General features: G+C 32.1%; 328 protein-coding genes, 25 tRNA genes, 9 rRNA genes, 4 pseudogenes, 3 riboswitches and 3 other annotated features (1 of these 372 cut by a window edge). Of the genes and pseudogenes, 83 read left to right on the top strand and 283 right to left on the bottom strand.

Going from position 1 to position 398,996, the window contains the following annotated elements; genetic code table 11:
• Window positions 1–48 precede the first annotated feature (48 nt).
• From KTC92_RS18170 to KTC92_RS18090, 17 genes and pseudogenes are all read right to left on the bottom strand, one after another.
• On the bottom strand, window positions 49–1,110 hold the full coding sequence (locus tag KTC92_RS18170) for an IS30 family transposase (RefSeq protein WP_220287898.1): 1,062 nt from the start codon (window positions 1,108–1,110) through the stop codon (window positions 49–51).
• Window positions 1,111–1,233: 123 nt separating this feature from the next.
• Window positions 1,234–3,312, bottom strand: coding sequence for a thioredoxin domain-containing protein (locus KTC92_RS18165; protein ID WP_220286727.1), 2,079 nt, complete (start codon window positions 3,310–3,312; stop codon window positions 1,234–1,236).
• 304 nt (window positions 3,313–3,616) lie between these two features.
• Complete coding sequence (locus KTC92_RS18160; RefSeq protein WP_220286725.1) at window positions 3,617–4,054, bottom strand: SRPBCC domain-containing protein; 438 nt, start codon at window positions 4,052–4,054, stop codon at window positions 3,617–3,619.
• A 15-nt stretch (window positions 4,055–4,069) separates the two neighbouring features.
• Entirely contained in the window at window positions 4,070–4,375 is a 306-nt protein-coding gene (locus tag KTC92_RS18155) for a helix-turn-helix transcriptional regulator (protein ID WP_216301684.1), read from the bottom strand.
• 362 nt (window positions 4,376–4,737) lie between these two features.
• Window positions 4,738–4,929: pseudogene (locus KTC92_RS18150) on the bottom strand (DUF255 domain-containing protein); the annotation flags it as partial.
• Window positions 4,930–5,055: 126 nt separating this feature from the next.
• Window positions 5,056–5,448 (bottom strand): biotin/lipoyl-containing protein, encoded by a 393-nt coding sequence (locus KTC92_RS18145; RefSeq protein WP_216301683.1) that lies wholly within the window; start codon window positions 5,446–5,448, stop codon window positions 5,056–5,058.
• A gap of 96 nt (window positions 5,449–5,544) precedes the next feature.
• Entirely contained in the window at window positions 5,545–8,832 is a 3,288-nt protein-coding gene (locus KTC92_RS18140; protein ID WP_220286724.1) for a condensation domain-containing protein, read from the bottom strand.
• The gene (fabD, locus tag KTC92_RS18135; RefSeq protein ID WP_220286723.1) at window positions 8,822–10,051 is read right to left on the bottom strand and encodes an ACP S-malonyltransferase; all 1,230 of its coding nucleotides are present in this window, start codon (window positions 10,049–10,051) and stop codon (window positions 8,822–8,824) included. Before fabD ends, KTC92_RS18140 begins: the two co-directional genes overlap by 11 nt.
• Entirely contained in the window at window positions 10,044–10,748 is a 705-nt protein-coding gene (locus KTC92_RS18130; RefSeq protein ID WP_216301680.1) for an ABC transporter ATP-binding protein, read from the bottom strand. The genes fabD and KTC92_RS18130 overlap by 8 nt, the downstream gene beginning before the upstream one ends.
• A gap of 26 nt (window positions 10,749–10,774) precedes the next feature.
• Window positions 10,775–13,279, bottom strand: a complete 2,505-nt coding sequence (locus KTC92_RS18125) for an ABC transporter permease (RefSeq protein WP_220286722.1) — start codon at window positions 13,277–13,279, stop codon at window positions 10,775–10,777.
• A 24-nt stretch (window positions 13,280–13,303) separates the two neighbouring features.
• Window positions 13,304–14,647: an MFS transporter gene (locus KTC92_RS18120; protein ID WP_220286721.1), complete on the bottom strand. Its 1,344-nt coding sequence runs from the start codon at window positions 14,645–14,647 to the stop codon at window positions 13,304–13,306.
• Window positions 14,637–21,629, bottom strand: coding sequence for a non-ribosomal peptide synthetase (locus KTC92_RS18115; protein ID WP_220286720.1), 6,993 nt, complete (start codon window positions 21,627–21,629; stop codon window positions 14,637–14,639). Before KTC92_RS18115 ends, KTC92_RS18120 begins: the two co-directional genes overlap by 11 nt.
• Before the next feature lie 18 nt (window positions 21,630–21,647).
• Complete coding sequence (locus KTC92_RS18110; RefSeq protein WP_220286719.1) at window positions 21,648–36,248, bottom strand: non-ribosomal peptide synthetase; 14,601 nt, start codon at window positions 36,246–36,248, stop codon at window positions 21,648–21,650.
• A gap of 34 nt (window positions 36,249–36,282) precedes the next feature.
• Window positions 36,283–37,149: an alpha/beta fold hydrolase gene (locus KTC92_RS18105; RefSeq protein WP_220286718.1), complete on the bottom strand. Its 867-nt coding sequence runs from the start codon at window positions 37,147–37,149 to the stop codon at window positions 36,283–36,285.
• A 119-nt stretch (window positions 37,150–37,268) separates the two neighbouring features.
• On the bottom strand, window positions 37,269–37,985 hold the full coding sequence (locus KTC92_RS18100) for a thioesterase II family protein (protein ID WP_220286717.1): 717 nt from the start codon (window positions 37,983–37,985) through the stop codon (window positions 37,269–37,271).
• 42 nt (window positions 37,986–38,027) lie between these two features.
• Window positions 38,028–38,726 (bottom strand): 4'-phosphopantetheinyl transferase superfamily protein, encoded by a 699-nt coding sequence (locus tag KTC92_RS18095; RefSeq protein ID WP_220286716.1) that lies wholly within the window; start codon window positions 38,724–38,726, stop codon window positions 38,028–38,030.
• Window positions 38,727–39,254: 528 nt separating this feature from the next.
• A complete protein-coding gene (locus KTC92_RS18090; protein WP_220286715.1) occupies window positions 39,255–40,019 on the bottom strand; it encodes a CPBP family intramembrane glutamic endopeptidase in 765 nt (254 codons plus the stop codon).
• 448 nt (window positions 40,020–40,467) lie between these two features.
• Here KTC92_RS18090 and KTC92_RS18085 point away from each other — a divergent pair, with 448 nt between their 5' ends.
• From KTC92_RS18085 to KTC92_RS18065, 5 genes are all read left to right on the top strand, one after another.
• Entirely contained in the window at window positions 40,468–40,836 is a 369-nt protein-coding gene (locus KTC92_RS18085; RefSeq protein ID WP_258280786.1) for a YmaF family protein, read from the top strand.
• Window positions 40,837–40,911: 75 nt separating this feature from the next.
• Window positions 40,912–41,253, top strand: coding sequence for a hypothetical protein (locus tag KTC92_RS18080; RefSeq protein WP_216301670.1), 342 nt, complete (start codon window positions 40,912–40,914; stop codon window positions 41,251–41,253).
• A 69-nt stretch (window positions 41,254–41,322) separates the two neighbouring features.
• Complete coding sequence (locus KTC92_RS18075) at window positions 41,323–42,231, top strand: DNRLRE domain-containing protein (protein WP_220286714.1); 909 nt, start codon at window positions 41,323–41,325, stop codon at window positions 42,229–42,231.
• Between the two features lie 891 nt (window positions 42,232–43,122).
• Window positions 43,123–43,839, top strand: coding sequence for a CoA transferase subunit A (locus KTC92_RS18070; RefSeq protein WP_220286713.1), 717 nt, complete (start codon window positions 43,123–43,125; stop codon window positions 43,837–43,839).
• Between the two features lie 33 nt (window positions 43,840–43,872).
• Complete coding sequence (locus tag KTC92_RS18065; protein WP_216301667.1) at window positions 43,873–44,532, top strand: 3-oxoacid CoA-transferase subunit B; 660 nt, start codon at window positions 43,873–43,875, stop codon at window positions 44,530–44,532.
• Between the two features lie 148 nt (window positions 44,533–44,680).
• Here the strand turns inward: KTC92_RS18065 and KTC92_RS18060 are convergent, their stop codons facing one another.
• Complete coding sequence (locus tag KTC92_RS18060; protein WP_220286712.1) at window positions 44,681–47,119, bottom strand: heavy metal translocating P-type ATPase; 2,439 nt, start codon at window positions 47,117–47,119, stop codon at window positions 44,681–44,683.
• 24 nt (window positions 47,120–47,143) lie between these two features.
• Window positions 47,144–47,410, bottom strand: coding sequence for a metal-sensing transcriptional repressor (locus KTC92_RS18055; protein ID WP_165414088.1), 267 nt, complete (start codon window positions 47,408–47,410; stop codon window positions 47,144–47,146).
• 379 nt (window positions 47,411–47,789) lie between these two features.
• Between KTC92_RS18055 and KTC92_RS18050 the strand changes: the two genes are divergently transcribed.
• From KTC92_RS18050 to KTC92_RS18040, 3 genes are all read left to right on the top strand, one after another.
• Entirely contained in the window at window positions 47,790–48,494 is a 705-nt protein-coding gene (locus tag KTC92_RS18050; RefSeq protein ID WP_220286711.1) for a cytochrome c biogenesis CcdA family protein, read from the top strand.
• An 18-nt stretch (window positions 48,495–48,512) separates the two neighbouring features.
• Window positions 48,513–49,103 carry a TlpA disulfide reductase family protein gene (locus KTC92_RS18045; RefSeq protein ID WP_220286710.1) on the top strand — a complete coding sequence of 197 codons (591 nt, stop codon included), beginning with the start codon at window positions 48,513–48,515 and terminating at the stop codon, window positions 49,101–49,103.
• A 307-nt stretch (window positions 49,104–49,410) separates the two neighbouring features.
• Window positions 49,411–51,186 (top strand): sulfite exporter TauE/SafE family protein, encoded by a 1,776-nt coding sequence (locus tag KTC92_RS18040; RefSeq protein WP_220286709.1) that lies wholly within the window; start codon window positions 49,411–49,413, stop codon window positions 51,184–51,186.
• A 119-nt stretch (window positions 51,187–51,305) separates the two neighbouring features.
• On the opposite strand, the gene KTC92_RS18035 is transcribed toward KTC92_RS18040, so the two are convergent.
• Window positions 51,306–51,485: a hypothetical protein gene (locus KTC92_RS18035; RefSeq protein ID WP_220286708.1), complete on the bottom strand. Its 180-nt coding sequence runs from the start codon at window positions 51,483–51,485 to the stop codon at window positions 51,306–51,308.
• A gap of 654 nt (window positions 51,486–52,139) precedes the next feature.
• Here KTC92_RS18035 and KTC92_RS18030 point away from each other — a divergent pair.
• The 5 genes from KTC92_RS18030 (at window position 52,140) to KTC92_RS18010 (ending at window position 56,835) form a co-directional block, all read left to right on the top strand.
• On the top strand, window positions 52,140–52,829 hold the full coding sequence (locus KTC92_RS18030) for a sensor histidine kinase (RefSeq protein WP_220286706.1): 690 nt from the start codon (window positions 52,140–52,142) through the stop codon (window positions 52,827–52,829).
• 35 nt (window positions 52,830–52,864) lie between these two features.
• Window positions 52,865–53,497, top strand: coding sequence for a response regulator transcription factor (locus KTC92_RS18025; RefSeq protein ID WP_220286705.1), 633 nt, complete (start codon window positions 52,865–52,867; stop codon window positions 53,495–53,497).
• A 117-nt stretch (window positions 53,498–53,614) separates the two neighbouring features.
• Window positions 53,615–54,550, top strand: coding sequence for an ABC transporter ATP-binding protein (locus tag KTC92_RS18020; RefSeq protein WP_220286704.1), 936 nt, complete (start codon window positions 53,615–53,617; stop codon window positions 54,548–54,550).
• 10 nt (window positions 54,551–54,560) lie between these two features.
• Window positions 54,561–55,688 carry an ABC transporter permease gene (locus tag KTC92_RS18015; protein ID WP_220286703.1) on the top strand — a complete coding sequence of 376 codons (1,128 nt, stop codon included), beginning with the start codon at window positions 54,561–54,563 and terminating at the stop codon, window positions 55,686–55,688.
• Between the two features lies 1 nt (window position 55,689).
• Window positions 55,690–56,835 (top strand): ABC transporter permease, encoded by a 1,146-nt coding sequence (locus tag KTC92_RS18010; RefSeq protein WP_220286702.1) that lies wholly within the window; start codon window positions 55,690–55,692, stop codon window positions 56,833–56,835.
• A 148-nt stretch (window positions 56,836–56,983) separates the two neighbouring features.
• Here KTC92_RS18010 and KTC92_RS18005 read toward each other — a convergent pair whose 3' ends face one another.
• Together KTC92_RS18005 and KTC92_RS18000 are read right to left on the bottom strand one after the other, a co-directional pair.
• Entirely contained in the window at window positions 56,984–57,691 is a 708-nt protein-coding gene (locus tag KTC92_RS18005) for a DUF975 family protein (RefSeq protein ID WP_220286701.1), read from the bottom strand.
• Between the two features lie 592 nt (window positions 57,692–58,283).
• Window positions 58,284–59,597 carry a 2-hydroxycarboxylate transporter family protein gene (locus KTC92_RS18000; protein WP_220286700.1) on the bottom strand — a complete coding sequence of 438 codons (1,314 nt, stop codon included), beginning with the start codon at window positions 59,595–59,597 and terminating at the stop codon, window positions 58,284–58,286.
• 349 nt (window positions 59,598–59,946) lie between these two features.
• Between KTC92_RS18000 and KTC92_RS17995 the strand changes: the two genes are divergently transcribed.
• The 3 genes from KTC92_RS17995 to KTC92_RS17985 all read left to right on the top strand — a co-directional run bounded on the left by KTC92_RS17995 (window position 59,947) and on the right by KTC92_RS17985 (window position 62,494).
• Window positions 59,947–61,518 carry a sensor histidine kinase gene (locus KTC92_RS17995; protein ID WP_220286699.1) on the top strand — a complete coding sequence of 524 codons (1,572 nt, stop codon included), beginning with the start codon at window positions 59,947–59,949 and terminating at the stop codon, window positions 61,516–61,518.
• A gap of 5 nt (window positions 61,519–61,523) precedes the next feature.
• The gene (locus tag KTC92_RS17990) at window positions 61,524–62,222 is read left to right on the top strand and encodes a response regulator (RefSeq protein ID WP_216301654.1); all 699 of its coding nucleotides are present in this window, start codon (window positions 61,524–61,526) and stop codon (window positions 62,220–62,222) included.
• Between the two features lie 146 nt (window positions 62,223–62,368).
• Window positions 62,369–62,494, top strand: coding sequence for a hypothetical protein (locus KTC92_RS17985; protein WP_258280645.1), 126 nt, complete (start codon window positions 62,369–62,371; stop codon window positions 62,492–62,494).
• A 140-nt stretch (window positions 62,495–62,634) separates the two neighbouring features.
• On the opposite strand, the gene KTC92_RS17980 is transcribed toward KTC92_RS17985, so the two are convergent.
• The 12 genes from KTC92_RS17980 to KTC92_RS17925 form a co-directional block, all read right to left on the bottom strand.
• A complete protein-coding gene (locus tag KTC92_RS17980) occupies window positions 62,635–63,195 on the bottom strand; it encodes a phosphatase PAP2 family protein (protein WP_369811906.1) in 561 nt (186 codons plus the stop codon).
• The gene (locus tag KTC92_RS17975) at window positions 63,164–63,391 is read right to left on the bottom strand and encodes a DedA family protein (protein WP_220286729.1); all 228 of its coding nucleotides are present in this window, start codon (window positions 63,389–63,391) and stop codon (window positions 63,164–63,166) included. The genes KTC92_RS17980 and KTC92_RS17975 overlap by 32 nt, the downstream gene beginning before the upstream one ends.
• Before the next feature lie 252 nt (window positions 63,392–63,643).
• Window positions 63,644–63,823, bottom strand: coding sequence for a hypothetical protein (locus tag KTC92_RS17970; RefSeq protein WP_220286728.1), 180 nt, complete (start codon window positions 63,821–63,823; stop codon window positions 63,644–63,646).
• Between the two features lie 138 nt (window positions 63,824–63,961).
• The gene (gene treC, locus KTC92_RS17965) at window positions 63,962–65,620 is read right to left on the bottom strand and encodes an alpha,alpha-phosphotrehalase (protein WP_220286698.1); all 1,659 of its coding nucleotides are present in this window, start codon (window positions 65,618–65,620) and stop codon (window positions 63,962–63,964) included.
• Window positions 65,621–65,702: 82 nt separating this feature from the next.
• Window positions 65,703–67,139 (bottom strand): PTS system trehalose-specific EIIBC component, encoded by a 1,437-nt coding sequence (gene treP / locus KTC92_RS17960; protein WP_220286697.1) that lies wholly within the window; start codon window positions 67,137–67,139, stop codon window positions 65,703–65,705.
• A 219-nt stretch (window positions 67,140–67,358) separates the two neighbouring features.
• Window positions 67,359–68,069, bottom strand: coding sequence for a trehalose operon repressor (gene treR, locus KTC92_RS17955; protein ID WP_216301649.1), 711 nt, complete (start codon window positions 68,067–68,069; stop codon window positions 67,359–67,361).
• A 93-nt stretch (window positions 68,070–68,162) separates the two neighbouring features.
• On the bottom strand, window positions 68,163–69,404 hold the full coding sequence (locus tag KTC92_RS17950) for a HAMP domain-containing sensor histidine kinase (protein ID WP_220286696.1): 1,242 nt from the start codon (window positions 69,402–69,404) through the stop codon (window positions 68,163–68,165).
• Between the two features lie 6 nt (window positions 69,405–69,410).
• The gene (locus KTC92_RS17945; RefSeq protein WP_216301647.1) at window positions 69,411–70,106 is read right to left on the bottom strand and encodes a response regulator transcription factor; all 696 of its coding nucleotides are present in this window, start codon (window positions 70,104–70,106) and stop codon (window positions 69,411–69,413) included.
• A gap of 243 nt (window positions 70,107–70,349) precedes the next feature.
• On the bottom strand, window positions 70,350–72,851 hold the full coding sequence (locus KTC92_RS17940; protein ID WP_220286695.1) for an ABC transporter permease: 2,502 nt from the start codon (window positions 72,849–72,851) through the stop codon (window positions 70,350–70,352).
• 13 nt (window positions 72,852–72,864) lie between these two features.
• The gene (locus KTC92_RS17935) at window positions 72,865–73,551 is read right to left on the bottom strand and encodes an ABC transporter ATP-binding protein (RefSeq protein ID WP_216301645.1); all 687 of its coding nucleotides are present in this window, start codon (window positions 73,549–73,551) and stop codon (window positions 72,865–72,867) included.
• 390 nt (window positions 73,552–73,941) lie between these two features.
• Entirely contained in the window at window positions 73,942–76,440 is a 2,499-nt protein-coding gene (locus tag KTC92_RS17930; RefSeq protein ID WP_220286694.1) for an FtsX-like permease family protein, read from the bottom strand.
• Between the two features lie 11 nt (window positions 76,441–76,451).
• Window positions 76,452–77,138: an ABC transporter ATP-binding protein gene (locus KTC92_RS17925; RefSeq protein WP_258280644.1), complete on the bottom strand. Its 687-nt coding sequence runs from the start codon at window positions 77,136–77,138 to the stop codon at window positions 76,452–76,454.
• Window positions 77,139–77,387: 249 nt separating this feature from the next.
• Between KTC92_RS17925 and KTC92_RS17920 the strand changes: the two genes are divergently transcribed.
• Window positions 77,388–77,690 carry a hypothetical protein gene (locus KTC92_RS17920; protein WP_220286693.1) on the top strand — a complete coding sequence of 101 codons (303 nt, stop codon included), beginning with the start codon at window positions 77,388–77,390 and terminating at the stop codon, window positions 77,688–77,690.
• 63 nt (window positions 77,691–77,753) lie between these two features.
• On the opposite strand, the gene KTC92_RS17915 is transcribed toward KTC92_RS17920, so the two are convergent.
• From KTC92_RS17915 to KTC92_RS17840, 16 genes are all read right to left on the bottom strand, one after another.
• On the bottom strand, window positions 77,754–78,515 hold the full coding sequence (locus tag KTC92_RS17915; protein WP_220286692.1) for a hypothetical protein: 762 nt from the start codon (window positions 78,513–78,515) through the stop codon (window positions 77,754–77,756).
• Window positions 78,515–79,210 carry an ABC transporter ATP-binding protein gene (locus KTC92_RS17910; RefSeq protein ID WP_216301640.1) on the bottom strand — a complete coding sequence of 232 codons (696 nt, stop codon included), beginning with the start codon at window positions 79,208–79,210 and terminating at the stop codon, window positions 78,515–78,517. Before KTC92_RS17910 ends, KTC92_RS17915 begins: the two co-directional genes overlap by 1 nt.
• Window positions 79,203–79,580 carry a GntR family transcriptional regulator gene (locus tag KTC92_RS17905; RefSeq protein ID WP_216301639.1) on the bottom strand — a complete coding sequence of 126 codons (378 nt, stop codon included), beginning with the start codon at window positions 79,578–79,580 and terminating at the stop codon, window positions 79,203–79,205. Before KTC92_RS17905 ends, KTC92_RS17910 begins: the two co-directional genes overlap by 8 nt.
• 146 nt (window positions 79,581–79,726) lie before the next feature.
• Window positions 79,727–80,677, bottom strand: a complete 951-nt coding sequence (locus tag KTC92_RS17900) for an ABC transporter permease (RefSeq protein WP_220286691.1) — start codon at window positions 80,675–80,677, stop codon at window positions 79,727–79,729.
• Window positions 80,670–81,590: an ABC transporter ATP-binding protein gene (locus KTC92_RS17895; RefSeq protein ID WP_216301637.1), complete on the bottom strand. Its 921-nt coding sequence runs from the start codon at window positions 81,588–81,590 to the stop codon at window positions 80,670–80,672. Before KTC92_RS17895 ends, KTC92_RS17900 begins: the two co-directional genes overlap by 8 nt.
• A 37-nt stretch (window positions 81,591–81,627) precedes the next feature.
• A complete protein-coding gene (locus tag KTC92_RS17890) occupies window positions 81,628–82,389 on the bottom strand; it encodes a hypothetical protein (RefSeq protein ID WP_220286690.1) in 762 nt (253 codons plus the stop codon).
• Window positions 82,389–83,084, bottom strand: a complete 696-nt coding sequence (locus tag KTC92_RS17885; protein WP_216301635.1) for an ABC transporter ATP-binding protein — start codon at window positions 83,082–83,084, stop codon at window positions 82,389–82,391. Before KTC92_RS17885 ends, KTC92_RS17890 begins: the two co-directional genes overlap by 1 nt.
• Window positions 83,077–83,454, bottom strand: coding sequence for a GntR family transcriptional regulator (locus KTC92_RS17880; protein WP_216301634.1), 378 nt, complete (start codon window positions 83,452–83,454; stop codon window positions 83,077–83,079). The genes KTC92_RS17885 and KTC92_RS17880 overlap by 8 nt, the downstream gene beginning before the upstream one ends.
• 158 nt (window positions 83,455–83,612) lie before the next feature.
• The gene (locus KTC92_RS17875; RefSeq protein WP_220286689.1) at window positions 83,613–85,301 is read right to left on the bottom strand and encodes a [FeFe] hydrogenase, group A; all 1,689 of its coding nucleotides are present in this window, start codon (window positions 85,299–85,301) and stop codon (window positions 83,613–83,615) included.
• Window positions 85,302–85,305: 4 nt separating this feature from the next.
• On the bottom strand, window positions 85,306–87,180 hold the full coding sequence (nuoF, locus tag KTC92_RS17870; protein WP_216301632.1) for an NADH-quinone oxidoreductase subunit NuoF: 1,875 nt from the start codon (window positions 87,178–87,180) through the stop codon (window positions 85,306–85,308).
• A 1-nt stretch (window position 87,181) separates the two neighbouring features.
• On the bottom strand, window positions 87,182–87,658 hold the full coding sequence (locus tag KTC92_RS17865) for an NAD(P)H-dependent oxidoreductase subunit E (RefSeq protein WP_220286688.1): 477 nt from the start codon (window positions 87,656–87,658) through the stop codon (window positions 87,182–87,184).
• 105 nt (window positions 87,659–87,763) lie between these two features.
• The gene (locus KTC92_RS17860; protein WP_165413177.1) at window positions 87,764–88,402 is read right to left on the bottom strand and encodes an ABC transporter permease; all 639 of its coding nucleotides are present in this window, start codon (window positions 88,400–88,402) and stop codon (window positions 87,764–87,766) included.
• Between the two features lie 16 nt (window positions 88,403–88,418).
• Complete coding sequence (locus tag KTC92_RS17855; protein ID WP_220286687.1) at window positions 88,419–89,372, bottom strand: ABC transporter ATP-binding protein; 954 nt, start codon at window positions 89,370–89,372, stop codon at window positions 88,419–88,421.
• Between the two features lie 32 nt (window positions 89,373–89,404).
• Window positions 89,405–90,343, bottom strand: a complete 939-nt coding sequence (locus tag KTC92_RS17850; protein WP_220286686.1) for a glycine betaine ABC transporter substrate-binding protein — start codon at window positions 90,341–90,343, stop codon at window positions 89,405–89,407.
• A gap of 28 nt (window positions 90,344–90,371) precedes the next feature.
• On the bottom strand, window positions 90,372–91,016 hold the full coding sequence (locus KTC92_RS17845; protein WP_253198047.1) for an ABC transporter permease: 645 nt from the start codon (window positions 91,014–91,016) through the stop codon (window positions 90,372–90,374).
• Window positions 91,017–91,203: 187 nt separating this feature from the next.
• On the bottom strand, window positions 91,204–92,178 hold the full coding sequence (locus KTC92_RS17840) for a D-glycerate dehydrogenase (protein ID WP_220286685.1): 975 nt from the start codon (window positions 92,176–92,178) through the stop codon (window positions 91,204–91,206).
• A gap of 280 nt (window positions 92,179–92,458) precedes the next feature.
• Between KTC92_RS17840 and KTC92_RS17835 the strand changes: the two genes are divergently transcribed.
• Both KTC92_RS17835 and lysA read left to right on the top strand, forming a co-directional pair.
• Window positions 92,459–94,309 carry a sigma 54-interacting transcriptional regulator gene (locus tag KTC92_RS17835; protein ID WP_220286684.1) on the top strand — a complete coding sequence of 617 codons (1,851 nt, stop codon included), beginning with the start codon at window positions 92,459–92,461 and terminating at the stop codon, window positions 94,307–94,309.
• A 282-nt stretch (window positions 94,310–94,591) separates the two neighbouring features.
• The gene (gene lysA, locus KTC92_RS17830; protein ID WP_220286683.1) at window positions 94,592–95,887 is read left to right on the top strand and encodes a diaminopimelate decarboxylase; all 1,296 of its coding nucleotides are present in this window, start codon (window positions 94,592–94,594) and stop codon (window positions 95,885–95,887) included.
• A 174-nt stretch (window positions 95,888–96,061) separates the two neighbouring features.
• Here the strand turns inward: lysA and KTC92_RS17825 are convergent, their stop codons facing one another.
• The 15 genes from KTC92_RS17825 to pdxS all read right to left on the bottom strand — a co-directional run bounded on the left by KTC92_RS17825 (window position 96,062) and on the right by pdxS (window position 114,861).
• Window positions 96,062–97,483, bottom strand: a complete 1,422-nt coding sequence (locus KTC92_RS17825) for an amino acid permease (protein WP_220286682.1) — start codon at window positions 97,481–97,483, stop codon at window positions 96,062–96,064.
• Window positions 97,484–97,509: 26 nt separating this feature from the next.
• A complete protein-coding gene (gene ord / locus KTC92_RS17820) occupies window positions 97,510–98,556 on the bottom strand; it encodes a 2,4-diaminopentanoate dehydrogenase (protein WP_165413169.1) in 1,047 nt (348 codons plus the stop codon).
• 56 nt (window positions 98,557–98,612) lie between these two features.
• Window positions 98,613–99,683, bottom strand: a complete 1,071-nt coding sequence (gene orr, locus KTC92_RS17815) for an ornithine racemase Orr (RefSeq protein ID WP_220286681.1) — start codon at window positions 99,681–99,683, stop codon at window positions 98,613–98,615.
• Window positions 99,604–101,073: a GlmL-related ornithine degradation protein gene (locus KTC92_RS17810; protein WP_220286680.1), complete on the bottom strand. Its 1,470-nt coding sequence runs from the start codon at window positions 101,071–101,073 to the stop codon at window positions 99,604–99,606. Before KTC92_RS17810 ends, orr begins: the two co-directional genes overlap by 80 nt.
• Window positions 101,074–101,088: 15 nt before the next feature.
• The gene (gene oraE / locus KTC92_RS17805) at window positions 101,089–103,296 is read right to left on the bottom strand and encodes a D-ornithine 4,5-aminomutase subunit OraE (RefSeq protein ID WP_216301621.1); all 2,208 of its coding nucleotides are present in this window, start codon (window positions 103,294–103,296) and stop codon (window positions 101,089–101,091) included.
• A complete protein-coding gene (locus KTC92_RS17800) occupies window positions 103,296–103,661 on the bottom strand; it encodes an ornithine aminomutase subunit alpha (protein ID WP_165413165.1) in 366 nt (121 codons plus the stop codon). Before KTC92_RS17800 ends, oraE begins: the two co-directional genes overlap by 1 nt.
• A gap of 48 nt (window positions 103,662–103,709) precedes the next feature.
• Complete coding sequence (gene ortB, locus KTC92_RS17795; RefSeq protein WP_220286679.1) at window positions 103,710–105,119, bottom strand: 2-amino-4-oxopentanoate thiolase subunit OrtB; 1,410 nt, start codon at window positions 105,117–105,119, stop codon at window positions 103,710–103,712.
• Between the two features lie 28 nt (window positions 105,120–105,147).
• Entirely contained in the window at window positions 105,148–105,438 is a 291-nt protein-coding gene (gene ortA / locus KTC92_RS17790) for a 2-amino-4-oxopentanoate thiolase subunit OrtA (protein WP_165413163.1), read from the bottom strand.
• Window positions 105,439–105,699: 261 nt separating this feature from the next.
• Window positions 105,700–107,094: a sigma-54-dependent Fis family transcriptional regulator gene (locus KTC92_RS17785; protein WP_216301619.1), complete on the bottom strand. Its 1,395-nt coding sequence runs from the start codon at window positions 107,092–107,094 to the stop codon at window positions 105,700–105,702.
• Between the two features lie 638 nt (window positions 107,095–107,732).
• On the bottom strand, window positions 107,733–108,842 hold the full coding sequence (locus tag KTC92_RS17780; protein WP_216301618.1) for an ABC transporter permease: 1,110 nt from the start codon (window positions 108,840–108,842) through the stop codon (window positions 107,733–107,735).
• 3 nt (window positions 108,843–108,845) lie between these two features.
• Window positions 108,846–109,880 carry an ABC transporter permease gene (locus tag KTC92_RS17775; RefSeq protein ID WP_216301617.1) on the bottom strand — a complete coding sequence of 345 codons (1,035 nt, stop codon included), beginning with the start codon at window positions 109,878–109,880 and terminating at the stop codon, window positions 108,846–108,848.
• Window positions 109,868–111,535 (bottom strand): sugar ABC transporter ATP-binding protein, encoded by a 1,668-nt coding sequence (locus KTC92_RS17770; protein ID WP_258280643.1) that lies wholly within the window; start codon window positions 111,533–111,535, stop codon window positions 109,868–109,870. The genes KTC92_RS17775 and KTC92_RS17770 overlap by 13 nt, the downstream gene beginning before the upstream one ends.
• A gap of 127 nt (window positions 111,536–111,662) precedes the next feature.
• On the bottom strand, window positions 111,663–112,874 hold the full coding sequence (locus tag KTC92_RS17765; protein ID WP_258280642.1) for a DUF3798 domain-containing protein: 1,212 nt from the start codon (window positions 112,872–112,874) through the stop codon (window positions 111,663–111,665).
• A 527-nt stretch (window positions 112,875–113,401) separates the two neighbouring features.
• A complete protein-coding gene (gene pdxT / locus KTC92_RS17760) occupies window positions 113,402–113,989 on the bottom strand; it encodes a pyridoxal 5'-phosphate synthase glutaminase subunit PdxT (RefSeq protein WP_220286676.1) in 588 nt (195 codons plus the stop codon).
• 2 nt (window positions 113,990–113,991) lie between these two features.
• Window positions 113,992–114,861, bottom strand: a complete 870-nt coding sequence (gene pdxS / locus KTC92_RS17755) for a pyridoxal 5'-phosphate synthase lyase subunit PdxS (RefSeq protein ID WP_216301614.1) — start codon at window positions 114,859–114,861, stop codon at window positions 113,992–113,994.
• 272 nt (window positions 114,862–115,133) lie between these two features.
• Here pdxS and KTC92_RS17750 point away from each other — a divergent pair, with 272 nt between their 5' ends.
• Window positions 115,134–115,241 carry a hypothetical protein gene (locus KTC92_RS17750; protein ID WP_216301808.1) on the top strand — a complete coding sequence of 36 codons (108 nt, stop codon included), beginning with the start codon at window positions 115,134–115,136 and terminating at the stop codon, window positions 115,239–115,241.
• Window positions 115,242–115,509: 268 nt separating this feature from the next.
• On the opposite strand, the gene KTC92_RS17745 is transcribed toward KTC92_RS17750, so the two are convergent.
• From KTC92_RS17745 to KTC92_RS17725, 5 genes are all read right to left on the bottom strand, one after another.
• A complete protein-coding gene (locus KTC92_RS17745; RefSeq protein WP_220287894.1) occupies window positions 115,510–116,970 on the bottom strand; it encodes an IS1182 family transposase in 1,461 nt (486 codons plus the stop codon).
• Between the two features lie 166 nt (window positions 116,971–117,136).
• Window positions 117,137–117,253, bottom strand: a 5S ribosomal RNA gene (gene rrf / locus KTC92_RS17740).
• Window positions 117,254–117,369: 116 nt separating this feature from the next.
• Window positions 117,370–120,295 (bottom strand): 23S ribosomal RNA (locus KTC92_RS17735).
• Between the two features lie 292 nt (window positions 120,296–120,587).
• A 16S ribosomal RNA gene (locus KTC92_RS17730) occupies window positions 120,588–122,105 on the bottom strand.
• 569 nt (window positions 122,106–122,674) lie between these two features.
• A complete protein-coding gene (locus tag KTC92_RS17725) occupies window positions 122,675–122,869 on the bottom strand; it encodes an ATP-binding protein (RefSeq protein WP_258280785.1) in 195 nt (64 codons plus the stop codon).
• A 258-nt stretch (window positions 122,870–123,127) separates the two neighbouring features.
• Here KTC92_RS17725 and KTC92_RS17720 point away from each other — a divergent pair, with 258 nt between their 5' ends.
• Window positions 123,128–123,412 carry a conjugal transfer protein TraX gene (locus KTC92_RS17720; protein WP_258280641.1) on the top strand — a complete coding sequence of 95 codons (285 nt, stop codon included), beginning with the start codon at window positions 123,128–123,130 and terminating at the stop codon, window positions 123,410–123,412.
• Window positions 123,393–123,818 (top strand): conjugal transfer protein TraX, encoded by a 426-nt coding sequence (locus tag KTC92_RS17715; protein WP_258280640.1) that lies wholly within the window; start codon window positions 123,393–123,395, stop codon window positions 123,816–123,818. Before KTC92_RS17720 ends, KTC92_RS17715 begins: the two co-directional genes overlap by 20 nt.
• A gap of 69 nt (window positions 123,819–123,887) precedes the next feature.
• On the opposite strand, the gene rrf (KTC92_RS17710) is transcribed toward KTC92_RS17715, so the two are convergent.
• The 3 genes from rrf (KTC92_RS17710) to KTC92_RS17700 form a co-directional block, all read right to left on the bottom strand.
• Window positions 123,888–124,004 (bottom strand): 5S ribosomal RNA (gene rrf / locus KTC92_RS17710).
• A 116-nt stretch (window positions 124,005–124,120) separates the two neighbouring features.
• Window positions 124,121–127,046: ribosomal RNA gene (locus tag KTC92_RS17705) — 23S ribosomal RNA — on the bottom strand.
• 292 nt (window positions 127,047–127,338) lie between these two features.
• Window positions 127,339–128,856 (bottom strand): 16S ribosomal RNA (locus KTC92_RS17700).
• Together the 16S, 23S and 5S rRNA genes form the textbook arrangement of a ribosomal RNA operon.
• 966 nt (window positions 128,857–129,822) lie before the next feature.
• Between KTC92_RS17700 and KTC92_RS17695 the strand changes: the two genes are divergently transcribed.
• Window positions 129,823–131,685, top strand: coding sequence for a glycoside hydrolase family 20 zincin-like fold domain-containing protein (locus tag KTC92_RS17695; RefSeq protein WP_220287781.1), 1,863 nt, complete (start codon window positions 129,823–129,825; stop codon window positions 131,683–131,685).
• Window positions 131,686–131,844: 159 nt separating this feature from the next.
• Here the strand turns inward: KTC92_RS17695 and KTC92_RS17690 are convergent, their stop codons facing one another.
• Together KTC92_RS17690 and KTC92_RS17685 are read right to left on the bottom strand one after the other, a co-directional pair.
• The gene (locus KTC92_RS17690; protein ID WP_165414411.1) at window positions 131,845–132,027 is read right to left on the bottom strand and encodes a hypothetical protein; all 183 of its coding nucleotides are present in this window, start codon (window positions 132,025–132,027) and stop codon (window positions 131,845–131,847) included.
• Between the two features lie 258 nt (window positions 132,028–132,285).
• Window positions 132,286–133,680, bottom strand: coding sequence for a glycosyltransferase (locus KTC92_RS17685; RefSeq protein ID WP_216304473.1), 1,395 nt, complete (start codon window positions 133,678–133,680; stop codon window positions 132,286–132,288).
• A 229-nt stretch (window positions 133,681–133,909) separates the two neighbouring features.
• Here KTC92_RS17685 and KTC92_RS17680 point away from each other — a divergent pair, with 229 nt between their 5' ends.
• A complete protein-coding gene (locus KTC92_RS17680) occupies window positions 133,910–134,983 on the top strand; it encodes a glycosyltransferase (RefSeq protein WP_220287779.1) in 1,074 nt (357 codons plus the stop codon).
• 364 nt (window positions 134,984–135,347) lie between these two features.
• Here KTC92_RS17680 and KTC92_RS17675 read toward each other — a convergent pair whose 3' ends face one another.
• From KTC92_RS17675 to glsA, 5 genes are all read right to left on the bottom strand, one after another.
• Complete coding sequence (locus tag KTC92_RS17675; RefSeq protein WP_220287777.1) at window positions 135,348–136,295, bottom strand: L-lactate dehydrogenase; 948 nt, start codon at window positions 136,293–136,295, stop codon at window positions 135,348–135,350.
• Window positions 136,296–136,793: 498 nt separating this feature from the next.
• Window positions 136,794–137,597, bottom strand: a complete 804-nt coding sequence (locus KTC92_RS17670; protein WP_165414415.1) for a pyruvate, water dikinase regulatory protein — start codon at window positions 137,595–137,597, stop codon at window positions 136,794–136,796.
• A gap of 170 nt (window positions 137,598–137,767) precedes the next feature.
• The gene (locus KTC92_RS17665) at window positions 137,768–138,931 is read right to left on the bottom strand and encodes an SAM-dependent methyltransferase (protein ID WP_220287775.1); all 1,164 of its coding nucleotides are present in this window, start codon (window positions 138,929–138,931) and stop codon (window positions 137,768–137,770) included.
• A 245-nt stretch (window positions 138,932–139,176) separates the two neighbouring features.
• Window positions 139,177–140,586, bottom strand: coding sequence for a sodium:alanine symporter family protein (locus KTC92_RS17660; RefSeq protein WP_220287772.1), 1,410 nt, complete (start codon window positions 140,584–140,586; stop codon window positions 139,177–139,179).
• 91 nt (window positions 140,587–140,677) lie between these two features.
• Entirely contained in the window at window positions 140,678–141,595 is a 918-nt protein-coding gene (gene glsA, locus KTC92_RS17655) for a glutaminase A (RefSeq protein ID WP_220287770.1), read from the bottom strand.
• Window positions 141,596–142,034: 439 nt separating this feature from the next.
• On the opposite strand from glsA, the gene KTC92_RS17650 reads away from it, so the two are divergent.
• Window positions 142,035–142,505 carry a GreA/GreB family elongation factor gene (locus KTC92_RS17650; protein ID WP_220287768.1) on the top strand — a complete coding sequence of 157 codons (471 nt, stop codon included), beginning with the start codon at window positions 142,035–142,037 and terminating at the stop codon, window positions 142,503–142,505.
• A gap of 85 nt (window positions 142,506–142,590) precedes the next feature.
• Here the strand turns inward: KTC92_RS17650 and KTC92_RS17645 are convergent, their stop codons facing one another.
• The 4 genes from KTC92_RS17645 to KTC92_RS17630 form a co-directional block, all read right to left on the bottom strand.
• Entirely contained in the window at window positions 142,591–143,499 is a 909-nt protein-coding gene (locus KTC92_RS17645; protein ID WP_216304463.1) for a peptidoglycan-binding protein, read from the bottom strand.
• A 141-nt stretch (window positions 143,500–143,640) separates the two neighbouring features.
• A 5S ribosomal RNA gene (rrf, locus tag KTC92_RS17640) occupies window positions 143,641–143,757 on the bottom strand.
• 116 nt (window positions 143,758–143,873) lie between these two features.
• Window positions 143,874–146,799, bottom strand: a 23S ribosomal RNA gene (locus KTC92_RS17635).
• A 292-nt stretch (window positions 146,800–147,091) separates the two neighbouring features.
• A 16S ribosomal RNA gene (locus tag KTC92_RS17630) occupies window positions 147,092–148,609 on the bottom strand.
• Window positions 148,610–149,192: 583 nt separating this feature from the next.
• Between KTC92_RS17630 and KTC92_RS17625 the strand changes: the two genes are divergently transcribed.
• Entirely contained in the window at window positions 149,193–149,396 is a 204-nt protein-coding gene (locus KTC92_RS17625; RefSeq protein ID WP_216303238.1) for a DUF6440 family protein, read from the top strand.
• Window positions 149,397–149,417: 21 nt separating this feature from the next.
• On the opposite strand, the gene KTC92_RS17620 is transcribed toward KTC92_RS17625, so the two are convergent.
• On the bottom strand, window positions 149,418–149,558 hold the full coding sequence (locus KTC92_RS17620) for a hypothetical protein (RefSeq protein WP_216303239.1): 141 nt from the start codon (window positions 149,556–149,558) through the stop codon (window positions 149,418–149,420).
• 397 nt (window positions 149,559–149,955) lie between these two features.
• Between KTC92_RS17620 and gltS the strand changes: the two genes are divergently transcribed.
• Together gltS and KTC92_RS17610 are read left to right on the top strand one after the other, a co-directional pair.
• A complete protein-coding gene (gltS, locus tag KTC92_RS17615; RefSeq protein ID WP_220287364.1) occupies window positions 149,956–151,188 on the top strand; it encodes a sodium/glutamate symporter in 1,233 nt (410 codons plus the stop codon).
• 286 nt (window positions 151,189–151,474) lie between these two features.
• Window positions 151,475–151,990, top strand: coding sequence for a hypothetical protein (locus tag KTC92_RS17610; RefSeq protein WP_216303241.1), 516 nt, complete (start codon window positions 151,475–151,477; stop codon window positions 151,988–151,990).
• A gap of 98 nt (window positions 151,991–152,088) precedes the next feature.
• Here the strand turns inward: KTC92_RS17610 and KTC92_RS17605 are convergent, their stop codons facing one another.
• Window positions 152,089–153,270, bottom strand: coding sequence for a MalY/PatB family protein (locus tag KTC92_RS17605; RefSeq protein WP_220287366.1), 1,182 nt, complete (start codon window positions 153,268–153,270; stop codon window positions 152,089–152,091).
• Window positions 153,271–153,934: 664 nt separating this feature from the next.
• Here KTC92_RS17605 and KTC92_RS17600 point away from each other — a divergent pair.
• From KTC92_RS17600 to KTC92_RS17590, 3 genes are all read left to right on the top strand, one after another.
• Window positions 153,935–155,197, top strand: a complete 1,263-nt coding sequence (locus KTC92_RS17600; RefSeq protein WP_220287368.1) for a dicarboxylate/amino acid:cation symporter — start codon at window positions 153,935–153,937, stop codon at window positions 155,195–155,197.
• 369 nt (window positions 155,198–155,566) lie between these two features.
• Window positions 155,567–155,947, top strand: coding sequence for a RidA family protein (locus KTC92_RS17595; protein WP_216303244.1), 381 nt, complete (start codon window positions 155,567–155,569; stop codon window positions 155,945–155,947).
• A 17-nt stretch (window positions 155,948–155,964) separates the two neighbouring features.
• Entirely contained in the window at window positions 155,965–156,954 is a 990-nt protein-coding gene (locus KTC92_RS17590) for a D-cysteine desulfhydrase family protein (protein ID WP_216303245.1), read from the top strand.
• 86 nt (window positions 156,955–157,040) lie between these two features.
• Here the strand turns inward: KTC92_RS17590 and KTC92_RS17585 are convergent, their stop codons facing one another.
• On the bottom strand, window positions 157,041–159,131 hold the full coding sequence (locus tag KTC92_RS17585; protein WP_309137235.1) for a sigma 54-interacting transcriptional regulator: 2,091 nt from the start codon (window positions 159,129–159,131) through the stop codon (window positions 157,041–157,043).
• A 146-nt stretch (window positions 159,132–159,277) separates the two neighbouring features.
• Here KTC92_RS17585 and KTC92_RS17580 point away from each other — a divergent pair, with 146 nt between their 5' ends.
• The 4 genes from KTC92_RS17580 to KTC92_RS17565 are packed head-to-tail and all read left to right on the top strand — an operon-like array spanning window position 159,278 to window position 162,041.
• On the top strand, window positions 159,278–159,661 hold the full coding sequence (locus tag KTC92_RS17580) for a GntR family transcriptional regulator (protein WP_220287373.1): 384 nt from the start codon (window positions 159,278–159,280) through the stop codon (window positions 159,659–159,661).
• On the top strand, window positions 159,654–160,508 hold the full coding sequence (locus tag KTC92_RS17575; RefSeq protein WP_216303247.1) for an ABC transporter ATP-binding protein: 855 nt from the start codon (window positions 159,654–159,656) through the stop codon (window positions 160,506–160,508). The genes KTC92_RS17580 and KTC92_RS17575 overlap by 8 nt, the downstream gene beginning before the upstream one ends.
• 58 nt (window positions 160,509–160,566) lie before the next feature.
• Window positions 160,567–161,274, top strand: coding sequence for an ABC-2 transporter permease (locus tag KTC92_RS18740; protein ID WP_220287376.1), 708 nt, complete (start codon window positions 160,567–160,569; stop codon window positions 161,272–161,274).
• Window positions 161,268–162,041: a hypothetical protein gene (locus tag KTC92_RS17565; RefSeq protein ID WP_216303249.1), complete on the top strand. Its 774-nt coding sequence runs from the start codon at window positions 161,268–161,270 to the stop codon at window positions 162,039–162,041. Before KTC92_RS18740 ends, KTC92_RS17565 begins: the two co-directional genes overlap by 7 nt.
• A 186-nt stretch (window positions 162,042–162,227) precedes the next feature.
• On the opposite strand, the gene KTC92_RS17560 is transcribed toward KTC92_RS17565, so the two are convergent.
• The 6 genes from KTC92_RS17560 to KTC92_RS17535 form a co-directional block, all read right to left on the bottom strand.
• Window positions 162,228–163,229 (bottom strand): GGGtGRT protein, encoded by a 1,002-nt coding sequence (locus KTC92_RS17560; protein ID WP_216303250.1) that lies wholly within the window; start codon window positions 163,227–163,229, stop codon window positions 162,228–162,230.
• 22 nt (window positions 163,230–163,251) lie between these two features.
• A complete protein-coding gene (locus tag KTC92_RS17555) occupies window positions 163,252–163,944 on the bottom strand; it encodes an iron-sulfur cluster assembly scaffold protein (RefSeq protein ID WP_216303251.1) in 693 nt (230 codons plus the stop codon).
• Window positions 163,945–164,087: 143 nt separating this feature from the next.
• Window positions 164,088–164,921: a deoxyribonuclease IV gene (locus KTC92_RS17550; protein WP_220287378.1), complete on the bottom strand. Its 834-nt coding sequence runs from the start codon at window positions 164,919–164,921 to the stop codon at window positions 164,088–164,090.
• Window positions 164,922–164,955: 34 nt separating this feature from the next.
• Window positions 164,956–166,368, bottom strand: coding sequence for a glycoside hydrolase family 1 protein (locus KTC92_RS17545; RefSeq protein WP_220287380.1), 1,413 nt, complete (start codon window positions 166,366–166,368; stop codon window positions 164,956–164,958).
• Window positions 166,369–166,614: 246 nt separating this feature from the next.
• Window positions 166,615–167,691, bottom strand: coding sequence for a Xaa-Pro peptidase family protein (locus KTC92_RS17540; protein ID WP_216303254.1), 1,077 nt, complete (start codon window positions 167,689–167,691; stop codon window positions 166,615–166,617).
• 34 nt (window positions 167,692–167,725) lie between these two features.
• Window positions 167,726–168,130 carry a DUF6465 family protein gene (locus tag KTC92_RS17535; RefSeq protein WP_165414519.1) on the bottom strand — a complete coding sequence of 135 codons (405 nt, stop codon included), beginning with the start codon at window positions 168,128–168,130 and terminating at the stop codon, window positions 167,726–167,728.
• 522 nt (window positions 168,131–168,652) lie between these two features.
• On the opposite strand from KTC92_RS17535, the gene KTC92_RS17530 reads away from it, so the two are divergent.
• Window positions 168,653–168,880, top strand: coding sequence for a ground-like protein (locus KTC92_RS17530; RefSeq protein ID WP_216303255.1), 228 nt, complete (start codon window positions 168,653–168,655; stop codon window positions 168,878–168,880).
• A gap of 51 nt (window positions 168,881–168,931) precedes the next feature.
• Here the strand turns inward: KTC92_RS17530 and KTC92_RS17525 are convergent, their stop codons facing one another.
• The 3 genes from KTC92_RS17525 to recQ form a co-directional block, all read right to left on the bottom strand.
• On the bottom strand, window positions 168,932–170,548 hold the full coding sequence (locus tag KTC92_RS17525; protein ID WP_216303256.1) for an ABC-F family ATP-binding cassette domain-containing protein: 1,617 nt from the start codon (window positions 170,546–170,548) through the stop codon (window positions 168,932–168,934).
• 105 nt (window positions 170,549–170,653) lie between these two features.
• Entirely contained in the window at window positions 170,654–171,880 is a 1,227-nt protein-coding gene (locus KTC92_RS17520) for a DEAD/DEAH box helicase (RefSeq protein ID WP_220287382.1), read from the bottom strand.
• A gap of 15 nt (window positions 171,881–171,895) precedes the next feature.
• Window positions 171,896–174,067 carry a DNA helicase RecQ gene (gene recQ / locus KTC92_RS17515; RefSeq protein WP_216303258.1) on the bottom strand — a complete coding sequence of 724 codons (2,172 nt, stop codon included), beginning with the start codon at window positions 174,065–174,067 and terminating at the stop codon, window positions 171,896–171,898.
• 326 nt (window positions 174,068–174,393) lie between these two features.
• Here recQ and KTC92_RS17510 point away from each other — a divergent pair, with 326 nt between their 5' ends.
• A complete protein-coding gene (locus KTC92_RS17510; protein ID WP_165414514.1) occupies window positions 174,394–174,885 on the top strand; it encodes a YajQ family cyclic di-GMP-binding protein in 492 nt (163 codons plus the stop codon).
• A 296-nt stretch (window positions 174,886–175,181) separates the two neighbouring features.
• Window positions 175,182–175,427, top strand: coding sequence for an AbrB/MazE/SpoVT family DNA-binding domain-containing protein (locus tag KTC92_RS17505; RefSeq protein WP_071614011.1), 246 nt, complete (start codon window positions 175,182–175,184; stop codon window positions 175,425–175,427).
• An 84-nt stretch (window positions 175,428–175,511) separates the two neighbouring features.
• Here the strand turns inward: KTC92_RS17505 and KTC92_RS17500 are convergent, their stop codons facing one another.
• From KTC92_RS17500 to ytxC, 20 genes are all read right to left on the bottom strand, one after another.
• Window positions 175,512–175,928: a hypothetical protein gene (locus KTC92_RS17500; RefSeq protein ID WP_165414641.1), complete on the bottom strand. Its 417-nt coding sequence runs from the start codon at window positions 175,926–175,928 to the stop codon at window positions 175,512–175,514.
• A gap of 733 nt (window positions 175,929–176,661) precedes the next feature.
• The gene (locus KTC92_RS17495; RefSeq protein WP_220287393.1) at window positions 176,662–178,953 is read right to left on the bottom strand and encodes an ATP-dependent DNA helicase; all 2,292 of its coding nucleotides are present in this window, start codon (window positions 178,951–178,953) and stop codon (window positions 176,662–176,664) included.
• 170 nt (window positions 178,954–179,123) lie between these two features.
• A complete protein-coding gene (locus KTC92_RS17490) occupies window positions 179,124–181,055 on the bottom strand; it encodes an ABC-F family ATP-binding cassette domain-containing protein (RefSeq protein ID WP_216303291.1) in 1,932 nt (643 codons plus the stop codon).
• Between the two features lie 183 nt (window positions 181,056–181,238).
• Window positions 181,239–181,427, bottom strand: a complete 189-nt coding sequence (locus tag KTC92_RS17485; RefSeq protein ID WP_165414639.1) for a hypothetical protein — start codon at window positions 181,425–181,427, stop codon at window positions 181,239–181,241.
• A 60-nt stretch (window positions 181,428–181,487) separates the two neighbouring features.
• On the bottom strand, window positions 181,488–182,453 hold the full coding sequence (locus tag KTC92_RS17480; RefSeq protein ID WP_220287384.1) for an ABC transporter ATP-binding protein: 966 nt from the start codon (window positions 182,451–182,453) through the stop codon (window positions 181,488–181,490).
• A 42-nt stretch (window positions 182,454–182,495) separates the two neighbouring features.
• The gene (locus tag KTC92_RS17475) at window positions 182,496–183,476 is read right to left on the bottom strand and encodes an ABC transporter ATP-binding protein (protein ID WP_220287386.1); all 981 of its coding nucleotides are present in this window, start codon (window positions 183,474–183,476) and stop codon (window positions 182,496–182,498) included.
• A gap of 10 nt (window positions 183,477–183,486) precedes the next feature.
• Window positions 183,487–184,404, bottom strand: a complete 918-nt coding sequence (gene opp4C, locus KTC92_RS17470; protein ID WP_216303262.1) for an oligopeptide ABC transporter permease — start codon at window positions 184,402–184,404, stop codon at window positions 183,487–183,489.
• A gap of 11 nt (window positions 184,405–184,415) precedes the next feature.
• A complete protein-coding gene (locus tag KTC92_RS17465; protein ID WP_220287388.1) occupies window positions 184,416–185,378 on the bottom strand; it encodes an ABC transporter permease in 963 nt (320 codons plus the stop codon).
• A gap of 70 nt (window positions 185,379–185,448) precedes the next feature.
• On the bottom strand, window positions 185,449–187,161 hold the full coding sequence (locus KTC92_RS17460; protein ID WP_220287390.1) for an ABC transporter substrate-binding protein: 1,713 nt from the start codon (window positions 187,159–187,161) through the stop codon (window positions 185,449–185,451).
• Between the two features lie 243 nt (window positions 187,162–187,404).
• Window positions 187,405–188,004 (bottom strand): cell division protein ZapA, encoded by a 600-nt coding sequence (locus KTC92_RS17455; protein WP_216303265.1) that lies wholly within the window; start codon window positions 188,002–188,004, stop codon window positions 187,405–187,407.
• A 212-nt stretch (window positions 188,005–188,216) separates the two neighbouring features.
• The gene (gene ltrA / locus KTC92_RS17450; RefSeq protein WP_258280593.1) at window positions 188,217–189,626 is read right to left on the bottom strand and encodes a group II intron reverse transcriptase/maturase; all 1,410 of its coding nucleotides are present in this window, start codon (window positions 189,624–189,626) and stop codon (window positions 188,217–188,219) included.
• Between the two features lie 463 nt (window positions 189,627–190,089).
• Window positions 190,090–192,468, bottom strand: a complete 2,379-nt coding sequence (gene pheT / locus KTC92_RS17445) for a phenylalanine--tRNA ligase subunit beta (protein ID WP_220287420.1) — start codon at window positions 192,466–192,468, stop codon at window positions 190,090–190,092.
• Between the two features lie 67 nt (window positions 192,469–192,535).
• A complete protein-coding gene (gene pheS, locus KTC92_RS17440; RefSeq protein WP_165414233.1) occupies window positions 192,536–193,555 on the bottom strand; it encodes a phenylalanine--tRNA ligase subunit alpha in 1,020 nt (339 codons plus the stop codon).
• A gap of 59 nt (window positions 193,556–193,614) precedes the next feature.
• Window positions 193,615–193,827 (bottom strand) — a binding site (T-box leader).
• 68 nt (window positions 193,828–193,895) lie between these two features.
• Window positions 193,896–194,681, bottom strand: coding sequence for an RNA methyltransferase (locus KTC92_RS17435; RefSeq protein ID WP_216303267.1), 786 nt, complete (start codon window positions 194,679–194,681; stop codon window positions 193,896–193,898).
• Between the two features lie 12 nt (window positions 194,682–194,693).
• Window positions 194,694–195,353, bottom strand: coding sequence for a TrkA family potassium uptake protein (locus tag KTC92_RS17430; RefSeq protein WP_165414231.1), 660 nt, complete (start codon window positions 195,351–195,353; stop codon window positions 194,694–194,696).
• 11 nt (window positions 195,354–195,364) lie between these two features.
• Window positions 195,365–196,729, bottom strand: coding sequence for a TrkH family potassium uptake protein (locus KTC92_RS17425; protein ID WP_216303268.1), 1,365 nt, complete (start codon window positions 196,727–196,729; stop codon window positions 195,365–195,367).
• 118 nt (window positions 196,730–196,847) lie between these two features.
• Window positions 196,848–197,207, bottom strand: a complete 360-nt coding sequence (rplT, locus tag KTC92_RS17420) for a 50S ribosomal protein L20 (protein WP_165414229.1) — start codon at window positions 197,205–197,207, stop codon at window positions 196,848–196,850.
• A gap of 27 nt (window positions 197,208–197,234) precedes the next feature.
• A complete protein-coding gene (gene rpmI / locus KTC92_RS17415) occupies window positions 197,235–197,432 on the bottom strand; it encodes a 50S ribosomal protein L35 (RefSeq protein WP_165414228.1) in 198 nt (65 codons plus the stop codon).
• 20 nt (window positions 197,433–197,452) lie between these two features.
• Window positions 197,453–197,980, bottom strand: a complete 528-nt coding sequence (gene infC, locus KTC92_RS17410) for a translation initiation factor IF-3 (RefSeq protein ID WP_165414227.1) — start codon at window positions 197,978–197,980, stop codon at window positions 197,453–197,455.
• Between the two features lie 34 nt (window positions 197,981–198,014).
• Window positions 198,015–198,126: a sequence feature (ribosomal protein L20 leader region), on the bottom strand.
• Window positions 198,127–198,248: 122 nt separating this feature from the next.
• Window positions 198,249–199,151, bottom strand: a complete 903-nt coding sequence (gene ytxC / locus KTC92_RS17405; RefSeq protein ID WP_216303269.1) for a putative sporulation protein YtxC — start codon at window positions 199,149–199,151, stop codon at window positions 198,249–198,251.
• Between the two features lie 150 nt (window positions 199,152–199,301).
• Between ytxC and KTC92_RS17400 the strand changes: the two genes are divergently transcribed.
• Window positions 199,302–199,997: a DUF6873 family GME fold protein gene (locus KTC92_RS17400; protein ID WP_220287419.1), complete on the top strand. Its 696-nt coding sequence runs from the start codon at window positions 199,302–199,304 to the stop codon at window positions 199,995–199,997.
• A gap of 77 nt (window positions 199,998–200,074) precedes the next feature.
• On the opposite strand, the gene KTC92_RS17395 is transcribed toward KTC92_RS17400, so the two are convergent.
• The 8 genes from KTC92_RS17395 to KTC92_RS17360 form a co-directional block, all read right to left on the bottom strand.
• Window positions 200,075–200,149 (bottom strand) — tRNA-Cys (locus KTC92_RS17395).
• Window positions 200,150–200,167: 18 nt separating this feature from the next.
• A tRNA-Gly gene (locus tag KTC92_RS17390) sits at window positions 200,168–200,242 on the bottom strand.
• 5 nt (window positions 200,243–200,247) lie between these two features.
• Window positions 200,248–200,323: transfer RNA gene (locus KTC92_RS17385), tRNA-Phe, on the bottom strand.
• 30 nt (window positions 200,324–200,353) lie between these two features.
• A tRNA-Asp gene (locus KTC92_RS17380) sits at window positions 200,354–200,430 on the bottom strand.
• Between the two features lie 5 nt (window positions 200,431–200,435).
• Window positions 200,436–200,511 (bottom strand) — tRNA-Val (locus tag KTC92_RS17375).
• 332 nt (window positions 200,512–200,843) lie between these two features.
• Window positions 200,844–201,725, bottom strand: a complete 882-nt coding sequence (gene hslO, locus KTC92_RS17370; protein WP_216303271.1) for an Hsp33 family molecular chaperone HslO — start codon at window positions 201,723–201,725, stop codon at window positions 200,844–200,846.
• Between the two features lie 31 nt (window positions 201,726–201,756).
• Window positions 201,757–202,494, bottom strand: coding sequence for a class I SAM-dependent methyltransferase (locus tag KTC92_RS17365; RefSeq protein ID WP_220287417.1), 738 nt, complete (start codon window positions 202,492–202,494; stop codon window positions 201,757–201,759).
• Window positions 202,495–202,592: 98 nt separating this feature from the next.
• Entirely contained in the window at window positions 202,593–202,832 is a 240-nt protein-coding gene (locus KTC92_RS17360; RefSeq protein ID WP_165414222.1) for a small, acid-soluble spore protein, alpha/beta type, read from the bottom strand.
• Between the two features lie 342 nt (window positions 202,833–203,174).
• Here KTC92_RS17360 and dapA point away from each other — a divergent pair, with 342 nt between their 5' ends.
• Together dapA and dapB are read left to right on the top strand one after the other, a co-directional pair.
• Complete coding sequence (gene dapA, locus KTC92_RS17355; protein ID WP_220287415.1) at window positions 203,175–204,071, top strand: 4-hydroxy-tetrahydrodipicolinate synthase; 897 nt, start codon at window positions 203,175–203,177, stop codon at window positions 204,069–204,071.
• The gene (gene dapB, locus KTC92_RS17350) at window positions 204,068–204,823 is read left to right on the top strand and encodes a 4-hydroxy-tetrahydrodipicolinate reductase (RefSeq protein ID WP_220287413.1); all 756 of its coding nucleotides are present in this window, start codon (window positions 204,068–204,070) and stop codon (window positions 204,821–204,823) included. Before dapA ends, dapB begins: the two co-directional genes overlap by 4 nt.
• 206 nt (window positions 204,824–205,029) lie before the next feature.
• On the opposite strand, the gene KTC92_RS17345 is transcribed toward dapB, so the two are convergent.
• The gene (locus KTC92_RS17345) at window positions 205,030–206,181 is read right to left on the bottom strand and encodes a pyridoxal phosphate-dependent aminotransferase (RefSeq protein ID WP_216303275.1); all 1,152 of its coding nucleotides are present in this window, start codon (window positions 206,179–206,181) and stop codon (window positions 205,030–205,032) included.
• 189 nt (window positions 206,182–206,370) lie between these two features.
• On the opposite strand from KTC92_RS17345, the gene dapD reads away from it, so the two are divergent.
• Window positions 206,371–207,081 (top strand): 2,3,4,5-tetrahydropyridine-2,6-dicarboxylate N-acetyltransferase, encoded by a 711-nt coding sequence (dapD, locus tag KTC92_RS17340; protein ID WP_216303276.1) that lies wholly within the window; start codon window positions 206,371–206,373, stop codon window positions 207,079–207,081.
• 239 nt (window positions 207,082–207,320) lie between these two features.
• Here dapD and KTC92_RS17335 read toward each other — a convergent pair whose 3' ends face one another.
• The gene (locus KTC92_RS17335; protein WP_220287410.1) at window positions 207,321–208,010 is read right to left on the bottom strand and encodes a single-stranded DNA-binding protein; all 690 of its coding nucleotides are present in this window, start codon (window positions 208,008–208,010) and stop codon (window positions 207,321–207,323) included.
• A 182-nt stretch (window positions 208,011–208,192) separates the two neighbouring features.
• Window positions 208,193–208,942 carry a polysaccharide deacetylase family sporulation protein PdaB gene (gene pdaB, locus KTC92_RS17330; protein WP_309137234.1) on the bottom strand — a complete coding sequence of 250 codons (750 nt, stop codon included), beginning with the start codon at window positions 208,940–208,942 and terminating at the stop codon, window positions 208,193–208,195.
• Between the two features lie 300 nt (window positions 208,943–209,242).
• Here pdaB and KTC92_RS17325 point away from each other — a divergent pair, with 300 nt between their 5' ends.
• The gene (locus KTC92_RS17325; protein ID WP_216303278.1) at window positions 209,243–209,770 is read left to right on the top strand and encodes a DUF4364 family protein; all 528 of its coding nucleotides are present in this window, start codon (window positions 209,243–209,245) and stop codon (window positions 209,768–209,770) included.
• Window positions 209,771–209,796: 26 nt separating this feature from the next.
• Here the strand turns inward: KTC92_RS17325 and KTC92_RS17320 are convergent, their stop codons facing one another.
• Window positions 209,797–210,678 carry a YncE family protein gene (locus tag KTC92_RS17320; RefSeq protein WP_220287406.1) on the bottom strand — a complete coding sequence of 294 codons (882 nt, stop codon included), beginning with the start codon at window positions 210,676–210,678 and terminating at the stop codon, window positions 209,797–209,799.
• A 149-nt stretch (window positions 210,679–210,827) separates the two neighbouring features.
• On the opposite strand from KTC92_RS17320, the gene KTC92_RS17315 reads away from it, so the two are divergent.
• Window positions 210,828–211,076 (top strand): TIGR03905 family TSCPD domain-containing protein, encoded by a 249-nt coding sequence (locus KTC92_RS17315; RefSeq protein ID WP_216303280.1) that lies wholly within the window; start codon window positions 210,828–210,830, stop codon window positions 211,074–211,076.
• Between the two features lie 89 nt (window positions 211,077–211,165).
• Here the strand turns inward: KTC92_RS17315 and KTC92_RS17310 are convergent, their stop codons facing one another.
• The 7 genes from KTC92_RS17310 to KTC92_RS17280 form a co-directional block, all read right to left on the bottom strand.
• Window positions 211,166–212,518 carry a folylpolyglutamate synthase/dihydrofolate synthase family protein gene (locus KTC92_RS17310; protein WP_220287404.1) on the bottom strand — a complete coding sequence of 451 codons (1,353 nt, stop codon included), beginning with the start codon at window positions 212,516–212,518 and terminating at the stop codon, window positions 211,166–211,168.
• A 323-nt stretch (window positions 212,519–212,841) separates the two neighbouring features.
• The gene (locus tag KTC92_RS17305) at window positions 212,842–214,530 is read right to left on the bottom strand and encodes a peptide ABC transporter substrate-binding protein (protein WP_253198198.1); all 1,689 of its coding nucleotides are present in this window, start codon (window positions 214,528–214,530) and stop codon (window positions 212,842–212,844) included.
• A 95-nt stretch (window positions 214,531–214,625) separates the two neighbouring features.
• A complete protein-coding gene (locus KTC92_RS17300; RefSeq protein ID WP_220287402.1) occupies window positions 214,626–215,603 on the bottom strand; it encodes an ABC transporter ATP-binding protein in 978 nt (325 codons plus the stop codon).
• Window positions 215,603–216,613 carry an ABC transporter ATP-binding protein gene (locus tag KTC92_RS17295; protein ID WP_216303283.1) on the bottom strand — a complete coding sequence of 337 codons (1,011 nt, stop codon included), beginning with the start codon at window positions 216,611–216,613 and terminating at the stop codon, window positions 215,603–215,605. Before KTC92_RS17295 ends, KTC92_RS17300 begins: the two co-directional genes overlap by 1 nt.
• A gap of 14 nt (window positions 216,614–216,627) precedes the next feature.
• Window positions 216,628–217,566 (bottom strand): ABC transporter permease, encoded by a 939-nt coding sequence (locus KTC92_RS17290; RefSeq protein ID WP_165413896.1) that lies wholly within the window; start codon window positions 217,564–217,566, stop codon window positions 216,628–216,630.
• 16 nt (window positions 217,567–217,582) lie between these two features.
• Window positions 217,583–218,500, bottom strand: coding sequence for an ABC transporter permease (locus tag KTC92_RS17285; RefSeq protein ID WP_220287400.1), 918 nt, complete (start codon window positions 218,498–218,500; stop codon window positions 217,583–217,585).
• Between the two features lie 893 nt (window positions 218,501–219,393).
• A complete protein-coding gene (locus KTC92_RS17280) occupies window positions 219,394–222,036 on the bottom strand; it encodes a valine--tRNA ligase (protein ID WP_220287398.1) in 2,643 nt (880 codons plus the stop codon).
• 83 nt (window positions 222,037–222,119) lie between these two features.
• Window positions 222,120–222,345, bottom strand: a binding site (T-box leader).
• Between the two features lie 173 nt (window positions 222,346–222,518).
• Between KTC92_RS17280 and KTC92_RS17275 the strand changes: the two genes are divergently transcribed.
• The 6 genes from KTC92_RS17275 (at window position 222,519) to KTC92_RS17250 (ending at window position 227,024) form a co-directional block, all read left to right on the top strand.
• Entirely contained in the window at window positions 222,519–223,541 is a 1,023-nt protein-coding gene (locus KTC92_RS17275; RefSeq protein ID WP_220287396.1) for an ABC transporter substrate-binding protein, read from the top strand.
• 348 nt (window positions 223,542–223,889) lie between these two features.
• The gene (locus KTC92_RS17270; RefSeq protein WP_216303288.1) at window positions 223,890–224,483 is read left to right on the top strand and encodes a hypothetical protein; all 594 of its coding nucleotides are present in this window, start codon (window positions 223,890–223,892) and stop codon (window positions 224,481–224,483) included.
• Between the two features lie 113 nt (window positions 224,484–224,596).
• Window positions 224,597–225,280 carry a helix-turn-helix domain-containing protein gene (locus tag KTC92_RS17265; RefSeq protein ID WP_258280590.1) on the top strand — a complete coding sequence of 228 codons (684 nt, stop codon included), beginning with the start codon at window positions 224,597–224,599 and terminating at the stop codon, window positions 225,278–225,280.
• Complete coding sequence (locus tag KTC92_RS17260; protein ID WP_216304646.1) at window positions 225,220–226,173, top strand: IS3 family transposase; 954 nt, start codon at window positions 225,220–225,222, stop codon at window positions 226,171–226,173. Before KTC92_RS17265 ends, KTC92_RS17260 begins: the two co-directional genes overlap by 61 nt.
• A 237-nt stretch (window positions 226,174–226,410) precedes the next feature.
• On the top strand, window positions 226,411–226,623 hold the full coding sequence (locus KTC92_RS17255; protein ID WP_216302022.1) for a helix-turn-helix transcriptional regulator: 213 nt from the start codon (window positions 226,411–226,413) through the stop codon (window positions 226,621–226,623).
• A gap of 2 nt (window positions 226,624–226,625) precedes the next feature.
• A complete protein-coding gene (locus KTC92_RS17250; RefSeq protein WP_216302021.1) occupies window positions 226,626–227,024 on the top strand; it encodes a hypothetical protein in 399 nt (132 codons plus the stop codon).
• 292 nt (window positions 227,025–227,316) lie between these two features.
• Here KTC92_RS17250 and KTC92_RS17245 read toward each other — a convergent pair whose 3' ends face one another.
• The 4 genes from KTC92_RS17245 to KTC92_RS17230 form a co-directional block, all read right to left on the bottom strand.
• Complete coding sequence (locus KTC92_RS17245; RefSeq protein ID WP_216302020.1) at window positions 227,317–227,784, bottom strand: hypothetical protein; 468 nt, start codon at window positions 227,782–227,784, stop codon at window positions 227,317–227,319.
• Between the two features lies 1 nt (window position 227,785).
• Window positions 227,786–228,331 carry a PadR family transcriptional regulator gene (locus KTC92_RS17240; protein WP_220286031.1) on the bottom strand — a complete coding sequence of 182 codons (546 nt, stop codon included), beginning with the start codon at window positions 228,329–228,331 and terminating at the stop codon, window positions 227,786–227,788.
• A 273-nt stretch (window positions 228,332–228,604) separates the two neighbouring features.
• Window positions 228,605–228,787, bottom strand: a complete 183-nt coding sequence (locus KTC92_RS17235; protein WP_216302018.1) for a hypothetical protein — start codon at window positions 228,785–228,787, stop codon at window positions 228,605–228,607.
• A gap of 550 nt (window positions 228,788–229,337) precedes the next feature.
• Complete coding sequence (locus tag KTC92_RS17230) at window positions 229,338–233,618, bottom strand: 2-hydroxyacyl-CoA dehydratase (protein WP_220286032.1); 4,281 nt, start codon at window positions 233,616–233,618, stop codon at window positions 229,338–229,340.
• 624 nt (window positions 233,619–234,242) lie between these two features.
• On the opposite strand from KTC92_RS17230, the gene KTC92_RS17225 reads away from it, so the two are divergent.
• From KTC92_RS17225 to KTC92_RS17215, 3 genes are all read left to right on the top strand, one after another.
• Complete coding sequence (locus tag KTC92_RS17225) at window positions 234,243–234,986, top strand: ABC transporter ATP-binding protein (protein ID WP_258875978.1); 744 nt, start codon at window positions 234,243–234,245, stop codon at window positions 234,984–234,986.
• Window positions 234,970–235,770: an ABC transporter permease gene (locus KTC92_RS17220; RefSeq protein WP_216302015.1), complete on the top strand. Its 801-nt coding sequence runs from the start codon at window positions 234,970–234,972 to the stop codon at window positions 235,768–235,770. Before KTC92_RS17225 ends, KTC92_RS17220 begins: the two co-directional genes overlap by 17 nt.
• A 92-nt stretch (window positions 235,771–235,862) precedes the next feature.
• Complete coding sequence (locus KTC92_RS17215) at window positions 235,863–236,219, top strand: tetratricopeptide repeat protein (RefSeq protein WP_216302014.1); 357 nt, start codon at window positions 235,863–235,865, stop codon at window positions 236,217–236,219.
• A 19-nt stretch (window positions 236,220–236,238) separates the two neighbouring features.
• Here the strand turns inward: KTC92_RS17215 and KTC92_RS17210 are convergent, their stop codons facing one another.
• Genes KTC92_RS17210 through KTC92_RS17200 form a run of 3 tightly spaced genes read right to left on the bottom strand, consistent with a single transcriptional unit; the run spans window position 236,239 to window position 239,535 of the window.
• Window positions 236,239–237,444, bottom strand: coding sequence for a transglutaminase domain-containing protein (locus KTC92_RS17210; RefSeq protein WP_258280638.1), 1,206 nt, complete (start codon window positions 237,442–237,444; stop codon window positions 236,239–236,241).
• Entirely contained in the window at window positions 237,398–238,282 is an 885-nt protein-coding gene (recX, locus tag KTC92_RS17205; protein ID WP_258280637.1) for a recombination regulator RecX, read from the bottom strand. The genes KTC92_RS17210 and recX overlap by 47 nt, the downstream gene beginning before the upstream one ends.
• Window positions 238,283–238,284: 2 nt before the next feature.
• Window positions 238,285–239,535: a pitrilysin family protein gene (locus KTC92_RS17200; RefSeq protein WP_216302012.1), complete on the bottom strand. Its 1,251-nt coding sequence runs from the start codon at window positions 239,533–239,535 to the stop codon at window positions 238,285–238,287.
• 287 nt (window positions 239,536–239,822) lie between these two features.
• Between KTC92_RS17200 and KTC92_RS17195 the strand changes: the two genes are divergently transcribed.
• Together KTC92_RS17195 and KTC92_RS17190 are read left to right on the top strand one after the other, a co-directional pair.
• Window positions 239,823–240,347, top strand: a complete 525-nt coding sequence (locus KTC92_RS17195; RefSeq protein ID WP_187351392.1) for a QueT transporter family protein — start codon at window positions 239,823–239,825, stop codon at window positions 240,345–240,347.
• A 121-nt stretch (window positions 240,348–240,468) separates the two neighbouring features.
• A complete protein-coding gene (locus KTC92_RS17190) occupies window positions 240,469–242,040 on the top strand; it encodes a DEAD/DEAH box helicase (RefSeq protein ID WP_216302048.1) in 1,572 nt (523 codons plus the stop codon).
• Between the two features lie 310 nt (window positions 242,041–242,350).
• Here KTC92_RS17190 and KTC92_RS17185 read toward each other — a convergent pair whose 3' ends face one another.
• From KTC92_RS17185 to hcp, 16 genes are all read right to left on the bottom strand, one after another.
• Window positions 242,351–243,052, bottom strand: coding sequence for an MgtC/SapB family protein (locus tag KTC92_RS17185; RefSeq protein WP_165411724.1), 702 nt, complete (start codon window positions 243,050–243,052; stop codon window positions 242,351–242,353).
• A 27-nt stretch (window positions 243,053–243,079) separates the two neighbouring features.
• The gene (locus tag KTC92_RS17180; RefSeq protein ID WP_220286034.1) at window positions 243,080–243,571 is read right to left on the bottom strand and encodes a UPF0158 family protein; all 492 of its coding nucleotides are present in this window, start codon (window positions 243,569–243,571) and stop codon (window positions 243,080–243,082) included.
• Window positions 243,572–243,681: 110 nt separating this feature from the next.
• Complete coding sequence (locus tag KTC92_RS17175) at window positions 243,682–243,924, bottom strand: DUF1292 domain-containing protein (protein ID WP_216302010.1); 243 nt, start codon at window positions 243,922–243,924, stop codon at window positions 243,682–243,684.
• Between the two features lie 135 nt (window positions 243,925–244,059).
• Entirely contained in the window at window positions 244,060–245,049 is a 990-nt protein-coding gene (locus tag KTC92_RS17170) for a biotin--[acetyl-CoA-carboxylase] ligase (protein WP_216302009.1), read from the bottom strand.
• Window positions 245,050–245,096: 47 nt separating this feature from the next.
• A complete protein-coding gene (locus tag KTC92_RS17165; protein ID WP_220286035.1) occupies window positions 245,097–245,966 on the bottom strand; it encodes a radical SAM protein in 870 nt (289 codons plus the stop codon).
• Window positions 245,967–246,113: 147 nt separating this feature from the next.
• Complete coding sequence (locus KTC92_RS17160; RefSeq protein ID WP_216302007.1) at window positions 246,114–246,743, bottom strand: HD domain-containing protein; 630 nt, start codon at window positions 246,741–246,743, stop codon at window positions 246,114–246,116.
• A 173-nt stretch (window positions 246,744–246,916) separates the two neighbouring features.
• Window positions 246,917–247,075, bottom strand: a complete 159-nt coding sequence (locus KTC92_RS17155) for a hypothetical protein (RefSeq protein WP_165411718.1) — start codon at window positions 247,073–247,075, stop codon at window positions 246,917–246,919.
• A gap of 67 nt (window positions 247,076–247,142) precedes the next feature.
• Window positions 247,143–247,373 (bottom strand): DUF1292 domain-containing protein, encoded by a 231-nt coding sequence (locus KTC92_RS17150; RefSeq protein ID WP_165411717.1) that lies wholly within the window; start codon window positions 247,371–247,373, stop codon window positions 247,143–247,145.
• Window positions 247,374–247,742: 369 nt separating this feature from the next.
• Complete coding sequence (locus KTC92_RS17145) at window positions 247,743–249,110, bottom strand: CCA tRNA nucleotidyltransferase (RefSeq protein WP_253198084.1); 1,368 nt, start codon at window positions 249,108–249,110, stop codon at window positions 247,743–247,745.
• A 35-nt stretch (window positions 249,111–249,145) separates the two neighbouring features.
• A complete protein-coding gene (locus tag KTC92_RS17140) occupies window positions 249,146–250,009 on the bottom strand; it encodes a hypothetical protein (RefSeq protein WP_165411716.1) in 864 nt (287 codons plus the stop codon).
• A gap of 120 nt (window positions 250,010–250,129) precedes the next feature.
• Complete coding sequence (locus tag KTC92_RS17135) at window positions 250,130–251,335, bottom strand: DNA polymerase IV (protein WP_220286036.1); 1,206 nt, start codon at window positions 251,333–251,335, stop codon at window positions 250,130–250,132.
• 186 nt (window positions 251,336–251,521) lie between these two features.
• Entirely contained in the window at window positions 251,522–253,231 is a 1,710-nt protein-coding gene (gene ptsP, locus KTC92_RS17130) for a phosphoenolpyruvate--protein phosphotransferase (RefSeq protein ID WP_216302005.1), read from the bottom strand.
• Window positions 253,232–253,243: 12 nt separating this feature from the next.
• On the bottom strand, window positions 253,244–253,507 hold the full coding sequence (locus tag KTC92_RS17125; RefSeq protein ID WP_216302004.1) for an HPr family phosphocarrier protein: 264 nt from the start codon (window positions 253,505–253,507) through the stop codon (window positions 253,244–253,246).
• Window positions 253,508–253,519: 12 nt separating this feature from the next.
• On the bottom strand, window positions 253,520–254,011 hold the full coding sequence (locus KTC92_RS17120; protein WP_165411712.1) for a PTS glucose transporter subunit IIA: 492 nt from the start codon (window positions 254,009–254,011) through the stop codon (window positions 253,520–253,522).
• Between the two features lie 304 nt (window positions 254,012–254,315).
• Complete coding sequence (locus KTC92_RS17115; protein WP_216302003.1) at window positions 254,316–255,152, bottom strand: PRD domain-containing protein; 837 nt, start codon at window positions 255,150–255,152, stop codon at window positions 254,316–254,318.
• A 299-nt stretch (window positions 255,153–255,451) separates the two neighbouring features.
• Complete coding sequence (gene hcp / locus KTC92_RS17110) at window positions 255,452–257,095, bottom strand: hydroxylamine reductase (RefSeq protein ID WP_216302002.1); 1,644 nt, start codon at window positions 257,093–257,095, stop codon at window positions 255,452–255,454.
• Window positions 257,096–257,476: 381 nt separating this feature from the next.
• Between hcp and KTC92_RS17105 the strand changes: the two genes are divergently transcribed.
• The 4 genes from KTC92_RS17105 (at window position 257,477) to KTC92_RS17090 (ending at window position 260,789) form a co-directional block, all read left to right on the top strand.
• Window positions 257,477–258,010, top strand: coding sequence for an ECF transporter S component (locus KTC92_RS17105; protein ID WP_216302001.1), 534 nt, complete (start codon window positions 257,477–257,479; stop codon window positions 258,008–258,010).
• 148 nt (window positions 258,011–258,158) lie between these two features.
• Window positions 258,159–259,766, top strand: coding sequence for a Na/Pi cotransporter family protein (locus tag KTC92_RS17100; RefSeq protein ID WP_216302000.1), 1,608 nt, complete (start codon window positions 258,159–258,161; stop codon window positions 259,764–259,766).
• A 174-nt stretch (window positions 259,767–259,940) separates the two neighbouring features.
• On the top strand, window positions 259,941–260,417 hold the full coding sequence (locus KTC92_RS17095) for a YtxH domain-containing protein (protein ID WP_216301999.1): 477 nt from the start codon (window positions 259,941–259,943) through the stop codon (window positions 260,415–260,417).
• 30 nt (window positions 260,418–260,447) lie between these two features.
• Entirely contained in the window at window positions 260,448–260,789 is a 342-nt protein-coding gene (locus KTC92_RS17090; RefSeq protein WP_216301998.1) for a hypothetical protein, read from the top strand.
• Window positions 260,790–261,033: 244 nt separating this feature from the next.
• Here the strand turns inward: KTC92_RS17090 and KTC92_RS17085 are convergent, their stop codons facing one another.
• From KTC92_RS17085 to KTC92_RS17075, 3 genes are all read right to left on the bottom strand, one after another.
• Window positions 261,034–262,353 carry a replication-associated recombination protein A gene (locus KTC92_RS17085; RefSeq protein WP_220286037.1) on the bottom strand — a complete coding sequence of 440 codons (1,320 nt, stop codon included), beginning with the start codon at window positions 262,351–262,353 and terminating at the stop codon, window positions 261,034–261,036.
• 51 nt (window positions 262,354–262,404) lie between these two features.
• Window positions 262,405–263,505 carry a toxic anion resistance protein gene (locus KTC92_RS17080; protein WP_220286038.1) on the bottom strand — a complete coding sequence of 367 codons (1,101 nt, stop codon included), beginning with the start codon at window positions 263,503–263,505 and terminating at the stop codon, window positions 262,405–262,407.
• A gap of 106 nt (window positions 263,506–263,611) precedes the next feature.
• Window positions 263,612–265,243: a YceG family protein gene (locus tag KTC92_RS17075; RefSeq protein WP_220286039.1), complete on the bottom strand. Its 1,632-nt coding sequence runs from the start codon at window positions 265,241–265,243 to the stop codon at window positions 263,612–263,614.
• A gap of 401 nt (window positions 265,244–265,644) precedes the next feature.
• On the opposite strand from KTC92_RS17075, the gene rsxC reads away from it, so the two are divergent.
• The 7 genes from rsxC to KTC92_RS17040 all read left to right on the top strand — a co-directional run bounded on the left by rsxC (window position 265,645) and on the right by KTC92_RS17040 (window position 271,324).
• Entirely contained in the window at window positions 265,645–266,967 is a 1,323-nt protein-coding gene (rsxC, locus tag KTC92_RS17070; RefSeq protein ID WP_216301994.1) for an electron transport complex subunit RsxC, read from the top strand.
• 15 nt (window positions 266,968–266,982) lie between these two features.
• Window positions 266,983–267,903 carry an RnfABCDGE type electron transport complex subunit D gene (locus KTC92_RS17065; protein ID WP_216301993.1) on the top strand — a complete coding sequence of 307 codons (921 nt, stop codon included), beginning with the start codon at window positions 266,983–266,985 and terminating at the stop codon, window positions 267,901–267,903.
• Window positions 267,904–268,470, top strand: coding sequence for an RnfABCDGE type electron transport complex subunit G (locus KTC92_RS17060; RefSeq protein WP_165411699.1), 567 nt, complete (start codon window positions 267,904–267,906; stop codon window positions 268,468–268,470).
• Window positions 268,470–269,162 (top strand): RnfABCDGE type electron transport complex subunit E, encoded by a 693-nt coding sequence (locus KTC92_RS17055; RefSeq protein ID WP_216301992.1) that lies wholly within the window; start codon window positions 268,470–268,472, stop codon window positions 269,160–269,162. Before KTC92_RS17060 ends, KTC92_RS17055 begins: the two co-directional genes overlap by 1 nt.
• Window positions 269,163–269,187: 25 nt before the next feature.
• On the top strand, window positions 269,188–269,775 hold the full coding sequence (gene rsxA, locus KTC92_RS17050) for an electron transport complex subunit RsxA (RefSeq protein WP_216301991.1): 588 nt from the start codon (window positions 269,188–269,190) through the stop codon (window positions 269,773–269,775).
• Between the two features lie 6 nt (window positions 269,776–269,781).
• On the top strand, window positions 269,782–270,600 hold the full coding sequence (locus tag KTC92_RS17045) for an RnfABCDGE type electron transport complex subunit B (protein WP_220286194.1): 819 nt from the start codon (window positions 269,782–269,784) through the stop codon (window positions 270,598–270,600).
• A gap of 340 nt (window positions 270,601–270,940) precedes the next feature.
• Window positions 270,941–271,324 carry a DUF3888 domain-containing protein gene (locus KTC92_RS17040; protein WP_220286040.1) on the top strand — a complete coding sequence of 128 codons (384 nt, stop codon included), beginning with the start codon at window positions 270,941–270,943 and terminating at the stop codon, window positions 271,322–271,324.
• A gap of 7 nt (window positions 271,325–271,331) precedes the next feature.
• Here KTC92_RS17040 and KTC92_RS17035 read toward each other — a convergent pair.
• The 7 genes and pseudogenes from KTC92_RS17035 to KTC92_RS17005 all read right to left on the bottom strand — a co-directional run.
• Window positions 271,332–271,478: pseudogene (locus KTC92_RS17035) on the bottom strand (ATP-binding cassette domain-containing protein); the annotation flags it as partial.
• A gap of 366 nt (window positions 271,479–271,844) precedes the next feature.
• The gene (locus KTC92_RS17030; protein ID WP_216277559.1) at window positions 271,845–272,048 is read right to left on the bottom strand and encodes a helix-turn-helix transcriptional regulator; all 204 of its coding nucleotides are present in this window, start codon (window positions 272,046–272,048) and stop codon (window positions 271,845–271,847) included.
• Window positions 272,049–272,480, bottom strand: coding sequence for a hypothetical protein (locus tag KTC92_RS17025; RefSeq protein WP_216301990.1), 432 nt, complete (start codon window positions 272,478–272,480; stop codon window positions 272,049–272,051).
• A gap of 502 nt (window positions 272,481–272,982) precedes the next feature.
• On the bottom strand, window positions 272,983–273,486 hold the full coding sequence (locus KTC92_RS17020; RefSeq protein ID WP_220286041.1) for a Gx transporter family protein: 504 nt from the start codon (window positions 273,484–273,486) through the stop codon (window positions 272,983–272,985).
• Between the two features lie 23 nt (window positions 273,487–273,509).
• Window positions 273,510–273,896 carry a NusG domain II-containing protein gene (locus KTC92_RS17015; protein ID WP_165411695.1) on the bottom strand — a complete coding sequence of 129 codons (387 nt, stop codon included), beginning with the start codon at window positions 273,894–273,896 and terminating at the stop codon, window positions 273,510–273,512.
• On the bottom strand, window positions 273,880–274,809 hold the full coding sequence (locus tag KTC92_RS17010) for an FAD:protein FMN transferase (RefSeq protein WP_216301989.1): 930 nt from the start codon (window positions 274,807–274,809) through the stop codon (window positions 273,880–273,882). The genes KTC92_RS17015 and KTC92_RS17010 overlap by 17 nt, the downstream gene beginning before the upstream one ends.
• 391 nt (window positions 274,810–275,200) lie before the next feature.
• Window positions 275,201–275,407, bottom strand: a complete 207-nt coding sequence (locus tag KTC92_RS17005; RefSeq protein ID WP_165411693.1) for a hypothetical protein — start codon at window positions 275,405–275,407, stop codon at window positions 275,201–275,203.
• A 271-nt stretch (window positions 275,408–275,678) separates the two neighbouring features.
• Between KTC92_RS17005 and KTC92_RS17000 the strand changes: the two genes are divergently transcribed.
• Window positions 275,679–276,260 (top strand): 5-formyltetrahydrofolate cyclo-ligase, encoded by a 582-nt coding sequence (locus KTC92_RS17000; RefSeq protein WP_220286042.1) that lies wholly within the window; start codon window positions 275,679–275,681, stop codon window positions 276,258–276,260.
• A 37-nt stretch (window positions 276,261–276,297) separates the two neighbouring features.
• Window positions 276,298–277,044, top strand: coding sequence for an HAD-IB family hydrolase (locus KTC92_RS16995; protein WP_216301987.1), 747 nt, complete (start codon window positions 276,298–276,300; stop codon window positions 277,042–277,044).
• Window positions 277,045–277,102: 58 nt separating this feature from the next.
• Here the strand turns inward: KTC92_RS16995 and KTC92_RS16990 are convergent, their stop codons facing one another.
• From KTC92_RS16990 to KTC92_RS16965, 6 genes are all read right to left on the bottom strand, one after another.
• Window positions 277,103–277,408 (bottom strand): hypothetical protein, encoded by a 306-nt coding sequence (locus KTC92_RS16990; protein WP_216301986.1) that lies wholly within the window; start codon window positions 277,406–277,408, stop codon window positions 277,103–277,105.
• Window positions 277,409–277,693: 285 nt separating this feature from the next.
• Window positions 277,694–278,155: a 6,7-dimethyl-8-ribityllumazine synthase gene (ribE, locus tag KTC92_RS16985; protein WP_220286043.1), complete on the bottom strand. Its 462-nt coding sequence runs from the start codon at window positions 278,153–278,155 to the stop codon at window positions 277,694–277,696.
• A gap of 55 nt (window positions 278,156–278,210) precedes the next feature.
• Window positions 278,211–279,419 carry a bifunctional 3,4-dihydroxy-2-butanone-4-phosphate synthase/GTP cyclohydrolase II gene (locus KTC92_RS16980; protein ID WP_220286044.1) on the bottom strand — a complete coding sequence of 403 codons (1,209 nt, stop codon included), beginning with the start codon at window positions 279,417–279,419 and terminating at the stop codon, window positions 278,211–278,213.
• 84 nt (window positions 279,420–279,503) lie between these two features.
• Window positions 279,504–280,154, bottom strand: coding sequence for a riboflavin synthase (locus KTC92_RS16975; RefSeq protein ID WP_216301983.1), 651 nt, complete (start codon window positions 280,152–280,154; stop codon window positions 279,504–279,506).
• Window positions 280,139–281,245 (bottom strand): bifunctional diaminohydroxyphosphoribosylaminopyrimidine deaminase/5-amino-6-(5-phosphoribosylamino)uracil reductase RibD, encoded by a 1,107-nt coding sequence (gene ribD / locus KTC92_RS16970; protein ID WP_216301982.1) that lies wholly within the window; start codon window positions 281,243–281,245, stop codon window positions 280,139–280,141. Before ribD ends, KTC92_RS16975 begins: the two co-directional genes overlap by 16 nt.
• Window positions 281,246–281,514: 269 nt before the next feature.
• A riboswitch (FMN riboswitch) is annotated at window positions 281,515–281,628 on the bottom strand.
• Between the two features lie 105 nt (window positions 281,629–281,733).
• Entirely contained in the window at window positions 281,734–281,868 is a 135-nt protein-coding gene (locus tag KTC92_RS16965) for a hypothetical protein (RefSeq protein ID WP_258280636.1), read from the bottom strand.
• Between the two features lie 213 nt (window positions 281,869–282,081).
• Here KTC92_RS16965 and KTC92_RS16960 point away from each other — a divergent pair, with 213 nt between their 5' ends.
• The 3 genes from KTC92_RS16960 to KTC92_RS16950 are packed head-to-tail and all read left to right on the top strand — an operon-like array spanning window position 282,082 to window position 284,328.
• Window positions 282,082–282,879 carry an amino acid ABC transporter substrate-binding protein gene (locus KTC92_RS16960; protein WP_216301981.1) on the top strand — a complete coding sequence of 266 codons (798 nt, stop codon included), beginning with the start codon at window positions 282,082–282,084 and terminating at the stop codon, window positions 282,877–282,879.
• A 33-nt stretch (window positions 282,880–282,912) separates the two neighbouring features.
• Entirely contained in the window at window positions 282,913–283,554 is a 642-nt protein-coding gene (locus KTC92_RS16955) for an amino acid ABC transporter permease (protein WP_220286045.1), read from the top strand.
• A 33-nt stretch (window positions 283,555–283,587) separates the two neighbouring features.
• Window positions 283,588–284,328, top strand: coding sequence for an amino acid ABC transporter ATP-binding protein (locus KTC92_RS16950; RefSeq protein ID WP_220286046.1), 741 nt, complete (start codon window positions 283,588–283,590; stop codon window positions 284,326–284,328).
• A 488-nt stretch (window positions 284,329–284,816) separates the two neighbouring features.
• Here the strand turns inward: KTC92_RS16950 and megL are convergent, their stop codons facing one another.
• From megL to KTC92_RS16935, 3 genes are all read right to left on the bottom strand, one after another.
• Window positions 284,817–286,019 (bottom strand): methionine gamma-lyase, encoded by a 1,203-nt coding sequence (gene megL, locus KTC92_RS16945; RefSeq protein ID WP_216301978.1) that lies wholly within the window; start codon window positions 286,017–286,019, stop codon window positions 284,817–284,819.
• A gap of 88 nt (window positions 286,020–286,107) precedes the next feature.
• Window positions 286,108–286,518: a hypothetical protein gene (locus tag KTC92_RS16940; protein WP_258280635.1), complete on the bottom strand. Its 411-nt coding sequence runs from the start codon at window positions 286,516–286,518 to the stop codon at window positions 286,108–286,110.
• Between the two features lie 16 nt (window positions 286,519–286,534).
• The gene (locus KTC92_RS16935) at window positions 286,535–288,508 is read right to left on the bottom strand and encodes a DUF4153 domain-containing protein (RefSeq protein ID WP_220286047.1); all 1,974 of its coding nucleotides are present in this window, start codon (window positions 288,506–288,508) and stop codon (window positions 286,535–286,537) included.
• A gap of 356 nt (window positions 288,509–288,864) precedes the next feature.
• On the opposite strand from KTC92_RS16935, the gene KTC92_RS16930 reads away from it, so the two are divergent.
• Window positions 288,865–289,449 (top strand): phosphatase PAP2 family protein, encoded by a 585-nt coding sequence (locus KTC92_RS16930; protein WP_220286048.1) that lies wholly within the window; start codon window positions 288,865–288,867, stop codon window positions 289,447–289,449.
• Window positions 289,450–289,832: 383 nt separating this feature from the next.
• Here KTC92_RS16930 and ptsG read toward each other — a convergent pair whose 3' ends face one another.
• The 3 genes from ptsG to KTC92_RS16915 form a co-directional block, all read right to left on the bottom strand.
• Window positions 289,833–291,368, bottom strand: coding sequence for a glucose-specific PTS transporter subunit IIBC (gene ptsG, locus KTC92_RS16925; RefSeq protein WP_220286049.1), 1,536 nt, complete (start codon window positions 291,366–291,368; stop codon window positions 289,833–289,835).
• A gap of 579 nt (window positions 291,369–291,947) precedes the next feature.
• A complete protein-coding gene (gene thiI / locus KTC92_RS16920) occupies window positions 291,948–293,090 on the bottom strand; it encodes a tRNA uracil 4-sulfurtransferase ThiI (protein ID WP_216301972.1) in 1,143 nt (380 codons plus the stop codon).
• Between the two features lie 25 nt (window positions 293,091–293,115).
• The gene (locus tag KTC92_RS16915; RefSeq protein ID WP_216301971.1) at window positions 293,116–294,258 is read right to left on the bottom strand and encodes a cysteine desulfurase family protein; all 1,143 of its coding nucleotides are present in this window, start codon (window positions 294,256–294,258) and stop codon (window positions 293,116–293,118) included.
• Window positions 294,259–294,608: 350 nt separating this feature from the next.
• Here KTC92_RS16915 and KTC92_RS16910 point away from each other — a divergent pair, with 350 nt between their 5' ends.
• Entirely contained in the window at window positions 294,609–295,508 is a 900-nt protein-coding gene (locus tag KTC92_RS16910; RefSeq protein ID WP_220286050.1) for a DMT family transporter, read from the top strand.
• Between the two features lie 44 nt (window positions 295,509–295,552).
• Here the strand turns inward: KTC92_RS16910 and KTC92_RS16905 are convergent, their stop codons facing one another.
• Both KTC92_RS16905 and KTC92_RS16900 read right to left on the bottom strand, forming a co-directional pair.
• Window positions 295,553–296,149: a metallophosphoesterase gene (locus KTC92_RS16905; RefSeq protein WP_258280634.1), complete on the bottom strand. Its 597-nt coding sequence runs from the start codon at window positions 296,147–296,149 to the stop codon at window positions 295,553–295,555.
• A gap of 20 nt (window positions 296,150–296,169) precedes the next feature.
• The gene (locus KTC92_RS16900; RefSeq protein ID WP_220286051.1) at window positions 296,170–298,083 is read right to left on the bottom strand and encodes a BMP family ABC transporter substrate-binding protein; all 1,914 of its coding nucleotides are present in this window, start codon (window positions 298,081–298,083) and stop codon (window positions 296,170–296,172) included.
• 225 nt (window positions 298,084–298,308) lie between these two features.
• Here KTC92_RS16900 and KTC92_RS16895 point away from each other — a divergent pair, with 225 nt between their 5' ends.
• Window positions 298,309–298,737: a CBS domain-containing protein gene (locus KTC92_RS16895; protein ID WP_165411673.1), complete on the top strand. Its 429-nt coding sequence runs from the start codon at window positions 298,309–298,311 to the stop codon at window positions 298,735–298,737.
• 84 nt (window positions 298,738–298,821) lie between these two features.
• Here the strand turns inward: KTC92_RS16895 and nagB are convergent, their stop codons facing one another.
• The 4 genes from nagB to KTC92_RS16875 are packed head-to-tail and all read right to left on the bottom strand — an operon-like array spanning window position 298,822 to window position 302,488.
• On the bottom strand, window positions 298,822–299,547 hold the full coding sequence (gene nagB, locus KTC92_RS16890; protein WP_220286052.1) for a glucosamine-6-phosphate deaminase: 726 nt from the start codon (window positions 299,545–299,547) through the stop codon (window positions 298,822–298,824).
• Between the two features lie 32 nt (window positions 299,548–299,579).
• Window positions 299,580–300,743 (bottom strand): N-acetylglucosamine-6-phosphate deacetylase, encoded by a 1,164-nt coding sequence (gene nagA / locus KTC92_RS16885; protein WP_220286196.1) that lies wholly within the window; start codon window positions 300,741–300,743, stop codon window positions 299,580–299,582.
• A 34-nt stretch (window positions 300,744–300,777) separates the two neighbouring features.
• Entirely contained in the window at window positions 300,778–301,653 is an 876-nt protein-coding gene (murQ, locus tag KTC92_RS16880) for an N-acetylmuramic acid 6-phosphate etherase (protein ID WP_216301967.1), read from the bottom strand.
• A gap of 55 nt (window positions 301,654–301,708) precedes the next feature.
• Window positions 301,709–302,488, bottom strand: coding sequence for a GntR family transcriptional regulator (locus KTC92_RS16875; protein WP_220286053.1), 780 nt, complete (start codon window positions 302,486–302,488; stop codon window positions 301,709–301,711).
• A gap of 369 nt (window positions 302,489–302,857) precedes the next feature.
• Here KTC92_RS16875 and KTC92_RS16870 point away from each other — a divergent pair.
• Window positions 302,858–304,117: pseudogene (locus KTC92_RS16870) on the top strand (PTS transporter subunit EIIC); the annotation flags it as partial.
• Between the two features lie 61 nt (window positions 304,118–304,178).
• Here the strand turns inward: KTC92_RS16870 and KTC92_RS16865 are convergent.
• From KTC92_RS16865 to gcvT, 9 genes are all read right to left on the bottom strand, one after another.
• Window positions 304,179–306,335, bottom strand: a complete 2,157-nt coding sequence (locus KTC92_RS16865) for a heavy metal translocating P-type ATPase (RefSeq protein WP_220286054.1) — start codon at window positions 306,333–306,335, stop codon at window positions 304,179–304,181.
• A 67-nt stretch (window positions 306,336–306,402) separates the two neighbouring features.
• Window positions 306,403–306,765: a metalloregulator ArsR/SmtB family transcription factor gene (locus KTC92_RS16860; protein ID WP_165411667.1), complete on the bottom strand. Its 363-nt coding sequence runs from the start codon at window positions 306,763–306,765 to the stop codon at window positions 306,403–306,405.
• A gap of 175 nt (window positions 306,766–306,940) precedes the next feature.
• Window positions 306,941–308,701: a bifunctional homocysteine S-methyltransferase/methylenetetrahydrofolate reductase gene (locus KTC92_RS16855; protein WP_216301964.1), complete on the bottom strand. Its 1,761-nt coding sequence runs from the start codon at window positions 308,699–308,701 to the stop codon at window positions 306,941–306,943.
• Between the two features lie 83 nt (window positions 308,702–308,784).
• Window positions 308,785–309,549, bottom strand: a complete 765-nt coding sequence (gene surE / locus KTC92_RS16850; RefSeq protein ID WP_216301963.1) for a 5'/3'-nucleotidase SurE — start codon at window positions 309,547–309,549, stop codon at window positions 308,785–308,787.
• Between the two features lie 209 nt (window positions 309,550–309,758).
• Complete coding sequence (gene lpdA, locus KTC92_RS16845) at window positions 309,759–311,159, bottom strand: dihydrolipoyl dehydrogenase (RefSeq protein WP_216301962.1); 1,401 nt, start codon at window positions 311,157–311,159, stop codon at window positions 309,759–309,761.
• A 210-nt stretch (window positions 311,160–311,369) separates the two neighbouring features.
• On the bottom strand, window positions 311,370–312,824 hold the full coding sequence (gcvPB, locus tag KTC92_RS16840; protein ID WP_216301961.1) for an aminomethyl-transferring glycine dehydrogenase subunit GcvPB: 1,455 nt from the start codon (window positions 312,822–312,824) through the stop codon (window positions 311,370–311,372).
• Window positions 312,821–314,164, bottom strand: a complete 1,344-nt coding sequence (gene gcvPA / locus KTC92_RS16835; RefSeq protein WP_216301960.1) for an aminomethyl-transferring glycine dehydrogenase subunit GcvPA — start codon at window positions 314,162–314,164, stop codon at window positions 312,821–312,823. The genes gcvPB and gcvPA overlap by 4 nt, the downstream gene beginning before the upstream one ends.
• 1 nt (window position 314,165) lies before the next feature.
• On the bottom strand, window positions 314,166–314,549 hold the full coding sequence (gene gcvH, locus KTC92_RS16830; protein WP_216301959.1) for a glycine cleavage system protein GcvH: 384 nt from the start codon (window positions 314,547–314,549) through the stop codon (window positions 314,166–314,168).
• A gap of 18 nt (window positions 314,550–314,567) precedes the next feature.
• Window positions 314,568–315,674 (bottom strand): glycine cleavage system aminomethyltransferase GcvT, encoded by a 1,107-nt coding sequence (gene gcvT, locus KTC92_RS16825; protein ID WP_216301958.1) that lies wholly within the window; start codon window positions 315,672–315,674, stop codon window positions 314,568–314,570.
• Between the two features lie 169 nt (window positions 315,675–315,843).
• Between gcvT and KTC92_RS16820 the strand changes: the two genes are divergently transcribed.
• Both KTC92_RS16820 and KTC92_RS16815 read left to right on the top strand, forming a co-directional pair.
• Window positions 315,844–316,824, top strand: coding sequence for a lipoate--protein ligase (locus KTC92_RS16820; protein ID WP_220286055.1), 981 nt, complete (start codon window positions 315,844–315,846; stop codon window positions 316,822–316,824).
• 288 nt (window positions 316,825–317,112) lie between these two features.
• Window positions 317,113–318,456: an APC family permease gene (locus KTC92_RS16815; RefSeq protein ID WP_220286198.1), complete on the top strand. Its 1,344-nt coding sequence runs from the start codon at window positions 317,113–317,115 to the stop codon at window positions 318,454–318,456.
• 365 nt (window positions 318,457–318,821) lie between these two features.
• Here KTC92_RS16815 and KTC92_RS16810 read toward each other — a convergent pair whose 3' ends face one another.
• The 18 genes and pseudogenes from KTC92_RS16810 to speD form a co-directional block, all read right to left on the bottom strand.
• Complete coding sequence (locus KTC92_RS16810; protein ID WP_220286056.1) at window positions 318,822–319,058, bottom strand: hypothetical protein; 237 nt, start codon at window positions 319,056–319,058, stop codon at window positions 318,822–318,824.
• A 324-nt stretch (window positions 319,059–319,382) separates the two neighbouring features.
• Window positions 319,383–319,451 (bottom strand): annotated as a pseudogene (locus KTC92_RS18735) (helix-turn-helix domain-containing protein); the annotation flags it as partial.
• A 37-nt stretch (window positions 319,452–319,488) separates the two neighbouring features.
• On the bottom strand, window positions 319,489–319,944 hold the full coding sequence (locus KTC92_RS16805) for a DUF2975 domain-containing protein (RefSeq protein WP_220286057.1): 456 nt from the start codon (window positions 319,942–319,944) through the stop codon (window positions 319,489–319,491).
• A gap of 122 nt (window positions 319,945–320,066) precedes the next feature.
• The gene (locus KTC92_RS16800; protein ID WP_165411659.1) at window positions 320,067–320,240 is read right to left on the bottom strand and encodes a DUF1737 domain-containing protein; all 174 of its coding nucleotides are present in this window, start codon (window positions 320,238–320,240) and stop codon (window positions 320,067–320,069) included.
• Window positions 320,241–320,345: 105 nt separating this feature from the next.
• Window positions 320,346–320,549, bottom strand: a complete 204-nt coding sequence (locus tag KTC92_RS16795; protein ID WP_220286058.1) for a DUF3784 domain-containing protein — start codon at window positions 320,547–320,549, stop codon at window positions 320,346–320,348.
• 84 nt (window positions 320,550–320,633) lie between these two features.
• Window positions 320,634–322,433: an oligoendopeptidase F gene (pepF, locus tag KTC92_RS16790; protein ID WP_220286059.1), complete on the bottom strand. Its 1,800-nt coding sequence runs from the start codon at window positions 322,431–322,433 to the stop codon at window positions 320,634–320,636.
• 236 nt (window positions 322,434–322,669) lie between these two features.
• A complete protein-coding gene (gene rpsA, locus KTC92_RS16785; RefSeq protein ID WP_220286060.1) occupies window positions 322,670–323,713 on the bottom strand; it encodes a 30S ribosomal protein S1 in 1,044 nt (347 codons plus the stop codon).
• 55 nt (window positions 323,714–323,768) lie between these two features.
• Window positions 323,769–324,785: a cobalt-precorrin 5A hydrolase gene (gene cbiG / locus KTC92_RS16780; RefSeq protein ID WP_258280633.1), complete on the bottom strand. Its 1,017-nt coding sequence runs from the start codon at window positions 324,783–324,785 to the stop codon at window positions 323,769–323,771.
• Between the two features lie 114 nt (window positions 324,786–324,899).
• Window positions 324,900–325,838, bottom strand: a complete 939-nt coding sequence (locus KTC92_RS16775; protein WP_220286061.1) for an ABC transporter permease — start codon at window positions 325,836–325,838, stop codon at window positions 324,900–324,902.
• A complete protein-coding gene (locus tag KTC92_RS16770) occupies window positions 325,831–326,910 on the bottom strand; it encodes an ABC transporter permease (protein ID WP_220286062.1) in 1,080 nt (359 codons plus the stop codon). Before KTC92_RS16770 ends, KTC92_RS16775 begins: the two co-directional genes overlap by 8 nt.
• The gene (locus tag KTC92_RS16765) at window positions 326,911–328,431 is read right to left on the bottom strand and encodes an ABC transporter ATP-binding protein (protein WP_220286063.1); all 1,521 of its coding nucleotides are present in this window, start codon (window positions 328,429–328,431) and stop codon (window positions 326,911–326,913) included.
• 35 nt (window positions 328,432–328,466) lie between these two features.
• Entirely contained in the window at window positions 328,467–329,573 is a 1,107-nt protein-coding gene (locus tag KTC92_RS16760) for a BMP family ABC transporter substrate-binding protein (RefSeq protein WP_220286064.1), read from the bottom strand.
• A 33-nt stretch (window positions 329,574–329,606) separates the two neighbouring features.
• Complete coding sequence (locus KTC92_RS16755) at window positions 329,607–330,179, bottom strand: xanthine phosphoribosyltransferase (RefSeq protein WP_165411646.1); 573 nt, start codon at window positions 330,177–330,179, stop codon at window positions 329,607–329,609.
• 128 nt (window positions 330,180–330,307) lie between these two features.
• Window positions 330,308–330,409, bottom strand: a riboswitch (purine riboswitch).
• Between the two features lie 124 nt (window positions 330,410–330,533).
• On the bottom strand, window positions 330,534–332,966 hold the full coding sequence (locus KTC92_RS16750) for a glycogen/starch/alpha-glucan phosphorylase (RefSeq protein ID WP_216302037.1): 2,433 nt from the start codon (window positions 332,964–332,966) through the stop codon (window positions 330,534–330,536).
• Window positions 332,967–332,987: 21 nt separating this feature from the next.
• Window positions 332,988–334,427, bottom strand: a complete 1,440-nt coding sequence (glgA, locus tag KTC92_RS16745) for a glycogen synthase GlgA (RefSeq protein ID WP_220286065.1) — start codon at window positions 334,425–334,427, stop codon at window positions 332,988–332,990.
• Window positions 334,428–334,550: 123 nt separating this feature from the next.
• Entirely contained in the window at window positions 334,551–335,660 is a 1,110-nt protein-coding gene (gene glgD / locus KTC92_RS16740; protein WP_216301948.1) for a glucose-1-phosphate adenylyltransferase subunit GlgD, read from the bottom strand.
• 18 nt (window positions 335,661–335,678) lie between these two features.
• Window positions 335,679–336,833 (bottom strand): glucose-1-phosphate adenylyltransferase, encoded by a 1,155-nt coding sequence (locus KTC92_RS16735; protein ID WP_216301947.1) that lies wholly within the window; start codon window positions 336,831–336,833, stop codon window positions 335,679–335,681.
• A gap of 855 nt (window positions 336,834–337,688) precedes the next feature.
• Entirely contained in the window at window positions 337,689–338,507 is an 819-nt protein-coding gene (gene speD, locus KTC92_RS16730; protein WP_216301946.1) for an adenosylmethionine decarboxylase, read from the bottom strand.
• 287 nt (window positions 338,508–338,794) lie between these two features.
• On the opposite strand from speD, the gene asd reads away from it, so the two are divergent.
• Entirely contained in the window at window positions 338,795–339,880 is a 1,086-nt protein-coding gene (gene asd, locus KTC92_RS16725; protein WP_216301945.1) for an aspartate-semialdehyde dehydrogenase, read from the top strand.
• 467 nt (window positions 339,881–340,347) lie between these two features.
• Here asd and KTC92_RS16720 read toward each other — a convergent pair whose 3' ends face one another.
• The 26 genes from KTC92_RS16720 to KTC92_RS16595 form a co-directional block, all read right to left on the bottom strand.
• The gene (locus tag KTC92_RS16720; RefSeq protein ID WP_220286066.1) at window positions 340,348–340,818 is read right to left on the bottom strand and encodes a hypothetical protein; all 471 of its coding nucleotides are present in this window, start codon (window positions 340,816–340,818) and stop codon (window positions 340,348–340,350) included.
• A 287-nt stretch (window positions 340,819–341,105) separates the two neighbouring features.
• Complete coding sequence (locus tag KTC92_RS16715) at window positions 341,106–341,786, bottom strand: permease prefix domain 1-containing protein (RefSeq protein WP_220286067.1); 681 nt, start codon at window positions 341,784–341,786, stop codon at window positions 341,106–341,108.
• A 4-nt stretch (window positions 341,787–341,790) separates the two neighbouring features.
• Complete coding sequence (locus KTC92_RS16710) at window positions 341,791–342,123, bottom strand: PadR family transcriptional regulator (RefSeq protein WP_216301942.1); 333 nt, start codon at window positions 342,121–342,123, stop codon at window positions 341,791–341,793.
• A 565-nt stretch (window positions 342,124–342,688) separates the two neighbouring features.
• Window positions 342,689–343,312: an HAD family hydrolase gene (locus tag KTC92_RS16705; protein WP_220286068.1), complete on the bottom strand. Its 624-nt coding sequence runs from the start codon at window positions 343,310–343,312 to the stop codon at window positions 342,689–342,691.
• A gap of 233 nt (window positions 343,313–343,545) precedes the next feature.
• Window positions 343,546–344,280, bottom strand: a complete 735-nt coding sequence (locus KTC92_RS16700; protein ID WP_220286069.1) for a carboxylesterase — start codon at window positions 344,278–344,280, stop codon at window positions 343,546–343,548.
• A 277-nt stretch (window positions 344,281–344,557) separates the two neighbouring features.
• Window positions 344,558–345,139, bottom strand: a complete 582-nt coding sequence (locus KTC92_RS16695; protein ID WP_216301940.1) for a DJ-1/PfpI family protein — start codon at window positions 345,137–345,139, stop codon at window positions 344,558–344,560.
• A gap of 209 nt (window positions 345,140–345,348) precedes the next feature.
• Window positions 345,349–346,056 (bottom strand): ABC-2 transporter permease, encoded by a 708-nt coding sequence (locus KTC92_RS16690; protein ID WP_220286070.1) that lies wholly within the window; start codon window positions 346,054–346,056, stop codon window positions 345,349–345,351.
• A 189-nt stretch (window positions 346,057–346,245) separates the two neighbouring features.
• Window positions 346,246–346,920, bottom strand: a complete 675-nt coding sequence (locus KTC92_RS16685; protein WP_220286071.1) for an ABC-2 transporter permease — start codon at window positions 346,918–346,920, stop codon at window positions 346,246–346,248.
• Window positions 346,913–347,791: an ABC transporter ATP-binding protein gene (locus KTC92_RS16680; RefSeq protein WP_258280632.1), complete on the bottom strand. Its 879-nt coding sequence runs from the start codon at window positions 347,789–347,791 to the stop codon at window positions 346,913–346,915. Before KTC92_RS16680 ends, KTC92_RS16685 begins: the two co-directional genes overlap by 8 nt.
• Before the next feature lie 2 nt (window positions 347,792–347,793).
• The gene (locus KTC92_RS16675) at window positions 347,794–348,171 is read right to left on the bottom strand and encodes a GntR family transcriptional regulator (RefSeq protein ID WP_220286072.1); all 378 of its coding nucleotides are present in this window, start codon (window positions 348,169–348,171) and stop codon (window positions 347,794–347,796) included.
• Between the two features lie 490 nt (window positions 348,172–348,661).
• On the bottom strand, window positions 348,662–349,090 hold the full coding sequence (locus KTC92_RS16670; RefSeq protein ID WP_220286073.1) for an HTH domain-containing protein: 429 nt from the start codon (window positions 349,088–349,090) through the stop codon (window positions 348,662–348,664).
• A gap of 1,026 nt (window positions 349,091–350,116) precedes the next feature.
• Complete coding sequence (locus KTC92_RS16665; protein ID WP_258280631.1) at window positions 350,117–350,353, bottom strand: hypothetical protein; 237 nt, start codon at window positions 350,351–350,353, stop codon at window positions 350,117–350,119.
• Between the two features lie 413 nt (window positions 350,354–350,766).
• A complete protein-coding gene (gene cbiT / locus KTC92_RS16660; RefSeq protein ID WP_220286074.1) occupies window positions 350,767–351,330 on the bottom strand; it encodes a precorrin-6Y C5,15-methyltransferase (decarboxylating) subunit CbiT in 564 nt (187 codons plus the stop codon).
• 306 nt (window positions 351,331–351,636) lie between these two features.
• The gene (hemL, locus tag KTC92_RS16655) at window positions 351,637–352,911 is read right to left on the bottom strand and encodes a glutamate-1-semialdehyde 2,1-aminomutase (RefSeq protein ID WP_220286075.1); all 1,275 of its coding nucleotides are present in this window, start codon (window positions 352,909–352,911) and stop codon (window positions 351,637–351,639) included.
• A gap of 35 nt (window positions 352,912–352,946) precedes the next feature.
• Window positions 352,947–353,912 carry a porphobilinogen synthase gene (gene hemB / locus KTC92_RS16650; RefSeq protein WP_216301932.1) on the bottom strand — a complete coding sequence of 322 codons (966 nt, stop codon included), beginning with the start codon at window positions 353,910–353,912 and terminating at the stop codon, window positions 352,947–352,949.
• 94 nt (window positions 353,913–354,006) lie between these two features.
• Complete coding sequence (gene cobA / locus KTC92_RS16645) at window positions 354,007–355,464, bottom strand: uroporphyrinogen-III C-methyltransferase (RefSeq protein ID WP_220286076.1); 1,458 nt, start codon at window positions 355,462–355,464, stop codon at window positions 354,007–354,009.
• 29 nt (window positions 355,465–355,493) lie between these two features.
• Window positions 355,494–356,369: a hydroxymethylbilane synthase gene (gene hemC / locus KTC92_RS16640; RefSeq protein ID WP_220286077.1), complete on the bottom strand. Its 876-nt coding sequence runs from the start codon at window positions 356,367–356,369 to the stop codon at window positions 355,494–355,496.
• Window positions 356,370–356,396: 27 nt separating this feature from the next.
• Window positions 356,397–357,056, bottom strand: a complete 660-nt coding sequence (locus tag KTC92_RS16635) for an NAD(P)-dependent oxidoreductase (RefSeq protein WP_220286078.1) — start codon at window positions 357,054–357,056, stop codon at window positions 356,397–356,399.
• On the bottom strand, window positions 357,020–358,204 hold the full coding sequence (gene hemA / locus KTC92_RS16630; RefSeq protein WP_220286079.1) for a glutamyl-tRNA reductase: 1,185 nt from the start codon (window positions 358,202–358,204) through the stop codon (window positions 357,020–357,022). The genes KTC92_RS16635 and hemA overlap by 37 nt, the downstream gene beginning before the upstream one ends.
• A gap of 30 nt (window positions 358,205–358,234) precedes the next feature.
• Window positions 358,235–359,185, bottom strand: coding sequence for an adenosylcobinamide-phosphate synthase CbiB (cbiB, locus tag KTC92_RS16625; RefSeq protein ID WP_216302036.1), 951 nt, complete (start codon window positions 359,183–359,185; stop codon window positions 358,235–358,237).
• 80 nt (window positions 359,186–359,265) lie between these two features.
• Complete coding sequence (locus tag KTC92_RS16620) at window positions 359,266–360,759, bottom strand: cobyric acid synthase (RefSeq protein WP_216301928.1); 1,494 nt, start codon at window positions 360,757–360,759, stop codon at window positions 359,266–359,268.
• Window positions 360,760–360,893: 134 nt separating this feature from the next.
• Window positions 360,894–361,070: riboswitch (cobalamin riboswitch) on the bottom strand.
• A gap of 229 nt (window positions 361,071–361,299) precedes the next feature.
• Window positions 361,300–361,953: a tRNA (guanosine(46)-N7)-methyltransferase TrmB gene (trmB, locus tag KTC92_RS16615; protein WP_216301927.1), complete on the bottom strand. Its 654-nt coding sequence runs from the start codon at window positions 361,951–361,953 to the stop codon at window positions 361,300–361,302.
• A 67-nt stretch (window positions 361,954–362,020) separates the two neighbouring features.
• Window positions 362,021–362,638: a site-2 protease family protein gene (locus tag KTC92_RS16610; RefSeq protein WP_187351393.1), complete on the bottom strand. Its 618-nt coding sequence runs from the start codon at window positions 362,636–362,638 to the stop codon at window positions 362,021–362,023.
• A gap of 291 nt (window positions 362,639–362,929) precedes the next feature.
• On the bottom strand, window positions 362,930–363,976 hold the full coding sequence (locus KTC92_RS16605) for a hypothetical protein (protein WP_220286080.1): 1,047 nt from the start codon (window positions 363,974–363,976) through the stop codon (window positions 362,930–362,932).
• Window positions 363,977–364,022: 46 nt separating this feature from the next.
• Window positions 364,023–365,033, bottom strand: coding sequence for a phosphodiester glycosidase family protein (locus KTC92_RS16600; RefSeq protein WP_220286081.1), 1,011 nt, complete (start codon window positions 365,031–365,033; stop codon window positions 364,023–364,025).
• A 162-nt stretch (window positions 365,034–365,195) separates the two neighbouring features.
• Entirely contained in the window at window positions 365,196–366,572 is a 1,377-nt protein-coding gene (locus tag KTC92_RS16595) for a PhoH family protein (protein WP_220286082.1), read from the bottom strand.
• A gap of 179 nt (window positions 366,573–366,751) precedes the next feature.
• Between KTC92_RS16595 and KTC92_RS16590 the strand changes: the two genes are divergently transcribed.
• Complete coding sequence (locus KTC92_RS16590; RefSeq protein ID WP_165411623.1) at window positions 366,752–367,168, top strand: Fur family transcriptional regulator; 417 nt, start codon at window positions 366,752–366,754, stop codon at window positions 367,166–367,168.
• A 48-nt stretch (window positions 367,169–367,216) separates the two neighbouring features.
• Here the strand turns inward: KTC92_RS16590 and KTC92_RS16585 are convergent, their stop codons facing one another.
• Window positions 367,217–368,446 carry an ABC transporter substrate-binding protein gene (locus tag KTC92_RS16585; protein WP_216301923.1) on the bottom strand — a complete coding sequence of 410 codons (1,230 nt, stop codon included), beginning with the start codon at window positions 368,444–368,446 and terminating at the stop codon, window positions 367,217–367,219.
• A gap of 106 nt (window positions 368,447–368,552) precedes the next feature.
• On the opposite strand from KTC92_RS16585, the gene KTC92_RS16580 reads away from it, so the two are divergent.
• Window positions 368,553–369,494, top strand: coding sequence for a VCBS repeat-containing protein (locus KTC92_RS16580; protein ID WP_216301922.1), 942 nt, complete (start codon window positions 368,553–368,555; stop codon window positions 369,492–369,494).
• 213 nt (window positions 369,495–369,707) lie between these two features.
• Here KTC92_RS16580 and KTC92_RS16575 read toward each other — a convergent pair whose 3' ends face one another.
• From KTC92_RS16575 to KTC92_RS16525, 11 genes are all read right to left on the bottom strand, one after another.
• Window positions 369,708–370,676, bottom strand: coding sequence for a hypothetical protein (locus tag KTC92_RS16575; RefSeq protein WP_220286083.1), 969 nt, complete (start codon window positions 370,674–370,676; stop codon window positions 369,708–369,710).
• Window positions 370,677–370,730: 54 nt separating this feature from the next.
• Complete coding sequence (locus KTC92_RS16570) at window positions 370,731–370,976, bottom strand: hypothetical protein (RefSeq protein ID WP_165412004.1); 246 nt, start codon at window positions 370,974–370,976, stop codon at window positions 370,731–370,733.
• Window positions 370,977–371,077: 101 nt separating this feature from the next.
• Window positions 371,078–371,545 (bottom strand): hypothetical protein, encoded by a 468-nt coding sequence (locus KTC92_RS16565; RefSeq protein ID WP_253198077.1) that lies wholly within the window; start codon window positions 371,543–371,545, stop codon window positions 371,078–371,080.
• Window positions 371,546–371,786: 241 nt separating this feature from the next.
• A complete protein-coding gene (gene yihA / locus KTC92_RS16560; RefSeq protein ID WP_165412005.1) occupies window positions 371,787–372,380 on the bottom strand; it encodes a ribosome biogenesis GTP-binding protein YihA/YsxC in 594 nt (197 codons plus the stop codon).
• Window positions 372,361–374,703, bottom strand: a complete 2,343-nt coding sequence (lon, locus tag KTC92_RS16555) for an endopeptidase La (RefSeq protein WP_220286084.1) — start codon at window positions 374,701–374,703, stop codon at window positions 372,361–372,363. The genes yihA and lon overlap by 20 nt, the downstream gene beginning before the upstream one ends.
• A 238-nt stretch (window positions 374,704–374,941) precedes the next feature.
• Window positions 374,942–376,624 (bottom strand): ATP-dependent protease LonB, encoded by a 1,683-nt coding sequence (lonB, locus tag KTC92_RS16550; protein WP_165412007.1) that lies wholly within the window; start codon window positions 376,622–376,624, stop codon window positions 374,942–374,944.
• Between the two features lie 249 nt (window positions 376,625–376,873).
• Window positions 376,874–378,166, bottom strand: coding sequence for an ATP-dependent Clp protease ATP-binding subunit ClpX (gene clpX / locus KTC92_RS16545; protein WP_165412008.1), 1,293 nt, complete (start codon window positions 378,164–378,166; stop codon window positions 376,874–376,876).
• A gap of 34 nt (window positions 378,167–378,200) precedes the next feature.
• On the bottom strand, window positions 378,201–378,785 hold the full coding sequence (gene clpP / locus KTC92_RS16540) for an ATP-dependent Clp endopeptidase proteolytic subunit ClpP (RefSeq protein WP_216301919.1): 585 nt from the start codon (window positions 378,783–378,785) through the stop codon (window positions 378,201–378,203).
• A 153-nt stretch (window positions 378,786–378,938) separates the two neighbouring features.
• Window positions 378,939–380,231, bottom strand: coding sequence for a trigger factor (tig, locus tag KTC92_RS16535; protein ID WP_165412010.1), 1,293 nt, complete (start codon window positions 380,229–380,231; stop codon window positions 378,939–378,941).
• Window positions 380,232–380,401: 170 nt separating this feature from the next.
• A complete protein-coding gene (locus KTC92_RS16530) occupies window positions 380,402–381,238 on the bottom strand; it encodes a sugar phosphate isomerase/epimerase (protein WP_216301918.1) in 837 nt (278 codons plus the stop codon).
• Between the two features lie 16 nt (window positions 381,239–381,254).
• A complete protein-coding gene (locus tag KTC92_RS16525; protein WP_216301917.1) occupies window positions 381,255–382,085 on the bottom strand; it encodes a hypothetical protein in 831 nt (276 codons plus the stop codon).
• 559 nt (window positions 382,086–382,644) lie between these two features.
• On the opposite strand from KTC92_RS16525, the gene pflB reads away from it, so the two are divergent.
• The 3 genes from pflB (at window position 382,645) to KTC92_RS16510 (ending at window position 386,844) form a co-directional block, all read left to right on the top strand.
• On the top strand, window positions 382,645–384,873 hold the full coding sequence (gene pflB, locus KTC92_RS16520; protein WP_220286085.1) for a formate C-acetyltransferase: 2,229 nt from the start codon (window positions 382,645–382,647) through the stop codon (window positions 384,871–384,873).
• Between the two features lie 176 nt (window positions 384,874–385,049).
• Window positions 385,050–385,775 (top strand): pyruvate formate-lyase-activating protein, encoded by a 726-nt coding sequence (gene pflA / locus KTC92_RS16515; protein ID WP_220286086.1) that lies wholly within the window; start codon window positions 385,050–385,052, stop codon window positions 385,773–385,775.
• Window positions 385,776–386,223: 448 nt separating this feature from the next.
• Window positions 386,224–386,844, top strand: coding sequence for a class I SAM-dependent methyltransferase (locus KTC92_RS16510; RefSeq protein ID WP_220286087.1), 621 nt, complete (start codon window positions 386,224–386,226; stop codon window positions 386,842–386,844).
• 297 nt (window positions 386,845–387,141) lie between these two features.
• On the opposite strand, the gene pyrE is transcribed toward KTC92_RS16510, so the two are convergent.
• The 32 genes from pyrE to KTC92_RS16350 form a co-directional block, all read right to left on the bottom strand.
• Window positions 387,142–387,708 carry an orotate phosphoribosyltransferase gene (pyrE, locus tag KTC92_RS16505; protein WP_216301913.1) on the bottom strand — a complete coding sequence of 189 codons (567 nt, stop codon included), beginning with the start codon at window positions 387,706–387,708 and terminating at the stop codon, window positions 387,142–387,144.
• An 11-nt stretch (window positions 387,709–387,719) separates the two neighbouring features.
• Window positions 387,720–388,616, bottom strand: a complete 897-nt coding sequence (locus tag KTC92_RS16500) for a dihydroorotate dehydrogenase (protein ID WP_216301912.1) — start codon at window positions 388,614–388,616, stop codon at window positions 387,720–387,722.
• Window positions 388,609–389,343, bottom strand: coding sequence for a dihydroorotate dehydrogenase electron transfer subunit (locus tag KTC92_RS16495; protein ID WP_216301911.1), 735 nt, complete (start codon window positions 389,341–389,343; stop codon window positions 388,609–388,611). Before KTC92_RS16495 ends, KTC92_RS16500 begins: the two co-directional genes overlap by 8 nt.
• Before the next feature lie 35 nt (window positions 389,344–389,378).
• Window positions 389,379–390,248 carry an orotidine-5'-phosphate decarboxylase gene (gene pyrF / locus KTC92_RS16490; protein ID WP_216301910.1) on the bottom strand — a complete coding sequence of 290 codons (870 nt, stop codon included), beginning with the start codon at window positions 390,246–390,248 and terminating at the stop codon, window positions 389,379–389,381.
• Window positions 390,249–390,299: 51 nt separating this feature from the next.
• The gene (locus tag KTC92_RS16485) at window positions 390,300–391,487 is read right to left on the bottom strand and encodes a dihydroorotase (protein ID WP_216301909.1); all 1,188 of its coding nucleotides are present in this window, start codon (window positions 391,485–391,487) and stop codon (window positions 390,300–390,302) included.
• Between the two features lie 96 nt (window positions 391,488–391,583).
• Entirely contained in the window at window positions 391,584–392,018 is a 435-nt protein-coding gene (locus KTC92_RS16480) for an aspartate carbamoyltransferase regulatory subunit (RefSeq protein ID WP_165412713.1), read from the bottom strand.
• Window positions 392,018–392,944: an aspartate carbamoyltransferase gene (gene pyrB / locus KTC92_RS16475; protein ID WP_165412712.1), complete on the bottom strand. Its 927-nt coding sequence runs from the start codon at window positions 392,942–392,944 to the stop codon at window positions 392,018–392,020. The genes KTC92_RS16480 and pyrB overlap by 1 nt, the downstream gene beginning before the upstream one ends.
• A gap of 335 nt (window positions 392,945–393,279) precedes the next feature.
• Window positions 393,280–394,395, bottom strand: a complete 1,116-nt coding sequence (locus KTC92_RS16470) for a M56 family metallopeptidase (RefSeq protein ID WP_220286088.1) — start codon at window positions 394,393–394,395, stop codon at window positions 393,280–393,282.
• Window positions 394,396–394,403: 8 nt separating this feature from the next.
• Complete coding sequence (locus tag KTC92_RS16465; RefSeq protein WP_258280630.1) at window positions 394,404–394,775, bottom strand: BlaI/MecI/CopY family transcriptional regulator; 372 nt, start codon at window positions 394,773–394,775, stop codon at window positions 394,404–394,406.
• Between the two features lie 392 nt (window positions 394,776–395,167).
• Window positions 395,168–395,244 (bottom strand) — tRNA-Arg (locus KTC92_RS16460).
• 52 nt (window positions 395,245–395,296) lie between these two features.
• Window positions 395,297–395,370 (bottom strand) — tRNA-Gly (locus KTC92_RS16455).
• Window positions 395,371–395,375: 5 nt separating this feature from the next.
• Window positions 395,376–395,450 (bottom strand) — tRNA-Gly (locus tag KTC92_RS16450).
• 26 nt (window positions 395,451–395,476) lie between these two features.
• Window positions 395,477–395,561 (bottom strand) — tRNA-Leu (locus tag KTC92_RS16445).
• A gap of 15 nt (window positions 395,562–395,576) precedes the next feature.
• Window positions 395,577–395,652, bottom strand: a tRNA-Lys gene (locus KTC92_RS16440).
• A gap of 79 nt (window positions 395,653–395,731) precedes the next feature.
• Window positions 395,732–395,807 (bottom strand) — tRNA-His (locus KTC92_RS16435).
• Window positions 395,808–395,885: 78 nt separating this feature from the next.
• A tRNA-His gene (locus tag KTC92_RS16430) sits at window positions 395,886–395,961 on the bottom strand.
• A 4-nt stretch (window positions 395,962–395,965) separates the two neighbouring features.
• Window positions 395,966–396,042: transfer RNA gene (locus tag KTC92_RS16425), tRNA-Arg, on the bottom strand.
• 35 nt (window positions 396,043–396,077) lie between these two features.
• Window positions 396,078–396,151, bottom strand: a tRNA-Gly gene (locus KTC92_RS16420).
• 14 nt (window positions 396,152–396,165) lie between these two features.
• Window positions 396,166–396,241: transfer RNA gene (locus KTC92_RS16415), tRNA-Pro, on the bottom strand.
• A 15-nt stretch (window positions 396,242–396,256) separates the two neighbouring features.
• Window positions 396,257–396,332, bottom strand: a tRNA-Lys gene (locus KTC92_RS16410).
• Window positions 396,333–396,336: 4 nt separating this feature from the next.
• Window positions 396,337–396,413: transfer RNA gene (locus tag KTC92_RS16405), tRNA-Arg, on the bottom strand.
• A 33-nt stretch (window positions 396,414–396,446) separates the two neighbouring features.
• Window positions 396,447–396,521, bottom strand: a tRNA-Gly gene (locus KTC92_RS16400).
• A gap of 43 nt (window positions 396,522–396,564) precedes the next feature.
• A tRNA-Leu gene (locus tag KTC92_RS16395) sits at window positions 396,565–396,649 on the bottom strand.
• A gap of 15 nt (window positions 396,650–396,664) precedes the next feature.
• Window positions 396,665–396,740: transfer RNA gene (locus KTC92_RS16390), tRNA-Lys, on the bottom strand.
• Between the two features lie 4 nt (window positions 396,741–396,744).
• Window positions 396,745–396,819 (bottom strand) — tRNA-Gln (locus KTC92_RS16385).
• Window positions 396,820–396,827: 8 nt separating this feature from the next.
• Window positions 396,828–396,903: transfer RNA gene (locus KTC92_RS16380), tRNA-His, on the bottom strand.
• A 4-nt stretch (window positions 396,904–396,907) separates the two neighbouring features.
• Window positions 396,908–396,984 (bottom strand) — tRNA-Arg (locus tag KTC92_RS16375).
• A 35-nt stretch (window positions 396,985–397,019) separates the two neighbouring features.
• Window positions 397,020–397,093, bottom strand: a tRNA-Gly gene (locus tag KTC92_RS16370).
• 6 nt (window positions 397,094–397,099) lie between these two features.
• Window positions 397,100–397,175 (bottom strand) — tRNA-Pro (locus KTC92_RS16365).
• 260 nt (window positions 397,176–397,435) lie between these two features.
• Window positions 397,436–397,906, bottom strand: a complete 471-nt coding sequence (locus KTC92_RS16360) for a metallophosphoesterase (protein WP_216301908.1) — start codon at window positions 397,904–397,906, stop codon at window positions 397,436–397,438.
• A 64-nt stretch (window positions 397,907–397,970) separates the two neighbouring features.
• On the bottom strand, window positions 397,971–398,576 hold the full coding sequence (locus tag KTC92_RS16355) for an XTP/dITP diphosphatase (protein ID WP_220286090.1): 606 nt from the start codon (window positions 398,574–398,576) through the stop codon (window positions 397,971–397,973).
• A 78-nt stretch (window positions 398,577–398,654) separates the two neighbouring features.
• A protein-coding gene (locus KTC92_RS16350) for an AIR synthase family protein (protein WP_220286091.1) crosses the window boundary here: on the bottom strand, window positions 398,655–398,996 show its end. 633 nt of this gene lie beyond the right edge of the window; only the last 342 of its 975 coding nucleotides appear in the window; the start codon falls outside the window, past its right edge; it ends in the stop codon at window positions 398,655–398,657.

Raw genomic sequence — 398,996 nt, 5'->3', positions numbered from 1 at the left:
TGTAGATTGCAATATAAAATGTCCGAAATTTTCAAGAAAAATATAATGTTAAGTTGTAATGGTTTTCTGTTCCATCATATTGGCAGATAAACCGTTGAAAATCCTTCTTGGATAATTGTTGATCCAGTGCTGTATTTGCATAATTTGTTTTTTAGAGAATGCTGAAATATCCACACCTTTTGGGATAAATCGTCGTATCATTTTATTGATATTTTCGTTTGTGCCTCGCTCCCATGAACTATATGGGTGAGCATAATATACTTTAGTTCTCTTTCGTTTATTTCTTACTGAGTTCTCAATACCCTCGAAATCAAGGTTCTCACAGCCGTTATCACAGGTGATTGTTTTAAATGTTTTCGAGAATAACATTCCCATTTTACGCTCCAATTTGTCCAATTCTTTCACGACAGCCGCCTGTGATTTAGATGGTATTTTAAAGACTAACTCCTTACGAGTTACTCTTTCACTTAACACCATCAAGACAGTTTTTGTACCCTGTTTGCCAACTACAGTGTCCATTTCCCAGTGGCCTATCTCATCACGTGCAGCTACAGCTGCAGGTCTCTCCGATATGCTAGTTCCTTTGGTATTGTTATACGCTGATCTTATTTTTTTATAGTTTCTCTTTTTAGCATTCTTTTTAACAGGCAGATCTTTGTTACTTATATTTAAAAACAAATTATTATCCAAATAGTTATACACAGTTTTGAAGCAAATAGTTGTTTCAAATTGTAGATCTTTATTTGTGATATTTTGAATAGCTGCATACGGAGATTCGCCATCTATACCAATAGCTTTTTCTAAGTACTTCACCAATTTATGATCTTTTCCTATTTTTAATGCAGGACCTTTAGCGGTACCTTGTTTGTCATGCTCTGACTGCCCAATTTCTGCGCTATATTCCATTCGAGTGGTTAAGTCACTATTCAATAGTTCTACAATTCCTTTAGCAATTTCACGCCTTATTGTACGTTCTGAGCGCCCACCTATTTGCTCCGCAATACGAGTTGAATTAAGTCCCATTTTGTGTAAAGCTTCTAACTTTATGCGTTCCTCGTATGTTAGGTGTTTACCTTTTCTGCTCTGTGTGATAAAATCTAATTGACTCATTTGAAATCCTCCCGTATATGTTGGTTTAGTCACTTAACATTATACAAGAGTATTTCTCTTGAGTCTTTATTTTTTGTTACTCTTCGGTCATTTCATTATACAACTTACCATTTGTTTTGCATATTAATAAATCTTAATATACTCAGAGAATTTTTTCAAATCAGTAATTGGCTCTTTGCAAGTAAAATTCTCACAAATATAGGCAGTAGTCTTTCCCTGCAAAGGTTTATGTGCTCTTAACTCATTATTAATGGAATTTAACCTTTCATCGCCAGTGTTTATTACTACTGTAGCAAATGGGAGGTAATTACTATTAATCTCTTTAATCATAGCTTTAGTAACACTACCCTGCCCCTCTCCTGCGATAATAATATCCTTTCCTGGTATCTTGCTATATAATAGTGCCGTCATAAAATAAGCATGAGCACTTTCTATAGTTTTAACCTTTGAAGCAAAAGCCTCAAATTGCCCGTATGCCTCATTTTCTAATTCACTATTACCACTTAATCTAGCAAGCCTTAACATATTTAAAGTAGCCACTGAATTACCTGATGGCATAGCACCATCATATATATCTTTTGGCCTAACAATTAGTTCTTCTCCGTCAACTCCATATAAAAACAATCCACCTTGCTCTTCATCTTTAAACAACTTAAGCATATTTTCATTAAACTCTATTGCTCTAGCTAAGTATTTTACATTAAAAGTAGCTTCATATAACTCAATTAAAGCATGCACAAGGAATGCGTAATCTTCTAAATAGCCTAAATGGGCTATTTCGCCTTCTCTGTACCTAGCCATTAATCTTCCTTTTTCATTAATCATGTTACTTAAAATAAAATCCATAGCCTTTTCTGCCTGGGTAATATAATCGCTATTTTCAAAAATTCTTCCACCATAAGCGAGCGCCGCAATCATAAGCCCATTCCAGGAAGTTAATATCTTGTCATCCTTATAAGGATGAATTCTTTTTTCCCTATATTCAAATAACTTTTGTCTCATTTCTTCTAATTTGCGTTCTATTTTTTCATCTATCTTAGAGCTACTTTTTTTGCCAATAAGATTTGGAATATTCCTACCTTCAAAATTACCTTCAACCGTTATATTATAGCGTTTACAATAGGTTTCATAAAGCTCCTCACCTAAAACTAAACCTATTTCCTTTAATGTTAATAAATAATATGTGCCTTCTTCTCCCTCACTATCTGCATCCTCTGCTGAGTAAAAGCCACCCTCTGGAGAGGTCATATCCCTTAAGATATAAATAAATATTTTTTCAGCTACTTGTTTGTAGAATACTTTGCCTGTAGCTTCAAAAGCCTCAATATATACTGTAGCTAAAAGTGCATTGTCATATAACATTTTTTCGAAGTGAGGTATGAGCCATCTCCCATCTGTGGAATACCTTGAGAATCCAAACCCTATATGGTCGAAAATCCCGCCCTCATACATAGCTTCCAAAGTTTTTTCTACCATCTCTAATGCTTTAGGCTCATTATAATTTCTCCAGTATTTCAATAAAAATTGCAAGTTATGAGGCGCTGGAAATTTTGGAGACCTTCCAAATCCACCATAATCACAATCAAATACACCCTTGAAGCTATTATATGCATTATGTATTTCATCCTCGCCTATTTCTTCTCCTAGTTCTACTAGATTAACCTTTTTATCAATGTTTTTTATATGCTCTACTATTTTTTCACTAGATGCTATAATATTCTCTCTTTCTTCATTCCACTGCTGTGCTATAGAATTCAGTACATCCTTTATGCCTGGCATTCTATGTCTACTTTCCCTTGGAAAATACGTACCAGCATAAAATGGCTTTTTATCTGGTGTCATAAAAATAGTTAAGGGCCATCCACCACTTCCAGTTAAAGTTTGGCATACGGTCATATAAATACTGTCTATATCTGGGCGTTCCTCTCTATCTACCTTTATTGATACAAAATATTTATTTAAAATAGCTGCTACTTCTTCATTTTCAAAAGATTCTTTCTCCATGACATGACACCAATGGCAAGTTGAATAACCGATTGAAAGGAAGATTGGTTTATCTTCTGCTTTTGCTTTGGTAAAGGCGTCTTCACCCCAGGGATTCCAACTTACTGGGTTATATGCATGTTGTAGAAGGTATGGAGACTTTTCATTAATTAATCTGTTAGGTTTTCTGTTTTGTTTAATAGTGTCTAGTTTAGTCATAGCTACAACAACTCCTATCAAATATGTATTAACGATATTATGCCCAATGTAACTACTTTAAGTCCATAAAAATAAAGAATAACATTTTATCCAAGTGGTTTAATTTTGTGTTGCATACCTATATCAATACAAAAACACTTGTGTCGTCCGTAAAGAAAGTTTTATCTTATTTCATAATTTCTAATGCAAACGCCCGATTAACATCATTTTATCAGTCAGATATAACCAGCCTTCCATAAAAATAACCTAGTATCATTCTTTAATCCAAGATACTAAGTTATTTTTTTATATTCAATTTTCTTTATCAGTGCTCCCAAGGAAGCGACGGAAGTGGTTCTCCTGTTTCTAATAGAGTTTTTATTCCACAAAGAATAAAAGTCCATCCAGCAGCAGCTTGCTGGAATTTTGCATCTTCAGCATTTATATCTTGCAAAATCGTTAATTTTGTTAAGGGTCCCATCTCTTGTATTTCGAAAACCACTGTTGTGATCTTTTCTTCAGTATTTTCTTGAAACTTTTTCCAAGTATAGGAAAGTCTTTTGTTTGGGTTATATTCAATAACTTCGCCTCTCACTTCCTCTTTTCCTTCGGGTGTAATAACTGATACAGAGGAACCAACATTCCATTTAGAAATTACACTGCGTCCGAACCAATATTTTTTTGTATATTCAGGTTTAATAAGAGCTTCCCATACTTTCTCCGCACTGGTCGATATAACTATTTGATACATAAATCCTTCCATAATATCCTCCTTAGTTTATTTTTCAAGATTTCCTTTCAATTCCATCAAGTCTTCAATTCTTATTTCATCAAACTTATTTATCCACCTCAAAGAAATTAGCCTTAATGGAACAGTATTAATATAATGAATCTTCTCTCTCCCCCTCCATATGGGTACTATAATATCGGCGTTTTCTAGTATTAAAAGATGTTTTGATACTGCCTGTCTTGACATTTCAAGCCGGGAACATAGTTCAGAAAGAGATTGACCATTCTTTTCATAAAGCAGATCTAATAAGTAACGACGTGACTTGTCAGCAAGAGCACTAAATATTTTATCCATAGTTTTATATTAGCAACCTTTTAGTTGCATGTCAAGTTTTTTTCAAATTACTACTAATGTCATCCATTGTGCCTCAAATTTTCTTTTATTCATGTAATAATACTCCTCGTCTTCATAGGAGTATTATTACATTATTTTAGGTGACGGGTTATTTGTCGCTTACATATATATAACATACACAGCTTTAGTTAATAGTAATTGTTCTGTAACTATATTATTTAATAACAATTTAAAAAGGCATAAAAAAACAATACCTACAATTAAGTTAGTGCTTATATAGGAATTGAAGTTTTAGTGCAAAAGCATCTTAATACATTGATTTTAAATGGTTTCTTCTTTGTCATAAATTGCAGTCTTTAGGTTACATGACACCAATGGCAAGTTGAATAACCGATTGAAAGGAAGATTGGTTTATCTTTTGCTTTGGTAAGGGCGTCCTCACCCGAGGGATTCCAACTTACTGGGTTATATGCATGTTGCAGAAGGTATGGAGACTTTTCATTAATTAATCTGTTAGGTTTTTTGTTTTGTTTAATAGTGCCTAGTTTAGTCATAGCTACAACAACTCCTATCAAATATGTATTAACGATATTATGCCCAATGTAACTACTTTAAGTCCATAAAAATAAAGAAGCAACATAATCTTGTTACTTCTTTATATAATCCCTTAAATTTGACTCTTACATAACAATCTTAAATAGAACTTCGCCATATTGAATCATTGATAGATTTCTAACACATATTTCACTAACATATCCACATACACAAGATTTTATTTGAATAAACAAGTTTAGATATTCTATAACGCACAATAAATCACCTACTTCAACCATTTGTCCTAGAGTAACAAATGGTTGATGGCTTTCATTATCTATGATTTTTACAATTCCAACGTACTTTGATTTTATTAAATAAATATCTTTATTTTTTATAGCGCATGCAATTTCGTCATTTATGTTATGTTTTTTTTGCATTGCAAGTTTTAAACTTATGTTACTATCTTTATATTCTAAATATGAAATTGATGACTGTTCCATTTGATTAATAATTTTTTTTAATATATTAATGTCCATTTTGATTTAACTCCTGTTATAAAAACGTATGACCAGGTCGCATATGCCCTTCATGAATTTAAAACCTGCTTTAATAAATTACATGAGAGCAAGATGTTATTTTAACATATGGATAGTTACTTTACTATTTTGTTTTCCATAGATTTGTATTTTATTAATATTAATTTCTGGATTTTGTGTTATTTGATTAATAATGTCATAAAATGAATTAATAAATTGAACAATAGTTTCATCTTTAAATAAATCAGTATCATATTCAAATTCAAATTTAAATCCATCATCTAACGTATAAATTGTTAATAATAAATCATATTGTGATGTAGATGTATTAACATCTTTTAAAGTATATCTTATCCCTTGAACTTCAGGATACATAAAATTCTGATAAACAAATGCTATATTAAATAAGGGCGTTGTACTAGAATCCGTCTTAATTCCTAACTTTTTAATTAACATATCAAAAGGATATTCTCCCTTATCAAGTGCATTTATTACGTTATTTGATACAATTTTTAACAATTCACTAAATTTCACTTCATCATTAAAATTATTACGTATTGGAACCATATTTATAAACACACCTAACATATCTTGAATTTCATTTAAATGTCTCCCCGCCACAGGTGTTCCAATTACAATATCATTTTCTCCAGTATAAAGATTTATAAAAATATTATATATAGATAAAAATGTCATAAATTCAGTTACATTATATTTATTTCCTATATTTAATACCTCTGTTATAATTTCTTTATCTAACTGAAAGCTTATTCTTTTACCATTATATCTTTTAACTTTTAATCTATCAAAATCCTCCGGTAAATATACTGGTGATACCTCTGTGTTAAATTGTTCAATCCAATATTTTTCCATTTTTTGAATTTTTAAATCATATTCCGAACTATTTTGATAATCTACATAATCTTTAAATTGGAATCTTGGTGGCTGAAGTTCTCCTCCATAATATATATTTAAAAATTCATTTAAAAAAAGTGAAATAGTTGTACCATCGCTAATAATATGATGCATATCTATTAAAATAATCGTATCATTTTCGACATTATTTATTTCTAAACGCATTAAAGGAGATTCTGTTAAGTTAAATGGTCTTACAAATGTTTCAATAACGAGCTTTAACTCTTCTTCATCTATTTCCCTATACCCAACATTTATCTCAACGTTATTGTGCACCTTTTGCATAGGAGATAAATTCACAAGTTCTATGCTAGTACGTAAAATTTCATACTTTTGAACTAACATATTAATAATATTTTGAGCCTTTACTGGATCAATCAAACAATTGTATATCCTTGCAGCTATAGGAATATTATACACAGTATTATTTTCTGCAAGACATGCACTAATGTAAATTCTAAGTTGTTCTTTACTTAATGGATAATACTCTTCTTTAGGATTATTCTTCAATGTAAAATTATTTTCACTATTCATTTTATCTATAATAACAGATAAACTTTCTATAGTAGGATTTTTAAATATTACAGATGCAGGGATCGTCTTATTTAATCTTTCTTTTATTAACCCAACCATAGCAATAACTTTAATAGAATTTCCACCTAATAAAAAGAAATTATCACCAACTCCATACTTATCATTTTTCAAAACATCACACCATATATTAAAAAGTATCTCTTCTGTTCCAGTTTTAGGACTTTTTAAATATTTAGATCCGCAATCTATAGTATTAATTTGTTGCTTTATTTGGTTAAATTCACCTTTTTTATAATCCTCTGCTAATTTGTAACGTTGTTTCTTACCACTTAGTGTTTTAGGTATACTACTCACTGGTAAAATATCATCAATTATTAAACCATAGTTTAATGCCATATATGCTTTTATTCGGAGTGCCATAATTTTAAATTGATCAAATGTTATATCACTTTCAATAAATATAACTGCTCTGTCTCGCTGTGAGATAGAATCAAAAGCTGCCACAGCTACTACCTGTAATTCTATACATTCTCCTGAGTCTTCTACATATTTCTCAACATCATGACAGTAGATATTTTTTCCATTAACAATTATTAAATCCTTTTCACGGCCTATAATAGTTAATCTACCCTTATTTAAAAAACCAATATCTCCAGTCTTTAACCAGTCATCATCAGTATAAAGATTTTTCGTAGCCTCTTCTAACTCGTAATATCCTGGAGTCAAAGCGTCTCCCCTCAACTGAATTTCACCCGCCACTCCTTCTTCTACTAAAACTTTATTGTTATCGCAGATTCTAATTTGTATTCCATTCAAAGGATATCCAACATCTACCAGACAGATGTCATTACTTTGTTCATCACCTAACTCAACCTTTTTTCCACCAATTAAACTTTCACGTTTATAATATCCTGCATAAATATGTTCATTAACAGGGGATATAGTTACGCAAACCGTTGCTTCTGACATTCCATACACAGAAATAATTGAATTGTGTGATAACTGTAACGGTTTTAATATATTTACAAAACTTTCGCATGCCTCAAAAGAAATTTGCTCTCCACCATTAAAAATAACTTTTAATGATGATAAATCGAATTTAGGAAGTCCTAGCTTTTGAATTGCTTGTAATACATACTTAAATGCAAAGTTTGGTGTTGCAGAAAAAGTTATTTTGTGCTCATCAATTTTTTGTAACCAATTAAGTGGATTTTGTAAAAACATTGATGTTTGCATTATATGAGTGTTAACTTTATATACTAAAGGCAGTACCACAAAAGGTATTAACGCTAAATTATGTGTTAATGGTGTCCATGTTAATATTTCACTTTCTTTTGTACCGCCAACGGCTTCATAAATGCCTGATACATTTGAAATCAGCGCTTTATGTGTCACTTGAACTCCTTTTGGTAGACTAGTTGAACCTGATGAATATTGTATTAAGCAAATATCATCTTCTTTAGGGTTGCAAATTTTTTGTGATTCATTAAATTCAGTATAATTTTCGTATCTAATGGCTTGTTTTTCAAATTTTTCTATCAATGCACTATCATCTGTATGTTCAATAATTTGTAAGACACTATTTAATACATAATCACTTGTAATAATCCATGAATTAGGCATCTTTTGTAATATCCCTTTAATTCTTTCTATGTTAAATTTATTTTGTATTCTATCAATAGGCACAGGAATAATTCCACCTATAATACACGCTATAAATGTAACTACGAATTGTTCATTATCGTCGAACTGAAAAATTAGTGTATCTCCTTTAACTAATCCGTTCTTCTGTATCATGTGTAAAACTTGCTTACCTTTTCCTAAAATATCTGAATACTTAACTTTATATTCATCATTATGGAGAATAAAGGTTATTGACTCTTCTCTACATTTATCAAGATCAAGTACGGCTTCCGTAATTGTTTTATAATTCATATTCACGCTCCTTATATACATTAAAAGATGATGTTATGTTCGTTAATATACTATTTTGCTCGTTCATAGGAACATTTTTTAACATTAAACATTTTTTTAATAACTCAACACACTTTTCCTCTATATTTTCATGACTTAAACTATTGGACTGTTCTAAATTATTACGAATTAACTCAAGTTTTTTATAATTTTCATTTAACCCTCTATGTGCTTCAACTATATAATTTTCAAATTTTGTTCCTGTTACTTCAGCTAAACATAAATTTACTATATATAATAATGATACTGATTTATTCTTATTAAATTTAATTAAGTCATTAAGCTGCTTTCTATCAGCATATTCATCCATTGCATATGCTGATATCTCATTGTAATTTTGAATAGCTATCCTCGTTAATACATTCCCCGCCCCAAATTCTATGGCATTCTCTATGCCTCTCCTTCTCAAAGTTTTCATACATTGAGTAAAATTTACTGGCTTGTATATTTGCTGTATAAGTCTTTTTTTAATTAATTCTTCCTTATGTACTTCCGCTGTTACATTAGATATTACATGAAACTCTGGCTCTGAAAATTTACATTTATTTATATACTCTTCAAATTTAATTGCAACACCCTGCATAATTTCAGTATGAAACGGTTGAGATGTCTTTAATCTTTTTGTGTTCCCACCTAATATTTCAATTTCTTTTTCAAATTTTCCAATAATATCTGCCTTAGCAGATATAACAACTTGAGTTGGAGAGTTATAATTGGATATATATATTTTTTCATTCATTTTTGCTATTACTTTTTCAAGATTTTCATAACTAACATTAACTACTGCAGTCATAGCATAGCCATTGTCTACAGTACTCATTAATTTACCTCTCATGCTCACAAGTTCCAATGCATCTTCAAAACTTATACACCCTGCACATGTCAATGCTGAAAACTCTCCCAAGCTATGTCCTAATGCTATATCTGGTACGTCCCCTCCAAGTTCTCTATAAAGCTTGTACATAATATAACTTACAGTTAATATAATTGGCTGTGCAAATTCAGTTTTGAAAATATCCTTATTTTCTTCATTACACATTTTCTTTATATCAATATTTAATTTATTCGATGCTTGTTCTAATATTAAGTTTACACATTTATTGTCTGCAAACTTATTACACATTCCAATATATTGTGAACCTTGTCCTGGAAACAGTGCTGCTATCTTTTTATTATTCATTCGTTACAACTCCATCTCTATGGTTAATAATCCGTCCATCACGCATTCTAATTATTCTATTTCCATATTCTGCAGATTCATTTGAGTGAGTAACTTGAATTATCGTAACTTTTTGTTCATCATTTATCCTTTTAAAAAGTTTCATTACTTCGTTTCCAGATACACTATCTAAATTTCCAATTGGTTCGTCTGCTAGAAGTACACTAGGATTTGTTATAAGTGCACGTGCAATTGCTGTTCTTTGTTGCTGTCCTCCTGAAAGCTGATGAGGACGAAGCTTTTTTTTATCTGTCAAGTTAACTATTTTAAGTAATTCCTCTAACTTTTCCTTCACATCCGCTCTCTTTTCTCTTGCCATTACTACTGGAAGTAATATATTTTCCTCTACAGTTAATCCTGGGACAAGATTATAAAATTGAAATACAAAACCTAGTTCTGAGCAACGTAATCTACTCTTTTTAGAATTAGATAATTTATTAATATCTTGATTATTTAATATAACGTTCCCTTCGGAAGGTTTATCTAATCCTCCTAATAAATATAGTAATGTACTCTTCCCACACCCTGATGGGCCCATAATTGAAATGAATTCTCCTTTTTCAACTTCTAAATTCACATCATTTAATATATTGGTATTTTCTTTTCCTATAGTAACTGTTTTAAATAAATTTTCAGTTTTTAATATTATGTCTTTCATTCACTCCATCTCCTACATATATTATTCTATTCATATTTCAATTCATCAATAATTTTCATACGTATTAATCCTAGTGAAGTTATTATAGTACCCAAAATCATTAGTATAAATAATACAATTGCTACAATACCAAATACTTTCCATGAATACAAAAATTTAAATGCAAGCCCTGTTCCCCAAAGCATTTTAGGAAGCATAATGCAAATTGTATAACTTAATATGCAACTAGAACCTAAAGAAATTATAAACAATGCTATAGTTTCTAAAAAAAACATACAAGTAATTTGAAGATTACTCATTGCAACAGAACTTAAAACTGCAATTTGACGTTTTCTCTGCAAGAAACTAATAAACAAATTATTAACAACTCCGAATCCAACTAAAACAAAAACTAGGGCCATTAATACGCTTAAAACCGAAATCAATCCATCTACTCCTTGCATACTATCATTTATACTTTGATTAATTGTTTTAACAACAGCAGGAGTGTCTATAAGTTCATCAGTAATATCACTTGTTGCCTTTTTCTTCTTATCATCTGATAATTTCACAAGTATTTGATATGGTATTTTAGTTACGCTTCTCTTCATATTATCAAGGCTTATAATTGCTGCATCCCTTGTTGTTGCAAACCCAGAAGAGTCTAGAAAACCTATGATCTCATATTTACTTTTTCGTTTTGTTAGTTTTTCAGAATCATAAGTAACCAATAATTTATCTCTAATTTTTAAATTGTTTTTATCTGCAAAGAAAGAATCAACCATTATATAATCGCCATCTTGTAATTTTTCAGCCAACTTCTTATCATACTTTACTCCATTCTTATGAAAATCACTAAATTGTTGATCTTTTGACATTCCAATTAAACTTAAATTTCCGAGAGTTTGTGTACCTGCTTCAGCTGCTTCAGCTTTAGGAAATGCTAAATATTCATAATACATTTTATTAACACCATCTATTTTACTGATCCTGTCGTAAGTTTTAATATCTGAACTAATGCTAGTAATAGATACGTCAAAATCATTCTGATTAAGCATTGACACCATTGACGATTGAACACTCGTAATTACTATGGATATAGTTAATATCATCGTTATCATAACAGTTATTAGTGTTATATTTCCTTGTAAAAATTTATCCGTTTCCAAATTCTTCATTGCCAAATTCAGTGTGCCACTAAACTTACCTAATGTCTTTGATACAAGCAATGTGAAAATATTAACTACAATTGAGGAAATTAAAATTCCCCCTATTATTAAAAATAAAAAGCTTATTGCACCTATAATACTATTGTAGTTTTTGTTGTAAAAATACAATCCTGCACTTACGCCAAAACTTATTATTCCAAAAGCTACATGAGCAATGCTTACATCTTTTGTTAGCTTTAATGTATTTATTATTTGATTTTTCACTTGAATTTTATTAATATTGAAAGTTATAGTTAAACTACTAATCAAAGATATCCCTACAGCAACAGCAAAAGCTATTAGTATATTAACTGGTTCCATTATAGGAATAGCATTTGTATTACTTGTCTGAAATTGATTTAGCATAGAATATATATTTGATAGTGTAAAATTACTTACCCCTATCCCTAATATAAATCCTAAAATTCCATAAATTAAACTTTCACCAATAAACAATAGGCTTATCTCACCTTTAGTTGCTCCTACACTTTGAAAAGTCCCAATTACGCTTATTCGTTCTGCTCCCATTACCTTAAATAGAAATGAAATTAAATATACACTTATAAATATTGTAATTACCAATACAAATAATAAAGCTAATGATATAGAGTCAGTTTGAGTTTTATAATCCTCAATTGAATGTGTAGCCTGTGCATCTATACCGCTGTTATCATTCTCTATATTTTTCATAACATTATTTATATCTTTACCATCCTTTACAGCTACATATATGTTGGTTATTTTATTTTCCGAATGATAAAATTGTTCTACAATTTTTTTAGGTAATACCATAGTAATGTTATTTTCATCATCCTTAGCAAGCACTCCACTGTTATCAGCTACGTTTACTACAGTATTCCTATATTTTTGTCCCAGCACATCCAATTCAAGTTCTGATCCTATATTGACCCCTAAATAGTTTAATGCCTTTTTAGATATTACAATTCCGTTATTATTATCATTTTCCTCATTATCAATAACTTTTAATTTCTTAAGTTCATTTGTATCTGCACCAATAATATTTATCTTTATATTTTTCCCAGCTTTATTTTTAATTTTTCCGAGTCCACCAAATATTTCTGAACTATTTTTAACATCGCTGCTATTAAGTTTTATACTACCTTGCTTAATTAATTCATCACTATTTTTTGATGCACTTATAACAATATCTATATTTCCTAATAAATACTTAACATTTGTATCATATGTGGCCATGAAATAATTATTTATACCTAAATTAGCCATTACCAACAATGTTGTAATCATTATAGAAAAGATAATGATAAAAGATCTTAACTTTTTATTCCATATGTTGTATAAAAAATATTTTAATATAAGTTTCATTTTCCCCTCCTAATTATTCACCATTTATTGAATATTTACTGACTTTCTAAAACTATTGAAATCTTTACTAAATACCGATATTAAGATTGCCATTAAAATTGATACTGCTGACACTACGATTACTATTATTGAATTAAAGTTTTGTAGAAGTTGTCCATAAATAACAACCCCTAGTGGACCAGAAATACTCAATGCTGTTGTCGCTATTCCAAAAATCCTGCCTCTCATATTCTCCGGAACATTTAATTGAAGATAAGTATAGGTTGGAACAATTATCATTGTGTATAGTACACCCATAAAAAACATTATTACAGAAAAAATTATAGTAGTGTTCCAAGTATTCCATCCACTTAAAATACCTTGAATAAAATTTGGTACGTTTAAAATAGTTTGTTGATTCTTAATTGCATACTCTATTCTAACTGGTATAACCCACGCAATTACACTAATACCTAAAAGCAAAAATAAAATTGGTAATTTTCTTAGGACTGAGTTAGTATTTTTTATTATACCTACTGAAATTGCACCTGCAATTACTCCTATACCTAATGCTGCAAGTATAAACGATAACTGATATTCTGATGATACTATCTCAATTCTCATAATATATTGAATTGCGACCATTGTAAGTGGAGAATACACGAATGTTAATATTGCTAATATAATCATAAAAAACTTTATACCAGTTGTTTCTTTAACATATTTGAATACAAATTTTAAATTATCGATAAATTTATCAGTCTCATGTTCGTTATAATTTCTATTGCTTGTAAATACTAATGAAAATGTAAGAATAGCTCCTATAATATAAGAAACTCCATCTATACACATTATTAGTTTAATTCCTATTACCTTATAAAGCAGTGCACTAATTACTGGGCCTAGAATTGTTATAATAGCACCCATACCTTGAAAAAATGAATTTGCTTTTGGAAGCTCGTCCTCTTCTACAATGTTCGCTAGACAGGAATTAATACCCAAATTCAAAAATGATTGAACTACACTTACACTAACAACGCATATTCCTAGAATGAAAATATTATTTCCTATCATTTCTAATGATATAAACATACTCAAAACTAAAATACTGCTAATAATATCTGCCCAAAGTATTATCTTTTTCTTGTCATATTTATCTATAATTGTTCCAGCAATTATACTAATTAATATCCCTGGCATCATACTCAGTGTCAAAATAAGTGAATATATTGCTGGTGATCCTGTAGCGTCTAAAATATAAAGACTTAATGCAAATTTAAATACGGCTGATCCCAAATCACTAATAAATCTACTTAAAAACAAAATAGGTATGTTTTTTTTCGGAAATTTTTTAATATAAATTTCATTTGAAACAGTTTTATTTACCATATTTAATCTCCTTGCACTCTTTAATATTTTCTATATTGCTTTTAAAAAACTCAATTATTGTATTATCTTGCGTATCAAATGGAATATTTATATCCACTTGTATTTTATTATTTGAATATCTAGTCATAAAGTGTATATTTACTGATTCCTCCATATTTAGCTCATGCATTAATCTTTCATATAATACGTCTTCAAATAATTTCATTTCTTTTTCTTCAAGCTTGCCTTGAAAATTAAACACTATAGATGATTTTTCATTTGTTTCTGTAACAAATCGGCATATCTTAGGTGTCCTTACTTGTTGTGACTTATTAGTTGCTAAATTTGAAAAATTAATATTATGGGTTTCAGAAAGAGCTATTGCATCTTGAGTTACCTGTACCATATTAGAAAGCTCTAATTTTCCATCAATAAATACTGGTATCATATCAATAAATTCTCCAACTGTGTCGAAATACCCCTTATTCTCATAATTACGTCCATAATAATAAAACATTATCGGAAGATTCTTCACTCCCATATAATCTTGAATAAATATATTAAGTACTTCAAATGCAACCTCCCATGCATTATCCTCACTTACACCCTCTTGTTTTTCAATTTCAAACTTTATATAAGTACTTTTATCACGATTATATTTATTTATCTTTTCATTTAGCAAATTAGTGTATTGTACATATTTACCAACTTCTAATTTTTTAACTAACTCTTCGTCACTTATATTTACAGGTCCTTTTCTTATCTGTTCAATAAAATTCTGATATTGGTTACTATTTTCCATTCCAATTACTTCACCGTCTAAAATTCTATTATAAAATTCATTAATACTGCCCTTAACAATTTCTCCACTCATCGCATCAAATATTGCATGATTTACTGGTAAAAATAAATAGAAGTCTCTTTCAGTTGATTTAACAAGCAAAGTTCTATATAACAAACTATTTTCATAGTTACTGTTTGCTGTATTATGCACACATCTAGAAATTTGTTCATAACTTTTAAAATAATAGTCACTTGCAATATTTCTCATGAGATTTACTTTACTTTCTTTTGTTACATTACTGATATCTATATAGGGAGCTTGTACATTATTTATTAATTCGTGTTGACTCCAAAACAATATATCATTTCTCTTTACTAGTGTTGATCTAAAAATACCTTGATTAATAAGTAGTGCCTGTATTGCTTTATTAAATATATCGATATTTAATACATCATCAAAATGTAACAGTGTGCCCGAGTATCTTTCACTATCTAAGAAAAAATATTGAATTGGTGCTAATCTATATTCTTTTTCTACCTCACCAATTAATACAGCCTTTTCAAACTCTTTATGTTTATTATTAATTTCATTTATTATAGTCTCGCAATTAATTTTCAGCATATGTAAATTCGACTCAAAATCATTTAGATTAATATTTATTATCCTTTCCCCTTCAAAACTATCAATACCTAATGCTAATGCTTTATCGCTAGAAATAATATAATGAGGATAAATTTCCTTATCTACATATTTATTTAAGGCTTCTAAAAGTTTTTGTTTATTGTCCTCGCTATAATCATCAACACAATAAATTATGTACTGTTCATTATCTATGATTGTCTCTACAATGTTTATATTTAAATTTAATGTCTCAAATATTTTTTTCTTTACTTCCGTACCATTGCTAATTAGATTTTTCTTTACTAAGGAATTTAAATAATATTCTAAATCTAAAATGGTGTTATGACTAAATACATTATTGATAATAATATCTATATTAAATTTTTTCATATCTGCAATAAACATTATTACCTTCATAGAATTACCACCAAGCTCAAAAAAATTATCGTCAACACTTACTTCATCTACTTCTAAAACTCTTTTCCATGAGTCAACCAATAATTTTTGTAATTTATTATTAGGTGGTAAAATTGATTTCTTATTTATTTCTTCCCCCTCTACTTTCATACTTTTTAAAACTTTCAAATCCAATTTTCCATTTGGTGTATGTGGTAAACTATTTAATGTGATAAATTTATTAGGAATCATATAATTTGGTAACTTATTTGATACGTAATCTCTAATCTCTTTTGAGGAAACTTTAAAGTTTTCTACATAATATGCCAGAATATAATCTTTATCATCAGTTACAACACCAACTTCTTTTATAGCTCCATGTTGTGCAATGCAACTCTGTATCTCGCCTAGTTCTATTCGATAGCCATTAATTTTAAACATATTATCATTTCTACCTAAAACTTCAATTTCACCATCATTACGCCATCTTGCAGTATCCCCTGTTTTATACATCATTCCGAAACTATGAGAATCCATATGTATAAACCGATCTTTATTTAATTGTGATCTATTGTGATAACCCTTTGAAATTCCATCTCCGCCAATAATTAGTTCTCCAACTGAACCAATAGGTACTAATTTATTCTTCGTATCTACTATGCAACAATTTGTGTTTGCTATTGGCTTTCCAACTGTAATATAATCCAGGTTTGTTAGTTCTTTAACTGTTGACCATACAGTTGTTTCAGTAGGTCCGTACATATTGTATATTCTTAATTTATCATATTTATTTAATTTTTTTAACAGTTCTAAAGGAAATGCCTCTCCGCCAATTAAAATAGTTCTAAGTTTTCTAAATGCTGTTGAATTCTCTTCATTTAAAATTAATTTCATTCTTAGAGGAGTCGCCTGTAAAATATTAACATCATTTTTATCAATAAGCTGACATAGTAATTGAGGACTATTTATTTGTTCATCAGATGCTAACACAATAGTGGCACCTTTTGACAACATTAAAAAGCTTTCTAATACAAAAATATCAAAACCAAAAGTTGTAACACTCAATATTTTGTTATTTTCATTAATGTCTATAATCCGTGTAATACCATTAATAAAATTATTTACGTTCTTATGTGTCAATATTACACCTTTAGGTACGCCTGTTGAACCTGATGTATATATCATATACATTGGACTATTTTCATCAATACTAACATTTGGAGAATTGAAATTTTTGGAATAATTGTTTTCTTTTGAAAGATCTATGGAATTAGCAAAATTAATAATAATACTCTTATCACTGCAATAATGTAATACACTTGTAGCTCCACTATCCTTAATCATAAATTCTATTCTTTTTTTAGGATAGTATGGATCTATTGGAACATATGCTGCCCCAATTTTTATAATAGCTAACAACGCAACGATCATCTCAATGGATCGTTCTGCCACTATGGCGATAAACCCTGATTTATCAACACCTCTTAATAAAAGTTCATTTCCAAGAGAATTAGCTCTTTCATTTAACTCTATGTAACTTATTTTTTCGTCGTTGATGATTAATGCTACCTTATTTGGTGTAAGATTTACTTGTGTTTCTATTAGCCTGTCTATTGTTAAAGTCTCATTATAACTTGTCATGCAAGTTCCAAACACTTTTAATTCTTTTAATTCCTCTTTAGTAAGCATATCTAGTTTATCAATAGTTGTTTCGGGTTTTTTCACCATCTCATCTAATATGTTGAATAAATTCCCCATCATTCTCTCTATTGTTTTTCTTTCAAATAAAGCTGTAGAAAATTCAATTTCTAAATTTATAATATCGCTTTTCTCAATAGCATTTACTGTAATGTCTACTTTAGAAACTTTATTTTCAAAAGCATATGGTGAAATTGTTAATTCTTTTATATCCATTGAAGCTTGTGAAAAATTTTGCATTGAAAACATTACATCAAATATCGGATTTCTGCTTAAATCCCTAGGTAAATCTAATAATTCTACCATTTTATCAAAGGGAAATTCTTGGTTTTCATATACACTTATAGTATTATTTTTTATTTTATTAATTAAATCTAATACTGTATCTTCACCTACAACCTCATTACGCATAACTACGGTATTTACAAACAATCCAATTATATTGTTAAGTTGTGAATCATTTCTACCTGACACAGGTGAACCAATTATAATATCATCTTGATCTGTGTATTTTTTAATCATTATATTTAATGCTGCAAATAACACATTATAGGTTGTTGTTAAATTATTTTTTGCTAAATCCTTAATTGATTCAGTAAGTTCTTTTGACAAATCCTTTGATATTCTTAACCCCTCAAATTGTTGTACTTGTGGACGAATTTTAGTATTTGGCATATTTAGCCTTGTTATTTTTCCTGATAATTGCTTTTTCCAGAATTCTTCTTGTTTCTTATAATCTCCTGTTTCATTTTTCTTATTAAGAGCTATTGCATAATCACTATATTTTAATTTAGTTGCCCTTTCATTGTCTCCAATATAAAACTTCATTAATTCTTCAATTAATATAGTTATTGACATTCCATCACAAATAATGTGATGAATATCGAATAATAGTAAATGTTTATTTTCAAATACCTTTATTATTCCATTTCTTAATAAAGGTGCTTTATTAAAATCAAATGGTTTAATGAACTCTTCAATTGCACTATCATAATCACCATTATTACACTCAATAATTTCCAAAGAGAAGTCAACATTGTTATGTATTTTAGCAAATACTTGTCCATTATTTTCATTAAATGATGTTCTAAGGCTTTCCTGAGAAGCAATAAGCTTTTTGAATGAATTTTCAAGCTTATTAATATCAATCTTACCTTCAATTATCATAACAGTAGGCATATTATATGCTTTAGAATCACTGTCCATAAGATTAATTAAAAATAACCTTTCTTGCTGCGGAGTCAATTTATATTCATTAATTGAACTATGTTCATTAATTTTGTTATGAGAAATCACGCCTATGTTTTTATTATCAAACTTGCTTTCCATTGTTTTTGCAAGAGTTATAAAATCGCCGCTTCCCATTATATCTTTTATTTCCACTTTCTCACCAATAAGATTTTTTAAAATATTAAAGACCTTCATTGCAAAAATGGAGTCTCCTCCAAGTTTGAATAAATTATCATTTACATTTACTTCATCAATTCCTAATACATTTCCCCAAGTATTTGCCACTATTGAAACAACTTCTTCTGATACACCAGAACAATTACCAATAACCAGTATATTCTTTTCTGATTTCTCATATATTTCTTTTCTAACTTTACTTATATCCTTATCAACATATGGTATTTCAATTACACATTTCTTCATATCAAATGGATAAGGTGGTAGATGAACTCTACTAGGTTTTTCATATAGCTTATCCCAATTTATTTCTATACCTGTACAATACTTTTTAGCTAAATCACTAAGCATATTCTTTTTTATATCATCAGTAGTTTGTAAAATATCTTCATCAATTAATTCTTTTTTATACTTTGTTTGATCTTCTATTCCATAGTAAATCTGTTCTCCTTGTGTTACTAAATCCTTTTCCATTTCTAGATAATTTATTTTTTTAGCTGCGTCCATGCAACTATCAGCCACAATTGCTACCCGATATGTATAATGCCCTCTACAACAATTCGTTGTATAACATATATCATTAAAATTCTCTTGTGTTTCCTCAAGAAATATTCTCATACTTCCTAGATATTTCTTTAATGAAAATTCACTTTTTGCTGATAACACTAATACTGAAATCCCACTGTTATTATAGTTTTGTTTTTTAGGAGCCTCCTCTAATACTAAATGAACATTAGTTCCACTTAATCCAAATGAATTTATACCACATCTTAGAGGTGTTTCACCACACTCCCATTCTCTAAGTTTTGTATTAACATAAAATGGTGAGTTAATAAAGTTAATTATCCTATTTGGTGATTTAAAGTTACATGTAGGTGGTAATTTTCTTTTTTTTAAGGCTAACGCAACTTTTATTATAGATGCAATCCCAGATGCATGATCCAAATGCCCAATATTTGTTTTTACAGAACCTATAGCGCAAAATTGTTTTTTATCTGTATACTTTAAAAATGATTTTGTTAAACCCTGAATCTCTATTGGGTCTCCTATCTTTGTACCTGTTCCATGAGCCTCTATGTACGATATAGTATCCCCCTTAACTCCTGCATTTTCCCAAGCACCTAAAATAGCTTTTTCTTGAGCTAATGGGTTTGGAGCAGTAAGTCCTATTGAATTTCCATCATGATTACTCACCCCGCCCTTAATCACAGCATAAATGTCATCGCCATCTTTAATGGCCTTTTTTAAAGGTTTAATAAAAATTGCACCAACACCTTCACCAACACCCGTTCCATCTGCACTGTCATCAAAAGCTTTAGTTTTCCAATCTCCTGCCTCTACACCCAACTTTTCGCCTATCACTATAGGTAACATACTTAACTTTACACTACCTACAACTGCTGATTGACATTGATTGCTTTGTATACACATACATGCCATATGAACGGCAAGCAATGCTGATGAACAAGCTGTATCTATAACCATTGCTGGTCCATGAAAATCTAATATATGGGATATTCTACTAGCAATCGCAGGTACTATATTCCCTGCAAGTGCCAGTGTTAATGCTTCAGGTGATACATCAGAAATAATCTGACGATACTCATTTACTGTAGAATTATCATATCCTACAAATACGCCAACATTTTTTCCTGACAATACCTTATTACCATACCCTGCATCTTCCAAACAATTGAAAGCCTCTTGCAAAAATAACCTTTGATTTGGATCCATTAATTTTGCTTCAGCAGGAGTAATTCCAAAAAACGAATAATCAAAGTTTTCTATGCCTTCAAGGTACCCCCCTTTTGCAAAAATTACGTCATCATCAAAGCCTATATAGTTAAGATATTTTTTTGCAAAATCCATTCTATCTTTTGGAAAGTCTACTATACAATCCGTAGAGTTAGCTATAACATCCCAAAATTTATTCTTATCCTCTGCTCTTGGCATATTCGCGCTAATTCCTACAATTGCAAATTGTTCATTTTTTTCACTTAATGCACTACTCATTATAGATATTATTTTAGCTACCATTCGTTTATCTAAGATGTTTTTAGAAGCACACTGAATTAAATATTTTATCTCCTCTTTCATATTCTTCTCCTTTTCACTCTATTTTAAGCTCATAATTTTATTAACCATCTCATCAGTATCCATATTCTCTTCATTTAATAACATATCCATAATTGTACTTTCCATATCTACTTTTTCATCAATATTACTCTCTAATCGATACTGGTCCTCTTCTTTTTCTTTATTAAACAAATATTCGCATGTTTTTTTAATTGTAGAATAAGAAAATAAATCTGCCAACTCCATTGTTCCTGGATATACCTTATCTATTTTAGAGTGTAATGACATAACTTTTAATGAGTTACCACCAATATCAAAAAAGTTATCATTGATTCCAAAATCATCATGACTTAATACCTCTTTCCATATGTCCCACATTTGTTTTTCTTGTAATGTTTCTGGCTTTAACCGTTCAATTGCAATGCCTTTTTCTATTTCAGGCAAATTTTTGTAGTCTATCTTCCCATTGCTTGTTAAAGGCATTTCATTGATTTCCATTATATTTTTAGGCACCATATATTCTGGTAGATATTTTCTTGTTTTTTCTTTTATATTACTCTCTGACATTATTGAATCACTTGTGTAATAGCCACATAATTCACCATTTATTAACTTTATTGCCACAGTTTTTATTCCATCTATTGTTTCTAATATATTCTCTATTTCTTGTGGCTCAATTCTATACCCTCTTATTTTTACCTGATTATCTATTCTTCCCAAAAATTCTATTTCTCCATTACTTAACCATCTACCTTTATCACCTGTTTTGTACATTTTTCCCTTGGAGTATGGATTTTGCACAAACTTCTCTTTAGTTAGTTCTTCTCTATTTAAATATCCTACGGCAACTCCATTTCCACCAATTACAATTTCCCCAGCTATACCTTCCGGGTTTAAATTTCCATCTTTATCCATTACATATACCATTGTTCCTACTATTGGCTTTCCAATTGAGCTATATTCGCAATCCTGTGCATTTCTCTTAGCAGTAGCTACTATACTACATTCTGTTGGTCCATACTCATTTATTAATTCAGTATTACTATTTACTTTCCTTACATTCTTTATTACATCTACTATTAACTTATCACCAGCTGTTGTTATCATTCTTACAGTTTCAGCTTCCTCTTTTGTAATATCTTCATATATTGCTAAACACAATGCTGGTACTGCTATAAAGTGAGTTACTTTAGTTTCTTTTATTATTTTTCTTAAAGCTACTACATCTTTTGCGTTTTCCTCTGTTACTAACACCACTGTTGAGCCAGATACTATTGGTGTGTAAAAGCTTGTCATAAAACCATCGAACCCGTATGCGAATAGCTGCATAACATTATCACTTGCATCTAACTTATATTCCTCTTTTCTCCACTTTATTGATGAACCTAAGTTATTATGTGATACTAATACACCTTTTGGTTTCCCTGTACTTCCAGATGTATAAATAATATATGCATTTTGCCCTACTTCTCCCACCATATCTTCTTTAGCTTCTATACTGTCAATTTCTATTACTTTAACTCCAAGTTTCTTTGCTTTTTCTAAATTGTTTTTATCTGCAACTACTAACTTAACCTTACTATCGTCAAACATAAATTGTATTCTGTCACTTGGAAGTTTTGTATCTATTGGGATATACACAGCACCAGATTTCATTATGCCTATTACTCCTACAGCCATATTTAATGACCTGTCGCACATAAATGCCACTGTTTCTCCAATTTCTATTCCACTTTTAATAATAGAATCACTTACCCCATTTGATAGTGCATTCAACTCCCCGTAGCTTATTTTACTTTCCTCAAAACTTACCGCTTCCGCTAATGGAAAGTTTTTCACCTGTTCGCTGAATAAATCTATTACATTTTCATTATTTGATTTTACTTTTTGGTTAAAAACTTGCAGTATTTTTTCTTCTCCTTTTTTATCCATTATTGATATTCTATTTATTGGTGCTTTAGGTGCCTTCACTACCGTCTCAACTAGATACATATAATACTCCCCAATGTTTTTAATGCTGTTACCATCAAATGCATTCTTATTATATGTTATATTAATTTTCAACTTATTACCTGGAGTAAATACTACACCAAATTGATAATTAGTATGTTCTCTCATAACAATATCTTTAATTTCGAATCCACAAACTTCCTTTTTAAATTCATTTTTCATTAACTCATTAACAGGATAATTTTCAAATGCTACAACATGATTTATTAAGTTATCCTTTAACTCAGAACAATGTTGAATTTCATAAAGTGGATAATAGCCAAACTCCTCTGATTTAACTAACTGTCCTTGGAATGAGCTTATTAAATCTGTAAAACTATCATTCTCCATAGTCTCTACACGAACCGGGATAGAATTAATAAACATACCAACTATTTTTTCTGCATTTTTTAAATCTTTTGGTCTACCAGATATAACTGTACCAAAGACTGCATCTTTAGTATTGTTTATTTTTTGAAGTATAATTCCCCATAGTACTTGCACAACAGTACTAAATGTTACATTATTTTTACTAGCTAGTTCTTTTAATCTAGTAGTTTGTTGTTCATTTAAATAAAAATCCATTTCTTCTAAATCATATTCACTTGACACTTTCTCATTTGGAATTGTAACTGCTGTATTATATCCATTAAAAACATCACTCCAATATTCTTTTGCAAGTTCCTTATCCTTGTTTCCAAGCCATGAAAGTAATTCAACATAATTTCCTTCTGAATTACTCTCAATAACAATACCTTTACGCTGCTTAATATAATATTGGAATAACTCCTCAAGGACAATTGCAACTGACCAACCGTCTAATATTATATGATGGAAGTTCCATATACATTTATACTTCTCATTACCTAACTTAACCAATGTAATATTACTTAATTTTGCATTTTCAAAATCAAATTTGCTTAAATAATCTTTTTCAAACTCACTATAGTTACCCTCACTGTAATCAAAATAATTAAAGCTACTTGGTACTTCCTTTAAAACCATTTGAATCGGACTACTTAATCCATTATTAATTATAGCTGTTCTAAAAATCTCATATTTTCTAGTTACAGCATCAACTGAATTTTTAAATAATTCCAAATCAATTTCGCCTTCTAAATCCATCACCATTTTTTCACAATACGCATCCGAATCTGTATTAAGTAATGCATGAAATAACATTCCTTGCTGCATTGGTGTTAATGGGTATATATTCTCTATATTTTTCAGTCTATTACTTACAATTGTATTAAACTCATTAATAGAAATATCTAATCCATAATCTGAAGGAGTTTTTTTTATTTCTTTAACTGAAGCGCAGTGATTTATTAATCGTTCAAGTGCTTGTACGTAATTTTCAGATAATTTATTAATAACTTCATCATTAAATAAGTGCGCTGAATAATCAAATGCAATCTTAAATACTGAGTTCTCAATTTTACAACTAATATCTAAAGCATATTTACGTGCAATTTTTCCATTTACCGCTTCTCCTATAGCCATATCTGATAGTGTTATTTCCTCACCTTTAAGTTTTTCTATTTGTCCTAAATAATTAAAGCTTATTTGAGAAACTTTATTTAACTGTTCTTCATATGGATTTAAATATTTCAAAATGGAATAATCAATACCCTTGTTAGGTATTTTCCTCATACTTTCTTTAATTGTACAAATTGATTTTTCGATTGTTTCTTCCATATTTAAAACAACTGGATATATTGACGTAAACCAACCTAATGTTCTTGATACATCACTATGCTCGAATAGTTTTTCACGTCCATGACCCTCAATATCAATTCCTATTGTTTTTATATTCATAGTATGATGAAAAGCTTCAATTAAAGCTGTTAAAAGAATTTCTTCAACTTTTGTATTATATGGTATGTTCGCAACAGTTAATAATTTTTTAGTATTCTCTTCTTCAATTTCAGCTTTTACTGTATTAGTCTGCTCATATGTTCCAAAACGGTGCTTTTCTTCTATAAACTCACTATTATTTATTGTTTGAACTTCAGACCAATATTTTAACTTTGATTTCCCATTTTTAGATTGTGCATACCTATTGATACCTTCTGACCATTCTTTAAATGATAATGTTTTATTTAATAATTCTACTTTTTTACCATCTCTTATAGATTTATAAACTTGTACTAAATCCTCTGATAGAATTCTCCAAGATACTCCGTCTATAATCATATGGTGTATAACAAATAATAAGTGATCGCCTTTATTAGTTTTGAATAATGTAACATTGTATAATTTCTTAGAAAACAATGTAATATCTTTCTGTGCTTCATTGGCATATTGTAATATTTTTGCTTCCAAATCTTTTTCTGATGTTAGATCTATATAATTAATTTCACATATATCCTGAATATCTTCTATAGTTTGATACGTCTGCACAATACCATCGTTACATCTCTCAAACCGAATTCTAAGTGAATCGTGATAAGAAACAATTTCTCTTATAGTTTCTTTTAGAGCATTTACATCGAACCCCTTGGCATTAAAAAACATAACTGCCTGATTGTAGTTATATATCTCAGCTCCATCTGTTTCTAAAAGCCATTTTTGTATTGCTGTCAATTTAACATTCCCATAAACTTCATCTTGTGAATAAGTTTCAATATTAAATTTTACTCTTTCACTTATTTTTTCAATAGTTGGATATTTAAATAAATCTTTAATTTCAAATTGAATACCTAAAGCATTTAATCTTGAATATATCTGTATTGCCTTTATGGAGTCTCCTCCACTAACAAAATAATTATCATTTATTCCAATTTTGTCTAAACCCAGAACTTGAGACCATACATTAGCTATTTTTTCTTGACACTCATTTTTAGGAGCTACATATTCATTTGTACTAACTTGACTATCTGAATTTGGTAATGCTTTAATGTCTGTTTTACCACTTGATGTTATTGGTACTTTCTCAATTTTAATAATATATGCTGGTATCATATATTGAGGTAAAAATGTTGATAAAAATCCTCTTAGCTTTTCTATATCTAGACTTTTTTCTGATACATAGTATGCAATTAGGTTATTAGTACCTAACTTGTCTTTTTTAATAGTAACTACCGAATCATTTATGTATTCATGCTTAAGCATTGCTTCCTTAATTTCACCTAGTTCTATTCTGTATCCACGAATTTTAACCTGTTCATCAATTCTTCCTAAATATTCAAGTTCTCCATTAGGAAGATATTTTGCCAAATCTCCACTTCTATATGTTCTAGTTCCAACTTTTTCGTATGTATGAGAAATAAATTTTTCCAAGTTAAGTTCATCACGGTTAATGTATCCTCTTCCAACTCCTTCACCACTTACAATCATCTCTCCTGGCATACCTATAGGTAATAATTTCATGTTTCTATCTACTATGTTTACCCTAAGCGTGGGTATTGGAACTCCAATATTACATATATTGTTATCTATTTCATATTGGCCAATTTCTTTATAAGACACATGAACTGTAGTCTCGGTAATTCCATACATATTTATTAACTTTACATTAATATACATTTTGTGGAAACTATTAAGCAGCGTGGTTTGTAATGCTTCACCACCAAAAATAATATATCTTAAATTTAATCCAATGTTATTAGTTAATATAACTTGCTCTGAAAAAGCATTAAATGCTGTAGGAGTTTGATTTAACACTGTAACTTTTTCTTTTTCTACTAATTTTACAAATGAAATAGTATTTCTAGCTATATTACGTGGTACTACAATTAGCTTTCCTCCAAACAATAATGCGCCATACATTTCCCAAACTGAGAAATCAAAACAAAAGGAATGGAACATTGTCCAGATATCATTCTTGTTAAAATCATATAAGTTATTATCATTAATCATCAAACGCACAACATTTTTATGTTCAATCATTACTCCCTTAGGCTTACCGGTTGTACCTGATGTATAAATTACATAAGCCATATCCGATGGTTTTATATAAACATTTAAATTCTCAACTGACTCTTCTAGATTATCTAATGTTACGTCAACGAATATACGCTCTGATTTAACCCCATATTTATCACCTTTAAAAAGAACTGCTTTTGCATTACTATCCTCAATCATAAATTCTAATCGCTCTACTGGATAGTATCTGTCTAGTGGCATATATGCTGCACCTGCTTTTAAAACCCCTAATGCAGATATTACAATATACTCTGTTTGTTCCATAAGCAGTCCAACTATATCGTTAGACTTAACACCTGTATTTACAAGTTTTCTAGCAATAGCACTTGAAATGTTATTAACTTCATTATAAGTAAATTCTCTATCTTCGCATTTAATTGCCATTCTATTACCATTCTTCTCTACCTGCTCCATAAATAAATCTATAATAGTTTTGTTATGAGGATACCCCACAGATGGTTGATTAAATTCAGTTAGCATCTTTGAATAATCGAATTTATCTAAAATATCTATTTCATCTAAATAAACATCAAAATTGTTTGAAACTCTTTCCAAAGCATTCAAATAATGCCTAGAGAGTTGATTAATAAACCATTCTTCATATTCATTTGAGTTATATACAAAGTCTATTATAATCTCATCACTAGGTACAATTATTATATTTAAGTCATAATTTGTTTGCTCAAATGCATCAATATCCTTTATAACAGGCAAAAGATTGTTTTCCCCCATACTATCCATAACTTGCTTCATAGGGTGGTTCTCAAACACAAATATATGTGATAATAAATTATCACCAAGAATCGATAAAGCTTGTATTGATGCTAATGGATAATAACTAAACTCTTCCATGTCAATAAAATCGCTCTGAACGTTTTTAACAACTTCTTCAAATTTTATATTTTCATTTACATTAACCCTTACTGGTAGTGTATTAATAAATAATCCTATCATATCTTCGATTCCATCTATAGCAGATGAACGTCCCGAAACTACAGTTCCAAATACTACATCATTTGTATTACAATAACTCATTAAAACAAGTGCCCACACTGACTGCATAGCTGAATTTAAAGTAACTCCACAATCTTCCGCAGTTTTTATTAACATACTCGATATTTCTTTTGATAATTTAATCCTATGTTTCTTTTGTTTATATGTACTATACTTTTTATCTGAACCCTTTAAATTTGAACTGGTGTCACATGTTTGAATTTTATCCTTCCAAAAATTCATTGCCGCATCTTCATCTTGATCTAATACCCAATCAATGTATTTATTGTATTGATTCAGATGTTTTTCATTTAAAATATTACCATTAATTATTGATTCATAATTTTCAAAAATTTCTTTAAATACAATAGACATACTCCAGCCATCCATTAATATATGATGATCACTCAATATAAGACGGTAAGATATTTCATCAAGTTTAAATAATTTCATCCTTATTAGAGGCCCTACTTGTAAATTAAAACCTTCTTTTTTATCTTTTATACAATACTCATCAACTATCCTATTTTTTTCATCAAAAGTGTTATCAGTTGAAATATCTTCAAATTTAAAATTTATTTGTGTATTTTCGTAATTTTTTACAATTTGACGTGGCTCTTGTAGATTTTCATACATAAATACTGTTCTAAAAATATCACAATTTTTAATAAGCATACAATATGCCTTCTTTAATGCTTCAACATCAATTTCCCCCTGAAGAGTTATATAATTTTGCTCAAAGTAACTTTTAGATTCATTATCTAAAAGTGAATGAAAAAGCATACCTGACTGCATAGGTGATAGTTTATATATCCTTTCAATATCCTGACCTACATTTTCATATATTTTATCAAGTTCATTAAAATTTAAAGAACTATCCCCAAAATCTGATGGAGTTTTAATTATATTTGTTTCTTCTTCACAATGTTGAACAATAGCTTCACATACATCCTTAAAGGAATTTGCTAAATCATTAATAATGGCTTCGTTGTATTTTGATTTTGAATAATCAAAAGAGATCATCAGCTTATCATTGTAAAATTTAACATTAATATCTAACATATATTTCGTCTTCATTGCTGGTGAAATCATGCTTCCTGCAGGATAATCAGATAATTTTGTACCAATATCGCTTTGTGATTCAAAATCTACTTCTCCTAAATAATTAAAACTAATGCTACTATCTAAGGCTCCTTTAAGCTTATGTGTATAATATCTCAAGACTTGATATCCTAATCCGTTTTCAGGTACACATCTTAAGTTATCTTTAACTAAACATATTGTTTTACCTATATTGTTTTCAGCTATTTCTATATTTACAGGATAAATCGCTGTAAACCATCCTACTGTTTGGGCATAATCAAACCCTTGTCCTGGTAGTACCCTACCTATACTTTCAAGATCAACTAATAAATTTTTACTACTATCTATCTTATTAAAAGCAAGTGCTAATGCAGATAACAGTATGTCATTTGGTTGTGTATTATAAATCTTATTAACATCTTTTAATAATTTTTTAGATACTTGAGGATTAATTTCCATGGTAATATGTTCTCTATCGCCGAATAGAACTTCTTCTTTAATATCTACATTATTTTTAGAATTAATATTTTCCCAATATCTCACCTGTTTATTTAGTTTTTCATTATTTGAATACCTTTTTAGATATTCAACATATTCTTTATATGATTTTGATTTATTATCTACTTCATATACAATTCCTTTACAAATGTTCTCATATGCCTCTATGAAATTTTTAAGTATTATACGCCAAGACACGCCGTCTACGATCAAATGATGCATAGCTATCATTAAATGATCGCCTCTCTTGGTTTTTATTACAGCAAGACGTATTAACTCTGATGATAAATTAATCTTTTGATGAATACTTTCAACAATTTCACCTATAAGTTGTTCCTCATTAACTTCATTAAATACTTTAAACTCTTCTATTATAAAATAATCATCTTCAACTTCTCCAATAACTTGCTTAACGACTTCATTGCATGTTGAAAATCTTGCTCTCAACATATCATGTTGACTCACTATATATTTAAATGATTTTCTTACTAAATCTAATTTAAAGCCTTCTTCTCTGAAAACCATAATAGCTTGATTAAAGTACAATCTTGAATCATAAGTATCAAAGAAACGTTTTTGAACTGGTGATAAATCTACCTCTCCAGTTACAACATCATATTTTTTTTGATTAACATATGTAACTTTTTTAGCAAGTTGTGCAATAGTTGGATTACTAAATAACTGTTGCATCGTAAATTCTAAACCAGCTTTCTTTAAGTGTGATGCTATCTGTAAAGCCTTAATAGAATCACCACCTATTGCGAAAAAATTATCGTTTATTCCTACGCCCTTAAGATTTAATACATCTTTCCATGCAATAGCTAATAATTTTTCTTCTTTAGTTTTAGGTAATATAATCTCCCTATCAAGAATATCAAATTGAGGTTTAGGCAATCTTTTTCTATCCACTTTTCCTGACATTGTTATATATATTTCATCAAGCTTAATAATAAATGTTGGTATCATATAATTGGGTAGTTGACTTACTAAGTAGCTTCTAACATCCTCTTGTCCAATGTCTTCTTTAGCAGTAAAATATCCACAAAGGTACTTATCTCCCTCATCACTTTCATAGTCAATTACAGTGCATTGATTAACGCCTTCAAGTTTTAAAACTTTATCTTCTATTTCTTGAGTCTCAATTCTAAAGCCTCTTATTTTCACCTGATAATCACGTCTTCCGAGAAAATAAATATCCCAATTCTCTCCCCATTTTGCAACATCACCTGTTTTATATAAATATTCACTATCAATTTCACTAAATGAATTTTTTATAAAAACTTTACTTGTCTTCTCATTATCCTTATAATATCCATCTGCTAAACATATTCCCGCTATATAAATTTCACCTATAACACCTCTTGGAACTGGTTGCATATTGTCATCAAGTAATAAAATATTAACATTGCTAATTGGTTTTCCGATAGGAATCACACCATTTTCTTCTTTAGAAATAACCTTATATACACAACCTATACTTGCCTCTGTTGGGCCATATAAATTAATGCATTGAGTATCTGGAAATAACTTCATAAAATCATGAACAGAGTTTTGTTTTATTTCTTCTCCACCAATTATTATCCAATTTAAACTATCTAATGTTTCTAATGAATGTTTTGACTCTTTCATTTCACTAACAATTACATTGAATACTGATGGAACAAAATCAGTTATTGTGATTTTTTCATCTGCGATAACTTTTGTTATATATTCAGCAGACATAATTGCATTAGGAACAGGTATAACTGTTTTACCACCATTTATCAATGGCCAAAACATTTGCCACACTGAACTATCATATACATAATTTGTAGTATTTAATACACTATTACTTCCATTTATACCTAATCTCTCGTTCATCCACATCAAACGGTTAATAATTCCTCTATACGGAACTACCACACCTTTAGGCTTACCTGTTGATCCAGAAGTATATATGATATAAACTACGTCACTACTTAAAATCTCAACATGAGGATTTTCACTTTTTGTACCTATATCTTTAAGCGTAACTTCCCATTTTCCAACTGATACCTCTTCTAAAACTTTACTTTGAGTGCTAGTTATAACAAATCCAGCGCCAATTTCATCAATAATCATATTTATTCTTGCTGATGGCCAGCTAGGATCAAGAGGACAAAATGTTGCTCCCGACTTCATTATTGCAATTTCAATTATTAGCATTTCAAAGCTTCTATCAGCTATAATTGGTACTACACAACCCCTTGATATATTTGAATCCAATAATTTATACGCCAAATTATTGGCACGGTCATTTACCTCTTTATATGTTAAACCTTCTCCATTAAATGAAACAGCTATTGAATTTGGTTTTAAAATCACTTGTCTCTCAAAAAGTTCTTTAATATTTGAGTTTTTGTATTTGTATTCTACGTGTGTATTATTATTCTGTATCACTATCTGATCATATTCTTCTATTGATAACATATTAAGTTTGTATATCGGAGCTTTAGGTGAACTCGTTGTTTCTTCAATTAAATTTATAAAGTGTTTAATAAATTTTTCCATTGTTTCAAGTTTAAAAAGGTTGCTGTTATACCTAAGTTGAAAATTCATAATCTTATTTTCTTCTTGTGCATCAAGTGTAATATCAAACTTAGAACTATTTTGTTCTATTTTCACTTTACTTAATCTCAAGCCATGGATTTTATGCTCATTTATTGGTATATCGTGTAATGCAAACATTGTTGAAAACAATGGATTTGTACCGCTTTCGGATGTTAACCCCAGCCCTGATACAATTTTTTCTATGGAACATCCCTCATTAGTTAGTGCTAGCGGAACATCATCCTTAATTTCATTTAATAATTCTATAAAATTTTTCTCTGATTTAGGATAAACTCTAACTGGTAAACTATTAACAAACATACCTACCATTTTTTCAAACTGTTCCGAGTATCTACCATAACTTGGTAAACCTATAGTGACATCGTTTTGTCCGGTATACTTTCCTAACAATATACTATACACTCCTAAAAGCATCATATATGGAGTAACTGCATTTTGAGAGCAAAATTTATTCACCTTATCTGTTAGTTCAACACCAATGTCAAAATTCAGTGTTTTACCCTTCAATCTAATTATTGAATCACGTGGGAAATCTGTAGTAATATTACTTATACCATTCCAGTCTTTAAATCGTTCAATCCAGTAGTTCATATTGTTTTTAACTAAACTTTGTCCTTCCTTGCCATTCTGCCAAACTGAATAATCAATAAATTCTATATCCTGCACTTCAAGTTCCTTTCCCTCATACAGTGCACAGAACTCATCATATAAGATTGACATAGATATTCCATCAACAGCAATATGGTGTGAGTCAAACATAATATACTTTATATTATTACATTCAACAATTTGCATTCTTAATAATGGTGCTTTTTCAAAGTTAAAAGCACGTAAAAATTTTGTAAATTCCTCTTCAATAGACTTGTTACTTTTTACAAAATCAACTGAAATACTTATATTCTCTTTAACTTGCTGATGTATTCCCTCATTTGTACGTATATAAACTGTACGTAAAATTTTATGACGGTTTAATAACTTTTGTGCTACCTTTTGTACCCTCGATATATCTAATGCTCCTTCAACTTTCATTACCAATGGCACATTATATCCAATTCCTGTATCATCAAATTCACAGCTCATATATATTCCTTGTTGTAATGCTGTCAATTCATAAGTATCTTGTGCATCTGCTTTTTTTATTTTTACAACTTCGTTACTACTTAACTTTTCAACAGCACAAACAAATAATTTAATAGAATCATTATTCATTAATAATGGTAATGTTACCTTTTTACCACTTCTTTGTGAAACCTTAGATGCCATAATTATACCTTTTAATGAGTTACCGCCAATCTCAAAAAATTTATCATTAGTCCCAAAATCATCATTACCCAACACTTCTTTCCATATATCCCACATTTGTTTTTCTTGTAATGTTTCTGGCTTAATGCGTTCAGATATAATGTTTTTTTCTATTTCAGGCAAATTTTTATAGTCTATCTTACCATTACTTGTTAAAGGCATTTCATTGATTTTTATAATGTTTTTAGGAACCATATATTCTGGTAGATTCTTTCTTATTCCTTCAACAATATTATCTTCGAGCATTATTGAATCGCTTGTATAATAACCACATAATTCGCCATTTACTAGCTTTATTGCTGCAGTCTTTATTCCATCTATTGTTTCTAATATATTTTCTATTTCCTGAAGCTCAATTCTATACCCTCTTATTTTCACCTGATTATCTATTCTTCCCAAAAATTCTATTTCTCCATTACTTAACCATCTACCCTTATCTCCCGTTTTATACATTCTCCCCTTATTGTATGGATTTTGCACAAACTTCTCTTTAGTTAGGTCTTCTCTATTTAAATATCCTACTGCAACTCCATTCCCACCAATTACAATCTCTCCCGCTACATTTTCTGGCAATAGATTCCCATATTGGTCCATTATATATATTAACGCTCCTATTATTGGTTTCCCAATTGAACTATTCCCACAATCGTTTGCATTTCTCTTAGCCGTTGCTACTATACTACATTCTGTCGGTCCATACTCATTTATCAATTCTGTATTTTTATTTACTTCCTTTATTTTTTTTATTACCTCTATTATTAACTTATCACCAGCTGTTGTTATAATTCTTACGGTTTCAGCTTCCTCTTTTGTAATATCTTCATAAATTGCTAAACATAAAGCTGGTACTGCTATAAAGTGAGTTATTTTGGTTTCTTTTATAATTTTTCTTAAGGCTACTACATCTTTTACATTTTCCTCTGTTACTAACACCACCGTTGAGCCAGATACTATTGGTGTTAAGAAGCTTGTCATAAACCCATCAAAACCATATGAGAATAACTGCATAACATTATCACTTGCATCTAACTTATATTCCTCTTTTCTCCACTTTATTGATGAACCTAAGTTATTATGTGATACTAATACGCCTTTTGGTTTTCCCGTACTTCCTGATGTATAAATAATATATGCATTTTCTCCTACTTCTCCTATTGTGTTTTCAGCAGCTTCTATACTATCAATTTCTATTACTTTAACTCCAATTTCCTTTGCTTTTTTTAAATTATTTTTATCTGCTATTACTAATTTAACGTCACTGTCTTCAAACATAAATTTCATTCTGTCACTTGGAAGTTTTGTATCTATTGGGATATACACAGCACCGGATTTCATTATCCCTATTACTCCTACAGCCATGTTTAATGATCTGTCGCACATAAATGCCACTGTTTGTCCAGCTTTTATTCCATTTTTTATAATAGAATCACTTACCCCATTTGATAGTGCATTCAACTCCTCATAGCTTATTTTACTTTCCTCAAATCTTACAGCTTCTGCTGATGGATAATTTTTCACCTGTTCACTGAATAGACCTATTACATTTTCATTATTATGTTCTATTTCCCGGTTGTAAACTTGCAGTATTTCTTCTTCTTGTTTTTTACCTATAATCGATATTCTATTTATTTCTAATTGAGGTATCTTAACTACTGTTTCAAAAACTGCCATTATACTCTTGCCTATTACCTCAATATCATATTCACTATATATGTTGCTATTATAATAAATTTCAAAATTATATTTATTGACTTTAAAAATACAGTTGCACTTTGTTTCTACTAAATTAACACTTGTATCATACTCTTGTGATGTTATTCCTATTTCAAAGAGTTCATCAATACAACTTACTTTTAATCCCAATTTACGTGAAATACTCTTTATGTTAAAGTTTTGATGCTTATCTGCCATTATATAATCATCTTCAACTTGCCTTACAAGTGTTACAAATGGTGTGTTATTTTCAAAGTCTGCAAATACAGGTACATATCTACCAGTGTTAGATTTAACTCCTATAAAAACATTAGAATTAGTGTACTTATTTAATACAATTGAAACTATAGCTGAAAAAAAACTTAATATATTACCCATACCTTCAATTTTTTCATTTGAATTTAGTACATTTAAATACTTATTGGGGAATGTTTTTTTTTCTAAAGTTATACTTCCTTTGCTTTTAATATTTTTGAAAACAGACTTGTTTTCAAATTTTTTTAATGTATCAACCCACTTTTCTCTGCTCTCTACTATATTTATCATTAAAATATCCCCTTTTAAATTTTTATAAAATATATTATTTCTTAAGAACTTGTTTATAAAATCCAACTACAGTTTTTGCTATATCTTTATATTTTTTGTGATGAATATAATGGTCACAATCACTATAAACAACCTTGCTTTTCAGACTAAAATAGCTCTCTAAATCACTTTGAACAGCCTCCCAATTTTCATATCCGTTATTTACAGAACTAAAACTGATTAAATCAATTTCTGTAGGTCTTATACCTGATTTAATTTTCTCTCCATTACTATTCAACATATCAAGTTCTCTTTTCATTTCATTGCTTCCAGCATTTTCATTTGCCATTTGTATTTTTATATCCTGTACTTCTTTTGGTAATCCATCTATATCTACAAAAATTTTATTTGCTAAAGATGTATAACGCATTTTTTTCATTAAATCTGAAGTAATGCACCTATTAATTAAATTGCTGCCTAATTTTTGAATAAAACTCCTCTTAAAGTTCTTAGCATATATTGGGCTAATGCCATCAATTGTTGCTACAAACATAACCTCATTTGGATATAATTGCGAGAATCTAATACTCTCTAATGATCCCATTGAATGCCCAATAAATATATATGGAGGTGTAATCGATGCTTTTTTTAAAAGACTTCTCAATTGCTCTACAACTGTATCTATGTCTCTTATTGAATTAGTTGTTCCACTAAACCCATATCCTGGTCTTTCATAAACGCATGTACTAATACTTTTCGATAATTCATCTAGCAGTTGATAAAAGTCTGCATATGGAGAAGTAGTTCCACTTCCTGAAATAAGAATCGCAGTTCCTACACTCTTTCTATTAACTAAATATAAATGCATTTTACACCCATCAACTTCGTATATATTTCCAGGTACTGTTATTTTTTTTAACATTACAGTATCCTCCTCCTAAGTACACTATAGTTATAAATTTCTGCTACATAATTAACTTTTTAAATATGTACTAGTAAAAATTATTAATGTACTGAATTAATTTAAATATGCCATATATTTTAATTCATTTTGGAAAGTAACGTATTATTTATATCTTCTATGACATCGTCTTCATAATCGTTTATAAAAAAATGACCGCTGTTAAATTTTTTCAATCTAAAATTGGAAGTTACAAGTTCTTCCCATGCGTTGGCTTCATCTATACTCATACTCTCATCCTTAGTTCCTACCAATACTGTCATATCACTCTCTATTTTTTTTTCTTTTTTTATATAATTATATGTATCTCCGATTTTAAAATCTGCCCTTAAAATAGGAAGAAAAAAATCCATTACTTCATTATTTATAAAAATTTCATTTGATGTAGTTAGTCCATATTTTAATATTAATTCTTTAAATTTATCTAATGGTAGTTTATAACTATCCCTATTTTCTATTCTTAACTGTGGCGCTTTAGATCCAGATATAAAAATATGTACTGGTCTTTTAAAATTAGACTTCATTAATTTGTAATAAAGTTCATATGCAATCAAGCCTCCCATACTATGTCCTAAAATAGCATATTCCGAATATTCATCAATTTCTTGCGATACTTCCTTAAATACTTCTTCAACAATGTCATCAATGTTTGTACATAGTTGTTCATTAGCTTTTAATCCTCTTCCTGGTAATTCTACTGCATGAACCTCAATATTTTTATTTAATTGTTTTTTCCACTTTAAATATACAGTTGCTGACGCTCCTGCATATGGAATACAAAATAACTTTACCTTCATATTCTTCTCCCCCTTAATTTACATCAAAATCCATCGGTTAATTTACAATCTAATAAACTCACTGAAAAGTTCAGCAACCTTAATTATTTTTATTTCGTTTGGAAATATTTTCATAGGAGTAGCTATTGATATTGTATATTCATTATGAAACTTACATATTTCAAAATAATATATGTTATTAGGATTATCAGAATTAATCCATAAGTCCTTTTCAAGCTTGTCTTTTGATATCTCAAAACTATCTAGCGGAATAGATAAACCTTTTCCAAGCGCTTTAATAAAACTTTCCTTTAGTGTCCATATCTCATAAAATCTACTTATACTACTATTCTTATTTCCAAAATACACATATTCTTTCTCGTTTTTTGTAAAACATGTATCTACAATATCCACTTGTAAATCTAAATTTATTTCAATATCTATACCGACTTCATAATTTGAAAATACCCCTACAACCCATTCTCCTGAATGAGATATATTAAAATATATATTTTTGTTATTTATTATGTATGGCTTACCATAATTATTTTTAAAAAACTTAAGGTCTTTATTGGAAATACCTAATATACTACACATTTTTGTTCTTGTTAGCATTTCTCCAATTGATGTTCTAAATAAATCTTCTTTATATTTAAAGCTACGTTTTAAGTCTTGACCATAATTATCCAGTCCTTCTGTTATCTTTTCTATATTAATATCTAAAAATTCATCTTTAATATTAACTGCAAAACCCTCTATCATTAATATATATCTCCTCACTTATTAACACTCTTTCTTTTATAATGAGTGATATTATGACTGAAACTAAAAGTCTGTTTCTACTCTAAATCTTATGTAACTCATGTTTTTTAGAAAATTCTCATTTGATTACAATTTTATATTTCGACCTAATAATTCTATTAATTGCAAATTATAAACTTCTTTCTAAGAATATAACATATTATATCAAAATTTGCAAATTAAATTGAATATAATACATATTTACCTATAATTATACATAAATATTGACAACCATACCTTTCTTATTCCTTACACATGGATTATGCAATTGATGTTTTAAGTTATGGAAGATGTTTAGCATATGATACTGATCCAGCTTCAATTTTTTTCACTACCTCAAAAAAATAAAGAGTGGATTTTAACCCTAAATATAGGATAAAATTCACTCTTAATAAAAGAAGTATAATAATTTTTTAATATGTAATTAGGTTGCAAATCTATACGCTTATTTTTCTTATAGCTTTCGAACTTCTGGCCTGCACTAAGCTACTAACAGCAGAGATGCGGTTTTTTTTTATAAAAATCGTATGTAAACAATACAGTTATAACCAACATACCCGATAAAATCTTTATTACCACAACTTTAAAATCATCCATATTACTTGATAAAATCATTGTATTAAACATTCCATGCATGATAGCCGCTGCAAATATAGATTCTGACTTTTCACGAATATAAGTAATAATTATAGATATAACAAACATTTGTATAAAATTAATAATTGCTCCTTTAATCGGATTATTGGGATACTTATACCATATGCTAACAGGAGTATGCCACACTGCCCATATAAAGCCTATAAGTAATGATGATTTAATCATACCTACATGTTTCAACTCATTAAACAAAAAACCTCTCCACGCTAATTCTTCTATTAATGCTGAAACAGCTGAAATAGACAGACCAATTATTATATTTATTATAAATGTTTTTTTCGAAAAAATTATGTTGTTAAACTGGATAATGCTAATTACATTGATAACCAATGCCATTAACATAGGTAATAATATTGAAAATAAAAACCAAGAATTAGGTCTAAAAGAAATGCCAAGACAACCTTTTAATTTCTGTTTGAAGATAAATTTTTGCACAATAATAACTGAGATAAAAGGTAGAATCATTGGTACTCCTAATAAATCGACAGCAATCGGACTTGATTTCCCTCCAATAACCTGAAGCATTAAATAAAATAAAAGTGTAATAATATATGTCAACATTACAAAGTACAATACTTTTTTAGTCCTCCTACTCATTGACAACACCTCCTTCTATGTTTGGATAGTGTAAACACTATCTTTGTTTTATATATTTAAATCCTTGCTATTCTTCACACTAATCTACACTTGCGAAGCAACTCTTATGAAGATTATAACATTATTTTACCACGGGCTTTTACTTTTAGTGTCGTTTTTAATCAATCTACGTATTATATACTAAATAAAGCTAAGGAGCGATGTTATGCCAAATATGGAAACAAAGTATCATCCTGAAGATTGGTGTGTCGAAAAAGACGATTGTGAAGACCAGTGTGATTTTGAAGAAAAACATGATGATATAGTCGACGTTAAAGACCAGTGTGATTTTGAAAAAAAACTTGATGACAATATCGATAATAAAGATCATTGTGATTCCGAAAAAAAACTTAATGACAATATCGATGATAAAGATCATTGTGATTTCGAAAAAAAACTTAATGACAATATCGATGATAAAGATCATTGTGATTCCGAAAAAAAACAATTTCATGTCCATGAGTTTGAAGGTAGCACTACAATAGCTGAATTAGAGGAAACACCTCCTAATCATAGATTTGCTGGAGTATCCAGTCCTGCAATATCTGTTTCAGGTGGACATATTCATAAAGTTAAGTCAAGAACAGATTGTTTTGATCACTTACATTATTTCGAAGCAACTTCTGGCCTTCAGATACCTGTTGGTAATGGAAAACATGTTCATTTAGTAAAAATCACTACATCAGTAAATGATTTCCATTCCCATAAATTAATATTTGTTACACTTATAGACTCCCCAATACTCGAAGAAAAAAATAGTATAAATACTCCTTTTTAGTCACAAAATACCATAAATGCGATACTATGTATTGAGCAATAAAAAGCTTAAATTAAAAATAAGGAGTCTTTATATATGGCAGCACTAACTTTAGATTTTGGAAGCCCTAAAACTGCTTCTGTTCAAGAAATACAGCTTACTGGTAAGATTGGTACTGATTCTCCAACCTATGCAGTAACTATAACTTTGGATGTTCTAGATAATATTACTACTCCGCTTACGCCTACTCATAGATATTTTTATGTAACAAAGGAGTATCTTGCTGGTGCAGACTTCTCGACTACACCCGACGAAGTATATATGGCAATTACCCCCAGACTAACAGCTAATGAGCTTTTATCAACACCAAAGCCAGTGACATTATTAATCTCTGGAGATGGTGGAGCTTTTGAAGGAGCTATGATTCCAATAGCATAATAATAAACACAAACAAAGCCTTGGCAGGCTTTGCTTTGTTTGTGTTATAAGATAAGGAGTGTAACAAAAGTGGAAAGTATTATAATACCATCAACTAAAAGTCTTACATTAACAAATAAAATTCCTACTGGAAACATAAATAAAGATTATATAACCGTAGGAAATGATGGAGTATATACTTATTCAAGCCTTTTATTTTTTGATATCTCCACAATACCAAATAATGCTGAAATAACCAATGCAGAAATTGTATTATTTAAAACTGATAACTTTTATAAAAATAAAAAAAAATGTATTAATATATATCCGCTTTTTGATTATTTTAGCAATTACACTACCTATAAAAATCCTCCGAAAGTTAACCATCTTATTGAAGGTAGCATATATCCCATAACTTCTAAAATATCAGTTACAGCGAATCTTACTAAGATTGTTTCGCTATGGTTCAAGAATTCAAATTCAAACAAGGGTATAATTCTGTGTAAAAAAAATAATGATTTTATCACTAACTTTGGTTCGGCCATGTGTAATGATAGCAATTTAATTCCATTTATAAAAGTAATTTATTGTATAAAAAATACTATCGTAATACAAGAAAAACATACTAGTTGTAAAGATGAATGTAATCATAATATCGAAAATCATACTTCAATGAAGGTAATATATTATCCTTGTCCCTGCAATTGCAATTCTAATCCAAATCCTGGAATACCAACAACAAGACAGGTTAAAGTTACCGGAATAATTGCACCAATGGCAATATATGAAGCAATTGTAAAACTGGCGGTAACTAGAAACGGTACTGGTCATGCTGATAATTATTATATTACTGATGAATACGATAATTCTTCAAGCAATACTCCACTTGCAATAGACAAAATTTATAATATTCCTGTTCTTCCAAAAGCAAATCCAGGAGATACTGAAAATGTAGATTTTTATGGAGCTTATAAAGGAAATTCAGAACTATTTCTGTGAACTACCACCACTTATAGAAGTGGTAGTAGCTCACAAATAATCCATTTCTAGATGATGTCAGCTATTAAACTAACAATTACATATTAACAATATATATGTAAATCGTGTACAGTAATACCTATTTACAACCTTTATTGTCCTTTATTCGTTCCTTTCCCTTTTCAGTAACTGCAGTTTTTCTTTTCATTGTCTTTATATTATCAACATGACGGAAACGCATTGCTGACCAATCATCATCAATAGATACTTGAGATACTGGTTCAAATTCATATGGACTAAATATATCCCATGATTTTGTTCTATTAATATCTGATTTATACTTTTTAGAAGCTCCCTTTGGATAGCATAAGTTATGTTTTGTGTCATGACTTAATTGTAACAGGAGATTTCATAGATGTTTTTTTGTTATATTGAAATTAATGTAATAATTTTCGTTCATTTATAGTATTATAAATATATATAGTTTATATGTACATTTAAGTGAATTCCTTACAACACAGTTGTAGCAGTAACCCACATTGCTTAGATGTATAGAAATAATGGATGGCTAAGTATGTGTTAGTAGATGTGTAATTGATCCAACCTTTTGTGCATAGAGCTATGACAAAAGTACAAAAGAATTTAAATGCAGAACTATAAAGTATAAATTTTAGACACCTAGTAGATGAAGAAGATTAGGTATGCAATAAAAATTAGTTATGCATACCTAATCTTACTAATAAAACTATACCGAAAAGATATACTATGGGCCGTGTACGCGAAAACAGATATTTCGTACGCTAATAAAAATATACCCCCATAAATTTAACGACATTTCAGCTCCGTAGGAGATGATTTAACCGAGACATTATAAGTTTATATATCAAGCTATTAGTGAAAGGGGATAATTTCATGAACAAAGTTATGGATTTAGATGGAGTAATTGAAAAGGTTCACGATGGAGCGACAATTATGTTTGGTGGCTTTCTAGGGGTGGGTGCACCTCTTAAAGCGATTGACAAATTAGTAGAAAAAGGCGTTAAAGAGTTAACTATAATATCAGTAGTTAACTCTTATCCCGGTCAGGATTTTGACATTGCACGATTGTACAAAAACAAGCAAGTTAAAAAATTAATAACTGCTCATTCTAGCACTTGCCAGCTTGCGTTGGAGCAATTTAAAAACGGAGATATTGAAATTGAATACTTTCCAATGGGTAGTCTTGTTGAAAAAATTAGAGCAGCTGGTTCTGGATTAGGTGGTGTTCTTACCCCTACAGGTGTAGGTACATTAGTTGAATACGGTAAACAAAAACTTATAATAGAGGGTAAAATGTATTTAATTGAATTGCCGCTGAAGGCTGATTTTGCATTTATTAAAGGTTATAAAGGCGATAGATTAGGAAATATACAATATCGTGGATTAGCCATTAATACCAATCCAATTATGGCAATGGGTGCAGACTATACAGTAGCCGAAGTGAATGAAATAGTTGATGTTGGTGGTATTGAACCTGAATGCGTAGGTACACCAAGTGTATTTGTACAAGCCGTTGTACAAGGATATTCATTTGATGAACATAAACAAGTATATACTGATTTGTGGGTTCGTTCTAATCAATTAAAATAATTGATTGTTTATAAATCAAAGGAGGTAATTAGTATGGAAGCAAGAGAAATAATTGCTCGGAGGGCAGCTAAGGAACTAAGTAATGATCAAGTAGTGAATTTAGGGTTTGGAATGCCTACAGCAGTTGCCAATTATTTAGCTGAGGGTGTGGAAGTAATATTGCAATCCGAAAACGGTTGCTTAATGTTTGGCCCTACGCCAAAACTAGGCAAGGAAGATCCGGATATCGCAAACTCTGGTGGTCAACCTATTAGCTTACTAGCCGGAGCTGCGGTTTTTGATTTGGCTACATCATTTTGCATTATTCGTGGAGGGCATGTTGACGCCACAGTACTGGGCGCACTTGAAGTAGATCAAGAGGGTAGCATTGCAAACTGGGCTATGCCACTTGCTCCAGGAAAATTTGCACCAGGCATGGGGGGGGCTATGGATTTAGTAAATGGTGCTCGCAAAGTTATTGCTACATTGAAACATTCTAGTAAGAGTGGATCTAAGATACTAAAAAAATGCCTTCTTCCAATTACAGGTAAAGGCGTAGTCGATGTTATCGTTACTGAAAAAGCAGTATTTGAGGTAACGCCCACTGGACTGGTACTTACTGAAATATTTGAAGGCCTAAATGTTGAGGATATTCGTAGTATTACAGAAGCTGACTTTACAGTTTCTGATAAGGTAGCTGTATATCAGTTATAGATGTTTGTTTTTAAAATTGTTTATACACTAGAATTAAATCATCTTCTGCGAAGCTGCTCATCTTCTAAAATAAAACTCCCACTTTTATAAGTAGGAGTTTTGTTTTATTAAAAAATACTTGGGTATTTTCATATTTTTCTCTTGAATTTTATCTTAATGGCTTAAATCCTTTTAATCGTAAAGCATTTGTTAATACTGAAACTGAACTAAAGCTCATTGCAAGTGCTGCAATAATAGGATTTAGAAGTGGACCTCCAAATAAATGCAGTACTCCCATCGCAACTGGGATTCCTAATGCATTGTAACCAAAAGCCCAGAATAAATTTTCCTTTATATTTGTTATAGTTTTCTTACTTAACTGTAGCGCTGTAGCTACATCCATTAAATCACTTCTCATAAGTACTATATCTGCGGATTCCATTGCAACGTCTGTACCTGATCCTATAGCTATACCAATATCAGCCTGTGCAAGTGCAGGAGCATCGTTTATTCCATCTCCAACCATAGCAACCTTTTTACCTTCTGATTGAAGCTTTTTAACTTCATTTGCTTTATCCTCAGGCAGAACTTCGGCGTATATTCTATCAATGCCAACTTGCCTTCCAATAGCTGCTGCAGTCCTTTTATTATCACCAGTTATCATTGCAACTTCTATTCCCATACTATGGAGTCTCTCTATAGCTTTTTTGCTATTTTCTTTAACAGTGTCAGCAACTGCAATGATTCCACTTAACTTATTTTCTATGGCAACATACATTGGAGTCTTGCCTTCTTCAGCTAGTTTGTTTGAAACATCTTCTAATTTTCCTAAAGAAATTTCACTTTCTATCATAAGTTTTCTGTTTCCTAGTATTATTTTATTACCATCTATACTAACTTCTATTCCATAGCCAGGTATAGCTTTAAAGCTTTCTACTTTTTTAAATTCTAATAATTTTTCTTCTGCATCTTTAACTATAGCCTCACCTAGTGGATGTTCAGATCCTTTTTCAGCAGAGGCTGCTATTTGAAGCAAGAATTCCGCGGAAGTACCCTCCACCGTAACTATATCAGTTACCTTTGGTTTTCCTTGCGTAAGTGTTCCAGTCTTATCAAATACTATAGTTTGAATTTTATGTGCAGTTTCGAGTGCTGTACCACTTTTTATAAGTACTCCATACTCTGCACCTTTTCCTGTTCCAACCATTATTGCTGTAGGTGTTGCAAGGCCCAGAGCACAAGGGCACGCTATTACAAGCACCGAAATGAATATTGTTAGAGAAAACACTGCCGTTTCTCCAGATAAAAACCAAGCTAATGACGAAACTAGAGCAAGTCCTATAACCACAGGCACAAAGTAACCTGATATAACATCTGCCATTGCAGCTATTGGAGCTTTTGAGCCTTGAGCATTTTCAACTAAGGTTATTATTTGTGATAGTGCCGTATCCTTACCAACTTTAGTTGCTTTATATTTAATAGATCCATTTTTATTTATACTTGCACCAATTATATTATGTCCAATACTTTTTTCAACTGGTATACTCTCACCTGTAAGCATTGACTCATCTACTGATGTAGTTCCGTCTATTACCTCGCCATCCACAGGCATTTTCTCGCCAGGCCTCACTACTACTATATCTCCAACTTCTACTTCATCAATTGGAATCACTATTTCTTTATTACCGCGAATTATCATTGCAGTTTTTGGAGCAAGCCCCATAAGCTTTTTAATTGCCTCGGAGGTTTTCCCCTTAGTTACTGATTCTAAATACTTCCCAAGAGTTATAAGTGTCAAAATTACTCCTGCTGACTCAAAATACATTTCATAATCCATATTTCCCATAATCGTTATTTCAAATACAGCAAATAAACTATATAAAAATGCCGCAGAGGTTCCAATAGATATAAGTGAATCCATATTTGGACTTAATCTAAATAATGATTTGAAGCCAACTATAAAATATTTTTTACCTGTATACATTATTGGTAGAACAAGTATCAATTGTAAAATAGCATAAGTCTCCATATGCATCATCGGGTTAATAGCTTCAGGTAATGTAATAATCATAGGTAGCATTGCAACTAGTAACAATGGAACTCCAAATATTGCAGACATTAAAAATCTATTCCATAAAGACTTTATCTCTTTTTCTTTTTTTTCTTTATCAGCGTCTACATTACTTTCATCCTCTAGAGCCTTATATCCTGATTTTTCGATTGCCTTCTTTATATCTACTGTCCTTACTAATGATGGTTCAAAAGAAATAGTTAATTTTTCTGTGGCAAAGTTTACATTTGATTCCACAACTCCATTAATTTTTCTAGTTATTCTTTCTATATTCTTAGCGCAGGCCGAACAAGTCATTCCTTCTATCTTTAAGGTTTTATTAGTTGTTTGCACTACTATTTTGTACCCAGCTTTTTCAACTGCTCTTTGTATATCTAATAATTTAATTTTTGACTCTTCATAGTTTATATTTAATTTTTCTGTAGCAAAGTTTACACTTGCATCGTAAACCCCTGGTAATTTTTTTGAAACCCTTTCTATAGTCTTAGCACATGCTGAACAGGTCATTCCTTCAATTTTCAATGATTTTGTTTCCAATTTATATTGCCTCCTATAACTTTATTATTTATCCATAATCTTTGAGAGTAAATCAATTATCTCTTCAATCTTCTCATCCCCATTATCACTAAGTACAGCATCCTTAACACAATGACTTAAATGCTGTTTTAATATTAATAAATTAGCTTTCTTTAAAAGAGATTGAGCTGCAATTATTTGGTTAGATATATCTACACAATATCTTCCGCCTTCTAACATCTTTATAATCCCTTCAATTTGTCCTTTTGAAGTTTTCAACGATTGTAATGCCCTTACTTTTTCTTGATTCATTTAAACATCTCCTTACCCCCCCCATAGGGGGTGCTATCTAGTTGTATTGTACACCATAAATTATATAATATAAACATAATTTATAACTAATTGATCATTAATATCATAATTTTGTTGGCATTTTTAATATTTAAACAGCTCTTTTTCATTTCTATAACCACATAATACCTAATTATTATGTAGATTTTATGAAGAACCCTATTTTAAAAATCTATTTTACATAAGCACATAAAATCTCCACATCTTTTTAGTATAATGTTTATAGTTATGATTTTTTTCATAGAAAGGAATTTTTATTATTTCGTATTTTACGTTCAAGCTCAATGACCTATTTGATTTATTAACTCATTTTTTAATACTAAATTGGAGGTGTTTACTTTTGAATGACATATCAATATTACTAGCTTTCTCTGCAGGTCTTCTATCATTTTTATCTCCTTGCGTCCTTCCACTGGTTCCTGCATATATAAGCTATTTAACTGGTTCTTCCATAGAAGAATTAAAGGATGGCAAAGCTAAACTTTCTGTTTTATATAAATCCTTTGGATTTGTATTAGGCTTTTCTATTATTTTTATTTTAATGGGAGTTTCTATAACATCCCTTGGTAAATTACTAATTACCCATAAAAATTTGTTTAGAAAAGTAGGAGGAACTATTATTGTTGTTTTTGGTCTTCATACTATTGGATTATTTAAAATAAAATTGTTTTATCGTGAGAAAAGATTTTTATATTTCGATAAAATCAAGGGTCCTTTTAGCTCAGTGATAATGGGAATGGCTTTTGCCACAGGTTGGACACCTTGCATTGGTCCTATATTATCTTCAATACTCATCTATGCTACAAGTATGAACTCTATAGGTAAAGGGGTTTTACTTTTGATAATGTATTCCCTAGGACTTGCTGTTCCATTTATTTTAACTGCCATGGCCATAGGAAGCTTTACTAAACAATTTAGAAAATTTTCAATATATCTTCCTATAATCTCTATAATAAGTGGCGTTTTAATGATAATAATGGGGGTTATGATTTTCACAAACAAATTAGCCATATTAAGTCAATATATGAATTTTATTAATTTTTAGTTAAAGGAGATAATTAATATGAAAAAATTACTAATAGTACTTGTAGCTGCTATCATTGTAGGTGTCTCTGTCCATACTTTAAACACCTACAATGCATCAAGTTCTAACTCTAACTTATCTGTGGAAAATACAGACAAAAGTAGTCCCAATCAAAATAATGCTCCTACTAAGCCCATTGGAATAAATCCTAAGGCTTCTAAAACCAAGGCTACGGATTTCAAATTAAAGGATCTAGAGGGTAAGGAATTATCTTTAAGTGACTTAAAAGGTAAAAAGGTTTTTCTTAATTTTTGGGCAACTTGGTGTCCACCTTGCAGATCAGAAATGCCTGAAATCGAAAAATTATATCAAGAAACAAAAGATAGCGACTTGGTTATAGTAGCTATAGAAATTGGTGAACCTTTAGATACTGTTAAATCCTTTATTGATAGTAATAATTATAATTTTAAAGTTCTTTCAGACCCTGATCAGATTGTTGCCGCCCAATATAATATAGCATCAATTCCTACTTCATATTTCATTGATGTAGACGGGAATATCATTTCTAAACACTATGGTGCTATGAATATTGATCAGATGAAAGAATATATTAAAACTCTAGATAAATAATCTAACTTAACATTAAATCCAGATAAGTAACTTATCTGGGTTTAATTATTTTTTAAAACCTATCAGCTATATATCTTTATTTTTATCTTTATAAAATCTACACATCTTTTTTATATAATTTAAATAATACGTTTCTATTCATAGAATTAAAATCACAATCTTATTTTTTATGAAACTTTAACGACATTTCAGAAGGAAAGTCCCCTTCTGAAGTCGTTAATGCAGCTTCGCAGACGATGATTTAAGGATAAATATTCATTGAATACAACATTAAATATTATATTAAGAACTTTTAGGAGGTAATAATGTGAGCATTAAAAAGGAAAAAATAAAAGTCTTCGATATGACGTGTACATCATGTGAATCAAAAGTAGAAAGAGCCGTTACAAAATTATATGGTGTGAAAAAAGCTCTAGCAAGCTTTAGTAGTCAATCTGTAACAATAGAATACGATACAGACCTGTGTAATTCTGAAGAAATTAGAACTGCCATAAAAGCAGCTGGTTATAGCATAGAAGGTTCAAATAACCACAAAATAGTAGGTATATTTATAATTGTAGCGACAATTATATTGATCGGAAATTCATCAGGTGGAATTGACATGACCTCTAGACTCAATGGCGCTACATATTTTGTTCTATTCATTGTTGGAGTCCTTACTTCAATACATTGTGTAGGAATGTGTGGTGGAATAATGCTATCCCAAAGTATAAATAAAGATAGCAAAAGTAAATTCGATTCCATCAAACCTGCACTTCTATATAATGCAGGTAGAGTTATAGCATATACAGTAATTGGTGGGATAGTAGGTGCTCTAGGTTCCGTGCTTTCACTCTCTCTATCCGCAAAGGCTGGGCTCCAAATATTTGCCGGTGTCTTTATGATAATAATGGGACTTAATATGAGTGGATATAGCCTATTTAGAAGGTTTAACATAAAGCTTCCGAGGCCTGCTTGCTCAGTTAAGAAGAAACCAAAAACTCCTTTTTTAGTTGGTGTTTTAAATGGACTTATGCCCTGTGGGCCCCTTCAGACAATGCAACTATATGCTTTAGGAACTGGAAGTGCTTTTAATGGAGCCTTATCTATGTTAATATTTTCTCTCGGTACAGTACCTTTAATGTTAACATTTGGCGCATTATCAGGTCTCCTTACTAAAGGATATACAAAAACCCTTTTAAAATTTAGTGGAATACTAGTTGTAGTTTTAGGTATTGTAATGGGAAGTAGAGGACTAGCTTTAGCTGGTGTAAATGTGCCTTCTACATCTTCATTAGCTTCTAGTTTATCTGGTAATAACCCATTGGAATCAGCTACCCCAGCTGCTAAGGCAACTATAGAGAATGGAGTTCAGGTAGTTAAGATGACCGCAGACGGTGCAGGTTATACACCAAATGGTTTATATATACAGAAAAATATGCCTGTAAAATGGATAATTGATGGTAAATCATTAAATTCCTGTAACCGCCAAATAATTATTCCATCCTTAAACATTCAGAAAAATTTGAAGCCCGGTGAAAATGTTATTGAATTTACACCAAAGGATAAAGATATAAACTTCAGTTGTGGAATGGGCATGATTAGAGGCGTGTTTAAGGTAGTTGATAATGTTGAAACGGTAGACACTTCAAAACCTGATCCTTCTGTGCCAGCTCCATCCAGTGGAATGCCTGGTTGTAATATGGGTAGCGCACCTGCTACACCTGAAAAACCAAGTGTTTATGGTACGGATTTGAGTAAAGTTGAAACCAGTAGATTGATCCAAAAAGCTGTGATTTCAGGAAGCAATCAGGCTCTTTCAATTAAAGGTACAGGATATGAATTTGAACCCTTGATTGTAGTTGCGGCTAAAAATGTTAATACCATTTTAAGCTTTGATTTATTTGGATTTGACAATCCAGATGGAACCTTTGAAATTGCTGCAACAGACACTGGCAACAACATAACTACTTTTAAAGGTAAAAAAGGAACTGTTAAAGTAGATACCACCTTTAGTAGAAGCGGTATCTATTCGATTATAAAAGATGGCAGTATTGTAGGTGGCGTGGTTATTGTAGATGATTTAAAAAATACAGATTTATAAACGATTAGAAAAGATTATATCGGTGGTTAATTTTTATGATATACATTAACTAATTCATCATTACTATAATTATAACTAAAACTTTTTCCTTTAAGTTAGCAACATAAAGGAAAAAGTTTTTATGTATTCATAGGTAATTTCAATATATTCAGTGTCGAAAGTTCTTTATCTCTGTGCCTTCCTGATGATTCTTTCCTCATATCTCTTAACCCAAGGATACCCTCTTTTTTATATGCCCTACGCCATCGATTTGCTGATGAGTCAATACATTTCTTTCCAATAATCCAAATCAAAATCATGGTCTTTAAATATTAATCTTGGAAACAAACTTATGTGTTTATCGTGTGCCATCACCCTTACGGTACTTCTCTTCATCTTATTGTGAAGAACTCTAATACAGTTGTTTTTATACAATTGAAGGATAATATTATCTTAATGTAGAATTACAATAATGGTATATTCTATAGAAATTTATAAAAATTAATAAAATAGCTTAAGTATTTGCATAATTTGTAACAGGTAGAGGTGCTTTTATGGAAAATTGGATTATATTAAATAAATTAATTTTACTAATTTATGTGAGTAGTCTGCTAGTAAAGGGCAATTTCGATTATCCTTGCAGCAACTATATAGTTATTATATCATTACTTTTTTATGTGATTATTAATGTAAGTAAATCATTGATTTCAAATAATAAATGCAAACTCATATTTTTAAGCATATCAATTCTTGAGCTTTTGATTTGCAATTTTTTTGTCACTCCTATATTTTTTATATTGTTACCACTAAATCTTTTCGAAATATTTGTTGGTAAAATAAAACTCATATTTATTTTGTTTGTTTTACTAATATCTATTTTTATTATTAATAAACATTTTATAGTATGCGAATACTCATTCGCTTCCTTGTTTAGTCTCGTAGCATACTATTTTATTTTAATCATTGAAAATAAAATGAAAAAACTTACTATTAAAAATGATGAGCTTAAAGAGAAAAACTATAGATTATTGATGAGTTTAAATAATCAAATGGAATACAAAAACCAAATAATATATACTTCACAGTTGCAAGAGAGAAATAACATTGCTCAGGAAATACATGATAAATTAGGCCATAGTATCTCAGGAAGTTTAATGCAACTAGAGGCTGCGAAACTTATTATGGACAAGGATAGTAATCAAAGCAAAGCTATTATTCAAACTACAATAAATGTACTTAGAGATGGAATGGATAGTATACGATATACATTGAAGAACATTAAACCTGAAGCAGAACAGTTAGGTATAAACAAAATAAAGCTACTTGTAGATGAGTTTAACAATAAAACTAAAATCAATGCAAATTTATATTACAGCAATAATTTGGATAGGATTTCCTATATTGAATGGAAGGTTATATGCGACAATATAAAAGAAACTTTTACCAATATAATTAAATATTCTGAAGCTAAGAATGTCAAAGTAAATGTGGAAGTGCTTAATACTTTACTTAAAGTAGAAATAAAGGATGATGGCATAGGGTGCATCATCATAAAAAAAGATCTTGGCCTATCAGGAATAGAAGAAAGAACTATGAATTTAAATGGAAAAGTTATTTTAGATGGTTCTAGTGGGTTTTCAGTAATTATTTTACTTCCTATTTAGGAATAATTCAAATTTAGTAAAAGGGTGGTGCCGAATTGCCAATTAAGATTTTGATTGCTGATGATGATTCACTTATTCGAGAAGGTCTAAAAATAATAATTGGTTTAGACGAAGAATTTATTGTGATGGCTTGTGTAGAAAATGGATTCGATGCAATAGAATATTGTTTAAACAACTCCGTAGATGTTGCACTTTTGGATATAAGAATGCCAGTATTAAATGGCGTGGAGGCCATAAAGGAAATCTCTATAAAGACTTCAACAAAATGCCTCATTCTGACTACCTTTGATGAAGACGAATATATAAATGCAGCGATTCGTTATGGAGCAAAGGGATATATTCTTAAAAATAATACTCCAGATAAGATTAAAGCTGCAATAAAAGTAGTATACAGTGGGAATATTGTTATGCAGGAAGGCATAATTGATAAAGTGTTAAAAAAAATAGATAACAATAATAGTAGTAAATTAAATAGGGATTTGTTTACTGGGAGAGAGCTAGAGATAATTCAGGCAATAGCTGATGGATTATCCAATAGAAAGATTTCGGCAAGATTGTTTATATCAGAGGGTACTGTGAAAAACTACATTACTTCAATTTTAAGTAAAACAGGCCTCGAACATAGAACACAGATTGCTATTTATTATTTAAAAGGTGGTAATAAATAGAATGTGACCTTTGTCATGTTGTAAAAGTGACTTTCTGCACTCACAGTAGAAGTCTTTTTTTTATATAATAAAAGCATAGAAATTACCAAAAATAAAAAAGTTTTAGGGGGTATTATTTTGGATATTGTTAAAATAAAAGGATTAACTAAAAAATTTGGAGACTTTACTGCAGTTGATAATATCGATTTTTCCATTAAAGAGGGAGAAATTTATGGCTTACTTGGGCCTAATGGAGCAGGTAAGAGTACCATTATAAATATGATTTGTGGGTTAATTACAACGACAAAAGGTTCTATTGAAATACTTGGAAAAGATAATCAGAAAAATTCGAATAATGCAAAGAGAAACATTGGTGTAGTTCCTCAAGACATAGCAGTATACGAAGATTTAACTTGCCTCGAAAACGTAAAGTTTTTTGCAAGTCTCTATGGTCTTAAAGGGGAAGAATTAAAAAAGAAAGCCTTCGATGCTCTAGAATTTGTTGGTCTTAGTGATAAAGCTAAGAGTATGCCAGCTAGTTTCTCTGGAGGAATGAAAAGAAGATTAAATATAGCATGCGCAATTGCCCATACCCCTAAGCTTTTAATAATGGATGAGCCTACAGTAGGTATCGATCCACAATCAAGAAATCATATACTTGACTCTGTGAAGAAATTAAATGAAAGAGGATGTACCATTATTTATACAACTCATTACATGGAAGAAGTAGAAGCAATCTCAACGATGATAAGTATTATTGATCATGGGAAGGTTATTGTAACAGGTACCAAGGAAGAACTCAAAGCTATTGTTACAGATAAAAATACTGTTGAGGTTACGGTTATCGATGGTACGGTAATTAATGAAGAACAATTAAAGGAACTAAAGGGAGTTACGAATGTCCTCATTAATGAAAACAAAGTTAAAATTGACAGTTTAAAGGAAATTAACAATTTAGATAAGATAATTTTATATTTCACGGATAATGGAATTCCAATTGAAAATATTGAGAACAAAGTACCAGATCTTGAAACTGTATTTTTAACACTTACCGGTAGAAAATTAAGGGATTAGAGGTGAAAAAATGAACATTATTTCTATAATTATAAAGGAAGTAAAACATACTTTCCGAGATAGAAAATCAATGGCAATGATGATATTATTTCCAATAGCGCTAATAGTTGTGATTAGTGCAGCATTTAAATCAGAGTTTACTAACACTATTGATATTGGTACACCTAAAGTTTTATATAGCATTGAAGCTACAGGTGTTGTTTCGGATAATTTTAAAACTAGTTTTATTGAAAAAGGTAAAGATTTTAAAATAGAATTTACAAAAACTAAGGATATGGATTCTGCTAAGAAAAAATTAATTTCTAAAGAGTACGATGCAATCATAGAAATGAAAAGTAATAATAAGATAGAATTTTACAAGAGCAATGTAGAAAGCCTTAAGGCTGGTGTGGTTGAAACTATTCTATCTACCTATGTACAAGAATTTAATGTAATTGTAGATATTAGCAAAGTAAATCCACATATAATAAATAGTTTGCTAAGTGATAGCAATGACAACTATTCTACAATTAATTCTCTTAATAAAGCAATCCAGCCCTCCTCTTTAGATTATTATACAATTGCAGAAATAGCTCTAATAATTATGTATTCAGGAATGACAGGTCTCTTTGGAATTGCAAGTGAGAAAAATTTAAAAACTAGAGATAGGATTTTGATAAGTCCTGTTAAAAAATATGAGTTTCTTATTGGAAAAACAATAGGTGGAGTTATAGGTACAATTATTCAGATTGCTATTGTTATTTTGTTTAGTAAATATGTGCTTCATGCAAATTGGGGGAATGATATTTTTACTGTATTACTAATATTTACATCTCAAATAATCATGGCAATAAGCATAGGTGTTGGGCTTGGATTTATTTTCAAAAATGAAAATGTGGCAAATGGAGTTTTAAATTTTATAATACCGGTAATGGTATTCCTTGGAGGAAGTTATATGCCTGTAGATGGTTTTGGAAGCAAAACTTTTCAATCAATAACCTATTTATCACCTGTAAGATGGGTTAATAGATCTATATTTGACGTGGTTTATAATAATAATAATTACAGCAAGGTTTCCACAGCAATTTTGATTAATATAGGCGTAGCTGTAATATTTCTTGCTATATCTTCCTTGTTGTTTAGAAAGGAGAATGCATAATATGAGAAATTTATTTTTGCTTGCACTTAATACATTAAAAATCACTTTTAGAAAGAAGTCTAATATTATAGTATACTTAATTCTTCCAGTTGTAATTGTTATATTTGTTATGTCCGTTTATTCCTCAATGGATTCAAAGATTAAAGTAGGAATAAACAATAAAGCTGCAAACGGAGTAATAGCTAAAGATTTTGTTGCTGCTTTAAATAAACAGGATAAATTTAAAATTCAAGAAATTAAAGATGAAGAAATAAATAATTTAGTTGCAGAAGGTAAGGTTGATTGTGTAATTACAATACCTGCAAACTTTGATGAAAGTGTTCATAATGGAGCAATAAGTAAAATACAGATTACTGCAATTAAAGGGCAAGAAGTTACGACTTGGGTTCAAAACTATGTAAATTATTATGTTAAAAGTCTCATGATGCTAGGAAAAGCATCAGGTGGGGATAACGTTATATTTAATAAACTTTATGAAGGATTTAAGATTCAAACTCTTACTCTTCATAAAAATGTAGTTAAAGATGAATCCCTTGATAAATTAAAAACTGTTCAAAGTATAGGATTTTTAATAATGTTTATGCTTCAAGGCGCAACTACCACTTCAGGGCTTATTTTAAAGGAGAAGAAAGAGAAAACCTACTTTAGAATATTTACGACTCCTGTAAACAGTAGAATATATATTGGGGCCAATATAATGGCTAATATGTGTATAATGGTAGCACAATCAATTTTAGTAATATTTTTTTCTAAGTATATTTTAAAACTGACTACTGGAGTACCTGATTTGCAGCTACTTGCAATACTCACTTTATTTGGATTTGTTTGTGTAACACTAGGTATTCTATTAGTTGCTTTTTCAAAGACAACAAATCAAGTAGGGGTGATGGCTACCTTAATAATAACGCCGACATGTATGCTTTCAGGGTGTTTTTGGCCAATTGAGCTTATGTCTAAAACTATGCAGCAGATAGCCAATTTTTTACCACAAACTTGGGCATTAGAGGCTATTAGGCAGCTCCAAAACGGTAAAACCTTTTTAGAAATTATGCCATTACTTGGAATACTTGTAGCCTTCGCATTAGCATTTTTCCTAATTGGTATGTATAAGATGAAAAGCAATGAAAGCGTTAAAAGTTTTATATGAAAGGAGCCAACAATTGTTGGCTCCTTTCATATTAATCAGAAATTAGTTATTTCATTTCAATATATCCCATTGTTCCAACTTCTGTTTACTAACCATTTCATTATATAAATACATTAGAATTAATCACTTAATTTATCTATCTTTTCTACTAAAGTAGTTTTTTTTCATTAGAATCACTCTTTAACCCTTGATAGAAAACTGCTGTGGATGTCTGTATATACGGTTCAAGCCATATGAACCCTATTCCTAAAGTGACTAAACATAATATAAACCACCCTGCAAAGCTTAGATACAGACAAAATAATTTCCCTTTATATCCATTCATCATCTCTTTGCTACGGTTTATAGCCTCCAAAGAGGTTAATTCGGGATTATCGATTAGTATATAGTATGCCATAGAATAACTAAAACTAGCGATTATTCCCGGTATTATAAGCAATAAAGTCCATAACAATATAAATATACCCATTAATAAGTTCAACAAAAATGTCTTCCCAAAATACTTAAACCCCATAAAAACGTCCTCGATTTTAGCATTAGTCTTTCGTATTAAATTTAGAAAAAACATTGAAGCGCCAAAAGTTATGGGTCCTCCGATAATCAGTACTATAACTCCCCATATATTTTGAATTCTACCATCACTAATTGTAGTGCTATATTTAAATATTTCATGTATAGGATTATTAATAACCCAATTTACCCTTTCTTTAATATCCGGTCCCTGTATAAACATTTCTGTGAAAATCCAGGCTAATACACAAACTATTATAGCTACAATCCAATTACCTGATAAATCCTCCCTTGCTTCTTGCCGTATTTCCTTATTACTTTTTGATTTTAAGTCATAACCATCCATATAAATCCCCCTTGTGTTGCTTTGGTTTTATTAATTACTTAAAATTGGTACACTATATATAATATGCTTATTACCGCATTTTTAAACCAAGTAAAATAAATACCCGTGGTAGTAGGAGATTACTTAACGTTAGCTCCTATCTATTAATTTGCTATTTCATAGATAGCTGCCGTCATTACCTGAACATTTTTTATTAGTAAATCTATTTCTATATATCCAACTTCCTTCTCTTGCAATATTTTTTCATCCAATGTCATAAATCACCCCTCAAATTTGAAATATAGAATAAAACAAAACCCAGTAACCACATTCACTGGGTTTTATTTACGAAAATGTTTTATATCTGTATTAACAAAACAGTAAGATAAAATCAATTGTTCTCTTTCTTATATACTATGCCAAAAGTACGCAAAGTTAATTTTCAACAATTGAGAATTAACTATGGATTATTTAAATGTCGTTAAATCATCACCTGCGGTGTTGCAATCTTAACGACTTCAGAAGGAAATTTAAACTCCCACTGAAGTTTTCTCTTTGTTATAGTCTGATACCCCCTCTTATAGAAGAGGTAGACTTTCCTTTTGAAATGTCGTTAAAACAATCTAAGTAAAACGCTAGCAATTATAAGAATAAGTGCCCCTCCTAAGCGTGATGAAATAGCAGCAAAGGGCATCAGTTTCATTCTTTTAGCTGCAGTTAATACGGCAACATCCCCTGAACCACCCATATTAGCCATACACAATCCAGCAGAAATAGAAGTTTCTACCGGGTAGAAGCCAACAAATCTAGCTACAACTCCAGACCCAATTACCGCACCAATTATAGTAATACCAACAAGTATTATATACTTAAATGTTAAAGCTGAAATAACCGCATTAAGATCAGTGTATGCAATTCCTACACCTACCAAAACAACAACCGTAAAATTTTTCATTACAAATGAGTACCACACACTACAAGCATATTCACATTTAGCAGGTAGTGCACCCGTCATTTTAACAAGAATGACAATAAGAATCATCCAGGCATAAGCATGAATAGTTGGTAAAAATTTTCCTACAATATAACCTGCAGTCAAAAATGCACCAGATAATAATATACCAATTGCATATAATTCCAAGTCATTAGATTTATCTTCTACCTCATTTTCCGCATCGAGCTTAGTCTTTGAATTAGGTATTATCAATTCTCCATTTCCTGTTAAACTCGGCTTAACTTTACCTATTTTATTTAAAATACCCGCAGCCACAATCGCAAAAGCATTACCTAAAGCTACTGCCGGAGTCATTATAGACATAATAATTTTAGGATCTTGATTAAGCGTAGCACCAAATATCTTAGCTAATGGAACAGCACCAGCACCCATTCCACCACCCATAATAGGTATTCCTATATAAAAAATAGCTTCCTTTGCGCCATACCCTAAAATAATTCCAAATAATCCTACTAATCCAAGAGCTGCTATGATTCCACCTAAAAGACATGGAAGATATCTAACAACAGCTTGCAGAAGTAATTTTCTGTTAATTCCTAAAAGGCTTCCAGCAATAAGACCACATATAAATAGATCTAAAAATCCACCACTGGTCATAAAAGCAGTAGCTGAAGTTATTACTCCCTCTGGTAAAATCTTATAGGTTGCTAAAGCAGAAGATCCAAAGATAACTACAATAGCACCACCTCCAAAATAATCTTTTACTATAGGTAGATTGTCTCCAATAAGGTAAAGAACAGTACCAATAACTAGCATTAAAGGCAATACGCTTACTATTCCAGGTGGAAGCACATCCATATATGCACCTACAAACATGACCATAGTAATAATTGCAAAATACTGAACCTTAATACCCATTATTTCAGGTGTTTTCTTTTCATTTAACATACTAACCCTCTTCTCAGCTAACATAATTATCCCCCTCTAATATTAATGATATTTAATTATTTATTCAAAACCTAACCTAGAAACAATTATTTATTGAGGCAATCAAGGAAAAAGATACCGTTTTCATGCTGATGCAAATAAAATAATGTATGAAGACCTCAAACATAGAAGAATTGCCCTACTGTAATAAAATATATTCTATTTCATTATTATAGCAACAACTTGGATATTTTTAAATATTCTGAAACTTTAAAATGTTTTGTGGTCATTAAGAAAACTTTGTATTTTTTTTAACAATTCAATTGTTAAAAAAAACTATGGTATAATTTATGTAAGTTATCCTGAAATTTGAAAGGTTTAAAAGGCGAAAAACATGAAATTGAAAACAAAAATCACAAGCTTTGTAATAGTAATTTTACTTTTGACCATTGGAAGTATATCATTGCTTTCCTTTAATCAAATGAAGATAATGCTTAAAGACCAAGCTGGACGTAACCTTTTGGATATAGCCAATTCTGTCTCCACGAGTTATATTTTACAGAATTACTTGCAAGGAACCAATGAAATTAATGAACAAACCTTAAATGATGAAATAGAAAGTATACGAAGTAAGACTAAAGTTGAATTTATAGTAGTAATGGATATGACTGGAATAAGACATTCCCATCCTACAAAAGAAAAGATAGGTGAAAAGATTCAGGGTTCAGATGAAAAACGCGTTCTCACAAATGGAGAAGAGTATGTTTCAGAAGCAACGGGCAGCTTAGGTGTCTCCCTTAGAGCATTTACACCCATATTAAAAAACGGGAAACAAATTGGAGCAGTGACTGTAGGAAGTCCTATCAATGAAGTTTATAATGAGATATATTCAAAGATAGGTAACTTTCTACCCTTTATAGTATTAGGATTGTTTTTGGGAGCAATAGCCGCAACTCTTTTGTCCTCAAATATAAAAAAAACCATCTTTGGTTTAGAACCAAAAGAAATAGCGTTAATTTTAAAAGAAAAGGAAGCTGTAATAGAAAGTGTGAAAGAAGGAATTTTAGCCGTAGATAAGAACGATAAAATCACCTTATTTAATAAAGAAGCGGGAGAGATTTTGGAACTATTAGAAGAAGATGTCGGTAAGCAAATCACAACCCTTTCTTATGGGAGTAAAATTTCTGAAGTCCTAAAAGTAGGCAAGTATTATGAAAATATAGAAATGAAAGTAAGACCAGGTCTAACAATCTTATGCAAATATAATCCCCTTAAAAATGATAAAGATGAAGTAATTGGATGGGTAATAAATTTTAGAGATTTAACAGAATTTAAAAAAATGGCAGAAGAGCTCACCGGAATAAAAAAAATGACTTGGTCACTTAGAGCACAAAATCATGAATTTATGAATAAACTTCATACTATATCCGGAATGATACAGCTGGAAGAATACGTGGAAGCTGTAAAATTCATATCACATATTGCTAAAAATCGAAATGGAATCAATAGTATCCTTACAGATCAAATTAAGAATGTATCTATTGCGGCATTGCTATTCTCAAAATATAATAAAGCAGAGGAATCTAGAATAGTATTTGAAATTGCAGCAGATTGTCAATTAAATGAATTGCCACAATATATGAATGAAGATGAATTAGGGTCTATCATTGGAAATTTGATTGAAAATTCTTTTGAGGAAGTAAGCATAGATGGAAGCGGAACCGTACACTTTAAAATTTTTGAGGCAGATGATCATTTGAAAATTCAAATAAACGACAATGGTCCTGGAATTTCATGTGAAATAAAAAATACAATATATGAAATTGGGGCCACTACGAAAATCGGTCAGCGTGGAATTGGTATGTATATTGTTAAAAAAATTATTGATGATATGCATGGGAAAATTGAATTTAGTGTAGAAAACGGAACCTGGTGGGATATAAGTATACCGATGAAAAGGAGTTGAAATCAATGATTAAAGTAATGATTATCGAAGATGACCCTATGGTACGTGATATCAACACAAAGTTTTTGCAAAAAGTGGAAGGCTTTCAGTTAACTAAGGCCGTCAGTAATCTTACCCAGGCGCAGAGATTTATAGAAAAACAAAAACCAGATTTAATTTTACTTGATATCTATCTTCCTAAGGAAAATGGAATTGACTTTTTAAAGTTACTTCGAGCCAAAGAAATAGAAGTGGATGTTATTTTGATTACTGCAGATAAAACCATTAATAGGGTTCAAGAGGCTTTTCGCTATGGGGCCAGAGATTATTTAATTAAACCTTTCACCTTGGAGAGGTTTAAAGAATCTTTACTTAAATTTAAAGATAGATATTATCATTTTAAAAAAGCAAATGAAATTGAGCAAAGCGAATTGGACAAGTATATTTTAAGTAGCAAAGATTTAGTGGAAGAAGAAAATAATAGGAATCTAGATTTAACAAAGGGATTAAATAAGTATACATATAAAACAATATGGCAACAAGTTCAGCAAATAGGAGAAATATATACTACACCAGAAGAACTAGGAGAAATATTAGGAATTGCAAGGGTAACTTGCAGAAAATATTTAGACTATATGAATAAAGAAGGAAAAGTACACATGTTAATTGAGTATGGTAAGGTAGGAAGACCGCAGCATAAGTATAGGATAAACCCTACCGCTTAGCTGCCTTTTTTTCATTTCATCTTATAAACCCTTAGTCACTATACTTAATATGGATTTATAGAATTATACTGTATAATAGTTCTTGATTCGACTATATACGTATAGAATATTGCGAATCTTAACTATTATAATTGAAGGTTTTACCCATGATAAGTATGCTAATGAAAGACTCTGAAACCAAAATTAAAAATACTCTAGAAGATTTAATTCCAATACAAAGTGATACAGGAACACCCCTTGAGAAAGACATTGAAAAGTACCTCCATGATTGATTACAAAATTAAGACTATTTTAATTGATTCAGAACCACACCAGAAAACGGGAAATAATGAAGGTGTTTTAAGTTGATCAAGCTCTCCATTTTTTTCTACTTACTGATATAAATTAAATCGCTTTGTTATAATATTGGACTTTAACTTATAGAGGTGGGAGACTTCCCCTCTGAAATGCCGTTAAACAAGTAAACTATTATTCCACTGCATATGAGCCCTAAAAGTACGCCCCCTAAAACATCTGTAGGATAATGAACATATAAATATAATCTTGAAAAAGCTATTAAAGCAGCTAAACTAAAAATCTCAAGTGCATAATTTTTAAAATATTTTGCTAATACACCTGCAACCGCAAATGAAGACGTAGTGTGCCCTGAAGGAAATGAATAGGATAAAGGCTTTACAATTAAAAGGTCAACTGCTGGTATATCTACTGATGGTCTTATACGTTGAACTACGTTTTTTAATATTACTTCTCCTAAAATTGCGCTTAGCAATAACGCTAATAAAGCCATGAAACCTATTTTCCTATATTTTTTGTTAACCATCAATGCAATTGCCATTATAATCCATATAGCTCCATTATCACCTAGTGATGTAATAGCGACCATTACTTTATCCATAATAGTTCCATGCATATTGCCTTTTATATACAATAATATGGAACTATCAAATTTCTGCATTAAAGATATTATTTTCATCATTTTCAGCATTTCTCCTTGTTTTTCTATTTTCTTTTATGAACGCTATAACTAATTTCGAATAATTCATTTCTGAAATACCAGCTACAAAAGGTGCGAACGTCCTAATTATGGGAATAAATCTTGCTAAAATTATTGTCATTAAACCTACTATTGTTTTGACATCTTCCACCAAAAGAATTTTAAAATCCTTCAAATTACCACTTTCCTTCCATTATATAATAGCGAGCTATATAATACTAATATACATCCTTTTACCAATCTTGGCCATAGCCACCATTATCTTTTGTATCACTCTTCTTGCCTTCGCTTTTAAGTTTTTCATCATTTGCTCTTAATATTACACAGTTATCCCAATCTGTCTTAGGGTTTCGTTTTATATATATATGTCACCTCAATAAATCACTTTTATATGCATCTAACTTATTAACATTTTCATACTAATATTTCACATCTCAGTTACAATTATACACGTACAACTCTTATTTCCTTTACAGAAAGAAGAAAATAAGCTAGCCGCTAGAGGAACCAGTAGTATAGAACCACCAGCTACTCCTGAAGTACCACAAGCGCTTACAGCCTCAAGTATGCTGAGAATAAATGCAGTAAACACACTACAAAACAACACACACCCATTTTAGGTGTCCTACTAGCCGACTAGTTCTTCTCTTAGTATAAATAATTGCAGTAAACACGACATAAAAATATAAACGCTTTGCCCATGTATGGAGCAAAGCGTTTTAAAAATTCTCTATTTTTTAAACTTCTATTTTATATAAAAAACAATAGATTCATATGGTCTTAAAGTTAATTCATTGATGTTATTTATTGTATCTTTATAGTTAGATATCAAAATAGTTGATTTCCCTTTAAGCAATAAATCTTCTGGTAAATTAAAAGTAGTTTCTTTCCCATAAAAATTATTTATAACTAAAATTTTCTCAGCCTTCCATGAACGCATATAAGCGAATATCTGAGAATCATCCTTTATTATAATCTTGAAATCACCATAAGCAATTACATCATATTCTTTTCTAAGTTGTATAAGTTTCTTATAGTGATAAAAAATAGAATCTTCATCCTTCAAAGCCTTCTGGGCATTTATTTCTTTGTAATTGTTACATATTGATATATGTGGCGAGCCTGTTGTAAAACCAGCATTCATATTATCATTCCATTGCACCGGAGTACGCGCGTTATCTCTTGATTTTGATTGCAATATTTTAATTATTTCTTTATCATCTATACCTTTCTCTTTTAAGATATTGTAATAATTAATTGACTCTACATCTTTATATAATTCAATTTTATCAAAGTATGGGTTTGTCATGCCCAGCTCTTCCCCTTGATAAATATAAGGTGTTCCTCTTAATAAATGCACTGTTGTTGCCAGCATTTTTGCAGATTTACTATGGTATTTTTTATCATCTCCAAAGCGAGACACAATACGTGGCTGATCATGATTACACCAAAACAAAGCATTCCATCCATTACTTTCCTCAATTCCAACCTGCCACTCAGCAAGAATCTGTTTTAACTTTTTAAAATCAAAATCCATTAAACTCCACTTATCGCCATTTTTATAATCAACTTTAAGATGGTGAAAATTAAATACCATTGATAGTTCTTTTTCATGCGGATTTGAATATTTGATACAATTTTCTATAGTCGTGGATGACATTTCTCCAACTGTAATAATATCTTCGTATTTTCCAAATGTTTCTTTGTTAAGCTGCTTTAAATATTCGTGAATTTTAGGACCATCTGTATAAAAACGGCGACCATCACCTTTATAATCATCTTCATATTTTTCTGGTTTCGAAATTAAATTAATCACATCAAATCGAAACCCATTTACTCCTTTTTCCATCCAAAAATTAACCACATCAAACACTTCTTGTTTTAACTCTTCATTTTTCCAATTAAGATCTGCTTGAGTTTTATCAAACAAATGCAAATAATACTCATCAAATTCTCTTACATATTCCCAAGCCGTACCACCAAACTTTGAAACCCAATTTGTTGGCTCATTTCCATTCTTAGGTTCTTTGAATATATAGTAATTTTTATACTTTTCATCACCATTCATTGCCTTTTTAAACCATTCATGCTCTGTAGACGTATGGTTAAATACCATATCTAACATAATGTCGATTCCTAATTTTTTAGCTTCTAAAACCATCTCCTCAAAATCTTCCATAGTACCAAAACTACTATCAATACTACAATAATCTGCTACATCATACCCATTGTCTATTTGGGGAGAACTATAAAATGGAGTTATCCATATATAGTCCACTCCTAAGACTTTTAAATAATTTAATTTTTGCGTAACACCTTTTAAATCACCAATTCCATCTCCATTTGAATCCTTAAATGATCTAGGATATATTTGATAAACCACACTCTTTTTAAAATCTTTCATACTTCTTAATACTCCTTTAAATGAATGCATATAAACGAATTTATATTAAATCATCACTTTATATTTTTTTAGTTATTCACGATTAATCCTCTGGTGCAAATTTTGCTGCAAATTTTGTTTTAGAAAGTATAAGCGTTAATGTAAATGAAACCACAATTGCCACTATCATTGCCAATGAAAAAATCAACATATATTTAGGTTTAATAGATAGTATACCAGGAATTCCCCCAACGCCAATTGAATTTGCCATGACTCCTGAACTAACTGATATTACGCCTGCAATTGCTGAACCTACCATAGCTGCTAAGAATGGATATACGTATTTTAAGTTAATACCAAATATAGCCGGCTCAGTTACTCCAAGGTAACAGGAAATAGCTGCCGGAATTGATACTTGTTCTTCTTCTGGTTTAGCCTTTTTATTTATACGTATTATTGCCATAACTGCAGAACCTTGAGCTATATTTGACAGTGCAATCATTGGCCATAAATTTGTTCCACCAAATTCAGCCATAAGTTGTAGATCAATAGCATTTGACATATGATGTAATCCAGTAATTACGAGTGGTGCATAAAAGAATCCAAACACTGCCGCAAATAACCACCCAAAAGCAGAAGTTAACCCAGTGTATACTACACTTGATATAACTGAACCTATTGCCCAACCTATTGGGCCTAAAACAGTATGAGCTATTATTACCGTTGGCACCAACGCTAGAAAAGGTACCACTATCATCGATATATACTCTGGAACAATTTTTCGTACATTTTTTTCGAATATCGCTAAAAGAAATCCTGCCATAATTGCTGGAATAACTTGTGCTTGATAACCTATCATTTGAATGTGAAAAGCTCCAAAATTCCAAAATGGAATCTTATCTGCAGCAGCACCTGCTACATCATAAGCATTTAATAGTTGAGGTGATACTAGAGTAAGACCTAATACAATTCCGAGTATTTGAGTCGTTCCCATCTTTTTAGAAATAGCCCAGGTTATTCCTACTGGTAAAAAGTTAAATATAGCTTCACCAATTAACCACAAGAAAGAATAAACTCCAGCCCAAAATGGATACATCTGAGTTATTGTTTTAGTACCATTTTCAAGAAATTTAATATCCCCTATTACGTTGCGAAAACCCAATATCAAACCTCCAACTATAAGCGCTGGAATAAGAGGTGTAAATATTTCTGCCAAATTAGCAAGCATTCTTTGAATAAAATTCATATTACCTTTTGCTTCTATCTTTGCCTTATCTTTACTAACCCCGTCCACTCCCGAAACGTTTACAAATTCATTGTAAAAATCAGGTACTTCATTTCCTATAATAACCTGAAATTGTCCAGCCTGCATAAAAGTACCTTTTACTAATTTAATACTTTTAATCTTTTTGCCATCTGCTTTTTTATCATCCTTTAATACAAATCTCATTCGAGTTGCACAATGGGATACCGCTACAATATTTTCTTTCCCACCGATGTATTCTAATAATCGTTTTGAATCTTCTGTATATTTACTCATATAAATTCCTCCTACAATTATAATTCCTTAACTTTAATTCACTTCTCTCCTAAAGAATTCATTATAACTTATATACACCAGTTCTTTATATTTCCATCTCAGCTTGTCTATACAAGTTTCTCTTGTTCTTATATTAACTTATATATACAAGTTAGTCAATAGATTTAAGCGAAAAAAATGTAAACGGTTTTGAATTATTAAATCGCAAAAAAAATCGCCCTATCGGCGACGTGCAAAATCAGTAAATACAAAACGGTCTGGGCGATGACGAGATTCTGTATATTCAAATTGATTTCCATCAGCTAAATATACATAATTTTTAACAACAACAACAAAATTATAAGATTTCATATCTAAATTTAATTTATCTCTTGAATTAGCAGTTTCAACTTGTATAATTTTATTAGCAAAACCTATTTTTAAATTTAAGCTTTCTTCAATATATTCATAAATGGATTTCTCTGCAATTTTTTTTGTTAATCCTTGCACTTCATCTTTTAAGAAATAATTAATATCGAAAATTATTCGTTCACCTTCTAAACTACGCACTCTATATAATTGAAAAGCTTCTTTTCCTACATTTAAATTGCTTTTTTTATTTATTACTTCATCTATTATAACTTCCTGGAATTTAGGCACTGTAGTAATAAAATTTTGGTTACTGCTTGCACTAGCTTCCTTAAAACTAACTAGACCACCAACAGAAAATGAAATAAAATTATTTTCTAAAACAAATACCCCTTTACCATGAAGACTATTAACAAAGCCTTCCTCAGCAAGCATCTCCAAAGCTTTTCTAACAGTACCACGACTTACCCCATACTCTTTGCAAAAATCATTCTCTGAGGGAAGTTTTTCCCCTGGTGTATAAATACCTTTAACAATATTTTTTTTTATATTATCATATATGTCTGTATATAGCTTTTTCATTTTAATCCTCCAAGACTCAAAATACCAATAAAAATTATTATATCATAAAACACTGGATAATGATGGGCATTACCACTTTTTGTTGCTTTGTATTCACCATTTAATAAATGTAATAATAAATCTGGTTCCTATGTCAACCTTACTTCGAACTTCTATTATTCCATTATGTGCTTCAACTATCGATTTTGAAAGGGCTAGCCCAATTCCAATAGACTCGCTTTTCTTAGAGTTTTTTGCTTTATAAAACCTTTTAAATATATTAGGCAAATCCGTATCACTTATACCTTCGCCTGTATCTTCTATTATAATTCTTGCATACAAAGCATTTTCCATAAGCTCCAAGTTTATGATTCCGCCAGGTTGAGTGTGTTCTATAGCATTCTTAATAATATTAATAAGTGCCTCTTGAAGCCACAACCTATCATGTGCAAAATTTATCTCTTCTTTTTCATTAAAAATAATCTTAACCTGGCAATCATTTGCCTTACTTTCTAAAGCCTCTATTGAATCTTGCAATGTTTCATTTAAGCTTTGTTTTTCTTTTACAATTTCTATTGCTTTAGCGTCCAGTTTAGCAAGCTTAAGTATATTCTTTATGAGCCAATTCATCTTTTCTAGTTGATTTTGATTATTTAATAAAAATGCCTCATTTTGCTCTCGAGGTAGCTCCTTTGTACCCATAATATCATTATATAAAATTACAGATGAAAGTGGAGTTTTTAGCTGGTGGGATATATCTGATAATAAATCCACTAGAAATTGTTTCTCCCGCCTAAGATCGCTTAAATTACTCCTAATGATTTCCCTCATAGAGTTAAAAGAAATTGCTAATTTTGAAAAATCTCCTTCTCTGTTTTCATTAATATCTATGTCGTAATCGCCTTCAACTACCCTCTTTGCGGCGTAGGTTACTCTTCTTATCCTTTTATAAAAAAAACTATATTGAACATAATTAAGTATAAGTACTATAGCACCCATAAGAATAAAAATTAAAATAACTGTGTAGTTATTCTTTATAATAGTTGTGCTCACATATGGGAAAAGTTCATTCTCTAAATCCTCGCTTAACCCATACTCTCTTAAAAAAGCACTTCCTTTTATAGCTTCTTTCCTAGAAATTTCTTTTGTAATAAGAGGTATAATTTCCTTTTCCATTTCCGGATTTTTCTCTATCATTCTTTCGCTAATTACTCCTAAACTTTTTATATAATCAGCCTTTAAGTTATCATGATGCACTTTTAAACATAATGATGTAATGATCAAAAATAAAGTCATTAAAAACAAAAGAACCGCCGTACTTATTTTTAGCTCAGAATTAACAAAATATCTTCTCATACTAATCTACCCCTTAATAATCTCCTTATTCCACTTGTACCCTAGCCCACGTTTATTGACTATATATTGTGGTTCCCTCGGGTTATCTTCTATTTTATCTCTTATTCTCTTAATATAAACAGATAGTGTATTTTCATCAAAGAAAGGATCTTCCCCTTCTAATAATTCACACAATATCTCATCCCTCTTCATTAGAACATTAGGTTTATTCATAAATATTAATAAAAGTTTATATTCTTGCGCCGTAAGATTTATGACTTCACCATTTTTCCACACTGCTGATTTTATATTATCAACTAATATATTTTCACTTTTCATTGTACTTTTTATAGATATATTTTTAGAGTTGCGCCTTATTAGTGCCTTTATTCTTGATAAAAGTTCTCTTACGCGAAATGGCTTTGTTATATAATCATCCCCACCTATTTCAAGTCCCTGAACTATATTAACCTCATCATCACAGGCTGTTAAAAATATTATTAGCACATCACTTTTGCTCCTTATGTACTTACATAATTCATATCCATTTCCATCAGGTAAATTAACATCTAATAAAATCAAATCAAACTTTTCTAAATGGAATAATTTTTTTCCACCTTCTACTGTTGCGGCTCTAGAAACTTCGTAGCCACCATCTTTTAGAGAAAACTCTATGCCAAGGGCTAGTGATTCATCATCTTCAACTAATAATAATCTATTCATCTCGTTCACCTCATCCTAAATATTGTTAAGTAACACATTAATAATACCTCAATTATGTCTTAAGTTAAAGCTAATGTATATAGAATTTCTTACCAACTTGTCTTATTTCATTGGAATTCATGTTACAATTAACATATAAATAAACTATAATTAAACAAGTACTTATATAATATTACGGTACAAATTTAAGGCATGTTAAAAAAAATTCATGATTTACTATATAATAAAAAACAGAGAAGATTATTAATAATCTTCTCTAACTGCCTCTATTAAGTTTTCTTTTTTAATTCTTGAAAGTGGTGATAATACTGAAATATAACTTATTACTATAGAGAAAGTTCCCGCAATAGCTATTGCCTCCCATGGCACCATCCATCGCATCACTCTAAATCCACCCATTGCTTTGAACAACATAAAGGATATGCCGCAGCCTATTATACAGCCATATATAGCACCAACAATGCCGTAGAGAAGTCCTTCTAGCACAATCATTTTCTTTAAACCCTTTTGAGTTAGCCCTATGGATTTTAATGTAGCAAACTCTCTTTTTCTGAGGATAATATTTGTTGTTAATGTATTTATAATATTAACACTTCCTATTAATGAAACCACTAGTACAAATCCATACAATAATATTTTGATCATTAATATTGAAGATTTATCTTGTCTATTTTCATTTATATTATTTATTACCGTTAAAGAATTATTTGATTTTATGGCAGCTTCTATTGATATTTTCGCTGCATCTTCATTTTTTACATCTTTAAGAACTATTTTTAAGTTTTTAGGTTTAATCTCCTTAATATCTGTTAATTTCTTTCCCATTTCTTCTGTTGTGATTATTTTTAATCCATTTGAAGATCTCCAATAATCAAAAGGTTCATTAATAATTGCCATAACCTTTACTTTATTAACTTTGCCCTTGCCAAATTCAACCTTTGTTGCTTTATTAGAAAAACGCTCATTAAAAGAAGCATCATATTGTAGGTCTATTTCATCTCCTACTTTTACATCTGCTAGTGGTCCAACATACACTTTCTTTGTATTTTCATCATATACTGTATTTTTGTTAATTAAGATTACTCCATTTTCACTATTTAGTTTTTCTATATCAATATTTCCTGACTTTAGATATTTTTTAGAAACTTCTAGTGAATCCTTATCATAAATTGAAATGGAACTTTCTATAAGGGTTTTCTCCACTCCATCTAAAGTTGATTTTTTGTATATATTTTTCATATCTTGAATTTTCTTAACTTCACTGTTTTTACTTATTGTCATATCGAAATTATAGGTACTGAACGATCCATATACCTTATCAACTGAATTCAGTGCTTTAATATCATCTTCTATTTTACTATTTATGAAGTTTTCTGTTGCATCCCTATTACTTATAACTGTGAAATGAATGTTTTTTAATTCATTAAGATCGGATGATATATTAAGTGACATATCCATGAAGGATTTAAAAGTGACAAATAACACCACACTTATTACTATTGAAAAAACAGTTATCCTATATCTTTTTCTATTTCTCTTTATATTTTTAGCAGCCAATGCTCCTTCAAACCCAAATATTTTTTGAATAACTCTATTCTTTCTTCTTTTTATTTTCTCCTTTGTTATAGAAGTTCTACCACTTATAGCATTCAGTGGTGAAATTCTGCCTGCGAAATATGCTGGCACGAGTGCTGATAGGTATATCGCTATAAGACCTACAGCTACACTTATGCATAAAATCATAGGTGATATAGAAATTTTCATAGGCATAAGTGAACCTACATCAATTAATTTAAATGCAATGCTTATTCCATATATAGCTATAATACTGCATATGAGACCTAGTGGAATAGCTATTACTGCGAGGATTGTTGCTTCTCTTAGGACAATCTTTCTAATTTGTATTGGAGTAGTTCCCACTGCTCTTAAAAGTCCAAACTGTTTAATTCTTTCCACAACGCTTATTTGAAATGAATTATATATTACGGCTATTGTTGAAATTAAAACTATTCCAATTATTATTGCTAAGGTTTCAAATAATTCTCTAGAATTTGAATCACCCGCTCCTTGCATTCGTAGCAAATTATCGTTTTCCGTAACGGTATCTTTCTCCCCTAACTGCTTTAATTCATTCACGGCAGTTTTTAAGTTTGTTTTTGAGCTTATTTCTACCAGTAACGCCGCATTTTGCTTGTTAATATTATTATTTTTAGATAAAATTGATCCATTACCATCTAACTGATTTTGTACATTATCCCCGAGTATTCCTACAAGAGTATATTCTTTCTTGTCAACTTTAATTTTATTTCCTACTTTAACATCCTTATCAATATGTGACAAAACCCACTTTTCCATTGCTACTTCATTTTCTTTTTCTGGCAATCTCCCTATCTTTGTTTTATAAGGAAAAAGTTCTAAAGCCTTATCTGTTGCTGTTATTACGTTAACAACTAATTTATCACCTATCTTTATTTCTTTACTTTTAATATACAATCCAGACCTCGCCACTTTAGGGTTATTAACTATTTTAGAGATTAACTTTTCATTCGTTTTTTGAAATGCTAAATGATAAGCACCTCCCCTGTTTATAGCCTCCTGTATCTTCGCATCTTGCATTCCTTTAAAGAAAAGACCTATTGTTGATATAAGTGCAACTGATAGCATTATTCCAATAATCGTAAGTGCGGTTCTTTTTTTGTTTTTCTTTAAATATTTACCTGTGAGCTGTTTATAACTAGTTATCATCTCTTTCCCTCCCCTAGTTTACTTTTAAGTTTTTGTCCGAAGTTATTTCACCATCGTAAATGGTAATAACTCTATCTGCCATGTTTGCTATATTAACATCATGGGTAATAAGTATTAGTGTTTGATTATATTTTTTAGCAGTAAACTTTAATAATTCCATAACATCTTTTGAATTCTTAGTATCAAGATTTCCTGTTGGTTCATCTGCAAGTATTATTGACGGCTTATTAAATACAGCTCTACCAATTGATATCCTTTGCTGTTGACCCCCTGATAATTCTGATGGAAGATGATTTTTCCGCTCGCTAAGTCCTAATACTTTAATAAGCTCTTCTAAATAGATTTTATCCACCTTATCATTATCAAGTAAGGCTGGAAGTGCTATATTTTCCTCTACATCTAAAATAGGTAGTAAGTTATAAAACTGAAATACAAAACCTATTTTTCTTCTTCTAAACACTGCAAGTTTTTCTTCCTTGTAATCATAAATGCTTTCTCCATCAATAACTACATTGCCAGATGTTGGTCTATCTAGTCCTCCGAGCAAATGAAGAAGTGTACTTTTTCCAGAACCTGATGCTCCCACAATTGCTACAAACTCACCCTTATCAACTGATAAATTTATATTTTTAAGTGCATCCACCTTGTTTTCGCCTTTTCCATAAGTTTTATTTAAATTTTCAACCTTTAAAATTTCCATTTATATCTCTCCTTTTTTCTTTTCTCATCACTATAACCATATTATACTTCACTCACCACTTTCACTCCATGTCACTCAACTTACAAATAAAAAAGTTATCTTACAGTACCGTAAGATAGTCTAATAAAACCAATAACTCAAAAAACAAAAACACCTGAATAAATTTCATATTCAACCTGGTGTTTTATATTTTATTTATACTATTATGCTATATCTCTTTTAACAAAGGCCAAATATGCATATATTTTGACCAATTAAATGTAGCGAGTACCATTGCTACGATATTCCCCACAGTTAAAATAAAAACTCCAATGCCGACAGCCATTAATATTAAATGCTCCACCTGAAACCGTGAAAACAGAATTCAATATAATATTAGTCGTATTTTGATTAATAATCTTCTCTAACTGCTTCAATTAAATTCTCTTTTTTAATTCTTGAAAGTGGTGATAATACTGAAATATAGCTTATTGCTATAGAGGCGATTCCCGCAATAGCTATTGCCTCCCATGGCATAATCCATCTCATCTCTCTAAAGGCACTCATTGATTTGAACAGTAGAAATGATATGCCGCAGCCTATTATTGATCCATATATAGTACCAATAATTCCATAGAGAAGACCTTCTAGTACAATCATTTTCTTTATACCCTTCTGAGTTAGCCCTATGGACTTTAATGTAGCAAACTCTCTTTTTCTAAGAATAATATTTGTTGTTAATGTATTTACAATATTAACACTACCTATTAAGGACACTACTAGTATAAATCCATACAATAATATTTGGATCATTAACATTCCGGATTTTTCAGTTCTATTATTATCTATATTATTTATTACCATTAAAGCGGGGTTTGATTTTATGGCATTTTTTATTCCTATTTTTCCTGCTTCTTCATTTTTTACATCTTTAAGAACTATATTTAAGTTTACAGGTTTAATGTCCTTGCCCTCGGTTAATTTCTTTCCCATTTCTTCTGTTGTGATTATTTTCAATCCATTAGAGGTTCCCCAATAATCAAAAGGCTCACTCTCAAGAATTGCCATAACCTTTACTTTATTAACTTTGCCTTTACCAAATACAGTCTTTGCCTTAGCGGCTTCCCCTTCCTCAGAAGCATCATATTGAAGAGCTATTTCATCTCCTACTTTTATATTTGCTATTGGTCCGAAATAATCTTTCTTTGTAGCTTCGTCATGTATTCTATTTTTATTAATTAAGATTACTCCATTTTCACTATTTAGTTTTTCTATATTAATATTTCCTGACTTTAAATATTTTTTAGAAACTTCTAGAGACTCCTTGTCATATATAGCGATAGAACTCGCTATAAGGGTTTTCTCCACTCCACCTAAAGTTGTTTTTTTATATATATTTTTCATGTCCTGAATTTCTTTAACTTCACTATTTTTGTTTACTGCCATGTCAAAAGAATATTGATTATATTCTTTATATACCTTATCTACAGACTTTAATGCTTTAATATTATCTATAGTTGTGTTTTCGGGGTTACCTCCAACAGTATTTTGAAAAACTGTGAAGTGACTGTTTTTTGATTCATTAAGATTTGATGATATCTTGAGTGACATATCCATCAAAGATTTAAAAGCAACAAATAACACCACACTTATTACTATAGAAAAAATAGTTAATCTATATCTTTTTCTATTTCGCTTAATATTTTTAGCTGCTAATGCTCCCTCAAACCCAAATATTTTTTGAATAACTCTATTCTTTCTTCTTTTTATTTTCTCCTTTGTTATAGATGTTCTACCACTTATAGCATTCAGTGGTGAAATTCTTCCTGCGAAGAATGCTGGCACTAGTGATGATAGGTATATTGCTATAAGACCTACTGCTGCGCTTATGCATAAAACCATAGGTGATATAGAAATTTTCATAAGTATAACTGAATCTGCTCCAATTAATTTAAATGCAATATTTATTCCATATATAATTATAATGCTGCATAGTAATCCTAATGGAATAGCTATTGCCGCGAGGATTGTTGCCTCTCTTAGGACAATTTTTCTAATTTGAATTGGAGTAGTTCCCACTGCTCTTAAAAGTCCAAACTGTTTAATCCTTTCCACAACACTTATTTGAAATGAATTATATATTACGGCTACAGTGGCTATTAAAACTATTCCAATTGTTATTGCTAAGGATACATATAATCCTTTAAGACCTGAACCAGAATCTCCTGCTCCCTGCATTTTTAGCAAATAACTGTTTTCCTCAACGGTATCTTTCTCACCTAACTTCTTTAATTCGCCTACGGCAGTTTTTAAGTTTGTTTTTGAGCTTATTTCTACAAGTAACTGTGCATTTTGTTTATCAATATTATTATTTTTAGATAAAATTACTCCATTACCATTTATTTGATTTATTACACTATCCTTAAGTATTCCTACAAGAGTATACTCCTTATTACTAACTTTAATTTTATTCCCTACTTTAGCGTTTTTATCAATAGATGGTAATATCCACTTTTCCATCGCTACTTCATTTTCTTTTTCCGGCAATCTCCCTATCTTTGCTTTATATGGCAAAAGTTCTAAAGCCTTGTCTGTTGCTGTTATAATTTTACCAGCCAATTTATCCCCTAGCTTTGTTTTTTCGCTTTCATTATACAATCCACTTCTAGATACTTTAGGATTATTAATTATTTTAGATATTAACTTTTCATTGGTTTTTGTAAAAATTAAATGAGAAGAACCATACATATTTTTAGCATCCTGTATCTTCGTATCCTGAATTCCTTTAAGGAAAAGTCCTATTGTTGCTATAAGTGCAACTGCTAACATTATTCCAATAATCGTAAGTGTGGTTCTTTTTTTATTTTTCTTTAAATATTTCCCTGTGAGCTGTTTATAACTAGTTATCATCTCTTTCCCTCCTAGTTTACTTTTAAGTTTTTGTTCGAAGTTATTTCACCATCGTAAATGGTGATAACTCTATCTGCCATGTTTGCTATATTAACGTCATGGGTAATAAGTATTAATGTTTGGTTATATTTTTTAGTCGTAAATTTTAATAATTCCATAACATCTTTTGAATTCTTAGTATCAAGATTTCCTGTTGGTTCATCTGCAAGTATTATTGACGGCTTATTAAATACAGCTCTACCAATTGATATCCTTTGCTGTTGACCCCCTGATAATTCTGATGGAAGATGATTTTTCCGCTCGCTAAGTCCTAATACTTTAATAAGCTCTTCTAAATAGATTTTATCCACCTTATCATTATCAAGTAAGGCTGGAAGTGCTATATTTTCCTCTACATCTAAAATAGGTAGTAAGTTATAAAACTGAAATACAAAACCTATTTTTCTTCTTCTAAACACTGCAAGTTTTTCTTCCTTGTAATCATAAATGCTTTCTCCATCAATAACTACATTGCCAGATGTTGGTCTATCTAGTCCTCCGAGCAAATGAAGAAGTGTACTTTTTCCAGAACCTGATGCTCCCACAATTGCTACAAACTCACCCTTATCAACTGATAAATTTATATTTTTAAGTGCATCCACCTTGTTTTCGCCTTTACCATAAGTTTTATTTAAATTTTCAACCTTTAAAATTTCCATTTATATCTCTCCTTTTCTCTTTTCCTCATCACGGTATACATATTATACCGCCATAACCATATTATACCGTGGTAACCGCTCATACTCCATATCTCTACACTTACAAATAAAAAAGGTTATCTTACAATTTTGTAAGATAACCTAATAAAGTAGCACTAAAAATGTGTTATAATTTTACCATGTATTTAAATCATAGGAAAACAATATGTATACAACTGAAAGTACAATTATCAGAGGAGATGATGAATCATGGATACGAATATACTAATAGCAATACTACTCTTAGTTCCAGCAGGTCTATTTATATACTTTGATAAAAAGCTATTAATTAGCAGTAAAATACAAACAAAGTTTAAGATAAATAACTTTTTAGGACTATATCTTTTCATATTAATAACCTTGGTGCTTAGCACATTTATAGTTGCAACCTTAGCAATGCTTTTTCATATATCTAGCACTTTTACATATGCGATTCAATCTATGCTAATTGGAGTTCTTTTAGGGTTATTCTCAAATATAAATAAAATATTTAGAAGAAAAAAAAGAATTTAGAAAAGTATTTTAAAACCACCTGGATAAATTTCATATTTATCCAGGTGGTTTTAATTATTTTCCCTATGATAGATCCAATTTTTTATCTATTAGATAGGTAGAGGTTATGAATAATCCTACAAAAGTAATTACCTGAAATATGGCACTCGCAATATTAATATTAAATGCTCCACTTGAAACCGTGAAATCAGAATTCAATATATTATTAGTCGTATTTATTGAAAAATTGCTCAAGTTAATTGTTTGAGGGAATTGCGTTGTAATTTTAGTTGACAGCCAGCCTATTGCAACTGTTAGTATTATAAAATTTATAAAAGAGCCTATTTTACCTAGTTTTTTGCCTTTTAAGGCTACTTTGCCAATAAGCATACAGAAGTATATAACTGTTAGGGAATAAACAATGCGCCATATATATTGAATTATAGAAAATAATATTAGACCACTCTTAATATCTTTTAAAAAGTTTAAATCCATTTCTTCAGGTATTGTCAAATAGAACATTAAAATGGATACAAAAGCAACAATGGATATTTGTATTAAAGCGGTTATCAGCCTGGATGCCATTATCGATACTCCAGATTGTGGAAGTGTAAATAATAGGTAGCCTGAGTCTCCGTGTAAGTATTTACTCATAATCTTTAACGAAGATATAAATATTACTATTATGGCGCCAATAATTAAGCATATAGATAATCCCATTACTGTATTACCGTCCCAGGTATCTTTCTTTGTCATAAGAAATAGGTTAGCAATTATAACAGATATACAAACTCCAATTATGGTTAAAAAAGTTGATCTTAATTCATATTTTATAAGCTTAAACATTATTGAAATACCTCCCTATACAATTCATCGATTGACTTTTTCTTACTAGTTCGTAATTCTTCTGCATTACCTTGAAGCACTATCTCTCCATCAGATATAAATGCTACATCATCAAAAATCCGTTCTATATCATTTACAAGGTGTGTAGTAATTATCATAGAACTATTTTCACTAAAGTTATTAACTATAGCATTTAATATCTTTTCTCTAGTAGTAGGATCTACTCCCCCAAGCGGTTCGTCAAGTATATAAAGCTTTGCAGCTCTCGAAAGTACCAATGTAAGCTTTAACTTTTCTTTCATTCCTTTTGACAGGCTTTTCACAGCGCTATTTTCATCAAGGTTCATAAATACGAGCATTTCCTTTGCTTTTTTTTCATCAAAATCAGAATAAAAGTCCTTAAAATATTTCACTGTATCCTTTACCTTCATCCACTTTAGAAGATACTCATTGTCAGGCAAATATGAAACTATAGACTTTGTATAAACACCAGGCTTTTGACCATTTATGCGTATTTCTCCTTTCGATGGATGAAGTATTCCTGCTGCTATTTTTAAGAATGTAGTTTTACCACTACCATTAGGACCAAGAAGTCCTACAATTTTCCCTGGCATTATATCTAGGTCTACACCGCGCAAGGCTTTTTTAGTTAAATACGACTTGCATATTTTTTTTGATTTTAATATATTATTCATCTTGCATTACCTCCATAGTTTCCTTTGAAACAGATTTAATTATTTCATTAGTAGTAAATCCTAAGCTTTTCATTCTAAGTATAAAAGAATCTATAACTTCCTTTGCCATTTCATTTTTTAAATTATCCACCATATTTTCATTCTCCTCCACAAATGTTCCAGTTCCTCTTTGTGTATAAACAATTCCAAGTCTTTCGAGCTCTTGATAGGATCTTTGAAGCGTATTTGGATTCACATTTAAATTCATTGCCATTTCTCGTACTGAGGGCAGCTTATCCTTTGATTTTAGCTTTCCTGTAACAATATCCATTTTTATAAGGTCCATGATTTGTAGATATATAGGCATTTTATCATTAAATTCTAAATTCATTATTCCATCTCCTTTCAGAAAATACATCGATTTCCTAGTGACATATGTTAATAGTACACTGCAACATTAATCGTGTCAATATGAAAATATAGACCACCTAGATAAATTTTATATTTATCCAGGTGGTCTATATTTTATTTATAATATTATGCTACTATATCTCTTTTTATAAAAGCTGCGTATGCAATAACATTGAAAATTATAAAATAAGCTATCAGTACAGTAATTGAAAAGTTCATTGTCATTCCTTTAACCAATGGCTGTCCATCAATATATTGATTCAAATTCGTATTTGCAAATAGAATATATTTTGACCAATTAAATCTAGTGAGTAGCATTGTTACGGTATTCCCTACAGTTAAAAGAAAAACTCCAATACCTATGGCCATTGCACTATTACGGAAAACTGTAGAAATCATAAATGCTAAAGTAACCATCATAACTAAGCTTATACACTGAAGTCCATAAACCTCCACAATATGTGCTATCATATTAACTTCAGTAATTTTGCCAGCAACATTTGTAAGGAATGGTGTACCTGACCCTTTAAAGCTAAACAATGTTCCTCCAATAAGAAATGAAACTACTAAAAGCACTAAAAGCATGAAAAGAGTGTATCCTAAAACAGAAATATATTTTGAAAGTAGAATTTTCCACCGTTTTGAAGGTCTAATTAGTAATAGTTTAATTGTGCCTCCTGAAAACTCATTGGCTACTATTCCACCACCCATTATAATAGCAAAAAGAGAAATTAAAAATATTAGGCTACTTGCTCCTTCTACAAATCCCCATAACGATTTATCCTGTATAGGTTGTATGTCATTTTTAAGACGATATTCATTAGTTTGTAACTGCTTTGTAATTCCGTCCTTTTCCATTTTAGATATCCCTGGCCTAGCTAATGATTTTTTAATTTCCTGGTTTTGAATTGTTATGTCTGATTTCCAATCACTTTTAGGCGCTTGGGTACCTGTAAATCTAAATAAGAGCCCAACTGCTACTATAATAAGAACTAATATACCCATCATTATCCATGTGCTAACGCTATGAGCAAGTTTCATATTTTCATTACGAACTAGATTTATTATTTTACGCAATTCCATTACCCCCTGTCATTTCTAAGAATTTTTTCTCTAAGCTTTGTTGCACCTTACGAACACCGTAAATTTTAATTCCCTGCTGCACAAGCTTTTCAACTAACCCAGGAACATTTTCTATATTTTCCTTAATTTCAATTTCTTTTTCATTTATTTCTGGTTTATATTTACTACTAAGACTTTCTAAATATGCTTTTGCACTTTCAATCGGCGAAACATCTAGAGCTATAACTGAATCCGACTCATCCTCAAGCATTTCTTTCATATCCTGAATTCTAACCAATTTTCCATTTTGCAGAATTCCTACCCTATCGCACATAAGCTCCATTTCTGAAAGCAAGTGGCTTGATACTATTACTGCAACATTTTCTTCTCTTGCAAGTGTCCGTAAATGATTACGCAATTCATGAATACCAGCAGGATCTAATCCATTAGTAGGTTCATCTAATACCAATAACTTTGGAGAGTTAAGGAGCGCTTGTGCAACCCCTAGTCTTTGACGCATACCTAGTGAATATGTCTTTATTTTGTCATTTATTCTTTTTTCAAGACCCACAATTTTTATAACCTCATCAATACGTTCCTTCTTTAAGTCTGGATACATCCTCCAAAAATGAACAAGATTTTGATACCCAGTTAAATATTTATATAAATCTGGATTTTCAATAATTCCACCGACTTTAACAATGGCTTTTTCAAAATCCTTCTCAACATTTAATCCATCAATATACATTTCACCTTTAGTAATAGACATCAGTCCTAAAAGCATTTTAATAGTAGTAGTTTTACCTGCGCCATTTGGTCCGAGGAATCCAAACACCTCCCCTGAACGCACGTCAAAAGTAAGATCATCTATTATTACCTTTTTACCGATTTTTTTTGTAACATTCTTGATTTGTACTATAGTTTCCATGTTGAACCTCCTTATATGAGTTTTAAATTATTAAATCTTATGATAAATCTAATTTTTTATCTATTAGATAGGTAGTGCTAATGAATAATCCTACAAAAGTAATTATCTGAAATATGGTATCTGCAATATTAAGATTAAGTTCTCCACCTGAACCCATTAAATCAGAATTTAATATACTATTAGTCGTATTTATTGAAAATTTATTCAAGTTCAAGTTTTGAGGTAATAGCGTTGTAATTTTAGTTGACAGCCAGCCAATTGCTATTGATAATATTATAAAAATTATAAAAGAACCTATTTTACCTAGTTTTTTACCTCTTAAGGCTACTTTGCCAATAACCATACAAAAGTATATAAATGTTAATAAATAAACAATGCCCCATATATATTGAATTATAAAAAATAATACTACACTGAGCTTGAAATATTTAAAAAAACTTAAATCTATTTTGTCTATTGAAGTCAAATAGAGCATCAAAATGGATACAAACGCAACAATGGATATTTGAATTAAGGCACTTATCAGCCTTGAAGTCATTATCGCGCTCCCAGATTGCGGAAGTGTAAACAACAGGTAGCCTGAATCTCCATATAAGTATTTGCTCATAATTTTTAATGAAGATATAAATATTACTATCATGGCGCCAATAATTAAGCATGTAGATAATGCAGTTACTGTATTACCACCCCAGGTATCTTTCTTTGTCATAAGAAATAAGTTAGCAATTATAACCGATATACATATTCCAATTATGGTTAAAAAAGTTGATCTTAATTCATATTTTATAAGCTTAAACATTACTTAAATACCTCCCTATACAATTCATCGATTGACTTTTTCTTACTAATTCGTAATTCTTCTGCGTTACCCTTAAGTACTATCTCTCCATCAGATATAAATACTACATCATCAAAAATTCGTTCTATATCATTTACAAGATGTGTAGTAATTATCATGGAACTATTTTCACTAAAGTTATTAACTATAGCATTTAATATCTGTTCTCTAGTAGTAGGGTCTACTCCACCAAGTGGTTCGTCAAGTATATAAAGCTTTGCGGATCTTGAGAGTACCAATGTAAGCTTTAACTTTTCCTTCATTCCCTTTGATAGGCTTTTCACAGTGCTATTTTCATCAAGTTTCATAAACTGGAGCATTTCCTTTGACTTTTTTTCATCAAAATCAGAATAAAAGTCTTTGAAATACTTCACCGCATCCTTTATTTTCATCCAATTTAGAAGATACTCATTATCAGGTAAATATGAAACTATGGACTTTGTATAAACACCAGGCTTTTGACCATCTATTAGTATTTCTCCTTTCGATGAATGCAGTATTCCAGCTGCTATTTTTAAGAATGTAGTTTTACCGCTACCATTAGGACCAAGAAGTCCTACAATTTTTCCTGGCATTATATCTAGGTCTACTCCCCGTAGGGCCTTTTTATTTAAATATGACTTACATATTTTTTCTGATTTTAATATACTATTCATCTTGTTTCACCTCCATAGTTTCCTTTGAAACAGATTTAATTATTTCCTTAGCAGTAAATCCTAAGCTTTTCATTCTAAGTATAAATAAATCTATAACTTCCTTTGCCATTTCCTTTTTTAAATCATCTACCATATTTTCTCCCTCCCCCACAAATGTTCCAGTGCCTCTTTGTGTATACACAATTCCAAGTCTTTCAAGCTCTTGATAAGATCTTTGAAGCGTATTTGGGTTCACCTTCAAATTTGTTGCCATTTCTCGTACTGATGGTAATTTATCCTTTGATCTTAGCTTTCCTGTAACGATGTCCATTTTTATAAGATCCATAATTTGTAAATATATAGGCATTTTGTCATTAAATTTCAAATCCATGATTTCATCTCCTTTCTGAAAGTACATTAACGTCCTAGTGACATATGCTAATAGTACACTAGAACTTTAACGTTGTCAACATAGAATATGTATTTTAAATGTATAATGATACAATTTTACAAAAAAAAACCATCCGTATATGGATGGGTGTTGATTACTCAACTTTTTTTATTGTAGTGTACATGTAATAGTTCATGAACCTTGCCTTTTAACAATCCTGAATATAACGAATTCATTAATGGGTTGTCATCTGTACGACTTATACTATTCATTTTATCTGCTTTATATAATCCAGTACCACGCTTAGATTTCCCTTCTGCTTTTACGAATGGTTGTCCTGCGCCACTAACGCATCCACCGGGGCATGCCATAACTTCTACAAAATCATAATGAGCTTCACCGGATTTTATCTTCTTTATAACGTAATCTGCATTTTTGAGTCCACTTACTATGGCGAATTTTATTACGCGCTCATTTACATTAATACTGGCTTCTTTAACGCCGTTCATACCTCTAACACCATCAAAAGCAAGTGCACGTAATATTGCAATCGGTTGATCCCCTAAAACTTTACGTATAACAGCTTCACTAACACCACCCGTTACTCCAAATATAACCCCAGCTCCACTACTAATTTCAAATGGCATATCTAGTGCCCCAGGTTCTAATTCTGAGAACGCAATTCCTGATTCTTTTATCATATTAATAAGTTCTTGCGTCGTTACTACATAATCTACATTAGGAACACCATTCTTTTTAAATTCATCCCTATTTGCTTCGAATTTTTTTGATGAACAAGGCATAATTGCTACGCTCACAAGTTTTTTATCATCATCTTTGTAATGTTCCTTCAATACAGAAGCAAACATTTGCATAGGAGATTTACAAGTGGAAACATTTTTCATTAAATCTGGATAAGTATTTTGAACATAATTTACCCAGGCAGGGCAGCAAGATGAGAATAGAGGTAAGCTCTCATTATTTTTAAATTTTGAAATAAATTCATTTGTTTCCTCTATAATTGTAAGGTCTGCCCCTACTGAGGTATCAAATACCTTATCAAATCCCATTTTTCTAAGGACAGTTACTATTTTTCCCATTGCATTTTTGCCATCTTCTTGTCCTAATTCCTTGCTCATAGATACCCTTACAGCAGGAGCAATTTGAACTACCACCTGTGTATTCTTATCACTAAGTTCCTTCCAAAGTTTATCTGTAGTACTCCTTACTACAATAGCACCAGTAGGACATACTGCTGCACACTGCCCGCAACCAACACAATTAGAGTCTCCTATAGGTTCATTAAATGCCGTTGAAACAGTCATTTTAGATCCTCTGCCAACAAAATCAATTGCTCCAACGTTTTGTACTTCTGCACACACTCTTACACAATCACCACATAAGATACACTTGCTTGGATTTCTTACTATGCATACAGATGAATTGTCTGGTTCAGGTTCTTTAGCAGTATTTTCAAATCTTACTTTCTTTATTCCGAAACGTTTTGCTAACTCCTGTAGCTTACATGAAGTATTTTTTTCACAGGTTGTACAATCTCTGCAGTGATTTGCAAGCAGTAACTCAAGAATATTCTTTCTATACTTTCTAAGTCTTGGCGTATTTGTATATATATCCATGCCAGCTTTAGGAGGAGTAGAGCATGCGGCCTCAATGCCTCCATGTTTGTTTTCAACCATACACATACGACAAGCTCCATAAACTGAAAGCTCTGAATAGAAGCATAATGTAGGTAATTCGATACCAGCTTTTCTAACTAGTTCAAGAATATTTTTTTCGCCCTTTATTTCTACAGGTACATTATCTATAGTCATAAACTGTCCATTCATTCTATTACTCCTCCTTTATAGCTTTAAATGCACAAGTATCAACACAACTACCACATCTTATGCACTTGTCTTTATCAATTGTAAATGTTCCTTTAATCTTACCTGAGATTGCTCCAACTGGACAAATTTTTGAACACTTTGAACATCCCTTGCAAATTTTTGAATCAATAAATATTGTCTTAAGCTTCTGACATGTTTTAGATTGACATTTTTTATAAGTAATATGAGCTTCATACTCATCACGAAAATTCTTAATAGTACTGACAACTGGTAATGGCGCTGTCTTTCCAAGTCCACATAGTGATGTTGAAGATATGGTATCTGCAAGTTCTAAGAGCATATCTATATCTTCAAGCTTTCCTTTACCTGCAACTATTCCTTCAAGAATTTCAAGCATTCTTTTAGTACCTTCGCGGCAAGGAACACATTTGCCACAGGATTCATTTTTTGTAAAGTTCATAAAGAATCTTGCAATCTCAACCATACAAGTATCTTCATCCATAACTACAAGTCCACCCGACCCTATCATTGCCCCTGCTTTTTTAAGTGAGTCGAAATCTAGTGGCAAATCAAGATCATCTATTGTAAGACATCCACCAGATGGCCCGCCTATTTGTACAGCCTTAAACTTTTTGCCGTTTTTTATTCCTCCACCAATATCAAATATTATTTCTCTTAGAGTTGTGCCCATTGGCACCTCAATAAGTCCTGTGTTTTCAATATTTCCTGTTAAAGCAAACGCTTTTGTACCAGGACTATTTTTAGTTCCAATTGATTTATACCATTCTACGCCTTTATTAATTATTACAGGCACATTAGCAAAAGTTTCAACATTATTAAGAACTGTTGGCTTGCCAAAAAGTCCATTCTCAACAGTTCTTGGAGGTTTTACCCTTGGCATACCTCTTTTCCCTTCAATGGAAGCTGTTAGTGCACTTCCCTCACCACATACAAAAGCACCTGCACCTCTATTAATCTGGATATCAAAACTAAAATTTGTCCCAAGAATGTTTTCCCCAATAATTCCATATTCTTTTGCTTGTTTAATAGCACTCGAAAGTCTATCTACAGCAATAGGATATTCTGCACGAACATATAAAAAACCTTTTTGTGCACCACAAGCAACAGCGGCGATTATCATTCCTTCAATAACCCTATGAGGGTCTCCCTCCATTAGACTCCTATCCATGAATGCCCCTGGGTCACCCTCGTCACCGTTACATACAATATATTTTATCTTTTCCTTTTGGCGCTGTACCTGCCCCCATTTACTACCAGTAGGGAATCCACCGCCTCCACGGCCTCTTAAATTTGATTCATTTATTTGGTTAATAACCTCATCTGAATTCATATCAAATAGTACTTTTTCAAATGCAGAATATCCGCCTATAGCGATATATTCTGCTATTGAAGTTGCATCAATGTGTCCACAATGTTCAAGTGCAACTCTAGTTTGTTTTTTATAAAAAGAAATTTCATTCTGCTTCCTAAATATATGTCCATTTTTGGTATATACAAGTCTTTCAACACATTCATCTTTAACTATAGTTTTATCCACGATTTCTGCGCAATCTTCCATCTTTACTTTTAAATATAAATATCCAAATGGTTCTATTCTTATAAGAGGACCCATTTCACAAAATCCATGACATCCGCTTTTTTTCACTCCAATAGTTTCCTCATGTGGCTCTTTCTCAAGGCTTACTTCACAATTTATGCCCTTTTCCTTTATAATCCTTATTAATTCATCATAAATATCTAGGGATCCACCTGCAACGCAGCCAGTACCAGCACATACAAGAATTTTCTTTTTTTCTTTTGTAAAACTATTTATATAAATATTTCTTGCATTAATTAGATCATTTCTATTATGAAGCATATTATTTTTCCTCCTTAAGAGTATTTAAAAGCTCCATTGCTTTTTCTGGGGTCATAGAACCATGTACTTTATCATTAATACTCATAGCTGGTGCAAGTCCACAAACACCTAGACAAGAAACTGTTTCTAAAGTAAATGTTAAATCATCTGTTGTAGTTTTAGTTTCCGAAAGTTTTAAATGTTCTCTTAGCTTTTCTAATATAGGAGCAGATTTTCTAACGTGACAAGCAGTACCATCACATATTTTTATTATAAACTTACCTTTAGGTTGTAAAGAAAAATTTTCATAAAAAGTTGCCACACTATATATTTTTGCTCTGCTCATACCAAGCTTTTCTGAAAGATACGAGAATACCTCCTTGGGTAAATACCTATAGCATTCTTGGGTGTCCTGCAATATTGCAATAATATTACTAGATTTAAATTTATGATTTTCTAATATAGTATCTAGCTTACTATAATCAAATATTGTATTCATTTTTCTCCCCCTTGTAAATTCAAAAAATACAAATGTATTTTATAATATATCACCTTGGTAACTTTTGCTATAAAACTTCTAGCTATATATTTTAATATAAGAACATCAAACTTCGCATTTACCACTGGCTTTAAAACTAGCCAACTTTTCCAAATATAATAATATTTCATTTGCAACTATTGCAAGTCCTGCAGACATTATAGTTCCCCATAATATTTTAGGAAGGTAATTCATCCTAAGTCCATCAAACAAAATAACTCCTAACCCACCAGCGTTTATTACCGAGGCAATAGTCGCTATGGAAATGGTAGTTACAGTAGCAATTCTTATTCCCCCAATTATTATTGGAAGAGCTAACGGCATTTGTACTTTCAAAAATAACTGAAAAGGGTTAAAACCCATCCCTTTCCCGGCTTCTATAATGGATGAATCTATGGACTTAAATGCTGCGAATATATTTCTAACTAAAATATACTGATTATAAATTACTAAAACGAAAATCGCTGTTCCTTTTCCAAGGCCTAATAGAGGTATTAATAAAGCAAATAATGCTAGACTAGGCACAGAATAAATAACCCCTAAAGAGGATAAAACTACTACAGATAAAACTTTTGACCTTAAAATCAAAAGTGATAGAGGGATTGCAATCACGAGTGATATTGAAATACTTAGTGATACAATTTGAAGATGCTGTAGCAGCAAAGTTAACATATTATCATGATACTTATATAAATACTCTATCATGCACTATCCCCCCTGTTCACTGACTTATTTTTAATTGCTCAAGTGTTATTTTGCCAACAGCTTCATGATTATCCTTCTCAACAATCAAATGATCGATATTTTTTTTAAGAAAATATGCTAACAAATGTTGCAAATCCTCATTTTCATTAACTCTTGTGTCATCTTCCATTGTTTTTGAATCCAAAGGAATCATTACAGAACTCGCACGTACAAACTTAAGTTTTTGAATAACATTCTCTGAAGAGACCAAACGGGTAACAAATTCATTTTCTGGATGAAATAATATATTGTACGGTGTATCGAACTGTTGAATTTTTCCTTTATCCATGATTATTACTTTATCCCCCAATTTGAAAGCTTCATTAACATCATGAGTTACAAAGAGAATTGTCTTATTAAGCTTTTTTTGAATTCTTAGGAGTTCCTCTTGAAGATTTAGTCTAGTTATAGCATCTATCGCTCCAAAAGGCTCATCCATAAGCATTATTTCAGGATCAGCAGCCATAGCTCTTGCTATTCCAACCCTTTGCTGCTGGCCTCCTGATAATTGCCTTGGATATCTTTTTTTGAAATCCTTAGAAGGAATACTCACTAAATCTAACAATATATCAACTCTTTGCGCTATGTCTTTCTTTTTCCACCTTAAAATATTCGGAACTGTAGCAATATTTTCCTCCACAGTCATATGAGGAAATAGCCCAATTTGTTGAATGACATATCCAATTTTCTGCCTATGTTTTTCAGCGGGAATATTTTTAATGTTTTCTTTGAAAAATAATATTTCCCCTGAGGTTGATTCATATATTCTATTTATCATTTTCAAAAATGTAGTTTTACCTGAACCCGAAGTTCCCAGTATTGTTATAAAACTACCTTCTTCAATACTGGCACTTACATCTGTTACAGCATATTGCTCTGAACCCTTAAATTTTTTGCTTACTTTTACAAATTCAATCGCTACCCTTTTCAAAAGATTTACCTCCTTCCGTGTATATCCATTTTCTATTTTGCTAATTCCTTTTCAAAAAAATTCTTAGCTACCTCTGAGTATTCTTTTTTATCTATGTCTACTTCTGAATTTAATTTTATTATTGACACGTTGTCAATTTTGCTTGTAACCTTATTTAAAATATCTTTTATTTGAGGATTCTTTTCAAGAAGGTCTTGCTTTATAACTGGGGCTATGTTGTACGGTGGCCATGCATTCTTATCATCTTCGAGAATCGCAAACTCAGTTTTACTTAATTGTCCTTCTGTTGTATATGCTACAGCAACATCTGCTTTATCATTATGAAGCACATCATATTTAATTCCATTATCATAGATCTTTTCATCTTTAAATTTAAAATCCCCATAAGCCATTGTCAAAGCTTGCAGTCCATCTAATCTTTCATCAAATTGACCTTGCGATGCAAATCTTATACTTCCTGCTCTTTTTTGAAGATCGGTTATAGTGTGTATATTATATTTATCAGAGGCCCTTTTGGAAATCACTAATCCCTGCCCATCATTTGCAGAAGATGGATCAAGCCAAATCAATTTAAATTTCTCCTTGTATTTCGTTGAAACCTCATTATAAACTTCCTTTGAATCAAACTTTGGCTGCTGCTTTAAAACAGATAATAATCCTGTACCAGTATACTCAGGGTAAACATCAATATCTCCATTTACAAGTGAAGTATGAACCACAGCACTACCAAGATTAAATTTTCTGTAAACTTTATAACCTTCTTTTTCTAAAGCAACTGCATATAATTCAGATAAAATTAAAGATTCTGTAAAATCTTTAGATCCAACTTTTATTGTAGGTTTACTTTTAGTTTGGGATGTATTTATATCCCCAGATGAAACACTCTTTTTAGAACAGCCAGTTAAAACTGAAACTGTAACCAAGGCTGTTAATACAGAAACTACGACTAAGCTTTTTAATCTCTTATTCATAACTACTCACTCTCCTACATAGTATTCTTTAGTCTCTTTGATACTTTGTTATACTTTGTTCTAACATAAATAACAACATTTCTGCGATTACCGAAAGCAGTGCAACTGTTGCTCCCCCTATTATTAATATTCTAAAATCATTCATACCAAGACCCGTGAAAATGAAATCTCCTAGTCCTCCAGCTCCTATATAAGATGCTAAAGTCGCACTAGCAATTACTTCAACCGCAGATGTTCTAACTCCCGTAATTATTAATGGAAGTGCTAATGGAATTTCAATTTTATAAAGCATTTTCTTGTAATCCATTCCCATACCTTCAGCACTTTCTAGAACAGATGCATCAATATTTTTTATCCCTAAATATGTATTTATAAGTATTGGTGGTATAGCTAAAATCACAAGTGCCAATAGTGCTGGCAAGTATCCAGTCCCAAGTATTGGCATAACTAGCACTAAGATTGCAAGGCTTGGAATAATCCTAAAAAGATTAAATATATTCATTATAGGCTGTGTTGCTTTTGTGAATTTAGCACATATAATTCCCAAAGGTACCGCTATTATTATACTTATTAAAACTGCTGTAACACTAATATTAATATGAATCCTCACTGCTTCATAGTATTTATCAATGTGGCTTAGTAAATAGTCCATAACCTCATTTAACATTTTCATCTACCCTTTCTAAAAAGTAATTTCTACTTATAACTTTATTTATTGAGAATGTCTTAAAAGTATACTAATACATATAATTGTATGAGCTAATGTACTAAAATAATTACACTTATCACAAAAAATTATAGCAGCCAATTTATATATAAAAAACTATAAACTGGCTGCTGATCAAATTATAATACATTTTCTATTTTTGTAATTCTGGTACAATATTAGGTGGTATTTCTCCTTGCAGTGCTTTAACAAGATTTTGAGCAGCCATCATAGCCATATCAAAACGGGTCTTTTGCGTTGCTGATCCTATGTGTGGAACCGTAACTACATTTGACATTTTAAGCAGTATATTTTCAGGATTAACTGGCTCTTTTTCATACACATCCATACCTGCGCCATAAATCTTTTTACTTTGAAGTGCTTCAATTAAGGCCTGTTCATTTACTGTTTGACCCCTAGAGGCATTGATAAATATAGCAGTATTCTTCATTATATTGAATTCCTCAAAATCTATAAGGTGGCGCGTTTCATCATTAAGTGGAGTCATTAATACAATGAAATCAGATTTAGCTAGAAGTGATTTAAAATCGCAATATTTAATGCCTAGTCTTTCTTCTACATCTTTTTTTCTGTTTCTGTTGTAGTAGCAAACTTCCATATCAAATCCAAGCTTTGCCCTTTTAGCTACTGCTTCTCCTATTCTACCCATACCAATTATGCCTACTGTTGAGTGGTGTACATCTGTTCCATAGAGTGTTTCGTTATCATCTCTAGTCCATTTACCTTCCTTTACATATCTGTCTAATTTCGCAATTCTCCTTGCACAAGATAACATCAGTCCAAATATTAAATCTGCAACAGTATCATCTAAAACACCTGGAGTATTCGTACCTATAATGTTCCTCTCTTTCATTACTTGTAAATCAAAGTTATTATATCCAACTGTAACATTGCTAATAGCTCTTAATTTAGGAGCCCTATTTAATAGTTCTTGGTTAATACAAAAATCGGATAATAATACACCGTCTTTATCAGAGAGTTTATCTAATAGTTCACTTCTTGAAATTTCTTTTTCTCCCTCCCATTTTTCATAATCACAAAATCGTGCAATATAATTTTCTACTTCTCTAGGTATACGCTGAGCAATGTATATTTTAGGTTTATTCATGATCTTCCTCCTTTAAATTATTATTAATAATAATTTTCACTATTCCTTTTTTTCTTTATTATACATAAAATTACCCTTCAATGTAGATTTTTTTTTATTTATCTACTCTATAATGTATCTTTAAAGAGGTAATATATTTTTATCTTTTTATTAGAGTGGTATAATGTTTCTAAAACATATTGCAAGAAATGCTATGAATGACAATAAATAAACGATACAAAATAATCTAGTATACCCAAGCAAAAATACTAGAATAAGAGTATAGAATGGTGGTAATAATATGAAGGATCCTTTTAATATTATATTTGATGAGGTCTCGGAAGGCCTCATAGTAGTCGACCCAAATGGAGTAATTAAATGTTATAACAGAATGGCTAAAGAGATCTTTGGAATTATATATAACCAGGGCATAGGGCATTCTGCTGGCAGTATCGTAGAAAATGATATTGTAATAATCGCTGATACAATGCTTGGTGAGGATGATGGGGGGCTAACTCTTGAAGACTTAAAAAATATAGGGGTATCCTCTCAAAAATTGAAACAAGGAGATGCCTTTGTTTCAATAGGTATTATGGGAGATAAATCATACAATGGTGTAATAGAATGCACTTCTTCTAGAGAAAGTACTTTGTATCTTGAAAACATATATTCTAAAAATAAACTAACTGCAGCTATTGATTTTTGTAACAGGGTGGCGATTATATCTATAAATGATATTAAATATACACTTAATTATACGAGGTCCATAGGACATATGGTAGTTTTATGCGGCAATACAGGTAAGGTAAAATTTTATCAGGCTAGAGGCTACACCAGTAGGCGAGATGATATAAAAAAGCTCCTTAATGGAACCATATTTGCTTCAAAGGGAGATTATAACTATACAATTGATGTGGTTGGACACAGTATTTTTGATGTTCACCCTAAAGAAACGAATATAAATATTGTAGATTTTGTAGAAGCCGCAAACGGTAAATATATTTCTTATACTAATCAGGTTAAGGACATAAATGGCCGGTCTACAAGATGCTCTTTAGTTCAGCTAAAAGATGACAACAAAATTATAGGTGCCTTATTAAAGGTTCAAGACATAACTGAGCTTGAAAATATAATTAAAGAAAGAGACTATGCCATAGCATCTCTTAATGATGCTGAAAATAAACTTAAAGATTATGACGAATTCAGAAGGATTATTGGACAAAGTGACAGCATAAAGGCTGTAAGAAAGCTTGCCAGAAAGGCATCAGAAATAGATTCTACAGTACTTCTGTTAGGCGATAGTGGTACAGGAAAGGGACTCGTAGCAGAGTGCATACATAAAGGTAGTAGAAGAACTAATAAGCCATTCATATATGTAAATTGCGCTTCTATACCCAAGGAATTAATAGAAAGTGAGCTCTTTGGATATGAAGGTGGCGCGTTCACCGGTTCAAAAAAAGAAGGTAAAAAGGGTCTATTTGAGGTTGCTCATGAGGGGACTATTTTTCTCGATGAAATAGGGGATATACCTTTATATATGCAAGCAAAGCTACTACACGTCTTGCAAAGCAAACGATTTAATAGAGTCGGTGGTACACACTACATAGAAGTTGACGTAAAAATTATAGCTGCAACTAATAAGGATTTAGATATAGCTGTCAATCAGGGAGAATTCAGAAGAGATTTATATTATAGGATTAACGTTTTCCCTATTTTTATACCGCCGTTAAGATTAAGAAAAGAAGATATTTATACGTTGATTATGTACTTGACTCCTAAGATTTGCAAAAGAGCGGGCTGCGAAGAGAAAAGAATATCGGCGGGTGTTATAAAAAAAATGCTTATGTACGATTGGCCAGGAAACGTCAGAGAGGTTGAAAATGTTCTTGAAAGAGCAATAAACGTATCTGATGAGCATACAATTTTTACGAAGGATATAAGCATCATAACCTCAGCGAAAGGCTCAGAAAGCTGTAGCTTTGGATATTCTCTCAAGGGTGCAATCGAAATTGCAGAGCGAAAAGCTATTGAAAATGCACTAAAAATCACAGCTGGAGATAAAACCGAAGCTATGAGGATACTTAACATAAGCAAATCAGGTTTTTACGAAAAACTTAAGAGGTATAATCTTCAAAATAAAATCAATGATTGATATGGATCATTGATTTTATTTTGAACAACATACTTATAAACAAATCAAGTCCAAAACTGTGGAATCAGTCCAAAATATTGGACTCATTCTGAAAATAACACTTTTCGGAGTTCACAAAAATTTAGAACAGATTTTTTTCCAATATTTTGGACGCATTAACAAACTAAATCTTTGATTTATATAACTTTCCTGTATTGGCATGATAATTGCTAATTTATAAATACAATAACACTTTAAATCGATAATAAAGTAATTTCACAAAATCAACCAGGAGGTGTTTTCATGAAAAGAAATTATATAAATGTAAATGAAAAAGGACATCTAGAGTTTTTTGGATGCGATACGGTAAAATTGGCAGGAGAATTCAAGACGCCTCTTTATGTTATGAGTGAAGACGGAATAAGACAGAGTTGTAAACAGGTGCGCGAGCATTTTATGGATAAATACCCCAATACGCTTGCTTTATATGCCAGCAAAGCTTTCAGCAACATTGCCATGTGCAAAATAATAAAAGAAGAAGGTCTTGGCATAGATGTTGTATCAGGCGGCGAATTATATACCGCATGTAAATCTGGCTTTCCAATGGAAAAAGTATATTTTCATGGCAACAATAAATCGCAAGAAGAGATTGAACTTGGTATAGATAATAATGTTGGCTGCTTTGTTATCGATAGCTTTCACGAAGTGAAACTTTTACAAAAAATAGCCCAAAAGAAAGGTGTTGTAGTAAGGGCTATTTTAAGAATATCCCCTGGCATTTCAGGTCACACACATGAATACATTTCTACTGGACAGTTAGATTCAAAATTTGGCTTCCCTATACAGGGTAATGTTGCTTTTGAGGCTATAGAAATGGTAAGCAAATGTGAAAACATAAAATATAGCGGTATACATTGTCATATAGGTTCACAAATGTTTAACAAGGATGTTTATAAAGAAGCTGTTCATATAATGACAAAATTTATGCTTGATTTAAAGAACAACTTAGGCCTTAAAACAGAAGAGCTAAATATGGGCGGTGGCTTTGGAATCTACTATTCTAATGGCGATAAACCTCTTGAAATGAGTGAGTTTATAGAAGTAATAATGGGTAATATATATGGAGATTGCAAGAAATATTCATTAGAAACTCCTAGAGTTCTCATTGAACCAGGAAGATGGTTAGTCGGAGAAAACGGTATAACCCTTTATACAATAGGAGCTATAAAAGAAATTGAGGGAATAAGAAAATATGTTAGTGTAGATGGTGGTATGGCAGATAATCCAAGACCTGCCCTATATCAAGCTGAAAACGAAGCTATTGTTGCGAATAAGGCTGATAAAGAAAATGAAGACCTTGTAACTATTGCAGGAAGATGCTGTGAATCGGGTGATATGCTGATCCACGATATAAAGCTTCCTAAAATGGAAACAGGTGATATACTTGCAATGCTTACTACAGGAGCCTATAACTACTCGATGTCCAGTAATTACAATAGATTACCGAGACCAGCAGTGATAATGCTAAAGGCTGGTAATTCAAGGTTAGTTGTTAAAAGGGAAACCTATGAGGATATCGTAAGGAATGATTTAGACTAAAAAAGAAAAAAATATTTGTTATTTATTTTAGTAATATATCATTTCCAAAAATCAGTAATCCAAGCTTAATCCCCCCATAATAAAAATAAAAGGCATATCCCGTAGGACTGCCTTTTATTTCCTTTGTAATAATGATTACAAAGACTCTGCGTTAAATCATCTCCTGAAATGTCGTTAAACAGAAATTTTACCCATAGCTGCTGCTATTATCATAACAATCGCCACTATAACCATAACTATCATGGACAACTTTTCTTTCTGAGTAATAGCTTCTTTTTTTTCTTTTTTTGCTTTCAAATAAAAACCTAACCCTAATGCATAAATTACAACTGCTAAACCTAAATATCCAATTCCCACTGCATATATAACATAAATTGAATATATACCTGCAATTACTGCTATAATTTTTTCCTTAAGATGTCCACTTTCTTTATTATATACCTTAAATGCATACATAGAAGATAATAAGTATGGTATTAATATATTAGTAGTACACATATGTGTCACAACAAAATAAGCTTTTTGCAAGCCTGGTGAGAGCATAGCTAGCAACCCTATTTGTGTTGCTACCATTCCAAATAAAAGAGCATTTATAGGCACATTTTTATCATTGTTCTTTTTAAACCATTTAGGCATTAACCCATCCTGTTCTGCTGGAACATATAAAATTTCTGTGGTTATCAAAAGCCAGCAAAGTAAAGCACCCATAACAGAAATTAAAATTCCCACTTTAACTATAATAGCCCCTGCACTTCCCAATGCAGTCTGTGCTAAAACAGCTGCTAATGGAGTTTGTGCTGCAACTAAAGCCTTAGCTGGCAAAATACCCATTGACAATATAGATATTGATACATAAAGTATCGCTGTTATAACAAGTGAGATTATTGTTGCTTTTCCAACCACTATATGAGATTCTGCCCTTTGAGACAAAACTACTAAGCCTTCAACACCTACGAAGCACCATAAAATTGTTCCCATTGCGCCACTTATCTGTTTTCCTATACTAACGGTGTCTCCACTGACTGCTAAAACTGTCTTCCAATTTTCAACATTAAATGTACCTAGTTTAAAAGCTGAAAGGCCAAATACAATTACTAGAATTAGTGGTATAACTTTGCCAATTGTAACTACCAAATTGAGTATACCAGCTTGTCTAATTCCTCTTTTTATTACAAAATAGTATGACCACAAAACAATAGATGCAAGTAAAAATGCTAAAACACGAGGCATTGTGTATCCTTCTCCAATTAAGCTATTTATAGTCTTGAAAATTAAAACAATAAATGCAACATTGCCAAGGAATGAACTTGTAAAGTAACCCCAAGCAGAATTAAAACCTATAAAATCACCATATCCATCTTTAGCATAGGAATAAATTCCCCCGTGTAATTCAGGTTTTTTATTTGAAAGCAAGTAAAATACTAATCCTAGCATTACTACCCCAAAAACTCCAATACCCCATGAAATTAGGACTACCATTGGATTTGTTGTTGTTATTAAATCTGTAGGGCTATTAAAAATACCTGATGCAATCATAGTACCTATGCCTAAAGCAACAAGTAACCCTAGTCCTAATTTTTTATTATTTTCTTCCAATATAAAAAACCTCCTCTAATATCTTTTTACTTTAGTAAATTTCTAACGTCTGATAGTATTGCTCTTGGAACTGGTAAATCGAGCATTGTTTTGAGTCCTGGTTCTGCATTCATTACTAGTGGAATCATATTAACACATATAGCTATTGTAGCGATTCCTCCTGGTATTTCTGGTTTTATTTGAAGGTTCAAGTTTGGAACTCCGTTAATTGTAATATAATCTCCAGTATCAACATTCTCAAGTTCTGGTCTTATCTGCTGAGGATGTTCCATTGTAGCAAATACTTTATCTCCTAAATTTGCATATCCCAATTGGCTACATCCAGCAACCTCTCCAGCATTTACTGAGATAATATCTGTTTTACGTGGCACAGTTGTAACAATTGGTGATTTTTCTTGTCTAATATTATTGAACTTAATATTAAATGCTTCTTCAAACATACCAAATGATTGTAAAAATCCTACGTGCCCATCTACTGTATTGTCTTTAACACCCTGTATAAATGCTTCTGGTTTTAAGCCAATACCTTGCTCAACCATAACTGCCCTGCCAAAGCAAGCTAAGTCATTAACTCTAGTAGCCTTTATGCTATCAACTGTGTCAGAAACTCCTGTAAGCATTATTGCAACTAAATCCATTATAAATCCAGGATTTACTCCAGTTCCTAATATTGAAACCTTATTTTCTTTAGCAATTCTATCCATTTCATCTGATAATTCTGGGTCTAAAGCTCTTGGATAGGACATTTCCTCAGCTGTTGTTACAATATCCATGCCAGCAACTGCTGCCATTTTTATTAATGGAAATACAACTTTTGTAAATGAAGCTGTAGCCATAAGGCAAACCTCTGCAAAACCCTTCTTTATAACATCTCCAGCATTTTTTGTAACTATACATGAATTATCTTCATTTGCTGGAACACCTAACACTTCATAAAGTTTTTTGCCAACCTTACTCGGATCCATGTCAATAGCCCCTACGATAGTAAATCCTTTTTTGCTTAATACCATTCTAGCAATACCGCTTCCCATTGAACCTAATCCCCAAACTACAACTTTTATTTTATTTCTCATAATATTTTCCCCCTCATAATTTTATATTTTACTCTATATGTTAAACTGCGTCTTAATTAATTATTGTAATACTTCTCCACATATGGAGAGGTCATTGCTGCAAGCAAACATCCATAATCTATTTTAAAATCTACTATATCGCCAACTGTTAGTTCTTTTTTACTATCAGTCACATCTAAAATTAAATGGTCGCTACTTGCACCAAAAATGCTTATATCTGTGTCCAAAGGAATTAACCCTTCAACTCTTATATCTTGTCTTCCAATTGCTATAATAGCCCTTTTTCTTATTCCTTTATCTTCAAAGTGAGGTTTATTACCAAAAGCATCCATTCCTATAGTGCCTGTTGGTACTGTTGGTTTACTCTTTATTTCAACTACCTCCCCACTGAGTATAAAGGCATCTTCATAGCAATTAGGTACTGCGAGTCCAAAAGAAGTCTCCCTACCAAGAACTATTGCTTCTCCAATTCTAAGCTGATTTATTTCTTCTGGCATAGTATCATTAATAACCATATATAAACTACTTGAATTCCCCCCTGAAATTATAGGTAACCTTAAACTAAAGTTTTTTTCTATATCTAATTTTAACTTTATAAGCTTACCTAAGTTTTCTGTGTCAGGAATTACCCCACCATAACAAGTAACATTGGTTCCAAGTCCAATTAAATTAATATTATCTAATTTTACTATTTTACTCACAATGGAAGCTACGTCGTCAATCAATACTCCTTCTCTTAAATCCCCTAAATCTACCATTAGTATAACGTTGTGCATCTTATTTAAATCTTTTGCAGCTGCTCCTAGCTTCCTAATTGTGTCGATCTCTGAATTTAAGCTGCAATCGCTATACTTCACAACTTCATAGACTTCGCTTATCATTGGAATTCTAAGCATCATCTTTTTACAATTTAAATCCTTTAGTTTTTTTAGATTTAAGATTCTAGAATCAGCAACCTCAGTCACCCCAGCTCGTAGTATAGCTTCTACAATAGGCTTTTGTGCACAAAATACTTTAGTTACGGATGTAACATCTATATGCTTTTTATTACACATTGCTAGGATTGTTTTTACATTGTGTGTTAATTTTTTCAAGTTCACTTCCACACAAGGATAATTTTTTTTCATATAGATACTCCCCTTTTGAAATGTCGTTAATTCCCATATCCTTTGTTATACCTAAACTTTGAGTTAATAACGCTATTGCCACTTCTTTATTTTCTCTACTTAAAACCCCTGCACAAGCCATAATATAGTTTTTATCTAGAAGCACTTTAGCACCTTTTTTAGGTAGCATTGTAACTTCGTCTTTTAAGTGTCTTATTTCTAGTAGCAAAGCTTCTCCACTCGGAAGCCTTGTAAGCGCCCCTCCGGTACCTATTATATATTTAACCTCAGATAAATCCTTACCATAAGCCACAAAACCACTTTCACCATCATATTTTCTTTTTATAAATCCTACATGCCTATCTATTGCAACGGATATAGCTTTCTTCGCTAGCAGGCTGCTTGCATTTATATCATCCATATCTTCCGGTATAGGTTTTATGTGCAACTTTATATATTCCTTAGTATATTCACCTAAATCCCTAACGTCAAGTAAATCTATTACATTTTTGCTGTTAATAAAAACTCCAAGGTCTCCTTCTACAGTTCTTTTAGCCTTTGGTTCAGGATTTATTAGCATATCTAAAACTATTCTACTTCCTTCTGTAACAGAGTGCACATCCGTGGTAGCCCCTCCTACATCAAAAACTACTAAGTCCCCTATCATATCATATAAAAGTTTTGAGCTCTCCATAACTGCTCCTGGAGTTGGCATTATGCTTCCATTCACCATTTCTTTTATTTTATTCATTCCAGGTGCTTTTACAATATTCTTCTCAAAGGCTTCTTGTATTATTTTCCTTGCAGGCTCCACATTTAACTCATCTATACTTGGATAAACGTTGTCAATTAAATAAAGTTCTTGCCCTTCAAATATCTCTTTTATTTCTTCCCTATTTTCAATATTTCCACAATATACAATGGGTTTGTTATATTTTTCTTGGCTTATAATTTCTGCATTATAAAGAGAGGTTTCCCTTTCACCATAGTCAGTGCCTCCAGCAATCATTATCATATTAGGATTTATATCATGTATTCTCTTTAGATCACTTTTTCGCATCTTCCCAGCAGTAACCATTTTTATGATACCACCAGCACCAAGAGCTGCTTCTCTAGCAGCCTTAACAGTCATTTGCTGCATAAGTCCGTGAACAGTTATTCTAAGTCCCCCTGCAGCACTAGACGTCGCTAACATCTTTTTCCATGTAATTGATTCTCCAATTTGATTTTCAATATCTTTAACAGCATTTTTTAATCCTATAGTTACATCACCATCTATTACTGTTGTACAGCTATTACCTTGAAAAGGTATATCTACAATAACCTGTCCCTTATCATCATAGTATACATTAAAAGCAGTAACCAGGGTAGTGGTGCTACCTATTTCAGCAACAAGATAATTTACCTTCACAAGCAATCGCTCCTTTTATTCTTCTTCTTCATTATCAGGCAAACCCATTAACCTTTTGATTATGAAGGATGCAACAGCTGTACCATTTGATCCACGTCCAAATCCAACATCCATACCGTTTGCTTTAGCTATTTCATCAGTTACTTGTGTACCACCGGAAACAAGTATAATCTTATCTCTTACTCCTTTTTCGATGCAAAGATCACTAAGTTTTTTCATGTTCTTTGTATGAACATCGTTATGGCTAATTATTGTACTACACAATATAGCTTGAGCTTTTGACTCTATAGCTGCATCTACTAGTTTTTCTATTGGACATGAAGTTCCAAGGAAAATTGCTTCTATACCAAATCTTTCAACTCCGCCATGTTTAATATCAATAACTTCGCGAACTCCAACAGAGTGTTCATCTTCACCTACTGTGGCTGCAACAACCTTAAGTGGATGTCCTTTTACATAATCTTTCATTTGTTGATCTGTTAGTGACTTTCTTCTCTTTGGAAGAACTAACTCATCACGTTTTACAGGTGTAAAATCACATACGCCTTTTATTTCCACAAGAGTTCCCTCAGCTTTTTGTAACACTTGTTTATGAATAATTTCTACATTTTTCAAATTCATTCGCGTGCCCATTTCAAGTGCTGCTGCTTCACTAATTTGTTCATTTTCCGGGATACATAAAGTGATTTTTACATACCCGTCTTTAGCCCATTGGACTTCTGGAATTACAGTACCATCTTCTTTAACTTCTTCCATTCTCTTAAATACATTGTCATTATCATCCAATTCATCGATATATTGAATTTTGGAATGGTTACATAATGTACATTCATCTATTGCATCGCAAGGTCTTTTATATTCTTTTGGAACATTATTGTATCCAAAATGGCCACAAACTGGTGCAAAATAATCTGATTCTCTTTTTACAATTGTTCCGACAGCATCTCCGCCCGCAATCTTTCTTGCAATACCATCATCATTTCTTTCTGGATATTGACCAGAATCAATAAAGAATCCTGAATCAACAGCTTTAAAGTATCCACCAACTTCAAGTATTTCCTCAAAGAACAAAATAGCTCTTTCTTGAATTTCTCTTGCCTTTTCTGGTAAATATCCTGTTTTCTTAAGCTCTATCATGTCCATTAATCCATCCATACCTATAAATGCCTGTTTAGCTGTGTTTATAGCATGAATATTATTATAATGCCAAGGAACATTACGTCCTTCATCTGGAGTTATTGTACTTTGAATGTCTGCTGATGTTAGTTCTGATATTAAAAGATTCAAAGTATGTCCAACTGTAGCTTCTCTTTCACAAGACTCTATATACTTAGTATTCATTTGAGCTCTCATTTTGTATCTTTTGAAAAACTCACGAAGTGCTACTGCATAAGGCAGATCATATCTCATACAAGGAGCTGGTGCAGATGTTGGGGGTACAGTTGATAAAGAAATGTTTTCTGGTTTCATTCCAACGAGTTCTGAAAAACAAGAATTTATAGCATGTTGTACCATAAGTTCTGGCATTACCTTATATCCCTTCATAGCTGTTGCGTTTGCATTATGTGCACCATCTATTTGAAGCATTCCTGCATGAGCCATTATACCCTTTGCAACTGCAGCATCAACGAAAGATCTAACCATATTAATATTTCTATAAAGTACATTGTATTGTGGATCTTGATGAGCTCCATTAACGCCTTCTTCTGCGAACATAACCGCTACATCAGGACCGGCAACGCCCGATACATAGGAATGGAAATTAATTTTTCTTCCTACTTCTTCTTCTATTAAATCTATAGCTTTTCTTGTTGCTCTAATTTCTTTTCTAGTTATTGGTACCCCCCCAAACCCTTCTGGGCTTCCTTCTAATAATCCATCAAAGTGACTTTGACCCATTGTCCTTATAACCATTAAATGATCCGCACCATGCCATGCTGCCATTCTCATTCTTCTTATATCATCTTCAAATCTTCCTGAAGCAATTTCTGTCGTAATAACTGCTCTTGGTTGCGGATCTATATTTTCAAAGCTTCTTGCTGCTGGAAGAGGTTGACTCTTCTTTAAAGGTGCTGATATTTCATGATATGTGAATTCTCCAACCTTTCCAGTTTCATTTTCTTCTCTCCAGTGCCATCCTCTCCATTTTGGTTCATACTTATCTAAGTCTTTTAATATTTCTTCTACATTAAGCTTTTCATTTTCTTGTAATTTTTCTTGCATTAGTTCTCACTTCCCTTCATTTTTTCAGATACAATATCCCACCCTATTCCTTTAGAGAGTTCTGCTCCTGCTTTAAGATAGTCCATATTTTTAAGCTTTGCATAAGTTAAAATTACATTTCCTATACCTTTTCCAATCAAATTCCATTTTGCTGCATAAGAAATTATAGGCTGAGCTTGCATACTAGAAAATCCCATTCTAAGTACTACAGAACGTTCAATAGCTGGTGATGTATGCGTATACGCTAAATCCACCATTGGTTTTACAACTTGATTAGTAAGGCTCCAAAATCTTTCATATAACTGATCATTAGTCAAACCTTTCAAATGTTCTCTTCTTTTTTCAAAATCATCTTCTCTTTTCATAAATTAAACTCCCCCTAACATATTTCAAGATTATGTTTTGCAAGATTATTACATTTCTACATTATGCTGTTTTAATATTTCTACTATTTCTTCTTTAGACATTTTTGTTTCTAAAGACAAAAACTCAATATCAACCTGCTGCACTCTATTCTCAATCAATTTCTTAATAACATTTTTCATGTAGGAATTCTTCAACCCTTCCATGTCTATATCTGTGACTGTTACTATTGATGGATGAGACGGAATTACTATATTCTCGCCAGGTACTTGCTGGCTAGGATTACCCACATAAACTTTAATCCCATTTTCTTTAGCAAAATTAAGCTGAGGCAATAAATGTTTTCCAGCTCCCGTATATTCAGTTTCTTGGACAACGATTACGGCATCATCATCGTATTCCTGAGCAATTGCAAAAGCTGCTACTAGGGATACATTTCCTGCTGGACCTCTTTCTAAGCCTTCAAGCTGAGCTAATATTTCAGTCATCCAAAATACTTCACCTTGAGTAGTTGTTACATATCTATCTAAATACCTTAATGGTCTAGCCGCGCTCCTAGGTACATCTGATCTATCTGGATAAGTCATAAATGGAATTCCAAATCCTGTATGGCCTGTGGTAAACGATTTCTTGTTAAAGTCTATATCAGATGCCATATGCAATCCAGAAAGGTCAACCGATGCCCCTATTATCTTTGTTTCCACTGCACCTGCCCTAATAAGTCCTCTTGCAGTACCAGTAACATTTCCACCACCTGCATGAGTTATAATAACTGCATCAGGATCTTTTCCTAATTTTTCTCTACACTGCTCAGCTATTTCATATCCTAAAGTTTCAATTCCTGCTACACCGTACGAGGAATATAATGAAGCATTGTAATAACCTGTATCTTCAAGTATCTTTAGATAAGTATAAAATAATTCAGGACCTACGGAAAGTCTAACAACTTCTGATCCAAACCCCTCACACTTTCTTCCTTTTTCTAATATTTCTGGTTGTCCTATTTTTCTTGAATCATAACATTCATTTGCTATTATACATTTAAGGCCTCTAATATTTGCTTGAGATGCAACCGCTGCTCCATAATTACCTGACGTAGCTGCCCCTACGCCTTTGTACCCTCTCTTCATTGCATCAAATACAGATATGCATGCTCTTCTATCTTTAAAACTTCCGGATGGGTTGCAGCTTTCATCCTTTACAAATATTCTAGCCGCACGTCCAGTCTTAGAAACCTTTCTTGCTAATTTTGTTATATTTCTTAGTTCAAGAAGTGGAGTATTTCCTACCCCTACATCATTTTGAATTTCTTTAACTTCTGCAAATGAGTATTCAACATCTCTCATCAAAGCTTCATAATCAAATGAAAGCTTACCAGTTTCGTATTTACTATAATCTATTCCTATAGATTTAAGAATTATTTCATTCTTTCGGGCCATAAGCTCATCATATTTATTCATACTTTATAACCTCCTCTTAAATTATCACCTACTGTGCTATTATTTCCCTAGCTTGTCTTCCTATATTACTTATTTCTTCAACATACTTACCATAGGTGTGGTAATATCCTGGCTCTATTTCAACAACTTTACCTTTAGCAATTCTGCCTACATTAGTTTCAACTTGCACTTCATCTCCTAATTCACAATCACTAAGGCACTTCCCTCTTATCCAACATTTAAGAGGAGTTTTCTTTGTCTCATCTGGTATATTTAAAGCTCTGTCTTCTGGCATTAAAACGATTTCTTCTACTTCAACCCAGATGCCTTTTTTTATCATAATTTATACCTCCCAAATTTAATATTTATTAAAGCACTTTATTGATATACTCACTTTAATATACAGCAATTACCATGCCAAGTAAAAAACACATGCTTTTAAGCCATCGCTCAAATACATGTGTTTTGAATTCGCAAAATATTCTGCATCTTTTTTTTATAATTGAGAATTAAGCCTAGTAATTTTAGGTAACCTCAGTGTTTCTTGGGATTAGCTATATGCGCAAATTATTTTGCATGCATAGCAAAAAATTTTGCTATTTTAAAATTTTTCTATTATTTTATGTATCTTTATTTTATATTGAAGATTTTGTCTTGAAATATTAAGGTCTCTAGCAGTCTTACTAACATTATAATTATTTTTTCCCAACATTTTTTTTATTAAGTTTTTTTCAATATTACTCATATAACTTTCTAAATCAAAGCTCTCATATGTATTTGATATAACGTCATGAACATTTTCACAATTTTCATGTGTTATTATAGAATCAAAATAGTTTTCTGTTAGAATGGAATTATTGTCCGCCATATTCATTGCAGCTTCAATAACATTTGTTAATTCACGAATATTTCCCGGCCAATTATATTCTTGGAGTTTTCTCATCATATCTTCATCGATACCCCTTATATTCTTACATAGAATTTTATTATATTTTTCGATTATTTTGTCTACGAATATAGTAATATCCTCTTTTCTTTCTCTTAATGGGGGTATATTTATTCTCATTACACCTACCCTATAATAAAAATCTTTCCTCAATTTACCACTCTCAATAAGTTTCTCTGGTTCCTCATTTAACGTAGCTATTATTCTAACGTCAATATATATGCTTTTGGTACTTCCCACAGGCCTTATATAACCATCTTGAAGTACTCTTAAAAGTTTAGATTGAAGATACGGTTCTAAAGAATTAACCTCATCTAATAAAAGAGTTCCATGATTTGCCTCTTCAAATAATCCCTTTTTATTCTCTGCCCCTGTAAACCCTCCCTTTTCTGTACCAAAAAGCATTCCCTCTAGTAATAGGGCAGGAATAGCTGCACAATTTATAGGTATAAAAGGCTTCTCTTTTCTTAATCCATCATAATGAATGCTTTGAGAAAAAACTTCTTTTCCTGATCCAGTTTCTCCATATAATAGTACAGATGAACTTGACATGCTAGCTTTTTTAGCTTTTTCTATAACACTTTTCATAGCAGGATTGTCACCATATATATCACTAAAAGTAAAATGTCTATGAATTTTTTTATTTAAATTTTGCAGTTTACAAACGTTTTCAGTTAGTTCTTTTAGCTGAGTCATGTCTTTAGCTATTTCAATCACTGCTACAACTTTATTATTTAATGTTACTGGCACAGTAGTATTTATAGTAGTGACTTTTTTCTTATATCCATTACCATAATGTTGTATTAAATCCACAATTTTTTTACCGGTCTTTAATACGCTCATAAGTGTAGATTCATCATCTTTTACATCCTCTAGATACTCATTAACCTTTTTCCCTATTACTTCTTTACTATCTACACCTTCTACTTTTCCCATGGCACTATTATAATATATAGTTTTGCCCTCACAATCTATTACTTGAATTCCTTCCTCCAAATTTTCTAATAGACATTCTAATACCTTGTCTGCGTTTAGAAATTTACTATCCATACTTTATCTTTAGTGAGATCTTGTATAAAAGGTACACAAACCCACTAAATACTCACTTCCTTTCTATATCTGATGTATAGCATGTTAATAGTAGACAATTAAAGTTTATCTACTTTCTAATTATGAAAAAAGATTACACCCATGGATAAATCAAGTATTTAATATTACAATATTTTTATAGTTACCATATTTTTTTACATTAAATCTATTTATTATTATTTTCATTATATCATACAAAAATTGTATTGAGAATTTTACATTTAAAATTAGCTAAAGCCATGATTGATCTTTTCAGATTATATTGGAGTTTTAACAAAGTTAACAAAAGCATTCGCAGTGACTGATTCAGAATTATTATCTGAATTTGGTTGGAATATATGGGATAACGACAGATATTTAGTCTTCTAAGACAGGAAATCCAACTTATTAGACACTTATAATTTTAAGACCTTGTAGCATATTATCAATTCTTTTTTAGGTCAAAATGCGAATTAAACTTTCCTTAACACAGGTAATCTTCTAGTATGATATTTAATTACCCCCAGATTAAAAATAAGCCCCTGATTTAGAAGTGTACTCCTAAATCTAGGGCTTATGTCTTTCATATTGTTTACACTAATATATTTTTAACATATTAATTATTTACCAGACTGTTTTTCCATGTCCAGCTGAAAACTGTGACGCTCCATCTCTTTATCCTTTTGACGTTTCCAAGCGTGGAGAACTAGCGCTATGGTAACAACTCCATAGGATATAAACATACGGAAGTATTCCCCAATCATGGCCGATCCAGTAATATATTTACCTGCCATTGGCATGACTATAAACATTAAATGAAATAGCGCAGTACCAACAATGGCATTTGGGATAGAAGCTTTAGTAACCGTTGCACCACCAACTAAAAGTGACGCAGCTGCAAAAAGGGCTGCTTGATCCGCTCCATTATAGGTATTCATAGTCCCTATATTTTGCAAATAAATTATTTGTCCAAAGCAAGCAAGAACTGTTGAAATTACGATGGACTGAATACGTGTCTTATCAACATCAATTCCCGCAGTATCAGCTACATTCATGTCAAGTCCTACAGCTCTCATATCCTGACCCATTTTTGTTTTTTTAAACCAAACAGTGAAGACACAAATCAAACCTATAATCAAAAAGGTTCCAACTGGAATACTTATATTACCTATTTTTATTAAAATTAGGGTGTCAAATCCTTTAGCTACATTCAAGTTCAAAGCATTACGTACACCATATCCTTTAGAAAGGAGCATTGAACTAGTCTTAAATGGTATTATAGATCCGCACAGGTATAAAAGGAAAAATTGATAGATACCTGCGATAAAAAGACCTAGAACCATGGAAGTAATCATCTCACGTCCTTTAGCCCTATTTAGTACAAGGCCACAAAAATATCCCAGGCCTATAGCTATAGGAGCTGCAACAATTGCCGCAAGTAGTAGTCCAGGAGCTCCTGTAATACCCCAGTCAGTGATAAATATCAATCCAATTTGGCCTGCCATAGCACCTAAAATCATCCCAAAGTTGATACCCATTCCCGCCATAATAGGAAGCAGCAGTGATAATACTAGGAAAGAGTTTCTTGCGAGCCTCGTTATAATCTGATCCACCAAATAACTTCCAGAATACTGTGAAAGCGGTATTGCTATTATGCTGATGATTAAAAACATTAACGGCACAACACTGCCCGTAAGTAATGGGCCTATTTTTTTCTTATCAAATTTCATGACCTACCTCCCTTTCCGCGTCAGTGCATATACAATCAATCCGTTAGAAACTATTATTCGGATGATTTCAGACATATCAATATTTATGGCGCTGTTTATCACTGACGGCGTCATTGTCAAAATACCTTGAAACAAAAATGTTCCAATAACTACATTGGCAATTGTTGCTTTATTAACGCAGGCGCCTCCAAGTAGAACAGCTGCCACCGATGGAAATACAAATGCTAAGGGAGAGTTGAACATTTGAACAAAACCAAAGCTTTGCTGAAAAACAATCATACCAACTGCCGCTAGCATTGTTGACAGCATTACTGATACTACTCTCATTTTATTAATATTAATTCCTGACGCCCTTGCATAATCCGGATTAGAGCCCACCGCTGTAATAGCTGTACCAATCTTTGTTTTAAAAAATCCCCAAACTATCAAACACATAAGAATAAAAAATAAAATCATTCCTGTAGGGATAATTAGATATTTTGAAACAGGAATTTTTAAGATATCACTAAGTACATGTATCCAGTACTCTTCAAGACTAATTGTGACCCTAAGCCCCTCACCTTTGAACCCCATAACACTTGCTGGGTTTTTAAAGGGAAGTTTGAGCCATAATATATTCATTAAAAAGACGAACGAGAAACCCACATATGTGGCTATAATCATTTCATCGCCTTTAACTCGATTTAGAAGCAATCCATAAAGAAAACCCAAAACTGCGGCCATAGCAAGTCCTACTAGAAAGGCTACTCCGATTCCTGCCATACCTGTAAGATTAAGCTCTAGGCTCACCACGGCCCCCATCATTCCTGATATAAGGCCTACTGGAACACCAAAGTTCAGGCCACATCCTGATTGAATCATAGGCACCATAGAAAGTACCATAATACCACTCATACCAAAACGCACAATAACATCATTTAAAGATGCATCAACCTTTACCCCGAAAATAGGAGCGACAATAAATAATGCTAAAAGGAACATGGCAATGATGATGCGAGCCCATCCAAAGTTTTTGATGAATTTATTTATCTGAGCCATGTTTTTTCACCCTCTTCGTTTATCTTAAATTCTCCCGCCATTAATAACCCAAAATCAACTACAGGAGCATCTGGTGGCAGAATACCAAATATTTTCCCTTCACAAACAATAGCTATCCTATCACTAATAGATTTAAGTTCTTCCAGTTCTGAGGATATTATAACTATAGTTGTGTTGTTTTCTTCGTTATATTTTCTTAATGCATCTAAAACCAATTTTTTTGCTCCAACATCTATACCGCGGGTAGGCTCAGAGACAAAAAGTAACTTTGGCTTCATAGCAAATGCCTTTGCAAGGCAAACTTTTTGTTGATTTCCACCTGAGAGATTACGCACTGGCTGACGCTGGCTAGTGCACCGAATTTCTAGTGACTTTATGTATTCCAGCGCACATGCTTTCATAGCTTTCTCATCACGCCACTTAATCGCCCCCCCTAAATAACTTTTAAGAAATTTGTTTTGTACTTGCATGGCATTAAAAGCAATATTCCAGTCAATAGGTTCATCTAAAAGTAATCCAACACCTCTACGGTCCTCAGATACAAATGCTATGCCACTTTGTAGCGCATTTAATGTATTGTTTAAACGGAGTGGTTTATCCTCAAAGAAAATCTCCCCGCCTGACATAAAAAGTCCCATAATTCCATTAGGAATTCCAAGCTTACCTTGCCCTGCAAGACCACCAATACCTAAAATTTCACCTCTACGAACCTTTAATGAAACATTTTTAATTGTTTCACCAGGCATGTCCACCCAGAGATTTCGAGTTTCGAAAATTATATCCTTTTCGTCAATTTTTACTACTGGCCTTATATATTTAGCTTCTGCATCAACATCTCTACCTACCATCCATTCCGCAATTTGTCTTACATCCACATTCTCTGCTGGTGTCTCTACAACAACTAACCCATCCCTGAGTACAACAATAGTATCGCAAATGGCTGTTATTTCATGAAGTCTGTGAGATATAAACACAATGGAAATACCGATATCTGCAAGAAGCCTCATAGATTTCAATAGAACCTCAGCTTCAGATTCTGTAAGTACTGCAGTTGGCTCATCCAAAACAATAAGTTTAACCCCACTTCTGTTAATTTCACGTGCTATTTCTATAAATTGCTTATGCCCAACTGGCATTTCAGATACCAGTGTTTCTGTATCCAGCCGAACCCCTAATGTATCTATGGCCTTTTGAGCGCTCTTTCGAATTTCTGGTAAGTCTATAGTTTCCATACGTTTACCTAGGACCTTTGAAATCAAGCTTTTCTTGGTCTTTTCCATGTTAAGAAGTACATTCTCTCCTACCGTAAATCCAGGAATTAGTGAAAATTCTTGGTGTACCATTCCTATTCCTGCTTTTAAAGCATCCACAGGGCTCTTGAATTTGATTTTTTCTCCATTTAAATAAACAGAACCTTCATAACCGCCAGTTTCAGAAATCACCTTCATACCAAATAAGATATTCATCAATGTAGATTTGCCCGCTCCATTCTCTCCGACAAGTCCCAATATCTTTCCTTTTTCAAGTGTGAAACTTATATCTTTAAGCACTCTGTTTCCGTCATATTCTTTGCCAACGCCTTCTACCTTAAGTAGTACATTTTCTGTAGACAATAAATTCACCTCTATCCCAACATAAGGAAAATTACTTTGCACACATATGCAAGCAAAGCAATTCACACTTATTTGGTTATAATAATAATAATAATAATAATAATAATAATAATAATACACTGAGAATAGTCTATATAGACCGCTTCCTAAATGTTCAATATTTTTTAGCTTATTTTGTAAGCTTATATTGTGCTGGTACAACTTCTTTACTGTTACCTAGGTATCCTTTTCCAAATACATAAGTGTCTTGATAAATCATTACGTGGTTAGAAATCTCGTTTCCACTAACTCTATCTGTATACAGTGAACCATTCCACTCAGCGCCTGGTGTATATGCACCAAATGCCTTTATTACATCAGAAAGATTGCCCTTTTGCATTGTGCCTTCTACCACGTTCTTGCCATATTCTACTAAACCTTCACTAGCTGTGTATCCATAAGAAAATGCCCATGTACCCATTCTTTCAGAACCACCTTTAGCAACTACAGTTTCTTCAACTTTTTTAAGGATAGCAGGCCAATCTCCAGCTTCTTCTTTTAAATCAATACCGAATGCACCCGGATACCCCATTACTGGTGAAGGAAGATCTGGTTCAACAAATATCGCCCCCAGTTCTGCAACACGTTTTAGAAGTGGCTCTGTTTGAGCATCATTTGTGCAGAAAAATGCTGTATCTTCTCCATATTTTTCAACCCATGCAGGCATTTTTTCAAGAATAAATTGTTGTGCTCCTGGAACTCCAACGTCACTGGTAGGGTCTGGAGCTGTTTCAAATACGAATTTAATTCCTAAGTCTTTACAAGCTTGTTCCATAATATTTTTTCTGAGTGAAAGAAGTTCTATACTCATATGTCTAGGGAAAGAAATGTGCACGAAAGTTTTTGCGCCCATCTTTTTCGCAGCGAGTATCATAAGGTATCCACGGCTTACGTTATCAGGATCCACAACTAAATCCGCAGCTTCTTCAATCATAGCACTATCTTCTTGAGAAGAATTAGCTAACAATAATATATCAGGTCTTTTTTCACGAATCTGCTTAAATGCTGCAACAGTACCTGGAACTGCTTGATTTACTACTATTACTTTCATGTCTGCATCATCTGCAAGACCAGTAATTGTTCCAATAGTAGTTTCTAGTTCTTGCGTAAAATTATCTGGATAAGTAACATGCTTTATCATTCCGCCGGAAGCAGCATCGCCATACTTTTTAATCATTGCTTCGGCACCACGCAACTCATCCTCACCTTGTGATACAGTACCCGTAACAATACCAATGTGCATCTTTTTCGCCTCATCTCCAGCAGGTGTTTTTTTTGCGCACCCTACCACACCTAATGTTAGAACTAAACTTAAACCAATTGCTAATGATCTTTTTAACATTATAAGTCCCCCTTTTTTCATTTTTCAGAGTAATTCTCATTTATAATACAAAAATCCTAAGTATAATAGCTCCCAATATGCGCAAGTCTAAACCCATATTATTTAACTATTTACTTTTCTTGGATTATTAAACGCTTCTGTTAATCGACCCTATAATGACCATAAAATTCTAACTTTATGCAATTAATTCCTTTTCAATAAAGAAATCAGCACCTCTGTTATTAAACAGAAGTGCTGATTTTTCTTAAAATCACTTGCTAAATTGAAAATCTTTCAAAATTAATCTAAGAACAATGTTGTGAGGATCTCAAGTGACACAAAAGACAGCTACCAAAACTACCATCAATGTATGCCTTATCACCTACCTTGGCTTTTACAAGACTATTAGTAAAGTCACCAAGTTGATAAATGTTTACCCTAAGAGCTGCCTACTATTGCAGATTATTTTAAGTATAAATAAACATCCCATACATTTTAATTTTCAAATAAGTTCGAAACTTAAAATGTATGGGAATAATATTAATTTATTAATAAAGCTTTGTATTATTAGAGCTGCACATTTTTATGAAATATTTATGAACTTCTAAGCTATCAGTAAGTTCCGGATGGAAAGACGTAGCAAACATATTATTTTGTTTTGCTGCTACAATTTTCCCATCAAGAGTACATATTATTTTAACATCCCTCGAAACTTCTGTAATTAATGGACCTCGAATAAAAACTAGTGGCAATGGCTCACTTGAAATCTTATCGATTACAACACTCCTTTTAAAGCTATCGATTTGGCTTCCGTAGGCATTTCTTTTTACTTTTATATCCATAATTTTAAGATATTCATTGTCTGTTCCCTCAATGTATTTAGCAAGTAGTATCATACCAGCACAAGTTCCCCACACAGGTAATCCTGAGAGTATTTTTTCTCTTAAAGGCATAATCATATTTCTTTCCTTTAAAATTTTCCCTATCGTTGTACTTTCCCCACCTGGTAAAATGATCCCTTGTATATCTTTGATATCCTCAATTTTCTTAATCTCTGCAGCTTCATGACCAAGCTTATTAATATGATTTATATGTTCTATTACACCACCCTGAAGTGATAAAACTCCAATTCTCAATTTTACCATCCTCTTTCTGAAAACTTCTCTTTAATCTCGCTTATTTCTAGGCCACTCATTGCTTCTCCAAGGTTTTCAGAAACTTCTGCTATAACTTTTGGATCATTATAGTATGTAGTTGCTAAAACTATAGCTTTTGCTACAGCCTGTGGATTTTCCGCTTTAAATATTGCTGAACCAACAAAAACTCCTTCTGCCCCAAGTTGCATCATGAGTGCTGCATCAGCTGGCGTTGCTATTCCACCTGCAGCGAAATTTACTACTGGAAGTTTACCATTTTCCCATACATATTCAATTAAATTAATTGGGGCACCAAAGTCTTTAGCAATTGTCATTAGCTCTTCTTTTGGAGCATTTTTCACTTTTCTAATTTCATCCATTATACATCTCATGTGCCTGACAGCTTCTACTACATTTCCTGTGCCTGCTTCACCTTTTGTTCTTATCATTGCAGCACCTTCTCCAATCCTTCTTAGTGCCTCTCCTAAATTTCTTGCTCCACAAACATAAGGAACTTTAAAATTCCATTTATTTATATGATACTGCTCATCTGCTGGAGTCAAAACTTCACTTTCATCTATAAAATCTACCCCTATTTCCTGCAAAATTTGTGCCTCAACAAAATGTCCTATCCTACCTTTAGCCATTACTGGAATAGAAACGGCTGCCTTTATTTCTTTAATCATTCTAGGGTCAGACATTCTAGCCACACCACCCTCTTTTCTAATATCTGATGGTACTCTCTCTAGTGCCATTACCGCACAAGCCCCTGCCTTTTCTGCAATTATTGCCTGTTCCACATTCACAACGTCCATTATTACTCCGCCCTTTAGCATTTGAGCTAAATTTTTATTAATTTCATATCTTTCCATAGAATAACCTCCAAAAAATTTATTTAATAGTAAAAGTATACCATATGTATATAGCATATAATAGTGTATGGATACACTTATAGTCTAAGCGGTAAATAAAAAAAGCTTTACATTAAACTATTTTACTAATGGCAAATAATCATTAAATAAATTAAACAAGGGGAGCTCATATTATGAGTTGTAGTGTTGGTCCAGTATAAATTCACTTTACTATCAAAATGTTGAAATAGATAAAAATATAGTTACCATCCCGGCAATAAACTTCCACTTATATACAAATAGAATACAATGGACAAAGGTATTTTAGGGTTGGTATTTCTGCGAATATTGATACGGCTTCACTAAATGCTTTATTTAGTGATATTAATAGAAGAAGCTAATTGCCCCGTACCTGGCGCACTAATAGAAGGAGCTTAACCATTTTCGGTCAAGCTCCTTTTATTAGTGTCTTCACTTGTTATATTATAAGCTGACTGACAATCACCTTATAATATATTTCACCAAAATAAAAACCACTAAGTTAAACTGAGGCCGCTGAAAAAAGCACTCTTTATTTAGTAGAGTTTTCAAGCTTGAATAGAAAAAGCATGAGATATCCATATTTGGGATATCTCATGCTTTTTATTTTATAATTAAGTTTTAAAAGCCCTATTTCATGCTTTTCAACTTAATTATTCTCTTTAGATTCACAGTGAAGATTGATAATGCACCTTGCATTTGCATGCTAATTAAGCCTGACGATATTGCTACATCATAGCTATGTTGGTGCTTAAGTTCACTGTTTTTAGCCTCTATCATATAACGTTCCCTAGCTCGTTTTTTAAAATATTCACTTTTTTCGAACTCTATTTGATCTTTGTGAGTATTTGACTTTATTGAAACTGAATAAGTTTTAGATTTAGCGCCTTCTTTATAACACCCATCTTTATGAACACAATTTTTACACTTTTCTACATTAAAATAGTAGGTTAGCACTTGATTTTTACCAACATTCTTCTTTCCCTGTTTTGCTTTTTTAATAGCCATATGACCTGCCGGACATACAAATAAACCAGCATCTTTATTAAACTCAAATTCATCTTCTTTTTTTCGCATTCCTTGTGAAATTACAGGATTTAGTCTTGAAATTAATGCAATTTTATTTTCTTTTGTATATTCTAGGTTTTTCTTTTCAGAATAAGCTGTATCTCCAATTACTTCATTTACATCTATACCAGCCTCACGGCTTTTTTCTATTAAGGTTATGAGCTCCTTTCCATCACTTTTTTCGCCAGTTGTAATAACAGCTGCTGTAATTAAACGTTCTTCACTCATAGCAAGGTGTGATTTATATCCAAAAAAAGAACTATCCTCAGTTTTATGCCCCACTTTTGCATCCTCATCTTTTGATATTTTTAGATTTTCTAAGTCATCATTAATAGCTTCCATTAAGTAGTTTAATTTAGTTTTCACAGCTGGATTTGCTGCAGTTTCTGGCTTCTCGTTTATGGTATCAATTAATAATTTGCAGTACTCAAGAATATCTTCAAGTACTCCAGTTGTAACTTTATTAGGTAACTCTTCTTTAATACCAGGATGTACTCCGTACAATGTTTTTCTTAAGTTTTTTGCACGTTTCAATAATTCCTCGCTTGCTGACTTTTGGTTATAACGTGACTTGGTATGCGTAGCATCAACTATTATTGCTTTACTTTTTAAAACTCCCTCTTTTATAGCAAGTTCTACAGTCTTGTTTATTAATAAATCCAATAAATTCATGTCTTTAAGGCGAAGCTTTCTAAATTTAGTTAGTGTACTTGAGTTTATTAAATTTGTTTCTTCTGGGGCTAAATTTAGAAAATATTTAAAGGACATGTCATAAAGAGTTCTTTCAACAACATCTTCATCAGACAATTCATATATTACTTTCAAAAGTAAATATTTAAATAGCATTATGGGGTTAATAGCACCTCTACCCATAGATGAACTATAGTTAATCATCAATTCGTCATAAACAAATGAAAAGTCAACAAGGTCATTAATTTGCTTTAAAATGTTATCTTTCGGAATAATTAACGAATATAAGCTATGGTATGTATTTATTTTTATTTCCAATTGTCCTTTTAGCATAATAGTTTAGCCCCTTTTATTTTATTCTACTATACTAATTCGACATATCTTTTAAAATTCCTTTTTGTTTTTTAGTCTTTTATATAAAAAAATCGCCATCTTTAATTAGATGACGATTTTTCATATAGTTTTTCAGTGGCCTCGTTAAACTTAGTGGTTTTTTCTTACCTGGCGACAACCTACTCTTCCACAAGGTCACCCCTGCAGTACCATCGGCGCATTGAAGCTTAACCTTCGTGTTCGGTATGGGAACGGGTGTTACCTTCATGCCATAATCACCAGATTGAGAATATAAATATTCTCTGAAAATTGCACAGTGAATTAGTCTTTTCGCTCACGCTCAAAGCCTCGCTTCTTTCTTACGAAAGAAGTATATCGCATTACTTTTAATTATATATTTAGGTCAAGCCCTCGACTTATTAGTATTAGTCAGCTGAACATGTTACCATGCTTACACCTCTAACCTATCAACCTGGTGGTCTTCCAGGAGTCTTACTAACACCGCACTTACGTGCGAGTTATGGGAAATCTCATCTCAGGGTGGGCTTCACGCTTAGATGCTTTCAGCGTTTATCCCTTCCAAACATAGCTACCCAGCGATGCCACTGGCGTGACAACTGGTGCACCAGAGGTTTGTCCATCCCGGTCCTCTCGTACTAAGGACAGCTCCCTTCAAATTTCCTACGCCCGCGACGGATAGGGACCGAACTGTCTCACGACGTTCTGAACCCAGCTCGCGTGCCGCTTTAATGGGCGAACAGCCCAACCCTTGGGACCTACTTCAGCCCCAGGATGCGACGAGCCGACATCGAGGTGCCAAACCTCCCCGTCGATGTGGACTCTTGGGGGAGATCAGCCTGTTATCCCCGAGGTAGCTTTTATCCGTTGAGCGATGGCCCTCCCACGAGGTACCACCGGATCACTAAGCCCGACTTTCGTCCCTGCTCCACTTGTAAGTGTCGCAGTCAGGCTCCCTTCTGCCTTTGCACTCTTCGCGCGATTTCCAACCGCGCTGAGGGAACCTTTGGGCGCCTCCGTTACTTTTTTGGAGGCGACCGCCCCAGTCAAACTGCCCACCTAACAATGTCCTGTGACCAGATTCATGGCCTCCAGTTAGAACCTCAGTACTGTCAGGGTGGTATCCCAAGGATGACTCCACACAGGCTGACGCCCATGTTTCTCAGTCTCCCACCTATCCTGTACAGACAATACCGAAATTCAATGCTAAGCTACAGTAAAGCTCTACGGGGTCTTTCCGTCCAATCGCGGGTAGCAAGCATCTTCACTTGCACTACAATTTCGCCGGATGTGTTGTTGAGACAGTGCCCAAATCATTACGCCATTCGTGCGGGTCGGAACTTACCCGACAAGGAATTTCGCTACCTTAGGACCGTTATAGTTACGGCCGCCGTTTACTGGGGCTTAAGTTCATACCTTCGCTTGCGCTAAGTAATCCCCTTAACCTTCCAGCACCGGGCAGGCGTCAGCCCCTATACATCAGCTTTCGCTTTAGCAGAGACCTGTGTTTTTGCTAAACAGTTGCTTGGGCCTATTCTCTGCGACCTACTTACGTAGGCACCCCTTCTCCCGAAGTTACGGGGTCAATTTGCCGAGTTCCTTAACAACAATTCTTCCGATGGTCTTAGGATTCTCTCCTCACCTACCTGTGTCGGTTTGCGGTACGGGCACCAATATCCTCGATAGAGACTTTTCTTGGCAGCGTGGAATCAGATACTTCGGGAATAAATTCCCTTCCCCATAACATCTCAGCGTTAAGAGCAAACGGATTTGCCTGCTTGCTCCGCCTAAATGCTTAGACACACATCCAATAGTGTGCACATCTTATCCTCCTGCGTCATCCCATTTCTAATAACGTCCATTGGTGGTATCGGAATATCAACCGATTGTCCATCACCTACGCCTTTCGGCCTCGGCTTAGGTCCCGACTAACCCTGAGAGGACGAGCCTTCCTCAGGAAACCTTAGGTTTTCGACCGTTAAGATTCTCACTTAACTCTCGCTACTCATGCCAACATTCTCACTTCTGTACCGTCCACCACTCCTTACGGTATGACTTCAGCCAGTACAGAAAGCTCCTCTACCGCGTACACAATTGTGTACACCCATAGCTTCGGTGGTAAGTTTTAGCCCCGGACATCTTCGGCGCAGGATCTCTTGACTAGTGAGCTATTACGCACTCTTTAAATGAGTGGCTGCTTCTGAGCCAACATCCTAGTTGTCTTAGAAATCCCACATCCTTTTCCACTTAACTTACACTTTGGGACCTTAGCTGATGGTCTGGGCTGTTTCCCTTTTGACTACGGATCTTATCATTCGCAGTCTGACTGCCGAAATAAAAGTATATGGCATTCGGAGTTTGATAGGGTTCAGTAACTGTTGTCAGCCCCTAGCCCATTCAGTGCTCTACCTCCATTACTCAATTAATCGACGCTAGCCCTAAAGCTATTTCGAGGAGAACCAGCTATCTCCGAGTTCGATTGGAATTTCTCCGCTATCCACAGCTCATCCCATGGTTTTTCAACACCAACGTGGTTCGGACCTCCACGGAATTTTACTTCCGCTTCATCCTGGCCATGGATAGGTCACCCGGTTTCGGGTCTACGACATGCAACTATGCGCCCTATTCAGACTTGGTTTCCCTTCGGCTCCGTACCTTAAGTACTTAACCTTGCTACATATCGTAACTCGTTGGCTCGTTCTACAAAAAGCACGCCGTCACACATATAAAGTGCTTCGACCGGTTGTAGGCACACGGTTTCAGGTTCTATTTCACTCCCCTTCCGGGGTTCTTTTCACCTTTCCCTCACGGTACTTCTTCACTATCGGTCACTAGGTAGTATTTAGCCTTGGGAGGTGGTCCTCCCAGCTTCCCACAAGGTTTCACGTGTCTCGTGGTACTCTGGATTAGATCTGACTGTTTTTCCTTTTCATTTACAGGCCTATTACCTTCTGCGGAGCAGCTTTCCAGCTATCTTCAATTAAGGAATTGCAGTATTTATGATCTATCCTCAACCCCCAGATCAAAGACCTGGGTTTGGGCTCTTTCCCTTTCGCTCGCCGCTACTTAGGAAATCGATGTTTCTTTCTCTTCCTCCGGGTACTTAGATGTTTCAGTTCCCCGGGTCTACCTCTGCATACCTATTTATTCAGTATGCAGTACATAGTTGTTACTATGTGGGTTCCCCCATTCGGAAATCTTTGGATCACAGGCTATTTGCGCCTACCCAAAGCTTATCGCAGCTTAACGCGTCCTTCTTCGGCTCCTAGTGCCAAGGCATTCGCCATGCGCCCTTTGTAGCTTGACCTTGATTCTGTCTATTTACATAGACGGTTATATTAATTTTGCGAAATTGTATTAAATTAATTTATAAACTACTTGCGTAGTTTTAATTTTTTTAAAACAACTTTTTTCACTGTGCAATTTTCAAAGAACATTTTAAGAAAAACTATTCATTATCTAACTCCTAAGAGTTAGATAAAATTAGTCTCTCAAAATTAAACAGAGAACTAGGTACGATTAATTACAATAGATATTTTTGAAGAACAAATTAATATTCTTCTATTGCATCGACCGAAGTCAATACATCTACTCCCTAGAAAGGAGGTGATCCAGCCGCAGGTTCTCCTACGGCTACCTTGTTACGACTTCACCCCAATCATCAATCCCACCTTCGGCCGCTGGCTCCTTACGGTTACCTCACGGACTTCGGGTGTTACCAACTCTCATGGTGTGACGGGCGGTGTGTACAAGGCCCGGGAACGTATTCACCGCGACATGCTGATTCGCGATTACTAGCAACTCCGGCTTCATGTAGGCGAGTTGCAGCCTACAATCCGAACTGGGATGAGTTTTTGAGTTTGGCTCCACCTTGCGGTCTTGCATCTCTTTGTACTCACCATTGTAGCACGTGTGTAGCCCTAGACATAAGGGGCATGATGATTTGACGTCATCCCCACCTTCCTCCCGGTTAACCCGGGCAGTCTCACTAGAGTGCTCAACTTAATGGTAGCAACTAATGATAAGGGTTGCGCTCGTTGCGGGACTTAACCCAACATCTCACGACACGAGCTGACGACAACCATGCACCACCTGTCACCCTGTCCCGAAGGACTTCGCCCATCTCTGGGTTATGCAGGGGATGTCAAGTCTAGGTAAGGTTCTTCGCGTTGCTTCGAATTAAACCACATGCTCCGCTGCTTGTGCGGGCCCCCGTCAATTCCTTTGAGTTTTAATCTTGCGATCGTACTCCCCAGGCGGAATACTTAATGTGTTAACGGCGGCACCGAGGTTCGACCCCCGACACCTAGTATTCATCGTTTACGGCGTGGACTACCAGGGTATCTAATCCTGTTTGCTCCCCACGCTTTCATGCCTCAGCGTCAGTTACAGTCCAGTAAGTCGCCTTCGCCACTGGTGTTCTTCCTAATCTCTACGCATTTCACCGCTACACTAGGAATTCCACTTACCTCTCCTGCACTCTAGACACCCAGTTTCAAATGCAGCACCCAAGTTAAGCTCGGGTATTTCACATCTGACTTAAATGTCCGCCTACGCATCCTTTACGCCCAGTAAATCCGGACAACGCTTGCCACCTACGTATTACCGCGGCTGCTGGCACGTAGTTAGCCGTGGCTTCCTCCTCTGGTACCGTCATTATCGTCCCAGAAGACAGAACTTTACAACCCGAAGGCCTTCATCATTCACGCGGCGTTGCTGCGTCAGGGTTTCCCCCATTGCGCAATATTCCCCACTGCTGCCTCCCGTAGGAGTCTGGACCGTGTCTCAGTTCCAATGTGGCCGATCACCCTCTCAGGTCGGCTACGCATCGTCGCCTTGGTGAGCCGTTACCTCACCAACTAGCTAATGCGCCGCGGGTCCATCTCAAAGTGGAATTTTCCGAAGAAAAATCCTTTGATGTTTCGATCATGCGACCAAAACATATTATGCGGTATTAATCTCCCTTTCGGGAGGCTATTCCCCTCTTTGAGGCAGGTTACCCACGTGTTACTCACCCGTCCGCCGCTAATCCACCCCGAAAGGTTTCATCGCTCGACTTGCATGTGTTAGGCACGCCGCCAGCGTTCGTCCTGAGCCAGGATCAAACTCTCAATTTAAAAGTTTACACTTTTTTAGTTGAAATGATTAATCTGCGACAACTGTTAAGTTGTTACGCAAGCTCATTACATACTTTTAGTCTTACGACTAAATTTTACTTTATACTAAAGTAATTAACTGGTTTAACGAAATATTATTTCGCTATCTTTACCTATTTCTCTGTTTAATTTTCAAAGACCAATTCGCTTTGTCATCATGTGACGACTCCTACTATATTACTATGTATTTCTTGTTTTGTCAACAACTTCTTTTAATATTTTTTAAACATATTAAATAGTTATCAACACTTAGTTTATCGTGCACTCGTTTGTGACGACAAGGAGTATTCTATCACAAGAATAAAAACCTATATTTAGCCTCCTTGCTGTATATCGCTATTATTCTTTATTTTCTCTATATTGATTCATAATTCTTTGTTTTGTTTATATTGACACACATGGTTAAGTATATGATAACATTTTTACATTTACGCATATAACTAATTTATTTATAAGCGTTATTAATACGTTTTTAGATTCTATACTTTTTAACCATATCAATAATGATCTATTCACTTCATTTAAACTATCTAAAAATTCTCTTTGAAAGTAATTATAAACTCTGTATATTCGTTATATATTGAATCCACATATATACCATGATCTAGTTTTTCACATAATTCTTTTGTTAAATACAACCCAAGGCCTGTAGATTTGGCATTATTTCTACCATTAGTTCCAGTAAACCCTTTTTCAAAAATTCTATTTAAGTCTTCTTTTTTTATACCACAGCCTTGGATACTTTATATATTACGTTATAACTCTAAAGTATGCTAAAAATATGATTATAAAATAACCTTTGGTACTGAAAAGAGGTATATACTACGCAAAGAATAATCAGCTACAATTTGCATAATATATGCTCTTTCTTATTTGCTGGGAGTATTACAAAAACGTAAGGGAAATGTAATGAAGTTAGATGGTTTCCGCTCTCTTTAAAATATATAATAGACACATAAGATAACAAAAAGGAGAATAAAAATATGAAAAAATTAGATGCATTTCAATTAAAGATTATAGCACTTATAGTAATGCTTATGGATCATTTATACTTCGCATTTGGACAAGTATTTCCATTATGGTTTCATCCATTATCAAGATTTGTAGCACCATTATTTGCATTCTTAATGGTGGAAGGATTATTTCACACAAAAAATAAATTTAAGTATAACATCAGATTATTTGGATGGCCTGTATTTATGCAAGCAGAAAATTTTGTAATAAATAGGGTTTTAGGATCAGCAGAGTTTGCCGTTCACAATAATTAATTTATTTGAATATAGTAAAAAAAATGTTGGCGCTAAAAAGACGGGATTAATAGTACTTGCAATAGTTCTTATTCCACTAGGAGTATTTACAGAGGGTGGTATTGTTTTGATACCATTTACATTAATAGCATATTTCTTTAGAGGCAATAAGAAAAGAGTTATAATTGGATGTGTAATATTATTCATACTTTTATTCTATATGAGTTATATCCCATACGAAACGCCACAAGAGACAATAAACATGTTAATGTTCAATTCAGATTTCTTATTTATTCTAGCAGCTCCATTTATGCTTTTATATAATGGAAAAAGAGGGGTTAACAATAAATTTAGTAAGTATTTATTCTACGTTTTTTATCCATTGCACTTATGGATATTAGCAATAATACAATTTCTATTGAAGTAAGATTTGTGGTACCTTGTGCCACCAGGACGAAATAAAAAACACTAAGTTATAACTTAGTGTTTTTTTCTTACCTGGCGACAACCTACTCTTCCACAAGGTCACCCCTGCAGTACCATCGGCGCATTGAAGCTTAACCTTCGTGTTCGGTATGGGAACGGGTGTTACCTTCATGCCATAATCACCAGATTGAGAATATAAATATTCTCTGAAAATTGCACAGTGAATTAGTCTTTTCGCTCACGCTCAAAGCCTCGCTTCTTTCTTACGAAAGAAGTATATCGCATTACTTTTAATTATATATTTAGGTCAAGCCCTCGACTTATTAGTATTAGTCAGCTGAACATGTTACCATGCTTACACCTCTAACCTATCAACCTGGTGGTCTTCCAGGAGTCTTACTAACACCGCACTTACGTGCGAGTTATGGGAAATCTCATCTCAGGGTGGGCTTCACGCTTAGATGCTTTCAGCGTTTATCCCTTCCAAACATAGCTACCCAGCGATGCCACTGGCGTGACAACTGGTGCACCAGAGGTTTGTCCATCCCGGTCCTCTCGTACTAAGGACAGCTCCCTTCAAATTTCCTACGCCCGCGACGGATAGGGACCGAACTGTCTCACGACGTTCTGAACCCAGCTCGCGTGCCGCTTTAATGGGCGAACAGCCCAACCCTTGGGACCTACTTCAGCCCCAGGATGCGACGAGCCGACATCGAGGTGCCAAACCTCCCCGTCGATGTGGACTCTTGGGGGAGATCAGCCTGTTATCCCCGAGGTAGCTTTTATCCGTTGAGCGATGGCCCTCCCACGAGGTACCACCGGATCACTAAGCCCGACTTTCGTCCCTGCTCCACTTGTAAGTGTCGCAGTCAGGCTCCCTTCTGCCTTTGCACTCTTCGCGCGATTTCCAACCGCGCTGAGGGAACCTTTGGGCGCCTCCGTTACTTTTTTGGAGGCGACCGCCCCAGTCAAACTGCCCACCTAACAATGTCCTGTGACCAGATTCATGGCCTCCAGTTAGAACCTCAGTACTGTCAGGGTGGTATCCCAAGGATGACTCCACACAGGCTGACGCCCATGTTTCTCAGTCTCCCACCTATCCTGTACAGACAATACCGAAATTCAATGCTAAGCTACAGTAAAGCTCTACGGGGTCTTTCCGTCCAATCGCGGGTAGCAAGCATCTTCACTTGCACTACAATTTCGCCGGATGTGTTGTTGAGACAGTGCCCAAATCATTACGCCATTCGTGCGGGTCGGAACTTACCCGACAAGGAATTTCGCTACCTTAGGACCGTTATAGTTACGGCCGCCGTTTACTGGGGCTTAAGTTCATACCTTCGCTTGCGCTAAGTAATCCCCTTAACCTTCCAGCACCGGGCAGGCGTCAGCCCCTATACATCAGCTTTCGCTTTAGCAGAGACCTGTGTTTTTGCTAAACAGTTGCTTGGGCCTATTCTCTGCGACCTACTTACGTAGGCACCCCTTCTCCCGAAGTTACGGGGTCAATTTGCCGAGTTCCTTAACAACAATTCTTCCGATGGTCTTAGGATTCTCTCCTCACCTACCTGTGTCGGTTTGCGGTACGGGCACCAATATCCTCGATAGAGACTTTTCTTGGCAGCGTGGAATCAGATACTTCAGGAATAAATTCCCTTCCCCATCACATCTCAGCGTTAAGAGCAAACGGATTTGCCTGTCTGCTCCGCCTAAATGCTTAGACACACATCCAATAGTGTGCACATCTTATCCTCCTGCGTCATCCCATTTCTAATAACGTCCATTGGTGGTATCGGAATATCAACCGATTGTCCATCACCTACGCCTTTCGGCCTCGGCTTAGGTCCCGACTAACCCTGAGAGGACGAGCCTTCCTCAGGAAACCTTAGGTTTTCGACCGTTAAGATTCTCACTTAACTCTCGCTACTCATGCCAACATTCTCACTTCTGTACCGTCCACCACTCCTTACGGTATGACTTCAGCCAGTACAGAAAGCTCCTCTACCGCGTACACAATTGTGTACACCCATAGCTTCGGTGGTAAGTTTTAGCCCCGGACATCTTCGGCGCAGGATCTCTTGACTAGTGAGCTATTACGCACTCTTTAAATGAGTGGCTGCTTCTGAGCCAACATCCTAGTTGTCTTAGAAATCCCACATCCTTTTCCACTTAACTTACACTTTGGGACCTTAGCTGATGGTCTGGGCTGTTTCCCTTTTGACTACGGATCTTATCATTCGCAGTCTGACTGCCGAAATAAAAGTATATGGCATTCGGAGTTTGATAGGGTTCAGTAACTGTTGTCAGCCCCTAGCCCATTCAGTGCTCTACCTCCATTACTCAATTAATCGACGCTAGCCCTAAAGCTATTTCGAGGAGAACCAGCTATCTCCGAGTTCGATTGGAATTTCTCCGCTATCCACAGCTCATCCCATGGTTTTTCAACACCAACGTGGTTCGGACCTCCACGGAATTTTACTTCCGCTTCATCCTGGCCATGGATAGGTCACCCGGTTTCGGGTCTACGACATGCAACTATGCGCCCTATTCAGACTTGGTTTCCCTTCGGCTCCGTACCTTAAGTACTTAACCTTGCTACATATCGTAACTCGTTGGCTCGTTCTACAAAAAGCACGCCGTCACACATATAAAGTGCTTCGACCGGTTGTAGGCACACGGTTTCAGGTTCTATTTCACTCCCCTTCCGGGGTTCTTTTCACCTTTCCCTCACGGTACTTCTTCACTATCGGTCACTAGGTAGTATTTAGCCTTGGGAGGTGGTCCTCCCAGCTTCCCACAAGGTTTCACGTGTCTCGTGGTACTCTGGATTAGATCTGACTGTTTTTCCTTTTCATTTACAGGCCTATTACCTTCTGCGGAGCAGCTTTCCAGCTATCTTCAATTAAGGAATTGCAGTATTTATGATCTATCCTCAACCCCCAGATCAAAGACCTGGGTTTGGGCTCTTTCCCTTTCGCTCGCCGCTACTTAGGAAATCGATGTTTCTTTCTCTTCCTCCGGGTACTTAGATGTTTCAGTTCCCCGGGTCTACCTCTGCATACCTATTTATTCAGTATGCAGTACATAGTTGTTACTATGTGGGTTCCCCCATTCGGAAATCTTTGGATCACAGGCTATTTGCGCCTACCCAAAGCTTATCGCAGCTTAACGCGTCCTTCTTCGGCTCCTAGTGCCAAGGCATTCGCCATGCGCCCTTTGTAGCTTGACCTTGATTCTGTCTATTTACATAGACGGTTATATTAATTTTGCGAAATTGTATTAAATTAATTTATAAACTACTTGCGTAGTTTTAATTTTTTTAAAACAACTTTTTTCACTGTGCAATTTTCAAAGAACATTTTAAGAAAAACTATTCATTATCTAACTCCTAAGAGTTAGATAAAATTAGTCTCTCAAAATTAAACAGAGAACTAGGTACGATTAATTACAATAGATATTTTTGAAGAACAAATTAATATTCTTCTATTGCATCGACCGAAGTCAATACATCTACTCCCTAGAAAGGAGGTGATCCAGCCGCAGGTTCTCCTACGGCTACCTTGTTACGACTTCACCCCAATCATCAATCCCACCTTCGGCCGCTGGCTCCTTACGGTTACCTCACGGACTTCGGGTGTTACCAACTCTCATGGTGTGACGGGCGGTGTGTACAAGGCCCGGGAACGTATTCACCGCGACATGCTGATTCGCGATTACTAGCAACTCCGGCTTCATGTAGGCGAGTTGCAGCCTACAATCCGAACTGGGATGAGTTTTTGAGTTTGGCTCCACCTTGCGGTCTTGCATCTCTTTGTACTCACCATTGTAGCACGTGTGTAGCCCTAGACATAAGGGGCATGATGATTTGACGTCATCCCCACCTTCCTCCCGGTTAACCCGGGCAGTCTCACTAGAGTGCTCAACTTAATGGTAGCAACTAATGATAAGGGTTGCGCTCGTTGCGGGACTTAACCCAACATCTCACGACACGAGCTGACGACAACCATGCACCACCTGTCACCCTGTCCCGAAGGACTTCGCCCATCTCTGGGTTATGCAGGGGATGTCAAGTCTAGGTAAGGTTCTTCGCGTTGCTTCGAATTAAACCACATGCTCCGCTGCTTGTGCGGGCCCCCGTCAATTCCTTTGAGTTTTAATCTTGCGATCGTACTCCCCAGGCGGAATACTTAATGTGTTAACGGCGGCACCGAGGTTCGACCCCCGACACCTAGTATTCATCGTTTACGGCGTGGACTACCAGGGTATCTAATCCTGTTTGCTCCCCACGCTTTCATGCCTCAGCGTCAGTTACAGTCCAGTAAGTCGCCTTCGCCACTGGTGTTCTTCCTAATCTCTACGCATTTCACCGCTACACTAGGAATTCCACTTACCTCTCCTGCACTCTAGACACCCAGTTTCAAATGCAGCACCCAAGTTAAGCTCGGGTATTTCACATCTGACTTAAATGTCCGCCTACGCATCCTTTACGCCCAGTAAATCCGGACAACGCTTGCCACCTACGTATTACCGCGGCTGCTGGCACGTAGTTAGCCGTGGCTTCCTCCTCTGGTACCGTCATTATCGTCCCAGAAGACAGAACTTTACAACCCGAAGGCCTTCATCATTCACGCGGCGTTGCTGCGTCAGGGTTTCCCCCATTGCGCAATATTCCCCACTGCTGCCTCCCGTAGGAGTCTGGACCGTGTCTCAGTTCCAATGTGGCCGATCACCCTCTCAGGTCGGCTACGCATCGTCGCCTTGGTGAGCCGTTACCTCACCAACTAGCTAATGCGCCGCGGGTCCATCTCAAAGTGGAATTTTCCGAAGAAAAATCCTTTGATGTTTCGATCATGCGACCAAAACATATTATGCGGTATTAATCTCCCTTTCGGGAGGCTATTCCCCTCTTTGAGGCAGGTTACCCACGTGTTACTCACCCGTCCGCCGCTAATCCACCCCGAAAGGTTTCATCGCTCGACTTGCATGTGTTAGGCACGCCGCCAGCGTTCGTCCTGAGCCAGGATCAAACTCTCAATTTAAAAGTTTACACTTTTTTAGTTGAAATGATTAATCTGCGACAACTGTTAAGTTGTTACGCAAGCTCATTACATACTTTTAGTCTTACGACTAAATTTTACTTTATACTAAAGTAATTAACTGGTTTAACGAAATATTATTTCGCTATCTTTACCTATTTCTCTGTTTAATTTTCAAAGACCAATTCGCTTTGTCATCATGTGACGACTTCTACTATATTACTAGGTATTTCTTGTTTTGTCAACATTTTTTTAATTTATTTTCATTTGAAAACATACTAAATAGTTATCAACAGTTAGCTTATCGTGCCACTCGTTTGTGACGACAAGGAGTATTCTATCATATAAATAAGGTCATAATTTCACAATATAGGTACTCTAGCTAGATTATATTCATTTTTCTACATGTAAGTCTAAATAATTCAATATTTCGCATCCAGATACACATGGCTAAGTATTATCAATACATTTCAAAATCAACTCTATTAGTATCAATATATAATATCTTACCGTTTTATATATTGATAACACATTTTTTATTTCTTTTAACAAGATGCATTTATAATAGACACATATAATGTAGAAAGTTAACATATACGCTTTTACTATATATGTAGTTTATTTTTACACAAATGTTAATATAAACACTTCTAAGTCTTAGACTATGGCTTGAAACCGTATCCTTGTTATTAATTGCTTTTGGTAATTTTTTTATTATCTATAAGTCTATTGATTTCTTCTCCAATATGGTATAGCGTAGAGAAGTAGGTAAGAGTTTGATTTAAAATATTTTTTGTTCATTTTATTAGCATCTTTTTATATAAAGTTTATCGCAAAACTATTATAAAATGGATGCTTTTATTTTATAGATATTTTTCTCTATAATACTCAGTAAAATCGGGATTTATTACCCTAGTTAAGGGCTAGTAACCCGGATTCTAATCAAACAAAATTTAGGGAGTGTACAATATGTTTTTAATACCAAGTCCAAAACAATTAGAACTAAATAAAGGTACATTGCAACTTAGACGTGATACGGAGATAGTCTTAGATTACCAATGTGATTTTGATGACTTAAATGCCGCGATTGTATTACAAGATGAAATTCAGCAACAATTAGGCTTCAAATTAGTAATAAATAAGGCCTTTGATTGCCATAATGATAAAACCGTAATTAGATTTAAAAAAGTATCAGGTCCAAAAGAGGCTTACACCTTAATTATTGGTGGAACCTGCATCGAAATATGTGCTGCTACTTCCATAGGCATATTTTATGGAGTACAGACATTTAGACAAATTATTAGGCAAAATGGAACTTTACTTCCAAATCTCAAAATTGAAGACGAGCCATATTTTACTAACCGTGGGTTCTATCATGATGTTACAAGAGGCAAGGTACCAACACTTGAAATGCTTATGGAACTAGTTGACAGGGCAGCTTTTTATAAAATTAATCAGTTGCAATTGTATATAGAACATACTTTTGCATTTAAAGGCATGAGTGAAATATGGATGGACAAAGATCCACTAACAGCGGAGGAAATATTAATACTTGACCAATATTGCAAAAAAAGGCATGTTGAATTAATCCCATCCTTGTCTACCTTCGGGCATATGTATGAGGTGCTTAGGTCAAAGTCCTTCAATGAATTGTGTGAGCTAGAAAACAGTGAGGGAGGCGAGTACTCTTTTGGTCATAGAATGGTTTCACACACACTGGATGCAACTAATGAAGGTAGCATAAAACTAGTTGAAGAAATGCTAATGCAATATATACCGCTATTTAGCTCAGACACATTCAATATATGCTGTGATGAAACCTTTGATTTAGGAAAGGGTAAAAGTAAAGCCAAAGCCGATGAAGTTGGGGTTGGAATGTTATATGTTGAATTTTTGAACAAAGTAATAGATATAGTCAAGAAAAAAGGCAAGAAGGTTATGTTCTGGGGGGATGTGATTTTACATCATCCTGAACTTTTAAATAATATAAGTAAGGATGCCATATGTCTTAATTGGGACTATAACGAAAATGCCAAAGAGGATGGCACAAAAGCAATAACTGAGTCAGGTATGGAGCAGTACGTGTGCCCAGGTGTATGGGGATGGAATCAACTAGTGAACAAAGTCGATAAGGGTTTTGAGAATATTAAAAGAATGGTAGCCTATGGTGTTAAATATGGTGCAACAGGCGTTCTCAATACTGACTGGGGAGATTTTGGTCATATAAATTTTTTAAGTAGCTCAATTCCAGGCATGGCATACGGAGCGTCCTTATCATGGAACCCAGATGGCGAGAAAGAGTTTGAAAATGTATTTAAAGCGTTGTCCTTAATAGAGTATGGTGATGACTCACTTGAACTCGTGTCTCTACTTAATAAATTATCCAAGGAGCAGATCGTAGGCTGGTATGAACTAGTCGAATGGAAAGAAAATCATTGTAAAAATTCAGATATTAAAGAAAGTTTCAGCGAGCTTGATTGGAAAAAGATTTTAGCTGGTTATGACATAGCTTGTGAAATAGAAAATAAGTTTACTACATTGTCTAAAAAAGTGTGCATAAACACCTTTGATCTGCAAGAATTTATTGTTTCAGCAAGGGCAATACAACTTGTGAATAGCTTTTTCCTAAATCTTTTGAAGAATGAGTATTCTAAAAATGATGTAGATACAGTATTTAGTCCAATGGATCTCGCAGAAAATCTCGAAGTATGGTTCTGTGATTATGCAAAAATCTGGAGGGCACGAAATAAGGAAAGTGAACTATATAGAATTAGAGAAATCATAGTTTATACTTGTAGATACTTAAGGGGAATATGCTTGGTAGCTTGCTAATAAGGTAGCTTGCTAATAAGTTATGTTATCTATAAAAAAATTAAGGTATTTCTTTGGTTTATCTTAACATAAAAATAATCCTCCCAAATTGGGAGGATTATTTTTATGTTTCAGACTGTTTACAAACAACTGACTCTAATATAATAGCTACATTATTTTTTAACACCAATCTATATCGCTATCATTATAATAAACCCTTAACCAGTCGCCATTTATTAAATTAACTTTAATTTCTATATCTTTCCCAGGCTCATTGTATTCTTGAAAACCCATAATACAATCTTTTGATTCTTTACTTTTTAGTTCTAAATAATCTTGAAATAATATTTCATGTTTATACATTTTTACTACCTTCCTTTAACCACTTGGTATTTAATTTTGCCACCTGATAATCTTTAATATTTATTTTTGTAATTATATCCAGTTTTGTTTACATTAATCATTATACACCATACGACAATTTGCAACAAAAATAAACTAGCTTAGCCTCAGATAGTCATAAATATTTCTATAAACGAAAAAAGTCTAACAATTACACTATGCCAATTTTCTCCTTGCTAAAAAATAGAGACTGCCAACATAGTTGTCAATCTCTGCACACTATACATTTTTTTGATATTTAGCTACATACTCGTAAGATAAGAAATACTCTTTCATATCTTTACCAACAATACCACAAATATTATTTAATAGCTGATCATCTTCCGGTGTTAATTCAGTACGATAATGAAATATATATGGATTACTATACCCACACTCATCGAATATTTTGCATATATCTGTTAAAGTAAAAAACTTATTATTATTTCTATTTAAAATAGAATTTCCGCTGTACATAAAGCTTCCTCTTAATAACTCTTTTATAACTGAATGATGCATTAAGTTAGGAATAGTCGCAATTATATATCCCCCAGGCTTCAAAAATTTTTTTATTTCATTTAGTAATGTCCAAGGGTCTTTACTTAGTTGAAGTCTATTGCCAAGAATTATATAATCAAAAAAATTTGTCTTGTCTTTTTTAAAGTTCATGCTATAATTTTCTTCAAAATCATCAGTTATTAACTCTAGAATTTTTCCACCTAGCCTCGCTACATGCTCATTTGTCTCTATACCATATATATCAGCGTTAGGGTACATATATTTCAACTTAAGTAGTGTAGCACCTAGCCCACAGTCAAACTCAAGAATATTTAGACCATTTTCTTTTGGCTCATCTATACGCTGTATTATGTCAAATTTTAATGTGCTGCCTACGTTAGAGTTAAACCCCCACTTATCCTCAATTTTTTTACGATTTGTCGTTAGTACATTATTAAATTCAGTATAATCTTTATTAAAAGATGAACTGCCAAAATGGTGTATGAAGCTGTCATTACAAAGCATCATCTTATATCCCAATTCTATAATTCTCATGCATAAATCATCATCTTCAAAATTTCCAGGTGAAAATTGCTCATCCATAACGCCAATCTTGTTAAGAACATCTCTCCTTATAAGCATGCAAAATGCCACAAGCCTTACTTTCCCCTCCCATTTCTCGGGGTTTGAAACATTATTAGCCTCAGCGAATGGAATCATATCTTTAACATCACTATAAGGCACACTTACAGACTGATAATTAGAACAATTATTAGTTATAGATGAAGTTGCTCCAACTTTATCATCACTGTAAAGACATATTTTAAGATTATCAAGCCACCTTGGAGTAACTACCGTATCATTATTCAAAAACAAAATATCATTTTCTTTGCCTGATGCAGCTATTCCAATATTACAGCCCTTTGGAAAACCTACATTTTCATCATTTAAAATAGATTTTATATCCTTCTGGTCTTTAAGCCATTCTCTTGTCCCATCAGTAGAATTATTATCTACAACAATTATTTCGTAGGTATTCTCTTTAGTGTATTTCCTTATGCTATCAACGCATTTGTGATTGTAAATAAGATTGTTGTAAGTTAAAATTATTATTGAAGTTTTCCTATTCTCAATCATTACTTTATCCCTTCCTCGATCACTTAGTCACAGCAAATTATGCTTCAATTACATATTACGCTTATTATTAAAAAATGTACCTATCCTATTTATAAATTCATCCTAATGGCCTTAGAAATGATTTTCATAACCTTAGTTACATTTTATAATTTATTTTTAAATATGCTCCCTATTCCAACCCACAGCATATTATATACTGTAAATTTGTTTTAGGAGGCTTATATCTTATATGGTAACTATTAGTTTATGTATGATTGTAAAAAATGAGGAAGATGTTTTAGGTAGGTGTCTTGACTGTATTAAGGATATTGTTGACGAAATAATAATAGTTGACACTGGCTCCACAGATAACACAAAAAAAATTGCACAAGAATATACAGATGATTTTTTTAATTTCCAGTGGATTGATGATTTCTCTGCTGCTAGAAATTTTTCTTTTTCTAAAGCAAAAATGGATTATATTCTTTGGCTAGACGCTGATGATATCATTCTCGAAGAAGATATAAAAAAATTTAAACAACTTAAGCAAAGCTTAACTCTAGATGTAGATAATGTTATGATGATGTATAACGTAGGCTTTGATGAAAATGGAACAGTTACCTTATCATATTTTAGAGAACGCTTGTCAAAAAGAATAAATAATTGTAAATGGACAGAACCTGTTCATGAATGCCTAGTAATGGGAGGAAATATTATAAACGCCGATGTTTGCATAACACATAGAAAAGAACATGCCGCAGTACAAGGTAGAAATATATCTATTTATAAAAAATTGCTGTCAGATGGGCAATCTTTAACACCAAGAGGACTCTTCTATTATTCCAGGGAATTACATCAAAATGGATTTTTTGAAGAAGCAATAAAATATTTCAATGAATTTTTAGACACAGAAAAGGGCTGGGTAGAGGATAATATAAGTGCCTGCTTTGATCTTTCTAACTGTTATAACATTATAGGTGATAAAAAAGCCATGCTAAAAATACTACTTAGAAGCTTTGAATATGATACTCCAAGAGCTGAAATATGCTGTACTATAGGAACCCACTATTTTGAGATTTCCGATTATAACAAGGCTATTTTTTGGTATAAGCTCGCATCAGAACTTAATAAGCCAGTTAATAGTTGGGGCTTTATATCTCATGATTATTGGGGATATATACCCAATTTACAACTATGTGTTTGTTATGACAGGTTAGGAAGTAGAGCAGAGTCAATTAAATATAATAATAAAGCGGCTGAATATAAGCCTGATTCTCCAGCGGTACTTTCAAATAGAGATTATTTTGAAAGTACTGCTATATAAATTATTACCTTTAAAATATATCCCAAAATTGAGGTAACATTATATGGGTTCCCTTTATCAAAATTATTTTATAGTTCTGGCAACAATTCTATAATTCAAGAAGATTATAAAATAAGTAACATCAGTTATGTTCCTATCGGCACTGGCACATTTATAAAGGGTAATAGTTGGCTTAATATTTGTTCAAATGAGAATAATATTATGCCTAAAAGTGTTATAGGAGATGGGTTACGTTAAAAATTTAGCACAAAAAAAATCTTAACTATTCAGAAAAGATTCTTTTTATATTCATAATCCTATTTAATTATTCTAAAATGAAATTCGGCAATTTTTTACTTGTTATTTTATTTCGGATGCCTCAACCTTATATTTTGGAATCTTTTATAACTGTCTTCAGCACCTTTGAAGATTCCAAAAGTTTATCTGTTTCATCCTCATTGAGTTTGACTTGTAGTATTTTTTTTACCCCTTCTCTACCTAAAATTGTTGGAACTCCCATATAAATGTCCTGGATTCCATATTCACCCTTTAGCAGAGATGATACTGTAAGAATAGAGTTCTCATTGCTTAATATTGCTTCAACTATTCTTTTTATGGCTAGGGCAACAGCATAATATGTTGCACCCTTTTTTTTAATAATAGTATAGGCTGCTTCTTTTACTTCCTTATATATATCAAACTTCATCTCTCCACCACATTTTTTAGGACACATATCACAGTACTCATCAACATTCATACCCGCAATACTAGTTAAACTCCAAGTAGCAATTTCTGAATCCCCATGTTCACCCATTATATAGGTATGTATATTTCTAGCGTCAATTTCAAAATGCTGACTAAGCAGGTATTTAAATCTCGAAGTATCAAGAACCGTCCCCGACCCAATTACTCTGTTGCTTGGAAATCCTGAAAGCTTATAGGTTATATAAGTCAATACATCCACGGGGTTTGACACTACCAATAATATAGAATTGGGACTGAATTTTACAACTTCCGGAACTATACTTTGAAATATTTTTAAATTTTTCGAAATACAGGTAAGCCTTGTTTCTCCTGGCTTTTGACCAATTCCAGCTGTAATAATTACTATATCTGAATCCTTTGTGTCTGAATACTCTCCAGACGTTATTTCAATAGGCCTTACGAAGGAAGCTCCATGTGATAAATCCATTGCCTCGCCCTCAGCTTTTTCCTTATTTATATCTACAATTACAATTTCAGATGCTAATCCTCCAGTCATTAAAGCAAATGCCGTAGTAGAACCTACAAAACCTGCTCCAATTATAGATATTTTATTTCCTCTTGTCTTCATACAAAAACTTCCTTTCTTTGTTACCATTATATACTATATAATAATTAATAGCTAATAATATTGTTTCTGAAATGGACACCGATTAAGTAAGTAATAATGCTTTAATAAATATCGCCGTTTGATGCCCTCCCTTTAAATTAAAATTTATAAATAAAAAGACCTTCAACACAATGAAATTCTATCCTGCTAAAAATCTTCTTTAGCATAAATGATTATACTAAAAAAGACCTTACATGCAACGATAAAACCATTGTGTTAAAAGTCTAACCTGACTGAACTCAGCCACCATAAAGCCAGACCAAAAGGTCGGTATGTTGACTTTATCACCAATATAGGCAGCTACTCCCTTTTAACATTTAGTTTATATTTTTTTACTATGCTATTAATGTATCATAAAATTCACACACGAAATACAATTTTTTTATTTTAAGTAAAATCATTACACAGCAAAGCATTTATTTAAAAATATTACTATTATTAAATAAAGCATTAAAAATACTATTGATCATACCCTATACTTTTCATAATAATTAAAGCCGTATCTTCTATAGCTCTTTTAGTAACATCAATTGTTAAACACCTTGTTTTTTTCATTATTTTTTCAGCATAATCTAACTCATCTAATATTCTTGAATCATTAGCATATTGAAAGTTAGCATTAAGCCCATTGAATTTACCAATTCTATTTTTTCTTATTTCAATAAGCTCAAAAGGATTTATTTTAAGCCCTATGATCTTCCTTCCAGGAATGTTATATAGTTCTTCTGGAACAGGAACTTCAGGTACTAACGGTATATTTATAGCTTTAATTCCTTTATTAGCTAAATACATACACAATGGGGTTTTTGAAGTTCTTGAAACACCAATAAGCACTACGTCCGCATGTTTTATCCCATCATAATCCCTGCTATCATCATATTGCATAGCAAACTCCATAGCTTCTATTCTTTTATAATAATCCTTATCCATTTTCCATATTGCTCCTGGAATGTATTCTGGCTGTTTATTTAATAACTTAGAAGCTAGTCCTATCCCTGGTCCTAAAACATTCGATACAAATATTCCTTTTTCTACACATCTTTGTACTAAAAATTCTTTTACATCTACCATAATAATAGTCGAAATAATCATTACTTTTGAATCCCTATCTATTTTGCTAATAAAATAATTAACATCCTCAGCTGTTTTAATATGTGGTGTTTTTTTCACTATTACACTATCTGGAAACTGACTCGCTACTGATTTAGCCACAAGTTCCGCTGTTTCTCCTATTGAATCCGATACCGCATATATTGTTAACATTTTTTCATCTCATCTACTCTCTTTTTATATATTTTTTTCAGCACTCTAGCTTATCGTCTCTTAATATAAAAAATAAATTAAAATTATATTTTTAAAACAAATTAAAGAATGTTGAATTTAAATTAGATTGATTAAGCTATCATTATGTTATCCATATTAATCGATATAATTTAAATTAAATTATCTTTTTTTAATAAATTAAATAATGTTGAATTTAAATTAAATTGGTTCATTAAAATATTAACTTCAGATAATGCTTTCTCTTTTTTATCCTTAGATATATTAGCTTTTGAAGCTCTAATTAATATGTTTTTAGGAGAGTGTGATATATCTATAAATTCTAGAAGCTGACTTTTATATCCGACGCTTTCTAAAAGATTTGCTCTTACTGAATCTGTCATAAGTGCCGAAACCCTTTCTTGTACTATTCCATACTTTGTTAGTATCGATAATGACTCTGTTTTAATTTGGCTATTGAATTCATGTTGGCAGCAAGGAACAGAGAAAATCATATTACTATTCCACTTTATCGCATTATATAAAGCATAATCAGTAGCTGTATCGCACGCATGTAATGTAATTACCATATCAACTTTATTATCATATTTAAATCCATTTATATCCCCTAGCTCAAAATGTAAGTTTTCATAATTGTATCTTTTAGATATGTCATTACATTCTTTAATTACATCCTCCTTAAGATCAAGTCCTATCATTTTTACATTGATTTTTTTGATTTCAACAAAGTAATAATATAATACAAATGTTAAGTAAGATTTTCCACATCCAAAATCTAATATAGTAAGTTCCTTAAAATTATTCTTCTTAATTTCCTCATCAATAATTTCAACAAACTTATTTATTTGCTTATACTTATCATATTTTGAATTAACAACCCTGCCTTCTTTTGTAAAAATGCCTAAATCTATAAGAGGCTCTATTATCATACCCTCTTTAAGAATATAATTTTTTTCTTTGTTATGTCCTTTATTAGCAATTTTTACATTATCACTTTTTTTCTTCCCTAAATGAACTTTACCTTTTTTAGATATTTTCAAATCAAATGTAATTGTATTTGACCAAGCATCTACTTGTTTATAACTCGCTGATACATATTCTAGTATTTTTTCTCCTAAAACATCTATAGTAATATTCTCATGGAAAGCTTGCTTATCGGTGTTTTTTTCTATTTGATAATATTGCTTTACATCATCTTCTTTCAATACGAATGTTATTTTATTATACTGTACATCTTTATTCATTTTATTACTAATAACTAATTTTAAAATATCCTGCTTTAATATTTCATTAATCGCGCTTCTTAACTCTTCCATGTCAACACACCTTATAATTTATTTTAAAACTACTTTTCTATCTAATAATATCATTATATACCAAGTTAATTAATTCTAACACTTTTAAAAATAATTCCAATAAAATTTATGATATGAAAAATCTTGCTTCCCTAATATTCATAAAGAATTTTTTTATAATATATAAAAACAGACCATATACTAAAAATATACACCGTATATGGCCTGTTCAATAACCGATTTAAATATACTATTAGAATACCCTACTAATCCTTATCCCAACACTCAGTATTGCTAAGTCCATCAATAGAATTCGCATGAAATACTGGATCTTTACCTTGTTTAATTTGAATTGCATAATCCTTAATTACCTTTGGAAGTACCTTGCTTAATTTGAAAATAACAACAAGATTTATGAGTGCCATTGCTCCCATAAATAAATCTGCCATATTCCATACAATACTTATTGAAGACATTGACCCCCAAAATACCATACCAAGTACACCTACTCTAAAAGTAGTAAGCCATATTTTATTTCCATTCATAAACTCAATATTTGACTCACCATAATAATAGTTTCCAATTATAGAACTCCACGCAAACATGAAAATGCATACAGCTATAAATATATTGCCCCAGTTACCTACCTGCGAGGTTAATGCTACCTGTGTCAGTTCTATTCCAGTAAGTCCGTTATTTAGCTGTTCCCCAGAAATTAAAATAATAAATGCTGTTGCACTACATATTACTATAGTATCTAGGAAAACTCCAAATACTTGCACAATACCTTGTTTAACAGGATGGCTTACATCCGCTGTAGCCGCTGCATTTGGGGCACTTCCCATACCTGCTTCATTTGAGAATAGGCCTCTTTTAATACCCATCATAATCGCTGCACCAATTCCGCCGCCTGTAAATTGCTTTAAACCAAAAGCACCTTGGAAAATCATTTTAAATACAGCTGGAACTTGAGCTATATTTTTGAAAATTACAAAGAATGCAACGAATACATAGGCTACAGCCATAACTGGTACTAGAATCTCTGCAACTTTTGCTATCCTCTTAACCCCACCAAATATAACCAAAGCAGTAAGTCCTACCAGGATCATACCCCCCCAGAATCTTGTAATACCAAATGCTCCTTCAAACGCTAATGTTACAGTATTTGCCTGAACTGAATTAAATACAAGTCCAAATGATATAGTTATAAGTACTGAGAATACTAAACCAAGCTTTCGTTTGCCAAGCGCTTTTTCCATATAGTATGCAGGACCACCCTTGTATCCGTTTTCACCCTTTACTTTATAAATCTGTGCTAATGTATTTTCAACAAAGCTTGAGCCTGCACCTAAAAGAGCTATAACCCACATCCAGAAAACTGCTCCTGGACCTCCAACTGTTACGGCTATTGCAACCCCCGCAAGATTTCCAGTACCAACATGAGAAGCAACACTTATGCAGAATGCCTGAAATGATGATACCGCCACACCTTCCTTGCCATCTGAGGTTTTTCTACCATTCCTAAGAAGTTTAAATGTATGAGAGAAAAATCTGAACTGTGGAAACTTAAGATGAATAGTAAAATATGCTCCAATACTTATAAGTAAAATTATGAGCACGTAAGACCAAAGTATGTTATTAACTGATGTTACAATAGAATTTAATAAATTTAACATTTTGTCACACTCCTTCTAATAATTTAAATACTGAAATATAATAACTTTTTTCTATCATCACCATACCCTATTATGTATTTTCTTAGAAAAATCAGAAGATACTTAGATTGAGTTCTTTAGAAAGTTCTTCTAGAACTCTCGTTCCAGCAATACTATTTCCGTACATATCAAGTGCTGGCCCTACAACTGCTATTCCCATACGGTTTGGAACAACAGCCATAATACATCCCCCTACTCCGCTTTTAGCAGGAACACCAACCTCAATACAAAATTCTCCGGATCTGTCGTATAATCCACAGGTCATCATAATAGCCTTAACTATTTTATTGATGTACTCTGGAATTAACCGTTCATTTGACCATGGTGCTACTCCATTGTTTGCAATTACTGATGCCATTCTTGCTATATCCTCAACAACTACCTCAACTGAGCAGCATTTAAAGTATGCGTCTAATACGTCTTCTACATCCTTTTCAATTATGCCTGCTCCCTTTAGATAGTAAGCAATAGCTCTGTTTGTATTCCCAGTTAATTTTTCAGAGTTATAAACTGAATAATTCACCTCAATGTCATTATTATTTGCTAATTTTTTCATCATATTGTGAATTTTACTGAATTTTTCTATCCCATTATCTCCTTCCACAAGGGATGTACAAACTATTGCACCTGCATTTATAAACGGATTTGATGGTTTATGTGTCTCCTTCATTTCTAACTTAACCAATGAATTAAATGGGTCCGCTGAAGGTTCCTTACCTACTTTAGAAAAAACTACATCCTTTCCATTATCAATAAGAGCACATATAAGGATTACCACCTTTGATACACTTTGAATAGTGAACTTTGTTAGGTAGTCACCTTCTACAATAATATTACCGCATATGTCAAATATACATGCTCCAAGAGCATCTCTATCCCCCTTTGCAAGTTCAGGAATATACGTTGCTACTTGTCCATCTTTCGTAATTTTTTTACTGTTTTCAATTGCTGTTCTTAATATTGATTGCATTTACAACCCCCTCTTTAAGTTGTTTTTCTCATCTTCATATTTAATATTTTTTTATTTATATTACTTACAATGACTTCTTTTATTATACTCTATTATTCTCAAGATTTGGATAAAAAACTTTAAACATATTTCTACATATTTATAATAATCATGAAGATTTGTTTCGGAGGTGCTTTTTATTTGTAAATGTTTACATAAATGCCCACAATAAAATACCTTATAGACTTAGATGGAGTTATTAATGCTATCATTAACTTATGATCATTGGTGGTCATGTGGATGGAAGAATAACAGTACTTACTGAAAAAAGTTGAAAAACGGCAAGTTCAATAGTAAAATATACAAGTAATACTCCAGATTTTTTAAGAAATATAATTATAAATGTACTATTAAATTATATAGTAAACAATCTGTAAAAAAGATAAAAGAAGGTGCTAAAATGAATAATAAGCTTACTAAAAAAGATCTTGAAGACCTTCAAAAAGAATTTGATTATCGTAAAGGTCCTTTAACCATGGAAATTGCACATGAAAAAATGATAGCTGCTGCTCACGGTGATAGAAGTGAAAATGCTGAATATAAAGCTGCCAAAACAAATATGTACGAAAACTACAGAAGAATGGGATATTTAATAAAAATGATTAGAACCGCTGAAGTTATAGATGATGTTATTTATAATACTAAAGGGGCAAATATAAGTGATAAATTAATGATAAAATTTGAAGGTAGCGATGATATCGAAGAAATAGAACTTGTAACAACATTACAAGTGGATATATTAAATGGCAAGTTTAGTATTGAGTCACCAATAGGAATGGTATTATTCGGAAAAACAGTAGGAACTATAGTAGAAGTAGCATCTCCTGATGGAAATTATAAAATAGAGCTATTAAGCATAACTAAAGAATAACTTAACACATTGTAGCATACAATAAAAATAAGAATACCAAATGGAATTCTTATTTTCGAGTATATATCCTTTTATAACTTACTTTTTATTTGCTCCAAATAGCAGTTCTAGCTGGAATATTATCATATATAAATTTAGCATCTTTTAAAGCTAACCTTACACATCCGTGAGATACAGGAACTCCAAGGGTGTTATCTATAACATAATTACCCTTTCTATCGTATAGTACGCTGTGGAATAAATAGTTACCTCTTATTTGAGTATAATATTTACACCTAGCGCCTCCATCTGAAATAAAGTAGCTTCCTTTAATTCCAACGGTAAAATTACCTTTAACTGTTGGTGTTCTTGATTTTCCTGAAGAACAAACCATTGATCTAACAAGATTCCATTTTCTGTTAGACCCTTTGAATATATTTACCCTTTGGTGAGATAAATCAATCCATATAAAATAAGCAGTTGAACTATAAATGTTCTTACTGTTTATAGTTTTTTCTAACGAATTGTTTGAAACTGAAACTTTAGGTGTATATTTTTGTATTACTGGTGGTTTATACATAGACTGTGAAGTTGGTTTCATATTAAGTTTCTTTAGTGTTAAATTACCTACTATGCCATCTTTGATTAGCTTATTTCTCATTTGAAAGTCTATAACCGCATAATAGGTTAATCGTCCGAAGTCTCCATCTGCATAAAGTTTATAACCAAATTTATTAAGCTTTTGCTGTATTTCCTTAACTTTACTGCCCTTATTTCCTTGCTTAAATATTATTTGAGCAATTGGCTGTTGTTTTTTTTGAGCTAAAAGTTTAATACTGTTATTTTGTACATTTTCTTTTTGTATAGTATTTTGAGACACTCTAACGTTAGTTTGATATATTTTTGCGTCACTAGGAGGCAATTTCACCGCAGCCTCCGATTTATTCGCTAAAGTACATCCACTTATCATAACCACAACTATAAAGACAATACCTGATAGATATCTTTTATTCATACTGAATACCCCTTTTTTTTAGAAGTATGGATCTTGTCCCTATAGTATATTCTCCTAAAATTAAAGTGTCACTAAAATCCAAAAATGTAATTGTATTTAACCAAATAAAAACCACTAAGTTAAACTTAGCGGTTTTTTCTTACCTGGCGACAACCTACTCTTCCACAAGGTCACCCCTGCAGTACCATCGGCGCATTGAAGCTTAACCTTCGTGTTCGGTATGGGAACGGGTGTTACCTTCATGCCATAATCACCAGATTGAGAATATAAATATTCTCTGAAAATTGCACAGTGAATTAGTCTTTTCGCTCACGCTCAAAGCCTCGCTTCTTTCTTACGAAAGAAGTATATCGCATTACTTTTAATTATTTATTTAGGTCAAGCCCTCGACTTATTAGTATTAGTCAGCTGAACATGTTACCATGCTTACACCTCTAACCTATCAACCTGGTGGTCTTCCAGGAGTCTTACTAACACCGCACTTACGTGCGAGTTATGGGAAATCTCATCTCAGGGTGGGCTTCACGCTTAGATGCTTTCAGCGTTTATCCCTTCCAAACATAGCTACCCAGCGATGCCACTGGCGTGACAACTGGTGCACCAGAGGTTTGTCCATCCCGGTCCTCTCGTACTAAGGACAGCTCCCTTCAAATTTCCTACGCCCGCGACGGATAGGGACCGAACTGTCTCACGACGTTCTGAACCCAGCTCGCGTGCCGCTTTAATGGGCGAACAGCCCAACCCTTGGGACCTACTTCAGCCCCAGGATGCGACGAGCCGACATCGAGGTGCCAAACCTCCCCGTCGATGTGGACTCTTGGGGGAGATCAGCCTGTTATCCCCGAGGTAGCTTTTATCCGTTGAGCGATGGCCCTCCCACGAGGTACCACCGGATCACTAAGCCCGACTTTCGTCCCTGCTCCACTTGTAAGTGTCGCAGTCAGGCTCCCTTCTGCCTTTGCACTCTTCGCGCGATTTCCAACCGCGCTGAGGGAACCTTTGGGCGCCTCCGTTACTTTTTTGGAGGCGACCGCCCCAGTCAAACTGCCCACCTAACAATGTCCTGTGACCAGATTCATGGCCTCCAGTTAGAACCTCAGTACTGTCAGGGTGGTATCCCAAGGATGACTCCACACAGGCTGACGCCCATGTTTCTCAGTCTCCCACCTATCCTGTACAGACAATACCGAAATTCAATGCTAAGCTACAGTAAAGCTCTACGGGGTCTTTCCGTCCAATCGCGGGTAGCAAGCATCTTCACTTGCACTACAATTTCGCCGGATGTGTTGTTGAGACAGTGCCCAAATCATTACGCCATTCGTGCGGGTCGGAACTTACCCGACAAGGAATTTCGCTACCTTAGGACCGTTATAGTTACGGCCGCCGTTTACTGGGGCTTAAGTTCATACCTTCGCTTGCGCTAAGTAATCCCCTTAACCTTCCAGCACCGGGCAGGCGTCAGCCCCTATACATCAGCTTTCGCTTTAGCAGAGACCTGTGTTTTTGCTAAACAGTTGCTTGGGCCTATTCTCTGCGACCTACTTACGTAGGCACCCCTTCTCCCGAAGTTACGGGGTCAATTTGCCGAGTTCCTTAACAACAATTCTTCCGATGGTCTTAGGATTCTCTCCTCACCTACCTGTGTCGGTTTGCGGTACGGGCACCAATATCCTCGATAGAGACTTTTCTTGGCAGCGTGGAATCAGATACTTCAGGAATAAATTCCCTTCCCCATCACATCTCAGCGTTAAGAGCAAACGGATTTGCCTGTCTGCTCCGCCTAAATGCTTAGACACACATCCAATAGTGTGCACATCTTATCCTCCTGCGTCATCCCATTTCTAATAACGTCCATTGGTGGTATCGGAATATCAACCGATTGTCCATCACCTACGCCTTTCGGCCTCGGCTTAGGTCCCGACTAACCCTGAGAGGACGAGCCTTCCTCAGGAAACCTTAGGTTTTCGACCGTTAAGATTCTCACTTAACTCTCGCTACTCATGCCAACATTCTCACTTCTGTACCGTCCACCACTCCTTACGGTATGACTTCAGCCAGTACAGAAAGCTCCTCTACCGCGTACACAATTGTGTACACCCATAGCTTCGGTGGTAAGTTTTAGCCCCGGACATCTTCGGCGCAGGATCTCTTGACTAGTGAGCTATTACGCACTCTTTAAATGAGTGGCTGCTTCTGAGCCAACATCCTAGTTGTCTTAGAAATCCCACATCCTTTTCCACTTAACTTACACTTTGGGACCTTAGCTGATGGTCTGGGCTGTTTCCCTTTTGACTACGGATCTTATCATTCGCAGTCTGACTGCCGAAATAAAAGTATATGGCATTCGGAGTTTGATAGGGTTCAGTAACTGTTGTCAGCCCCTAGCCCATTCAGTGCTCTACCTCCATTACTCAATTAATCGACGCTAGCCCTAAAGCTATTTCGAGGAGAACCAGCTATCTCCGAGTTCGATTGGAATTTCTCCGCTATCCACAGCTCATCCCATGGTTTTTCAACACCAACGTGGTTCGGACCTCCACGGAATTTTACTTCCGCTTCATCCTGGCCATGGATAGGTCACCCGGTTTCGGGTCTACGACATGCAACTATGCGCCCTATTCAGACTTGGTTTCCCTTCGGCTCCGTACCTTAAGTACTTAACCTTGCTACATATCGTAACTCGTTGGCTCGTTCTACAAAAAGCACGCCGTCACACATATAAAGTGCTTCGACCGGTTGTAGGCACACGGTTTCAGGTTCTATTTCACTCCCCTTCCGGGGTTCTTTTCACCTTTCCCTCACGGTACTTCTTCACTATCGGTCACTAGGTAGTATTTAGCCTTGGGAGGTGGTCCTCCCAGCTTCCCACAAGGTTTCACGTGTCTCGTGGTACTCTGGATTAGATCTGACTGTTTTTCCTTTTCATTTACAGGCCTATTACCTTCTGCGGAGCAGCTTTCCAGCTATCTTCAATTAAGGAATTGCAGTATTTATGATCTATCCTCAACCCCCAGATCAAAGACCTGGGTTTGGGCTCTTTCCCTTTCGCTCGCCGCTACTTAGGAAATCGATGTTTCTTTCTCTTCCTCCGGGTACTTAGATGTTTCAGTTCCCCGGGTCTACCTCTGCATACCTATTTATTCAGTATGCAGTACATAGTTGTTACTATGTGGGTTCCCCCATTCGGAAATCTTTGGATCACAGGCTATTTGCGCCTACCCAAAGCTTATCGCAGCTTAACGCGTCCTTCTTCGGCTCCTAGTGCCAAGGCATTCGCCATGCGCCCTTTGTAGCTTGACCTTGATTCTGTCTATTTACATAGACGGTTATATTAATTTTGCGAAATTGTATTAAATCAATTTATAAACTACTTGCGTAGTTTTAATTTTTTTAAAACAACTTTTTTCACTGTGCAATTTTCAAAGAACATTTTAAGAAAAACTATTCATTATCTAACTCCTAAGAGTTAGATAAAATTAGTCTCTCAAAATTAAACAGAGAACTAGGTACGATTAATTACAATAGATATTTTTGAAGAACAAATTAATATTCTTCTATTGCATCGACCGAAGTCAATACATCTACTCCCTAGAAAGGAGGTGATCCAGCCGCAGGTTCTCCTACGGCTACCTTGTTACGACTTCACCCCAATCATCAATCCCACCTTCGGCCGCTGGCTCCTTACGGTTACCTCACGGACTTCGGGTGTTACCAACTCTCATGGTGTGACGGGCGGTGTGTACAAGGCCCGGGAACGTATTCACCGCGACATGCTGATTCGCGATTACTAGCAACTCCGGCTTCATGTAGGCGAGTTGCAGCCTACAATCCGAACTGGGATGAGTTTTTGAGTTTGGCTCCACCTTGCGGTCTTGCATCTCTTTGTACTCACCATTGTAGCACGTGTGTAGCCCTAGACATAAGGGGCATGATGATTTGACGTCATCCCCACCTTCCTCCCGGTTAACCCGGGCAGTCTCACTAGAGTGCTCAACTTAATGGTAGCAACTAATGATAAGGGTTGCGCTCGTTGCGGGACTTAACCCAACATCTCACGACACGAGCTGACGACAACCATGCACCACCTGTCACCCTGTCCCGAAGGACTTCGCCCATCTCTGGGTTATGCAGGGGATGTCAAGTCTAGGTAAGGTTCTTCGCGTTGCTTCGAATTAAACCACATGCTCCGCTGCTTGTGCGGGCCCCCGTCAATTCCTTTGAGTTTTAATCTTGCGATCGTACTCCCCAGGCGGAATACTTAATGTGTTAACGGCGGCACCGAGGTTCGACCCCCGACACCTAGTATTCATCGTTTACGGCGTGGACTACCAGGGTATCTAATCCTGTTTGCTCCCCACGCTTTCATGCCTCAGCGTCAGTTACAGTCCAGTAAGTCGCCTTCGCCACTGGTGTTCTTCCTAATCTCTACGCATTTCACCGCTACACTAGGAATTCCACTTACCTCTCCTGCACTCTAGACACCCAGTTTCAAATGCAGCACCCAAGTTAAGCTCGGGTATTTCACATCTGACTTAAATGTCCGCCTACGCATCCTTTACGCCCAGTAAATCCGGACAACGCTTGCCACCTACGTATTACCGCGGCTGCTGGCACGTAGTTAGCCGTGGCTTCCTCCTCTGGTACCGTCATTATCGTCCCAGAAGACAGAACTTTACAACCCGAAGGCCTTCATCATTCACGCGGCGTTGCTGCGTCAGGGTTTCCCCCATTGCGCAATATTCCCCACTGCTGCCTCCCGTAGGAGTCTGGACCGTGTCTCAGTTCCAATGTGGCCGATCACCCTCTCAGGTCGGCTACGCATCGTCGCCTTGGTGAGCCGTTACCTCACCAACTAGCTAATGCGCCGCGGGTCCATCTCAAAGTGGAATTTTCCGAAGAAAAATCCTTTGATGTTTCGATCATGCGACCAAAACATATTATGCGGTATTAATCTCCCTTTCGGGAGGCTATTCCCCTCTTTGAGGCAGGTTACCCACGTGTTACTCACCCGTCCGCCGCTAATCCACCCCGAAAGGTTTCATCGCTCGACTTGCATGTGTTAGGCACGCCGCCAGCGTTCGTCCTGAGCCAGGATCAAACTCTCAATTTAAAAGTTTACACTTTTTTAGTTGAAATGATTAATCTGCGACAACTGTTAAGTTGTTACGCAAGCTCATTACATACTTTTAGTCTTACGACTAAATTTTACTTTATACTAAAGTAATTAACTGGTTTAACGAAATATTATTTCGCTATCTTTACCTATTTCTCTGTTTAATTTTCAAAGACCAATTCGCTTTGTCATCATGTGACGACTTCTACTATATTACTAGGTATTTCTTGTTTTGTCAACATTTTTTTAATTTATTTTCATTTGAAAACATACTAAATAGTTATCAACAGTTAGCTTATCGTGCCACTCGTTTGTGACGACAAGGAGTATTCTATCACATAAATAAGAGCATAATTTCACAACATAGCTACTCTAGCTAGATTACATTCATATTTCTACATATTAGTCTAAATAATTCAATGTTTCTCATCCTGATACACATGGCTAATTATTATCAACATAGAAACATTTTTTTGAGAAACTGTCGTCAAATAACAAAAGTCTCCCCCTATTAAGTATACAACCTTAATTTTTGGCTATATTTAATAATATTGCGAAATAAAAAATATAGGAGGAAAAAATGTTTAATAAGAATGATAAGATAAGAAATAAAACATTTAAAACTGTATGCAATCGGGCTGATGCATTAGCAGTACGTTGTAAAATACTTGTAGATACAGACACAGTAACAAATTATTTAATTAATATTGAGGATTATGCTGGAGGAATTACTGTATTGTTAGATAAAGATGGAAACCCTATGTTTTCACAAGTGAAGTTGTAACGTTTTTATATAGATACAAACCTACTTATAATGTTTACTGATTTCAGTAATTAATTTACCCCAAAACTTAGACTCCTTTTTAATTGTTTTTACTATTTTTTTCGGATTAGCTTTTCCACTATACAATACTTTTACAACTAATAATATATATATCAACTTCATATAAATCACTCCTTACAGTTATTTATATTCTTTTAAGCCTTTGAAAAGTCTAATGATTTACCAAAACCCCCGTTCCCTAGAGTTTTTCACATATTCAATTAAGGATTTCCCTAAAGTATCAGATTGGTGGATCCTTAATATCTGGAACTGATTTCAATATACAGTTTTTATTTACTAATTATCTCAAATCTATTATAAATCCTCTCTAAACGAATCCTTATTACTAAATAATTAACTGATACTTTTTTATCGAACATATAGCATTTAATTCTACATATATTATTAAAACCACTCTTATGTTTCTATAGATGTCTAGCACTGTTAAAATTAGAAAGTGGTATAATAAAATTAATCAAGACAACGTTTACATTGTCTTGATGTTAAAGGAGGAGCAATTATGAAAACAGAATTAGTAGAAGATTTACTTACTCTCAAGGTTGATATGGTAGCAACCTTAGCAACCGCAATTTTATTATTACTATTAGGTTACTGGCTTATAAAAAAGGTAGCTTTTTTTAGAAAGTTTTGTATTCCTGCCCCTGTAATTGGAGGTTTACTATTTTCAATACTTGCCCTTGTTTTAAAACAGAGCGGTCTAATAACAATTAGTATGGATACAACTTTTCAATCTCCTTTTATGATAGCTTTCTTTACGACTATTGGACTTGGCGCAAGTTTTAAATTACTTAAAAAAGGTGGAAAATGTTTAATTATCTACTGGCTGCTATGTGGAGTCCTTGCTATTTCACAGAATGTTATAGGCATTGTATTTGCAAAGATTACTGGAATTCACCCTATGTTTGGTATTATGGCAGGTTCAGTTTCAATGGAAGGTGGACATGGTGCAGCAGCCGCTTTTGGAAAAACTGCTGAGGCTATGGGTATTGCAGGATCTACTACCGTAGCTATAGCTGCCGCCACTTTTGGTCTTATATCTGGTGGTCTTATCGGGGGCCCCATTGCAAAGCATTTAATAGACAAACACAAATTAAAACCTAGTACATCAGATAACTATGACGTAAAATCCTTTGAAAATGTAGTAAGCGACACAGGAAATACAAAAATCACAACGAATATGGTTATGGCTCATATGGCAATAATAACTGTTTGTATGACAATCGGGTCTATTGCCAGCGGATGGTTTTCAACAGCTACAGGCCTTTCTTTACCTGGATATGTAGGCGCTATGTTTGTATCTGTAGCTTTTAGAAATATAAATGATAAAATACACATCGCTAAACTTGATTATTACACCATAGATTTAATGGGCAACGTGTCCCTTGGAATTTTCCTCTCAATGGCATTAATGACATTGAAGTTATGGGAACTTGTAGGACTTGCAGGACCATTATTAATAATAGTTACTGCACAAGTAATATTTATGATATTATACACAGTATTTGTTGTATTTAAATTCCTTGGAAAAGATTTTGATGCAGCCGTTATGGCAGCTGGTATGGCAGGTCATGGTCTTGGCGCTACTCCAAATGCTATAGCTAATATGGGAGCTGTTACTGAAAAATATGGTCCATCTCCAAAGGCATTTTTAATAGTTCCATTAGTCGGAGCATTTCTAATTGACCTCATAGGTATCCCAACTATTGTATTCTTCATGAATTTTTTTAAATAAAAATCCATATAGAAAATATTATTACGATGCCAAGACTTTCAAAAGTACTTACAGCAAGAATTTAAGCAAAAATAACCTTTTCCATTGTTAATAGTGTCGTTAAATTTAACGGCACTATTAACTAACCCTTAACCCGATAAAACTCCTAATCTTAGTACTTTACTATACATTCCTGCTAAGTGTTTAATTAAATTTTACAATGGCCTTATTAAATTTAATTTATTATAGAAGGTATTTGGAAATATTTGGAGAATACTTTCTATATATAATTTAGGAGGCGTGTACAATGATCTATGATGCATTTAAAATAGCTAAACATTTAAATATCAGTAAAGTAACGGCTTACGCTAAGATGAAATTACCTGAAGTAAAACCTTTTTTAATATCCCACAATGGTAAAACATGTGTAGAAGAAAAAGGTCTAGAAGCAATTAAACAAGCTCTAAAATATAATCACTCTTCAGAAGCAGAATCAGAAGTTGCAGTTACAGTGGTGAATCTATTAAAAGAAGATATGATTGAAATACTTAAAAGTAATATCGAATTTATTAAACAGCAATTAACTGTTAAAGACGGTCAACTCTATGATATTAATAAATTATTAGAAAATACACAGGTCCTGTTTAAACAAGAACAAGAGAAAAATAAAATCGTGTTATCATTACCCGAAACCATTAAAGAACACGATATTCAATTGGTTAATAATCTAACTCAAAGTCTTGAAAGACAACGATCCAAAGCAGTAGCCGACGAAATTCTTCACAGGAAAAAAGGAATTTTCCAAAGATTGTTTGATAAATAAGAAATAGCTGTAGTAAAATTAATTATTACTACAGCTATTTCTTTATTTTCATATCCCTCGTTAAATCCAAGTATATCACTGCTTGTTTATAATTTTACCTAATCCTCATCCAATGAATTAACAGCTTTTTCAAGTTGTAGCATAGCTTTCTCAAGTATTGAACGTGGACATGCTATATTTACACGCATATATCCAGAAAGACTACGACAGAAATCATTGCCAGCATTAAGTCCTAGACCCGCCTTATTTATCATAAATTCTTTCAGTTCATCATTTCCCAATTCTAGTTTACGACAGTCAAGCCAAACCAGATAAGTACTTTCAGGTCTGCTAGGTTTAATTTTTGGTATGTTGTTTTTACAAAACTCTCCTATGAAATCAATATTGCCCTCAATATATGGAATTAACTGTGTAAGCCACTCTTGACCATACCTATAAGCTGCTTCTACCGCTACAAGACTAAAGCAATTATTGCGATGGATATCCATACCTCTCCAAAAAACATCAAATGTCTCTTTAACTTCAGCATTCGGAAAAATCACTACAGAAGCCTGTAGTCCTGCCAAGTTGAAAGTTTTTGTACATGAAGTACAGGTGATGGTTTTACTAGAAACCTCCTTTGATATACTAGCAGTAGGAATGTGTTTATTATCCCACAATATCAAATCTGAGTGTATCTCATCTGAAACAATCATTACATTGTAGCGTAGGCATAGTTCAGTAATATGTTCTAGTTCCTCTCGGCTCCACACTCTGCCTACCGGATTGTGTGGGCTACACATAATAAATAACTTTGGTTTCTGTTTTAATTTTTCTTCGAAGTCCTCAAAATCTATTGAATAGACTCCTTCTTGTTCTAATAATTGATTTTCAATTACCACTCTTCCCCAAGATTCTATTACGTCATAAAATTCTGGATAGACTGGAGTCTGTATCAAAATTTTATCTTCTTTATTAGAAAATTCTCTGACAATAACCGATAGAGATGGGACAACACCGGGGCTGAAACTAATTAAATCTTTATTAACTATCCAATTATTTTGAGTCTTTTCCCAATCACAAAAAGCTTCATAATAGGAGTCAGGGCGAGATGTATATCCATAGATTCCTTGCTTCGCTCTTTTGATGATAGCATCATTAATGGGCTTAGCTACCTCGAATTCCATATCTGCTATCCATAATGGTATTACATTAGAAGTTCCAAATTTTTTTTCTCTTTCATCGTATTTTGCAGCAAAGTTGTTACTACGGTCAATTATTTCATCAAAATTATACTTCATAATTTACACCCTTCTTATATTTATTTGTGCAAGAAATACTTGCTATAACATAAATATAGCAAAAATGATGCCAATTTTCTGATTGATCTTTTGGAGCGGTTTTTAAATAAGTATCTACTATATATAAATCTTTTATTGAAAAAATTGCTTTTGAATAATTTAAATGGTTAAAGTTATACAACTTAAACCATTTAAATAAAAAATAATGTCTACTCCTCTTGAATTGCAATCAAAAATTACATCATTCTCATTTAGACCAATAATTCTTCATCTCTAATTACCGAATTTTGTTGAAAAAGAGCAAAAACCTCATTTATTGGCATAAAATTTGCTAGTTACCATTATAGCAAGCTTGATATAAAAAATGAAAGGATAAAAACTATGATTACAAAAATGGAATTATTAAGTTGCTAATGCAAGGAGCAATTGTACTTGTACTCTTATATTAAGCGTACATAATGGAATAGGTATCACACCTATTTTCAATATTTATTCAAAATTATTTTCGTCAAAGTAAACGATACCGTACTTATAAATCGTGATTAATCAACAATGTCATTATTTGTCCACAGATTGTATAACAGGTAATTGCTCAAAATCAAGGATTGTTTGAAATGTCTTTTTATTTCTTAACAATACCAACCAATGAAAAGGAGATATTAAAATGAACACAAAAAAACAAAGCACATGGAAAAACTATCGTTTCTCTATTGTTTTAATGCTATCTATTATAATAGGTAGCATAATTGGAATTGTTTTCGGTGAAAAAGCAACAGTACTTAAACCATTTGGTGATGTATTTCTTAACTTAATGTTCACCGTTGTAACCCCTCTAGTCTTTGTTACCATAGCTGGTGCAGTAGGAAATATGGTCAATATGAAAAGACTTGGGAAAATTATAAGCAACATGTTTTTGACATTTGTTACTACGGGACTTATTGCCGGCGTTATCGTTATTGCTGTTGTCAAGTTTTTTCCCCCTGCTGCTGGCGTTAACCTAACATTGCAATCTGCTAAAGCGTTGGAATCCGTCAAGCTTTCTGATCAAATTGTTAAGACACTAACTGTAACTGATTTTGGCGGCTTATTTTCTCGCTCTAATATGATGCCTCTTATTATATTCTCTATTTTCTTTGGTTTATGTGTTAGTTCCCTTGGCGCTGAAAACAACATTATAGCTAAGGGGTTAGACGCTATGTCCAAAGTTATGATGAAATTTATTAGCATTATTATGTTGTACGCTCCAATTGGTTTAGGTGCTTATTTTGCAAGCCTCATTGGCGAATTTGGTCCTCAGCTCTTGGGAGCTTATGCAAGAGCTATGATTATATATTATCCACTATGTATTGTATATTTTTTTGTTGCATTTTCTGGATATTCATATTTTGCTGGTGGTACTCAGGGTATAAAAATTTTCTTCAAAAACATCTTAGAACCGTCAATTACATCTCTTGCAACACAAAGCTCTATTGCAACTCTACCTGTTAACCTAAAGGCTACTTATAATATGGGAGTTCCAAAGGATATCCGTGAAATTGTATTGCCAATCGGTGCGACCATGCATATGGACGGTACTGTTATCTCTTCGATATTAAAAATTTCATTTTTATTTGGAATATTCGGACAAGGATTCTCTGGAATTGGAACCTATATTGCTGCACTAGCCATTTCAGTTATGGGCGGCGTAGTTATGTCGGGTGTTCCAGGTGGTGGACTTATCGGTGAAATGTTGATTGTAAACTTATTTGGGTTTCCGCCAGAAGCGTTTCCAATTATTGCAACTCTTGGTTTCCTTGTAGATCCTGCTGCAACATGGATAAACTGCACTGGTGACGCTGTAACATCTATGATAGTTACTAGATTGGTAGAAGGTAAAGACTGGATGAAGAAGAATGTTCAATCTTTATCATCTTCTATCAAAGGCTAATGATTTATAGATGTTAACTCTATATTATAGGTTGAATGCTCTCCCCTTAAATAACTGATTTAGTCCTATAAATTCTTAATAATATAGAAAAGGGTTCAATAACATTGGCATAGTTATTGCTTGTAATATAAGTGTATTTGCAAATACGAGTTACAATTAAAACTTACATCGGATGATTTTTAGCATCTAATACTTTATGTACAATAAATCCTAAACTGTAAACTTTAATAATAGTAAGTATTCACCTAATAGTACTATGCTAGGATTAGAACTTGCATTATTAGGTTTACTTGTATATTATTATTGTAAGATAAAAGCTAAAAAGACTTTCAAAATTAAAATATAGTTTCATAAAGAAGGAGATTAATTATGATAAAAGAAATTATTTCAACTAAAAAAGCACCTGCAGCAATTGGACCATATTCACAGGCAATTAAGGTAGGAAATTTATTATTTACATCTGGTCAACTACCATTTGTACCAGAAACCGGAGAACTTATAAGTGGCGACGTAAGAAAAGCTACAGAAAGATCTATTGAAAATTTAAAAGCAATATTAGAAGAAGCAGGATCATCTCTTGATAAAGTCGTAAAAACGGTAATTTTTCTTAGAGATATGAATGATTTTGCAATAGTAAATGAAGTATACGAAAGCTATTTTACTTCAAATCAACCAGCACGTTCATGTGTCCAGGTGGCAAAACTGCCTAAAGATGGAATACTTGAAATAGAAGCTGTAGCATTTGTATAAAAAAGGAGGAGTAATCAATGATTAAAATTCCTGAAAAAATAACGTTTGCAAACTTACCCACACGAATAGAAAAACTAGAAAGACTTTCTCAAAAACTGGGCGGACCTAATATCTATATAAAAAGAGATGATCAAACAGGAACCGAAGTATCTGGTAATAAAATAAGGAAACTTGAATTTTCTGTAAAGGAAGCCCTTGATCAAAAATGTGATGTACTTATTACCTGCGGAGGAATCCAATCTAATCATTGTAGATCTACGGCAGCAGTCGCTGCAAGACTTGGAATGAAATCAGTCCTTGTTTTAAGAGGGGACTCAGAAACAGAATCAGATGGTAATTTGTTTATAGATAAGCTTTTGGGAGCTGAGATTCGTTTTGTTACTCCAGAAGAATATAAAAATAATAAAGCTGGAATTATGGAACAAATCAAAGCGCAATTAGAGGCAACGGGCTGTAAACCTTATATTATACCAGAAGGTGCTTCTAATGGGATTGGTGGATTTGGGTACTATAATGCCATGAAGGAAATTATTTGCCAGGAAAAAGAGCTAGGTGTACATTTTGATAAAATTGTACTAGCCGTAGGATCTGGTGGAACCCATTCCGGACTGTTTCTAGCAAGCAAAACACTAGAGTATAATGGTGAAATCTATGGCGTCAACGTTTGTGATGACGCTGAACACTTCAAAAATGAGATTTATAAAATAGCTCATGAAAGTATGCAATACATCGATGTGAATTTACATATTTCTAAAGATGAAATTCATATTATAGATGGATATGTAGGAAGAGGATATGCTCTTAGCAGAGCAGAAGAGCTTCAATTTATCCACGACTTTGCAAAACTAGAGGGAATTATTTTAGATCCTGTGTATACCGGTAAAGCAATGTATGGATTAGTACAAGAAATTAAAAAGGGAACCTTTAAAAACTGCGAAAATATTCTATTTATTCATACCGGTGGAGCATTTGGATTGTTCCCACAAAAAGACCTATTTAAGTTTTAAAAATAATAAGTTCATAAAAAGGTATAGCAAAATTTTGCTATACCTTTTCTGAAATGTCGTTAAACCATTTAAATGAAAAATAATGTCTATTTAAGTTGAGATTGCAGTTTGTTGAAAACCTTTATGCCTCGGTCATTTATTTTACTACCACCTCTACCTCGCGACATTTTAATTAAACCTAAATTATTTAAATCGTTTAAAATACCGCGAACTTCTTGTTGGCTTAGGTAGCGTCCTGTTTTTTCTGCTTGCTCAGAAATTGATAATCTACCCATGGAAATTTGTTGAACAAATCCCACATGCAATCTGTCTAGTACAAAAAAATAATCATCTAATTGATTACCTGCTAATTGCTCCAAAAGTTTAGCATCTAGATTAGTGCTAGTATCAGACTTACATTTTAATGTTGACATAGCATTATTGTAGAACCCAGGTGGTAAATCATCGTAATACACTATATCTTTATCTATATAGGTGAGATATTCTACATAGTTGTGTAGTTCACGAATATTTCCATTCCAATTATGAGAGAGCAATGCATTAATTACTTGTGTAGATAGGATGAATTTTCCTCCCAATTTATGTTTAAAGTAGTCAAACAGCAGCATAATGTCTTCACCACGCTCTCGCAATGGAGGAAGCTGAATTGGCAAGGTGTTTAGACGAAAGTAGAGGTCATTACGAAAACTCCCGTTAGACACCAGCTCTTCAAGATTTTCATTGGCTGCAGCTATTATTCGTACATCAATACTAATAATTTTATTGCCTCCAATTCGCATAATCTCTCTTTCTTGAATAACACGAAGCAGTTTTATTTGGAGGGCTGGACTCATCCCTTCTACTTCATCTAAAAATATTGTTCCCCTATGAGCATATTCAAAAAGCCCCAATTTTCCTCCCCTTTTAGCACCAGTGAAAGATCCTTCATCGTAACCAAACAGTTCACTTTCTAGCAGATTATCTGGTATCGCTGCGCAGTTTATGGCAATAAAAGGATAGTTATGACGCTCTGATTCGTTATGTACAGCATGTGCAAAAAGTTCCTTCCCCGTTCCGCTCTCACCTGTAATTAAGACAGTAGAATTGGTTCTCGCCATTTTTTTAGCAATGGTACATGCTTTTTTTATTACATCACTCTCCCCAATGATATCATCAAAGGTATATTTAGCTTTATGACCTTTATTAAGTAATTGAAGACGCAAATTATGTTGTTTATACTCTTCTTCAGTAAATTTTTGTATAGTAGCAAAAGAACCGAGATATTCATCTCCACGTATTACAGGAGTAACGGTTACAGTAATATCCACACCACTCACTCTAATCAAACGATTATTTATCTTTTTTCGCGTACTCCTACACTCCTCAAAAGGTAAAAACGATAAAATTAACGCAGCAGGATGATCGATGGATTGTTCTTTTGTAACACCTGTAATTTCTAGTGCTCTTGAATTACAAGCAAAAATAATATCATCCTCATTCACACCAATAATACCTTCATCCATGATTTCCATCAAAATTTCAAATTGACTTTCCATTTGAAGAGATCTTCCAAACAGTTGATTAAAGCTATAATTATTGACAGCTAAAGAACGAAAATATTCCTTGAATTTTTCCCTCTCTAATAGGTAATCAAATTTTAGCCTCAGTGCTATTTCCACCATTGTGGTTGAATCTAGCACACGCTGCCCAAGGTCGATAATAGTCTTTATATCTTTTGGTACATAACGTAATTCACCTGGTGTTACCGACAGCTCGAACCCACTAACTGGCTTAGCTCCAGGATAATATGGTGTAAACTCTATGTGATTGATGCCTAGTTGGCTGAGTCTAGTTATAGCCTCGCGCACCATTTTTTCACTGAGATTGACAAATAAAGCTTTACTTCCATTTGGAATACTCCTTAAAATATCAAGAGATTTGTTAGTAAAGGCCACTGCAATTTCTACTTTAGGGACATCAATGGGGATGCATTCCTGAAAATCCGTAATGTTTTCAAAAGCATCGGTTGAAACCACAAATAAATCAGCTTCCTTTATTTTTTTAACCGATCCATTTAATACATTATAAGCACACGTGGTTACTAACTCACCAAAAAGCTCTTTAATCTGATTTTCGTAAAATTTTGCAGCCATATAATCCAACGCTACAACAGCTATTCTTTTTTTTATAGGACTCACCCTCTTAAGTTTTAATTATTATAATGTTAATTCTTTTTAAAAAACATGTCAAGGATAGTCTCTAATTAATAAATTGTATTTCAAAGAAATTATTGACATCTTTCTGTGTCTATCTTATAATAACAGTAGACAAGGAGGTCATATGTTTGAATATTCTTATATCATCCCTTTCTCAAACGCCCATATATGAGCAAATACGAAATCAAATAAAAGAAATGGTACTCAGCGGAAAGCTAAAATCCAAGGAGCAATTGCCATCAATAAGGCTTATGGCAAAAGATTTGAAGGTTGGAATCATAACAGTAAAACGTGCTTATGAAGAACTTGGAAAAGAGGGTATTGTCATCAATTTACAAGGACGAGGATGCTTTGTGGCAGAGATTGACCGAAAAAAAATTAAGTCAATACACATTGACATGCTTCATGAACAACTTCTTGAAATTAAAGAATTTACAGACGCTTGTGGCATATCCCCTGAGGAAATGCTTAAAGTTATAAATGAAATATACGGAGGTAGTAAAAATGACTAATAAGGCTTTGGAAATCAAAAACTTAAATGGAAATATAGGAGATTTCTCTTTGGATGATATAAGGTTTTCAATTGAAAAAGGAACTATCATGGGGTTTATAGGAAAGAATGGTTCAGGAAAAACCACCCTTATTAAAACAATACTTAATATGATTCCAAAAACTTCGGGACAAGTATTCTTCGATGGTACTCCTATGTTTGGAAATGAAGAAACAGTTAAAGCAAAAATAGGAGTTGTCTTTGACAGTCTAATTTATCCTCTTAACCTCAAACCTATTAAAATTAAAAAAATGATATCACCCTTTTATAAAACCTTTGATGATAAAAAATTTGACGAACTTATGAAGCGCTTTGAACTTAATCCAAGTAAAAAGCTTAAAGCATATTCAAAAGGTATGCAGATGAAATTCGGAGTTGTAATGGCACTATGTCATAATCCAGATTTAATTATACTTGACGAACCCACAGCAGGCCTTGACCCAATCGCAAGAGCTGACGTAATTGATTTACTCTTAGAACTTATGCAAAATGAGCAAAGATCCATACTATTTTCAACTCATATTACAAGTGATCTTGAAAAAATTGCAGATTATATAACAATGATTGATAATGGTAAAATTGTTTTTTCTAAGGGGAAAGATGAAATGCTTGATACCTATCTCCTTGCACATATTGAAAGAGAATCTATGACAGATGAAATTAAATCTGGACTTGTAGGAATAAAGGAAACGACCTTCGGATATGAGGGTTTATGCAACAAAAATCTAAAACTTCAAAATTTTGAAGGGGTTAAAACTGCCAGGCCTACAATTGAAGATATTATGCTTTACATGGGTGCGAAAAAATGAAGATGAATGGAAACTACCATATATCAAGTTATAGAGAGTTTTACAAGGAGATGGAACAATGTTAAAGAAGTTGTTGAATTATCAGACGCTTTTAAGTTATTCATCAGGGATTGCTAGTACGGAAAACTCTTTAAAATCGAGTTTCTTCACTGTATTTATTTACGTGTTATTTTTGTTTACTTTATCATTAATATTAGACGCTGGAGGATTGGTATTTTGCCCCATATTTTTTACTTTACATGCAGTTTATTACACTATAAATTCACAAAACAAATTATTTGAGATTGTACCAGTTCCAAAATTGTATTCCATTATAAATATTTATTTATTTGTTCTTGTAAAAAATCTCTGTTTTACTGTTGGAATTACCTTAGGACTCATACTAACTGGACTTTCACCACAATCGACCGACGTTTTGGATATGATTTCATTAGCAAATAATTGGAAAGCTGTATTAGTAACAAGCTGCATATCTACTATAATAGCAAGTGTCTTATTACCCATATTTTTTATAAGGCTTAATCCTCTTAGAAAAGCCCTTACAATATCGATAGTTACACTTGTCACAATAGCACTTCTATTATTCGAAAATGCATTGCCCGTTTCGACTGAATTTGGTACATTGCATTTTTTAGAAAGCATTGCAACAATGCCTCATTACAATGAATTTTTATTATTATTAGTCTGTGTCTGCGTAGTAATAATCCCTATTTCAATGTTAATATCCTACAGACTCTATAAAGGAAAGAGGTGCTTAGTATGTTAAAAAAATTTATTGCATATCAAAGGCTATTGCTAAATTCATATCCTCCAATTGATATTAACTCACCAGCCCCTTTAAAGGTATTACTTTATGTTTTTGCTTTTGCTGTAATAATTTTCATGAATATATCTATATTTTTCGGAAACACAGCAATTTTCGATTCTTTTTTACCTTGTAATTTGCCTATTATAATTGTATGGATGATTAATGGGATACTTCATGGTGATCACAAACTTTTTGAAACTGTTCCTGTAAGCCGAAAATATACAGCGTTAAATATATTTTTGCTACCAATAGTTATGATATTTATAATGTACATCCTATTCTATATTTCTGGTGCTGTGTTACTCGGTAGTATATTTGGATTTGTATACCTTACGGATTCCCAAGGTTTTAGTAACGCTCCTCCAGACTCTGCTATAAATCAAGTAATAGACACAACAAAAGGAGATCTATTAATGTTATGCATATTAGTAATAATTGTTTTTGTGGGAGTTGCAATTACTTTTATAAAAAGCAAAAAACTTAGGCTCTTAAGTTTTGCTGGGTTTGCTACTATCGGTTATGGACTTTTAGCTTTTCTAAAATCTTCTATGCCGATATCATCATACACTGGCGAAGTAGAATTTTTTGAAAGTTTTTCTATAATGCCTCTAGGAACTACTATTCTGATTTGTGTAGCTATTGCTACAGTTATAATAGGCATTGTCTCGGTTTTCATAGGATATAACCTTTATGTAGGTAAACCAACTGGTAGTAATGACTACTAGTTTTCATTAACACAAGATAGACATGCGACTTCTCTCATGTCTATCTTTTTATCTACTCCGCTCTTGACCATTCAGCAGGTTTTTTTGAATCTAGTAATTTGATTTGACATTAGTTATAGACGAAAATAAAAGCCCAGCATTTAGTCAATTATCACTAAATGCTGGGCTTGTACCTTTTCTTAGACTTTATTTACTCATTGCTTCTTCTACTGCAACCGCAACTGCAACTGAAGCTCCAACCATAGGGTTGTTACCCATTCCGATAAGTCCCATCATTTCAACGTGAGCTGGTACTGATGAAGAACCTGCAAATTGTGCATCTGAATGCATTCTTCCCATAGTATCAGTCATTCCGTATGAAGCAGGACCTGCTCCCATATTATCTGGGTGAAGAGTTCTTCCAGTACCACCACCTGATGCAACTGAGAAGTATTTCTTACCTTCTGCGCAACATTCTTTTTTATAAGTACCAGCAACTGGATGTTGGAATCTTGTTGGATTTGTAGAGTTTCCTGTAATTGAAACGTCTACTCCCTCAGAATGCATTATTGAAACGCCTTCGCGTACATCATCTGCTCCGTAACATCTTACTTTAGCTTTTTCTCCATCAGAATAAGCTGTTTCTTTAACTACTGTTAATTTACTAGTATAGTAATCAAATTTAGTTTGAACATAAGTAAATCCATTAATTCTTGAAATTATATAAGCAGCATCTTTTCCAAGACCATTAAGTATTACTTTTAAAGGTTCTGTTCTTACTTTGTTTGCAGCTCTTGCAAGGCCAATTGCACCTTCAGCAGCAGCAAATGATTCATGTCCAGCTAAAAATGCGAAGCATTTAGTTTCTTCGCGTAGAAGCATAGCTGCTAAGTTACCATGTCCAATTCCAACTTTTCTGTCATCAGCAACAGAACCCGGTATACAAAACGATTGAAGACCTTCTCCTATATATACTGCTGCATCAGCTGCCTTAGTACAACCATTTTTAATTGCTATAGAAGCCCCTACTGCATATGCCCAGCAAGCATTTTCAAATGCTATAGGTTGAATTCCTTTAACTATACCAAAAACATCGATACCTTTTTCTTCGCAAATTGTTCTTGCTTCTTCTAGTGAGTTTATACCGTGCTTACTTAACACAGGTAATATTTGATCTATTCTTCTTTCATAACTTTCAAATAAAGCCATTTAATTATTCCTCCTTCTTATATTATTTGTTTCTTGGGTCGATTACTGTTGTTGCTTCTGCAAATCTACCATAACTTCCAGTAGCTTTTTCCATAGCTTCATTAGCATCCATACCTGTTTTGATCATTTCCATCATTTTTCCAAGTTGAACAAATTTATAACCTATTATCTCGTTATTTTTATCTAATGCAATATTGGTAACATAACCTTCAGCCATTTCTAAATATCTTGGGCCCTTAGCAAGTGTTCCATACATTGTACCAACTTGACTTCTAAGACCTTTACCTAAGTCTTCAAGTCCAGCTCCTATAGGTAGTCCACCTTCTGAAAATGCTGTTTGAGTTCTTCCGTAAACAATTTGAAGGAATAACTCTCTCATAGCTGTATTTATTGCATCACACACTAAATCTGTGTTTAACGCTTCTAAAATAGTTTTTCCTGGAAGTATTTCTGATGCCATTGCAGCTGAGTGAGTACTACCAGAGCATCCTATTACCTCAACTAATGCTTCTTGTATTATACCCTCTTTTACATTTAAAGTAAGCTTGCATGCACCCTGTTGAGGAGCACACCAGCCAATTCCGTGTGTTAAACCTGAGATATCTTTAATTTCTTTACTTTGTACCCATTTTCCTTCTTCAGGAATTGGTGCCGATCCATGATTAGGTCCTTTTGCAACACACATCATTTCTGAAACTTCTGTTGAATAAATCATAATATTATCTCCTTCCATATGTATATGGTAATTTAATACGCTTTATAATCAGTGGGAATTAAAACGTCCCACTGGGTCAATAATTGAAATATGTCTTCGATTCTATTTTAACAAAGAAAACCTAACTTATCAATAGTATTTTATTAGTTTTTATATGCTTCTCTTAATATCTTAATTTCCTCAGCATGACCAGCTAATTCATTTGGTGTTTCTAAATAGAATGGTAAGTGACGTAACTTGGGGTGATTAATAATTCTACTAATAGCTTCTATTCCAATTGAACCTTCTCCAATTTTTTCATGTCTGTCTTTATGACTTTCAAATGGATTTTTACTATCATTTAAGTGAATTGCATAAAGCTTATCAAGTCCAATAATTCTATCAAACTCATCTATTACGCCATCTAAATCATTAACGATATCATAACCAGCATCATATATATGGCAAGTATCAAGACATACACCCATTTTGTCTGAAAGGGTAACACCATCAAGAATTTGTTTTAATTCTTCAAACGTTCGTCCTACTTCTGTTCCTTTACCAGCCATTGTTTCAAGAAGTACCGTAGTGGTTTGCTCTGGTTTCAATATAGTGTTAAGCATATTTATAATATATTCTATTCCCTTCTCAACACCCTGTTTTATATGGCTACCCGGATGGAAGTTATAAAAACTATTCGGGAAGTATTCCATTCTAGATAAATCATCTTCCATAATCATCACTGCAAATTCCCTTGTTTTTTCATCAGCAGAACAAGCATTAAGTGTGTATGGCGCATGCGCTAAGATTGTCGCAAATTTATTTTCTTTTAATATTTCTAATAAAGCTTCTACATCACTCGGATCAATTTCTTTTGCTTTACTACCTCTAGGATTACGAGTAAAAAACTGAAATGTATTTGCCCCTATGCTAAGAGCATCTTTCCCCATGGCTTTATACCCTTTTGATACTGATAAATGACAACCTATATTTAACATGATTATCCCTCCTATAAAAAATTATATTCTTATTTTATATTAAACTTTTTCCATTTGTTGAAATTACTTCTTTATACCAATCAAAGCTTTTTTTCTTATATCTTTCTAATGTACCTGTTCCATCATCATTACGATCAACATAGATAAATCCATAACGCTTTCTGAGTTCTGCAGTTGTTGCGCTGACAAGATCAATACATCCCCATGAAGTATACCCCATTATATCGACTCCGTCGTCGATTGCCTCCGCTACTTGAACCAAATGATCATTTAAATACTTAATTCTGTAATCGTCAATTACTGTTTTATTTCCATTTTCATCAATTATTAATTTATCAATAGCACCTAACCCATTTTCAACAATGAATAAAGGTTTTTGATAACGGTCATAAAAAAGATTAAGTATGTAACGTAATCCTTGTGGATCTATCTGCCACCCCCAATCTGAAGCCTTAAGATATGGGTTATGTACACCTGAAATAATGTTTCCTGTTCCCATTTCTCTCTTTTTAGGGTCTGCTGTTGCACAAGAACTCATATAATAGCTAAATGAGATAAAATCCACTGTATTTTTAAGTACCTCAGTGTCTCCTGGCTCCATATGTATTTTAATATTGTTATCTTTAAAGTATCTATCCATATATTTAGGATATGCTCCCCTTGCGTGAACATCTGCGAAATATAAATTTTCTCTATCCTGTTTCATTGCTTCAATTACATCGCTTGGATGAGGCGTTAATGGATAATTTGGTACACCAAGAATCATACATCCAAATCTTGCTCCTGGTATCATTTCATGCCCAATCTTAACTGCCATTGCACTTGCTACTAATTCATGATGAATCGCCTGATATAAATCTTGCTTCGTTAATTTTTCTTTATCCGTAAATATACCACCGCTCATATATGGTGCATTTAATACTGAATTAATTTCGTTAAAAGTAAGCCAATATTTCACCTTATTTTTATATCTAGCAAAAATTATTCTTATATAGTTCTCAAAAAATCCTACTAACGCACGATTTACCCACCCATTATAGTTCTTAGAAAGAGCAAGAGGAGTCTCATAATGTGAAATTGTTACAAGTGGCTCAATTCCATATTTTAGACATTCATCAAATAAATTATCATAAAATTGTAATCCCTTCTCATTTGGCATTTCATCATCACCATTTGGAAATATTCTAGACCATGCAATTGATGTTCTAAATGTTTTAAACCCCATTTGTGCAAACAGTTTAATATCTTCTTTATATCTATGATAAAAATCAATACCTACTAATTTCATGTTATCTTCTGTTGGTTCTTCTGTAACTTTCCCAATTATACCTTTTGGTGCAATATCTTGTGTTGATAACCCTTTGCCATCTTCATTGTACGCACCTTCACATTGGTTAGCTGCTACTGCTCCGCCCCATAGAAATCCTTTTGGAAAGCTCTTCGCCATTTTAAATCGCTCCTTTTAAATTTTAAAATTTATCTTACAAGTTATATCCATTTACTTTGTTGTTATTTACTAAATTCAATTTTGTGGATATCCTCTTACATTAGTGTACCCACACCTTATACATTATATATAACAATGAAAATTATTTATACCCTCGAAATAATATAAAAGAGCTTCGATAAAATTTTAATTTATCAAAGCCCTTTTATATTATTTAGCTCTTTTATTTTATTTAGCACTTTTATACTATTCTACAATAATTAAGTCCTTTGTATAATGGTTTAATACCTCACAACCTTCTTTCGTAACTATTACTAAATCCTCTATACGAACACCCACGTCACCCGGAAGATAAATACCTGGCTCAATGGAGAAAATTTGTCCTGGCTGAACTTTATCAGTATTAGCAGAGGAAACATCACCGAAATCATGAACTTCTATTCCTATTGAATGCCCTAATCTATGAGTAAAATATTTTCCATATCCTTTCTCCGAGATATAGTCTCTAGCTGCAGCATCAATATCACAAAATCTAACGCCTGCTTTAACTTTTTCAATTCCCCTTTTATTTGCTTCTTTAACAATATTATAAACTTCTCTACTATGATCTGATACACTTTTATAGAAAACAGTTCTAGTCATGTCTGAGCAGTATGAATTCATCTTACATCCGATATCAATAACTACGCTGTCCCCTTCTTTAACCATTGATCCATCCAATTCATGATGAGGATCAGCAGCATTTGCCCCATAACCTATAATCGGATCAAATGAATGCCCTTCAGTACCCATTTCTTCCCATATATCACCAAGCAACTTTCCCATTTTCTTTTCTGAATATTTTTTAGGGATAAGCTTTATCATTTTATCCACAGCGGTATCATTTAATTTTGAAGCTGCCCTCATTAGATCTTTTTCACCTTCGTCCTTACACATTCTTACTCTGTCAAGAATTTCAGATCCATTAACAAATGTACTTCCACCTTTAAGCTTCATTAATTTTATTAAGAAATGAGCTGGCCAATTTTTATCTATTCCCATAGGCTTATCTTTATCAATGTTTCTTGCAATAATTTCTACTGGACTCTGAGTATCGTTAAACCATATCTTTTCTACCCCTAAATCTTCACTTATAGGGAATAACTCATTTATAAACAATTTGTTATGTCCATCTAAGTTAATATAGAGTACAAGCATTCTTTCTCCTGATAAAATCCACTTCCCCGTAAGATAGAATATAGCCGCTGGGTCAGAAACTATCATTTGAGGTGTTTTCTTTAGCGCCATGATCTTTAGAACCTTATTAAGTCTTTCTTGCAACATTAAAAATCCCCTCCTAAAATATTATTGAATTATGTTAGGATAATTTCAAATTAATCTTAATTTCACCATTTACCAAGCAATAGGCTATATCTTCTTCAACCTTTATATATACATCTAAGGTTTTAAGTTCTGTAATTTTGTGAGATTTTACCCATTCTTCATAAACTTTTTCTAGTATTGTTTTTTTGGAAACCTCTTTTCCCTTATATTGAACATAGAATCCAACATCAATTCTCTTCGCTATTGTTTTTTTAGCTGTTTTTTTTGTAGCAGTAGTTGCCCTTCTAGCTTTTGATTTAACATTTTTAGCAATATCCTTCACCGCATTAATAGTCTTATCAACATTTTCTTTTGTAACATCAGAAACTATTGTTATTGCCTCTTCTGCTGTTGATCCACCAGCTTCTTTAGCCGAAGTTAACGTATTCTCTTTTATCATATCATGTACCTCCCATTTTAAAACAATTTTTATCCTTAATACTTATATTCTATATTTTTAGGAAAAACCCTTTTTTTAGGTGACTGTCAGTGACCCATATAAGATATTTATAACTTAATATTAATTATGTACTCTATTATATCATAAATCGCAATTAAATTCTATTTTTTGTTATTATATACATAATTATACTATGCGTATGGGAATGACATTACTTCTGTATGATGAATAGGTCTTATGAATATTTTATGAGAAAATAAAAGGATTCATCAAATTTTTTTTTAAAGATTTCCTACAACTTATATTCACACTTAATAAAATGCGGAATATATTAAAGTACAGCTACAACTTCATTCATTTAACGACCTTTCAAAAACAGTCCATCACCTATTTATGGTGGCATTAACACCAAAGCAACTTCATTACTTAAGTTTAAGTGTAAAATTTCTTCTTAAGTTGCTAATTTAGCTACCTACGTTGATTTTTAAACTTTTACTTATTAAAAATAAGGAGGTTATTTATATGAGTCATAGACATAAAAATTGTTGTTGTTGCTGTGAACCTGTTAGTTGTTGTAAGCCTGTTAGTTGTTGTAAACCTGCTTGCTGCTGTGATAATAACTTTGGAAGTGGCTTTGGAAGTGGCTTTGGCTGCGGAAATGGCAGTATCTTGATAATTCTTTTACTATTAGGCTGTGGTGGTATTGGTGGCCGTGGCGGCTTCGGCGGCTTTGGTGGCTTTGGTTGTTAATTTAATAAAAAAAGAAGCACTCCTAATAATATTATTAGAAGTGCTTCTTTTTTATTTGTACATAAGTTCTAGTTCTTTTTGAACTTCATTATTTTCTATAAATTCATCATAAGTCATTTGTTTATCCATTATTCCCTTAGGTGTAATTTCTATTATTCTAGTTGCAACTGTTGCAACTAGTTGGGAGTCATGAGATGTAAGTAACATTGTTCCAGTATAGCTAGTTAACCCATTGTTTAACGCCGTAATAGACTCTAGGTCTAAATGATTAGTGGGCTCATCAAAAATTAATACATTAGCATTACTAAGCATCATTTTAGAAAGCATGCATCTAACCTTTTCTCCACCGGACAATACGCTGGCTTTTTTAAGGGCCTCTTCTCCAGAGAAAAGCATTCTGCCTAAAAAGCCTCTAATAAAGCTTTCAGCCTTTTCATCTGAATATTGGCGAAGCCAATCAACTAATGTGCAATCTACGCCATTAAAATATTCCGTGTTATCCTTTGGTAAGTAAGCCTTAGAAGTAGTAATTCCCCACTTAACCTCACCACTATCCGGCTCCATTTCACCCATTACTATCTTAAATAATGTAGTTTTAGCTATTTCATCTGCACCTGTAAAAGCAATCTTATCTCCCTTGTTAACTATAAAAGAAACATTATCAAGAAGTATTTCTCCATCCACAGTTTTACTTAGATTTTTAACTGTCAATAAATCATTTCCCGCTTCTCTTTCTGGCTTAAATCCAACAAATGGATATTTACGAGAAGATGGTTTTATATCATCTAAAGTCAATTTATCTAATTGCTTTTTACGAGAAGTAGCCTGTTTTGCTTTAGATGCATTAGAACTAAATCTAGCAATAAAGTTTTGTAATTCAACAATTTTTTCTTCTTTTTTCTTATTTTGATCTTTAGCCATTTGAAGAGCCAACTGACTAGATTCATACCAAAAATCATAATTTCCAACAAATAATTGAATTTTGCTAAAGTCTATATCTGCAACATGAGTACATATTTTATTTAAAAAATGTCTATCATGGGAAACAACTATAACAGTACTATCAAAATTCAGTAGGAAACTTTCAAGCCAATTTTTAGATTTTACATCTAAATTGTTTGTAGGCTCATCTAGTAATAGAATGTCTGGTTTTCCAAATAGTGTTTGAGCAAGGAGTACCTTAACCTTTTCTGATCCTGTTAATTCCTTCATTGTTTTGTTTTGAAGGTCTTCAGTTATTCCAAGTCCCATCAATAGAGTTGAAGCTTCTGATTCAGCTTCCCATCCATTAAGTTCTGCAAATTCGCCTTCTAGTACCGAAGCTCTAATTCCGTCCTCATCAGTAAAATCTGGTTTTGCATATAATTCATCTTTTTCATTCATTATTTCAAACAATCTTACATGCCCCATCATTACAGTTTTGACAACTTCATATTCATCAAATTCAAAATGATCTTGCTTTAAGAATGCTAATCTTTCTCCTGCTGTAATATTAACTTCTCCTGTATTAGGTTCAATTTGACCTGATAATATATTAAGAAACGTTGATTTACCGGCACCGTTCGCACCAATTAATCCATAACAATTACCTGGAGTAAATTTTATATTAACATTATCAAATAATTTACGTGCACCATATCTTAAACTTACGTTATTTGTACTAATCATATCTTTATAAATACCTCCATACATTAAGTAATTTCATTCTAGTCAAAACTACTGACTCATTATACCATACGGAAAGAAACTAGGCCAATGTAATTTATTTCTTTCTTATCTAGTTTTATTAGACTTATTAGTGTTTGATGCTTTGCTATCAGATCTAAAATTATGTTCTATTGACTTTGCTTTAGGTGTGTTTTGTAAATCAATAATTGTTCCCATACGAATATCTTTAGGCAGAATTTCTATATTAAAATCTTTTTCATAGTTTTTAATTAGATCAAGTTCTCTCTCTTCTGTTATAGATAATGCAAAACCATGTTCACCCATTCTTGCCGTTCTACCTACCCTATGTAAATAATCCTTAGGATTCTCTGGTATATCAAGATTAAATATATGTGACACTCCTACTATATCAAGGCCTCTAGCTGCTAAATCAGAAGCAACTAATAGTTGAATTTTTCCTGCATTGAAATCCTCAATAGCTTTTTTTCTATTAAGTTTATCAGAGCTTCCATGAATACCCTCAACCTTTAATCCGTGATAACCAAGCTTTGAAGTTGTAATTTCTACCTCATCACTTTTGTTTATAAATATTATTGCTTTTTCAGGTTTAGTAGCACTTATGAGTTTTCTGAGTAGAACCAGTTTCTCTCTCTTTTCAACTACGAAATACATGTGCTCTATATTAGGATTTACCTGACTTTTATCACCCACTTTAATTACTTCTGGATCCTTCATCAAAGTTTTAGCAATCTCAACAACTTTAAGCGAAATCGTAGCTGAAAATATCATAATTTGTCTATCCCTAAGCGTAGTTTTTATTATGGCCTTTACCCCATCTATGTTATCTTCATCTATCATTCTATCGCCTTCATCTATTACTATAGTCTTAACGAAGTGTGATTTCAGTTTCTTCATAGTTATAAGTTCTAAAATTCTTCCTGCGGATCCAACTATTATATGTGGCTTTTCCTTAAGAGCTTCTAGCTGTCTTTTGATGTTAACATTACCTATTATGGTAGTTGATTTGATGTTGCTATTTGAGTTCTCTGATAGCAATTCTATTTGCTTATGTATTTGCATTGCAAGTTCATGAGTAGGTGCAAGTACAATCGCTTGAATATCCTTTGATGTTGTGTCTATTTTTTGAAATATAGGTAATAAGTAAGCCAGTGTTTTACCTGAACCTGTTTCTGATTCTCCTATAATATCCTTGCCCTCAAGTCCAATTGGTATAGCCTTTACTTGAATTTCTGTAGGGCTCTGTATCCCCTGTTTAATCAAACCTTCTATAAGGTTTTCTTGTAATCCTAGTTCATTAAATAATTTAATCATATTTTCTCCTTTTTTCTAAGAAATCTTATTGTTAGCGTATTTAAATATTGTTGCTTTTATAGCTAAATAATCTATTTCTTCTGGTAATGCTTCTTTGATAGGTCTAAGCTTTGAAGCTCCAATTTTTTCTATAACTTCAATAATAAGTGCTTCCTGATGTTTTGGAATAAAATCATCTAAATTAACATCAAAACCCTCATAAGCACATTTAAATATATGTTCTTGTACTGTGAGGCTTTTTAATTTTCTCTCGTAAATTATGTCCTCTATGCTTTTACCCTCTTTATACATATTATAAGTAATAACATAGCTAGGGATCTTTCCTTCATTTTCGCAAGCTTTTTCTACCGCACATTCAGTTTGAACCTTCTCATCATTTTCATTATATAGTATTTCTGCCTTTAGTTCTATATTGTTTTCCTGCATATATTTTTTTATAACCTGAATGAATTCCTCACCATACTTCTTAAGCTTAGATTCTCCTACCCCTTTAATGTTTAGCATTTCTTTATTATTTACTGGGAAATATTCGCTCATCTCTCTTAACGCGCTATCTGCAAACACAATATAAGGTGGAACTTTTTCCCGGTCTGAAATTTCTTTTCGAAGGGACCTCAATATTTCAAACAAACCAGTATCGCGAGCTACCTTAGCTTTCTTTTTCTCAACCTTTTGATACACTTTTTCTTCATTTTTAAGTACTGCCACTGCTTTATCTTTTAAATGAACCACCGGAAATTGACCATCTGCAAGTGAAAGATATTCTTCTGCCGTAAGCACATTTATGAGGTCTCTTATCTCTTTAACAGTATATTGCTTTATTATCCCATAGGTAGATAACTTATCAAATCCAAGTTCCAAAACTTTTTTATTCTTTGAGCCACGAAGTACTTCTGCAATTAATGAAGTACCATACCTCTCCTTCATCCTAAAGATGCAAGAAAATATTTTTTGTGCCTCTATAGTTATATCTACCAGTTCACTTTCATCATTGCATGTACTGCAATTGTCACATTTATCTTGAACATTTTCTTCGCCAAAATATTCCAAAATAAACTGTCGTAAACATCTTGAAGTATGTGAATAATCCACCATAGCTTGAAGTTTCTTATATTCATTTACCTTCCTTTGAGGTGATACGACACTTTGTTCTATAAAAAATTTTTGAAGTAACACATCTGCTGCAGAAAATAACAGTATACATTCGCTAGGCTCTCCATCTCTGCCTCCACGTCCCGCTTCTTGATAATAAGATTCCATACTCTTTGGCAAATTATAATGAATTACATATCGAACATTTGATTTATCTATTCCCATTCCAAAAGCATTTGTAGCTATAATAATGTTGATATCGTCATACAAAAACTTTTCTTGGTTTTGTTTTCGCTCTTCATCTCCTAGCCCCGCATGGTATCTTCCAACACTATATCCCTTTTTATTCAAAAGCTCATAGAGATTATTCGTTTCCTTCCTTGTAGAAGTGTATATTATCCCTACTTGGTCTTTATTATCTTGAATGTATTCTAATACAAAATCTCTTTTGTTTTCTCCACGAATAACAGTAAAGCTCAAATTTTCTCTATTAAAACCAGTTACATAAACATCCGGCTCTCTTAATTTTAATAACTTTATAACGTCTAACCTTACTTCCTCTGTTGCAGTAGCTGTAAATGCTGCTATAATTGGTCTTTCTTGTAATTTTTCTATCAAACTAGAAATTGCTGCATAACTGGTTCTAAAATCATGTCCCCATTGAGATACACAATGAGCTTCATCCACTGCTAAAAGCGATATTGTTAATCTATTTAACATATTGCAGAAGAAGTCTGATTCTAACCTTTCTGGGGCAACATAAAGAAGCTTAAACTCCCCAAGCGCTACCTTATCAATTCTTTCATTAACTTCATTAATACTTAATGAGCTATTTATATATGTTGCAGCTATCCCTATACTATTCAATGTATCTACTTGATCCTTCATAAGCGATATAAGTGGTGATATTACGAGTGTTACTCCTTTTAGCATTAGAGCAGGTATCTGGTAACACACCGATTTCCCTGCACCAGTAGGCATTACAGCAAAGGTATCTTTTCCGCTTATTATACTCTCTATTACATTTTCTTGTCCTTTTCTAAAATTATCATATCCATAATACTTTTTTAATTTTTCTTGTGCTTCACGCAACATATATTTCTTCCTCTCATACGTAATAATTTCTTACAATAGTATAACATTATTTTAAAAAATTTGTACCTTTATGGCGACGAACTTTGTATTTGTTTTAATCAAAACATGTATTATTATCTATTTTCGTCAACTTTATGATATTTAAAACATATCAAACATTTGATTTTCATGATTTAATAACATTTCATAAATAAACAAATCGCTATCAAGTTTATAGTTTTTATAATTTTTACTCATTAACTACTGGACATTTTCAAATTATTAATCTACTATTAATTAATAAGATTCTATTAATTAACATAAAAATATATAGGAGGTTTTTAATTATGGCAACTGCACATTCGTTTGACATAGTATCAGATGTCGATATGCAAGAAGTAGACAATGCAATAAACCAAGCATTGAAAGAAGTTAAACAAAGGTATGATTTTAGAAATACTATTACTGAAATTAACCTAGGAAAAGAAGATATTAAAATAATATCTGATGATGATTTTAAATTAAAATCAGTTATAGACGTTCTTGTAAGTAAGTTAATTAAAAGAGGTATATCTGGAAAAGCATTAGATCTAGGTAAACAAGAACCTGCTACATTAGGTTCTGCAAGGCAAACAGCCAAAATTGTAAAAGGTATTTCTACTGAAAAATCGAAAAAAATAATTGCTGAAATTAAATCCAGCAAAATTAAAGTTCAAGCTCAAATTATGGATAATCAGCTAAGGGTTACCGGTAAGGACCTTGACGATCTACAGCAAGTAATGGCTTTAATAAAATCGAAAGATTTTGATATTCCCCTACAATTCACTAATTATAGATAGTTACATTTTTAAAGGTTAGTACCCACTGTACTAACCTTTTTTTATTTACTATCATGATTTACACCAATTACAATCTATTATGAATATTGTAATTATTAAAATTTTATGTATATTGTATAAGATATTATAATAATGTTTAAAATGACAGACCATTATATTTTTTTTGCATAATACGTAAAAGTTTGTTAATTTTTATTATTTTTCTTAAATATTTTCATAAACCTATTGACGTTTTATGTTATTTTTGCTACAATTTAATTATAAATAAGTCGAAAGATGTTTGAGGAGGAAATTAAATGAAATCAACAGGTATTGTAAGAAAAGTGGACGAACTTGGAAGAATTGTTATTCCTATAGAATTGAGAAGAACTTTGGATATAGATATCAAGGACGCTTTAGAAATCTATGTAGATGGTGATCAAATTATTCTTAAAAAATATGAACCAGCTTGTATTTTCTGTCAAAATGCAAGAGACGTTGTAAACTACAAAGGTAAAAATATTTGTAAAGACTGTCTTGCTGAGTTAGGTTCAGGTAAATAATTCAAGATAATTTTTTATTAAATAAAATAGGGCATATAAGCCTAACAATAAAAAAAAGATATCCTTTAAAAGGATATCTTTTTTTTATGTCTTCAACCTAAACTCGCTACAGCACTTTGAGCAAGTTATAATAATTTTACCTTTTCCTCTTGGTAATCTTAATTTTTGTTCACATTTAGGACAGCTAGTTATTATATACTTCTTTTTTTCCTTTAATCTCTCTATAGGTCTATAATTTTTAATTTTAATATTAATTAGTTTAATATTTTGTTTTAAATTATTGATTTTACGATAAAAATGTCTTTCTATATTTTCAAAAACAAATTTTTCATTATTTCTCCCATGTACATTAGTTGACCTACATCTCCAAATTGAATATATAATAAGTGCTGTTCCTAAAATCCATGAATACCTAGCTACTAACAAAAATATTCCTATCAATAAGGTTGCTGTTGAAAATCTATCCCAGCCATAAACTTCTCTAGAAGATTTAACAAACATTTATACTATTCCCCCTATCATTTTCTGAAGTAAATAACAATTATTAATTGTTATCTACTTTAACATGTGTAAGCAGTAAACTAAATATAATAATTTTAATTTAGCACTTTCAGCATTGTTATTCTTATATTATATTCTAGCACTATAAATGCTATATTATTATTAATTTTCTGTAAAAAATACCCCCAAAAACCTTTTAAGCTCCTGTTACTATTACTTATTTAATTAATAGTATAGGAAATCGTCAACCTATATAGCTAACTAACCTATAGAGAGAATACGATATAAGTAAAATATAAAACTAGTTAGAATTAATTTTTTACAAAAATGTTATAACATCACTGATAAATCACTAAATGAAAATGTAAATTTCATTATATTTTGTCGAATATATTTATCTATTTTCATTTTTAATCAGTTTATATTAAACTTTTAAAAATCCCATTGACTATATGTGTAATACATGTTAATCTTAGAGTAAGAAATAAGTCGAAATATACCGTTTATATATAGGAAACTTATTTTGATATAATCCCTTTAAAATTAAATACCCCCAACTATAAAAAGGAAAATATTTTATGTAGATGTATCTGTAGCGGTTATTATTAAATTAGTTTCCTTTTTTATCCCCCCACAGTATCTTATAAATAGACTTTAATTATTTGTATATAAAAAACTTGAGCAAATGCTCAAGTTTTTTTATTTTCTTAGATAATATTATTTTTACAATTCCTTATTCCCAAAATTCACAAATCTCTTTTTTAGCATGAGTGCTATTATTTATTATATGATAATTGTCCCATTCCTTTGGGAAAAGTCGTCTATACCTTTGGTTAAGGAATCTATCATCTATTAATAGCGCGATCCCACTATCTTCCTCTGTTCTAATTACCCTTCCCGCCGCCTGTAGTACTTTATTCATACCTGGGTACATATAAGAATATTCATAGCCACAATTGCTTTTATTATTAAAGTATTCTTTAATAATTTCCCGTTCAAAGCAAATCATAGGATGACCTACACCGATGATTATAACACCAATTAATGCATCACCTTTTAAATCAATACCTTCAGAAAATATACCACCTAAAACTCCAAAACCTAAAATATTCTCATCACTCGAACTACTAAAGTTTTGCAAAAATTCTTCCCTGGCATCTTCAGTCATAGAATTGGTTTGGATACTTACTTTGATATGTGGATACTTTTGCGTAAAACTATTACACACTTCCTCCATATATTTATATGAAGGAAAAAACACCATATAATTTCCATTCTTAGCACTTATTACAGAATATATGTACTCTACTATCTTTAGGTAACTATTTTCTCTATATTTATATTTAGTAGAAATGTCCTTAGCTACCATTACCCTAAGCTTACTTTTGTCAAAGGGAGAATTCAGCGTTAAATGGTAATCCTTACTTTCTCCACCCAAAATCTCTTTAAAGTATACTAATGGTAGTAGCGTTGCAGAGAAGTATATCACTGATTGACCTCTTTTTGACGCCTCGCTTAAAAGCTTAGATGGATCCAAGCAAAACATTTTTAATACTACGTCATCTAACCCACTTTCTACATAGGTTATATATTTATCATCATAAAGTTCAGCTACCCGAATAAAACTCAAAGAGTTAAAATACAATTCTAAAAAACTATCATATGTTTCAGATTTTTCATTTTTCGTGAGCCATTTTTCTAATATTTTAGTAAGCCTCGTAAGGAGGTTATATACATCCACTGGTTCAGCATTTTGTTTGTAATATCCATCTTCATTACACATTTTCTTCATGCTGTTGATAAGAGCATTTAACTTATTCAAAACTTTGTACATTTGATCGTCAAGACCTTTTATATCTTTTTTCAATTGCATAATCAATTTTTTACTAATTTGCGCTGAAAACATTTCTCTAGCTCTATCCACTAAGTTATGAGCCTCATCAACCAAAAAAGTATATTCCCCACTGTTATCAGTAAAGAATCTTTTTAAGTAAACCCTAGGATCAAATACATAATTATAATCGCATATAACGCTGTCAGCCCACACAGTTAAATCCAATGAAAACTCAAATGGACATACGTTATATTTATTTGAGTATATCTCAATTATTTCTCTGCTAAATGTATTTTCATTTTTCAGAATATCAAGTAGCGCTTCATTAACTCTATCAAAATGTCCTTTTGCAAATTTACATTGCTGCGGATTACATGCACTACCTTTACTAAGACATACTTTATCCTTTGCTGTTAGTGTAATCGTCTTAAATTTAAGTCCATTTGATTTCATTTTATCAAAGGCATCCTCTGCAACTCGTCTTGTTATAGTTTTGGCTGTTAGGTAAAAAATCTTTGTGGTATGCCCTTCTCCCATAGCTTTAACCACCGGAAACAAAGTAGATATAGTTTTACCTATTCCTGTGGGGGCTTGCACAAACATTTTCTTTTTCTCTACTACTGTTTTATATACGCAGACAGCTAGTTCCCTTTGACCGTCCCTATAATTTTCAAACGGAAACAACAACTCTTTTATAGTACTATCTCTTTCCTTATTCCACTCACTAGCAATATTTGCCCATACAAAATAGCTAGAGATAATTTCATCAAAAAATTCTTGTAGTTTTTCAATTGAAAAAGCTTTGATAAACTGCTTAGTTTTTTGCGTATCTATTTCATAATAGGTTAATTGAACATTAATAAGCCCAAGATTATTTTGAATCCCATATATATATGCATAACATTTGGCTTGAGCCCAGTGAAGACTATTATAATCTTCCTTAATAAGTTCTATATCTTTAGCAACTGTTTTAATTTCATCTATGGTAACTTTATTATTTTTGATTAGAATACCATCAGCACGCCCCTCAATTATAATCGAGGCCCCATTATATAGTATACTGTGTTTTAAACTTACCTCAGCGCGATATTCTTCTCCAAGTAATACCGAATACTTTTCTTTATTCTCACTTTGAATTTTTTGATGTGCTTTGGTTCCCTCTACAGCTCTGCTACTCCCCATAAACCTCATATCTAAATCGCCAGCCCTTAGTACAAACTCTACTAAGTTACGCACAGATATTTTTATATCTCTATTTTTATCCACAGACCATACCTTCTTTATTAAATAAACTTATCACTCATAAATTTTCAATAACATTTCAGAAACAAAATCACCCACTTGTATAAGTGGGTGATGATTTAATTGTTTTTCTGCTGCTCTATTTTCTCAACTAATTCATTTAAATATGTCCATCGCACCATTAGCTGTTCAGCTTCAACTCCAATATTCTTTTGCTGCTTAACTAGTTTCTGCAAATATTCAAAATCACTACTTCCATCATTGATTTTTTTATTAATATCCACAAGTTCTGCTTCCTTTTGCTCAATTTTACCGTCGATTTCATCAAATTCTTTCTGCTCTTTAAATGTAATTTTCAAAAGCTTCTCTTCTTTAATTGCCTCATCTTTACTGCTTGCAACCTCTTCATTTACATCTTTTTTGTCTTCTTTATCTACTTCTAGTAAATTCGGATTTTTTTCTATATATTCTTTATACTCAGAATAATTACCTACAAATTGAATTATCTTTTCATTTCCCTCAAAACTGAATATTTTGTCAGATACTCTATCTAAAAAGTATCTATCATGAGATACAGTTATAACCACACCACTAAACCCATCTAAATAATCTTCGAGTACTGCTAGAGTTTGAATATCAAAGTCATTAGTTGGCTCATCTAAAAATAGTACATTTGGAGCTTCCATAAGAATCCTTAATAAATATAGTCTTCGTTTTTCTCCACCGGATAAACTAGAAATAAATGAATGCTTAGTAGTTCCATCAAATAAGAATCTCTCAAGCATTTGAGAAGCTGTAACCTGTTCTCCATCGCCTGTAGTTATATATTCTGCACCTTCTCGAATGTACTCTATAGCACGTAGCTTTTCGTTCATCTCACCATTTTCTTGATGGAAAAAGCCAATTTTCAATGTTTCTCCCCAATCTATTACCCCTGAATCTGGGCTTAATACTCCACTTAAAATATTCATAAGCGTAGATTTCCCCATACCATTAGGTCCTATAATACCTACTTTATCTCTCCTAGTAAAAGTATGACTAAAATTACTAATTAATTTTTTATCACCATATGCTTTATATATGTTCTCTACATTCATAATCTTTTTACCAAGTCTAGTAGATGCCGAGGATAATTCTAACTTTTCGTTTGTTACATCAACTTTTCCATCGCGAAGCTCATCAAAACGGTCAATTCTCGCCTTTTGCTTAGTACTTCTAGCTTTAGCCCCACGTCTTATCCAAGCTAGTTCCTTTTTAAATAAACTCTCTCTTTTTTTCTCTATTGTATCCATTAAAGCCATTCTTTCAACTTTCTTTTCCAAAAACACACTATAATTCCCCTGATAACTATATAGATTACCCTTATCAAGCTCAATAATTTTATTTGTTATTCTATCTAAAAAATACCTATCATGAGTAATCATAAGTAGTGCACCTTTTCTACTATTTAAAAATTTCTCAAGCCAATCTATTATTTTATTATCCATATGATTTGTAGGCTCATCCAAAATTAATAAATCTGAGGGAGTAATTAGAGCACTACACAAAGCGACTCTTTTTCTTTGTCCACCTGAAAGGTTGCCTATTCGCTGCTTAAAATCGGTTATTCCAAGCTTTGTAAGTATTATTTTAGCTTCATTTTGAACTTCCCATCCGTTACATGCGTCCATCTTAGTGTTAAGGTTCATTAAAGTATTTTGAACGGATTCATCTTCTGGATTTTCCTCCATTTTCTCCATAGCTACTTCATATTCTCTTATAACCTTCATAACATCAGTTTCACTTTTAAAAATTTGCTCAAGCACTGTAGCTTCTGGGTCAAATTTAGGATTTTGAGATAAATATTCTATATTCACTTTGTTTCCCTTTAAAATTCTTCCCCCATCAGGAACTTCAAAGCCAGCTATTATTTTTAAAAAAGTTGATTTTCCTGTTCCATTAACTCCTATTAATCCAATTTTATCGCCATCACTTATACCTAATGACACTTTATTAATGAGTATTTTTTCACTATAACTTTTACTCATTTCTTCTATTGTTAACAAATTCATATACATACCATCCTTTTCATGTTCTAACATTAGGGGCATGAGATTAAATGTCCCTACACTTCAATTATACCCAAATAAGCACCCAAGTGATAGTGCAAATTCATCTTCGACAAATTTTTCATTATCTCTAGGGTGTATTCTTAAACAAATATACATTTTTTTACAACTACTAGTTGACTATTATTAACTTCTGATCCATACTTTCATTACAATAAATAACAACAAACTCATGACTAATGCAGCTCCCATAACTATTGGCATAAATATCTGAAATTGTGCTATAACAATGGCTACAATGTCCTTCCATCCTACACCTTCATCACAATTCAAATCACTATCCTTTATTCTTTCTAGTTCTCTTTCCTGTCTCATATATTCCCCCCTTACTTTGGAAATTCAATATACTATCCTTTTATGCTACCAATCATTACCTTACAGCAAGTGGCAAGCTACAAAATGTTTACTGCCTACATCTTTATACTGTGGACATTCATTTTTGCATCTTTCCACAGCATATTGACATCGGGTATGAAATTTACAGCCAGAGGGTGGATTTGCCGGACTTGGTATGTCTCCCTTAAGAATAATTCTTTCTCTCTTTAATGTTGGATCTGGTAGAGGCACTGCCGATAACAATGCCTTCGTATATGGATGAAGAGGATTATTATACAATTCATTTTTTGATGCTAATTCCACCAAAGATCCTAGGTACATAACCCCTATTCTATGACTAATATGTTTTACTACACTTAAATCATGCGAAATAAATAAATATGAAAACCCCATTTTTTCTTGAAGATCACACATTAAATTAACTATTTGAGATTGAATGGACACATCTAGTGCTGATACAGGTTCATCAGCAACTATAAATTCAGGATTTAATATAAGAGCTCTTGCTATTCCTATTCTCTGCCTTTGCCCACCTGAAAATTCATGTGGGTATCTTCTTATGTGATAAGGTGCAAGCCCACAAATCTCAAGCACCTCTTTAACTCTACCAGCAATTTCGCTTTTAGGCAATAACTCATGATCTATTAGCGATTCTCCAACTATTTGCCCTATAGTAAGTCTTGGATTAAGAGAACTATATGGATCTTGAAAAATTATTTGCATTTTAGGTCTCATCTTTCTTAAATCTTTTTTCGATAAATCAAATACATTTTGATTTTTAAAATAAACATTGCCTTCTGTTTTGTTTATAAGCCTTAACATAGTTCTACCAACTGTAGTTTTCCCACATCCTGATTCACCCACTAGGCCCAAGGTTTCACCTTTATTTATATATAGAGATACCCCATCTACAGCTTTAACATAACCTACAGTCTTTTTAAGTATTCCACCCTGAATAGGAAAATATGTTTTTAAATTCTCTACTCTAACTATTTCATCGTGCACTTACTTCCCCTCCTTGCATCGCTTCATAGTACAAAATATTTATTAGTTGTTTTGCTCCTCATATAAAAAGCAGGCTACCTTATGTCCTTGCCTTATCTCGTAAGTAGGTGGTTGCTTCTTTCTACAAATATCCATAGCTTTCGGGCATCTTGCACAAAAATAACATTCTTCTGGCATATTAATTGGGTTTGGAACCTGTCCGGGTATTGAGTATAATCTATCTACATCTTTATCCAGTGAAGGTTTAGATTTCATTAAGCCTTCAGTATATGGATGCATTGGATTTTTAAATAACTCAATTACAGGTGCTTCTTCAATAACCTTACCAGCATACATTACTACTACATATTCTGCCATTTCAGCAATTACTCCAAGATCATGAGTTATTAGCATTATTGAAGTATTAAGCTTTTTCTTTAGATCCTTCATAATATCAAGTATTTGCGCTTGAATTGTTACATCTAATGCAGTAGTTGGCTCATCTGCTATTAAAAGCTTTGGATTACAAGACACAGCCATTGCAATCATTGCCCTTTGGCGCATACCTCCACTAAGCTCATGAGGGTAACACTTCACTATGTCCTCAGCTCTTGGCACTCCAACTAGCTTTAACATATCTACTGCTTTTTCCCTAGCCTTAACTTTATTTAACTTTTGATGGAGCATTATTACTTCTTCTATTTGATACCCTATAGTGAATATAGGATTTAATGAAGTCATAGGCTCTTGAAATATTACTGCTATGTCATTCCCCCTTATTTTTCTTATTTCATCGCCTTTAAGTTCTAAAATATTTTTATTTTCAAACAGAATTTCGCCTCCAACTATTTTTCCGGGTGGTGACGGAATTAATCTCATTATTGACATTGCCGTAACGCTTTTACCACAACCCGATTCTCCAACTACACCTATTATTTCACCTTTTCTAATATTAAAACTAACATCATCAACAGCTTTCACAATTCCATCTTCTGTGTAAAAATATGTTTTCAAATTTTTTATCTCCACTAAATTTTTACTCATAATACACCTCCTAAACCTTTAGTTTGGGATCGATGGCGTCGCGAAGTCCATCTCCAAATAAATTTATACCCATTACCGTTAAGAAAATGCATATGCCAGGAGGCGCCCAAATCCAAGGTTTGAATTGTAATATATATGCATTATTAACTGCCTGGACCATTTGACCCCAAGACGGCGTAGGGGGAGTAACTCCAAGTCCTAGAAAACTTAATGCTGATTCCGTTAGAATTGCACCACCTATACCTAAAGTAGCTGAAACTATAATAGACGCATAGGTATTTGGTAGTAGATGACTAAATATTTTCCTTCTATCCTTAAGTCCTAAAGCTTCTGCTGCCTGCATAAATTCCTGTTCCCTAAGCGATAGTATTTGTCCTCGAACAATACGGCAAAGGCTTGGCCATCCAAGTAATCCTATAATAAACATAACTACGTACATCCTATACTGTGGGGCAACATTTAAATCTGACATTACAGCTGCCAGCATTATTAGTAGTGGCAAACTTGGAAAGCATAAGAATATATCAACTATCCTCATTATTACACTATCCACTGTTCCACCATAAAAGCCTGCTATTCCTCCTAACATACTTCCAATTAGTACTTCAACAAATACAGCGAGCACTCCTACTGACAGAGATATTCTGCCCCCATACATCACTCTTACTAAAACATCTCTTCCCACATCATCGGTACCCAAAAGATGTTTAAAAGAAGGTGAAGATGATACATTGTATAAATCTATAGTTTCCATTTTATAAGGTGATATTAATGGACCAATTAATGCCATAATCACCATAAACAACAGTATATACATTCCAAATATAGCTAGTTTATTCTTTTTTAACCGTTTTCTTATTATCTTCCAAGGGCTTAAAATTTCTTCTTTTTTAATTTGCTTCACTTTTGGTTTTACTTCTGCTTGCATTTTAACACCTCCTATTTAAGCCTTATTCTCGGATCAACTACGGCATAAGTAACATCTGCAATTAGATTCCCAACCAAAGTTAACACTGCAAATAAGATATTTATTCCCATGAGCAGTGGATAATCACGTCCACTTACTGCAGCAATTTCTATAGGTCCTATGCCAGGCCACCCAAAAATGCTTTCTGTAATAAACGCTCCAGAAAATAATAAAGGAAGCCAAAATCCCAGTAAAGTAATAACAGGAATCATTCCATTTCTAAGAGCATGTTTATATATAACCACTTTTTCTTTAAGTCCTTTAGCTCTAGCTGTTCTTATATAATCCTGCCTTATTACCTCTAGCATACTTGATCTTGTGTATCTCATAAGACCTGCCACACTACTTAAAGTAAGTACAATTAGCGGTAGTATCATATGACGAGCTACATCTAAACCATAGGAAATGCCTGCTACTGTACTTCCAGCCGTGCTCATTCCAGAAACCGGAAGTATTTTAAGGTCTACAGCAAAAACTTTTATAAGAAGCATACCAAAAAAGAATGAGGGCATAGAAATACCTATCAGGGCAAACACGGTGAAAAATCCATCAAATTTTGAGTACTGCTTAGTTGCAGAAACCACTCCGATTGGAATTGAGATTAATACACTTAGTATTAATGAGAGTATAGCTAGGTAAAATGTATTCCAAATATATGTGTTCATAACCTTTCCTACTGGCTGTTTAAAGTTAGTAGATTCGCCAAAATCCCCATGAAGTACTCCTCCAGCCCATCTAAGATACTGCTTATACGCCGGTAGATCTAGTCCCATTTGATGTCTTAATTCTTGCTTTCTTTCTGGTGTTAAATGTGGATCCATTTTACCTGTTAATGCATCACCTGGTGCCAACTGCAATATTAAAAATATTACTATAGATACCCCTATTAAAACTGGTATCATTTGCAGTAATCTTCTAGTTATATACTGCCTCATGACAATCCCCCTTTATAAACTATGCTTGGTAACCCCAAGCATAGCAAAATATAATTAAAGCATCATTTACCTATTTAGCTTTAGGTTCAATCAATTCTGCATCTGCAATTTGATAAGTAAAATTAACATATGGAGAGATGTTTATACCTTTAACTCTTGAACTTACAGCCCACATCATTTTACATTGATCTAACAAAACATATGGAGCTTCCTCTGTGAAAAGTTTTAACCACTTTTGATATAATACCTTTCTTTCTTTTACATCCGTAGTCTTAAGAGCATCTGCCATTAATTTTTCACTTTCTTTATTTACCCAATTTCCTGGATTGAATCCACCGAGCTCTGCTTGCTTTTCTGAGAATAATCCTGATGGATCTGGATCAATACTTAAAGTCCAAGACATATTATACATATCAAATTTTTGTTCATCAAAAACCTTTGTACACATAGTCTTGAATTCCATTAATTCAGGAATAACATCTATTCCTATGGCCTTCCAATTCTCCTTTACTATTGGAATTAACAATTCTACGTATTTACTTCCTTGATAAGTCATCCAATGGATTTGAAACTTTTTACCATCCTTATATCTAAATCCATCTTCCTTTTTAATCCAACCTGCTGCTTCTAATAATTTATTTGCTTTTTCAGGATTATATTCATATTTATTTATGTCATCAGTATATGCCCAAGATACTTGTGATACTGGTGCATTACAAACATCAGCATATCCTTTATATCTAGCATCTATAAATCCTTTTCTATTTAAACCATAAGTAAGTGCTTGCCGTACCCTTTCATCTTTTAATTTTTCATCTTTAAGATTTAACCCTATATATCCATATCCATTATCCGGAAAAAGTTGCATATCTATGAATCCTGCACTTTTAAGCATTTGGATATTTTCTGGTTCAGTTGCAATTCTATCAATATCTACTTCACCAGCGGAAAGTGATTGAATATTGGTTTGAGCATTAGTAACTTTTAATATTAACTTATTAATCTTAGCTTCACCCTTCCAATAACTAGGGTTTTTCTCAAAGTCAGCTTCTTGACCTGCCTTATATGCTTTAAATATATATGGACCACTGCCCATCGGTTTTAAGAATGTTTTTTTTAATTTATCTATATTACCTTTTTCAAATGCATAATAACTCTTGCACATAATTCCATAAATAAAATCAGAACTTAGAGCTGGTGATTTAACATCTGTTAATGTAAATGAAATTGTATTGTCATCTATAACCTTTATGCCTTTAACAGTTTTAGCATCACCTTTATTGTATTCCTTATACCCAACCAATTTATCTACAGCGTCTGTTCTGGGTCCATCATACTTTGGGTCACAAATAGCTGTATAAGTAAATTCCACGTCCTTTGCAGTTAATTCTTCTCCATTGCTAAATTTAATGCCTTTGTTTAAATGGAAGGTATAGGTTTTGCTATCCTTTGAAATCTCCCATTTCTTAGCTACTTTTTCTACAGGATTTCCTTTCGCATCATTTGTCAATAACCCTTCAAAAACTAATTGAGCAACATAACCATCATCTACTGAACTTTCATATATGGGATTAAATTTTCCTTCTGGTGCTGTAAATCCAACAATTAAAGTATCTTTTCTGTTTTTTGCTGTTTGTGGCACTTTTTCTGGATTTACAGCCGCTATAACTTCTGATCCTTTTAAATCCTTCGCTGCTCTCCCAACATCACTTTTACCACAACCCGATAATACTAGAGCCATTGACATTGCTAAACTTAAACATCCAGCAATTCTTCTTTTCATTGTTTTCCCCCCTTTTTTTATAAACAATTTGATATAACTTAATAATTGTTGTTAATATAACAGTCTTTAATTTCGCTATCAATATAATTATATGTTTCATGAGCATTTTAATATTACACTTTATCAACTTAAAGTCATTATAATAAAAAATAGACTCACAATTATTTTAAAAATTGTGAGCCTTTTGTAAATATATTTCTCGTCCATTAAAAAAATCGCCTTTCGGCGACAATTAAATAATTTTTATTTTTTATGTGAAGCTAAAAGTGGATTATTAATTTTCTTTTGTTTAGCTAAACTAATTTGGTATTCTATCAACTTATTTTGTGAATCGATTATTTTGTACTTATAAGATTGAAGCTTAAATCTCATTTCTTTATTTTCTGTTTTTGTTCTTCTATTTTCTTCGATACAACTTTTACTAGTCACTTGCATCACATCTAATTGTTGTTGCATCTCTATATTTTCTTGCTCTAATGTTTTTACATATTCAGTTTTTTCTGTGTTTTTACACTTGTTAAGTAATTCTTGATTATAGTCTTCCAAATGATTTAACTGTTTTTTTAAACCTTCTAACTGCTCAGTCAATTCATTATCATGTTTTTCTAAAGATTCACCCTTACTCAAAAGTTCCTTGCAAAGTGACTTACTTTTAAACATATCATCACCTAAATTTAAAGCAGTTAAAATTGCTGCTGAGGAAGTACTAAGCTTTTCATTATTACTCATTATATTTTTTATTTTTTTATCAACATAACTAGCTACCATATGTAAATATTCTTCTCTTTCATCACCTTTTAAATTATATTCAACACCGTTTATCTTTATTGTTACAACGTTCATCTAAAACACCCTCTTAGACAGATTAGTTAAACTTATTGTACCACAATATAACTTTTAATAAAACCAATTTTTTCAAATTATGCATACAATTAATACAATATTCATTTGTTTTTTGAGATTGCATGAATCGAGTAGGAGCTAAATAATTAATTTATTTAGCGACCTCTCACACCACCGTGCATACCGTTCGGTACACGGCGGTTCAATAGAAATTAATGTTTTAATAAATATGTCTCAGATATAGAAACTAATCCTATATTTTTAAGGTATTTATTGGTCAATGTTTTGTTTAATATAGGGCTATTGGATGTTCTCCAATAGCCTTTCCTTGTATTTGCATATTGCAAAGCTTTATTGTTTGGTATTCCTAATTTAACAAGGTTCCCATATTTTGTTTTAATCTTTTTCCATTGTTTCCAAAAACACATTCTAATTCTTCGCCTTAACCATTCATCAAGTGTTTTAAGAATACTTTTAATGTCTGCAATAGCAAAATAATTTATCCATCCAACTATCACTTGCTTAAGTTTCATAAACCTATATTTCATGCTCATCGCATTACTTCTTGAAGTTAATTCTTTTAGCTTTGCTTTGAATTTGATTATAGGTTTTTGAGGAACTCTCATTCTGTATTCACCTTTTGCCCGGTAAAATGAAAATCCTAAAAATTTAAGTTTCCAAGGTCTATCTACTGTACTCTTTTCTTTATTCACTCTAAGCTTTAACTTTTCCTCAATAAATCTCGTAATACTCTTCATTACTCTATTTGCTGATTTCTCACTTTTGACGTATATATTCGCATCATCAGCATATCTACAAAAGTTTAGTCCTCGTTTTGTTAGTTCTACATCGAGTTCATGTAACATTACGTTACTTAATAATGGGGACAAAGGCCCGCCTTGAGGTGCTCCTTCTTCTGTATTCATAAATACCCCATTTATCATCACTCCACTTTGTAGATACTTTCGTATCAGAGAAATTACTCTACTATCTTTAATATCTTCCGATAGTATCCTTATTAATTTATCATGATTTATCGTATCAAAGTATTTAGAAAGGTCTATATTCACCGTCCATGTATGTCCAGCATTAATATATCCCCTACATTTTTCAACAGCTTGTTTTCCACTTCTTAAAGGTCTAAAACCGTAACTATTATCAGAAAATTTCTTTTCATATACTGGTATTAGAGTTTGTGATATCGCTTGTTGAATAACTCTATCTAATACAGTAGGTATTCCAAGTAGCCTAATTCCACCGTCAGGTTTTGGTATTTCTACCCTTCTTACGGCTAGAGGTCTATATCTACTTTCTAATAATGATTGCCTTAATTCTTGTCCATGCTCTTTTAGATAATGTAGAAGTTCATCTACTGTCAAACCATCAATCCCATGACTTCCTTTATTGGCTTTTACTCTTTTATATGCTTTATTCATATTATCTCTCGATAATATCTGCTCGAGTAAACCATTATCATATTCATTCACATCGTTTCTTCCTTCTTCTGACATAGAGGAAATACTATGCACTTCTACATTACCTTCGAGTTCCACTCTATTCTCTCGTAGAGAGCCTTCTTTATGAAGTTGTCTGCTTTTATCATATTTTCTCGTATCCTTCAAAATTCCAAAACCTCCTATTGTTCAGTCCTTCCCACGCTAACGCGTTTTGCATGGTACTATGACGTCTGCTGACTTCTGATAGTTCAGCCATACATCACTGTATGGGTTGTTATTTCTAAATTCATATCCACAACTTACCTATCAGATCTCCCCGGGTAAGAACGCAATCTTTCACTCCATCTATCTGCTACATTTACACCACTTGTTTCGAATAGTTTTGGGCTTCGTTTTGTATTGCAAACTTACCCACAAGCATATGCCTTATATGTAGTTTCTGTTCGTCAGACCGGAGTTTGGCCGCCAACTTCCTTCAGATTCCATCTCACGATGGACACCCTTGTCTTAAGCTATGCACTTGGCACTATTAACCCGTGCTAGGGACTTTCACCCATTAGATTGCGCCCATGCCGGGCGCACAATGATAAAACCCCCTTATTACTAAGGGAGTTTTAGTTTACTTTCATTATCTAAGCTGCGCACCTAATTTATGCTCTAGAGATCTTAATATCTTTTCATGCACCTTGTTTACTTCTTCATCTGTTAATGTCTTGTCCGAGCGTCTATATACTATAGCATAGGCTATACTTTTCTTTCCTTCTGCTATTTGTTTCCCCTTATACACGTCAAATAATTTTACACTTTCTAAAATATTTCCACCTTGCTTTACAATTATATCATCAATGTCTTGAACTAGAACCCTCTCATCAACTATAAGTGCAATATCCCTTGTTACAGCTGGAAACTTTGGAAGTGCTTTGTATTTCTTATTTAAGTCAGCATATTTATATAATATATCTAAGTTTAATTCTGCTATATAACATCTTGGCTGCACTTCATAGTTCTCCGAAACACTCGGATGAATTTCTCCAACCACACCTATAAATTCTCTCTTTACATATAGGTTTGATGTTTTTCCTGGGTGATAAGTTGGATTTTCACTTTCTCTTTTAAATGATGTATTTTTCATTCCCAAAATATCTAATACATTTTCCACTACACCTTTTAAATCCAAATAATCAGCATTTCCATACATTCCTATAGTTAATATATTTCTTTCCTCTGGAAGCTTATCTGCATCTTCATTTGGTATATACACCTTACCTATTTCGAATAACCTAGCTTCTTCATTATTCCTTGAATAATTCCTTGATAAACATTCCATCATAGATGCTATAGTTGTAGTTCTCATTATACTATAATCTTCTCCTAAAGGATTTTTTATAGTAACTACTTTTCTTAACTCACTATCTTCTGGAACTAATATTTTATTAAATATTTTAGGACTTACAAAAGAATAACTTATGGATTGATTAAGTGCACTGCCAATTAAAGAAAGCACTACTTTATCTTCTAACTTTTGCTTTTCACTTTTCCCACTTTTTGAAGTTTCACAATTAGGAATAGTAGATGGTATGTTATCATAACCATACATTCTAGCTATTTCCTCTGCGACGTCTTCTCTAATGTTAATATCAGACCTAAACGTAGGCACATGTATAACTAAAAAATCCCCTGTTATTTCTGTAGCAAGTTCTAATCTATCAAGGTATATTTTCATATTGGGCATAGATATATTAGTTCCTAAAAATTTATTAATCCAATTTGCATCTACTTCTAAAGTATGAGATTTAACTTTACTCGGATATACCTCAGTGCATCCGTCCATTATTTCACCCGCACCTAATTCTTCTATTAAATGACAAGCTCTATCCATTGCCATTTCAGCCATATTAGGATCTAAATCTTTTTCAAATTTAGAAGATGCATCGGTTCTTAAAGATAATTTCTTAGAAGCGAGTCTTATATTAACCCCATTAAAGTTTGCACTCTCAAATATTATGCTTGTGCTGTCTTCTTTAATTTCTGAATTTAAGCCTCCCATAATGCCTGCAATTGCTATTGTTCTATCTCCATCTTTAATAGTTAAAATGCTTTCATCTAAATCTCTTTCTATCTCATCCAAGGTAATAAATTTTTCTCCGTTACCCGCTCTTTCTATCACTATATCATTAGTCGTAATTTGCCTAGCATCAAATGCATGCATAGGTTGACCAAGCTCTACCATAACGAAGTTTGTGATATCCACTATATTATTTATAGGTCTAATTTCTGCTTCTATAAGTCTTTCCTGCATCCATTGTGGAGAAGGCTCAATTTTTACATTTTTTATACCCTTTAACATATATCTTCTGCAAAGTTCATCATTAATATGAACCTTATAAAGGTCTTCCACATTATCCTTGCAGGTAGCTTTATAATCAAGTGCTGGTTTTCTATACTGCGTGCCTAAAGTTGCAGCCGTTTCTCTAGCTATTCCTAGAATACTTAAGCAATCTGCTCTGTTTGAAGTTATTTCAAAATCTATTAGTACACTTTGAAGATTTAATACTTCTTTTATGTCTTTTCCAATGATGGTATCGCTTGGAAGTATCATTAGTCCATCAACTGGTTCATCAACTGCAATTCCAAGTTCTTCCTCAGAGCAGAACATACCATTTGAAACTATTCCACGGAGTTTACCTTTTTTTATTTTTAGTCCTCCATGTAACGTTGATCCGTGAAGTGCTACTGGTACTATATCCTGTTCTTTCATATTAGTAGCTGCTGTAACGATTTGTGTCGGCTCGTCTAATCCTATATTTACTTGACATATAACTAATTTCTCAGCATCCGGATGTTTTTCTATTTTTATTATTTTCCCTGTAACAACCTTCTCAATTTCAGCACCTGATATAATAACCTCTTCTACTTTCGAACCAGACATGGTTAACTTATCTCCAAGCACCTTTGGTGAAATATCTATATCTACATAATCTTTAAGCCATTTAACTGGAACTTTCATTTTATATCCTCCTACAATTTGTATAGTATTAAATCATCTTCTGCGAAGCTGCATTATTATTTATATTTTAGAATTGTTTTAAAAATCTCATATCACTTTCATAAAGTGCTCTAATATCGTCTATTCCGTATTTTAACATTGTAATTCTATCAAGGCCAAACCCGAAAGCAAATCCGCTATAAACTTCTGGATCAATCCCACAATTTCTTAAAACGTCCGGATGAACCATGCCACAACCTAAAAGTTCTATCCAGCCGCTACCGCCGCAAACCTTGCACCCTTTACCATTGCACACAAAGCAAGTGGCATCCATCTCAGCTGATGGCTCTGTAAAAGGAAAATGATGTGGTCTAAACTTTGTTTCCATTTCGTCCCCGAACATTTTTTGCGTAAATAATTCTAGCGTCCCTTTTAAATCAGCAAAGGTAATTCCCTTATCTACTATAAGCCCTTCAATTTGATAAAATATTGGTGAATGAGTAGCATCTGCTGCATCGGATCTATAAACTTTACCTGGCGCTATCATTTTTATAGGCGGTTTCTGAAGCTCCATAGTTCTTATTTGTATTGGTGAAGTTTGGGTTCTTAAAACTATATTATCATTTATGTAAAAAGTATCTTGTTCACCTCTTGCCGGATGATTTTTAGGTATGTTTAATGCCTCAAAGTTATAATAATCTCTTTCTACCTCAGGGCCCTCTTCAATAACAAATCCCATAGATAAAAATATTTCATTAACTTTTTCAAGTGTTAACTCTAACGGATGTCTTTTACCTACTGTTTGTTTTTTCCCTGGCATAGATATATCTATAACTTCACTTTTTAGCTTCATTTCTTTTTCATTGTTTTTTAATGTATCTGAGGCTTTATCTATAAGTGTCTCTATATCCTCTCTTACTTTATTTGCTAATTTTCCAACAATTGGTCTTTCTTCATTTGATAACTGTCCCATGCCTCTTAATATTTGCGTCAATTCACCTTTTTTGCCCAAATATTTAACTCTGATATTTTCTAATTCTGTTTTAATAGCAGCTCCTTTTAATTCTTCTAAAACTGCAGCTTTTATCGTTTCTAACTTTTCTTTCATAATGAATGCTCCTCTCATATTTTGATAATTCTTTATAAAACAAAAAAAACCATCCCCAATAAAGGGACGGAAAATCCGCGTTACCACCCTAATTGACTAAAAACAGTCCTCTTAGATAAATTTATCGGTTTTACCCGCTATCGGCTACTTTTTTTCACCATTAGAACTCTGGAGTGAACTTGGATATAAAAATTTCTTAATGAAGCTCTCAGTCTAAGGCTTCTTATCCCTGTAAGTATCTTTATATTTACTTTCTCCGTCACAGTTTATTATTAATTTATGGTAGTATACAAAATATTATAACCACAACTACAAAAAAATTCAACTATGAATTTAAAAATCATATATTATTTTTCTGTCTTACGACTTCATACATCATAATTGATGCAGCTACAGCTGCATTTAAAGATTCTGCACCACCAGGCATGGGAATTTTAATTTTCAAATCACATATCTCATAAACTTCGGCGCTTATTCCATTTCCTTCATTTCCAACTGATATAATAACTTTCTCTCTAAGGTCTACATTATAGAAGTTTTTATCAGTATCCAATGAACTAGTAACTAGCTTAAATCCAGCGCTCCTAAGCTTTTGCACCACCGATAGATCACTATCGCAAATAACGGGTATTTTAAAAATAGAACCCATTGTGGATCTTAAAGTTTTTTCATTATAGATATCTACAGTTCCTTTTGTAATTATAACTCCTAGTGCTCCCGCCGCATGAGCTGTTCTAATTATAGTTCCCATATTACCTGGATCTTGTATTTTATCAGCTAACATATAGAAGCCATGATCATATTTAATCTCTACCGGTTTATTTCTAACTGTAGCAATAATACCTTGCGGATTATCCGTATCGCAAATACTTTTAAATAAACTGTCACTAACACTATAAACTTTAGTATTCTTCTGTAGCTTGTTTTTCATACAAGAGTTTTCATATTTTGAATCTCCTCTAGCACTTATAAAAATGTGCACCACTTCAAAATCAGAATCCAAAGCTTCTTCTACAAATCTGAAACCTTCAACTAAAAACATATTACTGTCTTTCCTATATTTCTTTTCTTTTAACTTTTTGATATCTTTAATCAATAAATTATCCTTACTTTGAATATGTTCCAAACTGAATGCTCCTTATTTAACTAGATTTTCCAACTTATTTAATTCTTCAATATTACCTATTGCAACAATAATATCACCTGGTTCAACAATATTATCAGCTGCTGGAGCAACATCAATATCATTGTTTCTTTTTATAGCCATTACATTTATACCATATTGAGCTCTTATATTTAATTCTCCCAGGGTTTTATTATGCCATTCTTCAGGACTAATAACTTCAGCTATACTATAATCAGGAGATAATTCAATATAATCTAATATATTTGATGATACTAAATTATGAGCAACGCGTACACCCATATCTCTTTCTGGAAAAACTACTCTGTCTGCCCCTATTTTATATAATACTTTAGCATGCAGGGCATTAGTCGCTTTTGTTATCACATATTTTACTCCTAATTCTTTAACTAAGAGTGTTGCCAAAATGCTAGATTGGATATTAGAACCTATACTAATGACTGCACAATCAAAATTACGAATTCCAAGAGCCCTTAAGCTATTTTCATCATTCGCATCAGCTTGAACTGCATGAGTTACATTATCCGAAATATTTTGAACTACATCTTCATCAAAATCAACTGCTAATACATCATTTCCCAAAGAATATAATGTTTCAGCAACGGATTCTCCAAATCTTCCGAGACCTATAACGATAAACTGTTTTTTACTCATTAACCCCACCCCTATCCAATTAAAATTTTGCCTTCTGGGTATTTTATATTTCCCGATTTACTTTTTTTATTTTTAGCTAATGCTAGTATTATAGTAAGTGGTCCCACTCTCCCTGCATACATGGTAAGTAAGATTATTACCTTTCCTACAAATGTTAATTTTGTAGTTAATCCGAGTGTTAATCCAACTGTAGCAAATGCTGAAGTAGCCTCATACAAAAAGTATTCAAAAGGAATATTCGGGCTCTGTGTAATAGATAATATCATGGTAACTGATATAACAATTGTTAGGGAAATAAGTGATACTGCAAACGCTTTATACACAAATTCTTTGCTTATGCGCTTTTGAAATATTTCAGTATCTTCTCTTCCACGAACCACAGACACTATAGTCATAAAAATCACAATGGCAGTAGTCGTTTTTATTCCACCCGCCGTTGATCCAGGCGATCCTCCAATAAACATTAAAATTATTGTTAAAAACTTTCCCGCCGTGGTCATTTTACCGAGTGGTATAGAATTAAACCCTGCTGTTCTTGGGGAAACTGATGCAAAAACGGAAGATAAAAATTTGCCCTTAATAGACATTCCTTGCATAGTGTCAGCATTATTCATCTCAAAAATATACATAAGTATTGCCCCTAAAACAACCAATGCTATCGTCGAGTAAATAACTATTCTAGCATGGAGGGACAATCTTTTTGTTCCCTTGCAATTATAAATTTCTACCCAAACATAAAATCCTAACCCACCTATTATTATTAATGCTGCAATTGTTAATATTACTACAGAATTACTAGCATAAGCAGTGACACTATTAAAGTTTCCAATCAAATCAAACCCAGCATTGCAGAACGCAGACACCGAATGGAACACGCTATAATAAATCCCTTTGGCAATTCCAAATTCAGGAATAAATTGTGTTGAGAATAACACCGCACCTGTTATCTGAACATAAATTGTAAATATCAATACATATCTGACCATTTTCACTAACCCTTGTAATGAGTTTACATTCATAGCTTCCTGCATCACTAGTCTTTCCTTTAATGTTATTCTTTTCCCTAAAATTAAAAAAACTAAAGTAGCTACAGACATAAATCCAAGTCCACCTATTTCTATAAGTAACATGATCACTGTTTTGCCAAAATATGTCCAATATGTTCCCGTGTCTAGTACTATAAGTCCCGTAACACACACAGCAGATGTAGAGGTAAATATACAATCTATGAAAGGCGTAATTTTACCACTTTGCGAAGCTATAGGTAGGCTTAATAGTATAGCCCCTATGACTATGACTATAGCAAACCCTAATGCAAGTATCCGAACAGGAGTATATATGCTTTTCTTTTTAAGATCTTTAATATCTAATTTCAAATTATTCACCTCTAAATTTTCAACTATGATGTTTTACTAATTATATCACTTTACATGTTTTTGTCAAAAATGCAATAAAAAATGCAGCCGTATGGCTACATTTTTGAATAAATAATTTTTATGCTTGTAATTGTTTTTTTGCAACTTCTACTAATTCAGCAAAAGCTTTTGGATCATTTATTGCAATTTCAGAAAGCATTTTTCTGTTAATATCTATGCCTGAAAGTTTCATTCCATTCATGAATCTTGAATATGAAAGGTCATTTAACCTTGTAGCAGCATTGATTCTAGCTATCCAAAGTTTTCTAAAATCTCTTTTCTTTAATTTTCTTCCGATATAACCATTTCTAAGTGCTCTCATTACTGCTTCATTAGCTGTTTTAAATAACTTACTTCTACCACCATAGTAGCCTTTTGCAAGCTTTAATACTTTTTTATGGTTTTTACGAGAGTTAACTGCTCGCTTAATTCTTGCCATTTAATATACCTCCTAATCACCATTCAATTATAAGTATGGTAACAATTTCTTCATCGATTTTATTTGAGTTGTTGAAACATATGCTGTTTTTCTAAGGTTTCTTTTTCTTTTCGGGCTTTTCTTTGTTAATATATGACTTGTAAAAGCTTTAGCTCTTTTTAACTTACCTGTTCCTGTTTTCTTAAATCTTTTTGCTGCGCCTCTATGTGTTTTCATTTTAGGCATAATAAAATTCCTCCTCTCAGTTATGCTTTTTTGGGAGCTAAAATCATTATCATATTTCTTCCCTCTTGTCTCGCTGGTTTTTCAACAATATAAACATCACCGATTTTTTCTACAAAAGATTTTAATATCTTATGTCCGACTTTTGAGTTTTCAATTTCTCTACCTCTAAATCTTACGGTTATCTTTACCTTATCTTCATCTAACAAGAATTTTTTAGCATTACTAGCCTTAATTGCAATATCATGATCTTCTATTGTTGCACTTAATCGTATTTCTTTAAGATTAACAACTTTTTGTTTCTTTTTAGCTTCTTTTTCTTTTTTCTGTTGCTCATAGATAAACTTACCAAAATCCATTATTCTACATACTGGAGGTTTCGCGGTAGGAGACATCATAACTAAATCTAAATCTTTCTCTTCCGCAAGATTCAACGCATCTTTAGTATTCAAGATACCCAATGCAGAACCATCAGCTCCAATAACTCTTATTTCTCTAACTCTGATTTCTTCATTCATCATGAAATCTTTGTTTTTACTAATAATTTTCACCTCCTAAGTGTATTTAGATAAAAATATAATATTTAAACAATTAAAAGGACGACAAAATGCCGTCCCTAATAGTAACAAATTTAAATTACTAATTAACCTAACTAGCATTACTGTTAGGTGAGAAACGGCTGTTTCTTCTTGTAAAAGATAACTCTATTATATTAAAATATTTTTTATATTTTCACTCACAACAATTCAAAGTATACTATCTAAGTATTTGTTTGTCAACACTTTTTTATTTATTTTATTCACATATCAATATGCCTTACTACCATACAAGAGTTTCTTTTTTTATCTCTTCACATTTAACACATTTATCACAATAATAGACCCTATCTGCAAAAACCTTGTTTATCGTTTGTATTAGTTCTTTATTTTTACAATGCTCTACACAGTGTATAATTACTTTTTTAGGAGCATTGGTTATCATAGTGCTAATAATAAGTTCCTCTCGATTTTCTTTTGAATCAAATTTAACATCCGGTAACTCCATCATCATATTTCCTACTAAATCATTACCTTCTTCATCTGTTAAACGATAATTTCCGTTTTTTTCAATTAGAATATTAATCTCATCTACCTTACTATCCTGAACATCAACAAAGTATTTAAGCAATTTTATAAACTCATTATATTCTTTCTCTACCATATACTCTTCCACAACTTTATCCACTATGCACTCTAAATCTCCCTTTAGCTCTTTTGTCCTAAAGGTTAAAAATCCACTTATATTAATTTCATTATTTTCTTCTATACATTTAGTTATCTTATCAATTATACTATTTTTCCTATTCATACAATATACTCCATTAGGTCCGGATATTTCGCCCTCACTACTCAAGTATTCTTGTATCCTAGGTTTAATTTGTTCTATTTCATCATATTGCAGAAAAAAATAAGATTCATCTAAAAATTTTTTGAGTCCTTTTTTACAAAATTCCATTACAACTATTTTATATAACATGTTTGCAACATGCAAATTAAATGTTTTGATACTAGCATCGCTTAAGTTGTCATCATCACAAAAAAACTTTACTACGTGAGTATCCCCTATTATATTTTCCGATATACCTGAAAAATTTTTTTTATCTTCAAAACACTTCTTAATGTCTTTAATTTCATCAATAATACATTCCATACTCCTATTATATACAATAGTTAATAAAAGCATTTCGCACACTCCTTTCTCACTAAGATAGTATGTGTGTAATATTAATGTATATGCAAAATAGATTAAACAATTATCGACATATTGCAATTTGTGATAGCTTTGTGTTATAAAATAAACATAAGAAAATAAATATTAAATAGGAGTATTGTAATGAAAAATATTATTGTTGATTTTAGAATTCATAATGAAGAAAAAGAATATTTAGTTTCTAGAGGATATAACTTGCTTATTTGCCCACCTAGCAACATTTTATACGAGGCTGTATGTGGTCACCCTGATATGCTTATGCATATTTTAGGCAAAGATATTATAGTTCATAAAGACATGGATAATGAATTCATACTGAGCTTAATTTTGTTAAATTATAAAGTTTATAAATCAAATTCAACTTTAAAAGATAAATACCCTTATGACATATGTCTCAATTCATTAAGCCTAGGCAATCTTTTTATTCACTCAGTTAATTTTACTGATACTAATCTTTTGTCACTATTAAAAACAAGAACATTAATAAACGTTAAGCAAGGTTATACAAAATGTTCTACTTGCATTGTAAATGATCATGCAGTCATAACTAGTGATGTTTCTATCGCTAAGGCTTTAAGCATTGAAAAAATAGATATTTTATTAATTCCACCTGGTGATATTATCCTTCCCGGGCTTAACTACGGTTTTATAGGTGGCGTAACAGGTCTTATCGAAGATAATGTCTTAGCTTTTTATGGTCACTTAGATCATTATTTGTATGGGAAAGAAGTATTAAATTTTTTAAATAAGCATAAGGTAGAACCTGTATTTTTGAGAAATGGAAAACTAATCGATAGAGGTAGTATTTTTAGAGTCTAACGAATCCAAAATATACTGAAATAAAAAAAGTAGTCTAAATGCTGAAATATCAGCATTTAGACTACTTTTTATTGTTTTGGAGGCGCCACCCGGATTTGAACCGGGGAATAAAGGTTTTGCAGACCTTGACCTTACCGCTTGGCTATAGCGCCATTATTCATAATTATAGTTGGAGCGGAAGACGAGATTCGAACTCGCGACGTTCACCTTGGCAAGGTGACGCTCTACCACTGAGCCACTTCCGCAACACTGGTGGCTAGACCAGGAATCGAACCAGGGACACGAGGATTTTCAGTCCTCTGCTCTACCGACTGAGCTATCCAGCCTTAATAATTTTCAAATTTACTAAATTCAAATGGCGACTCAAAAGGGACTCGAACCCTCGACCTCCGCCGTGACAGGGCGGCACTCTAACCAACTGAGCTATTGAGCCATATGTGGTGGGAACAACAGGGTTCGAACCTGTGACCCTCTGCTTGTAAGGCAGATGCTCTCCCAGCTGAGCTATGCTCCCACATATCTTTATCAGACTAGTACAGTTTACATCATTTCATAAAACTTGTCAACAACTTTATGTATTAACTGTTTTTTTACTTTACTGTTAACTTCCTCGTCCATGTGTACTTTGTGAGTACTTTATTATATTATAAGATTTCCTTACGGCTGTCAACCATAAATATGGTGAATATTCACGTATATTTAAATTATACTCCCTATTTATCGAATTTACTCCACTTTGCTACGATTTGAAACATATATTACTATTGAATATAGTTTGTGTATTGCTTTCTATAAAAAGCAATACCACATATACTATATTCTCTTTATCCAAAGCTGCATTTTTATCTATGAATTAGCTTCTTTAAGTAATTGCCCAATTTCTTCATGATTAAATTCATAATTTTCATTACAAAAATGGCATTTAAGTTCTTCGGTTTTACCATCATTATATAATTCTTCTAAATCCTTTTTACCTATACTTATTAAGGCCCTCTCAACCCTTTCCCTGCAGCAATCACATTTATACGTCGGCTTAACCTCTTCATGTATTTTAAGTTCCATATCTTCAAAAATAAATTCCAAAATTTCTTCGATGTTCATCCCTTTTGCTATTAATTCAGTTATAGATGGAATTTCTTCAAGCCTATACGTTATTATATCAGCTAAAAATTCGTCTGCACCAGGCATCATTTGGATTATAAAACCTCCTGAAGCTTTAATGCTCATATCCGTGTCAACTAAAACTCCGAGTCCCACAGCAGACGGCGTTTGCTCTGATACAGTAAAGTAATAAGCTAAGTCATCCCCAATTTCACCTGTACAGATTGGCACTTGACCTATGTACGGTTCCTTTAGTCCCATATCTCTTATAATCCTTAAATAACCATCCGTACCAACGGCAGCACTTACATCAAGTTTCCCCTGTTTGTTTGCAGGCAAATCTACATTAGGGTTTCCTATGTACCCTTTTACACTTACATCAGCATGTGCAGTTACTACCACGCCTCTCGCTTCTCCTCCGCCATCAATTTGAAGTGTTAAACTATCTTGCTGCGACTTTAACATGCTTCCCATAAGAGCACCAGCCGTTAGCATCCTACCAAAAGCAGCTGCTGCCGTGGGTGCACACAAATGCATAGAAACTCCCTCATTTACTAAACCCGTAGTTATTGCTGCGACTATTCTAACCTGGCCTTCCTTTGCAGTAGCTCTAACCAATTTATCCATATACTAGCCTCCTGTAAACTATTTTTGTTTTTTACTTCTTAAGTACGTAACATATTCGCTCTGTGATTTTACTTACTACTTTATCTTCATAGTTATCCATCTTTTTAATTATTTCGAACCCAATTTCTTTTATAACACTTTCTACATATTCTTCTTTATAAGCCCTTTCAGAGTGTTGCTCATCAAAGCGTCTGAACACTTGTCCTTCTTTTACAAAAAAAGTTAAATTCATTTGTACTATATCATTTTCTAAATAATTTTCCCAAATATACACTACATCATCACTATCGTAATTATAAATATTATTACCAAGCACATTGGTAAGTTTATAATAAGAGTTAATATCAAAGATGAATAACCCATCCTGTTTTAATAAATCATAAGCGCCTAATAAATACTTTTTAAAATTTTCTTTTTTTAATATATAGTTGCTAGAATCTAATCCGCAAGTTATAAGGTTAAAAGTATTATCTAAATTCAATTCACAAATATCTTGGCATACAAATTTTGCTCCTACCCGAGCATCCCTCATCTTTTTCTCTGCTTGACTTAACATATCACAAGATAAATCAACTGCCCAGGTATGCTTAAACTCATTTGCAATTTCTATAGTAAGATTTGCTGTACCACAGGCTAAATCTAAATAACTCTCCATATCTAAGTGATGCTCTTTGCAAATACATAATATTTTGGAAGCCCATGTTTTATAATCAATATCAGAATTGATTAATTCATCATATATACAAGCAAACTCTTTGTAACAGTTCATATTAACATTTCTCCTTTATATTCCTCTTAATACTATAATGGTATATAATATACTAACCTATATACCAAATATTGTCCAAATTAATTTGCTTAATATCTTTAAAAATCTTTGTTTTTAGGGAGATTTATGGCTTTCTTTCTTTTTGTCATTAAGCCTCCAATTCTTCCTGTTTCTTCTGCTGTTAATCCACTCCAACCATCCACATCTATCTTTTCTGTTAATCCTAATTCTTCCGCTATTTCATATTTTAACGATTCTCTTAGCATTTCGTTTTTAGTTAACTCTTTATTTGTTCTTAACTTAGCTTTTATAACTTTTTTCAAAGGTGTTTTACCCATCATATACCTCCTAATTATAATTGTAATATCTTATATTTTTTACAATTCGAGGTTTTTTTATTCATAATAAAAAATAAATATTACCCGTTATTTAATCATAATATGATTTAAATTACAGTTTTATAAATATACCCATTAAATTATACCTTGCTGATTTTCAGTTTTTTTTTTTAAAGTATATATATTTTTACATATGGGCTATATAATATAATCTAATGAAGAAAAATATTTTAGTGATAATTTATGTGTTTCCTAATTCATTATGAAGAATATTACGAAATGCTTCACTAAAAGCGATCTAAATTAATAACTATATAGTATAAACTACTAGGAGGTAATCTTATGAGTATTTTTAAAGGTTCTGGTGTTGCAATAGTCACTCCGTTTAATGAAAGAGGCGTAGATTTTAAAAAACTCGAAGAATTAATAGAATGGCATATCAAAAGCATGACAGATGCTATTGTAGTATGTGGTACTACAGGTGAAGCTTCTACTATGACAGAGCAAGAAAGAAAAGAGACTATAAAATTTGTAGTTGATCTAGTTAATAAGAGAATTCCAGTAATCGCGGGCACAGGAAGTAACAATACTGCCGCTGCAATAAGTATGAGTAGATGGGCAGAAAAAATAGGCGTAGACGGATTACTTGTAATTACGCCTTACTATAACAAGACTACTCAAAAAGGCTTAGTTGAGCATTTCAAAGCAATTGCAAATAGTGTAACTTCACCAATAATAATATACAACGTTCCTTCGAGAACAGGTCTTAATATTACTCCAAACACACTTCTAAAATTATGCGAAGTACAAAACATTGTAGCAATTAAAGAAGCGAGCGGCGATATAAGTCAGATAGCACAGATTAAAGCACTCTGCGGAGATAGAATAGATATCTATTCAGGTAATGACGACCAAGTTATACCTATACTTTCCTTAGGAGGTATCGGAGTTATATCTGTTCTTTCAAATATAATTCCTACAGTGATTCATAACATGTGTGAATTATATTTAAAAGGCGAGCATGCAAAAGCTCTAAAAATACAATTGGAGTATCTTCCTCTTAATGGCTCTATATTCATAGAAACTAATCCTATCCCTGTAAAAACAGCTATGAATCTTATGGGAATGGAAGTCGGGGCTTTAAGACTACCACTATGTGAAATGGATGAAATAAATTTACAGATTCTAAAAAAAGAATTAAAAGCATATAATATCCCTTTAAAGGAGGAAATCAAATGATTAGAATGCTTCTAAATGGCTGCAATGGAAAGATGGGCAAAGTTATTTCTGAAATGGCTAAAGCATCAACAACGATTTCAATTGTTGCAGGTGTTGATAAAAATTCATTTAATTTAGGCTATACATGCTATGATAGCATACTTGAATGCGAAAATGATATAGATGTGATTTTAGATTTTTCAAGGCCAGATGCTTTAGATTCCTTATGTAAGTATTCTAAAGAGAAAAATATCCCTATTGTGTTCTGCACTACTGGTTACACGCAAGAACAGTTATCTAAAATTAGTTCCCTCAGCACCGAAATCCCAGTATTCCACTCTGCAAATATGTCTATAGGTATAAATGTTGTTAATAATATACTTAAAAGCATAAGCAATATGCTTTACAAGGATTTTGACATTGAGATAATTGAAAAGCATCATAATCAAAAAGTCGATTCCCCTAGTGGTACCGCTTTACTCCTTGCAAATACAATTAAAGATTCTATAGATGACGAAACCACCTTTGTCAAAGGACGTGATGGTTTAAGTAAAAGACAACCTAATGAAATAGGGATTCATGCTATCCGTGGTGGAAGTATTATAGGTGATCATGAAGTCATATTTGCAGGAAAAGGAGAATGTATTGAAATTAAGCATACTGCAATATCAAGAGATGTTTTTGCAATAGGTGCACTTAAAGCTTGCGAATATATATACGGAAAAGAAAAAGGTCTATATAGTATGGATGATGTAGTTAATATGTCAATATAACGACAGTTCAGACGGAAAGTCTCCCATTACTACACGCTGGAGTTACGCGCCCTAACAAATAAAAAACTTCAGTTGGAGTACAAATCTCCTTCTGAAGTCGTTAATACAGCTCCGCAGGAGATGATTTAGCCTTTAAACTAGAAAAGCAACCTTCAAAGTATTAAATACTTAAATAGGTTGCTTTTCTAGTTCAATATTTTTAAAAATTACTCAGGTAATGATTTAATCCACTTTTCCATTCTATCTAAAGCCTCTTTTAACACTTCCATACTATAAGAATATGATATCCTTATGAAACCTTCTCCTCCGGTGCCAAAAGCCGAACCAGGCACAACAGCGACCTTGCCTTCATTCAACAGTCTGTTGCAAAACTCTTCGCTACTCATAGAAAATTTTGTTATAGAGGGAAATATATAAAAGGCCCCTTTAGGAATAGTTGTATCCATTCCCATTTGCTTCAACCTTTTATATACATAATCTTTTCGCCTCTCAAACTCCACTTTCATATTATTTACATCATTCATGCTAGAAAGTAATCCTTCGCACGCACCCCATTGAGATATTGAGGCTGCACAAGAAACATTATACTGATGTACTTTCATTATATTATCCATGATATATTTGCTAGCACAAACATATCCAACTCTAAGTCCCGTCATTGAAAACATTTTAGAAAATCCACCCACCAAAATTACTTTATTCCTTAATTCATCAATTTGAGCTAATGAATAGTATTTTTCATAACATAATGAGCTATAAATTTCATCACTTATTATGTAAATATTTTTTTCTTTTAGAATTTGAAAAAGTTTATTTCGCTCGAATAATGTTAATGTTGCTCCAGTAGGGTTAGACGGATGTGACATCACTAAAATCTTAGGATTTTCTTCATTAATAAGTTTATTTAATGTTTCAAAATTAATAGTAAAATCACTGTTAAGCTTATAATTAACTACTTCTGCTCCAAAAATCTTTACACAGCTCTCATAAGCTGGATAAGCTGGAGTCGGTACCAGCACTTTGTCTCCAACATTTAAAAATGCTGCAAATGTGCATAGAAGTGCCTCACTTCCACCAACAGTCACAGTTATTTCATCAGCTGAATAGTTGATGCCTGTGCCGCATAAAAAATTAGAAATCTCATGTCGTAGCTCCGGAATACCTGCATTAGTTGTATACTCAGTTTTATTTTCATTAATAGCTTGGATCATGGCTTTCTTAATATTTTTAGGCACTGGAAAATCAGGTTGACCAAGAGTCAGTGAAATCGCCCCTTCAACTTGTGGAACCTTATTAAAAAATTTTCTAATTCCAGAAATCTCTACATTGCTTACATTTTTTGAAAATAAATTATTCATAACATCATCCTTTTCAATGTGTTTGTGCTTTCAATTATTTGCATTATAAGTATTTTACTATATAATAGAATAAAAATCAGTATTTTTTAAATTGTTCTAGGATAATGCTAATATTTATGGTGTAATCGAAATTAAATGCATAAAAATGAAAATTTGGCTTAATACTTATAATACGAAAGGAGATTAACTATGAACTATGATTTAACCGACCCTTATGAAATTGCAAGATACATAAAAGAAGCTAAAAAGGCAACTCCACTTAAACTCTATATTGATGGAGATTTATCACAATGCGAATTTGGCAATATAGAAAGTTTTGGTAACGGAAGCTTTTATATCCTTTTTGGAGAAAGTAATGAGGTATCAGATTTTCTAATAAAGTATAAAGACAGAATCAAAAAATCCAAACTTGAACAAGACAGACGAAACTCCGCTATTCCTTTGATAGATTTAAAAAATATCGATGCAAGAATTGAACCAGGTGCAATTATACGCGACAAGGTTACCATAGGTAAAAATGCCGTTATAATGATGGGTGCCATAATTAACATAGGTGCTGAAATTGGCGATGAAACTATGGTAGATATGAACGCTGTTGTTGGTGCCAGAGGTAAACTCGGTAAAAGAGTTCATTTAGGTGCAGGTGCAGTAATCGCAGGAGTGTTAGAACCTCCAAGTAAAAGTCCTTGTGAAATTGGAGACAATGTACTAATTGGAGCCAATGCTGTAATTTTAGAAGGAGTAAAAATCGGAAATAATTCTATAGTGGCAGCAGGATCTGTAGTTGTAAATGATGTTCCTGAAAATGTTGTAGTTGCTGGAACACCCGCAAAAATAATAAAAAATGTGGATAGTGGAACTAAAGAAAAAACTAAACTACTTGATGATTTAAGAAAATAACAAAAATTAAAAGAGCATATATTACTACAAATTCATCTTACTTTGCTAAGTAATTCTAAACTAATTTTATTGAAAGATACTAAACAGTACAAACTCGCTAACGCTCAAACATGTACTGTTCTTAACGTATCTTCCGATAAAATTAGTTTGAATTACTAAAGCTTGTTCGAATGTATTTTACGTAATATATGCTCTTTTCAACCCCATTAAAAGAAGAAAATTCATTCTACATATCTATACTATATAACGTCTAGAGCTTCAAGGTCCTGCTCTTCATCAATCATATCCGCTTCTACAGTGCCCCCACCATCTTTAGCAACCTTTTCCATCTTTGATATAGAGACTTCATATGCCACTTTCTTTATAACTTCGTCATCTGATAATTTCTTTTGATATTCTCTACTCTGAAGTCTTCCCCATATTCTTATATTATCTCCTACTTCAAGACTTTTACAAAACCTAGAATTTCGTCCCCAAGCAATTGTAGGTATATAATCAGATTTATTATACAATCTGTTAACTGCTAAAAGCATGTCCGCAATCTCTCTCCCAAACGGAGTTGTCCTATACACTGGACTCTTGCAAATATATCCATCTAAAAATATTTGATTTGGATTCTTACTGTGTTCTTCACAAATTTTAATATCTCTAGCAAATACCGTTAATATTAATCGGTTAGATCCGTCAACGAATTTATTGTAAGATCTAAGTTGACCTTCAACTATAAACTCATTTCCTATTGTAATATTCATACCTGCAATTAATCTTTCAGAAATTGTTATAGTTAAAATATCTGTTGTTTCACTAAGTCTCCAAACCTCAAAATCAAATACATAAAAGCCTTCTCCATACATTTCATGACTGAATTTCAATTCAGATACTACCTTTCCTTCTAAATAAATCTTGTTATTTAACATAACATTATCCATCATAATCCCTCTTTCCCTTAGTTTTTTTTAATAAACTTTCTTTAGAATATAAATATTCAGTTTTTCAATGTAATATACCTAATATTAAGAGAATTTTGTTTATATCTATTTTTCCAAAATTATAACTAATTGGTATTTCCATTATAATACAAATACACCGTGGATTTCAATACATTTAATTTTTATTTTTGTATTTGTTTTCCTGATTCATTTATATAATAGTTTTTTTTGTATATAAGATCTGATATTTTTACAAATTTATAGCCTTGAGCCTTAAAATGTTTTAAAATTTTTTCTAAATTTTCAGGGGTATACTTTGCATTATTGTGAAATAAAAGTATGGAGCCCGGCTTAGTCTTTTTAATTATTCTATTATACTCAATTTCTGCCCCCTGCTCTTTCCAATCAATACTATCTGCATCCCATTGAATACAATAATGATTTGTTGATTCTACGGTTTCAATTACTAAATTATTATATTCTCCAGATGGGCATCTAAAAAGGGTTGTTTCTTTCCCTGTTATAGCCATTATTTTAGCATCTGTGGTGGTTATTTCTTTGTTCATTCTCTCCTTGGATATTGTAGTCATTATAGGATGCTTATTGGAATGGTTTCCTATTTCATGACCTTTTTGATGCATCGTCTTTACCCTATCCGGATACTGGTCTAGCCACGCTCCCACTATAAAAAACGTTGCTTTAGCATTGTACTTATCTAATATTTTTAATATATCATCTGTTCTATCATCGCCCCAGTTTGCATCAAAAGAGATCGCAACCTTTTTCTCTTTAGTATCTACGGAGTAAATTGGTAATTTACGTTGCTCACCCAAAAACGCACCCTTAGTTTTTAAGTTATAAACACCTATAATTGATAAAATCACAATGAAAATCGCACAAAATACTATTAATTTTTTTTTTATGTAATTCATATTCATATCCTCTTATATCCTCCTTATAATCGCTTTGTGCCAAAGTAATAGATATCCCCTATCGTCTCCTCGCACATTTATACTTTAAATTTATATTCTATAAGTTAATATATATGTGTATAATTTAATTTATAAAGTTTATTTCTTTTGAAAATTCAGATAAACCATTATATAGTATTAAAATTAAAAGCACCGATTCATTTCGGTGCTTTTTATGTTATAATGTTTATAGTTAATTTTACATGAAATGATACCGTTCATTATTGTTTTATATTAAGCAGACTACAAGGAGGAACAGATATGTTTGAGGATGCTTTAGACTTAGCTGAAAATAAGCTTCTTTTACTTTATATATTTTATAAAATAAAGCTCCCTATTTCTAATATTCAAATAACGCAAATTATTTTAGAGAATAATTTTATAAATTATTTTACTTTGCAACAATATATTACTGAACTTATTGCATCTAACCTACTTAAGCATACTGATCAGAAAGGTAAGCATAGATTAGTCATTTCGCAAAAAGGTGACAATGTTCTATCTTTATTTAAAGGAAGAATTTCTGAAAGCAAGATACAACTTATTGATAGCTATTTGAAAGTTCATATTGAAAACATCAAAAAAGCACTCACGGTTAGTGCTGATTACACAATAGAAAACAATAATAATTATTTAGTTAACCTAACCGCTTCAGAAGATAATTTTACACTTATAGATATTAAACTTAGTGTTGCGTCGAACAAGCAAGCACGAAATTTATGCAGTAAATGGAGAAAAAACCCTTCTGAACTTTATGCTAAAATAATTAATCTTCTCATAGATGATTAATCTTAATCTTCTATAGAAGCTGATTTTTATAAAAGTGCCATACCTGTGGGCTCTCCGCCAATAGAGATGGCTTTTTTATTTTCAGTAATTTTATCAATTCTAATAAGCAAATTGTTATAATTATCACCTACATACAAATATTTTTCATCTTCGAGTATTCCCCGAGGCATACCCCCAATTTTAATTTTTTTTATCTCTTTGTAATTATTTATGTCTAATATACTCACCGTGCCATCTCCAAAATTTGATACATAACAGTATTTTTCATTACAATACATGTCCACAGGCGAATTACCAACAGGTATCTTGTATAATACGTTATAGTTTTTTAATGAAATAATGCTTATACTTCCCTTATTGTCCATACCTATATTGCTCTCGCAAACTAAAATATAATTTCCATCCGGGGTAATTAGAGCTTTAGTAGGATATGCCCCCACCCTAATATTTTTAATATTTGTATTCTGAGCACAATCTATTATTGTTATGCTGTCACTATTCATATTTGCCACTATAATAAGGTTCTTTCTTTTACAAAGATAAATACTATGTGGTGAGTTACCACATGGAATTACTTCTACAATTGTTTTTTTGTCTAAATCAAAAACTATTATATCATCAGAATCTCCACAAATAACATATGCCCTATTATCATAAACTGATAAATCATTACAATGCATACCTATAAAATAACTTTCTGTTTCATTATTATCAATATCAACCATAGAAATACTATTATCATAACTATTAGCTGTTAATATCTTGTTTTTATATATATATATACCATGAGGACCAATTCTTTTGAGATTTTTTTTATCCAAATATATTTTTTCTTCTTCTATAAACAAATCCAAGTTAACTTTTGATATGCAATCTGCTGAAGTACTACACACATATAACTTTCTCAAATCCCTCACCTCCCCATAACCATAATATGAAAATAGCGCTAATATGCTAACATTGTTTTCATTAAAATTAAATTCTTGAAATGAGGATACTTAATAGTATATAATAACTATTGTAATTATTAATATTACAAAGGACGGAGGAGTAAATTATGTATAGTTATGATCCAAAAGGCGTTTGTTCAAAAAAAATAACTTTTGAAGTCGTTGACGATAAAATAACAAATGTTGTTTTCACAGGAGGATGCGCTGGAAATTTAAGTGGAATTTCAACCTTAGTAAAAGGTATGGAAGTTTCCGAAGTTATAAAAAAACTTAAGGGTATTAACTGTGGTGGTAAAAGCACTTCTTGCCCAGACCAATTAGCTTTGGCACTGGAAGAATTAGTTGCAAAAGCTTAACCAAATAAAAAAAGACACATATTATCTAGTAATATGTGTCAATTTATTTTTAACGACATTTCAGCTCCGCAGGAGATGATTTAATACTATTAATAGCTGTGAACATTTCGTATTATTTTTCTCATATCTCCCACCATGTATAAAGAACCTGACACTAACAGTAAATCATCTTCATCGCAGTAGCTCAAAGCTTTTTTATATGCATCCTCATAATCTTCAATTGCCTCGCAACTCATAGTATATTTTTCTACTTGGATTTTTAATTCTTCGCAGAGTTCTGCCCTATCGCTATGGGGGGTAACAGTAATAACTCTACTCACCTTTGGAACTATAGTTTTTATCATCTCTTCCACTTGCTTATCCGCAAGGATTCCTAAAATTAATATGATTTTTTTGTAGTTAAAGTACATATCAATACTCTGCGTAAGTTTTTCTATACCATCTATATTGTGTGCACCATCTATAACTACTAAAGGCTTTTTATGCATCACCTCAAGCCTTGCTGGCCACACTACACTCCCAAGCCCTGTTATTATATGATCTCTATTAATCATTGCGCCTTGCTCTATAAGCTCCTCTATAGCATGAACCGCTACAGAACAGTTTAGTAATTGATGTTTTCCTAAAAGTGATAAATCAATAGTATAATCATTATTTGAAGTTTGCACTTTCAATTTTTGAGTTATAGCATTATTACTAGCACACATTGTTTCTTCCATTGAATCCACTGCACTATATTGTAAATTTCCCTTCCCTAAATATACCGCTGAATCCTGTGATACTTTTATTAATTTGCATTTTTTTTCTCTACATATTCTTTCTATTACTTCTTCGCTTTGTTTTTGTTGCGGAAACATAACTACGGGAATCCCCTCTTTAATAATACCTGCTTTTTCACAAGCAATTTTAGCGATAGTATCTCCGAGTATTAGCGTATGGTCCAAACTAATAGATGCAATAATACTTAAAATAGGTGTAATTACATTTGTTGAGTCAAGCCTTCCACCTATCCCTACTTCAACCACTGCAAAATCTATATTGTTTTTATAAAAATATAAAAAACCCGCGCAGGTAATGATTTCAAACTCTGTTGGATTACTATATCCTAGTTCCACTACCTTTTCTACCGCTTTAGAAACCTCTGTTACAACATCACTTAAATCTCCTTTAGAGATGTTTTTATTATTTATTTGCATTCTTTCTTCAAACTCTTCAATAAATGGCGAAGTATATGAGCCTACTTTATATCCAGCTTCGACCAAAATCGTAGTAACCATAGCAGTAGTTGAACCTTTCCCATTAGTTCCTGCAATATGTATACACTTTAATTTTTTATGCGGGTTTCCTAAAAGTTCTAATATTTTTTCAGTTCTCTCAAGCCCAAGTTTGCTACCAAACTTTGCTGTATTTTTTATGTAAGCTATAGATTCATCATAATTCATGCTTATCCTTCCTTTCAAAATAAATAACTATGTCCGGTTAAATTTTATACCAACTTAGTGGCAGTTAACAACCTTTTTTATAAAAAATCTAAAAAATTTGTAACACTTTAATCATTACTCAAATAAAATATTCTAAGTAATTCTTTTTAGGAATTATTTTATGTATAGATACTGCCTACTAATACCTGAGAAAACATTAGAGACGGTTAACATCTATTCCCCCATTAGATCTGTTAACCCACCTCTTTTATTTTCATAAAAATGCCCTACAGCATAGACTTTTATCTATTCTATAGGGCATTTTATTATTTTGCTATTTTATGTTATTTAGCAGCAGTTACGTAGGCTTTTTGGAACCAATGTTTTCCTAAAGCTGATGTACGAACTCCCATAATATTTGGTTTTGAAACCATTGTATTTGTATACCCATAAATAGGAATTACAACATCATTGTTCATAATAATGTCTTCTGCTTCATGCAAAATAGCCATTCTCTTAGCTGGATCTAATTCCTTTTTTGCAGCTATTATTTTTGCATCATATGCTGGATTACTGTATCCAGCGTCATTATTTCCTGAACTTGTTGTAAATAAATCAAGGAATGTCATTGGATCTGTGTAGTCTGCATTCCAGCCATTTCTTGCAAGAATATATTGCTTAGTATTTCTTGTTTGTATGAATACCTTCCATTCTTGGTTCTTAAGTTCTATATTTACTCCAAGATTTGTTTTCCACATATCTTGAACTGCAGCAGCTATATTTTGGTGTCCCGCAAGGGTGTTATAGAGTAAAGTTATTTTAGGGAATCCTTTTCCATCGGGATACCCTGCTTCAGCTAGTAATTTTTTAGCTTGAGCTATATCTCCCTCCGCTGGGTAGTAAGCTTTATTTGCAAAATCCTTACCATTTGGTTCTAGACTCCCTTTTGGAACAAATGACGTTGCTGGGGTTTGCCCACCTTTACTAACGTTATCAACTATGTCTTTTCTGTTAAGGGCAAGCGATAATGCTTTTCTTACTTTAGGGTTTTGTATAGCCTTAGCAGCCTCTGGATTTATCTTAACCGCCTCTGCTGTAAGATTTAGCACATAGTAGTAAGTTGCATAATTAGGAGTGATTTTGCAACTACCATCTGCTACAAGCGCAGGAATTTCTGATTGTGGTGGGTCTTTAATGAGATCCATTTGACCGGCTTTATATGCTGAAAGTGCTGCTGTTTGATCCTCTAACATTTTATAGTTAAGAGTATCAAGTTTAATATTTTTAACATCCCAATATTTGTCGTTTTTTACAAAAGTCAAAACATCCTTAGGTTTCCATTCTTTCATTTTAAATGCACCATTAGTAATATAAGTTGCAGGTTTGGTTGCCCAAGAAGCATCTTTATCTGCTACATCTTTTCTAATCGGCATATATGTTTCGAAAGCCATAAGTGATAAGAAGTAAGCAGTTGGGTTTTCGAGGGTAACTACAAGAGTTGAATCATCTTTAGCCTTAACTCCGACTTCATCAACAGTTGCTGATTTTACACCAGCTGTTTTCTTGTCAGCTGCAAGTTCGCTTTCATTATACCCTTGGGCATTCTTCAAGTAAAAAAGTTGATAAGAATATACAGAAGCAGTTGCAGGCTTTAAAACTCTTTTCCACGCATATTCGAAATCACCAGCAACAACTGGTTTGCCATCTGACCATTGAGCGCCACTTCTAATATGAAACGTATAAGTCAAACCATCTTTTGACATTTCATACCTGTCAGCCATACCTGGAATTGGTTTATCTTTATCATCCAATCTCATCAAACCCTCAAAAGCATTTCCGATAACATCTGCACTGTCACTTGCCTGACTTAATGCTGGATCGATAGTCTTAGGTTCTGCACCTAAATTGAAAGTTATTACCTGCGGCACCTTGCCATTAGCCTCTGGTGCCGCTTTAGTGCCACAGCCCGATAGCAATGATACCCCTAAGGTTACCGCAAGCAAAGTTGCACTAATCTTTGTTGATTTATTCATTTTTATTATTCCCCCCTGTTATATATATAACTATTCGTTGCAAAGCATCGAATTATACTCAATAATATATTCGCTAAACAAAATTTTTATACCATTTAAAATAAATGACAAGCCACAAAGTGGTCTGCCCCTAAATTTTTAAGCTCTGGGTCTACCTCTGAACATATTGCCTTAGCATATTTACATCTACCTTTAAATCTACATCCCGGTGGAGGATCTATAGGTGATGGTATTTCTCCCTCAAGCATAATCCTCTTTCTTAGTGCTGCACCTTCAGGGTCCGGTATTGGAATAGCCGAAAGTAGCGCCTGAGTATATGGATGCATTGGGAGGCTATATACCTCATCACTTTTACCTATTTCAACCATTTTACCTAAATACATAACTCCAATTCTATTTGATATATGCTTAACCATTGATAAATCATGAGCTATAAAAAGATATGTTAATCCCATATTTTCTTGCAACTCTTCGAGCATATTTATAATCTGTGCTTGTATGGAAACATCAAGTGCAGATATAGGTTCATCACAAATTATAAATTCTGGTTGCACTGCTATAGACCTAGCTATACCAATTCTTTGTCTTTGACCGCCAGAAAATTCATGTGGATATCTGCTAGAATGTTCACTGTTTAATCCCACCGTTGTTAACAGTTCTTGAATTCTTGCCATTCTATCCTTACCTTTATAAACACCATGAATGTCAATTGATTCACCAACTATGTCGCCAACAGTCATTCTTGAATTTAACGAAGCATAGGGGTCTTGGAATATCATTTGAATTTTTTTTCTATAAGGAAGCATCTGCTTTTGACTTAACTTTGATAAATCATGTCCATCGTATATTATTTGTCCACCAGTTGGTTCATATAGCTTTATTATTGTTCTTCCACAGGTTGTTTTACCACAGCCTGATTCTCCCACAAGCCCTAAAGTCTCACCTTTATTGATCGTAAAAGAAATACCATCTACTGCTTTTACATAACTATGAGCTGTACCAAACAATCCCTTTTTAACAGGAAAATATTTTTTCAAATCTTTTATTTCAACTAATACTTTTTCAACACTCATTATAAACTCCCCCTTCCAACAGGTGCTTTTACCTTAGGTGCACTAGGGTGATTTAGAAAGCAAGCTGCATTATGCTCAGGACTAATTTGAAATAATGGCGGTCTTTGCTTTTCACAAATCTTCATAGAATAATTACATCTAGCTGCAAATGGACATCCCACAGGAGGTTTTAACAAATCTGGCGGTTGACCCTCTATTGGTTTCAGTTTTTCCCTTATGGTACTTTGGGGATTTGGAATACTATTTAAAAGCCCCCAAGTATATGGATGCCTTGGATTATAAAATAAGTCCTTAGTAGACCCCGTCTCTGCAATTAATCCACCGTACATAACATTTATTCTGTCGCAAACATCTGCAACCACGCCTAAATCATGCGTTATAAGAATAATAGAAGTGTTTAATTTTTCTTTAATATCCTTCATAAGTTCAAGAATTTGTGCCTGTATAGTAACATCTAGGGCTGTTGTAGGTTCATCTGCAATTAACAATTTTGGTTCACAACATAATGCCATAGCAATCATTGCACGTTGTCTCATACCACCAGAAAATTCATGAGGGTATTGTTTCATTCTTTTTTCAGGACTTGGGATTCCAACTAATGAAAGCATTTTCACTGACTTATCAAAAGCTTCTTGCTTACTTAATCCTCTATGTTTAAGTAATGGTTCCATTATTTGATTACCTATGTTGAATACAGGATTTAGGGAAGTCATGGGGTCCTGAAATATCATTCCAATTTCATTTCCTCTTATTTTTTCCATTTCTTTCTCGGAAATCTTTGCTAAATCTTTTCCTTGGAATAGCATTTCACCATCTATTATTTTCCCTGTATCAGCAAGTAGTCTCATAAGTGACATCATAGTAACGCTTTTTCCACTTCCGGATTCTCCAACTATTCCAAGAGCCTCACCTTTATTTAAGTAAAAGGATACTCCACCTACAGCCTGCACCTCTCCTACATGTGTAAAAAAAGATGTTTTTAAATTATTTATTTCAAGTAATTTTTCCATAATTCCCCCCTTACTTATTTTCTCATCTTTGGATCTAGAGCATCTCTTAAGCCGTCACCAAGGAAATTAAATGCAAGTATTGTTAAACATATTGCCATCGCCGGGAAAAACAATTGTAATGGGTAAAGTTGGTATCCATCTAATGCTTCTGACGCAAGGCTTCCCCATGATGCTTGAGGTGCAGAAATTCCAAGTCCTATAAAACTAAGAAAAGCTTCTGTAAAAATAGCACCCGGTACAGACATTGTCATTGTTACTATTATCGGTCCCATACTATTTGGAATAAGATGTTTTAGTATTATTCTCATGCTAGACGCACCTGAAACCTTTGCAGCAAGGACAAATTCCTGTTCCTTTAGTGCCATAACTTGCGAACGAACTATTCTTGCCATTACCACCCAAAAGGATATTGCCATTGCAATTATAATATTTAACATACCCCCATCGGCTGATGGATGATTTGGTTTAGTAAGTATAACCATCAAGAGAATAACATAAATCATACTAGGTACTGACCAAATTACATCAACAATCCTCATCATTAAATTATCAACAATACCACCTGCATATCCTGCAATACTACCATACAAAATTCCTACAACAAGATTTAATATACTTGCAACATATGCAATGATAAGTGAAATTCTTGCTCCATATAATATTCTTACAAATTGGTCGCGACCAAACTTATCAGTACCGAGCCAATGAGTCGCACTAGGGTTTTGGTTTGCAATTCTAAAATTCTGAGAATAATAATTATACTTTGATAACATTGGGCCAACTATAGCAAGTATAGTTATTAATATAACAAAAACTAATCCTCCCATCGCAAGCTTGTTTTGTTTTAATCTTCTCCAAGCATCCTGTAGATAAGTTTCACTTGGTCTAACTATCTCATTCATTTTTTTCTTGTCATTTGGTATTTTTTCAAATAACTCACTATTTATCTCCATGTTTATGCACCCCCTATTATTCAATTTTTATTCTTGGGTCAATTACTGCGTAAAGTATATCAACAACAAAATTAGAAAGTACTAAGAAGGTAGCATCTAAAGTTACAAAACCTATTATCACGGTGTAATCTCTGTTTGTTATGCTTGTAATGAATTCTCGGCCCATACCTGGGATACCAAACAGCCCTTCAATTACAAAGCTACCAGTTAAAACAGCAGCAAGAAGTGGTCCAATATAAGTTACAATAGGAATTAATGAGTTTCTTAAAGCATGTTTATATATAACTGCATTTTTAGAAAGTCCCTTAGCCCTTGCAACTCTAATATAATCCGTCCTTATAACATCAAGTAAAGCCGACCTTCCAAGTCTTGCAACAAAGGCCATCGAAGATGCTCCAAGAGCAATTGACGGAAGAACATAATCCATAGGAGATTCAAGCCCTATGGCATGAAATATACCCATCCTTATTGCGAATACATAAATCATTAGTGTCGCAATTACAAAACTTGGTACCGTAATTCCAATGGTTGAAATAAACATACATAATTTATCCGGCCATTTTCCTTGATGGAGGGCTGCAACTATTCCTAGATATACACCTAATACCATAGCAAACCCTACAGAAACCACACCTAATCTAGCAGAAACCGGAAGAGAATATCCTATAATTTCATTAACTGTTCTTCCTTCATATGTCATTGAAGGACCTAGGTCCCCATGCGAAAGATTTTTTAGATACATAGTGTATTGTTTAAATACAGGTTTGTCCAAACCAAATTTCTTGTTCAAATTCTCTAAAACCTGTGGATTAAGCTTTTTTTCACCAGAAAATGGTCCGCCAGGCATTAATCGCATTAAGAAAAAAGTTATTGTGATAACGACGAAGATTGTAATCACAGTTGAAAATAGTCTTTTAACACAGAAATTTAACATCTTTTGCCCCCCCATCTTATAATATTGGTACTTTTCTTCCCCCTTATATAAACACTAATCTTGTTTTTTGAATTATAGCTTATTATCTTACCTTTATTAATTTTAAGAATACAAGATTATCTCGTTGTTGAAAGATTCGAATTACTTATACTATTGAAGTTGCTCCGGATAAATATTTCATTTTAAAATATTTTCATGTAACTATTCCGTTATCAAATCATTTGATTTATCCGATTTTTTTTAACATGTCCATTTTACAACAATAAAATAATTAAATATATTATTCATATATCTTTTATATTCCTTCATATTTCATAGCCATCTTAACCTTTATAAATGCTGATATGAAAAATATTCACAGTATTATTTTGCACTATCGTAGGTCCTCCCCTTTAATCTTATTTTAAGTATAATAATATTTTTCCAGAAGTCAATGTATTTTTTGTAAGTAAATCCATATATTATCCATATTTTATTTGTGATTCCTTCGTGTTTTTTATATATTTTGTATGTTTTGTAAAATACATTAGTATATATAACAGGTTTCATTATGAAAATAAATTCATAGTAATCTATATTTCTATTTATGAAAAAGGAATTAATAATAGAATTAAACTAATGAAATATATTTTTATATGTTTCATTTATTTTAATAGTTGGCCACCTCTAAATTAGATTCACCTTTTTTCACTTATCTTATAGTAGATCAAATTAGAGAATCTTTTCTCCTGTTCTTTATCAATACACCTTGCATAATTATTGGTATGCTGAACTCACACCATTCATTTTTTTCAATATTCCAACTTTTTATTTGTATGGTAAAAACAAAAAAAAACTATAGAATAGACTTTTCAAGTGTCTATTCTATAGTTTATCTTGCTTTTTATTAAAGATTATTTCAAGTTTTCTATACTTTTAATTACTAAATCATACATTTCTTTATATTTTTCGCCCTTAGCTTTTTCCTCATCAACCACTTCAATTGGAGCTTTAGCTGTGAATCTTTCATTACAAAGCTTTTTCTCTACTCTATCTATTTCTTTTTTTAGTTTTTCTTTTTCTTTATTTAATCTTTCTAATTCTTTTTCTAAGTCTACAAGCTCAAGTAACGGCATATATACCTGCGCGCCCTTAGTTACTACTGTAACTACATTTTCTGGTGCTTCGGCTTTTGTAGCTAGAAACTTAACCTCACTAGCTGATGCAAGTTTTTGAAAATAAACCATCCCTTCCTCAAATGCTTCTTTTGCCTCTGTAGCATATATAAATACTTTAGCTTTTCTTGAAGGTGCTACATTCATATCCGATCTAGCATTTCTTACGTCTTTTATCGCTTCTATGATATAATTCATATTTTCTTCAGCTTTTTCATCTTTAAGAGCATCGTCATACTCTGGCCACTTAGAAATCGTTATAGATTCATACTCATTATCTAAGTGAGTATAAATTTCTTCTGTTATAAATGGCATAACAGGATGAAGTAATTTAAGCCCAGTTTTTAATACATTGTTTAATACATTTAATGCGATGCCTTTAGCCTCTCCATCTTCTGCGTATAATACTGGTTTAACAAGTTCAATATACCAATCACAGAATTCTGTCCACATGAAATCATGAGTCTTTTGAAGTGCTATCCCTATTTCATATTTCTCAATATTTTCTGTAACTTCTTTTATTACAGTGTTCATTCTTGATAATATCCATTTGTCTGCAACAGTGTAATTTTTATTATCTTTATATTTCTCCATTAATTCGCAATTATTGTTCATCATAACAAATCTAGAAGCATTCCAAATTTTATTAGCAAAGTTTCTAGCTGCTTCAACTCTTGACTCATAGAACCTTATATCACTGCCTGGAGAGTTTCCTGTTGCGAGCGAAAACCTTAACGCATCTGAACCATATTGGTCTATTACGTCTAATGGATCAATACCATTTCCCAGAGACTTAGACATTTTTCTTCCTTGATCATCTCTAACCATTCCATGTATTACTACTGTTTCAAATGGCACTTCCCCTAAATTATAAATCCCTGAAAAAATCATTCTTGCTACCCAGAAGAATATAATATCATATCCAGTTACTAAAACACTTGTTGGATAGAACTGTTTTAAATCCTCTGTGTTATTTGGAAAGCCAAGTGTTGAGAAAGGCCACAATGCTGAACTAAACCAAGTATCAAGCACATCTTTATCTTGATTAAGATTTGTACTATTACATTTACTGCAACTTGTTGGCGCATTAACTGTAACTATAATTTCCCCACAATCTTTGCAATACCATACTGGTATTCTATGTCCCCACCATAACTGTCTTGATATACACCAATCTTGAATATTCTCCATCCAATTGAAGTATGTTTTTTCAAATCTTTCAGGAACAAATTTAGTTTTATTTTCCCGTACAGCCTCTATAGCTGGTTTTGCAAGTGATTTCATTTTAACATACCATTGTTTTGATAACATTGGTTCTACAGTGGTTTTACACCTATCATGAGTACCTACATTATGAGCGTGGTCTTTTATCTTAACAAGTAGTCCTGCATTATGTAAATCTTCTACCATGACCTTTCTTGCGTCATATTTATCAAGACCTGAATATTTTCCATAACCCTCGCATATAGCTGCATTTTCATCCAAAACCACTACTTCTGGAAGATTATGTCTTTTTCCTACTTGGTAATCATTAGGATCATGTGCTGGAGTAATTTTAACTGCGCCTGTTCCAAACTCTATATCAACATAATCATCTGCAATTATTGGTATTTCTCTATTTACTAGAGGTAGCATTATTTTTTTTCCTACTAAATGTGTATACCGTGGATCTTTAGGATTTACAGCTACCGCCGTATCTCCAAGCATAGTTTCCGGCCTCGTGGTAGCTATTTCTAAAAACTCATCGCTACCTATTATTGGATATTTAACATGCCAGAAGTGCCCCTCTTGTTCTTCAAACTCTATTTCAGCATCTGAAATTGCCGTCATGCATTTTGGGCACCAATTTGTTATCCTATTGCCTTGGTATATTAGTCCATCCTTATATAATTTAACGAAAACTTCTCTTACTGCATGGTTTAAGTTTTCATCCATGGTAAAGCTTTCCCTAGTAAAATCAACAGAACATCCCATTTTCTTTATTTGTCCTCTTATTTTTTCTCTATATTCATTAGTCCACTCCCAAACTTTTTCAAGGAAGGCTTCTCTTCCCATTTCTTTTTTCTTAAGCCCTTTTTTTAAAAGTTCATTTTCAACCTTTACTTCTGTTGCAATACTAGCATGGTCCTCACCAGGAAGCCACAAGGTATTGTACCCTTGCATTCTTTTAGTTCTTATTAGAATATCTTGAAGAGTATTATCAAGAGCATGCCCTAAATGTAATTTTCCTGTAATGTTTGGTGGGGGCATTACTATTGTAAATGGTTTTTTATCTTTATCAACGGTTGGAGTAAAAAATCCTTTTTCTTCCCACCATGCGTAAAGTCGTTCTTCAAACTCTTTTGGATCATAATTCTTAGCAATATTATTATTTTCTTCCATTATTAACTCCTCCTAAACAATAATTAGTATGTCAATTTATTTTAGCAATAAATTTCAAACAATAAAAAAAGAGCCTTCGTCTATAAAAGGACGAAAAGCTCGCGGTACCACCTTTTTTCCTACAATTTTGCAGGCTCTTTAAAATTTAACGATTAAGAAAACCGTCTTTGCCATCTACTCATAATTACATGAATTGGCAAAGAAGCTCCGAAGCTACCTTCAAGGTTTTTCATATAGAAGATCTTACAGCCTCTGGATCTTCCTCTCTTAATATTATTTTCCCCTACTCCTCTTCATCTACGCTTTTGAATGTTTTATGAAATTATTATCTAGTTGTTCAATTATTATTCACTTGTCTTTCATTTATTGTATACCTCTTAATTTACATATGTCAAGGTATTTCATTTTTGAATTTAAAATGTCACATCTACACGCTCTTTCATATTATATAATTATAGCAACTATATAATATGGAGGTATCTATGAAGCTTAAAAAAATTTCGATTTTTTCCCTGTTTCTTTCTTTCGCCTTGATAACCACCTTATTTTCCGGCTGTAAAAAGAAACCTAGTGATGCTTTAGTAAAAGTAAAATTAAGTGAAGTAGTTCGTTCTATTTTCTATGCCCCTATGTATGCAGCTATTTCTCAAGGCTTCTTTAAAGAAGAGGGTATTGAAATCAACCTTTCAACTGGGCAGGGAGCGGACAAAACTATGCAGCAGGTATTAAGCAAATCTGTAGATATAGGTTTCTGTGGACCTGAGCAAGTTATTTACATCTATAATCAACACCGAGAAGACTATCCTGTTATTTTTGCACAATTAACACAAAAAGATGGATCTTTCTTAGTAGGCAGAAATGCTGAAGCGAATTTCAAATGGGAATCCTTAAAGGGTAAAACTGTAATAGGAGGAAGACCTGGCGGCGTACCTGAAATGGCTTTTGAGTATGTCTTAAAAAATCATGGTATTAAACCAGTTATTGATATAAATCTTGTTACAAACCTCGCTTTCACAGCTACGTCCGGTGCTTTCAAGGGCGGAGCAGGTAATTATGTTACTCTTTTTGAACCTAGTGCTAGTATGATGAAAAAAGATAATTCTGGACATATTGTAGCCTCCATCGGAGCGTCCGCTGGAACCATACCTTATACATGTTTTTTTTCCACAAAATCTTATATAGAAAAAAATCCAGAAATGGTTCAAAAATTCACTAATGCAATATATAAAGGTCAAAAATGGGTAAGTAGTCATTCCGATAAAGAAGTAATGACTTCAATTAAATCTTATTTCCCTGGCGCAGATGAGGCTGTTCTTACTTCATCCATTAAAAACTATAGAGATATAAATGCTTTTGCGCCGAACCCAATATTAAAATCAGATGACTTAACAAAGCTTATGGATATAATACAATCTTATAACGCAGCGTTAATTCCCGAAAGACCATCTTTTAATAAAATCGTCAACAATTCCTTTAGCGACAAAGCCGTAAAAGACTTAAAATAAAAAGTAAAAAAGTATACATTACTATTAATGCATTCACTTCGCTAAGAACTACTAATTTTATTTTTAATTAATTTGCTAAAAAACATAAACTCGCTGTCGCTCAAACATATGTTTTTCGTAACGCATCTTAATTAAACATAAAATAAGAATTTCCAAATGAAAACTCAACCTCAATTATCAACTCTCAACTATAAAAAAGGCTATGTTTAAATTTAATGTTGATAATTAACATTTTCTGAATATTCGGATATAATAAGACTATATAAAGTATTCCGCAGATTTTATTATGGCAAGCTTAACGGTAAGCAATTTATATATAATAAAGGGGGAATAATCCTGAAAAAAATAATGAAATTATTCAGTCTACTATTTTTAATAACTATAGCTTTTACTGGATGTAAAAGTTCAGATGAAAACAATGCACAAAAAGTTGCTCAAGAACTTGGAAGAAATCTCTACACGGTAAATACAGAAAAAGTTGCTGAGTATAAGAAACTTCTTAGGGAAGGTAAAAAAATGGATATAGCAAGTGGAAATCCCACAAATACTGATGGAGTTATACCACATACACAGGAATATATCAAAATTATACAGTCCCTTGATAAAAATTTACTACCTTTAATGACAGCAAAGGGGTATGAAACTATTGCGGGACATTACAATATTGTGGCTACAAAGTTCTGTAATGACAATAATTATACTTTACATGTTACAGACTTTATCTTAGATAAAAATTTGTATGGTGAGAAAGAAGATAAAGCTGGATATTATTATGAAGCTAAATTGAAGTTTATTTCTACTAATGGGAAGGCTGAACGAACTGATACAGCAAAAGGATATATAGGGCTTTTAAACGAAAATGGTAAGTGGAAGGTATTTGTTTACAAATCAGAAGCAGACCCAAAATTGTATATTGAGCTAATGAAAAAAATTAAAAAATAAATGATAATATTAATATATAAATTAAGGGAAGTCCCAAATAAAATTGATATGCTCCCCTTATGGTAGACAGTTAAAATAATAAAACTGTTTACTATAAGGAGGGCTATTTTTTTATGGGAAGAAAATCAACTATATCAGACCAACAAAAAATTAAGGCTGTAACATCATATTTAAATGGAAAAGCTAGTATGTTAAGTTTATGCAACAAACTTCAAGTACATAAGAGTTCTTTTCAAAAATGGGTAATACGATATAAATCAGAAGGTGAAGCTGGGTTAAAACATTCTAGCAAAAATACTTCTTATACTGCCAAAATCAAGATTAACATTGTAAAAGAATATCTTGATGGGCATGGCTCACTGAATGATTTATGCATTAAGTATCATATTTCGTCAAATACAGTTTTATGCAATTGGATAAAGAAGTATAATGGTCATGAAAACATAAAATCTTCTGGAACAGGAGGAAAAATAATCATGACCAAAGGACGCAAAACTTCTTATATTGAACGCATTGAAATCATAAAGTACTGTATTGAAAACAATAACAGTTATAATAAAACTGTTGAAAAATATAAGGTATCTTATCCTCAGATTTATACCTGGATGAAGAAGTATAATCAGTTTGGTATTGAAGGGCTTTTGGACCGACGTGGAAAGCCAAAGGCTGAAGAGTTAATGACAGAAGATGAAAAGCTAAAAGCTCAATACAAGCTTTTAGAAGCACAAAATAGAAGATTACGGATGGAGAATGCTCTTCTAAAAAAAATCCAAGAGATAGAAAGAAGGCGATATTAAGCGAAGCTAGATACGAAGATACTTATCTTGCAATCCAAGAATTATCTAACAAAGATAAATTTCCTATAACTGAGTTGTGCATTATAGGCGGCGTTAGCCATTCTGCATATTATAAATGGCTACACAGAGAAAAAAGTAACCGAGTATTGAAAAACGAAGAATTATTAAAGCTTATTTGTGAGTTATATGAGGAAAAAGACGGTATCTTAGGCTATCGCCAGATGACGATTAAAATCCGTAGAGAATATAATAAAAAAGTTAATTATAAACGAATTTATCGTCTGATGCAGATATTAGGATTAAAATCCGTATGCAGAAAAAAAAGATATAATTATATTAAGTCAACTCCTGAAGTTACTGCAGAAAATATTTTGGATAGAAATTTTAAAGCAGAACAAGTCAATAAAAAATGGCTTACAGATGTAACCGAGTTTAAATATGGGAGAAGTGGACAAAAGGCTTATCTAAGTGCAATATTTGATTTAGGTGATAGAAGTATTGTTTCATATGTCATTGGTCATTCTAATAATAACCAATTGGTTTATCAAACCTTTAATCTTGCTGTTAAAGTATACCCTGATGCTAAACCAATATTTCATAGTGACCGAGGTTTCCAGTATACTTCAAAAATATTTAAAGAAAAACTAAAAAAAGCTGGAATGATACAGAGCATGTCGAGGGTTGGGCATTGTATTGATAATGGTCCAATGGAAGGATTTTGGGGAATCTTAAAAACAGAAATGTATTATCTTCATAAATTTGAAGACTATGAAAGCTTAAAGAAATCGATTGAAGACTATATAGAATATTATAATAATAGACGTTATCAAAAACGTTTAAAGTGCATGACACCAATGGAATATCAGCGATATCTATTAGGTAATGCAGCATAAATAAAGCGCCTACCAAATGATAGACGCCTTACATAAAATCTTTAATTATTTCCACTGTCTACTTGACAGGGGGCAGTTCAAATGGCTTCCCTCTTTAATTGTTATTTTAATATACCCTATTATACCATTTTTCTAAGATATAGAGATATATTTAGTGTAAATATATCTTTACACTCAGTAATATTTTCTTTATAATATAAGTAAAGATATCTTTACTTATTGATTGGAGGGCTACAAATGAGGGTGATAAATCATATTCGTGAAATTCGTCAAGAAAAGATGATAACACAAGTTAAAATGGCAGAAGATTTACAAGTTACGAGGCAAACTATAAATGCAATTGAGAAAAATAAATATAATCCCAGTTTGGAGTTAGCACTAAAATTAATACAGTATTTTGATGTGCCAATTGAGGAATTATTTTATTTAGGAAAATCAAAGGGGGAATAACTATGAAAAATAAAAAATTGCAAATCTTTGGTTGGGTGTTTATCATGTTATGTATGATGATAGGTGGTTTTTGGGGTATGTATATTTTTGGTGAAGACCCTATTGAATATGTTATGCCTATTATAGGTGGGTTAGCATTCGGAAATATCATAACTTTGATTTTATATAAGTGGAATAAAAAAAGAAATGGTAATATTCCAGATGCTGATGAACGAACTCTGCTACTTTTGAAACGTTATCTTATGATTGTACTTTACGTTGTTCTTTTGGGTAGTGGGGCTATTTTACTTATTCTATATTCAATGGGTGTTCATTCTATTGAAACTGGTATGTTGATCGTATATATGATGGTATTATATATATTAATTGGGGTTGGTGCTGTTATAACAAAATGGTTATAAATCAGATAATTAATTCATTCCATAAAAAAAGTTATCCACAAATAAGGTAAGTACGGTTGTTTTGCTAAAATTCAAAGGCCTATTTTAAAATTTAGGCCGGTTCTTCGTTTTCCATAATGTACCATTTATCTTTTTAACCGTAAATGTTATTTGTATATCTTTTGAACCACCTACAGATTTATTTTGCGAATCAAATATATAAACTGAATAAATCATTTTCACATAAACTATAAATCTATAAGTATACAATATAATAAACTATGATTTGAATAACTGAGGTTTTATTGTTATATTAATATGATGAATAATAATCTATATAAGTAATTATAGTATGTGCTATCCCAAAAATCGTTAGTGGTACAATAGCAAATAGATTGTGAAGCCATATTTCTGCTAAAATGAAATAAATTACAGGAAAAACAGCCATTGATATAATCATAATAAAATTAGTACCTATTGTAAAATATGCTATCCAAAATCCATAGTATGATAATAATATTATTAACATAAAAATTGTATATCCACATAATATTGGAGAAACTTTCTTACTGACCCCAAATATCAAAAGTGCAAAAAATATCGTTTGACTGCCATGCTCAATAATATCTAATAAGAGATGTTTATTGGTTACTACCGTCGAACCATTTGGATCCTTCAATATAAAAAAGAGAATATTCGGTAGCATAGGTAATATAAAGACTATTAACCCTTTCCATGAGAATCCTATGTTATTTTGTAAAATCTCCATTACTTTATCCATATTATTCTCCCTTCTCCAAATGTTCTAAGATTTCCTTACTCCAATCAATATATAACTTTGCCTGACGTATGCCTAGATTTAATACATAAAGTATATGCTTATGATTATTATGTATTTCTATGTCTCTATTTAACTGCACATCAAACAAATTAAATAATTCCAACTTTTGTTCTGATTGTTCTTTAAACCGAATAATATGTTTTCGCATTTCCTCCACATTTTTCTCATTTGATAAAAACATTTTTAAAAGGAATTCACTTCTAGAAGTGTCTTTTTCATTATCTGCTTCCATCCATTGCCTTATCTCTTTTTCCCCTTCGGGAGTCACTTTATATCTTATTTTTTCACGTTTTATTTTTCCGTTTGATTCGTTGTTAGAAAACTCAATTAATCCTTCTTCTGTCATCTTTCTAAGTTCTGGATATATTTGCCCAAAACTCTCCTGCCAGAAGAATGACATTCGTATATCTATAATTTTTTTCATTTCATATCCGCTTAGCTCTTCTTCCTGAAGAAGTCCAAGTAATACATACCTTGTTTTTTTCACTTATGTCCTCCCCTTTATTTCACTTGTTAAAATCAATTTTCTAATATTTTGTCTTTTCATAGTTGATCCCCCATTATTATATCTTTAAGATATGTATCTTTTAGTTATATATCTTAAAGATATAATAATACGAAAATTTGAGTATGTCAATTCTAATAAACAAAATAAATTTATTAATGGTGCACTTCTATATGAGAAAATACTTGTTAAAATTAAGATTTAATACAATATAACTACACTTAGATATAGTTATAACAAAACGCTATGATAAAATCATTGCGTTTTATTTGAATGGCACTCATCCTTATTTTCTAAAAATCCTCCTGCAATGCTTACTAGTTCATTCTCAAGATCTTTTTCAATTTGTGAATTATGCAAAAATATTACCTTAATAAAATTACTTCTTTCAAACTCTTCTTCCTCTTCTATTCTTTTTAATTCTGGAAAATCATCCAATGTTCATTTTCTTCTGAAATCTGCAATTAACATATAGGAAATAATTTCACCGTAAAAGTCATCTTTTAGCGTATATGCTTCAAAGTTATTTAATTTTATTGGTTTCATTTTTTCCTCCAAATAATAAATTATAATTCTACACAAAATGTATTATAAATCAGATAATTAATTCATTCCAAAAAAAAGAAGGTATTACCCCTCTCTTATATTCCATATTCTTTTATGTGTCTATATCAATAAATTCCATACTTTTTCATCATAATACATTGTGTGGAATATGATGATTTGAATATTTTTTCTTGGATTATGCTAACAAAAGTATATATTGCGTAAAATGCATTTGAACTAGCCTTAGTGATTCTTAATTTATTTTAATTACAGATGGGTGAAGAAAAATATATGTTTGAGCGTAAGCGAGTTTGTATTTTTTAGCAACTGTAAATAAAATAGATTTTAGAATTACTTCGCGATGTGAAATCACTTAGCAATATATACTTTTCGTTGTAGCATAATTTAAGAAAAAACTTGTAATTAACAATTCATTAGATTTTTAATCTGTTTTTTTATCACTAGCTACTTCTTGGTGCGCAATTTTAACTTCTTCCTCACTCTTAAGGTTTTTAAAAGCAATGGACATCATAAGCTTTATTCTATTAATTTGATTTACTTCACTTGCACCCGGGTCATAATCTATAGCGGTTATATTAGAGCCTGGATACCTCCGCTTTAATTCTTTAATCATTCCTTTACCTGTTACATGATTTGGAAGACAAGCAAAAGGTTGCATACACACTATGTTTCTTGTTCCACTTTCAATAAGCTCAACCATTTCAGCAGTAAGAAACCATCCTTCACCTGCCTGATTACCTAGTGATAAAATAGGTGATGCTCCTTTCGCTAATTCCTGTATAGTTTTAGGTGCGTGAAATCTTTTACTACTTTCTAAAGCTGATTTCATACATTTTCTGAAACCTTCTATATATCGAATCGCTATGTTACTTAGTACTTTATCAGTCCTACTCTTACCCAAATACTTATATTTAAAGTCAGCATCATATGCACAGTATAAGAAAAAGTCCGTTAAATCCGGCATAACTGCCTCCCCACCTTCATTTTCAATAACATCTATAATATTATTGTTAGCTGTAGGATGGAACTTAACTAAAATCTCTCCTACTAGACCTATCTGAGGTTTCGAAATGTTTTTGATTTCTAGATTGTCAAAATCAGCTACTATAGAGGATATATTATTATTAAACTCGCGACTATTACCTTTTGTCACGGCTTCTTTACATATTTTCACCCATTTTTCATAAAGTAAATTAGCTGAGCCTAGTATCTTCTCATAAGGTCTAACCTTGTATAGTACCCTCATAAACAAATCTCCGTACACTAAAGCCATTATCGATTTTTTAACCATTGGATATGTGAATTTTAAACCCGGATTTTTCTCAAGACCAGCAGCATTTAAGGATATTACTGGAATCTTTGGAAACCCCGCTTCCTTCAAGGCTTTCCTAAGGAATCCAATATAATTTGTAGCTCTACATCCTCCACAGGTTTGAGAAATTATAACGGAGGTATTATCTATTTCATATCTACCTGATTTTAAAGCAGCAATTATTTGTCCTACTACAATTATTGTTGGATAACAAGCGTCATTATTTACATATTTTAAGCCTTCATCTACAGCTTTAGTATCTACCGAAGGTAAAATTTCTAAATTGTATCCTGATGAATTAAAAGCTTCCTGTACAAATTGAAAATGCACCGGAGACATTTGTGGGCATAAAATCGTGTGATTTTTTCTCATTTCCTTGGTGAAAATAATTCTACTGTTGATTTCCTCAGTTTTACTCGGCAAAGTTCCGTTCTTGTCTCTTTCATCGAGGGCGGCTTTTAAGGATCTAATTCTAATTCTAGCAGCTCCCAAGTTATTTCCCTCATCAATTTTTAAGCTTGTATATATCTTGCCGCTATTTTCTAAAATTTCTCCAACTTGGTCCGTGGTAACTGCATCAAGTCCACACCCAAAAGAATTTAGCTGAATAAGCTCAATATTGGGCTCTTTTGCTACAAAACTCGCCGCTGCGTATAACCTAGAATGATATACCCATTGATCTACTATTTTTAAAGGTCTTTCAACAACACCTAGATGAGCTACAGAATCCTCTGTAAGCACGGGCATATCAAATCCCGTAATTAAACTTGGGATTCCATGATTAATTTCTGGGTCTATATGATAAGGTCTCCCTGCCAAAACAATACCCCTTTTTCCGGTCCTCCTAATATATTGTACGACTTCCGCACCTTTACTTTGAATATCCAATTTTACCTTTTCAGTTTCGATCCATGCCTTTTTAACCGCCATAGCAACTTCTCTTTTATCAATTCCAAAACTCGCTAGCTCACCCGCTAATCTATCAATTATTTTTTTCTTATTATCTAAAGAAATAAAAGGATTCAGGAACTTAATATCTCGTTCCTTCAAAATATCCATATTATTTTTTATTACCTCAGGATATGAAGTTACTATAGGACAGTTATAATGATTATCCGCGCCTGATTGCTCCTTTTTTTCATATGGAATACAAGGATAGAATATAGTGTCTACCCCCTTATTTATAAGACTCATTATATGCCCATGTGCTATTTTAGCCGGATAGCAAGCAGATTCTGAGGGAATAGTTGCAATTCCCATTTCATATACCTGTTTAGAAGATCTTTGGGATACTTCTACCCTGAATCCTAAATTGGTAAAGAAGGTAAACCAAAATGGATAATTTTCATATATGTTAAGTACTCTTGGAATGCCTATTACACCCCTAAATGCCTCTTCCTTCTTTAATGGAGTATAATCAAATATTCTTTTATACTTATAGTCATAGAGATTAGGAACCTCTTCTTTTTTACTGCTTTTTCCTAATGCTTTTTCACAGCGATTACCAGTTATAAATTCCCTTTCATTATCAAATTTATTAATTGTAAGAACGCATTGATTTGCGCATTGCTTGCATCTACCCATTGAAGTTTCTACATTAAAACTATCCAATTGTTCGAGTGATAACAATGTAGAAATTTTGCCTTTTACTGCTCTTTCCTTTGCAATAAGTGCGGCACCAAATGCACCCATTAGTCCTGCAATATCTGGCCTAACCGCCTCTCGTCCTGAAATAATTTCAAAAGCCCTAAGTACTGAATTGTTATAAAATGTTCCGCCTTGAACTATTATTTTCTTACCCATGTCCTTTGGGTCTCTTATCTTAATAACTTTAAGCAGTGCATTTTTTATTACCGAATAAGAAAGTCCTGATGATATATCCCCTATAGAGGCGCCTTCCTTCTGAGCCTGTTTAACCCTTGAATTCATAAACACAGTACATCTTGAACCTAAGTCCACTGGGCTTTTAGCAGACAAGGCTACATTTGCAAAATCTGATATTTGCATATCTAAAGAATTAGCAAAAGTTTCTATAAAAGAACCACAACCAGAAGAACATGCTTCATTTAGCATTATACTATCGATTACCCCATCTTTTATTTTTAAACACTTCATGTCTTGCCCGCCAATGTCTAATATAAAGTCTACTCCTGGCAAAAAGAATTTTGCTGCCTTGTAATGAGCTATAGTTTCAATTTCTCCAATGTCCACTTTTAATGCAGCCATTATTAGCCTTTCACCATAACCTGTTACCGCTGAATTTTTGATGATTACTTCACTCGGTAAAATAGTGTATATATGTTTTAATATTTTACTAACTACAGTCAATGGATTGCCTTCATTACTTCCATAGTAAGAGTATAAAATTGCGCCTTCCTCATCTATAAGTGTAACTTTGGTAGTTGTAGATCCAGCATCTATTCCCAAAAAACAATTCCCCGTGTAATCCGCTAATTCTTTTCTTGCTGCCTTATATTTGCTCTGTCTTTTGTTAAATACTTGTAGCTCCGCATCATCTATAAATAAAGGCCTAAGTCTTCGAACATCGAGGCTCGATACTTCCTTTAACTTTGGAAGCTGCCTCTTTAGTTCTTCAAAAGAAATAATGCCCTCATTCTTTGATGACATAGCAGCCCCTAGCGCAACAAATAACTGAGAATCCTTAGGAAAAATAACTTGATCCTCTGAGAGCTTTAATGTCTCAATAAACCTTTGTCGTAGTTCAGACAAGAAATATAATGGCCCACCTAAAAATGCAACATTTCCCGTAATCGGTCTACCGCAAGCAAGTCCACTAATAGTTTGATTAACTACTGATTGAAAAACTGACACAGCAATATCTTCTTTCGCAGCACCTTCATTTAATAAGGGTTGAATATCAGTTTTAGCAAAAACTCCGCATCTAGCTGCAATTGGGTATATAGTTTTATACTTCTTCGCAAGTTCATTAAGTCCCGCTGCATCCGTTTGAAGCAGTGATGCCATCTGATCAATAAATGCGCCAGTACCACCAGCGCAAGTACCATTCATTCTTTGGTCTATTCCTCCATCAAAATATATAATCTTTGCATCTTCTCCACCTAGTTCAATAGCCACATTAGTTCTTGGGATAATATTTTCTATAGCATAAGTACTGGCAACTACTTCTTGAATAAATGTGATATTGAGCCATTTAGATAAGGCTAGTCCACCAGACCCCGTTACCACTATAGTTATATCGCATTCACTGAATGCATTATAAGCCTCATATAAAAGCTCGGCTATTGTACTTTTTATATCAGAAAAATGCCTTTGATACTTACTATATATTATTTTTTCTTGATTATTTAACACTACTATTTTAACAGTGGTAGATCCTACATCTAATCCAACATGTAATATTTTTTTCATAATTATCTTCTCTTTCCCCGCAAGTCTGGATTTATTTGTGTTTTTTGACCCTAATATTTTATTATATATGTTAATGCAGTTGGATTCAATCTCCATTTTTTTAAAATAACCTAATATTTCAGTAAATAGCCTATTTATTATATATCTTTATTCTTCAAAAACCGAATTTATTCCCTCTGCTACAGATACTTATAATATTTTTTCTATTAATTTCATGTTATTGATAAAATTTGTAATTATTAATTGTATTTGTATAAAATTAAAACATAAGTATATAAAATTATAACTCAATAACCATAATATTTTCAACCTATTTTTTCTTTATTATAGTATGTACATCCCTATCTATTTATTATGGTATTTATATTCCTATTTATATAAGTGGGTGGCTTTCCTCCTGAAATATTGTTAATCATCATCTGCGATGCTGCAATATTAACGACTTCAGAAGGCGTTTTATATTTCTACTTAACTCTTATTTTTATTATAGATGTATATTCCTACTTAAGTAAGTGGGTGACCCTTCTGAAATGTCGTTAACAATACATTATCTACCCTCATATACTAAACTATAACTCTCAAGGGGATGACAAAGTGATTAAAGTAGAAATTAATAATATATGCATGAATTATCACTCTTTAACTGCAGAAACTCCTGCTTTAAAGCATATCTCATTTAGTGTAGAAGAAGGTCACTTTTTAAGTATTGTAGGCCCTTCTGGCTGTGGTAAATCTACGCTGTTAAATATAATAGCAGGCTTAATTACTCCGTCATATGGCGAAATAGTAATTAAAAGTCACGATAATAGCTCAAGCCTTTCAAAAATTGGATATATGTTTCAAAAGGATCAATTATTCGACTGGTTAACCATATGGGACAATGTACTTTTGGGTCTCAAAATTAACCACCGTATTACAGATGACAATAAGGAAATGGTAAAAAATATTTTAATAAGCTATAACCTCTGGGAATTTAGAAATCATCATCCTAGAGAATTATCCGGAGGCATGCGCCAAAGAGTTGCTTTAATTCGCACCCTAGCTTTAAGCCCCGAAGTCCTTCTTTTAGATGAGCCTTTCTCAGCTTTAGACTACCAAACTAGATTAAACATTAGTGATGAAGTTTATGAAATTATAAAAAAAGAAAAAAAGACTACTATAATGGTAACTCATGATATTTCTGAAGCTATCGCTATGTCAGATGAAATTATTATCCTTTCAAATCGACCTGCTGTAATCGTTAAAGAGATGAATATTGAATTTGGAGAAGATTTCCCTTGTCCTCTCAAGCGTCGAGAAGCTCCAAATTTCAGAGTTTACTTCAATGAAATTTGGAAGGAGTTGAATAGCAATGCTGATTCAAAGTGATGAGCAAAAGAATTATATCAAAAATGTAAAAAGAGAGAAATACACTATTATTTTCACAAGGATAATAATACTAATTGTTTTTTTTAGCCTTTGGGAAATAGCTGGCAGACTTAAATGGATTGATTCCTTTTTAACAAGCACACCGTCAAAAATGTATAATTCCTTTATACAAATATATAATGAAGGTACACTGCTAACTCATATATCAGTAACATGTTTTGAAACAATAACAGGTTTTTTACTTGGAACCATATTAGGGGCCTTAATTGCAGTCTTATTGTGGTGGTCCGATTTTGTTTCAAAAGTTTTGGATCCATACTTAATAGTATTAAATGCCTTGCCTAAAGTAGCTCTTGCACCTATTATTATATTTTGGGTAGGCAACGGGGTAAAGGCAATAATAGTAATCGCGCTTTTAATATCAATAGTTGTAACCATAATTAGCATACTAAGCGGTTTTAGAGAAGTGGATGAAGATAAAATTAAACTTTTAAAAACCTTCGGAGCTTCTAAATACCAAATATTAATTAATCTAATTATTCCTTCATCTATTGGAGCTTTTATTTCTGCACTTAAGATCAATGTAGGCCTCTCATGGGTGGGCGTAATTATGGGTGAGTTCTTAGTGGCTAAAGAAGGTTTAGGATTTTTAATAATCTATGGTGGTCAAGTTTCCCAACTAGATATGGTAATGATGAGCATAGTAATACTTTCTATCTTAGCTTATCTTATGTATGAAATGGTTGCACTTTTCGAAAAAAAAGTGGTTAATAAAAACAAATAAAATTCCACTTAAATGAATACATTTTAAAACCCTTGGACAGTATTTAGAATAACAAATTTATAATTCTTCGGAGAATTACAAGGAGGATAATAATGGAATACTTTCAAAAAGCTAACGAAATATACAATACTAAAGATTATAATAGAGCAATAATTCTCTATAAAAAATCCGCAGAAATGAAAGATAATGAGGCTGGTTCACTTTATAATACCGCAGTATGTTTTATTCACTTAAAAAAATACGAAAAGGCAATACCTTTATTGCATGCTGCTATAAGCCTGCGCCGTGAAAGCAAATATTTTTTCAACTTAGCTTACTGCTATGCTATGTGTGTTAACAAGCAAAAAGCATTATATTATTTCAATACAGCTTGGTCATTAAATAATGAAGATACAGATTGCGAAAAAGCCATTAATTTATTATTAAAAAGCTATAGAATAGCTCCCTAAAACTTAGGTAGCTATTCTATTACCATTCTCCAGCTATATTCTCTCCTTTATGGTCTATATCAAATCTTTTACTATCATAATAATCCCCACCAATTAAAAATGTTGGATCTACATTAATCCAGGTGTTTTCTTCCTCTATATATACTTGATTCCAAGCATGGCTAACCCAATTACTTCCGTTGAATCCTTGGCCTGTTATAATTCTCACCTTTATATTATTAGCTCTGCACATAGCTACATATAGACATGCATAATCAAAACATATACCACTTTTAGAGTTAAAAGTTGGGATGGCACCAGATTTCGCTTCTAAATCGTTATTTAATACTCTATTTGCTTTTTCATCGCTATAAGCTACTTCACTACCTACCCATTTATAAATAACCCTTGCTTTCTCCCTTGTACCACTTTTACCTTCAGCCAGGGTAATTGCAAACTTATTAATTTCATCATTAGACTTAACCCCTTGATCCAGAGTAATACCATTATAATAAATTATACCTTTTGGCTTGTTTTGTAAATTAGGTTCTAAAGTAGAAGCCTCTTTTACTACAATTTTAAAAGAGTTATCTACAACATTCGGAAGCTTTTTTGCAAGCTTTGAATTAGTCAATGGAATAACTACCTCTTTGGATATATAATTATATATTTGTGATTCTTCCAAATACTTATTATATGTATCAGTTATATTAAGAAGTGATAGAAAATTAAATATGAAAGTAATAACAATTACATAACATATTGCTTTAGGCAACTGAAATACTGCACCTATAATTCTATTAAATAAAACACTTTTTTGCCTTACTTTGCGCTCTATGCTATCAAATAAAGGATAAAAAGTAATGTGAGAAATAATACTAATTACAAAATTTATAACACTATAAATTATTAATATCACTATTGGCATTATTAATATATAAATCACTAATGGTTTGCTATTAATAAACCCTATAACATTCATTGGTATACTTTTATATATTTTCTCATACATACCTTCATTGTGCTGAATAAGCACTTTTTTCGTATAATAAATACCTAGACATAAAGAAAGCAAAAAAGATATACTTTGAAAAACTCCCTCAATGCCACCTTTTAAATGCTCCGATGAGAATTTATATATAAACCCTTTAATTATTGGGTATATAAACAATAACAGTAAAATTAAGCTTACGGGCTCTTTAAACACTCCTATCACCGCTTTCATTAACAATATCTTCTGTGCCATTAATTAAATCTTTTAATACTTTTTTAATTTGATCCCACTGGAATCCTCTTCTTAAAAGATAGTCTCCTAGCTTTTTATATAGCTTTATTTTGTGCGATTCTGACTTGATTAATATGCTGTATCTTTTACTAGCTAACTCGTATAATTTATCATAATCTTCTTGATAAGTATCTTCGGAGGGCGCATTATCGCATGATTCCTCTCCTTTGTCATTTTCAGTTATCTTAGCCAAAACCTCTTTAATTATTTCGTAATCATATCCACTGCGAGCTAAATAGTCTGATGTTTTTTTATAAAGTTTTTTTGTATCCTTCTCACTCTTAGATATTGTAACGATTTTTTTTTCGCCTAATTTCAAAGCTGTTTCGAGCTGTTGCTCATTAGTTATCTTATTAAGTTCTTCTTTAATTAATTCTTTTGGAAGAGATTTTTTTAATAAATCAAACTTTATTTTATTTTTACCACTAGACCTGATTTTTTCTTTTATAAATAATTCAACAAACCGCTTATCATCAATAAAATCATACCGCTTTAAAAACTCCAGTACTCTATCTATAGTTTTAGTATCAAATTCCTTTATCGTTAATTTATCAACTACTTGTTTAGCCGATTTATTGCTTCTCTCCAAAAAGTGAAGTGCGCAGGTTTTCCCCTTAATATAATTATCTTCACTAGCTATATCTTCTAAATTCTGTTTGTCCATAACTCTGCCTTTTGTAATATTATGGATATATATAAGTTCTGCATCACAAGCAAATGCATATTCGCCATCCATATAGATGTTAACTCTCCGCTTATTTTTTTTTTGTATTTCAATTTTTGTTATAATACTACTCAATTTTACACTCTCTTTTCTGGTAAAAATATGTGAATTGTTGGCTCCTGCAATACTTTTCTTGAAATATTATATAGGTCTTCACTTTTAATATTCTCCATGTTATCCATATCATCAGTAAACTGATATATATCTTCATCGTCCATAGCTTGATGTATTACATAACTTCCAAGGTCTGTTGAGTCCTCTAAGGTTGAAGCTATAGCAGTTTTCATTATTTTTTTCATCAAGGCTATCGTATTATCGTCAAAAACTATTTTTTTACTTTCAATATCTTTAATAGCAGTATCTATTACATCGATTGCTTCCTCTACATTTTCTTCTGACACCGATGTATAAATATATAATATTTTAACGTTATTTGAAGTATCTAAATGAGTGTAAACATCATATGACAATCCTCTTTCTTCTCGAAGTTCTCTAAATAATATAGAATTAGAACTTTCTCCAAATTTATAGTTTAATATTCTAAGTGCTAATTCCTCATCTTTAGATAGTCCATTAAAGGTATATAAATACAGTATAGTGCATTGCTCAATTTCTTTTTTATATGAGATTTTTTTTATAGACTTATGATGTTCAAAAGTTATTTTTTTCTTTTCAAATTTCCTCTTTGTCCAATCACCAAAATATTTGTTAACCATGTTTATTATATCCTCATGTTCAAACGACGATACAATAGATATGAATGAATTATTAGGCAAGTAATATTTGTTATAAAAATCAACAAGTTGCTTTCTTGTAACTTTTTTTATAATATTTTCGCTACCAATAGTATCTTCTCTAAGTGGACTATATTTAAAAGCAATTTCATTAATTCTCTTAAAGCTTAAATCTTCAATGTCATCATTAATCGTTCTAATTTCAGCGAGTATTACACCCCTTTCCTTTTCAATTTCATCAATTGGAAAGGTTGAATTTAATAGCATATCTCCGAGAAGTGTTAACGAGTTCTCTAATTCTTCATTTAAAATTGTAGCAGTATATACTGTACAATTAAAATCCGTGTATGCATTATATTCCCCACCTAAATTTTCTAGATTGCTGTTTAGTTCTTCGTTAGTTCTACCCTCAGTTCCTTTAAAAAGCATGTGTTCTATAAAATGTGCTATTCCCTTTTCATTTTTTTCTTCAAAAAGAGAACCTATGTTTACTCCAACATGAACTGCTGAAATTTGACTATCCTTTTTAATAGTAATAAGTTTAATACCATTACTTAATTGTGTTTGTTTTGTATTAAAAATTTCTTTACTCATCATATTCTCCTTTAACCAAAAACTATGTTATTAAATCATCACCTGCGAAGCTGTAATACTAACTTCAAAAAACAAATTCATATATATTTTAACTATATCATACTTTTAACTATTTTAGACCATAATTTCAACGTATTTAAAACTAGAATTAATCCCCTACAACCTCAGAAAATCTGAAAGCCCTATTGACTAATTGCGAAATATGGAGTAAAATAAAGATTCGAGTCAAATACTCATAGACAGTTCGTAACCATCCTGTCTTAAAATAAAACTACGGAGGCACAAAAATGAATATTAAATTAAATGAAGGAACTATGTCTGTAAAAATAAGAAAGATCGTTTTTGCAGCAATGGTGGCTGCTATTTATGTAGCCTTAACTCTAAGCTTATCGTTTTTCAGCTTTGGAGTTATTCAATATCGTATCGCTGAAGGACTTACTATTTTACCTTATTTTGCATCCTTTTCTATTCCTGGGCTGCTAATTGGTTGTATAGTTTCTAATATTATAAGTCCACTAGGTATTATGGATATGGTTTTCGGTTCCCTTGCAACGCTTATAGCTGCGATTTCAACTTACTATATTGGTAAAAGCAAACTTAAATTCAAAAGAATACTTGCTCCATTACCGGCTGTAGTAGTTAATGCCATTATTATAGGCATACTGTTAAAGCTTTTATATGTTAATGACATGCCCCTTATAGTTTGTATGCTGCAAGTTGCATGGGGAGAATTAGTCTGCTGTTATGGAATTGGATTGCCTCTTATTTATGTTATTGAGAAGAACTCAATTTTGAGGAATTTTTTTAAATAATTATAAAAAAGCAATTTGAATTTGCTTTTTTGATTTAATATTTATTATTTTGTATATATTTTTGTAATAATAAGATGTATTTGATACTTTATGAGAAGAAAGAGGAATTTTAATGAACAAAATTGACAAACTTAAATTTGATGAACTAGGACTAAGCGAATCCGTACTCCACGCTATACAAGATCTAAAATTTGAATATCCATCTGATATTCAAGCAAAAGCTATTCCAGTTGTACTAGATGGCTTTGATATTATAGGTCAAGCTCAAACAGGAACTGGTAAAACATTAGCCTTTGGTGCACCTATTTTAAGCCTAATGGAAAGACCAAATGGAAAAGTTCAAGCAATAATAATGTCTCCAACAAGAGAACTTGCTGTCCAAGTTGCTGAAGAACTTTCACGTATTGCAAGACATGAAAGAATTAAAATATTACCAATCTATGGTGGCCAATCTATTGATAGACAAATATCCGCTTTAAAAAGAGGAGTAGATATTGTAGTTGGAACTCCAGGAAGATTATTAGATCATATTAGAAAAGGCACTTTAAAACTCGCTAATGCTAAGTTTCTTGTTTTAGATGAAGCTGACGAAATGTTAAACATGGGCTTTATTGAAGATATTGAAAGCATTATAAGTAATTTAAGTGAAGATAGACAGACTTTACTTTTCTCAGCTACTATGCCAAGAGCTATTAAAATATTGTCAAAAAAATATATGCATCCTGAAACAAAGCTTATTGCAATAGAAAAGAAATCTTTGACTGTTTCTAAGATTGAACAATATTATTATGAAGTAAACCCAAAAAATAAATTTGAATCATTATGTAGAATTCTTGACGTTGATGCTCCTAAGACTTGTATACTATTCTGTAAAACTAAGAAGGGTGTAGATGAATTAGTTGATGCATTACAACCTAGAGGTTATACAGTAGAAGGTATGCACGGAGACATGAAACAAAGTCAAAGAATGAATACTCTTAAAAAATTCAAAGATGGTAATCTGAATTTCTTAATTGCAACAGATGTAGCTGCAAGAGGAATCGACGTTGAAAATGTTACTCATGTAATAAACTATGATTTACCACAAGATAGCGAATCATATATACATAGAATTGGTAGAACAGGTAGAGCTGGTAAAGAAGGCACAGCTTATAGTCTTATTACAAGACGAGAAGCATCTGCTATAAGACAAATTGAACGTGATACTAAAAGTATCATCGCTAAAAAAACTGTACCTACTATAACAGATATATTCGCTGCAAAATCAGAAACTATTTTAGATTCTATAAAATTAGTTCTAAAAGAAAATTTATATGAAAACTTTCTTCCACTAGGACAAAATCTTATAAAAGAATTTGGTGATGAAGATGTAGCTGCTTCCCTAATCAAAATTATTTTTGATAAAGAAGTTAACTATAACTATGCAGATGATGCTACAACTACAACTACAGATAATGTTAGACTATTCTTATCTATAGGAAGAATGGATGAAGTTATGACTAAAGATATTATATCTTTCCTATGCGAGACTGCTAACATTAATAAAAATGAACTTGGCCGCATTGATATTTTAGATAAATTTTCTTTCTTAGATGTTCCTGCGAACTTAGTAGATTCTATTCTAAACAATAGTTCAGGTAAGAAATTAAATAGTAGAAAAGTAAATATTGAAGTAGCTAAATCTAGAAGATAGATTTGTTAAATCAAAAGAGCACTTATTAATAAGTGCTCTTTTTTCGCGTATATTTACTTTTAACGGCATTTCAGAAGGAAAGTCTCCCACTTCTATAAATTGGAGTATAAATCACCTTCTGAAGTCATTAATATTTCAGCTCCGCAGGCGATGATTTGATTATTTTATCGTCTCTTTTAACATACAATATAAATGGGGTGATAATAATGAATAAATTTAAAAAACTTATTTACACATTGATTTTTATCTTGTTAATTGAGATTTCGCTAATATATGTAATTTGTAAATAAGTACACTTATTATTTTTCTCTTATAATATAGTTGCTTTGTATATTTCTTCAAAAGCACATAGTTTTTGCACAATCCCACTGCTCTTTATATGTCTGGGTGCTAAAATTGTATACATTGTTGTGCTGTAATCTGGATTTTCATCTTCCTCATCAATTGAAAAATCTATATTTTTAACTTTTATGCCCATACCATCAAAGTACTGTTCTAATTTTTCCACCATGTTTTTCTTGTTAACGTATTGAATTTCTATTTTAAGAATATTAATGTTTTTAAATAACTTAGCTTCAAAAGTCTTAAGAAATACTAATACTATAAAAACAAATATAGTTGATAATATACTTAAAGTATAATAACCTTGACCAACTGCAAGTCCAATACATGCCACAGTCCATAAACTTGCTGCAGTAGTAAGTCCTTTTACTGATCCCTTCTCATGTATAATAGTCCCTGCCCCTAAGAATCCTACTCCCGATATAACTTGCGCCCCAAGTCTTCCAATATCTGCTTTCATGACATTTTGGAGTTCTGGGTGCCGCAGTATCATATTAGTTGTTTCTTGAATTGAATATAATTGTATCATTGAGGTAACTGCCGCGCCTAGACATACTAATATATGAGTTCTAAAACCAGCTGGTCTATTCTTATATTCTCTCTCATATCCAATTAAGCCACCAACTAAAACTGCAAGCGCGAGCCTTATTGCTACTTCATATACTAACATATATATACCTCCAACAAATAGGTTGCTTTAATTTAAATACTTTAATTCAATACCAATTGACATTAACCATGTTCTAACAAATTCTTCTATGCATTTATCTTCATATTCATACCATCCATCTGTTGCATTTGGTTTATCCATTAGAATATGTTTAAAACTTTTTATAGGTTCTTCACTTATTAGTGCCCTTTTTAATTCTAGCTTTAAATCTGAATTACTAATTATACTATTAACATATTTTTTCATTGCACTTATATAAAAGTCTTCATCTATTAGAGGAGTGCTTAAATATCTATTAACCTCATCTTCGCTAATAAGTATAGCGGTGATGACAAATTCTTTTAACCACTTATCAAATGTATCTTCTTTTAAAGTCCCATTTTCTAATGCTACACTTACTTCTGTAGGAATATATATAACCTCACCAGTAGCTGTGTCTAGAAAGCTTTTCCCTAAATTGTCATCAACATGCGAAATTGTTTCTATAAGTGCTTCCATATTAATTTCTACTAAATTCAAAATTTCACCTCCTCCAGTTACTACAATAATTTTTAATATCTAAAAAAATTATAAATTTATAGTAAAAACCCAATAAACCTTACCGATTTATTGGGTTATTGGTCTACTATTTATTCCTCAAAAGATGAATCATATTCTTCTAAAACTCTTTCAAATTCTTCTTCATCTTCTACTGCAATATATTGCTCTTTACCATCAACCACTTCTATTTTATAGACAAAAGCATCATCTTCTTCTCCTATAGGAGCTAATAAAGCATATTTATTTTCATCTAACTCAATAATTTCGATTAATTCAAAATCAACCTTTGCTCCATCTTCATCTAACATTGTTATAATTTTATTTTCTTCCATGTCTATTCTCCTTTCAACCTTAATAACCACATTATACCGTTAATCTAGCTATACTGTCTATATAAAAATATAGATTAAATAACATTTCAAAAGGAAATTATCCTACATTATCCCTTAAACATATGAAACATCAGTTTATTTACTATATCCGGAAATTCCTCTTATAGAAACTTCTCCTGAAACAATATATTCTACTATCCCTTTGTAATTTTCAATTACTAATTCTCCTTGATCACTTATATCTATTGCCTTAGCTGTTGTTACTTTTCCTCTATTAATCAATTGGATTTCTTTACCTATAAGCATGGAATTTTTTCTGCAAATCTGTATAGTTTCTTCTATATTTCCATTTTGGACAAAATCACTATATAGCTCCTCAAAAATGTTTAATATGTTGGCAAGCAAAAGCTTCCTCTCCATGTATTTACCACTCGCAAGCTTTATAGACGTAGCCACATCTTTTAGATCAATTGGTATATCTTCTTTTTCCAAATTTACATTTATACCAATTCCCATAACTAGATAATTAATATGATCTACTTCACCACTCATTTCTGTTAATATACCACATACTTTTTTACCATCAAATACTATATCGTTAGGCCACTTAATACTAGTTTTAATTCCCATTTTCATAATAGCTTTTTGAACTGCTGCTGCCCCAAGTAGGGTTATTTGTGATATATTTTCTGTGTTAATATTTGGTCTAAGTATTATGGACATCCATATGCCCTTGTGCTTTGGAGATACCCAATTTCGTCCGAGCCTTCCACGTCCTAATGTTTGTTCTTCACTTATTATAACTGTGCCGTGATCTTGCTTTGTCTCCGCAAGCTCTTTAGCTTTAGAGTTAGTTGACCCTATAGAATCATAATGAATAATATTTCTACCTATGTATTTTGTACTTAAAAAATTTTTAATTTCCTCAAATGTAAGTATATCCGGTGAGGAAATTATTCTATAACCCTTTCTTGAAATTGCTTCAACTTCGTAGCCATCCTCTTTAATTATATTTATATGTTTCCAAATAGCTGCACGGCTAACGCCTAAATCTTCACTAATTTTTTGACCAGACACAAAATTATTTCCACTGTCCTTAAGTAGCCTAATGATTTTTTCCTTCATAACATCCACACCCTTTTTTGTTTTACCAAATTCTGAGGAAAGTCGTTTTATAGTCTTCTGTATTCCTCTTGCCTATACCTATATTTTCCTTTCAGTACAAGGTCAATGTCTCCCACTAACTGATTCTTATCTTGTGGCAATGTTCCAGAAAGTGCCATATAATTTGAAGCATGATTGCTTCTGAAAACACAGTTAGCAACTTCTACATTTTTAAGGAACTCTCTCATCTCATACATTATTTGTTCTGGCGTTAATATATGAAAAGTCCCGTTCTGTACATCCTCATATATAGGGGTTCCCCTCTCTAACATTAAAGTTAAAAATCCTACATAATCTGGGTTTATAGCGCTTATAAGTTTAGCCGATTCTATTGCATGTTCACTTATTTTTTCTGTGCCACCTATTCCTGAAATCAAGGTAGTGGATAACTTTATCCCACTTTCTTTAACCTTGCAGCCTGCAATAATCATTTCCTCAGCAGTTACGCCCTTATTTATACTTTTTAATATTTCATTACTTCCAGATTCAACACCTAGATACACAATCCCAACGCCAAGATCCTTAAGCTGCCTAAGATCCGCTAAAGATTTTCTCAAAATATCACTAGGAGCAGCATAAATCCCTACTCTTTCACACTGAGGGAACAATTCTCTTATTTTTAATAAAATCAATTTCAATTTATTAGTTTCAATAACTAAAGCATCTCCATCTGCTAGAAATATCTTTTTAACTACCCTATATGTTGATTTAGCATGCTGTAAATCAACCATAATATCTTTTAAATCACGTATTCTAAACTTCTTATCTTTGTACATATTGCAAAAGCTGCACGCATTATGTGAACATCCGATTGTAACTTGCAGTATAAGACTGTAGGCCTCACTTGGTGGTCTGTATACTGTTCCTTCATACCTCACTGTAATCATCTCCAAACTTCGTAAATTCAATGAATTTTATTTGTTGCATACTTTATTAGTATATCATAGGTTTTTCCATAAAAATAAATCCTTTTTATACTATACTCGTTAAACTCACAAAGTAATTTAGTGCTTAATCTATGTAAATTATTTTGAGCGCGATAAATACTCTTCACAAGTGCGAATAAAAGATTTAATATTTTCTTTCTCCTCTTTAACTTTATCCTCACTGATTTCCCCTCTACCAAGTCTATCACACTGTGATAATAAGGCAATTTCTTTAAAAGATATTTCTTGCGACATGTTTTTCATATCCCCAAAAGGTAATTTTTTGTTTACAAAAAGAGTTTGCATATGCCATCTAACTAAAGCTGAAACTTGATTAATTAATTCGACCTCATCTGTAAGCGCTTCAAGAAATTTTATGCTAAGATCTTCACCAACCTTGTCATGGTCATAAGACGTTATTTTTCCTTTCCTGATTTTTGTAGTAGGTGCTTTCCCTAAATCATGTAATAATGCCCCCCACATAAACGCTCTAGGACATTCACTTTTCTCCTTTACTTTTGCTGCATTATCCACAACTAACATTGTGTGAATCCATACATTTCCTTCTGGGTGATACTGTGGAGATTGGGGAATATCTACTAAACGACTTAACAATGTATATGGATATTCATTAAAGATGATCTTATTATTTATTATTTTATCGAAATATATAGACGGCTTATCATCTTCCATTAAATGCCTCTCAAATTCTTCAAACATTTTTATCATATATTAAGTCCTTTCTATCTATTATTGATATTTTTTTATTTACATCACATTTTGTTATTATAACAAAAAGAGCAAGCTAACCTTTATTTAAACTATATACTATCATAGCTTAGATAACAAACACCTGCTCTTTTTATTAATGTATCTTTTATTATTTATTTTTTTTCATGTACCTAATATCCATTTTTTTTGGTTTCAAAAACACTTTCGTTATATGCGCTTTCTTCAACGGTTTGAATAATTTGATTTTTAGAATGTCCATTTTGTGTTTTTGTATCTTTCTTAATATAATCACGTAAATTTTCCTTCTTAGCTTCTTCACGACTCTTCATATATACTCCTCCTAATTACTTATTATTACTACATACTTCTAAATATGTTGCCTCTGCCACCGCAGTATTACTGCTCGCTAAACTTCTGTAATACTTTTTTAAACTCTTGGCCCTGTCCTATGGACAAGTATTCTGTTTCTCCATTAACTACAACTGACTTGTAAGCATATGCCTCATCCGAATCTTTAGGACCAACTATCACATATTCATTTCCATCCATTTTAATAGCATCGATCAGTTCTAAGTCGACTTTCTCACCATTTTCATTTAGTACAGTAATTATTTCACTAGCTTTCAAACACTACACCTTCTCTCATGTATTATTTTGTGCCTAAGTAAATGTTTTATACCAAATTTTCATAATAACTCAAAAGGAAATCTCCTAGGATAAAAAAAAATGCATCCGTATAACTTTCCCCTGTGCGACCTGAAATCATTTCCAGAGAAAGTTCATACTATTATGCATATCTATATTCGAAGGAGATACTATTCAAGAGCTTCTAACACTCTTTGAAGCAAATGGAGCATTACATTTTGATATTTCACCTATTGAAGGAACTCCTATAAAGGATTTAATACCTATGATTCTAAAAACTATGAAAAATAAGGGAAGTAAAGAACCTTTACTTGAAGAAATTGGAGAAGAGTAGTCTTCGATTTTAGTTTTTCACTTTACATATTCATCATAAATTATAGCTAAAAGTTTCTCTTTACTATTCAATTGCGGATTTTCTAATACTTTATCTAAAAGAAATCTAAGCATATCACCTATTTTTTCTCCTGGTTTAATAGAAAATTCACTCATTAAATCTCCACCGTTTATTGCAAGTTCTTTTATAGATAGTGGAACTTTAGATTCTAAGATAGCTAATGTTTTTTCTTCTACCTTATTAATTTCTTTTAATCTCACTTCTGGAAAACGTGAACCTAGTGCATCCGCTCTTTGCAAGGCGAAGAGATCACATACTAAATCTACACCCACTCTATTAATAAGACGTTTTACAGATGCATCTGTTGGTTTTGTAAGCACATTCATATGTTCCCTTACTAAAACACTAATTTCACTTATACTTTGATTATCAAATCTAAGACGCCCTAGTATTTGCTCAGATAATATAACACCTTTTTTATCATGTCCATAAAAATGACCTATCCCATCTTTGTCAATAGTGAAACAGTAAGGTTTAGCTATGTCATGTAATAATGCTGCTATTCTCACATTAAGTGAATGTGGGCATTTTTCCACAACCGACAAAGTATGTTCAAATATATCTTTATCATGATGAGGATTTTGCTGATTAAACCCTACAGCTAATTGAATCTCTGGTAGTATGACCTCTAATAGTTTAGTCTCTTCAAGTAATCTTAAAGCTTTAGTAGTATTATTAGATACCATCATTTTGCATAATTCATCTCTAATTCTTTCATTACTTACATTTAATATAAGTAACGAATTTGCTTTTATAGCCTCTAAAGTTTTTTCTTCTATTTCAAAATCTAACCTGGCTGAAAACCGAATAGCTCTAAGCATTCTTAGCGCATCTTCTTGAAACCTTTTATTAGGCTCACCTACGGCTCTAATTATTTTATTCTCTAAATCTTCGGTGCCACCAAAATAATCTATAAGCCCATCTTCCTCATTAAAAGCTAAAGCATTTATAGTGAAATCACGTCTTGATAAGTCTTCTTTTAAATTTAAAACAAAAGTAACACCATCCGGTCTTCTATTGTCCAAGTATTCACCATCTATTCTGTAAGTTGTAACTTCGTATCCATCTCCATTTATCATAACAGTAACAGTTCCGTGTTTTATACCTGTAGGCACAGTTTTGTCAAAGAGTTTGATAACCTCTTGTGGTAGGGCATTGGTAGTTACATCATAGTCCTTGGGCATGGATGTCCCGATTTTGGAATCACGTATACTTCCTCCCACTATATAAGATTCATATCCATTATTTTTTAAAGTGTCTAAAATTACTTTTACATCATTTGGTATAAACATAAAGCCTACAAATATAGTATTATCTTTAATCATTCCACTCACCCTTTATTTTCACTGTAATCTTAATTCTAAATATACATTGCTATAGGTATAATTTCAATCACAGATCCGGTAATTTCTATTTGTTTTTTATCATAATCACTAATTAAACTTGTATCTTTTAGAAATCTATTTTTAAATTCTTTAAAATACTCTTCATTCAAATAATCAAAGTATGTGCCACTTAGTAAACTATAGTTATTAATTTCATTTTCCTTTGGAATTCTTACCACCTTACCAAGGACAGTGATTTTAGCACCTTCAATATAATCTAAATTGTCTGCCATATTTTTTATCTCTAAGGGCACTACAACTTTTGTATTGCTCGTCCCTATATTACTACTAATGAATTTTAAACATTTTTCTCTTTTACAATTTTCCATATCATCTTTCAAGACCTTTAAAACTTGCTTCTTAACTCTTTGCTCTTGGCTTTCAGCACCGTTTTCCACAGTTTCCGGTGAAAAAGCCAATTGCATTTCCATAACCCTAATCATATCTTCTATATATTCTATAACTGGATTTTTATACAATTCACTAGTAAACTGAACAAAATCAAATTCCTTCATATTCTTTACATCACTCTCATTATTTATAACCTTTAACAAACTTTGATCATTTAGTATATTTTTTATCCTTGACAGTATTGTTATTACAATCGAAACTCTTTCTTCAATTTTCTGCGACGAGAATTCATTAAGAAGTTGAACATTTAAATCTCCTTGCCTTATTTTACCACAAGTAAGTTCATATAATGGTGTATTGGTACTAATAGTTAACTGTTTTCTCGTACTTTCACTTTTGATTTCGGCAAATTCCTGTATTACAATTGTATATAAATTATTTATCATATTTTCATTAAGGTATAATGGTATAAGTGCTCGATTATCCATATTTACATATACCTCCGTTACATTTTCTCAAATAATACTTCTTACCTAGTCTATATCATTTTTTTATTATTTAGAACAACAGTGTATAATATATATTTGTTCTCTTTGCGACTTAATAAACTATTTATTTTTTAGAAATACTGATTTCATAACTGAAGTTTCACCATATTTGCGTCTAATACTGTCTATAGTTTTGTCTATTGCCCTTTTCTTTTCATCAGAATCATTACCAATATCAAAAATTGATATTTGTTTGAAATTATCCTCACTTAGATTATTAAGAGAAACTCCTAGTAGTCTTATTGGATCTCCCTTCCATAATTCATCAAAAAGTTTTTTTACTGTTTTTAGTATTTCCTGCGTTGAATCTGTAGCACTTTTTAAAGTCGTGCTACGCGAATAATCAACAAATTCATGATTCCTTATAGTTATGCAAATACAGTAGCAGCATTTTTTTATATTTCTTAATCTAGAAGCTGTGTGCTCTACTAATGCTAATAATATTTTATAGGCTTCATCTTTACTTTTAATATCTTCTGATAATGTAGTCGAATTGCTTATTCCTTTTAGCTCATGTTTATTTGACTTTACCTCTCTATTATCTATACCATTGGCATATTTCCACATCATAAGTCCACTACTTTTAAAGTGGTATTTCAAAAATCCAACATCATACTGAGCTAAATCTCCTATAGTAAATATGTTTAAATTATTAAGCCTAGGAACGGTTCTCTTTCCAACCATGAAAAGCTCACCAACTGGAAGATTCCACAGTTTCTTTTCTATTTCATTTTCATAAAGCGTATGCACTTTATCAGGTTTCTCAAAATCAGATGCCATCTTAGCTAGAAGCTTAACATTTGATATGCCCACATTTACTGTAAATCCAAGTTCATTTTTTATTCTGTCCTTAATATCCCAAGCTATCTTGAGTGCTGCTTCTTTTGAGGTATTATAACTTGTCATATCTAGAAAACATTCATCTATAGAAAATTTCTCCACATAAGGTGTATAGTCTCCAAAAATTTCTCTCATACTTCTACTACATCTTTCATATAACCTAAAGTCAGGTGATATAACTATCATGTTTTTACACTTCTTTCTTGCAGTAAATAAACTCTCTCCTGTTATTATTCCACTTTTTTTAGCTATCATAGATTTTGCGAGTACTACTCCTCTTCTAGACTCCGCGTCCCCGCCTATTACCGAGGCTATATCTCTTAAATCAATATCCGAGCCTTTTCTAAGTTTATCCGTAGCACTCCAAGAAAGAAACGCTGAATTAACATCTATATGAAATATAAGTTTCTCTTTTAATTTAATCATCTAATCTCATCCTTTACATAATGGACATTTATGAAGGCATCCTTAAAATATTTTTCACATAAATATATTATATAGAATTTTAGTGCAAAAAAGCAACCTATCCTTTATTAAGAATAGATTGCTTTAGTGAAACGATTGATTTTATTACTTATACGTTAGTATAAGCCTTATTTACTAATATAGGCCTTATGCCTTAATATTAGCTTTTATATATTCCTTTATTTCATCTGAATCTCCAAATGATAATACTGGTTCTGATAGCTTTATGCATTCTTCATAGCTAGAATTTGTAACAGTTTTACGTGCTCTTAATATTGAAGAGGCACTCATACTAAATTCATCTAATCCAAATCCAAGTAGTACAGGAATAAGATTTGTATCCCCTGCCATTTCACCACACATGTTTACCTTTATTCCTGCCTTGTGACCATTATCTATTACGATTTTAATAAGTCTTAAAACAGCTGGATGATAAAAATCATATAAATATGATATTTTCTCATTCATTCTATCAACTGCCAATGTATATTGAATTAAATCATTAGTACCTATACTAAAGAAGTCTACTTCTTTAGCTAATACATCTGACATTATTGCAGCTGATGGTATTTCTATCATAATACCCACTTCAATATTCTCATCAAATACTACGCCCTCTGACTTAAGTTCATTTTTACACTGCGCGAGTATTTTTTTAGCCATTCTAAGTTCTTGAAGATTGCATATCATAGGAAACATGATTTTAAGCTTGCCATATGCAGATGCCCTTACTAAAGCTCTTAATTGAGTTGTAAATACGTCTGTTCTATCAAGGCAAAGTCTTATAGCTCTATATCCTAAAAATGGATTCATTTCCTCGTCCATAGGTAAGTAATTCAATTTCTTGTCTCCACCAATATCTAAGGTTCTTATAATAACAGGTTTTCCATCCATTTTTTCAATAACTGACTTGTATTCCTTAAATTGTTCTTCCTCAGTTGGAAGTGCATCTTTTGACATATATAAAAACTCTGTTCTAAATAATCCTATAGCTTCTGCACCATTTTTCAAAACAGATTCTAAATCTTCCGATGATCCTATATTTGCAGCTAATTCAACTGTTTTGCCATCTATTGTAGTAGATTTCATAGTGGCATATTTAAGTAGCTGATGTTTAGATTCAATGAATTCTTTTCGGCGTTCTTTATAATCGTTTAAAGTCGCTTCATCAGGATTAATTATAACTATACCTTCTTCTCCATCTACAATAATTAAATCGCCATCTTTAATTTCACTTATGCCATTACCTGCACCTACGACTGCTGGTAACTCTAAAGAACGTGCAATAATTGAGGTATGTGCAGTTTTCCCACCTATTTCAGTTACAAATGCCAAAACTTTAGCTTTATCAATTTGTGCTGTATCTGACGGAGTAAGATCCTTTGCTATTATTATACACTCTTCTTTAATTTCTGAAATAGAAGCTACTTTTATACCCATTAGCACATTTAACACTCTTTTGCTTACATCTCTAATGTCTGCTGCTCTCTCAGTCATATATTCATTATCCATATTTTCAAAAATAGCTGCTGTTTGTGCTGCTACAGTTTGTAGTGAGTATTCAGCATTGAATTTATCGCTTGCTATTTTCTTTTGAATAGATCCTATGAATTCTGGATCCTCAAGCATACATAAATGTGCTTCGAATATTTCTGACTTCTCACTGCCTAGCTTTTCTTTTACATTTTTAACTATTTTTTCAAGTTCAGTAATTGCTTCTTGCAAGGCATCATTAAACCTAGCTAGCTCAACCTCTGAATCTATTACCTTGCTTTCCTTTATCTCTAAGACTTCTTCTCTAATAACTAATGCTTTGCCTATAGCTATTCCAAGAGATGCACCTATTGCCTTTAACATAGCTTATTCCCCCTATTTTCCAAGTCCTTCTTCTATAAGTTTTACCATAGCTACCGCAGCGGCTTCTTCATCATCACCAGTAGTTTTTATTGTTATTTCATCATCTTTAACAGCTGCCATACACATTATAGCTACTATACTTTTTGCATTATACTCATTGCCCTCTTTTACTATAAGAACTTCTGATTTAAACTTAGAAGCCTCTTTAACTACTGATAATGCCGGCCTTGCATGTATTCCACTTTCACTTTTAACTATTGCTTTTTTTTCCATCATAATATACGCTCCCTATTTTTTTATTTTTATTGTTATAACTTCATCATTTTTATCTACAGTCCCTAACTTAAATTCTACAGATTCCATTATTTCATTATCTGTAAGAACTAGAACACTTAAATTAGTTTTAGCTTTAGCTTTTATTAATTCATTATTAAAAGTTAATAATTTATCTCCAGCCTTAACTTGTTGTCCCTTTTGCGCAAAAGCTTCGAAGCCCTCACCCTTCATCTCTACAGTATCAATACCTATGTGAAGTAGTATCTCTATACCTTCTTTGCTCTTTAAAATTAAGGCATGTTTTGTAGGGAATACTTGAAGAATTTCACCATCAACTGGTGAATATAATACTCCTTCTGTAGATTCAAATCCTATCCCATTACCTAACATTTTAGATGAAAAAACTTCATCAGGTATTTCTGATATGTCAAAACATCTTCCCACAACTGGAGATTTTAAAATCATACTCTTTCCTTCTTTGCTCTTTTTTAAAAAACTAAACATTTTTATCATCCTCGCCTTTCTCTAAGGTAGATTCAATTATTAATTATTATCCACCTAAAATTTCTTTATTATGAGATTTCACTTTAAATCTTAAATAATTATATAAACATTAGTTTATGCAATCTTTCGAATTTCAAATACATTTTAAAATCCACTAAAGTAGCTTTATCTACTTTAGTATCTTTATACATTCTTTTTAAAACGTTCTAAAAAAAGACATAAACTAATAAGATGCTCATTAGCATTTTATATGGCTCATGCCTGATCTAATCAGTAACACACCTAACATTATAAACTTTGTTTTTTAATTTGATTGCTTTAATCTATGTACATGCATACAAATATATGAAGCTTCATCTTCACAAACTTCTTTTGAAAGTTTTTCTGATATAAATTCACATACTTTCTTAGAAATTTCAAAGTCTTCGCTCATCTGAGCTTTAACAGATCCCAGCATTACATTTTTTAGAACCTTATCATTATCTATTCTATCTAAAGCATACCTTAAATGAGAAACTAATCTCCCATATTCCATTGATTTTTCACTAGTTTTTATTCCAAGTAACTCTTGGATATATTCCATTACTTCTTTAACGATTCTAGTATACTTAAGGCTTTGAGACACTTCCTCGTTAACTCTTGCAGAATATATATGAAGAGTAATAAAACCGATTTCACTTTCTGGCAAAGCCACATTTAATTTTTCTTTGATAAATTTTGTTCCTTTTTCTGCTATGCTATATTCATTAGGGTATAATGTTTGTATTTCATTTAGAAATGGATTAACTATATTAATTCCAAGTTCCATTCTTTTAATTGCAAAACTAATATGGTCGCTTAGACCAACATGTATATGTGAATTTAATTTTTCTTGTAACCTATCTTCCGCAAAAGAAATTATTTCTTCTGCTACTGCCAATATTTTACCTTCTACATTTTGAATGATTTCCACATAGTTAGCTTTTTCACTATCATCTATTTTAATAAATTTCTGGTCTATGGCACTCCCTTTAGCTATAAGTTCACCAGGTTTTTTACCAAATCCTATTCCTTTACCAAAAAGAACATAGACATTATCGTCTTTCTCTGAAACAACAACATTACTACTAAGAGATTTTAATACCTTATAATCAATATTCATGTTAAAATTACCTCTTCTATAGTTTAAAATACATTTTGGAATTATTCAAGGGTTTTTTAAAATATATTCTCGAGAATTTAAATATAGCCACTTAAATTGTCGAATTTCACTTAATTTAAAGATTAATCATTATTATTTTGCTTTTAACTATTAAATTAATGTAAACTTATTATGCAATGTAATTAAATCATCTCCTGGATCGCTGCACATATACTCCCACTTATAGAAATTGGAGACTTTCCTTCTGAAATGTCATTAAATAAGTACAAGCACCCTTTTTAGGATGCTTGTTCAACTTCTTAAGCCATAAACATTTTTATATCTTCTTCTACGCTAGAAATTCCAGCTATTCCAAAGTTCTCTACTAATACATTGACAACATTTGGGGATAAAAATGCTGGTAATGTTGGTCCTAAGTGAATATTTTTAACGCCTAGGTGAAGTAATGCTAATAACACTATTACAGCTTTTTGCTCATACCATGCAATATTATATGTTATTGGTAATTCATTGATATCATCGAGTCCAAATACTTCTTGTAGCTTCATTGCAATAACAACTAATGAATATGAATCATTACATTGTCCTGCATCTAGGACTCTAGGAATTCCACCAATATCTCCAAGTTCTAATTTATTGTATCTGTATTTTGCACAACCCGCAGTTAAAATAACTGTATCTGTTGGTAATTCTTTTGCAAAATCAGTATAGTATTCGCGGCCTTTCATTCTTCCATCACAACCAGCCATTACAAAGAATCTTTTAATTGCTCCTGTTTTAACAGCTTCTACAACTTTATCAGCTAATGCTATTACTTGATTGTGAGCAAATCCTCCAACTATTTCTCCTCTTTCAATTTCAATTGGTGCACTACATTTTTTTGCATGCTCAATTATAGCTGAAAAATCTTTTGCAGTTCCATCTTTCCTATCAGCTATATGGTTCATGGAAGGAAATCCAGATGCTCCAGTAGTATAAACTCGCTCTTTATAAGAATCCTTTGGAGGAGTAATACAGTTTGTTGTCATTAGTATTGGTCCATTAAAGCTTTCAAACTCTGAATTTTGTTTCCACCACGCATTTCCGTAGTTACCTACAAGTTGATCATATTTTTTAAAAGCTGGATAGTAGTTTGCTGGTAACATTTCACTATGAGTATATACATCTACTCCTGTACCTTCTGTTTGTTTTAACAATTCTTCCATATCCTTTAAATCATGTCCACTAATTAATATTCCTGGGTTATTACGGGTTCCTATATTAACCTTTGTAATTTCTGGATTTCCGTAGGTAGTTGTATTAGCTCCATCAAGTAGTGCCATAGCATCTACTCCATATTTACCACACTCAAGTACCAATGCAACTAATTCATCAACAGATAAGTTATCATTAGTAGTTTGTGCAAGTCCTTTTTGCATAAATGCATGCAGGTCATTGTTTTCATACCCTAAGTTATATGCATGATCAGCATAAGCTGCCATTCCTTTGATACCATAAGTTACAAGTTCTCTTAAAGATCTTACATCTTCATTTTCTGTTTTAAGAACTCCTACATTCATAGATTTGCTCTCAAATTCTTCAGAAGTACCTGTCCATATTGCACATTCTGGTATTTTACCATCTATTACTCCACCAGCATTTACGAGTTCTGCCTTAATTATTTCACGTAATTCTAATGCTTTTGTTATTGTTTCTATAAATCTAACTTTATCAAAATTTGCATTTGTTATAGTCATGAATAATCCATTTACTACAAATTTATTTACTTCTTGATTTTCTACCCCTAGTTCCCTTGCTCTTGTGCTATAAATTGATATTCCTTTTAAAACATATATTAATAAATCCTGCATATTAGCTAAATCCTCTGTTTTACCACAAACTCCTCGTGATGTGCATCCTGTGCCCTTTGAAGTTTCTTGACATTGATAACAAAACATACTCATTGTAAATTCCTCCTGTTTTTTGGATAGATAATAATTTTATAATGCCGCTTTCAAATAAATAGCCTCATATTAACTTGGTATTTATTTGAATGCACTAATTATCTTCCATATAAAAATTTAGTATTTTGAATAATTAACATCAACATAAGTAATCTGTCCTTTATTGTTGAACTACCTTTATTATAGTTGCGCACAGATTGAAAGTCGGTAACAAATGTTACAGCATTAATATTTTCTCACTGTTCTTTGTTATTATTTACCAAATATGTATTCTCCACTGCTTCTATTAGTATGCACTTATTGCTGATACCATATAATATCAGCATTTGTCTATTATTATGGTATAATTAGTATTTAAAAAACTATTTAGGAGTGAATAAAATGAAAAATAGAAATGTTACTAACCTGGTAAAAGCAAGTCTTTTTCTTGCTCTAGCTATAGTTTTTCAAGTAGTAGGAAAGACTTTACCTGGAATAAGCCAATTTTTTGTTGGACCAGCTGTTAATGCTATCCTTATACTTACAGCTGCAATTTGTGGAGGTGGTTACGGAGTATTAGTAGCTTCTTTAACTCCGCTACTCGCCTGGTTAACTGGACAACTTGCCAGCGTTTTAGGACCCTTCCTCCCCTTTATAATCATTGGTAACATAATATTTGTTCTTAGTTTTGTAATTTTAAATAAACGTGGAAAATATGGTGAACATTTAGGAGTTATAACTGGGGCTTTTATAAAATACATATTTCTATCAATTTCCGCATCAAAACTTATTCCCTTATTCAATCTAAATATGCCTCCAAAAATAGTTAATAAACTAGTTATTACTATGGGGTCACCTCAGCTTATAACTGCGCTCATTGGAGGAGCTTTTGCATTAATACTAATTGAAATTTTAACAAAAAGAAGAATCTTATAGACCTTTCTTTAATATTTCGCAATATTTGTTGAAATAATGTACATTTTTTTTTTAAAATTAACATAAATTATCGAAACTTAACACTAACTTAACATTGTTGTGATAAAATTTCATCGGAATATTCTATTTAGAGGAGTGTTATTAAAATATGGATTATAAAATGATTTTTCAACTTTTAGGTGGTTTAGGACTATTTGTATACGGAATGAAGCTAATGGGCGATGGTCTCCAGAAGGCTGCTGGCGAAAAGCTAAAAAAAATGCTAGAGGTTCTAACTAGCAATAGGTTTTTCGCTGTACTCGTTGGTGCAGGTGTCACTGCAATTATTCAAAGCAGTAGTGCTACTACAGTAATGACTATAGGTTTTGTAAATGCAGGGCTTATGAATTTATTCCAAGCTGCTGGGGTTATTATGGGAGCAAATGTTGGTACTACAATGACTGCTCAACTTATAGCCTTTAAACTTACAGATGTCGCACCCTTTGTTCTTGCAATAGGTGCTGCTTTAGTTTTATTTTGCAAGAATAAGAAAACTAAAGACATTGGCGAGATTGTTTTGGGTTTCGGTATATTATTTGTTGGTATGTCAATGATGGAAACTGCTATGAGTCCTTTAAGTGAACTAGATAGCTTCAAGAATCTTATTTTAGTTTTAGGAAAGCACCCGTTCATGGGAGTTATTGTTGGTCTTTGTATGACAGCAACAATTCAAAGTAGTAGTGCTACTATTGGAATATTAATGGCACTTGCTTCAAATAGTAGTATAACGCTTGCTGTTGCACTTCCGATACTTTTCGGGGATAATATTGGAACCTGTGCTACTGCACTACTTGCAAGTATAGGCACAACTAAAAATGCTAAAAGAGCTGCACTGTTACATTTGATTTTTAACTTTACAGGCACATTAATATTTATGGTAGCTTTCAAGTTAGTATTAAAAATTGTTCCGATGTTTGGTGGAGATGTTCAAAGACAAATTGCAAATGCTCACACATTATTTAATGTATCAAATGTGTTTATACAAGTTTGGTTTATAAATGCTTTAGTTAAAATTGTTAATAAATTAGTACCTGGTGAGGATGAAAAATCATCTGCTCTAGTACTCGAATACTTAGATCGAAGACTACTGGAAACTCCTTCTATCGCAGTTGGACAACTTATTAAGGAAGTTACTAGAATGGGTCAATTAGCCTCGGTAAATCTTTCTAATGCGATGCAATCTTTCCTTAATTGTGATGAAAAAATGATGAACTCAGTTATTGATCATGAGGTTACAATTAACTATCTTGAGAGAGAAATAACTAGTTATATGGTGTCGCTTTCAAACACATCTCTATCCGAACATCAATCTGAAATTATTACTTCTCTTTACAATGTTGTAAATGATATAGAGAGAATTGGAGATCATGCTGACAACTTAGGTGAGCTTGCTAAAAGCAGAATGGTTAATAAACTCATTTTTTCAGAAAAATCACTATCTGATGTTACATATATGTTTGAAACTGTAAAATACTGTGTTGATAACGCAATAGCCGCTTTAGAAAATTCCGACTTAGAATCTGCTCGCAAAGCAATGAACGTAGAAAAAAAGATAGATACCATGGAAAGACAGCTTAAAAAGGAGCATATATCTAGGTTAAGTCGCCTTGAATGCACTCCTGCTGGTAGCTCTGTGTATCTAGAACTATTAACCAATCTTGAAAGAGTTGGAGACCATTCAAATAATATTGCACAAATGGTTGTAAGCTCTAATTAATCATATGAAAACAAAAAAGATTAGGACCTAGTGTAAAACTAAGTCCTAATCTTTTTGTTTTAATTTGTACTTGTCAGTATATTTTTTTACATTTCCTATATGTATTGACAAAAGTCTACATATTGTATAATATACAACCATATAATGTTTTTATATTTAGAGGGGGAAACATTTATGATATTTTCAAATTGGTATAAAAAACAAAAAAAAGAAAAAGAAAGAAAATTAAGAATTAAAGCTGCAAAAAAAATACTTATTGGTACCGCAGCTGGAAGTCTTAGTGGTTTATTAGGTGGTTTACTTTTTTCGCCAAAATCCGGAAAAGAAACTAGAGAAGATATTGCTCGTTCATCAAAAGAGCTTACGAGAACTATTAATAATAAAGTCTCTGATGCTAAAGATAGTGTAACAGATGCTAAAATTAAAATTAAACAAAAAAGTGCTGACCTTAAAGAATCTCTTAACAGTAAAGTCTCAGATGCCAAAGATAGTGTAACAGATGCTAAATTTAAAGTTTCTCAATATTTAAATGAAAAAAAGACTTCAAAAGTAATTTCTGAAACAAAAGATGATATGACTATAACTGACAATGAAGATTTAGATACCGTTGTAGGACAACCTGTTATAGTTGAAAATGAAACTAAAAAATAATCAAAATTTTATAGAATAGTGGTGTTATTAATGTATATAAACTTTTTTAAATTAGGACAAGGCTTATTGCTTTTTCTTGGTGTAGTCATTTTAATTATACTTATAATAGGGTTATTAAAACTTATTAAAACTATATCAAGTGTAAACTCAATTATCGAAAAAAATGAAGATAATATAGATGAAATATTGTCTGTTTTACCAAAAACATTTAAAAACTTATATGAGGTAACAGACAACATAAAAGATGTTACTGAAGTAGTAGTTAAAACAACTGCCTCTGCCATTGGTACAACAGAATATTTTGAAAAATATTTAGTATATATAGTAGATATTTTAACTATTATAAAAAAAATATTTTCAAATAAAAAATAAACAAGTATATATTACTATTAATGCGTTCACTTCGCTAAGAACTACTAATTTTATTTTTAGTTAATCTGCTTAAAAACATAAACTCGCTGTCGCTCAAACATATGTTTTTCTTAACGCATCTTAATTAAAAATAAAACAAGAAGTTCTAAAGCTCGCTTAAATGCATTATACGTAATATATACTTTTTTTTGCGCATTCAAACAAATGAGGCAGATAACATAAACCTAAGTTTATGTTATCTGCTTCATTTGTTTGAATGTGACTTAAGGCGTTCTTTAATTTTTTTCTCATATCCATTGTCAAGGGCTTCATAATATACTTTGCCAATTAGGTCATCAGGCAAATATTGCTGCGCTACATAATTCCCCTCATAATCATGCGGGTACAAATATCCTACTCCATGTCCTAGTTTCTTTGCACCACTATAACTTTGATCCCTTAGATGTACAGGTATTTCCCCTATATTTTTTTCTTCTACATCTTTAATTGCATTATTTATAGCCATATAAGATGCATTACTTTTGGGAGCTGAAGCTATATAAATTGCAGCCTGTGCTAAAATAATTCTTGCTTCTGGCATGCCTATAAACTGAACCGCTTGTGCTGCATTATTTGCTACGAGTAGCGCAATAGGATCAGCATTTCCCACATCCTCGGATGCAGCTATTACAATTCTCCTGGCAATAAACTTTGGATCCTCCCCAGCGTATATCATTCTAGCAAGGTAATGTACTGTAGCATCAGGGTCCGATCCTCGCATACTTTTAATAAACGCAGAAATTACATCATAATGCTCGTCTCTATTCTTATCATATTTTATATGCTTTTTTTGGAGACATTCCTGAACAACTGCAAGGGTTATTTTTATTTTACCATCTTCATCTCTATCCGTAGTGAGTACTGATAATTCCAAAGCATTAAGTGCACGTCTTGCATCGCCATTTGCCATATCTGCAAGATAACTTATAGCTTCACTCTCCATACAAATATCGGTGTTCCCAAATCCTACTTCTTTATCAACAAGCGCACGTGCAATAATCTTTTCAATATGTTTTTTCCTTAATGGTTCTAATTTAAATAGCATAGATCTAGATATTAATGCATTATTGACTTCAAAATACGGATTTTCCGTAGTTGCTCCAATTAAAACTATTGTGCCTTTTTCTACAAAAGGTAACAATGCATCCTGTTGAGCTTTATTAAATCTATGAATTTCATCTATAAATAATATGGTTTTAGTATTGTACATGCCTAAATTATTCTTAGCGTCAGCTACCACTTCTCTTAATTCTTTTAGCCCATCTGTTACAGCATTAAGTCTAACAAAATTAGATTTCGTTGTATTTGCAATAACTTTAGCCAAGCTAGTTTTACCTGTACCTGACGGACCATAAAGTAGTAACGAAGTTATCTTATCCGCTTTTATAGCTCGGTGTAAAAGCTTTCCCTTGCTTAAAATATGCTCTTGCCCTACATAGTCTTCTAATTTTTCAGGTTTTAATCTCTCAGCGAGCGGTGCTTCTTTTTGTAAGTTCTTTTGTGCTTGTAATTCAAACAGATCCATATAATCACCTTTAAATCTTTCGTTTAGTTTAAAACGCTCTATTATAATTAATTAGCTTAAAGATTTTTGTTTTAGTTTTTCTGTCATATCATGTAATTTAACTATTCCGGCTTCTCTTAATTTTTTATTCTCATCTTCAATGTTCTTTGTTTCCTCTATCCCTTGCATAATAGTATTCCAAGTTTTCTCTAGCGTTTCTATTTTTACACTTGTTCCTCCAGCGAGTTTCGCTATGTCAACACTTTGACTTCTTATATTTTCGGCATTTTTCATTAATAATTCATTAGTAGTTCTGTCAAGCTCTGCTAAAGAATCCGATACTAGCTTTTGCTTTTTTAAAGCAATAGCTTGAATTATTCCATTTTTGAATACAGGTATAGTTATTATAAAAGCAGAATGAACTTTAGATATCAACTTATAATTTCCTCTTTGAATCATTTTAATTTGAGGGGCAGTTTGTAATGATACCATCTTAGCCATTTCCAAATCATAAATTCTCTGTTTTAACATTTCAACAGTGGCTTTAGCATTCTCGTAATTTATCATATTTATTTGTTCACCACTCGCTGCTAACGCCTCAAGTCTAGGAATATCTCCATTTTCATTTTTTTCAACAACCATATTTCCTGCTGCAATGTATTTTTCTAATTCTCCATAATACTCAAAATTCTGATTATATAAGTTTTCAAGTGATAAGTTAGAACTATTTATTTCCGCCTTATAACCACTAAGCGCCGTGTAAATTTTGTCTATTTCTCCTCCGATGGTTTTATACTTACCCATCATTTTGTCAATTGCCTTACCTGGTTTACTAAATAGCTTTGCAAGGAAACCCGTTTTGTTTTCCTCAAAATCTTGCTTATCAAATTTCTTCATTATACTTGTAAGTTCTTTTATCATAACACCTGAGTCTTCAACACTACTGCTTTTAATAGAATTTAATATTTGATCCGCAAATTTTGATATTTGCTGAGCCGGTTCATTTCCAAATTCTAATATTGCATTTGCATCTTTAATATTTATATTGGCTGCAATTTGCATCACTTGTGGTGAGACTTTAAGCTGCCGACTTATGCTTATTGCTTTTTGCTTTATAGCCTTATCTTCAATGTTTTCATCCTCGATTTTAAGTATTTGATTATTTTTTTCCATGTTTTTCTCCCCCTAATATCTCGTGCGCCTATGTTTTTCTAACTTATTTTTAAGATTTTTGTGCTATAGCATAAAAATCAGCTTTCACTTTTCAACTATCAAAATATTAACTACGGAACAAATTTTCAAAAAAACCTTTCTTCTTCTCAACATGTTTTTTAAAATGCAACTTAAAACTTACATTTTCTAATCTATGAATGTCATATTTCTCAGGAAATATAAAATTTTCTATGTCGTTATACCCTGAAGGGTTATATATAATTATATCTATTCCCATAGAATTCATAAAGGCAAGCATTATACAATCTTCGAAAGATAAGTTCCCATTTTCTTCATTATTATAAACTACAATTTTAGGAACTTCTTCTGGGTAATCATATGCTTGCAGTAATTCAAGTAATGTTGTATCTAAATTTATTAACACTGAGAAAATATCCACTTGCAAATCCCTTAAATCTTCCTGTTCAACGTTTATTATTACAGGATTAAGGCATAAGTCTTTAATTTTCTCTGCCATAGTTTTTTGAAGTCCAGACCTGAGCTCCTTGTATTTCCACCAAGATGAATTAAGCATTTCCGAAACATTGAACCCTGAAAAAATATTACTCGGGTATATTTTATTAAATTTTCCATATTCCAAATGTACTACATCCATTATAGGTAGTTCATTATAAAACTTAGTAAATTTCCCAGTTGATACCTCGTTAATTTCCTTCCAGTAAATATCAATATTTTCATGAGTGCCACAAATTTTTGAGAACATGTTGGGCACGACTACAGTTGAGTCTTTAACCTTAAACCCTTCCCTTATGTATGCCTTTTCCTTAATCCAAATATATATTTCCTCATATGTAGTATTAAGGGTTACTGCCTCTACATTATAATCTGAAAACTGCCACGGTCTATAAAACCCAGAATCATCCGTATACAATGTCTTATTAATCTCTTCTTTAGCATTGTATGCAGTGGTCTTAATTCTATCCTCAATATTAGAAGGGAACGGTTTTATTTCATAGTTACAATTATAAACAATTTCATTTGAAAAAGCATTATATTTATCAATTTCATGAAAAGCTCCAGCGTTTTTCGGATTAAAGTATAAAATATCGCAACCCAAGGTTGATAATAATATTAAATAAAAAACTTCTTCTCTTGAAATTTCTCCATAAAAGACTACCTTAGGATTAATTTTCATATAATCAAACTCTTCGAATAACTCTTTAGAATAAATATTTATCCAATGAATCACATAATTGATAATAACTTTAATTTTATGATTATCAATTATTTCATTGCTCTTAATATAATACTCTATTAGTCCCTTTAAATTATTTTTAATTTGTCTGAGCAAAACTTTATTAGATAAATTCGGAAAAAGTCCATTATCACTTATTAAATTTATAATTAAGGATACATCTAGAACTTCTCTTTTGAATACTTTTATCCAAATGTCATTTAATACATTTTGAAGTCTTATGCTAATGTCTTTATCTAATCCCTCACCAAACCGTATGTAACATGACCCTATTTTCTTTAATTCACTGTCTAAACTATGTAAATTTTCATAGTAATCTTTCTCATTATTTTTTATACCTATAAACCTATAAAAATAATTGGGAATAGTAACAACATTAGAATTATATTCAAATTTGCTTCTTTTATAAATCTTTGTTTTTAAACTATTTATGATATCCTCATTAATGTCTAAATTCACACTTTGGATCTCCAAATTATTCAAACTATTATTCTCCATATTCACCTTACCTTTTCAATTATATTTTCTCGTAAATATAGTTTATTATCCATATTAAGTATACCATATTAATCTTATATTTTTCATTGTAATATTCCTTAAGAACACATTTTATACCAGTGGAGTTATTGGAATAATCTCACTTTTTCATAAAAGTTTTTTTTCATAAAAGGTATTCTTTTATACATACAAAAGGTATAATATATATGGTATAGTGGATTTTAGTTGTAACTGCATTAAGCTTTTACACTTTTTTATTTTTTACAATCTTAGCTATAATTTTATAGTAGTATAACAGTTAATTATTGTTATACTACTATAAACCACTAAAGAGGGTAACAATTGATAATTGTTATGCCTCTCAGAGAACTACAAGGAGGTTTATTATGGGACTTTTGACTTTTAAAAAAGGTATTCACCCGAGTGGTAGTAAAGACTTAAGTATGCACAAAGCAATTCAAGATTTGCTTCCAAAGGGCAACTTAGTATTTCCTATGCAACAACATATAGGTGCACCTTGCGAACCTTTAGTAAAAAAAGGTGATAAAGTATTGGTGGGACAAAAAATAGGTGAATCCAAAGCTTTTGTATCTGCGCCAATATATTCAAGCGTATCTGGAACTGTAAAAGACGTAGCGCCGTGGCTACATAGTAATGGAACAATGGTATTGTCTGCCATTATCGAAAACGATAACACTTATGAAGAAGTGCTAACTATGACACCTCACAATGATTATGAAAAGCTATCAAAAAATGAAATCGTAACTATCATTAAAGAAGCTGGTATAGTAGGTATGGGTGGGGCATGTTTTCCTACACATATTAAGCTTACTCCTCCAGAGGGAAAAATTATCGACAGCATTATAATAAATGCTGCAGAGTGTGAACCATATTTAACTTGCGATTACAGAATGATGATGGAAAAATCCACTGAAATAGCTCTCGGCTTAAAAATTATTCTTCAAATGTTCCCTGGTGTAAAGGGATATGTTGGAATAGAAGATAATAAGCCTGATGCAATTGAAGCTATGAAAAAAGCTTGCAAAAGCATGGATAATGTACAAGTTACTCCACTTATTACAAAATATCCTCAAGGTGCAGAAAAACAATTAATTTATGCAATTACTGGTAGAGAATTACCTTCTGGTAAGCTCCCTGCAGACGTTGGATGCATAGTTCAAAATGTTGATTCTGTGTTTGAGATATATAACGCTGTAGTAAACGGTAGACCACTTATGGAGCGAGTACTAACCGTAACCGGAGAAGCAGTTAAAGAACCACTTAATTTAAGAGTAAAATTTGGAACTTCTATAGAAGAAGTTATCGAGGCTGCTGGTGGATTTAAAGAAGACCCCGTTAAAGTAATATCCGGTGGACCTATGATGGGAATGGCTTTAAGTTCATTAAAAACTCCCGTTATTAAAGGAACCTCGGGGATACTTTGTTTAACAAAACAGCAAGCTAAATTAGAACAAGAATCTAGCTGCATAAGATGTGGAAAATGCATGAACGCTTGTCCTATGTTTTTAAACCCTACAAAACTTAACTCTTTAGTTTTAAGAGGTAAGTACGATGAATTTGAAGAATACCATGGTATGGATTGCATTGAGTGTGCTTGTTGCTCTTATGTATGCCCAGCAAAACGTCATTTAACTCAAACTTGCCGTGAAGGTAAACAAACAGTAAATATCAATAGACGAAAAAAATAGATAGAGGTGACTTATATGTATACAGTATCTTCATCCCCACACATAAAATCAAATGATTCTGTGCAGGGCATAATGAGAGACGTAATAATAGCATTACTACCTGCTACCTTTGCCGGCATATATTTTTTTGGAATGCAAGCATTTTTAGTTACATTGGTATCTGTGCTATCATGTATTGCGGCAGAGGCTTTATGGCAGAAACTAACTCATAGAAAAATTACAATAGGAGATCTTAGTGCTGTGGTAACTGGTTTATTACTTGCATTTAATTTGCCCGCTGCTGTTCCGCTTTGGCTTCCTGCAATTGGAGGATTTTTCGCAATAATTATTGTAAAACAATTTTTTGGTGGAATTGGACAAAATGTAATGAACCCCGCTTTAGCCGCTAGAGCATTTTTACTTGCTTCTTGGCCAGTTCACATGACTAATTTTACCGTTGATGGTACTTCCGCTGCTACGGCACTTGGAATACTTAAAACTGGTGGTGACAATTTACCTAGTCTAATGAACGTTTTTATTGGTAATGTCGGTGGTTGCATTGGTGAAACTTCTGTACTTGCATTACTAATCGGTGGAGCCTATCTACTATATAGGAAAATAATAAGCTGGCATACTCCAGTAGTATTTATTGGTACTGTATTTGTTTTAACTGCTATATTAGGTAGAGATGGTTTAATGACTGGAAATGCATTATATGAAATTTGTGCTGGAGGCTTAATGATTGGTGCTTTCTTTATGGCAACTGATTATTCAACTTCGCCAATGACTAAAAAAGGACAACTTATCTTTGGACTTGGATGTGGAGTTTTAACCACAATTATACGTTTATATGGTGGTTATGCTGAAGGAGTATCCTACTCTATATTAATAATGAGCTTATTTGTTCCATTTATTGATAAGTTTACTGCTCCACGTATTTTTGGGGAGGTGAAATAATTGAAAGAAAATATTAAATTAGGTTTGATTTTACTTTTAATTACTGGAGTTGCGGGCTTCTTACTAGGCGGTGCCTATGAAATAACAAAAGCACCTATTGCTAATTCGATTGCTGCTGATAAGCAAGCTGCTATGAAAGCAATATTACCCACAGCTGATAAATTTGAAAAGACAGACGTGAAAATCAATGAAAAGATTTCTGAGGTTAACTCTGGCCTAAAGGGTAATGAAATAGCTGGTTATGCTATAAAAGTTGCTCCAAAAGGATACGCTGGCCCAGTAGAAATCATGGTTGGAATATCAAACGAGGGAAAAGTTACTGGGATTAAAATTTTAGCCCACACTGAAACTCCTGGTCTTGGTGCTAATGCTCCAGAACCTAAGTTTTCAGATCAATTTAAGAATAAACCTATAAACGAAAAATTAGAAGTTGTAAAAGTAGCTCCTTCAAAGGACAACCAAATACAAGCTATTACAGGTGCAACTATTACATCAAAAGCTGTAACTCTTGGTGTTAGCGATGCTATTGATTTTTACAACTCTTCATTGAAAGGAGCTGAAAAATAATGAGCGTATTTTCTGAAAGATTAAAAAATGGTATTGTAACCGAAAATCCAATATTTGTGCAAGTTCTCGCTATGTGCCCTACCCTAGCTGTTACCACAAGTGTAAAAAACGGCATAGGTATGGGACTAGCATCTACAGCAGTGTTGATTTTTTCTAATCTTTTTATATCATTATTAAGAAATGCAATACCTGATAAGGTTCGTATACCAGCTTACATTACAATAATAGCTGCTTTTGTAACATTAATTCAGTTTTTATTGCAAGGTTTTGTTCCATCTCTATATAAGTCACTCGGAATTTTTATTCCACTTATAGTTGTTAACTGTGTAATTCTTGGAAGAGCTGAATCATATGCTTCAAAACACAAAGCACTTCCTTCAATTTTTGATGCTATCGGAATGGGACTTGGGTTTACAGTAGCTTTAGCAATTCTGGGTGCAATAAGGGAATTACTAGGCGCTGGTTCAATATACGGATTTAAATTATTGGGAGCCTCTTTTCAACCTGCTATAATCATGGTTCTAGCACCTGGAGCTTTTATTACTCTAGGAATTTTAATGGCTCTACTAAACCAAAAAGCAATTAATCAAACAAATAAAGTTAATGATAAAATTGCACATTTTCATGAAATTGATCCAGTGACTGGCGCGTGTACTGGATGTGGGTCTTGTGCTCATAGTTGCAAAAAATAATTTTTTTTAAGAAAGGTGGATGGAAATGAGACTTTTTTCAATTTTTATAAGTGCATTTTTGGTAAATAACTTCTTATTAGTTAAATTCCTTGGAGTATGTTCTTTTCTTGGAGTTTCTAAAAAAACCGAAACTGCAAAAGGTATGGGACTAGCAGTAGTATTTGTTATGTTCTTAGCCTCATTCATGACTTATGGAGTCTATAACTGGATTTTAGTTCCTTTGAACATAACTTATTTATCAACACTATCATTCGTGCTAGTTATTGCAGCACTCGTGCAATTTGTTGAGATGGTTATCAAAAAAACTCAGCCAAGTCTCTATAAAGCGCTCGGAATATTTCTTCCATTAATAACAACTAATTGTGCTGTGCTTGGTATGGCTGTTATCAACATAGGTGAAAAATACAACCTAGTAGAATCCATGGTTAATGCCCTTGGAGCATCAGCTGGCTATATGCTTGCCATTGTACTTCTTTCAGGTTTAAGAGAAAGAATGGAAGAGAATGATAATATGCCACTAGCCTTTAGAGGTCTACCTATTTCACTAATTACAGCCGGACTCATGGCCATCGCATTTTTAGGCTTTAGTGGTTTAAAATTGGGGGGTATTTAAATGGATATAAATAATTTAATTTACCCAGTAATAAGCATTGGTGGTATAGGCCTTGTATTTGGTATAGTACTTGGTTATGCTAATAAGAAATTCTACGTAGCTGTTGATCCTAAAATACCACTAGTTAGAGAAGCATTGCCTAGTGCAAATTGTGGTGCATGTGGATTCGCTGGTTGTGATGCTTATGCTGCAGCTGTAGTTGAGGGCGGTGCACTCCTAAATGCATGCAGCGTAGGTGGAGCTTCTGTCGCTGAAAAAATCGGGGAAATAATGGGCGTATCCGTTGAAACCGCTAATCCACAAGTTGCCTTTGTTAAATGTAAAGGAACTTGCACGTTTGCTAAAGAAAAATATGAGTATGATGGAATCAAAGATTGCCGCCAAGCAGTTATTGCTCCTGGTGGTGGTCCTAAAGCTTGCGCTGATGGTTGTTTGGGTTTTGCAAGTTGTGTAAGAGCTTGTGAGTTCAATGCCCTTCACGTCATTGATGGTGTAGCTGTAGTATATAAGGATAATTGTGTAGCTTGTGGCGCATGCATTGCAGTATGCCCTAAGAATTTAATAGAATTAGTTCCAGCTACTCAAGAAGTACTTATTGAATGTAACTCAAAATCAAAGGGTAAAACAGTAAAAGATAATTGCGGTGTTGGATGCATTGCTTGCGGAATGTGTGCAAGAGTTTGCCCATCTAAGGCGATTGTTATGGTTAATAACTTACCTGTAATAGACTTTGAAAAATGTACACAGTGTGGACTATGTTCTACTAAATGTCCTACAAAGGTTATTTCAAAACCATTAAAAGCTCGTGAAAACTTAAGTAATTAATGAGAAAAGATAAGCAGAAGGTTTTAAACCTTCTGCTTATCTTTTTCATTTCAGCAATGTTGTGTAATATTATAGTATCTTTTAATCAAGAAATTCAACGAATTTTTTTCCGATAAAATTTTATTCTTACTTTTTCTTTCATATTTAAATCCACAATATACAATTGTTTAACTATCGTATAATTACGATTGGTTAACTATTTAAGAAAAAGACGTCTTAACTATAATACTAAATTTTATTATTATACTTTCTTTATTTACTGAGTATCATATAAAAAAATATGATTTACTAATAAAATAATACTTCTTACACAAACTATAATACATAAGGAGTTGATTTTATGAAAAAAGCATTTATTTCAGTATTATTAATAATATTAATAAGTTTAAGTCCAAAAAATGTTTATTCTTATACTAACTGTTATACAAATCAAGTGAAAAATGTTAATCAACAAGAACTATACAAAGGTAGTCTGTTGTCTCTTTTAAGTCCTTATATCTCTGATGAAGTAGATAAATATTATGGTCACCCTAAACAATATGACTTATGGGATGCAAAAATATCAAGTATAAAAAAAACGCCAGAAATGTTTGAGTACGAAATAACCGTACAAGTTGAAACCTTTACTGGGCCACATAACCCTCCAATGGCTATAGAAACAATAACTATACTAACAAGTCCAATGGGTACTAAAGTCGTAAACTTTAAACATAAGGCGGAATAAATTGCTTAAGTAAAGCTTTTAATGTGGTAGTCTTTCCTGCACCATTACGTCCGATAAAACCCATAATCGTTCCATGCTGCACAGAAAATGAAACATTCTTCAATTCAAATTTCTCATATCTCTTATTTAAATTTTGTATTGATAATACGTCCATACTCTTTTTTACAAGTTTCATAAATCATAGAATTATGATTTATGAAACTTGTAATATTGTGAAAAGGTGTTCTCCCCCTTCGAAGCATAGTAAAAGGATAGGAAATTTCTCCGGAAGTGACTTGAAATAAGAAGTGCAGGAACATTGAAATTTCATTTAGAAATTCTTGTTTTGCCAATATTAAATTCTCGTGAGCCTGACTAGAATGAAGGCTATCGAACCGGCTAAAAGCCGAATGTGAGTGTTAGAAAATTTAATATTGGCAAAAGATTAGAATTTCTTAATGGAATTTCACGTTTCAAACTCTTATTTCAATGCACGCAGGAGGCTTATCTTTTTCATTTTATTTATCTAAAGTTATATTTATTAATCAACAAATTTAAATAATTCTTCAACTGTCGTATTGAATACCTTGGCTATATCCATAGCTAATTTTAAGGATGGGTTATATCTCCCATTTTCTAAATGCACTATAGTTTCTCGTCTAACCTCCACTAATTTTGCAAGTTCAGCTTGCTTCATTAATGCTTTCTCTCTATACTCTTTAATGTTTGTATTTAGAATTGACACTTATTTGCAAATCCCCTTTCTATCATAATACATAAAGGATAATAATCTTATTATAGTGAATATAAATATGATTATCATTAACCAGACTCCTATTGCAAACTTTGAAATAACAAGCTCCTTATAAATTGTAAAAGCTGGAGATGTAAGTCGGTAGCTGAATATAACAATTGAAATTACTAAAAAATTCATACCAATCTTATTTACTTTAGATAATATACTGATTCCTAATTCATCAGTTATACCACTTAATCTTTTTTCATTATAGAAAAATATGGCCACCATCATAATTTCAAAAAGACCTTGAATAAACATGGAAGCACCCTTGTCAGGATTGATTACATTTAGTTTATACAGTAAGAAAACAATTAATTGATATAATGCTACTCCTAATTGCAGAACAAGCTTTGATTTAATACTCATTTTTGGATCCATAAAAGAAACCTCCCTAAAGTTATATATTTATAACATGTATGTTATAAATATATAACTTTAGGGAGATTTTGTCAACATAAAAGTTTAGATTCTATAATAGATTGTTTTCCCTATAGGCAGTGAGTAAGATTGTCCAAATCTTCCTTTTAGTATAAGCAGTGAAAGAGCTTGTGCCACATCAAATTTTCGTATGAATAATGAAGGAGAAAATCTGATGTGGACCAGCCTTTAACTGCGACGTCTTATTATGCCCAAAAGATGAAATTTCTCAGGAGTGACTTGCAATACGAAACGTAAAAACTATTGAAATTTGATTTAGAAATTCTTCTGTTGCGAATGTAAAATCCTCGTAAGACTGCCAGGACGGCAGTCTAGCGAACCTTAGCCAGGACGGCGAATGTGAGTGCTAGAGAATTTTACATGAGCAAAAGACTAGAATTCCTTAATCAAATTTCAAGTTTCGAGTTCGTATTGCAATGCTCACAAGAGAAATTTCATACTTTTATTTTAGTGGTAATATTTCTTCTAATCTACTTTTTAAAATACTAGATAGAATTCCAATAAAATACCCTGTAACAATCGCTGAAATTAATAATACCGGTAAATACACATATATTCTTAAATCATTAATTATAAAAGCGGCCACAAGTAGCTGACCTACATTGTGAAAAACAGATCCACAAACACTTATTGAAGGTATACTTAAGTGATTCTTAAGATACTTGTAAAGCAATACCATTACTATATTACTTAGCACTCCGCCTGCAATGCTAAACATAAAGGCTGACATGCTTCCACCAAAAATAGAACCTAATAAGGTTCTTAAAATCATTATTAAAAATGCTTCTTTCCACCCTAGTATTATTAATGCAACTAACGATATAGAATTAGCAAGCCCTAATTTTATTCCTGGAAATAGCACTGGAATCTGAGCCTCAATTAAATAAATAACTAATGCTATTGCAACTAACATACTGAGTAAAACCATTCTTTTAGTCTTTCCCATATTTTCACCTACATTTTTTTAATTTAAAAAGTCCCACCATCAATACCTTTATTTGCTTCGCCTTCAATACTAATCATAAGTTTATTAGGTAAACATACAATCATCCCACCTGGCTCTGATATACTTCCACTTTTAACACACTCTTTATGTGCACAATCAGAATCTTTTACCTTAACACCATCATGAGTAACTAGTATGGTATTATAATGGCCATCTTTTGTTTTTATAGTAAACTCTTGTGGCTCTTTTACCTTATTTAAATCAATAGTTCTAATCACTGTACCGGCGCTTTTAATAACTGCAATATTTTCTGACCCCTTGATTGCGATTTTGTATATTAAAGCTACACTAAAAGATATTACTACAATAATTAAAAGTATTATGAAAACTATTTTATCGCCCTTTTTCATAAATAAACTCCTTGTTCGTTAGGTTAAAACTATCTTTAAGGCCTGATGTAACATATATTTTTTTATCCGAGGTAACAAAAATAGCATCTACACCTTTAATAGACTCTATCAATTTAATCCCTTTTTCAAGTCCCATGATATAAGTACTTGTAGATAGTGCATCTCCATCAATTGATTTATCCGATACTATAGTTGTACTTATGATACCTTTATCTGCTGGATACCCAGTTTTAGGATCAAATATATGATGATACCGCACACCATCCTTTATAAAATATCTCTCATAATTGCCTGATGTAACCACGGATTTATCAGTAAAACTAACAGTTCCTAAGTATTCTCCACGCGTATCTAATGGATTTTGTATTCCTATATTCCAGCTAGTTCCGTCTGGTTTGCTTCCTACAGCATAAACATTACCACCTAAATTTATAAGCGCACTGCTAATCTTATTATCTATTAAAACCTTCTTTATTTCATCAGCCGTATATCCCTTTGCTATAGCGCCCAAATCTATAGCTTGGCTCGCTCGCCTTAACTTGATAGTTGAATTTTTTTCATCCAGAATAATATCATTATAATCAACTAGCTTTAATTTTTCATCAATTTCATTTTTTGTTGGAACTCTCTCCTTGTCAGTACCTATACCCCATAGCTTTACAATTGGTTCTATAGTTACATCAAGGGCACCTCCAGTTAATCTACCATATTTAACAGCTTCTTTTATTACGTAATATGTATCGGCGCTAAGTTTCTCACCTGAAATTCCAGATTTAGCATTTAATTTTGTAATTTCAGAAGTTTCAATATTAACAGACATTTTATCTTCTATATCATTTACCCTCTTTAATGCTTTCTCGGTTGCTTTTTCTGCGTTTCCACCATATACCTTTAATTGAACAATTGTGCCCATTAGGTAGGTCTCTTTTTCAACAGGTTTTGTATTACCTTTGCAAGATGTTAAAAGTATTGAAATAGACAATAATAACAGTATACGACATGTTTTACGTGAACCTTTTATGGTACATCACCACCCCTAGATTGTTTTTAAATACAATATATATTATAGCATATATGTATTTAAAATAACCTCCCTATATTACTTGAAATATCCATAAAAACACGTAAAAAGTTCTTTATGTCTTTGTAATTTTACAAACACTATTACAGATATAATAATATCAGACTTTTCAGAAAGCTACAATCATTTTTCAACTTTATCAATTTAAACTGCATTATAAAGAATAAAGGTATAGAATTAAAACTCTATACCCATTTTTGAATAATATTAAATTTATTTAATTCTAATAATCCCTTTGATCCCCATTTAAAATATTCTCTATTTCTACTGCTATTTCACGACCTTTTTTGTAAGAATTAAGCCTATCCTGTGGGATAGAGTCTTTATATCTGTCCTCACCTGAAAGAAAATCTACGATTCCTTTCTTTGCACTTGGCACATCTCCAACGTGGTCTATTCCATTAACTTCTCTTATTTTTGAATTGTCCATGAATATTCCTCCTTATATTTCTTAAAGATACCTAGTATTTTTTAATACTCCTGCATCTTTAATATTATAATTATAGACTTCCCAATTTATAATTTTTAATGTATTAATGCATTACTTGAGACTTATGGAAGTGTTATTTTGCTTAAGATTGGTTATCTAAAATAATATAAACTTATATATAATTCTATAAATTGCATATATGATAAACATATGTTATACTAATTTAAATTTTATAGTATAATATTTAAATAATTTCTAGGGGAGGGTACTTATGGAAGATAATCTTAAAGATACTTTAAGAAAAAATATGCTACATCAAAGAAAAAGTATGAAGATTCAAGATGTAAGTAATTTTAGCAATAAAATTATAGGCACAATTATGGAGTTACCTGAATTTATAAATTGCAAAAATATCATGTTATACCTAAGTTTCAATAAAGAAGTTGATACATATCCTCTTGCCAAGTGGTGTTTGGATAACGGTAAAACAGTAATTGCACCCTATTGCATACAATCTAAGCGAGAAATAATACCTTTTAAAATAAATAATCTTACTACTGATCTTTCTAAATCTAGTATTGGTGTTATGGAGCCAAAACATGACTCATTAGATAAAGTTAATATTGAGGATATAGATTTAATAATAGTTCCCGGCGTAGTATTTGATAAACATTGCAATAGGATAGGTTTTGGTGCTGGTTATTATGATAGATTTTTACCTAAAAAGACGAAACTTACTCCTACTATAGGCATAGCCTATGACTATCAAATAGTTGATAAAGTGCCCACTGGTGAATATGATGTGCCATTGGATTTCATAATCACTGAAAAAAGAATAATATTTCCCGAATAGCTAGTTTTAAATTTCTTAAAATAATTATATTATACCGATGTTGGAGGTGATCACTTTGAAAAAAAGAATAGCTGCTTTCTTTGATATTGATGGTACTCTCTATAGAGATAGTTTAATTAGTGAGGTATTCAAAAAATTGATTAAAAGCGAAATAATAGAAAATGATAAATGGTACAAAGAAGTAAAACCCTATTATGTTAAATGGGATAAGCGAATAGGAAATTATGATAATTACCTGCTTAAAATGGCTGATATTTATACCGAGGCCATAATTGGACTTCATAAGTGTCAAATCGAGTTTATTGCTAAGCAAATTGTAAAGCAAAAAGGGGATAGGGTTTATACCTACACCCGTGATAGAATTAAATGGCATAAGAGCCAGGGTCATATCATTATCACTGTATCAGGCAGTCCAATAGAACTTGTACGCGAAATGTCTATAAAATACGGGTTTGATGATTATATAGGAACAAAGTATCAATTGAATAAAGATAATATTTACACTGGTGCTATTATTCCTATGTGGGATAGTGTTAGTAAGCATGCCGCCATAGAACATTTTGTTTGTAAATATAATATTGATTTGGATCAAAGTTATGCTTATGGAGATACTTCCGGAGATTACTCTATGTTAAAGTTAATTAGTAACCCTACAGTAATAAACCCTACTAAAGAACTACTCCTAAAAATTCTAGACGATGATGCATTAAAAGAAAAAATTAATATAATGCTAGAAAGAAAAGATGTGGTTTACAAGCTAAAACCAGAGCACATTGAAATATAATATTTTAATCTAAAAAATTAAAAACAGAATGGAAGTCCGCAACCTTCCATTCTGTTTATTATTTTTTGGTTGAAAATTTCTTTTTGGATACTACCGAATAAACAATCCATATGAGAAATAAACTTCCAATTGTTATATTTGTTATTACATTTTTTAATAAAGGTAACCCTTGTCCGAGGAAAGTACCAATTAGAATCATTCCTCCCATTGAAATTAAAACAAGCTTATTTAGTTTTATATATTCATCTAAATTTTCGCCCTTATATTTTTTCCCCTGCTTCTTCTCAAAATTCAAACCAGAAACAACAGCCGATGCACCCATCATAATAAATATAATAGTAAATACACTATCGCCTATACCCATTTGGACTACCCCCATTCTACTTATCTTTAAGAATAGTATATCATAAGTATAGATGAAAGCGAAAAAAGTCTAGGGGTGCATAACAGTTAATAATTGTTATGCACCCCTAATGAATACCCAAAGTAGTACCTAAAAATCAGCTGAATAGCAACTTTGGAATTTCTCCGAAGTGACTTGCAATAAGAAACGTATAAGCTATTAAATTTGATTTAGAATTTCTTAATCGAATTTCCAGTTTTAAGTTCGTTTGCAATGCACGCAGGAGAATTTTTTTGTTCTATTATTTTAAATTTCTTTTAATAAATTTGCCATTTCTATTGCAGTTACTGCAGCATCATACCCTTTATTACCTGCTTTTGTACCCGCTCTTTCAATAGCTTGCTCGATATTCTCAGTAGTAAGAATTCCAAAAATAATTGGAACTCCTGTTTCGAGTGATACAGATGCAATTCCCTTAGTTACCTCACCAGATACATATTCATAATGAGATGTAGCGCCTCTTATTACTGCTCCTAAACATATCACACCATCATACTTACCAGACTTAGCCATTTTTTTTGCAACTAGAGGTATTTCAAATGCACCAGGCACCCATGCAATTTCAACATTTCCTTCTGTAACTCCGTGACGTTTTAAACCATCTAGTGCTCCCGTTAATAATTTTCCACCTATAAATTCATTAAATCTTGCTACTATAATCCCAAATTTTAAACCTTCTGCTATTAATTTACCTTCATACGTTATCATTTCTATTCCTCCTATTAATTTAATATCATATTGTTTACTTGAATGTGCTTAACACTTATACTCGTTCAGGGTCAAGTAAATGTCCCATTTTTTCTCTTTTAGTTTGCAAATAGAACTTATCTTTTTCATTGTGATTCATCACTATTGCTACTCTTTCAACTATGTCAATACCATAGCCTGAAATTCCTGTTATTTTTTTAGGATTGTTAGTCATGAGTCTTATTTTTGTAGCACCTAATAGTTCCAATATCTGAGCTCCAATGCCATAATCTCTCATGTCTACAGGGAAACCTAAAGCTACATTTGCTTCTGCGGTATCCATTCCTTTATCTTGAAGATTGTATGCCTTTAGCTTATTAATTAACCCTATTCCACGTCCTTCCTGCCTCATATAAAGCAATATTCCATTTTTCTCTTTTGCTATTGCTTTCATGGCCGCATCATATTGTTCTCCACAATCACATCTCATAGAGCCTAGTGCATCTCCAGTAAGACACTCAGAGTGCACCCTAACAAGTACAGATTCACTACTTCTTACATCACCTTTGACTAATGCTACATGATGCTCTCCATTTATCTTATTAACAAATCCATAGATAGTAAATTCACCATATCTAGTTGGCATTTGTGCCTCCGTAACCATTTCTACAAGGCATTCAGTTTTTCTCCTGTAAGCAATTAAATCTACTATGGTAATCATTTTCAAATCATGTTTTTTCACATAATCCATAAGCTCTGGTACCCTAGCCATTGATCCATCTTCATTCATAATTTCACAAATCACACCTGCAGGATATAACCCTGCAAGTCTTGCTAAATCAACAGCAGCCTCTGTATGACCGCCCCTATTTAATACGCCACCCTCTCTTGCTGCTAGAGGAAATACATGGCCTGGTCTATTGAAATCTTTTGATGAAGCCTCCGAATCTATCACCTTTAATATAGTAGTTGCCCTCTCTGCAGCTGATATTCCTGTAGTGGTAGTTACAGCATCAATAGAAACAGAAAATGCTGTTCCATGCACATCAGTATTATTTACCACCATCTGATTTATATTTAACTTATCTAATCTATCTTTAACTATAGGCATGCATATAAGTCCACGTGCATACCTAGCCATAAAATTTATGTTTTCCTGAGTAGCTTTCTCGGCTGCTATAATTAAATCTCCTTCATTTTCCCTATCTTCATCATCTACCACAACAACCATTTTTCCATTTTTAATATCTTCTAAAGCTTCTTCAATAGTATTAAATTTATACATTTTTCCACCCCTTAATTATCACTTTGTGCTGTAATCATCACTTTTGGCGATGTAATGTTATTTGCTGTGTCTACAACTGATTGCTTATACAAATCCATTTTTTTCGAGAAAATCCATACCAATAGATTTCTTTTTTTCTGGAGCTTCACCATATTTAAGCAGTTTTTCAATATACTTCGCCATCATATCACTTTCAAGGTTAACCTCGTCACCTACTTTTTTACTAATTAAAGTAGTTTCACCTCTTGTATGAGGTATAATTGATACTTTGAAAATGTTTTCATCAACATATGCTACAGTTAAACTAATACCGTCAATTGCAATCGATCCTTTATGTACAATATACTTTAATATATCCACTGTAGTTTCTACAGACACCCAAGTGGCATTTTCTTCGATGCAAAAATCTACAATAGTTCCTATTCCGTCAATATGTCCACTTACTATATGGCCTCCTAACCTATCACTAGCCATTAATGCCCTTTCCAAATTGACATGAGAACCAGATTTCAATTTCCCTAAATTACTACTTCTTATAGTCTCCGCCATTACATCTACACTGAAGCTATTTTTATTAAATTCTGTTACGGTAAGGCACACTCCATTTGTGCTAATACTGTCACCAATCTTTATTCCACATATAACCTTTGTAGCTTTTATGGTAATTCTCGCAGACCTCGCACCTTTTTCTATAGACTTTATTTCTCCAATTTCCTCAATTAACCCTGTAAACATCTATTCACGTACCCTTCTATCATAATGTCCTCGTTAAATCTAGTTACTTCAGTATCCGTAAGCAATATAGCATCACTTACATGTTCTATTCCCTGTCCTCCTACTGGAGTCTTACCTGTTGTTCCGCCGAATATTTTCGGGGAAATAAAAGTAATAACCTTATCAACGATGCCTTCTTCTAATGCAGCATAATTTAGAGTACTGCCACCCTCAATCAAAATACTATCTATCCCCATATCACCTAGTACTCTCATTAAATAGTTTAAATTCACTCGGTTATTTTTACTTGGCGTTATAATAACTTGTGCGCCTTTTTGTTTAATAGCTTCAATTTTTGTCTCTTTCGCAAATTTTGTTGTAACGACAATAGTTTTTGTTTTTTCATCACATTTTAACACCTTTGCATCTATTGGTATTTTTGCTGTGCTATCTATAATTATCCTTATTGGGTTTTTGCTAATTATGCATTCTCTTCTTGTAGTAAGTTCTGGATCATCACTTAGGACAGTTCCAATTCCCACCATAATTCCAGTTACCATATGCCTTAATTCATGCACATACGCTCTAGATTTTTCATTACTTATCCACTTTGACTCACCAATAGAAGTTGCTATTTTTCCGTCTATTGTCATAGCAGTTTTCATGATGCAAAATGGCTTTTTATGAGTTATGTATTTTACAAATATTTCATTTGTTTTCTTTATTTCAGTTTCCATTATGCCCGTAGTTACTTCTATGCCACTACTTCTTAGAATTTCTATTCCCTTCCCTGCAACTAATGGGTTAGGGTCTATCATTCCAATTACCACTTTAGATATTTTATTTTGCACTATAGCATCAGCGCAAGGTGGCGTTTTACCATAGTGTGCGCAAGGCTCTAAAGTTACATACATTGTTGCACCTTCTACATTTTCTTTGGCATTTTTAAAAGCATTTACTTCTGCATGTGGTCCACCAAAATATTCATGATACCCCTCACCGATTATCCTATTATCTTTTACAATAACAGCGCCAACCAATGGATTAGGATTTACAAACCCCACCGCTTTTTTAGATAATTCAAGTGCTCTTCTCATATAATAATTATCCAATTTATCACCCCTAATTCTATAATTCTGGTGCCAATCTTCATAAATATTTCTCTCTTAGTATGCATAACTTTGATCAAATAAAATCATATATGTGGCTAAAATAATAAAAGCCCTGAAAACAAAGTTTTCAGGGCTCAATAAGCTAATTATATATCTAGTTAAATCATCACCTACCGGTGCTGTTCACTAAATATATTCACAATAAAATATAAAAGCAGTATTAACTATTTTTCATAGTTAATAAATGAAAATCTCCTATATTTATCATTATTCTCCTTCTCTCATCCAGACTTTACTGTCGGCTCTGGAATTAAACCAGATCTACCTTTCGGCTCGCGGGCTATACCGCCGGTTGGGAATTTAACCCTACCCTGAAGGATCTATTAAATTTTCAACTTAAGAATACCACTTTGTTATTTTAATGTCAAGCGAATCTTATAAATATAAACAATTAATCAAAATATTAGCTATAAACACTTTTAAATGATTTATTTGTTTTTTTTATTTCTTGTTTCATTATTTTTAATATTTACATCATTCGTATGCATATCTTTGTCATTATCAGTTCTCTTAATTCCTACTGAAGATAATTGCTCATTAGTAAGTTTCTGCTTTATACTCATTTAAAACACTCCCCTTTCTTCATTTATATTTTCCACTGGAAGAGAGATTTATACTACTATGATTTTCCCATCTATTCTAAAAAATTTATAAATTTTTATCTTGTAATAATTTTATATTTATATATAAGTTAATTAATCTTTAATTTACCGCTTTACATAACTAACGTAATAAAGTAATATTGTATTTATAGAATTCATAAAGGAGTGTTAATAATGAAAATTAAATTTAACTTACTAATTGTGGCAATACTTTCAACCGCTATTTTATCTGGCTGCGGAAACACCCCCACAGCTGATAATTCTTTAAAAGATATACAAGACAAAAAAGAACTAATAATTGGTCTTGATGATAACTTTCCACCAATGGGATTTAGAGATAAAAGTGGTGAAATTGTAGGCTTTGACATTGATATGGCAAAAGAAGTAGGCAAGCGAATGGGCGTAAAAGTAACCTTTAAACCAGTAGAATGGGACGGAATTATATTAAGTCTAAACAATAAAGATATTGATGCCATATGGAATGGATTAACAATAACAGATAAGAGAAAAGAACAAATTGCTTTTTCTAAAGTATACCTTCAAAATAAGCAAACAATTATTGTAAAAAACAAGTCAACTATTTCTAAAAAAAGTGATTTAACTGATAAAATTGTAGGTTTGCAAATGGGTAGCAGCAGTGAAGCTGCACTTGCTAAAGATTCACTACTTACTAACTCACTAAAGGAGGCCAAGAAATATTCAAACAATACAGAAGCGCTACTCGATTTAAACGCTGGTCGTATTGATGCTGTTATAGTGGATGAGGTAGTTGGAAGATACTATGCTAGTAAAAAACCTGGTGATTATAAAGTTATTAATGAAAATCTAGGAGTAGAAGATTATGGCGTAGGTATAAGAAAAACTGATACAAGCCTTACTGCAGAAATAAATAAACAACTAGATGAAATACAAAATGATGGAACTGCCAATACTATATCAAAGAAATGGTTCGGCAAAGATATAATCAAATAATAATTATGAATTTTTTCTGAAGGAGTGTTAGATTTGGCTAATTTTATAGACATTACAACTTATATTTTAAAAGGGAGCCTCTTTACAATTGAATTGTATTTTGCAACAATAATCTTTTGTTTGCCTCTTGGAATAATAGGCGCACTAATCAAAGTTTCAAATTTAAAAATACTTAGTAAGATTGTGGACCTCTATACTTGGTTATTTCGCGGAACACCCTTACTTCTCCAACTGTTTTTTACATATTTCGGGTTACCTATTATAGGCATTAAATTTTCTCCTTTTACTGCAGCCGCTCTTACCTTTTCTTTGAATTACGGAGCTTATTTTACAGAAATATTCAGATCCGGTATTCAATCTATAGATAAAGGCCAATACGAGGCCGCTAAAGTCTTAGGCATGAATTATAGACAAACTATGTCAAAAATAATACTACCCCAAGCCTTAAAACGGATAATTCCACCAACTTGTAATGAGGCGATTACTCTAATAAAAGATACCGCTTTAGTAGCTGCAATTGGATTACAAGATTTACTAAGAGCTGCTAGGGAAATTGTAACTAGAGATTTTACAATCGCTCCTTTTTTTATTGCCGCAATAATATATTTAATCTTTACTTCTCTTATTGTGTTGGCTTTTAAAAAGCTTGAAAAAAAATATTCAATATACGAATAAAGAACAATGTGATAAATAAAGGATGGTGCTACTATGGATTTACTCAAGATATGTAAAATAAATAAAAGTTATGATAAAACCCAGGTTTTAAAGAATGTATCTTTAAGTTTGAAAAAAGGCGAGGTAATATCAATTATCGGTCCTTCTGGCTCTGGGAAAAGCACTCTGCTTAGGTGCATAAGTGGTCTTGAGCATATGGATAATGGACTCATTGAATTTAATGGCGTAACTATTGCAGAATCTAAAAAGAAAATTAATAATATTGAATCAATTAATGCTGCTAAAAAAATAGGTATGGTTTTTCAAAACTTCAATCTATTCCCTCATAAAACCGTTCTTGAGAATATAATTGAAGCTCCTATTATAGTAAATAATATAGATAAGAAAGATGCTATAGACATTGCAGAAAAATTACTTTTAAAAGTGGATTTATTAGATAAAATAAATTCTTATCCTTGTACTCTCTCTGGTGGACAAAAGCAAAGAATTGCAATTGCTAGATGTCTTGCAATGAATCCAGAATTAATTCTTTTTGATGAACCAACTTCTGCATTAGACCCTGAACTAGTCAGCGAAGTGTTGAAGGTCATTAAATCTCTTGCCATTGATAAAATATCACTCATAGTAGTTACCCATGAAATGCAATTTGCAAGAGAAATATCAGATAGAATTATTTTCATGGAAAATGGAGAAATACTAGCGAACTCCACTCCTGAATTACTATTTTCTAATTCTAACCATGCCAGGGTAAAACAATTTTTAAACCTTGCATAGCTATGAAATCAAACCTTTATAAAAATTATAAAAAATTCAACTATAGGAATGACACTTTTTCCATGGCTTCTATGTCTTAATTCACAAATCAATTAATTATTAAATCACATTTTTCTAACATGTATTATATAATATTTAGAATTAATATATAAAAAGGAGCATTACTGATCACAATTTCAATTAAATCTAAATACAATAAATTTTTGGCATCTTGGGGAATAATAAATTTTTATGGCCCCCTAACTTCAAGAAAATCAACATTTAAGGAAATTAATAACCACAATAACAAACAAAAACACCCAATCAAAATATCCGATATAAGCATGATTAGAGGGTTTAATTAATATAAGATAGAAATGAAGATACTGATGTTATATGGAATGGATTAACAATAACAGATAATAGAAAATAAAAAAACAGGAATTATTATCTACGTGGTAACATGTGAGATAATAATTCCTATTTTCACTTATTTACTATACTAATTACTATTTAATAATTAAATTAAGAGCTTGGTCTAGATCGGCAATAATATCCTCAACATTTTCAAGACCTACTGCCAATCTTATTAAACCATCACTTATACCAGCTTCTAATCTTTCCTCTGGTGAATATGGTGAATGAGTCATTGAAGCAGGATGTTCAATTAAAGTTTCAGCATCTCCTAAACTAACAGCTATACTACAAAGCTTAGTGGAATTTATAACCTTTTTACCTTCTTCAATTCCACCCTTTATTACAAAAGCAATAATCCCGCCTGGAAGATCCATTTGTTTTTTTGCTAATTCATATTGAGGAAAACTTTTAAGTCCTGGGTAATATACGTTTTCTACTGCTGGATGGGCTTCTAAAAATTCAGCTACAGCCATTGCATTTTTGCAATGTCTTTCCATTCTTATTTCTAGTGTTTTCATTCCTCTTATAATCAAAAATGCATCAAAAGGACTTAAACTAGCTCCAGTCATATCCTTAACACCAAATAATCTAACTCCGTCAATAAATTCTTTAGATCCAACAGCAAAACCAGAAATTACGTCTCCATGCCCATTTATAAATTTAGTTCCAGAGTGTACTACAACGTCTGCACCTAGTTCTAATGGTCTTTGTATGTATGGAGTGCTAAATGTATTATCCACTATAACCATACAATTTTCTTGTGCGTGGGCAATCTTTGATATTTCCTCAATATCTGTTATAAGCAATGTTGGATTTGCAGGTGTTTCTAAGAAAATAACTTTTGTATTTTCTTTCATAGCATTTCTAACATTTTCTGGATTTGAAACATCAACAAAAGTAACTTCAACACCATATCTAGAAATACCATGAGCCAAAAATGCATGAGTACAGCCATAAAGCGTTTGTGCTGCAACTATATGATCTCCAGCCTTTAACGCTGTCCACATAGTTGAAGATATAGCTCCTATGCCTGATGCCATAGACATACAAGCTTCTCCACCTTCAAGCATGGCCAATTTTTCTTCTAAAACTGTATTAGTAGGGTTCCCAAGTCTTGTATAAATATAGCCATCTTCCGTTCCTGCAAATCTATTTCCACCTTGCTGTGCTGAATCAAAAACAAAAGTAGCTGTTTGATGTATTGGAGTAGCCAATGCACCATATTGATCTTTCTTATTGCCTCCATGTATAGCTTTAGTTGCAAATCCACTATTACGTAAATGTTCTCTATCCATTACAATTCCCCCCAAAGTAATTTTTTCTTGGTTTATAAATATATAAGCAACTATCCTGCTATTTATTACTAAAATATTCTTTTAATTATTATATTAAATTTTTACTATAGCCATCAAAAACATACCAACATAAACATAACTGAATTATACTAAAAAGCATAAATCCAACAGTTGCCAGGTACGTCTCTCCTAAAATTAATACTTGAGCAATAAGGCTCATAATTAATATCCCACCCATTACAGCAGACACAACCCATGACCTACTATTTCCTTTTCTAAAACTAAAGATTGCTGCTATAATATTTCCGAGTCCAAATACTAGGATTGCAATAATACCAGGAGTAACCCAGCTATCAAATGGAACTTTTGATAGCCATTCTTTTGGATACTCAATAAATATTCCATCACTTGAACTTACCATCATTACTCCAATGCAAATAGCGCCCACTGCTAACATCAAGTCGTAAACCCCTAATAAATTTTCTCTTATTTTTTTCAATTTACATTACCACCTTTTACTCTATAACCTTTCTAGCTCTATATTTAGAATAATTAAATTCATACCAGGAATCGCCTTCTAATAACTCTTTCTTCATATTGTTTATATAAGTATTTATCTCACTAGAAATGAAAGCGTTAGAATCATCTTTTAGTCTTAATATCTCTGGAATAGCATCATATGATAAAGTTTTTAGATATTGTACATCAATTTTCTGAGTTTTATAATATATGTCTATATTTTTTTCAGCAATTATTCTATCTACATTAATATAGTTCACTAATATAAACATACTCAAAACAATTACTATTAAAATCTTATTAAGTGGTATTCTTCTATTCCAAATGCCAATTACCGCTACTATAAATAACATAAATAACATCAGCATAAATATATGAACGAAAATCCTTAAATAGGTAAATCCATAAGTTTGCTCATATAAAGACATCTTATAATGAGCTGAAAATAGCATGTTTAATGTAAATGCTACAAGCACGGTTAAAAATACATTGGATATTATATTTATTGTCTTATTGTCCTTTTTAATAAATTTCATACTGCTTAGTAATATTGTAAAATTAATTATTGTAACAGCCACAAGCTCAAAGAACCCTTTTCTTGCATATTCTGAATAAGTAAATTCGTGAGGAAGAAAATTATCCCCTCCACCATAAAGATAAGAAAACTGTACTATTGAAAATAAAAGATATACTATATTTATCATAAAAATGATTGTTAAAACAGTAACTGGCTCCCATTGTATATCCTTATTTTTAGTTCTGCCCCCATCACAGCTATATTTAAAGCTCCATATATATGAAAATATAATTATGAAAGTTATGATAATAACTAATAAACTGCCTATGATTTTACCTACGTCTATATCCTTAATTCCAATTGAAAAATTGGTTACATAGTCCTTGAATACCATATCTGCTGATGTTAATAAAACTAAAATAACAATTAATAATGGGATAGAAATAATTACTCCTCTTAATATATTTTTCTTCGTAGAACTTATTTCTTTTTTATTTCTCGTAGTTATACTACATTTACTAAATGTAAAAGGCTTACAAGCATTCTCTACAATAGCTTTAATGCCTATGCTAATCACTTTCTTTATTACATCTGCACTATCCCATTTTATATTCTCATACCTAATTAATACTGTACTTACTCCAGCAAGTACCAATATCATAATCCCGTTAAACAAGTTCAAAACATTATTAGAGTGAATAGAATAATTTAATGCTATTAGCAATGTAGGAATAATGGTAATATATCCAATACTATTTTTAATCCTAATCTTTTCTCTTACACTCCATAAAAAAAATCCCATGAACATAATATAAAAAATAGGAATAGAAACACCAATTTGTTTACCATTAAAAAATCTTTCACAAATTATTGATAAAATAAGTGCAATGCCCATAGTATATATTTTTTCATGTATACCAATTTGGGAATCTATGTTTTTTATTTCCTTCATACGTTTTTTCTTTAATAGTTGCATATTATTATACTTATAATCTGGATAAGAAAACAACAAGTCTTCCACTGATTTTAACCAACTTTCACTATAATCTTGCTCTATACATTCTTCCAATAAAATTCTCAAATAATTTATATCACTTCTACGAAATTCTTCTTTTTCAGATAAAGAAATCCATTTTAGACCATCCATATCTAAATTACCTACAGATTTTTCAATTTTTTTTATTGAAAAATCAAAATTATCACTTACACTTTCTATATTAACTAAATAAGTTTCTGTATATAAACAAGACTGTGTATTAAGTTTAAAAACAACTTTATAAGGCATATTTATTTCCTCTGTAATCACGCGTCCAATTGCATTATCAGCACTTTCCCATCCATTAATTTCTCCTTTTACAAAAAAATTAATATCTTCTTTATTTTCTTTATGACCATATGCCATAAGAACCCTATTATCTTTTATAATAATAGCTTGCACAAACCTCTTCTCCATTATAAGTACCCCCCGCAATTTTAATGTTCTATCCTGCATTCAAACATATTCCCTGATATGCATTTCAACTCTCTACAAATTCTATATTACTACTATACGAGTTATTTATCAATATATTTTTATTGTTTTTCAATAAAAATATATTGATTTGCGTTTATATTCAATTTTACAATTCTATAATTGTAAAATATGAATAATATCTTACTCCTGTGTTAACAAATAATATAAATGTAGCTTTTAATTGTAAATTTTGATATAATATTAGCTGATGCTTATGACTTAATTGGAATTTTATACATTAACTATCGAATGAATATTAATGTTCAATGTAATATAGAAAGGATGATTAAATTAACATGCTTTATTATTTAGCAACTTCTATAAATTTGGGATGGAATCAATTTTATATTGCTGTTTCAAAATCTTCTGACCCTGAATTACAGATTTTAATAACCCTATTGGTTTTTATTATATTATATCTTTGGAACAACAAATTGGAAGCCATTTGCTGTGTATTTAATATTGGAATTACTGGCTTTACCAATTTGATGCTTAAAAACACTGTACAACGATCTAGACCCCTGGGAGTAAGATTAGTTGAAGCTGATGGCTATAGTTTCCCTAGCGGCCATTCTTCGATTTCTACAGCTATTGGTATTGTTCTTATTTACTTTATACTTAAGCGAATGAAGAATAAAAAAATTGCCTATCTACTTAGCTGTTTTATATTCGCATATTTAATTCTTGTAGGAGTTAGTAGGGTTTATGTGGGTGTTCACTATCCAACAGATGTGCTTGGTGGATGGGTTATCGCTATACTATGGTCTTTCATTAGTCTTGCAGCTTATAGGTTTTGTATGAACAAAGGACTAAACGAGTATTTAGATAAACATTTCACTATTAAACTTAATATTTTTAAACATAAACCAAAATCTAAATAGTTTTACTATACTATAAAGCCCTAATTATTCATAATTGAATAATTAGGGCTTTACCTTTAAATATTTTTTTTATTATTCTTTACAACTTTACCATATTTTTTTATAAATATAAATCTTCAAATTAGTATTCTCGCAGGCTCTAGTGCATGGATCTCATATGTGGTTTTATATTCAAGATTTATTGGTGAATGCTTAATCTATAATAAAACTATATTTTCCATTAATTTGAGCTTAATGATACTAGCCTTAATATTAATATATTATCTATTAATAAACACTAGAAAGCAATACAGTTCAGTATAAGCATAAAAAAACATTAGATAAGTATATTACTTATCTAATGTTTTTTGTGTTAAAATTTATTTTTAATTGAAGTTATAATATTATTTATCTAAACCCTTAGCTATAACCTCTTTAACCTCTGTTTTTATATGCTCTGCTCTTGTTCCAAATATTGCTTGAATGCTGTCACCAACTTCAAGAACTCCCGCAGCTCCTAATTTCTTAAGTTCTGCCTTATCAACATTTTTAGCATCTACAACACTTACACGTAAGCGAGTAATGCAAGCATCTAAATTTGTTATATTTTCTTTTCCACCTAATGCTTTTAATACTAATATTGCATGTTCTTGACCTTTAAGATTAGTTTTTGTAGTACTTGTGCCTTCTTCTTCATCTACTTCACGACCTGGAGTTTTAAGATTCCATTTTCTTATAACAAAACGGAAGCCGAAGTAGTAAATCACTGCTAATGCTAATCCTACAGGAATTACTAACCACCAAGTTGTTCTATTTGGAATTACACCAAATAACAAGTAATCTATAAGTCCACCTGAAAATGTCATTCCTATTTTAACATTTAAAAGCTGCATTGTCATAAATGATAATCCTGCAAATACGCAGTGAATTCCGAACAATACTGGTGCTACGAATAAGAATGAAAATTCAATTGGTTCTGTAATACCTGTTAAGAAAGAAGTTAGAGCTGCTGACCCCATAATACCAGCTATTAACACCCTTTTTTCAGGTTTTGCTTCATGAATCATTGCAAGTGCTGCTGCTGGAAGCCCAAACATCATAAATGGGAATTTACCGGCCATAAAGGTTCCTGCTGTAAATGATACTCCATCTTTTAACTGAGCCATAAAAATAGCTTGATCTCCGTTAACTACTTGACCAGCTTTGTTTATATACTCACCAAATTGATACCAAAATGGATTATAGAAAATGTGATGTAATCCAAATGGAATTAATGATCTTTCTATTACTCCAAATACGAAGGCTGATACTGTTGGATTAGCCTCAATCATACTTTTTGAGAAGACATTTAAACCATGTTGAATTGGAGGCCATACAAAACTCATTGCAATACCTATTCCAATTGCAGCTACTGCTGTAGCTATAGGTACAAATCTCTTACCTGCAAAGAATCCGAGGTAAGAAGGTAACTCAATGTTGTAATATTTTTTATATAATTGTGCCGCTACAATACCTATTATAATACCGCCAAATACTCCTGTTGAAAGTGTTGGAATTCCTAATACGTTTGCAAACTCTGGATGTGCATGACCCACTGTTAAATCTAGAGTGACTCCTGAGACAATACCTAAAGTTTTATTCATTATTAAGAACCCAACTATTGCTGCAAGTCCTGCAACTCCTTCGCCCTCGGCTAGACCTACCGCAACCCCTACTGCAAATAATAATGCAAGATTACCAAAAATAACATCGCCAGACTGTTCCATAATTTTAGCTACTAATTGGAACCAACCAGCATTAAATATCGGTGCATTTGCTAAAAATTGTTCACTTTGAAACATATTACCGAATCCAAGCAGTAACCCTGCAGCTGGTAATAGCGCTACTGGTAGCATTAAAGCTTTTCCTACCTTTTGTAAAACACCAAAAGCTTTTTTCATTTATATTCCCCTCTCTTTTGTGGCATGTATCAAAAACAAAAAACATGAGCAAAGTCATTATAATATTATAGCTTCACCTAAATGTAGCCATAATATTATAACAACTTTTGCTCATGCCTGATTGTATCAGTAACACGCAATTTTAATTATTAAATTAGTTTTCAGTGTAAACTTTTACACGATGATTCACACTCATTATCGTCTTATATATACATGATATCATGCATTATTAATTTTTTCAACATTTTTTTAACATTTTTAATAAAAATCAGCTTTTAATGTCCTCTGATCAAGTTATATTAATTTTCTATAAACTAAAAATAAGTTAACAAAGTGATAAATCATTTTGTTAGCTTATTTTTTGCAATTACATCTTTAGTTTTTTATATTACTTCTTATTTAACTGTGTTACCATTTTGATTCTTTTTCTGAGTTTTATCTTTAGTATCCTTAGAACCTGATTTTTTCTCTGTACCTTTTTTAGCTATGTTAATCACCCCTTCAATATGTGTTTATTATATTATTATTAACACTTTATTTAATTTAATACACATGATTGATTAACTAACATAAATATATTTATTTATAAATTTCCATATCCAAAATAGCCTTCTCAACTAGACTATCAATATCTAAAACTGATTCAGATTTAATTATCTCAATTAACCTTGGTTTTGTTTTTGGATGTTTAGGAACAAAAATTGTACAACAATCCTCATAAGGTAAAATAGAGGTTTCGTAAGTTTCTATTTTTCTTGACACATCTATAATATCTATTTTATCCATAGCGATCAGTGGTCTAAACACTGGTCTATCAGAAACATCATCACTTACTACAAGTCCCTCCATAGTTTGACTAGCTACCTGCCCTATGCTTTCTCCTGTAGTTACTGAATTTATGCCATATTTTTCGGCTAGAGCACACGCAAGCCTCATCATAAATCTTCTCATAATTATTGTTAATTCGTCTTCTCTACACTTTTCTATAATTTGCATCTGGATTTCAGTAAAAGGTACAACATACAAAGTCAATTTACCGGTGTATTCTTTTAAAATACTAGTTAATTGCTTTACCTTATCCTTTGCTCTTTCACTAGTATACGGATGGCTATGATAATAAACTGCATGAAGTTCTACCCCACGTCTTGCCATCATGTAGCCTGCAACAGGTGAGTCTATACCTCCTGATAACATAAGCATAGTACTACCATTCATTCCATAAGGTAATCCACCCACTGCCTTTATTCTTTTAGCATAAATGTATGCCATATTTCTTATTTCAACATTTATTGTACACTCTGGATTATGTACATCTACACTTACGTCTTCGTTATTTTGTAATATATAACCCCCTACTTTTCGACTTACGTCCATAGACCCTGGGCTAAATTTTTTGTTTGCTCTATTAGTTTCTACTTTAAAAGTTTTAGCGGCGCTTTCTATCATGTCTAAAAGTGCTTGCTTTTCAATACTCTCCATAGAAGCTTCAACCTGTGTAACTACGCAAACCTCCATTACTCCAAAAACATTTTTAACCTTCTCTATAATTCCCTCCATCATTTCTGAGTATATAAACCATCTTCCTTGATCTTCAACAAATTCGTAATTTAAGTCTCTTATAGCATTTTTTATATTGTCTTTAAGTTTTTTTTCGAATTTACCTCTGTTGAGCCCTTTTAAAAAGATTTCTGGTGCAAATTTTACTAAAATTAATTTTCTCATCTTTTGACACTCCTTCTGTAATGCATTATCTTTTGTTCATCTTTCTTAAAAACTTTAGTGATTTATTTAATTCGATTATAACATAGTCTATTTCATCCTTATTATTGCACTCTGAAAAACTAAACCGTATAGTTCCACCTTGCTCCTCTAAACTTCTTCCAAGTGCCTTTAATATTTCACTACTTTTATGATTTTTAGAAGAACATGCTGAACCTGTAGACACATATATCCCTTTTGCTTCTAATGCATGAAGTAATACTTCTCCTTTAATCCCTTTAAATGAAACACTTAATATATACGGTATAAAATGATCTTCTAGTTTGCTATTAATTATAACATCATCTAACTTAGACAGTTTTTCTATAAAATATTTCTTTACCTCTAAAACACTGTTAAAATTCTCATGTTGATTTTTGCAGCTAGTCTCTACTGCAGTTCCAAATCCCACAATTCCAGCAAGATTTTCTGTACCAGATCTTAAATTTCTTTCTTGTCCTCCCCCATTTATTAAGCTACCCGGTATAAGTCCTTTCCGTATATATGCAAATCCAATTCCGCGTGGTCCATGTATTTTATGTGCACTAGTCGATAGTAAATCAATATTACACTTTTGTACATCAATAGGAATCTTTCCGTAACTTTGTACTGCATCCACATGAAATTTAGCCCTACTACTTTTCTCTTTAATTCGTTTTCCTATAAGCTCAATATCCTGCACTACACCTACTTCGTTATTAACGTGCATTACGCTAACAATTTGAGTATTCTTATCTATACTGTCTATAAGATTTTCTATATCAATTCTACCACTTTCATCTACATCAATATAAGTAACCTTTATTCCTAAATCTTCTAACGCCTTAAATGTGTCTAATACACTTGGATGCTCTATTTTAGTAGTTATTATATTTGAAGATGTTTTAGCAAACCCCTTTATAAGAAAATTATTACTTTCACTTCCTCCTGATGTAAATATTATTTCCTCACTGCTAGCATTTATGCTACTCGCAATATTTACCCTTATCTCTCTAAGTTTTTGCTCTGCCTTAAACCCCAAACTATGTGCTGAAGATGGATTACCATAATAATTTCTCATAGTACTACATACATCCTCAATAACTGCTTCATAAGGCTTAGTAGTTGCACTGTTATCTAAATATATTTCCATGCTTTTATCTCTCTCCTCTAAATATCGTTAAAGAATCCACTAACTGTATATATTAATTCTTACTATTTCGCTCTGTTTTATTTAATTATAAATATGTTAATTATTAATGTCAATAAATAAAAAAATATCCTAGAAAGGGTGAACCTGATATGGAGCTGATGATTATAGAATGGTTTAAGAAAAAAATTGAATTATCACTTATTACGATATAATTTATAGGTTAATGCTTACTTTTATGGTAAAATAAATTTATTGGAACATATAATTTATCAACTGACATTTGAGTAATTTCACAAAATTTAAATCGCTTAACCTTAGTATTACACATACAAATTGAAGGAGTGATAACCATGAAAATTACTGACAAAAAAAAGAGTATCCTTGCCGATATGTCTTTGCTTTTAGTTGCAATTTTTTGGGGCGGTGGTTTTATAGCTGTAAAAGGTGCTTTAGATAGTCTTACACCCTTTTATATTATGGCAATGCGTTTTAGTATTTCTGCGATTATTATGCTTTTAATTTTCAGAAAGAAGGTTAAACTTATTACTAAAAATGAACTTAAGGTTGGTACTTTGGTTGGACTTCTCTTGTTTTTAGGCTTTGCTGCTCAAACTATTGGTATGAAATATACAACTGCTGGTAAAAATGCTTTTTTAACTGGAACTAATGTAGTTATTGTGCCCTTCCTTTATTGGATAATTAGCAAAAAAAAGCCAGATACATATTCATTAATATCTGCATTTTTGTGTTTTGTTGGAATAGGAATGCTAACCTTAGATGGAGGTATACGTATTGGACTGGGTGATGGTTTAACTCTATTATGTGCAGTATTTTTTGCAGCTCATATAGTTTCTGTTGGATTTTTCACTGAAAAAGTTGATGCTATATCACTTGTAATAATACAGTTAGGTGCCGCTGCAGTATTTTCAATTATAGCCGCTTTAATTTATGAACCAATGCCACAATCATTAAATTCAGATACAATACTTGCAATTAGTTATTTAGCAATTTTTAGCACAATGATTGCATTTATTATACAAAATGTAGCTCAGAAATATACCACTTCTACTCATGCTGCTATTATCTTATGTTTAGAATCTGTTTTCGGTTCTATTTTATCTGTTGTAATGCTTAATGAGATATTTACATCAAAAATGATTTTAGGATGTTTAATTATATTTGTTGCAATTATAACAACAGAAACTAAATTAAATTTCTTAAAAATCAAGAAAATATCCGCTACTCCATAAAACAAATATAAAGAGCATGGGCAAAACCATTGCCCATGAGCTCTTTATATTTCAATAATATGATATTTAAATGCATTTATAAGAGTGGTGGTGTTATAAATCATTTTTCTATCACCTTTCCCATAGACCAAATGCTGATGAGCGTAAAAGAAATATTTCGGAGAGTATTTATTTAAAATATCGATAAATACTTCAAATCCCTGATGACAAAGATCCTTTCCATCACCCATACCTTTTGCAGGTGAATGGGTGACTAATATATCAAACCCTTTATTCTTCCATAAACACAATTTTAATTTCGAAACTCTTTTTTGCATTTCCTTTTGAGAATATTGAAAAGGGCCTTTATTATAGTCAATAGATCCTCCAAGACCTAGTATTCTAATATTTTTATATACTATTATCTTATCATCGATAGGGATACATCCAGCTGGTGGTTTTTCTAAATATGATATATCATGATTACCGTTAACATAAAATACAGGTGCTTTAATCATATTCGCTAGATATTCTAAATAATCTGCTTTTAAATCTCCACATGAAATTACCATCTGAATTTCTTTAAACCTTTCACAATCAAAATGATCCCAAATGTAACTATCTTCTATATCTGAAACTAATAGAACTTTAACTTTAATCACCTACTTATCTTCTGATTATTCTACTCCTCCACCGGAAGTTTTCCTACAACATTGTCTACAAACCAGTCCATATATAACATATCCTCGTAGTTTCCTATATCACCATCATTTATCCTAAGTTGACCTTTTGTATCGTGCACCGGACCAGTAAAAGTGTGGAATCTGTTTTCAATAATTAATTCGCGCATTATAACTACTAATTTTTGAGTTTGAATTGGTACATTATGTTTTGAATATATAATATCCACAAGTCCCGAGTCCATCCCCCACCAAAAACTTACTCGTTTAGATTCAGTACTAAAAATACCTTTAAAACTACCATTTACTATATTTCTAAGTATTTTCTCATAGAACTGTCCCCAATCCCATGTAATTAAAGCATAATTCACTTCCGGTATCCATTTATCCTCTTTTTCACTATACTTTAGTGAATATAGTCCAAAATCTCTTGACCCCTTACCTAAAGCTGTTAGGTCATTTTGCATTATGAGATCTGCACCGAGCCTTTGAAGCCCTTGAATTAATTCCTTTGAATGATTGATATCCCCTGTTTCATTAAGCCAAGAAATCATAACTTTCGCATTCGGATTTACAGTTTTAACACCTAATGAAAAAGCATTAATCCCCGTTATAACTTCTGTTTCATTATAAATATCTATATATCCTATAATATTTGATTTTGTAATAGCCCCGGCAATAAGCCCTAGTAAAAACCTTGGTTCATGAGAACGCCCAAAATAAGTACTTACATTTCTAAAAGCCTTTACGGGAGAGCAGTTAAAAAATTTAATATTGTCATACTTTAAAGCCGCCCTCAAAGTTATATTAAGATAAGATGGACATGTAGTAAATATAATGTCATAATCTTTTTCACATAACTCCCTTAATCTTTCATAACTATCACCCTCAGTTTGAAAATTATCTATAACAAAAGTTTCTATTTCACCTTCTAATTCATTTTGTGCATACAGTCTTCCTAGATTATGAACATAACTCCAACCTGATGTATCAATAGTCTTTTCAAAAATAAAAGCTACTCTTAATTTTTTATGTGGGCCTACTAAATTTGTAAATGAAGTAATAACATTTTTCCTGCGCACATCAAAAGGTTCCGTTTGGATTTCTACTGCATTGTTTCTTGAAAGTATTTTAAGTTCTCCTAAGAACTTACGAACCCTTGATTTTCTCTTTGTTTCTATGAATTCGTCTGAGATTCCATAAATTTTTATATATTTTAAAAACGCATCTCCAGTGGTAATATTTAATTTATCTCCACCTAATTCGTAAAAGGTATTTCTAAAAGGTGAATAAACATTTTTTAAAAAATGCTCGTATTTATTTGAAAATAAGTTAAGCTTCGGATTATATCCATCCAAATACTTCAAAAGCTCGGTAAAGCTACCCTCCCTGGAAAACCAAATAGCATTTATCCCAGTCTCATTATTAAAGTTCAAAAATTCATAATATATTATGTTATTTAAATCATTCTCATCCTTTTTAGGAACTAGCCTAGTAACATCGCCCTCTATCGCATAGGCATCCACGTATTTTAATACACTTACACGCTTATTTCCCTCCATAACATAAAATTCATTCATATACTCATAAATTTTTACAGGGTCAATTATTCCATCTTTAATGTGATGAGCATAGACCGCTTGCCATTTCATAGAGAATTCGCTATCAATACTAGCTAGAGGAAGAAAGTTCGTTGCAAAATCCCTACTCCTTGTATAAAAATAGGATCCTATTATTTTTTTTAATGGAATGCTTTTTATTCCTAAAGGGACTTCCGCTACTATATCTATTTTTTTTAAAATACTATCTAAGGATAATATATGGCCAGAAGCCCCTCTTGATATGTCCATGTGATATTTAACTTTAGCCAATTTGCTAGCCTTTTTATATTCTTCAACAGATGAAAAACTGATCATACACTCACTCCTTAATTTTTCCAGCTATCCATACCATTACCACAACAGCCTATTATGGTAAATATTCTTTTATATATTATAATATACCAAAATGTATTTAACAACATTTTGATAGATACTGATATGTTTAATAGATTATTAATAAATAACTCTATTAAACATGTTATAATAATATTGTAAGATATCTAACAACCCAAAATATAAATCTTTAAAGGATGGTAAAGTATGAACATAGCATTTTTTCTTACACCTAAAAGTGAACTTGTTTATGAAAAACCAAGCTCTACAATGAGGCAAGCATTAGAACGGATGGAGTACCACAGATACACATCTGTGCCCTTAATAAATGAAACAGGTAATTATGTAGGTACTTTAACAGAAGGTGATTTATTATGGAAACTAAAGAATACTCCAAATTTAAGTTTTAATGATACAAATAAAATTTTAATTGAAGATATCCCAAGGCATATCTCTAACAAAGCAGTATTAATTAGTGCAGATATAGAGAGCTTAATATCACTAGCGAAGGATCAAAACTTTGTCCCCGTTGTAGATGATAATGGTGTTTTTATAGGAATAATTAAAAGAAGTGATATAATAACTTATTGTTATAATTTATTATACGAACATAATGAATTGAAAGCTTTAATTTAATTAAAGCATAAGCATACTAGAATAAATATATAATTTAAATAAAACACCTATACTAGCTTAATATCTAGTATAGGTGTTTTACTTTTATAAATTACTAGCAGCCTTTTTATCTAAAATTATTGTTACATCATTATGAAGCTGCAGAATTGAAGCAGGCATATTAGGATTTATTTTACCTTTAACAGCTCTTTCTATAGCTTCAGCCTTATTTAAGCCGTTAGCAAGTAAAATAATTTTCTTAGAGTTCATTATTGTCTTTATTCCCATACTTATCGCTTTTACTGGTACATCCTTTCTTGACTTAAAAAACCTAGAATTAGCTTCTATTGTTTGTTCATTAAGATTAACTAAATGCGTTTCTGCCTCAAAGGTTACATCTGGTTCATTGAATCCAATATGCCCATTTCCACCTATACCAAGGATCTGCATATCTATGCCGCCAACTTCTTTTATTTTATTTTCATAGCCTCTGCATGAAGCCTCAATATCCATTGCCATACCATCAGGCACGTTAATATTTTTTACGTTTACATTTATACTATTAAACAAATTATTAATCATATAATTATAGTAGCTTTGAGGATCTTCTCTATTAATTCCATAATATTCGTCCAGGTTAAAAGTTCTGACCTCATTAAAATCTACTTCTTTTTTGTTATACAACGCAATTAATTCCTTATACATGCCAAGTGGAGTATCTCCAGTAGCTAGGCCCAATACACTATCAGGCTTTAACATAACTTGGCTTGCAATCATCAAAGCAGCTTTTTTACTCATTTCTTCATAATTATCTAAAACTAATATTCTCATATTCGCACCACCTTATAATAATACTCAAAATTTTACTTTTGAGTTTCGTAAACTATTTTGCCTTCTACTATTGTTAAAAATACATCTATATCATTATCAAAAACAACTATATCTGCATCGAATCCAGCCTCTAACCTGCCCTTTTTATTATCCATATTAATAACCTTTGCCGGAACATGCGATGCCATTGCCACTACCTCATAGATTTCTAAATCACTATGATTTAACATGTTTTTAACAGCCTTATTTAAGGTTAAAACACTACCTGCGAGTGTTCCATCCTGAAGTCTTGCAGCTCCATTTTCAACTGTTACCTTCTGTCCACCAAGCTCATAATTGCCACTCTTCATACATCCAGCTCTCATAGAATCTGTTATAAGTACCATTTTATCTTTATGTTTGATATTTATGAGCATCTTAAAAATTGCTGGATGAACATGTATTAGATCCGCTATTAGCTCGCATGTTATATCATTTGTGAAAATTGCACCTACAATTCCTGGTTTTCTATGATTTAAGGGAGTCATAGCATTGAATGTATGAGTCGCATGTGTTATGCCATCCTCAATAGCACGTACAGCCTCTTCATAACTTGCATCTGAATGACCTACTGATAATGTAATTTTAGAATTACTTTTTACTTTTTTTATAAAACTATGATTTTCATCCTTTTCTGGCGCAAGGGTTATAATTTTAATAATATCTAAATAATCCTTTATAATATCATAATTGGGCTTTATAATATTATCCGCCTTCTGAGCCCCTTTGTACTTCTCATTTATGAAAGGTCCCTCCATATGTGCCCCTAGAATCTTTGCCCCTTCATTTTCTAATGACATTGCCTGTCTAATAGCATCTAACGCACTATATATACTAATTGAGTCCATAGTCATTGTAGTAGGTAGATAAGATGTTACTCCATTTTCAGCTATTGTAGTACTTATAACCCTCAATGCCGTAGCCGTTGCATCCATGGTATCATAGCCTCCGGAGCCGTGAATATGAATATCAATAAAGCCAGGTGATACATATTTACCCTTAGCATCTATCACTAGTATTTCTTCCTTATACTCTTTTTTATACTGAAGGAAGTTATCATTATTTATAATGTCTATAATTTTTGTATCGAAAATTATTACACTATCATAAATTATTCTATCTCTCATAATAAGTTTTCCATTAACTATAGCTTTAATATTAATCACCTCATCAAATATTTGAATATAATTATTATAATGTTGCTAATGCCTTAGCTACATTTCCCTTGGTCTTTTCCAAGGCTTCTTTTGCTTTTTTAAGGGTTACATCTTTTTTAATTTTAACAATACACACTTTAGGGTCATATTCGCAGATTTCTAGATTTTTATTCACTAGGGCATCATCCACACCTGTGGCAAGCTTTACTATTTCGCGTACACGTTGTTGTAACTTTTTATTAATAGGTCGTACATTAACCATCAAGTTAGTATAAGTTTTGCCAAGTTTTATCATGGCCACAGTGCTTAACATATTTAAAACCATTTTTTGTGCAGTACCTGCTTTCATTCTAGTTGATCCTAGTATTAATTCTGATCCAACCTCTATATCTATAGTAACTTCGCAAATATCTTTGATTTTGCCCTTTGAATTACATATAAGTGCTATAGTTTTGCAACCCATTTCTTTAGCGTATTCCATAGCGCGTACAACATAAGGGGTATTACCACTAGCTGTTACGCCGACTATTACATCTTTTTTATTTATATTTACCTTTTCTAAATCTAGAATCGCCAGTTCTGGATCATCCTCCGTATGTTCAAGCCATCCACTTATTGCCTCTTTTCCACCAGAAATAATTCCTTGAACCATAGAATCCGCGGTACCAAATGTAGGAGGACATTCTGATGCATCCATTACTCCTAATTTTCCACTTGTGCCACTACCAATATAAAAAAGCCTCCCACCATCTTCAAAGCTTTCAACTATTAGTTCCACGGCTTTCTCTATATTACTTAGCTCATTTTCAATAGCTATAGCTACTTTTTTATCCTCATCATTCACTTTCTTAAGAATTTCAAAGGTGTTCATTGTATCTAAATTAAATTTATTTTCATTATTTCCCTTCATAAAAAACCTCCTTATTTATCTATGGGGTATATGACAATTCTGGATTATTTTCCTATTATTTTAAGTTTATTTGATATTTATACTTATCACTTCTATATATGGCTTTGGTATATTCAATTGGAGTTTCATTTTCTAAATAGGTGGTTCGCCTAAATATTAGTGCCAAAGCATCATTTTCTTGGTTAAGAAGGGTACTTTCATATTGATTTAACATTGTAGGTTCAATTGTTTGTTTCGCTTTATCCGGATGATGACCATACTTTTGACGAAAAATTTCATATAGTGATTTATCTTCAATAATTTCTTTAGTCATTCCATTAAATAAATAATATGGAAGCCATGCTGTTTCAATTGCTACTGGTTGCTGATCACTAAATCTCAGTCTTTTAATCTCAATAATCTTATTTTCATCTTCAGGCATTTTCAGCTCAAGCTTGCATTTCTTTGTTGCGTCTATTACCTTAAAAGATAATATTTTAGTTTTTGATACCACTCCATTTTCTTGCATTTGCTCAGTAAATCCTTTGAGCCGTGATATTTCACTATTAACCTTTGCAGTAGACACAAACGTCCCTTTTCCCTGTTCTCTATAAATTAACCCCTCATTTACTAAGGACATAATAGCCTTATTTACGGTCATTCTGCTGACCCCTTGAATTTCACACAGTTCTCTTTCTGTTGGAATTGATTCCCCTGGCTTTAAAACTTCATTTTCTATCATTTCCTGTAATATTTCTTTTATTTGATAATGAAGTGGTATAGGGTTATCCTTCGAAATTTTTCTCAAATTTTTCCCTCCTTGATTAATAATATTTTTTGGTAAATTAGTGCACATATGCAATTTATATGTTATTATATTGTTATGTTGTTATGTTGTATATACCAATTATATTTCAAATTTGTTTTTTTTACAACCTATTTGAAACAACAAATTACAATTTAGTATTAATAGCTATCTGATTCGATTATAGAGTCCATAGAAAATAGTTTAGATTTATAATGCATATTCTCTTTTATTCCTCTATTGTAAACCTTTAACGATTTTTTTATCATGTATATCATGGTGTTAGATTTCTTAAATATTCTTAGTACTGAGTAATACTTAATAATATCTTTTCACCTATATTAATAAATATCACTGCATTTATCCCTATAATTTAATCATGTAACATGCCATGAAAACCACAGGGAGGATAAGAATTAATCCGGAAATGCTATTTTTGGCCATCTTCCTATAATTTTTGCAATTGGTATAGCTATAGGTCTTGCAGATGATAACAATGGAGTTGCAGGTCTTGCAGCTGCAGTTGGCTACTTTGTATTAACTGAAGTTGCTGTCACTTTTAATTCTAAGATAGATATGGGTGTACTAGCAGGTATTATCGTTGGTATATTATCTGGTTACCTATACAACAAGTATAAGAGTATAAGGGTTCCAGATTTCTTAGGTTTCTTCGGTGGTAAACGTTTCGTTCCAATTATAACATCCTTTTACACTTTAATTATAGGTGTGGGCGCTGGCTATATTTGGCCTCATATTCAAGATATTATTAATAATGCAGGGAATGTTATTGCTCACTCTGGTTCTATAGGCGCCTTCTTTTATGGAGTCCTAAATAGATTGCTTATTCCTTTTGGATTACACCATGTTATGAACACACTTGTTTGGGTACAGTTTGGTACCTTTACGGATGCTGCTGGTAAGGTCATTACAGGAGATATGACTAGATTTTTCGCACTGGACCCAACTGCTGGAACATTTATGACAGGCTTTTTCCCAATTATGATGTTTGGTCTTCCTGCTGCATGTCTTGCAATGATAGCTACAGCTAAAAAAGAAAATAGAAAAGCTGTAACTGGAATGCTTCTTGGTATTGCTTTTACTGCTTTCCTAACTGGTATTACAGAACCAATTGAATTCTTATTCATGTTCATTGCACCAGCACTATATTTAATTCATGCTCTATTAACGGGAGCAGCTTTTGCTTTAACCTCTGCTTTAGGAATTAAATCTGGTTTCACTTTCTCTGCAGGTATACTTGACTATGTTCTAAGCTTTGGAATCGCAAGCAAGCCAATACTTTTAATAATAATAGGTTTAATATTCGGTGTTATTTATTTCTTTGTTTTCTTCTTCTCTATTAAGAAGTTCGACTTAAAGACTCCAGGTAGAGGAGATGATGAAACCTCTCCTGCACTCGCTAAACTAAATACTTCTGAGTTAGGTCTTAGAGCTATTAGTATCTTAGAAGCTATTGGAGGCAAAGCAAATATAGAGACTATAGATGCTTGTATTACAAGAGTAAGATTAACTATTAAAAACAATGCTCTTATCAATGAAACTAGATTAAAAGATCTTGGTGCTACTGCTGTTATGAAGATCGGAAACAATAACTACCAGATTATTGTTGGTACCATTGCTGATCCACTAGTAACTCAAATGAAAATTGCTATGACACGATAGTCCTTAATCACATAAAAAAGGTTAACAAGAACTTTTCGTTCTTGTTAACCTTTTACTATTTTTAGCTATTAACCTTCATTGCTCTCATTGAATTTAACACTGCAATTAAAGCGACTCCTACATCACCAAAAACAGCTTCCCACATAGTTGAAATTCCGAAAACTGCCAATGTTAAAATAACTGCTTTTACACTTAGTGCAAAGATAATATTTTGCATAACAATTGTTTTTGTTCTTTTAGCAATTTTTATAGCTTCAGCAATTTTTGATGGTTCATCTGTCATTATTACTATATCTGCCGCCTCTATTGCAGCATCAGAACCTACACCACCCATTGCAATCCCAATATCTGCTCTTGCGAGCACCGGTGCATCATTAATTCCATCTCCTACAAATACTATCTTCCCTTTAGGTGATTTTTCTTTTTGAAGCAATTCTAATTTTTCTACCTTCTCGTGTGGAAGAAGTTCTGAGTAAACTTCATCTACACCAAGTATTTTTCCAATACTCGTCGCTATATCTTTATTGTCACCAGTAAGCATTACTATTTTTTTAACACCCATAGATTTCAAATCGACTATTGCTTGAATAGAGTCTTCTTTTATCTCATCTGAAATTATAATACTACCTGCATATTTCTTGTCTATAGCTACATATATTATTGTGCCTACATTTCCAGCTTTATTATAGGAAATTTTCTCACTATCCATTAACTTTGAATTACCAGCTAACACATGTTTCCCTTTAACTTTAGCCCTAATACCTTTTCCAGCTATTTCTTCGACGCCTTCAATATCTTCACTACGTATATCTTTGCCATAAGCTTTTATTATAGATGTAGCAATAGGATGATTAGAATTGCTTTCTGCATGAGCTGCATACTCTAATAATTCATCCCTACTTATCTCACCTTCTGTATGCATCTGCGTAACCACAAATACTCCTTTAGTTAGTGTTCCTGTCTTATCAAAAATTACTACTTCAACGCTATTTAATGCCTCCAAGTAATTTCCACCTTTAACCAAAATACCATTTTTAGATGCACCACCTATTCCTCCAAAAAATCCAAGTGGAATAGATATTACGAGTGCACAAGGGCAAGATACTACTAAAAATACCAATGCTTTATATATCCATTGTGAGAAAGTAGCACCAGGTATTAAAAGGGGTGGAAGTATTGCTAGTGCTGTTGCACTTATAACTACAATCGGTGTGTAATATCTTGCAAATTTAGTTATAAAATTTTCAGTTGGTGCTTTTTTGCTGCTAGCATTTTGCACTAAATCCAAAATTTTTGCAAGGGTTGATTCTCCAAATTCTTTCGCAACCTCTATAGTTAATAATCCATTTTTATTTATGCACCCTGCCAAAATTTCATCGCCGCTTTTAACTTCTCTTGGAACTGATTCACCAGTTAATGCAGCTGTATCTACTAATGATTTTCCTTCTATAACAATACCATCTAATGGCACTTTTTCTCCGGGCTTTACTATTATAATATCCCCAATGTGTACTTCCTCTGGATCTACCTTTACAATTTCATCTTTAATTTTTTTATTTGCATAATCTGGCCTTATATCCATAAGCGCAGATATAGATTTTCTTGATTTATTTACAGCGATATCTTGGAAAAATTCTCCTACTTGATAAAAAAGCATAACCCCAACGCCTTCTGAAAATTGTCCAATAGAAAATGCTCCTACTGTAGCGAGTGCCATTAAGAAATTCTCATCAAATAATTGTCCTCTTAATATATTTTTCACTGCAACTATTAGGACGTCTCCACCAATTAATAAATAACTTATGAGGAATAACGCAAATTCAATTAAATAATCTAATTTAAACAAAACTGCTACGATGAAAATTACTACACCTACAGAGAAACGTATAATTTTATTTTTATTAGTTCCTTCTTCCCCGTGATCATGGTTATGATCATGGTTATGGCTATGACCCTTTTCCTCATGCTTAAATGTTTTTACTTGTTTTACTATAAATTTAACACCAGGTTCTATTCTTTTAACTATTTTTTTTGCATCATCTATAACACTTATTATTTTTTCTTCACTTTGAAATTGAATTACTAAGCTTTTAGTGACAAAATTTATATTTGCATCTAATACTCCATCTATCTTTTTACATTGAGCTTCAATTTTGTTTGCACAATTAGCACAACCTAGACCTTCTAAAATGAATTCTCTTTTTATTATAGTACTCATTTTCTCCCCCACTTTCAAAGTTTTTATTTGCTTTTATATTATAAATTTTTCTTTATGTAATAGAGTATTATCTAAGTTCCTTTATGTGTATAAGTCCTTGATCAAAAATTTGTTTAACATGCTGATCATCTAAAGAATAGTAGACAACCTTTCCCTCACGTCTATACTTAACAAGTCTAGCATTTTTAAGCACACGAAGTTGATGAGAAATAGCTGATTGAGTCATATTAAGAAGAGCAGCTATATCACAAACACACATTTCAGTTTCAAATAACACACAAAGAATTTTAATTCTCGTACCATCTCCAAAAACTTTGAAAAGCTCTGCTAAGTCATATAACGTTTCCTCACGTGGTATTGATTTTCTTACTTTTTCTACTACATCTTCATGTATATTAGAACATGTACAAACCTCTATGTTTTTTCCCATTTATTCCACCCCTTTCATATGAACACATGAATCATTGTTCATATGTTTATTATATGTTACCAATTAATACTTGTCAACATTCCTGGGAAATAATAGTTCATTAGTTTTATAAAATTTGTAATCAAAAAATTAAAACCCTAATCATGTATTTATTCATGATTGGAGTTTTAATTTATTAATTATTAATAGTGCTTATATTCTTAATAATATCAGTAATAATATCAATTCTTTTAAACGGTGTAATAAGATAATATCCATCTACATAAGGGTAGATTTCTTCCGCTATTTCAGTAGATATTTTAATTGCAAGAACCCTAGCTTCTTCTTTTGAAATGTCCTTATATAGTTCTATAATTTCCTCAGAAACGCTTATTCCAGAAATTTCATTGTTCATAAAGCAAGCATTCTTATAGCTTACAATCGGAATAATTCCACCTAATATCTTAGCAGGCAATTCACTACGTGCCCGTTTTAAATTTTCTACAGCCTGCTTTGTTAAAATTGGCTGTGTTAAAAACATAGTTACTCCACTTTCAATTTTCTTTTTTGCGTGTAATAGTTGGCTACTAAAATTAATAGCATTTACGTTTAAAGCACCACAAATATTAAAAGGTGATGAAAATGTTATATCATTTAGATTGGTTATATAGTTAGCAAGTATTGCAGAATTAAAACTAAACATCCCCTTAACCTCGTCACGCTGGGCTGAGGGTATAGGGTCACCTGTTACCACTAAAACGTTATTTACCCCCTCAATATTTAAGCCTAGAAGTAATGCCTTTGTAGCATTAATATTTCTATCGCGACATGTCATATGTGGAATTGTTGTGATGTCGAGTTCTCTTTTCAACTTACAAGCGAGTAGACTACTATCTACCCTTACTCTTGCAATAGGACAATCTGCAATGGTTATTGCATCAACTCCATTCTCTTTAAGACTCTTAGCACTATTCATAAAAAATTCAATTCCTGTATCAAGTGGTGGGTCTAATTCTACCGCAATAATTTTTTTCCCAATTCTGATTTTTTCCAGGAGAAGGTTTTTAACAATTAATTTCTCAATTTTAACTTTTCCAGTTTTACTCGGAACAATTTCGCGTGTTGATAAACCTTTTATTTTTGCAACAGTTTCCCTTATAAATTCTGGAGTTGTACCGCAACAACCACCAATAATAGCCACACCTTGCTTTGCTATTTCTAGCATTTGCACAGCAAAATATTCTTTAGTATTATTAAAAAACGTACGATTATTTATTATTGTTGGATACCCTGAGTTTGGCATAACAGAAATAGTTTTATTTTCTATATTAAGAGTTTTAATATATTGAAGTAAGTGATATGGCCCAGAAAAGCAGTTGAATCCACAGGCATCAATAGTTGGTATTTGCGAAACTTTCTCTATAAATTTTTCACCATTTATTCCAAGTCTTGTAAACCCTTCTGGTGAAACCGCAAGTTCCATCAAAATATATGTATTTGGATTTTTCTCCTTAATATACCTTGAAATCTCAGCAAGATATTCATCACTGCTAAAAGTTTCAAATATAAAATATGTTGCACCGAGATCTAAAAACAAATCTACTATTTCTTTGTATGCCTCCCATAAATCCATCATTTCTAAAAATGGTATTGGCCCAATATCGGCAAAAACTAAAACCTCAGTACCCTTTGTGGCTTCCCTTGCTATCTCATAACCTTTTACAATAACCTCTTTAACCGTATCAAAATTACTTTCAAGGCTAATTTTATTTGCTCCAAATGTATTGGTTTTAATTGCCTTGCAACCAGCATTTATATATTCCTTATGTATATTTAGTATGGTATTTTTATCATAAATATTTGCAAGTTCACATTTGGATAATGGATTTTCACAAACACTTGCGTAATATGTCCCCATTGCGCCATCAAAAATTAATGGTTTTTCTTTAATATTCATAAATTCCCCCACTGAAGTTTTCTCTTTGTTACAGTATAGAACTCTCACTTATATAAGTTGGAGACTTTCCTTCTGAAATGTCGTTAAAACCATTTGCGTGTTTCATCTAACATTTTAAAATTAGTTAAATCATAATGAAGTGGAGTTACAGTAACATACCCCTCTTTAAAATATATTGTGTCAGAATCATCCTCATGAATATCTATTACCTCACCCTTAATTTCATATTGAGTTTCATTATTTTCTCCAATAGTTTCTATATAACGGTTGTTATACAATCTACTTCCAATTTTACATACTTTAATTCCTTTTATTTCATTATCCCTTAGCATAGGAATATTCACATTTAATACAATATCATTCTTAATGTTATTCTCAATAGCCTTAAGCAATATCTTTCCAGCATATTTAGCTGCCATTTCATAATTTTCAATATTTCGCTTAATTTCCATAGAAACCGCCATAGCTGGTATTTTATAAATAGTCGCTTCTATAGCTGCAGAAACTGTACCGGAATATAAGACATCAGTACCTAAATTTAATCCTTTATTGATTCCGGATACTACCATATCTATTTTACAATCACTTTTACTATCAATGAGCTTATTAATTGCTATTTTTACACAATCTGCTGGTGTTCCATCTACGCTATAAGCTTTTGATTTTAACCCTTCAATTTTTGTTTCTCTAACAATAAGTGGCCTTGTAAGGGTTATGGAATGTCCGCAAGCGCTTTTTTCATTATATGGTGCTACAATAATTACTTCATGATTTTTTTCGAGTTCTTTAGCTAAAGCATATAACCCCTTTGCATTTATACCATCATCGTTTGTAAGCAATAATCTCATTTTCATCCCTCCCATTATTCACTATTTTAAAATTTCAAATAGTATATGTATATATATTATAGCAAAATATGGTTCAACAGGATACAAAACGTCCAAATATAATTCTAATTGCATAGCATTTAAATATTATTTGTAAGAAAGCTTTAAAATACAAAGATAGTCCAAGGGAGTAATTAAAATTACTCTCTTGAACTATCTTTATGTTTCTTCTATCTTTTTTTAGCAGGTACCATATGAATAGCTTCACCTTTTAACCCTAACACTGCTTCTTCAAAAGCTTCAGATAGTGTTGGATGAGCATGTATCATGCTAGCGATGTTTGAAACATTCATATTATTATTTATAGCCATAGCCCCTTCATGAATTAAATCCGATGCATGAGGTCCCATTATATGCACTCCAATGATTATATCCTCAAGCGTTGCTATAACCTTTACTAATCCTTCTCCTTCACCTAGTGCTAATGCCTTGCCATTAGCTCCAAATAAAAATTTACTTGTTTTATACTCCATTCCCTTTTTTTTGGCTTCGTTTTCTGTTATGCCTACGCAAGCTATCTCTGGAAATGCAAAAATACAACTTGGTATTATTTCACTAGAATAAGGAGCAATATAACCCATAATTCTCTCAACCACTTTTTTACCTTGATGCGTTGCTGCATGAGCAAGCATACTTATTCCATTCACATCACCAATAGCATAAATACCTGGAATGTTAGTTTCATAATTTTCATCTACCACAATAGCTCTTCTATTAAGCGATATACCCAAATTCTCAATATTAAGCCCTTCAGTCATAGGCGTTCTACCAACGGATACCAATACATTATCTGCCGTAAACACAATTTCTCCTTTTTTCCCATCGGCAGTTACAATTAGCTGTTCATTAGATTTTTCAATACTAATTACCTTTGTGTTGATACTCATATCTATACCTTTTCTTTTAAGTGAAACACTCAATCTCTTTGTTAAATCAGTATCCACTTGAGCAAGAATACTTGGCAAGAACTCTATAACAGTTACCTTTGATCCTAATGCATTAAATATACCTGCAAACTCCACACCTATAACACCGCCGCCTATAATTGCTAATTTATTAGGCACTTCTTTAAATTCTAATATATTTTCACTAGTAAATACTCCTGGTAGATCTATACCCGGTATATTAGGTATTAATGGAATAGACCCAGTTGCTATAATTATATTTTTCGTTATTATTTCTCTTAATTCTCCATTCTTAAGAGAGATAGAAACTGTATTTTTATCTTTCAAACAAGCTGTCCCTAAAATTACATCTATATTATTTGACTTTAATAATTGTTCTACCCCGTTCACTAGTTGATTAACTATTTTGTCTTTTCTATTTTGAATTTCTTCTACGCTAAAACTGTAACTATCTACCACGATTCCAAATTCATTAATATTCTTTAAAGTATTTAAAATTTCAGCATTTCTATATAGCGCCTTTGTAGGAATACATCCTCTATTTAAACATGTTCCACCAAGCTCACCTTTTTCTACAATACAAACCTTAGCACCCAGCTGAGCTGCACGAATAGCAGCAACATATCCCCCAGGGCCTCCCCCAATTATAACTATATCCTTCTCCATCACTGCTCCTCCTCCTATAAATCAGTATAACTTCGGAATATCTTAACGACATTTCAGAAGGAAAGTCTCCCACTTCTATAAGTGGGGTTACTTGCCCCAACAAATAGAAAACTTCAGCGGGAGTATAAATCTCCTTCTGAAGTCGTTAATACATCTTCTACGAAGATGTTACAGCTCCGCAGGAGATGATTTAACTATCCCGAAGTTATATTAATTAGTATATTTTAAAACTGGATATCTAGCAGCTCGAACTTCATCAAGCCTTCTAACAAGAGTATCATATGGAGCATCCTTTAGTAGCTGTGGATCTTCTATTGCTTCTTCTGAAATATTTATCATAGCTTCAATAAAATCATCCATAGTTTCAAGACTTTCCGTTTCCGTAGGTTCTATCATAATTGCATTTTCTACAATTGTTGGAAAATATATTGTAGGCGGATGATATCCATAATCTAGCAGTCTCTTGGCAATATCTAATGTAGTTACCTCACTTGGTCCCTGCTTTAAACCTCCTAAAACAAATTCATGCTTGCAAACTCTATCAATTGGTAAATAATAATAGTTCTTTAGTTTGCTTTTCATATAATTTGCATTAAGCACTGCCATTTCACTTGCCTTCTTTAGTCCCTCAGCGCCCATTGAAAGTATATAAGAATATGCTTTAACAAGTACTCCGAAGTTCCCATAGAAACTCTTTACCTTTCCAATAGATAGTGGTTTATCATAATTAAGAACAAATTTTTCTTCTATTTTTTCTATTATTGGGACAGGCAAATATTGTATAAGTTCTTTTTTAACTCCTACTGGTCCGCTTCCCGGTCCACCACCACCATGTGGGGTAGAAAATGTTTTATGAAGATTCATATGGACAACGTCAAATCCCATATCTCCTGGTCTTGCTATACCCATAATGGCATTTAAATTTGCTCCATCATAATATACGAGCCCACCAGCTTCATGTACTAGATTTGTTATTTCTTTAATATTCTCATCAAATAAACCTAAAGTGTTTGGATTTGTTAGCATTAATCCCGCTATTTCATCGTTTAATACAGATTTCAAACTATCTAAGTCTACACTACCTTTTTCATTAGATTTAACTTCTACAATTTCAAAGCCTGCCACACTTGCACTGGCTGGGTTAGTTCCGTGAGCTGAATCTGGAACTATAATCTTTTTTCTTTTAAAATCCCCTTTATTTTCATGGAAGGCTTTTATAATCATAAGTCCAGTAAGCTCTCCATGGGCCCCTGCTGCAGGTTGAAGTGAAACCTGATCCATTCCGGATATCTCAGCTAATTTTTCACTAAGTTCATACATTAATTGTAAGGAACCTTGTACCGTTTTTACACTTTGATATGGATGGATCTGAGTAAATGAGGTCATAGACGCCATATCTTCGTTAATTTTCGGATTATATTTCATAGTACACGAACCTAAAGGATAAAAGCCAGTATCTACCCCGTAATTCTTATTAGACAATAGAGTGAAATGTCTTATAACATCTACTTCACTTACTTCCGGAAGGGATATGTCTTTTTTGCTTAGCAAATGCTCAGGTATCATTTCGCTAATATCGATACTCTCTACATCACAACAAGGTAACGTATATCCTCGTCTTCCTTCTTTTGAGATTTCAAATATTAATTTATTATACTGTTTCATTTTATCCCCTCCATTGCAGTTATTAGCTCACAAATTTCTGGTTTTGTTCTTTTTTCTGTTACACAGAATAGTAGAGCATTTTTATGGTCAGGGTAATTTTTCTCTATATCATATCCACCAATTATATTATTTTCTAATAATTTATCGTTAATAATACTAGCCCTTTCCTGTCCCTGAATTACGAACTCCTTAAAGAAAGGTTTATTAAATACTGGCTCGTATTTTTCTAATTTAATTATTTCATTAAAAGCATAGTGCGCCTTTTGAGTGCTTTGATATGCCACTTCTTTTAATCCCTGTTTTCCCATAGTTGTAAGATAAATTGCAGCAGTTAATGCATTTAAAGCTTGATTTGAACATATATTAGAAGTCGCTTTTTCGCGTCTTATATGTTGTTCCCTAGCTTGAAGCGTTAATACAAAGGCTCTTTTTCCATCTACGTCGATGGTCTGACCTACAATCCTTCCTGGCATTTTTCTCATAAGTTTTTTCGTCGTTGCCATGAATCCCAAATAAGGTCCTCCAAAGTTCATTGCATTTCCAAGTGATTGGCCTTCCCCTACCACAATATCTGCTCCTATTTCTCCTGGAGTTTTTAATATGGCAAGAGATATAGGATCTACGCTCATTATTAGAATAGCTTTATTATCATGAGTAATTTTTTCAACCGACCTCATATCTTCAATTATTCCAAAGAAATTAGGGTTTTGAACTATAACTCCTGCCACACTGCTATCTACAAGTTCTTTTAATTTTAGAGTATCAGTAACTCCTTCCTTCTCATCTACTTCTATTAGTTCTAATCCCTTAAATTTTGCATAGGTATGAACGACTTTTCTAATTTCTGGATGTACTGTTTTAGATACAATTATAGATTTTCTTTTTGTATGCTCAGCAGCCATAAAAGCAGCTTCAGCGCAACTCGTAGCACCATCATACATAGATGCATTCGCAACATCTAGTCCGGTCAAACTGCATATTAATGTTTGATATTCAAAAATAGCCTGAAGAGTACCTTGGCTTATCTCTGGTTGATAAGGTGTATATGATGTATAAAATTCTGATCTTGAAACTATATGCTTTATTATAGAAGGTATATAATGATCGTAAACTCCAGCTCCTAAAAAACAAACTAACTCTTCAGCGCTTTTATTTTTATTACAAAGTGATTTTACGTGTTTTTGTACTTCCAGTTCTGACATGGGTGAATTTATATTTAGATCTCTATTTAATTTAAGGTCCTCTGGTATGTCTTTAAACAGTTCCTGTACAGACTCCGCACCCACACTTTTTAACATTACCTTTTCGTCTTCTAAAGTATTAGGTATATAAGGAAACATCTTATTTCTCCTTACTGCAATATTCATTATATTGCTCTTCGTTCATAAGTTCTTTTAATTCTTCCTTATTTGTAATTTCTATAAGAAACATCCAATTTTCATAGCAGTCTTCGTTTACTAATACTGGGTTATCTACTACATCATCATTTACCTCTAAAATCTTTCCACTAAATGGAATATACATGTCAGAAGCTGCTTTAACAGACTCAATGACCCCAAAAACATCCCCACTAGTAATTTCTGCATCTACCTCTGGTAGCTCAACAAAAACAATATCTCCTAAAGCATGTTGTGCATAATCAGAAATTCCAACGTATGCCTTATTACCTTTAATTTTTATCCATTCATGATCTTTACTATAAAATAATTCCTTTAATGTTTTCATTTAAAATCCCCCTAAATTTTATTTGTTATAATTTTTCTTATAAAATTTTTTACTTATTACCTCAGCTTTTAATGCTTTACCTCTAATCCCAATTTCAATTTCTGTACCTAATTCTGAGTATTTAGAATCTATTAAAGCAAGACCTATATTTTTCTTTAATGTAGGCGAGAAATATCCCGTTGTTACCACTCCGATTTTTTCTCCGAATGCAGTAACTTCATAACCATGTCTTGGAATTCCCCTATCCTTCATTTCAAACCCTACTGATTTCCTCTTAAGACCTTGTTCTTTTTGCTTTAAAAGAGCTTCTTTTCCTATAAATTCATTTTTTTTAAGCTTTACAAAAAATCCAAGTCCTGCTTCAAGCGGTGTAATATCTTGAGATAATTCGTTTCCATATAAAGGGAGGCAAGCTTCGAATCTTAAAGTGTCTCTGCAGCCGAGCCCTGTGGGCTTAAGTCCTTCTTCCTCACCTATATTAAATAGTTTATGCCATAATTTTTCTATTTCCTCTGGGGAAGTGTATATTTCAAACCCATCCTCACCTGTATACCCTGTTCTTGAAATAAGACATTTTACACCATCTACAAGAACATCTCGTTTACAATAGAAAAATTTAATTTCATCTAAATCTATATCAGCTATTTTTTGAAGTATCTTTTGTGCCTTTGGTCCTTGAATCGCAACCTCTGCTACCTCATTTGAAATATTAGTGAGTTCCATATCATAGGCGCCCTTATTGTCAATCATCCATTGAAAATCTTTCTCTATGTTCCCTGCATTTATAACAAGATAGAAATGTTCCTTACCAAATTTATATATTAAAAGATCATCAACTACTCCTCCGTTTTCATAGCACATAAAAGTATATAGTATTTGATTATCTTCAAGTACTGCTAAATCATTTGTAACTAAATTTTGTACAAATTCGAAAGCCTCGGCTCCTTTTACTTCCACTTCTCCCATGTGTGATACATCGAAAAGTCCAGCAGCGGACCTTACAGCTTCATGTTCAGAAATTATCCCTTCAAACTGTATTGGCATTTGCCACCCAGCAAAATCAACTATTTTCCCACCATATTCTTTATAAACACTATATAGCGGCGTTTTTTTTAAATTTTTCAACATAATTCCCCCCATTTTTGTAAAATATATGCATTGAAATATAAAAAAAAATGATTGTTTTTTTATTCTCCTTCATGTTTCATTATACTGCCTTTTGGTATATAATTCAATTAAATATATATATTGGTTTATAATTTCAAATCTAAAGTTAATGCAAGGAGGAAATATAATGATTTATATAAATAACACAAATACAAGTCCCTATTTTAACTTAGCAGCGGAAGAATATTTGCTAAAAAAATTTAAAGAAGACTGTTTTATGCTCTGGAGTGATGAGCCTTGTATCATCGTCGGAAAAAACCAAAATACCTTATCAGAAATTAACCTAGACTATATAAAAACAAATAATATTCCTGTGGTAAGGAGATTGTCTGGTGGAGGCACTGTTTTTCACGATTTAGGCAATTTGAATTTCACTTTTATCAAAAATAGTAGTGAAGAAAATTTTAATAATTTCAGAAAATTCACCTTGCCAATTTTAAATGTTTTAAACTTACTTAACATAAATGCAGAATTTAGTGGAAGAAATGATCTAACCATTGAAGGTAAAAAATTCTCAGGCAATGCACAATATAATTACAAAAACAGAGTTCTTCATCATGGCACCTTGCTTTTTTCATCAAATATTTCGGATTTATCAAAAGCATTACAAGCTAAACCTTTAAAATTTCAAGACAAAAGTATTAAATCCGTATTAAGCAGGGTAACTAATATAAGTTCGCACTTAACACGGTCTCTATCTATCATGGAATTTAAAGAGTTAATTATGAACTATATTATTACAAAAAATAATTCAGATTATTTGTATGAATTCACTCCATATGATTTAAATAGTATAAATAAGCTTGCCACTGAAAAATATTCTACTTGGGAATGGAATTTTGGCCATTCACCAAAATATAATTTCACAAATGAAAAGAAGTTTTCATTTGGAACTGTTGAATGTAATATGGAAGTACAACATGGAATAATAAAAGATATTACGATATATGGTGATTTTTTTAGCAAACTTGATATCTCGGACATAGATGCTGCCCTTATAGGCATAAATCATGTGGAATCTGATGTAAAAAAAGCGCTTTCAGCCTTTAATATATCTGATTATTTTTCAAATGCAAATATAGAAGATATTTTAAGTTGTATGTTTTAAAAAATTCTTCTTGACTATATTTGAATTTGCTAATAAAATATAAAGAAATAATAAAATTTACATTTGGGATTATAGTTATTTAAAATATTTTTATTGGAGCAACTTAGATTATTATCTAATGAAACTTTCAGATAAGAGGACATGTAGTAAAAATGCAGTGCTTTTGCCGCTTTTTTACTTCATGTCTTTATATATTTTAGCGACATTTCAGCTCCGCAGGAGATGATTTGACCCACTTAAATGAGTTTTCTATTATTTTAAGACTAACAAAAGAGAGGATGATTTATTCTGGAAGCATCAAAAGAATTAGATTCTATCAATAATTCACCAAAAACACTAAAGAAAGAAATCGGCTTACTAGAATCCATTACCCTAGTTATAGGTATGGTTATAGGTTCAGGGATTTTCTTTAAACCTTCTATTGTATTTAAAAACGCAGGATCTCCAACCATGGGAATACTTGCTTGGGTCGCCGGTGGCATTATAACTATGGCTTCTGGTCTTACTATAGCTGAAATAGCAGCAGCTATTCCAAAAACTGGTGGTATATTTATATATCTTAAAGAACTCTATGGAGAAAAATGGGCATTTCTATTTGGTTGGGTACAGACGGTTATTTATGTACCTGGTGCCGCCGCAGCACTCGCAATAGTTTTAGCAACTCAAGCTACTAATTTTGTACCTATGAGTCCAATCCAGCAAAAACTATTTGCAATATTAATGATATTTGTTATCACCACTGCAAACGTGTTATCAACAAAACTTGCTAGTAAAATTCAGTTCATTGCAACTGTTGCAAAACTAATTCCAATTTTTATTATTATTGCTTTAGGCCTTATAAAAGGAACAGCTCACAGTTTTTCCTTGCCACTAGGGACTACTGCAGCCGGAGCTGGTTTTGGAGCTGCTATGCTTGGAACACTTTGGGCTTATGATGGCTGGGTAGGCGTAGGTAATATAGCAGGAGAACTTAAAAATCCTAAAAAAGACATACCAAAGTCCATAATTTTAGGACTAATCGTTATTATAACAGTGTATGTTTTATTTAATTTAGCAATTATAAACATAATTCCTATAACAGCTGTTATTAGTTCTAATAAAGTGGCTTCTGATGTTGCAACAGTTTTATTTGGAAAATTTGGTTCATTGTTTATAACTGCTGGCATATTAATTTCAATCTTTGGAACATTAAATGGTTACCTAATGACAGGAGTTAGAATACCCTTTGCCATGGCTCGAGATAAACTTTTACCTTTTGATAAGATCCTCGGAAAAGTTAATCAAAAATATCAAACTCCATTAAACGCTTTTATTTTCGAGGCAGTACTCGCCTCTTTATATGTATTTAGCGGTTCTTTTGATACCTTAACTGATCTTGTTATATTTGTTTTATGGATTTTCTTCACAATGGCAGTAGCTGGTATCTTTATATTAAGAACAAAACATAAAGATTTAGAGAGACCTTATAAAGTACCCTTCTACCCAATAGTTCCACTCATCGGAATTACTGGAGGTATATATATCCTAGTAAGTACACTTTTAACTGATACTTCAAAAGCACTTATAGGACTTGCAATAACCTTAATTGGATTACCTGTATATTGGTATATTACTAAAAAGAAACAAGACTAAAATAAAAAAGTATATATTACTATTAATGCATTCACTTCGCTAAGAACTACTAATTTTACTTTTAATTAATCTGCTAAAAAACATAAACTCGCTGTGTCGCTCAAACATATGTTTTTCCTAACGCATCTTAATTAAAAATAAAATAAGAAGTTCTAAAGCTCGCTTCAATGCATTATATGTAACATATACTTTTTTTGCGCATAAATCGGTAGAATTTCTAAATCAACTTTCAATGTTTCTGCACTTCTTATTTCATGTCATTTCCGGAAAAACTTCATACTATATCATATTTACACTAAGATGTATCTACTATGGATAGCAGATAAAAAACCACCAAATCGCAATAATTTCCACATTCATTTCATCTATATTTTACTCTTTTTTAATTTTTCACGGCAAGTAAAATATACATCACTTAAAACACCTGTTAAAATATTCCACACTAAAAACGTCATAATCGTTTCCATTACAATTGTACTAATTGATTCTCCCCCATCGAAACTTATACCTAAAACTGCCCTAATGGAAAAAATAACATTAATTATTGGCAATATTAAACCAAGCCACTTATTTTGTCGTTTTGATAAAAATATCTGTAGCATAATAATCCCTGTCAAAAATATTATACCTATTAAAATAGTGGTGAAAATTATTATTTAAATCACTCTCCTTACTATATCTCGTGCGGCATTTTAACATCATATCTTAATTTTATTCGTATAGTGTATAATGTATGTCACAATAATATTTAACATTAAATATTCAAATTTTTAATATTTATTTTTCCGCATTATTGTCATTATGAATTACATCTTGTCTGTTAAAAATCATATAACTAACTTCGAAGTCTTCAAAAATAGAGCATCAATCGTAGATATACAATTGATGCTCTATTTTAGAATGTTGCGACGCAACTTATATATATATTATTCTTTATATTCTAATAAATCACCAAGTTGGCATTGCAATTCACGAGAAATAGCTTCAAGTGTATAAAATCCAAATTTACGATAATTGTAATATTATATTCCTTTAGACAGTCGAGTCGTTTTCTTCTTTTATTTCAATTGCTTTTTTGAATATTTCTGCTAAAGCTAAAGCCATACAAGCTAACACAATATACATAAAAAAACTGCCTTTAAGTGACCCATATCTTGTAGCAAATATTTCTATACCAGCTTGTCTTTTGTAGTTCATGATTACATCAAAAATAGCTATAGAGAACATATAATATCCAATTATTTTAAATCTCCTGACATTATCAAAACAAAACGGTGTTAATTTAGCACTACAAACAATTTTGCGTAGATTGTAAAGTATTAAAACGTAAATTAAATAAACTATAAAACTAATACCAATATTTATAGTAAATACAGCCTTTCCACCAAATAGTACATGTAATACACCCATTACTAATAAAAACCCTGATACAGTTAGTAAAACATCTAAAAGTACTTCGATAAAATTTATTGATAGAGACTTTTTCATAATCAAACATCTCCTTATAAAATACATTATTTACATTATAATTTCTTACAACTGTGTATTAAATATTAATATATTTAGTCCTGCAATACCTACAATTTCTAGGTAATTAAAATTTTTAATATTTATTTTTTATCATTCTTAATTACAGCTTGTGCCACAATTACATCTTGTCCGTTAAATGTACACGAAGGAGATTCATATAATGTATAACCTTCATCAAGTAATTCAGAAATTCTTTTACAAAAGTTCGCATCATCTTTTCCGGTAATCAATCTATATCTAAGCTTTTTCTCCATTTTAAATACCACCTTGTATTATTCTTTCTATTGTATTCTCTATACTTTCTACAATACCAAATCTGCCATTAAATATATTAAAATTATAATGCTCATACAAATCCTTTATTCAAAAGCAATCATAAACATGAATTTCCCCGTGTATTTACACAAGGAAACAACATTAAACTCTTCTTTTTCTTTTTTTGACATTGTATTAAATCCTGTAATCTTTGTCTCTACTATGTCATAAAGATGTTCAAAATAAGATCTAAATAATAAGTATTGGATTTCTCTGAAAGCGACTTGCAATAAGAAATGCAGAAACATTGAAATTTCATTTAGAATTTCTTAACAAAATTTTTCGTTTCAAGTTCTTATTGCAAGTCATCCAGGAGAAACTTCATACTTTTTTTATATCTCTTTTTCGAGCATTTCTAATAATTCATCAAATCTTCTTATAGTATCCTCTAAAGGTTTTGGTGATGACATATCTACCCCTGCTTTTTTAAGTATATTTATTGGATAGTCACTTCCACCGCTCTTTAAGAATCCTTTATATCTTTCTACAGCGCTTTCGCCCTCTTCAACTATCATTTTACTGAAAGAATTAGCTGCTGCAAAACCCGTAGTATATTGATATACATAGAAGTCGCTGTAAAAGTGAGGAATTCTTGCCCATTCCATATCAATACCCTCATCTACCACCATTTCAGCTCCAAAATATTTTCGGTTTAAATCATGATAAATTTTACATAAGTCCTCTGGAGATAATGGGTTACCCTGCTCAATATTTTCATGGGTTGTTTTTTCAAACTCTGCAAACATACATTGTCTAAATACTGTAGTTCTTATTCCTTCCAATTGCTGATTTATTAAGAATAGTCTTTTCTTCTTATCTGTCTCATTTTTAATTAAATAATCTATTAGTAAACATTCATTAGTTGTAGATGCTACTTCCGCACAGAATAACTCATACTCTGAATATATATACGGTTGATTCTTCCTTGAATAATAAGAATGAATAGAGTGCCCCATTTCATGAGCAAGCGTAGATACATCATTTAATTGGTGATTATAATTCAAGAGTACGTATGGCATACTGTCATAGCATCCCGAAGAATATGCCCCAGAACGTTTACCCTTATTTTCAAATACATCTACCCAGCCTTCACTAATTCCTTCTTTAAATATATTTAAATATTCTTGCCCCAAAGGTTTTATACCATCTAATGCTAACTTAACAGCATCTTCATACTCAATACTATCTTGCACCGCATCAACTATTGGCACATATAAATCATACATATGAATTTCATCAAGTCCTAAAAGTTTCTTTTTAAGTCTTACATATTTATGGAGGGAGTCTAGATTGTTGTTTATAGTATCCACCACATTATGATAAACCTCTACTGGAATATTATTAGGCTTTAATGAGCTTTCTAATGCTGATGCATAATTTCTTGTTTTTGCATTAAATACAAAGTTTTTTATTGATGATGTTAAAGATGTTGTTAACGTATTTCTAAACCCCTTATATGTTCCAAATAATGTTTCAAAGGCATCTTTTCTTACCCTTCTATCCTTCGATTTTATAAAAATACTGTAGTTTCCTTCTGTTAATTCAATTTCATTACCTTTTTCATCTTTTATACTTGGAAACGTCATATCTGCATTTGTAAGCATTTCAAATATATTTCCCGGGGCATTTAAGCAGTCGCTTACAGATGCTAATAGCTTTTCTCCCTCTACACTTAATGTATGAGGCTTTTGACTTAAAATATCTAGTAAGTAGAATTCATATATTTTAAGTTTTGGAATCTTACAAATTGCCTCATCTATAAAGCCCTCTTTTAATGATAATAGTTCAGGGACAAAAAATGCAGTGGCACTCGAAACTTCTGCGGCATATGAATCAATCTTATTTTTAAGTACTTGAAACTCTGCCTTAGCTGTATCCTCATCCCCTCTTAAATGTGCATATACAAGCAATTTTTCTAGAAGTCTTTGAATCTCTACATTGCTTTCTAAAAATGATAATAACTCCTCAGCAGTGCCCAGTTTCCCTGAAAATCTTTGCATTTCTGGTGCTTTAGATCTTAGTATTTCAAAATCTTCTTCCCACGCCGCAGAACTCTTATACATCTTTTGGACGTTCCACTTGTACATGCTGTCAATTTCATCTCTTGTTTTAAGTTTTTTAACTTCACTCACTAAAATCCCCTTCTTTCATATCATTAAATTACATTTTATAAATATATTACCATACGCTTCTAAAAAAATCTATTAAAAGTAGATATTAAATTTAGATATCAATGGAACCTAAAAAAGATGACTCCTGTTTACAATACAGAAATCATCTTCTTAATTCAGCATAGACTTTTTTAAAAATCTATGCTTCTTGTAGCTCTATTAAGTAAAACTATTATTAATTATTTTTACTTACAAATTTATTCAAATTTAAAGTTTTTGAATTTATCTCCTAATATATCAGCTAAAGTTAATCCAGCTTCTTCTTCTTGCTTATATTGTGAAAAATCTTCATTTCCTCTTGCTGCTTCTCTAATACTTAGGCTTATTCTTCTATCTTTTTCGTTTATTTCACCGATTTTAACTTTTACAACTTCTCCAACTTTTAATACGTCAGAAACTTTTGCTATACGTTCTTCTGATATTTCTGATAAATGAACTAGTCCTTCTACTCCTGATTCAAGTTGTACAAAAGCACCGAAATCCATTAATTTTACAACAGTTCCTTCTACTATAGCACCAGGCTTGTAGTTGCTTACTATATTCTTCCATGGGTTTCCTGCTTCTGATTTAAGTCCTAAAGATATTCTTCCTTTTTCTTTATCAAAATCTAAAATAGTAACTTCAACTTCATCTCCAACTGACACTACCTCTGCTGGATCTTGAACTCTTTTCCATGATAATTGTGAAACGTGAATAAGACCATCAATGCCGCCTAAATCTACAAAAGCACCAAATTTAGCAAGTCTAGTTATAACACCTTTTCTCTTATCGCCCTTTTTGAGTTCATTCCAAATTATATCTTTTTTACCTTCATTCTCTTCTTTTTCTATTACTCTTCTTGATAGAACTATGTTTTTATTTTCTTTATCAAGTTCTATTATTTTAACTTCTAAAGTTTTGCCTTTAAAGTCTTCTAGGTTTTCTATATATGAATCTGAGATTTGTGACGCAGGTATAAATGCTCTAACTCCATCAATATAAGCCGTAGCTCCGCCTTTTACTATGTCACTAACTGTTACTTCTAACGTTTTATTCTCATCTACGATTTCCTGTAATTTTTCCCAAACTTTAACGCTATCTTCACTTTTTTTAGCTAAAAGCACGTCATCAGTATTATCCATCGCATCTTTCATTGTAATTTCTTCACTACTATCTACTGTCATATCTTTCATGATAACTTCCTCATTACCATCTGTTGTCATATCTTTCATTATAACTTCTTCTTTATTATCTGTTGTCATATAAATACACTCCTCTTATTGCATAATTGTTACTAAAAATATCTTCTTTATTATATCATACTTCACCTATACATAACGTCATACCATCTAATTTCATCTTATTTTTTATAATCCTTGCACCACTAAGTTCTACACAAGGCTCACAAACAGCTCTAACTCCAATAGTTTTTTCAACGAAATCACTACCGTAAAATTTATGTTGTACTTGCTTTATATCTTCTGCCGTAAATATTTTAAGTTGGCATTTAAAATAATCTACTAGCGCATTTATTGCAACCTCATCTTTTTTTATCAAAATCGTCGTTATAGACTTTATAGACCTAATATCTATATTATATTCTTTAAGAACCCTTAATACAGTTTGTTTCATTTTCTGGGTTGAAAAATCTTTTCTACATCCTATCCCTAGTACGATATTTCTTCTTATTAATTTAAGCGTAGGCACTATATGTCCCTTTAAATGATTATCAGTACTCTCTGAGCTGCAAATGTATAGTAACCCACTAATGTCCTCTAAATTACTACTATATCCAACGGGCGTTTGTACTATCCCTCTTTCATCAAAAAATCCAATTTTTCTTCCCTCTACTAAAAGAGCCGCTATTTCTTTTGCTTTTTTCAAATCTTCAATTATAAGTCCATTATCTTTTGCTATCATATCTGGAGCATAAATACCTAAATTATCTGTAGCAGTAGTTATTATCGCTTGTGATTCGAGAAGCTTACTAACCTTTAATGTAAGCTCATTTGCGCCTCCTAAATGACCGCTTAAAAGACTTATAACATAATTACAAGAATTATCTATAACTAATACTGCAGGGTCCACATCCTTACTTTTTATGTATGGCGCTATAGCTCTAACTGCAATACCTGTAGAACTTATAAATATTACACCTCTATAGTTTTCCATTACATTTCTACTAACTTCCTTAAAATTAAAATCACTTTGCTTTTTCTTTGAATACAAATCAATGTTAAGGCTTGAAGCTAAAATATTAGCTATTTGATCTCCCTTTTCTGTAAATGTAATAACTGCATATTTCATTTTGTCACCATTCCTATTATATATCATACTATTATTATACACAAAACATAAAATAATTGGGGACAGTTAACAACTATTTGCATTTGAATAATTATTAAATGTCCCCTATTATGTATCATGTAAAAAAATTCGAGAAATTAACTATCTTTCTTCTCTAAAATAGGGGTTTCCGAGTCCAGCCGGTGGTGAGTTTTCACTAGATTTTTTCATTGATACTATTACTAAAATAATTATTGTAACTAAATATGGTAGCAAATCAATAAGATATTGAGATACTGAAAAATTAGGTAATCCTTGAAGTCTAAAACCTACTATGTCAAGCCCTCCAAAAAGGTATGCTCCTATAATCGCTCTATGAGGTCTCCAAGTTGCAAAAATTACTAAGGCCACTGCTATCCATCCTCTGCCAGATGTTACATTCTCCTGCCATGCTGGAACATAAACAAGAGATAGATATGCTCCTCCAAGACCACAAAGAGCTCCGCCTACTAATGTATTCACATATTTATACAAATTAACGTTTATACTAGCTGCATCGGCAGCTGCAGGATTTTCGCCAACTGCCATGGTGTTTAAGCCCTTAGTAGTTTTATATAAATATATAAACAAAAGCAAAGTTATAATATATCCCAAATATACAAACACATCTTGATTAAAAAATATATCTCCTATAAAAGGTATATCTCCAATTAATGGAATTCTTTTAGGTACGAAAAATGATTTAACCTTATCTGGGGTAACTTGCCCAATCAATTTTTTACCTATCATACTTGAGAACCCTGTTCCAAATATAGTTAGCGTAAGACCACATACAACTTGATTTGCCCGAAGTGTTATAGTTAAAAACGCATAAATTAACGCTCCAAAGGCTCCTGAAATCGCTGCAGCTATCATTGCTATAACAGGATTTCCCGTACTTAAGCCTGCCATAAATCCAATGACAGATCCCATAAGCATCATGCCTTCTACACCTAAATTAAGGTTACCTACCTTTTCAGTTAATAATTCACCTAATGTGGCAAAAAGTAGAGGTGTACCTGCTACAACCGCAGCGGCTAAAAATGTTGTTATACTATTCATTTCTATTTTCCTCCTTTAATATGCCTTGATAGTTAAAATTTATTTTATATTTAATGAAGAATTCACTGCCTAATACAAAAAACAGTATAATTGCTTGTATTAATTGTGCAGCCGCTTCAGGTATTCCAAATGCTGTTTGAATAAATGACGCTCCTTGTAATAGAGCCGCAAATAGTATAGATACTATTACTATAATGGGTGCACTTAATCCTGAAAGCCAAGCTATAATTATAGCTGTAAATCCTGCCCCACCTGCAACTTGTGCAGACAGTGTCCTACTTACAGCTGATACTTGAATTACACCTGCAATTCCACAGAGTGCTCCACTTAAAAATATAGCTATGTACATGGTTTTTCTAATTTTAATGCCTGCATACAATGCTGTTTTTTCACTTTCTCCAAGCACCGAAATTTCATAACCCTTCTTAGTATATTTCATGAAAATATACACTATAATCACAAGTATAATTGCGATTATCCATCCCATATGTATACCAAAAACATCTGGAAGCGTTGCATTTGGCGATAAGTTAGGTATTTTAGGGAAACCCATTGCTCTCTTATCCTTCCAAGGTCCATATTGTAGGTATGTAATAAACTTTAAGGCTATGTAATTTAGCATTAATGTTACAATCGTTTCATTAGTATTCCATTTCCCCTTAAGTAAGGCTGCAATTAATGCCCATAACCCTCCGCCTAAAATACCTGCACAAAACATTATTAATAACAATGGTAATTTATCCATATAGGGAAATTTCAATGCAAAAAAAGTAGCAGCAAAGGCTCCCATTACTATTTGTCCTTCTCCACCAATATTCCAAAATTGCATCTTGAAGGCTATCGATATTCCAAGAGAAGCTACAATCAGTAGTATTGCCTTAATAAGTGTTTGCTTAATACTATAACTCGAGCCAAAGCTTCCCTTTATAAGAGACGCATATACGTCTATTGGATTAAGTTTAATTACTAACAAAAACATACCTAGTACCAATAATGATAGGAGGATTGCAATGCTTCTAATTTTAAAATTATCAGTTTTGCGAGTTTCAGCTCTTTTAACAATCTTCATCATCTAATTCTCCTCCATCTGGGCAGTATTTCCCACCATCATCATACCAATTTCTTCTCTTGAAGCTTTTTTCGCATCAACAATGCCAGTAACCTCACCATCACAAAGCACCATAATCCTATCGCACAACTTAATTAACACATCCAAATCTTCTCCAATGAATAATACTGCCGTTCCTTTTTCCTTCTCTTGACTTATTAGGTCGTAAATCGTATAACACGTATTAATATCCAAGCCCCTTACCGCATATGCCATAACAAGAATCTTCGGATACATACTTAATTCTCTTCCAACTAATATTTTTTGAATATTCCCACCTGATAAATATTTTATGGGATGATGTATGTCCGGTGTCTTAATTTCAAATTTCTCAACCATTTTTTTTGCTTTAATTACGACTGGTTTTCTATCTATAAATATCCCCTTTTGCGTGTGGTAATCCTTTAGCAAAAGGTTATCCACCATTCCCATAGAAGCAACAAGTCCCATTCCTAATCTATCTTCTGGTATAAAGCTCATACTTATGCCTTTATTAATAATATCTCTAGGAGATTTCCCTACTAGATTCTCCCCCTCAAGAACTATTTCACCACTTGCTACCTTCTCAATTCCTGCAATGGCCTCACATAATTCCCTTTGGCCACTTCCAGCAATTCCAGCCACGCCAAGAATTTCAGAACTTCTTAGGCTGAAACTAATATTTTTAATTATCTCTGCCTTTTCAGCATTTAACACTTTCAAGTCCTTTACCTTAAGCATTATATCTCCTGGCTCTTTATTTACCTTATTTATAGATAAATCCGCTTTGCGACCCATCATAAGTTCTGTTAATTGCTTTGGAGTGGTATTTTCTTTTTCAACTGTTTTTATAGCTTCACCTTTTCTTAATACAGTAATTTTGTCACAGATCTCCATTACTTCATCCATTTTATGACTTATAAATATAATTGCACAGCCTTGTTCTTTCATCTTTCTCATTATTTTAAATAATTTTTCAGTTTCACGTTGAGTAAATACCGTAGTAGGTTCATCTAATACCAAGACATCAGCACCTCTATAAAGTACTTTAAGTATTTCAAGATTTTGCCTCTCTCCTACTGCCATATCACAAACATATTTGTTTACATCCATCTCTAAATGAAATTTTTCACATATATCATTAATCTTTTTAATTTCTAACTTGTCATTAAAAAATAAGCCTCTATTTTGACCCAGTAATATATTTTGCTTCGCAGTCATTTCCTCAACTAATTTAAAATGCTGATAAATCATTCCTATACCAGCTTTAATAGCATCCTTTGGAGAAGTAAAATTCATATTTTTCCCATGAATAAAAATAGAGCCACTATCAGGAGTATATACCCCTGATAGCATATTCATGAGAGTGCTTTTACCTGCCCCATTTTCACCTAGTAGCGCATGAATTTCCCCACCATGCACCGTTAAATTCATATTCTTATTAGCTATTACCTTTCCGAAGGTCTTACTAATATTCTCTATAGATACATAAGGGATTTCATTCATATTAAATCATCTCCTCCATATTTTAAAATCATATATTATTTCTCTATTTTTCCTTCTACGCCTTTAACAAACCAATTAAATTGTAGTAATTCCTCATCTGTCATGACTTTACCTTTTTCAATTTTAGTAGTTCCCGTTTGGTCCTTTAAAGGTCCTACAAATATTTTGTTTTCACCTGAAAGAATCTCTGTTTTAGCCTTTTCTACAGCCTCTTTTGCTCCAGTTGGTGCATTTTCTGTGAGCGGCGCAAGACTCACTACTCCAGATTCTAAACCTTTCCAATAACTTGCTGATTTCCACGTACCGGCTTTAATAGCTTTTATTTGCTCAACATAATATGGTGTCCAATTCCAAACTGGCGATGTCATATATGCTTTAGGTGCTTTAGCTTTCATATCTGTATTATATCCAATAGCGGATATTCCTGCTTCTTCTGCAGCTTGTAATGGCCCTGCAGTATCTTGATGCTGGGTAATTACGTCTACACCTTCTGCAATAAGTGCCTTTCCTGCTTCTTTTTCTCTAGCTGGGTCATACCAAGTATTAGTCCATTTTACTTTTACTACAGCTTTCGGATTCACTGATTGTACCCCTAGAGCAAAAGCATTTATTCCTCTTATTACTTCTGGAATTGGGTGTGCTGCTGCATATCCTATTTTATTAGTTTTAGTCTTCATCCCAGCAACTATCCCTGAAAGATACCTTGCTTGATAGATACGTCCAAAATAGTTTGACATATTTTCTGAAGTTTTGTACCCAGATGCATGTAGATATTTAACTTCAGGATGTTTCGCAGCTGATGCTTCCATTCCATCCATAAATCCAAAACTTGTTCCTACAATAACGTTAGCTCCTTGATTAATCATTTCTTCACATACTTTTTCAACTTCTGCTAAATCCTCTTTTACTGATTCTTTATACAAAGTTTTTACAGCTAGCTGTTTTTCAATCTCTTTTCTTGCAACATCATGAGAGTAAGTCCAGCCTTCGTCACCTACAGGTCCTACATATATAAACCCTACGTTTATTTCCTTTTTTTGCGTACCTTTTGTCTCAGTTTTCTTATCAGTGCCACATCCTGCAATCATTAAAGGCATAACTAATGTAAGTACTATTAATAAACTTCCTAATTTTTTCTTCATTGTTAATTCCTCCCCTATAATAAATAATAAGTCTTAGCTAAAAACTATCTTGTTATCTTGTAAAGATTTTATTATGGCTAATGATTCTACTTTAACACCCTCCTTTTCTATGCATATTCTTCCATTTTGAAATGCTTTTTCGATTACAATTCCCACTCCAACCACTTCGGCTTCAGCCTGACGTACAATTTTTATAAGTCCTAATGCAGCATTCCCATTAGCTAAAAAGTCATCAATTATTAAAATCTTATCTTCTTTTTTTATATATTTTTTACTAGTTCTAATTTTATAATTCTTATTTTTTGTAAAAGAAAACACATCAGCTTCATATGTATTGCTATCCAAATTAGTGGCTTCATGTTTTTTTGCAAAAACTACAGGAATGTTACCAAAGTATTGTGCCACAATACATGCTATTCCTATACCTGATGCTTCAACTGTTAATATTTTTGTGATTTCATGTTGTGCAAACCTTTTTTTAAATTCTTTTCCAATTTCATTTAATAGCACTATATCAATTTGATGATTCAAAAAACTATCAACCTTTAAAATTCCACTACCTATTACTGACCCTTGCGTTAATATTTTATCCTTTAATATTTCCATAATCTTCTCCTTTATTAACTATATTTTCGACATACGATTCATTGCAAAACAAAAAACTCCTCTATTAACGGCTTAACGCGTTAGCTAGGGAGTTTATAATAAAAAAATTCATTTTAGAATAATTTAACTATTTTTATTAAAACACCCATAGTCAAGTATTTTACGGCTACTTGGTAGAAACGCTTAGTCCATATTTCTAAGCTTATATGAGTTTGCGAATATTAAGTTTTGTTTTTTATTAATTGTTCGTATTTATAGTTGTATATCAATACTACAACATTTTTTTCGTTAAATCAATATGTATTTAAAAAAATGCTGTACTAGATAATAATCTAGTACAGCATTTTTATACAATTATAATTTAATATTAACCGCAGGAATTCCCCAAATTTCTTTTGCATATTTCTCTACAGTGTTATCACTTGAAAAGATACCCGACTTAGCAATATTTGTAATGGCCATTTGTTGCCAAATGGACTTTTGTCTATATAACCTGTCAATTTCTCTATGTGCCTTTACATAAGCATCAAAATCTTTAAGCACAAAATACTCATCATTGTGTAATAGTAAACTATCATATATGCTCATAAATTCCATTTTAGGAGTTTCTAAAAATCCATTTACCAATTGATTCACTATAGTATTTACTCTTTGATCGCTATTATATATATCATAAGAGTTATAACTTTTATTCTTGTAATATTCTATTACTTCTTCTGATGTTAGTCCAAATAATATAATATTTTCTTTTCCGACTGCTTCAAATATTTCTACGTTTGCCCCGTCTAAGGTTGCTAGTGTTATAGCCCCATTCATCATAAATTTCATGTTACCAGTTCCAGAAGCCTCCTTAGATGCAGTAGAAATCTGTTCACTAACATCAGCACAAGGAATAATTTTCTCAGCTAATGACACACCATAATTTTCAAGGAATACTATCTTTATTTTACCGCGCGCTATAGGATCATTATTTATCTTAGAGGCTATTGTATTAATAAGTTTAATAGTTTGTTTTGCTATATAATAACTTGGAGAAGCTTTCGCACCAAATATAAAAGTTCTTGGAACCATATCTAAATTAGGGTTTTCAAGAAGCTGGTTATATAAATGCATTATATGGAATACATTTAAAGTTTGTCTTTTATAGGAATGCAGTCTTTTTACCTGAACGTCAAATATGGAATTCGGATCAATTTCAGTTCCATAGTTGGTTAATATATAGTTTGAAAATTTTATTTTATTATTCGTTTTTATGCTATGTGTTTTTTCTTGAAAAGCGGTATCCTTTGAATAATCCATTAATTTATGGAGCTCATTTGGAGACTTTACCCACCCATAACCTATAGTTTCCGTTATAAGTTCTGCGAGCTTTTGATTAGAATTTAATAGCCATCTTCTATGAGTTATGCCATTAGTTTGGTTGTTAAATTTTTCTGGGAAGAACTCATAAAAATCAGCCAATTCTTGATGCTTTAATAATTCTGTATGCAATTTTGCAACTCCATTAACAGAATGGCTTCCTACAATAGCGAGATACGCCATCCTTATATATCCATCATAAATAATAGACATTTTATTGACTTTATTCCAATCTCCATTGTACCTATGATACACTTCATTACAAAAACGCCTGTTTATTTCTTCTACAATCATATAAATACGTGGAAGTAATTTTTTAAACATATCTACAGGCCATTTTTCTAGTGCCTCTGCCATAATTGTATGGTTAGTATATGCCATAGTTCGCGTTGTAATATCCATTGCAGCGTCCCAAGATAAACCCTCCTCATCAATTAATAGCCTCATTAGTTCAGCCACAGCTACAGCCGGATGGGTATCATTTATCTGCACCGCCACGTGTTTATGAAACTCACTAAATGAAAGTTTCTTCTTTTTATAATTTCTTAAAATACTTTGTAATCCAGCACTCACAAAAAAATACTCTTGCTTAAGCCTTAGTAATTTACCCTTTTCATAGCTATCATCTGGATATAAAATTTGTGAAATAGCCTCCGCTGAATATTTGTTTTCACCAGCTTTTGCATAATTTCCTTGACTAAAGGATGAAAAATCAAAATCTTCCTCCATAGTTTCTGCGCTCCAAAGCCTTAATGTATTTACAGTATTATTCTCATATCCTTTTATTGGAGTGTCGTATGGTACCGCCCTTACACACTCATAATTTTCATGGCTAACTCTTGTTAATCCATTCTCTTTATTTAAATGTACATCTCCACCAAATCTTACTTCTACAGACTTGCTTTCTTTTCTTATTTCCCACGAATTACCATTTCTTAACCAATTATCAGGAACTTCTACTTGATAACCATTTTCTATTTTCTGTTTGAATAATCCATATTTATACCTTATGCCGCAACCATGACCCGGTATCTGCGTAGATGCCATAGAATCTAAGAAACATGCTGCCAATCTTCCAAGCCCACCATTACCGAGCCCCGCATCCGATTCTATATCCTCTATCTTTTTTAAACTAATTCCTAAATCATTAAGAGCATCCTCACAAATATCCTTTATACCTAGATTAACTAGATTACTATCTAGTAATCTACCAATTAAAAATTCCATAGAAAAATAATACACTTGTTTTCCTCTATTTTTTCCATACGCTTTATTACTTTCTATCCATGGTTTAGAGCAATAGTCTTTTACTAGTGCACCTAAAGCATAATATTGATGCAGAGGCGATGCATCAATTTCATCTTCTGCAAACATTGTTTGTAGTTTCTCTACATAGTCCAATTTAAATATTTCTTTATCTATTACTATAATATTCACCACCTAGCAATTTTAAAATTTACTTTTCAGATTAGTATATAATTCCATATAGTTTTCAGCCGAATTTTCCCAACTATTGTTTGAAATCATGGCATTTTGAACTAATTTATTCCAAGACTCTTTGTCTTTGTATAAATCCAGAGCCCTCTTTATAGCATCTAACAATTCTTGACTACTATAATTTTCAAAAGAAAAACCATTACCAATACTAGTATATTTATTATAAGGGATAACGGTGTCTTTGAGCCCTCCAGTTTCCCTGACAATTGGAATACTTCCATATTTCAAGGCTATAAGCTGGCCTATGCCACAAGGTTCAAATAAAGATGGCATCAAAAACATATCTGAAGCAGCGTATATTTGCTGTGCTAGCTCCTCATCGAAAATAATATTTGTCGATATCCTACTTGGGTAAATAGACGCAAAGTATTGAAATATATCTTCATAATATCCTTCACCATTACCAAGCAGTACTATCTGTATTGGAAGAATAAGCAATTCCTGGAGTTTATCCACAATTAAATCTAAGCCTTTTTGTTTCACTAGTCTAGTGGTAATTCCTATCATTGGCATTTCTTCATCTACGGTAAACCCTAGTTTTTCTTGTAGCTTTAATTTGTTTTTCACTTTCTGTTTTATACTTTTTTCATCATAATTGCAAAATATTTTTTTATCCACCCTAGGATCATAGAGATCATAATCTATACCATTTACTATGCCATATATATTTTCAGCCTTTGAGGCTAATAATCCATCTAGCGATTCCCCATAAAAAGGAGTTTGTATTTCTCTTGCATAAGTGTTGCTTACAGTAGTTACTGCATCTGAGAAAACAATCCCGCCCTTCATAAATGATACATTGTCATAAAATTTTAATGCTTCATCATTAAAATATTTCCAATCTAAATCTATTAAATCACCTAGTATCTCTTTGTTGAATACTCCTTGATATTTCAAATTGTGTATAGTGAATACACTTTTTATTTCATTATATCGCTCATCTTCACTATAATTTTCTTTAAGTAAAGCTGGTACTATTCCAGAGTGCCAATCATTACAATGAATTATATCTGGCACGAAATCCCCCATGTATTTTATAGATTCTAAGATTGCTTTTGAAAAGTAAGAGAATCTCTCTCCATCATCATAATATCCATATATCTCAGGCCTTTTAAAATAATCTTCATTATCTACAAAATAATAAGGCACCTCATCATAAGTCAAATGTTGTAGTCCACAATACTTATCTCTCCAACCAACTTTAACCTTAAAACTAGCTATAGTTTCCATGCAATTTTTAAATGACAAAGGAATTTTACTATATTTAGGTATAATTACTCTTGCGTCAATGCCGAGCTTTCTTAAAGCTTTAGGCAGTGCATATGCAACATCCCCAAGGCCTCCAGTTTTTATAAAAGGATATGCTTCAGAAGCCACAAATAATACTTTCATACTAAACCCCCCATTAAATATATGAAAATAAATAACAAGTAAGTATACTTGTTATTTTGTAAACAAGCTGAACAAGTAAGTATACTTGTTATTTATTTTCATATACCTTATTTTTTAAAATTGTTATGGCCGAAATTTTTTTTCAATAACCACCGGAAAATCTTCATCCCCATTTAGTACTGTATTTTCACTTATAATTGTATTTTTATCAATTATAACATTAGTCAGTTTACAACCTTTTTTAATTTCGCAATTCTGAAATATTATACAATTTTTGATTTCTGCCCCTTCGTGTACCGTCACCCTTCTTGAAATTATACTTTTCTCTATACTTCCTTTTAAAATACATCCATTGGAAATCAAAGCATTACTAACCTTTGATCCATTAAAGTATTTAGTAGGAGCTTCATCTTTACTCTTTGTATAGATTAACCCTTTGTTAAAGAATAATTCCTTGGTTACTTTACCATTTAGCATATCCATACTAGTTTTATAATAATTTTTTACAGAATTTACACATTGGAGGTATCCTTTAAACTCATATGCATTTACATTAAGTTCAGTAATTTCACTACAAATAACTTCTTTCATCGAATTATGATATCCAGTCTGAATGCACTTGTTTACAATAGCTATAAGAGTGCTTTTTTTCATTATATACATTTCCATTGATATATTTAGTTCGTCCTCTGCTCCTATGTTTTTTCCAATGTTCAAAACTTTATTTTCTTCATCAATATATAAAGTGCTACAACTTACATAATGCGTCTTCCCATTATTTGTTTTTTTGTATACTACCGTTATATCGCTACCGGATTCTTCGTGATACTTAGCAGCCTCATTGTAATCCATGTTACATAACATATAAGAAGAAGATATTATTACATACTCTTGCTTAGTTCTATAAATATATTCCATGTTTTCACTTATTGCATCTATATCTTTTAATTGTGATGTTTCTGAGGTAAGATTAAACAAAAATAGTCCATTTATTTTTCTATCTAAATCCCATGGTTTCCCTGAACCTAAATGATCCACTAAGGACCTCGATTTTGTGTTAGTAAACATACCTATATTATGAATACCCGAATTAATCATATTCGAAAGCACAAAATCAATAATTCTATATCTCCCACCTATAGGAATCGACGCTATAGGTCTCGATTTTGTAAGACTTTTAATATTATCTTCTTGCTCATTTAACATTAATATTCCTATATAATTTTTAAGCATGCTCTCACCTCGCAAGTTTTATAATTTAGTTACTTTCTTTGAATCAACCTTAATTTCTCTTCCTTGTTCTATAACAATAATGTCTTCTCCATTGCCAATATGCACATTACGTCTTACGGTAACATTACTTCCTATAATAGCTTTATCTATTACCACATTATTGCCTATTTTAGTATTAGGTAGAATTACGGAATTAGTTATTTTAGTGTTTTTTCCTACATGTACTCCATGAAAAAGCACACAATTGCTTATTTCTCCAAAAACAGTACATCCCTCATTGAGCATTGCATTGTCAATGCTTGCGCTAGGTCCGATATATTGTGGTGGCATCATAGGGTTCACTGTATATATTTTCCATTGATTATCATGTATATCGAGTTCGTTATCGTCAGATAGCAAATCCATATTAGCTTCCCATAAACTTTCAATAGTACCAACATCTCTCCAATACCCTTTGAATGGATATGCATATAATTTTTGATTATTTATCAACATTTTTGGTATTATATTCTTACCAAAATCGTTACTGGAATTTTTATCAAGGTTATCATCTTTTAAAAGCTGTTTAAGAACAGACCATTTAAAAATATAAACTCCCATAGATGCTAAATTGCTTTTAGGCTCTTCTGGTTTTTCATCAAATTCAAAGATGCTGTGATCCTCTCGTGTGTTCATTATTCCAAATCTACTTGCCTCGGCCTTCGTTACTTCTAATACTGCAATGGTAACATCTGCGCCTTTTTCTTTGTGATAATCTAACATTTTGGAATAATCCATTTTATAAATATGGTCTCCTGATAAAATAAGAACATACTCTGGTTCGAAGCTATCGATGTAATTTGTGTTTTGATATATAGCATCTGCTGTGCCATTATACCAATTTCCACCATCTTGACTTTGGTAAGGTGGAAGTAGACTCACCCCTCCGTTTTTCCTATCTAAATCCCAAGGTGCGCCTATACCTATATGAGAGTTTAAAGCCAAAGGTTGGTATTGAGTAAGAACTCCTACAGTGTCTATATCCGAATTAGAACAATTACTTAAAGAAAAATCTATAATTCTATACTTTCCTCCAAATGGAACCGCAGGCTTTGCTGTGATTTTAGTTAATTGTTTTAGTCTTGACCCTTGGCCTCCTGCCAATATCATAGCTATCATTTCTTTTTTTATCATGCTAGTTCTCTCCTTTCTAAACCTTTACTAATTAAATCATCTCCTGCGGAGCTACAATACTAACTTTTACTAAAGCTAACATCTTACTTAATAAAGATTTTTACACATTTTTACACCTAATTACCTCATCATGTAAAAACACAAAAAAAAATCTTTAGAAAATGCATACATTAATGAGAACAAATACGTTTCATAAAATTTATCTACAAGGTACATAGAATCTTTAGGGATTTTCAAAACAACTAATCAAAGAAAAATATTTGATGGCTTGCCATCCCCAAGAGGCTCATCCACAATTTCGCTTTAAAAATTAGGAATATACCCTCCACTTTAAACATATAAAAATTATAATTTAGTAATTGTATATAATAAATTTTGAATTCTAAAATTTATTAAAACGAAAGCAAAGCCTTATTTAACTGCATTTATTTGAATATTTATAATAATATTTTTATAATGTTTTTATAATTGTATCATAATAATAGGGAAAATATTGGTGGATTTTGCTCCTTATAATAATTATTTATCTACAAGTTTACTAAAGTTTCTTTTAGGATTAGAATATTATTACACTGTTTTAAGTTTCATAATAAAAATATATAAATATTTAAAGATAATTACATTTTTTTTATATCAATAAAATTTTTTTGGGAATAAGTGTTACATTTATAACTATATTACCCGCCAATATTCTGTTAAATATTTACAATTATTTTCTGTATCAGTTTTTATTACAGATAGCTAAAAATCTATAACTCTATAATCATGCTTTATGATAAAGCTCATAATTATTAAGGCACATTAAAATGAATAATTATTCATTTTAATGTGCCTTAGATAAAATTTCATAGAAATTTACTCATTAGAAATATCCATACCATAAAATATTTCGCCCATTTCCTTTTTTAATTTTTGTATAATATCACATTTTTCATCTTCATTTAAATCTTCTTGTTTAATCTCAAATAAATAATTATCAAGCTCAAAATCGTTTAATATCATTTTAGTATGAAATATATTAGATTGATATATATTCATATCAATTAAGTTGTATTTATTTATAGTTTCTTTTGAAATATAATCTTGTATAGAATTAATTTCATGATCTATAAAATGTTTTTGACCATCCATATCTCTAGTGAAGCCGCGAACTCTATAATCAATAGTAATAATATCCGAATCAAAACTATCTATTAAGTAATTTAGAGCTTTTAATGGCGAAATAGTACCACAAGTGGCTACATCTATATCTACTCTAAAAGTGCTTATATCATTTTGAGGATGGCTTTCAGGATAAGTATGTACTGTTACATGACTTTTATCTAAATGTCCCACGATATTCTCACGAATCGGAGTTAAAATTCCTCTATTACAGGTAGGATCCACCACATATAATGGAATTTCTTCCTCTGAAATAAGTAATGTTACGCTTGCTCCTTGGGGATCATAGTTCTGCTTTGCAATATTTAGCACACTTGCGCCTATCGTCTCAGTAACGTCGGTAAGAATTTTTGTTAACCTCTCAGCGTTGTATTGTTCATCAATATACTCTATATATCTTTTGCGATCCTCTTCTGTTTTTGTATAGCAAATATCATAAATGTTAAAACTTAATGATTTTGTTAAGTTGTTAAACCCATAGAGCTTTATTTTATTTTTCTCATTTTTAGCCAACTTTATTCCCCATTTCTATTAGACTTCTTCTAAAGAAAATTATATAACTTATGACTTCATTGTCAAGATATAAATTTATCGTTTCTTTCCATTCTATATAATAAATTGCTTGAAGTATATACTTTTTAACATTATAATTATTTATAATAGCAATATATATAATAGTAGTATATATGATTTTATGTTTATCATACTATTCCCTGTATAACATGGATATTAATATATTTAAGTGTAATATTTATATTTTTCTACAAATGTATATCATTAGAATCGGAGGTATTAATACAATGTATAAAAAATTAAAAGTTGGATTATTAGGTGGAACTGGATTTGTTGGTCAACGTCTTGTTACACTACTTGAAAATCACCCTTATTTTGAAATAGCTGTTATTGCTGCTAGTGAGAACTCTGTGGGTAAAACTTATTATGACGCAGTAAATAACAGATGGAAACTAGACGTACCTATGCCTGAAAGCGTTAAAAATATTGTAATTAAAAATATAAATGAAGTAGATGTAATAAGCAGCGAGGTAGATTTTGTCTTCTGTGCTGTTAATATGAACGCTAATGAAATAAGAGAAATTGAAGAGAAATATGCAAAGGCTGAAACTCCTGTAGTTTCAAATAACTCTGCACACCGAGGTACACCTGATGTTCCAATGGTTATTCCAGAAATAAATGCTGACCATTTTGAACTAATTAACGCACAACGTAAGCGTTTAGGCACTAAAAGAGGCTTTATTGTTGCGAAACCCAACTGCTCAATTCAAAGTTATGTTCCTGCTATAAGCGCCCTTATGGAATATAAACCCACAAAAATATTAGTTTGCACCTATCAGGCTATATCAGGTTCTGGAAAAATATTTTCAGACTGGCCGGAAATCATTGACAACGTTATACCCTATATAGGTGGAGAAGAAGAAAAGAGCGAGCAGGAACCCCTAAAAATTTGGGGCCATATGGAGAATAATAAGATAGTTAATGCTGCGGAACCTATAATTTCAACTCAATGCATTCGTGTTCCTGTGGCAGATGGTCACTTAGCTGCAGTTTTTGTTTCTTTTGAAAATAAACCATCAAAAGAAACTATTTTAAAGCATTGGGCAAGTTACGAAGGCAAACCACAGCTTTTAGAACTACCAAATGCCCCAGAGCAATTCCTAACTTATTTTGAGGAAAATGATAGACCTCAAGCTAGACTAGATAGAGATATTGAAAAAGGAATGGGCATATCACTTGGAAGACTTAGGGAAGATAAATTGTTTGACTATAAATTTGTTTGCCTATCTCATAACACTTTACGTGGTGCAGCCGGTGGCGCAGTGCTTTCTGCTGAACTTTTAATGAAAGAAGGTTATTTAACTTCAAAATAAAGAGAAAAAAAGTATATATTACGCGTATTGCAATACGATTAATGCATTCACTTGACTAAGAACTACTAATTTTATTTTTAATTAATCTGCTAGAAAACATAAACTCGCTGTCGCTCAAACATATGTTTTTCGAAACGCATCTTAATTAAAAATAAAATAAGAAGTTCTAAAGCTTGCTTCAATGCATTATACGTAATATATACTTTTTTTGCGCCTAAAAATCAGTGTTTTGCGAATATAAAATTCTCTGCCTCTGGGTAGTTCTCTTAGATACATAACAATTATTAATTATTATGTGACCACACTCGACATCCTGCCTCAGGTTCGCTAGCACATCCTTCTGCTTATCTTTTATGTTTTACAACCTTTAAGAGAATCCCCAAATTTTGAGTTTACCTTAATTCAGATTATAAGAATGATATGTCTTAACTTTATAGGTAATTTACCTAAGATAATACTCATTAGCTTTATATCTTATTAATGATCTTAATGAATCCATTATCTAAATGTTCTCTTAGAATATATAAAATTGAATTAAGACTTTTCTTTTCAAAAGCTAAGTCGTTGGGGCCAGCATTATTGTAATACATAATTTTCACTTCATGTGTTTTATTGTAAATTTCCACTCTTTTTACTTGACTCCATGCCGTACTAGAATTGGTACATGCCAAAAAACCGTTCTCATAAATACCTTGTCTTAATTTTGAGATAAGGTAAAATTCAATAAATAAACCTAATCCAAGTAACACCTCAAAAGATTTTTGTCTTTTATAAATCATTAAACTTCCTAAGATTGCACCGATAAGAAGCATTACAATACTAAAAATTTTACTGTGCTTGGATTGTATGATTAATTTTCTTTGTTTAACAAGTGATAATATAGTAATGAATAGCATATAAGCCATTTGAATCAATATTGGGATATCTGTTCTATCCATATTTTCTCCTTTCTTATCTAATATAACTTAGTATTATTTCGACGTATCACCATTCTTCTTTTTCCCAACACTCATCAATTAAATGTTCATTTTCCAGCTTCACATTATAGACATAACCTGTCCAGTTTATCTGACTTTTTTAATAAATCTCCTTCTGCTTATCTTTTATATTTTACAACCTTTAAGAGAATCCCAAAATTTTGAGTTTCCCTTAATTTGAATTATAAGAATGTTCCCAAGCAACATCTTTAATCAGCGCCTAAATTTAATACGTAAATCAACCTTTATTAAAGCCCAAGCCAGACAAAGGATGATATACCTATTTTTCTTAGATACCTAAGGGGAACGTCTTCATTACTGCTACCTATAATTATATTTTTGCTACCCTTCTCTGTGGTAATCTGCTTGCTCGTAGCTCCAATACCCTCCTCAACAGCTTCACCTTGAAAATCACTTGGATATATGTATTCTATATTTTCCAACTTAAAATTAACATTAAATGGACTAGCCAGTGCTACATATATAAGCTTTTTTTTAGATTTATTAAATACTGTACTAATATCTTTATTTATAGAATCTATGTTATCTTTTCTATATGAATTCATTATAGTAAAAATTTCATTATTTCTTGTCTCAATTTGTTTCCAATAAATGTCGGTGCCTATTATAGAAACAGAACCAGATATTATGGTTATTAAGAGAAAGGCTACTGCTATTATTAATGTTTTTTTTGCCTTCTTGTTCACAAACTTAAATATACCAATTAATTCATTTTTAATTTGATTTTCTTCACCAAATCTATTAATTGCAATGGAAATGCTTTCTTCTTCAGATTTTCCTTCAGACTTTAACTCTTCTATCAGTTGCAATAAATGATTTTTCATTTCATATTTTAATGATTCGATTTCTTCTTTATTGCCACCTACATGTTTGTAAACTGAATTAACATACTTATCAATCTGTTCCATAAAATTATACCCCCCTGTAAAATGTATCAATAATTTTTTTAAAAAATATCCACTCAGTTTTTTTATTGTTTAAATAATTCATTCCTTCGGCTGTAATTTTGTAATACCTACGCCTTCCTCCACCACTTTCAGTATCATCCCAATATGGGGAAATTAGCTCGTTATTTTCAAGTCTTTTTAAGACAACATACATTGTTCCCTCTTTAATCTCAAATGTTTCTTGACTTATATTTCTTATTTTTTTGGCAATGTCATATCCGTATAAATCTTCACCTACTAAAAGGCTCAATATTATACTTTCGATATATCCTTTTATCATCTCTTTATTTATTTCCAATTTTTCTCACCTCATAATTACATAATAGCACAAACTACTATATAGTGTACAGTAGTTTATGCTATATAATTTCACAATAAAAAACACAGAATTAATTAAATCTATGTTTAAGTGACAACTCTTTGCTGCGTCATATTTTACAATGATGTATGTATCGTTCTTTTATGATATAGGAAACAGCTTGCGGAAAACAATGTGGATAACCTTTTTTACAATTAATAGTCAAGATTGATTCTTCATTTGCCAATATTAAATTCAAAGCCTCTGAATAGTTCTCTGGGGACATAACAGTTGTTAATTGTTATGTGCTCACATCCAATAGTATGTATTTTAACAATAAAAGATAAGCAGAAGGTTTAACGACATTTTAGGAGCAAAGTCTAACACTTCTATAAGTGGGGGTTACATACTCTAACAAATAGAAAACTTCAGTGGGAGTATAAATCTCCTTCTAAAGTCGTTAATATTGCAGCGACCCAGGAGATGATTTAACACATCTTTCTTATCTTTTATATTTTACACCCTTTAAGAGAATCCCCAAATTTTGAGTTTCCCTTAATCCGGATTAAACCTCTATAAATTCCAATATTTGTTTAGGTTTTTGAAAAATATAATTTGCATTAATCCCACTTGAGGATTTAGCACCCCATAACGCTAATGCAAAATCTATACCAGCACTGGATGCACAGTCCATATCATATTTAGTGTCACCAATGTAAATTGTCTTTGATTTATCTGCTCCTGATAATTCAATAAATTTTAAAATAGGTTCTGGATTAGGCTTATGTTTTTCTGTATCGTCTGCGCAAACTACTAATTTAAAGTAATTGGTTAACCCAAAAGGTACAAAGTCATTTATGTACTCTTTTTTAGTCTTTGAAGTAACTATACCTACTGAAATTCCCATTTCATTTAATTTTACTAATGTATCCTTAATATCATCGAAAACTTTCACATGAGAAATATATTCTTCTAAATATCTATTCCATTTCTCATTAGACTCATGAAGATTAGTTATTCCAAGTTTATTTAATGTTACCTCTCCTGGAATACCTAAAGCGAATCTTAATTCTTCAAAGCTAAAATTTTTATTAAGTTCTTCAAACATTAATTTTTGGAGTGATGAAAGAACTGCAAATTCGGTATCTAAAATCGTACCATCAATATCAAATATAACATAATTATACATTATTAACCTCCGTTTTTAAAATTAAGTAATTGCACATAGTTTACATACCTACAATTGTAAACTAGCTATTTAAGCCACTTCTATGATACTAAATATAGATAAGTCAGAAAAATCCACGCTAAGGAATCAAAATGATCTATGCATCATTCTTTTATTATATAGATAACCTACAACAAGGTCTAGAGTACCTGTAAGATCTCGTTGTCATAACTGGCAAAAACATAAAAGGCGTATCACCTTGTTAGTGCGCCTTTTATGTTTTTGACGTAAATATGTTTTTTCAGCCACTGTCTGAAAAATTCCAGTTGTTCTTCGGTGTGGAAATAGTGTTCTCCATGCTCCATTACTTGCAAATCACAGTCGAAGTGTTTTGCAAATGCAGATACCACATCAGACTCACATAAGTTATCTTCTGAACCATAAAGAATTGAAGTTGGATTATTCCAAGCAACAATAGGATGTTCTTTCACATAGCAGTAGTAATCCCAATAGAGTGTTTGTCCAATTGGTGTCGAAACTTCTTTTTCTGTCTTTAGTCTATCCTCACTTATGCTAAACCATGTCATCATATTATTTATGATAAGTTCCATATTTACCACAGGAGAGAGAAACAAACATTGTTTCAACGGCTCATGTCTATATCCTAACAGGCTAAAATATGCTCCCATACTACAAGCAAATATACTTATATTATTTGATAATGATTGTGCATAATGCATAATGGTATTAAGATCTTGAACACAGTTTTGGACTTTGCAAGCATAGGTTTCATCTTTACGGTCACCATGTTCAGGCAAATCGAAACTAAGCACTTGATAACCTATTACTGTTGCCTCTTCTGCAAATACAACAATCGCATCGTCTGCCTTATTTGACATATTACCATGCACCACTACGAATAACTTATCTGATTTATCGCCCCACAAAATTGCAGGGATATTTCCTATTTTCAAATTTTGTTTTATCATTGTAATTTCTCCTCCATAAAATATAAATAATCTATAATTCGTATTAATCTACGATTATCTGTCATTCGTACATTTGTGATTAATACATTCTTTATGAATGCTTATGTATTAAATACCCATAATAGTATTTTTGTTTTTTCTTTAATTTAAGACCCTGCCTCTGGGCAGTTCTCTGGGGGGACATAACAATTAGTATTGGAAAAGCCTCAGGCTTAGAGTAACTTTTCTTAATATATGCTATTTAGCACAATTTATTTTTAGCCAAAGAGTTATTTTCTTAATATCCCATCAATTCTTTAACCTTGTCCTTATTTTCTTTATTTGTCAATTTCTCTAACAATATGAAAGCCACTTCCATTGCAGTCGATGGATTCCAAGATGTAATTATATTCTGGTCAATTACTATTGGTTGATTGATAACTTCAACACCAAAATCTTTCAACTGTTTTTGCCTTATTCCATCTCTTTTATTGTAGGTAGTTCCTTTTCTTCCTTTTAAAACTCCACTTTTTCCTAGGGGTAATGCAGCAACACATATTGAGGCTATAGTTTTACCTTTTTTATCAAATCCCCTTAGAATTTCTAAAAACTGTTCGTTATAAGCATCACTATAGAAATCATATTCTATAAATCCTCCTGGAATTGCTAATGCGTCATAATCATCAATATTTACCTCATCAAAAGTGTAGTCTACTACAATCCTTTGATTAAATGTACTGTTTACTTCCTTGGTCCTTCCACATGTAAATAATTGTGTGGATTTATCACCATCAATGTAATTCCATCCAATTACATCAATAAAAACACTTGCTTCAAATGTTTCAAATCCATTTGCCAATAATAATAACACTTTTTTCATATTTATTCTCCTCTTAATTTGTAGATAGTGTAAATACTATCAAAAATAAAATCAACTAACAATACTTAATATTCATAATATCAGCATGCACTTGTAACTTTTTTATAAAAACTTTTAATTAATAAATATATGTACACTAACCAAATGCTCATGTATACAAAATAAAGTGCAATTTTTATACTTTTAGGAAACCATACATAAACAGATTTTCAAAGAATTAAATCTTTGTTCTCATAATACTTAATTGATATATTCACCGATGTGTACAATATTATAAGTAATATGCATACGAGAGCAACATTAGCTATTATACCTGGTATACCACTAAAATATTTAATAATATTATAAAAATTTTCACTCCCCATAATGTACAAAAATAAGATTGGAATAATACAGATAAGAATACTTACAAGAGCAAAAATATTTCGTACCTTTAAATATTCTAATTTAAAATAAATTGGGAAATAAATAGATATTAACAATATAGTACTTAAAATCGAATACATAATTATACTTTTGAAATTCATTAGTTTACTAAAATCATCAAGATGCATTAACTTACTTACATGAATAAATGTACCAACGCCTAAACCAGAAACCCCTATACGCCTAAATAGAAATGTGAAGATTATAGTACAAATCATAGCAAAAATTAAAAATATTACGGATCCTATATATTTTGAAAATACTACCTCTCTTCTATTTACTGGTAAACTGTTAAACATAATATTAGACTTAAACTTATAATCATTTTCACAGGAGTTCTTAAAATACTCATAAGCAATAAGTGGCGGAACTATCACATAAATAAAAGCTGGAGCATTTATGAAAAATAAATTATTTGTAAAACATAGTATTAAAACTACTGGAAAAGTTCCTTTGGTAATGCTAATGTCCTTTAAAGCTAAATTAAACATATTGCTCCCTCCATTAAAACCTTAATTATTTTTTATTCTTATATATACTTTTATTGATAATAAAATTGCGATTCCTAATAAAAAAAATGCAATTTGTTTTCTCACAACATAATCTGTAATCGCCGCTATTAACAATTTACTACCCCCTAACATTTAATTTAAATTAGTTTTCAAACTTATTATTTTAATCTATAAATCCTTATTAATATAAATCTTGAGTGAAGTAAAAATCGATATAGAAATTAATATAATTGAGCTACATAGAAATGATATAACCATATATAATTCAAAATTAGGCAAAATCACAAAATTCATTAAAGAATCTTTTGCAGTAGCATTGTCAATGAGAGTAACTATCACAACTGTAATAGTTAAACAAATGAATATAAAATAATTCAAAACCTTGTTAATCAATTGTGATTTTAAGTATCCAAGCCATAGATAAATGGGTAAATATACGGAACTGTAAACAACAGTAAAAATTGAAACTATTATTATATCAGTTAAATTCATAAATCTATTAATATGACTAAGTCCAGAAAATTTGATTATAGAAGCAAATAGTATGGTAATAGCAATTCCAATAATAAGGAAAACAAAACTAGATAAATATTTGCTAATAACTATTTCTTTTCGGCTTACTGGCAGACTGTTAATCATTCTATCAACATCGTTTCTTTCACCAAATCCGCAACTGCTTGTAATTAATGAATTTGCAAATATAGATGGTGTTAAAATATAAACTGATGCAGCTCCTAGAAATTGTAGAATACAAATGATAGTAAAATTTAATAAGATTGCTATCATTAAATCCTTAGTACTTTTTTTCTGCATAAGAATATCCTTTAGAACTAAGTTAACCATTCCTCCCCCCCTTAACCGTATAAACCATAATATCCTCTAAAGTTGCTCTTTCAATTAAAATGTCTTTACCAATAACCTTTTTTATTCTTTCAGCGTTGTCAGTTAAAGCTTCAAATCCAAAAGAACTTTCATTCATTCCAATAAATTCTCGCTTTGTATTATCAGTTATAAGTGATCGATCGCCTTTCACTATTTTGTATTTTTCTAATATATCATCTTTAGAATCTGAAAAAACTATCTTGCCCTTATTAATAAATGTAATTGAATCAGCCACCTTCTCTAAATCTGTAGTTATATGTGTTGAAAAAAATATACTTTTATTTTCATCTTGAATGATAAAACGAAGAATTTGTAATAATTCACTTCTAAATACAGGATCTAACCCTGAAGTTGGTTCATCCATTAAAATAAGTTCAGCTTTATGTGAAAGTGCAATAGCAAGAGAATATTTTATTTTCATACCTTTTGACAACTCTTTTATCTTTTTATTTTTAGGTAAGTTAAAATCTAAAAGATATTTACTAAATGCATTATCATCCCAATTTTTATAGAACCGAGATATTATATTTTTCATTTCAATTAATTTTAAATTTTCATAACAGTATGTTTCATCGTATACAAAACCTATTCTCTGTTTAATATCCTTTTCACTTTTTATGTTATCAAGACCAAAAATTTTCACATCTCCTGAATCTTTTTTAATCAAATTCATTATAAGATTTATTGTAGTACTTTTGCCTGACCCATTTGGCCCTATAAATCCCATAATATAACCTTTTTTCAATTCAAAATTTACATCCTTTAAAGTAAAATCTTTATAGTTTTTGGTTAAATTTTTAACCTCTAAAATATTATCCGTATTAATCCCCACCCCTATTTAATATTTTCAGATAAAATATCAAGTAATTCTTTCAAATCGTCTAAAGACAAATCAATAAATTTGCTTTCTTCAATAGCCTCTGTTAATTTTCCTTCAATAATTTTCAGCTTTCTTTCCCTCAATAACTCTTTGTTTTGCCCTGCCACATAGGATCCTTTACCCGGTACAGTGTTTATAAAACCTTCCATTTCAAGCTTTTCATAAGCCCTTTTAGTTGTACTGACACTGATTCGAAGCTCAATAGCTAAATTTCTAATAGATGGAAGTGCATCACTTTCATTTAATTGTCCGTTAAAAATATGATTTTTTATCTGTGTTGTAATCTGTTCATATATCGGCTCATCAGATGAGTTTGAGATTATTATTTTCATTTTAAGTCTCCTTTAAAGAAACATGTGTCTCTGTTCTTACTGTATTAACTGTATTAACTGCATGTACACAGTGTATGCCTTTTTTTTACTTATGTCAATATGATAAATATAGAACAAGTTGCTACTGATAAATATTTATTCATATTTATTAGATTATCTCATTTGCATCGGAGAGTGTTCTATTTTGTCGTTAAAGAACTATTTCCTTAATATACCATCAATTCTTTTATATATAAACAACATTAAAATCAATTGCCTAGGCCATTTCTATGTGAGTTAGTATAGATCATCCGACAAAACCTAATTTAAGACATAAATTAGATATAAACATGACTTTTGCCTACGTTAAGCAAGTAATATCTAAAATAAGTCCCATAAAGTTTATATTAAAACTCTCAAATAAAATAAAACTAGAGTGTTTTTTACTCTAGTTAGTTAACAATATAAGAATAATATTCAGCATGTCCGAAATCGCTTAATATAACATATATTATATTTTAGGCTCAACAGTTTTAAATATAAGTCTTAATGTCATTATTACCGATGCAAGCTTATATTTTATCTCAATTGGCACTGTGCTACTATCAATCATGAAATCTAAAACATACTGTGTTGGGATTTTTGCAAATTTGGCAATAGTATCAGCACTAATCTTATGTACTTCAATTAGAACTCTTAAAAATGCTTTAAACTTAAAATCTGGTTCCTCCTTTGGAATAATGTCTAACATTGCTATTAAATTTCCAAAAGAAGAACGCTCTGCAAACCCTGTTGGTACTTCAATCTTGTGTCCATCACTTTTTACGCCCAACAAATGTGATAGACATTCTGTGCTCATTCCATAATCCTTCGTCAATGTATCTAATATTTCTCCTATCTCTTTATCTATATCTGTAATTATCTGAATTTCATTTTCCATTATTATCACCTCTTAAATTTAATTCGTATTTTACGAAAAAAGTGAAGTTATACCTTATCTAATTATATTCAGTATCCTTTTCTTAAACTCTTATGTAATAATATACATCACTTTTAACATTTAGAGTCTAGCTCATAGTTTACATATCACCAACGTTTTTCAACTGCAATACGAGTATCTGACAAGAAGCCTATTATTGCCACTATACTCATACTTACTTGAAATTAGACTTATTAAAACGATTATAGCTATAAAATTAAATATAAACAATAAAATGGTTGTCATTGTGGTCATACTATCATCTCCTTATTTTAACATCGTTAGTTACAACAACTAACGATTCTTCCCATTTTCCTTATTGAAAAGTATACAACTATGTATATTTATTATTAAGTTAAAAAATAAAATACCAATGACAAAATTGAACTTTCCATCAATGAACAAACTTACTAATATAAGAATAATATTAATGATTGTTATAATCCTTGTTTTTTTAATGCTCCTTTTTTTAAACAACATTTTTTCAATACTCATTTTCAATCTCGTCCAATAAACTCTCAATTTTCAACCCCCTGTAATAAAAATCATTAAATACAATGATCTATGTATTGTTCTTTTATGATATAGATAACCTATAATAAAATTGTAACATATTTTTATTATTATATTGAAATAATTAGCAAATAAAACATATGCTTCCACAACCTTATGCAGATAAAAATAACATGCTAATTATAAAGTTAATTAGCATGTTATTATATTAGGAAACGGCTTGCGGAAAACAATGTGGATAAATTGAAGTTTATTTCTTGTTATTTTTTTTATTAATGGCAACAAAAGCACATAAAAAAGTAGCACCTATTGCAATCGAAAGAGCAATGTTCATTTGAATTTCTCCTCTCAAATTCCTATTTACATATTAATTTAATAAAAAGCTACTGTACATTAAAATACAATTATTCATGTATCGTAGAATCACGATTGATGTACTATTTAAGAAAAATACGTCTTAAATAAACCTAAAGATTATGTTCGGTTTTCAAATATACTTTGTTTATTTAATTGCAGTTGACTTGATGTTAACTGAATAATCAATTCCTCAATTGCTGATATGCTTACCACGGCACAAATTATATACATCAATACTGTTGTATGAACAAATGGAAGTAATATTGGAAATATGAATAAAACTAAGCCAGTGATTTTATTTCCGTAAGTATGAAGACTTGCAAAAGTTTTATATTTTTTAATGCCTATAACCATCGATGCTAATCTTATAATAGCAATTGAAATAATCCAAATGACTATTTTAGTTGCAGGATTTACGATTGGATAAAATACCAGCTAAAAGACTTTTTAGTGGGAATTATTAAGATTTATACTAGGCTACCTGCATAATAGTATGATTTTCTCCGGAAGCGACTTCAAATAAGAGGAGCAGAAACAATTGAAATTTCATTTAGAAATCCTACCGATTTATGCGCAAAAAAAAGTATATATTACGTATAATGCATTGAAGAGAGCTTTAGAACTTCTTATTTTATTTTTAATTAAGATGCGTTAAGAAAAACATATGTTTGAGCGATTATAGCGAGTTTATGTTTTTTAGCAGATTAATTAAAAATAAAATTAGTAGTTCTTAGCGAAGTGAATGCATTAATAGTAATATATACTTTTTATATTTTTTTTCCACTAACAATAAATATAGGATTATTTGCCATTAACATATAGCTCTTTCCTTTTGTCTTACTTACTTGAATTTGTACACATTCTACTTCATAATTTAATGTTTTTAAAGCTTCCATAGCCTTGTACACATTATTTATTGTTATAAAATTTAAAACTATATTTCTGTTTTTCTTAAGCTTACTTCCATACTTATCGATAATATCAGCTATATTTCCACCACTTCCACCTACAAATATAGCATCAAATTCTCCTGTTATATTAGTCTGTATCTCCATGGCTTCTGAACTTAGTATTTCCAGGTTACTCGTTTTAAATTTTTCTTTATTTTGTTTTATAACCTCTAATGCATCAAGATCTTTTTCTATAGCGATTACTTCACCACTACTGCATATCTGAGCAATCTGAATACTTACTGATCCTGTTCCCGCACCGATGTCTATTACCCTATAGTCCTCTTCAAGCTCAAGCTTTACTACACTTAATATTCTTACTTCTTCCTTAGTCATTGGGCAATTGCCCCTTATAAATTCATTATCTTTAATAAATCTCATGTTTTACACTTCCTTCAATTTTAGAAATTAAGTATTTATTCTTAATGAATGCTAACAAAAGTATATATCGCGTAAAATGCGTTTGAGTAAGCCTTAGTTATTCTTAATTTGTTTTAGTTTCAGATGCGTTAAGAAAAACACATGTTTGAGCGCTAGCGAGTTTGTGTTTTAAGCAACTGTAAATAAAATAAATTTTAGAATTACTTGACAAAGCGAACGCATCTGTAGCGATATATACTTTTCGTTATAGCATACAGCAAGAAAAAATTGATACTTCACATATTGCGCCTGTTATTCACTGAACTCTTATATTTTAAAACTCCTAAATGATTCTAAGAATTTTTCAATATCATTATCAGTATGCTTAACGCATAAGAATATTGCCTCAAATTGAGAAGGTGCAATATTTATTCCACTTTTTATCATATGTTCAAAGTATTTTGCAAATAGCGATGGATCACAAGTTTTAGCATCTTCAAAAGTTTTAACTTCACTCTTCTTTGTAAAGAATGCTGTGAGCATTGAACCACATCTATTAACTACCATAGGTATACCTTTTTCTTTTGCAATTTCTAGTAGTCCCTCTTGAAGTTTTTCTGAAAGCTTCTCCATGTGCGCGTATTGACTAGGATTATTATAAAGCTTAGTTAATGTTTCATATCCTGCTGCCATTACCACTGGATTCCCAGACATAGTTCCCGCTTGATAAACTGGTCCCATAGGAGATAATAACTCCATTATTTCTTTTTTCCCACCATATGCACCACAAGGAAGTCCCCCTCCCATGATTTTTGCATAAGTTACTAAATCAGGAACTATTCCATAAATACTTTGTGCTCCTTTATACGCTACTCTAAACCCACTCATTACTTCATCAAAAATAAGTAGACTCTTGTATTCATCACATAAATTTCTAAGCTCTAATAAAAATTCTTTTTCAGCTGGTATAACTCCCATATTTCCTGCTACTGGCTCAATTATTATACAGGCAATATCATCACTATATTTATCAAACAATGCTTTAACGCTGCTAATGTCATTGTAATTTGCAATTAATGTATGTATAATACTTTCCTCAGGAACACCTGCTGAACCTGGTATTCCCGCGGTCATTACTCCTGAACCGGCTTCAACTAGAAAGCCTTCAAAATGTCCATGGTAGCAACCTGCAAATTTTATTATTTTATTCTTTCTTGTATATCCCCTTGCAAGCTTAACTGCACTCATTGTGGCTTCTGTACCTGAGTTAACCATTCTAATCATGTCTACACTATCTACAGTGCTACAAATGTGCCTTGCGAGTTTTAGTTCTAATTCTGTAGGTGCACCAAATGCAATAGCACTGGTGCAAGTATTTTGTATAGCTTTTACTACATCATCATCACTATGCCCAAGTATCATAGGTCCCCAAGCGCATACAAAATCTATATATTTATTTCCATCTTCATCATAAATATATGCCCCCTTACCTTTTTTAATAATTGGGGGAGTTACACTTACATCTTTAAACGCTCTAACTGGACTATTAACTCCACCAGGCATATATTGCTTTGATTCATTAAATATATCTAAATTTCTCATCGTAATTTCCTCTTTTCTAAATATTTAATTTCTAATTATCCCTTAATCCATCTACATAAATCAAGTGCATAATAAGTGATTATCATATCCGCTCCTGCTCTTTTCATAGACATATGCATTTCCATAGCTACAGCTTTTTCATCAATTAATCCCATTTTTGCAGCTGATTTTACCATAGCAAATTCTCCACTAACACTATAAGCTGCTATTGGCACATCATGTCTATCACGAGCCCATCTTATTACATCTAAATATGATAATGCTGGTTTTACCATTACAATATCTGCGCCCTCTTCAATATCGCATTCTATTTCTCTCATAGCTTCTCTGATATTTGCTGGATCCATTTGATAAGTTTTTCTATCCCCAGACTGTGGCGTTGAGTTAGCCGCTTCTCTAAAAGGGCCATAAAACGCTGACGAGTATTTTGCACTATAAGCCATTATTGATACATCTTTAAATCCATTTCCGTCTAAAATTTCTCTTATTGCAGCTACATGACCATCCATCATGTCAGATGGTGCTATCATGTCCGCTCCAGCTGCAGCATGAGATAATGCTATTTCTGCCATATATTTTAAACTCTTATCGTTATCTACTTTCTCGTTTTCTAATATTCCACAGTGTCCATGACTAGTATATTGACACATACATACATCCGTTATTATAACTAATTTTTTTGATATCTCTCGTACCTTTTTAACTGCTCTTTGAACAATACCATTTTTATCAAAGGCCCCACAACCTACTTCATCTTTATGATCTGGTAATCCGAATAAAATTACTCCACGTACGCCCACTTCTTCAACTTCTTCAATAATTTCATGAAGTCTATCTAATGAAAAATGATAATTCCCTGGCATTGAAGATATTTCTTCTTTAATATTTTCACCTTCTACTACAAAAATAGGAAATATAAAATCTGATGGTGTTAATATCGTTTCTCTTACTAAATCTCTTATATTACTTGTTTCTCTTAATCTTCTATTCCTTTTGAACACAGTTATCCACTCCTAATTAAATAAATTATCATTTTATCCACAAATTGTTATTAATTCATCACCTGCGGTGCTGTAAATCATCTCTAAATTAACATTACATTTTTACAAGCTTGCTTATAACCCCTTCTGCACTATATTCATCACATATAATAGATTCTATACCATTATCTGAAAGTTCCTTTGCAGTTATAGGTCCTATAGCCAGTGCCGCTTTCGATTTTATAACTTCAATACCTACCATTGTAATCATATTTTTAACAGTCGACGGCGAAGTAAATACTATCAAATCTACATCTTTTATTTCATTTTCATATCTTAATTTACCACAAACCGTTTCATATGTGAAAACTTCATCCACGCTGCAGCCAATACTTCTTAATTCTTCTACCAAATAAGGTCTTGCATCTTTAGATCGAGGAACTAATATTTTATCTTTCGCCTTTACGTATGTATTCATTTTCTCAAACAAACTTTCAGCAACAAAATGATCTGCAACTATTTCTGGCATAATCCCTCTATTTTTAAGAGCGCTTGCAGTGGCTGGCCCTATGGCTGCAATTTTAGCTTTGAGCTTCCTAATATCAAATTCAATATCCTTTAAGTAATCGAAAAAGATATTCACTCCATTTACACTGGTTAAAGTTAAAAAATCATAGCCCGCAAGCTTTGTTTTATAATCATCTAAATTATATGAAGTGTTTTTAAATTCAATGGAATTTATCTCAAGTACTTCTGCACCTAAATCTATTAATTTTTCTCTTAATTCCTTTGATTGCTCTTTTGAACGAGTTATACAGATGTTCTTCCCGAATAAAGGTTTCTTCTCGTACCAATTGAATTCATCATTAAATTTAATTACTTCCCCCACTACGATAATGCAAGGAGATGATATTTCTGATTTTTGCACCTTGCATAAAATATCTTCTAGCGTTCCCACTACCTTCTTCTGCTTTGATGTAGTTCCTCTCATTATTACCGCGCAAAGAGTATCTTTACTTTTTCCATTGGATATAAGATTTCCTGCAATCTTTTCTAGATTTTTAAAACCCATCATAAAAACCAAAGTTCCGCCAAGCCTTGCTACCGCATTCCAATCAATATTAAGTTTTTCTGCGGTCATCGCAGTGAATATATGGAAACTTTGAGCTATCCCTCTATGAGTGATAGGTATCCCAGCATAATTGAGCACTGCTATTGGTGAAGTTATTCCTGGTATAACTTCAAATTCAATGTTCTCTTCAAGAAGTGCTAAAGCTTCCTCTCCGCCACGTCCAAATACAAATGGATCTCCGCCCTTAATTCTTCCAACTACATGTCCTTTTTTAGCGAGCATTACTAGCATATCATTTATCTCTTCCTGAGTTTTATAATGACAGCCCGGCTCTTTTCCACAATAGTATATTTCACATTCCGCTTTTAAATATTTAAGTATACTAGTACTTGCTAACCTATCATACATAACTGCAGTACATTTTTCTAGCATTCTTATTGCTTTTAGGGTTATTAGTTCCTCATCTCCTGGACCGACTCCCATTAAATAAACCTTTCCCATTAGTATCCCCTTTCTACTTTTTAATATGATTAATTATCTTCTAATATTTTTTTAGCTAGATCAGCACCTAGCTTTATATAATCATTTTTATCTCCTGAAAGTTGTTTTTTCACTATTTTCCCATCAACTTCAAACACGCCAAGCATGTGCATAGTTTCTCCTTCAAAATAAGCATATGCTCCTATACAACCATGGCAATCCCCATTAAGTGTCGCCATAAAGCTTCTTTCTGCGTCTACGCAAATTCTAGCATCGTAGCAATCTAATTTTCTAATCATAGATACTTGTGGATGGCTTTTAACCATTTCAATACCTAATGCACCTTGGGCTATTGCTGGTACAACTTCCGTTGGTTCAAAATAGTTAGTAATTATCTTTTCCATACCTAGTCTTTTTAGTCCCGCAGCCGCTAGGATTATGCCATCTAGGTTTTCCTTTTCTATTTTTGCTATTCTAGTCTGTACATTACCTCTTATAGGTACAATCTCCACATCTGGTCTTAGTATCTTAATTTGAGTGCCACGTCTAATACTACTAGTTCCTATTCTTGCGCCCTTAGGCAAGTCATAAAAACTAATGTTGTTAAAGGCAACAAATGCATCCCTAACATCTTCTCTAACTGGAATAGCCACTATTTCAAACTCCTCTGGTATTTCGTAGGGTACATCCTTCATACTATGTACTGCTATATCAACTTTTTGCTCCAGCATTGCAACCTCTATTTCCTTTACAAAAAGACCCTTACCTCCTATTTTATCTAAAGTTACATTTAAAATTCTATCTCCCTTAGTCTCAATAAGTACCTTTCCAGAGTCAATATTAAATTTTTCTTTAATCATAGCCATAACTGTATTAGCTTGTACTTGTGCAAGTTCACTTCTCCTAGTTCCTATATTAATTTTCAAAATTTATTCCTCCTTTAACTTCAACTTTCAATTCTCAACTATCCCAAATTCAGCTCCATAAAACATTTCTAAAATAGTATTTTGCACTCCCTTATTATAGAAAAAGTAGAAATCTTCACTACATACAAAATTCATAATTTCCTTTTTGACTTCACTCTTCTTTACCATATTTCTCATGCTACATGTATAATTTATAAAACCTTCATACTCACAAATTTTATCTTCTATGACTTTCGACATGAAAAGTGTTGTTTTAGGGCTACCGTTTTTAGTATGTAATGCAAATTTCATATTGGGTGTACTTCTTTGAACTGGTGTTACAAATAACCCTTGTTTATAATCCCCGCAGTGTACATATAGTTTACTTTTTCTATCGCAGTATTCTTTTATACCATCATTTGTCTCTATATTATCTGTAGCAATAATTACAATATGATTCTGATCCACATATCTTTCATCGTATTCACCCTTTATTAATTTTAGGTTATAAATATTTTGTAGTGTGTAAAATTCTAGGCAAAACTCTTTTGATACTACAGTAATATTACAACCTTCTTTTGAGAAAGTTTTACATTTTATAAGAGCTGCCTCTCCCCCACCAACTATAAGTATATTAATCTTATCTGATAGCAGTGAAATCATGGTATAATTTAAACCTGAAAAATCCTGCTTATTATGTCCACGCATTCCTTAGACCTCCCCTTCAAATGTTCCTCCTTTAACACCTCTATAGCTTTGTTTACATAGGCATTTGAAGTACTCTTCAAAAGTATCTCTGCTAATTTTTCATTATCCTTAGTCTCTTTCTTGTGCTTAAAAGTCTCTAGTCTTTCTTTGTAAACACCTTCACCATTGTGTTTTAACTTTTTTATAAAAGGCGATAACTCTTCCATGGTTTTCCACTCTATATACTCTTTTATAGCTTCATCCACAATGTATCTATTATCCCTCATAGAGGCTTCACGTCTTTTGTAGTTGGCATCATGGATATCGCCTAACATATCTATGTCATACACTTCATATAAGGGGTTTTCACTTACTATTTCTTCAATGTCCCTTGGTACAGCTAAATCAAATAATAATAAGTGTTTGCTCGGTAACTCCTTTAAGTGAACCACAGTATGAGGGGCCGTTGTACAAGATATAACACAATCCACCTTTTCATAATATTTATGTATGTCGTTAAACGGTATCATTTTCACCCTCGGATCTTCTATATTAGCCTTATGAATATCCCTAACTGCAATATATAGTAAATTTATTTTCCCCTCTAGTATATATTTTGAAGTTAATTCTCCTACCGCTCCATAGCCTAAAATCATAAAATTTTTGTGTCCCCTATCTATTGCTTCTTTAACTACCATAGAAGATGAAGAAACCGGTATCTCACTTATTTTAGATTTATTTCTAAACTTCTTGCCACAAGCGATAGCATTTTCAAAAAGTCTTTGAAGTTCCTTTTTAGTTGATTTTGAACCTTTTGCAGCTTCATAAGCATCCCTAACTTGCCCTAAAATTTGGTCCTCTCCAAGTAATAGTGAATCAAACCCACAGACCACATCCATTAAATGTTGTATTGCTTTTTCTTCCTTATAATTTTCTACACACTTTATTAAAGACCTATCCCAATTTAATGCCTTAAAAATCTTATCAACAATCTCTTCATCCTTAGATTTAAAATATATCTCTGTCCTGTTGCAGGTACTTAAAATAACTGCCTCTTCGCAAATATTTAAAAGTTCCTCTAAGCACTTTCCTTGGCGTTTTGGTATAATTGAGAGTTTTTCTCTAATTTCTATTTTCACATCATGCTTTAGCCCTATAAGTTGTATCATTATATCATCTCCAAAAATACATCACTATTACTAATATTTCATATATACGCATATTTCATATAACATGCATATTATTATTAAATAAAACATTGCCCCATACATTAATTTTATTGTATCTATTATATGTTCTTTCCCCAAATCGTTTATTTTGTTTCCTATTGTTGGTTTATACATTTTTTCTCCAAAATATTCATTCGTACCACCTAGTCTAACTCCCATAGCCCCCGCTGCTGCTCCTTCTGGATAAGCACAATTAGGACTTTTATGATTTTTTCTATCTCTTATCATCACTTTTATACTGCAAGCAATATTTCCTCGAACAAGTGGTGATGCCAAACAGATTAAAAATCCTGTTATTCTTGCTGGTATAAAATTAAATACATCGTCTGTTTTAGCTGGAAAGAAACCAATATATTTATATTTTTCATTCATATATCCAAGCATTGAATCCATGGTATTTATGCCCTTATACATCATAGCTAAAGGTGCTCCCCCTAATAATGCATAGAGAATAGGGGCTATAACACCATCTGCTGTATTCTCTGCAATGGTCTCCACATCAGCTCTTACTATTTCATACTCAGTAAGGGTTTTTGTATCTCTCCCTACAAGGTACGATAATTTAACTCTTGCGTCATAAATATCATTATTAACTAAAGAATCATAAACCTTCTTACCTTCTTTATGAAGGCATCTAGCAGCTATTGTAGTCCAAAGCAATATTATATTGAGAATATGGTACAACCAAAAAAACTTATTAGAAATCCTCAAAATTATAAAAGGCACTAAAAAACTAGAAAGTGCTACTATAACTACAATAATTCCGCCAAAAACTTTAATTTGACCATTAGTTTTACATATCGTTCTGCCTAACTTATCTAATTTAGAAATAAGCTTTCCTATATAAATCACCGGATGTTTAAACCAATATGGATCTCCAATTAATAAGTCTAACATTACCGCTAAAATTAAATCTATTATGTTCGTCTGAAATAGTATTGCCATTTTAATTCCTCACTATCTTATACTGTTATAATTTTTTAAATAGTTGTTAACTGTCCCTAACTTTTTCTTTTTATTCCTATGATTTTATAGATTGAATCCATATCTACATTATCTCTAACTATATCTGCTAGCTTGTCTAATTCTTTTTCTCTTAGATTTTCATAAACCTTAGATTTTTTAGGTTCCATAGCTTTTTTTACCCTTAAAGTATTAATCATATGTTCTCTAAACTCTACTCCATCAAAAACTCCATGAATATATGTACCCATAACATTTCCACCTGCATTTATTGCTCCATCGAAGGATGACGTATCAGAACCATTCTTATCATAGATTTCAAAAAGTGGTTTTGCATTATGACCATATTTACAAATTCCCATATGTATTTCGTAACCATAAGTTTCTATACTAGTATCCCTAATGTTAATGCTACGAGCCTTTACTCTTGTAGTTATTTTCTCATCTTCAAATATTGTGTCTACGTCTAAAAGCTTCATACCCTCTGTTTCTTTTGAATTTCCCTCTAAGCCATTAGGGTCACTTAAGCTATTTCCTAACATTTGATAGCCTCCACAAATGCCTAATACGTTACCTTGTACACTATATTGCTGAACCGCTTCTGCAAGTCCCGAATTTCTTAAAGAAATTAAATCATCAATAGTATTTTTTGTTCCCGGTATGATAAGGAGGTCTGGTGTGCCCAATTCTCCTTTAGTTGTAACAAATCTAACTGATACATCTTCTTCAGCCTTTAATGCGTCTAAATCCGTAAAATTCGATATATGTGGAAGCTTTATTACAGCAATATCAATAGGTGCAGTAATTTTTTTGTTAAATTCTACTGCACCATCTTCATCTTCGAGTTCCAATCTAAAATAAGGAACTACTCCTGCACATGGAATATGTATAATATCCTCAAGCATTGTAAGTCCTGGCTTTAAGATTTCTAAATCTCCTCTAAACTTATTAATAATAGTGGCTTTAACTCTTTTTTTCTCGGCCTCATTAAGCAAAAGCAAAGTCCCTGCTAGTGACGCAAATACTCCACCCTTATCTATATCTCCTGCGAGTATCACAGGTGCATCTATAAGTTCCGCCATTCCCATATTCACTATATCTCTATCTCTTAAATTAATTTCTGCTGGGCTACCTGCTCCTTCCATTACTATAATATCAAACTTCTTCTCTAATTCTTCAAACTGCTTTTTTAACATGTCTTTGAATTCCAATTTCATATTATGATATTCCATAGCTGTACTATTCCCAAAAACCTTTCCATTAACGATAATTTGGCACTTTTTATCCGAGGTAGGTTTTAATAAAATCGGATTCATATATACCTCTGGCTCCAATCCTGCCGCATAGGCTTGAAGCACCTGCGCACGTCCCATTTCTTTTCCATCCAATGTAATATAAGAATTCAATGACATATTCTGTGACTTAAAAGGACATACTGAAAACCCATCTTGCACAAAAATTCTGCAAAGTGCTGTTACTAATATGCTTTTTCCTACTGATGAAGCGGTTCCTTGAACCATTACTTTAGCCATTACTATTTCTCCTTTCTTCCTGCTTGTATTCTTATTTGGCACACAACAAAAAAACAGCAAGCTTGCGCACCTGCTGTTATGTACAAATTTTTCATTGCACTAACTTGAATTCTACAGTTCTTTCCCGCCGAAAGCTTAATATTACTAATTTAGGCAGGTCTCCTGGCTCTTGATACACTTTCTCTTATCACTTTCCCTTTCAGGTAGTTATAAAAGATTTTCTCTCAATTACAGTAGCGGGGGCTGCTGTGGAATTACACCACATTCCCTTTTCACCTTACTAATCATATACTAAAGTAGCTGCATCCACTTTAGTGGCTGATTAATAATAGGCACCTAAACAAATCTATTCATTTTTAACTAATATAATTCATAATTTTCATTTTTAAAATTTTCAATTTAATACATTTCTATGTAATTAAGTTTATAGCATTATGTTAATCCTGTCAATAAATAAGAATCTAAAATGCTTAAGTCTCATATGGTTATAAGTTATCTCCTGCGAAGCTGCAACAGTTCCACAGGAGATGCATTAATTCGCTAAATTAATTTTGCCTGTAGAAACATAGCTTGTTTGCCTATTTCTGTGAATTTAGCTTCATATTCTGTAACTACGTTATCTTTAAAATCACTCTTATGCAAATCATAGGTTGAAAATAATATTTCAAACCCACACTCTTTGAAATAATCTACCGATTCTTCGAATAACTCTGTATCATCTGTTTTGAACCAAACTTCAGATCCCGGTTTTAAGAATTTCTTATAGCTCGTCAAGAACTTAGTATGAGTTAATCTTCTTTTATTATGTCTGTCTTTTGGCCAAGGATTACAAAAATTTATATAAATTCTGCTTATCTCATCTTTTGCAAACACATCATCAATAAGCATAATGTTCATTGGCATAAGACGTACATTTATGTCTTGTTCCCCTTCAACTTCTCTTACTTCTATAACTTTTCTAAGGGCAAATACCAGAACCTCATCTTTTAAATCAATGCCTACAAAATTGATATCGAGATCTCTCCTGGACTTTTCTGATATAAATCTACCTTTACCGCAACCTAGTTCTAGATGAATTGCATTGTTATTTTTAAACTCTTCATTCCATTTTCCTTTGTGATCATATTGGTCAGTTATTACAATATGACTAGTTTCCAGCTCTGGCCTAGCCCAATATTTTTTTCTTAAGCGCATATATTTTTCTCCTTACATTCTAAATAATAAAAAATCACTATATGATTTTCTTAGCTTTATATTAATATTAAAACATCCCTGCAATATTTAAAAATTGTTTAAATAACCATAACCCTGGCGCTTGCACGATATAAGTAAAAACTGATTGTCCACCAGGTAATATAGGCAATATTAACACCATAAATATTAAGAATTGATACCTATAAATTGTATCTGGTAAATTGTAAAAAAACTTTGGGAACAAATCCCTAACTATATGAGATCCATCAAATCCCGGTATTGGCACTAAATTAAGAAAAAACAAAATACAATTTAGGTACCCTGTAATTATTAAAATTTGGCTAATAATAGTATATAATCCACCATGAATTGGTGGAAATTTCGAAAATAACACAGTAAGAATTGCAAATACAAACCCTAGAATTAGATTAGCAATTGGGCCTGCAACTGAAACTTTCAAATCATCCTTATAATAATTTTTAAATGCACTAGGATTTGTCTGAACAGGCTTTGCCCAACCAAACCCTACTAATATAATCATAAGAAATCCCATTGGATCTATATGTGCGATTGGATTCAGCGTAAGTCTCCCTTGAAATCGTGGAGTTTTGTCTCCTAACCTATCTGCTACGATAGCATGCGCATACTCATGAAAAGTAAATGCTAATAAAATTGCGGGTATCATCAAAATCTTATTTAATATTTGTTGTGTATCCAAATTTATTCCTCCTTATACTCCTACATGGTAGGCAATGTTAATCGCTACTCACCTTGTTAATGCATCTTTGACTTGTTATTTTTTAAGATGTCTACTATCCTATTATAACAAAGTTTATTGTTATTTTGAATTGAATATTCTTAAAATAAAATAATATATTCCCACAACTATATCCTTATGAATTAACTTATATTTTCAGATTATAGAAAAAACCTTATCTTAAAAAGATAAGGTCTTAAATAAACATCATAGTATCGACTACTTAAAAAGAACAAAAGATACTTCTTTATCATTAACCAATGATACTATTCCCTTAGTATACAATTGCAATAATTTTCCTTTATAGCTAGTTTCAGTTCCAGAACTAACATCTTTTATTACAGCTTTCATTACATCATTTTGATAGACCTTACCAAGAGATGTAACAAATAGATCATTTTTTTTAGAAGGTTTTTGTAAATCAATCACTTTCCAATTTTCAGTATTTTCTAATGTTTTCCCATAATAAATTTTGCTTACCAAATTATCTTTTAATTCTCCAAGATACACATTGTCATCATCATCAGTGCCAATTAAAGTAAGTTTTTCTACACCTTTAATATTTATAGGTTCCTCAAGGGTGGTAGAATACATTTTATTATAGACTAATCCCTCGTATACCAAATTATCTTCATGGCGCGCTAATGCCATATTACTCACACTCTTTGGTATTGTATCAATTTTTGTAATCTCTTCCTCTTTGTCACTTCTATAGTCTCTGTCAATTCTATATATACTACTGCTACCACCTTCATTTAAAACCTGTATATAAGTAACACCTGTTAAAATTGATACTTGAATATCTTCTACTTCATCATTTGTACCAGTATATGCTAATTTTCCTATCTTTACTTTTTCACCTTTTGCTACGTCATAAGAATACAATACTAAATTGCTAGACTCATCATCACTTTTTTCTACTAAAAGCATTCTATTTCTATCTGGAAGCCATTTATAAAAAGAAATTTTGCTTCCATCTTCAGCCTCTATATTTTTAACCCTTCCATCCTTACAGTTAGCAATTTTTAATTCTTCATTCTCATAATAGCATAAATGTTTAGCATCATAGGATGCTAATATATTTTCTACGTTTGCTGGCAATGTAATATCAATATTTTTTAATTTATCGCTTTTATTTTCAACAATTTTTTCCGTAACCATTTTTGAATCAGTAGCTAAAAAATAATGATCTATATAAAATAAACCTAAACATTGCATGGATAACGAAAATATTATCCATATACTTATTCTTTTCTTCCAGCTCATAGTTTCTTCTCCTTTAATTTAAAATGTACTATGCTCAAATTTCACTTTATTGCCTACTCTCCACATAAATAATTGAAGGTATAGATCTTTCTCCATAGCTATCGCTAGGATTGTTTATAATTTCATCATCATAAAACAATGTAGAAGAAGAACCTCCATCTAAATTAGTAGCATTATAAGCCCCATAATCATACAATATATCTTGCACCTCTCTTAAATTAGCACCTAAACTACCTATCTGTCTACCATCAATAACTAATAATATTATTGCACCATCTTTCCTTTGTCCAATAGCTGTTCTAGGTGCTATCCCCTGACGTCCGTCACCCGTATTTATAGTTTTATGTCCATTAACTATAAGTGCCGGACCAAAAGATACTGCTTCCATCACTTCAAGCTCTTTCATCTCTTTAATTGAATGAGCTCCAACTAATAAATTTCCCGATTTAGTAAATGCTACAACCTCTGTTTTTTCATTTTCATTTTTTATATCATTAAAAATTTCTTTACCATTAGACATTATAATTCCTGTTGGATTCGCTCCCGTTCCTGTCCATTTTTTGTCACCAGCTTTATCTGTAAACGCGCCAGCATTAACCGCTGCAATTGCATTATTATTTTTTGCAATATCACTAGTTAATTGCCCTTCTTCGCCGAGCTTACTACTATACCCTACTTTTAATCTAGTCGCGTCACTGATTACTAACACATGCCCTTTATATTTTGTCCCTTTAATATCATATCTTTCAATACTATTATCATCTTTATTTTCTACATTTACGCCATCCGAGTTATTTTGAGCTATAGTTTCCACTACTTGGTCCTTCATAATTTCTTTTATTTTTTCATCGGATAAAAATGATGTTGCTAGCCATTGTAATGTAAGAGTGGTCATTGCTGCGCCTACCACTGTAGTCTTTACATTTTTAAACGGACCATAATAAATCATAAATGGGCCTGTAATAGCTGTAAAAGTTAATTCAAATATTATAAAAAATAAAACAAGCGTGCTTTGACTTCTTTTTTTTCTCTTCCCACATTTTTCTATTTTTTTCATCTTTCCCATCCTTTTCTTTATTATGTACTATCATATTATACAATAAAACTATATATTTTAACACATCTTTTAAATGTAATTTTTGTGAATATAAATATCATATGATAAATTAATACAAAAGAGAGTATAAATTTTTATACTCTCTTCTATAGAATTAAATTTTTATAATTTTTTAGAGCCTTCGTATGCTAGGGGCGACCTCTCGCATTCATCATATTTCAAAGTTACTTGATAACACAAGTCACTACCCTTCATTTTTTCAGAGGCATAACACAAACCATTTGACCTTGAATCAAGAAAAGGATGATCTATTTGTTCTGGGTCACCTATAAGAATCAACTTAGTTCCCTCTCCAACTCTAGTTATTATTGCTTTAACTTGTTTCGGCGACAAATTTTGTGCCTCATCTATAATTACCCAATTTTTAACTATGGACCTTCCTCTAAGATAAGCAACAGCTTCAGTAGTTATAATTCTCCTATCAAACAAGTCATTTATTTTATCTAATAGTTGCTTCTCATTTTTGTAACGTTCTTTTTCATCAGATTCCACAAGTATCTCTAAATTATCAAATATCGGCCTCATGAATGGTGATATTTTTTCTTGTTCTGTACCCGGTAAAAACCCTATTTCCTCATCCATAGTAACATTGGGTCTGCAGATTAAAATCCTTCTATAATGTTCATTACTATCCTGTAATATTTTTTGAAGTCCTACCGCTAATGAAAATAATGTTTTAGCTGTTCCTGCAGGTCCTTTTATAATTACGAGTGGTGCTTTTACTGAGTCAGCGCTTAAAGCTTCCAGCATAAATTTCTGACCTACATTTCTTGGCGAAACTCCTGAAGGTTTACTTTCCTTATTATAAAGAGGTACTACATTTTTACCATCATATCTAGCGAGTGCTGTTTGTTTAGGATTTTCCATTGAATGAATTATTAAAAATTGATTTGTGTATAAAAATGGAGTGGTATATTCTTCTGTTTCCTCATCATATTTAAGTAAGGCACCAACTTCCAAATTTTTTTTACTGAAAAACTCCTGAAGCTTTTCTGGAGATACAAATACCTCTATTCTTCCTGTATACTGATTATCATATTCCGGTACAAATTTTTCATAAAAATCTTCTACATTAATATCTACGGCATCTGCCTTTATTCGTTGGAAAATGTCTTTGGTTATTAACCATACATCCTCGCCTTGCTCTTTAAGCCCTTTACATACCTGCAATATTCTATTGTCAGCTTTTTCTTTATTCCAAGAATCAGGAATTTTGGTATCATAATGATTCATCTCTACTCTAAGTCTTCCTCCACTTGTTAAATCAATACCCTCATTTAGTTTCCCCTGCTTCCTAAGTTTATCAATAAGTCTAGCCGCATATCTAGCATTAGCCCCTAAATCACTTTTATCTTTCTTAAAACTATCTAATTCCTCGAGTACCACTTCAGGTATTATTACATCATTATCTCCAAAAGATAATATGGCGCTTGGTGAATACAAAATAACATTTGTATCTAGTACATAGGTTTTTTTCAAAATGTCAGCTCCCCCTTTCTCTATTACTAATATATGTTACTTATCCTATAAATGAATTAAAAATAAAATAAAATTTGAAATTCCTATTAATTCTAAATATATTATTTTTTTGACAAGTAATAGTTTTTATTATATAATAAAACCTACAACAGATTTGATAACATTATAGGATGGTGTATATGGATAACATTACAACAATTTTTAAAGAGAAGAAATTAAAACTTACACCTCAACGGATTGCTGTTTATAAATATTTGCAATCAACAAAAGAACACCCTTCTGCAGAAGTGATTTACAAAGCTCTGCAACCAACGTATCCTACTATGAGTTTAGCTACGGTTTATAAAGCATTAAAAACTCTTATAGAAGTTAAATTAATAATTGAACTTAATGTAGGTGAGGGTAACTTTAGATATGATGGCAATGTGTCTTCACATCCTCACATACATTGCATAAGTTGTGGCAGGGTTGATGACATAGAAGGCATTCGTTTTTCAAATATACGCGAAGATGTAAAGCAGCATACTAGCTATGAAGTTTTAGAGAGTAAAGTATATTTTTATGGTTTATGTGAAAATTGCAAAATAATTAAATAAAGAAAGAAGTATGAAATTAAATTCATACTTCTTTCTTTATTTACCAAATCATTTATAACTTTCTTTTAATAACTCTTCCCATTCTTTAGAGCTATAACCACCACCTAAAATCTTTTTCAAAGCCAAAAGTACATTATTTTTGAGTTTATCAGGTAAATTATATAATATAGGTATATTATTATCATTAGCTTTATATATATGTTGAACCATTATTTTACCAATACCTGTGACTTTATTATTTGCGATTTTATTTCCACTTATAATTCCTTTCTGCACAATTCTTGCTTGAACCTCATCACTGTAAATATATTTAATAAACGCATCGGCATTATCGCCATTCTTTGCATTTACAGGAACACTTAATAAAGAATTAATTATAATAGGCCCATTAGACCCATACTTTGAATTATTCTCGTAATCTCCTATTATGCCTATGTTACTTCCATTAAGTTTAGAATTATAATAAGAAATACATACTAATAATGGAGAATCGCCATTATTAAAACCCGTAATATTTTGTTCATTACCTAATTCAAAAGAGTCTTTAGTAATTCCATTATTTTTTGTTAAAGAATCAAATTCTTTAAATATTCCCTGTACATCTTTCAATTTTTTATAAGATTCCTCACCACTATCATATTTTTCCTCAACGTCATGAATACTTATGCTCTTGCTAGCTATTAATGAAAATAGAAATCCACTCGCATCTACATCTCCCGTTAACACTACAGGAGTTTTCATACCCTTACCATTAATTTGCTTTAGCACATTTAACCATTGTTCTAAATTATTAGGGTTAGATATTTTTAGTTTCTCAAGATTCGCTTTATTATATAGTAGCTCAATAGAATATGGCACAACCCCTATTCCATAGTATTTATCTCCTACTCTACCATAAGAACTCATAATATTATAGTATCTATTATTTATAGTATTATCATCATAAGAATCTTTCATATCACTCAAAACTCCATTTTTACTAAGTTCAATAAGTTTATTCCTATTAGTAAAAATCACATCAATTTCTGTTCCTAAATTAATGGTCTCCATGATATCACTTTTATCACCTAGTGCATCATTTAGTTTTACTTCAACATCAGGGTTGTTCTTTTTAAAATCATCAATTAAAAGCTTAATTACTTTTGAAGAAGACTCATCAGTTGTGTCTAAAAATATATTTAATTTTTTTTCTTTTTCATCCATTTTGCATGATGAAAAGCTAAACACCATAGTTAAAACTATAAGAACGCAACATAAATTTTTTAATGATTTTTTCATAAGTTCACCTCACTTTATTAATAAATATGAATCTTTTTTAAATTTATTTAATATAAATTAATTAAACATACAATTGTTACATATAATTTAGAGGGGGGTGTAATATATGAAATTACAGATACTATTTTTTAAGAAGAAAATTGTCTATTATACTTTAGCAATTATTACCTTTACCATAATGCTTACATTTTTTTTGTTTTTCAGAAAATGTTCAATAAGTACGTTTAATGTTGTTAATGAAAACAAAATGATGCAAGCTGATCTAACAGCAGATGGGAATAAGGATATTCTCTACATAAAAACAGATGCAGATAAATATTATATCCAAATAAATTCAGAATCTAAAAGTTATTACCTAGAGCCTTCTAAAAAAAGTAACACAGTGGGAAATTATTATTCACAGTGGCCGATGCGACTTACTTTAATGGACATATCTAGAAATAATATACCTGAAATATTTACTCAAGCATCAGTAAAGGATGAGGCTATTCAGCATGTATTTCTTTGGACCGGAGAAAAATTTGATGATATATTTTGCAGCACAAACAATATTTTAGGTTTTATAGATAGTAAAAATAATAAAACTCCTAAAGTTATATCTGGAAATATTAAAGATGGTGAAATGAACTTAGTCAGTTATATTTTCATTAAAAATAATTTAAAGTCTTTTAACTATAATTATGCCGATAATTATATGGGTAAAAACACCATGTTAGGTTTTGTAAACCTGATGGAAAGCTTTCCATTATCAGAATTAAATATGTCAAAAGAACTTTTCGCACCTTATTTAAATGGTAATGATATTTCACTATTAGGCGATTTATCAAGCCAAAAAATACATTTTACTTTTCAAGATGCTGTTTTCAAAGATTATAATTGGGACAAAGACGGTAATGCCAGTGAAATTCTATGGACATTAAATTTTAAAGGAACTAATACAAATGATTTAAAAGAAACAAAAAACTATACTATAGACCTAATTGTAAAGCTTATGCCTAATGAGAATAAAGTTTCTATCTTCAAGATCAGCTCTGTAACCCTTAAGTAATAAAGCGATATTATTAAGATATACACAAATTATAAAAGGGACCGTATTATCGGTCCCAAGGGGGATGGGGGGTTACGCATAAAATAATTATTTTATGCTAATGGAGATTTCAACTCCGATTACATTTATAATATTACCCTTTTTACGGAGTTTTATTCATTATAAAATATATTTAATTTTTTTATATAGAATACACATTTATTTGTAGAAATTCTAATGTCTTGAGGTATCATTTTCCTCTACGATTTTATTGAGCACTTCAATTTTTTTATCATCTACTAGATGAGCTAATATAAAAATAAGCTGTTCCTTATCCTCATCCTCTAAGAATTGTAAAATGCTATGTGTACTTTCTTTAGGACTCGTATGTTTAAATTCAACGTCTTTGCTTTCAAAAGAATCATTATTCGATATAGAATTCATAATATCATCAAGATTTGGATTGTTTAAGTCTAGATTATTTAAATCTATTCCAGATAGCATATTTGAAATTTCGCTTAAATCTATACCACCCATACCTGAAAATATATTTGATAACATGTTATCTTGCCCATCTTCATTTGAATTTACTAAATCATTATTCTCATTAAGATCATTGTTTTTTTCATTACTATTACTATTACCATTATTACGATTACTATTACTATTACCATTATTACGATTACTATTATTACTATTATTATTTTTATTATTTTTATTTTGATTATTTTGATTATTATTACCATTTTGATTATTATTATTATTTTTTGCTGAATTCGATGTTGAATTTACATTTCCTGAATAACTATCCGCTGAGTTGCCTCGCATGTTATTACCTTGCCCTCCTAAACTGTCCATCAAATTTCCTAACATATTATTGTCTTGTCCGCCTAAACTGCCAATTAAATTTCCTAGCATATTATTGTCTTGGCCACCTAACCCAGAAATTAACCCTTCAAGCATATTATTGCCCCCGCCATTATTTCCTCCAAGAAAGCTAGTTAATAATCCCATCAAAGGATTTGCAGAATTTCCATTAATCATTTGTGCTAATGGGTTATTGCCAGAATTGTTATTGTTATTATTGTTGCCGTTGTTATTATTATTGTTACCGTTATTATTACTGTCATTGTTATTATTTGCATTATTATTATTATTTTCATTATTCATATTATTTCTATCATGTTTATGATGTTTTGACATATTTATCACCTCATTTATAAATGGGAGAGCATAAGCTCTCCCTGATTTTTAGAATTAACAACAACATCCTCTCGCTGGTGTTTCAACATTTCTACCTTTACAACAACAACAAACTATGAATATCAATATTAGCAAGAAAGCATTTTTGTTTTCAAGTAGACATGTTCTTTGAAGTATAATTAAGAGTATTAACGCACAACATGGATTTGTACATATACTTGAAAACTGATTTCCATTTCTACATCCACATTCTGATGTTCTATCACAACATCTTCTTACACGACGTCTTCTTTTTGACATATAAAACTCCCCTTCCTGGGCCATGTTTTAATGCACTATTTATTTTAACTCAAGTTAATTAATATTTTAATTTATCTATTTGTGCAATTACAATTATTTATCTAACAATCTTCATCACAGTTATCTAGATTTATAAAATTATTTGTGCATCCTCTGCCTTGTCTACCATTATTGCCACCACATGCGAATATAAGAATTAAGATTATTATCCAGCAACATGCACCGCCGCCGCCGAATCCGCCACATCCGCCACCAAATCCACCAAATCCGCCAAATCCACCTCTACTACTTGAGCCACATCTGCAAAGTTCCTTGCAGTGTTTAGGATCGCATCCGCAGACAGTTCCACTCTCTTGTCCTTGACCCCATCCTCCGCATAAGCATAATAGAATAATGATCCAAATTATTGAGCTTCTTCCGCCGCCGAATCCGCCACATCCGCCACCAAAGCCGCGTCCACAGTCACAGTCTCCTCTGTTGTTACAGTTGCCACCTCCGATGCCACAGTTGCCACCGCCTAAATTTCCTTTGCCACTACTCAAGCCACTTAATAAGCTATTCATATCCATTTACTTGCCTCCTTATTGTTGTTTTACCTTTTAAAATCTTTTTCTTTGGTTCTACTATATACTATTCTTGTAGAAATAAATTGACACAGATTTTCAAATTAAATCATCTTTTCCATGTGCTTAAATCATTACCTGCGATCTGTATATTTTTTACACATGCTAAAGGCAAAAAAAAATAGACCTCATTACTTTATGCACAAAGTACTAGTTTGCACGCCGTAATGTAGGTCTCTTTTATTTTTTATTCTTCTATGTGATCATCTTTAAACATGTTTCCTAGTAACTCTTTTACACCTATTTTCTTTAGTGAGGAAATATTAATAATTTCCTCATTCGCCTCAAGAGCAAATGTTTCCCTTATCAACTTATTATTTTTTACAAGCTCTGCTCTATTTAACTTATCTTTTTTTGTTGCCACTATTACAACTTCATAACCAAAATGTTTAATCCATCCGTACATTAGAAGATCATCTTTAGTTGGCTTACGTCTACAATCCACAAGTAATGCTACCTTTTGAAGTTGTGGTCTACGAATTAGGTAGTCCTCCATCATCTTACCCCATTTAGCTTGTTCAGTTTTTGATACTTTTGCATATCCGTAACCTGGTAAATCAACAAAATAAAAGCTATTGTTTATTAAAAAAAAGTTTATAAGTCTAGTTTTTCCAGGTGTTCCACTAACTTTAACCAGCTTTCGCCTATTTGTTAAAGTATTTATTAAAGAAGACTTTCCTACGTTGGACCTACCAACGAAAGCATACTCTACCATATTATCTGTAGGATACTGGTTAGGTTTTACTGCTGAAATTATGAATTCAGATTGTTTTATCTCCATTATATATCTCTCCAATTAATGCATTTTCAAGCACATGTTCTACTTTACTTGCAATTATAAATTTTAGTTTATTTTTAATACTATTTGGTATTTTTTGTATGTCTTTTTCATTATTTTTAGGTATTATAATTGTATCAATTCCTGCCCTATAAGCAGCTAGCGATTTTTCCTTAAGTCCACCAATAGGCAGCACTCTTCCTGTAAGTGTAATCTCCCCTGTCATCGCTACATTATGTCTTACTTTTTTGTTAGTTAAGGCAGATACCATTGCAGTTATCATAGTTACCCCGGCCGATGGTCCATCTTTAGGCACCGCTCCCTCTGGTACATGAATATGAATATCTTTATTTTTATAAAAATCTTTATCAATATTATATTTGGCTGCATTAGCTCTAACATAGCTGTATCCAGCTTTGGCAGATTCTTTCATAACATCTCCTAATTGACCGGTAAGTTGAAGCTTACCAGTTCCATCCATAGCACTTACCTCTACAGGCAAGATAACCCCACCAACCTCTGTCCACGCAAGGCCTGTTACAACTCCTACTCCATCTTCCTCGTCAGCTTTATCATAGGTATATAAAACTGGACCTAAATATCGTTTAACATGTGAAGTTGTAACATTAACATTTTCTTTACCCTTTTCTACCGTTTCAGTTATTGCCTTTCTTATAACTGAGGCAATTTTTCTTTCAAGATTTCTAACCCCTGATTCCCTAGTATAATTTTCGATAATGCAATTCACCGAAGAATCGGAAAAAGTTATTTTATCATCATCCATATTATGTTCTTTTAACATCTTTGGAATAATGTGATTTTTAGCGATATGGAATTTTTCTTCTGAAGTATAGCCTGACACCTCAATAACTTCCATTCTATCTAGTAATGGTCTTGGAATGGTATCTAATTTATTTGCAGTAGTTATAAATAAAACTTTCGATAAATCAAAGTCTAATTCTAGGTAATGATCCCTAAAAGTTGCATTTTGTTCACTATCCAAAACTTCTAAAAGCGCATCTGCCGGATCACCCTTAGAATCACTGCTCATTTTATCAATTTCATCTAATAAGAATAATGGATTTCTATATCCGGCTTGTTTCATGGCATATATAATTCTACCTGGAATTGCTCCCACGTAAGTTTTTCTATGTCCTCTTATTTCAGCCTCATCTTTTACTCCACCAAGTGACATTCTAACGAAATTTCTATTTAATGCATTAGCAACAGACTTTGCTATAGATGTTTTTCCAACTCCTGGTGGACCTACCAAACAAAGTATAGGACCCTTAAGCGTATTACTGATTTTTTTAACTGCTAAATATTCTATTATTCTTTCCTTAACATCCTCGAGCCCATAATGTTCCGCTTCAAAAACTTCTCTAGCCTTGTTAATATCAATGGTATCTTTAGTCACTTTATTAAAGGGTAGTGCTAATATCCAATCCAAATAGGCTTTTGTTACTCCACTTTCAGAAGAATAACTCCCTGAACTTTTCAATCTATTTAGTTCATAAATTGCTTTTTCTTTTGCCTCTTTAGGAAGCTTTGCCTTTTTTATTTTATTTTCATATTCTACTATTTCTCTCTTATCTTCGTCATCTTCTCCTAATTCTTCTTGTATAGCTTTTATTTGTTCTCTTAGGTAATATTCCTTTTGGATTTTATCAATTCTACCTTTAACCTTGGTTCCAATCTTCTTTTCTATTTTTAATACTTCAACCTCATTTTTTAATATAAATAACAATTTTTCTAATCTTTTAATAACTTCTACTGTTTCAAGCAATTCTTGTTTTGTCTCTGGCTTTAGTATTAAATATGAGCTTACCATATCACAATATCTTCCTGGCTCTTCCGTCTCTTCTAAACTGAATAAAGCATCTGGGAAGTTGTTAACTGATAGATTTATGTATTCTTCAAAGGCTTTATCTATACTTCTAATGTATGCCTTACATTCCTTATTATCTTCATACAGTTCATCTTCAATAATTTCTACTTCCACCCGTACAAAAGGTTCCTTCTCTTTGTACTCAAGAATCTTACCTCTCTTTATTCCCTCAACTAGTACCCTAATTGCATCTCCTGGCAACTTTAATATTTGTTTTACGTTACAAATAGTACCAATATTATATATATCCTTCTCTTCTGGTTCTTCAATTTTTGATACTTTCTGTGAACCCAGAAAAATCTCTTGATTATTTAGCATAGCATCCTCTAATGCAAGTATAGATTTTTCCCTACCAACATCAAAGTGCAATACCATATATGGAAATATATTCATGCCTCTTAACGGAATTAACGGAAGAAGTTTTGTAATTTTATCCATTTTTCTCCCTCTTTTCTATATTATATTAATTTTTTCTATTAATGTAAAATCAAACTTCTACTTTACAAAGAATAGATATCACAAACTATAAATATTTGATCATTATATTTTTATGTTTTTATATTTCGACTACTATAGTATACCTATAATACAATTATTTTTCAATACTACAAAGTTTAAAATAAAAAAGGTAATCTACTATAATTAAATAGTGATCACCTTTTTTTTAAAATATGATTTATCCTTTTAATGATTCAGCTGCTATAACATCCACATCTTTCTCAAATGCAATTGAAATATTTTTAGGATTCTCCTGAAGTAACGCCTCACGAATTACCTCACTAATATTACTCACTGGTATAATCTTAATATTTTCAATACTTTTAAAACTATCTTGCCAATTATCTCTCGGAATAATAACTCTTGTGGCACCTGCTTTTTTTGCAGCAGCGATTTTAGCATTGACACCGCCTATCGGCTTTACATTACCATGAATTGATATCTCTCCTGTCATTGCAACCATATTATCAACTGGCACACCTTTTATTGCACTATATATTGCAGTTGTTATGCTAACCCCGGCTGATGGGCCATCTACTGGTGATCCACCTGGAAAGTTTACATGAATATCATAATCATCACAATCTATATCAAAATATTTTTCGAGTACTGTAACCACATTTTCTACTGATGATCTCGCAGTACTTTTTCTTTTCAATTTTTTATTGCTACTACTTATTTCTTCTTCTTCAATAATTCCTGTAATTTTAAGAACACCTTTTCTAAGCTTTATTTTTTTTGCACTAGCTTCAATTTCCATTACCGCTCCTATATTAGATCCGTAAACCGCAAGCCCGTTTACATATCCAATTTGTGGTTTATCGGATATCATATTTTCGAACCTTGGGGAGTACTGACCATTTTCTATAACCCACTCAACATCCTCAACACTTACTTCATCTCTATCATCGTTAATAGCCATACCACTAGCTAACTGAATTAAATTAACAGTATCACGTCCATTGCTAGAGTATTTACCAACAAGCTTTAATGCTTTTTCACATATTTTAAGACCTATTTTATTTATTGAATTTTCAGCGATTGTTTGTAATTCTTCTGGTAGTAATGCCCTAAAAAATATCTCTATGCACCTTGACCTTATTGCAGGCATTATTTCTTCTGGATTACGTGTAGTTGCACCTATAAGTCTAAAATCAGCTGGAAGCCCTTCATCAAATACTTCTTTTATATAAAGCGGCATGTTAGGATCTTCTCCATTATAATAAGCGCTATCTAAAAATACTTTTCTATCTTCTAATACTTTAAGGAGTTTATTCATTTCTATAGGATGTAGCTCTCCAATTTCATCAACAAATAGAATTCCGCCATGTGCTTTTGTAACCGCTCCAGGCTTTGGTTGAGGTACTCCAGCCGCTCCGAGTGGTCCGGCTCCTTGGTAAATGGGATCGTGAACGGATCCAATAAGCGGATCTGCAATCCCTCTTTCATCAAATCTAACAGTTGTTCCATCTATTTCTACAAACTTAGAACATTCATTAAATGGAGATCGTTCTCTTTTTTTAGCGTCTTCAAGTACTAATCTAGCAGCCGCTGTTTTTCCTACTCCAGGTGGCCCATAAATTATGACATGTTGAGGATTAGGTCCGCATATTGCTGCTTGCAGTGCCTTAATTCCTTTTTCTTGTCCTATAACCTCCTCGAATCTTGTCGGTCTGCTTTTTTCAGTAAGTGGTTCTGTAAGGCTTATGCTTTTCATTTTTCTTAAATTTTCCATTTCTTTTTTGTTTCCTTTATTAACAACCACCTTACTACTTTGCTGACTTTTTAATGCATTAAAAAAATATAATCCAATAACTATTGTAAAAAAAAGTTGTATTGCCATAAGAAGTTTCATTGTCATATTATTTAAAGTTTAATATTTAATATATTAAACTAATCCTCCTTTCTCATATTAAATTTGCATATTTTAGTAAATATTGCATCATTTATATTATGGTCAAGAAATGAATAATATATTCTTCTTATTCCATATATTATTCAAATTTTTAATTTTATAATTTCCTCAAAATAAAAAAAAGACAGATATATAATCCGTCTTTCTTCTACATTAATATTACACCTGCGTAGGTGATGATTTAGTCTTAGTTTACTATGCTGTTTCTGGGCCTTTTTTAGTTTTAATTTTCTGTGCAATCTTTAATTTTTCTCTTTTTCCACTTTCAGCTAAGACTAATTGTGGGTTTCTAGTTCTAATAGTATCCTCATTAACTATTACTTTAGATACTTGTTCATTAGATGGAATATCAAACATAATTTCCTTCATTGTATCCTCTATAATAGATCTAAGTCCACGAGCTCCAGTTTTTCTTTTGATAGCTTCTTTAGCTATAGCTTTTAACGCTTCTTCTTCAAACTCTAATTCTACGTTATCCATCTCAAACAATTTCTTATATTGTTTAATGAGCGCATTTTTAGGTTCACTAAGAATTTTAACTAATGCTTCTTCATCTAACGCTTCAAGAGTAACTACTATCGGAAGCCTTCCTACAAACTCTGGAATTAATCCAAATTTCAATAAATCTCCTGGCATTATAAATTTCAACATTTCTCCTACATTTGCTTCTTCTTTTGATCTTATTTCAGCTCCGAAACCAACAGATGTAGTTCTAGTTCTTTTTTCTATAATTTTATCAAGTCCATCAAATGCTCCTCCACAGATAAATAAAATATTTGATGTATTTATCTGAATAAACTCTTGATGAGGATGCTTTCTTCCACCTTGTGGTGGAACTGATGCTGTAGTGCCTTCTAATATTTTAAGTAACGCCTGTTGAACGCCTTCTCCAGATACATCCCTAGTTATAGAAGGATTTTCAGATTTTCTAGCTACCTTATCTATTTCATCTATATAGATAATACCTTTTTCTGCTTTTTCTACATCATAATCAGCATTTTGTATTAATTTAAGTAAGATGTTTTCTACATCTTCTCCTACATATCCTGCTTCAGTAAGTGTAGTCGCATCGGCTATTGCAAAAGGTACATTTAAATATTTTGCTAATGTTTGAGCTAGTAAAGTCTTACCACTTCCTGTAGGTCCAAGTAATAATATATTACTTTTTTGAAGTTCAACATCACCTTCATTAACATTTGAATTTATTCTTTTGTAATGATTATATACTGCTACAGCCAAAGATTTTTTAGCGGTATTTTGCCCAACTACGTACTCATCTATATATTTTTTTATTTCTGCAGGTTTTGGTAACGACCCTAGGTCTAGTTCAACATCCCCCTGGAATTCATCTACAATTATTTCAGAACATAATTCTATACACTCATCACAAATATACACTCCTGGTCCTGCAATTAATCTTCTAACTTGTTCTTGGGTTTTACCACAAAAAGAACATTTAAGTTGTTTTTTTTCATCAAACTTTGTCATATTTTCACCTCAACTAACCTTATTTCGTTTAATGTTATTTCTTTTTAGATATAACTTCATCTATTAATCCATACTCCATAGCTTCTTGTGCACTCATGAAGTAATCTCTTTCAACATCATGTTGAATTTTTTCAATTGATTGTCCAGTTCTTTCACTATAGATTTTATTTAGTGTAGCTTTAGTTTTCATAATTCTTTTTGCGTGAATATCAATATCAGTTGCCTGACCTTGGAACCCACCTAAAGGCTGATGTATAAGTATTTCGCTATTAGGTAATGCAAATCTTTTTCCCTTTTCACCAGCATTTAATAAGAACGATCCCATGGATGCTGCCATACCAATACAAATAGTTGAAACTTGTGGTTTTATATATTGCATTGTGTCATAAATAGCCATCCCTGCTGTAATTGATCCACCTGGACTATTTATATATAAATAAATGTCTTTATCAGGGTCTTCCGACTCTAAATACAATAACTGAGCAACAACTAAACTAGCAGTGACATCATTTACCTCTTCTCCTAGGAAAATTATTCTATCATTTAATAATCTCGAATAAATATCATAGGATCTTTCGCCCCTATTAGTTTGTTCAACAACCATTGGCACTAAACTCATATAATTCACTCCTTTACTCTAATAATAGTACTGTTTAACTAGGTAATCTATTCCTTAATTCTATCCCAAGTAATTATTTTTTAATCAATTAATTTTATCCTGTATTTAAAATTAATTGCCAGAGAAATATCTGGCAATTAATTCTAGTATAAATTATGCAGTAACTTTTGCACTATCAACTAACATATCTATTACTTTTTCATTTACAACATCAATTTGTAGATATTGTTTTTGCGCTTTCATAATTAAGTCTGCTGTTTTATCTATTTCTTTGTCTCCATATTGCGCCGCAACTTGTTTAGCTTTTTCTAACAGTTCTTCATCACTAGCTTCAAATTTTTCTATTTTCGCTATCTCTGTTATTACTAAATCAGTTTTAACTCTCTTTTCAGCTGCTTCTTTCATGAACTCCCTAACCTTTTCTTCAGTGTTGTTAGTGTACTGATAGTACGATTCAAGATCTAACCCTTGTTGTTTTAATTTCATTTCTAAATCTTTGAGCATTATATCAGTTTCTCTTTTCACCATAATTTCTGGAATATCCATTGCTACGTTAGAACAAACTGCATCTATTACAGCTTCTTCAAATTCTTTCTTTTCTCTATCTGCACTTGATACCTCAAGTGATTTTTTAATGTTATTTCTTAATTCTTCTAAAGTATCGAATTCTGACACTTCTTTAGCAAATTCATCATCAATAGCTGGTAATTCTTTTTCTTTCATGCTTTTAATAGTTACATTAAAAGTTGCAAGTTTTCCATTTAAGTCTTCTCTTCCATATGCTTCTGGAAAATTAACTTTAACTTCTTTAGTTTCTCCAGCTTTTAAGCCTATTAATTGTTCTTCAAAGGTATCAATAAATGATCCTGAACCAATTTCAAGTTCAAAATCTGTTCCTTGTCCGCCTTCGAAAGCTACATCTTCAACAAATCCTTCGAAGTCTATAATTGCTATGTTGCCCATTGCAACAGCGCCATCAAGCTTCTCTTCAACTCTAGCATTTTTTTCTTGCATGCCTTTTAACTGATTTTCAATTTCATCATCTGTTACCTTATATTCAGTTTTCTTAACTTCTAATCCTTTGTATTCTCCAATTTGAACTTCGGGTGCTACTGCAATTGATGCAGTGTATACAAAATCTTTTCCTTCCCCTATTTCAACAATATCAATTTGAGGATAATCCAATGGCTTTATATCATACTCTTTTAAAGCTTCTGGATATGTATCATCACAGCAGAAGTTTATAGCATCTTCAAAGAAAACACCTTCACCATACATTTTCTTTATTATATTCATTGGAGCTTTACCTTTTCTAAACCCAGGTATATTAATAGTCTTTGAGTTTTTTGCACAAGATTTTTTCAAAGATTCATTAAATCTTGTTGCTTCCACCGTTATTTCTAATTTAATAATATTTTTTTCTAATTTTTCCATTTTAATGTTCATTATATTACTCCTCCTAATCGCCACAAATGCTTATTACTTTAAATATTATAACATAACTTTTCATGTATTTACAAATATTCTTAAGCATATTTGCTCAAATAGTCTAATGCTATAATTATAACCAAATTGCTTATAATTTACAAGTTAATTTTGCCAAGCTTTTCTCCTTGCTATAGTATAGAACTGTCACTTATAGAAGTGCGAGGCTTTCCTTCTGAACTATTGTTAAATTTTTCAACAACAAATTCCTTTGCTTGTGTCAGTTCCTCGCAACTTAAATAATTGCTGCTATAAACTTCTATAGTTCCTTTTCCACTATACTTAACGCTCTTAAGTTTGTTATATATATATTCATAATCCAAATTACCTTTTCCAGGTAAAAGACAAGGGGAATTTTCATCTCTATCATTAATATGAAGGTTCACTATATTTTCACCCATAACCTCAATATACTTTTCTATAGAAACATTGGCTTTATACGCTTGTTTAAAATCTAAAGTAAAATATATTGGGTACTTACATTTAGCAGCCAAAAATGTTAAAAACTTTAAATTTGCCGACATACACCAAGATACATTTTCCTGCGCCAATTTAATCCCCATTTCCATTGCAATATAGGAAAGTTCATTATATGTATCTATAACAAATTTAGTATCAAGCTCATTAAAATCTGCACTGCGCATACCATGAAATGTATAACAGCTTGCACCTAATATCTTTGCTGCCCTACAAACTTTTTTAAAATGTTTTAACATGTCCAGGCGTCTTCTGTCATATTTATCAAAAAGATACGGCTCAAATGAACTTGAAAATGCATGAACCGAATTTACATTGAATTCATAGGTTTCTTTTTTTTCAAGTAACCTCTTTAAAAAATCTTCCTCGTACTCACCCGGTGTATTAAAAAATATTTCACCATGATTAAACCCTAACTCTTTCATCTTTTTTATACTGTTTTCCGTACTCAAATTAGGATAAAAACATGCCGAAGATAATCCTATATCCATGCTTAACCTCTTTTCTCTACTGCGTTACTTCACCTAATGAATTTACATACACTACCTGACCATCTACAATTGTTTCAAGCCCCTTTGCCGTTATGTTTTTAAAAGTAATTTGCTTACCAGATAATGACATTACCTGCGTATGCTCATTATTTTTTAAATTCACCTTCCATATATATTGAACTTCCTTTTCCTTCATCCAAGGTAATTCACTAACGTATGCAATATTATCTTCATCAATGAACTTAGGTGTAATTGACCAAATATATGTTGGTTTCTCTTTAAGCTTATTTACTTTAGGAAAAACTTCACCTTTACTAGATTTATATTCTTTTTTTGTGATGTCTTTAGTGATTTTATTCACATCAATGTATAGCATATCCTGGTTTTTCGTACTCTGCACTACTATTGCTTTCTTACTTGGACTTATGTCATATGATATATCTTTAGTGTTTGATACACCTTTTATATTTTTTTCGCCTGATTTTACATTATATTCAACGCTAATTTTCTGCCCATCCGAAAATGAAGCAGTAAAGATCTCATTTTTTTCAACCGCTTCCGCTTTTAAAGCAGCCTCTGCCTTTGCTTTTGCTGAAGCCTCTGCAGCTTTCGACTTTTCATCATCTGCCTGTTGTTTAACAACTTCTTCTGATTTTTTTTGTGATTCCGCTGCCTTACTTCCCTTATCCTCTGCATTGATTTTTGGTTTACTTAATAAAAAATCAAAATCTGTAGCTAAAAATATGCTCAACCCTATTATAGGTACAATAATCAATAATAATATTGTTTTTCTTCGTTTTTTCACTTCTTTCTCATAATCCTTACTAAACATGCTAGGCTTCTTCATATAATTTACCTCCATTATAATTGATGCAGTATTATTAATTATACATCATTGTAAATGAAAATAATATGGTTTTTTAAAGATGACATATATGTCTCTTTGTTTATCCCATATCATCTACCCCTTTAGCGATATATATTTTCCAAGTAGTCTATATTAAATAATCTTCTGCAAAACTGCAACATCTAATTTGATTAATAGTCTGCATTGATATAATTTGTTAAAGTTTCAAGTAATTAAGAATATTTTTCTATTATAATCCAATCCAGTATGGCCTTGTTTCATTTTAAAAACATCCTGTTGTTTTTCTTCGTTAAATGTTTAACACTTCTAAAGTGTTGTATTTCAACGTTCGCATAGTCATCTGAATATTCTCAATTTTCCAACTTTTATAAAACACTTGAACTGTTTCATTTTTAATATTACAATATATATATCGACATAATCAATTTAAATTACCACTACTATATATCGATTATTTTATGAATTTGTTGTGATTTTATGTAAAACCAATCACTTTAAAAAATATTATAACATTAATGTATTATAAGGAGGAAAACAAATGTTTAAACAATGGACAGGCTTTAAAGGCGACCAGTGGAAAGATGAAATTAATGTAAAAGACTTTATTCAAAAAAATTATACCTTATATGAAGGTGATGATAGTTTCTTAGTAGGAACAACTGATAAAACTAATAAAGTTTGGAATAAAGCTAATTCCCTTATTATAGAAGAAATAAAGAAAGGTATTATAGATGTAGAAACTAATGAGGTTTCAGGCATAGATAATTTTGCACCTGGATATATAGATAAAAAAAATGAAGTAATTGTTGGATTACAAACAGATGCACCACTCAAAAGAATAGTAAACCCATTTGGTGGCTTTAGAATGGTAGAGCAATCACTTGAAGAGTATGGCTACGAATTAAACAAGGATATAAAAAAATACTTCCCTAAGTATAGAAAAACTCATAATGAAGGAGTTTTCGATGCATATTCTGATGCTACTAAAGTTGCAAGAAACGTAGGATTATTAACTGGACTTCCAGATGCATATGGTAGAGGAAGAATAATAGGAGATTACAGAAGAATAGCTCTTTATGGATTAGATTATTTAGTAGAGCAGAAGAAAAAAGATTTAAAAGAATTAACAGGACGTGCATCAGATGATTTAATAAGACACAGAGAAGAACTAAGCATGCAAATTAAAGCACTTGGTCAAATAAAAAGCATGGCTTCAAAATACGGCGTTGATATTTCAAAACCGGCTACCACTGCACAAGAAGCTGTACAAGCAGTTTATTTAGGATACCTTGCAGGAATAAAAGAAAACAACGGCGCTGCAATGTCACTTGGACGAACTACTACTTTCTTAGATATTTATTTTGAAAGAGATTTGGCGAAAGGTTTAATAACCGAAAATGAAGCTCAAGAGATTATTGATCAATTCGTAATTAAACTTAGAATGGCAAGACATCTTAGAACTCCTGAATATAATGATTTATTTGGTGGAGATCCAAATTGGGTAACAGAATCAATAGGTGGCGTTGCTCTTAATGGCAAAGCAATGGTAACAAAGAATTCTTTTAGATTCCTTCATACATTAACAAACCTAGGATCAGCACCAGAACCTAACATGACTGTACTTTGGTCAGAAAAATTACCAGAAACTTTCAAAAAGTATTGTGCTAAAATGTCTATCGAAACTGATGCCGTACAATATGAAAATGATGATATAATGAGACCAATATATGGTGAGGATTATGGTATAGCTTGTTGTGTATCTGCTATGGAAATTGGTAAGAGAATGCAATTCTTTGGAGCAAGAGCTAACCTTGCAAAATCTTTATTACTATCGCTTAATGGCGGAGTCGACGAATTAAAAGGCAAACTTGTGGTACCTGGAATTGAAAAGACAACTGATGAAATTCTTGACTACAAAACAGTTAGAAAAATGTATTCAAAAGTTTTAAAATATGTTGCGCAAATGTATGTGGATACAATGAATACCATACATTATATGCATGATAAATATGCTTATGAAGCTGGTCAACTTTCTCTTCATGATAGTGATCTTAAATACTTCATGGCATTTGGAGTAGCAGGGCTTTCTGTTGCAGCCGACTCCTTAAGTGCTATAAAATTTGCTAAGGTATCTCCAATAAGAAATGAGAATGGCATAACCGTTGATTTTAAAATTGAAGGAGATTTCCCTAAATACGGAAATGATGATGATAGAGTTGATGATTTAGCTGTTAATCTTATAAAGGAATTCAGCGATAATCTTAAAACACACCCTACATATAAGGGAGCAGAGCATACTTTATCAGCACTTACTATTACATCAAATGTAGTTTATGGTAAGAAGACAGGAGCAACTCCTGATGGAAGAAAACAAGGTATAGCACTTGCTCCTGGAGCAAACCCAACACAATGTAACGATGAAAATGGAGCATTAGCATCATTAAATTCAGTTGCTAAGATTCCTTATAGAAATTATTGCCAAGACGGAGTTTCAAATACTTTTTCAATAGTACCAGCTGCACTTGGAATAGATGAATCTACAAGAATAAATAATCTAGTTTTCCTTTTAGATGGTTATTTTGCACAAAGTGCACACCATTTAAATGTAAATGTACTAAATAGAGAAGTTTTAGTTGATGCTTATGAGAATCCAGACAAATATCCAACACTCACAATAAGAGTTTCAGGATATGCGGTTCATTTTAATAGATTATCAAAAGAACAACAACTTGAAGTTATTAGCAGAACTTTCCATGATAAAATCTAAATAATTTTATATATTATGAGAGGTGCTTATTATAAGCACTTCTCAATTTATATAAAACTAATTGTGGGTTTCATTTTATATTAAAGCAAAAATATTGTTTTTGTTTTAATATGAAATGAATATAATCTAGTTTTGACATTGAAATTTCTTGTAACAAATCTGAAGGAGGAGTATATATGGTAAAAGGTAAAATTCATTCTATAGAGAGCATGGGCCTGGTTGATGGTCCTGGAATAAGAGTAGTAGTTTTTTTTCAAGGCTGCAAACTAAGATGTGCCTATTGCCACAACCCCGATACTTGGAATCTAAGTGGCGGCATTGAAATGACTGCGGAAGAAATTGTTCAAAAAATCATTAGATTCAAACCATATTTTAATAGATCTTCCGGTGGAGTTACTTTCTCTGGCGGCGACCCGTTAGTTCAACCACAATTTCTACTTGAGTGTTTAAAATTATGTAAACAAAATGGTATCCATACTGCCATAGATACAGCTGGTTTTGGTGATGGTGACTATTCTGATATATTAAAGCATACAGATTTAGTTCTTTTGGATATAAAGCATACAACTGGTCAAGGTTATGTTAATTTAACTGGCAGAGATTCAACTGATGTTAATACATTTTTAGAAGCGTTAAGACACTCTAAATCTAGAGTTTGGGTAAGACATGTTGTTGTACCCGGAATTACAGATTCTGTGGAACATATAACTAAACTCGCGAAAATTATTAGTAAAGAGGTTCCAAATGTTGATAAAGTAGAGCTTCTTTCCTATCACGTTCTTGGAGTAAGTAAATACGAAGCTTTATCTATCCCTTATAAATTAAAAGGTGTAGAACCAATGGATAAAGATAAAACTAAAGAACTCCAAACACTAATAAATAATTTACTTAATATCAAATAAAAATACGAAATTTTCCTGCATGACTACAAATAAGAGTTTGAAACATGGAAATCCATTAAGGAATTCTAATGTTTCTACTCTTCTTATTTTTAGTCACTTCCGGAGAAAGTTCATACTATTATGTATATGACGTCGCAAGCAAAACCCATATCAATTATGATGTGGGTTTTGCTATATTAACATCCTGAATATAATTTAAGGTACTAATTGTATAATAAGTAACGATTGACTCAGTTGAATTTTTGCAGTAAAATAATAAACGAACATATGAATATGTGAACATATGAATATATAAACAACTACACATAAAAATATAGATTTTGTTATTGGAGGTTTTCATTTATTTAATCCCTCATCCCACAAATATGAAACTATAGAATTTATAATCTATATAGGAAGATATTTTAGTACAAAGCCAAATATTATTAACTCAATAAGGGAGGAAAGTATGAATTTACAATATAGGATTATTTCAAAATTTTATGATTTAGTAGACGTTTTCTACTTTAATTGTACAAAGACCAATCCAAGAGAAGGTATATTGGACTTTATATCAGAGCAAAAATCAAAAGTATTGGAAGTTTGTATTGGAACGGCTACCAACAGTATTATTATTGCAGATAACAGAATAAACACTGAAATAGTTGGCATTGATTTATCTAAAGAAATGTTAGCACTTGCCAAAGAGAAAATAGAAAAAAGGGGAATCCGAAATATCGAAACCCTTGTTATGGATGCAACAAATATGAACTTTGATGACAATTATTTTGATGTCGTCTTAATTTCATTAGTTTTACACGAAGTTGATGATAATATAAGGTATGAAATAATGAAAGAATCCAAAAGAGTATTAAAAAACAAAGGCAAAATAGTTGTTGTTGAATGGGCTCAACCTAAAAAACTTATTCAAAAACTTCTATTTTTAATTATTAAACTATTAGAACCAAAGGGATTTAAAGAGTTTTTACAATTGGACATAAAAAAATATGTTGAAAAATTTTCTCTAAAAGTCTTGAGCGAGAAAAAATGTGATTATACTCGAATATTTGAAATTACAAAAGAAGAATAATTTTAGTAACATAGTGCGTTATCTTCTTAAACAACTATTAGCGACCCAATTATATCTTTTTTCTTAGAGAATGCTAATAAAAGTATATATTGCGTAGAATGCGTTCGAGCGACGCTTAGTAATTCTTAATTAATATTATTTTCAGTTGAGTAAAGAAAAATGCATGTTTGAACGCAGCAAGTTTGCATTTTTTAGCAACTTAAAATAATATTAATTTTAGAATTCCTTGGCAAAGTGAGCGCATTTCAGCAATATATACTCTTCATTACAGCATTCTGTGAGAAAAAAAGATTACATTTATTTTATATTTCTACTACCAGGTTTTATGTAAGCTGTTCCAGCTTTACAAAGTGGGCACTCTGATGGATCGTAACTTTCAATATCTAGTTTTATTGAGCTATAGATAGGATAATCAATAGTGCTACTTCCTCTATCTACTATGCAACATATCCCAACTACTTCTGCCCCAAGTTCTTTTAAGACTTTTATTGTTTCTAAAGAAGACTTGCCAGTAGTTACTACATCCTCTGTAATTAAAACCTTTTGTCCCTTTTTAATTTCAAATCCACGTCTAAGTTCGAAGGTGCCGTTTACTCTTTCAGTAAATATAGCAGGCTTTCCTGTTTGTCTACCTACTTCATAAGCTACTATTATACCACCCATCGCCGGGCCTACTACCACATCAAAATCTATATCTTTAATCTTTTCTACTACTACACTTAGTACCTTTTCAGCCTTGTCTGGATACTGAAGCAATTTTGCACATTGGCAATACCTATTGCTGTGTCTTCCTGAAGATAACAGAAAATGTCCCTCAAGTAGCGCACCTGATTCTTTTAATATATCTAAAACATTAATATTCATAGTATCTCCTCCTATATAATCCCTCTAATTTCACTTAGATCTTTAATACCTTCTTTTATCATATACTTCTCAATTCCGTCGATTATATCATTGCAAATATCCGGTTTTATGAAATTGGCAGTTCCAACTTGAACCGCCTCTGCTCCCACCATTATAAATTCTATAGCATCCTCAAAGCTAGTTATACCACCCATACCTACAACTGGTATATTTACAGCTTTACATACTTCATGTACCATTCTGAGTGCCATAGGTTTTATAGCTGGTCCTGATACCCCTGCATATATATTATTAAAAATCGCTTTTCGTTTATGTATATCAACTGCCATACCTTTAAACGTATTTACTAAAGATAATGCATCTGCTCCAGCTTCACAGCATTTATATGCCATATCTACTATGTCCTCTGCATTCGGTGAAAGTTTAACCATAAGAGGTTTCTTGCAAATACTCTTAATTTCTTTCACTGCTTCATATGCTACCTTTGATTTAATTCCAAAAGCCATACCCCCACATTTTACATTAGGGCAGGATATGTTTAATTCGACTATATCTATAGCCTCATTATTTAATTTTTCTATTGCCATTATGTATTCTTCTATACTACCTCCACCAACATTTGCAATTATAGCTGTGTTATATTGTTGCATTTGCGGAAGTTGTGTATTTATAAAATTTTCAATACCTGGATTTTGAAGTCCTACACTATTTAGCATTCCCCCACGGGTTTCATAAATTCGTATTCCATCATTACCTTGCTTTTCATTTATCGTAAGACCTTTACTTGATATGCCGCCAAGTCTTCCAATATCGTAATACTTACTATACTCCTCGCCAAATCCAAAAGTTCCAGATGCAGCTATGACTGGATTTTTTAAATGCACACCGCATAATTCTACTTTAGTCATTAAAAATCAAATCCTTTCCTTCAAAGACTGGACCATCCTTGCAGGTTCTCTTATTTCCACCCACGGTTTTACAAGTACATACAAGACATGCACCTATTCCGCAAGCCATATGGTTTTCCATAGACACATATACTGGCACTTTTTCATCACAACACATATTTACAACCTTTTTCATCATAATTTCTGGTCCACAGCAAATAACAGTTTCATATTCTTTTACATTTATTATGTCTGTTACGTATCCCTTATGACCAATTTTACCACTTTCTGTGGATAAGTTAATTTTATTTACATATTTTTCCACAGAATCCACAGAATAATCCACAGTCCTAAACCCTGCATACAAATCTATTTCACACGACCTAAGTTTTTTGATCAGATAAACAAGTGGCGCTATTCCAATTCCTCCAGATACAACAGCAATTTTCCCTTTTATTTTTTCCACATCAAATCCATTTCCGAGTGGCCCCATTATCTGAAGTTCATCATTTGCGCAGAGTTTACTAAGATATTTTGTACCTTGACCTACTATTTGGTATAAAAAGCTTATTTTCTCATCATCCACATCATACACACTTATAGGTCTTGGTAATAATGGCTCCATTTCTTTTACCTTTAACATAAAAAATTGTCCTGGTTTTACGTTAAACTTGCCCTTTATAGAAAGCTTATACACGCCATCACTTATTTCAACATTTTCATATGTCTTTTCTACTGAACATATCAAATAAACCCCTCCAGCATTTTAATAAAGAATATATCTTATTTTTTGTTTGCGGCTTTTCTTATTTCGTCTCTCATTTTTATAGCTTCTTCGCGAGCACACTGTTCAAAACGAATTTGACCATTATCTGCTTTCTTGTATGCAAGCAAAATACTTCTAGATGCATTTACTACTCCACCATTCCCATTTTTCAAATATATGGCTACATCTTTCGCTGCTCCACCTTGTGCTCCATACCCCGGTATTAAGAAAAACATTTTTTGAAGATCATTTCTCATCTTTAACCCTTCATCTATATGCGTGCACCCAACTACTCCACCTATGGAGCTATATCCACACTCTCCAATAAATTCACTTCCGATTTTTAATAACTTTTCCCCCACAATATCATAAACCTTTTTATTTTCTTTATTCTCTATGTACTCTATATCTTCTGCTCCTTTATTGGAGGTTCTTACTAGTGAGAATAATCCCTTTTCCTTATTTTTTAAATAAGGAAGATATGGTTCAATACTATCCATCCCCATGTACGGATTTATAGTTATAAAGTCACTTTCAAAATCCCCTTCAAAATGAGCTTTAGCATACATTTGTGCAGTTTTTGCAATGTCTCCTCTTTTAATATCTGCAATCACTATGCCACCTTTGCTTTTTATATAACTCAAGGTGTCTTTGTATACTTTTAAACCTTTTAATCCAAGAGCTTCATAATATGCTATTTGCACCTTATAGCAAGCTGATACATCAAAAGTAGCATCAATTATCATTTGATTAAATCTGTATAACGCGTGCTCCTCATGCATAAACTTATTCCTAAACTCTACTGGTAAATATTCTAAATCCGTATCAAGCCCAACGCATACATGACCGTTTTTTTCTACACTTTTAAATAATTTATCTATAATCAAAGATTATTCCGCCTTTACCATTTTATTTACAAATCAACACTTTGTTTGTTTCTACTTATCTTTATAAATTATTCTCCCTGCCTTAATAGTACACATTACCCTACCTACTACAGCCTTACCCTCAAATGGGGAATTGTGTCCTTTAGATAAAAACTGCGAAGGATCAATGTTATATTTAGATTTAGTATCTAACAGTACCAAGTCTCCATCATAACCTATTTTTATTTCGCCCTTGTTAAATCCCATAATTTTAGCTGGGTTTTTTGACATCAATTCAGAAAGTTTATTTAAAGTAATATGACCTTCTCCTACCAATTTAGTGTAGCATACAGGAAATGAACTTTCTAGTCCTGATATACCAGGAGCGCCCTTTATTTTATCCTCAACACTATGTGGCGCATGGTCAGTAGCTATAACATCCACAAAGCCATCTTTTATAGCTTGTATTAAGAAGCTTACATCCTCAACTTTCCTCATAGGTGGATTTACCCTATAGTTTGTTTCTTCTGTTAATGCTAGATGATGCGGCGTAACTTCACAGGTTATTCGTCCCCCCTGCTGTTTTCCTTTTATAATATCTTGCATAGCTTCTTTTGTACTAACATGAGCTAAGTGAAGTTTACAACCTGTGAATTTTGAAAGGGCTATATCTCTCCATGTCATCATATTTTCAGCAAGCCTTGTATCAACTTCTACTAACTCTTCATTTTCAGCATGAGATATTACTGTTAAATCCTTTTCTTTAGCTTTAACCATTGCCTCAAGCATTATACGACTATCATAAACCCCTTTACCATCATCCGATATAAATCTTACTGCATTGGTTAACTGACCTAGGTGATCTATAGATTTCCCCAATAGATCCTCTGTAATAGATGCACATTGATGAATGTCCAAGAGATTTATTTCCCTAGATTTTTTGAGCACCTTATCTATTGTATCCATTGAGCTACATACTGGTTTTGTATTTGCCATAAGGTTTACCGCAGTATATCCACCCCGCACTGCGGCCTGGCTTCCCGATAGTATATCTTCTTTATATGTATACCCCGGTTCTCTAAAATGACTGTGAAGATCTATAAAAGAAGGGGCTAAAATATATCCCTCTCCATTTATTACCTCACAGTCTTTTTCTAGTTTTTTTCCTATTTCATATATTGTTCCTTTATTTATATAAACATCGCCAATAAAATCCTGTGATGAATCAACTACCCTTGCGTTCTTTATTAACAATTCCATAGTTCTACCATCCCTTCACACTGTATTACGATTTTTTTTGTACGGTCTAAGTCACAATTTAAACCGTACACTTTATATTAATAATTATGTGTTTTATTACGATACAGTAGTATGGTTATTAATCTCATCACAATATATACATCTATACTCGCCCTTTTCACTATTTGCTAAGTAGAAACTATTCAAAATTTCTTGCTCTACAGATGTTATGCATCTTGGATTATTGCATCTTATAACATTATCAATTTTATCTGGCAGCTTTAGTTTAACTTTATTTTCAATTTTTTCTCCAGTTATTATATTTATTGTTATGTTAGGGTCTATAAACCCCAACACTGTAAAATCTATATCAATCTCGTTTTCTATTTTAATTATATCCTTTTTTCCGAGCTTCCCGCTATGTGCATTCATAATAAGCGCCACTGTAAATTGAGCATTATCAAGACCTAAATAGTTGAATATTTTGAGTCCTACACCCGCTTTAATATGATCTATTACTATTCCTCTTTTTATGCTATTTATTGTTACCATTACTTATCCACCCCCAAAAGTTTAGCAATAAGTGCCATTCTTGCATACATACCATATTTTGCTTGTCTAAAGTAACATGCCCTTGGATCAGCGTCGATTTCCACAGCTATTTCATTAACTCTAGGTAGTGGATGAAGAATTATCATATCTTTCTTAGCTTTTAGCATTTTTTCTTTATCCAGTATATAAATATCTTTAAGTCTTATATAATCTTCCTCGTTAAAAAATCTTTCTTTTTGAACTCTAGTCATATATAAAATATCTAAATCTCCAATAACATCCTCTAATTTTTCAACTTCAAGGAACTCCATATTATTTTTTTCCAATACTTCCGATTTAATGTATTTAGGAATTGTTAATTCATTTGGTGAAATTAGTATAAATTTAATGTTTTCATATCTTGACATGGCTTTTATTAATGAGTGAACTGTTCTACCAAACTTTAAATCACCACAAATTCCTATGGTTAAGTTTGATAATGACCCTTTAATATTTCTTATGGTTAAAAGATCTGTTAATGTTTGAGTTGGATGTTGATGCCCACCATCACCGGCATTTATTACTGGCATTTGAGAGTGCATAGATGCAACTTTAGGAGCTCCTTCTTTGGGATGTCTCATGGCTGCAATATCTGCATAACATTCTACTGTCCTTATAGTATCTGCTACACTTTCCCCTTTTGCTGCCGAACTTGATTTCGCCTCAGAAAAACCTAAAACCTGACCTCCAAGTCTTAACATTGCCGCTTCAAAGCTTAATCTTGTTCGTGTGCTTGGTTCATAAAATAATGTTGCCAAAACTTTCCCATCACATATATGAGAAAAATTTTCAGGTTTTTTAATTATTTCATCTGCATAATCAAAAATCTCCTCAAGCTCTAATATTGTAAAATCCATTGGTTCAATTAAGTGTCTTCCTTTTAGCATATTACATCCACTCCTTCTCAGCCTCTCTGAGCTAAATTTAAAGGTACTATAAGTACTTTTAATATTACATTTACTTCTAAACAAAAAACGCCATCTCTTTTATGAGAAGGCGTAGTAATATCGCTGTAAAACATCTACTTCCTTCTCAGCCTCTCGGGCAAAATTAAAGGTTCTTTATTCTTTTACCTATAATACTATACATTTTAATCCCTGTCAACATAATTTACCACAAAACCATAGCTCATAAATTTCTAGTTTTAACTTTTTTAATAAGTTAAATTTTAAATATCAAGACTTTTTCAGTTGCCTCATTTCAATGACCTTTTTTTATGTAGTTATTTATATGCTTCAGGCGATATCTCTGATGATGCTTGAATAGTTTTATAATAAACTTTTGTACCATCTTTATTTAAAATCTTCAAATCCCCCTCTTTGGCTCCTTGCTCTAAATTATTCTGCAATTCCTGTTTAACCTTATTCATATCATCATTAATATGCTCTTCTGGAGTATCCACAAATACATTTACTGAAAATAGTGATGCTCCTGATATTACAAGTAGTAATGCTCCTGTGATTATTCCTTTTTTCTTTGATTTCAAATTTAACATACTCTCAATTCTCCTATTCATTATATTTTTATCATCATTAAAGGGTGATATTAAGCTATTTGATAATTTAAACTGATTATTAAATTTCATTGAGTTTATAAGTGTTAAGGCATAATTTTTTCTTTCATCTATTCCTAGTGATTTTAAGAGCTTTTCATCACAGGATAATTCACAATCTTCATTTAAAATACTTTTTAACTTATAAATTAAAGGATTAAAGAAATGTAATGATATAACTAAAATGCTTAGAAGTTTATATATCCAATCTTTTCTTTTAAAATGAATCAATTCATGTTTTATTATCCATTTTAAATCTTCATCTTCATATGTTCTTTCTGGTAATATAATTGTTGGTTTTACTATACCTATAATAAATGGTGTTGAAATACTACTGCAAAATTTAAGAGGAATATTTCTTTTGATACCCATTTCTTTTTTAGATTTGCTATATATTCTCATGATTTTTACATTGTATATATTTCTTGAAGTCTTTTTAATACTGCTATTAAATTTTTTGTTACATAAAATAATAAATAAAAATATTATTGTAGATGTTATGAAATAAAGATATGGAATTATACTTATAACATGACTAATTTTAGCCATGTTATCATAGATACCACTAGGAATTACATTATCTTTTACCATTAACACATTCTTAGGAACATATATTGAAATTTTAAGGGGCAGAACCATTTTTAAAATTATAACTATACAAATATAGTAATTGAAATTTGCACTATATTTACTAAGTACCTTTTTTCTAAATATTAATAGCAATAAAATCCAAAAGGTTCCTATTAATGAGGCTTCTATAATGTTTTCAAACAATGTTTTTAGCATATTATCACCTATTTTTTTATCATTCTATCTAGTTTTTCTAAATCCTCGTCTGATAATATGTCCTTAGTATCATGTAACATTGATACAAGGCTAGTTAAAGAATTACCATGAATATTTTTAAGGAATTCCTTTGTTTCTAAAGACTTATATTCTTTTTCTTCTACCTTTGGAAAATAGTAAAACTGCTTTCCTCGTTTTTCTGCTGAAAGAAAATCCTTTTTTATTAAACGTTTTAGAAGTGTAGCTGTTGTTCCAGCTTTCCATCCCTTTTGAAGAGTGATTATCTCAGCAACCTGGTTTGTTGATAAAGTTTCTTCATTACTCCAAATTAAATTCATAACTTCCAATTCTGTTTGTGGAAGTTTTTTTAAATCCATCATTAAAGCCTCCTTTAATTTAATAATACAAACGTATTATTAAATTGTCAATACATTTGTATTATTTTCTTTAATAAGTATAATTACAACTATAGCTATTTAATCTTTATTATATTAATACCTGACGATTTAAGTCATACCTATGCTACTCTCCTATTTGAGCTAAAGAAGAGCCCAAAATAGTACAAAGTCATCTAGGTCATAGTAATATTTCTATTACCTTAAACACCTATACTCATGTACTTGAGATTATGAAGGTGAAGGCTGATACAAAACTTAATGACTTGTATAATTATATGGGGTCAAAATAACCCTCATTTTTTCATAAAATTTTATAAGGGTCAAAAGAGGGCAAAAGTAAAAGCCTTACAAACTTAGTGTTTGCAAGGCTTTGGTGGTGCGCCCAGAGGGAGTCGAACCCACGGCCTTCAGATTCGAAGTCTGCCACTCTATCCAACTGAGCTATGGGCGCATAATAAAATAATTTTTAAAAAGTCTTTAGTATAAATACTAAAGACTTTTATTGGAGCGGGTAGAGGGAATCGAACCCTCGTAATTAGCTTGGAAGGCTAACACTCTACCATTGAGTTATACCCGCATGTTTGGAGCGGGAGACGAGATTCGAACTCGCGACGTTCACCTTGGCAAGGTGACGCTCTACCACTGAGCCACCCCCGCATATTGTTGTTTTTATAAATAGTATTTGGTGCAGGTGAAGGGAGTTGAACCCATACACCCGAAGGCGCTAGATCCTAAGTCTAGTGCGTCTGCCAATTCCGCCACACCTGCATATTATTACTATTTTGGTGGCTTACCGGGGAATCGAACCCCGGACACCATGATTAAAAGTCATGTGCTCTACCAACTGAGCTAGTAAACCTTATTAGTTAAATTCAAACCTATACATCTAAGTAAAGAGTCCGATGCCTTACGGTTTTGAAAGGCATCCCAATTTTAAATGGGGTGGACGATGGGACTCGAACCCACGACAACCAGTACCACAAACTGGCGCTCTACCAACTGAACTACGTCCACCGTATTGGGAATTTTAAATTTATTAAGGTTATATTATTTTCTAATACAATACCCTTTATTTGTAATTTTATTTTTAAATGGGGTGGACGATGGGACTCGAACCCACGACAACCAGTACCACAAACTGGCGCTCTACCAACTGAACTACGTCCACCGTATGGTGCGTCTTAAGGGATTCGAACCCCTGGCCCACGCCTTAGAAGGGCGTTGCTCTATCCAACTGAGCTAAAAACGCTTATATGTTAATGCTCAGTTGAACGTTAACATATTTGGAGCGGGTAGAGGGAATCGAACCCTCGTAATTAGCTTGGAAGGCTAACACTCTACCATTGAGTTATACCCGCATATTATATTTTAATGGTCGGGGTGACAGGGATTGAACCTGCGACCTCATGGTCCCAAACCACGCGCGCTCCCAGCTGCGCTACACCCCGGCATATATTAAAAAATGGTGCGACATCGGGGGCTTGAACCCCGGACACCCTGATTAAGAGTCAGGTGCTCTACCAACTGAGCTAATGACGCATATTGGTGCATCTTAAGGGATTCGAACCCCCGGCCCACGCCTTAGAAGGGCGTTGCTCTATCCAACTGAGCTAAAGATGCTTGTATACTTAAACTAATATGTATAAACATATTTGGAGCGGGAGACGAGATTCGAACTCGCGACGTTCACCTTGGCAAGGTGACGCTCTACCACTGAGCCACCCCCGCATATTATTGTTTTTATACATAGTAATTCATTTGTAAATAGTAATGGTGCAGGTGAAGGGAGTTGAACCCATACACCCGAAGGCGCTAGATCCTAAGTCTAGTGCGTCTGCCAATTCCGCCACACCTGCATATTATTACTATTTTGGTGGCTTACCGGGGAATCGAACCCCGGACACCATGATTAAAAGTCATGTGCTCTACCAACTGAGCTAGTAAACCTTATTGGCTGGGATAGCAGGATTTGAACCTACGGATGCCACAGTCAAAGTGTGGTGCCTTACCGCTTGGCGATACCCCAGCATTAAATGGGGTGGACGATGGGACTCGAACCCACGACAACCAGTACCACAAACTGGCGCTCTACCAACTGAACTACGTCCACCGTATGGTGCATCTTAAGGGATTCGAACCCCTGGCCCACGCCTTAGAAGGGCGTTGCTCTATCCAACTGAGCTAAAGATGCTTGTATATTAGTGTTTAAATAAACATTAATATATTTGGAGCGGGTAGAGGGAATCGAACCCTCGTAATTAGCTTGGAAGGCTAACACTCTACCATTGAGTTATACCCGCATATAGTGGTCGGGGTGACAGGGATTGAACCTGCGACCTCATGGTCCCAAACCACGCGCGCTCCCAGCTGCGCTACACCCCGCTACCCATTAAACTTTAAAACCATTTAATGTCCTAAATTAATCCTGACCTCATAACCATTTAAATTCAATGATTTTTTCTGACGACATGGATTATTCTACACCATATGTTTTAATACGTCAATACTTTTTTTAAAACTTTCTCATTTTAATATTAAAATAAATCCTATCAACCTGTTATTTTTTATTTTAACTTATTTTAGTCTGATTAAAAAAACTAAAATTTTAGAAGTTCACATTTAAAATACCTAGCTATAAACAACTAGAATCTTATCAAATTTGGCTCTATGCATCCCTGGTTGATACTTATAATAGCAAAGCTCCGAGCTCCATCTCTTGGTAGTGACGCACTTCCAGGATTTATATACCATATTCCTTCTTCAAAATCTATTTTTCCAATATGTGTATGTCCATACAAGACTATGTCAGCCCCCGTTTCTAAAGCCTTATATCTTAATTTAGCCAAACTCTCTTTTACACTATATCTATGTCCATGAGTTAAAAAAAATTTTTTTAAGCAAATTTCTTTTACCCTGTCATTAGGTGTACTTGTAGAAAAATCACAATTGCCTTTAACATTAATTATTTCTCCATTATAATGCTTTCTTATAATGGATATGTCGTCTACATTATCGCCTAAGTGAATCAACACATCTAATCCCTTTATTTCGCATCCTAGCCGTTCTATGCTGCTAATAATGCCATGTGTATCGCTTATAACACCTATTCTCATTTAAAATCACCCTCTTCATTAATATAACGTATGCATCTTAGACTTTTTTTGAGATGCCTAATAATTATACATCATATATTAATTTTTCAAGCTCACCTTTTAGTTTATCTAGTGCCCTTCCCCTATGACTTATAGCGTTTTTTTCATTACTTTCCATCTGTGCAAAAGTTTTATTGAATTTTTCCACAAAAAATAGCGGGTCATATCCGAAACCTTCTTCACCTCTAAAATCTGCTGTGATTATCCCCTCTGACTCTCCTTGTACTTTTACTATTTCATCTTTATTAATTATAAGTACCATTGCGCAAATGAATTTAGCTTTTCGCTGTTCTTCTGTTTTGCCATCTAAAAGGTGCAATAATTTTTCATTATTCGCTTTAGTATTTCCGTGTTCCCCCGCAAACCTCGCTGAAAAAATGCCTGGAGCTCCATTTAATGATTCTACTGCTAATCCCGAATCATCGGCAAGTACCATATTCCCATGGGCTATTTTGAAAATTTCACTTGCCTTTATATCTGCATTCTCCATGAAAGTGCTTCCTGTTTCCTCTACATCAATGTTAATATTGGCTTCTTTTAAAGATAGTACTTCAAAAGGAAACCGTGATAATATTTCTTTTATTTCCTTAATTTTATGGTCATTATTACTAGCAACTATTAATCTTCTCATTGTATACTCCTCACAACTCTCTAGGGTAGATAATAATTAGTAATCATTATCTACTCTAAAAGTAATCTATTTTAAAAATTATATACTAAATAACTCATCTCTAGTAGGGGGCAAAACATCTTTGCAAGTTTCATCTTTTACTAATATCCCTCTAGACGCAGTCATTTTTCCTATTACCGTAGCTTGTACTCCATTGCTATTTAATTTATCCACCAATTCTTTCCCAGACGCCACCGTTATTAGCATGCTTCCAGAAGATATAAATTTCAAAGGGTCAATATTAAGTCTTTCACATATTTTATATGTAATATCACTAATTGGCATTTTATCACTATACGCCTTAAATCCTAAATTGCTAGCCTCCGCAACTTCCCATAATGCTCCTAGAACACCACCTTCAGTTATATCATGCATAGAATT

The organism is Clostridium sp. CM027, assembly GCF_024730565.1.
GTDB classification, from domain to species: domain Bacteria; phylum Bacillota; class Clostridia; order Clostridiales; family Clostridiaceae; genus Clostridium_AD; species Clostridium_AD estertheticum_B.
Note: the sequence above shows the minus strand (reverse complement) of the source record. Positions and strands in the feature narration are given on the sequence as shown.

Bases quoted from the DNA above. Each gene is read 5' to 3' on its own strand.
- KTC92_RS18170 (WP_220287898.1), bottom strand. From the start codon at position 1,110: ATGAGTCAATTAGATTTTATCACACAGAGCAGAAAAGGTAAACACCTA.
- KTC92_RS18165 (WP_220286727.1), bottom strand. From the start codon at position 3,312: ATGACTAAACTAGACACTATTAAACAAAACAGAAAACCTAACAGATTA.
- KTC92_RS18160 (WP_220286725.1), bottom strand. From the start codon at position 4,054: ATGGAAGGATTTATGTATCAAATAGTTATATCGACCAGTGCGGAGAAA.
- KTC92_RS18155 (WP_216301684.1), bottom strand. From the start codon at position 4,375: ATGGATAAAATATTTAGTGCTCTTGCTGACAAGTCACGTCGTTACTTA.
- KTC92_RS18145 (WP_216301683.1), bottom strand. From the start codon at position 5,448: ATGGACATTAATATATTAAAAAAAATTATTAATCAAATGGAACAGTCA.
- KTC92_RS18140 (WP_220286724.1), bottom strand. From the start codon at position 8,832: ATGAATTATAAAACAATTACGGAAGCCGTACTTGATCTTGATAAATGT.
- fabD (WP_220286723.1), bottom strand. From the start codon at position 10,051: ATGAATAATAAAAAGATAGCAGCACTGTTTCCAGGACAAGGTTCACAA.
- KTC92_RS18130 (WP_216301680.1), bottom strand. From the start codon at position 10,748: ATGAAAGACATAATATTAAAAACTGAAAATTTATTTAAAACAGTTACT.
- KTC92_RS18125 (WP_220286722.1), bottom strand. From the start codon at position 13,279: ATGAAACTTATATTAAAATATTTTTTATACAACATATGGAATAAAAAG.
- KTC92_RS18120 (WP_220286721.1), bottom strand. From the start codon at position 14,647: ATGGTAAATAAAACTGTTTCAAATGAAATTTATATTAAAAAATTTCCG.
- KTC92_RS18115 (WP_220286720.1), bottom strand. From the start codon at position 21,629: ATGAAAGAGGAGATAAAATATTTAATTCAGTGTGCTTCTAAAAACATC.
- KTC92_RS18110 (WP_220286719.1), bottom strand. From the start codon at position 36,248: ATGATAAATATAGTAGAGAGCAGAGAAAAGTGGGTTGATACATTAAAA.
- KTC92_RS18105 (WP_220286718.1), bottom strand. From the start codon at position 37,149: ATGTTAAAAAAAATAACAGTACCTGGAAATATATACGAAGTTGATGGG.
- KTC92_RS18100 (WP_220286717.1), bottom strand. From the start codon at position 37,985: ATGAAGGTAAAGTTATTTTGTATTCCATATGCAGGAGCGTCAGCAACT.
- KTC92_RS18095 (WP_220286716.1), bottom strand. From the start codon at position 38,726: ATGATAGAGGGTTTTGCAGTTAATATTAAAGATGAATTTTTAGATATT.
- KTC92_RS18090 (WP_220286715.1), bottom strand. From the start codon at position 40,019: ATGAGTAGGAGGACTAAAAAAGTATTGTACTTTGTAATGTTGACATAT.
- KTC92_RS18080 (WP_216301670.1), top strand. From the start codon at position 40,912: ATGGCAGCACTAACTTTAGATTTTGGAAGCCCTAAAACTGCTTCTGTT.
- KTC92_RS18070 (WP_220286713.1), top strand. From the start codon at position 43,123: ATGAACAAAGTTATGGATTTAGATGGAGTAATTGAAAAGGTTCACGAT.
- KTC92_RS18065 (WP_216301667.1), top strand. From the start codon at position 43,873: ATGGAAGCAAGAGAAATAATTGCTCGGAGGGCAGCTAAGGAACTAAGT.
- KTC92_RS18055 (WP_165414088.1), bottom strand. From the start codon at position 47,410: ATGAATCAAGAAAAAGTAAGGGCATTACAATCGTTGAAAACTTCAAAA.
- KTC92_RS18045 (WP_220286710.1), top strand. From the start codon at position 48,513: ATGAAAAAATTACTAATAGTACTTGTAGCTGCTATCATTGTAGGTGTC.
- KTC92_RS18035 (WP_220286708.1), bottom strand. From the start codon at position 51,485: ATGATTTTGATTTGGATTATTGGAAAGAAATGTATTGACTCATCAGCA.
- KTC92_RS18030 (WP_220286706.1), top strand. From the start codon at position 52,140: ATGAAAAAACTTACTATTAAAAATGATGAGCTTAAAGAGAAAAACTAT.
- KTC92_RS18015 (WP_220286703.1), top strand. From the start codon at position 54,561: ATGAACATTATTTCTATAATTATAAAGGAAGTAAAACATACTTTCCGA.
- KTC92_RS18010 (WP_220286702.1), top strand. From the start codon at position 55,690: ATGAGAAATTTATTTTTGCTTGCACTTAATACATTAAAAATCACTTTT.
- KTC92_RS18005 (WP_220286701.1), bottom strand. From the start codon at position 57,691: ATGGATGGTTATGACTTAAAATCAAAAAGTAATAAGGAAATACGGCAA.
- KTC92_RS18000 (WP_220286700.1), bottom strand. From the start codon at position 59,597: ATGTTAGCTGAGAAGAGGGTTAGTATGTTAAATGAAAAGAAAACACCT.
- KTC92_RS17995 (WP_220286699.1), top strand. From the start codon at position 59,947: ATGAAATTGAAAACAAAAATCACAAGCTTTGTAATAGTAATTTTACTT.
- KTC92_RS17990 (WP_216301654.1), top strand. From the start codon at position 61,524: ATGATTAAAGTAATGATTATCGAAGATGACCCTATGGTACGTGATATC.
- KTC92_RS17985 (WP_258280645.1), top strand. From the start codon at position 62,369: ATGATAAGTATGCTAATGAAAGACTCTGAAACCAAAATTAAAAATACT.
- KTC92_RS17980 (WP_369811906.1), bottom strand. From the start codon at position 63,195: ATGAAAATAATATCTTTAATGCAGAAATTTGATAGTTCCATATTATTG.
- treC (WP_220286698.1), bottom strand. From the start codon at position 65,620: ATGAAAGATTTTAAAAAGAGTGTGGTTTATCAAATATATCCTAGATCA.
- treP (WP_220286697.1), bottom strand. From the start codon at position 67,139: ATGAGTAAATATACAGAAGATTCAAAACGATTATTAGAATACATCGGT.
- treR (WP_216301649.1), bottom strand. From the start codon at position 68,069: ATGAAAAAGCTATATACAGACATATATGATAATATAAAAAAAAATATT.
- KTC92_RS17950 (WP_220286696.1), bottom strand. From the start codon at position 69,404: ATGAGAAGATATTTTGTTAATTCTGAGCTAAAAATAAGTACGGCGGTT.
- KTC92_RS17945 (WP_216301647.1), bottom strand. From the start codon at position 70,106: ATGAATAGATTATTATTAGTTGAAGATGATGAATCACTAGCCCTTGGC.
- KTC92_RS17940 (WP_220286695.1), bottom strand. From the start codon at position 72,851: ATGATAACTAGTTATAAACAGCTCACAGGTAAATATTTAAAGAAAAAC.
- KTC92_RS17935 (WP_216301645.1), bottom strand. From the start codon at position 73,551: ATGGAAATTTTAAAGGTTGAAAATTTAAATAAAACTTATGGAAAAGGC.
- KTC92_RS17930 (WP_220286694.1), bottom strand. From the start codon at position 76,440: ATGATAACTAGTTATAAACAGCTCACAGGGAAATATTTAAAGAAAAAT.
- KTC92_RS17925 (WP_258280644.1), bottom strand. From the start codon at position 77,138: ATGGAAATTTTAAAGGTTGAAAATTTAAATAAAACTTATGGTAAAGGC.
- KTC92_RS17920 (WP_220286693.1), top strand. From the start codon at position 77,388: ATGGATACGAATATACTAATAGCAATACTACTCTTAGTTCCAGCAGGT.
- KTC92_RS17915 (WP_220286692.1), bottom strand. From the start codon at position 78,515: ATGTTTAAGCTTATAAAATATGAATTAAGATCAACTTTTTTAACCATA.
- KTC92_RS17910 (WP_216301640.1), bottom strand. From the start codon at position 79,210: ATGAATAATATATTAAAATCAAAAAAAATATGCAAGTCGTATTTAACT.
- KTC92_RS17905 (WP_216301639.1), bottom strand. From the start codon at position 79,580: ATGAATTTAGAATTTAATGATAAAATGCCTATATATCTACAAATCATG.
- KTC92_RS17895 (WP_216301637.1), bottom strand. From the start codon at position 81,590: ATGGAAACTATAGTACAAATCAAGAATGTTACAAAAAAAATCGGTAAA.
- KTC92_RS17890 (WP_220286690.1), bottom strand. From the start codon at position 82,389: ATGTTTAAGCTTATAAAATATGAATTAAGATCAACTTTTTTAACCATA.
- KTC92_RS17885 (WP_216301635.1), bottom strand. From the start codon at position 83,084: ATGAATAGTATATTAAAATCAGAAAAAATATGTAAGTCATATTTAAAT.
- KTC92_RS17880 (WP_216301634.1), bottom strand. From the start codon at position 83,454: ATGGATTTGAAATTTAATGACAAAATGCCTATATATTTACAAATTATG.
- KTC92_RS17875 (WP_220286689.1), bottom strand. From the start codon at position 85,301: ATGAATGGACAGTTTATGACTATAGATAATGTACCTGTAGAAATAAAG.
- nuoF (WP_216301632.1), bottom strand. From the start codon at position 87,180: ATGCTTCATAATAGAAATGATCTAATTAATGCAAGAAATATTTATATA.
- KTC92_RS17865 (WP_220286688.1), bottom strand. From the start codon at position 87,658: ATGAATACAATATTTGATTATAGTAAGCTAGATACTATATTAGAAAAT.
- KTC92_RS17860 (WP_165413177.1), bottom strand. From the start codon at position 88,402: ATGATAGAGTATTTATATAAGTATCATGATAATATGTTAACTTTGCTG.
- KTC92_RS17850 (WP_220286686.1), bottom strand. From the start codon at position 90,343: ATGAATAAGAGATTAAAAAGCTTAGTCGTAGTTTCTGTATTAACAGCC.
- KTC92_RS17845 (WP_253198047.1), bottom strand. From the start codon at position 91,016: ATGAAAATGTTAAATGAGGTTATGGACTATTTACTAAGCCACATTGAT.
- KTC92_RS17840 (WP_220286685.1), bottom strand. From the start codon at position 92,178: ATGAATAAACCTAAAATATACATTGCTCAGCGTATACCTAGAGAAGTA.
- KTC92_RS17835 (WP_220286684.1), top strand. From the start codon at position 92,459: ATGAAGGATCCTTTTAATATTATATTTGATGAGGTCTCGGAAGGCCTC.
- lysA (WP_220286683.1), top strand. From the start codon at position 94,592: ATGAAAAGAAATTATATAAATGTAAATGAAAAAGGACATCTAGAGTTT.
- ord (WP_165413169.1), bottom strand. From the start codon at position 98,556: ATGAGAAATAAAATAAAAGTTGTAGTTTGGGGATTAGGTTCAATGGGA.
- orr (WP_220286681.1), bottom strand. From the start codon at position 99,683: ATGAAAAAAAATTATCCTTGTGTGGAAGTGAACTTGAAAAAATTAACA.
- oraE (WP_216301621.1), bottom strand. From the start codon at position 103,296: ATGCAAGAAAAATTACAAGAAAATGAAAAGCTTAATGTAGAAGAAATA.
- KTC92_RS17800 (WP_165413165.1), bottom strand. From the start codon at position 103,661: ATGAAAAGAGAAGATGATTTTGAAAAAAGAAGAGAACATTTGAAAGGT.
- ortB (WP_220286679.1), bottom strand. From the start codon at position 105,119: ATGAATAAATATGATGAGCTTATGGCCCGAAAGAATGAAATAATTCTT.
- ortA (WP_165413163.1), bottom strand. From the start codon at position 105,438: ATGATAAAAAAAGGCATCTGGGTTGAAGTAGAAGAAATCGTTTTAATG.
- KTC92_RS17785 (WP_216301619.1), bottom strand. From the start codon at position 107,094: ATGGATAGTAAATTTCTAAACGCAGACAAGGTATTAGAATGTCTATTA.
- KTC92_RS17780 (WP_216301618.1), bottom strand. From the start codon at position 108,842: ATGAAATTTGATAAGAAAAAAATAGGCCCATTACTTACGGGCAGTGTT.
- KTC92_RS17775 (WP_216301617.1), bottom strand. From the start codon at position 109,880: ATGGCTCAGATAAATAAATTCATCAAAAACTTTGGATGGGCTCGCATC.
- KTC92_RS17765 (WP_258280642.1), bottom strand. From the start codon at position 112,874: ATGTTAAAAAGATCATTAGCAATTGGTTTAAGTTTAGTTCTAACATTA.
- pdxS (WP_216301614.1), bottom strand. From the start codon at position 114,861: ATGGAAAGATATGAAATTAATAAAAATTTAGCTCAAATGCTAAAGGGC.
- KTC92_RS17745 (WP_220287894.1), bottom strand. From the start codon at position 116,970: ATGCTAAAAGGACAATTGGAAATAAAAATAAATACATACCATAGCTTA.
- KTC92_RS17720 (WP_258280641.1), top strand. From the start codon at position 123,128: ATGAAAAAATTAGATGCATTTCAATTAAAGATTATAGCACTTATAGTA.
- KTC92_RS17695 (WP_220287781.1), top strand. From the start codon at position 129,823: ATGTTTTTAATACCAAGTCCAAAACAATTAGAACTAAATAAAGGTACA.
- KTC92_RS17690 (WP_165414411.1), bottom strand. From the start codon at position 132,027: ATGTATAAACATGAAATATTATTTCAAGATTATTTAGAACTAAAAAGT.
- KTC92_RS17685 (WP_216304473.1), bottom strand. From the start codon at position 133,680: ATGATTGAGAATAGGAAAACTTCAATAATAATTTTAACTTACAACAAT.
- KTC92_RS17680 (WP_220287779.1), top strand. From the start codon at position 133,910: ATGGTAACTATTAGTTTATGTATGATTGTAAAAAATGAGGAAGATGTT.
- KTC92_RS17675 (WP_220287777.1), bottom strand. From the start codon at position 136,295: ATGAAGACAAGAGGAAATAAAATATCTATAATTGGAGCAGGTTTTGTA.
- KTC92_RS17670 (WP_165414415.1), bottom strand. From the start codon at position 137,597: ATGTTAACAATATATGCGGTATCGGATTCAATAGGAGAAACAGCGGAA.
- KTC92_RS17665 (WP_220287775.1), bottom strand. From the start codon at position 138,931: ATGGAAGAGTTAAGAAGCGCGATTAATGAAATATTAAAGCAGGATATT.
- KTC92_RS17660 (WP_220287772.1), bottom strand. From the start codon at position 140,586: ATGTTAAATTTATTAAATTCTATTGTAACATCAGTTAATAACATACTT.
- glsA (WP_220287770.1), bottom strand. From the start codon at position 141,595: ATGCAATCAATATTAAGAACAGCAATTGAAAACAGTAAAAAAATTACG.
- KTC92_RS17650 (WP_220287768.1), top strand. From the start codon at position 142,035: ATGAATAATAAGCTTACTAAAAAAGATCTTGAAGACCTTCAAAAAGAA.
- KTC92_RS17645 (WP_216304463.1), bottom strand. From the start codon at position 143,499: ATGAATAAAAGATATCTATCAGGTATTGTCTTTATAGTTGTGGTTATG.
- KTC92_RS17625 (WP_216303238.1), top strand. From the start codon at position 149,193: ATGTTTAATAAGAATGATAAGATAAGAAATAAAACATTTAAAACTGTA.
- KTC92_RS17620 (WP_216303239.1), bottom strand. From the start codon at position 149,558: ATGAAGTTGATATATATATTATTAGTTGTAAAAGTATTGTATAGTGGA.
- gltS (WP_220287364.1), top strand. From the start codon at position 149,956: ATGAAAACAGAATTAGTAGAAGATTTACTTACTCTCAAGGTTGATATG.
- KTC92_RS17610 (WP_216303241.1), top strand. From the start codon at position 151,475: ATGATCTATGATGCATTTAAAATAGCTAAACATTTAAATATCAGTAAA.
- KTC92_RS17605 (WP_220287366.1), bottom strand. From the start codon at position 153,270: ATGAAGTATAATTTTGATGAAATAATTGACCGTAGTAACAACTTTGCT.
- KTC92_RS17600 (WP_220287368.1), top strand. From the start codon at position 153,935: ATGAACACAAAAAAACAAAGCACATGGAAAAACTATCGTTTCTCTATT.
- KTC92_RS17595 (WP_216303244.1), top strand. From the start codon at position 155,567: ATGATAAAAGAAATTATTTCAACTAAAAAAGCACCTGCAGCAATTGGA.
- KTC92_RS17590 (WP_216303245.1), top strand. From the start codon at position 155,965: ATGATTAAAATTCCTGAAAAAATAACGTTTGCAAACTTACCCACACGA.
- KTC92_RS17575 (WP_216303247.1), top strand. From the start codon at position 159,654: ATGACTAATAAGGCTTTGGAAATCAAAAACTTAAATGGAAATATAGGA.
- KTC92_RS18740 (WP_220287376.1), top strand. From the start codon at position 160,567: ATGTTAAAGAAGTTGTTGAATTATCAGACGCTTTTAAGTTATTCATCA.
- KTC92_RS17565 (WP_216303249.1), top strand. From the start codon at position 161,268: ATGTTAAAAAAATTTATTGCATATCAAAGGCTATTGCTAAATTCATAT.
- KTC92_RS17560 (WP_216303250.1), bottom strand. From the start codon at position 163,229: ATGGCTTTATTTGAAAGTTATGAAAGAAGAATAGATCAAATATTACCT.
- KTC92_RS17555 (WP_216303251.1), bottom strand. From the start codon at position 163,944: ATGATTTATTCAACAGAAGTTTCAGAAATGATGTGTGTTGCAAAAGGA.
- KTC92_RS17550 (WP_220287378.1), bottom strand. From the start codon at position 164,921: ATGTTAAATATAGGTTGTCATTTATCAGTATCAAAAGGGTATAAAGCC.
- KTC92_RS17545 (WP_220287380.1), bottom strand. From the start codon at position 166,368: ATGGCGAAGAGCTTTCCAAAAGGATTTCTATGGGGCGGAGCAGTAGCA.
- KTC92_RS17540 (WP_216303254.1), bottom strand. From the start codon at position 167,691: ATGTTGCAAGAAAGACTTAATAAGGTTCTAAAGATCATGGCGCTAAAG.
- KTC92_RS17535 (WP_165414519.1), bottom strand. From the start codon at position 168,130: ATGATAAAAGAGAATACGTTAACTTCGGCTAAAGAAGCTGGTGGATCA.
- KTC92_RS17530 (WP_216303255.1), top strand. From the start codon at position 168,653: ATGAGTCATAGACATAAAAATTGTTGTTGTTGCTGTGAACCTGTTAGT.
- KTC92_RS17525 (WP_216303256.1), bottom strand. From the start codon at position 170,548: ATGATTAGTACAAATAACGTAAGTTTAAGATATGGTGCACGTAAATTA.
- KTC92_RS17520 (WP_220287382.1), bottom strand. From the start codon at position 171,880: ATGATTAAATTATTTAATGAACTAGGATTACAAGAAAACCTTATAGAA.
- recQ (WP_216303258.1), bottom strand. From the start codon at position 174,067: ATGTTGCGTGAAGCACAAGAAAAATTAAAAAAGTATTATGGATATGAT.
- KTC92_RS17510 (WP_165414514.1), top strand. From the start codon at position 174,394: ATGGCAACTGCACATTCGTTTGACATAGTATCAGATGTCGATATGCAA.
- KTC92_RS17505 (WP_071614011.1), top strand. From the start codon at position 175,182: ATGAAATCAACAGGTATTGTAAGAAAAGTGGACGAACTTGGAAGAATT.
- KTC92_RS17500 (WP_165414641.1), bottom strand. From the start codon at position 175,928: ATGTTTGTTAAATCTTCTAGAGAAGTTTATGGCTGGGATAGATTTTCA.
- KTC92_RS17495 (WP_220287393.1), bottom strand. From the start codon at position 178,953: ATGAGGTTTATGGGGAGTAGCAGAGCTGTAGAGGGAACCAAAGCACAT.
- KTC92_RS17490 (WP_216303291.1), bottom strand. From the start codon at position 181,055: ATGAATTTGTTAACAATAGAAGAAATGAGTAAAAGTTATAGTGAAAAA.
- KTC92_RS17485 (WP_165414639.1), bottom strand. From the start codon at position 181,427: ATGAGACAGGAAAGAGAACTAGAAAGAATAAAGGATAGTGATTTGAAT.
- KTC92_RS17475 (WP_220287386.1), bottom strand. From the start codon at position 183,476: ATGAGTAAAAATTTAGTGGAGATAAAAAATTTGAAAACATATTTTTAC.
- opp4C (WP_216303262.1), bottom strand. From the start codon at position 184,404: ATGCAAGCAGAAGTAAAACCAAAAGTGAAGCAAATTAAAAAAGAAGAA.
- KTC92_RS17465 (WP_220287388.1), bottom strand. From the start codon at position 185,378: ATGAGGCAGTATATAACTAGAAGATTACTGCAAATGATACCAGTTTTA.
- KTC92_RS17460 (WP_220287390.1), bottom strand. From the start codon at position 187,161: ATGAAAAGAAGAATTGCTGGATGTTTAAGTTTAGCAATGTCAATGGCT.
- KTC92_RS17455 (WP_216303265.1), bottom strand. From the start codon at position 188,004: ATGAACGTTGTAACAATAAAGATAAACGGTGTTGAATATAATTTAAAA.
- pheT (WP_220287420.1), bottom strand. From the start codon at position 192,468: ATGAAAGTTCCAGTTAAATGGCTTAAAGATTATGTAGATATAGATATT.
- pheS (WP_165414233.1), bottom strand. From the start codon at position 193,555: ATGAAAGAAAAGTTAGAAACGATAAAAGCTGCAGTTTTAGAAGAATTA.
- KTC92_RS17430 (WP_165414231.1), bottom strand. From the start codon at position 195,353: ATGAGTAAAAAACAGTTTATCGTTATAGGTCTCGGAAGATTTGGAGAA.
- rplT (WP_165414229.1), bottom strand. From the start codon at position 197,207: ATGGCAAGAATTAAGCGAGCAGTTAACTCTCGTAAAAACCATAAAAAA.
- rpmI (WP_165414228.1), bottom strand. From the start codon at position 197,432: ATGCCTAAAATGAAAACACATAGAGGCGCAGCAAAAAGATTTAAGAAA.
- ytxC (WP_216303269.1), bottom strand. From the start codon at position 199,151: ATGCTTTTATTAACTATTGTATATAATAGGAGTATGGAATGTATTATT.
- KTC92_RS17400 (WP_220287419.1), top strand. From the start codon at position 199,302: ATGAAAAATATTATTGTTGATTTTAGAATTCATAATGAAGAAAAAGAA.
- hslO (WP_216303271.1), bottom strand. From the start codon at position 201,725: ATGGATAAATTGGTTAGAGCTACTGCAAAGGAAGGCCAGGTTAGAATA.
- KTC92_RS17365 (WP_220287417.1), bottom strand. From the start codon at position 202,494: ATGAACTGTTACAAAGAGTTTGCTTGTATATATGATGAATTAATCAAT.
- KTC92_RS17360 (WP_165414222.1), bottom strand. From the start codon at position 202,832: ATGGGTAAAACACCTTTGAAAAAAGTTATAAAAGCTAAGTTAAGAACA.
- dapA (WP_220287415.1), top strand. From the start codon at position 203,175: ATGAGTATTTTTAAAGGTTCTGGTGTTGCAATAGTCACTCCGTTTAAT.
- dapB (WP_220287413.1), top strand. From the start codon at position 204,068: ATGATTAGAATGCTTCTAAATGGCTGCAATGGAAAGATGGGCAAAGTT.
- KTC92_RS17345 (WP_216303275.1), bottom strand. From the start codon at position 206,181: ATGAATAATTTATTTTCAAAAAATGTAAGCAATGTAGAGATTTCTGGA.
- dapD (WP_216303276.1), top strand. From the start codon at position 206,371: ATGAACTATGATTTAACCGACCCTTATGAAATTGCAAGATACATAAAA.
- KTC92_RS17335 (WP_220287410.1), bottom strand. From the start codon at position 208,010: ATGGATAATGTTATGTTAAATAACAAGATTTATTTAGAAGGAAAGGTA.
- pdaB (WP_309137234.1), bottom strand. From the start codon at position 208,942: ATGAATTACATAAAAAAAAAATTAATAGTATTTTGTGCGATTTTCATT.
- KTC92_RS17325 (WP_216303278.1), top strand. From the start codon at position 209,243: ATGTTTGAGGATGCTTTAGACTTAGCTGAAAATAAGCTTCTTTTACTT.
- KTC92_RS17315 (WP_216303280.1), top strand. From the start codon at position 210,828: ATGTATAGTTATGATCCAAAAGGCGTTTGTTCAAAAAAAATAACTTTT.
- KTC92_RS17310 (WP_220287404.1), bottom strand. From the start codon at position 212,518: ATGAATTATGATGAATCTATAGCTTACATAAAAAATACAGCAAAGTTT.
- KTC92_RS17305 (WP_253198198.1), bottom strand. From the start codon at position 214,530: ATGAATAAATCAACAAAGATTAGTGCAACTTTGCTTGCGGTAACCTTA.
- KTC92_RS17300 (WP_220287402.1), bottom strand. From the start codon at position 215,603: ATGAGTGTTGAAAAAGTATTAGTTGAAATAAAAGATTTGAAAAAATAT.
- KTC92_RS17295 (WP_216303283.1), bottom strand. From the start codon at position 216,613: ATGGAAAAATTACTTGAAATAAATAATTTAAAAACATCTTTTTTTACA.
- KTC92_RS17290 (WP_165413896.1), bottom strand. From the start codon at position 217,566: ATGGAGATAAATAGTGAGTTATTTGAAAAAATACCAAATGACAAGAAA.
- KTC92_RS17285 (WP_220287400.1), bottom strand. From the start codon at position 218,500: ATGTTAAATTTCTGTGTTAAAAGACTATTTTCAACTGTGATTACAATC.
- KTC92_RS17280 (WP_220287398.1), bottom strand. From the start codon at position 222,036: ATGGAAGAAAATAATAATATTGCTAAGAATTATGATCCAAAAGAGTTT.
- KTC92_RS17275 (WP_220287396.1), top strand. From the start codon at position 222,519: ATGAAGCTTAAAAAAATTTCGATTTTTTCCCTGTTTCTTTCTTTCGCC.
- KTC92_RS17270 (WP_216303288.1), top strand. From the start codon at position 223,890: ATGAAATTATTCAGTCTACTATTTTTAATAACTATAGCTTTTACTGGA.
- KTC92_RS17265 (WP_258280590.1), top strand. From the start codon at position 224,597: ATGGGAAGAAAATCAACTATATCAGACCAACAAAAAATTAAGGCTGTA.
- KTC92_RS17255 (WP_216302022.1), top strand. From the start codon at position 226,411: ATGAGGGTGATAAATCATATTCGTGAAATTCGTCAAGAAAAGATGATA.
- KTC92_RS17250 (WP_216302021.1), top strand. From the start codon at position 226,626: ATGAAAAATAAAAAATTGCAAATCTTTGGTTGGGTGTTTATCATGTTA.
- KTC92_RS17245 (WP_216302020.1), bottom strand. From the start codon at position 227,784: ATGGATAAAGTAATGGAGATTTTACAAAATAACATAGGATTCTCATGG.
- KTC92_RS17230 (WP_220286032.1), bottom strand. From the start codon at position 233,618: ATGAAAAAAATATTACATGTTGGATTAGATGTAGGATCTACCACTGTT.
- KTC92_RS17225 (WP_258875978.1), top strand. From the start codon at position 234,243: ATGAATTATCACTCTTTAACTGCAGAAACTCCTGCTTTAAAGCATATC.
- KTC92_RS17220 (WP_216302015.1), top strand. From the start codon at position 234,970: ATGCTGATTCAAAGTGATGAGCAAAAGAATTATATCAAAAATGTAAAA.
- KTC92_RS17215 (WP_216302014.1), top strand. From the start codon at position 235,863: ATGGAATACTTTCAAAAAGCTAACGAAATATACAATACTAAAGATTAT.
- KTC92_RS17210 (WP_258280638.1), bottom strand. From the start codon at position 237,444: ATGGCACAGAAGATATTGTTAATGAAAGCGGTGATAGGAGTGTTTAAA.
- KTC92_RS17200 (WP_216302012.1), bottom strand. From the start codon at position 239,535: ATGAGTAAAGAAATTTTTAATACAAAACAAACACAATTAAGTAATGGT.
- KTC92_RS17195 (WP_187351392.1), top strand. From the start codon at position 239,823: ATGAATATTAAATTAAATGAAGGAACTATGTCTGTAAAAATAAGAAAG.
- KTC92_RS17185 (WP_165411724.1), bottom strand. From the start codon at position 243,052: ATGTTAGTATATGAAGTAGCAATAAGGCTCGCGCTTGCAGTTTTAGTT.
- KTC92_RS17175 (WP_216302010.1), bottom strand. From the start codon at position 243,924: ATGGAAGAAAATAAAATTATAACAATGTTAGATGAAGATGGAGCAAAG.
- KTC92_RS17170 (WP_216302009.1), bottom strand. From the start codon at position 245,049: ATGAAGGAAAAAATCATTAGGCTACTTAAGGACAGTGGAAATAATTTT.
- KTC92_RS17160 (WP_216302007.1), bottom strand. From the start codon at position 246,743: ATGATAAAAATGTTTGAAGAATTTGAGAGGCATTTAATGGAAGATGAT.
- KTC92_RS17155 (WP_165411718.1), bottom strand. From the start codon at position 247,075: ATGAAGAGTCGTGAAGAAGCTAAGAAGGAAAATTTACGTGATTATATT.
- KTC92_RS17145 (WP_253198084.1), bottom strand. From the start codon at position 249,110: ATGATTAAAGATAATACTATATTTGTAGGCTTTATGTTTATACCAAAT.
- KTC92_RS17140 (WP_165411716.1), bottom strand. From the start codon at position 250,009: ATGGATAATCGAGCACTTATACCATTATACCTTAATGAAAATATGATA.
- KTC92_RS17135 (WP_220286036.1), bottom strand. From the start codon at position 251,335: ATGATTAAATTAAAAGAGAAACTTATATTTCATATAGATGTTAATTCA.
- ptsP (WP_216302005.1), bottom strand. From the start codon at position 253,231: ATGTTAAAGGCAATAGGTGCATCTCTTGGAATAGCTATAGGCAAAGCA.
- KTC92_RS17125 (WP_216302004.1), bottom strand. From the start codon at position 253,507: ATGATGGAAAAAAAAGCAATAGTTAAAAGTGAAAGTGGAATACATGCA.
- KTC92_RS17120 (WP_165411712.1), bottom strand. From the start codon at position 254,011: ATGTTTAGTTTTTTAAAAAAGAGCAAAGAAGGAAAGAGTATGATTTTA.
- KTC92_RS17115 (WP_216302003.1), bottom strand. From the start codon at position 255,152: ATGAATATTGATTATAAGGTATTAAAATCTCTTAGTAGTAATGTTGTT.
- hcp (WP_216302002.1), bottom strand. From the start codon at position 257,095: ATGAGTATGTTTTGTTATCAATGTCAAGAAACTTCAAAGGGCACAGGA.
- KTC92_RS17105 (WP_216302001.1), top strand. From the start codon at position 257,477: ATGAAAAATAGAAATGTTACTAACCTGGTAAAAGCAAGTCTTTTTCTT.
- KTC92_RS17100 (WP_216302000.1), top strand. From the start codon at position 258,159: ATGGATTATAAAATGATTTTTCAACTTTTAGGTGGTTTAGGACTATTT.
- KTC92_RS17095 (WP_216301999.1), top strand. From the start codon at position 259,941: ATGATATTTTCAAATTGGTATAAAAAACAAAAAAAAGAAAAAGAAAGA.
- KTC92_RS17090 (WP_216301998.1), top strand. From the start codon at position 260,448: ATGTATATAAACTTTTTTAAATTAGGACAAGGCTTATTGCTTTTTCTT.
- KTC92_RS17085 (WP_220286037.1), bottom strand. From the start codon at position 262,353: ATGGATCTGTTTGAATTACAAGCACAAAAGAACTTACAAAAAGAAGCA.
- KTC92_RS17080 (WP_220286038.1), bottom strand. From the start codon at position 263,505: ATGGAAAAAAATAATCAAATACTTAAAATCGAGGATGAAAACATTGAA.
- rsxC (WP_216301994.1), top strand. From the start codon at position 265,645: ATGGGACTTTTGACTTTTAAAAAAGGTATTCACCCGAGTGGTAGTAAA.
- KTC92_RS17065 (WP_216301993.1), top strand. From the start codon at position 266,983: ATGTATACAGTATCTTCATCCCCACACATAAAATCAAATGATTCTGTG.
- KTC92_RS17055 (WP_216301992.1), top strand. From the start codon at position 268,470: ATGAGCGTATTTTCTGAAAGATTAAAAAATGGTATTGTAACCGAAAAT.
- rsxA (WP_216301991.1), top strand. From the start codon at position 269,188: ATGAGACTTTTTTCAATTTTTATAAGTGCATTTTTGGTAAATAACTTC.
- KTC92_RS17040 (WP_220286040.1), top strand. From the start codon at position 270,941: ATGAAAAAAGCATTTATTTCAGTATTATTAATAATATTAATAAGTTTA.
- KTC92_RS17025 (WP_216301990.1), bottom strand. From the start codon at position 272,480: ATGGATCCAAAAATGAGTATTAAATCAAAGCTTGTTCTGCAATTAGGA.
- KTC92_RS17020 (WP_220286041.1), bottom strand. From the start codon at position 273,486: ATGGGAAAGACTAAAAGAATGGTTTTACTCAGTATGTTAGTTGCAATA.
- KTC92_RS17015 (WP_165411695.1), bottom strand. From the start codon at position 273,896: ATGAAAAAGGGCGATAAAATAGTTTTCATAATACTTTTAATTATTGTA.
- KTC92_RS17010 (WP_216301989.1), bottom strand. From the start codon at position 274,809: ATGGGCACAATTGTTCAATTAAAGGTATATGGTGGAAACGCAGAAAAA.
- KTC92_RS17005 (WP_165411693.1), bottom strand. From the start codon at position 275,407: ATGGACAATTCAAAAATAAGAGAAGTTAATGGAATAGACCACGTTGGA.
- KTC92_RS17000 (WP_220286042.1), top strand. From the start codon at position 275,679: ATGGAAGATAATCTTAAAGATACTTTAAGAAAAAATATGCTACATCAA.
- KTC92_RS16995 (WP_216301987.1), top strand. From the start codon at position 276,298: ATGTTGGAGGTGATCACTTTGAAAAAAAGAATAGCTGCTTTCTTTGAT.
- KTC92_RS16990 (WP_216301986.1), bottom strand. From the start codon at position 277,408: ATGGGTATAGGCGATAGTGTATTTACTATTATATTTATTATGATGGGT.
- ribE (WP_220286043.1), bottom strand. From the start codon at position 278,155: ATGATAACGTATGAAGGTAAATTAATAGCAGAAGGTTTAAAATTTGGG.
- KTC92_RS16980 (WP_220286044.1), bottom strand. From the start codon at position 279,419: ATGTATAAATTTAATACTATTGAAGAAGCTTTAGAAGATATTAAAAAT.
- KTC92_RS16975 (WP_216301983.1), bottom strand. From the start codon at position 280,154: ATGTTTACAGGGTTAATTGAGGAAATTGGAGAAATAAAGTCTATAGAA.
- KTC92_RS16965 (WP_258280636.1), bottom strand. From the start codon at position 281,868: ATGAGTATAAAGCAGAAACTTACTAATGAGCAATTATCTTCAGTAGGA.
- KTC92_RS16960 (WP_216301981.1), top strand. From the start codon at position 282,082: ATGAAAATTAAATTTAACTTACTAATTGTGGCAATACTTTCAACCGCT.
- KTC92_RS16950 (WP_220286046.1), top strand. From the start codon at position 283,588: ATGGATTTACTCAAGATATGTAAAATAAATAAAAGTTATGATAAAACC.
- megL (WP_216301978.1), bottom strand. From the start codon at position 286,019: ATGGATAGAGAACATTTACGTAATAGTGGATTTGCAACTAAAGCTATA.
- KTC92_RS16935 (WP_220286047.1), bottom strand. From the start codon at position 288,508: ATGGAGAAGAGGTTTGTGCAAGCTATTATTATAAAAGATAATAGGGTT.
- KTC92_RS16930 (WP_220286048.1), top strand. From the start codon at position 288,865: ATGCTTTATTATTTAGCAACTTCTATAAATTTGGGATGGAATCAATTT.
- ptsG (WP_220286049.1), bottom strand. From the start codon at position 291,368: ATGAAAAAAGCTTTTGGTGTTTTACAAAAGGTAGGAAAAGCTTTAATG.
- thiI (WP_216301972.1), bottom strand. From the start codon at position 293,090: ATGAGAAAATTAATTTTAGTAAAATTTGCACCAGAAATCTTTTTAAAA.
- KTC92_RS16915 (WP_216301971.1), bottom strand. From the start codon at position 294,258: ATGGAAATATATTTAGATAACAGTGCAACTACTAAGCCTTATGAAGCA.
- KTC92_RS16910 (WP_220286050.1), top strand. From the start codon at position 294,609: ATGAAAATTACTGACAAAAAAAAGAGTATCCTTGCCGATATGTCTTTG.
- KTC92_RS16900 (WP_220286051.1), bottom strand. From the start codon at position 298,083: ATGATCAGTTTTTCATCTGTTGAAGAATATAAAAAGGCTAGCAAATTG.
- KTC92_RS16895 (WP_165411673.1), top strand. From the start codon at position 298,309: ATGAACATAGCATTTTTTCTTACACCTAAAAGTGAACTTGTTTATGAA.
- nagB (WP_220286052.1), bottom strand. From the start codon at position 299,547: ATGAGAATATTAGTTTTAGATAATTATGAAGAAATGAGTAAAAAAGCT.
- murQ (WP_216301967.1), bottom strand. From the start codon at position 301,653: ATGAAGGGAAATAATGAAAATAAATTTAATTTAGATACAATGAACACC.
- KTC92_RS16875 (WP_220286053.1), bottom strand. From the start codon at position 302,488: ATGTGCACTAATTTACCAAAAAATATTATTAATCAAGGAGGGAAAAAT.
- KTC92_RS16865 (WP_220286054.1), bottom strand. From the start codon at position 306,335: ATGAGTACTATAATAAAAAGAGAATTCATTTTAGAAGGTCTAGGTTGT.
- KTC92_RS16860 (WP_165411667.1), bottom strand. From the start codon at position 306,765: ATGGGAAAAAACATAGAGGTTTGTACATGTTCTAATATACATGAAGAT.
- KTC92_RS16855 (WP_216301964.1), bottom strand. From the start codon at position 308,701: ATGAATATTAAAGAAAAACCATTAATTTTTGATGGCGCAATGGGGACA.
- surE (WP_216301963.1), bottom strand. From the start codon at position 309,549: ATGAGATTATTGCTTACAAACGATGATGGTATAAATGCAAAGGGGTTA.
- lpdA (WP_216301962.1), bottom strand. From the start codon at position 311,159: ATGGAGAAGGATATAGTTATAATTGGGGGAGGCCCTGGGGGATATGTT.
- gcvPB (WP_216301961.1), bottom strand. From the start codon at position 312,824: ATGAAACAGTATAATAAATTAATATTTGAAATCTCAAAAGAAGGAAGA.
- gcvPA (WP_216301960.1), bottom strand. From the start codon at position 314,164: ATGTTTCCTTATATACCTAATACTTTAGAAGACGAAAAGGTAATGTTA.
- gcvH (WP_216301959.1), bottom strand. From the start codon at position 314,549: ATGAAAACATTAAAGGAATTATTTTATAGTAAAGATCATGAATGGATA.
- KTC92_RS16820 (WP_220286055.1), top strand. From the start codon at position 315,844: ATGATTTATATAAATAACACAAATACAAGTCCCTATTTTAACTTAGCA.
- KTC92_RS16810 (WP_220286056.1), bottom strand. From the start codon at position 319,058: ATGCTACAGATATTTTTATCAAAACGACAAAATAAGTGGCTTGGTTTA.
- KTC92_RS16805 (WP_220286057.1), bottom strand. From the start codon at position 319,944: ATGAAAAAGTCTCTATCAATAAATTTTATCGAAGTACTTTTAGATGTT.
- KTC92_RS16800 (WP_165411659.1), bottom strand. From the start codon at position 320,240: ATGGAGAAAAAGCTTAGATATAGATTGATTACCGGAAAAGATGATGCG.
- KTC92_RS16795 (WP_220286058.1), bottom strand. From the start codon at position 320,549: ATGTTTCTGCATTTCTTATTGCAAGTCGCTTTCAGAGAAATCCAATAC.
- rpsA (WP_220286060.1), bottom strand. From the start codon at position 323,713: ATGACAACAGATAATAAAGAAGAAGTTATAATGAAAGATATGACAACA.
- cbiG (WP_258280633.1), bottom strand. From the start codon at position 324,785: ATGATATATAATAGGAATGGTGACAAAATGAAATATGCAGTTATTACA.
- KTC92_RS16775 (WP_220286061.1), bottom strand. From the start codon at position 325,838: ATGAATAGTATAACAACATTTTTAGCCGCTGCGGTTGTAGCAGGTACA.
- KTC92_RS16770 (WP_220286062.1), bottom strand. From the start codon at position 326,910: ATGATGAAGATTGTTAAAAGAGCTGAAACTCGCAAAACTGATAATTTT.
- KTC92_RS16765 (WP_220286063.1), bottom strand. From the start codon at position 328,431: ATGAATGAAATCCCTTATGTATCTATAGAGAATATTAGTAAGACCTTC.
- KTC92_RS16760 (WP_220286064.1), bottom strand. From the start codon at position 329,573: ATGAAGAAAAAATTAGGAAGTTTATTAATAGTACTTACATTAGTTATG.
- KTC92_RS16755 (WP_165411646.1), bottom strand. From the start codon at position 330,179: ATGGAAATATTAAAGGATAAAATATTAACGCAAGGGTCAGTAATAGGT.
- glgA (WP_220286065.1), bottom strand. From the start codon at position 334,427: ATGAAAGTATTATTTGTGGCTTCTGAAGCATATCCTTTTATAAAAACT.
- glgD (WP_216301948.1), bottom strand. From the start codon at position 335,660: ATGCTTAAAAATTATATAGGAATATTAATGTTAAATGAGCAAGAAGAT.
- KTC92_RS16735 (WP_216301947.1), bottom strand. From the start codon at position 336,833: ATGATAAAAAAAGAAATGATAGCTATGATATTGGCAGGAGGCCAAGGG.
- asd (WP_216301945.1), top strand. From the start codon at position 338,795: ATGTATAAAAAATTAAAAGTTGGATTATTAGGTGGAACTGGATTTGTT.
- KTC92_RS16720 (WP_220286066.1), bottom strand. From the start codon at position 340,818: ATGGATAGAACAGATATCCCAATATTGATTCAAATGGCTTATATGCTA.
- KTC92_RS16715 (WP_220286067.1), bottom strand. From the start codon at position 341,786: ATGGAACAGATTGATAAGTATGTTAATTCAGTTTACAAACATGTAGGT.
- KTC92_RS16705 (WP_220286068.1), bottom strand. From the start codon at position 343,312: ATGTATAATTATGTTATATTTGATATTGATGGTACGATTTTAGATACC.
- KTC92_RS16700 (WP_220286069.1), bottom strand. From the start codon at position 344,280: ATGATAAAACAAAATTTGAAAATAGGAAATATCCCTGCAATTTTGTGG.
- KTC92_RS16695 (WP_216301940.1), bottom strand. From the start codon at position 345,139: ATGAAAAAAGTGTTATTATTATTGGCAAATGGATTTGAAACATTTGAA.
- KTC92_RS16690 (WP_220286070.1), bottom strand. From the start codon at position 346,056: ATGTTTAATTTAGCTTTAAAGGACATTAGCATTACCAAAGGAACTTTT.
- KTC92_RS16685 (WP_220286071.1), bottom strand. From the start codon at position 346,920: ATGGTTAACTTAGTTCTAAAGGATATTCTTATGCAGAAAAAAAGTACT.
- KTC92_RS16675 (WP_220286072.1), bottom strand. From the start codon at position 348,171: ATGAAAATAATAATCTCAAACTCATCTGATGAGCCGATATATGAACAG.
- KTC92_RS16670 (WP_220286073.1), bottom strand. From the start codon at position 349,090: ATGGAAAATGAAATTCAGATAATTACAGATATAGATAAAGAGATAGGA.
- KTC92_RS16665 (WP_258280631.1), bottom strand. From the start codon at position 350,353: ATGGTTATAGGCATTAAAAAATATAAAACTTTTGCAAGTCTTCATACT.
- cbiT (WP_220286074.1), bottom strand. From the start codon at position 351,330: ATGAGATTTATTAAAGATAATGAATTTATAAGGGGCAATTGCCCAATG.
- hemL (WP_220286075.1), bottom strand. From the start codon at position 352,911: ATGAGAAATTTAGATATATTTAATGAATCAAAGCAATATATGCCTGGT.
- cobA (WP_220286076.1), bottom strand. From the start codon at position 355,464: ATGGGAAAGGTTTATTTAATGGGAGTCGGTCCAGGAGATGAGGAACTA.
- KTC92_RS16635 (WP_220286078.1), bottom strand. From the start codon at position 357,056: ATGCGTGGACATAATAAGCAGGATTTTTCAGGTTTAAATTATACCATG.
- hemA (WP_220286079.1), bottom strand. From the start codon at position 358,204: ATGATACAACTTATAGGGCTAAAGCATGATGTGAAAATAGAAATTAGA.
- KTC92_RS16620 (WP_216301928.1), bottom strand. From the start codon at position 360,759: ATGGCTAAAGTAATGGTTCAAGGAACCGCTTCATCAGTAGGAAAAAGC.
- trmB (WP_216301927.1), bottom strand. From the start codon at position 361,953: ATGCGCTTAAGAAAAAAATATTGGGCTAGGCCAGAGCTGGAAACTAGT.
- KTC92_RS16610 (WP_187351393.1), bottom strand. From the start codon at position 362,638: ATGATACCCGCAATTTTATTAGCATTTACTTTTCATGAGTATGCGCAT.
- KTC92_RS16605 (WP_220286080.1), bottom strand. From the start codon at position 363,976: ATGAGCTGGAAGAAAAGAATAAGTATATGGATAATATTTTCGTTATCC.
- KTC92_RS16600 (WP_220286081.1), bottom strand. From the start codon at position 365,033: ATGAAAAAAATAGAAAAATGTGGGAAGAGAAAAAAAAGAAGTCAAAGC.
- KTC92_RS16590 (WP_165411623.1), top strand. From the start codon at position 366,752: ATGGATAACATTACAACAATTTTTAAAGAGAAGAAATTAAAACTTACA.
- KTC92_RS16585 (WP_216301923.1), bottom strand. From the start codon at position 368,446: ATGAAAAAATCATTAAAAAATTTATGTTGCGTTCTTATAGTTTTAACT.
- KTC92_RS16580 (WP_216301922.1), top strand. From the start codon at position 368,553: ATGAAATTACAGATACTATTTTTTAAGAAGAAAATTGTCTATTATACT.
- KTC92_RS16575 (WP_220286083.1), bottom strand. From the start codon at position 370,676: ATGTCAAAACATCATAAACATGATAGAAATAATATGAATAATGAAAAT.
- KTC92_RS16570 (WP_165412004.1), bottom strand. From the start codon at position 370,976: ATGTCAAAAAGAAGACGTCGTGTAAGAAGATGTTGTGATAGAACATCA.
- KTC92_RS16565 (WP_253198077.1), bottom strand. From the start codon at position 371,545: ATGGATATGAATAGCTTATTAAGTGGCTTGAGTAGTGGCAAAGGAAAT.
- yihA (WP_165412005.1), bottom strand. From the start codon at position 372,380: ATGGAGATAAAACAATCTGAATTCATAATTTCAGCAGTAAAACCTAAC.
- lon (WP_220286084.1), bottom strand. From the start codon at position 374,703: ATGGATAAAATTACAAAACTTCTTCCGTTAATTCCGTTAAGAGGCATG.
- lonB (WP_165412007.1), bottom strand. From the start codon at position 376,624: ATGACAATGAAACTTCTTATGGCAATACAACTTTTTTTTACAATAGTT.
- clpX (WP_165412008.1), bottom strand. From the start codon at position 378,166: ATGACAAAGTTTGATGAAAAAAAACAACTTAAATGTTCTTTTTGTGGT.
- clpP (WP_216301919.1), bottom strand. From the start codon at position 378,785: ATGAGTTTAGTGCCAATGGTTGTTGAACAAACTAATAGGGGCGAAAGA.
- tig (WP_165412010.1), bottom strand. From the start codon at position 380,231: ATGAACATTAAAATGGAAAAATTAGAAAAAAATATTATTAAATTAGAA.
- KTC92_RS16530 (WP_216301918.1), bottom strand. From the start codon at position 381,238: ATGGATATAGGATTATCTTCGGCATGTTTTTATCCTAATTTGAGTACG.
- KTC92_RS16525 (WP_216301917.1), bottom strand. From the start codon at position 382,085: ATGAAGAAGCCTAGCATGTTTAGTAAGGATTATGAGAAAGAAGTGAAA.
- pflB (WP_220286085.1), top strand. From the start codon at position 382,645: ATGTTTAAACAATGGACAGGCTTTAAAGGCGACCAGTGGAAAGATGAA.
- pflA (WP_220286086.1), top strand. From the start codon at position 385,050: ATGGTAAAAGGTAAAATTCATTCTATAGAGAGCATGGGCCTGGTTGAT.
- KTC92_RS16510 (WP_220286087.1), top strand. From the start codon at position 386,224: ATGAATTTACAATATAGGATTATTTCAAAATTTTATGATTTAGTAGAC.
- pyrE (WP_216301913.1), bottom strand. From the start codon at position 387,708: ATGAATATTAATGTTTTAGATATATTAAAAGAATCAGGTGCGCTACTT.
- KTC92_RS16500 (WP_216301912.1), bottom strand. From the start codon at position 388,616: ATGACTAAAGTAGAATTATGCGGTGTGCATTTAAAAAATCCAGTCATA.
- KTC92_RS16485 (WP_216301909.1), bottom strand. From the start codon at position 391,487: ATGGAATTGTTAATAAAGAACGCAAGGGTAGTTGATTCATCACAGGAT.
- KTC92_RS16480 (WP_165412713.1), bottom strand. From the start codon at position 392,018: ATGGTAACAATAAATAGCATAAAAAGAGGAATAGTAATAGATCATATT.
- pyrB (WP_165412712.1), bottom strand. From the start codon at position 392,944: ATGCTAAAAGGAAGACACTTAATTGAACCAATGGATTTTACAATATTA.
- KTC92_RS16470 (WP_220286088.1), bottom strand. From the start codon at position 394,395: ATGCTAAAAACATTGTTTGAAAACATTATAGAAGCCTCATTAATAGGA.
- KTC92_RS16465 (WP_258280630.1), bottom strand. From the start codon at position 394,775: ATGATGGATTTAAAAAAACTTCCACAAACAGAATTGGAAGTTATGAAT.
- KTC92_RS16360 (WP_216301908.1), bottom strand. From the start codon at position 397,906: ATGAGAATAGGTGTTATAAGCGATACACATGGCATTATTAGCAGCATA.
- KTC92_RS16355 (WP_220286090.1), bottom strand. From the start codon at position 398,576: ATGAGAAGATTAATAGTTGCTAGTAATAATGACCATAAAATTAAGGAA.